The 347,944-nt window shown below is 46.6% G+C and carries 303 protein-coding genes, 3 tRNA genes, 1 other RNA gene, 2 pseudogenes and 2 riboswitches; of the genes and pseudogenes, 92 read left to right on the top strand and 217 right to left on the bottom strand.

Going from position 1 to position 347,944, the window contains the following annotated elements:
• Positions 1 to 188 precede the first annotated feature (188 nt).
• Both P364_RS0106365 and P364_RS0106360 read right to left on the bottom strand, forming a co-directional pair.
• Entirely contained in the window at positions 189 to 965 is a 777-nt protein-coding gene (locus P364_RS0106365) for a polysaccharide deacetylase family protein (protein ID WP_024629308.1), read from the bottom strand.
• 123 nt (positions 966 to 1,088) lie between these two features.
• Positions 1,089 to 3,113: a Na+/H+ antiporter gene (locus P364_RS0106360; RefSeq protein WP_024629307.1), complete on the bottom strand. Its 2,025-nt coding sequence runs from the start codon at positions 3,111 to 3,113 to the stop codon at positions 1,089 to 1,091.
• A gap of 217 nt (positions 3,114 to 3,330) precedes the next feature.
• On the opposite strand from P364_RS0106360, the gene P364_RS0106355 reads away from it, so the two are divergent.
• Positions 3,331 to 3,630, top strand: a complete 300-nt coding sequence (locus P364_RS0106355) for a hypothetical protein (protein ID WP_024629306.1) — start codon at positions 3,331 to 3,333, stop codon at positions 3,628 to 3,630.
• A gap of 86 nt (positions 3,631 to 3,716) precedes the next feature.
• Here P364_RS0106355 and P364_RS0106350 read toward each other — a convergent pair whose 3' ends face one another.
• On the bottom strand, positions 3,717 to 4,199 hold the full coding sequence (locus tag P364_RS0106350; RefSeq protein WP_024629305.1) for a MarR family winged helix-turn-helix transcriptional regulator: 483 nt from the start codon (positions 4,197 to 4,199) through the stop codon (positions 3,717 to 3,719).
• A 190-nt stretch (positions 4,200 to 4,389) separates the two neighbouring features.
• Here P364_RS0106350 and P364_RS0106345 point away from each other — a divergent pair, with 190 nt between their 5' ends.
• Both P364_RS0106345 and P364_RS0106340 read left to right on the top strand, forming a co-directional pair.
• Positions 4,390 to 4,914 (top strand): NAD(P)H-dependent oxidoreductase, encoded by a 525-nt coding sequence (locus tag P364_RS0106345; RefSeq protein WP_024629304.1) that lies wholly within the window; start codon positions 4,390 to 4,392, stop codon positions 4,912 to 4,914.
• A 255-nt stretch (positions 4,915 to 5,169) separates the two neighbouring features.
• Positions 5,170 to 6,276 carry an FAD-dependent monooxygenase gene (locus tag P364_RS0106340; protein WP_024629303.1) on the top strand — a complete coding sequence of 369 codons (1,107 nt, stop codon included), beginning with the start codon at positions 5,170 to 5,172 and terminating at the stop codon, positions 6,274 to 6,276.
• Between the two features lie 163 nt (positions 6,277 to 6,439).
• Here P364_RS0106340 and P364_RS0106335 read toward each other — a convergent pair whose 3' ends face one another.
• The 8 genes from P364_RS0106335 to P364_RS0106300 all read right to left on the bottom strand — a co-directional run bounded on the left by P364_RS0106335 (position 6,440) and on the right by P364_RS0106300 (position 19,138).
• On the bottom strand, positions 6,440 to 9,010 hold the full coding sequence (locus P364_RS0106335; protein WP_029880778.1) for a beta-mannosidase: 2,571 nt from the start codon (positions 9,008 to 9,010) through the stop codon (positions 6,440 to 6,442).
• Between the two features lie 98 nt (positions 9,011 to 9,108).
• Positions 9,109 to 10,692, bottom strand: a complete 1,584-nt coding sequence (locus P364_RS0106330) for a helix-turn-helix domain-containing protein (RefSeq protein ID WP_024629301.1) — start codon at positions 10,690 to 10,692, stop codon at positions 9,109 to 9,111.
• Positions 10,689 to 12,488, bottom strand: a complete 1,800-nt coding sequence (locus P364_RS0106325) for a cache domain-containing sensor histidine kinase (RefSeq protein ID WP_024629300.1) — start codon at positions 12,486 to 12,488, stop codon at positions 10,689 to 10,691. The genes P364_RS0106330 and P364_RS0106325 overlap by 4 nt, the downstream gene beginning before the upstream one ends.
• A gap of 29 nt (positions 12,489 to 12,517) precedes the next feature.
• Positions 12,518 to 13,372, bottom strand: a complete 855-nt coding sequence (locus P364_RS0106320) for a carbohydrate ABC transporter permease (protein ID WP_373456234.1) — start codon at positions 13,370 to 13,372, stop codon at positions 12,518 to 12,520.
• Between the two features lie 39 nt (positions 13,373 to 13,411).
• Positions 13,412 to 14,290 (bottom strand): carbohydrate ABC transporter permease, encoded by an 879-nt coding sequence (locus P364_RS0106315; RefSeq protein WP_024629298.1) that lies wholly within the window; start codon positions 14,288 to 14,290, stop codon positions 13,412 to 13,414.
• A gap of 136 nt (positions 14,291 to 14,426) precedes the next feature.
• On the bottom strand, positions 14,427 to 15,740 hold the full coding sequence (locus P364_RS0106310) for an extracellular solute-binding protein (RefSeq protein ID WP_024629297.1): 1,314 nt from the start codon (positions 15,738 to 15,740) through the stop codon (positions 14,427 to 14,429).
• Between the two features lie 225 nt (positions 15,741 to 15,965).
• Positions 15,966 to 18,065, bottom strand: a complete 2,100-nt coding sequence (locus tag P364_RS0106305; RefSeq protein WP_024629296.1) for an acyltransferase family protein — start codon at positions 18,063 to 18,065, stop codon at positions 15,966 to 15,968.
• Between the two features lie 512 nt (positions 18,066 to 18,577).
• A complete protein-coding gene (locus tag P364_RS0106300; RefSeq protein WP_024629295.1) occupies positions 18,578 to 19,138 on the bottom strand; it encodes a flavin reductase family protein in 561 nt (186 codons plus the stop codon).
• 230 nt (positions 19,139 to 19,368) lie between these two features.
• Between P364_RS0106300 and msrA the strand changes: the two genes are divergently transcribed.
• The 4 genes from msrA (at position 19,369) to P364_RS0106280 (ending at position 24,388) form a co-directional block, all read left to right on the top strand.
• Entirely contained in the window at positions 19,369 to 19,887 is a 519-nt protein-coding gene (gene msrA / locus P364_RS0106295) for a peptide-methionine (S)-S-oxide reductase MsrA (protein WP_029880776.1), read from the top strand.
• Positions 19,888 to 20,166: 279 nt separating this feature from the next.
• Entirely contained in the window at positions 20,167 to 21,927 is a 1,761-nt protein-coding gene (locus tag P364_RS0106290) for a DEAD/DEAH box helicase (RefSeq protein ID WP_024629293.1), read from the top strand.
• A 2-nt stretch (positions 21,928 to 21,929) separates the two neighbouring features.
• Entirely contained in the window at positions 21,930 to 23,153 is a 1,224-nt protein-coding gene (locus P364_RS0106285; RefSeq protein ID WP_024629292.1) for a YqhG family protein, read from the top strand.
• A gap of 185 nt (positions 23,154 to 23,338) precedes the next feature.
• The gene (locus P364_RS0106280; RefSeq protein ID WP_024629291.1) at positions 23,339 to 24,388 is read left to right on the top strand and encodes a hypothetical protein; all 1,050 of its coding nucleotides are present in this window, start codon (positions 23,339 to 23,341) and stop codon (positions 24,386 to 24,388) included.
• A 101-nt stretch (positions 24,389 to 24,489) separates the two neighbouring features.
• Here P364_RS0106280 and P364_RS35150 read toward each other — a convergent pair whose 3' ends face one another.
• Entirely contained in the window at positions 24,490 to 24,714 is a 225-nt protein-coding gene (locus tag P364_RS35150; RefSeq protein WP_024629290.1) for a YqzE family protein, read from the bottom strand.
• A gap of 193 nt (positions 24,715 to 24,907) precedes the next feature.
• Here P364_RS35150 and P364_RS0106270 point away from each other — a divergent pair, with 193 nt between their 5' ends.
• The gene (locus P364_RS0106270) at positions 24,908 to 25,681 is read left to right on the top strand and encodes an N-acetylmuramoyl-L-alanine amidase family protein (protein WP_024629289.1); all 774 of its coding nucleotides are present in this window, start codon (positions 24,908 to 24,910) and stop codon (positions 25,679 to 25,681) included.
• Here P364_RS0106270 and P364_RS0106265 read toward each other — a convergent pair.
• Both P364_RS0106265 and P364_RS0106260 read right to left on the bottom strand, forming a co-directional pair.
• A complete protein-coding gene (locus tag P364_RS0106265; RefSeq protein WP_024629288.1) occupies positions 25,656 to 26,609 on the bottom strand; it encodes a divergent polysaccharide deacetylase family protein in 954 nt (317 codons plus the stop codon). The two genes, P364_RS0106270 and P364_RS0106265, sit on opposite strands and share 26 nt — an antisense overlap.
• Positions 26,610 to 26,685: 76 nt before the next feature.
• Entirely contained in the window at positions 26,686 to 27,582 is an 897-nt protein-coding gene (locus P364_RS0106260; RefSeq protein WP_024629287.1) for an AraC family transcriptional regulator, read from the bottom strand.
• Positions 27,583 to 27,793: 211 nt separating this feature from the next.
• Here P364_RS0106260 and P364_RS0106255 point away from each other — a divergent pair, with 211 nt between their 5' ends.
• Positions 27,794 to 30,232, top strand: coding sequence for a glycosyl hydrolase family 95 catalytic domain-containing protein (locus P364_RS0106255; RefSeq protein ID WP_024629286.1), 2,439 nt, complete (start codon positions 27,794 to 27,796; stop codon positions 30,230 to 30,232).
• A gap of 81 nt (positions 30,233 to 30,313) precedes the next feature.
• On the opposite strand, the gene P364_RS0106250 is transcribed toward P364_RS0106255, so the two are convergent.
• The 3 genes from P364_RS0106250 to P364_RS0106240 form a co-directional block, all read right to left on the bottom strand.
• Positions 30,314 to 31,918 carry an extracellular solute-binding protein gene (locus P364_RS0106250; protein WP_024629285.1) on the bottom strand — a complete coding sequence of 535 codons (1,605 nt, stop codon included), beginning with the start codon at positions 31,916 to 31,918 and terminating at the stop codon, positions 30,314 to 30,316.
• 133 nt (positions 31,919 to 32,051) lie between these two features.
• Entirely contained in the window at positions 32,052 to 32,942 is an 891-nt protein-coding gene (locus tag P364_RS0106245) for a carbohydrate ABC transporter permease (protein WP_029880772.1), read from the bottom strand.
• Positions 32,943 to 32,970: 28 nt separating this feature from the next.
• Entirely contained in the window at positions 32,971 to 33,927 is a 957-nt protein-coding gene (locus tag P364_RS0106240; RefSeq protein ID WP_024629283.1) for an ABC transporter permease, read from the bottom strand.
• 223 nt (positions 33,928 to 34,150) lie between these two features.
• Here P364_RS0106240 and P364_RS0106235 point away from each other — a divergent pair, with 223 nt between their 5' ends.
• Positions 34,151 to 35,908, top strand: coding sequence for a cache domain-containing sensor histidine kinase (locus P364_RS0106235; protein ID WP_052016514.1), 1,758 nt, complete (start codon positions 34,151 to 34,153; stop codon positions 35,906 to 35,908).
• 65 nt (positions 35,909 to 35,973) lie between these two features.
• Here P364_RS0106235 and P364_RS0106230 read toward each other — a convergent pair whose 3' ends face one another.
• The 13 genes from P364_RS0106230 to P364_RS0106160 form a co-directional block, all read right to left on the bottom strand.
• Positions 35,974 to 38,082: an alpha-galactosidase gene (locus P364_RS0106230; RefSeq protein WP_236642245.1), complete on the bottom strand. Its 2,109-nt coding sequence runs from the start codon at positions 38,080 to 38,082 to the stop codon at positions 35,974 to 35,976.
• Between the two features lie 180 nt (positions 38,083 to 38,262).
• On the bottom strand, positions 38,263 to 42,849 hold the full coding sequence (locus P364_RS36065; protein WP_024629280.1) for an S-layer homology domain-containing protein: 4,587 nt from the start codon (positions 42,847 to 42,849) through the stop codon (positions 38,263 to 38,265).
• Between the two features lie 298 nt (positions 42,850 to 43,147).
• Complete coding sequence (locus P364_RS0106215; protein ID WP_024629279.1) at positions 43,148 to 44,680, bottom strand: response regulator; 1,533 nt, start codon at positions 44,678 to 44,680, stop codon at positions 43,148 to 43,150.
• Positions 44,681 to 44,781: 101 nt separating this feature from the next.
• Positions 44,782 to 47,112 carry a glycoside hydrolase family 95 protein gene (locus tag P364_RS0106210; RefSeq protein WP_024629278.1) on the bottom strand — a complete coding sequence of 777 codons (2,331 nt, stop codon included), beginning with the start codon at positions 47,110 to 47,112 and terminating at the stop codon, positions 44,782 to 44,784.
• Positions 47,113 to 47,288: 176 nt separating this feature from the next.
• A complete protein-coding gene (locus tag P364_RS0106205) occupies positions 47,289 to 49,340 on the bottom strand; it encodes an alpha-galactosidase (protein ID WP_024629277.1) in 2,052 nt (683 codons plus the stop codon).
• A 187-nt stretch (positions 49,341 to 49,527) separates the two neighbouring features.
• Entirely contained in the window at positions 49,528 to 51,912 is a 2,385-nt protein-coding gene (locus P364_RS0106200) for a glycoside hydrolase family 95 protein (RefSeq protein ID WP_024629276.1), read from the bottom strand.
• Positions 51,913 to 51,945: 33 nt separating this feature from the next.
• Positions 51,946 to 53,760: an alpha-1,3-galactosidase-related protein gene (locus tag P364_RS0106195; protein ID WP_024629275.1), complete on the bottom strand. Its 1,815-nt coding sequence runs from the start codon at positions 53,758 to 53,760 to the stop codon at positions 51,946 to 51,948.
• Positions 53,761 to 53,788: 28 nt separating this feature from the next.
• The gene (locus tag P364_RS0106190; protein WP_024629274.1) at positions 53,789 to 55,432 is read right to left on the bottom strand and encodes an extracellular solute-binding protein; all 1,644 of its coding nucleotides are present in this window, start codon (positions 55,430 to 55,432) and stop codon (positions 53,789 to 53,791) included.
• A 96-nt stretch (positions 55,433 to 55,528) separates the two neighbouring features.
• Entirely contained in the window at positions 55,529 to 56,428 is a 900-nt protein-coding gene (locus P364_RS0106185) for a carbohydrate ABC transporter permease (RefSeq protein WP_024629273.1), read from the bottom strand.
• Positions 56,429 to 56,443: 15 nt separating this feature from the next.
• The gene (locus P364_RS0106180; RefSeq protein ID WP_024629272.1) at positions 56,444 to 57,298 is read right to left on the bottom strand and encodes an ABC transporter permease; all 855 of its coding nucleotides are present in this window, start codon (positions 57,296 to 57,298) and stop codon (positions 56,444 to 56,446) included.
• A gap of 356 nt (positions 57,299 to 57,654) precedes the next feature.
• Entirely contained in the window at positions 57,655 to 59,865 is a 2,211-nt protein-coding gene (locus P364_RS0106175) for a helix-turn-helix domain-containing protein (RefSeq protein ID WP_236642246.1), read from the bottom strand.
• A gap of 372 nt (positions 59,866 to 60,237) precedes the next feature.
• Positions 60,238 to 64,161 carry an S-layer homology domain-containing protein gene (locus P364_RS36060; protein WP_024629270.1) on the bottom strand — a complete coding sequence of 1,308 codons (3,924 nt, stop codon included), beginning with the start codon at positions 64,159 to 64,161 and terminating at the stop codon, positions 60,238 to 60,240.
• A gap of 286 nt (positions 64,162 to 64,447) precedes the next feature.
• Positions 64,448 to 64,531, bottom strand: a tRNA-Leu gene (locus tag P364_RS0106160).
• 305 nt (positions 64,532 to 64,836) lie between these two features.
• A riboswitch (cyclic di-AMP (ydaO/yuaA leader) is annotated at positions 64,837 to 64,968 on the top strand.
• A 5-nt stretch (positions 64,969 to 64,973) separates the two neighbouring features.
• Between P364_RS0106160 and P364_RS0106155 the strand changes: the two genes are divergently transcribed.
• Positions 64,974 to 65,438 (top strand): C40 family peptidase, encoded by a 465-nt coding sequence (locus P364_RS0106155; protein WP_024629269.1) that lies wholly within the window; start codon positions 64,974 to 64,976, stop codon positions 65,436 to 65,438.
• 104 nt (positions 65,439 to 65,542) lie between these two features.
• On the opposite strand, the gene P364_RS0106150 is transcribed toward P364_RS0106155, so the two are convergent.
• The 4 genes from P364_RS0106150 to P364_RS0106135 all read right to left on the bottom strand — a co-directional run bounded on the left by P364_RS0106150 (position 65,543) and on the right by P364_RS0106135 (position 67,341).
• Positions 65,543 to 65,872 (bottom strand): carboxymuconolactone decarboxylase family protein, encoded by a 330-nt coding sequence (locus tag P364_RS0106150; protein WP_024629268.1) that lies wholly within the window; start codon positions 65,870 to 65,872, stop codon positions 65,543 to 65,545.
• A 116-nt stretch (positions 65,873 to 65,988) separates the two neighbouring features.
• Positions 65,989 to 66,207, bottom strand: coding sequence for a hypothetical protein (locus P364_RS0106145; protein WP_024629267.1), 219 nt, complete (start codon positions 66,205 to 66,207; stop codon positions 65,989 to 65,991).
• 124 nt (positions 66,208 to 66,331) lie between these two features.
• The gene (locus P364_RS0106140) at positions 66,332 to 66,661 is read right to left on the bottom strand and encodes a hypothetical protein (protein ID WP_024629266.1); all 330 of its coding nucleotides are present in this window, start codon (positions 66,659 to 66,661) and stop codon (positions 66,332 to 66,334) included.
• Between the two features lie 98 nt (positions 66,662 to 66,759).
• Positions 66,760 to 67,341 carry a xanthine phosphoribosyltransferase gene (locus P364_RS0106135; protein WP_024629265.1) on the bottom strand — a complete coding sequence of 194 codons (582 nt, stop codon included), beginning with the start codon at positions 67,339 to 67,341 and terminating at the stop codon, positions 66,760 to 66,762.
• Between the two features lie 204 nt (positions 67,342 to 67,545).
• On the opposite strand from P364_RS0106135, the gene P364_RS0106130 reads away from it, so the two are divergent.
• A complete protein-coding gene (locus P364_RS0106130) occupies positions 67,546 to 68,604 on the top strand; it encodes a YkvI family membrane protein (RefSeq protein ID WP_024629264.1) in 1,059 nt (352 codons plus the stop codon).
• A 91-nt stretch (positions 68,605 to 68,695) separates the two neighbouring features.
• On the opposite strand, the gene P364_RS0106125 is transcribed toward P364_RS0106130, so the two are convergent.
• The 6 genes from P364_RS0106125 to P364_RS0106100 all read right to left on the bottom strand — a co-directional run bounded on the left by P364_RS0106125 (position 68,696) and on the right by P364_RS0106100 (position 75,676).
• Positions 68,696 to 69,826, bottom strand: coding sequence for a glycosyltransferase family 4 protein (locus P364_RS0106125; RefSeq protein ID WP_024629263.1), 1,131 nt, complete (start codon positions 69,824 to 69,826; stop codon positions 68,696 to 68,698).
• Between the two features lie 375 nt (positions 69,827 to 70,201).
• A complete protein-coding gene (locus P364_RS0106120; protein WP_029880766.1) occupies positions 70,202 to 70,756 on the bottom strand; it encodes a GNAT family N-acetyltransferase in 555 nt (184 codons plus the stop codon).
• 101 nt (positions 70,757 to 70,857) lie between these two features.
• Entirely contained in the window at positions 70,858 to 71,913 is a 1,056-nt protein-coding gene (locus tag P364_RS0106115) for a hypothetical protein (protein WP_024629261.1), read from the bottom strand.
• A gap of 99 nt (positions 71,914 to 72,012) precedes the next feature.
• Positions 72,013 to 72,816 (bottom strand): Cof-type HAD-IIB family hydrolase, encoded by an 804-nt coding sequence (locus P364_RS0106110; RefSeq protein WP_024629260.1) that lies wholly within the window; start codon positions 72,814 to 72,816, stop codon positions 72,013 to 72,015.
• A 422-nt stretch (positions 72,817 to 73,238) separates the two neighbouring features.
• Positions 73,239 to 73,985: a pseudouridine synthase gene (locus P364_RS0106105; protein ID WP_024629259.1), complete on the bottom strand. Its 747-nt coding sequence runs from the start codon at positions 73,983 to 73,985 to the stop codon at positions 73,239 to 73,241.
• Positions 73,982 to 75,676, bottom strand: a complete 1,695-nt coding sequence (locus tag P364_RS0106100) for an RsmB/NOP family class I SAM-dependent RNA methyltransferase (protein ID WP_024629258.1) — start codon at positions 75,674 to 75,676, stop codon at positions 73,982 to 73,984. Before P364_RS0106100 ends, P364_RS0106105 begins: the two co-directional genes overlap by 4 nt.
• 221 nt (positions 75,677 to 75,897) lie before the next feature.
• On the opposite strand from P364_RS0106100, the gene P364_RS0106095 reads away from it, so the two are divergent.
• Entirely contained in the window at positions 75,898 to 76,446 is a 549-nt protein-coding gene (locus P364_RS0106095) for a thioredoxin family protein (RefSeq protein WP_024629257.1), read from the top strand.
• A 140-nt stretch (positions 76,447 to 76,586) separates the two neighbouring features.
• Here the strand turns inward: P364_RS0106095 and P364_RS0106090 are convergent, their stop codons facing one another.
• The 3 genes from P364_RS0106090 to P364_RS0106080 all read right to left on the bottom strand — a co-directional run bounded on the left by P364_RS0106090 (position 76,587) and on the right by P364_RS0106080 (position 79,104).
• Positions 76,587 to 77,069, bottom strand: coding sequence for a DUF309 domain-containing protein (locus P364_RS0106090; protein ID WP_024629256.1), 483 nt, complete (start codon positions 77,067 to 77,069; stop codon positions 76,587 to 76,589).
• The gene (locus tag P364_RS0106085) at positions 77,056 to 77,871 is read right to left on the bottom strand and encodes a GTP pyrophosphokinase (protein ID WP_024629255.1); all 816 of its coding nucleotides are present in this window, start codon (positions 77,869 to 77,871) and stop codon (positions 77,056 to 77,058) included. Before P364_RS0106085 ends, P364_RS0106090 begins: the two co-directional genes overlap by 14 nt.
• Before the next feature lie 135 nt (positions 77,872 to 78,006).
• Entirely contained in the window at positions 78,007 to 79,104 is a 1,098-nt protein-coding gene (locus P364_RS0106080; RefSeq protein ID WP_024629254.1) for a quinone-dependent dihydroorotate dehydrogenase, read from the bottom strand.
• Positions 79,105 to 79,363: 259 nt separating this feature from the next.
• Here P364_RS0106080 and P364_RS37735 point away from each other — a divergent pair, with 259 nt between their 5' ends.
• The gene (locus P364_RS37735) at positions 79,364 to 79,501 is read left to right on the top strand and encodes a hypothetical protein (RefSeq protein ID WP_162842436.1); all 138 of its coding nucleotides are present in this window, start codon (positions 79,364 to 79,366) and stop codon (positions 79,499 to 79,501) included.
• A gap of 85 nt (positions 79,502 to 79,586) precedes the next feature.
• Here P364_RS37735 and P364_RS0106070 read toward each other — a convergent pair whose 3' ends face one another.
• The 3 genes from P364_RS0106070 to P364_RS0106060 all read right to left on the bottom strand — a co-directional run bounded on the left by P364_RS0106070 (position 79,587) and on the right by P364_RS0106060 (position 82,860).
• Positions 79,587 to 81,023, bottom strand: a complete 1,437-nt coding sequence (locus tag P364_RS0106070; protein WP_024629253.1) for a L,D-transpeptidase family protein — start codon at positions 81,021 to 81,023, stop codon at positions 79,587 to 79,589.
• Positions 81,024 to 81,193: 170 nt separating this feature from the next.
• Complete coding sequence (locus P364_RS0106065; protein ID WP_024629252.1) at positions 81,194 to 81,436, bottom strand: ferredoxin; 243 nt, start codon at positions 81,434 to 81,436, stop codon at positions 81,194 to 81,196.
• A gap of 119 nt (positions 81,437 to 81,555) precedes the next feature.
• Positions 81,556 to 82,860, bottom strand: coding sequence for a DNA polymerase IV (locus P364_RS0106060; RefSeq protein WP_081717915.1), 1,305 nt, complete (start codon positions 82,858 to 82,860; stop codon positions 81,556 to 81,558).
• A gap of 552 nt (positions 82,861 to 83,412) precedes the next feature.
• Here P364_RS0106060 and cimA point away from each other — a divergent pair.
• Positions 83,413 to 85,032 carry a citramalate synthase gene (cimA, locus tag P364_RS0106050; RefSeq protein ID WP_024629250.1) on the top strand — a complete coding sequence of 540 codons (1,620 nt, stop codon included), beginning with the start codon at positions 83,413 to 83,415 and terminating at the stop codon, positions 85,030 to 85,032.
• A gap of 78 nt (positions 85,033 to 85,110) precedes the next feature.
• On the opposite strand, the gene P364_RS0106045 is transcribed toward cimA, so the two are convergent.
• Positions 85,111 to 85,662: a TlpA family protein disulfide reductase gene (locus P364_RS0106045; protein ID WP_024629249.1), complete on the bottom strand. Its 552-nt coding sequence runs from the start codon at positions 85,660 to 85,662 to the stop codon at positions 85,111 to 85,113.
• 196 nt (positions 85,663 to 85,858) lie between these two features.
• Here P364_RS0106045 and P364_RS36055 point away from each other — a divergent pair, with 196 nt between their 5' ends.
• On the top strand, positions 85,859 to 86,347 hold the full coding sequence (locus P364_RS36055) for a Mov34/MPN/PAD-1 family protein (protein ID WP_024629248.1): 489 nt from the start codon (positions 85,859 to 85,861) through the stop codon (positions 86,345 to 86,347).
• On the opposite strand, the gene P364_RS0106035 is transcribed toward P364_RS36055, so the two are convergent.
• Genes P364_RS0106035 through P364_RS0106025 form a run of 3 tightly spaced genes read right to left on the bottom strand, consistent with a single transcriptional unit; the run spans position 86,333 to position 89,595 of the window.
• The gene (locus P364_RS0106035; protein ID WP_024629247.1) at positions 86,333 to 87,070 is read right to left on the bottom strand and encodes an exonuclease domain-containing protein; all 738 of its coding nucleotides are present in this window, start codon (positions 87,068 to 87,070) and stop codon (positions 86,333 to 86,335) included. The genes P364_RS36055 and P364_RS0106035 overlap by 15 nt on opposite strands.
• The gene (locus P364_RS0106030; RefSeq protein ID WP_024629246.1) at positions 87,067 to 88,161 is read right to left on the bottom strand and encodes a DUF294 nucleotidyltransferase-like domain-containing protein; all 1,095 of its coding nucleotides are present in this window, start codon (positions 88,159 to 88,161) and stop codon (positions 87,067 to 87,069) included. The genes P364_RS0106035 and P364_RS0106030 overlap by 4 nt, the downstream gene beginning before the upstream one ends.
• A 33-nt stretch (positions 88,162 to 88,194) precedes the next feature.
• Entirely contained in the window at positions 88,195 to 89,595 is a 1,401-nt protein-coding gene (locus P364_RS0106025) for an ammonium transporter (protein WP_024629245.1), read from the bottom strand.
• Between the two features lie 354 nt (positions 89,596 to 89,949).
• On the opposite strand from P364_RS0106025, the gene P364_RS0106020 reads away from it, so the two are divergent.
• Together P364_RS0106020 and P364_RS0106015 are read left to right on the top strand one after the other, a co-directional pair.
• Positions 89,950 to 90,378: a MerR family transcriptional regulator gene (locus P364_RS0106020; protein WP_024629244.1), complete on the top strand. Its 429-nt coding sequence runs from the start codon at positions 89,950 to 89,952 to the stop codon at positions 90,376 to 90,378.
• 28 nt (positions 90,379 to 90,406) lie between these two features.
• Complete coding sequence (locus P364_RS0106015) at positions 90,407 to 91,087, top strand: zinc metallopeptidase (protein ID WP_024629243.1); 681 nt, start codon at positions 90,407 to 90,409, stop codon at positions 91,085 to 91,087.
• Between the two features lie 32 nt (positions 91,088 to 91,119).
• Here the strand turns inward: P364_RS0106015 and P364_RS0106010 are convergent, their stop codons facing one another.
• Together P364_RS0106010 and P364_RS0106005 are read right to left on the bottom strand one after the other, a co-directional pair.
• Positions 91,120 to 92,031 (bottom strand): LysR family transcriptional regulator, encoded by a 912-nt coding sequence (locus P364_RS0106010; RefSeq protein WP_024629242.1) that lies wholly within the window; start codon positions 92,029 to 92,031, stop codon positions 91,120 to 91,122.
• A gap of 70 nt (positions 92,032 to 92,101) precedes the next feature.
• Positions 92,102 to 92,725 (bottom strand): rhomboid family intramembrane serine protease, encoded by a 624-nt coding sequence (locus P364_RS0106005; RefSeq protein ID WP_024629241.1) that lies wholly within the window; start codon positions 92,723 to 92,725, stop codon positions 92,102 to 92,104.
• A 148-nt stretch (positions 92,726 to 92,873) separates the two neighbouring features.
• On the opposite strand from P364_RS0106005, the gene tpx reads away from it, so the two are divergent.
• Positions 92,874 to 93,392, top strand: coding sequence for a thiol peroxidase (gene tpx / locus P364_RS0106000; protein ID WP_024629240.1), 519 nt, complete (start codon positions 92,874 to 92,876; stop codon positions 93,390 to 93,392).
• Positions 93,393 to 93,464: 72 nt separating this feature from the next.
• On the opposite strand, the gene P364_RS0105995 is transcribed toward tpx, so the two are convergent.
• The 4 genes from P364_RS0105995 to P364_RS0105985 form a co-directional block, all read right to left on the bottom strand.
• Complete coding sequence (locus P364_RS0105995; protein ID WP_024629239.1) at positions 93,465 to 93,857, bottom strand: DUF1499 domain-containing protein; 393 nt, start codon at positions 93,855 to 93,857, stop codon at positions 93,465 to 93,467.
• Between the two features lie 186 nt (positions 93,858 to 94,043).
• Positions 94,044 to 94,235, bottom strand: a non-coding RNA gene (gene ssrS / locus P364_RS36560) — 6S RNA.
• Positions 94,236 to 94,286: 51 nt separating this feature from the next.
• Positions 94,287 to 95,123 carry a YesL family protein gene (locus P364_RS0105990; RefSeq protein ID WP_024629238.1) on the bottom strand — a complete coding sequence of 279 codons (837 nt, stop codon included), beginning with the start codon at positions 95,121 to 95,123 and terminating at the stop codon, positions 94,287 to 94,289.
• 183 nt (positions 95,124 to 95,306) lie between these two features.
• Positions 95,307 to 96,899 carry a DEAD/DEAH box helicase gene (locus P364_RS0105985; protein ID WP_024629237.1) on the bottom strand — a complete coding sequence of 531 codons (1,593 nt, stop codon included), beginning with the start codon at positions 96,897 to 96,899 and terminating at the stop codon, positions 95,307 to 95,309.
• 312 nt (positions 96,900 to 97,211) lie between these two features.
• Here P364_RS0105985 and P364_RS0105980 point away from each other — a divergent pair, with 312 nt between their 5' ends.
• The 4 genes from P364_RS0105980 (at position 97,212) to P364_RS0105965 (ending at position 101,299) form a co-directional block, all read left to right on the top strand.
• Positions 97,212 to 98,024 (top strand): YitT family protein, encoded by an 813-nt coding sequence (locus P364_RS0105980; protein WP_373456223.1) that lies wholly within the window; start codon positions 97,212 to 97,214, stop codon positions 98,022 to 98,024.
• A gap of 175 nt (positions 98,025 to 98,199) precedes the next feature.
• Positions 98,200 to 98,388, top strand: coding sequence for a hypothetical protein (locus P364_RS0105975; RefSeq protein ID WP_029880762.1), 189 nt, complete (start codon positions 98,200 to 98,202; stop codon positions 98,386 to 98,388).
• 159 nt (positions 98,389 to 98,547) lie between these two features.
• Positions 98,548 to 99,729: a putative glycoside hydrolase gene (locus tag P364_RS0105970; RefSeq protein WP_024629235.1), complete on the top strand. Its 1,182-nt coding sequence runs from the start codon at positions 98,548 to 98,550 to the stop codon at positions 99,727 to 99,729.
• Positions 99,730 to 99,937: 208 nt separating this feature from the next.
• Positions 99,938 to 101,299, top strand: a complete 1,362-nt coding sequence (locus P364_RS0105965; protein ID WP_029880761.1) for an MATE family efflux transporter — start codon at positions 99,938 to 99,940, stop codon at positions 101,297 to 101,299.
• 57 nt (positions 101,300 to 101,356) lie between these two features.
• Here P364_RS0105965 and pfkA read toward each other — a convergent pair whose 3' ends face one another.
• The gene (gene pfkA, locus P364_RS0105960; RefSeq protein ID WP_024629233.1) at positions 101,357 to 102,328 is read right to left on the bottom strand and encodes a 6-phosphofructokinase; all 972 of its coding nucleotides are present in this window, start codon (positions 102,326 to 102,328) and stop codon (positions 101,357 to 101,359) included.
• Positions 102,329 to 102,382: 54 nt separating this feature from the next.
• A complete protein-coding gene (locus P364_RS0105955; RefSeq protein ID WP_024629232.1) occupies positions 102,383 to 103,462 on the bottom strand; it encodes a tetraprenyl-beta-curcumene synthase family protein in 1,080 nt (359 codons plus the stop codon).
• A 302-nt stretch (positions 103,463 to 103,764) separates the two neighbouring features.
• Here P364_RS0105955 and P364_RS0105950 point away from each other — a divergent pair, with 302 nt between their 5' ends.
• The 6 genes from P364_RS0105950 (at position 103,765) to P364_RS0105925 (ending at position 110,215) form a co-directional block, all read left to right on the top strand.
• On the top strand, positions 103,765 to 104,043 hold the full coding sequence (locus P364_RS0105950; RefSeq protein ID WP_024629231.1) for a hypothetical protein: 279 nt from the start codon (positions 103,765 to 103,767) through the stop codon (positions 104,041 to 104,043).
• 80 nt (positions 104,044 to 104,123) lie between these two features.
• Positions 104,124 to 104,738: a class F sortase gene (locus P364_RS0105945; protein ID WP_024629230.1), complete on the top strand. Its 615-nt coding sequence runs from the start codon at positions 104,124 to 104,126 to the stop codon at positions 104,736 to 104,738.
• Positions 104,739 to 104,757: 19 nt separating this feature from the next.
• Positions 104,758 to 105,864, top strand: coding sequence for an amidase domain-containing protein (locus P364_RS0105940; protein ID WP_029880760.1), 1,107 nt, complete (start codon positions 104,758 to 104,760; stop codon positions 105,862 to 105,864).
• A gap of 84 nt (positions 105,865 to 105,948) precedes the next feature.
• Complete coding sequence (locus P364_RS0105935) at positions 105,949 to 107,433, top strand: oligosaccharide flippase family protein (RefSeq protein WP_024629228.1); 1,485 nt, start codon at positions 105,949 to 105,951, stop codon at positions 107,431 to 107,433.
• A 234-nt stretch (positions 107,434 to 107,667) separates the two neighbouring features.
• The gene (locus P364_RS0105930; RefSeq protein ID WP_024629227.1) at positions 107,668 to 109,008 is read left to right on the top strand and encodes a hypothetical protein; all 1,341 of its coding nucleotides are present in this window, start codon (positions 107,668 to 107,670) and stop codon (positions 109,006 to 109,008) included.
• A gap of 37 nt (positions 109,009 to 109,045) precedes the next feature.
• Positions 109,046 to 110,215, top strand: a complete 1,170-nt coding sequence (locus P364_RS0105925; RefSeq protein ID WP_024629226.1) for an MFS transporter — start codon at positions 109,046 to 109,048, stop codon at positions 110,213 to 110,215.
• Positions 110,216 to 110,350: 135 nt separating this feature from the next.
• Here P364_RS0105925 and P364_RS0105920 read toward each other — a convergent pair whose 3' ends face one another.
• Complete coding sequence (locus tag P364_RS0105920; RefSeq protein ID WP_017689394.1) at positions 110,351 to 110,548, bottom strand: cold shock domain-containing protein; 198 nt, start codon at positions 110,546 to 110,548, stop codon at positions 110,351 to 110,353.
• Between the two features lie 163 nt (positions 110,549 to 110,711).
• Between P364_RS0105920 and P364_RS0105915 the strand changes: the two genes are divergently transcribed.
• From P364_RS0105915 to P364_RS0105895, 5 genes are all read left to right on the top strand, one after another.
• The gene (locus tag P364_RS0105915) at positions 110,712 to 110,945 is read left to right on the top strand and encodes a hypothetical protein (RefSeq protein ID WP_024629225.1); all 234 of its coding nucleotides are present in this window, start codon (positions 110,712 to 110,714) and stop codon (positions 110,943 to 110,945) included.
• A gap of 3 nt (positions 110,946 to 110,948) precedes the next feature.
• Positions 110,949 to 111,134: a hypothetical protein gene (locus P364_RS0105910; RefSeq protein WP_024629224.1), complete on the top strand. Its 186-nt coding sequence runs from the start codon at positions 110,949 to 110,951 to the stop codon at positions 111,132 to 111,134.
• A gap of 200 nt (positions 111,135 to 111,334) precedes the next feature.
• Positions 111,335 to 113,125, top strand: a complete 1,791-nt coding sequence (gene pepF / locus P364_RS0105905; RefSeq protein ID WP_024629223.1) for an oligoendopeptidase F — start codon at positions 111,335 to 111,337, stop codon at positions 113,123 to 113,125.
• A 136-nt stretch (positions 113,126 to 113,261) separates the two neighbouring features.
• Positions 113,262 to 113,651, top strand: a complete 390-nt coding sequence (locus tag P364_RS0105900) for a LapA family protein (protein ID WP_024629222.1) — start codon at positions 113,262 to 113,264, stop codon at positions 113,649 to 113,651.
• Between the two features lie 121 nt (positions 113,652 to 113,772).
• Positions 113,773 to 114,813: a M42 family metallopeptidase gene (locus P364_RS0105895; RefSeq protein WP_024629221.1), complete on the top strand. Its 1,041-nt coding sequence runs from the start codon at positions 113,773 to 113,775 to the stop codon at positions 114,811 to 114,813.
• Between the two features lie 176 nt (positions 114,814 to 114,989).
• Here P364_RS0105895 and P364_RS0105890 read toward each other — a convergent pair whose 3' ends face one another.
• The 4 genes from P364_RS0105890 to P364_RS0105875 form a co-directional block, all read right to left on the bottom strand.
• Positions 114,990 to 115,928, bottom strand: coding sequence for a hypothetical protein (locus P364_RS0105890; protein ID WP_024629220.1), 939 nt, complete (start codon positions 115,926 to 115,928; stop codon positions 114,990 to 114,992).
• 174 nt (positions 115,929 to 116,102) lie between these two features.
• Complete coding sequence (locus P364_RS0105885; RefSeq protein ID WP_024629219.1) at positions 116,103 to 118,037, bottom strand: ABC-F family ATP-binding cassette domain-containing protein; 1,935 nt, start codon at positions 118,035 to 118,037, stop codon at positions 116,103 to 116,105.
• Positions 118,038 to 118,101: 64 nt separating this feature from the next.
• Entirely contained in the window at positions 118,102 to 118,680 is a 579-nt protein-coding gene (locus P364_RS0105880; protein WP_024629218.1) for a TetR/AcrR family transcriptional regulator, read from the bottom strand.
• Positions 118,681 to 118,693: 13 nt separating this feature from the next.
• Complete coding sequence (locus P364_RS0105875) at positions 118,694 to 119,503, bottom strand: DUF92 domain-containing protein (protein WP_024629217.1); 810 nt, start codon at positions 119,501 to 119,503, stop codon at positions 118,694 to 118,696.
• 393 nt (positions 119,504 to 119,896) lie between these two features.
• Between P364_RS0105875 and P364_RS0105865 the strand changes: the two genes are divergently transcribed.
• On the top strand, positions 119,897 to 120,304 hold the full coding sequence (locus P364_RS0105865) for a hypothetical protein (protein ID WP_024629216.1): 408 nt from the start codon (positions 119,897 to 119,899) through the stop codon (positions 120,302 to 120,304).
• Positions 120,305 to 120,421: 117 nt separating this feature from the next.
• Here P364_RS0105865 and P364_RS0105860 read toward each other — a convergent pair whose 3' ends face one another.
• From P364_RS0105860 to hemE, 6 genes are all read right to left on the bottom strand, one after another.
• Positions 120,422 to 121,057 carry a fumarylacetoacetate hydrolase family protein gene (locus tag P364_RS0105860; protein ID WP_024629215.1) on the bottom strand — a complete coding sequence of 212 codons (636 nt, stop codon included), beginning with the start codon at positions 121,055 to 121,057 and terminating at the stop codon, positions 120,422 to 120,424.
• Between the two features lie 59 nt (positions 121,058 to 121,116).
• Positions 121,117 to 121,869 carry a glycerophosphodiester phosphodiesterase gene (locus P364_RS0105855; protein WP_024629214.1) on the bottom strand — a complete coding sequence of 251 codons (753 nt, stop codon included), beginning with the start codon at positions 121,867 to 121,869 and terminating at the stop codon, positions 121,117 to 121,119.
• A gap of 25 nt (positions 121,870 to 121,894) precedes the next feature.
• Positions 121,895 to 123,304 (bottom strand): CapA family protein, encoded by a 1,410-nt coding sequence (locus tag P364_RS0105850; protein ID WP_024629213.1) that lies wholly within the window; start codon positions 123,302 to 123,304, stop codon positions 121,895 to 121,897.
• Positions 123,305 to 123,489: 185 nt separating this feature from the next.
• Complete coding sequence (gene hemY / locus P364_RS0105845; RefSeq protein WP_024629212.1) at positions 123,490 to 124,914, bottom strand: protoporphyrinogen oxidase; 1,425 nt, start codon at positions 124,912 to 124,914, stop codon at positions 123,490 to 123,492.
• Positions 124,914 to 125,864: a ferrochelatase gene (gene hemH / locus P364_RS0105840; RefSeq protein WP_024629211.1), complete on the bottom strand. Its 951-nt coding sequence runs from the start codon at positions 125,862 to 125,864 to the stop codon at positions 124,914 to 124,916. The genes hemY and hemH overlap by 1 nt, the downstream gene beginning before the upstream one ends.
• Positions 125,857 to 126,921: a uroporphyrinogen decarboxylase gene (gene hemE, locus P364_RS0105835; RefSeq protein WP_024629210.1), complete on the bottom strand. Its 1,065-nt coding sequence runs from the start codon at positions 126,919 to 126,921 to the stop codon at positions 125,857 to 125,859. Before hemE ends, hemH begins: the two co-directional genes overlap by 8 nt.
• Positions 126,922 to 127,125: 204 nt before the next feature.
• Between hemE and P364_RS0105830 the strand changes: the two genes are divergently transcribed.
• Positions 127,126 to 128,337 (top strand): MFS transporter, encoded by a 1,212-nt coding sequence (locus P364_RS0105830; protein WP_024629209.1) that lies wholly within the window; start codon positions 127,126 to 127,128, stop codon positions 128,335 to 128,337.
• Between the two features lie 111 nt (positions 128,338 to 128,448).
• Here the strand turns inward: P364_RS0105830 and P364_RS0105825 are convergent, their stop codons facing one another.
• Positions 128,449 to 129,654 carry a cytochrome P450 gene (locus P364_RS0105825; RefSeq protein ID WP_024629208.1) on the bottom strand — a complete coding sequence of 402 codons (1,206 nt, stop codon included), beginning with the start codon at positions 129,652 to 129,654 and terminating at the stop codon, positions 128,449 to 128,451.
• 510 nt (positions 129,655 to 130,164) lie between these two features.
• Here P364_RS0105825 and P364_RS0105820 point away from each other — a divergent pair.
• Positions 130,165 to 131,376, top strand: a complete 1,212-nt coding sequence (locus tag P364_RS0105820; RefSeq protein WP_024629207.1) for an asparaginase — start codon at positions 130,165 to 130,167, stop codon at positions 131,374 to 131,376.
• A 100-nt stretch (positions 131,377 to 131,476) separates the two neighbouring features.
• Here P364_RS0105820 and P364_RS0105815 read toward each other — a convergent pair whose 3' ends face one another.
• Entirely contained in the window at positions 131,477 to 132,109 is a 633-nt protein-coding gene (locus P364_RS0105815; protein WP_024629206.1) for an O-methyltransferase, read from the bottom strand.
• A 241-nt stretch (positions 132,110 to 132,350) separates the two neighbouring features.
• On the opposite strand from P364_RS0105815, the gene P364_RS0105810 reads away from it, so the two are divergent.
• The 4 genes from P364_RS0105810 to P364_RS0105795 all read left to right on the top strand — a co-directional run bounded on the left by P364_RS0105810 (position 132,351) and on the right by P364_RS0105795 (position 137,130).
• Positions 132,351 to 133,502 (top strand): THUMP domain-containing class I SAM-dependent RNA methyltransferase, encoded by a 1,152-nt coding sequence (locus P364_RS0105810; protein WP_024629205.1) that lies wholly within the window; start codon positions 132,351 to 132,353, stop codon positions 133,500 to 133,502.
• 220 nt (positions 133,503 to 133,722) lie between these two features.
• Entirely contained in the window at positions 133,723 to 135,723 is a 2,001-nt protein-coding gene (locus tag P364_RS0105805; protein WP_024629204.1) for an LTA synthase family protein, read from the top strand.
• A gap of 88 nt (positions 135,724 to 135,811) precedes the next feature.
• Positions 135,812 to 136,237 (top strand): cytidine deaminase, encoded by a 426-nt coding sequence (locus P364_RS0105800; protein WP_029880758.1) that lies wholly within the window; start codon positions 135,812 to 135,814, stop codon positions 136,235 to 136,237.
• A 158-nt stretch (positions 136,238 to 136,395) separates the two neighbouring features.
• Complete coding sequence (locus P364_RS0105795; protein ID WP_024629202.1) at positions 136,396 to 137,130, top strand: DsbA family oxidoreductase; 735 nt, start codon at positions 136,396 to 136,398, stop codon at positions 137,128 to 137,130.
• Positions 137,131 to 137,457: 327 nt separating this feature from the next.
• Here P364_RS0105795 and P364_RS0105790 read toward each other — a convergent pair whose 3' ends face one another.
• Positions 137,458 to 138,288 (bottom strand): aldo/keto reductase, encoded by an 831-nt coding sequence (locus P364_RS0105790; RefSeq protein WP_024629201.1) that lies wholly within the window; start codon positions 138,286 to 138,288, stop codon positions 137,458 to 137,460.
• Positions 138,289 to 138,463: 175 nt separating this feature from the next.
• Positions 138,464 to 138,745 (bottom strand): hypothetical protein, encoded by a 282-nt coding sequence (locus P364_RS0105785; protein ID WP_024629200.1) that lies wholly within the window; start codon positions 138,743 to 138,745, stop codon positions 138,464 to 138,466.
• Between the two features lie 199 nt (positions 138,746 to 138,944).
• On the opposite strand from P364_RS0105785, the gene P364_RS0105780 reads away from it, so the two are divergent.
• Positions 138,945 to 139,346 (top strand): hypothetical protein, encoded by a 402-nt coding sequence (locus P364_RS0105780; protein WP_024629199.1) that lies wholly within the window; start codon positions 138,945 to 138,947, stop codon positions 139,344 to 139,346.
• A gap of 98 nt (positions 139,347 to 139,444) precedes the next feature.
• Here P364_RS0105780 and P364_RS0105775 read toward each other — a convergent pair whose 3' ends face one another.
• The 10 genes and pseudogenes from P364_RS0105775 to P364_RS0105730 form a co-directional block, all read right to left on the bottom strand.
• Complete coding sequence (locus tag P364_RS0105775) at positions 139,445 to 139,666, bottom strand: DUF1450 domain-containing protein (protein WP_024629198.1); 222 nt, start codon at positions 139,664 to 139,666, stop codon at positions 139,445 to 139,447.
• A 21-nt stretch (positions 139,667 to 139,687) separates the two neighbouring features.
• Entirely contained in the window at positions 139,688 to 139,990 is a 303-nt protein-coding gene (locus P364_RS0105770) for a heme biosynthesis protein HemY (RefSeq protein ID WP_024629197.1), read from the bottom strand.
• A gap of 142 nt (positions 139,991 to 140,132) precedes the next feature.
• Positions 140,133 to 140,390: a hypothetical protein gene (locus P364_RS0105765; protein WP_024629196.1), complete on the bottom strand. Its 258-nt coding sequence runs from the start codon at positions 140,388 to 140,390 to the stop codon at positions 140,133 to 140,135.
• A 233-nt stretch (positions 140,391 to 140,623) separates the two neighbouring features.
• The gene (locus tag P364_RS0105760; protein WP_442952280.1) at positions 140,624 to 141,838 is read right to left on the bottom strand and encodes a M14 family zinc carboxypeptidase; all 1,215 of its coding nucleotides are present in this window, start codon (positions 141,836 to 141,838) and stop codon (positions 140,624 to 140,626) included.
• Positions 141,839 to 142,078: 240 nt separating this feature from the next.
• On the bottom strand, positions 142,079 to 142,888 hold the full coding sequence (gene racE, locus P364_RS0105755; protein ID WP_024629194.1) for a glutamate racemase: 810 nt from the start codon (positions 142,886 to 142,888) through the stop codon (positions 142,079 to 142,081).
• A gap of 225 nt (positions 142,889 to 143,113) precedes the next feature.
• The gene (locus tag P364_RS0105750) at positions 143,114 to 143,509 is read right to left on the bottom strand and encodes a YtxH domain-containing protein (RefSeq protein ID WP_024629193.1); all 396 of its coding nucleotides are present in this window, start codon (positions 143,507 to 143,509) and stop codon (positions 143,114 to 143,116) included.
• A gap of 185 nt (positions 143,510 to 143,694) precedes the next feature.
• Entirely contained in the window at positions 143,695 to 144,600 is a 906-nt protein-coding gene (locus P364_RS0105745) for a DUF4261 domain-containing protein (protein WP_024629192.1), read from the bottom strand.
• Between the two features lie 11 nt (positions 144,601 to 144,611).
• Positions 144,612 to 145,073: a DUF86 domain-containing protein gene (locus P364_RS0105740; RefSeq protein WP_024629191.1), complete on the bottom strand. Its 462-nt coding sequence runs from the start codon at positions 145,071 to 145,073 to the stop codon at positions 144,612 to 144,614.
• A 173-nt stretch (positions 145,074 to 145,246) separates the two neighbouring features.
• Positions 145,247 to 145,534, bottom strand: a complete 288-nt coding sequence (locus P364_RS0105735) for a Dabb family protein (protein WP_024629190.1) — start codon at positions 145,532 to 145,534, stop codon at positions 145,247 to 145,249.
• Between the two features lie 282 nt (positions 145,535 to 145,816).
• Positions 145,817 to 146,158, bottom strand: a pseudogene (locus P364_RS0105730) (phage holin family protein); the annotation flags it as partial.
• A gap of 494 nt (positions 146,159 to 146,652) precedes the next feature.
• Between P364_RS0105730 and P364_RS0105725 the strand changes: the two are divergent.
• Positions 146,653 to 147,249 carry a helix-turn-helix domain-containing protein gene (locus P364_RS0105725; RefSeq protein WP_024629188.1) on the top strand — a complete coding sequence of 199 codons (597 nt, stop codon included), beginning with the start codon at positions 146,653 to 146,655 and terminating at the stop codon, positions 147,247 to 147,249.
• Positions 147,250 to 147,920: 671 nt separating this feature from the next.
• Here the strand turns inward: P364_RS0105725 and P364_RS0105720 are convergent.
• Positions 147,921 to 149,069, bottom strand: coding sequence for a sn-glycerol-1-phosphate dehydrogenase (locus P364_RS0105720; protein WP_024629187.1), 1,149 nt, complete (start codon positions 149,067 to 149,069; stop codon positions 147,921 to 147,923).
• Positions 149,070 to 149,235: 166 nt separating this feature from the next.
• On the opposite strand from P364_RS0105720, the gene P364_RS0105715 reads away from it, so the two are divergent.
• On the top strand, positions 149,236 to 149,415 hold the full coding sequence (locus tag P364_RS0105715) for a hypothetical protein (protein WP_029880755.1): 180 nt from the start codon (positions 149,236 to 149,238) through the stop codon (positions 149,413 to 149,415).
• Between the two features lie 60 nt (positions 149,416 to 149,475).
• Here P364_RS0105715 and P364_RS0105710 read toward each other — a convergent pair.
• Positions 149,476 to 149,559: transfer RNA gene (locus P364_RS0105710), tRNA-Leu, on the bottom strand.
• A gap of 234 nt (positions 149,560 to 149,793) precedes the next feature.
• On the opposite strand from P364_RS0105710, the gene P364_RS0105705 reads away from it, so the two are divergent.
• The 4 genes from P364_RS0105705 (at position 149,794) to P364_RS0105690 (ending at position 153,023) form a co-directional block, all read left to right on the top strand.
• Positions 149,794 to 150,981 (top strand): adenosylhomocysteinase, encoded by a 1,188-nt coding sequence (locus P364_RS0105705; RefSeq protein ID WP_024629186.1) that lies wholly within the window; start codon positions 149,794 to 149,796, stop codon positions 150,979 to 150,981.
• A 40-nt stretch (positions 150,982 to 151,021) separates the two neighbouring features.
• Positions 151,022 to 152,014 (top strand): Gfo/Idh/MocA family protein, encoded by a 993-nt coding sequence (locus P364_RS0105700; RefSeq protein ID WP_024629185.1) that lies wholly within the window; start codon positions 151,022 to 151,024, stop codon positions 152,012 to 152,014.
• Between the two features lie 58 nt (positions 152,015 to 152,072).
• The gene (locus P364_RS0105695) at positions 152,073 to 152,468 is read left to right on the top strand and encodes a DoxX family protein (protein ID WP_024629184.1); all 396 of its coding nucleotides are present in this window, start codon (positions 152,073 to 152,075) and stop codon (positions 152,466 to 152,468) included.
• Positions 152,469 to 152,663: 195 nt separating this feature from the next.
• Positions 152,664 to 153,023 carry a winged helix-turn-helix transcriptional regulator gene (locus tag P364_RS0105690; protein WP_024629183.1) on the top strand — a complete coding sequence of 120 codons (360 nt, stop codon included), beginning with the start codon at positions 152,664 to 152,666 and terminating at the stop codon, positions 153,021 to 153,023.
• Between the two features lie 76 nt (positions 153,024 to 153,099).
• Here the strand turns inward: P364_RS0105690 and P364_RS0105685 are convergent, their stop codons facing one another.
• The 5 genes from P364_RS0105685 to P364_RS0105665 form a co-directional block, all read right to left on the bottom strand.
• Positions 153,100 to 154,716, bottom strand: coding sequence for a sensor domain-containing diguanylate cyclase (locus P364_RS0105685; protein WP_024634554.1), 1,617 nt, complete (start codon positions 154,714 to 154,716; stop codon positions 153,100 to 153,102).
• Positions 154,717 to 154,915: 199 nt separating this feature from the next.
• Positions 154,916 to 155,653 carry a spermidine synthase gene (locus P364_RS0105680; protein ID WP_024629181.1) on the bottom strand — a complete coding sequence of 246 codons (738 nt, stop codon included), beginning with the start codon at positions 155,651 to 155,653 and terminating at the stop codon, positions 154,916 to 154,918.
• Positions 155,654 to 155,707: 54 nt separating this feature from the next.
• Positions 155,708 to 156,610, bottom strand: coding sequence for a LysR family transcriptional regulator (locus P364_RS0105675; protein WP_024629180.1), 903 nt, complete (start codon positions 156,608 to 156,610; stop codon positions 155,708 to 155,710).
• 144 nt (positions 156,611 to 156,754) lie between these two features.
• Positions 156,755 to 157,492: an SDR family oxidoreductase gene (locus P364_RS0105670; RefSeq protein WP_024629179.1), complete on the bottom strand. Its 738-nt coding sequence runs from the start codon at positions 157,490 to 157,492 to the stop codon at positions 156,755 to 156,757.
• Positions 157,493 to 157,520: 28 nt separating this feature from the next.
• On the bottom strand, positions 157,521 to 157,796 hold the full coding sequence (locus P364_RS0105665; protein ID WP_024629178.1) for an Atu4866 domain-containing protein: 276 nt from the start codon (positions 157,794 to 157,796) through the stop codon (positions 157,521 to 157,523).
• 165 nt (positions 157,797 to 157,961) lie between these two features.
• Here P364_RS0105665 and P364_RS0105660 point away from each other — a divergent pair, with 165 nt between their 5' ends.
• Positions 157,962 to 158,894 (top strand): AraC family transcriptional regulator, encoded by a 933-nt coding sequence (locus P364_RS0105660; protein ID WP_024629177.1) that lies wholly within the window; start codon positions 157,962 to 157,964, stop codon positions 158,892 to 158,894.
• A 63-nt stretch (positions 158,895 to 158,957) separates the two neighbouring features.
• On the opposite strand, the gene P364_RS0105655 is transcribed toward P364_RS0105660, so the two are convergent.
• The gene (locus tag P364_RS0105655; RefSeq protein WP_236642153.1) at positions 158,958 to 159,398 is read right to left on the bottom strand and encodes a MerR family transcriptional regulator; all 441 of its coding nucleotides are present in this window, start codon (positions 159,396 to 159,398) and stop codon (positions 158,958 to 158,960) included.
• A 204-nt stretch (positions 159,399 to 159,602) separates the two neighbouring features.
• Between P364_RS0105655 and P364_RS0105650 the strand changes: the two genes are divergently transcribed.
• Positions 159,603 to 160,484: an SDR family NAD(P)-dependent oxidoreductase gene (locus tag P364_RS0105650; RefSeq protein ID WP_024629175.1), complete on the top strand. Its 882-nt coding sequence runs from the start codon at positions 159,603 to 159,605 to the stop codon at positions 160,482 to 160,484.
• A gap of 161 nt (positions 160,485 to 160,645) precedes the next feature.
• Complete coding sequence (locus P364_RS0105645; protein WP_024629174.1) at positions 160,646 to 161,806, top strand: oxalate decarboxylase family bicupin; 1,161 nt, start codon at positions 160,646 to 160,648, stop codon at positions 161,804 to 161,806.
• 300 nt (positions 161,807 to 162,106) lie between these two features.
• Here the strand turns inward: P364_RS0105645 and P364_RS0105635 are convergent, their stop codons facing one another.
• The 4 genes from P364_RS0105635 to P364_RS0105620 all read right to left on the bottom strand — a co-directional run bounded on the left by P364_RS0105635 (position 162,107) and on the right by P364_RS0105620 (position 166,873).
• A complete protein-coding gene (locus P364_RS0105635; RefSeq protein WP_024629173.1) occupies positions 162,107 to 162,892 on the bottom strand; it encodes a class I SAM-dependent methyltransferase in 786 nt (261 codons plus the stop codon).
• A gap of 188 nt (positions 162,893 to 163,080) precedes the next feature.
• Complete coding sequence (locus P364_RS0105630; RefSeq protein ID WP_024629172.1) at positions 163,081 to 165,075, bottom strand: PTS fructose transporter subunit IIABC; 1,995 nt, start codon at positions 165,073 to 165,075, stop codon at positions 163,081 to 163,083.
• Positions 165,076 to 165,212: 137 nt separating this feature from the next.
• Positions 165,213 to 166,124 (bottom strand): 1-phosphofructokinase, encoded by a 912-nt coding sequence (pfkB, locus tag P364_RS0105625; RefSeq protein WP_024629171.1) that lies wholly within the window; start codon positions 166,122 to 166,124, stop codon positions 165,213 to 165,215.
• 2 nt (positions 166,125 to 166,126) lie between these two features.
• Positions 166,127 to 166,873, bottom strand: a complete 747-nt coding sequence (locus tag P364_RS0105620) for a DeoR/GlpR family DNA-binding transcription regulator (RefSeq protein WP_024629170.1) — start codon at positions 166,871 to 166,873, stop codon at positions 166,127 to 166,129.
• A gap of 281 nt (positions 166,874 to 167,154) precedes the next feature.
• Here P364_RS0105620 and P364_RS35130 point away from each other — a divergent pair, with 281 nt between their 5' ends.
• Positions 167,155 to 167,841 carry a G1 family glutamic endopeptidase gene (locus P364_RS35130; RefSeq protein WP_024629169.1) on the top strand — a complete coding sequence of 229 codons (687 nt, stop codon included), beginning with the start codon at positions 167,155 to 167,157 and terminating at the stop codon, positions 167,839 to 167,841.
• Between the two features lie 116 nt (positions 167,842 to 167,957).
• Here the strand turns inward: P364_RS35130 and P364_RS0105610 are convergent, their stop codons facing one another.
• From P364_RS0105610 to P364_RS0105595, 3 genes are all read right to left on the bottom strand, one after another.
• Entirely contained in the window at positions 167,958 to 168,407 is a 450-nt protein-coding gene (locus P364_RS0105610; protein ID WP_152532671.1) for a hypothetical protein, read from the bottom strand.
• 167 nt (positions 168,408 to 168,574) lie between these two features.
• The gene (locus P364_RS0105605; RefSeq protein ID WP_024629167.1) at positions 168,575 to 170,002 is read right to left on the bottom strand and encodes an FAD/NAD(P)-binding protein; all 1,428 of its coding nucleotides are present in this window, start codon (positions 170,000 to 170,002) and stop codon (positions 168,575 to 168,577) included.
• A 608-nt stretch (positions 170,003 to 170,610) separates the two neighbouring features.
• Positions 170,611 to 171,564, bottom strand: a complete 954-nt coding sequence (locus P364_RS0105595; RefSeq protein ID WP_024629165.1) for an NAD-dependent epimerase/dehydratase family protein — start codon at positions 171,562 to 171,564, stop codon at positions 170,611 to 170,613.
• A 550-nt stretch (positions 171,565 to 172,114) separates the two neighbouring features.
• On the opposite strand from P364_RS0105595, the gene P364_RS0105590 reads away from it, so the two are divergent.
• The 3 genes from P364_RS0105590 to P364_RS0105580 all read left to right on the top strand — a co-directional run bounded on the left by P364_RS0105590 (position 172,115) and on the right by P364_RS0105580 (position 173,595).
• The gene (locus P364_RS0105590; protein WP_024629164.1) at positions 172,115 to 172,534 is read left to right on the top strand and encodes a MarR family winged helix-turn-helix transcriptional regulator; all 420 of its coding nucleotides are present in this window, start codon (positions 172,115 to 172,117) and stop codon (positions 172,532 to 172,534) included.
• Between the two features lie 27 nt (positions 172,535 to 172,561).
• Positions 172,562 to 173,212: a nitroreductase family protein gene (locus tag P364_RS0105585; protein ID WP_024629163.1), complete on the top strand. Its 651-nt coding sequence runs from the start codon at positions 172,562 to 172,564 to the stop codon at positions 173,210 to 173,212.
• 86 nt (positions 173,213 to 173,298) lie between these two features.
• Positions 173,299 to 173,595 carry a putative quinol monooxygenase gene (locus P364_RS0105580; RefSeq protein ID WP_024629162.1) on the top strand — a complete coding sequence of 99 codons (297 nt, stop codon included), beginning with the start codon at positions 173,299 to 173,301 and terminating at the stop codon, positions 173,593 to 173,595.
• Positions 173,596 to 173,808: 213 nt separating this feature from the next.
• On the opposite strand, the gene P364_RS0105575 is transcribed toward P364_RS0105580, so the two are convergent.
• From P364_RS0105575 to nrdR, 9 genes are all read right to left on the bottom strand, one after another.
• The gene (locus P364_RS0105575; protein WP_024629161.1) at positions 173,809 to 174,624 is read right to left on the bottom strand and encodes a helix-turn-helix domain-containing protein; all 816 of its coding nucleotides are present in this window, start codon (positions 174,622 to 174,624) and stop codon (positions 173,809 to 173,811) included.
• Between the two features lie 231 nt (positions 174,625 to 174,855).
• A complete protein-coding gene (locus P364_RS0105570; protein WP_024629160.1) occupies positions 174,856 to 175,863 on the bottom strand; it encodes a FecCD family ABC transporter permease in 1,008 nt (335 codons plus the stop codon).
• Positions 175,860 to 176,867, bottom strand: a complete 1,008-nt coding sequence (locus tag P364_RS0105565) for a FecCD family ABC transporter permease (RefSeq protein ID WP_024629159.1) — start codon at positions 176,865 to 176,867, stop codon at positions 175,860 to 175,862. Before P364_RS0105565 ends, P364_RS0105570 begins: the two co-directional genes overlap by 4 nt.
• A gap of 12 nt (positions 176,868 to 176,879) precedes the next feature.
• The gene (locus tag P364_RS0105560; RefSeq protein ID WP_024629158.1) at positions 176,880 to 177,854 is read right to left on the bottom strand and encodes an iron-hydroxamate ABC transporter substrate-binding protein; all 975 of its coding nucleotides are present in this window, start codon (positions 177,852 to 177,854) and stop codon (positions 176,880 to 176,882) included.
• 115 nt (positions 177,855 to 177,969) lie between these two features.
• Positions 177,970 to 179,622, bottom strand: coding sequence for a helix-turn-helix domain-containing protein (locus tag P364_RS0105555; protein ID WP_024629157.1), 1,653 nt, complete (start codon positions 179,620 to 179,622; stop codon positions 177,970 to 177,972).
• Positions 179,623 to 179,926: 304 nt separating this feature from the next.
• A complete protein-coding gene (locus P364_RS0105550) occupies positions 179,927 to 180,448 on the bottom strand; it encodes a MarR family winged helix-turn-helix transcriptional regulator (RefSeq protein ID WP_024629156.1) in 522 nt (173 codons plus the stop codon).
• A gap of 56 nt (positions 180,449 to 180,504) precedes the next feature.
• The gene (locus P364_RS0105545) at positions 180,505 to 181,314 is read right to left on the bottom strand and encodes an alpha/beta hydrolase (protein WP_024629155.1); all 810 of its coding nucleotides are present in this window, start codon (positions 181,312 to 181,314) and stop codon (positions 180,505 to 180,507) included.
• A 310-nt stretch (positions 181,315 to 181,624) separates the two neighbouring features.
• Positions 181,625 to 181,697, bottom strand: a tRNA-Ala gene (locus P364_RS0105540).
• Positions 181,698 to 181,881: 184 nt separating this feature from the next.
• Entirely contained in the window at positions 181,882 to 182,349 is a 468-nt protein-coding gene (nrdR, locus tag P364_RS0105535; protein ID WP_024629154.1) for a transcriptional regulator NrdR, read from the bottom strand.
• A 113-nt stretch (positions 182,350 to 182,462) separates the two neighbouring features.
• On the opposite strand from nrdR, the gene P364_RS0105530 reads away from it, so the two are divergent.
• Positions 182,463 to 182,684 carry an alpha/beta-type small acid-soluble spore protein gene (locus P364_RS0105530; protein WP_017689472.1) on the top strand — a complete coding sequence of 74 codons (222 nt, stop codon included), beginning with the start codon at positions 182,463 to 182,465 and terminating at the stop codon, positions 182,682 to 182,684.
• 106 nt (positions 182,685 to 182,790) lie between these two features.
• Here the strand turns inward: P364_RS0105530 and P364_RS0105525 are convergent, their stop codons facing one another.
• From P364_RS0105525 to P364_RS0105470, 11 genes are all read right to left on the bottom strand, one after another.
• Complete coding sequence (locus tag P364_RS0105525; RefSeq protein ID WP_024629153.1) at positions 182,791 to 183,354, bottom strand: lytic transglycosylase domain-containing protein; 564 nt, start codon at positions 183,352 to 183,354, stop codon at positions 182,791 to 182,793.
• Entirely contained in the window at positions 183,351 to 183,947 is a 597-nt protein-coding gene (gene coaE, locus P364_RS0105520; RefSeq protein ID WP_024629152.1) for a dephospho-CoA kinase, read from the bottom strand. The genes P364_RS0105525 and coaE overlap by 4 nt, the downstream gene beginning before the upstream one ends.
• A 9-nt stretch (positions 183,948 to 183,956) precedes the next feature.
• The gene (locus P364_RS0105515; RefSeq protein WP_024629151.1) at positions 183,957 to 184,736 is read right to left on the bottom strand and encodes a manganese efflux pump; all 780 of its coding nucleotides are present in this window, start codon (positions 184,734 to 184,736) and stop codon (positions 183,957 to 183,959) included.
• A 154-nt stretch (positions 184,737 to 184,890) separates the two neighbouring features.
• Positions 184,891 to 185,721 (bottom strand): DNA-formamidopyrimidine glycosylase, encoded by an 831-nt coding sequence (mutM, locus tag P364_RS0105510; RefSeq protein WP_024629150.1) that lies wholly within the window; start codon positions 185,719 to 185,721, stop codon positions 184,891 to 184,893.
• Positions 185,722 to 185,837: 116 nt separating this feature from the next.
• Positions 185,838 to 188,492 (bottom strand): DNA polymerase I, encoded by a 2,655-nt coding sequence (polA, locus tag P364_RS0105505; RefSeq protein WP_024629149.1) that lies wholly within the window; start codon positions 188,490 to 188,492, stop codon positions 185,838 to 185,840.
• 215 nt (positions 188,493 to 188,707) lie between these two features.
• Positions 188,708 to 189,367: a phosphate signaling complex protein PhoU gene (gene phoU / locus P364_RS0105500; protein WP_024629148.1), complete on the bottom strand. Its 660-nt coding sequence runs from the start codon at positions 189,365 to 189,367 to the stop codon at positions 188,708 to 188,710.
• Positions 189,368 to 189,430: 63 nt separating this feature from the next.
• The gene (pstB, locus tag P364_RS0105495) at positions 189,431 to 190,186 is read right to left on the bottom strand and encodes a phosphate ABC transporter ATP-binding protein PstB (RefSeq protein WP_024629147.1); all 756 of its coding nucleotides are present in this window, start codon (positions 190,184 to 190,186) and stop codon (positions 189,431 to 189,433) included.
• 217 nt (positions 190,187 to 190,403) lie between these two features.
• Entirely contained in the window at positions 190,404 to 191,597 is a 1,194-nt protein-coding gene (locus tag P364_RS35125; RefSeq protein WP_024629146.1) for a methyl-accepting chemotaxis protein, read from the bottom strand.
• A gap of 152 nt (positions 191,598 to 191,749) precedes the next feature.
• Positions 191,750 to 192,478 (bottom strand): response regulator transcription factor, encoded by a 729-nt coding sequence (locus tag P364_RS0105485; RefSeq protein WP_024629145.1) that lies wholly within the window; start codon positions 192,476 to 192,478, stop codon positions 191,750 to 191,752.
• Positions 192,479 to 192,595: 117 nt separating this feature from the next.
• The gene (gene pnpS / locus P364_RS0105480) at positions 192,596 to 194,425 is read right to left on the bottom strand and encodes a two-component system histidine kinase PnpS (protein WP_024629144.1); all 1,830 of its coding nucleotides are present in this window, start codon (positions 194,423 to 194,425) and stop codon (positions 192,596 to 192,598) included.
• Between the two features lie 402 nt (positions 194,426 to 194,827).
• The gene (locus P364_RS0105470) at positions 194,828 to 195,697 is read right to left on the bottom strand and encodes an SDR family oxidoreductase (protein WP_024629143.1); all 870 of its coding nucleotides are present in this window, start codon (positions 195,695 to 195,697) and stop codon (positions 194,828 to 194,830) included.
• A gap of 418 nt (positions 195,698 to 196,115) precedes the next feature.
• Between P364_RS0105470 and P364_RS0105465 the strand changes: the two genes are divergently transcribed.
• Positions 196,116 to 197,675, top strand: coding sequence for a histidine kinase N-terminal 7TM domain-containing diguanylate cyclase (locus P364_RS0105465; RefSeq protein WP_024629142.1), 1,560 nt, complete (start codon positions 196,116 to 196,118; stop codon positions 197,673 to 197,675).
• Positions 197,676 to 197,912: 237 nt separating this feature from the next.
• Here P364_RS0105465 and P364_RS0105460 read toward each other — a convergent pair whose 3' ends face one another.
• From P364_RS0105460 to citZ, 4 genes are all read right to left on the bottom strand, one after another.
• Complete coding sequence (locus tag P364_RS0105460) at positions 197,913 to 198,338, bottom strand: hypothetical protein (RefSeq protein WP_024629141.1); 426 nt, start codon at positions 198,336 to 198,338, stop codon at positions 197,913 to 197,915.
• Positions 198,339 to 198,477: 139 nt separating this feature from the next.
• Positions 198,478 to 199,419, bottom strand: a complete 942-nt coding sequence (gene mdh, locus P364_RS0105455; RefSeq protein ID WP_024629140.1) for a malate dehydrogenase — start codon at positions 199,417 to 199,419, stop codon at positions 198,478 to 198,480.
• Between the two features lie 15 nt (positions 199,420 to 199,434).
• The gene (gene icd / locus P364_RS0105450; protein WP_024629139.1) at positions 199,435 to 200,727 is read right to left on the bottom strand and encodes an NADP-dependent isocitrate dehydrogenase; all 1,293 of its coding nucleotides are present in this window, start codon (positions 200,725 to 200,727) and stop codon (positions 199,435 to 199,437) included.
• Positions 200,728 to 200,879: 152 nt separating this feature from the next.
• Positions 200,880 to 201,992 (bottom strand): citrate synthase, encoded by a 1,113-nt coding sequence (gene citZ / locus P364_RS0105445; RefSeq protein ID WP_024629138.1) that lies wholly within the window; start codon positions 201,990 to 201,992, stop codon positions 200,880 to 200,882.
• Between the two features lie 478 nt (positions 201,993 to 202,470).
• Between citZ and ytvI the strand changes: the two genes are divergently transcribed.
• A complete protein-coding gene (gene ytvI / locus P364_RS0105440; RefSeq protein ID WP_024629137.1) occupies positions 202,471 to 203,589 on the top strand; it encodes a sporulation integral membrane protein YtvI in 1,119 nt (372 codons plus the stop codon).
• A 121-nt stretch (positions 203,590 to 203,710) separates the two neighbouring features.
• On the opposite strand, the gene P364_RS0105435 is transcribed toward ytvI, so the two are convergent.
• The 9 genes from P364_RS0105435 to P364_RS38100 form a co-directional block, all read right to left on the bottom strand.
• Entirely contained in the window at positions 203,711 to 204,112 is a 402-nt protein-coding gene (locus P364_RS0105435; protein WP_024629136.1) for an FxsA family protein, read from the bottom strand.
• A 7-nt stretch (positions 204,113 to 204,119) separates the two neighbouring features.
• On the bottom strand, positions 204,120 to 204,626 hold the full coding sequence (locus tag P364_RS0105430; RefSeq protein ID WP_024629135.1) for an acyl-CoA thioesterase: 507 nt from the start codon (positions 204,624 to 204,626) through the stop codon (positions 204,120 to 204,122).
• Positions 204,627 to 204,753: 127 nt separating this feature from the next.
• Positions 204,754 to 206,181 (bottom strand): pyruvate kinase, encoded by a 1,428-nt coding sequence (gene pyk / locus P364_RS0105425; RefSeq protein WP_024629134.1) that lies wholly within the window; start codon positions 206,179 to 206,181, stop codon positions 204,754 to 204,756.
• Between the two features lie 106 nt (positions 206,182 to 206,287).
• On the bottom strand, positions 206,288 to 207,319 hold the full coding sequence (locus tag P364_RS0105420; RefSeq protein WP_024629133.1) for an acetyl-CoA carboxylase carboxyltransferase subunit alpha: 1,032 nt from the start codon (positions 207,317 to 207,319) through the stop codon (positions 206,288 to 206,290).
• Complete coding sequence (accD, locus tag P364_RS0105415; protein WP_024629132.1) at positions 207,320 to 208,213, bottom strand: acetyl-CoA carboxylase, carboxyltransferase subunit beta; 894 nt, start codon at positions 208,211 to 208,213, stop codon at positions 207,320 to 207,322.
• Positions 208,214 to 208,276: 63 nt separating this feature from the next.
• A complete protein-coding gene (locus P364_RS0105410; RefSeq protein ID WP_024629131.1) occupies positions 208,277 to 208,576 on the bottom strand; it encodes a hypothetical protein in 300 nt (99 codons plus the stop codon).
• A 43-nt stretch (positions 208,577 to 208,619) separates the two neighbouring features.
• Positions 208,620 to 208,808 (bottom strand): hypothetical protein, encoded by a 189-nt coding sequence (locus tag P364_RS0105405; protein ID WP_017689496.1) that lies wholly within the window; start codon positions 208,806 to 208,808, stop codon positions 208,620 to 208,622.
• 294 nt (positions 208,809 to 209,102) lie between these two features.
• Positions 209,103 to 209,594 (bottom strand): phosphatidylglycerophosphatase A family protein, encoded by a 492-nt coding sequence (locus P364_RS0105400; protein WP_024629130.1) that lies wholly within the window; start codon positions 209,592 to 209,594, stop codon positions 209,103 to 209,105.
• A gap of 325 nt (positions 209,595 to 209,919) precedes the next feature.
• The gene (locus P364_RS38100; RefSeq protein ID WP_024629129.1) at positions 209,920 to 214,020 is read right to left on the bottom strand and encodes a DNA polymerase III subunit alpha; all 4,101 of its coding nucleotides are present in this window, start codon (positions 214,018 to 214,020) and stop codon (positions 209,920 to 209,922) included.
• A gap of 309 nt (positions 214,021 to 214,329) precedes the next feature.
• Here P364_RS38100 and P364_RS0105390 point away from each other — a divergent pair, with 309 nt between their 5' ends.
• From P364_RS0105390 to P364_RS0105380, 3 genes are all read left to right on the top strand, one after another.
• On the top strand, positions 214,330 to 214,659 hold the full coding sequence (locus P364_RS0105390) for a YtrH family sporulation protein (protein ID WP_024629128.1): 330 nt from the start codon (positions 214,330 to 214,332) through the stop codon (positions 214,657 to 214,659).
• Positions 214,660 to 214,680: 21 nt separating this feature from the next.
• The gene (locus P364_RS0105385) at positions 214,681 to 215,169 is read left to right on the top strand and encodes a hypothetical protein (protein ID WP_024629127.1); all 489 of its coding nucleotides are present in this window, start codon (positions 214,681 to 214,683) and stop codon (positions 215,167 to 215,169) included.
• Between the two features lie 98 nt (positions 215,170 to 215,267).
• Positions 215,268 to 215,609, top strand: coding sequence for a YtpI family protein (locus P364_RS0105380; RefSeq protein ID WP_024629126.1), 342 nt, complete (start codon positions 215,268 to 215,270; stop codon positions 215,607 to 215,609).
• Positions 215,610 to 215,771: 162 nt separating this feature from the next.
• On the opposite strand, the gene P364_RS0105375 is transcribed toward P364_RS0105380, so the two are convergent.
• The 3 genes from P364_RS0105375 to P364_RS0105365 all read right to left on the bottom strand — a co-directional run bounded on the left by P364_RS0105375 (position 215,772) and on the right by P364_RS0105365 (position 218,079).
• The gene (locus tag P364_RS0105375; protein ID WP_024629125.1) at positions 215,772 to 217,106 is read right to left on the bottom strand and encodes a DRTGG domain-containing protein; all 1,335 of its coding nucleotides are present in this window, start codon (positions 217,104 to 217,106) and stop codon (positions 215,772 to 215,774) included.
• Between the two features lie 236 nt (positions 217,107 to 217,342).
• On the bottom strand, positions 217,343 to 217,630 hold the full coding sequence (locus P364_RS0105370; protein WP_029880748.1) for a hypothetical protein: 288 nt from the start codon (positions 217,628 to 217,630) through the stop codon (positions 217,343 to 217,345).
• A 101-nt stretch (positions 217,631 to 217,731) separates the two neighbouring features.
• A complete protein-coding gene (locus P364_RS0105365) occupies positions 217,732 to 218,079 on the bottom strand; it encodes a YlbF family regulator (RefSeq protein ID WP_024629123.1) in 348 nt (115 codons plus the stop codon).
• A 279-nt stretch (positions 218,080 to 218,358) separates the two neighbouring features.
• Between P364_RS0105365 and P364_RS0105360 the strand changes: the two genes are divergently transcribed.
• The 5 genes from P364_RS0105360 (at position 218,359) to P364_RS0105340 (ending at position 224,723) form a co-directional block, all read left to right on the top strand.
• The gene (locus tag P364_RS0105360; protein WP_024629122.1) at positions 218,359 to 219,726 is read left to right on the top strand and encodes a YheC/YheD family endospore coat-associated protein; all 1,368 of its coding nucleotides are present in this window, start codon (positions 218,359 to 218,361) and stop codon (positions 219,724 to 219,726) included.
• A 30-nt stretch (positions 219,727 to 219,756) separates the two neighbouring features.
• Positions 219,757 to 220,947: a YheC/YheD family endospore coat-associated protein gene (locus P364_RS0105355; RefSeq protein WP_024629121.1), complete on the top strand. Its 1,191-nt coding sequence runs from the start codon at positions 219,757 to 219,759 to the stop codon at positions 220,945 to 220,947.
• 61 nt (positions 220,948 to 221,008) lie between these two features.
• Complete coding sequence (locus P364_RS0105350; protein WP_024629120.1) at positions 221,009 to 222,382, top strand: YheC/YheD family endospore coat-associated protein; 1,374 nt, start codon at positions 221,009 to 221,011, stop codon at positions 222,380 to 222,382.
• On the top strand, positions 222,382 to 223,488 hold the full coding sequence (locus tag P364_RS0105345) for a YheC/YheD family endospore coat-associated protein (protein WP_024629119.1): 1,107 nt from the start codon (positions 222,382 to 222,384) through the stop codon (positions 223,486 to 223,488). The genes P364_RS0105350 and P364_RS0105345 overlap by 1 nt, the downstream gene beginning before the upstream one ends.
• Before the next feature lie 35 nt (positions 223,489 to 223,523).
• Positions 223,524 to 224,723 (top strand): YheC/YheD family endospore coat-associated protein, encoded by a 1,200-nt coding sequence (locus P364_RS0105340; protein WP_024629118.1) that lies wholly within the window; start codon positions 223,524 to 223,526, stop codon positions 224,721 to 224,723.
• A gap of 95 nt (positions 224,724 to 224,818) precedes the next feature.
• Here the strand turns inward: P364_RS0105340 and P364_RS0105335 are convergent, their stop codons facing one another.
• Complete coding sequence (locus tag P364_RS0105335) at positions 224,819 to 225,505, bottom strand: HAD hydrolase-like protein (RefSeq protein ID WP_024629117.1); 687 nt, start codon at positions 225,503 to 225,505, stop codon at positions 224,819 to 224,821.
• 288 nt (positions 225,506 to 225,793) lie between these two features.
• On the opposite strand from P364_RS0105335, the gene P364_RS0105330 reads away from it, so the two are divergent.
• The gene (locus tag P364_RS0105330; protein WP_024629116.1) at positions 225,794 to 227,512 is read left to right on the top strand and encodes a methyl-accepting chemotaxis protein; all 1,719 of its coding nucleotides are present in this window, start codon (positions 225,794 to 225,796) and stop codon (positions 227,510 to 227,512) included.
• A gap of 123 nt (positions 227,513 to 227,635) precedes the next feature.
• Here the strand turns inward: P364_RS0105330 and P364_RS0105325 are convergent, their stop codons facing one another.
• Positions 227,636 to 228,607, bottom strand: a complete 972-nt coding sequence (locus P364_RS0105325; RefSeq protein WP_024629115.1) for a Gfo/Idh/MocA family protein — start codon at positions 228,605 to 228,607, stop codon at positions 227,636 to 227,638.
• Between the two features lie 409 nt (positions 228,608 to 229,016).
• Here P364_RS0105325 and P364_RS0105320 point away from each other — a divergent pair, with 409 nt between their 5' ends.
• The 4 genes from P364_RS0105320 (at position 229,017) to P364_RS0105305 (ending at position 232,612) form a co-directional block, all read left to right on the top strand.
• Positions 229,017 to 230,648, top strand: coding sequence for a thiamine pyrophosphate-binding protein (locus P364_RS0105320; protein ID WP_024629114.1), 1,632 nt, complete (start codon positions 229,017 to 229,019; stop codon positions 230,646 to 230,648).
• A gap of 12 nt (positions 230,649 to 230,660) precedes the next feature.
• The gene (locus P364_RS0105315; RefSeq protein ID WP_024629113.1) at positions 230,661 to 231,029 is read left to right on the top strand and encodes a carboxymuconolactone decarboxylase family protein; all 369 of its coding nucleotides are present in this window, start codon (positions 230,661 to 230,663) and stop codon (positions 231,027 to 231,029) included.
• A 185-nt stretch (positions 231,030 to 231,214) separates the two neighbouring features.
• Positions 231,215 to 231,565 (top strand): hypothetical protein, encoded by a 351-nt coding sequence (locus P364_RS0105310; RefSeq protein WP_024629112.1) that lies wholly within the window; start codon positions 231,215 to 231,217, stop codon positions 231,563 to 231,565.
• A 54-nt stretch (positions 231,566 to 231,619) separates the two neighbouring features.
• On the top strand, positions 231,620 to 232,612 hold the full coding sequence (locus P364_RS0105305; protein ID WP_024629111.1) for a 3-oxoacyl-[acyl-carrier-protein] synthase III C-terminal domain-containing protein: 993 nt from the start codon (positions 231,620 to 231,622) through the stop codon (positions 232,610 to 232,612).
• Positions 232,613 to 232,789: 177 nt separating this feature from the next.
• On the opposite strand, the gene P364_RS0105300 is transcribed toward P364_RS0105305, so the two are convergent.
• The 9 genes from P364_RS0105300 to P364_RS0105255 all read right to left on the bottom strand — a co-directional run bounded on the left by P364_RS0105300 (position 232,790) and on the right by P364_RS0105255 (position 242,209).
• A complete protein-coding gene (locus P364_RS0105300; protein WP_024629110.1) occupies positions 232,790 to 233,362 on the bottom strand; it encodes an NAD(P)H-dependent oxidoreductase in 573 nt (190 codons plus the stop codon).
• A 63-nt stretch (positions 233,363 to 233,425) separates the two neighbouring features.
• A complete protein-coding gene (locus P364_RS0105295; protein ID WP_024629109.1) occupies positions 233,426 to 234,889 on the bottom strand; it encodes a multicopper oxidase family protein in 1,464 nt (487 codons plus the stop codon).
• A 465-nt stretch (positions 234,890 to 235,354) separates the two neighbouring features.
• Positions 235,355 to 235,924 (bottom strand): manganese catalase family protein, encoded by a 570-nt coding sequence (locus tag P364_RS0105290; RefSeq protein WP_024629108.1) that lies wholly within the window; start codon positions 235,922 to 235,924, stop codon positions 235,355 to 235,357.
• Positions 235,925 to 236,067: 143 nt separating this feature from the next.
• On the bottom strand, positions 236,068 to 236,343 hold the full coding sequence (locus P364_RS0105285) for a spore coat protein CotJB (protein ID WP_024629107.1): 276 nt from the start codon (positions 236,341 to 236,343) through the stop codon (positions 236,068 to 236,070).
• Entirely contained in the window at positions 236,333 to 236,572 is a 240-nt protein-coding gene (locus P364_RS0105280) for a spore coat associated protein CotJA (protein ID WP_024629106.1), read from the bottom strand. Before P364_RS0105280 ends, P364_RS0105285 begins: the two co-directional genes overlap by 11 nt.
• Before the next feature lie 217 nt (positions 236,573 to 236,789).
• Entirely contained in the window at positions 236,790 to 238,178 is a 1,389-nt protein-coding gene (locus P364_RS0105270) for a hemolysin family protein (RefSeq protein ID WP_029881678.1), read from the bottom strand.
• Positions 238,179 to 238,230: 52 nt separating this feature from the next.
• Entirely contained in the window at positions 238,231 to 239,367 is a 1,137-nt protein-coding gene (gene yfkAB / locus P364_RS0105265) for a radical SAM/CxCxxxxC motif protein YfkAB (protein ID WP_024629104.1), read from the bottom strand.
• A 223-nt stretch (positions 239,368 to 239,590) separates the two neighbouring features.
• Entirely contained in the window at positions 239,591 to 240,709 is a 1,119-nt protein-coding gene (locus P364_RS0105260; protein WP_024629103.1) for an HD-GYP domain-containing protein, read from the bottom strand.
• Positions 240,710 to 240,778: 69 nt separating this feature from the next.
• Positions 240,779 to 242,209, bottom strand: a complete 1,431-nt coding sequence (locus P364_RS0105255) for a bifunctional metallophosphatase/5'-nucleotidase (RefSeq protein ID WP_024629102.1) — start codon at positions 242,207 to 242,209, stop codon at positions 240,779 to 240,781.
• Positions 242,210 to 242,329: 120 nt separating this feature from the next.
• Here P364_RS0105255 and P364_RS38580 point away from each other — a divergent pair, with 120 nt between their 5' ends.
• Positions 242,330 to 243,076, top strand: a complete 747-nt coding sequence (locus P364_RS38580) for a molybdenum cofactor biosynthesis protein (protein WP_024629101.1) — start codon at positions 242,330 to 242,332, stop codon at positions 243,074 to 243,076.
• 123 nt (positions 243,077 to 243,199) lie between these two features.
• Positions 243,200 to 244,249, top strand: a complete 1,050-nt coding sequence (locus tag P364_RS0105245; RefSeq protein WP_024629100.1) for an HD-GYP domain-containing protein — start codon at positions 243,200 to 243,202, stop codon at positions 244,247 to 244,249.
• Between the two features lie 146 nt (positions 244,250 to 244,395).
• Here the strand turns inward: P364_RS0105245 and P364_RS38085 are convergent, their stop codons facing one another.
• The 10 genes from P364_RS38085 to P364_RS0105195 form a co-directional block, all read right to left on the bottom strand.
• Entirely contained in the window at positions 244,396 to 244,527 is a 132-nt protein-coding gene (locus P364_RS38085; protein ID WP_208642727.1) for a YjcZ family sporulation protein, read from the bottom strand.
• Between the two features lie 144 nt (positions 244,528 to 244,671).
• Positions 244,672 to 245,391, bottom strand: a complete 720-nt coding sequence (locus P364_RS36050) for a M23 family metallopeptidase (RefSeq protein ID WP_024629099.1) — start codon at positions 245,389 to 245,391, stop codon at positions 244,672 to 244,674.
• Positions 245,392 to 245,579: 188 nt separating this feature from the next.
• Positions 245,580 to 246,932, bottom strand: a complete 1,353-nt coding sequence (locus P364_RS0105230; protein ID WP_024629098.1) for a jacalin-like lectin — start codon at positions 246,930 to 246,932, stop codon at positions 245,580 to 245,582.
• A gap of 189 nt (positions 246,933 to 247,121) precedes the next feature.
• Positions 247,122 to 248,519 carry a Fe-S cluster assembly protein SufB gene (sufB, locus tag P364_RS0105225; RefSeq protein ID WP_024629097.1) on the bottom strand — a complete coding sequence of 466 codons (1,398 nt, stop codon included), beginning with the start codon at positions 248,517 to 248,519 and terminating at the stop codon, positions 247,122 to 247,124.
• A 20-nt stretch (positions 248,520 to 248,539) separates the two neighbouring features.
• Positions 248,540 to 248,971 carry a Fe-S cluster assembly sulfur transfer protein SufU gene (gene sufU / locus P364_RS0105220; protein WP_024629096.1) on the bottom strand — a complete coding sequence of 144 codons (432 nt, stop codon included), beginning with the start codon at positions 248,969 to 248,971 and terminating at the stop codon, positions 248,540 to 248,542.
• Positions 248,961 to 250,181 carry a cysteine desulfurase gene (locus P364_RS0105215; RefSeq protein WP_024629095.1) on the bottom strand — a complete coding sequence of 407 codons (1,221 nt, stop codon included), beginning with the start codon at positions 250,179 to 250,181 and terminating at the stop codon, positions 248,961 to 248,963. The genes sufU and P364_RS0105215 overlap by 11 nt, the downstream gene beginning before the upstream one ends.
• Positions 250,178 to 251,482, bottom strand: a complete 1,305-nt coding sequence (gene sufD / locus P364_RS0105210) for a Fe-S cluster assembly protein SufD (RefSeq protein ID WP_024629094.1) — start codon at positions 251,480 to 251,482, stop codon at positions 250,178 to 250,180. The genes P364_RS0105215 and sufD overlap by 4 nt, the downstream gene beginning before the upstream one ends.
• A gap of 24 nt (positions 251,483 to 251,506) precedes the next feature.
• On the bottom strand, positions 251,507 to 252,289 hold the full coding sequence (gene sufC / locus P364_RS0105205; protein ID WP_024629093.1) for a Fe-S cluster assembly ATPase SufC: 783 nt from the start codon (positions 252,287 to 252,289) through the stop codon (positions 251,507 to 251,509).
• A gap of 371 nt (positions 252,290 to 252,660) precedes the next feature.
• Entirely contained in the window at positions 252,661 to 253,236 is a 576-nt protein-coding gene (locus tag P364_RS0105200) for a DUF1802 family protein (protein WP_024629092.1), read from the bottom strand.
• Positions 253,237 to 253,363: 127 nt separating this feature from the next.
• Positions 253,364 to 253,825: a Dps family protein gene (locus tag P364_RS0105195; protein WP_017689542.1), complete on the bottom strand. Its 462-nt coding sequence runs from the start codon at positions 253,823 to 253,825 to the stop codon at positions 253,364 to 253,366.
• Between the two features lie 301 nt (positions 253,826 to 254,126).
• On the opposite strand from P364_RS0105195, the gene mtnK reads away from it, so the two are divergent.
• Both mtnK and mtnA read left to right on the top strand, forming a co-directional pair.
• The gene (gene mtnK / locus P364_RS0105190; RefSeq protein WP_024629091.1) at positions 254,127 to 255,344 is read left to right on the top strand and encodes an S-methyl-5-thioribose kinase; all 1,218 of its coding nucleotides are present in this window, start codon (positions 254,127 to 254,129) and stop codon (positions 255,342 to 255,344) included.
• 46 nt (positions 255,345 to 255,390) lie between these two features.
• Positions 255,391 to 256,470 (top strand): S-methyl-5-thioribose-1-phosphate isomerase, encoded by a 1,080-nt coding sequence (gene mtnA, locus P364_RS0105185; protein ID WP_024629090.1) that lies wholly within the window; start codon positions 255,391 to 255,393, stop codon positions 256,468 to 256,470.
• Positions 256,471 to 256,583: 113 nt separating this feature from the next.
• Here mtnA and P364_RS0105180 read toward each other — a convergent pair whose 3' ends face one another.
• The 4 genes from P364_RS0105180 to P364_RS0105165 form a co-directional block, all read right to left on the bottom strand.
• The gene (locus P364_RS0105180) at positions 256,584 to 256,886 is read right to left on the bottom strand and encodes a YunC family protein (RefSeq protein ID WP_017689545.1); all 303 of its coding nucleotides are present in this window, start codon (positions 256,884 to 256,886) and stop codon (positions 256,584 to 256,586) included.
• Between the two features lie 480 nt (positions 256,887 to 257,366).
• Positions 257,367 to 257,681, bottom strand: a complete 315-nt coding sequence (locus P364_RS0105175; protein WP_024629089.1) for a hypothetical protein — start codon at positions 257,679 to 257,681, stop codon at positions 257,367 to 257,369.
• Positions 257,682 to 257,777: 96 nt separating this feature from the next.
• The gene (locus tag P364_RS35120) at positions 257,778 to 258,050 is read right to left on the bottom strand and encodes a BRO-N domain-containing protein (RefSeq protein WP_024629088.1); all 273 of its coding nucleotides are present in this window, start codon (positions 258,048 to 258,050) and stop codon (positions 257,778 to 257,780) included.
• A 304-nt stretch (positions 258,051 to 258,354) separates the two neighbouring features.
• A complete protein-coding gene (locus P364_RS0105165) occupies positions 258,355 to 258,954 on the bottom strand; it encodes a hypothetical protein (RefSeq protein ID WP_024629087.1) in 600 nt (199 codons plus the stop codon).
• Between the two features lie 183 nt (positions 258,955 to 259,137).
• On the opposite strand from P364_RS0105165, the gene P364_RS0105160 reads away from it, so the two are divergent.
• Positions 259,138 to 259,992: a HEPN domain-containing protein gene (locus P364_RS0105160; protein WP_024629086.1), complete on the top strand. Its 855-nt coding sequence runs from the start codon at positions 259,138 to 259,140 to the stop codon at positions 259,990 to 259,992.
• Between the two features lie 526 nt (positions 259,993 to 260,518).
• On the opposite strand, the pseudogene P364_RS38660 reads toward P364_RS0105160, so the two are convergent.
• A pseudogene (locus P364_RS38660) lies at positions 260,519 to 260,645 on the bottom strand (DUF1805 domain-containing protein); the annotation flags it as partial.
• Between the two features lie 231 nt (positions 260,646 to 260,876).
• Between P364_RS38660 and P364_RS0105150 the strand changes: the two are divergent.
• Positions 260,877 to 261,455, top strand: coding sequence for a hypothetical protein (locus P364_RS0105150; RefSeq protein WP_024629084.1), 579 nt, complete (start codon positions 260,877 to 260,879; stop codon positions 261,453 to 261,455).
• Positions 261,456 to 261,601: 146 nt separating this feature from the next.
• On the opposite strand, the gene P364_RS0105145 is transcribed toward P364_RS0105150, so the two are convergent.
• Positions 261,602 to 261,988 carry a DUF423 domain-containing protein gene (locus P364_RS0105145; RefSeq protein WP_024629083.1) on the bottom strand — a complete coding sequence of 129 codons (387 nt, stop codon included), beginning with the start codon at positions 261,986 to 261,988 and terminating at the stop codon, positions 261,602 to 261,604.
• Between the two features lie 279 nt (positions 261,989 to 262,267).
• Here P364_RS0105145 and P364_RS0105140 point away from each other — a divergent pair, with 279 nt between their 5' ends.
• Positions 262,268 to 262,744: a hypothetical protein gene (locus P364_RS0105140; RefSeq protein ID WP_024629082.1), complete on the top strand. Its 477-nt coding sequence runs from the start codon at positions 262,268 to 262,270 to the stop codon at positions 262,742 to 262,744.
• 114 nt (positions 262,745 to 262,858) lie between these two features.
• On the top strand, positions 262,859 to 263,707 hold the full coding sequence (locus tag P364_RS0105135) for a DegV family protein (protein ID WP_024629081.1): 849 nt from the start codon (positions 262,859 to 262,861) through the stop codon (positions 263,705 to 263,707).
• 137 nt (positions 263,708 to 263,844) lie between these two features.
• Here the strand turns inward: P364_RS0105135 and pdaA are convergent, their stop codons facing one another.
• Both pdaA and P364_RS0105125 read right to left on the bottom strand, forming a co-directional pair.
• Positions 263,845 to 264,624, bottom strand: coding sequence for a delta-lactam-biosynthetic de-N-acetylase (gene pdaA / locus P364_RS0105130; RefSeq protein WP_024629080.1), 780 nt, complete (start codon positions 264,622 to 264,624; stop codon positions 263,845 to 263,847).
• Between the two features lie 156 nt (positions 264,625 to 264,780).
• Positions 264,781 to 265,179 carry a hypothetical protein gene (locus P364_RS0105125; protein WP_024629079.1) on the bottom strand — a complete coding sequence of 133 codons (399 nt, stop codon included), beginning with the start codon at positions 265,177 to 265,179 and terminating at the stop codon, positions 264,781 to 264,783.
• 148 nt (positions 265,180 to 265,327) lie between these two features.
• On the opposite strand from P364_RS0105125, the gene cysC reads away from it, so the two are divergent.
• A complete protein-coding gene (cysC, locus tag P364_RS0105120) occupies positions 265,328 to 265,966 on the top strand; it encodes an adenylyl-sulfate kinase (protein WP_024629078.1) in 639 nt (212 codons plus the stop codon).
• A gap of 109 nt (positions 265,967 to 266,075) precedes the next feature.
• Here cysC and P364_RS0105115 read toward each other — a convergent pair whose 3' ends face one another.
• The 9 genes from P364_RS0105115 to P364_RS0105075 form a co-directional block, all read right to left on the bottom strand.
• The gene (locus P364_RS0105115; RefSeq protein ID WP_029880741.1) at positions 266,076 to 267,977 is read right to left on the bottom strand and encodes an ABC transporter ATP-binding protein; all 1,902 of its coding nucleotides are present in this window, start codon (positions 267,975 to 267,977) and stop codon (positions 266,076 to 266,078) included.
• A gap of 3 nt (positions 267,978 to 267,980) precedes the next feature.
• Positions 267,981 to 269,177, bottom strand: a complete 1,197-nt coding sequence (locus P364_RS0105110) for a nucleotidyltransferase domain-containing protein (protein ID WP_024629076.1) — start codon at positions 269,175 to 269,177, stop codon at positions 267,981 to 267,983.
• Complete coding sequence (locus tag P364_RS0105105; protein WP_024629075.1) at positions 269,161 to 269,643, bottom strand: lasso peptide biosynthesis B2 protein; 483 nt, start codon at positions 269,641 to 269,643, stop codon at positions 269,161 to 269,163. The genes P364_RS0105110 and P364_RS0105105 overlap by 17 nt, the downstream gene beginning before the upstream one ends.
• A gap of 4 nt (positions 269,644 to 269,647) precedes the next feature.
• Entirely contained in the window at positions 269,648 to 269,947 is a 300-nt protein-coding gene (locus P364_RS0105100; protein WP_024629074.1) for a lasso peptide biosynthesis PqqD family chaperone, read from the bottom strand.
• On the bottom strand, positions 269,944 to 270,891 hold the full coding sequence (locus P364_RS0105095; protein ID WP_024629073.1) for a hypothetical protein: 948 nt from the start codon (positions 270,889 to 270,891) through the stop codon (positions 269,944 to 269,946). The genes P364_RS0105100 and P364_RS0105095 overlap by 4 nt, the downstream gene beginning before the upstream one ends.
• 144 nt (positions 270,892 to 271,035) lie before the next feature.
• The gene (locus P364_RS37265) at positions 271,036 to 271,170 is read right to left on the bottom strand and encodes a paeninodin family lasso peptide (protein WP_152532673.1); all 135 of its coding nucleotides are present in this window, start codon (positions 271,168 to 271,170) and stop codon (positions 271,036 to 271,038) included.
• An 81-nt stretch (positions 271,171 to 271,251) separates the two neighbouring features.
• A complete protein-coding gene (locus P364_RS0105085; protein WP_024629072.1) occupies positions 271,252 to 273,183 on the bottom strand; it encodes an asparagine synthase-related protein in 1,932 nt (643 codons plus the stop codon).
• Positions 273,180 to 274,448, bottom strand: coding sequence for a sulfotransferase family protein (locus P364_RS0105080; protein WP_024629071.1), 1,269 nt, complete (start codon positions 274,446 to 274,448; stop codon positions 273,180 to 273,182). Before P364_RS0105080 ends, P364_RS0105085 begins: the two co-directional genes overlap by 4 nt.
• 384 nt (positions 274,449 to 274,832) lie before the next feature.
• A complete protein-coding gene (locus P364_RS0105075; RefSeq protein WP_024629070.1) occupies positions 274,833 to 276,173 on the bottom strand; it encodes an MFS transporter in 1,341 nt (446 codons plus the stop codon).
• Between the two features lie 263 nt (positions 276,174 to 276,436).
• Here P364_RS0105075 and yhbH point away from each other — a divergent pair, with 263 nt between their 5' ends.
• Positions 276,437 to 277,603, top strand: a complete 1,167-nt coding sequence (gene yhbH, locus P364_RS0105070; RefSeq protein WP_024629069.1) for a sporulation protein YhbH — start codon at positions 276,437 to 276,439, stop codon at positions 277,601 to 277,603.
• Positions 277,600 to 279,039: a SpoVR family protein gene (locus tag P364_RS0105065; RefSeq protein WP_024629068.1), complete on the top strand. Its 1,440-nt coding sequence runs from the start codon at positions 277,600 to 277,602 to the stop codon at positions 279,037 to 279,039. The genes yhbH and P364_RS0105065 overlap by 4 nt, the downstream gene beginning before the upstream one ends.
• Positions 279,040 to 279,103: 64 nt before the next feature.
• Here P364_RS0105065 and P364_RS0105060 read toward each other — a convergent pair whose 3' ends face one another.
• The 7 genes from P364_RS0105060 to P364_RS0105025 form a co-directional block, all read right to left on the bottom strand.
• Positions 279,104 to 281,575 (bottom strand): bifunctional diguanylate cyclase/phosphodiesterase, encoded by a 2,472-nt coding sequence (locus tag P364_RS0105060; RefSeq protein ID WP_024629067.1) that lies wholly within the window; start codon positions 281,573 to 281,575, stop codon positions 279,104 to 279,106.
• A gap of 294 nt (positions 281,576 to 281,869) precedes the next feature.
• On the bottom strand, positions 281,870 to 283,531 hold the full coding sequence (locus P364_RS0105050) for an ABC transporter substrate-binding protein (protein WP_024629066.1): 1,662 nt from the start codon (positions 283,529 to 283,531) through the stop codon (positions 281,870 to 281,872).
• 139 nt (positions 283,532 to 283,670) lie between these two features.
• Positions 283,671 to 285,419, bottom strand: coding sequence for a sensor histidine kinase (locus tag P364_RS0105045; RefSeq protein WP_024629065.1), 1,749 nt, complete (start codon positions 285,417 to 285,419; stop codon positions 283,671 to 283,673).
• Positions 285,420 to 285,430: 11 nt separating this feature from the next.
• The gene (locus P364_RS0105040) at positions 285,431 to 287,047 is read right to left on the bottom strand and encodes a response regulator (RefSeq protein ID WP_052016509.1); all 1,617 of its coding nucleotides are present in this window, start codon (positions 287,045 to 287,047) and stop codon (positions 285,431 to 285,433) included.
• 238 nt (positions 287,048 to 287,285) lie between these two features.
• Positions 287,286 to 288,290: a LacI family DNA-binding transcriptional regulator gene (locus P364_RS0105035; protein WP_024629063.1), complete on the bottom strand. Its 1,005-nt coding sequence runs from the start codon at positions 288,288 to 288,290 to the stop codon at positions 287,286 to 287,288.
• A 129-nt stretch (positions 288,291 to 288,419) separates the two neighbouring features.
• The gene (locus P364_RS0105030) at positions 288,420 to 289,424 is read right to left on the bottom strand and encodes a globin-coupled sensor protein (RefSeq protein WP_029880736.1); all 1,005 of its coding nucleotides are present in this window, start codon (positions 289,422 to 289,424) and stop codon (positions 288,420 to 288,422) included.
• A gap of 243 nt (positions 289,425 to 289,667) precedes the next feature.
• Positions 289,668 to 291,563 (bottom strand): PrkA family serine protein kinase, encoded by a 1,896-nt coding sequence (locus tag P364_RS0105025; protein ID WP_024629061.1) that lies wholly within the window; start codon positions 291,561 to 291,563, stop codon positions 289,668 to 289,670.
• Positions 291,564 to 291,924: 361 nt separating this feature from the next.
• Between P364_RS0105025 and P364_RS0105020 the strand changes: the two genes are divergently transcribed.
• The gene (locus P364_RS0105020) at positions 291,925 to 292,773 is read left to right on the top strand and encodes a DUF2161 domain-containing phosphodiesterase (protein ID WP_024629060.1); all 849 of its coding nucleotides are present in this window, start codon (positions 291,925 to 291,927) and stop codon (positions 292,771 to 292,773) included.
• Between the two features lie 92 nt (positions 292,774 to 292,865).
• Here P364_RS0105020 and P364_RS0105015 read toward each other — a convergent pair whose 3' ends face one another.
• The 3 genes from P364_RS0105015 to P364_RS0105000 all read right to left on the bottom strand — a co-directional run bounded on the left by P364_RS0105015 (position 292,866) and on the right by P364_RS0105000 (position 295,755).
• Complete coding sequence (locus P364_RS0105015; protein ID WP_024629059.1) at positions 292,866 to 293,492, bottom strand: FMN-dependent NADH-azoreductase; 627 nt, start codon at positions 293,490 to 293,492, stop codon at positions 292,866 to 292,868.
• Between the two features lie 240 nt (positions 293,493 to 293,732).
• Positions 293,733 to 294,956, bottom strand: coding sequence for an aminotransferase-like domain-containing protein (locus P364_RS0105005; protein WP_024629058.1), 1,224 nt, complete (start codon positions 294,954 to 294,956; stop codon positions 293,733 to 293,735).
• Between the two features lie 142 nt (positions 294,957 to 295,098).
• The gene (locus P364_RS0105000; protein ID WP_024629057.1) at positions 295,099 to 295,755 is read right to left on the bottom strand and encodes a response regulator transcription factor; all 657 of its coding nucleotides are present in this window, start codon (positions 295,753 to 295,755) and stop codon (positions 295,099 to 295,101) included.
• A 441-nt stretch (positions 295,756 to 296,196) separates the two neighbouring features.
• Here P364_RS0105000 and P364_RS0104995 point away from each other — a divergent pair, with 441 nt between their 5' ends.
• Positions 296,197 to 296,607, top strand: coding sequence for a hypothetical protein (locus P364_RS0104995; protein ID WP_024629056.1), 411 nt, complete (start codon positions 296,197 to 296,199; stop codon positions 296,605 to 296,607).
• Positions 296,604 to 297,668, top strand: a complete 1,065-nt coding sequence (locus P364_RS0104990) for a phosphodiester glycosidase family protein (protein ID WP_024629055.1) — start codon at positions 296,604 to 296,606, stop codon at positions 297,666 to 297,668. Before P364_RS0104995 ends, P364_RS0104990 begins: the two co-directional genes overlap by 4 nt.
• 370 nt (positions 297,669 to 298,038) lie before the next feature.
• Here P364_RS0104990 and P364_RS0104980 read toward each other — a convergent pair whose 3' ends face one another.
• The 7 genes from P364_RS0104980 to P364_RS0104950 form a co-directional block, all read right to left on the bottom strand.
• Positions 298,039 to 299,055 (bottom strand): LacI family DNA-binding transcriptional regulator, encoded by a 1,017-nt coding sequence (locus P364_RS0104980; protein WP_024629054.1) that lies wholly within the window; start codon positions 299,053 to 299,055, stop codon positions 298,039 to 298,041.
• A gap of 100 nt (positions 299,056 to 299,155) precedes the next feature.
• Positions 299,156 to 302,527 (bottom strand): GH36-type glycosyl hydrolase domain-containing protein, encoded by a 3,372-nt coding sequence (locus P364_RS0104975; protein ID WP_024629053.1) that lies wholly within the window; start codon positions 302,525 to 302,527, stop codon positions 299,156 to 299,158.
• 47 nt (positions 302,528 to 302,574) lie between these two features.
• Positions 302,575 to 304,740 carry a beta-glucosidase BglX gene (gene bglX, locus P364_RS0104970; protein ID WP_024629052.1) on the bottom strand — a complete coding sequence of 722 codons (2,166 nt, stop codon included), beginning with the start codon at positions 304,738 to 304,740 and terminating at the stop codon, positions 302,575 to 302,577.
• Positions 304,741 to 304,874: 134 nt separating this feature from the next.
• Entirely contained in the window at positions 304,875 to 306,473 is a 1,599-nt protein-coding gene (locus P364_RS0104965; RefSeq protein WP_024629051.1) for an extracellular solute-binding protein, read from the bottom strand.
• Between the two features lie 54 nt (positions 306,474 to 306,527).
• The gene (locus tag P364_RS0104960) at positions 306,528 to 307,430 is read right to left on the bottom strand and encodes a carbohydrate ABC transporter permease (protein WP_024629050.1); all 903 of its coding nucleotides are present in this window, start codon (positions 307,428 to 307,430) and stop codon (positions 306,528 to 306,530) included.
• A gap of 18 nt (positions 307,431 to 307,448) precedes the next feature.
• A complete protein-coding gene (locus tag P364_RS0104955; protein ID WP_024629049.1) occupies positions 307,449 to 308,408 on the bottom strand; it encodes an ABC transporter permease in 960 nt (319 codons plus the stop codon).
• Between the two features lie 11 nt (positions 308,409 to 308,419).
• Positions 308,420 to 309,184 carry an alpha/beta hydrolase gene (locus P364_RS0104950; protein ID WP_024629048.1) on the bottom strand — a complete coding sequence of 255 codons (765 nt, stop codon included), beginning with the start codon at positions 309,182 to 309,184 and terminating at the stop codon, positions 308,420 to 308,422.
• 465 nt (positions 309,185 to 309,649) lie between these two features.
• Here P364_RS0104950 and P364_RS0104945 point away from each other — a divergent pair, with 465 nt between their 5' ends.
• Positions 309,650 to 310,567 carry a serine hydrolase domain-containing protein gene (locus tag P364_RS0104945; RefSeq protein ID WP_024629047.1) on the top strand — a complete coding sequence of 306 codons (918 nt, stop codon included), beginning with the start codon at positions 309,650 to 309,652 and terminating at the stop codon, positions 310,565 to 310,567.
• Entirely contained in the window at positions 310,564 to 311,004 is a 441-nt protein-coding gene (locus tag P364_RS0104940; protein WP_024629046.1) for a GNAT family N-acetyltransferase, read from the top strand. Before P364_RS0104945 ends, P364_RS0104940 begins: the two co-directional genes overlap by 4 nt.
• Before the next feature lie 92 nt (positions 311,005 to 311,096).
• Here P364_RS0104940 and P364_RS0104935 read toward each other — a convergent pair whose 3' ends face one another.
• From P364_RS0104935 to P364_RS0104860, 16 genes are all read right to left on the bottom strand, one after another.
• The gene (locus tag P364_RS0104935) at positions 311,097 to 311,351 is read right to left on the bottom strand and encodes an AbrB/MazE/SpoVT family DNA-binding domain-containing protein (protein ID WP_024629045.1); all 255 of its coding nucleotides are present in this window, start codon (positions 311,349 to 311,351) and stop codon (positions 311,097 to 311,099) included.
• Between the two features lie 170 nt (positions 311,352 to 311,521).
• On the bottom strand, positions 311,522 to 311,986 hold the full coding sequence (gene trmL / locus P364_RS0104930; RefSeq protein ID WP_024629044.1) for a tRNA (uridine(34)/cytosine(34)/5-carboxymethylaminomethyluridine(34)-2'-O)-methyltransferase TrmL: 465 nt from the start codon (positions 311,984 to 311,986) through the stop codon (positions 311,522 to 311,524).
• Positions 311,987 to 312,124: 138 nt separating this feature from the next.
• Positions 312,125 to 313,213: a 3-phosphoserine/phosphohydroxythreonine transaminase gene (serC, locus tag P364_RS0104925; RefSeq protein WP_024629043.1), complete on the bottom strand. Its 1,089-nt coding sequence runs from the start codon at positions 313,211 to 313,213 to the stop codon at positions 312,125 to 312,127.
• A gap of 233 nt (positions 313,214 to 313,446) precedes the next feature.
• Entirely contained in the window at positions 313,447 to 314,871 is a 1,425-nt protein-coding gene (glnA, locus tag P364_RS0104920; RefSeq protein ID WP_024629042.1) for a type I glutamate--ammonia ligase, read from the bottom strand.
• A gap of 414 nt (positions 314,872 to 315,285) precedes the next feature.
• On the bottom strand, positions 315,286 to 316,350 hold the full coding sequence (aroF, locus tag P364_RS0104915) for a 3-deoxy-7-phosphoheptulonate synthase (protein WP_024629041.1): 1,065 nt from the start codon (positions 316,348 to 316,350) through the stop codon (positions 315,286 to 315,288).
• Positions 316,351 to 316,578: 228 nt separating this feature from the next.
• Entirely contained in the window at positions 316,579 to 317,532 is a 954-nt protein-coding gene (locus tag P364_RS0104910) for a 4-hydroxy-3-methylbut-2-enyl diphosphate reductase (RefSeq protein ID WP_024629040.1), read from the bottom strand.
• Between the two features lie 68 nt (positions 317,533 to 317,600).
• Positions 317,601 to 319,061 carry a sensor histidine kinase gene (locus P364_RS0104905; RefSeq protein WP_024629039.1) on the bottom strand — a complete coding sequence of 487 codons (1,461 nt, stop codon included), beginning with the start codon at positions 319,059 to 319,061 and terminating at the stop codon, positions 317,601 to 317,603.
• Position 319,062: 1 nt separating this feature from the next.
• Positions 319,063 to 319,752 (bottom strand): response regulator transcription factor, encoded by a 690-nt coding sequence (locus P364_RS0104900; RefSeq protein WP_024629038.1) that lies wholly within the window; start codon positions 319,750 to 319,752, stop codon positions 319,063 to 319,065.
• 191 nt (positions 319,753 to 319,943) lie between these two features.
• Positions 319,944 to 321,635: a S1C family serine protease gene (locus P364_RS0104895; RefSeq protein WP_024629037.1), complete on the bottom strand. Its 1,692-nt coding sequence runs from the start codon at positions 321,633 to 321,635 to the stop codon at positions 319,944 to 319,946.
• 147 nt (positions 321,636 to 321,782) lie between these two features.
• Positions 321,783 to 322,445, bottom strand: a complete 663-nt coding sequence (locus P364_RS0104890; protein WP_024629036.1) for a response regulator — start codon at positions 322,443 to 322,445, stop codon at positions 321,783 to 321,785.
• Positions 322,442 to 323,479: a HAMP domain-containing sensor histidine kinase gene (locus tag P364_RS0104885; protein WP_024629035.1), complete on the bottom strand. Its 1,038-nt coding sequence runs from the start codon at positions 323,477 to 323,479 to the stop codon at positions 322,442 to 322,444. The genes P364_RS0104890 and P364_RS0104885 overlap by 4 nt, the downstream gene beginning before the upstream one ends.
• Positions 323,480 to 323,482: 3 nt before the next feature.
• The gene (gene liaF / locus P364_RS0104880; protein ID WP_024629034.1) at positions 323,483 to 324,544 is read right to left on the bottom strand and encodes a cell wall-active antibiotics response protein LiaF; all 1,062 of its coding nucleotides are present in this window, start codon (positions 324,542 to 324,544) and stop codon (positions 323,483 to 323,485) included.
• Between the two features lie 186 nt (positions 324,545 to 324,730).
• Entirely contained in the window at positions 324,731 to 324,979 is a 249-nt protein-coding gene (locus P364_RS37730; RefSeq protein WP_024629033.1) for a hypothetical protein, read from the bottom strand.
• 112 nt (positions 324,980 to 325,091) lie between these two features.
• Positions 325,092 to 325,865 carry a 3D domain-containing protein gene (locus tag P364_RS35105; protein WP_024629032.1) on the bottom strand — a complete coding sequence of 258 codons (774 nt, stop codon included), beginning with the start codon at positions 325,863 to 325,865 and terminating at the stop codon, positions 325,092 to 325,094.
• Positions 325,866 to 326,055: 190 nt separating this feature from the next.
• On the bottom strand, positions 326,056 to 327,993 hold the full coding sequence (thrS, locus tag P364_RS0104865; RefSeq protein ID WP_024629031.1) for a threonine--tRNA ligase: 1,938 nt from the start codon (positions 327,991 to 327,993) through the stop codon (positions 326,056 to 326,058).
• 426 nt (positions 327,994 to 328,419) lie between these two features.
• Complete coding sequence (locus P364_RS0104860; RefSeq protein ID WP_024629030.1) at positions 328,420 to 329,364, bottom strand: putative sporulation protein YtxC; 945 nt, start codon at positions 329,362 to 329,364, stop codon at positions 328,420 to 328,422.
• 180 nt (positions 329,365 to 329,544) lie between these two features.
• On the opposite strand from P364_RS0104860, the gene P364_RS35100 reads away from it, so the two are divergent.
• The 4 genes from P364_RS35100 to P364_RS0104840 all read left to right on the top strand — a co-directional run bounded on the left by P364_RS35100 (position 329,545) and on the right by P364_RS0104840 (position 333,014).
• Positions 329,545 to 329,949 (top strand): hypothetical protein, encoded by a 405-nt coding sequence (locus P364_RS35100; protein WP_024629029.1) that lies wholly within the window; start codon positions 329,545 to 329,547, stop codon positions 329,947 to 329,949.
• A 310-nt stretch (positions 329,950 to 330,259) separates the two neighbouring features.
• The gene (locus P364_RS0104850; RefSeq protein ID WP_024629028.1) at positions 330,260 to 330,754 is read left to right on the top strand and encodes a cation:proton antiporter regulatory subunit; all 495 of its coding nucleotides are present in this window, start codon (positions 330,260 to 330,262) and stop codon (positions 330,752 to 330,754) included.
• A 4-nt stretch (positions 330,755 to 330,758) separates the two neighbouring features.
• Positions 330,759 to 331,997 carry a cation:proton antiporter gene (locus P364_RS0104845; RefSeq protein ID WP_024629027.1) on the top strand — a complete coding sequence of 413 codons (1,239 nt, stop codon included), beginning with the start codon at positions 330,759 to 330,761 and terminating at the stop codon, positions 331,995 to 331,997.
• 111 nt (positions 331,998 to 332,108) lie between these two features.
• Positions 332,109 to 333,014, top strand: a complete 906-nt coding sequence (locus P364_RS0104840) for a YitT family protein (RefSeq protein ID WP_024629026.1) — start codon at positions 332,109 to 332,111, stop codon at positions 333,012 to 333,014.
• A gap of 329 nt (positions 333,015 to 333,343) precedes the next feature.
• Here P364_RS0104840 and P364_RS0104835 read toward each other — a convergent pair whose 3' ends face one another.
• From P364_RS0104835 to metA, 6 genes are all read right to left on the bottom strand, one after another.
• Entirely contained in the window at positions 333,344 to 334,357 is a 1,014-nt protein-coding gene (locus P364_RS0104835; RefSeq protein ID WP_024629025.1) for a zinc-binding alcohol dehydrogenase family protein, read from the bottom strand.
• The gene (locus P364_RS0104830; protein WP_024629024.1) at positions 334,354 to 335,331 is read right to left on the bottom strand and encodes an aldo/keto reductase; all 978 of its coding nucleotides are present in this window, start codon (positions 335,329 to 335,331) and stop codon (positions 334,354 to 334,356) included. The genes P364_RS0104835 and P364_RS0104830 overlap by 4 nt, the downstream gene beginning before the upstream one ends.
• 253 nt (positions 335,332 to 335,584) lie before the next feature.
• A complete protein-coding gene (mqnC, locus tag P364_RS0104825) occupies positions 335,585 to 336,721 on the bottom strand; it encodes a cyclic dehypoxanthinyl futalosine synthase (protein WP_024629023.1) in 1,137 nt (378 codons plus the stop codon).
• Between the two features lie 244 nt (positions 336,722 to 336,965).
• Positions 336,966 to 338,159 carry a trans-sulfuration enzyme family protein gene (locus tag P364_RS0104820; protein WP_024629022.1) on the bottom strand — a complete coding sequence of 398 codons (1,194 nt, stop codon included), beginning with the start codon at positions 338,157 to 338,159 and terminating at the stop codon, positions 336,966 to 336,968.
• Positions 338,152 to 339,339, bottom strand: a complete 1,188-nt coding sequence (locus P364_RS0104815; RefSeq protein WP_024629021.1) for an aminotransferase class I/II-fold pyridoxal phosphate-dependent enzyme — start codon at positions 339,337 to 339,339, stop codon at positions 338,152 to 338,154. Before P364_RS0104815 ends, P364_RS0104820 begins: the two co-directional genes overlap by 8 nt.
• Before the next feature lie 24 nt (positions 339,340 to 339,363).
• Positions 339,364 to 340,281, bottom strand: coding sequence for a homoserine O-acetyltransferase MetA (gene metA / locus P364_RS0104810; protein ID WP_024629020.1), 918 nt, complete (start codon positions 340,279 to 340,281; stop codon positions 339,364 to 339,366).
• 234 nt (positions 340,282 to 340,515) lie between these two features.
• A riboswitch (SAM riboswitch) is annotated at positions 340,516 to 340,641 on the bottom strand.
• 453 nt (positions 340,642 to 341,094) lie between these two features.
• Between metA and corA the strand changes: the two genes are divergently transcribed.
• Positions 341,095 to 342,030, top strand: coding sequence for a magnesium/cobalt transporter CorA (gene corA, locus P364_RS0104805; protein WP_024629019.1), 936 nt, complete (start codon positions 341,095 to 341,097; stop codon positions 342,028 to 342,030).
• Positions 342,031 to 342,121: 91 nt separating this feature from the next.
• Here the strand turns inward: corA and P364_RS0104800 are convergent, their stop codons facing one another.
• From P364_RS0104800 to P364_RS0104775, 6 genes are all read right to left on the bottom strand, one after another.
• Entirely contained in the window at positions 342,122 to 343,123 is a 1,002-nt protein-coding gene (locus P364_RS0104800) for an HRDC domain-containing protein (protein ID WP_024629018.1), read from the bottom strand.
• A gap of 183 nt (positions 343,124 to 343,306) precedes the next feature.
• Positions 343,307 to 344,185 carry an ROK family protein gene (locus tag P364_RS0104795; protein ID WP_024629017.1) on the bottom strand — a complete coding sequence of 293 codons (879 nt, stop codon included), beginning with the start codon at positions 344,183 to 344,185 and terminating at the stop codon, positions 343,307 to 343,309.
• Positions 344,186 to 344,255: 70 nt separating this feature from the next.
• Positions 344,256 to 344,951 (bottom strand): MOSC domain-containing protein, encoded by a 696-nt coding sequence (locus tag P364_RS0104790; protein ID WP_024629016.1) that lies wholly within the window; start codon positions 344,949 to 344,951, stop codon positions 344,256 to 344,258.
• Between the two features lie 29 nt (positions 344,952 to 344,980).
• Positions 344,981 to 346,087, bottom strand: a complete 1,107-nt coding sequence (locus P364_RS0104785) for a phosphodiester glycosidase family protein (RefSeq protein WP_328285948.1) — start codon at positions 346,085 to 346,087, stop codon at positions 344,981 to 344,983.
• 5 nt (positions 346,088 to 346,092) lie between these two features.
• Positions 346,093 to 346,986 (bottom strand): 5'-3' exonuclease, encoded by an 894-nt coding sequence (locus tag P364_RS0104780; protein WP_024629014.1) that lies wholly within the window; start codon positions 346,984 to 346,986, stop codon positions 346,093 to 346,095.
• 402 nt (positions 346,987 to 347,388) lie between these two features.
• Positions 347,389 to 347,754 (bottom strand): arsenate reductase family protein, encoded by a 366-nt coding sequence (locus tag P364_RS0104775; protein ID WP_024629013.1) that lies wholly within the window; start codon positions 347,752 to 347,754, stop codon positions 347,389 to 347,391.
• Positions 347,755 to 347,944: the final 190 nt, after the last annotated feature.

Raw genomic sequence — 347,944 nt, 5'->3', positions numbered from 1 at the left:
GCCTGAGCGCTGAATTTCACTGGCAACCCAATACCCTATGTACCCCAAAAAATCTGGTGATAACAGTGATCGGAAGGTTGTTCTGTCATCGGAGTGGCAAGGGTAAATATTCTTTAGTTCAATTTATATATTGAAACGATAAAAAAACCGCAGTCTCTTCATCGGAGACCTGCGGTTTTTGGCTTGAACTATGGATGCTGAGGTAAGGATGAATTGTCATCCTTGGCAGCCTCTCTCGCCTTGACGGCCAGTAGTTCCGATACGGTTACAAAACGATATCCCTGCTCCTGCAGCTTGGGCAGAATCGTTTTGAGCGCCGTTATCGTCTGCGACTTGCCATCCACCTTATCATGAAACAGAACGATATCCCCGTTACGTGCGTTCTTCAGCACTTTGTTCACAATGGCTGATACACCTGGTGAAGCCCAATCACGTGTGTCCTGATGCCAGGACCATAACACAATCGTATAGCCTTGCTGCTTGGCGACCTGAATGACCATGTCATTGTAATAGCCTCCCGGTGGCCTGAACAACGTGGGACGCTGCGCCCCTGCTCCAACAATGGATTTCTCCGCTATGTTTATTTCATGGCTGTACTTATCCGCCCTTGTTGATCTGACCGCGTACGTATGTGCATACGTATGATTGGCGATTTCATGTCCTTCCCGCTGCTCCTGCTTGATCAGTTCAGGAAACTTTTCGGCCCATTTGCCAAGTACAAAAAAAGTGCCTTTAGCCTGATACTGCTGTAGCAAAGCCAGAATCTGCGGGGTTTGGACCGGATCTGGCCCATCATCAAAGGTCAATGCGATGAGTTTGTCATGCGTGGGAACCTCCCACACAATCTCTCCCCGTTCCTCATAATACTGTCGATTCTTCTGCACAGGTTTGGCATAGGCAGAACTGCTGCCAAGCAAAATAATCAGCATACACAATCCGATGCATCGGGCTGCCTTCAGGTTCATGTTAATGTCCTCTCTTTATCTTCAAACGTAAACTCCCTGTTAGCATCTCCCGATTCACCAGAACTATTTAATGAAATATCTGATTAATGAACTGCCGTTCCACAATTGTACAAATTCTAATGATCAAGTGTTTTTCAGCGCAGTGGCTTCCACATCATTGATGAATCGGCGGAGTTTAGCGGCCACATCACGGTTGATTTCACCCTTTTCGTACAATTGCTGTATGGTATTACGCTGCTCCTGCATCGCCACCATTTGCAATTCCAGCTTATCCTGATCAAATGGATCTTCGGTTTTGCCCTGATTCCAGGTACGCAATTTAGCAATGACCCGTTCATATCTGGAGATGACCGAAAGAGCTACAATCCGGTTACTGTCGTTCATATGCGCACGGATCGCCTTGATCGCCGCTTCCGAGGTACGCATCTTCACATGACGGAACAGCTCCGCATTCTCGATCATAAATGGCTGATCCGGTTTCCGTGAACGATGGGTAAACACATGTCCAAACACTCGTCCAATTTCACTGAGTGAGAACATCATCTGGGTATTCGTACGATTCGCAAGCATCATTTCCTTACGATCCAACCAGCTGTTACATCTAAAGGCCGCTTCCGAAGCAATTACATTTTCGTCCATCATATTCTCAATTTCCTTGCGTTCAGCCCGGGTAGCGATGAGATTAATTGCTGTTTCCTGTTTCAAAATATCCTTGCGCTTTCCGGCAGTAAGCTCGCCAGCCGCCTGCCTGATATATTTCGACAGATCCGAAACTACGGCAAGCGCAGCAGCTTTGTTCTCGTCGTTCATTTCCGACTTGACTGCGCGAATGGCGGCGTTCAGCATAATATCCTGTGCTTTTTTTTCCGTCGTTTGCGGCGCACCTTCCTCCGCTTTCTCTTCGTTCTTCGCAAGAATAGGAAGGAATACACTTGCAGCAATCAGAGTGAACAGAATCACACCTGCCGCTAGGAAAATGATCAGATCCCTTTCAGGAAAAGGAGATCCATCCTGGAGAACATAAGGAATGGAGAATGCCCCCGCCAATGTTACAGCCCCTCTCACACCTGAAAGGGTAATGATCGTAATCTCTTTCAGCCGGGGCGTCCCGCTCGACAACGCCTCACCGGAATTTTCATTTCCTTTCCAGAACAGATAGATCCATACAAAACGAAGGACCAACAATAAGATTGAAATTAGGCCCACATAGCCGAGTACTTGCAAGTTATCAAATGAAACATTTTCGAAGATGGTACTCAGCACATCCGGGATCTGTACCCCAAGAATGACAAAGACCAAACCGTTCAAAATAAATAAAATCACAGACCAGGTGCTGGCAGACACGACCTGCATCTTCAGTTGTACAGACTCTGTCCGGTCACGCTCAATGGCGTGAATGATCCCGCCAGCGACTACCGCCAGAATGCCCGAAACACCGACCTCTTCACTCACCAGATAAATAACGAATGGCGTTAAGATTTGCAACAGCATATGAATGGTCACATCTTCCATACCTAGACGGCGAATCCAGACACCCAGTCGGATCAACAGTAAGGATAACAAGGCACCAATCAACAACCCGCCAATCGCGATAAGTATAAAACTGAATGAAGCCTGAGCCAGGGAAAATACACCCGTCACCGTGGCGGCAATCGCAAATTTGAATGCAACCAGACCGGATGCATCATTCATTAATGCTTCTCCCTCCAGAAGCCTATGTATGCTCTTGGGCAAATGCACACGACCTGCCATGGCGCCGACAGCCACAGCATCTGTCGGGGACAGTATTGCCGCAAGTGCAAAAGCCGCAGGTAGCGGAATGGTTGGAATAAGCCAGTGAATAGCGTACCCTGCAACGACAACCGTGACAAATACAAGGCCCAAGGCCAACAACAGGATGGGTGCTCTTAGATTCCACAGCTCGTGCCTAGGCGTTCGCTTCCCGTCGTTGTACAGCAACGGAGCGATAAAAAGCACGAAGAACAATTCCGGATTCAGTGGCAGATGCACACCCGCAGGTAATAGTGCTATGGCTACACCAAGAACAATCTGAATTAGCGGAATGGGGATAAAGGGTACAAATCGGTTCAAAATATTCGATAAACCGAGCAGTACCAGCAAAACAAGCACGGCAATAAAAAGTTCCATGATGACAATCCCTTTCCGAGTAATAAAGTGGTGAAACCTTTTTTGTATAGCCTTATTTTAACATAAACCAAAGTTGATTATAAAAATATTGTCATATTCCAATACCAACCCAAAGCGATTGGACCAATAGCCTGGTTGAAGATTTCTGATTGGTTCTGTTTATAAGATGTTACAATATGCTCAGGACAATACCCGTTTGGAAAGGAACTTGGTGTATATGGCATTTGGAATTAAACGACAGGAGCTGGCCGAGTGGAAAGAACGTGTATCTCGTGGCGAACTTGCCTATCTCACTCATTTTTGGATTGACAACCGTTTTCCGGGCATTACCAGTGTGACCAAAGTGGGCTGTGCGGATCTGAATCGGCTTGAACATTGGTGCGCGGAACATGGACTGGACCCACGATACATTCATCGGCGTCAGCCTTTCCCCCATTTTGACCTGCTCGGTAAAAAACAAAAGGAAATTCTCATTCAGGAAGGCCTGACCGATCACATTCAACGCTTCCATCTCTGATTGAAAAAATAAAACGCCAGTCTTCAAGGTTTCAAGTCCAAAAACGGACTCAAATTCTTGAAGACTGGCGCTTTACACACTCATATTTAGCGATGCGTTTGCTCCAGTGCTTTCATTTTTTCCAGCAGTTTCAACTCAATCTTCTTCAGCATGCCGAACATCTGCAGTTGTTCCTCTTCCGTAAGCGCCTGCAAGAGTTCCCACGTCATCCGACCGCGATTATTAATCAACGTTTTTGCAAGCTGCTTCCCATCTTCCGTTAAGGACAACCATACAATCCTTCGGTCCTCTTCGCTGCGCACCCGCTGGATCAGACCTTCGCTCTCCAGTTGATTCAGCACAATTGTGGTTGCTCCTGAAGATAGACTAAGTTGTCTTGCCACATCTACAGCCATGCAGCGCTCTTCACGTAAAATCATGCCCAATATATGACTTTTCGTCGGATTCAATTTGCAGTTTGTTTCATTCCTTTGCTGCTGATCCAATACCTTATTTTTATATCTGAAGAAGGCCTCCAACAATTGATCGACATTTGCCAATTGAGAGTTTCGCTCCGTATCCGGGCTCATAAACGTTCCTCCTACCTTTGATCATTAACCTACCTTATATTGTAACATATTTGTACTATTTTGTTTGTGAAAAATGCGCTTGTTTCCTCAAACCCTTTACTTGTCTGTAAAGTTCATGCTTATTTTGCGGTTTCATGTGACAAGCTACCTTATAGCATGAACAGATAACCACACAAGGAGGAATCAAGCAATGAACATTTATATTGTTTTCGATAGTGAAGGCGGCCATACACAGGCGCTCGCCGAATCGATTGCTGCTGGCGCAGCCAGCGTACATGGTGCAACCGTTCATTTGCATTCCACAGAAGAAGCCGACATCTACAAGCTGGTGGAAATGGACGCCATTATTTGGGGCTGCCCAGGCCATTTTGGCTCCATCAGCTCCGGGTTGAAAAAGTGGATCGACAAGCTGGGTTACCTATGGGCTGAGGGCAAACTTGTAGACAAAGTTGGCGCGGTGTTCTGTACCATCGCCACCGAGCACGGTGGACTGGAGTCAACCTTGATTCATTTGCTGACACCTATGCTTCATCAGGGGATGATTATTACCGGCCTGCCTGGAAACTTTGCAGATAACGCTCTATATGGCTCCTATTATGGTGTTGGGGTGACTTGTCCGGTGGACAGTGATGATCTGCTGAGCGAACAGGGCATAGCATTGGGTAAAGCTCTAGGAGAACGCGTGGCTCGCATAACCAACCGATTGATCACATAGAAATCAGAGTAGTTCCCCATAAAAGAAGAGATTGCTGTTCTTATCAAGCCTGCGCACATGAGCTGTGAAGGATTACTGCAGGCTTGAACTCCCTCACTATAGAGAAATAGAATGATTCTATTGCAATATTAGATTGGATTTGTTTATAATAACGTATATCTTTAAAGTTACTTTTAGTTACTTAATGATTTTTATAAATCTGTTATTATAAAGTAATACGATATCCATCCATTATATTGCAAGGGAATTTTACACATGAATCAAAATTCGCATTTAAAAACTGATGTTTGTATTGTGGGAGCTGGCCCCGGAGGGGCTCTACTTTCATTCCTGCTGAAAAGGCAGGGAATATCCACCATTTTGATCGAGCGCCAGCCACATTTGCTTAAGTCGTTCCGTGGGGAAGTGCTTAATGCAGATGGTGAGGCTATACTGAAAAAGCATGGGTTATACCCTGCTGTCACCCAGCGTGGCGTGCTTCCTCTGGAGCAAATTCAATATTGGGAGAATGGCCAGATCATTCACACCATTTTTCCTGGAGAGCAAGAATCCCATGTGGGCATTCATGTGCCGCAGGATCATCTGCTGGAAGTCATCGTGTCACAATCACAGAAGCAGGAAAACGAACAAGTTCTTTATAATACGATTATGACTGGATTGCTGCGAAATAAGGCTGACAAGACGATTGGCATCAATATTCGGCAAGCAGGACGGCCTGCTTCCATTGAAGCAGCTGTTATTGTTGGTGCGGATGGCAGATATTCAGCTGTACGCAAACATGCTGGTCTGACCCCGGAGGCCCGTAAACATGGGTACGACCTGTTATGGGCTCGAATTCCTGCTCCAGCAGGCTGGGAACCTGCTGTTCGGATGGCGAGTATGGACGGTCAGCAGTTGGCGTTATTCTCACAATTCGGAAGTTTCGTGCAGATCGGATGGAACATTCCGCAAGGGTCCTTCTCCAAGCTGCGTGAACAGCCTTTCGCTCCCTTTGTACAGAAACTGGTGGCAGCCTTCCCCTGTCTCGCTGATTCGGTAGCTGCACATATCCAGACCTGGAGTGATTTTGTTTTGTTATCCGTAGAGAGCAGTTTCGCTGAATCGTGGGTGCAGGACAATGTGGTCTTGCTTGGCGATGCCGCTCACACCATGACTCCAACGGGTGCTTTTGGATTAAATGCAGCATTGGAAGATGCGGATGCGCTCGCTGAACTGCTCATTGAAATGGCAGCCGATCAGTTCACTTCCACTGAACGTTTACATGAACTTCAGGCCAGCCGTGAAGAAAAAGTGAAGCAGCAGTTGGCCAGACAACTGGAAATGGAGTCTTCGTTCCAGCAGCGGTACGAATCTTTTCTATAATGGAGCGTGTATTCACTCACAGCGCCTATAATCAAACAGCCGACTGTTCCTGGGGGGAATAATCGGCTGTTTTCTTCTTTTATGGGCTAACCTGCGTGTATCCATCCGTGAACCTGATTTCCAAATGGTTTGTCTGAAAAATTATAAAAAAACGGAACAGGAATCAGGCTTCCCTACCATTCATGGCGCTCACCCTTAGCTCATTCATAGGTAGGGACAGCTTTTCGGGATGACGTAATCTCACCGTACGGCTCTCACCAGGAAGAAGATCGAAATAGTTATCACTGAAACGAACGCGACCAAGGGGCAGCTCGAGCTTCACCAACCGTGCAATTGCACCAATGGCCGTAACCGATACGGATTGTTCCTCTTCGTTCACATGCACACTGAGCTGCGCTGGAAGCAGATTAACATCCTTCGGATCACGTAAGAAATATCGATTCAGTGGCGCAGTGAAACCTTCCGCGACCAATTCAACCAACACTTCTTCTGCCAATCTGCCTCCCAATACCTCCGCTTCTCTCATCTCGGCAATGCGAGTAGAGCATTGTGAACCTGTCTCTACTTGATGTGAGCTGGAATATACTTTTTCCCCATTCAGTCCATAAACATTAAGTCGAAGCTGTCCCCTCAGCGTCTCCCGTGTGTCATTCACAACCCATAACGTAAGAGGCTCACCCGGTTCATGTTCCAGAGACAGCAGTATCGGATGAAAGAATACTTTTCCATAATAAAAGGAGGCCTTCGGCAGCAGCTCGTAGTCAATCATCGACCAACTTGTGCCTGGCCAGCTATCATTCAGCTGCCACACAAGCGCTCCACTATTGCGGTGATTAATTCGCCGGAAATGTTCAATACCGTACCGTAGACCTTCCGCCTGTGTCAGCATCGAGTAATTCATGTATTCCTCAATATTTTGCGGAATGCCTGTATAACCTTCCATTAGAAGAATGCCTTTCTGATGATTGGTATCCTTATTCCGATAGGCCATTTCGGGGCTTCCCCAATAAAACTGCCCTGCGGGCATGTTTTTCTCCAACGTGTAGCGGTTGGCCGAGGCATGCATGCCAAATTCACTGCTGAACAGGGCATTATCCTTTTTATAATTTTTGAAAGTTACGCCCCCAATACTGTAGTCCAGCAGTGGCGGCTCGCCGTGTTTACGGGGATAGACGGAACCATGCCATACCTGCCAGTTATGACGATCCCCCACATCCGGATCATTGGCATCATTGCCGTTACTGTCCCCATACGGTGAGGAAGGCCAGTATGGGCGAGAGGAATCCAGACGCTCCAGCACTTCCGGGATCAGCTCATGGTAGATCAGATCTCCATAGAAGGGGCTGGCAATATCACCACTGGCAGACTTCATGTCATAAAGCCAGTCAATTTCGTTATTGCCACACCAGAGTGCAAGCGAAGCACGATTGCGCAGGCGCAGGACATTATTTTCAACTTCATCCCGTACATTGTTCATGAACTCCCGATTGAAGTCTGGGAATAAGGCGTTGGCAAAAGCAAAGTCCTGCCACACCAGTATGCCTTGCCGATCACATTCATCATAGAAGATGTCCTTCTCATATATACCGCCTGCCCAGACACGCAGCATATTCATATGCCCTTCCACAGTCAGCTCGATCAGCCCACGATACCGGGAGGCAGGAATGGCACCAATCAGATGGTCGGCCGGAATCCAGTTGGCTCCCTTTGCGTACACCCGCACTCCGTTCAGGATAAACGTAAACGCATCCTCACCCTGTTCATTATGAAGTGCTAGTTCAATGGTTCGTACACCGTAAGGCTCGTTGTATTGATCCACTTCCACTCCATCCGCCAATAGAGTAACTGCCAGCCTATACAAGTAAGGCTCACCCAAATCATGCGTCCACCATAATTGCGGTGAATCCAATGTTAGTATTGTATCTGCGAGACCATTTTTCACAACGACTTCAGCAGACCGTGCTACTTCCTGACCACTCGCATCCAGTAAACGTATATCACATGACAAAACCACAGCTTTTTCACGTTTGTGTCTGCTGCGAAAAGACAATACAGACTTCACATCAGCAGTGACATGGACAGCCGCTAGCTGCTTGCTCACTGATTCGGTACGTGCAAATACGTTCTCCAGCTTTGCGATTGTTCGTCTTTCAAGGCGTACCCCTCCCCAAATTCCTACGGTGACCATCCGTGGACCCCAGTCCCAACCGAAATTCATCGCAGCTTTGCGAAGCCATGGCCGTTCCTTCGTATACGAAGACCAGTCGAACGTTTCCTTGTCTCTGTGATGCAGATAAAGGGGGTCGAACTTGACCGCTATGGCGTTCCAGCCATTACGAACCAGTGTCGTCACATTGAACGTGTGGGACATGAGCATATTAGCCGTTTTTCCAACTTCATGTCCGTTCACATATACGGTCGCGAACGTATCCAAGCCATCGAAGACCAATTCGAAATACTCCTCCGCTTCCCCATCTTTTACCAGATTGAAGTTGGTGCGATACCACCATTCCTGCTGCTCGATCCAACGACTCTTGGCATCGTTATGCCCATAGTAGGGCGGATCAATGATGCTGCGTTCAACAAGAGCAGTGTGCACATCCCCTGGCACCTCCGCTCCAATCCAGAATCGATCATCCAGCGCTGCTGCTGCAACATCCATGGCCCGCTTTTCCCCAACCTCGAAATGCTGAATCTTCCATTGTCCTGACAAATCCTGACTTAAATTATTCATCTTCACGCTTGCCTCGCTCCCCAGTTTGCTTGCTAATTAAATATCGAAAACGTTTGCAATAAATGATGACTGCGTTCGCTGCTTTCCTCTGCTAACCTTTAATGTTCAGAAGTCTTGTACGACACTGACTCCTCACGATACTCGCTCGGAGTCATGCCCGTATGTTTTTTGAACAGCCTGCTAAAATACTTAACGTCCTCATATCCGCTGATGGCGGCCACCTCACTTACTTTCGCGGGGGAAACTGCCAGCATGTCCATCGCGCGCCGAATTCGCATACTTGTTACAAAATCACCAAACGTGACGCCAGTTTCCTTCTTAAACAGCTCACTAAGATGACCCGGATGCAGATGAACCTGACCTGCGACATGTTGTAGGCTAAAATCCTGTACCGATCCGGATTCCATATAAGCAATAGCCTTCTGTACATGGGTAGTCCGTCCTTGCCCCATCTCGCTGTAATAGGTATGCATCAGTTCATATAAATGATGAAAAAGCAGATCCCGAAGTTCACCAGCATCGGCATTCGAGTCTGGCCTCCATGGTTCGAACCGTTCCAGGTCGTCTCTTCCAATGGCACGCATGGTACGAATTAACCAACGCTGTCCGGCATTCACGGCAGCATGCAGACAGGCATTGAAAGACTCTGGCGTTACTTCGGGGTCCATCAGGAGTGCATCCACCAGTTTTCGTGTCCATGTGGTCAACATAATTGAATCATTATCCATTAACAATGTTCCCAGCGTGGTTTCTTCCTCATGTTGAAGGACGGTTTTACCTCCTGTGCGGTGCAAAACGTCTTCATATTGCCATATCCTATCCTCAAGTAACCCATGGTAACGATATGCGAAGGACGCCGTTCGGTAGCTCTCATGCAGAAGCTGGACCTCCATGCAGGGTCTACCTACAGCTGCACGCAAAGTACATTTCAACAATTGCTCTATCCGTGTTAACGCAATGCTCAAAGTAAAGTGGAAATCCTGTTCATATGGGGGAAGCTTTACAACACAGATAATCCGGTCCTTTTGAATGTGTGCAATTGCACCTGGCAGAACATCCTCCAGCATATTTTGCACGGCAAAGTTCAGCAAAGCAGCGGAGGAACGATTCCACCCCGCAGCTTTCAAGATCAGAATCTGTCTCTGCATATGCTCCATGTCTGATGGAAATTCGGATTGCCCAGTCATTCCGGATTGGAGAAATTCAGGACAAGGACTAGATTCTACGTCTCCCTCAATGATCCATTCAGCGAACAAGCGCTGTTTGTTCTCTCGCAGCAGCTGCCCTTCTCTTGATTTCTCAGCCCAACGTTCGCTAATCCGTTGTTTGGCCTGAAGCACCGTCTTGATAATTTCTTCCGGCTTACTCGTCTTAAGCAAATAATCTGTGACACCTTGACGAATCGCTTGCTGAGCGTAAGAGAAGTCATCGTATCCCGACAAAATAAGGACCTCGAGTTCCGGCAGCATATGCAGCCCTTCCTCTGCCAGTTCAAGCCCCGTCCTTCCCGCCATCCGAATATCAGTCATCAAAATATGCGGCCTCTCCTCAGCCATGCGTGTTAAAGCCTCTTCTGCCGAGGCTGCTGGTGTAAGCAGCTCAATCCCCAGTTCATTCCAAGCGATTACACTGGCGAGCCCTGTGCGGATAATGACTTCATCATCAACTATCAGTAATCTCATGGCGATTCCTCCAAGATTGGAATGGAAAATGAAATTCGGGTTCCACCTCCGACTCGGCTGTCCACTTCGAGCTGCGCCTCAGCTCCATAATGAAGCAGTAGTCTTTCGTTCACATTGCGGAGCCCGTAGCCCCCTTGCTTCACAGGCTCTTTTTCCGTCCGATGGTGGTTTGAATCATGCTGCTGCTCTTCCTCATCCAATGACATAAGGCTGCTTCTGACATATTCCAGTCTGTCCCGCCCCATGCCAGCCCCGTCATCCAGAACAAGTACACTCATTCGTTCCTGTTCTTGCCGAATCATGATCGTAATTGTGCCCATACCCGCTTTTGGCTGAATTCCATGAACCATGGCATTTTCGACGAGTGGTTGGAGCAGCAATTTCAGCATCATTCGCTGTTCAAGTGCCTGATCAACAATATAATGTACGGCGAACTTGTCGGGAAAACGGATGGACTGCACACGAACATAATGGCGAATATGGGTGATTTCCTGCCCTACAGGACAATAATCCCTACCTTGATTCAAGCTGATACGCAAAAAATCACTTAATCCTTCGACCATCTCTGCGATCCGCTTTTCCTCAGACATCAAGGCAATCCAGTGAATCGACGAAAGGGTATTATACAGAAAATGAGGATTGATCTGCGCCTGAAGTGCTCTGAGATCAGCTTCCTTCTTGCGGGCTTCACCACGGATAACCTCTTTTTTCAATATCTCAATATGTGCACCGAGCAAATTATAACTCTCTCCCAGCTTGCCGATTTCATCATCACTTTCCGATCGGAATAGGGGCAGCGGTCGATCCGGGTCCATTCGGGACAGATGTCTTGTAAGAACTCGCAGCGGCCTTGTGATTCGTCGCACCGTAAACCAGACAAGTCCTGCACTGATCGCAGCAGACAGGCTCACTGCAACGGCAGTGAGGATAAGAATATAACCGTTTTCGGACTTATACTGATCATAGGGAACCGTTCCGGTCAGCGTCCAGCCTGTCAGCTGTTCCGGATAATACAGCAACGTACGTTTCTCATCGCCGCTGCCATATGTAGCGGTTCCACTTCCTTCTGGTTGAATCAGCGTTTGTACCTCAGGTTCGATCTTCTCCAATGACTGTCCAAGACGGGATTTGTCCATGGAAGACAAAATCTCTCCAGTGGAGCCGATCAGTTCAAGCCGACCTTCACCCTTACCCAGTCCCAGCGCCGCCCATCCTTTCGAGATGGCCTTCTCATCGAGACTGATCGCCAGCCATCCGATGGGGCGATAATCATGAATACTGCGAATGGGTCGAACCAAGGTGATTACATTTTGGATACCGGCATAATTCTGAACCGGATATACGCCAGTCCAAGCTTTAACTGCATCCCCATGCGGAGCAGGAGGATACGATACATTGGATGATTCATACCAAGTAGCCGTAGAGAGAACCGCATCAAAACGATCCGGATAGAGAGCAATGTTGGCAATATATTTTTTGGAAGCGGCCAGATTCGTCATCCTGCCCAAAATATCCACACGCTCCTGCACATCGTCCTCATTGCTACTTAAATACTGCTGAATGTCTCTTTCTCCAATCAGAAAAATCGACAGCGTCTCGACATCCTGCAGCATATAACGCAAATTCGCTTCCACCTGCTTCAGTGTGTCCATGCCCGAAAGCTTTGTTTTTTGTTCTGTGATGCGGGTAGAGATGAGAAAAGCGAACAGCCCCAGTGCCAGCAGCGGTACAATCATGGAAGCCGTAACCACGACGGACAACTTCCGTTGCAGTGAAGATGTTAGCCAGCGTCCCACACCTTTTCCTCCTCTGGATGCGCTTTCGTTTACCCTTTGACTGCTCCGGCCGTCATGCCTTTCATGACTTGTTCCTGAAATACCAGATATAGAATGATGGTCGGGATTACGGACAAGGTCATGGCAGCAAGAGTCAGGCCGTAATCGGTCTGATATCCGTCGGCAAAATTGGCGATCGCGAGCGGTAACGTTTTCAAACCTGTTTTGTTAATGAACACGAGTGCAAACGAAAAGTCATTCCACGCGTGCAGAAAACTCAGAATAGTGACCGTTGACAAGGCAGGTAAGGACATGGGAAGCATGATACGGGTGAACAGCCCCCATAGACCTGTTCCATCCATAAAAGCAGCCTCTTCAATATCACGTGGAATACTGGTTAAATAAGCTGTCAGCACAAATATCGCGGTTGGCAATGCAAATGCGGTATAAGGCAATATCAGTGCCCAATACGTATTCAGCAGAGACATCTGTTTCATCAAAATAAATAACGGGACCAGTGTGCTGTGAATGGGAATCAACATGCCTACAACGAAGAAAGTCATGATTAGCCCTTTCCAGCGAAACTGGAAACGTGCAAGTATAAATGAGGCCAGCGCTGCAATAAACAGCGTTAGGATAAGCGAACCTACAGATACAACCAGGGAATTGCCAAAAGCGGTTCCCAGCTTGGAGCTTTCCCAGGCATTGCTGAAATTTTCCACGTTCCATTTTCCCGGCAGCCCGAAGGGCCTGCTATAGAACTCTTCATTCGTTTTGAATGCACTGATCACAAGCCAGTAGAACGGATACAATGTTAAAATACCATAGACCGTCAACAGCGTCCAAACAATTCCACTACCGAATCGGCGAAGCGGATAGCCTGACGTATTCCCTGGTGTTGGCATGGATAAAGGTGTAACACTCATTACATTCCCCCCTCTCTCCTAATTCTCTTTTTTCTTACGACTTGTGGCCCACTGGCTTGTTCCGATAAGCAGCAGGGAAATTAGCACGATGGTGGTCGAGATAGCGCTCCCGAAGCCATAGCGATACGTTGTGAAGGTTGAATTATACATATACGTTGCCAGCAGCTCTGTCGCATGTGCCGGGCCGCCTTTGGTCATGATGTACACCAGATCGAATGATTTCAGGCTGCCCGAGATACATAGAATGATCGCCACCTGAACCGTTCCCCAGATCATGGGCAAAGAAATGGAAACCAGCTTGCGGATTCCGGAAGCACCGTCAATCTTGGCAGCGTCATGTATTTCACCCGGAATATTTTGCAGCGCCGAGATAAAAATAATCAGGTACAAACCGACAAAACTCCAGAGTAGTGGTGGCACCAGGGAGAAAATCGCAATTTTGTCATCCGAAAGCCACTGCAGCTTCCAGCTTTCCAGACCCAATGCATCCAGCAGGAAGTTCAGTATCCCGATTTGCGGATGATAGATATACTGCCAGATCATACCGATAACTACGGTGGATAATACCATCGGCAGAAATACGGCGGAACGCAGAAAACGCTGTAACGGATTGCTTTTGTGCAAAATGACCGCCAGCATCAACGCTAACGGAATTTGACCAAATACCGAGGCCAGAACAAAAATGACGTTGTTTTTCAAGGCCCGCCAAAATACGGAATCATGCCATATTTCCACATAGTTATCCAGTCCGATATATTTTGATTCACCGATCCCCGACCAGTTGAAGAATCCATAGTACGCTGACCATACAACCGGCACAAATACAAACAAAGCGTAAATCACAACTGCCGGAGCGAGCCCCAGCATTATAAAACGTCGACTGCGCAATGCGTTCATTTTGCTCACTTCCTTTCCTCATACCCTTTAGCAAGTACAACTCTTGATATCATTGTAAAACCCCTCCCCTGGCGGGAAGGGGTTTAAATCTTACCGTAATGCATCTTAACGCTCCAAAATCGGGACAATCTATGACTTAATTTCCGACTGCATTGGCTTGGGACGCCTGAATTTTATTCGCGATGTCTGCGGCTTTGCCACCCATTAATAGCTCCTGCAATCCATTATTGATAACCTCTACGGTTGCAGAACCTAGCTTGGAATCATACACCGGAGTAATTTTTACCTTCTGCATTAAGTCATAGAGCTCCACAAACAATGGATGGGCTTTGGATTTATCCAGATCAATCTTGTAGCTGACCAGCGTGCTGCTATCCAGGGTTGCCTTCTGACCTTCAGGACCTGCCAAAGCGTAGAACAGCTCCATGGCCGCATCCTTCTGGGCACCGCTTAACTTTTTGCTTACACCCAAGCCAGTCCCTACAACGCCAGATGTCGTTCTGGCCTCACCTTGGCCTCCATCTACTGCTGGTAAAATTGTAATGTGTGTATTGTTCAAAATGTCTTCCGGTGCGTTGTTGACAAGGTTGGCCAATGCCCATCCACCGTTCATCACCATAGCTGCTTTTCCCTGGAAGTACAGCTGCATCATCTGTGTTTCGTCAATACTGTTGAAACCATCCTGAAATGCTTTGCTGTTACCGAGTTCCTGCATTTTGTCCAGCGCCTGGATGAACTGTGGGTCTGTAAAGCTGGCCCCATCCTGGGCTGCTGCCTTTAAGAACCAGTCTGTGCCGGTTACCCGGTCAGCCAATGTACTGAAGATGGTGGATTGGGCCACCCAATTGGCTTTGTTCCCCAGTGCGATCGGTATGATTTTGTTCTCATTAAATATAGCAAAGGCCTGCTCCAACTCAGCCCATGTTTCAGGTACTTTCACGTTGTACTGCTTGAACAGTGCTTCATTGTAATAAATAAAGGATGTGGGTGCGAGATTCATCGGTACCGAGTAGATATCCCCATCGACCGTATAACCTTCCAGGGCGTTCGGAATAAAGTTGTCTTTCCATTCCGGCTTCGCGTCCAGCTCGGCATTGATCGGCTGCAGCAGATCCCCCTTCACAAACTCCTTAGTCATCGCATCCGGCCACATGACGAACAGATCCGGCATTTCATTGGCCGCTGCTACCGTCCGGAGCCTTGTTTTGAGGCCATCTGTCGGCAGACCTTCATCCACCACTTCAATATCCGGGTGCGACCCACGGAAGTCTTCAATAATTTTGCGCATTGCCACCGCTTTGGCATCTTGTCCAGTCCAGTTGTGCCAGATGGTGACGGTTACTTTATCCTTGCTGTCGCTGCCTTCTGAGCTTTCCCCGCCGCCGCAACCAGCCAGAACGATGGAAAACAACGCCATTGTCAACATTCCCGAAAGCCATTTTTTCAACATCTTTATAGTCCCCCTTGGCGATTTGAATACACTTATTGTAAATGGTGACGCTGTCATTTTGTAAGGTGACGATGCACGGATGCAGGGGTGAAAAATATCGGATACCTGGTGGAACCTTCAATCTTTGCTTCCATATAAAAAGAGCCCTCACGATGAGAGCTCTTTGTTGAATTTGTACTCATATATCATTCATGCTTATAAATAAATGAATAGATAAGTTCTGTTTTATTTCATACTGTCTTTCACAAGTGCTGCAAAAGCTTCCGAACCTTCCTTGGTCAGATGTACACCATCTTTTTCAAAATATTCGTCATGCCCTTCACTTGCAGTGTGCCAATCAATAAGAGATACATTACTGTAATCGGAAGCTGCTTCGTTCAGTGCCTTATTCACCGTTCGTTCCCATGGGCGAGGAACTCGCACGGTAACCAGATAAACATGTTCTTCATCTTTCAAATAATCCAGCACCGAATTCAGACTCTTGGAATTGAATGAACCGTTCGTCCCAAGTTCCAGCACAACCTGACTGCCCATTTGGTTATTTCTCTTCAGGCCATCCAGTACTTCGGCAGCCTCCCACATCTGACGGCCAATATGACCATCCACATGAACGCCCGAAATGGTTTGTTCAAGATAAGGCTTCGCATCCAAAATAACCGAATCCCCAATGACCGTATAATGAATCTTGCCGTCTTTGGCTGGAGGGGCTGTCTCCCCCTCCTCTGTGGACGAATCTGACGTATTTACAGGATCATCCAGTTGTTCATTACCTTTGTCTTCTGGATTCCCCGGATTGTCGGTGCTGCCTTTGGGTTTACCAATAGCATGGTTTGAGTCACCAGGAGTTGATCCTTTTTCCTCACCTGAACTTGCTTTCTCAGGTTCGGGTGCTTTATCCGGCTTCGTCGTTTGCCGTTCTCCTTCACTAGGTGGATCTACAGTGTTCGCCGCTGGTTTATCGTTTTTCTGTGGCACAGGTTGGTTGGTCCCGGAAGTGCCGGAAGTGCTCACTGTGGCTGGAAGGACGTCCTGTCCTTTTTCCTCCGTTACGGAGTGTTCTCCATTCAGCGTAGCCGACATCGATACCGAATGGGAGTCAGAGTTCGCAGCAGACGTAATCATCATCTGTGATACGGTAAACGACATCAGCAGAACGCTCATCAGCAATCCAGCGCGCTTCCACCATACGTTACGTATTCCTGTTGCATTGCGCCCTCGGCCCCATAACCGGGACCAGGTATCCCGAAAACCGTTATGACGAATTGGATTCTCAATATATTTAAGTGACAAGGAGGCCAGTGCAACCGTTGCTGCAACCTGCAAAACCATTCGGACAGGATGCGCTCCACCTGTATCTACCGTTGGACTCGTCAGAATAATGACAGGATAATGCCACAAATATAATCCATAGGATCGTTCCCCGATCCAGCGCAATGGCTTAACGCCAATGATCCGTGCCAGGAAGGATGAAGGATGAGCCAATACAGCTACGAGCAATGTCGTCGCTATGGCCTGAAGCACCATTCCTCCTCGATACAATGAAGGGTCGTACTCGCTGGTGTTCAGCATCATGTAAATTAACAAAGCCAGCGCAGCTAAGCCTGTCACATCCAGAACAAGTCGATTCATGCCGGCAAGGGACGATGATAGCTTGCGACTTGGCCATACCACGGCCAGTGCTGCGCCAGCCAGTAAGGCAAATGCTCTTGTATCCGTTCCATAATAAACACGGCTCGGGTCCAGATCCGGATTATACATGATGGCCATTGCACCAGCAGACAATTCAGCTGCTACAACAATAAAGACGACCAGCCATCCCTTTCTTTTGAACAAGACGATTGCTGCCACCAGTAGAAGGGGCCATACGATATAAAACTGTTCTTCCACAGCGAGTGACCAGAAATGTCCAAAGGGTGATGGAGGGCCGAAACTTTCGAAATAGGAAACGTTATGAAAGATGTACCACCAATTACTTATGTATAATATTCCCGAGACAATGTCTCCACGCAAGGCAGCGAGTCGAGATGGATCTGTGCAGAGCAGCCAAATCATCACCCCTGCTGTCATTGTGATCATGCCGGGTAGCAGGCGCCTTACTCTTCGCACCCAGAAATCACCAAGGGATATCCGGCCATGCTCCTGCCATTGAGTCAAAAGAATGTCTGTAATCAAATAACCTGAGAGAACAAAGAAAATCCCCACACCGAGCAAACCGCCCGGAATAAAACCTAAATTCAGATGATACCCTATAACTGCAAGCACTGCGATGGCTCGTAAACCATCCAGTCCGTTCATATGCCGCTTGCTTTTCAACGATTGTGACATGCGAGCCCCTCCTTGACAATGTGAGTCGACATCATCCATGTCTGGGGCGTTCGAGAACTCCTTGTGGTTCTGGTTGTCATTAACATACGTATTGCACCTTCCATCATTCATTTACAACATAAAGAAGACGTAGTACTTAACCATGATGCTTTATGAGTACGATCTCTTTATATCTTTGTCGTTATCTCCCGTTTAGCATTATACGCCCGAAAGAAACATCACAAATTACAGTAATAGTTACAATCCAGTGAAACGATGTAACCTTTCCTGCCAAGCTTATACAGCTGTAAAATCATACTCTAATTTTATTGTTAAATACAGCATTTTTCATGGAATGGCTAATATTACCTTGCCTTTTATTGCATATATGAGCAGCCCCCTGTTGGGACTGAAATAGATAAACGAACAATAGGAAAAGGCTGCCGACTTGCTCAGCAGCCAATAACCATTATAAACCTATCTCTTGCCGGATTGAAAGTTTTGCTCATAATTGCATCTAGGTGCCTAGGACTCTAGAGGTAAAACGGATGAATCTTCTCTTCCGCGCCCCCATCAAGGATTCGATAAGAGGATCGTCCTATGTACATTGGAATTTGCAATTTATCCAGATTAACCATTCCATTGTCCAGGAAGTATTCGGGGTCTTGATACCGTTGTAACACTTCGCCTGCAATCCATTCATGATCTCCATACGTCGTTATATCCATGACCTTGCACTCATAAGCAAAGTAAGCTTCGGTCAGAATCGGTACATTCACTTTGATTCCTTCTTCGTATGTAATCCCGAATTTCGAGAATTTATCTGTGTCTCTTCCACTGAAGGTTCCCGCAGCCTGTATCCACTCCGAATGATGACCCGGAAGAAAATGTACTCCGAAAGCTCCACTCTGTTCAATCAACTCATAAGAGTACGTTTCCTTCCGCAGCGAAATCCCGTAAATTCCAGGAGACGATCCAATATAGGTATGCCAGCCTGAGGCCATGACATTCTGCAATCCCTTATGACGGGATGTCACTACCGCTACCATTCCGGGATATGAATAAAACAAGGGTTCATCTATCGGTTTCCGCACCTGATCACCTCTTCTTCGTTATCAATCAGCCTCAAAGCTGTGAAAGACCACTTTCTCATCCATTATTATACAATATAAGTAAAGGATGAGAAAGAATTACTTTCCTACATAACAAGTCTACAGTCAGAAAGACACAGAAATCGTTTTTTAGTACAAATCGCCATGGATTGCGTTATGACTAGCATTCATAGTAATCTTGATTAAACACAACTGAGAAATGGGGATTAGCAATGATTGAAAAAGCAACGTTTGCCGGGGGATGTTTCTGGTGTATGGTAAGTCCTTTTGAAGAGCAGCCCGGCATTCACGGGATTATATCCGGATACATGGGTGGAACCGTAGAAAACCCTACATATGAGCAAGTATTGACCGGAGAAACGGGACATTTGGAAGTCGTGCAAATCTCGTTTGATCCAGCCATTTTCCCATATGAGAAATTACTTGAACTGTACTGGCCCCAGATCGATCCAACAGATGCGACCGGACAAGGTAATGATCGCAAGAGCCAATATCGGGCTGCCATCCTGTATCATAATGAAGAGCAGCGCCAATTGGCCCTCAAATCGAGAGAGGAACTGGGCAAAACAGGCCGATTTGATAAACCTGTCGTTACAGCCATTGAGGAAGCCTCCGTATTTTATCCGGCAGAAGAATATCATCAAAATTTCCATCGCAAAGATCCGAAATATTATAAAGAATCCCGGATCTACTCCGGACGTGATGAAATTATCAAGAAATATTGGAGCTAAACTCTTTAAGTAATAAAGCGGCACATGGGCCGCTTTTTTTGTTGATCTTTTTTACAGTACATCAATATGGATGTTCTACTCTTTCTCCACGATGGAACAAACGAGATCAGATTTTTTCTGTGATGCAATCTACTGTTTGCTAAATGTTTAGGTTAACCCTTCCAAATTTCCTGATTGAAATCGCCCCTTATTCGAAGGTTGGTTATGAACTGCCTCTCATTCGTCCATACTATGACCTACGAATAAAACGTCATCACGTATGGCAGGGGAGGAAGCACCATGAACCGGAAAAACCCGTATCATCTCAATCAACCTGCAGCAGAACTGCCCGTTCCACTTGAATTCGATCGCAGCTGGCTAACCCAATTGGAGTCCAGACTTGATAAAGGCGGCCCTTGGGGTGATTACAGACTCTTTCAACTTGGCATTCAAGCGGAAGAGACGAATCTGATTCCCAACTTTGATGAAATCCAGTGTCTGAAGCATTTACAGGGACTCACCCCTCTTCCACACCAGATGGACACTGCACGTAAAGTACTGTTTGAAATGTCAGGCCGTGCCATTCTTGCCGATGAGGTTGGACTTGGCAAAACGATAGAAGCTGGCCTGATTTTGAAAGAATATATGGTTCGTGGACTCGTATCCAAAGTTCTGATTCTCGTGCCTGCATCCCTTGTACTGCAATGGGTCCGGGAGCTGAATTCCAAATTTGGCATCCCTGCGGTTGCACAGAAAAAAGCCTATTCCTGGCAAAATGAAATCGTGGTTGCCTCTATGGATACAGCGAAGCGTGACCCCCATAAGGATTTGCTGCTGAATACAGATTACGACATGATTATTATTGATGAAGCGCATAAGCTCAAAAATAAAAAAACGACCAACTATCAATTCATGCTGAAATTGCGGAAAAAGTACTGTCTGCTGCTCACGGCTACGCCGGTTCAGAATGACATGAGTGAGCTGTTCAATCTCATTAACCTGCTCAAACCGGGACAGCTTGGCCGTCAGGGTGATTTTGCAGCCAATTTTGTCGTCGACAAACGTATTCCGAAAAATCAGGATCAGCTCAAGGATGAGCTGTCCAAAGTCATGATCCGTAACCGACGCGGAGAAGGACCTGTGCAGTTTACCAAACGGAACGTATCCAATGTGAATTTGCAGCTATCTGCCGAAGAACAGGCCCTTTACGATGGTGTAACCTCTTTTGTGAAAGATCAGTATCAGGAAGCGGGTGGCAACTTGAGCAGCATGCTCTCCCTGGTGACGTTGCAGCGCGAAGTGTGCAGCAGCCGGGATGCCGTGTTTGTAACCCTGGTCAATCTGTCCAAGAAACTTCCACTGGACTCTCCGCTGCGGGACAAGATTTGGGAGCTCGTTGCCCATATTAAAGCGATCAAGGAAAATACCAAAGCGGAAAAAACGATGGAACTCGTTCGTGAAATGAATGAGAAGGTTATTATTTTCACCGAATACCGTGCCACGCAGGAGTACTTGCTCAATTATTTTCGCAACAACGGCCTAACCGCTGTTCCCTACCGTGGCGGTATGAATCGGGGTAAAAAAGACTGGATGATGGACCTCTTCCGCGGCCGCGTACAAGCGATGATTGCCACCGAAGCGGGCGGTGAGGGCATCAACCTTCAATTTTGCCATCACATGATCAACTTCGACCTGCCTTGGAACCCCATGCGTGTCGAGCAGCGGATCGGTCGCGTACACCGACTGGGACAGCAGAATGATGTGAACATCTACAACCTTTCGACGACAGGCACAATCGAGGAGCATATTCTGAACCTGCTTCATGAGAAGATCAACATGTTCGAGATGGTCATTGGTGGATTGGATGTCATTCTGGAGCGGCTGGAGAAGAAGGAATCCATCGAAAAAAGTTTGTACAAAATCATGCTTGAATCACAAAATGAAGAGGATATCCGCCGTAAAATGGATTCGCTTGGACAATCGCTGAATTCCATTCAGCGTGAAGTCGCAGATGAGGCACCAGCCGTATCCGGGCTTGACCTTCGCAAAGGAGGCCTCTGATCATGACTATGTCACCCCATGAAGTGCAGGCGTATGTACTCACTTACCTGGAAACACTAGATTGTCAGATTATGGAGCGTTCCCCTGCCCATGTTACGGTAAAGCTTTCACCTGAAGCCGACAAGGCGTTAACCAACCGTCCGTATTATTGGGGATTTGTGGAGCGAACCGGAGCACCTGCGGAGACGATGTCCTTTACCTTTGTCTTTGATCCGGATGCCTATCAACAGGCACTGGAAGCTGAGGAAACAAAAGCTGCACAGATAGCTCCCCCACCCCCACCAGGTGCCGGTAGCCCCGAGGCTCCCAAAGAGACTATTCTAGGTCGGTATTTCGGTATTGTCCCTTCTCTGCCACAGCTGGGACCCGGACGGATTTTAAAAGAAGATGTTGTATACGGCAGCCGCAGGCTGCAACAAATCTTCAATGCAGCGCGTGAAGGCGGCGCATTTGTCAACCTGTTCGAACAGGCTGCAAAACGGCAATTGCGCGCTACCGCACCAGCAGTATATGAGCCATGGCTTGGTGTGTGTTTTAAAGTGGAATTTGCCTGTGATTTAAAAAAGGAGGAACTTCATTTTATCGGCATCTCCCTCAGAACAGGGGATATTGTCGAGAAGTTCGGCTCGAAGCTGAACAGGCGTGACCTCAGCCCAAGACTGGCTGAGAACATGCATGTACAGACCGCCAAAATATCGCTAGCCGATGCCGGAGCAGCTCTGGAATCCCATTTGACAAACCGCTTGCTCGAACTTGACTATAGCTGGGCTGAGAAAGCCAAAGAAAGGCTTGATCTGGAACTGGCTGTCGTGGATACGTACTATGAAGCAGTCCTTAGAGAGGACACCCCCGAGGTCGACGTAGATGTGACCTCCGCCTCCAGTACAGACGGGAGTTCAACTGTTCAGGCTCAAGAGGGGACGGGGCCTTCTGTCCATATCCAGACTTCTCGCTCCGGCCCTTCTCGTATCCAGAATGTACATTTACAGCCCATGGGATCAACTGGTGTAACAGTAACAGCCGGATCTGATGTCGAACTGGCGGCTGAAGCTGAGGCACAGACAGAACCAGAAACGGACCCGGAACAGGATAAAGCCCGACAAGCGGTGTTAGACCGTGAAGCTATGAAGCTGCAATACGAAACGCGCCGTACCGAGATGATCTGGCAATATGAGCCAAAAGTGAAGGTGACCGCCATTAGCAGCGGCATGTTTCATTTAAGATAGACGACGAAGACACTACTTTTCCCGCAAATGACGGCAAAAGTAGTGTTTATTCATGATGGGCAGCCCGACAGGTTGCAGCAACCTTTGCACAGCTTGTCCTCTAGAATGAAACTAGAACCGATCATGCAACGGGATGTTAAGTCCTTTTTGTCATGATATGTACCCTAGAAAAGTAGGTGTTTAGCATGAAACGACCCTTCCACCCTGCGTGGAACGTATTGCGACGAATTACAGGCATTGCTGTGTGCCTTCTATGTGTAATGACCCTGCTCCCCTTACTGCAAGCCGAAGGTGCTGGAATTCAAAACGCGTCTAGATCGATTCAACCTTTTACATCTGCCAAAAGTACGGCTGAACTTCATTCCGACACATTGGCCCCAGATGCAGTACAACAGTTTGCACGCAAGCAAGCCACCGTTCTCGCTACTGAACATGCAGGAAACCGTTGGGATCACGCTCAATTGGAATTTTACCCCCTCGGGCCAGGTACGCGCAGCTGGCTTGTATACGCTAATGTTGAAGGTTCACCCGTAGGTTATATGATTATCTCAGCGAACGACCAGGGGCATTTGCAGCTTAGCGAGTATGGTCAGGGAGAACAACGTCCGTACGACATTTCCTTGTTGGATCAAGCCCTGGATAGACAACAATTGGACTTAAAGGAGCTAATTACGGACGGTGGAGCGCTTCAACTGCGTTATGCTTTTCCCTTGCTGGCCTATTGGAAAGTCGAAAGACCTGAGCAGGATGCAATCTACATTGACGCGACCAACGGTGATACCCTGCCAACCGGTGTTCTGAATGTACTGGATACGGACTCACAGCAGTTTACGAAACGATTGAAGTCCATAAGACCAATATCTGGACAAACTGTCGTTATGACACCCGATGATACATCTAAAGTCGCCTCAACATCTGTTGACTCTATGGACCTGCAACCGCTGTTTGATCCCGCGGACAATCTGTTATGGATCACATCCAAGGCTGTTTCAATCACCGGAGTGAAAACATTAAATCAGCAATGGAAGGAACATAAAAAGATCGTTTTCTCTGCGGATCAACAAAATGTCCTATATGGCGGGCCTCTGCCCGTCAGTGGTTATCAGATCTGGCGTAACGACCGTGGCACAGTTCAAAATCAGTATGTAGCTATTGGCGGTAAGACTTCGGTAAGACGGTTTGTACCTCTTCAGACCTTACTGAGGGACGGGAATTTCTATGCTGTGAAACCATGAACGATTCACACAACAAATAAGACGCCTTCCTCTGGTTCTTCATAGGAATGCGTCTTTTTCTTTGGGGAGAAGCTAAGCTACTACCTGCGTTAGTTGTTGATTTACCCTTTACCGGAGGAGCTTCGTTTCTGCATATCCCCCTGCGTATTCATCGATTTTTCCTTTTTCCCTACCCACAGGGATACAGCAAAAGGAATCATTCCAAACCACTTCATGGTCCACGGTTCTTTGGCTTTGGTGCGTGCTTTACGTTCATCCTTCGGTGTGTCGATATAATGAACGACTCTTTGCGTGATGTATTTCACCAGCTCATCACTTTTGGCCATAACCTTTGCCTCCTTTAGCTCCGGCATAGCCGGGGCTTATGTTACCTCTATTGTGTGCAGAAGCGATCATCGATAAACATTTTTTTGCTGGGAGTAGTATGAAAAACAGAAGAATGCACAGTCTAATGCCAAAGGTATCCATCCACTACTTCATGGCATAAGATGCCTATTTCAAAAAGGAGCGTGTATTCTCATGTATAAGCTGCTGGCCGCATTGATGGCATTGCTAATCAGCATCAGTTGCATTCCCGTGAACTCCCACGCCGGCGCGGCGAAAGTCACACCAACCAATCTGCCTACATTGTATTCACAACGATCACCCATAAGCCAATCCATGCTGCCGGTAACCGATGGAGATGCCTATCATTCCACTCATCATGCGTTTGCAGCACCTGTAATCCTTCTGGACGTCGGTCACGGCGGCATTGATGGTGGAACAACAGACCACGGAGTACTGGAAAAAGACATCAACCTGGCCATTAGCCAAAGGGTGTATCTCCTGCTTCGCAGCAAGGGTTATGCGGTCATCATCAACCGACTCGGAGATTATGCGCTGAGTGACGAAAATCGCTGGTTAAACAGTCGCTCACGCCATCGCAAGGATTTGGCACAACGCAAAAGCCTTAGCGAAGAGGTCAGCACCGACATCGTCGTCAGTATCCATGCCAATTGGAGTCCCAGATCGTCTACACGAGGTCCGGTTGTTTTGTATCAGAATGAAGGACGCAGCTACATGCTGGCAAGCTCCATTCAGAATGAACTTAATCAATTGTATGAGACACAACGCGATGTCGTATGGGGCAAGCCCTTTTACCTGTTAAATCATGTGAAGCAACCCGCTGTAATTGTTGAAACCGGATTTCTGAGCAATGCACGCGATCGCGCGATGATCAGTGATCCTAAACAACAGAAACGGATTGCACAGTCCATCGCAAATGGCATTATTTATTATCTGTCGGCAGTTTAGGCTCAGCTTGCCAATGCCAAACATCACGAACCAGATCGCTAATGCCGACAAATTCAATCTGACCTTTGAGTCGGGAGACGGATTCATGGACTACAGCAGAGGTATTTAATCCGGTATGGCCAACATGGCCAATCACGACACACACATCCTTATCCATGGCACGCTTGGCCGCCAGATCCATTTGCTTGCGTATATGTTGTTTGGAGTTATGGTCATCCAAAAAAATGTCGTTGCCGACTGGTGGCATATTTTTGGTGATGGCCAATTCCCCGACTACGGAGCGGAAATTGGTACGACTATCCACAAAAAACAGCCCTCGCTCTCGACATACATCCAATACAATGGACATGATGCGTTTGTCAGACGTAATTTTGGAACCCATATGATTGTTCATGCCGATGGCATATGGAACCTCATCAATGGCCTTCTCCACTCGATCACGTACTTCTTCATCCGTCAGATTCGAAGTGATCGCACCTGGACCTAGCCATTCTGGTCGTCCCTTATTCGGCTCCATGGGCATGTGAACAATGACATCCATCCCTTTTTCATGCGCCGCAATCGCATCTTTCTTCGTCGTTTGCAGGAATGGCATCACGGCCAATGTCAGCTTCACCGGCGTTGCCAAAATTTCAGAAGTACCTTTCATGTTATTTCCCGCATCATCAATAATGATCGCCATTCGTTTATGCTGGGTTGATTTTGCTGGAGTTTCTGATGATGTATAACCTGAAGTTGAATTCCCAGGTACTTGCATTGAAGATTGCTCCGTTATTACTTGCTCTGGCGCCTGCCCTGAACGAAGCTGTGATTCCGCACTGCTGGCAGAAAGGCCCGTACCGTAAACCATTAATATCGTACCTGTCAACACCACTGACATTTTAAATTTCCAGGTGCAGGACCACCCTTTTCGTTCGGCCTTATTCATCCATCGTTCCCTCCTTTGTTCTGTCCCATCATTATTTGAACAATGAAGGGGGAATATGTAGACAAAAAAAGCCTGTTCATTCCAATGGAGTACCTAAGGCCACAGTATTGGACTGCTGTAAGCGATATTGGCGCGGGGCCTGACCTGTCAGTTGATGAAAGAGTCTGGAGAAATAATGAACGGAGCTAAAATGATATTTTTCTGCGATCTGTGTGATACTTAGTGTCGTATGTTGCAGATCATGCTTCGCCCGTCCAATACGAAAGTGATTCATATACTGAATGGGAGAGTATCCGGTAGATTTCCGGAACAACTCGAAAAAATGTCCTCGGCTCATATTGAGGCTTTTGTAATAAATCTCCAGTGGCTTGGGTGCTCCGTGAAGTAAGTCCTGTTCCATCATTTTAAGCATATGACCTATCCGGCGATCTGGAATTAAATCGTCCTTCCGCATGCAGCAGTTCAGAAAATAGTCAATAAATGTCTGAAAATTACGCTGAATCATCAAGCTGCGCATAAAGGTTTGCTCGTTGGTGTATGACCCGCTGTTATAAAAATCCTGGAACAGATCCTGCCAAATCCGCAGCGACTCCACCTTTGAATTTTCCCTAAGCGTATAAGGGAAGCCCGGGCCAACAAAGGCTTGATGCAACTCCTGCGGCGGATAACAGATCGGACAGGCTGTATCAAACACAGCTTTGCGCTCCACATAGTGCCAATCAAAATAACAGCACAGGTGTATCATAGGATTCTCCGCATCAGCCACCCATTCATGCAGCTGCCCCGCTGGAATATAGACCAAGGAACCCGGACCAAGCTTGCTGCTGTGACCATTTGTACTTAATACCCCATATCCTTCGTTAATCAAGTAAATGGAGCTGGTATAGCAAATTCTCGGAGAACTCGTCTGTCCTTTCACAAAAGGGTATCGTGTCGCCAAATATACATAGGGATGCAAGGAAGCAAAATCCATGGGAAGTTTCCTTTCCGACTCCGTTTCTCTTGAGGTTAACCTTTCATCTTCATGACCGAAAGGTACAATTCGGCACTAGAGGTACATATCAGCAGTACACCAATTGACCTGACTATCGTGCAAATCATGGACGTCTTGCTAAATACAGCAAACTGCTGTTCAGATACAGTAAAAACTGTACATCACATGACTTTCATGAGGAGGACGACTTGTGCCAAAGAATGATATGCAAACACAGACAAAATACGAGGTAAATAAGAATAACGGATATGAGCGGGCCAAGCTGCATCCGATTGCTTTCACGGGTCCTGCACCGGATTTCTTCGAAGGTGCCCTGCTCGGCAACGGAGGATTGGGCATCGTGGTAACAACTCGACCTGACGCCGTGATGCTCCATTTTGGACACAACAATGTTTGGGATATTCGTCTCGCCGAAGAACACCGTGACGAGCTGATGACTTTCCAAGAGGTCTATGACAGATTTGCTGCTCTTCCAGCCGACTTGCAACGATTGACGGATCATCCTTGGTACAAACAGTATTGTAAGCTTGCCGGGCAAAATTACAGTAAAGCTTATCCCAAGCCCATGCCCTGCGGATCGCTTTTACTGCGCTATGATCGACGAAAGGCTGAAATCATTGGCCATACCATTGATATTGCCAATGGCCTTTGTACCGTTGATTTCCTATTAGACGGCAAACCTGTCGTATTCGAGCTCTTTGTAGAAGCAGAGCGCGACCGGATCTGGATGAACGTGTATGATGCCGATACGGGCGCTTTGGCTGCCTTATTCAATGAGGTTAAGCTGATTCCTGATCCCGAAACACCGTCAGAATTCCCTCAAGCAGCAGTTATAACAGATAAAAATACGAACACACAGTCATTTACGCAAATTTTACCGCATGTGGAGCATCCATCTGCACCTTATGTAACTCAGGTAAAAGATAAGGCTTTCCGGCTCGCTGTAACCGTATCTGGATTATCCGAGATTGAAGAACAGCCCTTCCGCACGCCAGTTTCAGAAGCCATTCTCTCTCCTTCCGGAGTACATGAGCACGGCTTTCTGGCCTGCGCAGAGCTATGGGAAGGTCTTTATAATGAAATCGATGATGAAGCCCTTCCGCCAGATTTATCCTCTCATATTCAAGCTAAGGAAGAATCGACTGCAATGTGGCAGGATTATTGGAGCCGCTCCTCCGTCGCACTGGAAGATGAATTTTTGGAGCGGATCTGGTACCACAATCTGTACTTTTTCAACTGTGCAGTGAAAGAGGGCGTGACCTGTCCTGGCCTTTTTGCCAACTGGAGCTATCGAACCATCGGCGCAGACTGGCATGGGGATTACCACATGAATTACAACACCCAGCAGCCATTCTGGCTCGCATTCTCCAGCAACCATCTCGACAAACATCTTCCTTACGTGGATATGGTTGATCATGTACTTCCTGTCAGCCGAGCGTGGGCACGGGATTATTACGGACTGAGCGGAGCTTATTTCCCTCACTCAGCCTATCCTGTTGAGATGTCCATGATGCCCTACCCTGTCCCGCACTGGGGATGGGAAATCTGTGAGACGCCTTGGACCGTACAAAGTCTATGGTGGCACTATCTTTATTCCATGGACGAGACGTTCCTACGTGATCGTGCATTTGAACCCATGAAAGAAGCCGTGCTGTTCATGGTCGATTACATGAAACGCCCAGAAGCACAGGGGGAACGCTGGGGAGATGACAATTATCATATTTTTCCGACGGTGGTACCGGAGCTGTATGAGATTGCACCCGGTTTTGGCAAGAACAAAGATGGGTTGATTGACCTGACACTAACACGGTTTCTATTCAATGCGTTCACCCAAGCGTGCGGTATTCTTGAAAGGGTAGAAACCGAGCAGAAGCTTCTGGAAAATGTAAAGGAGATTTTGTGCCATTTCCCTTCTTATCCCACAGCCAAATCCGGCAAGGGTCCAGTCTTTGTGTCGGTTGAGGGCGAGGATCCTGACGTGGTGTATAACGTCCCGATTCCAATTACGACCGTATTTCCGGGCGAAGACCACGGGCTACATTCACCAGAGGAGGCATACCAGACCGCAGTAAACTCCTACCTTAACCACCGCAACGAAGGTGGGAATGAACTGGTATTCTATCATCTTGCCGGAGCCCGACTTGGCGTGTTGGATTTGGAACGCTTTAAGCGTCAAATCCAGTATTGTCTGCTGCCAAACGGAACTTGCACAGACCGGGTCCTAATGAGCGGTGGTCGCTACGCTGACACGGACAACTTCGATTTCATGTCCCGCATGGGCATCTGGTTCGAAAATTTCGCCCTGCCTGCTGTAATCAATGAATGCCTTCTTCAAAGCTATAATGGAAACCTGCGCTTCTTCCCCAACTGGCCGAACGGACAGAGGGCAGAGTTCCACACCCTCCGTGCCGTGGGTGGATTCCTCGTCAGTGCGGCTTTCGTGGATGGAGAAACCGATTGGATTGAAATTGAGAGCGAAGCAGGCAGCTCTCTTTCCTTCTATATCCCTTGGACAGAAGGGGCAATATGCACTCTTTCATCCGGCGAGCAATATATGTTGTCTGGTCCAATTGGCAAGGTCACAACAGTAACAGGAGATATTATCACTATGGTTAAAGCGAAGGTGTAGTGCATCGTGTAGAATGTGGTCAACAAGAAGAAGCGCCCCGGATCATCCCAGGACGCTTCTTTTTCCAAAATTACTCTTCAATTATTTAGAATTCCACAGCTCCATACGCTGAGCATATTTCTCGTTAATAATATCTTCCACTTTATCATCGCCGGCCTTTTTCATATCCTCCAGCATCTTGTCAAATACCGAATTGGCTTCAGCTTCACTTGGAGCAATAATCGCTCTTGTAATGCTCTGATCCATAATATCCTTCACCTTCTGGGCCGTCAGTGCTTGAGGTGTTCCCCCATCCGGATTCAGGTTATCATACTGAGCTGTATCCCATACGGAATCGCCGAGACTCTTGAGGGCCAGTTCATCTACTTCACTACGCTGGAATTTAACCGCCATGTCATACGGCTGTCCATTCGGATCCAGACCATTTTTGATAAACCATAACCATTTACGAACGCCGCTTTTCTTCACCGTATCATCCCAGTTATCCTTGAAGCTTTGCAGGAATGCAGGGTCCGGTTGTCGCTTACCATCCACCATCGTATATTGCTCGCCTTCCTTACCCCACAGCAGCAAATGCTGTCCTTCATCACTCGCCAGATAATTAAACAGCTTTATGGTTTCTTCCGGGTGCTTGTTGTTTTTGGTAATAGCAATGGCATCCCATCCAAGCGAGCTTCTTGGGCCAAATGTCGTTTGAGCCGGATCTACGCCCGGAGCAACAACCTTGTATGCAAACAACTGATTCTTTTCCCCGCCATCTTTCTTCAAGGCGCCATTACCGTTACCCGGGTCCCAATAAGCACCTGGTGTAGTGAACACCGCACCAGTCGTCAGCTTTTGAATCCAGGTCTGCGTTTTGCTAATAGCAAATTCCTTCTCAATCAGACCTTCTCTATATAAGCGATTGATATATAACAACATCTCACGATATTTGGGGTCCTTGACATCATATTGCAGACGTCCGTTGTTATCATAATACGTTTTTAAGCCCCACATGCCTTTGAAAGTTCCGAGATTCGCACCCATGTTCTCACCGTTCATGGTCATGGGGATGGACTCTTTGCCATCAATCGTTTTGTATTTTTCTTTAAAATTTTTCAGGAGAGCTTCAAACTCATCCGTTGTGAGTGGCTTCGAACCATCTGCTTGGTCTGGAAGAAACTCTTCCAGCAGGTTTTGTCTCATCAGCATACCGAAGACCGGATCACTGTCGAGTCCATACCAGTTTGCCAGATAGTAGTTCTTGCCGTCTGAATAACGTGTTTTGGTCAAGGTGTCGCCGTACATTTCTTTCAGATCAGAACCATACTTTTCAATTAACTCATCCAGTGGAATAAATGCGCCGCTTGAAATGTACTTATCGAGGGAAGCATCTCCCCGGCTCATGACCACCACATCCGGATAGTCACCACTGGCGAGCATCAGGCTCAGTTTTTCCGTTGGATTACCTGTTGGTTGTTGGATGGAAATCTCTATGCCCGTCTTTTTGGTAATTTCCTGGGCAACCGCATCGGTAAAAGGTTCTCCTTTGGTATTGCCATCAAACCAGGTTAGCGTAATCGGCCCTTGATCACCATCTTTACCCGCTGTATTGTTCTCCCCGTCATTGGAGGAGCAGCCCGCCAGCAAACCAACGACTAATGCAGCCGTAATTCCCATAGTCATCCATTTTTTTGTCTTTGTCATTGACACCCTAATTCCTCCCAATGAATAAATTCCTCTAGTGCTAGATTGAGCATTTCCAAAACGATCTCTGCCCACCCCCTTTCAGAGAGAGGCCACCGGACAAGCCTTCCCTGCAACCGGATTATGGAATAGATTAACTCTTCACCGCTCCTAAAGTCATGCCTTTAACAAAGTATTTTTGCAGGAACGGGTACACCATAACGATTGGTAAGGTGGCTACCATGGTAGCAGCCATTCGAATGGTATCGCTGGAAACCGCATTTCGTTTAGCCGAGTTGGCCAGCATTTGCGTTTGTGAGATCATGCCACCGGTCTGAAATTGATTCAATATTTTGACGAGCACGGCTTGCAGGGTCTTCAGATCCGAGCTGTAGGTAAACGCATAGGAATCAAACCAGGCATTCCAATGTCCAATGGCTTGAAAAAGGCCCACCGTTGCAAGTACAGGTGTTGTCAGCGGCATCACAATTCGGAAGAAAATGGTCAGATCGTTAGCGCCATCCACCCTCGCCGATTCTTCAATTTCATGGGGCAGCTGCTCCATAAAGGTACGGACAATAATCATATAGAAGACATTCATCAAACTTGGCAAAATAAATACCGAGAATGTATCTATCATATTCAGTGCCTTAAGCACCATGTAGAACGGAATGAGTCCACCACTGAAATACATGGTAAAGATAAAGTACAGGTTCCAGCCTTTACGACCAATCAGATTCCGCCGACTTAGCGGATATGCAAGCATCGTAATGACGAGAACCGACAGTGGTGCGCCAATCAGCGTTCGTTTGACGGTTACCCACAGCCCGTTTAAGATCTCACTATCTTTTAAAATCTGCTGATAGCTGTCCAAAGTTAAATCCCTGGGCCACAGGTATACACCGCCCCGTACCGTATCCTCCGCGCTGTTCAATGAAAGAACGAGTATATTCCAAAACGGAAGAAATGTAACCAGTAATACGAGAATAAGAATGAAATACACAATGATTTTGAAAATACGATCCCCGAATCTGTTCAGTATCATCACAAGCGCTCCCCTCTGTCTTTTATAGTTAGAACAACGCCTGATCGTTCACTTTTCTGGAAATCCGGTTCACGATGAGGACAAGAATAAAGGCAACAACGGATTTGAACATTCCCACAGCAGCCCCGTAAGAGAACATGCTGTTCTGTAGTCCGTATTTGTAGGCATAAATATCAATAACTTCGGAGTATTCAAGCACCGTATTATTTTGCAGCAGGTATTGCTGTTCAAATCCCGCATTCAAAATGCCTCCGACCGCGAGAATAGCCAATATGACAATGGTAGGGCGCATGGAAGGCAGCGTAATATGCCACATTTGCTTAAATCGGCTCGCTCCGTCCACCCTTGCCGCTTCGTAGAGCTCCGGATTAATGGAAGCGATTGCGGCGAGATACATAATGGCGCTAAAACCCATCTCTTTCCACATGTTCGACAGTGCGATAATCCACCAGAATAGAGGCCCGTTCTGCAAAAATGCGACCGGTTCTTTGACAACGCCCAGCAGAACCAGAATATTGTTAAGCATTCCATCTGAAGCCAGCAGCGTAATTACAATGTTGGCTGCAATAACCCATGAGATAAAATGCGGCAGATAAGAAACCGTCTGTACAAAGCGCTTGAAAAATCCCTGTCTCGCTTCATTCAGCACAAGCGCGAGAATGATCGGCGCAGGAAATCCGAAGAACAGGGTCAGCAAGCTTGTTGCAAGCGTGTTACGCATAACCCGATAGAAATCTCCTGTTGTAAAGAAATACTCAAACCACTGGAAACCTACAAATTCGGCATGGAAGAACTGATGAAAAAACGATCCTCCACCCGGCTGATAATTCGTAAACGCCATATACAGTCCAAACATCGGACCATAGGAAAATAGCAATGTCGCAATGAAGGCAGGAAGCATAAGCACGAATAACCATTTTTGCTCTTTTAGTCTGCTTATCAGATTATTGCTCCTGACTGTTTTGATAGCGCTTACCTTATGCATTAAACACCCTCCCTTTTTCTATACAGCAGCATGGCCGGCCATATCTTGATTCAACTTCTCTCCTATTTATCATAAATTTGACGCAGATCGCATGCCATAGTCGAATTCTCCGAAAGATATCGCTTTTTAAAGATGTTTTTGTGCAAAGAGAGGATTGGATTTCCATAATCACTCTGCTATGATGAACTGTGCAACGAATAATCAGTCAAGAGAGGGCTTCCCGATGCGCCAATTCTATCGAAAATACATATACATGCCTTTTGTTAACCTGAGCTTTCGTTCCAAATTATTTATGGTATTTGTACTAGTCACCATCATTCCGATGATGCTATTGGTTTATTTTTCGTATGAACTTACCAAAACGAAACTTACCGAGCAGATCTACATCAACATGACGAACTCAACCGCTCAGATCACTAAAAATCTGGAGAATAAACTGGACAGCTACGAACATATTTCCGCTTCCATTTATTTGGATAACCGCCTTGCCAATTACCTTACGAACGAATATCAGGATGATCCATCCTATTTGGATGTCTATAATTACATTGGCAATCGAATTGACACCGTGATGGCTGCCTACCCTGATTTTGATAGCGCATTCATTTATTCGGACAATCTATCGCTGCCCAAAGACAATTATTATATCAGGCCAATTACACCCGAAGTTGAAAACACGGAACTGTTCCACAAGTTAAAACAATCCTATGGGAACATTATTCATCTCTCATCGCCGCAGACAGAGAATGGTCCTGCCATGTTTACGCTCGCCAGGCTACTGAACAACAATAGTAATCAGTACCCCTACGGGATGCTGGTCTTTCAAATTTCCGAGTCTGTCATCTATTCTCTCATGGAAAAAGAAGCAGGCGGCAAAGACATCTTTATCATAAACGACAAGGGCATTATTCTGTCTTCAGCGGACAAGCAGTTGATCAACACAAGCCTGCCCAAGCTACTTCATCAGAATTTTGATGAGACGCCTTCAGGCAGATTTGATACAACGTATCAAGGGGTGAAGGCTCTAGCGGTGTATAACACGCTCAAAAATGGCTGGAAAACGGTGTCCATCTTTCCTTATGACAGTATCATCAAGGATGCCAAATCTCTCTCTCAGCTTATTATCAAAATTTCACTGGGCTTCATTGGCGTGGCCTTGCTGCTCATCTATATTACTGCCTCGCTGTTCAGCAAACGCATCAGGACGTTAATTCGGATGATTCGGCGCATTGAACGGGGGGATTTCAACCCTACCCATGAGGAACAAATGGGCAGTGATGAGATCGGACAGCTTCACTTTGCATTCGAACAGATGACAACCCGGTTGAAAAGTCTGGTTACAGAGGTCTACCAGAAGGAGCTACAGAGCAAGGAAGCCGAGCTTGACCTGCTACAAGCTCAGATCAATCCTCATTTTCTGTATAATACACTCGGCTCGATCTCCTCTCTGGCCGTAAAGCATCAGGACCCTCAGATTCAGGATATGGTTCTTCATCTGGCCAAGTTCTATCGGATATCCCTGAATAAAGGAAAGAGCATCCTGACCATCAATGAGGAATTGAAGCTGACGCAGAGCTATAATGCCATTCAGCTTATTCGGTTTAAGGGCAAGCTGAATATCATCTACACGATCGATCAATCGATCCTGCCATACTCAACCGTGAAGCTTGCGTTACAGCCTTTTGTAGAGAATGCAGTGATTCATGCACTTTGGAATCAGGATCGGCCCCTGAATATCCATATCAAGGGCGTCATTGAGAATCATAGTATTGTTTTATCTGTCATAGACGACGGAATGGGCATGCGGCGTGAGACGCTTCAGTCTTTGTTTGAAGAGAAAGAAGGAAGAGGTTATGGCATTTCGAATGTGGATCGGCGGATTAAGCTGAAATTCGGTGAATACTACGGTGTTAAAGTGTATAGCAAACTAGGCATGGGAACCACGGTCCAGATCCGTCTGCCCCAAAAAGAGATTCAATAAAAAGGAGTGCAATGCAGCCACGATTGGCTTGCAAAGCACTCCTTTTAAACCATGCTATAGAGTCATTACAACTGCTCACGGATACGATACACCAAGCTGTCGAAATCACCGCGTAGGGGCAGTTCTACTCCGATGTTCATCAGTGCACGCCCACTGACCGATAACCCCAGCTCTTCAATGAGATAGCTCTTATCAGCCTGTAGCCCTGCCAAACGCAGTCTTGGTAACGGTTCACCCAGCTTCTGCGAGTGAAGAAAAGCGAACAGCACATGATCACTTCCTTCTGTATCGCTGTACTGGACAGCCGTAACCCCCTTATGACGAAGCGCAGTCAGACGGAACTGTCTGCCGAACTGGACCAGTTGGCGAATGGCTTTGTACTGACCGATGAATTCCCCGGACTGCTCAATCCATTCATCACTCCACTCGTTCAGATTGGAACCAATACCAAGCGTGCCCATCATTGCGCTGTGGAAACGATATTTCAGGGAGACGTTTCGGCCATTCATTCCTGTAGGCGACTCGGTTACCCAACAGGTCATCATACGTGGTGCATACGTATACGAGAAGCCTTCCTGAATGCTCAGACGGTCGAACGCATCCGTATTGTCACTCGGCCAGGACTGGTCGGCATAACGGAAGATACCCAGATCAATCCGCGAGCCCCCTCCTGCGCAGGTCTCAAACTCCACATTCGGGAACTTGGCTCGCAGCTGTGACCAGATATCATACAGGCTCTGGACATGCCTTACCCAAACTTCTTTCTGGCGGTTAATGGGGTGATCCTTCATACCCGGCTCCGTGATGGTCCGGTTCATGTCCCATTTAATGAACTTAATCTCATGTTTGCCCAGCAGTTCGGTCATAAAATCAATAATGTATTGCTTGACCTCCGGCTTGGAAATGTTCAGCAGCAGTTGATTGCGAAGCTCCGTACGGCCCCGGGTCTCAAAATGATATACCCAGTCTGGATGCGCTCTGTAGAGATCACTATCCGGGTTGACCGACTCCGGCTCCACCCATATGCCAAATTCCATCCCAAGTCCGTGAACCCGGTCAATCAGCTCCACAAGACCGTTCGGGAACTTCTCCTTGTTCACGTTCCAGTCGCCTAACCCCGCACGGTCGGAATGCCGCTGCCCGAACCAGCCGTCATCCACGACAAACAGCTCCACACCCATCTTGGCTGCCCGCTCGGCAAGCGCCATTTGGTCCTGTGCGTTCACATCGAAGTAGGTAGCTTCCCAGGAGTTGTACAGCACTTTCCCGATTTCACTGCGCGGCAGTATGTAATCATATTGGTACTGATGCAAGCGGTGGCTCATACCGCCAAAGCCTTCAGGGCTAAATCCGCCAACAAAGACAGGCGTCTCGAAGGTTTCCCCTGCACCCAGCAGCCATTCATTGTCAAAATCATTGATACCGCCCGTTACCCGGACATGTGTGAACGGCGTTTTCTCGGCAACAATCTTCCAGTTGCCGCTCCAGGCGAGAGCACCAAACCATACCCCGCCGCCGCTTTCTGACGAGAGACCGTCATCAATGGCAAACCAGGGGTTGGCATGACCGTCGGTGAAACCTCTCCGTGATTCAAGTACCTTTTTCCCCTCAGTCAAAACGGTATTGCGCAGTTGGAATTCACCCGACCATTTACCCGTAACATGCAACAGGCGGTAATCCTGGAGATAGGGCAGGGTCCAGGCTGCGGATTGCATGCTTTCCAGTACGATAGCTTCCTGTCCCGTATTTACGATATTCGTATAACGCTCCACCAGGTCGAATTCCGGGATGACCCGATATACCAGCTGCGTTTCAAGTGCATACACCTGATCCTTCATTGTGACAATCAGCGTCTGTCTGCCTTCCTGCTCAATGATCTCGTGACGGTCATACCTTACTTGAAGATCGCGGACACCATCAGGCATACGCAGTTTCAGAGATGGCTCTGTGTAAGATGCGCCTCCCCAGAAGCTATACTCTTCTACCTCTCCTTCGACTTCTGCATCAAAAGAGCTATGGGATTGTAGATGGAGCAACGGAGCGCTGTCTTCAATTTCCACCGGGTCTCCCCAATATAGATGCTGGAGATGTTCTCTCTCATTAATTCCGAAAATATAGGACGAGTTCTTCGTCTGTATTGCAAATATACGTTGTTGTTCATTATATTGAATCATCAAGTTTATCATCCTTTCGAGTTCCTGTTACCCTCGTGCTGTATATTGTGAACATACATATTATTGTAGGAAGCAGGAGTTATATTAGCCATATCGCATTCTTACAATCCATAAGGGAAATCATCTGTCATTTCAAAGTGATGAAAATAAGGCTGCGATGTCCACTCGCAGCCTCATAGCTTACTTCAAAATCAGGTTGTAGATGACCTGAGCCGCTTCTGCACGGGAAGCAATCCCTTGAGGTACAAACTGTCCCTGTCTTTGGCCTTGAACCAGACCCAATCGGGCTGCATCTTGTACCGAAGCAGTGGCCCATGAAGAAACCTGATTCATGTCGTTAAACAAGATGTCTGTAGAACCAGCAGGCATTTTTCCAACATTCAGTTCATATGCCTTCATCAGCATCACCGTGATCTCCTCACGGGTAATCTGTGCGTCCGGCTGGAAACGGGCTGCGCTTCGGCCGTTCACAATACCGGCTTGGGTCGCGATCGAGATGGGTTCCGCGTACCAGGCATCTTTCGCTACATCTGTAAAGTGCACTTCCCCTGCTATGGTCAGTCCCAGGGAATGAACGAGCATGGCGGTGAATTCGGCGCGGGTGATTGCACGTCCTGGCTCAAATTGATCCTCGTTTGTGCCATCAACAAACAGTTTAGCCGCTAATTCCTTGATGACAGAGCTGGCCCAATGATTGGCCGGAACATCAGCAAACGTCCGATTCAGTTCCAGAACAGCATACTTGCTGAAGTGGCTCACTTTAGTCGTTAATACACCATTCGTATAATCCGATTTTAGAAATTCAAGTTTTCCATTTTCGTTGATATAATAAATTCCTCCCTGCGTAGGCTCGAAGCCTTCAGCAACTGCCAGACTCAGCGTAATTGGATGATCAAACGCAGAGAGTGTTTCGGTTGTACCTGATTTTGTTGTTGCTGAAAGGCTGAATTCATAGATTTCTCCCTTAAGGGAAACGGTTGCCCGGGAAGATGCATCCACTTCAGCTATGACCTCCTTGGCCTTGCTGCCAAGCGGAATCATTTTCAGGGAAAGCGTACTATCTTCCTGTTGCCCCGCTGGTAGTTTGCTCAGTAGCTGCTGGAACAAACTCGCAGGGATTTGCAGAGTTAGCTTGCCTGATTTCACTTCCAATGTATGGTTGCCGAGCTGCCGTAAGACAGCCGATGACAGTTGCAGCTCCTGAGTACCCGCTTTGATGTCTATAACGGCTTTCCCTGCCCCACTGTCCACTTTCAGCATATCGGCTGTGATCACCAGTTTTACTGTATCGTTCTCCTGAACAGTACTGTTGCCGGAGATTCCGCTAGTATCATTGTTATTTCCATTGTTGCCAGAATTGCCTGGATTACCTGGATTACCTGGGTTACCTGGATTTCCCGGATTTTCCGGGGTGACTGGTTTCTCGGTCAATTTAACCAACTTCGACTCAGCCGGTCCCAGCGAGATGGACCATGAACCCGTGGCTGAAGAAGATTCACCTGTCCACAAGTCTTTTAACGTGTAGGATTTGGAATCATTCAACCCGGCACGACCCAACTGAATCGTTTTGTTCGCTGAATTATTGGCGCTGTAATTAAATACGGCAAGGTAATAATCATTGCCGTCCTTCAGAACAAACGTATCTGCTGCGTTTGCATTCGTATTCCCTTCAAGCGGCTTGAATACTTTTCCTTTCAGCGCCACCTGGAGAACATCCGTGTTATTGTACAATGCCGTCATGTACTCCTGTGCCTTGGGATCGTTCACATCATCGGAATCCAGCATCACCGTACCGGCAATCACACCAGAATTCACCCGGCTGCGGGCTTCCTCCAGACTTGATGCACTGCTTAATGCCAGATGATCAGGGTCTGTATAGGAATAGATCGTGCCATTTTGCCAGAAGCCATATGTCAATGAATTAAGCATGTACTCCGTCTCATTGATTTTGCCATAGGTGTCACAGGAGATTCGTCTGCTGTGCGCGTACTGACTTGGAAAGATCGGTGCAATGGACGCACTAATAAACATTTTTCCGTCCAATCGCTCTTCGACGTAACGCATTCCTTCATTGTATGCCTGGATTCCTGTCGTCACGTTAGTGTCATAGTGTTGGCCTTCCAGTGAGCCATGGGTCAGGAAATCCAGTTTGATGAAGGTGAATCCAAGTGTTTTGAACTTATCCAGAAAATAATTCATGCGCATTTGACTCCCCGGATGTGTCACATCCAGTGCATATGCCCCATCCAGCGTAGGTAGAGGTTTCCCCTTAGCATCCTTGAGTACAATATCACCATACGTATATTTCCCGTTGGTACCATCTACCGTTTGGCTCATATCGTTGCCCCAGTATACAAATGGTCCCCAATAGATGCCCGCATGCTGACCATTGTCCTTAATTACAGATACGGCTTGGGCAAGCTCTGCATCACTCAGATTATCCCAGTAGGAATCCATATTAATGAATACATTGCCGTTATTATTGAACTTCTTCAGGCTGTTCTTAAAATAATTGGACACATCTACTACATTCTGATACGAAAGGCTGCTGTCATAAGCGCCCCAACTATTCCATCCAACCGGAACACCTTGCGGCAATTCCGGATTCAAGGCCAGAGGAGGCGTGATGATCGCATTCGCTTTACCGTATTCTTCAAGTCCTGTACGATAATCACTGAAAGCACCTACCATAATCATTGGTGAGGATAGTTCAGTACCGGTCAGGCTGCCATGAGGCTGGGTATCGCGGGTAACATCACTCGCTGCACCACCATACACAGCGAATTCATTCAGACGATTAGCAGAACCTTTCCAATCAATACCTGTCTTCCATGTGTCATGGGTTACTGAACCGATCACCAGACCGTTACGAGTCGAGTTATTGAATACCGTCGTCATCTCGTAACTGGTATCCGCCCGGTTCATCGTTTGAGATTTGTAGCGAATCCAGGCATCATTGTCAAAAGGCACTGTCAGTACTCGATTATCCGAGCTGACGCCGATATCTACACCGCCCGTATTTTTCACCGTAATTGGTGACATATAATTGCTCTGGATCTCCGAATCACTGAGGGCATCCAGACGGTTGAGGAAATAAGATTTATCTTCATAAAACCGATAGACCTGCTTCAGCGTTGGTTTGTCAGTGGAAGTATGAACAAAAGTCAGCTCAATGCCTTTGCCGAATCCATCCTTAATCTCCAGTGGTTCTCCACCGCTCGCATGACTCTCATACCCTTTGGTTTCCACAAGGCTCTCACCAAGCTTAATACTGCTGAAAATCCCCCGCATCTTCTGCCCATCTGCCCAGCTATAGCCGACTAATCCGGTCTGGGTATTATAAGACACTTCATATTTTCCGTTCGATACCAAGAGGCCATACGTATAATCGGTTACCGTGATATCCCCGTAACGTTGCGAGTCACCCGGTGTTCCGAGATCGTCATCTCCTTCACCCGGATTTTCGGGTTCAGTCTCTATCGCAGGCTCTACGATAATCCGGTCCAGATCGGGAGAATAGCCATTGTTGTCTGAAAAAGTAATTGTATTCTCACCTTCAGTTAACGGGAGTGTCAGGTCATAGGTACCTACCGTATCCCAATCCGTTGTTTTGGGCAGGTCATGGTATTGCTCTTCTCCACTATTTGCGTGGACATAGAAGCTCCGAGGATCACCGGAAAAATAAGCTACCTTAACGCGGTAATCCCCTGTCATCGGGGCTATAATCTTATTGAACGTCAAGGAGCTCCCGCCATTCAGATAGCCAACCTTTTTGCCACCTGAAGCATTGGAACTGTCCATTACACGCGCTTCACCAGTCAGCGTATTGTCCGACTCTTCGGCTTCATAGCTGATCGTATACGGGATTACTTCAATTCGGTCAAAATCGGGGGAGTACCAATCATGATCCGAAAATGTGATAGTATTAACACCCTTATGAAGGGAAGCTCCCACATCATACATGCCTACTGTATCCCAGCTTGCCGTTTTGGGCAGATCAATCATCTCAGCCGTGTCATTGTTCACCTGCATATAGACTGGTCGCTGGTCACCGGAAATATAAGATATTCGGATCAAATATGTACCCTCTGCAGGTACAGTGACATTCGTAAATTGCAGTGAACTGTTTTTGTTCAAATCGGTTACTTTCTTCCCACCTGAACTAACGCTGCTGTCTACCACCTTGGCATTGCCTTTCAAAATATTATCAGCTGCTTCTGCCTCAATGATTGCACCATGCAGATTTTTCTTCCAGTCGTCTCCGCCTCCTTCTCCCGGTTGACCACTGTCCAAACCGCGAATCACAATCTTGTCGATGTCGGGAGAATACCAGTTGTTGTCATCGATCAGAATGGTATTGGTACCCGCGTTCAACGGAAGGGTCACATCAACCATTCCCACCGTATCCCAATCGACTGTCTTGGGCGGTTCTTCAAATTGCTTCTCCCCGCCGTTCGCGCTAATGTTGAATGGCCGCGAATCACCTGAAATGTAATAAACGGAGATCTTATAATTTCCTGCCTCACTTACAGTAACATTGTTAAATTGCAAGGAACTGCCTTGGTACATGCCTCCGACCTTCTTGCCGCCCGAAGCCGTCGGGCTATCAGTAATAGTCGCATTGCCGAGCAAAATATTCCCCTCGGCCTCAGCTTCATAGGTATTCGTATCATCGGCGTGAGCTGTTCGAGCGAACTGGCCCCCGCTAACTACCAAGCAAATAATGATAAAGAATACAAATCCTTTTTTCATAATTTGTCCCAACATAACATGCCTCCATTTTCTTTTGATTGAGTTAGGTCTCCATATGCCTATTCCTGTAGTGGTTCACAGCCATCATCTGTAATCGCTTTCATAAAGAGCTGCCAAATCCCCTCTCTCCTCCTTCCTTTCCTATATGCCTAATTGTAAAAAGGAGGAGGGGGATGTTCCATACCACAATGTTATTATTCATACAGGAAAGCCTCTTTCATTTGCCATATCATAGGTTAGTAAGAGGGAGCCTACCCAAATCATGTTCAGGAAAAATCGGAGGATCATTATCTTTACCTGACAGCCTGTATCATCATATACCTTTCCTGTATTCGTTAGGTGTTACACCTTGTGTCTTTAGGAATAGAGAAATAAAATAGGACGTACTCTCATAGCCCACATTCTGCGCAATATCATGAATCTTGAGCGAGCCATCTGCCAGCAGTTCCCTGGCTTTATCCAGTCTGATACGTGTCAGATAATCGTGGATTGTCATCCCTGTTTTTTCCTTAAAAATGGATCTCAAATAGTTTGGTGACAAGTATACCTGATCGGACAGACTGTTGATGGTAATCGGCTGATTGTAATTCTGGTCGATGAGGGTGCGGACCTTGTGAATCAGTTTGGCATTTTTGTCCATAAACCGTTCACCCAGCATGCTCACGGCATCTTCCGCAGTACCGAGAATCAGATCCTCGATCTCATGGAGAGTCAGCGCATTATAGATGGAATGATACAGCTCTGCACGCTTGGGAACAGGCTTATGAAGCTGCTCCAGCAGCTCATTAACGAGATCTATCGACCAGTCGCAGATGATTTTTTTCTTGACTCGCAGTGTTGCCAATCCCTCAATATACCCGTGCAGCTTCTGCGCGGCCCATTCAAAATCGAGGCGGTTAATGGCCTCAAACCATTCCTTTTGTTCAAATGGGGGCATATGCTCCGTATAAAACTGATTCGAAAGCGTCTCCGCATGAATAATCGTACCTGTACCTTCATAGAAACGCTCGTTCAAAACGATACGCGTCTGTTCGTACAGACAGTGAATATGGGATAACTCGGTTTCTTGCCCCCCTACAGCTGCCGTCACCGTAAAATCCAGGGCACTACGTATAGCCTCAGCCAAGTCTTCCCACGCGTAATGTCCCGGCTGCTGGGCCGCTTCCATAAATACACCGGTCTCCCCTTCCTTGTAATCCACAAAGGTCGCTTTCAGGTTCTTCGCCATGAAGAAATGATCAAGAAAAGACACCAGCCGAGCTGTGCAATCCTCCAGACTTTGCTGTTCCCCTTCGGCCTCCTTGGGATCGATACTGAACAAGGCCATTGCATATCGGGTGGTTTCCGGCTGACGAGTTAGACGGCTGAAACCAAGCGCGAGATCGATAGCCCGATCCGCATCTTTTTCGTAAGATAACTCCTTCAGAATATTGGCTTTGGCCGCCTCCAAGGAACGGTTTTTAATTACAACTTCCTCACAACGCTGTTTCACTTTGTTGATAACGCTTTCAATTTCATTTAGATCGAGCGGCTTTAGCATATATCCCACAGCCCCTACGTTAATAGCCGATTTTACATATTGAAATTCATCGTGTCCGGTCAGAAACATCACCTGGATCGAGTCAAAGCTCTCTTGTATCTTTCTCGCCAGATCAATACCATTCATAATCGGCATCTGTACATCCGTAAGGACGATATCAGGCTGGGTGGCCTCGATTTTCTCCAAGGCCTCCCTGCCGTTGCTCGCTGTTCCCATAATATAGATACCCATCTCTTCCCAGCGGATATAATCCCTCATCATCTCAAGTTCCAGTTCTTCATCGTCTACCAAAAAAATACTATACATCAACGTCCCCTCCCTTTTGTCTCTTTCTGTCTCTATTATATGTTTTTCCCCCCGTGGGACCATGGTCCATATAAATGAAAGTTATTTTCAAGTATAGATCGTTATTTTACCAACTCCAGCTCGCTATTGAAATAGTAACTTTCACCTGCTTCTGCATGAAGGATCGTTCTCTGTTTGCCCCAACAAATCGTGAACGTTCCCGGTGAGTAAGTGTGAATGGTCGTAGATATCAGCTTTCCATTGTCCCAGACAGCGTCTACCTCCGCGTTTCCTTTCGCTCTCAGCCCCGTTATTGAGCCTGTGCTCCAAGCCTGCGGGAGCGCTGGCAACAGATGAATCTCGCCTGCATAACTTTGCAGCAGCATCTCCGCAATGACAGCTGTACCGCCGAAATTTCCATCAACGACAAAGATATTGCTCTCTGCTCCGGCAATGCCTGATTTGGAATAGGTAAACAGATTATCGAAGCACAGGCCGCCAATCAAGTGTGAAAGCTGTTTATAGGCCATCTGCCCATCATGCAGCCTTGCAAAACCCAGACCAAACAGGGCAGCTGTAAACTCGACATCCTCCAGCTCTTCCTGAAGCATGCGGTTCTCCAGCGTTACACGCGCTGCCGCACTGAGTTCCGGTGTCCGGTCTGGTGTAATCTGACTGTCTGGATACAGAGCGTACATATGGGATAAATGTCGATGCTCCGGCTGTACCTCCTCGTAATCCTCCAGCCATTCCTGAAGCTGGCCTTTCTTACCGATCTGTAGAGGTGGCAGCTTGCTGATGGCTTCCTCCAGCTCCCTTCCCCAATCCTCATCTCTGACCAGAAGCTTTGCTGAAGTGAGGCAGAATTCAAAAAGCCGGCGCACCAGTATCTGGTCCATTGTCGTTCCCATAGACAGCTGCTGGGCACCATCTCTCGAATGACCAGGATAGAAATGATTCTCCGGCGAATTGGAGGGACCCGTCACCAGCCAACCGTTCCGAGGATGCTCACACATGTAGTCCAGATAGAATTTCGCGGATTCTTTAAGTATAGGATAGGCCACATTCTCAAGGAAAACATGATCCTGACTGTACTCATAATGCTCAATCAGGTGTGTAGCCAGCCATAATCCGCCTGTAACATTCAGCCCCCAGGAAGTCTCCCATCCAGGCAGCGTAAAGCCCCATACATTGGAGAAGACGTGCGCGACCCATCCGTCGCATCCATATAGATTACGTGCCGTTTCCCTGCCGGCTTTTGCCAGATCCTCAACATACCGAAGTAACGGAAGATGGCTCTCTCCCAGATTCGTAATCTCTGTGGGGTAATAATTCATCTGGGTATTCACATCAAGATGATAATCACAGCTCCAGCCCATTCGGCACGCTTCACCGTCATTCCAGATTCCCTGGAGATGCAGAGGCAGCGGAGAGTTCTCTCGAGAGCCCGCAATAGTCAGATACCGTCCATATTGAAGAAACAAGGCGAATAACTGCGGATCTTCATCCCCGCCACCCTGTTCCAACAAATGAATACGCTGATCTGTAGTCAGATCAGATTTCCCTTTGGCCCCTAACCGAATATCTACCTTGTCATATTGCTCGCTGTAATCTTGGATATGATCCTCTCTCAGCAAGGCATACCCCTTGTTTAAAGCCTTCATCAGCGTATCCTCGTTCTCCGTTACCCAATACTGATCTGTACGTCGATAATCTGTAATTACACTGAAATAAATCCATGCCTCATCCGCTTCGGTCACGGTCAATCGACCCTCTCCACTGGCGATGGTCCCCCCGGAAACAACCATCTTCACCAACCCCTTGGCCCATACGCCGCAAGTCCCATCACTATGTACATTTTCCGTCGCCTGACCTTGGAATTCGAGCGTGTTGTCATTTAAGGCGACAACCTTGAATGATTCTGTGCCTCCCTCCAAACCAAGCGTGAAGGATATGCTACCTGGCGTATCGCTCCAAATTCTGGAGGCCACTATATCATCGGTGTGGGAAGCAAAAACTTCACGAAGAATCGTGGTATCATCATCCTTCCAGAACGCCCCGGCAAGCGCCTGGGTCAGATCCAGCTCTCGTTGGAAGCTACCGCCCTCATCAGAACCCGAATTCTTCTTCTCAAAATCAATAACAACATCACATAATCCAAGATTAGTGCCGAAATTACGCTTCGTTGGCTGTAAATGCTGCTTGGCAAGACGATCTCCTCCAGCATAATCGCCAGCGAAGAAATAACCGCGCATCTCTTCCAGTGCAGCCTTGCCTCCTCCGGAAGGGTGCTCCGGGTCAATCCGACCCGACCAATAGGTGACCTCGCTCATTTTCCATACCTCACGATGCGATGACGCCATAACAACTGCCCCTATTCTTCCATTGCCCAGCGGCAAGCCTTGAGACCAATCCGTTGCAGGGGTTGAATACCACAAAGTAAAATCGTTCATATCATATCCTCCAGTCCAAAATGATTATCTTACAAATAGACTCAACTCATATGCGGTCCAGTTCATTCCCAAAACAGACAAACGCGCGATCTGTGAGATACAAAAGCGCGCGTTTGACTTGTTTTTATTCTAAAACCGAATCACAGCTCTGAATCGCCAATTCGCCCCAGACAGTTTCACTTCACAGTCAATCTGAAGATTTTGGATTCTGCGGGTTCCAGTGAGACTGTAAGCTCTCCAGACGTTTCCCCTTGGGAGCCTTCCCACAGATCTTGTAAGCTGTATACGGCATTGGCGTTTAGTCCGGCCCGCTCCAGCGAGACAGACTTCACCGCAGCTTGGGCAGCATCAAAGTTGAAGACAGCCAGATAAAAGTTCTTCTCTTCCGGCGATTCAAGGACAAACACGTCAGAAGACAGCTTCCCAAGATCGCCTTCGACTGGACGGAAGGTTCTACCCATACGAGCGACATTCAGAATATCCTTGTTACCAAGCCACGCTCTTGCTCGTTCGGCAGCATCCTCTTTGCGGAAGTCGTCCCCGAGCAGAAGCACCGTACCGGAAATAACTGAAGCTGTCAGGCGGCTGCGCCCTTCATGCCAGCCGGTGGCTTCCTGGTTGAAGCTCTTGTACAACACGGAATGGTCAGGATCATTGTAGCGATACAGCGTATTGCTCATCCACCAGCCGTGTGTCAGCGAGTTCAGCAGATATTCCGTATCTGCAAGTGTACCGAAGACATCACAGGAAATACGGCGGCTGTGGGCAAAAGCATATGGAAATAATGGCGCGATGGACAAGTTAATGAAAAACGGCCGACCGATTACTTCTGGCGAAAGCTTATGCTGTAAATAAGACATGCCATAGTGATAAGCCGCGATCCCTGTTGTAATATCCGGATTGTGGTGCTGTCCTTCCAGTGAGCCATGCGCCAAGAAATCCAGTTTGATATATTCGAAACCTTCCGAGATGAATTTGTCCGTGAACCAGTCGATTCTTTGCAGGTTGCCAGGATGTGTCGGGTCAATGGCCAGCCCGCCATCCACATCCGGCAGGATCTCGCCCTCACTGTCACGTAGCAGAATGTCTCCATAGGTGTATTTACCGTTCGTTCCTTCGACTGCCTGACCAAACTGATCAGGTCCACCCCAGAAGGCAAATGGAGTCCAGTACGTGCCCGCTCGATGTCCGTTTTGCCGCACCCGCTCCAGTGCATTCTTCATTTCTTCCGGTGTAAAATTGTCCCAGAACGCATCAAAATTGATGTATAACGTATCCTCATTCTGGAATCCAAACGGCTGCACTTCATTTTTCAGAAAATCGCTGGTCGCTGTATACAGATCATAGTCCAGATCACTCATGGCCGCAGACCAGCTGTTCCATCCGATCGGCACACCGCCCTCCCAAGGCAATTGAGCCTCAATCCAGGTATTGGCCTGACCGTAGGCTTCGAGACCTTCACGGTAATCCTCATAGAAACCGATGAATACGAGGGGAGATTCCACTCTTCTGCCTTTCACATAACCGTGAGGCTGGGAATCGCGAGTCAATTCACTCACAGCACCGCCGTACAGATCAATTGCCTCGATACGTCCACTTTGTTCGCTTTGCATACGAATCCCTGTTTTCCATACTTTATGCGTAAGGGAACCCATCACGATTCCCCGACGGCTGTCGGGCGCAAACAAGGCTGTTGCCTCGTAGCTCTCTACATCCAGCGGTGGCTTGACCACCGTATATCTGACCCATTTATCGTTATCAAACGGTACACGCAAAATGCTCGGTTCATCCTGGCTGGATTCTCCACCGAGGGATACGGCTTTGGACTGGATGACAGCCATACGGTTCGCCTTAAGCTCTTCATCGCTGACAATAGCGGTTTGCACCAATACAAACGGTGAGGATTCGTACATATAGAAATGTTGCTCCAGTTGCGGCAGTATCGATGTTTTATGCAGAACGACCAAGTGGATACCTTTTCCAAAACCCTCCCGAACAATTGCTTCCTGTGTCGTCAGTTCATGGCTCTGATAATGGTCCGTGCTGTATTCACGTCCCTGCCAGCGAAAAGCGCTGCGAATGCCCTTCACATGGGATGAATTGCTGGCAATGCAGGCTGCTTCCCCGTTATCCAGATCAATCTCCAGGCTTAGGTGTCCGTTCGTCGCACGGATATAGGTGTCACTCTGTTGCTGCACTTGTACAGATGTATCGCTAGTTAGCATCATATGCCTCCTTATTGTTGCATGCTGTAACTTAAAGTGGGCACATGCTCATGCGATGTGATGGCGGGTTACCACATGTCAAATGTCCGCCCACCCAAGTCTGCCCTCATTATAGGGACAGAATAGAGCGTTTTCCATGCAACGATCTTCCGATCCATATCGCGATTTAACACATCTTCATCCTACTGTTTTATAACTCACCGTCAGATGTAATGTCGTACGTCTGTCCGGCAGATGTCAGGAAACTTACAGTATTCGCATCGTTGCGTAAAGTCTCAACCACGACGCCGTCCAAGGTTACGAGAATCCGGGAATTACACCGGAGCACACAGGCTGTGCCTTGCAGAGAAGTGATCTTCGCTTCCGCAAGCTGCCCCTTGTCCCACCGGATGTCCACTTCAAATCCACCGCGTGCACGAAGTCCTTCCACACTTCCCTGCTGCCATGCATCCGGCAATGCGGGAAGCAGCTCCAAATATGGACGATGCGATTGCAGAAGCATCTCGGCAATGCCCGCAGATGCTGCAAAGTTGCCATCAATCTGAAATGGCGGATGTGCACCGAGCAGATTGGCATAAACGCCGCCGTGGTTGTACTGCTCCGAACTTCCATCCTTGACCAATCGAAGCATGTTGGAAAGCAGACGCAAGGATCGATTGCCATCCCGGAAGCGGCTCCACAGAGCTACTCTCCAGCCTAGGCTCCAGCCTGTGCTCTCGTCTCCGCGACGTTCCAGTGAGGTCCTGGCAGCAGAAAACAGCTCTGGTGTCTCCTCTTCGGACAACTGTCTTCCTGGATACACGCCTACCAGATGCGAGGTATGCCGATGGTACGTATCCTCGTCCTCGAAGTCCTTCGACCACTCCTGCAATTGGCCGTATTTGCCGACCTGAAGTGGTAATAGCCGCTCGCGAGTATGCTTCAGCTCTTCCCTGAAATCCTGATCTATTCCGAGCAGCTCGGAGGACTCGATGCAGTTCGTGAACAACTCCCAGATCAGCGAGATGTCCATGGTAGAGCCCGGACTTACCGCAGCTACACCTTCCACTGTCTTGAATTTATGCTCCGGCGAAGTGGACGGTGAAGTTACAAGGCTGCCGCTGCCATCCTCAATGAGCCAGTCCAGCGCGAAGAGGGCTGCCTCCTTCATCACAGGATAGGCGGAATCCCGCAAATATGCTTCATCTCCGCTAAAGGCATAGTGCTCCCACAAATGCTGGGTCAGCCAGATGCCTCCCATCGGCCAGTACGCCCAGCTTGGATCGCCGTCTCCGTAATCGCCAACCGGTGCAGTCTGTCCCCACAGATCCGTATTGTGATGCGCTGTCCAGCCGCGTGTGCCATAGTTGACCCGAGCTGTCTCGGCTCCGTTTTTCGCCATATTGCCGATCATGTCCAACAGCGGCTCGTGGCATTCTGCCAAATTGCATATTTCAGCTGGCCAATAGTTCATTTCGGTATTGATGTTCAGCGTGTAATTGCTGCTCCAAGGAGGACGAGTTAACGCATTCCATATCCCCTGGAGATTCGCGGCCTGCGTTCCAGGACGTGAGCTAGAGATGAGCAAATAGCGTCCATAATGAAAGAGCAGCTCCACAAGCCCTTGATCTTCTGCCCCAAAAGTCGTAATTCGCTGCTCAGTGGACATTTGTTCCGAAGCAGGCGATTTTCCAAGGTGAAGCTTGACCCGATCGAACAGCAATCGATAATCCGCAATATGGGAGTCACGCAGTCCGACGTATGATTTGTTTGCTGCCTTTTTCAGTATGGAGCCAGCAATCAGGGAGGCATCTTTCCCTTCAATTCCCGGAATCTTGTGAATCCCATTAAAGCTAGTAGCCGCACTGAAATAAAAGGTTGCCATCGTTGCACCCAACACATGAATTCCGCTGCCATCCACCGTTACCTGTCCATCCTCTGTCGTTACGGCTAACTGTCCTTCAAAAGTCATGCCCTTGTTATCGCCGGGTTCACCATATCGGATAGGATCATTGCTTGTCACATAGCTGGGGTCTACATGCTCCGGAGCTGTTCCTGCCAGAACAACTCTTTCTTCCTGCACTGAAATTGTGTGACGAAGCGGACTGTCCAGCTTGGCATGCACATTCAGCGCTCCCGCAACACTAGCGGTAAAATGCAGCACGAGCACTTGATCGGGATGAGAAGCAAACATTTCACGGGTATACCGCACATTGCCAACCTGATATTCAAGGCTGTGCAGTGCATGTTCCACATCCAGCGAACGTTTGTAGGAATGATAGATACCCCCATGGTCAAAACGGAGGAGCAAATCCCCAAAAGGAAGATACGATTGGGTGTACGGTCCCAGCATTCCTTTCGTTAAGGCATCCGCCTCTGTATAACGGCCCTCTTGTATCAGCTTGCGGACCTGAGGCAGAATATCCTTTGCGCCAGGGTTATTGCTTTCCTTTGGATATCCAGACCATAAGGTGTCCTCGTTCAGGCTGACTTTCTCCAGCTCCACTCCGCCGAATATCATGCCGCCCAGACGGCCGTTTCCGATGGGAAGCCCTTCTGTCCATACGTCTGCCGGTGTATCATATTGTAATTTCATGTTCTCTCTCCCTCCCAATCACTCATTCAAAAGTTAATCAGACACCTTTACTGCACTACTGATCGTATTGTCCGCTATGTCTACCTCACTGCATGCGATTAAATGGGTTACCTCTTCTATGCGGGGTAATTCCCCCTCTTCGTGCATGGATAGAATTTCATTCGACTTAAAGATTAGCCCGCCAGTACATTTGGCGCTTAGAACCGGTATATCGCAGTCGGTTTCAAACTGATTGTTCCGAACAGTGACTTGTCGGTGAACTGGAACGCTTGCATCCACGTCCACGTTCTCTGGGGAAATCAAGATCACAGGATGCTCCCCGCTGCCACACTCCACAAAACGGTTACCCGTAATAGTCACATCGTCCACCCGTCCAGACTCATACCAGGATTCAGCGTCTACGGCGATGAGAATGGCATTCATGTGAATCAGTTCAAAGGTATTGCCGACAATAGCGACTTTGCGCCGCGTCGTCACAAGGATGCCGCGCGTGGGCACCCGGGCAAAGTGATTATTTATAATGTCGACTTCAGGCGTCCACGTCACATTCTCGATCACATCATGCCTGCCAATGCCATCCGGCACCGGATGGACTAGCGTCAACAGCAGCTCACGCGGATTCAGCCTCACGACGTCAAGCACTTCATTAGCTCCATAGGTAGTAAGGGAACCGGAACGAACAAATTCAATTTTGTCTCCTGGATAAAACCCTGGAAGTCCATATGTTTGAGGATGCATAAAGCGAACCTTCACGGAATTCTCGGCTGGCTGTTCTATGATTCGCAGGTAGGTGCCATGAACATTGACAGGATCATCATGGGAACCGGAAAAACGGCTCTCTTCTACCTTCACCTTGCCCCGGCAGCTGGACATATGGATAAAATCCGCAAAACCAGCAACGGTCCTTCCCGTTTCCGAACGTGGAGACAGGTCCAACCTGCGGAAGGTGAGATTTTCGCTGAATTGACCGACAATACCAAGTCCATGCAGAAAATGCAGGCCAACATCAGTAAAAGTAACATTCGAACTTTGAGTAATAAATACACCTACCTGATCCCGAATGCCATCGCGGTTCTGCAAGACATGACCCGGAACCACCATCGGTTGATGATCGAAATGAAGACGTACCTTCATCGGTTCGAGCTCTTCGACAGACTTGGCCTTTTCCAACCAGTTGTCCATTCTCCAGGTCGTATTCCGCACCGGGTCAAAAGTCTGCATGGGGCCTTCTGTGAATCTCCAGCCCTCTCCGACCCAGGTCAGTCTACCATCCTGAATTTCATAGCGAGAATGGGGATGAACCTCGGTATCGAAGAAATCGTTGCCACATCCGACAATCTTCATCTCGGTTACCGTTGGTCGGTCATAATCGGTATGTAGATTACGTATCAACACATGTGAACAGCCGTCTAACAGGAACATGGTTTGCTTGCCATGAAAAATAAACAGGGAGCCGTTGCCCTCTATTGTGAACTGATCCAGATCCTTCAGCAAAATACCAATAGTCCTCGTTATATCAGCGTTTTCTTCCTCACTGGCTGTATTCGAAATATAATAGGGCGCTCGAATCGCCTCTTTCGGGTAGAAATGATACGTACCTTTCGCACATTCCAGCACAACGGGACCAGCAATTTGGGCCGCAGCCTGAATCGCACGGGCCATGGCCGGCTGGGTATCCAGCCCCGAGTCTGGCTGGGTGCCGTAGTCGGTCAATCTAACAATGGTGGAATTCACAGTTGTGCCATGTTCAGTAGAATGAATAAGTATCCCGCCCTTCTTTTTTGTTTCTCCGTTATTAAAACTGGGATTCTCCTTAAATACAAGGAAATCAGGTGCCGGCTCTATCATAAGCACCTGATTTCAATTTGTATCTTGATTACTGGGTCACATCATAGGCCTTTTGCAAGATTTCCAAATAACGGTCAAGCTTCAGATTCTGCAGACCTTTAACATAAGCGTCCCAGTCCTTATTCAGATCCTTGTTACCTGTGATGAATTGCAATTCATTTTGCTCGATATAGTTTCTGATGTTGGTTTGCAGCAAGCTGGCTTCGTCAATTTCATTTGGATCAATCCAGACGGACCAGATAGGGAACAGCTCTTTGGGTTCATGCCCTTCATACAACAGCGATGCGTCATATAATCTGCGCTCATAACCATTGGATGCATAAATATCTGTGCCCTGAACGAAAGTATCGCGATATTCTTTGGGCATATAGAAGTGAGCCATACCACTCCAACCTGCATTACGCGGTGCTTCACCTTCAGCCATCGGAATTTGTTTTACTACAGGTTTAACGTCTTTCCCCAGTGCCACATCGCCGTCCACCGGATCAGTCCAGTCAATTCCCTTCATGCCGCTTGCACCATTCGTTTGACCTTCTGGTGTGAACATGTAGTCAACCATTTTAATCAGGGCATTTTGCGCTTCTTCACTGGCCTTGTTCGTAATTACAAACTTCGCTCCCGGAGATACACCGCCCGCATCATGCGTCGCGTAGGACACACCCTGTGGTCCAGAAATCGGTGGCAGCGGGTTATAGTGTGCCGAGCGAGTGTTGCCTTCATCGATGTTTACGAAGATCGCGGGATGCATGGCTGCACCAGCACCCAGAATTTCTGCATCGGCATTTTCACCGATTTTTTTGAAAGCTTCTGCGTTTTGTGTGAAGGCACCAGGGTCAATCAGACCTGCATCAAAGAGGGACTTGATGTAAGTCAATCCTTCCTTCCATTCTGGTGTAATGGCTGCCGATTGAACTTTCCCATTTTCCATTTGCAGGTAGTTTCTGTCATCATCATAGACAAATGCATTCATCAAGAACGGAATAATTCGTACGCCGAACTCCTCTATGGAACCACTCAGCGGTACCTCATCAGCTTTGCCGTTTCCGTTCGGGTCCTGTGTTTTGAATGCTTGCAGCACGTTTTTGAATTCTTCGGTAGTCTTTGGCATTTCCAGATTCAGCTTTTTGAGCCATTCGGTATTCATCCACATCTTGCTCGGGTAGGAGCAGTGGAAACATTCCGTATACGCAACCAGTCCATAGATATTGCCATCAGGTGCTGTATTAAGCGTTTTCAAATTAGGGTTCTTCTCCATGGCCGCTTTGATGTTGGGCGCATATTGATCAATTAGATCATTCAAAGGAACGAGCACCCCCTGCTTGCCATACTTCAGAAGATCAGCCTGAGAGAACTGGTCTATATAGTGGGTAAGCAGATAGGCATCGGGATAGTCGCCGCTTGCCAGTGAGATTTGCCGCTTTTCCTTGGCCCCATCCGAAGGATTAATCTCCCAATTGAATTTGATATTAAATTTGTCTTCCACAAATGCAGTGAATTTATTGGTCGGAATATCAATGCTAGAGTCCTGAACCGCGAACACGCTGATATTCACCTTGCCGCCCTCTTCTGAGCTTCCCGACTGTGCAGTGGATGAGCTGCCATTGGAACACCCGCTCATGACAACTGTGAATGCCATTACCAGCATCATTAACGTTACCATACTTTTCTTCAAATCTGATCACTCCCTTTTGTAGTTTACCAGTTTGAAACGTGAACCCTTGCGTATGAACGCTCTATATCCTTTTTCTCCATACACCAAAACCAAAGATCAACCCTTAACGGAACCGACCAGCATCCCCTGTACAAAATGACGCTGTACAAATGGATAGATGACGAGTACAGGCAGAGTGGCGACCACAATTAACGAATATTTTAACAGTTCGGTAAGCTGCTGTCTTTCCACCATTTTCGCCACGTCCATAGCACCCGAACCGTTGTTTTGAATGATGATACTTCTCAAGATGAGTTGCAGCGGGAACAGATCTGCCGATTTGAGATAGATTAAGGCATCAAAGTACGCATTCCACTGCCCTACAGCATACATGAGAACCAGCACGGCGATGATCGGCTTCGATAACGGGAGTACAACACTCCAGATGAACCGCATATCACTGCAGCCGTCGATTTCACTGGCTTCCAGAAGCTCCCCGGGAATAGAGGATTGAAAGAACGAGCGGGCAATAATCACCTGCCATACCCAGATTGCGTTTGGAATCAGCAGCGCCCAACGGGTGTCAATCAGATGTAGCTGCTTTACCACCATATAGGTGGGGATCAGTCCGCCACTGAAAATCATGGTGAACGTAATGATCATCATCAGCGTGTTCCTGCCGAAAAAGGTTTTGCGTGATAACGGATAGGCAATCATGATGGTCAGCGCTACACTGATCAAGGTACCGGCGACCGTATAGAAAATGGAGTTACCATAGCCGATTAGAATTTCAGGCGTGTTGAATAATGCCTTGTAACCGTTGAAGGAAATATCTACGGGCCAGAGCCATACACGACCGGAAGTTACTGCTGCCGGGCTGCTGATGGAGCTGCTGACGATAAAGATCAGCGGATAAATGACCACCAGCGCCACGATACTGAGCAAAATATAGATAGTAACCAGGAACGTTTTGTCCGCAGCGGACTCTTTAATCTTTGTTTGAACGGTTGCAGCCATAGGTGAACTCCTTTCCTACCAAATGCTATTCTTAGTAACTCTCTTTGCCAAACCATTCACCGTAACCAGTAAGACTAGATTGATCAATGAGTTGAACAGCCCCACCGCAGTCGCAAAGCTATAGTTGGCATTCAATAAACCGACGCGATAGACATAGGTTGCAATGATTTCAGAATTGGCTAGATTGAGCGGATTCTGTAGCAGATAAACTTTCTCGAAACCAATTGCCATCACATTCCCGACATTCAGAATCAGAATGATGACAATGGTTGGCACAAGCCCTGGCAGATCTACGTGACGGATTTTTTGAAAACGCGAGGCTCCATCCACTTTGGCCGCTTCGTACAATGTGGGATCAATTCCCGCAAGGGCTGCCAAATATATAACCGCACTATAGCCCGCAGTCTGCCAAATGTCGGACCAGACATAGATTGAACGGAACATGCCCGGCTCACCCAGAAAATTCACGGAATCCAGTCCAAAGAAATTCATGGCGATGTTTACAAAGCCAAGCCGCGGTGCCAGAAACAGCATAATCATGGACACCATTACGACCGTTGAAATGAAATAGGGAGCAAAGGATACAAGCTGGACAAACTTCTTGAACTTGGCTCCGCGTACCTCGTTAATCATGAGTGCGAGCACAATCGGAATTGGAAATCCGGCCAGCACTAAATAACCGCTCAGCAAAATGGTGTTCTTCACCAGGGTCCAGAATAATGGGTTCTCAAAGAACAGACGAAAGTTTTGAAAACCAACCCAATCACTTCCCCATATTCCCTTGATGACGTTATAGTCCTTAAAGGCAAGAACCGCATTGATCATCGGATAATACTTGAAAATGAGAAAAAATAGCAAGGGCGGAATCACCAGCAGATGTAACTGCCAGTGCTTCATCATTCTTTTGCGGGCATTGGTCAGAAAACCAGGTCCCTTTGGCTGTGTTGATGTCTTGTGATTCAATACGATTTCCTTCTCCAGAACAATCCCCCCTTACCAGCTGTCTGTGATGCGCTAATTTTGGTAGCGCTTTCTTAGATCTGATCATAGTCGATTTTGACGTCCCATAAACAGGTACACCTCCGCCGTTTAACGTACAGTTATCCCGTTTTTGGGGGCACAAATCCGCGTCACGACAGCCATTTTTCCATTATGGAGGCATATTCGCAAAAAAAGACCGCATTGTCCGGAACACGGACAACACAGCCTTAGGGTCCTGAATTTATTTAATCATCAACCGATTGTCTAAATACGCTGGGCGAAATGCCGTTCAATCGCTTGAAGGCCCTTCTAAAAGAGTGAGAACTATTGTAACCTACCCGTGACGCAATCTCGTCCACCGTATAATTGCTCTCTTTTAACAAAATTACGGCCTGATCCATTCGTACTTTGATGAGGTGGTCAGAGAAATTGACACCCGTAAACTCTTTGAATAATTGAGAAATGTATTTCTCCGGCCGCTCCACATGCTCTGCAACCCGATATAGAGTCAGCTCTGTATCGGAATACATTTTCGCAGTATATTCCTTGATCTGTTTGATGATTTGAATATGGGCATCCTTCTTTTTGTTCGCAATAACGGAGCACAGTTCTTCCATGATTTCATAAAACTCAGTCTTTATCGTTTCGAGCGGCTCCGAGGAACCAATATCAATAACCCGCCGTTTCACATTCTCAATGGAGGCGTATTCCGTAAACGCCTTTTGATCCAGCAGCTTGAGAAAAGTCCCCTTCATTTCTCCAACAAGTTGATGCTTCATTTCCATGGACAGTTCACGCTGCTCCATGTTCTGCTCAACTATTGCTTCGACAATACGTTTGGCCTCTTCAAGTTCTCCTGCACGGATCGTGCCAATCAGTCGCTGCTCCGAATCCAGCGGATAATAATAAGTGGTGTTTTCGGTTTGGGTTTCGTTGTTCCACATCATGCCTTTTTTGTTCATGTAGACTGCATATTCCAGCGCCTGATTGGCCTGATCAAAGGAAAGACTGACCTCTGTCAACGATGTAAATAGATTTCCGAATCCGGACTGGATGGTGATCCTGTATTCATTGAACACATACTGTGCCAGATTCTCCATGGTATGCGTGATATCTTCCTTTTCACGATCCATTTGGGGGTCAGTTTCCTTGGAAAAGAACAGGATGACCACTTTATCCGAGCCCATATCCGTCATCAGGACATCTACGCCCAGTTCAGCTAATGCCTGCTTCAACAGTAGGCGGGAGGCATTCAGTTCATTCAGGATCTCAACGCTGTCCATACTGGCATACCCCTTAATCTGGACAATTCCGGCATACCCCGTGCCTGGATACAAATTAATATCTGCCTGTTCGGCGGCTGAAAGAATCTCATCCCGCGATTTGAATTCACCGGAGATCAACCGCTTCAGAAAGGCATCTCTGACCAGTGGGAGCTGGCGATTCAATTCGGATTCGAGCAGCTTGTTCTTGGTAAGCATATCCGCAATATTTCCACTCAAAAAATCAAATTCATTTTTGGGAGCCGACTCATCCTTCCCAAACTGCTCTTTCATTACACTTAACAGTCGATTGATTGGCATACTGTTGCGATAGGCCAGCACGAGTCCAACCATCAGTCCGATGAGCAGTGTGCCGCCAGTAATCAGTAGCGTCATCCCCTTGATCCTGTTTGCATTTTCCATCAGGACATGACGGGGGATGCCCGCCTGGTATACCCATCCGTTCTTATCGGATCTCGTAGTGATTACGAGATCATCCCCATAGAACTGGCTGACTCTACTTGGGTCAAAATGAGAGTCGGAAGCCATTTTCACCATCTCGGGCTCTGCGCTCCCCTGCAGCGCAATGGTATTGCCCTCCGCATCGCTGATATGAACCCAGCCGCCGTATCGGTCATTCAGGCTGGACAACAGATTGAGAATCATCTTCTCGTCAATGATTACAACGGCAACAGCCGGTGAAGAATCATTGAAGCTGTCCAGAGGCAATGACTGCATATATGTGATCACCGAGGTCTGCTTTCCCCTGCTGACATACGAGCTGAGCGGTTTAATTTCACTCCGGTGGGTCTTCCCCAACACGTCCTTCATCCATTCTTCCAACGAAAGGTCGTTATAACGGAAATCCGTGTAATAGTGATTCGGTCTGTACGAAGAACCCGGGGTCAAAATTAGATTGTAATTCGCAAGATAAATATAATAATTTTGCAGAAAATCATTGGTCTGTCCAAAGGTCAACACATTCTCCATCGTTCTCCAGATCCCATATACGTTCGTTTCGTTGTCCCTTTCATTCATGAGAACGTTCAATTCCTGGTTGACCGCAAGCTGCCGGGTGAAGCCCTCCACTTCCGCCATGCGGCCCTCCAGTATTTCCTGGCTCTTCTGAAGTTGGGTAACACTATTCTCAATGGAAATGGACTGTGTTACGGAGATGGAAGTCAGATAAGACATATAACCGCCAATGCTGGGTATAACCAAAATGATCACGTAGGATATTAAAAATTTACGAAAAACATTGGAATATTTAATGGGTAACCCTCCTCCCCCTCCTTGAGGTATTGGTAGCGTTATCAAAGATAATAACATTTTGCGGCTTAGTCAATTGTTTTATCTCATTTCTCCATCGTGTTTCATTCGGGAATGAATAAAAGGCAACGATAAAAAGTAGATTATCATTGCTTTTTTTAACATTTCCGAAGCTCTTTGGTTTGAGATGATTCATGACTTCAATAGCGCGTTTTCCGGTACGACAAACCTGCCCTCCCCTAACTTCTTATCATTCAGAAAAAAGGGGCCATGATGGCCCCCAATCCTTGTTTCACTTCATTTCTTCTTTGCTTCTTCGCCCTCTGTCCGGGGGGTTACAACCTGATCGGCCGATGCTGCTTCAATATCGCCAAGAGCCCAGTGTGTGGAAGGAACATCTTTCCACTGCGGCTGCGAAATGTTCGTGAGTGGTGCTCTGCCTATAGCTCGATTGATGGCAACAACTGCTTCCGCTCTTGTCAGTACGGCATTTGGTCGAAAAGTTCCATCACTATAGCCTTTCAGGATGCCTGCACTTTGCGCTTTCAAAATGGCTTCCTTGGCCCAGTGGCTGCTGATATCAGAGAATCCATTGCCTGGAGTTCCGGCATCCGGACCAAGAAGGGCCACAAGACTGGCCAGCTCCGCGCGAGTTATGGACTGATTTGGCTTAAACGTACCATCCTTGTAACCATTCATCAGCCCCAGTTTACTTACCTTGGCAATCGCGTCAGCTCCCCAATATTCAGACTTAACATCACTGAATGAAATAGCAGGTCCGTTGGCTTCTTTCTCAGATACCATTGCCAGTATGGTTGCCATCTCTGCACGGGTGAGCTTGTTATCCGGCTTGAACAAACCGCCCGGATATCCTTGAATATAGGCCTTATACTGAATATCCTGACCATTGCCAGTACTTGGTCCCGCCTCTGGTGTGCCAGATTCCGGAGTTGGTGATGGCACAGAAGTATCTGAAGGCTTTACGACTGGAGTCGATGGTCCGCCTGGATTGGATGGCGCACCCGGATTGGATGGACCACCTGGATTCGACGGATTTGTTGGTTCACTGTTTCCGGTATGGACAGTAAATTTCAGTTGGTCGGCCAGCATGAGATCACCGGATTTCTTAACAGCTTTGAGTGTATGCTGGCCTTTTGTCAGTCCCGAAATGCTGTAAATCTCCTGCATCATTTGCCGACTTGGACTATATGCGTTCACAGTTTGCTTCAGTTGTCCGTCGACATAAATATCCATTTCTCCCTGCTCGGGTCCAGTAGGTGTAATCAAACTTATTCCGGTCCCTTTGAAGGTGTATTCGAAGAAATCTCCATTCGCCGTCGTAGAATGTACGTCATTGAGATAATCACCGCCGAAGGAAAAACTGAGATTCAACGTTCCCACGGGCTGGGCAGCAAGATATGTTTTGCTCAGTGTAACGCGCTCTCCATTAACGGTGTAATCAGTGCCCCGAATCAATTCATTAGAGCCGTTGGTAATACCCTTGAAGCTTTCCACCTGTTTCAGCAGCGTTACATCAATATCAGCGTGAGCGGAAGCTAATTTGTCAAAGCTCGCATTCACCGGATTAATCATATTCGGAAGCTCAACCTTGAGCATATCAAGTAGCATGAATCTACCCGACTTCTTGACGGCCTTCAGCGTGTGCTGTCCATCCGGAAGGCCCGAGATGCTGTACAGGTTCTGCTGTGCCAATCGTCCGTTGCGATATGCACTGACCGTTTCCTTGAACTGACCGTCCACATAGATATCCATCTCTCCCTGTGATTGGTCTACCTCTGTGAACAGCTGGATCCCTGTACCTCGGAAGGTATACTCAAAGGAATCACCATTTGTCTCGGTATATTGTACATCATCCTTATAGTCACCCATGCCTCTCCCGGTGCTGCGGGACCATGAGCCATTGTATTTAATGGCTGGATCGTCATTATTGATGAGTGCATAACGAATGCCCGTTGTATCACTGACTTTAACTACAAGAGTCTGCGGATCACCAGCGCTGAAAATGACGCTTAAGTCTGTCGTTCCTACAGGCAATTGGGTGAGATATTCTTTTTTGATGTTCAGCTTGTCATCGACCACCGTGTAGTCGTCTTCACTGAGCATTACTCCGTCATTTTCAATGCCAGTTAATGTGTTTCCGTTCAATGACAGTGTAACAGCAATGTCCTTCTGTTGTTCTGTTGCCTTGTCAAAGTCAGCAGAAGCCGGACTAATGGCGCTGTTCTGCCCGCCGGTGGCAATTTCCGTTGTTACTCTAAGCGCATCCAGCAGCATATATCGGCCCGATCCTTTGACTACCTTCAAGGTATGCGAACCGTTATCCAATCCGGCCGCACTATACAGCACTTGTTGGGCCTCTCGCTGACCACTCGTATTAGCGCTAACCGTTTCAGGCGTTCCATTATCGAGTGTGACTATCATTTCTCCCAGCCCTTGATCTTTCTCCGTCAGCAGGTCAATGCCTGTTCCAGTAAAGGTATATTCAAAAGAATCACCGTCTGTTTCCGTAAAATGTAGATCATCTTTGTAATCCCCAAAACCTCTGCCGGTGTTTGGACTCCATGAACCCGTATATTGGATATGGTTGTCATCATCATTAATGTAAACCACATCGGTCACGGCAGCAGCATCTGCTGCAATTTCATTTTCTGCATTCGCGGCAGGTTCAGATCCAGCGTCTAGGTCAGATCCTTGCTGCGTATTTATATTCGCTGGACCAGTGTTCGAGGAATCCGAAATAGCGATGCTCAGATCCTGTTTGCCATCGATTTGCTCCTTGCCTCCGTTACGCTTCCAATCCCCACTATAGCGCATGCCCGTATCATCATCATTAACGGCCGATGTGCCGTTCAGTGCGGTTACTTTAACCATTCGGGAGGCATGGGGTTCCAGCACGCCGCCACTGAATTCCGTATTATAAGTTCCCAATTCGGAATGACTCCAAAGGTCACGAACTGAAGCTGGACCTTCCAGTCCAAGATCGCTCCATTTCACTTTTACTTCGGCACTCCGATTGCCCAGATTGAACAGAGCTACGCTGTACGTACCATCTCCGTTATTGGCATACCAAACCTGCTGCTTGGTATCTATGGATACCGGATGACCTGGACGTCCGGCCTGATTGACCGCGATAACTTCGTCATTCGTAAGCAATTCCAGTCCATAGCTATCTAGCCTAGTCAAATCATTACCTGTATAAAGCGGTACTGATGAGATCGCCCAGAACGTGGTAGCGGTCTTCCTCTCATCCTTGGTCAGACCATCCATCGAGCCATTCCCCACATTTAGGGAGTCGAAATCGTTCCAACCCCCTGGCCCTGCATCACGCCACCAGAGTGCCGCTATGGGGAATAAGCGTGAAATACTCGACCATTCAGTCAACCCCTTACTGCTATCGTAGGCTTCAATATCCCAATCGATCCGCCAGCCATTTGCATACTTTTTCCAGACGTCCACGTAGTTGTGGTCAAGCGCCCAGGAAAGCTCAAACCAGATGTTATTTCTATCCAGTGCCTTGGACCATGCCTCCACATCACCGCGTGCATCCCGGCTCAGGTTATTGATCCCTGATCCTGGAGTCACACTGTCGAATTTGACAAAGTTGATGCCCCACTCACCAAGAAGATCCGCGATGGAATCAATGTACTTCTGTGAGCAAGGGTTCGAAAAATCAATTTTGTAAGTATAAGAATCCCAAGCATCCATAATAACAAGCGGCTTTACCGCAATATCCTGCATACGACACGCTCCGCCCGTACCATAAATCTCGAGATTTTTATCATAAGCAGTAATTGATAACCCCGGAATTAGATAGATCCCGATCTTCTGTCCGTTATTATGAACATAATCAATGACCTCCTGAAATCCGTTCGGATAAAGAACAGAACTCGGAATCGGACGGCCGTATTCATCCTCGTCACCGTTCCAGCCAGCATCAATATTAATGTATTCATATCCATGAGCTTGCAGCTTCTCGCGCATGGCGTCCGATTGCTTCTTAATGCTCTCGGCCGATGTCCAGTTACCCGCCCCGTCATATACCTGCATGCTGTAACTGCTCCAGCCCATATATGGCTTCTGGGCCAGACTTTTATCTGCTGCTTGTGCCACATTGCCTGTCGTTCCCATCATTCCGAACTGCACTGCTGCAATCATAACTACCATAAAACACATTGCCATCCTTTTTCCGATTCGTTTCAAATTATCCCTACCCCCTCTGAATTTGGTCGTTCAAATCCTTGTTGATAGCGCTTCCATACGAGAAAAGAATAGTGGATGAGGGATTCCTAGAATAGGTACAATTCGGTATTTTACGTACAATTAACCTGAAATACAGGGGCAAATCGTCGCATAACGAACCTTTTTCCATTACTGGATAAATAAACAAACAATTAGGACGAGCAACGACTAAAATCGGTATACAAATAAAAAAGGCTCCTGAAGGCATCAATGCCATTCTAGGAACCTTTTTCGTGATACATTATGATGCGGTCGAGAGGACTCGAACCTCCACGGGGGTTAGCCCACACGGACCTGAACCGTGCGCGTCTGCCAATTCCGCCACGACCGCGTATATCGTATCTCCGAGAAATTATATCGCGGCGACAAGAAATAATATATCATGTGCAGGTAATTAGTGTCAACAAAAAAATATAATTTCCCACTTCAATGTATGTAATATAACCAATATATTGTCCAATTTCTCTCCCGTTGAAACAGTAGTTACTTTTTTGTCATCGATTAGAATCCTTCATTCGAGTTTTTTCAACATAAAAAGTCAGAATTCCGTTAACATTGAGGTGCTAAGAAAACATTAAAACAGGTTTGACATTTTCGCATTTATGCAATATAGTTTCAAAAGGTTACAAAAACTTAATTATTCATTTGCCGAGTTTCATGTTTGAAAACGGGGGAACCATTTTGGGTGAATTATTCTTATACATAGGAAATATAGGGAACCTTCTACCGAACCCTTAGCTAACTCCGTAGGCATCGAAGGGAGAACACAAATTTTGAAAAAGCTTATCATCTCCATTTTTGGAGCAGCAGTACTATTTACATCCGGGGCAACAAGCACTGAGGCAAGCAGTATTAACACCGTGGTAAACAACATGACAGGCATTCCTTACAAATGGGGTGGCACTACGCTCGCCGGGTTTGATTGCTCGGGATTTATGAGATATATTTTCAACAAATACAGCATTGAATTGCCACGTACTTCGCAGCAGCAAGCCAAGGCTGGCACGCCGGTATCCAAAGCTAATCTGCGTACAGGTGACCTGGTGTTCTTTAATACGATGGGTAATGGCATTTCACATACAGGTGTATATATCGGTGGCGGACAGTTCGCTCACGCTTCAAGCAGCAAGGGTGTAAGCATCACTCAATTATCCAATCCTTACTTTAATGATCGTTACGTAACAGCTCGCCGGGTAACAGGACAGTTTATGTATAACAAAATGTTGGGCAAAATATAAGTTGAACACGAAAAGGCTTCGGTTATAACCGGAGCCTTTTCTTTGTCTACATTGATTTTTAATCATGAAGTCGTCATCAGGCTATCAGACTGCATTCAACATTTTTAATGTAAAGCCTTCTGTACTCTCATTGCACCCTGAGACAGCGCATGGCCTCCGCCTACGGCTCCAGCCACAGCCACCGTCTCCATAATCTCCTGATCGGTAGCTCCTTTGGCACGTGCCTCTTCCACATGGTAGAACGTACATACCTCATTATTGGCAAACAATCCAATACCCAAGGCAATCAGCTGTTTGGTCTTGGCATCAATCGCTCCTGCCTGAAAACATTCTCCAGTGAACTCATGATAAGACTTCACCACTGCAGGCAGCACGTCGCTTAATTCACCCATCTGATCTTTATAGGCATGAACCTTATCATTCATCAGTGTCATGGTTACCGCACATCCTCTCGGCTGATATGTTACAAGCTCTCACTGTACCTATCTTCTCTCCCGAAAGGTGCAATTATGCCAAAACATCCATGGTAAATGAACCTAAAATGCATGTCCTATTCTTCGAGCAGGCTCTTGCGTGGTTCGCTGAACAATTGGTACTGATAATTCCGGTCAAGCTTGACCACACGACGATTCTGACGGCGAATGAGTACCTGCTCCCCGTCCCAGGCTACGACAATGCCTGTCACATCATTGGACTGAATCTCGTCCCGAATCACCCTTACTTTTTCACCCGATAAACGCAGTGCATCCAATTCTGCATCACTGATCATATTCCCGACGCCTACTTTCTCCATAATAATTATTTACAAAAAGAGACCTAAATGAAAAGTCATTTAGGTCTCACGTGACTGTATTGGACTGTCATGTCATTCGAAAGTATGTCCCGACTGAAAGTTACCGCTGCGCGTGCTCTTTGCTGTCGTTCTTCTCAAACCAAAAATCAAGCACTTTGGCGGACATCACACGTTCTTCAAGGTACTCCACTTGATGCGGTGTAAATTGTTCTTTCCAAGAGAAGGACAACTCTTCGCACAAGCCTACAATCGTCAGCAATTCTGACCAGGCAACGTAGCGTTTGTACCAGAAAAATTGAGGATGTTCAATCATATAGGGATAAAGGTCATCGAATTCCGTATGTTTACAATCCAGGGCACGCTCAAAATGTACTTTCGATTCCGCCAGCTTATCAATAAAAAATTGTTCTGTTGCCGGTTGGTTACCCATGGTGTTGCCTCCTCTCCCTAACATAACCCCATTATAAATGAAATCAGCGGTCATGCAAAGGCATTGTTATAAAAATAGGCACTTTTCCCTTTAAAAAGTCATATTTCGTTATCGTCAAATTGCACGGTGCCGTCGTTCAATGAACGAATGCGCACCAACGCTTCAACCGGGATGCCCTGCTCACGAATCGTACGTGCTCCGGCCTGAAAACATTTTTCGACCACGACACCGAATCCAACCAGTTCCGCACCCGAACGTTCAATAATTTTAATAACACCGCGAGCAGCATCGCCATTGGCAATAATATCGTCAATGAACAAAATACGATCATTCTCATGAATATATTCACGGGATACCATAATATCCGTTACGATTCCTTTAGTAAAAGAAGGCACTCTTTCACAGTAGGCATCGGGGTCAGCCAAAAGTGTTTTTTTGCGACGGGCGAATACCAGCGGAACACCCAGTTCATATGCGGCAGCAAAGGCCACCGGAATTCCCGAAGACTCCACTGTAATGACGCGAGTTACACCACTTTCACGGAAACGAGCGGCAAATTCACGTCCCATTTCCATCGTCAATGCAGGATCAATCTGGTGATTCAGCAGACCATCCAGCTTCAGCACCTGATCTGACATGACTACACCTTCTTGTAAAATCCGTTGTTTCAATACTTCCATAATTTGACCTCCCAAGCCTATCCTATGACGTAAAAGTATCATAGATCCGGCTAACAGTTCAAGCGAAATTGCCTTTACTCTTGTCCAGAGCATGTAAATGACCCCATGCCGCACTTCAATTGTCATGACTTTGATGGGTCAAGCATACCTTGTACCATGGCACCCGCATGTCCAAACTATTCAGGGGCCTGAGAGGGGAAACACATGAAACAGGCATTTCGGGTGCTGCAGATCGCATTTACATACATTGGAACGGTAGTAGGAGCCGGCTTTGCAACAGGGCAGGAGATATTGCAGTTTTTTACCCAGTATGGCAAATGGGCCACCATTACCATTGGCTTATCGACCATGCTCTTTGTCTGGTTAGGTACAAAAATGATGCTAATTGCCCATGATACCGGCTCTCGCTCATACGAGGATCTTAACAAGCATCTATTCGGTCAAAAAGCAGGAAATTGGATTACCTGGGTGACTCTCCTGATTCTCATTGGAGTAAACAGTGTCATGTTGGCCGGAGCCGGATCGGTCTTTGTAGAGCATCTGGGACTCCATTACCAGACAGGTCTGATTGTTACTCTTATCGGTACATATCTGCTGCTTGGACGCGGCATTCAGGCCATTCTGCAAATGAACAGTATCGTGGTGCCCATGATGCTCCTGCTTTCCCTCCTTATGATCACCAGCACCATACATCATCCCGGCGCAAACCGATTTATTACCTTAACCACTGACAGCAATCCAATCCAGGTCTGGTTATCGCCTCTGTTGTATACTTCATTCAACCTGGCACTTGCCCAAGCTGTACTCGTTCCGGTGGGGAATCAGATTCGCAGCCGAAAAGTACTGAAATGGGGCGGCGTTCTGGGCGGGATTGGTGTAGGATTCATGCTTATGGCAGCTCACTTTGCCATGTCAGCCCAGATGCCTGGCATCACGCAATTCGAAATTCCAATGGGCAGCATTGCCTTTCAACTTGGATGGGTCGTCCAGTCAATCTATGTATCCCTGATTTTCATGGAAATCTTCAGTACGTTTGTAGCGGATATTTATGGAATGACCCTCCAACTCAGACAGCATGTCCGAGTACATCCCAAACTAATCATCCTGGCTATCATGCTCTTATGTTATTCGCTCAGCCAGTTTGGATTCAGTTCACTGCTCTCTATCCTTTACCCCATTTTCGGCAGTTTGGCACTGTTCTGGGGTACAAAATTAGTAATGGATCGATGGGGAAGCTTTCGCGGGCGCAAAAAACATTTATAACAATGAACGATATGGTTGAATACATCTCTTCCCTTAACATAACAAAAGCCGCTGATAACCCAGCGGCTTCTTTCTTTGCCCTCTCCAGAACCTAATTCTGGCTCGGAAATTGCAAATACATTTTTTTCAGTTCATTGACCGATCTGCCCAGAGAGTAATGGGTTTTGGCTTTCTCACATGCCGAACGAGCCAGCTCATAACGGTACGCCGGGTCAACCATAACCTTCTCCAGCGCTTCTGCCAATGCATACGGATCTTCTGAGGGCACCAGCAAGCCGTTGCTCCCGTTCTCGATCTGCTCTGGTATGCCGCCCACATCTGTCCCTACAAGGGCAAGACAGCTAAGCGCTGCTTCAGCAAAAACAGACCCGAATGCCTCGGCCCGTGAAGGAAGTACAAAGATATCAAAAAATGGCATGAATTCCTCAGGATGCAGCGTATAACCATAAAAGATAGTCTCATTATAAATACCCAGCCGCTGGGCCAATTCTTCCAAATCCGGACGAATCGGTCCGTCCCCAATAATATGAAGCACGTAATCATGTCCCCGGGCTTTCAGCTCGGCACAGGCTTTGAACAGAATATCCAGCCCTTTCGCCGGAACCAGTCGACATACGGTGACCAGTTGTGGTATGGCATTTTCATGGGGGATGGGCTTGAACCTTTTCTCATCAAAACCGTTCGGAATCACACCGATGACATCAGGATACTGCACATAAGGCGCCAGATAACGACGGAAAGAATCCGATACCGTTAATAGTCGCTCTGCCTGATGCTCCAGCTCACCATAGATCGCCAGCAGAAACTGATGCTCCGGTCCTTCCGGCTCAATACGGCCGTTCAGGATTAGCTCTCGCTCATAACTGGAGTGAATCGTTTGAATGAGGGGAACATCCGGGAAAACCTTCTTCATTGCAAGCCCCGCGATCGGGTGATGGGCATGAATCAGATCGTAAGGCTTCTGAATACGCAGCTTGGTCCACCACAAATAATCCCGGTAGGTTTGCATATATTTTTGAACGACAGGGCTATCCTGATACTGGGCCCAATCGAACGTCTCAAACTGGATATCCTCTCTGCCCTTGTTGCGAATTCGCTTAGGCAGCGAGAACAGATCCATCTCCCACCTCGGGGTTGTAAACCTCTCTTGCATATACGGAATCATAGAGGATACACCTCCGGGCTGCTCCGGAGGAAAGAAAAGCGCCTGCAGCAATCTCACCGTTAGTTTCCCCCTTTCTAGCATAAGTCTTTTCAGTACATCTTCCATCATGATATATCAGAACATATGTTCAGTAAAGGTACAAAATGAGATTCCTTATCACTCGGACATTAATAGCTGAATAATAGAATTCATTTCAATATCAATTGTACCATGCTGGTTCTGACGCTGACGACATTACGAATATTGTTAGGTCCTAGCGCACAGCCTTACTTCTGAGTCGTATATACAACATATTCAGGAGATGCTCGGCTAAGAAGCGATATATGAATGGAGAGTTAAACCTCTTTATCGAAATGTCGGTATGCTAATGAAAGCCGGTGAGCGGTGGTTAGCTCCCGGCTTATTACATGTATTTTATATGTTGCATACTGGTTATACAGACAGGCCTGTGGCCGCCTTTTCATATGTACTAAAGCCTTCTGTCTCTCCCACAAAGGTATAGCCATTACGCTTATAGAATTCGTTCAATGTTGCGTTATCCGCACCGCAATCCAATCGAACGATGTGTTTATCCTCAAACTGTATCCCGCTGCTGGACCATTGCAAAATCGACCGTCCCAAACCACTCTGAGCATATTTTCTACGTATCGCTAATCGGTGCAGATAAAGTGCGCCATCCCCGGCATGCGCTTTGCTTCCCCATAAGTGCACATCCCATGCGCTTGGCTGGCTCATTAAAATTACCATGCCAGCTACGTCAGAACCCTTCTTAAATACAAATACGTCCCCACGCTGAATCGCCTCTGCCGTATTATGGGAATCCTCACCCTTTAACAACGCATTCCACTGAGAAGATCCCTGGCTCCGCAGCCATTCGGCTGTTTCCATGAGCAGGGACATCACATCCTCCGTGTCTTCCGGCTGAGCCTGCAATGCTTTAAATTCATCATTAATGTAGTCTGTTGTGATACTGAACGAGTGCTTCATGATTCTCCTCCACTTCCAGGTCTCTCTTAAACTAATGGTACTATACCGGGAAATGACTTTTTCGTCAAAAAGACAACAAAAAAGGTAAGAGGATGTCCCTCTTACCCATCTATCTTCGCTTCATCAATAATTTGATTCCGGTATAACATCGTGAGATGTAATGTATCAAATTCAAGCTCTTTGTCCAGCTCCTGCATCAGAACTTCAACCAGACTCTTTCGCTGAGCACTGGTGCCAGGAACCTCGTAATCCATATAGCCTGACAGATCCGCATATGAGGTATCAATCGTTGCTGTACCGACAGGTAATCCTCCGCGTTCTTGCAGATACAGTTCATATACGCGAAATTCCCGATCTTTGCGCACCAACATGACGTAACAGGCTTCTTCAGCAGCTTCAATCTCTTCCAGATCTTCTGGATACTCGATCTCTACCTCATCCGCAAAATCCCGGTGCACCCATTCCAAGGATTCCAGTTCCTGCCCCTGATGCCACATGCGAATTGTAATGGTGTCGATTATTTCTTCATCCAGCTCTCGTACCAGCAGCTCAGCAGCAGCATCCTGATAACTTTCTGCGGGCTCATCATACCAATGTATTTCACCCTGTACATCCGCACCATATTGTTTCAGAGAGGCTTCCGCCACTTCCTGTCCATTCGCGTCATTAAATACATAGGTGGATATGCTGCGTCCTGCGCTTACCATTTCCATCTCCAGCATATGTTCCGGGTCTTCATATGTAAATGATTCGGCTTGTGAACCGGGGATTACGTGTACTTCATTTACAGCAGCTCGATTACTCTTTCCATCCGCATTATACGTATCATCAGACTGCGACGACTGAATTAGCAGATCCGTATGGGACTCTGGCTTCTGTAACACAGAATACAGTGTACCGCAGCTCACAAGCACTTCATATTCAGCAGCACTTACCGCATCCGCAAGAGAACGAATATATTCGTGCACCTTCTCGACAATAACCTGTTCTGACTCGTCAGGTAACGAATTCTGCTCCATTTGAAGGCTGCCGGATACCCGATCCCCTTCCCTGAACACTAGCAGAAGCGAACCCGCATATTGACCGTCCACCATAATATCCTGCACTTCGCCACCTGATGTGCGAAGATCAGGAATCAGCTCTATTTTCAGTTCCATGTACCTGTCCCCCTTAGTTCCTAACGTTATTCTGTTAGGATGCCCTTGAGAGCGGTAGTTTATAAGATAAAGCGTCTAATCCGATTTAAGGGCACATTGTTAGACGGACAACACATATTTTTGGATAGCGTGAGCTACACCCTGATCGTTGTTTGAAAGTGTAACCTCATCCGCAGCTGCCTTAACTTCCTCCGGGGAATTGTCCATCGCAATCCCTTTGCCTGCAAAGGTCAGCATTGTGATGTCATTGTAGTAGTTACCTACCGCCATGATCTCGGAAGGAAGGATTCCTTTGGCTTCAGCCAATCTTTTGAGAGCTGCACCTTTGGAAGCTTCGGGATGCATCAGATCAATGAAAAAATCACCGCTGCGTGTCATATAATAAGGAAGATTCCAGGTCGACCACTCCTGTTGCACCGCGTTCATCTGCTCGATTGATCCAAACGCAGTGAATTTGGCAAGTGGCTCTGTCATATCCGCCCACTGTGGTAACTTTAATGGCTCTGCCATGAAGTTTTGATACATCTCGCGTACCTGCAACTCCAAACCTTCCGGTTGATCCACGTAAAGTCCAAACGCCGTGTTGATATCAAAATGCACACCTTGCGTTCGGCAGTATGTTATGAAAGGCTCCAGTCCCTGTCCATCCATCGCAAAATGGTGCACCACTTCACGAGTCTCGACCTGTGCCGTTACCGCTCCATTATGTGTAATGACATATCCGTCAAGTCCCATCTGCTCCATAAATGGAATCGTATTCGCTGGACCTCTGCCTGAACACAGGACAATCTCGGCTCCCTGACGGGAAGCACGAATTAAGGTCTCTTGCGTCATTTCGGTAAGTTCATGATGATCATTAAGCAGCGTTCCATCGACATCCAGTGCGATTAATTTAATTGTCATTGTCTTCATTCCTTATCTGTAAGAGAGTCGCACCCACCCAAACCCTCCCTTCCGAGGGAGGGCCCCAGAGGGCTCTGCCCTCTGGACTCCCGCTTTGTTAACCGGCGGCGGGTGGGATCTTGCTATGTGACGGTTGACGTAGGAGCGCTTGATTGCCGGTCCCTCCGCTTGACAGCGGCGGTCCCGCCCAAGCTTAAGCGGGACCATTACGGGCAGGGCTTCGCCCCCTGCCCGGCTCCCTGCTCCGCTTCGCGAAGGGCGGGAGCTGTTGCGCCTGGGGCGCGGTGGGCAGCGCTTCGCTCCCTGCCCGGCTCCCTGCTCCGCTTCGCGAAGGACGGGAGCTGTTGCGCCTTCGGCGCGGTGGGCAGCGCTTCGCTCCCTGCCCGGGCTCCCTGCTCCGCTCCGCGAAGGGCGGGAGCTGTTTACTTCCGCAGAAGGTCTAATTCTTCTGCGGTTAGCTCGCGATAGCTGCCAATTTCCAGATTGGCATCCAGCTCCAGGTCACCCATGGCTACACGTTTCAAATAAACCACACGTTTGCCAACGGCCTGGAACATTCTTTTCACCTGATGGAACTTGCCCTCATGAATGATGAGTGAAATGGAAGAGAGTACGCCCTCTTCGGTCTCCTCACAATGAAGTACAGTCAGCTCCGCAGGCAAAGTCTCATATCCATCATCCAGCTGAATGCCGGCTTTGAATCGTTGCACATCTTCTTCATCAACGTTCCCTTGCACACGGGCTTCATACGTCTTGGGTACATGTTTGCGGGGGGATAACAAATCATGCGCAAGTGGACCGTCATTCGTTAGAATAAGAAGGCCCTCTGTATCTTTGTCCAGTCGTCCCACCGGGAATGGATCGAAGACACGATCTTCTTTACGCAGCAGGTCAATTACCGTTTTATCCCGATTATCTTCAGTTGCCGACACCACGCCAGGTGGTTTGTGCAGCATCAGGTAGATCATTTCCCGATACATGATCCGCTCTCCGTCAGCTTCAATCACGTTCACGTCCGGATTGACCTGCACACCGCTATCTTTCACCGGTTTACCGTCCACACGAATTCTGCCCTGCTTCACCATCTTTTTGAGTTCACTTCGTGACCCCACACCCATATGGCTCAATATTTTATCCAGACGCAGCGTTTGTTTGCCTTTTCCATTCATACCGATGTCCACCTCCAGCCTGCCGGATATTCATTCTTCAGTACACCATCCAGCCATTTCCCCCAGCCGGCAGCGAAACCATCCACACATACCAGTACGTAACCTTTGGCTACCGTATCTGCTTTGCGTTCTACACGCGATTCTTCGATGTTCAACGTCTCTCCCTTGAGGTACCTTACGGCTTCTCCGTTAGCGGATGATAGATTGATGAATCGCTGCGACTCTGTTGTATGCAAAGCACATGCCAGCGGATGAGAGGGCACAAATCGCCCATTCTTCATGTTACCCATAAACCATCCTGGCCGTATAACCTTGAGCCCTTCCAGACGAGCAGCACCCACAGAAGATTGATACACCCGATCGCCGTAATACACCGTTTCTCCAGCAAGCTCGATTTCCAGATTTTCTTGTACAAATTGAGCATATACCGTTCCAGGATCGACACTCGCCTGGTCGGTTCCTCGACCCTGACCCCGTTCGTTTTTGCGGCCACCTCGTTCGTTTCCTTTACCCGGTTTTCCCTGAGTCCTGCCACCACGTGAACTCCTGTCATTGTCATTGCGTTCCCTGGATTCGGTTCTCATGAGACGTTCCCGTTTCCGTTCTTCTTTCGTAAGAGGTGGGGATACATGGATAGATCGGTCCTCGGATTCACCGGGATGCGTGAAATCTCTATCCACTGCCTGTCCTGTCTGGACTTCACTGTTCGCTTCACGACCTGCATCTTCTTCGGCCATAGATTGCGCACGATGCTGCAATACAGCAACATAATGTCCCTCCCCCTCCAACAGATGAGGCCATAACCTCGCAGTGCCGCGTGTTTGGTCCAGCACAGATTCCGTCTCTTCTGCTGTCTCAGGCAACATCTGACGCACCCAATCCGGGCGCCCTGGAGCAAATCCTGCAGTATCAGGGATGTTATTCACCACAAAATCAGGATTGATGTTCAGAAACTCCGCAATCATCGCTTCATTTTCCTCTGGTGCAAAAGTACATGTGGAATATACTATCGTTCCTCCTGGAGCAAGGAGCCTGGCTGCCGTCTCCAAAATATCGCGCTGCATCAGCACACATTTTTCCACCGAATGATGTTCCCAGGATTTCACCATGTCCTCATCTTTGCGGAACATGCCTTCACCCGAGCAAGGAGCATCGATTAACACTTTATCAAAATAATGAGGAAATGCTTTCGCAATTCGCTCAGGTGACTCGTTCAATACAACGGCATTACGTACCCCGTACAATTCCACGTTTTTGGCGAGAGCCTTCGTTCGTTCCCCATGGATATCATTCGTAACAAGTACACCTTTCCCCTGAAGCTTGGCTGCGATCTGGGTTGATTTCCCGCCAGGAGCCGCGCACAAATCAAGCACACGTTCCCCAGGCTGCACGTCCAATAACTCCACAGGGGCCATGGCACTTGGTTCCTGAATATAATACAAGCCGGCATGATAATAAGGATGTAACCCCGGCTTAACCCCGTGAGGCACATAAAAACCCGTTCCGCACCACGGAATGGGTCGCATATCAAATGGAGCAATTTCCTTGAATTGTTCCAGCGATATTTTCAGCGTATTCACTCTCAGCCCCGCATGTGGCGACTGCTCATAAGATTTCATAAATTGTTCAAATTCATCGCCTAACAAGCTTTTCATTCGCTCGGCAAATATCGAAGGCAGCTGTACAGCCATAATCCCACTCATCCTGTCTTGTTAAAATTGCATATAGTTCTATGTTATCATATCCGGGCATGGCTTTCCTATTGATTCATACGTATTCCACTACAGCGTGTAATGTAGTATAATGGCAAGTAGATTGATTGATGTGCAAAAATTCGGGTGTTTATGCATATTATCCCATCCTGTATTTTTGCCAAAACTATATTTCGATATGATCGATGGGGGATGTCTTAATGAAATCCAAGAAGAAAAAGAAAAGTGCTGCGATCCTTATTTTCCTGGGTGTTTTCATCGTAATGATTGCCGTACTCGTTCTGGTGAATCAGCAATCCAAGAAACAGATGGATAGCGTGCAAAATGCCTATGGCATCGCCGCTTCCAAGCTTAATCCCGCAACACGCGAATTGCTGGACGATCCGAACTACCAACAAATTATTTTGCCTGATGATCTGAAAGCCAGAATTAATAACAAAGATAGCTTCTTTGTCTATTTCTTCGCCTCCGACTGCTCACACTGCCGTGCGACAACACCTCAGCTGATGCCATTGGTGGACAGTGAAGGCATCGAGCTTCCTCAGTTCAATCTGCGGGAATTCGATTCCGGTTGGACTGATTATAACATTGAGTACACACCGACTCTGGTATATTATCAGGATGGTGTGGAGAAAGACCGCATGGTTGGCGGACTGCAGGAAAATGGCAGTGACAATGGTTATACTTTGGATGACTACAAGCAATTTTTCGAGAAATATAAGGGCAGTGCCACTCCATCAGCAAGCTAATCGTATATCCCCATAATATCGAACACCCCGGCCAATTCCTCTAGAGGAGCTGTCGGGGTGTTTTTTATCAAGTCATATGTTGGACACTATGTTATTGATCAAGTGAATGATGACTTTCCATGACAAGCTTACTCGCTCTGCTAGTTCTGTTCCTGCTGCAATGCTTTCATCTTCTCTTCATAGATTCGTCCACGTGTAGGACTTCGGCGTTGGGGAATATTGGGCTTCAGTTCAAGGGCTCGTTCCCGAATCTTCTGAACCAGCACCTCATCCTTAATTTGAATGTGCAAATCTCTGTAAGGAAATTTCTGTGGCTCAGCACCCGAAAGTCCATCAACCAGTTCCTGTACTTCTTGCACCAACGGCCCAAGGGCAATGCCTCGCGCAGTTTCCGGATAGGACTTCAGCAGATCTATCGAACTCTGTAACATCATACGTCCCCCACGAAGGTTCGCATTTCTGAAATGGTACAGCCCCACTGCGATTTGCAGTAATCCTTTGTACAGAGCATCCCGATCACGTTCAAGCCACAGCTCTTCCAATACCTCATGGCATTCAAAGTAGTCCTGATCGCGATTGAAGTAGATTAGATAGTCAACATACAGCGGCTCATAGCTGCTCATCCGGGTTTTCGCCCTTTCTCGCCGCATTCAGAAGTGCTTTCACATCATCTAGAAGGTCTTTCAACCCTTCCATATCATGACGCTCCCAGCAGTCATTGAAGCGCTTTTGTGCCTCTATCGCTTCATTCACGAGATGGTAGAAATACAACTGATGTATGATTTTCAGCGTTCTTGATACGATATTGGAATCATCCTCAAAAGCCTTTTGCGCCTCCAGAATTTGCAGACGGATCGCCGACATTTCATTATCGAGTACAAAAGCGGCTTCAGCCGTTTTTTTCAACCTTGCCCTCATATCATCAGGCAGGCTCTCCCGAAACTTGTAACTCAAGGAGTGTTCAATAGTAGCCCAGAAGTTCATCGCCAACGTCCGAATCTGAATCTCGGCCAGCACGTTCTTCTGTCCAAGGGCTGTTTGAACAGGATACTCAATAATCATATGGAAACTGCGGTAGCCGCTCTCTTTGAAATTGGTGATATAATCTTTCTCGATTAATACCGTCAAATCCTTACGACCGCGAATATACTCGGCTACCCGCCGAATATCATCTACAAATTGACACATAATGCGGATACCTGCAATATCCTCAATGCCCGTTTCCACCTGATCAAGCGGCACATTCAGGCGTCTGGATTTCTCCAGAATGCTGGATATTTTTTTGACACGACCGGTAACGAATTCGATCGGGGCGTATTCTTCCCTTTTCTTAAGCTCCGCCCGCATCGTTTTAAACTTAACTTTCAATTCCTCTACCGCTTGTTCATAAGGAAGTAAAAATGTACCCCAGTCTCTACCGTCCATGCTTATGCCTCCTGTCTCTATAGCTTCCCCTGTTCTTATCCATTATACATGATGTTAAGCGGGGGGAAGAGTCCCGTACGACATTACCCTCTTCCACGCTTCTAATTTCCAGTTCGGGGAACTTCGAAACAACGCTTAACGATGCTCTGCACCGACAGCTTCCGATATATGGCTGTAACCGTCTTTGCGCAGCAACTCACGCAGTCCGGCATGAATCCGCCGATTCACTTCAGGTCCTTCATAGATTAATGCCGTATAAATTTCCACCAGGCTGGCTCCAGCTTTAATCTTTTCGTAAGCATCTTCGCTAGTGAAAATGCCACCCGATCCGATGATCGGCAGCTTGCCTTCAGTCTGGCGATAGATCTGACGAATGATTTCCGTGGAACGGTCACGCAGCGGTTTGCCACTTAGTCCACCTGTCTCTTTGGCATGTTGATGGGACAGTCCGTCTCGGCTGATCGTTGTATTCGTTGCAATGATTCCGGCAACCCCACTATCTGCAATGGTACTTACCATATATTCAAGCTCCTGGTCATTCACATCCGGTGCAATTTTGACCAGCACCGATTTAACGGCACCGCCCGCTCTTTTGCGCTGCGTCTCCATCTCATTCATGACAGCAGCAAGCAATTCCTTCAATTCATTCCCATGTTGCAGATTACGCAAATCCGGTGTATTTGGTGAACTAATATTCACCACAAACAGGTCCGCATAATCGTACAGCGCCCGAATGCATTTTTCATAATCCAGATGCGCTTCTTCATTTGGAGTCGCTTTATTTTTACCTATATTTACGGCCACTGGAATTCGGCGCTCCGTAAGGCGTGCCAATTCACCCGCCATCGCTTCCGCTCCGAGATTATTGAAGCCCATCCGGTTCACCAAGGCCTCATCGGGAGGCAGGCGAAATAAACGCGGCTGGTCGTTGCCAGGCTGTGCAAGCGGTGTGACTGTGCCTACTTCCATGAAGCCAAACCCAATGGAAGAAAAGCCTGTTACAGCCTGTCCGTTTTTGTCCAAACCGGCAGCAAGGCCTACAGGCGTAGGGAAGTGGCAGCCAAACATATCCACAGCCAGATCCGCTGTTTCACGCACGCCATACATGACACGCAAACCGGATGGAACCGGGCGAATACTCCCCATTCCGCTGAGGCCGCCGATAATTAGATGATGGGCCTGCTCAGGGTCCATTTTGAACAACAAGGGTTTAGCAAGACTTCTGTATAACAAATCACTCACTCCGTTCTGGTCCGGTACGCTGAAAAAACTGCTTTCCGTCTTTTTCATATGTAAAAAAACACTCTATACACAAGTCTATCCGTTTCTTCTGCAAAAGGAAAGTAGTTTGAGCATAGACAGAAGCATTTAGCTTAAACTCTAAGCGCTCACAAGAAATCCACCCGCCTACTGGAAATGACGAGTTGAATTCTTTACAATGGGAGCATGGCTAGATCGATAGTAGCCTTATTCCATGAAGGAGGAACAGCCCATGGCTCCCAAACGCAAACCACCTACTTTGCAGCAAAAGAAAGATGAGGTCAACCGGAAAGCCATTATCTGGACGGCAGCCAGCGTCGGTGGACTGATCATTATCATTGGTGCGCTTATTATTATCGCCAACCTGTAAATGCTCCAACCGACTGTTTCTGCATCTACATACCAATCCAGCTTGGATTTTACGTTTTCTTCTGTCTGAATCACTTGTTTTTCGTTTAATTCAACCAATGATACGTCTTATTCGGATTACTTTGCTTGGGAACAAGTGTGTACCGGTAGCGATCCTTTGCTTCTGGAATAACAGCTGCCTCTGGCAGCAAATCTTTCCCGATGCGTACCGGAGTTCCCTGAGGAGCAAGCGCAAACAGCTCTTCCACATCTTCAGTACTCATCCTCACACATCCAAGGGATTCATCCAGCCCGATACTGTTTGGCTCGTTGGTCCCATGGATGGCATAATTCGTGTCAGATAACTGCATTCCTCTACTCCCAAATTCGCCGTTGGAGCGACCATTTGGATTAACAACCTTGTCTGATATTACAAACGAACCCTCTGGCGTGCGATCTCCCCCAAGCCCCACCTCGTAATTCCGAATAATCGTGTTACCGCTAATCAGTGCAAGCTTATGTCTGCTCTTGTCCACAATAATCTCAAGCCGATCCTGCAAAAAAGGCTTTCCGCCTAACGTATCCACAAATGCAGCGTTTTTGCCTTGCGTCGAATCTGAAATCGCACGCGCTCCTTCATCTCTGTTCTTCCCGTTCCCCATTTCCCCTTGCTGATGCATGGCTAGTAGTGCCGGGAACATCCGGGTCATGCCTGGTGCAGTTTCTCCCAGAATATTATCAGGAAAGGGCTGGGCAAGCTGTGCCACATTCTTCGGCCAGGTTCCATTTTGTTTTTTATATGTAATCATTGCACTTGACAGCGCTGCCGCGGATTCCTGTTTCGCTGTCCAGGCTTGTGCCAGCCGCTTGATCTCTTGTGATACTTCGGGTGGTTCACAATTACACTGCTTGGCATCATAACTCTGTGCGGTTAATTTGCCATTGCTGTTGGTCTGTACGATGTATTTCACCGACATATTTCGCTTCCACAACGTCCAGTTACCAGCAACCTGCATCCCAAGCACAGCTGATGTCTGCACTTTCGGACGAGACCCCGACCATGCAGCTGCCAATGCAGCTTCACCCTGGTCACCTCCACCGAATGCCGCTGCTGTAAACACATTGGAATTCACTACAGGAGCCGGATCATCTGCCGGGCTATCTCCTGATTTGTCTGTGGAATCATCCGTCGGTTCCAACGCCGAGGCCAAGACATCTGCCGCATCACGATTGAATCCAGGAGCATCTGCAGGGGGTAATCCTGCCAGTACAAGCAGCATCAGCAGAGTGAGCCACATCTTGCGAACACGATGTTTTTTCTCCTTTTGCTCAGCCACCTCGACCAGCTTCTCCTGATAATCCACCCATATATCTGCCGGTGCCTTGCTTCGCTCGAAAGCTTCGTAGACTTCACCCGCCTGCTGAAAACAATAGTTCGCCTTGGCCTCCTGCCCTTCACCCAAATATTCCTTACCGAGTAAATACCAGGCCATTTTATTATCTGGATGTTTCTTTACATATGTTCGTAAATGAGTATTTTGCATCCGATCCTCCATCATTTCGCCGTATTCCGTTTCTTTCTATATCGGCAATTGATGATAAGAAATCCATAGGACTTGAGTACCCGGATCGAAGCCTCAATATTCGACAAAAAAGCACACTCCCCTGTCCCAAAGACAGAAAAATGTGCTTTTGTATATTCATATGAAAGGAATTAGCCTTCTTTATTGAAAGGTTCATCCGCTACTTTAATGGAGTCCGTAGGGCAGCCGTCGCAAGCATCCTGCATGTCGTCGAACAAGTCATCCGGAATTGCTTTGATCCCTTTGTTGGCATCCCCATCGAAAATTACTTCTGCCAAACCTTCATCATCATAGTCATAAATGTCTGGCGCCGTTGCTCCACATGCTCCGCACGCAATACATGTATCCTTTTCAACCCAAGTAAATTTACTCATTACCTATCTCTCCTCCTATTATTCAAAAACGTACAGTATTTTTATCTAGAAACATATTAATACAAAGTAAGAGTTATTACAAATCATTTTAACAGCCTCAAGACTCCATTATGCCCTATTTAATCAAGACTTTGCAAATTATCTTTTTGCAGCGAAGTTCCCCGCACTTTATGATTGCGTAGTAATACGGAAGGATCATCCCCCAGCATTCCAGCTGTAACGATTGCATTTTCGCCAAATTTGTCACGTAATTGATCCATAATGCGAATCAGGTTTTCCTTCTTCGGCTTCTGCTCATATTCAAACAGATCAAGCTGTATCGCCGACTCCTCGCGCGGGATTAGCGTTTGAAGGGTTACTCCCAGCATACGAACCGGCTTGCCCCCGCCCCAATGTTTCGCAAACAAAGCACAGGCTTCCCGGTATATGACCGACGCATCTTCAGTAGGCACTTCCATCATGCGTGATCTCGTAATGGTCTTCATATCCGGTGTACGAATCGTAATCTGAATGCCCTGACTGAGCATTTCGTGCTTGCGCAACCGTCTCGCAACCTGGTCACTTATATTCAGTAACACCCGATGCACATCATCCATTTCAGATATATCCGCAGGTAACGTTGTCGTGTGTCCAATCGATTTGTTTGCTTCACGTTCAGCCTGAACTGCTGAATGATTAATGCCGTTTGCTGAATTTTTTAACCAAGAGCCATTGATTCCAAACACATCGGTTAACATCCGCTCGTCTGATTTGGCCAACTGTCCTATCGTTTCAATGCCCAGCTTCTTCAGCTTTTCGGCTGTTTTTTTACCAATGCCAAACATCTCGTTACACGGTCTATGCCATAAAATCTGAGGCACATCTCTCATCCGCAAAATCGAAATGCCATTAGGCTTTTTCAAATCAGAGGCCATCTTGGCAAGCAGCTTGTTGGGTGCGATTCCGATTGAACAAGGCATCCCCAATTCATCCCGGATTCGGTTCTGAATACTCTCTGCAATTTCCAGCGGTGTACCGAACTGTTTGGACCCTGTAATATCGAGGTAACATTCATCGATCGAGGTCGCTTCGAGCAGCGGCGTATAACTGTAAGCTATTTTCATGAATTCTCTCGAATACCTTCGATACAAATGAAAATCCGGTCGAATCACTATTAAGTCAGGACACTTCTTCAGCGCTTGATGAACGACCATGCCTGTGGAGATGCCCCTTCTGCGAGCTGTGTACGAACAAGTTACAATGACGCCTTTGCGCACTTCACTGCTGCCAGCAACGGCGGTCGCTTTTCCTCTATATAATTCCGGTTCCTCAGCTTCATGTACAGAACAATAAAAAGCATTCATATCGACATGCAGTATCACTCGTCCGGCGGCAGGATAATATCGATCTACGTTCATGTTATTATTCGTTTGGTCTAAAGACATGATCTACCACCGCCCTTTCTTATACACTATTCCTCGAAAAACATTCTCTTATCTATTATATCAAAATACCTTATGTAAATATCATTCATATCCCCTTATTTTCGAAGAGATTTAACGATCATTCGAATGACACCCCACACGGCAACGACCATAATAGCGATCAAAATGAAAGAAATGATTATATTCTCCCAGACAATAGTCATCCTCTTCCCTCCATTTATGCAGAGCAAATTTAGAATCCATATTCAATCCCGGAATAGCTGCATATAGATGAAGCATAACATATTACAAGACTACTGTTTACAACACACTCTACTCTACAATCCATCATTTGTTACACCAAATGGTGAATTCGATGTAGCATTTGGCGATAATGGTGCTATAATAATTAATTATACAAATTCACGATTTTAGGACAAATCTACACTTTGAATTTAATACAGTGTAGCGTTACAGAATCGAAGGATTCGTCACCCATATGATCAACCGTTTTTTTTCAAACACACCATTAAACTTTCTAAAAAAAGCGCTTCATCTTAAAGGAGGATCTTCATGTCAAAGGCCATCTCCATCTTCGATACGACTTTACGTGACGGCACACAAGGGGAGGGAGTCAGCTTATCGGCAGATGACAAGCTCAAAATTGCCAAGAAGCTTGATGACCTCGGTGCTCATTATATTGAAGGCGGAATTCCCGGCAGTAACACCAAGGACATTGAGTTTTTCAAAAGAGTCAAGGAATTGAACCTGAATGCCAAAATTGTCGCTTTTGGCAGCACGCGTCGTAAAGGCAGCATCGCGAGTGAAGACGCCAATTTGAAGCGCATGATTGAATCAGGTGCTCAGGCAGCGACGCTGGTTGGTAAATCATGGGATTTTCACGTGCACACAGCTTTGCAAACCACTTTGGAAGAAAACCTGTCCATGATCTACGATTCTATTGCCTACCTGAAACAAAACGGCATGGAAGTCATCTTTGATGCAGAGCATTTCTTCGACGGATTCAAGCACAACCCGGATTATGCACAGGCCGTGCTGACCAAAGCCCATGAAGCCGGAGCGGACTGGCTTGTGATGTGCGATACCAATGGCGGAACGATGCCACATGAAGTATATGAGATCGTATCCACACTGGCTGGGCGCCTTCCACAAGCTCAATTGGGTATTCATACACATAATGATTGTGAACTTGCTGTCGCCAATACGTTAAGCGCTGTACAAGCTGGGGCCAGACAGGTCCAGGGTACAATGAACGGTTATGGAGAGAGATGCGGTAACGCCAACCTCGCTTCCATTATCCCTAATTTGCAACTGAAGCTTGGATATGAATGCGTGTCTGAGGATTCGATGCGACAACTCACAAATGTGGCCCGTTACGTTAGCGAGATTGCCAATGTAAATATGCCGATCAATCAGCCATATGTCGGAAATGCAGCTTTCGCCCACAAGGGTGGCATCCACGTCTCAGCTATATTGCGTGATTCGCGAACCTACGAACATATCGCGCCCGAGCTTGTAGGGAACAAACAGCGTGTACTCGTCTCCGAACTGGCAGGACAAAGCAACATCGTGTCCAAAGCACAGGAACTGGGTCTTGAATTCGATCCGAGCAGTGCCAATTCACGTCAGATCATTGAGAAGATCAAAGATCTGGAACATCAGGGTTATCAGTTCGAAGGCGCCGATGCCTCGCTTGAATTGTTGATTCGTGAAGCCAACGGTGACATGAAAGAATTGTTTACCTTTGAATCGTTCAAGATGCTTGTTGAAAAAGTGGCTGGAAAGTCTGTTGTTTCGGAAGCCTTTGTTAAACTTAACGTAGGCGGGACAAGTGCTTATACTGCGGCTGAAGGCAATGGTCCAGTCAATGCACTGGATAACGCACTTCGTAAAGCCCTTGTGCAATACTTCCCTTCCCTTGCCAACATGCATCTCTCCGACTATAAAGTACGTGTTTTGGATGAAAAAGACGCTACCGCAGCGAAGGTTCGTGTATTAATTGAATCCAAAAACACCGAAAACACGTGGAATACGGTCGGTGTATCCGAGAACGTGATTGAAGCGAGCTGGGAAGCACTTGTACACAGTTTCCGTTATGCCCTTCTTCAGGAAAAATTGCAGCACGAGCCTGATGTAGTCAACATACCTGCTCACGGACTAAGCAACCATTAATGCATATTTCCCGGAAAATAAAAGAAGCGCCTGTCTCCAATAAACATTGGAAGACGGGCGCTTTTGCTTCTCGCTTGGCTAATTCGCAATTAATTCCTTAATTTTGCGCTCCAGCTCTTTTTCTGGCAGAATCCCCAGGATAATTTCCTGAATGACACCTCTGGAGTCAATCAGTACATTCGTCGGAAAAGCGATACCGTTATATTTGGCATATGCTGTTCCGTCTTCATCAAGCAAAATAGGGAACGTCAGTTTGTATTCATCCACAAAGGCTTTGGCATCCCTGATTTTATCGTACGTGGTTACATTCACACCGTACAGATCCAGTTTGTCTTTGTATTTTGCTGCCAATGTATTAAGCTCAGGAGCCTCCTGCTTGCACGGTTCACACCAGGATGCCCAGAAACTGACGAAGATGGCCTTTTCCTTGGCTCCGTCTACAGAGTAGGTTTTCCCATCCATGGCGTGCAAAGAGAAGGCTGGTGCCAGTAAACCCGCCTTTGGCCCCGTCTCTGTGGGCATCGGCTCCTCTTGCTTAAACACGGCTGCAATTCCGTTGTCTGCATTTTGAGCCAAAGCAATGCCCACAAGCAATACAACACCCAGCAGTATGTATATGTTTCGTTTCATGGCCAGCCACCCTTTTATTTGATCAGCACATCTAACGCAAATGCAGCAGATGGTAACGCTTTTTTGGACTTAATCCAAATGCGTTCTTTCATATTGTACCCTGTTCCTTTAAAATTTTACAATCCGGGTTAAACAAAATAAAATTAAAAAAGGACTCCTGCCGAAGCAGGAGCCAAAGAGAGAGGGGTGAATACAAATGGCAGCACTTCACGAGCAGCAGAACAGCTTCTACATCCCCCGCTCCGTAGAGCAAGAAATGTCTAAGCATATGTTCGCATCGCTGCCAATGGAAGCCTGCGGGGTTGTGCTGGGTGAAGCCGCAGCGGGCGGCATACGAATCAGTCGGTTTCAGCCGATTCGTAACGTAGCGCCTGACCCGCTGCACCATTTCTCGCTGGATGATGCAGACTGGATTCGTTGTGTGTTCAATGAGCCACAATTAATCGGACTCTTTCACTCCCACCCCCGAACCACGCCCATTCCTTCCAACGAGGATCTGCGTAACCTACCGATTTTCGCCGGATTACTCCAGGTATATCTTATCGGGTCGCCTGACCTTAATGCTGAATCACAACCAAAGATGCTTCTAAACGGTTATCAGATCCACACAGGTCCTGATTCATCCATTGGAATGGCCCATGTCCATTCTTACAGCTTACAGGCCGCCCAGCTATGCGTGACTTAACTGGGTGTACAGATCGCCCAATGTGTTTACCTTTTGATGAGTCATATCCTCCAGATAACAGGACCATAATTGTGCAGTCATTTTGGCATCCTCCAAGGCGTGATGGCGTCCATAGATTGGAATGCCTCTGGATTCCAGCAATTCATCCAGCCCATAGCCTGTTCTGCTCGGTTCAAGCCAACGCGCCAGCATCATCGTATCAATGAGCCGGTGCGTGAGCCTTACTTTGGATGTCCGCCATAAGGCCGCATTCAGAAAAGCCCGGTCATGCGCGCTTGCATGAGCAACCAGTACACTCCCGCCAACAAAAGACATGAAATCATGCAAGCCTTCCAGCAGCGACGGAGCTTCCAGCGTCATTTCCTGTGTAATTCCTGTTAATTCGGTAATGTGTTCCGGAACGGTAACTTTGGACTGAACCAACGTATAGAACTGCTCATTCTCCAGCATGACACCGCCATGAATGCGCACCGCCCCAAAGGAAAGAATCTCATCCCCATGCTGGGGAGAGAAGCCTGTCGTTTCCAGATCAAATACGACCGCATTCAACTCGTTCAAGGGCGTGTGCAGCACCTCGGGTCTGCGCTGTTCTCTCATCATCGAACGGATAAACGCCATATGTTGCGCCGTAGGGGCTCCCATTATGGAAGCGATGGCGGAAGGAACCCCTCCCTGGCGCAGCGAATTCCAGAATCCAGTATTGCCCCTTGCCGGCTCTCTCATGGACGTCTCCTTTCTGCAAACCGAAGTTGTCTTTGCAGCGCACGATGTACTCGCCGCACCAACCCTAACGTATCCCGGAGCTCATAAAGCATTTGTTTTTCCTTCAACTGTTTCTCATTCAGGAAACCACCGCTATGCTGCAATCCATGTTTAATCACAATAGGTGTACTGCGTCGGAGCCTCAAAGCTGTCATAAATGCACGCTGAGCTGCATCCAGCAAAGTAAGCGGAACTGCTTCAAGCGAAACCAACCTCTGAATTCGCTTGAGCGTGGATGTTTCCTTGATACCATGCTGCAAAGCCAGAAAACGCGCACTGTTCACCAGTGGAATATACAAGCCGTATTTCACATCAAACCCACCTGCATGTTCACCGAATCGTTCGGTCACTACCCGTCCGAGGATGTTGAGTGTCGCCTTGTGTTTAACGGTATTACGCAGCACGGCATCGGAAAGCTCAGGAACTGACCTGAACCCTTCATAAAACGCAGAAATCCATTCCTCCGCCAGCTCAGGCTCACCCGCAACAAAACGCATGTCTGAAGCGATAATCAAATTGCGAACCGGCTCCCATGACAGATCCGATCCCCATGCTTTCAGTTGTTCCTTCCATGATTCCAGCGTTTTCCTCCATAAAGACTCAGAACACATCACTTTGCCTTCACATTTGGCATAGCCTAGTTCCTCCAGCATATCGGTCATTCGAAGTCCGAGTTCGGCAAAATATGTTTCTTTATCCTCATGCGGGGTATCGCTGATTATCATGCCATTGTCCTGATCACTCCATAACGTCGCTTCCTGCCTGCCGGAACTGCCAAAAACGATAAAGGCATAGGGGACGGGAGGTCGGCCTAGGCCTTCCTCTACCATCCCCTGGATGCATAACTCTACTGCGCGCCGAGCAACCCGGTCATGCAGTTCATTTACCGTCTGGTACCATTCAATCGGCGACAAGGAAGCGGACAACAGTTCCAGGAGCTCATTCTGCAATATAACACGTGCCTGGCGCAGTTCTTGAGAAGATGCCGCACCATCTATTCCCTGATAGGACCAGGATTGATTTATATACGGGATGGGTTCCATCATGTCCAGCCTCCTTGAAGCATGATTCAGCAATCATTCCTCTTAGGAGCTGAACGTACCGCCATTGGATTTCGTTTCACCATTTTTCATTTGTTCAGGGTACCCGTAAGTTCCATGCTCACTTAAATCCAGACCCATCGTCTCTTCTTCTTCCGTTACACGGATTCCCATGACAGCTTTCATACCACCGAGAATAATGAAGGACATGATCAGTACGAAGGCAAATGCACCTGCCAGACCCAAAAGCTGAACACCCAGTTGGTGGAAACCACCGCCATAGAACAGACCCGCTTGACCTACGCCTGCATTCTCAGCAAGTTCCGGTGTTGCGAACAAACCTGTGGAGATTGCTCCCCACATACCGGCAATACCGTGTACAGAGAAAGCATAGATTGGATCGTCAATTCCTTTGCGCTCAAAGTATTGAGCTGTGAAGAATGTGATAATACCAGCCAGAGCACCAATAACCAGAGCTGCCCATGGTTCAACGAAAGCACAAGCACCTGTGATGGCAACCAGTGCCGCGAGCACACCATTCAGCATGCTAGGAATATCGGATTTACCCAATACAGCCCATGAGATTAACAGTGCAGCAACACCACCCGCAGCCGCAGCTACGTTTGTAGTTAATGCCACATAACCGAAGAATCCATCACCCATAGCAGATAATGTACTACCTGGGTTGAAACCGAACCAGCCGATCCAGAGGATAATTACACCCAGTACGGAGTAAACCTGGTTATGACCTGGAATAATGTTAGGTTTACCATCTTTGTTATACTTGCCGATACGCGGCTTCAACAGGATCGTTGCTACCAGTGCAGCAGTTGCACCCGTCAAGTGGACAACTGTGGAGCCTGCAAAATCTTGCATACCAAGCTCAGCCAACCAGCCGCCGCCCCATACCCAGTGAGCAACAACCGGATACATAATAATGGTATACAGCGTACCGAAAACGATATATACACTCATCTTTGCACGCTCTGCCATACCACCGCAGGCAATGGCCAGGGATACCGCTGCAAAGGCAAGGTGGAATACAAATTTGATTGTTAGCGGAACATCAGAGAAGGCCAGTGATTCGAACGAAGCAGCCATTCCGTCCCCACTCAGGAAAAATCCGGTTGTTCCAAAGAAACTGTTACCATTGCCGAAACCAAGACCGAAGCCCAGAGCCCAGAAGGCAATAACCGAAATTCCCAATGTCAGGATAGTTTTTCCTGCAATGTGTCCTGCGTTTTTCATTCGAGTCGAACCTGCTTCAAGTAGAGCAAATCCCCCTTGCATCAGGAAAACGAGCACAACAGCCAGAAACGTAAAGGCTGAGTTCAGACCGCTTTGAAGTTCGATGTTAGTCGGCCCCTCCGCAGCTGCAAATGCGCTGACCGGGAAAGCCAGTAACGTGAGCATTATTAACACCGACACCAACCATTTCTTTTTCATATACCCCACTCCCTCTTGTGTTAGGTTTATTCACATATCGTGAAACTCTTAATGCCATTATAAGCAGAAGACAGGAAAGTTGACAAGAGTATTTTCATCAAAACTGAAAAATATTTCTGGGAATAAAGTCATACGTCTTTTTCTTGCACTTAAGTACATAATCATGTCCCATAAGCACATAGATATAGAAACGCAGCTGAAAAGCCACTAAAGCGTAACGTTTGACTGTATGGTTAAAGATCATGTATCATAACTAATAGTAAGAAAAAAATTGGGCGGGTTATGCAAAGCCGCAACTGGAATCTACAATTCCCTACATTTGAATGTGCAAGCGAGGTGAATATCATTGGGGATATGAAATTGTTTCGGATTGGCGAACTTGCCAAAACTGCAGGTGTGAGTGAACGGACGATTGATTATTACACGAAGCTCGGTCTCATCGCTCCTGAAGAGCGCACAGAAAAAAACTATCGTCTCTATAGTAATGAAACTTTAACCAGGCTTGAACGTATTGTACAGATGAAACAAGAGAAATATAGTCTCGACGAGATTAAGCAGTCTCTTGAGAAGTGGAGTCTGGTGAGCACGGAAGAGCAGGTTGCCAGCAAATTGACAACCTTAGAGCTCCACGTGCAACAGCTTGAGCGAGAGGTGAATGAACTTAAACCATTGCTTGGCGAGATGAAACCTGTACAAGCACGCAAAATGATGGCTGGATTACTCGCCAAAAGTGCCGGTACGATGGAAGCCTTGAAAATCTTGCTTGAGAACACCATGATGTAGCTTATTATTAGAAAGCGGAGGAATGAATATGAGTTTTAATAACGGTATGTTCGTTTTGATCATTATCGCCTTTTTGCTCTCCTTATGGGCGCAATTTCGCGTTAAGAGTACATTCAACCGATGGTCCGATGTTAAAAACCTGAATGGAATGACTGGGTACGATGCTGCCCGTCACATGCTGGACTCAAACGGCCTGCACGACGTTCCTATTGAGCCTGTGCGTGGAGCACTCTCTGATCACTACGATCCGATTAATCGAGTCGTGAGGTTGTCTGAGCCTGTATATTATGAAAACTCTATCTCAGCTGTCTCCGTTGCGTGTCACGAAGTAGGCCATGCGATCCAGCATAAGGAAAATTATCCGATGTTGGCACTGCGTCACCGGATCTTCCCAATCGTCAACTTTGCATCCGGACTTGCACCTTTCTTGCTCATTGCCGGTTTCATCTTTAACGCAATGAACCTTGTCGGAATTGGTATCATCTTCTTCTCGGTAACCGTTGCGTTCCAACTTATTACTTTGCCAGTCGAATTCAATGCAAGTAACCGCGCAAGAGAGATTATGGTATCGGAAGGTTATATCCGGAATGAAGAAGAGCGAGGCGTCGCCAAAGTATTGAATGCCGCAGCATTGACCTACGTTGCTGCAGCGCTAATCTCATTGCTTGAACTGATTCGTTACATCGGAATTTTCAATAGCCGTGACTAATTGAATACAAAAACAAAAATAATACCCCACCGTCAATCGGATGGGGTATTGTTTTGCTGTAAACCGAAATAATTAAGCAAGAATGAACGAAATGACTGCGCAACAAGTGGAAGCTTGTCATCTGCACGGTGGATCAACCCAATCGTACGCGTCACTTTCGGATGAGAAATGGCTACATGCGCCGGCTGCAGCGGATTCGTTTGGAAAAGCGCCATTTCCGGCAGCAAACTTACACCCATGCCAGCCGCAACCAGCCCGCGAATGGTATCCGTCTCTTCACCCTCAAAAGCAATTTTGGGCGTAAACCCGGCTTCAAGACACGCATGCCAGACAATCGGACGCAGAGAATATCCTTTACTGAATAACACAAATTTATCATCTTTGAGCTGTTCTAACGCAATACTCTCCTCACCGGCCAATGGATGATTCGGCGGAAGGATTGCATGCAGCTCTTCCGTAAGTACAATGTCACCATCCACCTGGTCGTGCTTCTCCGGGAACGGAGATATAAATGCCAAATCCACCTCAGCCGATAACACATCACGAATGAGCGTTGGGAACATGCCTTGCTTGAATCTGAATTTGACGTTAGGATAACGCTGACGGAACGCTGCTACAACCGAAGGAATCAAGTGAATACCGAGACTGTGAGGAAAACCGATACGAATTTCACCATGCTCCGGGTCAAGAAACTCATGAACCTCCCCGACCGCCTTGTCCAGATCTTTCAATATGCCTTCTACTCGTTTGCAAAAGAGCTGTCCGACTGCGGTTAACTGCAGATTTCGCCCTTTTTGCATAAAGAGGTCTACTCCCAGTTCTTCCTCCAGCTGATGAATCTGACGACTCACCGCAGACTGCGCCACATGTAATTCCTCCGCCGCCTGCGTAACATGCTCCTTCTGTGCCACTTTCAAAAAGTAATGCAACTGTCTTAATTCCACTGCCCCTGATCTCTCCAATCTGCTATACCCTACTTATCCTTGATTGCATTCCGTCTTCAGATCAATCCGACTACTGCTTAAAGCTCCGGGGTTTCCACAAGCGGATGAGAAGTCCATAAATGAAGAATCCACCTAACAACCCACCCAAATGAGCCATCCAGTTGATGCCTGACATGGCAAAGGAAAAAATAATTCCGAATACAAGCAGTGTATACAACGTTTTACGTGAGGCTTCATCCATCATCGTCCGCTGGAATAACGCTACATACAGAAACGCACCATAGATTGCATAGATCGCGCCTGAAGCACCTACCGAGATTGTTGTCGCTCCAACCGAGTTATACCATGCAACAGCCAGAATGTTGCCCAGAATGCCTCCACCTAAGAACAGCACACCATATCTCACCGACCCAAGCAGTCGTTCCATTGGTGGTGCAAATACGATGAGAGCGAAGCTGTTAAACAACAAATGACTGAAGCCTGCATGCAGGAACATCGACGTAATGTAACGCCACCACTCAGCGAATAGTTCATGATTTGAGAGCGCCCCAAATTTAAGGAGCGTCATGCTATTCGTCGAACCACCGTTCAGGCTTAACACAATAAACATCACAACATTGGCTATTAAAATAATCGACGTCAAAGGGAAAAATTTCAAATAACTTTTCCAGTTCTCATACCTTATAAATATCATAAGTCTCTGCTTTCACTCCACCCTGTTCAGATCGGCCTGCAAGTCTGATCCATTCTAATGATCTTTCGTCCGAATTGGACAATGCCTTTCATAAAAGATTATAATGGATTTTGGCACGGATCACCAACTTATAAGGAGGAACATTATTATGGCACAAGAACGTACAGGCGCAGCCACCTTTAAAGGTAACCCTATTACATTGATCGGACCCGAGTTGAAAGTGGGCGATCAAGCACCCAATTTTACACTGAGCAAAAACCTGGTTGAAGATGCATCACTGAAAGACTTCGCAGGTAAAATCAAATTAATCAGCGTTGTTCCTTCACTGGATACTGGCGTATGCGATGCCCAAACTCGCCGCTTCAATGTTGAAGCTGGAGATCTCGGAGATAACGTTGTCGTATTGACAGTTAGCGTTGACCTTCCATTTGCACAAGAACGCTGGTGTGGAGCAGCCGGAGTTGATCGCGTCGTAACACTGTCTGATTACAAAACACGTTCATTCGGTGAAGACTATGGTGTTCTGATCAAAGAATTCCAATTGGACATGCGCTCCATCTTCGTGGTGGATGCTGAAGACCGAATTACATATGTGGAATATCTGCCTGAAATGACAGACTCCCCTAACTTCGAGCAAGCGATTTCCGCTGTAAAAGCCTTGCTGTAAAAGGTAGCTCACGTTCAGAACAAAAGCGAGGAAGGTTCACCTTCTCTCGCTTTTTGTTATTCACCATCTATTTCAATCATTTGACTTATACTTGCTCAGCTTCTTATCCAATACAGAGAACAAGTTCATGATTGTGCGATAATTAGAACCCAGGTCTCCGAGTGAACCACGTGATGCCGAATACATATCAACCGCACTGCGTACAGGACTTACCGATATAATGGAAACCGTAATATCCATCGTCCGTCCAAAGGTAGTCCGCTTCTCCAGTATGACCTCTCCCACAGAAGGCACTTCATGCAGTACTTTATAACCCGGAATTTTTTTGAGTGTCGAAGAAACTTCTTCCCAGGCTCTGTCTTTGGATAAGTTATAATACCGTGTTTTTAATTTGGGATCCTTGGCTCGATCGCTGGTTCCCTCCATGCTGCGGATGATACCGACGAGCGTTCTCTTTAAGGTCAAGACCCTTCCTCCTTTGAATGTAACCGTTCCATTTATGTATACTAGTGTAACATTGTTCATGTAGTAACAAAAGGGCAAGCAACACTTTTAACAAAATACAGCCGATTCAACAAAAAAATTCAAATAAAAAGCACCCTGCAATTCCTGGATTAGAGGAAAAAGTCAGGGTGCTGTACATGATAAAAATAGAAACCCGCCTATGCCGTCCGGCTACATTGTCTTATGAACCTGCTTGGCAGGTGGGTGGCCGCAAAAATGTTTTTTGAAGTCCCCATGTCATATAGACAGGGCGTTTCAGCAACATTCTGTATTGATCTCCCGAAGACATCATCATTGGTTCAAAACAACGAATAACCGAAACGTACATCGCAGGATGTACAATTATTATATCCCTAACTGTGTAAAAAGTAAATGGTGACAGCTCATGTTTTATTTTTGGAGATTATCGTGTTTTTCGTCAGTTGGCTTCGGTTCAGAGGATTCAGCCGTCCCTACTGTCTCAACCGAGTCTCCTGCCTGTTCTGCGGCTTGTGCGGCTTCCTCTTCTTCTTTCTTCAGCTGCATCTTCTCCATCTGCTCCTGCATCTTATTAAAGGTTGCGTAGAAGTTGAAGAAAGCAAACCAGGCAACAATGCTAATGATAAAGAAGATGAACAAGACCGGATAACGAAAACCGATATAGAACAACAATCCACTTCCCAGCAACGTGGAAAATACACGGAATGGTCTAATCAGCGTCAACAGAACCGCATTTTTGATAATCAATCCGATAGACATATGGTAATGTACAACCATCGAGAAGAAGTTAAAGAGAGAAACAAACAGCAGCAGCAACAGTACGAGCATAATAATTCCGACCAGCTGCATATTCTTGAATTGTGTCATGTATACTGTGTAATCCAGATACATAATGGCAAACAGCAAGGTATAAAAGATACCTCCGATTAAACTCTGTTTGTAGTTCTCTTTGTAACCTACAAAGAAAGTACGGAAGATCGGCACGTCCGTATCACCCATATTCCATTTACGTACGACCGTAAACAGGGCCGAAGTCGCCGGGAATAGTGTAAGCGGTGCCACAATGGCTATAGCCCAGTTCATTTGAAGTGATTCGTTGGCGAGGTTCTGCTGCATGACGAGCACTTTCATAAACAAGAAAAACAAGAACGGAGACGAACAAATAGCCCACAACAGATTGGTTGCGGCCAGTCTCGTAATCCACTCTGTAAGTCGGTAGATCCCACCCATAGCTCCTTTAAATTCCAAACAATTCTCCTCCTCCGCAGCCTTGCGTCTAACCTGAAGTCTAATAATATTAATATACCTTATTATAGATAGGAAAAGCCAGCACTTCCCGAAAACAGATCGGTGGTACACTGGTTTGGCATATTCTGCACATAAAAAAATGGAGCAGTCGCCCTGCCCCATTTTCCAGTTCAAACTTATATATTATTCGAAAGAAGAATCTTTGGCAGGACGACGTCCTTCGTTGTTGCTTGGACGCGGTTTGCGGTCACGGTTGTAACCACCTTCTCTGCTGCCACTTGCACTGCCACTGCTGTTACGATCGCGGTTATATCCACCACGTCCGCCGCTACCACTGCCACTGCTGTTGCGATCACGGTTGTAACCACCGCCACCACCACTGCTGCGGTTGCCGCTGTAACCCGATGGTTTGCGTCCGCCAGAGCGAACATCCGGTTTACGACGTTTTGCACGGATCGGATCTTCAGGAGTCAAATCAACTTGAGCATCTTTTTTGTCACCTGTCAGGAGCTTCAGAGCAGCCGATAACAGTTGAACAGAATCATATTGCTCCAGCATTTGAATCGCGATACCTTTGTATTCATTCAGCTCGCCAGATTGTACGATTTCGAGCAAACGCTCAGCTGTCAAGCGTTGTTTGCCTTCTACAGCCTCAGCCATGGTTGGCAGTGGCTTGCGTGGAATACGCTGACGTGTTACTCGCTCAATAAAGTGCAGGTGATCGATCTCACGCGGTGTAACGAAAGAAAAAGCAGCACCCTCTTTACCTGCACGGCCTGTACGACCGATACGGTGAACATAGCTTTCCGGATCTTGCGGAAGGTCAAAGTTCACAACGTGAGTTACGCCGGATACATCGAGACCACGTGCAGCTACGTCTGTTGCAACGAGTACATCAATACTGCCGTCACGGAACTTACGCATAACTGTATCACGTTGGTTTTGCGACAAGTCACCATGAAGACCGTCAGCAGAATATCCACGTTTTTGCAGAGCTTCAGCCAATTCGTCAACACGACGTTTGGTACGTCCGAATACAATCGCCAGTTCAGGAGATTCCATATCGAGCAAACGGCTGAGTGCTTCGAATTTTTGACGCTCAGGTACTTCGATGTAAGCTTGGTCAATCAGTGGTGCACCCACTTGTTTAGGGATCACAGATACGTGCTCAGGGTTGTTCAAGAATTGTTGAGCCAATTTTTGAATGTTAGGAGGCATTGTTGCTGAGAACAGCATCGTTTGGCGCTCGTCTGGAACTTGTTTCAGGATGGATTGAATATCCTCCATGAAACCCATGTCGAGCATTTCATCTGCTTCATCCAATACAACAGTTTGTACATCATCAAGTTTGATTGTTTTGCGGTTGATATGGTCCAGGAGACGTCCTGGTGTACCAATGATGATCTGTGGTTTTCTTTTCAGTGCACGGATTTGACGAACGATATCTTGTCCTCCGTAAATTGGCAGGGAGCGCAAACCTTTGAAGCGGGTGAGTTTTTCGATTTCTTCGGCAACCTGAATCGCAAGTTCACGTGTAGGTGCCATAATGAGGGCGCGGATTTTTTCATCGCTTTTGGATATTTTGCTGATCAATGGAATACCAAATGCAGCAGTTTTACCAGTACCCGTTTGAGCTTGACCGATCAAGTCTCTGCCTTCAAGAGCAAGAGGAATTGATTTGGATTGAATTGGGGTTGCCTCTTCAAAACCAAGTTCGGTGATCGCTTGCAGCACCAGTGGTTCAAGATTGAAATCTGTGAAATTTAAATTTGTCAAAATTATTCATACTCCTTCTATATGGTGGACATGGTGGACAATCCACTTTGTTGTCTGTATTCTTAAGTAGCGTTAATATTTATAGGTTATCCCATCAAGTCGAATTATTTTCACAAACGAACATAATTCGTGAATGGGTCCCCAACATAAGACTAAAACTACATACATGTGTTTGAAACATTTCAAATTTTATCGTTCCATTTGGAAAAAGTTTCCTACTCAAGAATATCCACAAATCATTATATCACAAAACAATTCAAGATTACCAGCAATCTGGTTTTAAATATAAATGAGGTGATTAAATTGCCCAAAATGGTTTGGCACTTTTTAGTGATCGTATTGGGTGCTGCAGCTATTGCCTGCGGCTTCAACTGGTTTTTGGTTCCTCATCAGCTTCTTAGCGGCGGGGTATCCGGTATTTCCATGCTTCTTGGCTATTTTACAAATTTGAATCTTAGTATCATGTATTTTGTTCTGAACATCCCCCTGCTCGTTGCAGGCTGGTTTATTCTTGGACGACGCTTCATTACATTAAGTATTGTCTCGGTAGCAGCCACTTCATGGTTCATCGCGCTTCTGCCTGTTTTTGCTGTGGCAACAGATCCCCTTCTGAGCTGTGTATTTGGCGGCGTGTTAGTGGGACTGGGCACTGGTGTTTCCTTCAGGGTTGGCGGCTCGACGGGCGGGCTCGACATCGTCGGTTCCATTTTCACCCGTAATCGCGACTTCCCCATTGGTACGGTGATGGCCGGGATGAACGGTACTATTATTATGCTCGCTGGCTATCTAAATAATGACTGGAACATTGCTCTTGCCTCCATGGTATCAATTTATATCACGGGCAAAGTGCTGGATCTGATTCACATCAGCCATGTGAAAGTCACATTGTATATTATTACAAATGAAACCGAAGCGATGTTGAAAAAATTGCTTATTCGCCCTCGCGGGGTCACCAAAATCAAGACCCAGGGAGCATACACAGACATTGAAAAGGACATGTTAATGACAGTGACTACTCGGTACGAGCTTGTTGAAATCAAGCGAATTATCAAGGAAACCGACCCGAACGCCTTTGTTAATATTGTGGAAACAGTTGGGGTCATGGGCTCTTTCCGCCGAAGTTGAGACAGATGTACGGTTAACAATTCAAAACATTGTGGTATAATAACGGTGTACGGCTCCTAAATATGTTGTATAGCAGGATGTGCCCTTCAATTTCACAGCACCATGTGCTTTTCCGATTCGCGCCGAATGACTTACCATTTTGGAATTCGAGTAGGAAAGGGTGATTATTGTGGATATGGAAACGGTAAAACTGTTTGAAATCGTCAACAGATGGTGCCCGGAAATGCTCCCTTTCTTGAAACCGAATGAGCTCGACTCACTGATTGTTCTCCGGGATGGGCTGGGCATCCTGGAACAGGGAGACGCAATGGAAATCATTCAGTACAGTATTTGTGAGCATCAAAATGAGATTTACATTCAATAATTTTTTTAGATTGATCATGCCGCTTCTTGTGGGGTTACCCTCAACAGGAAGCGGTTTTCATTTTTTCCATCTGTTTCATTACTTGATTAATATGGTTAAAAGCCAAGAGGCTTTATTGTATAATTCAAACATGGAATGCACATAGGGGAGTGGAAATGAATGAATATGTTTTGGGCTTTAATGGCTATGGCCTTGGGAACCTTCAGTGGTACACCAGCTACAGCAGATCAAGGGAATCAACCTTTTCAATCATTAACAAACAGTTTCAACACCGCCATTATCCAATCTCAAAAAGATCAGGTCGTTATTGATGCGGATAACCCGCCTGCCAAAATTGACCCACAACCCGATGCACCCGTCGTCAAAGGCATCTATGTAACGGCCTACAGCGCTGGTGGTGCACGCATGACATCATTGCTCGATCTGATGGATAACACGGAGCTCAATTCCATGGTCATTGATATCAAGGACGATCTCGGATACATAACCTACCCTACGGAGAACAAGACGTTACAGGAAATGGGCAAATCCCAACCTTTTATCCGTGATATGGATGCACTGATGAAACGCCTGCAAAAACATGATGTTTATCCGATTGCACGAGTTGTCGTATTCAAGGATACGATTCTGGCCAAGAAAAATCCGGAGCTCTCTTTCCGCAACAAAGACGGTTCCATATGGGCCAACGGCAAAGGCGACAGCTTCGTAAATCCCTACAGTAAAGAAGTATGGGATTACAATATAGAGATTGCCAAAGAAGCTGCCAAATTGGGATTTAAGGAAATTCAGTTCGACTATGTTCGGTTCCCGGAAGGCTTTGAAACACGTGCGGACGCATTGAAATACACCAAATCCGACAAGTCCCGGGTCGACATCGTAGCCGAATTCGTGCAGTATGCACGCAAAGAGCTTGCACCGCTGGGGGTCCGAGTCTCGGTTGATATATTCGGTTACGCGGCCTCTGTACCCGCAGCTGAGGGTATTGGACAGGATTTTGTGAAAATATCTCAAAACGTGGATGTCATCTCGCCCATGGTTTATCCAAGTCACTACTCCACCGGCTGGTACGGTGTGAAAGACCCTGACAAAAATCCATATGCGACTATCAAAGGCTCCATGGAAGATACACATAAGAAACTTGATCCAACCAAGGAGCTCAAACCCGTTATCCGCCCATGGATTCAGGACTTTACAGCAAGCTGGCTAGGCAGTGGACATTACATCAAATACGGCAAAAAACAAGTCGAGGATCAGATTCGCGCGATGAAAGACATGGACGTGGATGAGTACCTGCTCTGGAATGCCTCCAACCGATATACGCCAGATGTAAACTATAAATAATGCACTCTTATTCTTGATCACTTTATTCCAATGACCTCGTTCCGTCCCGTACGGAGCGAGGTTTTTTACTGTGTTCTCACCCTTACTTTCCGCACCAGCCATGATCCCCTCCCTGTTCAAATGGGGCAAAATCCACTACAATAAATAGCTGTCCGTACATGACAGTTTAGTGATAACTCTTTAGAATAGCGAGGCATTGCCAGTGAACATGACCACCACCAGCTTTTCTCAGAAAGTTAAGCAATTCCTGATTATATTTTTGCCCATCTTCACCACACAAATTGCCCTCTCTGCCATGTCGTTTTTCGACACCAATATGTCAGGCAAGTTCTCACCTGCAGATCTCGCGGGTGTGGCTATTGGTACAAGTCTGTGGCTGCCGGTGCAAACTGGACTGAGCGGTATACTGATCGGGATCACACCTGTCGTCTCCCACCTGCTTGGTTCAAAGCGCAATGACAAGATTGGTCATAGCGTCGTTCAAGGCTTGTATCTCGGCGTGGCGGTCGGATTCGTCGTCCTTGCTGCAGGTGCATTGCTGCTTAAACCTATCCTGAATGGAATGCCTTTGGAGCCTCGGGTTGGCCAGGTCGCCTTCTATTTCCTGTGTGCTTTGGCTTTTGGAGTCATCCCCCTGTTCGGCTACACGGTGTTGCGCAGCTTTATGGATGCACTCGGCCAGACGCGTATTACCATGATGATTACACTGGTCTCATTGCCTGTAAACATCCTCCTGAACTATTTACTTATCTTCGGGCGCTGGGGCTTTCCCCAACTGGGAGGTGTCGGAGCAGGTGTGGCTACGGCAAGTACATATTGGCTCATCTTCCTTATCAGTCTATTTTTTGTACATCGGATAGAGCCATTCGCCCAATACGGCATCTTTCGGCAGATGCCCAAAGTCTCACTACCCAAATGGAAAGAGCTGCTTAAGATTGGTGTTCCTATCGGATTTGCTACTTTTTTTGAAACCTCGATCTTTGCTGCAGTCACATTACTGATGAGCCGATTCGATACCATCACAATTGCTGCCCATCAGGCGGCCCTGAATTTCGCTTCTACGCTGTATATGCTGCCTGTGAGTATATGTATGGCTCTCACGATTCTTGTGGGCTACGAGGCGGGTGCAGGGCGTGTGAGAGATGCGAAGCAATACAGTCTGCTTGGCATCGGAGGTGCCATTGCACTATCTCTCCTCACCGCTGTAGTACTGATTGTATTTGGGGAACAGATTGCAGGCGTGTACTCTAATGATCGCAAGGTCATTGCATTGACACAGCATTTCCTGATCTACGCCATCTTCTTTCAGATCTCTGATGCCATTGCCACCCCAACGCAGGGAGCGCTTCGGGGTTACAAGGACGTGAATCCTGCATTGATCATAACGTTTGTCGCGTATTGGATCATCGGTCTGCCTGTTGGTTACATTACGGCTACGTATACTTCACTCGGCGCCTTTGGATACTGGGTTGGACTCATTGCCGGCCTCGCGGTTGGAGCAACGGCGCTTCTCTGGAGATTGTTCCTTGTACAGAAGCAAGCCTCGGTACATATGGCGGAAAATAAATAAAAAACAAAGAGCACAGCCCTCTTAAGAAGGGACTGTGCTCTTTTGGTTATGGTTTGATTATTGGGACAAACGCTGTGCCAGCTCGTACGTTTCCATATCGAAGTCTTTTTTCGTATTAACCACTTTATCAATATCCGTCAGGGTCAGTTCTCCCTTGATAATACCGCATCCTTTGTCTGTTTCACCCGCAATCAGACTGCGTACGGCGAAATCTCCCAGACGACTGGCAAGGTTACGGTCAAACGGAGTTGGCGTACCACCACGCTGAATGTGACCCAATACGGTTACACGCGGCTCATATGTTGGGCAGCGTTCCATCAGTTCTTTTGCTACATCCTCACCTTTGCCTACGCCTTCAGCAACGATAATGATACTGTGACGTTTACCATGTGCAAAGTTGGCTTTCATGCGGTCTGCCACTTCATCCATGTCAAACGGAACTTCAGGCACCAGAATCGTTTCTGCGCCCGATGCAAGTCCTGCATGCAATGCGATATCGCCACAGTGACGACCCATAACTTCAACGATGGAAGAACGTTCGTGTGAAGACATCGTATCGCGTAGTTTGTTAACTGCATCTACCACAATGCTAACTGCTGTATCGAATCCGATCGTGTAATCGGTGAAAGAAACGTCATTGTCAATCGTTCCGGGAAGACCCATGGTGTTGATGCCCAGCTTGCTCAGTTTGTTGGCACCATTGTATGAACCGTCTCCACCAATAACAACCAAGCCGTCAATGCCGCGTGCACGCAGAATGTCTGCGCCTTTTTGCTGACCTTCAGCGGTATAGAATTCCTTGCAGCGTGCCGATTGCAGAACCGTTCCACCACGCTGGATGATATCCCCTACACTCCGCAAGTCCATTGGGAAAATATCGTTATTCAAAAGACCTTGGTATCCACGTTGAACCCCGTACACTTCGAGACCGTGAAACAGTCCGCTGCGAACAACCGCACGAACAGCCGCGTTCATCCCCTGCGAATCACCACCGCTCGTTAAAACTGCGATTTTCTTTACTGCTGTCATGATGTTTCTTCCTCCTCTAGTTTCACTTCAGGCTCCCACCACAATACGCCTGACTTACATATGCTTACGAATCCAGCGGCTAAAGATAAAGAAAAACACTCTTGTCATCGGACTATTCTTCATCAAACGCTTGGAAACGACGCGAACTTCCTGTTGTTCGCTGACTTTGGGATCAGACAGGTAAATGGCAAGCAGTCCTTCGATAATCATCCGGTGGAACGAACTTCCCGGAATCTTCTCCACATCACTGCGGGCCATCTCCACAATAAAAGCAATTCGGTCCAGCATTGTCTCCACATTCTCATAATAATTGCAGAAGTTGAGATCTCCCCCGATACGATCTTCATCCTGATCGATTAAATAATCGAGCATAATATGCAATGCGCATACATGAGGAAAATAGGCAGTGTGGATCGAAGCCGCCTGCTCTTCTGTCAGCTGATCGTCACTCGCAGCCAGAAACAGCATGAACACGCCCAGCGTAGAGCCAGTAGCAGCGGCAAATTCGTTCCAACGGAACTGAGGTGTGCGGTGGCGATGCTCTGACCACCATTCCAGCAATGCCGTTTCTCTCAGTTCCGGCTTGATGTGCTTATATACCTGCAGGTCCGTGTATAGGCCTGCCAGATCCTGAATTTGAGGCTTGGCGGATGCATAGCCCGGCAGCTGACGAGTCAGCTCCTGACATGAGGTCACTAGATCCCTTAGGTAGCCACCGTCATCCTGCTCCTCGCGGAGCGCATAATAATTGACAGGTGTTGCTTCGGGATCTACCGCATCAAGCATAGATTGATGGAGAAGCCGAAAGTCATTCGGGTCCATCGATGTACTGCGATCACACAGATTGTCCAAATAATCACTAATAGTCTGATATGAAACGATCAGTGGAATCAGAATGTGCCTGTTTGGCAAATCAGGTAAAGCATAAACGGTTCCGCCTTCACAGTGGAACTGCTTGTCCCTGAGACTGGCCAGTGCCTGATTGCGCAATTCCTCATTCGGAATTTTCTCCGCCTTGGCACGCCACCCATCCAATTCCTTCCGCGTTTCCGGAATGGTGTATTTGTACACCCCTCTCATCAATGCCAACGGTCCACGCGGATATTGATGACGATTTCGATTTGATTGGCTCAAAATAAATGTGCCTCCACTTGGTTGAATACGTATTAGAGCGATTTTTAACCAATCCTATTATAATATGATCCCCTTAATTGTACAAATGATCTCCCGCATAATCACGGCAAAAAATCACATCTACGAACGACTTGTTGTAAAATACCCCTTCCATTCACATCACACATCATTCTATTTTACCAAATCAACAATAAACCTGGATGGCTTCCATAATCACTGTAAAAAAATACAATCAATAATCATGTAAGACCTGGGGATATTAAGTTCTGCAATGCAAATTACCCACTGGGAGGAATTCAAGTATGAATAAAGCAACCATTGTTTCTCTGTCTGCTTGCCTAATGCTGGCTGTATCCGGTGCTTCTGCATCTGCATCCGCTGCAACTGAACCGATGCACAAAATGGAGAAATCCATGCACAAAGCAGAGCACAAAGCGGAGCACAAAATGCACATGAAATCGCATAAAGGCAAAGAACACAAACTGCATCAAAAATCCGTCAACAAAGAGCATAAAATCCATGCAAAAAGCGTTACACCAAAAGCCCTTCCTAAAACAGGATATGGCGGCGTAAGCGAGTAAAAAGGGATAAGAGAAAAGAGAAAAGAAAACGATTTTTCTTTTCTCTTTTTCTTCAATTTATTTATAAGGATGAGAAACGTATGAAAAACAACACTTCATTCGCCGCTATTGTAATTTTCTTAATCATTGCATGCCTTATCTTATCTCCGGCAAATAACATGAAGGAACAGACCGCTTTCCAAACATCTGCTCCTAAAGATCAGACGAGTACTGATCCCGAGATAAAGACAAGGATTCCGAAATCCATAGTCATGAGTAAACCTGTTCGTTTGTGCATTCCATCGGTGCATTTGAGTACTTCAATCACTCCTATTCACCTGTCAGAGAATGGACAACTACAAGTACCCAAGTCCAGTGAAATCGCTGGATTATATGTAGATGGAGTTTTGCCTGGAGAAAACGGAAATGCAATTGTTGCCGGTCATGTAGACAACTATACAGGTCCAGCCATATTTTACCCGCTTAAACATCTGAAACCGGGTACTTTTGTTTTTTTATTTGACCAGAACAACCACTATCTTAAATATGAGGTTTTGGAGGTCGAATCCTATTACACGCAGGAAGCACCTTTGGATAAAATATTTGGCGACACCGCTGAAAAGCAGTTGAATCTGATCACATGTACAGGAACGTACGATCGCAAAAAAAAGGAGCACAATAAGCGCCTTGTCGTGTATACCCGATTAGTTGAATAACATTCAAGAGGAGATAACCATGCATAAGTGGATAACCGTACTCCTGATTAGCTGTTTGTTTATGACTGTGCCACACTTGAGGCCTGCCGAGGCTTCTTCCACTACATCTCAACTTGAGATTGAGATTAGTCAAAATCTTGAATCTCTTTTTGCCCAAAGATCGAAGTACTTAGCCGGACAAACTAATAATATGGTTCGCTATTATGATAAACAATCTCCCTTGAGCCGTCACGCTTACACGATGGAAATCAATCGTAAAACCTATCTTCATGCATGGAGCGAACATCGTAACATGAAGATTACCGATTGCCAGTCCAAAATCCATATCTCCAAAATTCGTGTCAGAGATAACATCGCGACGGTTTCTTTGGGCCATTCGCAGCAAATCACATATGCCTATAAAGACCAATTATCTTCAACCCATTCGTTTGGACTGGGAACCTGGCATGCTGTCACACTGAAAAAAATCAATGATCAATGGATCGTCTCGAAGGAATGGTACCTCGATCCGCTGGAGGAGAACCCTCGACTAATTGCAGCAGGAATGCCTTCTTCACCCCCTGATCGTCCTGAACTAAAGGACGGCAAGAACTACAAACGAAAACAAGCGGTGGACTATGCAAATAAATACGCGGGGATCGCATGGAGAACAAACGACAAGGTCAAGTATAATTCCAAATATAAAAATTACAATAATCTAGGGGGCGACTGTACCAATTTTGCTTCCCAAGCTCTTGGAGATCAGAAGGAAGGCGGCGGGTTACCGATGATGGGAGCATGGAGATACCATTTTCCCAAGGGTGGTACCAAAACCTGGGTACAAACGGATGCATTCAAAGATTTCATTCTTTACTCCGGGTATGGGAAAAAAATCGCGACGGGATCCTTTTCGAAGCTGGTCGAAAAAACGGAGGCTCACCCGTACGGTTTGATAGGCGAGCTAGCAGCTGGCGATCTGATCGCTCATGTAATGAATCATGATGTAGACCATTTTTCTGTTGTTACCGGATTCGATCAGCGCGGCTATCCCCTCGTCAATTCCCACACCGCCGATCGATTTCAGGCACCGTTTGACTTGGGCTGGGATAACAAAACGTCGTATATCCTCATTCATATTCGAGACTGATCGCTTCATAACACACATACTTGCCTCCTTTTGCTCATATTAATGGTGGACAAGAAGTGTTTTGTGTTGGATGGAGTGAAATAGATGAACATGCCTCCCGGTCTCAAGCAGACGGGTATCCGTATCGGTGCTGTCTCTCTGGTCAAAGTAATGGGTCTCACTGGACGTATCGTCCTCACCCGCATGGCGGGTCCTGAAGGTATAGGATTATTCCAAATCGCTTATTCCTATTTTGGTTTCATGCTTATGCTGATAACAGGGGGGCTTCCTACCTCCTTGGGAATGTACACAGCCAAGCAGCCTGCACTTGGCTGGTTCTGGTTCAAGCGATTATCCACCTTGCTGTCAATGATTGGCGCAACTTTCTGTTTACTTACACTCGCCTACGCTTCAACCATTTCCACGTGGTTGGGTAATCCTGTTCTGGAGCCGTTTATACGCTCTTTGTCCATTGCGATATTCGTCGTACCTCTTTTAAGCCTGTTGCGGGGATACTTACAAGGTCTTGAATATTACGGTGCCATTGCCGTCTCGGAGGTAATAGAGCAAGCTGTTCGTATCGGGCTGATGCTGGGTATGACTTGGCTGTGGCTTCCTCAGGGTGTAATGTATGCGGTCGGGAGAAGTTTGATCGGAACAGCAATGGGCGGAATTGCCGCTTTTGTGATGCTGCTTCTTTTTTTGCGATATACCGGTCAAAAGAATGAAATACCTCCTTATGTTTCCACAGGAAGATCAGACGGCTTTTGGTTTATTAAGAGCTCCTTGGTCATTTCCGTCACACGGCTACTTATTCCCTTCTCCGATATGCTAGATGCGGTCATTATCCCCTTAAGACTGCAAATCGCAGGCTATACCTCCACACAAGCCACTGCAATGTACGGTCTGCTTATGGGTATGGCCATGCTGGTTGTATATATGCCAACGATTGTAACCGCGGCCATATCACATACCCTGACCATGAAGCTCGCTCTCTCCTGGCAGGAACTTCGTTATGATTATTTTGCAAAGAAAAGCAGGCAAACGATGGAGATCGTCTGGATTTGGGGGATCACCTCCAGCTCCTTTTTGTGGATTTTCAACCGCGACCTGGCACAGCTCTTATTCCATTCCGGACAAACTGCAGAGCTGATTCGTTGGTTAAGCATCATCCCCCTGCTTGTTGGACTTCGTGAGGTATCCACCAGTATATTGTGGGCACAGGATAACAAAAAAATCAGTCTGATCGCAACGGCTATCGGTATTACTGCAGCTACCCTCTCCCACTACTTCCTGATCCCTCTAAATGGAGTTCATCTTAAAGGTGGAGTGGCGGGTGTCATAATTATGGAATTTATCATCATGTCTGGAAATCTGATCGGATTAAGAAATTTGTTGAAAGGCGTTCGCATCAGCAGTCTGACTGTACATTTCATGGTCGTGATAGTAATTTCAGCGTTAGTGGCTTGGTTGAGGGAGTGGACCACCCTGCCTGTATACTGGGGAGATTACGCGATTCTTCCAAGCATTTTTCTATTTTTCCTGCTAAACGGAAGCTATCTGTTGATCCACTATCGCCTGAGAAGCTGAAACCGTCCCTTTTGGCAAACACATACATAAACCCAGGTCGAATGTCTCGTTCTAAAAACAAACAACAGAATCCCATCTATTTACATCACATCCCTACAAGACTATAATGTCTTTAATCTTTTAAAGTATCGGAATATTATTGACCCGCTGGCATTTCATAGCTGGCGGGCATCTCTTTTCTGTAAGCCTTATCTGAATATTAGGCATATTTCATCCATCAAAGGAGTCGTTGACATGATGTCAAATGAACCACTTTCGTGGAGACGGTTATTTGCATTTTTTGTGCCGCTGGGCATATCCGCGTCTCTCGTTACCATTTCTCACGTGATCATTAACAGCACACTTGCACGTTCCGCTCATCCCGAGACAGTCATTGCTAGCTACGCCATCGCCGGTAGCCTGCTGACCCTCACCGAGCGCCCCTCAACCCTGCTGCGTCAGACCTGTTCGGCGCTGGTAAGGGATCGCCTTTCCTTTCAGGCCCTCACGTTTGTGACCAAAATATTTCTCGCTTGTGTACTTCTGATCGGATTCCTCATCGCATATTCGCCCATTGGTACAGGTGTATTCAAATATCTGTTTGGCGTAAGCCCGGATCTGTTATCCAAAGTAATCGACGTTTATGAGATTCTCATGTATGTCAGCATCTTTTCGGTCATCCGTAACATCTATCAGGGCATCATTATTACGAATAACCGTACAAAATGGCTGACGATCGGCATGTTATTCCGTCTTGCCGGCATGTACGGCCTGTCCTTGTATTTTATATATACAGACAGTATTGACAGCGGTCGTGTAGGCGCTATCATTTTTGCTGCTGGCATGATGATTGAGGCTTTGGTCAGTTTTCTCGAAGGAAACAGCATCAAGCGCAAGATGCCAGCCAAGTTGGAGGATCATCCCGTTGAAAACAAGGGCGACGTCTTTCGCTTCTACAAGCCGCTGTTATTATCCAGTTTCGTAGCTTTGTTTATCGGACCCGTCATTAATATCGTACTTGGCAAAACGACCGGGATCGCCCTGGCCATTTCTTCCTTTGCCGTTGCGAGTAGCCTGATGCAGCTGATGCTAAGTTTTTTTACATACATCCACCAGATCGTGCTGAATTTCTATCTTGTTGATGCCAAACTTGTGAAGAAGTTCGCACTCGTCACCGGATTCGTTCCTTTTGCGATGACCGTCTCCATTGCCTACACCCCACTGGGACCGTGGGTATTGGAAAATGTAATGAGCGTACAGGGTAATCTGCTACAGCAAAGTTTGTGGACGCTGCGAGCGTTTGTACTGTTTCCGCTGATTTCACCTTTTCTCGACTTCAGCAATGGTTTGATTCTGCTGCGCGGACAGACCAAAACGATGTTTCGCTCCCAGACGGCCAATGCCATATGTACGGTTATCGTCCTGCTCATTCTGGTCAGCATATTCCCGGCGTGGAACGGCATGATCGGTGCAGTGGCTCAATCCCTCGGTCTGCTTGCCGAGCTTGTCATTGTCTGGCTGGTCATCCGGCGTACGCAAAAGGAACCTACGATGTCTGTTCCCTCATCCGGGAAATCTTCTTCCCTCAAAGGATAATAAAATTGAACTGTAATCAAGAATGGAGCCTTTCATCATGAAATCAAGTCATACCGCCCGGCCAGATCAAACCTGGCTGCGGGCACTCATGTTCACCATCTTCGGTTCCACCGTACTGGTGGTATCGTATTTTCAGCTTTATTTCAGCCATCTGGGATTCAGTCGGGCTGAGATTGGTTACCTGTACGGAATTGGTCCTCTCGTCTCCGTATTCTCCAACATGTTCTGGAGCATGGCCAGTGACCGCTACAAAACCGTACGTAAAGTGATGATCATCTTGCTTGCCGGGCAGCTGATCACAGGTATCATGCTCGCCAATGCCACAACCTTTGGTGAGGTATTTGTACTGGTGACCCTGTTTTACTTTTTCTACTATCCCGTATATCCACTTTCCGATACGATGGCAATTACAACCGCAAGCAAATTTGGCCGGAATTTTACTTCCATTCGTGTTTTTGGCTCGATCGGATATGCATTCTTTGCGTTAAGCATCGGATACTTTCTCGGCTCTTTCGGGCCGGGATGGACGATGTGGGTATGTATTGCGCTGGCAGCCACTACCCTCCTGATCGGTTTTCGATTAAAAGATCAGCCTTCGGGCAGCAGCACTAAAATGGATCTCTCCGGACTATGGTCCATCTTGAAGCGAAGGGATGTTCTTACCTTTTTCGGCTGCGTTTTTCTGCTCGCTCTGGGTCACCGGATGAACGAAGCTTTTCTTACCATTACACTAAAAGATTTAGGTGCCAGTGAAGGACTGATCGGCTGGTCACTGTTGATCTCTTCCGTAAGCGAAATTCCGGTGTTTCTGCTGTTAAGCAGATATGGCAATCGTTACAAGGAACTTCCTTTGCTCACGATCGCTGCGCTGATGTATACGATTCGTTTATTTCTGATGTCCATCTCGGATACACCTGCGGCAGTCGTTGCAATCCAAACAATGCACAGCGTGACCTTTGGCATCTTCTACGTGACTTCGGTCCGTTATATTACCCGCCTTGTTCCCGATGATTATCGGGCGACTGGCATGGCCTTGTTCACCATTGTATGGTCCAGTGCTTCCGGTCTGCTCAGCGGAACACTGGGTGGATTGCTGCTGGAGCATACCGGCAGAAACACTTTCTATCTCACAGCGATGGCATTCTCCCTGGCCGCACTTATTGGATTTTCCATGAAGCTTTGGTCAAGCATGACTAGCCGCGCATAAGCAGCAATGAGAACTTCCCTTATGGAACTCAACATATCAAAAAAAGCACAGCCTCCCAGGGGGGACTGTGCTTGGGTTCTTATATTCAGCTAGAAGCCAATCATTTATAAGAAATCCGTTTAACCGGAAATATTCTTACAATTTGTTTACGTTAGCTGCTTGAGGACCACGGTTTCCATCAGTGATTTCGAATTCTACCGCTTGACCTTCTTCCAATGTTTTAAAGCCGTCGCCTTGGATTGCGGAGAAATGTACGAATACGTCCTCGCCGCCTTCAACTGAAATAAAGCCATAGCCTTTTTCTGCGTTAAACCATTTAACTGTACCTTTCAAATGAACAACCTCCTAAAAATATCGCCATCTATGGCGAATACCCTTATTATACTGTAGGACCTTCTACATTGCAATTTATCTTTTCCATAAAAGTCGAAAAAATTTGCTTTGAATCCAAGGGTACGGTATCATTTTACCAAAACCGTTAGTTTGGAGACTACCTATGATAAAAAAACATGAAATATACAAAACAGACAAGTGGAATATGATGACCGTAGAAGTTCAAGGCAAATATCTGGTGCTTCGTGAAATATCGGAAGAGTGGGGCGAAGAATGCCATACATTCCTCAGCCGACCTGCGTTGATGCACTGGGCTGAACGCCGCTTCCCGAAAGAAGATTTTGAGAACCGCGAGGACGAATGGCGTCAACTGATGGCTGCCTTCAAAGGGGTCTAGCCTATGCAGCTTGACTCAAGCAATGTTGTCATCTTTATTATTCTTGCTTTTTCCCTGGGAATTGTGCTGATTCTGGGACGCAACTCCATCCCGGATCGTCTAAGACGGGGCATGGCTCTGATTGCTACCCTGCTGATTTGTTTCGCATTTTTCCTGATCGTTTACTTCCTGGTCAACATGGGAGCCTAGCTTCTTCAAATATTTCAATGCCCCTCAGGTCATACTATACGGGATTATTCGTATAGTGAGGAGGAAGGCCGTTGAAATACCGCAAATCGCTGTTTATTCTGCTGGTACTTAGTCTGATTCCTTCGTCTCTCTCCGCACAAGCGAGTGGGACGAAGGCAGCTTCGTCTATATATTCATCACTTCATCAAAGGAGGATTCCCATGAGTCAACTATTGAAACGTTCCGAGGTACCTACTGAACAAACTTGGAAACTGGAAGATCTATTTGCCGATCAGAAAGCTTGGGATCAGGAATATGAAGAAGTATCGTCTTTGACCAAGAAAGCCTCCGAATTTCAGGGCAAACTGAACAAACCTGAGGCACTCAAAAACTGTTTTGAACTCGAAGATGAGATCAGTCTCAAAACCGAACGTCTCTTTGTATATGCCCGGATGCATCAAGATGAAGACACAGCGAACCCTACATATCAAAACCTCTCCCAAAAAGCACAGAAGTTAAGCGTGCAGGTTGGTGAGGCACTATCTTATGTTACACCCGAAATCTTGTCCCTTCCGGATGATCAATTGGATGCCCTCATCTCCAACGAGAAACTCTCTGCCTATAAGTTCACATTGGAAGAGATGAAACGTGAAAAGGCTCATGTACTGAGCCAGGCTGAAGAAGCATTGCTTGCACAGGTGGGCAACCTGTCCCAGGCACCACAGACCATCTTTAGCATGTTAAACAATGCCGATCTTAAGTTCCCGAAAATCAAGGATGAGCATGGAAAAGAAGTGGAACTCACCCACGGCAGCTATATTCAGTTCTTGGAAAATCCGAATCGGGAAGTTCGCGAGCGTGCCTTCAAAGCGGTGTATGAAACCTATGCCAAGCAAAAGAACACGATTGCTGCAGCACTGAACGCCAACGTAACCAAAAACATGTTTTATGCCGATGTTCGGAAATATCCTTCCGTCATGGATATGTCCCTCTACGGCGACAACATTCCGAAGGATGTCTATACCAATCTTGTGGATACGATTCACGAAAGCCTTCCGTTGTTACACCGTTACATGGACCTGCGCAAAAAATTGCTCGGCGTAGATAAGCTGCATATGTATGACCTTTTCGCTCCACTGGTGGATGAATACAAAATGGATATTACCTACGAGGAAGCGAAACAAACGGTTAAAGATGGCTTGAAGCCGCTTGGTAAGGATTATGCAGACGCATTGCAGGCCGGCTATGATGACCGTTGGATTGATGTATACGAAAATGAGAATAAACGTTCAGGCGCCTACAGTTGGGGAGCCTACGGCACTCACCCTTACGTGTTGTTGAATCACAAAGATAATCTGAATAGCATGTTTACACTGGCACATGAAATGGGTCACGCTCTGCATTCCCACTATTCGGACACTACGCTTCCGTATCGGGATGCACAGTACACCATTTTCCTGGCTGAGGTTGCATCCACAACGAATGAAGCCCTGCTGATGGATTATTTACTTAATAAATCGACGGATCCAAAGGAAAAGCTGTATTTGCTGACGTATTATGCAGATCAGTTCCGTACCACTGTATTCCGTCAAACCATGTTTGCAGAATTCGAAAAAATTATTCACGAGCGCGCTGAACAGGGTGAGGCTCTCACACCTCAGCTGCTTTCCGAAATTTATTATGACCTTAATGTCAAATACCATGGAGACAGCATGGTTGTGGACAAAGACATTGAAATGGAATGGGCGCGTATTCCCCACTTCTATAACAGCTTCTACGTGTACAAATATGCGACCGGCTTCTCAGCAGCGACCAGTTTCTCCAAGCAAATTCTGGAAGAAGGTCAACCTGCTGTGGACCGTTATCTTGGATTCCTCAAGAGCGGTGGCAGTGACTATTCCATCAACATCCTGAAAAAAGCAGGAGTGGATATGTCTACGCCAGAACCGATTCGTGAAGCTATGAGCGTGTTTAAGGAACTGATTGAGCAAATGGAACAACTAACCAAATAAGGTTGCTTTCTCGTCCATGTGACCTGTATCCCTTGCCCATTGGGGCAAGGGATTTTATAATCAAGCAAGATGCAAGACTCATGAATTAGGGTAATTGCGTACATAGTCCTGAATTGTTCAACAAGGAGGCACCACCATGAAAATGCAATGGGCGCTCATCGCAGGTCTCGTTTTTGCACTGCTTACCGGAATTTTTGCGGTCATTAATGTGGATTCCGTACAAGTCAACCTGCTATTTAACACGGTTCAAATCCCGCTGATTCTGCTCATTCTTGGCTGTACCCTAATCGGTGGAATCATTGTAGGGTCTTATGGCATCTTCCGCCAATATCGACTGCAACGCGAGAACAAGCAATTGAAGTTACGTGTATCCGAATTGGAGAGCTCCGCAGCAAGCAGCTCTTCCTCCTCTCTGGACTCGTTTAAAACGATGGATACCTTCGGAACGAACGATTCGGACAACGCTTCTGCGGAGTCCGATTCCATTCAGAGCCAACGAAAAGGAAATCCTTCGGGTAAGCTGTAACACATCACATCAGAGGCAGCCTGCTGGCCACAAGAATGGGATTGTACATTCTGCCAGACAGGCTGTATTCTGTTTGAAGAACAACTTTCTGCATATTCATTAACGAGGAGGAAATTCCCATATGAGTTTTACCATTGACGAATCCTATGTTCTGTCTTTTCTGAAAAAATTACTGGATACTCCCAGCCCGAGCGGCTATACCCACGATATTATCGAGATGATCCGCAAGGAAGCCGAATCACTCAATGTTGCTTTTGAATTGAACAACAAGGGCGGAGCTGTGCTCACTTTACCTGGGCAAGATTCTTCCAGAACGATTGGACTGAGTGCACATGTGGATACATTGGGAGCGATGGTGCGTTCCATCACTTCATACGGTACACTAAAGCTCACCTCGGTCGGCGGATTTACCATGAACAGTATTGAGAACGAGTATTGCACCATTCACACACGCGAAGGGAAGATCTACACGGGTACCATCCTCTCGCTGCACCCTTCTGTACACGTCTATCCAGATGCACGTACGTTTGAGCGAAGCGAGAGCCATATGGAAGTGCGTATTGATGAAGTGGTCTCCTCCAAGGAAGATGTTTTGGCACTGGGTATCTCTGTCGGAGACTTTATTTCCTTCGATGCTCGTGCGGTCATCACGCCAAGCGGATATATCAAATCACGTCACCTTGATGATAAAGCCAGCGTAGCTGCCTTGTTCGGTATCCTGGAATCAGCACATCGCGAAAACTGGAAACCACTACATAACGTTTCGCTGCTCATCTCGAACTATGAAGAAGTTGGACACGGCGCATCTTATATTCCTGCAGAAATCAGCGAATTGATTGCTGTAGATATGGGCGCAATGGGCGACGACCTTAGCTGTAAGGAGACGGATGTATCCATCTGTGCCAAAGATTCGTCCGGCCCATATGATTATGACATGACGACCCGTTTGATCGAATTAGCCAAGCAGGCGAACCTTGACTATGTAGTCGATATTTATCCTCACTACGGCTCCGATGGCAGCGCGGCATTACGTGGAGGAAATAACATCCGCGCTGCGTTGATTGGTCCGGGAGTTCATGCTTCCCATTCCATGGAGCGTACGCACAAAGACGCCGTCCTGAATACAGCGAGACTGCTCGCCGCATATATTACGACCAAGTAAATTGAATTATGGACGGGTGGTAAACAGGACATCGTTTAAATGAATGCTCAGAGTCGTGATGTCGATCTAGTCGGGCACGACAACTTGATTCATCTATGATCCACCTTTATCATGTAAAAGGACACGTATGCGATGCCGTTTAGGCGTGCTGAACGTGTCCTTCTTCTTTGGCATGTCTAATCCGCTTGTTCAACATGCTCGCGATATCTTCGTTCTAGAACCTCCAGCTTCTCCCTGTGCTCCCGAATCTCACTCTTCAGCAGAAGCAACGTGCTCCGCACCGCACGTAGTCCATCCTTCACCTGGGTTTCAGCTTTGCGGATTTTGTCCTGTACCATCCAGTCCACAAAGAGATTGTCGAAGAAATAGTCTGCAAATGAAAGCAGGCCTCCAAGATGTAATTCCGTGTTTACGGCCATCCTCACATCCTCCAGCTCCTTCTGAAAACGGCGAAGACGTCTTCCGGCATCCATAATGGCATCCTGGGCATCATCCATTCGACTGCGCTTGATATGGGTGGAGATTACACCACCACCCATCATGTCATATACTCCCCAATTTCCCGCAGAGGACAACGCCTTTTCAGCACGTTCAAGTGCAAGGAGCAGATACTGCCCCTCTCTGTCCGCCTCATTCAGCTCCTGAAGCTCACCTGAGAGGTGTTCCCGATCCTCAGCCATTTGCTGCAATTCTGCATCTTTCTCCAGCAGGTCGTTTTCCTTCTGGCCCCATAACACCTTGTAATCACTCTGCCAAAATTGATATTGTCGCTGTCTGTCCAGCTCCTGCTGCACCTGCGAGCGTTGCTCCTGGATATCCGTTAACATTTGGCAAGCCGTATCATACGCTGCCTTACTTTCCATTAACTCTAATTCTTCTTTCTCCAGTCGATCCTCTTTTTTGCCAATTAAATGATAAAAAAATGCAGATAACGTCATGCTGTTCAACCGATCCACATCGTTTTGTTCCTTTTGCAGGTGTTCCAGACGCTGCTGTACTTTCGTCTTCCACTCTGCTTCCTCCTGATTCAGCTTCTCCAGCCGATCATTCCATTTCTCATACATTCTTCCCTTTTCCTTGAGGACTGCCAATTGTTCATTCAGATCTCTGGACATGGATGTGGTGTTCTCCCCCTTCTATGGAATTCTTTATTTAATTAACGGTTTGAATATGGCTAACGTTTCATATAAATTCATTTACAGCCAAAAAAATCGCCCTCCCTTCAAAGGCGACTGCAAGTCACTTTTTAAAGAGAGGACGATTCATTAAAATATAGCTTTGGAATATGCTTAAGATTTGCTGTTTTCAATCTGTTCTGCAAGCTCATTCAGGACCGTCCATCGTTCCATCAGTTCATCCAGATGACGCTCCGCCTCAGCCTGCTCTGCCATCAACTCCTGCAGCCGGGCTGAATCGCTGAATGATTCTTCCATCTCTTTATTAATACGGGCGAGATTAGCTTCAGCTTTCTCAATATTCTCATCGATCTGGTCATATTCACGCTGTTCTTTGAAGCTGAACTTCAGCCTAGGTTTAACCGCCGAGGCAGCAGATTTACTTTCCTCCGTTGCCGGTTTCACTTTAGCTGCTGTTCCCGTCGTACTTTCCTGAGAAGATGCAGGACCATTTTTCAGCATCCATTCCGCATATTCACTGTAGTCCCCAACATGCACGCGTACAACACCGCCACCTTCAAAAGACAGCACTTTATCCACTGTCCGATCCAGGAAGTACCGGTCATGGGATACGACAAATACAACCCCCGGGAAATCATCCAGGTAATCTTCGAGTACAGCGAGTGTCTGAATATCCAAGTCATTCGTCGGCTCATCCAGCAGCAGGACATTCGGTGCAGCCATCAGCACACGCAGCAGGTACAGTCGACGCTTTTCTCCACCCGACAAACGGGAGATAGGTGTCCACTGTGATGCAGGGGTGAACAGGAAACGTTCCAGCATCTGAGCTGCTGTAATGATAGACCCGTCAGCCGTTTTTACATTCTCGGCCACTTCCTTGATGTACTCAATCACCCGAAGAGATTCATTCATCTCCTGATGCTCCTGTGTGAAGTAGCCCAAATTAACTGTCGGGCCTACAACAACCTCCCCGGCATCAGGTTCCAGCTTGCCGGAGATCATTTGCAGCAAGGTTGATTTACCGCTACCATTCGGGCCCACGATGCCTACCCGGTCACCAGGCACCGCAATATAACTCAGATCGTCAATCAATTTGCGGCCATCTGCCGATTTGGACAGATGCTCGATCTCCAGTATTTTTTTACCCAAACGAGTGGAGCCCACGGATACCTCCAATGAGCCCGCACGATTAAGTCCCTGTTGGTCTTTGAGTTGTTCGAAGCGGTCAATTCTCGCTTTTTGTTTCGTTGTTCTGGCCTTCGCACCACGACGAATCCAGGCAAGCTCCGTCCGCAACAGATTTTGCCGCTTCTGTTCCGAGGCCGATTCACGCTCTTCACGCTCTGCCTTCAGCTCCAGGAAGCGGGTATAGTTGGCCTCATACCGGAATAAACGTCCATGATCCAGTTCAAGCATTACATTCGCTACACGATCCAGGAAATAACGATCATGCGTGATCATAAGTAGTGCCCCGCGCCGTTTTTGCAAATACTGCTCCAGCCAAACTACAGAATCATTATCAATATGGTTGGTAGGCTCATCCAGAATGAGCAATTCACAGGGATGAATCAGCGCAGAGGCAAGCGCTACCCGTTTGCGTTGTCCACCAGACAATGTGCCCATCAGCGCATCGAATTGACGAATTCCCAGTTTGGACAGAATGCTCTTCGCTTCACTTTCCATCTGCCAGACCTGAAGCTGCTCCATCTGCTGGTTCAAGCGCAACAAACGCTCTTGCAGTGCCGGATCAGAAGGGTTAAGCTCCAGCAGCTCCATCGTTTCCGTATACTCACGTACCGTTTTCATCTCCGGACTGTCGCCCTCAAATACTTGTTGCAGTACCGTATTATCCGGGTTAAACTGTGGATTCTGTGCAAGGAACTGTATACGCACGTCGTTCCCTATTGAGATCTGCCCTTCATCTGCTGGCTCCATGCCTGCAATGACACGCAAAAATGTGGACTTCCCGGTTCCATTGACACCAACGACACCAATCTTGTCCTGGTCGCCCATACCAAATGAGGCGTCTTTAAACAAAATTTTCTCGCCATAACTTTTTGCAACTTGCTCTACCGTCATTATGTTCATTGCACGTTACCTACTTCTCTGTAAATTAATATTCAATATCTAATAGCCATCCCGTACACTCTCTTTATACTTGTAAAAAGGAACGACATCCGTCCAGAAACAGAGCTGCTGCAAAGGCAATTCGTTTGTTCAGATGTTCCTCGTTAAACTCCGGATTGAGCATGATGTCCATCTTTAGCCGATCGAGAATCCCGATATAAGCTTCAGCGAGCAGAGCAGGCTCAGGTACGCCAGCATTCTCTAATACCTCACGGACCATGCTCATATATTCATTCATAAAAGCCTTCATGAATTTCATCAGATCCGGATCATTATTGGGTGCCATAAAAAACAGCTTGGTATGATTGCGACGCTCATAATAATACGTAAGATGAGTCTTGGCGATCGCACCAAGCTTATCCCCAGTGCCCTGATGTGAGTTCAACGCCTGATCAAGGCGACTGATAAAACCGTTGCAGTCCCGCTTGGATACGGCGATAAATAATTGTTCCTTGTTTTTGAAATATAAATAAATGGTGCCTTTCGCGATGCCCGCTTCGTCCGCAATATCGGACATTTTCGTCTCATAGAATCCTTTTGAACCGAAAATACCGTAAGCTGCATCCAGAATTGCCTCCGATTTGTCTCCCTGCACAGTGCTCAAATGCACTCCCTCCCTACAACGCCAAAATGATACCTAAACCGATCGCCAAACCTCCACCAATCACCGAGCTGAGCACGTTCACCAGATCATTACTCATCCAGGACCAGCCACGCGCTCGAACCGTTTTGTGTCCACAATGTTCATTTACCTCGACCTCCCGGCCGCACACGGTACAACGATACATATACTGAACCGTTGCGCCCAGATAGGAATCAGCAAAAGCTCCTGCCAATCCACCTACAAGGCCGACAAACGTCCAGCTGAGCAAACTCAAGCCTTCAATCCCGGCAATCCAGGAAAAGAAGAACGCCCCCGCACCGATCAAAGCTCCGCCTATGGCAGCAGCGAGTGTGCCAAGTAATGAAACACCTCCAGAGGTACCTGGGGTCAGCACCTTCCACGTCACGACAGAGCGTGGCGGCTTACGGCTAAGACTTCCCCACTCGGTTGCCCATGTATCTGAAGTAACGGTAGCCATGACACCAATAAAAGCATACATCCAGGCCGGGTGTGGAAGGATCCAGTTCCCCAGAACCAGAAACATGCCGATTCCACCATTAGCCATGACTTGCCCCGCGTCACGATTGCCTGTCTTGGCATACGATTTCTCAAGCTCCTGTTTGCGATCCTTGCGAAATTTGGAGAACAGCGTTGAGGTAATGAAAAACAACAGCAGTGTTCCAAACCAGAACAGGTTGCCCGCTCCATAATATATCGTACCCATCATCACAGCCGCCAGGCAGCCGGACAGGGTTAGCGACTTCTTCGCGTAGGCAGCACCCGCCACAACAAAAGCGCATACGGCGCCAATAATCCAGTCCATAAGTTCTCCTGCATGTGGCAACATCTATGGCCCACATGACGTTTTATATTTTTGAAATTCAATTATACCACGGTTTGATGCCAATGCCGAAACTGCCTATGCCAGCATACAAAAAACCTGATTCGGCAACTTTGAAAGCTACCAAACCAGGTGTACTGATACTGCGATAAACGGATATGCGTGATCCTAGTTCCAGTCGCACCCCCGTGAAACCCAACCTGTCAAATGTGAATTTAAATCACTATTCGCTAACCTCTTATCTATCACATTTGGATTAACTTATCTGGTTTTAAGTTTCACTTCAGCTTTCCCGGTTACACTATCATCAGAACGTTACATCAAGACCAGTTATGATTCAACTCGTACTTAACTATTGAAATGAGGATGACACACATGAACATGAAGCGTGTAATGATTGTAGGAACAATGGTTGTCACCATGTCCTTCGCCGGAACAGCCTGGGGCAGATCAGCTATATCCCCTATCCCCTTGGCGAAATGGTCCATTGTTAATATAGATACCAAAGACGAGAGCAGAGATGAATTGCTAAGCGCTCTGAATCTAAAGTCAGAAGATGATTTGGTTCAGGATCTGTACGCAGGTAAATCGCTGAGAATGATTGCGGATGAAAATGATGGTGACTTCGATGAGGTTATCATATTGCAAATAAGGCAGCTTAAGGAGCAATTAGATCAACGACTCGCAAGTGGAAGTATCAGCTCGGAGCAACACGCTGTGCAAAGCGGTGAACTGGAAGAGTTGGTAACGGAGAGTGCCAATACCGCCTACAACTTGGCGTAAATGAAAAGCCCCTTAGGCTAAGGCAGAGAATGAGGGCATGACAAAAAAGGAGCGTCGAGACGCCCCTCACCTATGTCATATTCACTCTAAGTAGGCAGAATCTATGATGTACGGTGCTTACTGAATTACTGCTGAAATCGTGCATTTGCCCAAGGACTCGCCGTCCCAGGCCAGTTCAAGCACATCTCCTGCTGCCGTCGGTCCAACACCTTCTGGTGTGCCTGTAAAGATGACATCTCCAGGCCCCAAGCCGTAATGATGGCCTACATAATCCACAATATCCTGAAGGCCGAAGATCATGTTACGAATATTGCCCCGTTGGACTTCGGCACCGTTCTTGGTAAGTGTAAAGTCTTTCTCAAGAAGTGCCTGAGCGCCGGGAAATGCCTGGAATGCAGTAATAGGAGCGGAGTTCTTGAACCCTTTGGCCGCTGTCCACGGATGCCCCTTTTTCTTGATAACCGTCTGTACGTCACGTAACGTAAAATCAATGCCAAACGCATACGCGTCAATCAATTCATCCACAGCCATACCCGGCTCAAAATCCCGGCCAATCTGAACGACAAGTTCAGCCTCATAATGTACTTCACCCTTTGTAGCAGGCAATTGAAGCGTATCACCATTCAAAGGCACGACCGCATGGGAAGGCTTCATAAAGATCATCGGTTCATCCGGAACCGCGTTGCCCAATTCTTCTGCATGAAGTTTATAATTTCGTCCTACACAGTATACATTGCGAATGTTTGTCAACATGGATTTACGACCACCTTTATCGGATTCATTAGCGTAGTTGGAACATGTTCATCTTTTTATTACGGTCTGAAGAATCGACTGCTCGTTTCCTGAAAAGCCTGTTCCCATACATCCGGCCGATTCGTACATAACATTAGATCCGAGTCAATTGCCGCGAGCCGCTTCATGATAGTTTTGTCATCCACCGTCCAGGCCATCACCTGAATACCCTCATTTCGCATTTCCCGCATCAGCGATTTGTCTACATTTGTGTACCCGATCGAAAGAAAACTACAATTCATTTGTCGCAGCACTGCTGCCAGATCACCTGGCCGTGCATCAATAATCAACCCTGTTTTGAATTCCGGGGCCAGTTTCTTAACTTCAACCAGAGCCGTAGGTTCAAACGAAGTGATGACCACGTCATGCTGCATATGTCTCTTCCTTACCTCATGAATAACCGCTGCCGGCAGACCAGGATACATGTTTCCTTGCGTTTTGAGTTCGATATTCAAGCGAACTTTGCCACAGCAACGATCCAGCACTTCAGTAAGAGCGGGAACCCGTTCCCCTTTATAGGCTTTTCCTTTCCATGATCCCGCATCCAGCTGTTGTATATCTGACCAGTCCGTCTCTCGAACGAGTCCTTTACCGTTAGTCGTCCGATTCAACGTAAAGTCATGAATAACGACCGGAACACCATCACGCGACAACTGTACATCCAGCTCCATCCACTGAACTTCAGGTTGTTCCATGGCAAGCAGAAATGCAGCAATCGTATTTTCCGGTGCAGTGAACGAAAATCCGCGGTGTGCTACACAAAGGTTGTTCATTCCATCCCTCCTCCAAAAATAGACTTCAACTTGGTGATGCAACTCCATTCGCATCAAAACGAATACCTGGCGAAAGCTGCGTCATCTGCTCCAGCAGCAGTTTGTTAGCTTCATCCAACATCGGAATTGCCTGACCCAGCCCAGCCTCATAAGGAATAACCTTCATGCTGCATTTAGCTTCCTTACTACAGTTCGCCTGAAAAACCGCTGTTTTCCACGTTTCCTCTGTCGTTGATTTCGAGAAAATAAAGTTGCCTGTACTATATGCAATCCACTTGCCTTTGTAATACTCCACCCCTTGCAAGACATGGGGATGCCCGCCTATAACCAGATCAGCTCCGGCATCTACAAATTCATGTGCCAGTCGAGTCTGATCATTATTCGGTGTGCTGACCCGTTCCTCTCCCCAATGTGCAACAATGATGACCAGGTCAGCCTTTTTACGGGCCTCCTGAATCGCCTTGACTGCACCTGTAGAATCGTAGGTTTCGGCAACACCTGCTCGATTACCTTCCGCTTTCCAACTCGCTTTCGGTACTACCCGGCTAAAACCCAGAAATGCAATTTTCATGCCCTTGCGTTCCAGATAAGCAGGTGTATATGCCTCATCCTGGTTCATTCCCGCACCAGCATGTGCAATACCATATTCCTTCAGATACGCCAGCGTATCGACCAGACCCTCAACGCCCTGATCAAGGATATGATTATTGGCCAGATTCACCGCATCAAAACCAGCTGAAGCCATGGCTGCGAGTGCTTTTGGCGAAGATTTGTATACATAGGTTTTATCCAATGCATCAGTCCCACCAAGAGTTACTGGCGTTTCAAGGTTGCCGATCGTCAGATCATCGTTCTTGAAAAGGTTACCAAGCTTCGCAAAAGGATAATCATACCCGTTCTTATCCAGCAGTTCAGCAACTTTGCCCGAAAATTGGATATCCCCAACAAAGTTGATGGTTACATCGTTCGCCGAATTAGATGGCTGAGTCGCCCCATTTCCTGTACCTTCGCTCCCCTTTGAGCCGGAAGAAGCGGGAGTATCCGTCGGTTTTGTCGTTCCTGTATCTGTCTTTCCATTTGCCTCGGAGCCTGTAGCATCCGTTTTTTTCTCACCCGATTTATCGTCGGAATTTTCAGCTACCTGTTCATCAGAACCATCCGATCCTTCAGTTGAAGTATTACCTGCCTGCGAATCCGTATCAGGTGAACTTACCTGATCACCGCCCTTAGCGCCCTCTTCATTCACAGGCTCCTGATTCACAACTGTTTCTTTCCCTTCCGGGTCCGCCTGCTGTTCCTTCATGCCTACTGCGTAATAGAGGCAGACGAGTCCAATGGCCACGATCAATACCAGATTAATGATCCAGACCAACCGTTTGCGGGCACGTTTTACTTTTTTCTTCTGTACACTTCGTTTTGATCTTGGGGGATACATAGGCAGCTCCTCTTCTTCACAGCAATCCTTATCATATTATATCAGGCATATTCTGGATTTCCATAATTCCTTGGAACTGTAAGCATAGAAAGAGTTTACTTCTCTCTGCTTTTCACGTTTTGGCGTAAAAAAAGGCTGTCTCCGCTGTAGAATATCTCTACATTTGAGACAGCCATGTACGTTATTTATTGTGCAGCAAGTAATTGCGTAGCTTGAACTGACATTTCTTTCGCCTGTCTAATGCAGTCAGGCAACCCTACACCTTCATAACCGGCACCCGCAATGTATATTCCCGGCAATTTGCTGCCAAGCTCCTCTCGGAGTGCTGCAATCTGTTGCAGATGACCTACCGGATATTGCGGCATGGATTTGCGAAGCCGAGTAATTTCCGAGAAGATCGGAACGGCCTCCACGCCCATCGTTTCACGCAAGTCCTTGAGTACCAGATCCGTCAGCGCATCATCCGGGAGTTCCACGTTCTGCTCGTCTCCCGAACGACCAACATAGCAACGAAGCAGTACTTTATCATCCGGGCTGGTATGCAGCCACTTGGTTGATGTCCAAGTACATGCTGTAATATTGCGGCCTTCCTTACGCGGAACGAGGAAGCCAGATCCATCAAATACATGTTCGATATCTTTTTTCTCAAAAGCCAGTACCACATTCGCTACCGATACGTAGTTAATCGCATCCAGAGCCGTTGTATCCACGTGAGGCTGTAGCAGTTCGGATGCAACATACGTAGGCACGGTAATGACTACATCATCCGCTTCAAGACGCTCGCCGTTACCCAGTTGAATGCTATATCTGGCCGCATCTCCAGTCTGAACCTCCAGGGATTGCACTGAAGTGTTCAGACGTTGATCCACGTCCTGCAATTCATGTACAAGCGCGTGAACGAGGCTCTGCAAGCCCTGCCGGAAGTTCAGAAAAGCACTTCTCTTCGTTCCCGTATGAGTCTCTGCCGGTTTGCGGCCAGTCATCATCCCCCGGATCAAACTACCATAATCCCGCTCCACCTCGCCGAATTGCGGAAAGGTTGCCTGAAGACTCAATCGTCGCATATCACCTGCATAAATGCCTGCAAGCAACGGCTCAGTGAGGTTTTCCAGAACTTCCGCTCCAAGGCGGCGCTCAATCATATAACCGAGCGATTCATCCTCCGTTGTGCGACGGGGAGGGATGACAAAATCCATTAATGCCCGCAGCTTGCCTGCCGGAGATACAAGACCGCTTCTCAGAAACGGTCTCAACTCCGTCGGAATACCGAGTACGAGTCCTGCCGGCATGGGATGTAACTTGCCACGCTGCATGATGTACGTTTTTTTGGATTCCGGGTTTTGACTGACCAGCTCATGATCAATCTCCAGCTCTTTAGCCAAGTCAATCATCGCCGTTTTGCGGGCAAGGAAAGAATCCGGCCCCTTCTCAATGACAAAACCATCCCGGTGCAGCGTCTCAATCATGCCACCCATGGAGGAACTTTTCTCAACCAAGGTAATTACAGGTTCAACCCCTGCTTCCCGGTAATGCTTCCGGATATAAAATGCCGCGCTTAGGCCGGTCAGACCTCCGCCGACAACAACAACACGACGTTTATGGTCTTCCATTACACATCCGTTCCTTGCTGCCATTGGTTAATAATGACGTCACTTAATGTTTCCATATAAAGCGGGTCGCTATTGAGAGAATCGATACGCATGAGGCGCATGTCGATCTCTTTGGCAATCGCCTTGGCCTCAATATCAAGATCATAGAGCACTTCCAGATGATCCGATACGAATCCAATTGGTGCTACAAGCACATCTTCTACCTGTTCACGAGCAAGAACCTGAAGCGTGTCTAGAATATCAGGGCCCAGCCATGGCTCCGCCGTCCGCCCGGCACTTTGCCACGTAAACTGCCAATTGGTAATTCCTAAACGCGAAGCAATAACTTCCGAAGTCTCCAGCAGTTGCTGCGGATATGGATCACCGATATCCACAATTCGCGCAGGCAGACTGTGTGCGCTGAACAACACTCGTACATCCCCACGTTTGGCTCCCGCTTCCTCGAAAGCATCCAATTTGGCGCTAACACGTGTGGAGAGAGCTTGAATTAATTTCGGATGCAGGTGGTAACTCTCAATAAAGGACATCTGGATTCCCAGTTCTTCCGCTTTCTCACGAGCGCGCTTGATGTAGCTCCCTACACTCATCGTGGAGAAATGTGGTGCCAGTACGATGCCTATTGCGGTCTGAATTCCTTCCTTCGCCATCTGTTCCACGCCATCCTCAATGAACGGATACGCATGCTTTAACCCTTGATAACAACGGAATTCAACCTCATCGGAACGATCATCCTTGTTTAACGTCTCCTGGAGGGCCTTAACCTGATTATCCGTGTTTTCTCGAAGAGGGAATACGCCCCCAACGATCGCTTCATAACGGTCAGTCAGTTCTTTCAGTTGTTCCGGTTCAGGCGGACGTCCTCTCCGGATATGTGTGTAATACGCTTCAATACTTTCCATATTCTCAGGTGTGCCATAAGACATCACCAGTACACCTACCGTATTAGTCATTAGTAACCGTCACCCCAGTCTTCAATGCTTCAGCAGAATATTCATGAATATACGCCGTGAGTTCTTTTAATTTATCCAAAGATGCTTCAGGAAATAGTCCATGCCCCAGGTTGAAAATATACCCTGGCTCTTTGATGCCTTCGTCAATAATCAATTTGGCATGCTGCTTGATCAGATCCATCGGTGCAGTCAGCACATAAGGGTCCAAATTGCCTTGCACAGCAAATTTCCCACCCAGTCGTTTACGTCCCTCGGAGATCGATACTCTCCAATCCAACCCAATCACATCAGCTTGCAGATCATGCAGGGTTGGCAGCAATTCACCAGAAGCGACACCCGGGAAATATATTTTCGGTACATTCAAATCAGATAATTCGGTAAAGATACGAGTAATCGTCGGTAACACATACGTTCTAAAGTCGTTTGGCGAAAGCGCGCCTACCCAGCTGTCGAACAATTGGAATGCCTTGCCGCCGTTCGCAATGTGTGCACGGACATATGTAATCACCATATCGCCCAGTTTTTGCATCAATTTATGCCATGCTTCCGGTTCACTGTACATCATCGTTTTCGTCCGTATGTACCCTTTGGAAGGTCGGCCTTCTATCAAATAGCTGGCGATGGTAAAAGGTGCACCGGCAAACGTAATCAGGGGTACATCCAGTTCCTTGTCCAGAATTCGAATCGTCTCCAGTATATGAGACAGGTCTCCCTCAACATCAATGGGACGCAAACGTTCCACATCTGCTGCCGTGCGGATTGGATTGTCTATAACAGGTCCAATATTTTTAACAATATCAAAATCTATACCGAGCGAAGCAACCGGATTCATAATATCGGAATACAAAATAGCCGCATCCACACCGAGTTTACGTACCGGCATGAGTGTAACTTCAGCTGCTAGCTCAGGTTGACGGCAAATTTCGAGCAAAGAATACTTTTCCTTTATCTTGCGATATTCGGGATCATAACGCCCAGCCTGACGCATGTACCACACCGGAACACGGTCCACCTGCTGTTTGAAGCTGGCCTGAATCAGACGATCATTATAGCTCATGTAAGAAGCCTCCAATAGTTTTTGGACTCATAAATAACATTATGCCCTTTTTGAAGAGCGGTAACAACCACGTGTCGATCTGTTCCGATGACAATACTATGACATTCCTTACATCCCCTCATCCATATGCCAATTATGTTATAATGAAAGAATCGTGTTTTTTTGAAACGTTGCAGAAACGATCGGAAAGGAAGTGAAAGCACTTTGAAAACGTGGAAAGTAAACCTCATTGTGCTTTGGTTCGGACAATTTCTGGTCAACTCGGGCATGACCATGATCACCCCGTTTTTGTCCCTTTATCTCGCCAAGGATCTTGGCGTGGTTGGTGAGCATGAAATTGGCATATGGGCGGGATTTATATTTGCAGCCAACTTCCTCACCTCATTTTTGTTCCAGCCCTTGTGGGGCAAATTGTCTGACAAATACGGCCGAAAAATTATGCTGCTGCGTTCCGGATTCGGGATGGCGATCGTTATCGCCCTGATGGGTTTTGCACAGAGCCCATGGCAGCTCCTTTTATTAAGACTGCTCAACGGTACGATCTCTGGTTTCAACCCAGCAGCGGTTTCGTTAATCTCGGGTACAACGCCGAAGGATCGAATGGGTTTCGCCATGGGTATCAGCCAGTCCGGTCAGGTGGCTGGTACAATTCTGGGTCCGCTGATCGGTGGTTTACTGGCTGATGCAGTGGGCTTCCGCCCTATCTTCTATATTACAGGCGGACTGATCTTCGTGGCTTCAATGCTTGCCATGTTCCTGGTCCGAGAGAAATTTGACCGCAAGGAAGCGGCCAAACTGCCGGAACAATCCGTATTGTCCGGTTTGAAGGAACTCAACAAGTCACCCCAGTTACCTGCGTTGTTCGCTGTAACGTTCCTGTTGCAATTTGCCATGATCAGCCCGATGTCACTCTTGCCGCTGTATGTACAGAAATTACACGGTTCGGATGTGAACGTCGCCTTCTGGGCTGGAGTTGTCGGCGCAGTCACGGGACTTTCCAACATGGCCATGTCCCCCATTCTTGGGAAGCTCAGTGACAGGGTAGGTTCACACAAGATACTTACGTTCTCTCTTATAGGGACCGGGCTTATGCTTATACCTCAAGCTTTCGTGCAGACGGTATGGCAGCTCATCATCATCCGGTTCATGATGGGTGTGTTCATGGGTGGACTGCTTCCAAGTGTCAACGCGCTCATTCGCTCCTATACGCCAGATAGCATGATTAGCCGGGCGTTCAGCTTTAATACGAGCACACTTGCGCTGGGTAACATGCTTGGAGCTGTAATCGGCGGTTTTATGGCCGGGTTTATTGGCATCGAAGGACTGTTCATCGTTTCCGGTGGACTGTTGTTGCTCAACATGGTGTGGGTGAGACTCAAACTGTACAAAAAACCTCCTCTGATCAGAGAATCCTAAAGCTTCGATCTAAAAGATATTTGTTCTTAAAAAGCCGCTTTCAACGCCCATTGGGCAATGAAAGCGGCTTTTGGCATTTTTTGTTCAATTGGACCAAACCTCAACGTTGATTCATTGACTCTGATGGCTTGCGAATTGAATTGGGTATTCTTTCACACCAAATACAAAGGCACTTTGTATCGGCTGCAAAACGGTTCCCGGCTCCAACTGTATATCTTCCATTTGCCGCAGCATCGTCTCAAGAACAACCCTAGCTTCAAGTCGTGCAAGCGGCGCACCAAGACAAAAGTGAATGCCAAACCCAAAACCCATATGTCTGTTCGGCTTGCGGTCAGGCACAAACTCCTCTGCCTGTTCAAATTTAGCGCTGTCCCGGTTGGCCGATCCCACCCAGGATATCACCTGTTCCCCTGCCTGGATTGGTTGTCCGTTCAATTCTACGTTTTCTTTGGCAATACGCCCAATAGCCACAATCGGCGGATAATAGCGTAATGTTTCCTCTACCGCAGAGGGAATAAGTTCAGGGTGCTCTCGCAGCTGCTGCTGAAGCTCAGGCTTTTCTGACAGAATACGTACGGCATTGGTAATCAGATTGGTCGTCGTTTCATTGCCAGCAGCAAGTAATAATATGCAAAACCCGACCACTTCCTCTGCGGTTAGCTTCTCCCCTTCAATCTCCGCAGCCAGCAGCAAAGAGATCAGATCATCCTTTGGTTGCTGACGTCTTTCTTCCATGATGGCCGTGAAGTAGCTCGCCAGTTCCTGTTGATTCCGTCTCTTTTCTTCCATCAACTCCTGGAAAGCTTCATCACTATCATCCCGCGCACCCTTCACCAGTGCATCAGACCAGTCTTTGAACTTCTGGCGATCTGCGGTAGGGACTCCAATCAATTCAGCGATCACAATGACCGGAAGCGGAGTGGCAAGATCGTCGATAAGCCGCATACGACCTCCTGAAAAATGTGGAGTCAGTAACTCATCCGCAATTTCCTGAATACGCGGAGCCAATGCTTCGATTGCTTTTGGTGTAAAAGCCTGATTAACCAGATCCCGCAGTTGCTTGTGCTTCGGCGGATCGGTAGTGAGCATACTGGCGTTAGCACGATCACGTTCAGAAGAAAACAGTTTGGGGTTTTTCAACACATATTGCACATCATCATAGCCGAAAACATCCCAGCATTCTCGATGGTTGTCATAGCGGACTGGAGTGTTGTCACGAAGCTCAGCGTACACCTGGAAGGGAGATAATTGTTGTTCCACCCCTTCCAGTTCCCGGATCGGAATGTAATTGGCATACTTTCTCGGTGCTCGGTTCATCGTTTCTCCTCCAATCATTAATATATATATTTATTTACATATTGAAATCACCATATATTATAGACTCAACGCTAAGTCCATACAAATATTTGGCAATAATTGAGCCTCTTTTCCTAGAACGCATTACAAAAATCGCCAAGTTTTGCTAACTTATTCGGTCCGATATCCGTTTTGTATAAGATCACTTCTGCTATGCACGCCCCTGCAACACTTTCCCCAAAAACCTGTCTAAATTCTATCAGGACAAAAGACTCATATGTAATGAAATATGACACAAAACTATTTTAAATATGATTTTATATAGCTATTTCTCTTTATACCCCTTCTTATATTTATCCATAAAGCCTTATAAACAAGCTATATACTCTACATATCTATCAATGTAACCGATTACTCTATCTATATCTATTATTGTCATATTATTTAACATGAAATACAATTGTTTTAATTCATATACATATTACCCTCATCAAACATCACACGAAACTAACCTGAAGGAGAGTGCTATTCATGAAAAAAACTTCAAATCTTCGTCCTTGGGCTGTATGGAGCACAGCTGCTTTGACAGCTCTAACCATCTCCCTGTCCCCAATCGGAACCTATGCTGCTCAGGCAGCTACGGTAGAAGTGAGCGGTACAACCAGTGCAGTTCAGACCACATCATCCACTCCGGCTCGCAATACGACCATCCCTGCTCTATCGGATTCGTTCAAACAATCCGCTCTGCCTAATGTTCTGGTCATTGGAACGGGTGGTACGATCGCAGGTCAATCCGAGGATGCGACCAGCTTCCAGAACTATAAGGCGGGTACACTCCCGATCGGGGAAATGGTCGACGCCTTACCGGACAAACAGAAGATTGCAGATGTTAGCACACTCCAATTCGGAAATTCAGGTTCAGGATCTTATACTATGGCTGATCTCTATGACCTGTCACAGACAGTAGACAAGGCTCTAGCTCAATATGACAGCGTTGTAGTTACCACCGGTACAGATACCATGGAGGAGATCGCCTACTTCCTTGACATGACTGTACAAAGTGATAAACCTGTCGTCATTACAGGGTCCATGCGCCCTTGGACGGTTATCGGCTCGGATGCACAAGCCAATCTGTACAACGCCATCAAGCTCGCAGGCAGCGGACGCACCACTTCATTTGGGACCGTGCTGATGTTGAACGATACCATTCAACTGGCACGCGGAGTGACCAAAACGAATGATTATCGAACAGATACGTTCGAAACTCCGATGCTTGGTGCAGTAGGTTATATTGATGAAGAAAATATTCGAATTTACCGTGCTCCTGCACGCGCCTTGAAGCCTGAAGGTACATTGAAGCCGGCATTTGATCTGAGCAAAATCACGAAGGCAGATCTCGCCAAAGTGGAAATTGCGGTTTCCTATCAGGAAGCTGGTGGAGAAGCCATTGAAGGATTTGTTCGTGGTGGAGCCAAAGGAATCGTAACGTCCGGTACTGGAGCAGGCGGGATTTCGAAAGCCATGGGCCAAGCACGTACTAAAGCAGTGGAGGATGGCGTAATCTTCGTAACGACCACGCGGACAGGTTCAGGCAGTGTATATGGCGGAGGTAAAGGCGTTATCGCTGGTGACAACCTCAGTCCTCAACAAGCACGCATTTTGCTCATGCTCGGGTTATCCTTCAGCGATGATTTCGATACAATCAAAAAATGGTTCGAGACTTACGGTACGCCGGAAGTTTAAGAAGATCTCATCCTTTATATTCTGAAAAATAATACAAGAGACGACACATTCCCTGTTAATCAAGGGATGATCGTCTCTTGTTTTTTTAATCCGAACTTGTTTACTTCACCCAGGCCAGAGCCAGACCATCATAATCCGGCAGCATGGTCGTTACAAGGCGCGGATCACTTGCCATCTGCTCATTGAAGCGACGAACAGCAAGCACAGCCGGGCCTTGCTTATCCGGATTCAGCGTACGACCGCGCAGGAAACAGTTATCTCCCACAATGACCGCCCCTGGCCGCGCGAGCTTAATGGCATAATCCAGATAAACGGGATAATTCTCCTTGTCCGCATCAATGAAGAAGAAATCGAAGGTACGTCCTTCGTGCGCCAGTTGCTCCAGACTGTCGGCTGCGGGTCCAATTCGATATTCGACCTTATCACCAAAGCCACCTTCCTCCAGATGGCCCCGAGCCATCGCTGCGTATTCCTCTTTCAGTTCCAGCGAAGTCAGGGTTCCTCCATCACTTAAACCGCGAGCAAGACAGATACCGCTGTATCCGCCCAGCACACCGATTTCGAGTACGGCTTCCGCTTTCGAAGTTTTCGCGAGAAAAGTGAGTAAACGCCCGTAGGCCGCTGCCACCGAAACTTCCGGCATGCCGTTCGATCGGATGGCTTCTTTTACCTTTAACAAGAGATCATCCTCTTGAAATAATTGATTTACATATTCGTCAGGGGTCAGATTCACCGCTAAAATCCTCCTTGGACACTTGGTCTGCTTTCCATATGGATGCCAATGTTCTATAATAAATGTTTGTTGTCAAACACAGGCGGTTGACTGCCGCATCACCTCTAAGAGATGAATGCATAAGCTCACCGCATTTCTCATTGTAAGTTTTTTCACGGAAAGCGGCAAGGCCGCACCGTTACTATACAGCGGAGAGAAGGAGTTCCCTTCTCCGGCTTGAAATGGAGTTGAAATGAATCACATGGCTCAATTGCAATTGATCGCGACCTCGGCGATGGGACTCGAGGCTGTTGTCGCCCGGGAACTGAAACAACTGGGGTATGAGGATGCTACGATCGACAATGGACGGGTTTACTTCACTGGAGATTATATTGATATTTGCCGGTGTAATCTGTGGCTAAGAAGTTCGGATCGCGTTTTGGTCAAAATGGGTGAATTCCCTGCTACAACATTCGATGAATTGTTTGAAGGTACCAAAGCATTACCTTGGGAGGATTGGATTCCAGCCGATGGCGAATTTCCGGTTGAAGGTCGCTCCCACAAATCTCAGCTAAGCAGCGTGCCGGCTTCACAAGGGATCGTGAAGAAAGCAATTGTAGAGAAACTGAAGCTGACTTATGACACGGAGTGGTTCCCAGAGGATGGATCTCGTTATGTGATTGAGGTCATTCTGTTGAACGATCGCGCCCTGCTTACTTTAGATACAACCGGACCCGGGCTGCACAAACGGGGTTATCGTAAACTGGTAACCGAAGCTCCGCTTAAAGAAACACTTGCTGCGGCGCTTATTCAGCTCAGTCGCTGGAATGTATCCCGCCCCTTCTATGATCCATGCTGCGGATCAGGTACCATGCTGATTGAAGCCGCCATGATTGGCTGGAACATTGCACCAGGACTGCGTCGCACCTTTAACTCCGAGAACTGGGCTGTCATTCCTGAAGAGCTTTGGGAGAAAGCGCGCGAAGAAGCATTTGACGCGGTTCGCGACGATATTCCATTGCAAATCTCGGGCAGCGACATCGATCCAGAAGCCATTGAAATTGCACAGGCAGCAATCAAGAGTGCCGGCTTCGCCAAAGATATTGAAGTCAGCGTCCTGCCCGCTCATCGTGCAAGACCACAGGGTGAATATGGTGTCATTATTACCAACCCTCCATATGGTGAACGTTTGAGTGAAGAGAAAGAAGTGCAGAAGCTGCTTCGTTCTTTAGGGCGCAGTTACCTCGAAATGCCGACATGGTCCTTTTTTGCCATCACGTCGACCAAATCGTTCGAGGATGACTTCGGCCACAAGGCAGACAAACGTCGTAAGTTGTTCAATGGACGTATTGAAACCCAATATTATCAGTATTTGGGCCCACTGCCGCCACGAAATAAAACACCACAACAATAATACCATTGTCATGATAGAGTGCTCTTGCCTTCCACGGCAGGGGCGCTTTTTTTGTATGTATTCCAGGAGACATAGAATTGATCTTGGTGATGCTGCTTCCGTATGAAGCATTTCTCCCCTGGGCATAGTTGAAAAGCCATGACACCACGCTATAATGGATGGAGCCCTATTTTTACATTCCGTTAACAAAACAAAACCATTCATCTGGGAGGAGACATATATGTTTGTCACTAAGCCAACACGCAGCCTTACGCCGCGCGGGCTTCTGAATCATCCACTTACGTTATATCTTATTTTTCTTGTACTCATGCTACTCAAATTAATGTGGCTCCATCACAATCTGCATGCCTACAACATCACGATGGGGCTTCTGGACAAAGTAATTGCCATCGGTTCGCTGCTGCTTCTGTCCTTCTGGACCTGGTGGCTGCCTCGCCGGGGCATGATCCTATCGCTCGTTGTAATCCATCTGCTGCTTACTGCACTGATCTATGCCGATATGGTTTATTATCGCTACTTTCAGGATTTTCTGACGATTCCTGTGTTGATGCAAGCCAGACAGGTCGATGCTCTGGGTGATAGTATTGCCACGCTCATCCACGCCAGTGATCTGTGGTTCTTTGTTGATTGGCTTGTGATCATCCCATACGCAGCGATCCTGCTATTCAGTAAACATCACCGCCGTGGTGGACGCCCCAGCGCATATACGAGTGGATTGAACTCTTACTCGTCAAGCTCTGGCAAACCAAGCTTACGTCGTCGACTCACTGCGGGCAGCATTGCTCTAATATTGGGTCTTGGGCTCGCGGTAGGTCCGATTTATTATTATAGTAAAACTTGGGCGAAAGGCTTGTTTGATAACAACTGGTGGAACGTGTCCATGTATAACGTTACTGGACTTCTTGCTTTTCATGGCTATGATCTATATAACTACGCCAAAGACCATCTGGGCTCTGGTCCAAAGGTCGATCCTACAGATCTGGAGCAGGCGAAAGCTTTTTTTGCCAACAGACAACAGGCTGAGCCTCTGAAGGATGCGATGTTCGGCAAGTACAAAGACAGCAATGTCATCATTGTTCAAGGCGAAGCTTTCATGAATTTCATGATTGGTCAGAGCATTGGCGGTCAGGAAATCACGCCTCATTTTAACGAGCTGATGAAGGAAAGCCAGTACTACAGTCATTTTTATCACCAGACAGGTCAGGGCCGTACATCAGATGCTGACTTTGGGGCGAATATTTCGATGCATCCACTGTCGGTCGGGTCCGCTTTTGTCCGTTACGCAGACCACAGCTATGATTCTCTGCCTTCTATATTGAAGGATCACGGTTACAGTACCAATGTATTTCATGCCTATGAGAGCGGATTTTGGAATCGCTATACGATGTATCAGAATATGAAGTATGACAAGTTTTACAGTAAAAATGATTATGAACAGGATGACCCGCTTGGCTGGTCCCTGTCGGATGAGTCCTTTTTCCGCCAATCGGTTGAGAAAATGAGCAATGAGGTTACTGAGCCGTTCTATTCATTCCTGATTACACTGACCAGTCATCATCCATACGCGTTACCCCAAGATAAACAACAGCTGGATGTCGGGGAATTCCAAGGAACGATGTTTGGAAACTATCTGCAATCCGTACATTACGTGGATTCCGCGCTCGGCAGCATGGTGGAAGACCTGAAAAATCGGGGGTTGTGGGACAAAACGATCTTCATGTTCTATGGGGATCACGATAATTCCATTAAGGAACAACCACAATATGAGAAATTTCTCGGACGCTCGCTGAACGATCTGGATATGGAGCAAATTATGAACGAAGTGCCTTTGCTGGTGCATCTTCCCGACGGAGCCGAAGCCGGAACGATTGACGAGCCAGCAGGACAGCTGGATATTACACCTTCCGTTCTACATCTGCTCGGTATATCAGATCAATCCTACTACCATATGGGCAACGATGTGTACGACGGTTCCTCCCGCATGGTGGTATTGCGCAGTGGTGCGTTCACTGATAGCTCCTTCTTCTATATCCCTTCAGATGATTACCTGTATGACAGTGGCTCCTGTTACGATCTGTCTACGGGCGCCAAAACAGATATTAATGCTTGTCGATCTGGTTACGATGAAGCGACAATGCGACTGCATGTGTCAGATACAGTCAACACGTTTGACCTGATCTCACGTTTTCGCAAGGAGCAAACGTCTAAATCCGCATCCTAACAGATACGGAAAGGCACGCTGACGTAACTGTATACTTCATATTAGAATTTAACCCGACACTACAATGAAATGGAGCTAATGCATGACCATGACAGCACAACCAATCCCATTCAATATTGAACAAAGGCTATTTGAAGAAGCTGCAAACTTTGTCAAACATCGCTACCCCCAAGGGTGGGGCGGCGCTGCTGCTGTATATACCGAAGCAGGTTCTCTCTTAATTAGCGTAGCTCCAGAAGTAATTAATGACGCCACGCACCTGTGTATGGAAACTGGAGCCTATCTGGAAGCCCACAAATTAAACGAGCGGGTCACCCACTCAATCTGTGTGGCACGCGACGATGAGCACTCGGAATTCAAGGTTCTCACCCCTTGCGGTGTGTGCCAGGAACGATTGTTTTTCTGGGGAGAAGATGTAAAGGCTGCCGTGTACGATCCGGATGGAGCTATAATATACAAGAGATTGGACGAAATCCAGCCTTATCATTGGACCAAGGCATACCGGGATAAGTAGGAAGTTAAACGATAAGTGTTGAGGCTGCAATCCGTTGCACGCTTCAGCACTTTCTTTTTTGGGTGGCTGGCTATAACCACGACCTTGCGAATGTTAGAAAGTCGCTATATAATTGTAACTGTATTGGTTTCATTTATAAATGATGGGGGTTTTAATGAATGAATATTGAAATATGGTCCGACTTTATGTGTCCTTTCTGTTATATTGGCAAACGTCGTCTGGAGAATGTACTGGCACAATTCCCACACCGTGATGAAGTGAAATTACAGTTCAAAAGTTTTGAACTCGATCCAAATGCTGAATTGAACAGCGGCAAAACCAACGCAGAATATCTGGCTACCAAATACAATATGAGTGTGGAGCAAGCACGTGGCATGAATGCCCAGATGAATGCCAATGCTCGCACGGCTGGACTGGAATACAACATTGATGAGATGATCCCTACCAACTCCTTCTCTGCTCACCGCCTGACCCATTGGGCAGAAACCCAAGGGAAAATGCTTGAGCTGAGCGAACGACTGTTTCAAGCAATATTCATCGAAGGTAAACATGTCGGCAATACCGATGTCCTGATCGAGTTGGCTGAAGAAGTGGGTCTGGATCGCAATGCAGCAGCAGAAGTATTGTCGAGCAATCAATTCGCAGAACAGGTTCGTGCCGACCAGGCCGAAGGTGAGCAGTTGGGCATTCGGGGTGTACCTTTCTTCGTATTTGACCGTAAGTTCGCTGTATCTGGCGCTCAACCGGATGAGGTGTTCCTTGACGCTATCCAGAAAGCATGGGACGAACGCTCCCCTTTCACCATGGTGGAGTCCAGCACCACTGACGCAGATGGCAGCGGAGTATGCACGGAAGACGGCTGCGAGGTTCCGCAACCGGATCAATCCAAATAACACAAAAGCAGCAGGATCAAGGGTTATCCCTGATCCTGCTGCTTTTTTTAAAATCCATCCACATAAGATGAACTCATAATTTACACTATAACGGAGAGGGCAGAACAAATCTGGAGAAGCGGAGCGCTCGCATTTATCACTGGATTTCACCCTTTGCGAAAGGGAATTCCAAAAATCCGGGGATAACGGCGATCGAAAGATTGTTCTGCACACGTAGTGGCCTAGTGTAAAGGATTATGCTTTCATTTTATATCACGAAGAACGATCCGTAACCGGAACAACTATACGCAGCTCATCAAACACTTATTTTGGAATCGAGCTGCATGCTCAATCCCAAAACAGCTGATCCGGGTGCGGTCCCGTCCGCTTGTCCGAATCCAGCGCATCGATCAGTTTCAGCTCATCCGGAGTCAATTCAAAATCAAAGATGTCCGCATTCTCGCGAATTCGCTCAGGCGTAACCGACTTCGGAATCGTCACAATCTGGTTCTGAATATCCCAGCGCAGAATAACCTGTGCCGGTGTTTTTCCATATTTCTGGGCCAGACTTTTCAAAGCCGATTCCTTGTTCAGCTTGCCTCTCATAATCGGGCTCCATGCCTCCAGTTGAATGCCCTGTTCCCCACAGAAATCCTGCAGCTCCTGTTGAATCAGACCTGGATGCAGTTCCACCTGATTCACCGCAGGCACCGTTCCACCTTCATCTATGATATCGCGCAGATGGTGTACTTCGAAATTACTTACACCAATGGCACGTACGCTTCCTTCGCTATATAGACGTTCGAATGCTCTCCACGTCTCCTTATACTGGTCTCTGCCAGGCCAGTGAATTAAGTATAGATCAATGACATTCAATCCAAGCGCCTTCTGACTGGCCTCAAATGCTCTTAAGGTCGAATCAAACCCTTGATCCTCATTCCACAGCTTGGTTGTCACAAACAGCTCATTCCGGGCGATACCGCTGCTCGCAATAGCTTGTCCAACTTCCTCTTCATTTCCATAAACGGACGCCGTATCAATGCTCCGATATCCGACTTCCAATGCGGTCTCCACCGCTTGCTGTACTTCTTTGCCTTTTGCTCTATAGGTCCCAAATCCCAGCCATGGCATCGTCACGCCGTTGTTCAGAATCGTACAATCTGTAATATGTTTTGTCATTTTGTACCTCCTGTGTGAAATTTGCCTGCTCTTGGTCTATTAACCTTCTCGTAAAATTTTAAGCGGCATGTTACATACAGTTTGGCTGAGATCCCTTTCTCTGGACCATTCAAAAAAAGACATGAATAACCCGCAAAGCACTGCTGCTCTGCGGGTTCTGGTGTGACAGGAACGCCTATAGATCCCCTTGCCCATTCTGACTCTGGATCGAGTTTAATCTTCTCTTCTCCTCAATGAACATCTCTTCTGCCAGCTCAACGCCCTGACCTCCAAGCGAAAGTTCGGCTTGACGCATGGCCTGCTCGGTATGCGCCAAACGGCGTTCTGCCTGTTCAATGGTCTGTTCCGTTGGATGTGACATTGCCTGGGAAACGGCAAAATGAAGTTTGTTCACTGCATTCTGTGCCTGGGATACAGTTGTATCGGCTTGCAAACTGGAATCATAACGCTTCGGCATGAGTATTCCTCCTTGGGATCATGTTCCTGTTACCCCTTTAAGATGGTTTACATCGGCCTTCCTTATTCTTGTTTTGCTGAAACAATGACGGATTGCTTCGCTTTTCCCCAAATTAAATATGAATATCAATTATGTATAACCTTTTCCGGGTTTGCTGCGTTTATTTGATAAGTACCTTTTTTTACAAGGAGGTTTGGTTTTGAAAAACTTTTGGTTTCTTTTCATTCTGGTACCTTTATTGCTACTGATCAGTGGCTGTACAACAGCTTCGACGTATGAAATAACGGGATATACAGGCTCCTCCATTAATAACGAAATTCCGGTTCCCGTGAATGCAAAGCAGCTCAGCCTAACGGCATATTCAGACAATCCAAACTATAAAGAAGGCATTAAATATGAATTGAAACATATTGGAGGAGAACAGGGGTTATATGTACCATCCGATTATTTTGAGAAGTTATCCGAAGCGGGATGGGTTGAGTTGGAGGAAGAGCGCCTGGGTCATGTTCATTTTTTGAAAAAAAGCGATACGATCATCGCCATTGAATTTCAAGAGGATACCTTTGAGATTGTTGAAATGATGCCCGGCTTCACCTTTTAATCCTGTGCCTTGTCCAATCACAACTAAAAAAAAGAGAGGCCACGGCCTCTCTTTACCCTCGTGGACAAGTTTGCTCTGCCCACTGCATTCCCATACAATTACTTCACGAATTTCGCTACTTTCGCAAGCACTTCTTCTTCTGACGGAGCACTGATATACCGACCGTTGATGAAGACAAAAGCACGCTTCGCGCAAGGACCGCAATACGATTTGCAACCAATCTTGATCTCCGTATCCGGAGCCATTTTCTCCAACTTGGCTACAATCGATTTTAGTCTGATATGATTACATTTTTCGCATACGCGGATATCGTTAGCCATGATTTCCCCTTCTTCGCTCCCTTAGTGGTCGCCGTGGTTGCCCTTGGATGGGTTCGTAATAACGAAGCCTTCTTCAGGGAAGTAGAGGTAATCAATTTTAACGCCATCCAGCAAAGGTTGGTCATTCTCAAGAATGACGTCAATCTCTTTATCCGTAGATACGACCGTATCGTTTTCTTTTGGCGTATCAATATCAAGTCCGTAGTGGGCATGATCTCCATGCGCATGTGTGATTACAACGCGCAGCAATTTACCTTCGTTCTCATGCTTGTCCAGTTCAAGTTTCAATACTTTTGCGGCATTACGTGTAATTTTGCAATTCATTCCATTCATCTCCTATATCGTAATTGCTGGTTCCAACAATTTCAGCATTTCTAAACTCCAGCATCTATTGTAAAGAAAGTTACCGCGTTCCGCAATAACATTGATGCAAAATCGATGGGAATACCAACCATTTCGTCATTAGTTAAGACGACGTATCCGCTGTAAGCACCGGATATTTGCGCTCCGCACGACTTACAAACCAGTTCATCAGCAGCAGCGTGACACCAATATCATCTATAGGCATAAACGGCATCACGTCTGGAAGAATCCAGTAGAGCAGCGCCGGGATGATAAAAAGCAGCTTCTCTCCCAAAGGGATTTGCGGAGCCCGCAACAGACGCGGCAGCCGTTTGAATACTTGTGTCCATCGTTTGAACGACAGCAGTCTTCTCCACTTCATATGAACCCCTCCGTATGATTATTACACCAAAAAATAAAACGAATACACGTGATCGTCACACCCATTATTACCCGCTCCAGAACGATTCGGAACGAATCATGCAACTTACAGATAAAAAAACGAACGCCGGTAACAGCGCCCGTTCCTGTTATACGAGTGGACAACCCGTAAGTTTCATGTCTTCCCATCCAAATTATGTGAAGTCAGGTTATATGGATTCTTGCTCTTCCCTGTTAGTGCTCTCGATCTGATAATAATTCAGCCAAAAGCATACCAACCTCCACGCAAATATCATCAAATTGATCCATGGGGAGCGGGTTTACCCCCAGACCCACTTCCACCGTGAAACCAGGCTTCCGAAACTTCTGAATGAACCAGTCTTTGTATCCTGCATCGCTCCCACCCAGCTTGACTGCCTTGTATCCTGAAGCCCTTGCCAGTCTGCGCGACAGCGGAGCACTCTCCTTTGGCTCCAAATCTCGGTAGTTCCAATAAATTTCCTGCCCCTGACTGTGCAGTGAGACGACAGCATCGAATGAATGCTGCTCGGTCCACTGTGCAAGTGCCAACGCCTCCGGTTCCGATAAGGGAGCGACTCCCGCATAATCTCTTGGCCCTGGGGACGTTATCCCTCTTCTAGCTGCCTCTTCCTCCCAATAAGCCGGGAATTGATCGTTAAGGTCTACTCCCCTGATATTGGACTTCCAATGCGTAAAATGGGAGCGACCGGCATTCCATTCCAGCAATTCTTCTGCATGGGGATGGTCATTAACTACACCCTCTTGCACCAATTCAACTCCATCCGGATTGACCATCGGTACAGCCCAAAGCGTGGTTTCCTGCATCCATCGCTCCGTCTGAAATTGATGCCATGGCGTATTCGTGCTGTAGGCTTTCGCATATTCTTCAATGAACCGCATCAGAACCGCCGTTGTCAGCCACTCATTCGCATGAACAGAGGCGTTGACATGAATATGTCTGGATCCTTGACCCAAACGAAGGTAAGGCAAAGCCTTGCCCATGACACTGCTGCCAATCGAGCCACTTTCGATAAATGGATACTTCTTTTCCAACAAACCGATATCACGGTTCATTTCACGGTAACCATACTCTCCCTGCAACTTTACGATAGTTTTTCCATTTGAATCGGGAATATGAATACATCGTCCGCACCAGTCCGGAATGTTCGTTATTTCCGGATTGGCCTTTCGCAATTCTTCTTCACTCAGTCCAAAACGTAATGCAATCACGCCTACCTTCTCCCCTTGCTGCACTGCATATCTGCGTCCTGTTCCCGGCGTAATGCGCAGCATCTGTCCTGTCAGCAAATAGGGCTGGGACGCTGCTTCCGGATTAAGAGCGGCCAGCAGCTCTTTGGTCATATGATTTGCTGCCGCAATACGCGATAAGGTATCTCCCTGATGAACAATGATCCATTGCAGCTCCATGTTGATCTCCTTCCCCTTAGGAAACGTTGTAATCTCCTGTTCTTTTCTGGCCTGTGTCCATACTGTATGTAATATGTATGCGGAGCTGGTTGTCCGTCATGTGACATGAATCGTGCAAATCCCGCCAACATAAGAAAAACGTGCTGATCTTCCGAAGCTCTTCTAATTTCTATCCGAACAAAAAAATCCCGGAACGCTTAGGTTCCGGGATTCTTATAGGCCATAGAAATCAAAAAATCGCTATGATAATTGCGTAACCTGCCATACAACTGGTGTTTTGGAGATTTGTTCTCCCAACCATTGGCGGGTAATATTCTGGAACATGCGTGGGTCCCCTGTGCAAAAAAACTGATGTACCGGCGTCTCATCCCCACTGGCCAGCTTTCGTTTATCATACAAAATCGTACTGATTTCCCTCGCCGTTTCATCTGCCGAACTGATCAGCTTCACTTCCTGTCCCATAACCTCCTGAATGGTTTCCATGAGAAAAGGATAGTGCGTACAACCCAGAATAAGACAATCAATTGGCTGTTGTTTAATCTGGCCCAAAGATTGCTTCACCGTACTTGTCGTTTGCTCGGAACGGAATTCGCCTTGCTCCACCAGCGGCACAAGTGCCGGACAAGCCTGACTGACCACATCAATGTATGGAGATAATTGTTTGAGTGCAGAGGTATATGCACCACTTCCAATCGTTCCTACAGTGCCAATGACACCAATGCGTCCTGTGCGTGTGGCTGTGATGGCTGCTCGTGCTCCTGGATGAATGACACCGATAACAGGCACATTCACCTTGGCTCGAATATAGTCGAGCGCTGCTGCCGTAGCCGTATTGCAGGCGATAACGATAACCTTCGGATCGAACTGGATCAAGAAATCAACGATTTGTTCCGTGAATTGTTTAACTTGTTCGGACGAACGGGGTCCGTACGGTGTTCGGGCGGTATCTCCAAAATATATGATCTTTTCCCGTGGGAGCTGACGCATCACTTCCTTGGCGACAGTCAATCCCCCTACACCGGAGTCTAATATAGCGATTGCTTGCTGCACGAACACACCGCTTCCTTCTTTATTGAATTGGTTCTGTTAACAAATTGGTTCCCAGAGCTTTCTTCCTACCGTATGAATTTTCAGGCAAAAAGGTACCTACATCTTACCCGATTTCATCGCAGGGTTCAAACAAAATGCCGTATTGTACAGGTCCTGTACGACCACGCACAACAAAACAGGCCCCCCTCCAGATGGAGGAAAGCCTGCTCACGTTCAAGCTTAGCTTTAGATGTTGTCTTTCGAATCATCAGCAGGAAGCTTCGCGATGACTTCAATACCCGACTCATTCCCTGCATTGTCCCCAGCTGAATCAATTGAAGAATCGGAATCCGTAATAACTGCGGATACGCGCACTTCTTTACCTTCAGCGCAATTGCCCCAGGATTGAATATCCTGGATAACGACATCCGCCGTCTCTTTTACTTTGGATACGATCAGTGCGCTTTGTTCGCCTACCTTGCTAGCCAATTCCTGACCCTTCTCACTCACCTGACGTGCACCTTCCGAAATATCTTGACGCAGTTCGCGTCCTGATTTTGGCGCCAGCAGCAAAGCTGTCACTGAACCTACAACCGAGCCGATTAATGCTCCCCACAACAAACTTTTGTTAGAATCCTTCACGTCGCATCTCTCCCTTTACCTTAAATGAAGTACCGAATAACCAAGCAACGGACTGTTGCTCGTCAATCCGGGCGAATGCCTACTCTGTTGATGCAGTATAAGCAGCAAGGGCTTGACCTGACACTCGGATACCAAAAAAATTTTGGATACCGTTCCAGCACCTGCTGACGTTATAGTGATACGCCTCAGGTTTGCCGGGCCGGCTCAAGCGGAGCAGCCGCATGTTCATCCCCCGGGTCCAGATCAATTACATATCGTCCCGGTGCAATCATCGCCGCCTGATGCTCACAACGCCAGCGTCGTCCGCCGGAAGATCCCAGCGTCTGTCCATCTTGCAGAACATCTCCCTGATCAAATATGTAATAGGCGGCACCCAGTAATGTCTGGGCTACCGTATCCGGATCTAGTCCAATGAAATGACACTGTACATCAGGCACACCAAGTGCCGACAATCCCACCGTGTCCATTACCAGCTGACGCTGTTCCTCCGTACCTCCAGCCTGATACATGCGCACATTCATCGCAGCGTATAGATGTTCCTCACGCTCCTGTGACAGCATATAAGCTTCTGGTTCAACCAATTTGTCACTGCCGTACCAGTACAACGCGTCGCAAGGCAACACTTCCATGACTGCCTGAATCGTCTTTTGGAACAATTCAAGTCGCTGTTTGCGCGGCATGGCAGCAGTGAACATATCGTGAAGACGGATGGAATATTGGATCGTTTCCATAGCTTGTCCTGCTTCTGGCCAGTGCCAGGCTTGCTGTAAAGCCCCTCCAAAGCGGGCACGATCTACAATTTCAGTAACAGGGAGCACACAAGTCTGTGCCGGAATGTTACCTTCCTGAAAAGAAACCTTATGGTCCAGATGGTAGAAAACCAGCATCTCGGGATTATGCTCTGCATTGCCCTGCTTCACGTCAAGCCGGACTTGTCCGGTATGACGGCTCATGGCATCCTGCAAACGCCCCTGATCTATAACAGGACGTTCCTGAAATAACAGCTCAATCATATATACCGGATGAAATCCGGATGGTATGTCATTCGTTTCATGATTTCCTTCTTGATCTTCTTTCCATTCGTTCGTCATGCTGCTTCCCCTCATTCCTTGCTCTGTCCCTCGGCCTGTGCAGTCTGGAAAGGTCCAAGTTCTTTTTCCACATAGGTATGGACCTGATGGGAAAAATGTTCAAGCACGCCCGGCAAGTCACTGCTCAGCGGGTGCAGTTCAGACCGCTCCCAGCTGTAATAGTCCTGAACGAGCGGCTTGCGCAACGATACGAGGCGACTAAGCACCTCATAGGTTCCATGATCAAAAACCTTCTCTTCGTGGTTAATCTGAATAATGTCGTCATAGCTGCTCGCATCACGCATGATGAAGCCGTCAATGAGGTAACTCCCCACATCCGTAACGATCTCAATGGCCAGATGAAGACAACGTTCCTGTACCAAACCCAGCATTAGACTGCCATCCCAAGCCTGTGATGCGCGGCGGAGACCTTCAGCCACCTCCGGTACGGCAGCAAGCCTGCGTGCAATTTGTTCCCTGTTGACATAATACAATATGTTCACTTCCCGTTCAGTGAATTATCGGTTCTTTTTCCCTCTTCGCTTCAGCCAAAATAACATCACAGGACAAGCGATCAGAAACACGACAAAAATATATAAAAATTCCATAACGTCTCTTAAATCGCTCATGCAGAGTCCCCTTTATCCAAAGTAGAATGAATTACAGATTAGATTTCGTAGTCTACTGCAATCGACTGCTCTCTGACCTCGTTCATATACTTGATGACTTCCTGATGCAATGGATGCACCTGATATGCCTGAAGATCTTCCAGTGATGCAAACTCTGCTGTAAGTGAGATGTCAAAAGATCTGTCCGAACGAAGCACGTCAACACCTACTTCAAGCGAAACCAGAACATCAATTTTCCCTTGCAGATTGCGGAGAACAGTAGCAGCCGCTTCAATACTTTCAGGAGAACGATCCTTCATTTTAAACAGAACAATATGTTTAATCATCAGACAAGCACCTCATTTGAGTATAATAATTGGTATGAATGAATTTTCTTGTATCCAAAATATATCATAACGTCCTCTATTACGAAAGGATACTTGGAAACGTTCTCTTCAAAGACAATGTAATCGGGGCTGCTTTCATTCGCCCTTTGATTTCTCCTGAGGTGTATTATCTGTCTGTTCACTCGGGTCTGTCTGTTTGTCCGTGACAACTTCCGTCGCTTGATCATTTGTCTCCTGATCCTCCAAGCTCGGCTGTGGTTGGGGCCATTCCCGGTCAGACAAACTCTCCTGCTTTTTGAGCACTGCTATAGCTTGTCTGAGCTTGTCAGGCAGCGGAAGCCCGATGCGGGCATAATTTTCGGTAATGGATATCAGCTCATTCACGAGATAAAAGTAGATGGCTCCCCCTTTAATAACGTCAGTTCCCATGAGCATGTCAATTCGGTGGGCTAGCAGAATAACCGTCAACATAAGGCCTTTGCGCGCGAGCCCCCAAAATCCAACATTACTATTCAATCCTTTACCCGTTCTGACTGCAGCAGCGAGACCCGTAATATAATCCACAGCCATTGCAACCGCCAGCAAGCTAAGCAGCTGATCCCATCCACCAAAAGCAAACGTCATGAACGCCCCTGAAATGGCAGCAAAGGTACTTACGGATGGATTCACGTTTCTCACCTCTCCCTCTCATTTTGATCTCTATACAAGATATGTAAGAGTAAGAGATTTTGACAGGCCACATGCCTGGCTGAACAAGCGGATTTCTAATTTCAGATTTGTGCACATTGGAAATTGGTTCCTTTAACGGAAATCAAATATTTATGGGTAAATCAGGGAAATAAACCGCATCATATCAACAAAAAATAGATAAAAGTACTATAGTCACACTTATAGGTAATTAGACTCATTTTATTTTTATTGATTATCTATTTGATCCCTTAAATTTAGTGAAACATTGTAATCTAGGAATATACTAGGATGTGAATTACGTCTGGTCTAGTTCATAATTCCTCCTTTGGAGCGGATTCACGCATCGGCTCATTTGAAACAGGTGCACCCGGCACTTGAAAGTACCCCCATACTTATTGTAGTATTTGGTTAAAAAAATCGGAGGAAATATGCCTAATCAACCAGAACAACATTCCATCCAGGCGTGGTCTCTGATCAACCGTAAATATTTGGGAAAAGGCGTCCGTGTTAAACGATTCCGAAAACCGACACGCTGTCAAATCCGCAACCGTGTTCTTCTTGCCGTGCTGATGGCCAATGATATCAAGTTGTCCCAGCTCGCCGAAGATCTATCCATCTCTTCACGCAGCGTCAGCGCGTGGGTGTATGAAGGACGGATACCCGGCAGTACCAATTTGGACAAGGCATGTCAATTGCTCGGCTACCCGCGTCACATTCTTTTTAACGAAGAAGTGGTACGCAAAAGCCCTGTCATTTGTCAGCCCGAGCCTTCCCGTTTCATGAAGCGTACGGTGACCCGTTCTCCGGTTAGCAACCGTATTCTGACAGGCTTGTGTATGGTCCATGATTTGTCGGTGACAGATGTCAGCCACTGGATCGGGGTTCACCCCGGCACTTTCCGCAAATGGCTGCATCAGGGAACGCTGCCTTCTGCTGCGTTTCAGGAACAAGCGGAACAGTTTTTCCGCATCCCGAAAACTATTTTGTTCGCAGATGTCATCTTGAAAGATCGCCACAATAACTAAATTAGCGAACAACCAAAAGGCTCTGTCCTCCCTCTTGGGAAAGACAGAGCCTTTTTAAGGTATAAGTTTCATCGTACAGGTGATATTAGGTTACCATTTCTCAAGTCATGTGCACTAAGCATCATCTCTCAGGGGCGATAAGCGGCCCTCTTGCCCTCCAACCAGCTTTAGATACATTAATCCTTCGTCCCCAGTCACTCCTTAACCTGGGCCGGTACAGCGCGCTCTCTGAACGAGGGGAAATCCCATTGTCGAAAGGCGCGGCCACTTATATATATATACCTCATCCATGCTAACCAACCATTCCATTAAATCATGGATCATTTAAAGAAATAAAACTTCATCGTTAGCTCCATTTCCCCGAACTATTTGTACGAACAATTTAATTCAACACTTTATATGAAGTATAAAAAAAGCCTGTCCCTTAAGGGAGTAGGCTTTAATCCATCCTCTAATTCAGTTTGAATAACGTTTGATCCGATCCATTCTAAACCCTTGTATCACTTTGTTCTTCAGAAATTTATCTGGATATATTACTTTCCAATCAAGCACCAACACCTATATTGTATACAACGACACTATCTTGTCTCATACATTACATTAAGCACTATTAATTTGTACGTACAAATAATTGTATAAGATAACACTTGTTCATATTATTTCTTTCTTCTTTATTTCGAACCGACATTTAGAATCTCATTGATATATTTCAGTCCCGTATAACGATCCCGTAGCAAATGAGCTGTGGTAAAAGCATGTTCCACCATCTCCATGGATACACCCAGTTGTTCAGTCGTCGTAGGTCCCCCAACTTGCTCAAGCCAAGCTGTTAGCTGAGAAGCATCTGGAAGATTATTATACACACCGAAAACCGGCTCTTCGGATTTTTGTGCAAGATCTTTGTATTTTACGGTAAGCAGTGCACAGGCTACTCCCACCTTGGCTCCATGCAAAACAGGCTTGTGCCCTGCCTCCATCAGGTCCATCTCCCACCGATGAGACAGATGATGTTCTCCACCAGATGCAGGGCGGGAATGATCAATGATTAGCATGGAAATGCCGGAAGCGATCAGAGCATCCATCAATACAGTCACACCATCGGCCCGTCCTTCAGCGATACCTTGTACATGTTCCACACAGGTCGTTAGTGCCTCTTCTGTCATGCGATAAGCTACGGGGCAGAACGGTTCCCCACCCAAATCCCTGGAAACCACCCAGTCCGCCAGTGATGTATATTTACCAAGCATATCTCCGAATCCGGCGGCATTCATCTCTTGCGGAGCTTGCTCCAAAATATCGATATCCGCAAAAATAGCTTTAGGCGGCACCGCCTGGAACGTCTGTTTGACGCAACTTACAATAAGAGGTGCACCCGCCGAGGTAAATCCGTCAACCGAAGCTGCCGTGGGTACGGACAGAAAGGGCTTGTTCATTTTGGAGCAAACAAATCGCACCAGATCATGAATGGTCCCTGAACCAGCAGCAATGATTGCCTGACTTTCCTGTTTCACACCGAGCAGTACCTGCACAATCCCAGCCTCATCGGCGATTACGTCCCCCGATTTGTTTTCTGGCATGCATATCTCATCCACATAAACGCCCGCTTCTCGAATGTTCTTTACCACCTCGTTTCCTGCTGCCGAACCCGTAAATCGATCATATACAACTGTAACATGCTTGTACTCTTGTTCGGACAAATAACGAGGTAACCGCTGAATAGCTCCATGCTCCAAATAGACTTGCATTTCCACCAACCGATGATCATGCCCACAAGTACAATTCTGCGCTTCTTCGTTCCATGCGGCAATCCGCTCGTTCATATTCACTTCGCTCTTAACCTCCCTTAAGAAATATCATGCATAATTGCACGGAGAAAACCACAAAATGAAAAAAGGAAATAAAATGTGAGTATTTTCCTGATCACACTTTACTTCCTGTATCAAAAATTTGCAAATTCTAAACTCACATTCCCAAGCAGGTGAACCTATGAAATTAACCAAAGAAATAGGAATTTCTCTCGGATTTCTCGCAGGAACGACATTTGGCAGCGGCATCGCTTTTTTGTTTCGCTTTCAGGCATATGAGGTGATGGCCAGTGTTGCACTCTTTGGTATTGCTGGAGCGATCGCAGGCCTATGTGTGCAACAATTCATGTTCAATAAATAAAAAAACAAAAAAAGCTCGCGAATTGCCTTTAGAGCAATTTAGCGAGCTTTTTTTCTTCGATGCGGTCGAGAGGACTCGAACCTCCACGGGGGTTAGCCCACACGGACCTGAACCGTGCGCGTCTGCCAATTCCGCCACGACCGCATAATATGTATCTTCTCATTATGGATGAAAAGCATTCCGGTCAAGCAATTTCTTGTTTTACCGTAATTAAGAGTATACATGCTCTGAAATAAGTTTGCAATACCTTTTTTCCAAGCTGCAATGAATAGGACATATGTCCTTTTTTAACCCCATCAAACTCCCTATCGTAGACATTAAGCAGATCATGTGTCCTGCTGGACACGCTATACCTTGCATAGAAAAGGGGAGCTTTGCATGACGATCAAGAACACAACACATGAACGTATTGAAGAAGGAAAACACAGCATTCAATGGACGGAAATGCATATGCCCCTGCTCGGCGAATTGAAATCCCAGTTTGCCAAAGAGCGGCCTTTTGCTGGCTTAACCATCGGTATATGTATTCATGTGGAGCCCAAAACAGCTGTGTTATGCCGCACACTCCAGGCAGGTGGAGCCAACGTTGTATTGACTGGTAGCCCGGGCACAACCAAAGACGCCGTCGCAGCAGCTCTGCAGGAAGAAGGCATCACGGTATATGGTCAACGTGCGGACAGACGCAATGAGCACCTGCAAAATATCCACAGTGTACTTCGTCACCACCCCCATCTCCTCATGGATAATGGAGCTGATCTGGCGCGCACGCTCATTCAACAGTATGATACTAACTCTCTTATTGGTGGTACGGAGGAGACAACAACCGGGGCCAATCTGCTGCGTGAAGAGACGGGTGAGAACATTCCTTTCCCGATCATTGTCATTAATGACAGTCCACTCAAACGGATTATGGAAAATGAACATGGTGTTGGACAGACCATTATTGAAGGTTTTATGCGTACTACAAATCTGATTCTACCCACACGTCGTTTCGTCATCGTAGGTTATGGAAGCTGCGGACGAGGCATTGCCAGGTATTTGCGGAATCTGGGCAGCCAGGTCGTCGTTGTTGAAACCGATCCAATTGCTAGCCTGGAAGCGGTACTGGATGGATTCAGAGTGGCACGATTGGAAGATACATTTGCATTTGCCCAAGTGTACGTTACTGTCACTGGCCGTCCTAACGCCATTATGAAGGAACATTTTAATCAAATGAATGATGGAACGATCCTCGCCAATGCCGGACATTTTTCTTGGGAGATGGATCTGGAAAGTCTCCGTCAGGATGCGAAGCATACGGAACAACTGACAACGGATATTGAACAATTTACATTAGCCAACGGACGTCGACTCATGCTGCTTACTCAAGGCGAGATGCTGAACTTAGCTGGTGGCAGTGGCAACCCTGCCGAAACGATGGATCTGGGCTTGTCCCTGCAAGCCGCCTCCCTCCTATATCTTGTACAGCAACGCCAGCATCTCACCCTCGGACCACAGCCGGTTCCTCATAGCGTTAACAACACCATTGCCGGACAGATGCTGAAGCATTTAAGCTACAGAATCTAATCAGTGTGATTGGTGATCTGCATTTAAAGGAGAGGTTCACATGAAAAAAGCGAAACTTTGTTTTATAGGTGCAGGTTTTCATGCATCCACAAATATATATCCTTCTGCGGTTGAAGCAGGAGCAGAAATTCAGGCCATTGCTACCCGCAGTATTGAACGTTCCATGGCGGCGCTCCTTCGTTTTGGGAGCAGCGGGAAAGCCTATGACAATACTCAGCTGATGTTGCAGAATGAAGACTGTGATGGAGTTGTTGTTGTGGCGCAACCACAGGATCAGACTGCTCTTGCCCTTGAATGCATCCGGGCTGGCAAAAATGTATATGTGGATAAACCCCTCGGATGGAACGCTGCGGAGGCCGCTGCTGTGGCGGAGGCTGCCCAAAAGGCAGGCGTGGTTGTCATGGTTGGATTTATGAAACGGTATGCTCCGGTCTACATAAAACTCAAGGAACTGATTGATGGCGGATCAATGGGCAGAGCACGTTCTTTCCAAATGAAATTCGCTGTAGACAGCACACCATTCTGCAAGAATGAGGAGCAATTTATGAAGCTTGCTGCCATTCATATGGTTGATCTGATGCGTTTTCTGTTCGGGGAGGCCGTTCAGGTTACAGGCACGACAGTTAAGGACGGAGAACATATTAACCAGAGCATTTCCCTTAAATTTAATCAGGGTGTGGTGGGCAGTGTCTACTTTGCAGGCATGAGTGCATGGACACGCGAGAGCGAAAGTGTACTCGTCACCTTTGACGACGGATTTGCTTTAGCAGATGAGATTAACACACTCACGGTTCATCCATCCCGTACAGGAAATAACCTTCCCTGGAAATCCCTTGAGGAGAAGGATACTGTTTTCACCCCTTCCGGCTCACCCATGTCAGGGGCTTACCGCGACCTCTACTTAAGAGGATTTGTAGGTGAGATGGCTCATTTCATGGAATGCTGTCAGAACAAGTCTGTTCCACATTCTAGTGGCAAGGATAATATTGAAACCATGGCGTTATGTGATACCATTCTGGCGTCACTTATCTGACGTTTATACGATACAAGACGAATCCGTTTTATATGACCAGAGAAGAGGAAAAGAGTACGTGTTAGACACCGGATTACTTATTATTCGACTTGTTATTAGTTTCATTATGATGGGTCATGCATGCAAGAAACTGTTTGGCTGGTTTGGTGGAGAAGGAATATCAGGAACTGCCGAATTTTTCGGAGCGATGGGCCTGAAGCCTGCGAGAGTTATGGCTGTCTGTGGAGGGCTTATTGAATTGATCGGTGGGTTCCTATTTGGAGCAGGGCTCTGGACTGGTGTTGCTGCCATTTTGCTCATAATTCCTATGGTTGTTGCCATAGTGAAAGTCCATGCAGATAAGGGACTTTGGAATCTGAACGGAGGATTCGAATACAATCTGGTTATACTCGGATCGTTGATCGGTGTTGCACTTGCGGGTGCAGGGGCATACTCCCTGGACCATTTGATATAATCAGCCTTTCATTCCCTAACCCTGGTTTCGCTAGCACGAAGCCAGGGTTCTTTGTTGTCTGGACATCATGCTGAGCCATGGGGTTTATAATCCAAGAGAGAAGTGATATGCTCATAGATGAATGATACGTACATTTATGTGATGTAGTACTCCAATAGATACCATAAATAACCACACGATGGGGGTGCAATTATAATGAAAAAGAAAACCATTGATGAGTGTCCCACTCCTTATGGCTGTTCCGTCGAAGTCACGCTTAGTGTCATCGGAGGCAAATGGAAAGGTGCGATTCTATATCACCTATTCTCTGGTTCGTTAAGATTCAACGAGATCCGAAAATTATTTCCAGATATCACCCAAAGGATGCTAACTCTCCAGTTAAGAGAGTTGGAAAGCAGCGGAATTGTTCACAGGGAAATCTATCCTCAAGTTCCGCCCAAAGTGGAATATTCGCTTACACCGTTTGGAGAAACGCTCCGGCCGATTATTTACAGCATGCGAGACTGGGGAGAACAGTATACGAATGAAGTCCTGGCCAGATCTCAAGAAGTCTAAACAAAAGACAAAAGAAGCTAATCCCTTTCTCAGATAGGATTAGCTTCTTTTATTTCGATATGAGGCCCGTAACATCTTATTTGATGACCGTTTGGATTGTAATGGTACGATTACGCCCCTCTTCTTTGGCTTGATATAACGCATTGTCCGCCAAATGGAACAACTCTGTGGCTGTTGTAGAATGCAACGGATATTCGGCAATACCTGCCGAAATCGTTACAGAACGATCAATAGGCAGTACGCTCTTTTCCACGGATACTCGAATATTTTCGGCAATCTGATACGCTGTTTTGGATTCCGTATGTCGTAATAACACAACAAACTCTTCGCCGCCAAACCGGGAACACACATCCTGCGTCCGAACCGACAATTTAATGATATTCGCAATATGCTTCAGAACCTGATCCCCCGCATGATGCCCATACGTATCGTTTATGGATTTGAAGCGGTCAATATCCAGGACCACAATGGAGAAAGGAACTTCTTCATCAATCCAGTGCTGAATAACTTCTTCAAATGTTCTGCGATTGGTCATTCCAGTCAATACATCCGTTCTGGCATCATACGTAAGCTGATCCTTCTGCTTTCGAAAATTCGCCAATGTACTCAGCACGGTGCGCGTTAACAGGTCAGCTTCCCTGTTCCAATGCGGCTTCATTACAGGCAAATCTACTTTGCCCTGATCCACTTGGTTAACCAGGTCGGCAAGGTAAACAAACGGACTGGCCAGCTTGCGTGCTACACGAATAACGATAAGCGTCAGAATGATGAATGGCACTGAGGTGTACAAGAGCAGCATGCGAATATGTTGATTCAGCTGATCGTACACCATCTGGGTTGGAGATACTACAACAACTCCCCAATCGGTTGTCGGTACCTTATAATAACCTGCGAGTGAATCCACACCAGCCAGATTCTTGTATTGTTCTTTACCCGTCTGTCCGTTTAGCAATTTCTGCACAACTTGATTTTCGCTTAGATTTTCACCGATTCTTTCCGTATCAGGGTGAAATAGCAATGTTCCTTTGGCATCAACAATAAAAAAATAAGAACCATTACTGGTCTTGAGCTGGCTGCCAAATGACAGGTTCAAGATATTGTTTTCCTGCAGATAGATGCTCCCGCTAATCAAGCCTTTGAATTCACCTGATGGACTGAAGATCGGCTCACTCACAAAAACGTTTCTTCGTTCCGAATACGGCGCGCGGTACGCTTCAGAGATATAGGAAGCTCTGGATTTGAACGCTTTTTTGGCTGCATCCGAAGTGATAGGCTGTCCGAGGCTTTTTTCCAAATAGGGAGATGAACCCCGAATTATTCCCGATTCATCTACCAGAGAAACCGAATTGAAATAATTACTGCTGTTTCGAATCAAATCCAGTGTGGAATCCAGTTTATTGGCGTCTGCATAATCCATTTCCGGAAAATAATTGGCTGAATACTTCAAACTGCCCTGCATGGATTGAAACAACGAGTCCAGTGTTTGGCTCATTTGCACGGCACTTGAATAATTCAGTGAGAGTGTATTATTAATCAGCGACTGCTTCTGGGATGTATAAGATGAAATAAACATAATGGTCAATGTCATCAAAACGGCAATGGTGACCAACCCACTCAACAGAGCGGTAAGGCTGATTTTTTTGAACTCCCTTACTTTCCTTCTTAATCTGGGTGTTTTATTCTCTGCGATCATTATTGCTTCCCCCGGTTTTTCATGAAAAGGCATATTCCTTCTATTTTATACGAAAGTTGTTAAGAAGACATAAATAGTTTATGAAATTCGAATAAATACATAGGAAGATTGACAATTTAATGACAATTGAGTACATGAAATGGATTGCATGATCGGACTTTTTCGGAATCATATGGGACTTTCGAGATTAAAGTTCATATCAATCTACAATAACATATCCCTCTCCAGGCTGTTGTTCTACAAACCCAGCCATATGACGCGATTGAAATGAGATGGGTTCGTCACAACCCACCAAGATGCGGTTTTGGACTTCATCAGTTGTTTCAGCTGGCAATGCAAATGAGCGCGTATAAGCGAAGTGTTCCTGTAACGTGGTATGAATTGCATTCACCAATCTGTCATTGCCCGCACGTCCGAATACATTCAGCAGTACGATACCACCCGAATGCAATTTGTCTTTTAACATCGTGAAAAATGAGCTTGAAGTGAACTGTGCAGGAGTTCCCGTAGCCGTAAACGCGTCCACAATAATATAATTGTAGGAGCCTGAGGCTTCCCGCTCCAATAGTTCACGACCGTCACCAACCAGCACATCAACTCCACTATATCCAAAGAAGGTTTTGCTGAGTTCAACGACTTCCGCATCGAGTTCGGCAACTTTTACCTGACGCTTAGACAGGTAGGTTGATAAGGTTCCAATGCCGTGTCCCACCACAAAAACCGATTCATAATCAGGATTATTTCGTTCCATCAGGTGAGCCATCGCTCTCGGATACTCCAGCACCATTCGGGATGGTTCGTCCAGATCCATGGCGCCCTGAACAGCTGCGTTTGAGAACTCCAGCACACGAAACCGGCCCTGTTCCGCATAAAGCCTGGAAGTATCATATATCGTCAACTCATGCTGTTCACTCTTATTTCGGTATAAAACTCGCACTAACCGTTCTCCCTTCGTACGTTACGCAATGATTATAAGTATGTCCCTGACTATTCAGGGTTGAATCGCCTCATGCAGAGCCTGAACATACTCCATGCCCAGATTGGAAAGCGAAGCATTTTTGTGACTGATCCAACCGACATTAATGGTCTCTTCACACTCCAGCGGGACGGGGATGATCTCGTTCCCATTCAGGTCGGCACTAAGCACACCTGTCGAGATGGTATATCCATTCAAACCAATCAGCAGATTAAACAGCGTTGCCCGGTCGTTAACCTGTATACTTTTGGGATGAGAAAGTGTGCTCAGGATCTCCTCTGAAAAATGAAAGGAGTTATACTCCCCCTGGTCAAAGGACAGGTATGGATAATCCTGAAGCTGTTCAATCGCAACTGACTCCTGCTTCGCGAGCGGATTTTGCACACTGATAAAGATATGCGGCTTGGCAACAAACAGACTGTTGAACACCAGACCCGCATCCTTGAGCAGCTTGTTAATAACCTTTGAATTGAATTCATTCAGATAAAGAATGCCGATCTCGCTGCGCAAACTCTTGACATCCTGGATGATCTCATACGTTTTCGTTTCCCGCAGAGCCAGTTCATATTCATCCTGCCCATATTGCTGTACCAGCTTCACGAATGCATTCACCGCAAAAGCATAGTGCTGTGTGGAGACGGAGAAATGTTGCGGAGACGGCTTAGCATTCAAATAACGATTCTCCAGCAATTCGGCCTGCTCTACCACCTGACGTGCATAACTTAGAAATTCCACGCCTTCTTTGGACAAGGTAATCCCTTTATTTGTACGTTCAAAAATAGTAATTCGCAGCTCCTGTTCCAGATCCCGAATGGCATTCGACAGGCTGGGCTGGGAAATAAACAGCCGCTTGGCGGCTTCATTCATCGAGCCACGCGTGGCGACTTCAATCACATATTTTAGCTGTTGCAGCGTCAATGCATTATTCCCCTCTCTCTGGTGCGTTACTTTGATCATTACTATACCATATTACAATCTAGACGAGCTCCCTTTCAGAGCACAAAAAGACGTCCCCAATCCGTATACACGGTTGGGAACATCTCTCAAGTCCGTCAGCGATGTTTAGGCCATGCTTGCTGTGGGTCTCACCACAATTTCATTCACATCCACCTCAGCTGGCTGGCTGATTGCATACAGTATGCTCTGAGCAATAGCCGTGGCCGGGATGGAAATGCGCCGATATTCCTTCATAAGCTCGCGTGATTCATCATCAGAGATCGATTCGGCAAGTTCGGATTCAGTCACACCCGGCGATACAAGGGTCACGCGGATATCCCCGCCTACTTCCTGTCGCAGACCCTCCGAGATCGCACGGACAGCGTATTTTGTTGCACAATATACCGTAGCCGTTGGAGTCACAGCATAGGCTCCGATAGAGGCGATATTAATAAACTGACCGGAGCCCTGTTTTCTCATAACTGGCAGACCAGCTGCAATGCCGTGCAGAACACCGCGAATGTTAACATCAATCATCCGGTTCCACTCGTCCACTTTTAAGGCTTCAAGAGGCGATAGCGGCATGATTCCGGCGTTATTTACAATCACATCTAAGCGTTCATAACAAGTAAGTGCGAACTCAACGATCGTTTGCATTTCTTCCAGCTGTGTAACATCAAGTGTATGATACTCCACCGATCCACCTTCCGATCGAATGGACGACGCCAGCGCCTTTAGGCGATCCTCTCGTCTTGCACCAATGACAACATGAGCCCCCTGCTTTGCCAACACACGCGCCGTTGCCTCCCCAATTCCGCTGCTTGCACCAGTAATCACAACCACTTTCCCTTTTACATTGGACATATTGATTTCTCTCCCTTTTGATAATATTTTATTGTCCCTTTTCTCTGTACAAAACCATGCCCGCATGGTAAAGCACGCCGTCCTTAAAGTCCCCATCCGCAGTAAAGCCAGTATCATCCACATATTCAATATGATCTTCATCGACTACATAGCGACCTTGATATGCACTTTGCCTATTTCCCCGTGCTTCATCATAGCGACCGTCAGGAAGAAGCTCATGCCTGATGTACCCATCCTTCGTCACCCACATCCCAACATACGGGTGTTCCACTTCTTGTCTGCTTCCTGATGTATTGTCTACCATATTTCCACGACACTCCTTTCTGTTGTCCAACAGATTCAATTGCTTATTTTCATTATGTAAGGAATCCGTCTCAGTACGATAGAAGAATCCCACAGTATTCTTGCCTATTCGTCCAGCACATTCTAAAATAGTTACACAAGTACGAGAAAAGGAGGCCTGTAATTCATGCTTTCAAAAATGGAACCAGACACAGCTATTATTCAGCAGCAGCAGGAATTGGCCCGCTTGATCGGACGTTTTACCCACGAAGACGGGGTTCATCTAACAGACATTCCTTCCCTTGCTTTGATCCGCGCTTCCCAGGTTTCTGAGCCCATCCATACCGTGCATGAACCCGCCCTTTGCATTGTGGCCCAAGGGTCCAAGCTGGTTATTCTCGGACGGGAGAGCTACACCTATGACCATTCACAGTATTTGGTCGCTTCCATAAACCTGCCTATTTCAGGGCAGGTTGTACAGGCTGCACCAGATCATCCTTATCTCTGTCTGCGAATTGATTTTAATTCAAAGCAGATTTTCGATCTTATCCAGAATTCTCCCGCCTTACAAACCAAACCCGACAATGCATCAAGCCGGGGACTGTTTGTAAGTTCAACTAAGACTCCTCTTCTGGAATCCGTAATCCGATTGGTTCGACTGCTGGATACACCTGAAGACATTCCCGTACTTGCACCGCTCATGATCCGCGAGATTCTATATCGCCTGATTCAGGACGAACACGGACGTTCCATCAGACAGTTTGCAGTTCAGAACAGTCATGCCCAGCACATCGCCCAGGTTATTGAAATGATCCAATCCGAATATACGCTTCCACTGCGAATCGAGCAGTTGGCCTCCATGATCAACATGAGTACGTCCTCATTGCATTATCATTTCAAAGCCATTACTGCCATGAGCCCACTGCAATATCAAAAACAGATTCGATTGCAGGAGGCCCGGCGAATGCTGCTTGCAGGGTCAACCGATGCAGCCGATGCTGCATTCCAGGTTGGTTACGAGAGTCCTTCCCAATTCAGTCGGGAGTATGCCCGTATGTATGGCCTTCCTCCCAAAAGCGATATCAAACGCCTTCGCCAAACACTTCATATTGATTGCTAAATATAAGCAAAAAAACCACGTCATGATGACGTGGTTTTTTGGGTTTGGCTGAGCTTGTAGCGCTCAGGAGAAGATATTCTTTTTTTCAAATACAGACATTTGGTTCTCCCCGGTAATCGGGCACTCATCCGGAAACATACTACGCTTCTCCATCTTCTCATCGATAAAATCGACGATCTGCTGCAAAGACGCAATCTGCGCCTCGATCTTCTTCCGATGATTTAAAAGCATTTTACGTTCATCCGGGAAATCTTCCAGATCTGAATCCTTCGACCTCTGCAGGTACGGCTTCATCTCCTCCAATGACATACCTGTCTTTTTCAGACATGTGATAAGCTTCATCGTCTGGATATGCTCTTGCCGATATATCCGATGGCGATTAGTCTTGCGTTCAGCCCGGGGAAGGAGTCCAATCTTCTCATAATAACGAATGGTATCTTCCGATAATCCGGCCTGTTCTGACGTCTCTTTAATAGAGAACACTTCAGCATTATTCATCATCATTGACCTCCTCCGTCTTCATTGATCTCTATCTTACAACTTGGAGTCAGCTCCAAGTCAAGATTGCGATTGGTTCACAGCTTGTCGCATCCTCTACAAATAAAATGTAAGCCAACAGTACGCTTGACTTGGAGTCGACTCCAAATTATAGAATGAGCGCATTAGACAGATTGGCTCTGTCATCCCATTCACTCAGGAGGTATTTATATGAATTCAAACCCTACACTTCGTACAGCCTTAATTACAGGATCAACTTCGGGAATCGGTCTTGAACTGACTCGCACTTTGATAGCCGAAGGTTGGCACGTTATCGGCCTTAACCGTTCCGCTTTCCCGAAGGAAGACAGTGATATTCAGGATGGATTGAGCTCTGGCCAGCTCCGTTGGGTCCAGGCTAATCTTACCCAGTACGACAGTCTGAGAAAAGCACTGAATCAGATCAAATCCGAAACGGATACCATCGATGTGCTATTTAATAATGCCGGAGGCAGCGGTTACGATCTTCGGCTGTCGGATCAGGGGCATGAAATGCATTTTGAATTACAGACCGTGGTGCCGTATATCATTTACATGGAACTACAGGATCTTCTGCACAAAAGCACTTTGAAAACAGTAATCAATACATCCACCAGTACGTTCAATGTGGTCAGACAGTTTAACCTGGACATCCTGGAACATCCAGCCGAGTTCAAAAAACTGTTTGGTCCTTATGCGACTTCAAAGCTCGCACTATCTTTGTGGACACGCGAAGCTGCTTCTACCCCTGCGGCTAAAGAAATTCACTTACTGAGCGTGGACCCTGGAGGCAACAACACACTCAGAGGCAATAAAACATCCGGACTGCCCTTTTATATCAAACCAATCATGAAGCTGTTCTTTCCACATCCAAGCCACGGGGCTTCTCTGCTATATAACGCTGCTGTTGCGCAAACCAGTCTTACATCCGGTACGTTCCTGATGAAAAACAAACCCACCAATCTTCGTTTTACGGAGCATGGCTCGGCCATTCTGAACAGAGTCCATGAAATTTATGAGTATGAATATTTGCAGCTCGATCGACCCTTCAGTGCAAACATTCTCAGTACCTAATTGAATTCACCTTGTATTGCGTAAGCCATTCACCTCATTACTTTCCACTCCGTCAACGCCGATTGTTCCCATCCCTCATATTAGCCAGGCTCTGATTCATATTCTTCTCTATACCGACAACATCAGTCCTGGCTGAAGTGATGAACTGGAGGAATCTGCATATGAACAATGAAAACAACAATAGCAAGCCTTTAATTATACCGCAGCCGATACGAAAAGACGGTGCAGGAGGTCCCGATCTGGGACCTCGGGATGTGATACGAGATCTACAAAATCCGGATATGCTGGTGCCTCCGGCGACCGACAACGGATTATTACCCAACCTGAGAATGTCTTTTTCCGATACACATATGCAGTTGAACCATGGCGGTTGGTCCCGTGAAATTACAGTACGGGATCTGCCCATCGCCACGACACTGGCTGGTGTGAATATGAGTCTTACACCTGGAGGCGTGCGGGAGCTGCACTGGCATCAGCAGTCTGAATGGGCATATATGATCTGGGGCACAGCACGGATTACGTCCGTGGATCAGAATGGTCGTAACTTTATCGCTGATGTTGGACCGGGAGATCTGTGGTTTTTCCCGAAAGGTCGGCCCCATTCCATTCAGGGACTGGCTGATGGTTGTGAGTTCTTGCTTGTATTTGATGACGGCTCCTTCTCTGATCTGAATACGTTATCCATCTCTGATTGGTTTGCGCATACGCCACCGGACGTATTGTCCGTTAATTTTGGCGTGCCTGAATCTGCTTTCCAATCCATGCCAACAGAGCAGGTTTACATTTTTCAGGATCAGGTCCCTGGTTCCCTCGAAAGTCAGGAAGTGCAGTCCCCATATGGTACAGTCCCTCTCTCCTTTAAGCACCGACTGTTAGCCCAGAAACCGATCATCACACCTGGAGGAAGTGTGCGCATTGTGGATTCCACCAACTTTCCGATCTCCACAACGGTTGCCGCAGCACTGGTTGAAATCAAGCCTGGAGGCATGCGTGAACTTCACTGGCATCCCAATGCAGATGAATGGCAGTACTATCTGACCGGGCAAGGTAGAATGACGGTGTTTGGAGGAAATGGTATTGCACGCACTTTTGATTATCGGGCTGGGGATGTCGGATATGTTCCTGTAGCCATGGGCCATTATATTCAGAATACGGGTACGGACACGTTATGGTTTTTGGAAATGTTCAGAAGTGATCGCTTTGAGGATATCTCTCTAAATCAATGGATGGCATTAACCCCGGAAGAGCTTGTACGGGATAACCTGAACGCCTCCCCCGAGCTGCTTCATGCATTGCATAAAGAAAAAAGGCCTGTCGTTTAATGCAAATACTTTGCATCAAAGAAGGAAAACCGGATAAAAAGAAAACAATCCCATTTTAAGGAGGAATATGAAGATGAAGGCCGTGACTTTTCAAGGTGCAAAGGATATTCAGGTTAAAGAGGGGTCAAAAGAGGCTTACCGGATTTTCCACGACCATGAAGACGAATGTACCAAAGTTATATTGAAACCTTGATTGTCGAAATGTGCACCATATTAAAAAAGGCAGTTGCCCCTTTAACGGGTACTTCTGCCTTTTTTTAATCTCTTAACGCCGACGAAACATTCAATCATAGTGAATCTTTATTTTGCTTTTATCGCCTGAATATATACACTTTCTCCCTCGAAACTGAAGAGTCTGCCCTGTTGTGTCTCTTCAAACTTGAAATACTTCTTAATCACAGATGGCGCGCTCAGCATGCTTGCTTCAAGCTCTCTGCTCTCCGCCTCCGGAAGTCCAGCCCGGTTGCACCAGTCTTCAAAAATGAAGCGCTTCTCAAAGGTAACCATCGTTGCCATTCGGAATCCGGCAAGCTCCAGCATCCGAACCCATTCCGTCTTACGCCATGCCCGAACATGGCTTGCATCACGCCACTTCTCGATTTCATTGTAAAATTGGTCGTTCTCATCACGTTCAGGTGCCACATTATCGATCAATAACAACTTGCCACCCGGTTTTAATACTCGCAGCGCCTCTGATACAAACGAAGATACGTCTGGAAAATGGTGTGCCGCTATGCGGCAGGTCACAAGGTCAAACAAATCATCCTCGAAAGGAATATGTTCAGCATCCCCTGCTACAAAATCCACATTCTGGTGTCCATTCCCTCGGATAAAGCGTTCAGCGACCTGCAACATCTCTTCCGTCAAATCCAGTGCAGTAACCTGCTCCACAAGTGGAGCTAATGCATTAGCAACATGTCCTCCTCCAGTGGCAATATCCAGCACCTTCATATCAGAATTCGCTTGAGATGATGCTACAAGTAATGACAGATCGTCCCCTTTGGCATGGCCGACACTGGTCACATATTTATCTGCATTTTTAGCAAATTGCTTGCGCACCTGACCTTTAATCTGATCATTGGACATGCTGTCCCCTCCTTTTGTTTCATTAGATAAAACTTCGTTTCATTAATTGATATGGTTTATTTTATCACAAAATGACCCGCAGCGAAATAAAAAAGCATCTTCCCAGTGAATTTCACTCAGAAGATGCCATTTTACAACGTTATGGGATAAAGCTTGCTTATATCTTGGATAAAACTTCACCCTTTGATTTATTTCAGAACGGTCGGCGATTTCTTCCAAAGTCCTAGGATCAGACCGGAGATCACTGAACCGATTGCTACAGCAAGCAGGAAGAGCAAAGCGTGATTCGCCAGTGCCGCAACGAAGATTCCGCCATGCGGAGCAGGTACGTTAATGCTCCACAGTTGAGTCAGTCCACCTGCAACAGCAGAACCGAGAATACAGGATGTCAGGACACGCAGCGGGTCGGCTGCAGCAAATGGAATGGCACCTTCCGTGATGAAGGAAAATCCGAGCACGTAGTTCGTCAAACCTGATTTGCGTTCTTGCTCCGTAAATTTGGATTTAAAGAACGTTGTGGCTAATGCAATCGCCAGCGGCGGCACCATACCACCTGCCATAACAGCTGCCATCCAGGCACCATCTGTATTGCCGCTTGATGTGAATACACCGATGGCAAATGTATAAGCCGCTTTGTTAAACGGTCCACCCATATCGATGGACATCATGCCGCCAAGCAGCAGGCCAAGCAATACGGCATTTCCGGTACCCAAATTGCCAAGTGCATTGACAAGCCATGTGTTAAGGGAACCGAAGATTGGATCAAAGACATAGAAACTTATGGCACCTACGATAAGCAATCCGAACACGGGATACAGCAGGATCGGCTTCAAACCATCAATGGCTTTAGGCAATCCTTTAAATAGTTTGCGCAGACCAATAACTACGTAACCTGCCAGGAAACCGGCAGCCAGACCACCAAGGAAACCGGCGTTTGAATTAACCGCCATCAATCCGCCGACCATACCAGGCATGAGGGCTGGACGATCACCAATACTCATCGCGATAAATCCGGCAAGGACAGGAATCAGGAAATGGAACGCACCGGTTCCGCCCCCAATCGTCTGCAACAGTTGCACGATAGGATTTTCCGGACTTGCAATTTGTTCAAACAAGAAGGATATGGCGAGCAGAATACCCCCACCCACGACAAATGGAAGCATATGCGAGATTCCGTTCATCAAATCTTTATAAATCTTGCTGCCCACGCTCACTTTGCCTTGGCTTTCTCCTTCAGTCCTGCCAGCACTTCCGCCCTGGCTTCTGTAGATCGGAGCGTCCCCGTTAACTGCCTTACGAATCAGCTCTTCGGATTTGCGAATACCATCACTCACTGGTCTTTGCAATACCGGTTTGCCATCAAAACGGGCCATTTCCACATTTTTATCCGCCGCAATGATTACCCCTTTAGCACGAGCGATTTCATCAGCTGTCAGTACATTCTGTGCTCCTTCGGAACCATTAGTCTCCACTCGGATATTAATGCCCATTTCCTGCGCTTTCTTTTTGAGAGCGTCTTCAGCCATGAACGTGTGAGCAATACCTGTTGGGCAAGCGGTAACCGCTACGACAAAATCTTCAGATGCCGAATTGCCAACAATAACACCAGATGTGCTCTGCTTCTGACCCTTTGTATGGCCCGAGCCGGATACAACATTTGTTCCATTTGCAGTATTTGCTGCTTTCTCCGCTTCGGCTTTTTCTTTGGCAGCCTCCTTCTCCGCCTCCTCCGCCTGTTTGGCATCGAATAATGCAGTAACTTCTGCTGGCGTATCCGTGCTCATTAGCTGCGAGATGAAATCGCTATCAATCAACAGCCTGGAAAGAGCCGCAAGCGTACGAAGATGGGTATTGGCCGCTCCTTCTGGAGCTGCAATCATGAAGAATATATGAGCCGGCTCGTCATCAAGCGCTTCAAAATCAAGTCCTTTTCGGCTCTTCGCGAATACAACTGTAGGTTCATTCACTGCTGTTGTCTTAGCATGAGGCATGGCAATACCGCCACCAATCCCCGTGCTGGATTCGGCTTCACGTTTATAAATCATTTCCTTGAAAAGTACCGGGTCATTAATACGTCCGCTCCGGTTTAAACTTGTAATGAGTTCATCGATAGCCTCTTCTTTCGTCGTGGCTTGCAGGTCCATGATCATCGTTTCCTGGATCATCAGGTCTGTTATTCTCATTTTGGTACACTCCCTTAAGTTCAGTCGGCCTGCGTGATGCAGACCGGATTATATTTGTACTTGTTACGCTGTTATCTGCTATTCAATGAATCCCTTCATTCGAAAAAGGGGCATTCATTCGATTTATTTTGTACTGACTATACTTGGGTTATAGTGACTTGATTACGTAGCTCTTCGATGAGTTCCCGAGTTGCCAGGTCATCGGAGAAAGCCGTTGCACTACCTGAAGCAACCCCCGTTCGGAAAGCTTCAAGCAGATCTTCGTTCAATCCAAATGTCCCTACAAATCCGCCAATCATTGAATCTCCAGCACCAACCGAGTTCTTCACGACACCTTTGGGCACGCTCGCGTGGTAGACATCTGTTTTGGTAATCAACAACGCGCCTTCTCCTGCCATGGAGATCAACACATGCTTGGCACCTGCTTCCAAAAGCTTGCGACCATACGTTACCAGTTCCTCCTGGGTGTCGATGGTTACTCCGAAGAGTTCAGCAAGCTCATGGTGATTCGGCTTCACCAGCAACGGTTCATGTACAAGAGCATCCATTAATGCAGGTCCCGTTGTATCGATTACAAATTCGGCACTCGTTTGCTTGCATACGTTGATAAGACGATTATAGAAATCAGCTCCCAGAGAAGGCGGTATGCTTCCGGAAAGAATGACGATATCTCCTTTTTGCAATGCAGACAGCTTGTTAAGTAAACGCTCTGCTTCCTCTGGACGAATGGCTGGTCCCTGTCCGTTAATCTCTGTCTCTTCTCCATGCTTCAGCTTGATATTAATCCGGGTATCATCTTCAATGGTAACAAAGTCCGTCCGGATCTTATCATCCTGCAATTTGTCATTAATGAAACGACCCGTGAACCCTCCCAGAAATCCCAGTGCCGTGTTTTCGGCTCCCAGTTGATTGAGCACTCGCGATACGTTAATGCCTTTACCCCCCGGAAGTTTCAGGTCACGGTTCATACGATTTAATTCACCAAGCTTCAGATCATCCACTTCCACGATGTAATCGATGGAAGGATTAAGTGTTACGGTATATATCATGGTTATCCCTCAATTATTTTAGTTTTCTGGGCGATTACAGAACGCCAGTGTTCCGGCATCCGTTCAGTAATCAAGTCTGCCTCCTCCAGGTCAAACAGTTTGGCAAATGTAATTTCCCCAATTTTGCTGGAATCAGCCAACACATAAGATTTCCCGGACAATTGATGTGCGCGTCTTTTAATCAAGGCTTCCTCCGGATCAGGAGTTGTATACCCCATTTCGGCATCTACTCCGTTGGTTCCAATAAAACATTTATCAAAACGGAAATTGTCCATGTTCTGTAATGCGATGCTGCCAATCACGGCTTTAGTATGAATTTTCATCATACCGCCAAGCAGATAGCTGCGAATTCGTTTACTTACCAGCGCCTCTACGTGAGAAAGTCCGTTCGTTACCACCGTAACGTCCTTCGCTTCAATATAGGGAATCATGGCTAATGTCGTCGTCCCCGCATCCAGATAGATGCATTCGCCATTGTTGATCTCCTGTGCAGCTAAACGAGCAATGGTCGTTTTTTGTTGAATGTTTTTGAACGTTTTTTCTTCCATACCTGGTTCTGGCGTCTTTTCATTCACCAGAGCAGCACCACCATGTATGCGTTTCAGCATCTGTCGGCTCTCCAGGTCGATCAAATCGCGCCGTATCGTTGATTCAGAAGCACCGAGCACATCAACGAGCTCTTGCAGTTTCACAATCCCTCTTTCTTGTAAGCGCTCTATAATTGCAGCATATCGTTCTTCAGTTAGCATATTCATTCCTCCAACTGCTTTTATAGTAACATAAAATCCGTAAAAAACAATCATTTTCGTTCATAATAATTTATAAACATTCAAAAACCATCAAAATTCGACTTTTCAATTTCCAAATATCCGTATTCAAAGCATCCTAAAACATAAAAATCGTTCAAATTCATTCAATACATATTTCTTTTCAGATTGTCCATGTCCTCTTTCTTCTTCCACGCATTTGATAATATCAAACGAATCATTCGAATCTTTTCGTATCTGTATTTCACATGGGAGGTGGCCTTATGGTGAATAATCGCAACAAACACCGTAAACCGTGTATTCCTCATACAGGCAAGACAAATTCTCCGCTAAGCTTCGGGTGGATTTCCTCCAATTGGAGCGGTTATGTACGGGCGGGTTACAAAGGTGAATTCAAACGCATCTCGGCCGAATGGAACGTGCCCTTTGTTTTACCCTCATCCCAGTCCTCATACTCCTCAGCCTGGATCGGAATCGATGGATACGAGAATTCCAATCTCATTCAGACTGGAACAGGCCATGATTGGGTTAACGGCAAAGCCAGTTATTATGCCTGGTGGGAAATCCTTCCGGACGTTGAGACGGTCATCCCTTTTCCTGTTTCTCCAGGAGATCGGATCAGGGCTACCATTTATAGAATTAATCGTACTCGATGGTGTATCACGCTTCATAACCTGACTCAAAGCTGGACTTTCCGTACCGTCCAGCAATATACAGGCCAGCAATCTTCGGCGGAGTGGATTGTTGAAGCACCATCTGTGGGAAGCTCCATCTCCCGGATGGCAAGGATTTCGCCTGTCACCTTCAAATGTTGTCGACTGAACGGTTGCTCCCCCGGCCTAGTCGCCAAAGAGAAAGGCATCATGATTCAGCAAAAACAGATTGTTTCGATTCCAGGAGCAGCACCAGGGCCGCGAGGTGACTCTTTCGTCGTGAAACGAAACGACTGAGCCTTCATCGTTGACAGAGTCGTTAATGAAAAAAACTGCAATGTGCCTTATTCGGCGTACCATTGCAGAATGGATATTCGGTCATTATGGAATGGACACGAGATTCTCTTTTTCATTTAGAGGAATAGCTCAGCCCTGTCCGGTTTGGGTTTGATCCAATTTCCCTCTTCATTAATAAATGCACCCTTGAAACGCCCCATCTCCAATTTCTCTATTAGCTTCGTCTCATCCAGCACCAAAATTTCGGACAACTGCTGCAAACTATAATAATCACCCGGATCGTAATCGAGCAGGATTGGAACAGCCATGTCGTATAGTTCTTTGATGAGATTCTCCAATGAATGACGCCCGAGATTGTCCATGGTTTGGAAAAATTTCAGATTATGGGACACCAGATTGTGGAAAGATTTATCTTTCAAGTTCATCCACAGCGTATTACACGCCTGGACACTCATATAGTTCTGCTCTACATCATAATATTGGATCTCATCAATCTTCATATACTTTTCCTGAAAAGCCACAATTTTGATCAAGGGTTCGTTTCGTTTGCGTGACACTTTCTTCAAATGGGTTCTGAACCCCTCATAATCCATGATTCTCACAATAATCTATCGCCTGCCTTAACGCTGTATAATTCGATATTTTACAGCATTATATAAGCACCCGTAAATGTAACTTTAGAAAAACAAAAACCGTACAGCCTCTTATCCTGCTGTACGGTCATTTTGTATAGTCAGATTCCAATTTCACTTTTCACCCAACTAGCAGTAAATTCCTGTTCATTATACTTGAAAAATTGCTCCATAATCTGTTCACGGTCATCCAGGAAAAGCTGGTCTGCTACAGCTGAAACTAATTTCGGCACAGCATTCCTTGTCCCCGATATGGCCGAGGCAGAAAGGCCGCAACTTGCTAGTGCAGAATAGTTAAAGACAAACAGGCCACGCAGCTTATCCTCCCCCTCCTCATCTCTGCTGGTCATTGCAAACCCCGGGGTAAGGTAGGGATGTGCGTCAAGCAGCGCATTTCTTTGTGCATTCGGGGCTTGAAAACGGTCTGCCCAGCGTGCAATGTGTGCCTCCACCAGTCTGAGCTCGGGACGCAGTACCGGATCGCTGACCATCCCCGTACTTATGACCAGAAAATCAAAGCTGTGCAGGCCCTGTGGTGTAGTCACTACCGCTTTCCCATCCTTCATCTGTACATCCAGCCAAGGCGCATGAAGATGTAATTGAAAGCCTGGCCATGAAGCAGCCCGGTTGAAGGTATCGTTGGTTGGTGGCTGATTATAGTTAAAAAAATGGGAAATAGCCGCATACTTTTCCTTGTCCGACAGAGCATGGAACCGTTCGATCATCCCGGATTGTTCCATCTGACGAATCGGGTTAATGCTGGGCAATTGTTCCCGCCGCACAAATACGTGTGCCTCTGCCACGCCTGCGGCTAGTGCAAAGTTCGCATTATCAAAGGCAGAAGCCCCGCCGCCAAGTATGCCGATCCTTTTTCCTTGTAACCGTTCAAAATCAATCGTTTCCGACGTATGAGCGTACAGATGTTTAGGTAATTGCTCAGCGATCCGGGGTGGTACATGCCATTCCCCACCTCCCTGGATGCCAGTAGCCAAAACAACCTTTCGTGCCAGCAATATATTGGCTGGAGCCCCTGCGCCTGCGATGTGCAGTCTGTGAACGCCTCCATCTATAGGTTCAATCAGTGTCAGCTTCACTTCATTCACGACCGGCAGATGAAGCACTTGTCTGTACCAGCGCAAATAATTCATCCATTCGCTGCGTGGAATTTTATCCAACTCTTCCCATCCGGAGGGGCCTGCTTGCGCCTCCCACCATGCTCGAAAAGTCAGTGAAGGGATACCGAGATCAATGGAGGTCAGATGTTTTGGTGTACGTAAAGTGACCATACGGGCGTAAGTTTCCCAAGGTCCCTCCAGCCCTGCGACATTTTCGTCTATAACCAGAATGTTGGATATACGCTCACGCAGGAGTCCAAAAGCAGCACCTAAGCCGCTCTGTCCACCACCTACGATAACAACATCATAGATATGACCTTCATCATGTTCTCGCGGGCGAATCCAATCCGAACCTCCATACGCGAGATAAGCCAAATCATCAAGTACGCGTTGGTTTAATGCTTCAAGGCTCATCATCCCTCAATCCTTTCAATGTCTACTATATATACGAATACGGAATCTCTAATTCAATGTCAGTTTTATGTGAGAATCAATTCAATAGATCGATAATCAGTAATCCAATTTAGCCTAATTCCGTGACCCTATAGATATATATGGCGACTCCACCTCTATTCCTTACATCCGTCCCCATATGGATTAGCGTTATTATAAGAGTTTGGATCATTTTTTTGAATATGACGGCAGCTTTATTGTCATTACATATAAAAATAGCTAACATGCTTGTTAAAGATAACGAAATCAAAATTTTAATAACTTTGTCCGTATGTAAAAAAGACAGATCAGGTTGGATATTAACGGTCGATCCAACCCGGATCTGTTTTCTTGTTGTTTTATTTGAATAAGTGGAGTACTGAAGTATTAATACCTCATGCCCCTTCATGTACCGACCATACAATACCGTTCCCGTTGCACCTGTCACTCCCGACGTCCTGGTTAGCCCTGTGTACCGCCCATTCATGAAGTGTCAACAATTCACAATTTGGATTCAGACCATCTCCCTATATTTTAATTATTGATTAATCAATTACAAAACTACATAATTACAAAGCTGCATAACATACTTACTTCTTTTGCAGCTCTCTAATCGTCCGTATAATACCTTCTTCAAAAGAAGTGATCTCCACAGGCCCAATGTTAGTCTCGTATTTCTTCTTGCTCAAAAGCAGCGGTTCTTCTGTCAGATATAACATTTCAACAATTTCTTTCATTACCGGTACACCCAATCCAAGTAACGAGAGTCCTGTTTTGCCAAGTGCTATCACCGGTTTCGCAGTACCTGCTGCCTGTTGTGCAATACGTACGATTTCCTTGCCCGATATAACGCCAGCACCAGGGATGTTCCAGTTTTGCCGATACGCATTATCCCGACTCGCCAGCTCCACAATCATGACCGCTGCATCAGGCAAATAGATATATTCTCGCGGCGTTTTCATATTCCCGATAAAAAAAGCCATTTTCCCGTCTGCAATTGCTTCAAGCGTTGATCCAAGGTAAGAAGCCTGATTGGCAGAAGGGCCATAATAATCAGGTAAGCGAACAATCATCACTTGAGCTGTGCGCCACTTGCTGCTAAACAACATATGTTCATAAGCAAGTCGAGTCTTTCCTTTTCGCGTATGTGGCTGCTTCGGATGTTCTTCGGTTACTTCTTTCATTTGTCTTCTGCCATATGGATAAATTCCATCTATGACAACTACCTTCAAGCCTAAATGTTCCGCCGCCTCCATAACGGATTCCCCCAATGGAATCAATCTGCTTTCCATCTCGTTATACGGGACATTCGCGCAATGAAACATCACGTCTACATCTTGGGAAGCAGCTATAATATCCTCAGATTGAAACGCATCGCCGACAGCGATCTGCAGGTGATGTGGAGATCCCAGCCGCACAGCAAGCTGCTCCAGTTTTTGACGTGAGCGGCCAAATATAATTGTAGGAATGCCACGTTGAATCAATTCCTCTGTAATTGCTGCACCTGTTCCGCCTGTTGCTCCAACCACGATTGCTCTTTTCATTTCTTATCAACCTCTTTCATTTAGTTATTGATCAATTACTTATTAAGATCACTATAACGCATATTTAGTGATTGATCAATAACTAAAATAAAAAAAGGGCAATCTCCCTTATTAAAATTTCCTTTATAGAGGTACAATTTATTTTCTATCTCTCCTTAAACTCAGGCATAACCAATGCAGTAGACACATTACACAACATGCCGACTGCCAAAATAAAATAATCATCGTACTTTTTTCCGGATAGCAATTCCCTCAGTTCGTTCACCAAATCTCAATCACAATAAGACTCGATATTCTCACCCACCTCCGGGCATATTAACTTATCTAAAGTTCCATATAATTCTGAATTCAAACGCATGATTTTACATATAACTTCGGGTTGCAAAATCAAAAAAGGCATGATATATTATTTGAGCCATCAATGATTGAGGCATCAATGATTGAGGCGTCCAACAATTTTATTCAGCAAAATGGCATTATACAAAGGCAACATTCTAATGGTATTACCTAAGCCGTTGTTCATGTCCAGATTCACCCGGGAGGTCTAGTCATGACACGTATTGTTTCCAAGGAAGAGCAAATTATCAACCTCTTGAATGCACTCGGCAACAAAATTAGTCCCAAGTTCGAACGCTGTACGGGCATCAGCTCATCACGCTTTGAGATTTTGCATGAGTTGGATCAGGTTGACGAGATTAATCAATCCATGTTACAAAAAATCATTAATATCGACAGTGCGGCGATTACTCGCCATCTGAAGCAGCTTGAAGCCGATTCGATGGTCACCAGACGTAAAAATCCGGAAGACAACCGAGTTACCTTTGTTCGCCTTACGGATGAAGGACGGAAGCAAATCGAAGGTTATAAAATTGAGAAAACCAATTTTATACATCAGATTTTACAGGATTTTAGTGAAGAAGAAGTTCATCTTCTTGCTGGTTTCCTGGAACGTATGCAAAACAATTTCTAAACCCATATATAGAGGAGAGAACCATACATGAGTACATTCCAAAGCACGTTTCAAAAGACCAATGATTATAACGAAATTACTTACGGCCGTCGGTCTGTAAAACTATACAATCCTGAAGTCAAAATCAGCCGTGAAGAAATGACCGAAATTTTGGCTGAAGCTTCGCGCGCACCTTCTTCGGTTAATATGCAACCATGGCGTTTTCTGGTCGTAGATACGGCAGAAGGTAAAGAAAAGCTTGCTCCTCTTGCCAAATTCAATCAGAACCAAGTACTGACTTCTGCCGCTGTTATTGGTGTGTTCATTGACATGAACAATGCGGAACACATGGACGAAATCTTCAGCAAAGCGGTTGAGCTTGGTTACATGCCACAAGAAGTCAAAGATATGCAAATGCAAGCTGTTAAACCATACTACGATAATATGCCCGCTTCCGCTCTTCGCGATGTCAATCTGGTTGACGCAGGTCTGGCTTCCATGCAATTGATGCTCGCTGCACGTGCTCATGGATATGATACTAACCCGATCGGTGGTTATGAGAAAGATCAAATCGCTGAGACTTTCGGGATGGATAAAGATCGTTACCAACCGGTAATGCTAATCTCGATCGGTAAATCGGCCAAAGAAGGTCACCCTTCCTACCGTCTGCCTGTTGAGAAAATTACGACTTGGGCATAATATCAGGCAATGTTTTACATGTTAAAGCACCTTTTGCGTCAGAAACAATAACAACATTATAACTACACTTATGGAGGTTGAATATTATGATTATCATTCACGCTCACTTGCAAGTTAAACCAGACCAGGAACAAGCTTTTTTGGAAGCAACAAAAGTGCTGATCTCTGCAACACGCAATGAAGAAGGCAACATCAGCTATGATCTCGCCAAAAGCACTGAACGTGAACATCATTACACGATGATTGAGCTGTGGAAGGATGAAGCCGCTACAGCGTCCCATAATGCAAGCGCCCATTTCCAGGCTTTCGTTCAACAAGCAGCAGCATTCATGGCCGCTCCAATGAACGTTGAAATATTCGCTGGAGAAGCGGTAAAACACTAAAATACGAGCCTTACAATTCATTAAAGCAGACCGAAAAAATCGGCGGCTTGTGAAAAAGAAACCGCTCCTCGTCATACTGACGGGTGAGCGGTATTTTTGATATTGAATGAATAAATTGGAACGGCCGAAGACACACTTCTATCAACCTTTAAAACGTTGGAAATGCGAATGCACAAATCACCAATTTGAGATGTATTATTGTCTAATGAAGGCTTAATTAAAGTGCGCGTATTCCGAAGGAGAAGTACCAAATTTCTTTTTGAAAATTCGACTGAAATAGAGCGGATTGGTATAGCCAACACTGATTGCAACATCGCGAATCAGGTAACTACCTGATTTCAGCAGCTCCCCCGCCCTCTCCATGCGGTAATGGATGACATAGTCGATGGGGCGGAATCCCGTGTATTTGTGAAAAAAGTAGGAGAAACGCTTGGAACTCATGCCATGTAACTCTGCTAACTCGTCGAGTGTCAGCAGATTCATGTAATGTCCATGGATATATGAGATGGCTTGCTCAATCACCTTCTCACTCGGCGGAGTTCCACCTTCCCGTTGAATACAGCCTGTAAAAACCTGAACCAAGATGCTTATAAATAATTCCTTGATTCGAAGTTTGCCAATTCCCCCTGGCGCGTGCAGCTGCTCCTGCAGCATAACCAGTAATTCAACAACTCTTGGATTGGCCCCGGAGTCCATTTTGAAATGAGCGTTGCATTCCTGCACACTATCACCCTTTTCCAAATGGTCAAAACTATAAAACAGCAAATAATATTCATACTCCGCATGGCCATTTACTTGTGAGTCCAACAGCATGCCTGGTGCTGCATGAAAAACCGATCCGGGCTGTAGCTCGTATACCGTTCCATTCACTGACATGCTGGCTTCTCCCCGTACCACAAAAAGGAATCCATTATGTAACGTTCTGAAATCACGCAATATACTGTTGGGCTGCAAAACCAATCGATTGATTCCATCTATTTTCAAAGAGTTCTCTGCAAATATTAAAGCTAATTGATCCACATCTGCCATGTTCATTCCACCTGCTCTCTTTTAGCATGGGTTTAGGCTGTGCTTAGTTTATCTTATCACAGGAATCAAGTCATATCGGTTAGCTTGAGCTTCACGTTAGTAAACTAGTATGGATAAATAAGTACGTTGAAGTAACTCCCCGTCAAAACTCAAATAAAGACTATCCCTTGTCTTGATGACAAAAGATAGCCTACTAAGCTAAATTTTTCAAATAGTCTAACGTATTTGGAATTACTTTTTTAATAACAAATAAACAAAATAAGGCACACCGATCAGGGATACCATAATTCCTGCGGCAATCCCGTCAGGATCAACCAGGTTACGCCCCACGGTATCGGCAATTAACAGAAGCCAACCTCCAAGCAGTACCGCTACAGGAATAAATAACGAGTTACGTGGACCGACTAGCGCTTTGGCGATATGCGGAGCCATCAAACCGATAAACGCGATTCCACCTGTAACCGATACAGCAGAGGCTGCTGCGGCAACAGCAATTACAATAAGTACAAGCCGTTCCCGCTCCAGCTTTAACCCTACTCCGATTGCCGTTGCTTCGTTGAGCCCCAGCAAATCAAGGCGTCTGGTTCTAAACAACGTAAGCGGGATCAAAATAATCAGCCAAGGCAGCAAGGCCCATATAAAGGGCCAGTCCGCCCCCCATATGTTACCGGATATCCATTTGGCAATAAAATCAACCTTGGAGCGCTCAGCTGAAGATATGATGACGATCATGATGCCTGACAGCGCCATCGAGAATCCAACCCCGACCAGCACCATTTTTATGGGATCAAGTCCCTTGGTCCGGCTATACGAGAACATATAGATGAGCGCCGCAGTCAGCAATGCTCCGATAAAAGCAGCTAACGGCAACATATAGACGAACGTACCAGGTTCGATCGGGAAGTACAGAAAGAAGATTGCTACGGCTACACCTGCACCGGAATTGATCCCGATGATACCTGGATCGGCCAAGTCATTACGCGTAACACTTTGCAAAATGGAGCCTGACAGCGCAAGCGCCATACCGGCCAGTAACGTAATAAAAATTCGGGGTAATCGGACCGAAAACAGAACAAAGTCCTCTTTGAATGTACCTTGGCCAAATAACACGGGAATGACTCTTTTGAAGGACAATGAAGAATATCCCCAGCTCATACCCACTACAGCCGTGATGAGAATTAGAAACAAACAGATCAGTAGTATTAGTCGTTGCTTGCGAATTCGCGCAGACATCGTCATGATAACGTTTTGCCCCCTCTACGCACAACGAACAGGAAGAACGGTAAACCAAGCATGGAAGCAATGGCAACCACAGGTGTTTCGTAAGGTGCATTTATCGTTCGACCCAGCGTTTCGGCAAGCAGCATAAACGATGCTCCGGCAAAAATGGATACCGGAATAATATACCGATAATCCGTGCCGACCATTTTACGGACAATATGGGGGATCATTAAGCCAACAAAGGCCATATTTCCGATCAATGCAACCGATGCTCCGGTAAGCACAATAACGAGCAGGAACAGGATGGTTTTGACGAGTACAAGCTTTTGTCCCAATCCCGTCGCCACTTCATCGCTCAGACTAAGGATATTGATTTGGTTGGAAAGGAATGGAACTATAACTAGACCCAACAGTATGACAGGCGCAATGGCTTGAACTTGGCCCCATGTTGTTCCGATGAGTCCTCCCGAAGTCCACATGGATACATCCTTGGAAATTTTGAAAAAGATACTGATGCCATCCGAGATGGCATACATAAAAGCAGATACCGCAGCCCCCGCCAACACCACACGGATGGGAGACAAGCTCCCTCTCCGCATCGAGCCGAGCACAATAACCAATACTGCTCCAAGTGCGGCACCAACAAAACAAGCAACCATAATTCCAAAATATCCGAGTGATGGCATAAAGACAAAAGCCAGGGCAAGTGCCATATTGGCACCTGAAGTCAGACCAAGTAACCCCGGATCGGCCAGCGGGTTGCGAGTAATTCCCTGCATGATTCCTCCGGAGACGGCAAGTGCCGCTCCGATTAGCATGGCAGCCAGTTCCCGCGGAAGTCTGATCTCTCGCAGAATAAGAATATTATCGCTCTTGGTCGCAGAGGTCAGCGTCAGCCACAGATTGCGGAATGTCGTTTCTTCTGCGCCAAACATCATGGCGATGATGAAGCACACGATAAGTACGAGTACACTACCCAGCAGCTTGGTTGCAAACCGAAAAGGAAGTCGTTTATTTTTCATTGCATTCCATGTTTACTTGCCAAGAAAATGTTGGATAAAGAATTCCAGCTGGTATTCCATGCTCAGTGGATCATTGAAGTAGAACGCTTTGGCATCGGCTTCGAATACCCGATTATTTTTCACCGCATCAATATTTTTGTACGTTTCGGTGTTTTGGAACGAATTATCTTCATCGGCATTTTTGCTAAAAATGACATAGTCTCCCATGTAGTCTTTCAGCACTTCGTTCGATACAGCAAAGAATCCGTCTTTCTTGGTGGCTTCCTTCACCTTCTCCGGCATACCTAGACCAAACTGCTGGTACAGGATTTCAGTCCCACGTCCAAAATTTTCTCCATATACATAGAGTTGTTTATTGAAGGTTTCGATAACCGACACGGTTGCGTTAGCACCGATTTTGGCTTTGATCTCTTCACCCGCTTTTTTGCTTCGAGCATCAAAATCGTCAACCCATGCCTGAGCTTCTTTCTCTTTGTTCACAAGCTTTCCGACCTCCAGCTGTTGCTTAAGGAAGTCCACCTTACCATATGTATAGGTGACTGTTGGAGCAATCTGCTTCAGCTTATCAATGTTCTTGATATCAGACAGGCCGATAATCAGATCCGGGTTCAACTCAATAATTTTCTCCAGACTTTCGTCGGTAACCGCCTCTGTATTGGCCAGTTTCTCTTTGAAATTGGGGTTCTCCTTGGACATTTCATCCACACCAACCAGTGGCACATCCAATGCCATCACGTTTCCTGTCAGGAATCGGGTCAGTACAACCACACGTTGCGGGTGGAAAGGAACTTCCACAGGACCTGTCTCCGATTGATAAGTGAATGTGCCCGAATCTGAATCAGATGAAGAACCTGCTGCATCCGTGTTCGAAGAAGCGGATTCGTTGGAGGCTGTTGCATTCTCAGTTGTATCTTTGGCTGAATTGGTTCCACAAGCGCTAAGCAATAAAACCAGAACCAACATAAATGGAACAAATAGCTTTCTCATCAGATGACTCTCTCCCTTTTCTCTTTGAATATGAAAATCATTCTCATTACCATAGCTAATTATAGGCATGCAGGATAAACCTAACCATGCCTTTTTGTTTGAGAAAACCTTTGGATTATTGAATGCCCGTCCATAAGGACACAGCCCGTCCAAGCTGCAGACGAATGGAAATCGGATTGTAGGGTACCCACTCTTCCTGCTCCAGATCATAGATCCGATTTTGCTTCACTGCTTCGAGTCTTCTCCAGTGTTCCGAGTTAAATATACTTTCTGAGTGGGCCTTTGACCCTTTTTCATCTGGAAAAACAATGACGAGCATACGAGTACCCTCATAATCGTGTAGTTCGGATAGTTGGATAGAAACCGAATGAAATTGATCGCCATACCGCTGTATTGCCTGGGCAATCTTGGCCGGAGGACGTAATCCGAGTGATTGATACATCACATATCCGACATTTCTGATTCCATATATTTGCAAGGTGCCCGGTTTTATGACCAGGATGGTCAGCGTCTCATTCACAATCTGGCTTTGTTGAATGGCTTCCCGTGCCTGCTGTTCCTCCTTTTCGAAGGCTGCCAGCCATTGCTCTGCCTGTTCCCTCCTCTGAATCGCCTGTGCAATGAAACGCAGATGCTCTTTCCAACCGAGCTCCATCCATGCTATTTCGGCAATAGGGGCGATAGATCGCAGACGTTCAGGGTTTAATCCGTTCATGTGTAGGTGCTGATTTGCTGCAATGATAAGCTCAATATTTGCATCAAGCAATGCAGACTTTATATGTTCAGGCGAACTGTCCGAATGGATAAAACGTATCGTTTGAGGGGAGGGCATCCCCTCTGTACTCACATATTCGCTGCTTTCCGAGATGATAATCGTTGGCTCCAAACCAAGTAACATCATATGGCTTGCATAGGGTGCATACCACACAGCCACACGTTGATATGGCCTGCGGCGCGTATAACCGGAAGGACTCTCTCCGGTCTGCTGCTTGAAGCGGCGGCTAAGATAGAATTCATCCTTGTATCCGACCTTCAGCGCAATCTCACGAAGGGAAACGGTTCCGCTAATTAATAACTCTTTGGCCCGGTGAACACGCAAGCGTGAAAGGTATTCATTGGGTGGGAATCCAGTAAGCTGCTTAAAAAGAATGGAGTAGTGAGAACGACTGACCCCGGCAATTTCCGAGAGTCCTTCCGTTGTGATTTTCTCACTAAAATGGTTCTCCATATAGGTAATACTGCGTTCCATGGAGGGCTGCTCCGTTGCAGCATACCTTGCCTCCATGCGCTCCAACAAACTCATAAGCACCTGATGAAAAAGAATCTGGTTGCGCAAATGCCTGACTTCGTTACCAGGTAAACGATGAACATACAGCTCTTCTAGCTGTGCTGCAATTGCTGGTTCATACGGAAAGATCTGAACAGAGGGTTCTGCCGCTAACACACTTGGCCGTCCCATCGTTCCCGTGGGCAATGACCTGGTCTGTTCCTGCGTGCTGATGGAGAGTGTATACAGATGAAGAGGATGCGTCAGATCCGTCTCTATGACAGCGTCCCTCTTGGCCGGATTAAGGATGACCATGCCTTCGACAAGTTCGTAAAGTTCATCGTTAATACGAAGTGTACCTTTCCCACTGGCAACGGCCATCAGAACCGTCAGATTTTCATGGATTTGATGTATCGGCATCGTTGATGTACTGTACAATGATTGAATACGGTCTGCTGTATATATTGGAAAATAGGACTCTGCCCATTCCGAGTTGTTCATTTTTTGATCCTCCGTGACTCATACCGGGCGGGTAATGACTCTAATTTCAGCTCATTCTACACGGTTAAATTGGCTATACCTCTTTATTTTAGCATTGCTGATTCATCCGGAGTACATTCTTCCCAAAGTAAAAGTTTCAGAATGGATAAAAAATAAACGACCGTTCCCCAGTATACTACTGGGAAACCGTCGCAGCTTCAATGTTGTCTGATAGTCCTGTCTACATGACAGGACTATGACCATCAAAAGTATTCACTTAACCTAGTAATGACTTATTCAACTTTCCTTATATGATGCGCTCTTCTTAATCACGATTCGCATCAATTTTGATGAGCTTTCGCGGTTCCTGTTCTTTTTCACCATACCAGAGTAATACATCGGCAAATAAATCCATAATACGTATAAAGCTTTTCTTGTCAGCCTCTGAAATCGTATCAGCATACTGAAAAATATCATCAAAGCACAGCTCACGAACAAATTCAGTATATTGGGCATACGCCTCGCGTCCATTGGCCGAAGGTTTGACATAAATGTCTTTGCGATTTCCACTTAAATGGTATTTTTCGAGTAATCCTTTTTCCGTTAGAACCTTCACATTTTTGGAAAACGTGCTGCGGCTCACGCCAAGTCGTGCTGCCATTTCCGACATTTTTTCTTCCTTGTCCTCCGCTTCCAGAATGTACTCCAGCGTCTGAATCTGCGAAGCGGAGAACGTCATATTCGTACCATAACTTCGCTGCAGCTTATAGGTGTTTGAATATGCATTACCATACTTGATGATCTTCTCAATAAGTTCCCGATGGTCGCCCATCCAGTCTAATTTCATGAATAATCCCTTTCACCTTCAAAGTGTCTCTATCTCTCTTTTCCAATGTACTGAATTTAGATATGTTTTTCAATCCATGTGATCGCTTCCTCAATGACTTCATCCCGATTAGGTTCATTAAATATTTCATGCATGAGATGTGCATATATTTTCAGCGTTTTATCGGTTGAGGCAATATCACCGTAAAAGTCGCGCGAATCCTGTTCGCTCACCAGCCCGTCGTTTGCTCCATGCAGAACAAGTACAGGATCAACAAACTGCTTCGCATGTGTTTTTAACCAGGCCACTCCATTCCCCAGACTATTAAACAAATCCACGGAAATCTGTTTTTCTACGAGCGGATCATTCACGTAAGCGGATACCACCTCTGGATCACTGCATACGCCGCTACCAAGCTCATTGGGAAAATACGTGCCCGGGGGAAGATCAAGTGGTAATTCTCCAGCAACCTTCGTATTGTAACGAGTTAACGCTCCGGATAGAACAATCCCTTTTACTTTGCCTGGATATTTCGTTCCAAATGAAGAGGTTGCGAAGCCACCCATACTATGCCCAATGACAAAAAGCGGAATATCCCCGCTCTCTTGCAAGGCTGCTTCAACAACCACATTTACATCATCAATGATCTGATGAAAATCACTGTAGAACGTACGCTTCCCTTCTGATCTTGCATGACCACGATGGTCAAAACGATATACGTTAAAACCACGTTTGTTTAGTTTATCTGTCAAATAATCATAGCGTCCGGCATGCTCACACAAGCCATGAACAATGACCACGCCTGCCATGGCACCGCTTACAATATTTTTGCTGAAATAAAGCTGAGTTCCGTCAAAAGATTCAATTGTTGTCTCCAAATGACTCATCATTCATTCCATCCCTTCATTGTGCTCAAGCATTAACCAAGTATCTAACGGTCTTGAGCCATTTTTTAGATATCCACTATTCATAGAGATTCCAACTAAAATAATTTTCTTTACGAATAATATTGTTTCTTATAGAAACAATATAACATCAGTGTTATGCGCTGTCCAGATTAATACGACAAGATCGTGAATAAAATGCCGTATCCGGCCAATTAGAACGTAAGCTGCAGGCTTTTTCCGATGAAATGACCGTGCACAGAAAAAAGCCTTTAAACACACAGAAATCTTTGTGTTTAAAGGCTTTTAATTATGGAGCCTAGGGGGATCGAACCCCTGACCTCATCGCTGCCAGCGATGCGCTCTCCCAGCTGAGCTAAGGCCCCAAAATATGAATGTAAACGGTTGTCTATCTCTGCTTCATTCCGCAGGCGACTCCTATATCATATAAAATACAGCTTTGGCTGTCAACAACTTTTTGTTGAATTTAAAGTGATTGGAGAAGAACATCCTTTTTACTGGAACACACGTTACGGTAACCCCAGATTGCTCTTCTCCCTTACCGCTTCATTAATCCTCGATGTCTTCTTTGGACAACAAAGATTTTAATTCTTTCATGAACATATTGATGTCTTTGAATTGGCGATACACCGAAGCAAAACGTACATAGGCTACTTCGTCAACGGGAAACAGCTGTTCCATCAGTAGCTCACCAATCTGGCGGCTCTCCACTTCAGCGTCAGCTGTATTTCGCAGGGCCTTTTCTGTCTCGGAAACCATCATCTCCAGCGTTTCTACCGAGACCGGACGTTTCTCACAAGCCCGAATTAGGCCACGTAGAATCTTGTCCCGGCTAAATTCCTCGCGACTACCATCTTTCTTGATGACGATCAGCGGCGTTTCTTCCACCATTTCAAAAGTTGTAAATCGACGGCTACATTGCTCACACTCACGACGACGACGAATCGATTTCGATTCATTGGCCGGCCTTGAATCAAGCACCTTGGTGCCCAGATAGGCGCAATAAGGACATTTCAATTCAGATCACTTCCCATGTTTTACTTTTACCACAAATTCCCTGTAATCATTAGTTATGAAAATCGTATTGACGACACATAATACTTTTACCAACCGCGAGGAGGTGAACAGCAATGGCACAAAGCAATGGTAACTCCAACAACCTGGTGGTAACTAAAGCTTCCGCAGCTCTCGAGCAAATGAAATATGAAGTTGCTCAAGAACTTGGAATCAGCATTCCACAAGACGGATACCAAGGTAACATGACTTCTTACGAGAACGGTTCGATCGGTGGATACATCACGAAGCGTCTGGTAACAATTGCAGAACAGCAATTGGCAGGTCAATACCAATAATATCTGCATCGTAATACGGTAATACAGAGGAGCATGGAGCGGCCGGTGAATAACCGGTCTGCTCGGTGCTTCTACTTATTTCAGACCATGTCCAAAATGTCTTCTCTTAGAACGTATTATAGATCTTTACATATTGATTATAATAATAAATGACGCGTTGTACATAGTGCCGGGTCTCACCAAACGGAATATCCTTGACAGTCTCAAACGAGCCGTCCCATACACCATCCCTCAGCCATGAGTTTACTTTGCCCGGACCAGCATTGTACGCAGCAATCATAGCCGTTTCATTCCCGTCAAATTGATCTGACAGATTGCGTAGATACCAGGTACCCAACTGGATATTTCTTTCAGGCTCGTGCTTTAATTCTTCCAATGAGGTGCCCGGAATTTTGGCTTGCTCCATAATCCAGTTCGCGGTGTCGGGCATAAGCTGCATCAGCCCAATAGCCCCTCTCCTGGATTCTTTGCTTGTCTTAAAATTGGTTTCCACCTTGATGATGGAGGCTATAAGAAACGGATCGACCTCATAACTCTGAGACTGTGCACGAATCTCTTCCTTATAATGAATCGGATAGAACCATGACATCCAGTTCGTATTCAGGAACAGCACCAATACAAAAGACACAAACATCAACAACAATACTCGTTTTTTACGCAGCAATTTCATAATAGACCTTTACGATGCAAAAATGAAATAATTTGCTGCTCCGTCTCTGACCACAAGCCGCTGTTATCAATAACCACATCAGCACGCTGCTTCTTATCTTCAATGTCCATTTGCACGTCAATACGGGCATCTGCTTGTTCTACTGTCATTGCGTCTCGGCTCATCAGTCGTTCCCGCTGCACGGACCTAGGGACATATACAACCATCACTTCTTCAAAGCCTTCTTCCAGCCCTGACTCGTACAATAACGGAATATCCGATACGACAAGCTTGTCCGGATGTTCAAGCTCGTATATCGCAGCACGTTCGCGCATCTCCTTACGGATTGCAGGATGTGTAATAGCCTCCAGCGCTTTGCGTTCCTCTGGATCCTGAAACACAATACTGCCCAGCTTTTTCCGATCCAGTGTTCCGTCCTCATTCAATATGGCTTGTCCGAACCGCTGAACGGCCGCAGCCAGAACGGGATGCCCGGGCATCATGACTTCCCGGGCAATAACATCTGCATCAATGAGCAACGCTCCCTTACTGGCGAGAAAGGCGGAAACACTACTTTTGCCTGTCGCGATCCCGCCGGTTAAGCCAATATTCATTATTTCACCTCACAACAACTTCATTATTCCCATAATCATTAATAAAAGAGCAGGTAGCACGGATAATCTTCGCATCCAACTCAGTGCAGCAAAGCGCAACCCAACCCTCATGCCCATTGACAGAAATACCCCGCTAAACAACGCAATAACTAGTGCAGTCCACAAGGTCGGGAATCCCAATAATGCGGCCCCCAATCCTGCGCCGAAAGCATCCAGAGAAAGAGCAATTCCAAGCCACATCGCTTCTTGAACAGATATACTTCCCGAATTGTCCATATCTGCCTTTGAGGGGCTACGCAGAATCTGAATGACTACCCCCAGCTTCCGCAGCTCAAGTGTAAAGACCATTCGTTCCAGAGATCCTCCAGAAGCCGATTGCTCAAGCTCAAGCGCGAGCACCTGATTTCTGCCTTTCGACTGAGCTTCTTGTGAGGATTGCGCACCACTTCGAATTGTTCCTGCTCCTGCTCCTGCTCCCTCACCCACTCCGTTGTCCGTTTCCAGCTGTTCCTTGCCTCGTTTTCGAATCAGTTGCAGCAACGACCATGCGCCAATACCAATCAGAATAACCGCTCCAACAATCGAAGCCGCATCCGGAGATACCACATGGGACAGAAGTACACCTACTTGCATGGATAGCCCAATAACCAGACCCGAACAGATGGAAATGACGACAATGGATAACAGCGGAATTTTAGTCCTCCGCAGTCCATATGTAATCCCGACTCCAAAACCATCTAAACTAAGCGCCAAAGCAAGCGCCAGTAATGAAATAAAATGATGCAGCACCCCGGATTCCTCCCCTGTGCGGAACTCGTTCCAACCGGCGGCTGCCAGTATGGGTATACGCCCGCTTATTTCTGCCATATCAGTATATGGAGGGAGGAGTCCAAGGGTGCTACAATTTAACGATTTCGTTCATGCTGCCAAACCCATCACCGATTTAGAGCAGCGGCTGACACTTCGGACAATAATGCGTGCCCCTGCCGCCTACTACACTCTTCTCGATTAATGTGCCACAAGTTGCACAAGGTTCAGATTTGCGTCCATATATTTTCAACTGATGTTGGAACATTCCCATCTCGCCCTGTCCATTCACATAGGACTTAATGGAGGACCCACCTGCATCCACCGCATCCTGCAGCGTAGCTACGATCGCTTCATGCAGTACGGATAACTGCGCTTCTGTCAATGTCTTGGCAATAGTCTCTGGATGAATGCCTGCGCGGAACAAAGCCTCGTCCACATAGATATTCCCGATGCCGACCACATATGCCTGATTTAACAACACGGCCTTAATTTTGGTTGTCCGTTTGCCAACAGCATCACGGAATGCAGCCACAGTAAACGCGGGATCAAGCGGCTCTAGCCCCAATTTCAACAAAGGTTTGGATACCAATTCTTCCCCTGCATTGAAGAGATGCATTGTACCGAATTGACGCACATCCTTATACCGTAGTTCTGTTCCATCGGTAAAGTGGAAGATGACATGGGTATGCTTCTCCACGTCCTCATGCTGTTGGTATACCCCGTACCTTCCTTCCATCCGCAGATGGGAGACGAGCACCAGCCCGTCCAGCAAAATACGCAAAAACTTGCCTCTGCGCTCCACACCGATCACGGTATGTCCCGCAAGTTCCATTGCAAATGCATCTATGTCGTCCGGCCGCTGGATAATCCGCGGCAAGCTAACGGTAACTGAGTCAATGGTCTTGCCAACAATAAGTTGATTCAATGTTCTTCTGACTGTTTCGACTTCCGGTAATTCCGGCATGATGTTCTCACCTCCCCTATATTATAACGGAAGATGGCGCTCAGCGGGACCCCTTCTTATATCGAAAACAGTTGAAAAACAGATTGTAAAATAACGGAAAACCCGCTGAGGATCCATTATTTAGCCTCGTACCAGTTTTCCCCGTAGCTGACTTCCGCTTTCAGCGGCACAGACAGCTCCAATGCTTTTTCCATCACTGAAGGAACCAATTCTTTCATCAGTTCCAGCTCATCCGCAGGCACTTCGAATACAAGCTCATCGTGCACCTGAAGCAGCATACGGCTCTTCAGCTTGCGTTCACGCAGTGCTTCATCCATCTGTACCATGGCAAGCTTGATGATATCTGCCGCAGTTCCCTGAATCGGCGTATTCATCGCTGTCCGTTCCGCAAAGGAACGCAGGTTAAAGTTGCTTGCATTGATTTCTGGCAGATAACGACGACGTTCCAGCAGCGTTTTGACATAACCATCCTGACGCGCTTCCTTCACAATATCATCCATATATCGGCGCACACCCTGGAACACTTCAAAGTATTGATCAATGAACTGTGCCGCCTCCTTACGCGTGATGTGCAGGTTCTGCGAAAGGCCGTAATCACTGATGCCGTATACAATCCCGAAGTTAACCGCCTTTGCAGAACGACGCATGTCTCCATCCACATCTTCAGCCTTCACGCCAAACACATCGGAGGCAGTCTTCGTATGGATATCCATGTCTTGGACAAAAGCTTCCTTCAGCCGCTCATCATCTGAAATATGAGCGAGTACGCGTAGTTCAATCTGCGAATAGTCTGCTGCCAGGATAGACCAGCCCGGTTCAGAAGGAACAAACACCTTCCTGATTTTACGTCCTTCCTCCATGCGAATCGGAATGTTCTGCAAGTTCGGGAACTGGCTGCTCAGACGTCCGGTAGCTGCAATCGTCTGACGGTAAAACGTATGCACCTTGCCATCCTTATCTGAAATCTCTTTAAGCAGTCCTTCTACATATGTGGATTGCAGCTTGGCAAGTTGACGATATTGCAGAATGTGCTTGACCACATCGTTATAAGGAGCCAGCTTCTCCAATACTTCGGCGTCTGTAGAGTATCCTGTCTTTGTTTTCTTCACCACAGGCAGACCGAGTTTATCGAATAAAATCTCACCCAATTGCTTCGGTGAATTCAGATTGAATTCCGTACCGGAAAGCTTGTAGATTTCCGCCATCAACCTGCTGATATTTTCTTCGAACTCACTGCCCAAAGCCTGCAAATCTGCCGTATTAGCCTTAATGCCCTGTTTCTCCATATCAGCAAGAATGCGTGACAAAGGCATCTCCAGTTCATGGAAGAGTGCGTTCATCTCATTGCTCTCCAGCGCCTGCTCCTGGAGCGGAATAATCGCTGCTACCGCCGCAGCTTTGCGACACAGAAAATCTCCGAGTATATCTGTCTCAGGCACCCTGTATTTTGCACCTTTGCCCATAACCGTATCATCCTCAACAAGCGAAGGCAGACCATACTTCGTAGTCAGGCCGCTAATTGTCTGATTCGATTCGGTTGGATCAAGCAAATAGGCAGCCAACTGCACATCAAAGGACGCTCCTGCAAAATCAATCCCATGCGCATGCAGCGCCAGGTCAACACGATGCAGGTCATAACCTCGCTTGGGTTGTTCTGCATTACCGAGCCATTCTCGTACTGGAGCTGCTGCTTCAGACTGAAGCAGCTCGGGAGACAGGAATGTATAGGCTCCAGCTGAACCTACAGCAAGTCCAATCAGTTTTGCCTGATGCGGGTTATCGCCATGTGTCTCCACATGCAGCACATCAATGGATCCGAGTGAGCCGAACAGATCACTAATCGTTTCTTCTGTTGCAATGGACGATTCCACCGCAGCAGCTGGTACGGCTTCCTGTTCAGAAGCTACACTTCCACGGAAAGACAGACGTTCAAGCAAAGACTTGAATTCGAGCTTGGCCAAAGCCGGGCCTGCCAGTTCCTCTTTTAATCCGGCGAACTGCATATCTTCCCACGTTTGCTCCAATGGAACTTCACGGTGAATCGTGGCAAGCTGCTTGCTCATACGGGCATCTTCGGCATGTGCCTCAATCTTTTCTTTCATTTTACCCTTCAGCTCACCTGTGCCGTTAAGAACTTCCTCGACCGAGCCGAACTGGTGCAGCAGCTTCAAAGCCGTCTTCTCTCCGACACCAGGAATGCCTGGGATATTGTCAGACGTATCGCCCATCAGGCCTTTGAGATCAATAATTTGAAGCGGAGTCAGACCATAGCGCTCCTTAATCTGAGCAGGATCGTACAGCTCAATCTCGGTGACCCCTTTACGCGTAAGCCCGATATGCACATGTTCAGACGCGAGCTGCAACATATCTTTGTCACCCGACACAACGAGAACCTGTCTTCCCGCTTCATCTGCCCGTTTTGTTAATGTTCCGATAATGTCATCGGCTTCAAATCCTGCAAGCTCAAACTGGGCAATACCAAAGCCTTGAAGCAGCTCTTTCAGGAGTGGAAATTGCTCTGACAACTCCGGTGGTGTTTTCTCCCGGCCACCCTTATATTCCTGGTAACCTTCATGTCGGAACGTGACTTTACCTGCATCAAAAGCCACCATCACATGTGTCGGTTTATGTTCTTCCAGTAACCGCAGTAACATCGTGGTAAAACCGTATACCGCATTGGTGTGCAAACCTTTCGAGTTAGTTAGCGGCGGCATTGCAAAAAACGCCCTGTAAATAATGCTATTACCATCTATGAGAATAAACTTGTCCATTCCAGCACCTCGCGTATCGTATCGTCAATCCTTCAATTACATCTACTCTCATGATACCATACACACCAGTTACAACAAAAAAATCAGCCGATTTTTATGTCATCATCTGACCTGCAGAAAAAAGGAACCCCCTCCACAGACAGCCTGTATACAGGCCACCCAAGAGAAAGTCCCTTTATTCCGTGCGAATTACCTAATTTCACTAATACAGTTACCTATTGATTCAAATCAGGGCGTTTTCCTGTTACCAGATACACCGTGCTCTCACCAATGTTTGTTGCGTGGTCACCAATCCGTTCGATGTAACGCCCTACCATCATCAAGAGCATCGCTTGGGAAGCCTTGTTCGGATGGTCTGACATGAACGAGTAAAGGTCACTGATCATATGACTGTACAATTGATCAACCTGATCGTCAGTTTGAGCCATTTTGTAAGCCAGATCCGTATTTTCTTTCAGGAAGGATTCAATAGATTCATCAACCATGGCTTTTACGATTTCCGCCATTCTTGGAATATCCACTAGCGGTTTAATCAACTCCTGCCCATCCATGCGAAGGGTCACTTTCGCTACATCGAGTGCAAGGTCACCCATACGCTCCAGGTCACTTGAGATTTTGAATGCAACAATAATACGTCGCAGATCCTTCGCTACCGGCTGTTGTGTAATGATGAGTTTGGAACCCAGTTCCATAATCTTGTCTTCCAGGGCATTCAGATTCGCATCGTTCTTGATGATGACCTGAGCTTTCTCGGCATCCATCGTCTGCAAACTTTCAATGGCACCATCCAGCGCCGTTCCTACATGCTCACCCATTTGCCGAAGCAGTGTGCGCAGTTCCTCAAGCTCTTGATCAAATTCTTTTCTGCGAATCATAGATTCCATGTCCTCCTTATCCATCATCTCCGGACACACCGGGATCGTTCGAACTCAGCTTGCTTAGCCGAACCGTCCGGATATATAATCCTCGGTTCTGGAATCCTGCGGTGTGGAGAACAATGTTTCTGTTTCAGCCGCCTCCACCACTTCCCCGTTCAGGAAAAATACAGTACGACCCGATACCCGCGCAGCCTGATGCATGTTATGGGTTACCATTACAATTGTGTATTTGTGGTGCAATTCCTTCACCAGTTCCTCGATTTTGAGTGTCGAGATCGGATCAAGTGCAGACGTTGCTTCATCCATCAACAGGACGTCAGGCTGGACAGCCAGGGCACGTGCAATACAGAGCCGCTGCTGTTGTCCGCCAGAAAGACTGAGTGCCGATTTTTTGAGCACATCCTTTACTTCGTCCCACAGTGCAGAATGGACCAGACTCTGCTCAACCAAACGATCCAGTTCCGCTTTTTGTGTCACCCCATGAAGTCGCGGCCCATAGGCCACGTTATCGTAGATGGATTTTGGAAAAGGGTTAGGCTGCTGAAACACCATTCCGACCCGCTTGCGCAGCGTCTCAACTTCAATCTCATTGCCATAAATGTCGGAACCGTCCAGCATAACTTGTCCTTCCACACGTACGCCTGGAATCATGTCATTCATCCGATTCAAAGTACGAAGCAAGGTGGATTTGCCGCAACCCGATGGACCGATAAACGCGGTAACCGTCTTCTCCGGCAGGTCCATTGATATATTTTTAAGCGCGTGATGCGTATCATAGTATAAATTAAGTCCTTCAATGTGAATGAGGTCTTTCATGGATGTTCACTTCTCCTTCGCGGCAGGGACAACCAGATTCCCTTACGTAAACCGATGCCAATAATTGAACTTGGCTCCGGCCATCTATAATATCCTACCCTCTCATTGTAAAAACAGTATCACTTTCATGTTAACGGAATGTAAAAAGAGACATCTTTCACACTCATGACCCCCTTATCTGATCATTGCGTATGAACGATGCCTATCCTACCTTCATTTAATCATCCGCCTGGACCATATCTTCCAGTCTCTCCCGAATATGCTCTGCCAATTCCCCAGCCGTCTTGCCTTCCATGGCAATATTTTCTGCAATATGAGACATGCCTGCTACAGCGGTGTTCAGCTGTTTGAATGCAGCCCCTCCATCGTTTACATGAACGGAGCTGCTGTTAATCTCTGCCGCGCTTGCTCTCACCAGTTCTACAGTCTGTCTGGTTAGCCCGCCGATATCCTCCAGCAAAGAAGACATATTTCCCGCAACCTCACGGGTTTGCTTGGCAAGTGCGCGAATCTCCCCAGCGACGACCTGAAACCCCCGTCCGTACTCCCCAGCATGTGCTGCTTCAATGGAAGCATTCATGGCAAGCAGCCCACTCTGGTCTGCTAATGAACGAATGGAACTTGCCATTCCGGAACCCATATCGATGGAACGCAGCATGTCATCAGCGTGCTTCTGCTGACCATCAATATGCTGATATACACGGTTATATGAAGCATCGACCTGACTAAGACTGCTGGCACCCTGCTGGGACAACTGCATGATCTGTTCTGCTTCTTCCCCCGCTTTTCGAGCCGCTTGAACCAGTCTGGTAACGGAATCGTTGATTCTTGTTATTTCCTGTCTGCTCTGTGTAATAATATGTACACGTTCTTCCGAGGCCACATGCTGCAGCTTACGGGAAAGGGACATGACATCCCTCATCGTCAGCACACCCAGCAATTGGTCTTCTTCCGTAACGATCAAACAATCATAGAAATTTTGCTCGCTGCGGGTCAAAGCAATGTCAATTATCGCGGTGGCTTCTGCATGCACATCGACAATGACAGGAGAAGAGTTCGCTGCATTCACAACCGGCTTCCGGTAGAAAAGATCTGCCGCAAAGCGTCCATTCAGCATCCGGTATAATGTCTCTCGCATCAACAATCCTAATGGCTTCATTTGATCATCACATAATACAATACAAGGGTACTCCAGGTCCTGATTCAACAGGCTTGCCGCTTCCCCACAGGTCGTATGAACGCCAACTACCGGAACTTGGCGGCAATAGTCCCGTAATGAAATGACAATGTCTTTGGTATCCATAACTCCATCTTCATCTTTTTGTTCAATAATGTGCGTTATGGCTTGTTCTTGTTGCGAATATAACATTTCTTTGGGCTGGTCGGGCTTCACTTCGAGCAACATGGGCATAAATGCGCAATCTCCTTTACGTATGAGCTCCGTCCTGAGATGGAATATATAGGTACAAAGTATCACTCAGACAGCTTCATCCTACTCCCTATACGTAAAGGAAAATAATTCTTTATGTTAACGGAATGTAAAATAAAACTCCCCAATCATTGTTAACTCGAATGATGGGGAGTTTTTCTTTTTACAACCAATTTATAACCTACACCGCGAATCGAATCAATGTGAACCGACTCCGGGTCCAGCTCCAGCTTTTTCCGTAATGAACTGACGTGAACGTCCACCGTACGCTGTCCTCCGATATAATCGAAGCCCCAGACGGCATTCATCAGATCATCCCGTGTAAGCACAACACCTGGTTTCTTTGCCAGATAAAGCAGAACCTCGAACTCCTTGGGACGCAGACTGATGGATTGTCCACCCAGCGTAACCTCGTACTTCAAAGGATAAATCTCAAGCTCTCCCAGAATAATGCGTGAACCGTCTTTATCCTCTGGTTGAGGCAAATCCTCACCATTCGAATAACGTCTTAACACCGCATCTACTCGAGCTAGCAATTCGGATACGCCAAAAGGCTTGGTAATATAATCATCGGCACCTGATTTTAAGCCTTGCACCACTTCGGCTTCACCGTTCTTGGCTGTGAGAATAATGACCGGTGTACTGACACCCTGAATTCGTAGCTTGTTCAGGATATCCAGACCATTCATTCCAGGAAGCATCAGATCCAGCAGAATCAGATCAAAATCCTGGGACAAGGCCCGATCATAACCTGAAGATCCGTGATCCTCAGCAATAACATCATAGCCCTCTTGTGTCAGGTTGTACGTAAGCAATCTTGATAATGTTGGTTCATCTTCAATAACGAGCAAACGCTGCGCCATGGTACCCCTTCTCTCCTTGTAGGTTGTCTGTTGCCACAACACTTTCTTTATCATAGCACCTAATTGTTAACTGTGTGTAAAACAGTATATTCCTTTTTACATTCCGCCCCCAACCGGCTATATTTCTTCATCCTGAATTAATGGAAGGATAACACGAAACGTCGTTCCCATGCCAAGTTCACTCTCTACAGCCAGTTGGCCATGATGTAATTCAACCAGATGCTTCACAATCGAAAGTCCAAGTCCAGTTCCTCCCGAATTACGGGATCTGCCCTTGTCCACCCGATAGAAGCGTTCAAAAATCCGTGGCAAATCTTTTTTCGGGATACCGATTCCTGTGTCAGACACTGCAAAGACAACTTGTTCTTCGTCCTCCTTATGTTCAACCGACACTTGCAATTTTACCCTTCCACCCTCTGGTGTATAGTTAATGCCGTTGGATAACAAATTAATAAAGATCTGCTTCATTTTATCCTCATCAGCTTCAATATACAATTCTTCAGGAACATTCATCTCCAGACGAATATCTTTCTTCTCCGCCACCTTAGACAGGGTACCCAGGACCATCTCGAAGAACGAATGCACATGCACAGGCGAACACTGCAGCGGAGCCCGTTTGGATTCAATTTTGGATAATTCCAGTATATCACCGATTAATCGGTTCAGTCTGTCACCTTCATCATATATGATCTGCAGGAATGAACGTTCCGTCTCTTTGTCCTGTACCCCGCCGCTAAGAAGCGTTTCGGCAAAACCTTTGACCGCAGCCACAGGAGTCTTGAGTTCATGAGATACGTTCGCTACAAACTCACTGCGCATCGATTCAAGCCTGCGGATCGCCGTTACATCCTGCAGGAGGAAGAGCATCCCCCGATAAGCACCATCATCTTCAGACATCGGTACCCCATCAATGCGAATCAATTTTTCAACCGGATTGAACACACTCACTTCTTCATGCATCGGTTCTCGCAGTGCAACACTCTCTTCAACGGTTCGCGTCAGCTCATAATGCCGCTTTAATTCAACATATGGCTTGCCAGTAACGCGCTCTGCCTGAATGCCAAGCATACGCTCCGCTTCCCGATTGACCAGGGCAATGGATTGACCTGCATCAATCATGATAATGCCCCCTGTCATGTTGGCAAGGACACTTTCCAGCAGCGCTTCATTATCCCTGATTGTCTTCAACTGCATCTGAAGGCTGTCTGCCATTCCATTAATGGCAAGCCCCAGTTGACCAATCTCATCATTGCGGGTTACATTCACCCTCGCATCATAGTCCAGCTTGGTAATTCGATGAGCCACCTTCGTAATATGCTCAATCGGTGATGTCAGCCCACGCGCAACCCGGTAACTGACCAGAGCCACAATCAGAAACAGAAGTCCCAGGGTGAAAAACATTAAAATCCAGCCCTGCTGAAGTCCTTGATCTACAGCTTCAAGACTCATGGATAAACGAATATATCCGTCAAATTTCCCGCTGGGTAACTCAATCATGTCACTTTGATCTGAATTCACAGGAAGCGCCACATACAGCATATCCTGCCCCAATGTTTCGCTGTAACGAATCGATTGACCATAGCTTTGCCCAACCGCTTCTTTAATCTCCTGACGGTCCAAGTGGTTGTCCATGGACTTCGGATCGCTCTCCGAGTCGCCAATGACCGTTCCGTCTTTATTAATAAAGGTTACCCGTGAATCCGTCAGTCGATCCAGTTCCACAGCACGCTCTGAGTAATATTTCTGTGTCTCTGCATTTGTCGGATCGGTTGCATCATGGAACGGGAACGTTGCTTTCAGCAAATTGATCTCACGCACCATCGTTTTCTCCAGTGCAGTGATGTGAGTAGTTTTAAAAACTCTGCCCATCGTATAACCAGCCACAATGACGGAAATACCGATCAGCACCATCATGATGATGGCAAGGCGAATTCGGAAAGGTCTCATCTATCTCTTCCTTTGTTGTAAAATTAATAATTAACATATCCTAACGCTTCGTGTTTCATTTTGGACGAGATGCCAACCATCGCACAGTTCACCCCATATATAGTGTGCCGCATTTGTTTGCTAATCTTCATATGAGCGCCTCCGAAGCTTACTTGTTCGGTCTATATCATATCACAGATAGCATGAAGATCCTGCCATTTTTGATAAGGAGCTAATCGGCGAGTTGTTATAGGGCTATCTCCACGCATGACTATAGATAAAATATCATGGTTGCATCAACGCCGATACCGACTTTTGTAAATATGATCAAAATCATCTCATTCCAATATATGCGCATAAAAAAGACGTACCGACCAGTCTTCCTGGACGATACGCCTTCATTTCGAACATTTCGTTGATCGATTATCCATTCACCACTTCGCCGCCATTGACGTGCATAACCTGACCGCTCACGTAGGAAGAATCATCAGAAGCGAGATACACGTAAGCTGGAGCCAGTTCATCCGGTTGTCCGGGACGTTTCATTGGTTGAGTAGCACCGAATTCGCTCACCTTTTTCTCATCAAAAGTGGATGGAATGAGCGGGGTCCAAATAGGTCCTGGAGCAACTGCATTCACACGGATTCCCTTCTCCACAACGTTCATCGACAAGGAGCGCGTAAATGATGTGATTGCTCCTTTGGTAGATGAGTAATCAATCAACGTCGGATTTCCGCGATATGCGGTAATAGAAGTCGTATTAATGATGGTGCTGCCTTTTTTGAGATGTGGCAGGGCAGCTTGTGTAATGTAAAACATACCGAAGATATTGGTACGGAACGTGCGCTCCAACTGTTCTGGTGTAATATCCTCCAACTGCTGCTGTGGATGCTGCTCGGCTGCATTATTCACCACAATATCCAGCTTGCCCAGTTGATCCACCGTCTGCTGCACTGTGCTCTTGGCAAAAGTATTGTCACCAATGTCCCCGGCAATGAGTATACATTTGCGTCCTTCCTGTTCGACCTGACGCTTTGTTTCCTCAGCATCCTCATGCTCACTCAGGTACACGATCGCTACATCCGCGCCTTCCTTCGCATATGTAACGGCAACAGCACGTCCAATTCCACTGTCTCCACCCGTGATCAATGCAACCTTATCCAACAGCTTTCCGGCTGCTTTATATTGAGGTTTCTCAAACTCTGGTTTGGGGTGCATCTCCGATTCGATACCGGGGCGCTGATCCTGATGTTGAGCAGGCATCGTCTTTTGGTTTTGTGTTTCGGTTGACATCTGGTATTTCTCCTTTCAAAATGGATTGTCTGATCTAGTCTTATTCTGTAGGATGGCATGAACAGTACAGATTATTCCTTCTTCCAACGGTTCATCCTCCAAAGTCGTTGTATTTCTTCTTCGATATTTACTTACCACACCCTTTTGGAGGTCAAACAGAAAAATCCCATGATGATCTGATCGCTTATTTCATCCTCTTGCAGACATCCTGCCATTGAGGAAAGCCGTAATGATTGACCCTATCTTGCCAAACATTCGAAATTTTTTCGAAATTGAGACTGTTTCAGCATCCAAATTGGTTTCCTATGCCGTATAGGCTGATGTACAATGTACAGTATACAGATAAGCTTTCAACTACATTTATCAAGGTTAAATCCCCACGGAGCAAACATTCTGATCTAATATGGAGACCTAACCCATGGAATCGCACATTAATTCTTATATAACACTTGTAGCAACATCAGCAGTGCTGAATGTTTTTCTGTGTTTATATACTTATGTTAGAAGGGCAGAGATCCCGAGTTCGAAAATATTCATACTCTATACAGCAGCTCTGTCTGTGTACACCTTCGGATACGCGATTGAACTCACCAGCAATACTCTGGAGCAGATGAAGTTCTGGACGATCGTAGAGTATATCGGTATGCCTTTCTCCGCCTCACTTGGGCTGCAGCTCATGATACAATACACAGGTAGAACGGTATCCAAAAAAGGGACTACGGCGCTGTTTGTAATTCCTTCCATTACCTTGTTCATGGTGGCAACCAATGATTATCATCATTTATTCTATAAAAAAGTGTGGCTAAGAGAAGACAGCTCTGTCCCCCTAATGGAAATTGCCATAGGTCAATGGTACGTAGTCCATGGTGCATTTACCTTTTCATGTCTATTATGCGCCTGCCTTATTCTCATCAGACAATGGAGACATACCAAAAAGATCTACCGTCGTCAGCTACTCACCCTAATCACCTCACAAGTTATTCCCATGGTAGCGGCCTTCGTATATTTGCTTGGTTTGACACCAGGTGGAATGGACCCCGTTCCGGTTCTCATGTGCATAACATCCGCAATGTATATATGGGCTATTCTATCCTCCCGTCTTCTAACCATCGTACCTATTGCCAAGGATAGTATCTTTGAAAGCATGCGTGAAGGTGTTATCGTGCTGGATAGCTCCAATCGTCTCGTCGATTACAACAAATCTCTACGTGATATGCTGCCTGAGCTTGATTTGAGTATGGTGGGACAATATTTGAACGATATTTGGCTATCTCTTGCAGGAGAGACTTTTCCGGTGGAATATGGGCGGGAAGGCCTACAAACCGATTTGTACTGGCAGTTAAATGGAGAGACCGTCTGTTACCAGGTCAGAACATCATATGTGTATAACAAAGAGGGACAAGCCGTTGGTACTCTGATTATGCTGATTGATATTACAGAACAGCGTTTCCTGCAAGAACAGCTGAAGCAGCTGGCTTACTTCGATGGCCTCACCAAAATATATAACCGTACGCAGTTCCTGCTTCGAGGACGAGAGATACTGAGTGAAGCCCAGCTTAATCTGCGGCCTGCGGCCTTTATTTTATTTGACATTGATCATTTCAAACGAATTAATGACACCTATGGACATGACGTTGGCGATCAGGCCATCATTCACGTAGTCTCTGTATGTAATCGTTATCTGAACCCGGAGATGCTGTTTGCACGTTATGGAGGAGAAGAGTTTGTCATCGCTGTTCCCCATGCATCCCTTCAAGATGGTGAGCAGCTCGCTGAGAAGTTACGCGTGGCCTTGTTGAATGACCCGCTGGAGGTACAGGGAACTCGTATTCCACTGACTTCAAGCTTCGGGGTGGCCCAATATAATGGAGGGTCCGATTCTCTGGAATCCTTGCTGCGCGATGCCGATACGGCCCTGTATGAGTCGAAGCGTAACGGGCGAAATACCGTATTTGCCCACGCTGTGAGCCTGGGGTGAAAAATGTAGAACTTAACTGTGTCAGTCATATAAACTGTAGATTCAACACTATCACTTTGCTGGTTGTGAGACATTTCTCCAGCCGAGCGAACAAAAATAGACAGCCTCAGAGGCTGTCTATTTCAATAGGTTTCAATACCTTACTTTCTAATTCGGCTTGTCCAGCGTTATGAAGTGCAAACGCTTTAAGTCCAGCAAGAAGTTCAGCAAGCAATTAAAATTCGTTCGCAGCTGTTCTTAGATAACCTGATTGTTAACCATCAGATACACCATAATAAGCAGGAAGATGGCAAGTAATGTGCTGAACGTACGAATCTTGCTTTGCTCTGCACTAACGTCACGCTTGCTTTTCACAGCCTCTGCTGCCAAACGAAGCGGTTTGCCCATAATCCCACCAATTGCTGCAATCGCGAGCAGCAGCACGACAACTACGCCCATCCACAGATAGGAATACTCACCTTTGGTCATCAAGTAACCACCCGTAAGAAGTTGAATCACCAGTCCATACTGCGCAATACGATTCAATGAACGGAGTGATGCAAATGCCCCTTCCTGGGCCGCTGTACTCAGGGTACGGATTTTGCCAACCACGAAAGGCAAGACCAGATAGAATCCCATCGCCAGTGCTCCAATAATATGAAGCAAATACATAATCATTGTCAAAATGTCCATCCTCCTCAAAAATTTCAGTTCAGTGTGTTATACATCACATCTCATTATACTGGGGAACTTATCCAAAGAAAAGAAAACCTCCGGATAATCCGAAGGTTTTCTGTGTATTCCTGTCAAAAAGTATTCAAACTTACAGGTTTACTACTGAAATGACGTTACGAACGGAATCAGCAGATTTGTCGAGTCCCGCTTTTTCTTCAGCAGTCAGTTCCAGTTCAAAGATTTTTTCAATTCCGTTACCACCCAGAATGGTTGGCACGCCAAGGAACAAATCATTGTAGCCATATTCCCCTTCGAGGTAAGCAATAACCGGAATAATTCGTTTTTTGTCTTTCAAAATGGCTTCGGTCATTTGCACCAAAGAAGCTGCCGGTGCATAATATGCGCTGCCGTTTCCAAGCAGGTTTACGATCTCACCGCCGCCAACACGTGTGCGTTGTACGATGGATTCAATGCGATCTGCCGGGATGAGGGTGTCGATTGGAATACCACCAACGCTGGAATAACGAACGAGTGGTACCATATCGTCTCCGTGGCCGCCAAGAACGAATCCGCGGACATCTTCAACCGATACATTCAGCTCTTGTGCAATGAATGTGCAATAACGTGCAGTATCCAGAACACCGGACTGACCGATTACACGGTTTTTAGGGAAACCAAGCGTCTGATAAGCCGCATATGTCATTGCATCCACCGGGTTGCTTAGAATAATGACGATGGAATCAGGGCAATATTTTTTCACATTTTCACAAACAGACTTCACGATTCCTGCATTCGTGTTGACCAGATCATCACGGCTCATACCCGGTTTACGGGCAATACCTGCCGTAATAATAACAATCTCCGAACCTGCAGTATCCTCGTAGTTGGAAGTACCAACGATATTGCTGTCGAAGCCCTGAACAGGACTCGCTTCCATCATATCGAGCGCTTTACCCTTCGTCGGGTTTTCCAATTGAGGAATATCAACCAGAACAACATCCCCGAGTTCTTTTTGGGCAAGCATCAAAGCTGTTGTAGCTCCGGTAAATCCGGCGCCGACTACTGTGATTTTTTTGCGCTGAATAGTCACGATTCACATCTCCCCTTACAGGTTTTTAATGATTTGATCAGCAAATTCAGAACATTTCACTTCAGTAGCGCCGTCCATCAGACGTGCAAAGTCATAAGTAACTGTTTTGTTGTTGATGGATGTTTCCATACCTTTGTAGATCAGGTTAGCCGCTTCTTGCCATCCCAAGTGCTCAAGCAACATAACGCCGGACAGGATAACGGAACCTGGGTTCACGACATCTTTGTCAGCATACTTAGGTGCAGTACCGTGAGTAGCTTCGAAGATAGCATGTCCTGTTACATAGTTGATGTTCGCTCCTGGAGCGATACCAATTCCGCCAACTTGTGCAGCCAGTGCATCGGACAGATAGTCACCGTTCAGGTTCAACGTTGCGATAACATCGAATTCGCCTGGACGAGTCAATACTTGTTGCAGAGCGATATCGGCAATCGCATCTTTCACGATGATTTTGCCAGCATCTTCAGCTGCTTTTTGAGCAGCATTTGCTGCATCTGTGCCGTCTTTTTCCTTGATGACATCGTATTGTGCCCAAGTGAACACTTTGTCAGCGAACTCTTCTTCAGCAACTTCATAACCCCAGTTTTTGAAGGCACCTTCAGTAAATTTCATGATATTGCCTTTGTGTACCAATGTAACGCTCTTACGGTTGTGATCGATGGCATACTGCACTGCTGCACGTACCAAACGTTTGGAACCTTCAGAGGAAACTGGCTTGATACCAATACCGGAAGTTTCAGGGAAACGGATTTTGTTTGCACCCATCTCCTGCTGCAGGAACTGGATCACTTTTTTCACTTCTTCGGAACCTTCTGCATATTCAATACCAGCGTAGATATCTTCTGTATTTTCACGGAAAATGACCATGTCTACCAGTTCAGGACGTTTAACCGGAGAAGGTACACCATCGAAGTAACGGACAGGACGCAGGCATGTGTACAGATCCAGTTCTTGACGAAGTGCGACATTCAGGGAACGAATTCCGCCACCGATTGGCGTAGTCAGTGGTCCTTTGATTGCTACGATATACTCGCGAATGGCTTCAAGCGTATCGTTTGGCAGCCACTCCCCGTATGTATCGAATGCTTTCTCGCCAGCAAACACTTCATACCATGCGATCTTCTTGCTGCCGTCATATGCTTTTTCAACAGCTGCATCCAATACACGCTTGGAAGCTTTCCAGATGTCACGGCCTGTACCGTCACCTTCGATGAATGGAATGATTGGGTTATTAGGTACTTGCAGTGTACCGTTATCAATTTGAATTTTTTCGCCTTCAGTTGGATGAGCAAATTTTTCTAATTTCATTCGTATAATTCCTCCTTGAGATTCGTATGTGCAGTATGATAACACACCGCTTGTCTTAATTGGAGGAAGGGTTATGAACATGCGGCCCGTTTTTAGCCGACAGGTTTCAACCCTTCACCCCATCCTTGTTTATTATACTGGTTTTGACAGCATTAGCGAAGTTCAATCGAAACGTACTTCTGATCTGTTGGACCTGTGTACTCGGCACGCGGGCGAATAATACGGTTATCCGCGAGTTGCTCCAGAATATGAGCAGTCCAGCCTGATACCCTGCTAATCGCAAAGATCGGTGTAAACATTACCTCTTCAATACCCAGTTGGGTATATACGGAAGCTGAATAGAAATCTACATTTGGCTTCAAGCCTTTTTGTCCTGTCACCAGCTCTTCGATCTTCACTGACATATCATACAAGCGTGTATCGTTGTTCATTTCGCCCAGTTCTTTGGACATCTTTTGCAAATGTTTGGCACGTGGGTCTCCATTTTTGTATACACGGTGTCCGAATCCCATGATCTTCTCACGGTTGTTCAGTTTTTCCTGAATTGCCGCTTCGAGACGTTCAGGCGTACCAATCTCAATCAGCATTTTCATAACGGCTTCGTTAGCACCGCCATGCAATGGCCCCTTCAATGCACCAATCGCTGAAGTTACACCTGAATAGATGTCAGAAAGCGTAGCTACAGTTACACGCGCAGCAAATGTAGATGCATTCAATTCGTGATCAGCATGCAGAACAAGCGCCTGATCAAGAGCTTTAACAGCGGTCTCGGTCGGTTGTTCTCCAGTCATCATATATAAAAAGTTTTCTGCGATGGAAGCGCCTTCTTTTGGAGCCACAGGTTCCTTGCCCTGACGGATACGAGCTATGGCTGCCACAATAGTTGGCAATTGCGCTTGCAGCTTAACCGCTTTGTTCTCATTCGCTTCCGCTGTCATCTCGTCAGCCTGCTCATCATAGAGAGCCAATGCGGATACTGCGGAACGCAGTGCTGCCATGGTACTCATGTTTTTCGGATACAATTGGATTTGTGCAATCAACTCGCTCGGAATCGGCGCGTAATCGCTCAGGCTTTTGCGAAGGGATTTCAGTTCATCCGTAGTTGGCAATTTACCAAACCACAGCAAATAGGCAACTTCTTCAAAGCTTGCATGTTCAGCCAGATCGTCAATATCGTAACCACGGTATGTTAGCACACCGTCTACAATGGAGCTGATCGAAGAGGTTGTTGCAACGATGCCTTCCAGACCTTTGGTAGCTGTCATATTACATCTCTCCTTTAATAAACGAAATCAAGAACCCATCCAGAGTGTCATCTACGTGCCTCAAACGCACTCGTCCTTCTTTTGTAACCATTTACATTTTAAAATTAATAAATACCTCAATACCGGTTTTCATATCTGTCAATCGGTATTTCCTTCTCTCATCATACTGGATTTTGTCGTTTATGTGAACATGATGCGGGGTCATCCGCACATCAAACTTCTTTATCAGACCGATAAAGCATTTTTGAAAACCTTTACAAAAACAAGGTTGACATTTTATTCTTTTTATATAAATCCATGCTATTAATCAAGTTTCTATTGCTATATTTTGTGAACATCAGGCATACTCTAGGCAAAAGAAAAGATATAAACCGACGACATCCTGGCGTTTCAAGTCACTGGTTTTGCTCTATATTAACTAGATAGCTTCCTGTGCTTCCTTCATGGGTGCTTGAAATGGAATAAGGAGAGTTGATGCTTGGATAGAATCATAATGAAACGCCTGCTGCGCGGCATATGGGTGATTATCGCAACCATTCTCATTGCCGTGGCCATATATTTGCTGTTCCCGCTGTTATACCCTTTTGCCATTGCCTGGATTATTGCTTATGCGATGAACCCTTTGGTGAAGTTGCTTCAATACAAGGCCCGATTCCCTCGCTGGCTGGCAGTGACCTTGTCACTAATCATTTATTTCGGGGCCATTGTAGTCGTATTGTCCGCAGCTGTAACCCGTATGGTGAAAGAAGTCATTTCACTAACGACGAGCTTCGACCTTCATGTCGATGAGATTAAGGCTACGTTTGTCCGCTGGACCCAGAATGACACGATTCAGAGTTTAATTGGGCAAATCAATGAATTTTACAAGGAAAATCCCAACTATCAGGAGACCATTAACAGCAATATTAGCAAAACAACCGAAACGGTAGGTACAGCTGTAACGGATCTGGTCACCGGATTCTTCAACATGATCCTGAACCTGCTCACTTCCCTTCCCAATATGGGAGCAGTACTTATTGTTGTTCTATTGTCAGCTTTCTTTATCAGCAAAAGTTGGAACAGACATAGCATTACCGTATCGGGCTGGGTGCCCTCTTCCGTTCGCAAGCCGATTAGCGACATATGGAATGATCTGAAAAAAGCACTGTTTGGTTATGCACGGGCCCAGTTGATCATGATCTCCATCACCGCATTATTTGTCATGATCGGATTGCTTGTGCTACAGGTTAAGTCTGCCTTCACGATCGCTTTGCTTATCGGTCTGGTGGATCTGCTTCCTTATCTCGGTGTTGGCCTGGTGATGGTTCCCTGGGCGGCATATCTGCTTATGAATGGTGACTTGTATCTAGGGATAGGCATCAGCATTGTATATCTTATTGTGCTGATTGCCCGTCAAATCATTGAACCCAAAGTTCTTGCCAGCAGTGTCGGCCTGGACCCTCTCGCCACATTGGTTGGCATGTTTGTCGGACTGAAGCTGTTCGGTGTACTCGGTTTGATCATTGGCCCTGTCAGTCTTGTCATCCTTGATGCATTCAATCGAGCGAATGTATTCCGGGATCTCCGAACATACATTATTAATGGACGTGTCCGATGAATTTACGATTTCCATTTTTTTGTAATCCATCCGCATATAATCAAGATACAAAAAAGGCACCGCTCATCAGACTGAATCTGGTGGTAGGTGCCTTTCTTTAACTGTTTTTTTCTGGTATAGCCTATTGTTTCGGACCACGATAAAACTTAATACTTCCGTTTCTCATTTTTTTCTCCAACCATCCCAGGAAGAACAGACGATACACTGAACGTGTTATGGGAAACAACAGCGTAAATCCGATCAGATCTGTAATAAATCCGGGAATCAGCAGCAGGAAACCACCGACAAATATAAAAAGGCCATCTACCATTTTTCGTCCGGGCACCTTACCGCGCTCCATCTCGGATTTGGCATCGATAAGTACTTTTCGTCCTTCAAACTGCAACATTGCTATACCGATCAAGGACGTGAGAATCATGAGAAGCAATGTCTTTCCGGCTCCAATCCAGTCACTCATAAGAATGAAACCAAACAGTTCAATCACCGGAATGATTAATAGCAAGGCCCACATCCATCTTCGCATTTACGTATTACCCCTTTCCTGAAAGCCACACTTTCTCAAGTGCGCTGTAGAGCTCAGAAGCTGCCTTATCCAGCCGGACTGGCTTCCAGTCCCAATTGACCCATACATGCTGGGTAGAGCCTGTAACCAATCGTTCACCAGGAAGGGACTCATCCGATGACCATACTCGTTGCCCAATGCCTATCTGCTCATTAAGGTCTGCAGTTATGCGCCTTATGTCATACTCATAGTTCAGTCGCAGACCGCTAAATGCAGCAATACGGGTGAAAATGATGATTTCATCATCATACCGGGCAGGTTTATGATATTTCACATCCAGTCCGGTTACCGGAAGCAGTAACCCCTGTTCCTCCATTTTACGATATGTATACCCCATTTGGCGAATCATCTCGGTTCGACCGATTTCAAACCAATTCAAATAATTGGCGTGATAGACCACACCCATCTGATCACTTTCTTGATAACGCACGCGAAGGCGTGCCGTGTACCAATCGCCATTGCTTTGTTGTTGCATGTTATCGGCCTCCTTCGATATACCAATCCTTACGTATTCAGCGGCAATAAAGTGTCATAAAGATGGAAAAAAAGCAACGGGACGCAAACGCCCCATTGCTTTATCCTGTTGCTTCTCTTCCGAACAATTATGCGTTGTTTGGAATTTGGCTTACTTTGATCAGGTTGGTGGAACCGGAACGACCCAAAGGTACACCCGCTGTAATGACAACCAGGTCTCCTTCTTTTACAAGTCCGGACTTCACGCCGCCTTCAATTGCATTTTCAAACAAAGCGTCAGTGGAATCAACAAGTCTTCCTTTGACTGGTGTTACACCCCAAGCCAAGCAAAGACGACGGGAAGTTCTGTCTTCCGTTGTCACCGCGATGATTGGAGATTCTGGACGATATTTAGAAATCATGCGTGCTGTATGACCGGATTCAGTCGAAGTAATGATCGCTTTAGCGTTCAGATCTTGAGCTGACAGGGCAACAGATTGGCTGATTGCTTCAGTAACTGTTGTTTGTTGAGCAACACGTTGTTTCAGATACAGCTCTTGGTAAGGCAGAGCGGATTCTGCTTTTTCGGCAATACGGGACATCGTCAGAACGGATTCAACTGGGTATTTACCCGCAGCTGTCTCACCAGACAACATGATCGCATCGGTTCCGTCGAAGATCGCATTGGCTACGTCACTTGCTTCTGCACGTGTTGGACGTGGGTTGCGCTGCATGGAATCCAGCATTTGTGTAGCTGTGATAACCGGTTTGCCTGCAACGTTACATTTTTCGATCATGCGTTTTTGTACCAATGGTACTTCTTCCGCAGGAATCTCTACACCCAGGTCTCCACGAGCAACCATCAGGCCATCGGACACTTCAAGGATTTCATCCAGGTTGTCCACACCTTGTTGGTTCTCAATTTTGGAGATGATTTGGATATGTCCGGCATTGTGTTTCTCAAGCAATTCACGAATCTCAAGAACGTCACTTGCTTTACGAACAAAAGAAGCCGCGATGAAATCGACACCTTGCTCGATACCGAAGACGATATCGTTGGCATCTTTTTCGGTAATACCCGGCAGAGAAATGGCAACGCCTGGAACGTTAACACCTTTTTTGCTTTTGATTGTACCGCCGTTAACGATACGGCATTTGATCTCGGTGCCTTGCACTTCCACCACAGTCAGTCCGATCAGACCGTCGTCGATCAGAATTGTAGATCCCGGTTCAACATCACTCGGAAGATCTGTATACGTAATGGAGAGACGTTCTTTGGTGCCCAGAATTTCTTCTGTTGTCAAAGTGATGTACTCGTCTTGAACCAGTTCAATTGGCTCCACTTCGAGTTTACCTGTCCGAATTTCCGGTCCTTTGGTGTCCAGCAAGATCGCTACTGTCTTGTTCAGCTCTTCGCATGCTTGGCGAATTGCTGTGATCCGTCCGCCGTGCTCATCGAAATCACCGTGGGAGAAGTTCAAACGGGCCACATTCATACCGGCCATAATCAATTTTTTGGTGTTCTCCAATGATTCACTGGATGGACCAATCGTACATACAATCTTTGTTTTGCGCATTTTGGGTTTCCTCCGATTTTAAAGGTCTATCTTTTTTATCTCTTTTTCTTTTTCCAACTATTAAATTTACTATACTTTTGCTCGTTTGTATAGGAAATTCGTCATATCATTCAACATTTCCCGACAAATTACCTGCTGTATCGACTTCAACAGGCACTTGAGAGGCTTCAATCTGCACTTCAGGTTCAAACGTGACTGATCCAATTTTACGGAATTTCTCATACCGATCCTGCTTCAATTGGTCACCGCTCCAGCCTTTCATCTCATCCAGATGGCGAATCAATGCCTCGCTGATCGCAGCCGCAGATTCTTCATAATCCTTATGAGCACCACCGCGTGGCTCGGGAATTATTTCTTCAATGACCTCCATCTCCAGAAGGTCTTTGGCCGTTATTTTCATCGCTTCGGCCGCCTGATCTGCCTTGGATGCATCTTTCCATAGAATGGATGCAGCACCATTCGGAGAGATCGCAGAGTAAATCGCATGCTCCAGCATCAACACCCGATTACCCACAGCCATAGCAAGGGCCCCGCCGCTTCCGCCTTCGCCGATGACCACCACAATAACAGGCACCGAGAGCTTCGCCATTTCCAGCAGGTTACGGGCAATAGCTTCCGATTGACCTCTCTCTTCAGCAGTATTACCCGGATAAGCCCCTTTAGTATCAACGAATGTAATAATTGGACGACCAAATTTGTTTGCTTGCTTCATCAGACGCAGCCCTTTTCGGAATCCTTCCGGATGTGCGCTCCCAAAAAAGCGGGCGATATTATCTTTCGTATCTTTCCCCCGCTGTTGGCCGATGACCGTTACGGTTTGTCCGTTCAGCTTCGCGAGTCCGCCAATAACCGCCAGATCGTCTCCAAACATGCGGTCGCCGTGCAACTCAATGAAATCCGTAAAGATCAGCTGGATCAGATCCAGTGCCGTCGGACGCTGCTGATGCCGCGCCAGATGCATTTTCTGTGCGGCTGTTATACCAGAATAAATCTCTTCTTCAAGTCTATGATAACGTTCTTCCAGGCGGGCAATTTCATCGGTGAAGTCAATGCCTTTTTCCTGTCCAAACTGTACGAGCTCTTCGATCTTTTTGCGCATCTCAACCAGAGGCGCTTCATATGGCAACTCACCCGCCATTCAGACCCCTCCTTTTTCACTATGCATGTCTAGAAGCTTGCCAAGGGTGGCTCGAAGTTCCTTCCGATGGACCACCAAGTCCAGCTGACCGTGCTGCATATTAAATTCTGCCGTCTGGAAATCGTCAGGCAGTTTCTGACGGATCGTCTGCTCAATGACGATTCTGCCGGCAAAGCCAAATACAGCTCCCGGCTCGGCAATATTGATATCACCAAGGCTCGCAAAACTGGCTGAAACTCCGCCTGTCGTCGGATCAGTAATGACCGAAATATACAAGCCGCCCTGTTCATCCAAACGGGACAAAGCCGCACTTGTTTTTGCCATTTGCATAAGGCTAAGAATACTTTCCTGCATCCGGGCTCCCCCGGAAGTTGAGAAAATGATCAGAGGCAAGCGTTTTTCTGTTGCAAGCTCAATTGCACGGGTAATTTTCTCCCCTACAACCGAACCCATACTGCCTGTAAAGAAGTCGAAGCTCATGACAGCAACAACTACAGGCAAACCTTCTATGGTTCCCTCACCCGTAATGACAGCTTCCTTCAAGCCTGACTTCAGGCGCTGTTGCTCCAGTTTGTTACTATATCCAGGGAAGTCAAGCGGATTAACCGATATCATATCAGCGTCATGCTCCACAAACCCTTGCTCATCTAGAACCATGGCAATACGTTCCATTGCGTTCAAACGCATATGATAACCGCAAGCCGGACATACTTTCAGGTTTTTCTCCAATTCCTTACTATATTGAATCGTGCCGCATTTGCTGCACTTGTTCATAAGCCCTTCAGGTATTTCACGTTTTGGACGTTCTCCAGCTTCCTGACCTTCGCCACGAAGCGCACGCTCGGAAGGTATGGTGGCGTACTTCCGTTTTTTCTGGAATATATCTTTGAACACAACTACACCTCTCCAGCCGTTGATTTGATGGCCGCAACCTGCAGTCCGTTGCATGTAGCAACTTCATCCGCGCGCTGCGGTAAACCGCTTACGACCCATACGCTGCCATGGGCCTTGTCCAGCATTCACAACAAAAAAATCCGCCGGTATAAGGCAAGGATCAGCGGCTTCTGTCAGCACGATTGATGTTACCTGCAATAACCGAAAGATTGTTGCGCTGATGTTTGAATCTGTCTTGGTAGGGTCTCTGTAAGCAATCTGGTCGGTCCTTGTCCTAACAAAAAAAGAAGGAAGGACAGCAGCATACAATACATGCAAGTCGATTCCTCTTTCCGCTTGCGCGGTCAGTCCCTTATGTACCATTGGTACTTCTTCATCTGCCAAGGCACGTCTGATATCGAATGAATCAGGAATGCAGAATCGAATTCAGCACTTCCTGAACCTCTTCCAATTCCCCTGAAGGGACGCGAATCTCAAATTGCTGCTTGGATAAACTGATGGGACGGGTCTGTACCAGAAAACCTTCTTCCGAAAGCTTGGTCTTAATCTTGTCCGCAACCTTTGCTGTCGGTGCAATGTAAATCACCGTCCACATGCCATGTCCGCCCCCTAAGCTAATGTTCAGAGCCCGTATATTGGACTAATGATAACATACCTCACTTTTTTTCTGCAAGGAAGGGTTCGGGACCTTTGGGGAGAAAACGAGAACTAGAGGGACATTTGTCCCGCGAGGATAACCGATATGGTTGATGCGATGTTCCTAGGACTTTCCTTCTGAAAAAGGAATTTCAGGCCTCTCAGGGCAGCATCAGCCGCCCCCGGAAGACCTTGAAGCCAACAAACAAAAGAAAGCAAATACTTAAATAAATGAAAACACAAATGAAGGGAATCAGATATCCGATGGATATTTCTTGGCTTTAATATTTTTGTGAGCAATTCGGGCAGAAGCGGCTGCGGCTAACCCGGCAACCAGGTCGTCCAGAAAAACATGTATAGCCGGTCCTGCTTCGTTCAGGTCATGAATGACACCAATCTTTTCTTTATCCAGATAACCAAAACTGGTTAAACCGATCATACCATACACATGGGTAATGCCAAGAGCAAGAGTCTCGTCCACTCCATACAGGGATTCATCCGCCTCCATAATCGCCTGCAGAGGTTGCGGCAAAAGGCGTTTCTCAGCAAGCTCGTCGAGGGCTATACCTGTGTACAACGTATATTGCACCTCACGTTTCTGCAGTACTGATTTTACACTGGTGACACAGTCATCCATAGTCAGTTCCGGGTGGTACCCTTTTTGCAGACGATATACAATTTCCGCGATTGCATCAATCTGTACACCCCGCCGGGCCAGCATGGCTTCTACGATTTCATATGACATATCTCGACCTCCCGCATCGCTCCCCCGAGAACCCCCAGGTCCTTCGGTGTTCTCAAGTGTATGCGGCAAACTCGCAAAATGTTCATAAAAAATGCGGAATGCGCATTCACTTTGGCCGTCTGCTTATCCTATAAATTATGTAAAAATATTCACATATTACATTCTTTCGTTCATTATCTTCTTTGCCTGCATACCTGATGTAATTGGTAAAATAAACACAAAAAACCTGCTCGGCAGTTGGCCGAACAGGTTACATCATTGGGAATAAGAGCGTGTCGCAGAGTCATGAGCAAAGCCGAAAACAAATCACTTGCAGGACAACCTCTTATTTAATTTTGACCGTTCCCTCGCCCAGCATTTGCTCCATTTCGGAGAATAAAGAGGGCGAAGGTTTAATGCGATAGGCATCACTCAATGCGAGCAGCTTCTGCTGCTGCTCATAGAAGAGCACCGTCGCTACCGGACCCGAATGCTGCTGAAGCAGCTGCTTCAGTCGGGCCAGAAGCTCTGGCTTCTCCGCCTGCGGGGTGATCTTCACGAACACCCGCTGTTCTACAACCCGCGGGCCACGGCTCTGCTCCGTGCCGCCAGCGGCCTCAGCGGGCCGACGAGCCACGGAAGCGGCCCCATTGGCATGGGCCGCCGCCCCTGGCCCAATTGCAGCGCCGGGCGTCGCTGCGGGGCCCTGACTTCCGCTGCTGCGCGCAGCTCCAGCATTCACGCCTGCGCTGCTGCGCTGCGCTCCGGCCCCCGCGCCGGCCGCCTGCCGCGGCGAAGCCGCCGGGCGCGAAGCACTGCCGCTGCCGGGCTTACCGCGCCGTTCGCGGCTGCGCAGCTGCTGTTCCAGTGCCGCCGGTGACAGCGGCGCCACTTCCTCAGCCAGCAGCTTAAACCCTTCGTCCTGCTGCTGCACCTTGGCACGCACGACGAGCAGTTCACCTTTCCCGACATGCTGCTGGCTGCGCCGCCATACTTCGGGAAAGAGAACCACTTCACAGCGTTCGATCTGGTCTTCCAGCTCCATGAACGCCATAGCCTTGCCCTGTTTCGTCGTAATCGACTTCACAGACACAACCATCCCGGCTGCGACGGCCATCGTATCATCGGCCGCTTCCGTCAGCTCCATAATGCGATCTGCGCCGCTGGATTCGAGCACATCTTCGTAGTCATCCAATGGGTGACCAGATAGATACAAACCTAACAGCTCACGCTCCAGTTCAAGCTGCTGGCTCCCGGAATAAGGCGGGATTTCAGGATATTCAATTTCCCAGTTTGGCGTCTCGACAAAATCAAACAATTGAATTTGCAGATCCTCACGTTCCTTGCGCCATTTCAGAGCCGCTTCCACGGTCTCATCCAGCATCGCCAGTAACTGCGCACGGTGTCCGGGTAATGTGTCAAAGGCTCCCGCCTGAATAAGCGATTCAATCACACGTTTGTTGCAGACACGCAAATCGACACGTCGACAAAAATCGAGCAAACTATCGAACGGTCTTTCCTGCCGTACAATCATGATACTCTCCATCGCCTGGGTACCTACATTTTTTACCGCAGCCAGACCGAAACGTATCGCCCCGGTTGCTTTACCTGCATCCGAATTTTGATCCGGCGATCCATCTTGCGCCTGTACAGCAGACATTCCACGCTCTTCAGTGAGTGATGACTCCTCTTCCCCAGTCCCATGCAGACGTTCTGCTGTAGAAACCGTCATCACACCCGAACCTGTTCGATCCTCGAAGTGCTCTGGCATAGTCGTCTCTGCCTGCCACCCATACGCACCACCGTCTTCGTCTGGTGCGGGACCCGGGTCATCCGGCAAAGGTACTTCACCGTATTCCGCATCTCCCGAATAATGATCGTCATCATGTACGGCATGTTCGATAGTCGGACCTGCTGTACCGTCCTCACCATGTTCTTCTCCTACATGTTGGGTTTCCGCTGCTTGCCCAGCCTCCGTGCTGCTGGATGATGCAAGCACAGGTGTAAACAGAATGCCACTTTCATTCACATCCGGCGGAAGTACATTAATGTTCATACGCCGACATTCCACAACGTACTCTGCCACTTTGCGGTGACTGCCCATAACGGCAGTTAACATGGAGGCCATAAAATGAACAGGATAATGCGCCTTCAGATAAGCCGTCTGGAAAGCCAGCACTCCATACGCCGCGGCATGGGCACGAGGGAAACCATAATTGGCAAACTTGACGATCATGTCATAGACCAGATCTGCCTCCGCTTCGCTGTATCCTTGCTTGAGACTGCCCTGAACAAAATGTCCTCGTTCGAGATCCAGTACTTCCCGCTTCTTCTTGGAAACCGCTCTGCGGAGCAAATCAGCTTCACCGAGAGAGAAGCCCGCCATCCGGGAAGCAATCTGCATAATTTGTTCCTGATATACAATGATGCCGTACGTATCCTTAAGGATGGACTCCAGATCCGCATGGGGGTAATCCACTTCGATTTGTCCATGTTTGCCCTGAATATATTTCGATATGAATTCCATCGGGCCCGGGCGATACAAGGCCAGTACGGAAATAATATCTTCAAATACACTTGGCTTCAGCTCCTTCAAGACTCGACGCACCCCTGCGGATTCCAACTGGAATATCCCCATCGTGTCGCCTCGACCAAGCATCTCATACGTGAGTGCATCGTCGTCCGCAATATGACGAAAATCCGGAATCTCGCTATGTTCACCAATCCAGCGCAGACAGCGCTCAATAATTGAAAGGGTGCGCAGACCAAGGAAGTCCATTTTGAGCAGTCCAATGGACTCCAGGTTTTCCATGGAATACTGCGTTAAGGCCGTTCCCTCACTGCCCTCCTGAAGCGGAACGGCATCCGTCAGCGGATCACGGGAGATGACAACCCCCGCCGCATGCGTGGAGGCATGACGCGGCATGCCTTCCACCTTCATCGCCATATCGAGCAATTCACGTGTTTTGGGCTTGGTCTCATATAGAGCCTTCAGTTCAGGTGTGCCTTCCATGGCCCGCTGAATGTTAATGCCGAGCTGTGCAGGAATCAGCTTCGCTGCCTTGTCCACCTCGCCGTAAGGCACATTTAGTGCACGTCCGACGTCCCGAACGGCTGCACGGGCTGCCATCGTACCAAAAGTGATAATTTGGGCGACATGGGCTTTGCCGTATTTTTTTGCAACATATTCAATGACTTCATCCCGCCGTTCATCACTGAAGTCAATATCAATATCCGGCATGGAGATCCGTTCCGGATTCAGAAACCGCTCGAAGAGCAGGTTATATTTCATCGGATCAACGTCTGTAATACGCAAAGTATAGGCAACCAGACTACCTGCAGAGGAGCCACGACCCGGCCCGGTGACAATTCCCTGCTGGTGAGAATAAGCGATAAAATCCCATACGATCAGGAAATAATCCGAGAATCCCATACTGTCTATAACCTGGAGCTCATAATCCAGCCGCTGTTCAAGTTCGGCTCTGAGCTCCGTGTCCGTCCAACGCGATGTTTCGGTATAGCGCTTCTCCATTCCCTCTTCGCACAACTGACGCAGATAGGCAGAAGGGCTTTTCCCTTCTGGAAGCGGTCTGTACTCCGGCAAAATCGATTTGCCGAATTCCAGCTGCAATTCACACGACTCCGCGATGCGAACCGTATTCTCCAATGCTTCGGGCACATGGGGGAACAAACGGGCCATTTCTTGCTCACTCTTGAGATAAAGCTGATTGGTCCCGATGCGCAGTCGGTTCTCATCATCTACCGTTTTTCCTGTTCCGATACAGATCAACACATCCTGAAGCTCGGCGTCCTCTTCCGACAGATAGTGCGCATCATTGGTAGCCACCAATGGAATATCAAGCTCTGCTGCCAGACGAATCAGCTGGGGGTTGACTCTTTTTTGTTCAGATAGCCCGTGATCCTGCAGCTCCAGATAGAAATCGGCACCAAAAATGTTTTTGTAACGGAGCGCCGCACGCTTTGCCTCTTCCTCTCGTCCATGCAGAAGATGCTGGGGAACTTCTCCTCCCAGACAAGCACTTAGACAAATGATCCCCTCATGATGGGCGGCCAGACTCTCCATATCAATACGTGGCTTGTAATGGAAGCCTTCCAAATGTCCGATGGAGCATAATTTCATCAGATTGCGATAACCCGTCATATTTTTGGCCAGTAAAATCAGATGATGGATCGGCTGATCCTTGCGGCTTCCCCGCTCTTTGCGAGACCCGGAGGTCATATAAGCCTCACATCCAATGATCGGCTTAATTCCCCGCTCAATGCATGCTTTATAGAAAGGGATGGCGCCATACATTACACCGTGGTCGGTCAATGCCAGCGTATTCATTCCGAGATCCGCGGCCTTATTCACGAGATCCGGTATACGCGCAGCGCCGTCCAGCAAACTATATTCACTGTGAACGTGCAAATGCACAAAAGAACTCATGTTTTTTCTTCCTTTCGCCATGGACAGTCGCAGCAAATGCCTTGCATCAGGTGGTTGCTGTACTATCTTCTTCTATCCGTATTTTTCATCCTTCGGGTTCAAACCGAAAGTCGATTTCTGTTTGATGCAAAATGTTGCTATAAATGAAATGAATGAAATATAAGAATTCATTCTAATGAAGAGTGTTTTATTATTCTATTTTATCATAACGTTCGGGGGCACGCCCATACAATAGAAGTACAAGCCGCTCCCCCTGTTCCGGACCGAAGACAGGAGGTGTGCTGCTGGGTCTGAAAGGGGTGTTGCCGGATGAGCACATTTTTGTCCAAAGCTATTCTTGATTTCTTCATTGCGTTTGGGATCGTGCTGGGCGGCGCGATGATTGGAGGTATAGGAGCAGTGGTCTCTCTCCAGCCTCCGACACAGACGATGCTTGATGTCGCCGGGAAAATTAAAATTTGGGCGCTCGCAGCGGCCGTCGGCGGTACAATCGATCCGATGCGGGTGATCGAAAGCAACGTGCTGGACGGCAATCTGTCTCCGGCAGTCAAACAAATTCTGTACCTGATATCCGCATTTATGGGCGCCCACATGGGTACTGAGCTGGTGAAATGGGTTTGCGGTGGAGGACGGGGTTAACATGACTCCAGGACAGCGCCCATGAGAATCCCTCCTTTTGAACGTTACCGCCCACTTATGCGTATGACTGCTGTCTTTGTTCTGGGAATGATCGCCGGTTGTGTCGTGTACAACGGTGTATTTCACCTGAGTTACAACGAGTTGTGGCTCAACAATCAGGAGTTGCAGCTTCAGCTGCATCAGAATGAGGAGGATATTAAAACGCTGAAAAAATATAGTAAACGCCAAACCGTCATTAAGGAAATCAAAGTTCGCGCAGAAGATTCTGACAAGGGACCAGACGAGGCCTCCCTGAAAGTGATGCTGCAGAAACTGGGGGATGAACTTGAGGTTCTTCGGGGCCGCGACGTCTTCAACATCGACGAGTACAGTAAAATGACACGCATTATGCTGAACCAAAAAGTGTACGAGGTCAGAGAAAAAGAGTATACCGTTCAGGTGAAAACGATGCTGGTGATGGAAGGTGTGCTGCAAGTTTGGGTTCAGATTCGGATGCACGTTCCTGCATAGAAAGCAGATGACAGCTCCAGAAAAAAACTGCCCTTGCCCTCTGCCTGCATGGTACAATAAGGGCAGTAAATGCTTTCCAGAAAAGGAGCTGCGTCTTTGTGTTCATCGATGTACTCAAATATGCCCTGATCGCCATCTTTGCCCTTGCTATGGTCTGCTCAGCTCTGAACAGCATTCGTTCACGCAGGACCACAGATCCCATCGCTACAGGTCTTTATCGTTCATGGACCAACATCTGGATGGGCAGCATGCTGGTTATTCTTGCCCTGATCCTGATGTTTGTCTTTACCGGTTCTACGTTATCTGTCGTTGTGGAAGCGCTATTTCTGATTATGGGGGCGTACAATCTATTCGCTGGGTTACGCAACCGCAGTTACTACGCCCGCATGCAGCAACGTTCAGACAATGGAACTGGCAAGACATCCGGACAATCTGCCTAATACATTTAGCGGGATGTCGTCGCATCAAAAAGAGAGTATTCCTCATCAATCGAACAAGCCTGAGCCACATTCATTTCGGGGTTCAGTGCGCTGATTCGATCAGGGGATACTCTCTTTTTTCTGAACTCATGATATTTTCCGAACTCTGGATCACTCGCCTTACTAGGCATGGTCAATGGATTGCAGCGTCATCACCGCTTTGCATACCACATTCCCATCACGGGTGATGACAATATCCATTTTACAAGTCCGACGACTCGTCTCCAAAATAATGGGACGAACGAGAATCTGATCTTCAATCTGTACCGGACGGACAAAATACGTTGTTACATTATCCACCACATGGTCATTTCCTGTGACGTCCCAGGCTGCACGCCGTCCCGCCTGTGTCATCACATTCAGCAGAACGCCTTCCGAGATGGTTCCAAGGTCTGTCGCCATCTGAGGAATGATAAAACCATGGAAAAACAATTCGTTCTGCTCTCCGCGCTCCTCGGCGAACCCGTTCCAGATCAGATGATCAAACGTCTCTCCAAGCTGAGGCTGCTTCTGTGCATCACGCATCGCCTGCAGTACTTCCTTACGTGTGACGGATGCAATCAGTTTACGGTTCCGATCCACAATCGGCAGGAAGTCAATGCCCTCCCACGTCATGATCTGTGCTGCCGAAGCCAGTGAGGTTTGCAGCGAAGCTGTGATCGGGCGGCGTACAACACACTTCTCAATACTCTGATCCTCTCTTAACTCGCTTACATCTTTCAGGCTCACAATGCCGATTACCCGGTTCCATTCATCTACTACCGGGAAGCGATGTTCTCCCGTCTCAGAAACCAGCAGGTGAAAATCCGCGGCTGAACTGGTTACCTTAAGCACCTGAAGGCGGGGTTTCTGCCCAATAATGTCCTCAACCAGCATGATTTTTTTCTTAATCAGTCGATCGAAGATCGCACGGTTAATCATTGAAGCCACCGTAAACGTATCATGTCTGGAGGAAATAATGGGCAGACCCAGCTCATCCGCCATCACTCTCACTTCACGGCTTGTACCAAAGCCGCCTGTAATTAACACTCCGGCGCCCTGTTCGAGGGCAAGGGAATGTGCGTTGTCCCGGTTCCCGACAATCAACAGACTTCCCGCGTCAATGTACCGGGCCATGGCCTGCTCTTTCATTGCACCGATCACATACTTATGAAGCGGCTTGGACAGACCGTCACTTCCACCCAGCACATGACCTTCGACAATGGTAACCACATCGGCAAAAGTCAGCTGCTCGGTCATGCCGCGAGGTCTTTTCTCGATCCGCACCGTTCCAATTCGTTCCTTGGTCACGACCAGGCCGAAATTCTCTGCCTCTTTTACCGCACGATATGCCGTTCCTTCGCTTACACCCAGCTCCCGTGCCAGTCCGCGCACCGATATTTTACTGCCTACCTTCAGTTGTTCAATATGTTGAAGCAACTGCTCGTGCTTCGTCACGTTTTCTTCCTGTCCGTCCATCTGTACCACCCCCGAAGATGCATCTGTACTATTCTGTATCTATTATAACACGACCTTAGGAAAATAACCCCACTCCTCGTGCTTTTCTCGTAAAGCATCACACTAAATGGATCACAATAATCGGAATATCGAACTAAGGGTATACAGAAAAGACCGGCCCCTTCATACAAAGGGAATCCGGCCTTACTTCAACAGATAGAACCATCTCTATTACCATGTCACATGTGATTCAAACCTTATACAGACTTGCTCTGCTCCTGCTTGTCCACCAATTTCATCTCCCACTGCCGCAGCTTTGCCCGTCGAACAGCTTCCAGTGCACGCTTCTTCTCTTCATCTACACCAAGAATAAAATGCAGATGTGCACCAACGATTAATAACGAGAACAGCACCCATACGATGCCAAAAATATTAACCCAGTCCATTCCACCAGCAAAGGAAATCCGCGGCAACGCAATGACCAGCATCGACAACGCGATAAGCAGATAGATCACATGTTTTGCTTTCTTCAACCTTTTCACCATTCACAGCTCCTTCGTTCTTGATCGACTCTATATGTCTAGTCTATGAACGATAAGGAGCCAATATGAAAGGTTCAGGCAAAAAAACGGGACAAGGTTTAAGTTTAGGCTTCAGCGCCACCGTAAAGATGACCCAGACTGTCTGCAATAATTTTGTTCACGTCTTCAATAATGACACTCAGGCGACGTTCAGCGTCAAACAGACGACGGATGTTCAGGTTCAGGCTTAGTACTTCAAACAGCTTCTCCATTTTCTCCATCTCGTCCGGAGCAGGCATATCCCCACTCATCATACGTTGTTGCAATTCCATCTGTTGATCACGGAAGTTATCCAGCATGGCCTTTGCTTCCGGGTCTACTTCAATCAGCTTCATCGCAGAAGTAATTTCTTCTACCTCGCTGCTTTCTCTCAGTGCTTTGGCCAAATCATTGGCTTTGTCATAAATGTTCACTATAATTCCTCCTCATATTGGGTTGTCCTTCTGTTGTTCATTCATATTCATTCACATTCTCATCGCATCGTTCACCCGTGTTAATACACGTATTTCACTTCCGTCAAACAAAGATTGCGGAAACATGCCATCCATTACTTGCGAGCATCAAATGCATTTAATCCAAATAGGTCAATCACCAAGGGTTATATGTCCTCATATGATGAAGCACATGCCATGTTTAGATGCCGTTCAACTTCGAGATCAGACATCAAGTTGCCGCCCGGAAGGAGATCCGTGATGTCCACTAAAAAAGTAACGATTCAGGTTACCGGCTCGGGCATCCTGCAGGACGACGTCATCATGCTGGGCGAAGGGGTGCTTAAGGCGCTTAAAATCCCTTCTGGCCGACCGCTTCAGCTGCAATTCGGCTCTTTCCGCCGTGAAGTCACTGTCATTCCTGTTCCCAGATATGACGGTCTGCGCATCAATCAGACGGTAGCCAGCAAGACCGGCCTTGTTCCCCGTTCGGTCCTGAGGATATCCTATCGTTCAGCCAGCAGTACGCTGCGCATTGGACCCTACATCAGTGTATTGGTTAGCCGGGATTACCCTGATCAGCCCGATCGGCCCTTCGGCTCCATCACGATGTTCTGTCAGGAACTGGTGAACGCCTGCCGGAAGCAGGGCGCCTATGTATCCTTTTTCACACCGGAGGATATTAGAGCGGTAACGGGTTATATGAAAGGCTGGGTGTATGATGACGGCTGGAAAAAGACCGTTCTGCCTATAGCAGACGTCGTCAATAACCGGCTGACGTCCCGTAAGCTTGAGAACAAACCTAGCGTACAGCATTTTATGAAAGAAGTAAAATCGCTCTACGGCACACAAACTTTCAACGAAAAGTTTCTGGACAAAAATGAAGTATTCGATGCCTTGAAGTCCATTTCAACATTGAAGAGGGTGCTGCCCGAATCCCATTTACTCAAAACCTCAGCCACCCTCAAAACCATGTGCAACCGATATCCGGTTGTCTTTCTGAAGCCCGTTCGCGGGTCGCTTGGCAAAGGCATCATTCGGGTCTCCCGTCAAAGTGACGGCAGCTTTCTCACCCTCGCCACTGGCGTTGGAGGCACCCGAAAACAAACGTATACTTCTCTGGATAAACTGTATGTCAGTATGTCCGGGAAAATGAAAACAACGCGTTACCAGATTCAACAGGGTCTTACCCTTATTGATAACAGCGGCAGACCCGTAGATTTCCGTGCGCTTGTGCAAAAAAACAGTACGGGCAAATGGAGTGTCACTTCCATCGTCGCACGTATTGCAGGCGGAAGTCACTATGTATCCAACCTGGCACGGGGTGGAAGCCTCAGCACCGTCAAGGAAGCTGTAGCCAAAACCCAATTGTCCGGATCAGCCAAAGCTTCTGCTTATGCAGGATTGCATACGGCGGCCCTGGATATTGCCAAAGGCATTGAAGGTGCCATCCCCGCCCATTTTGGTGAACTCGGCATCGACCTTGCCTTGGACACCAGCGGAAGGGTCTGGCTACTCGAAGTGAATTCCAAACCGTCCAAGAACGATAATACACCACTTAGCGAGAGCAAAATCCGGCCTTCGGTCAAAGCGATGCTGGAATACTCCACCTATCTGGCCGGATTCTGAAGAGTCATCCATTAGAGGAGGTGCAGCGGAATGTTCCTGCAACAGCAGACCAACACAGTAGCCATTCTGGTTCGAGCAACAGAAGGCTCGCCTCCTTTCGTAGATGAACTCTTCTGCCGTCGTCTCAGTTTGGATAGTCACCGTTATGGCCTGAATATCATTGTGCTGGCCGTATCGAATAAACCCAGCGTATCCAGGCTCACACAGGGCTATGCATTCGACAGGGGCAAATGGAATATCGTGCCTCTCCCAGCAGTGGATTTGATCATGAATCGCTGTCTGCTCCCGCTCCCCGGAATATTCAAACAGCAGCTTCAGACAATTGTTTCCTCAAGCAACGGACACCATGTCCGTTACTGGTCTGCTTCCTTGCCTGGTAAATGGAAGGTACACCGCGCCTTGTCTGCTGATCCAAAACTGCGTACCCTTCTGGCGCCTACGACGCTGTTTCAGTCGGATACTTTATGGGAGCAGTGGCTGGATCGCTGGCTGAAAGGTATTTTCTTCAAACCTGTATCGGGTACCCATGGTAAAGATACATTTCGCCTTTATCACGACGAGCATCACACCTCCTGGATCATGGAGGGAAGAAATACTCGCAATGAATTGATTCACCGTACATTTGAGCATCGCCAGGATGTCTCTGCCTGGCTGGATTCATACAAGGCCGGTAAAAAGATGATCTTACAGCCGTATCTGGAACTGAGTCATCACGGACGACCGTTCGACATTAGGGCCTTGGTGCAAAAAAATGGGCAAGGACGCTGGTCTCTAACCGGATGTATGGTACGGGAAGGACCGGCTGGCTCACTCACTTCCAACTTGCATGGAGGGGGAAAGGCGTACCCCGTGCATCCTTATCTGTTAGAACGATACGGGAGCAAGCAATCCGATGCTCTGCTGGAGTCCATCAGGCAGGCTGCTGCCTGCATTCCCACCCTGCTAGAAAGCCGCTTTGGCAGACTGGCCGAACTGGGTCTTGATTTCGGAGCAGATGTTCAGGGTCGCCTCTGGCTGCTCGAAGTGAATTCGAGACCGGGACGTTCCTCATTCGCAGAGGCGGGTGACCCACGTATGCACAGTCTGACCTACACCCGGCCGCTTGCCTATGCCCGTTATTTGCTGCAACAACATGTTCTCACGGACGTGAAGCGTCTAATGAAAATGCCGAATACATCCAGCACAGCTGGCCTGAAACCCATCCCGATTCACGGCGGTTGAGGCACGCAGCGCCCCGCTTGCCATGGAGCCGAAGGATCTTTTCAGGATAGGAGGATAAATCATGAGTTTGACCTTTTGCAATCTGCATTTCACACAACAGCCGGATAAAGTGGTTTATGTATCCAACGCATTAATGAAAAGTCTAAATCTATCCGGCAAAAAAACGATTCATTTGCGGTTTGGTCGTGACCGGGTGCCCGCAACCATCAAACCGATCAAAAAGGCTGGCAAACATATTTATCTCGCTTCGGGCATACGCAACCTGATGAACGTTCCGAAACGGGGCAGCATCTACCTCCGCAACCTGCAGAACGATGAAGTTCAGTTGGGTCCACTGATCGGCGTGTTGTCTGACGGACCTTCGTCTGGCTCCAATCCGTTTGGTTCACGTACCGGCTTTATCAAACAACTGCTCCGCGAAGGCAGCCGTAAATCCTATATCTATGCGTTCACCCCAAGAGATATTAACTGGCAGAATGAAACAGTATCCGGTTTTTTCCTTAACGACAACGGAAGCTTTAGTCGCAAAACGGTACCTCTGCCAGACGTCGTGTATAACCGGTTACCCAGCCGCCGCTCTGACTTCTCACCAGCAATCAACCAGCTGCGGGAGCGATTTGTCCGGCGCAAGATTCCTTTCTTCAATTGGAGTTTCTTTAACAAGTCGGATATCTATAAGCTGCTGGAGAACGAACCGGCAGCCGGACGTTATATTCCAGAATCCATCACCAATCCGACGGTAGAGCAGATGAAAGAAATGCTGGAACGCCATCAGTTTGTCTACTACAAACCAACAGCAGGAAGTCTGGGCAACGGGATCTATCGACTGACCTATTCGCCCAAACGTGGATATTTCGCCCGTTATCGCAAAAAAAGCGGCAACGCCTTGCTGCGTTTCGGTTCATTCAACAGCCTGATGCGCATGCTTCAGGGCAGACACGGCAAACAGCTCCGCGGTTATGTCGTTCAACAGGGTATCCGGCTCATTGAGATCGACGAATGTCCGATTGATTTCCGCTTTCACATGCATAAAAACGGAAACAATCATTGGGTGGTCGTTGGCATTGGCGCCAAAAAGGCTGGCCGAGGCAGCGTAACCACACATATCAAAAATGGTGGTTCCCTGATGACCCCTGAGCAGGCGCTCAGCCGCAATTTTGGCGACCGAGCGGGAGAAGTGCTCCAGCATGCCAAATCCGTCGCTATTACACTGGCCCAGGCGATTGAAACCCAGCACCAGCATCTGATTGGTGAGATTGGCTTTGATCTGGGCATTGATCAGGAGGAACATGTATGGATGTTCGAAGCGAACGCCAAACCAGGGCGCTCCATTTTCCGTCACCCTTCGCTCCGGCTGGAAGGAAAATCATCGGTGGAGCACATCCTGGAACATTGCCTGTATTTGAGCAAATTCCGGAAGAGAGACGGCATTTGATGAGCCTGCAGGATGATTTTAGACCCGTCATTGCCATCCTGACCATGCATGATGATCAACGGATGTTCAGAGGAAATCATCAAAACTTCCTGGATATTGTGCAGACGGGCGAAAGTATGGGATATGTGGTGTACGTCGTGACTGTGCGAGATTTGAACGTGAGCGGCCCCACCGTGAAAGGATACACGTACAACAATGGAAGTGGGAGATGGACTTCACAGTCCTTTCCCCTTCCCCATGTACTCTACAATCGGATCCCCAACCGGGAAGATGAACGCAAATCTTCAGTACAGCGAAAAATTGAAGAATGCATGCATTCAGGAATCGAACTGTATAACCCGTTTTTCTTCAACAAATGGAATTTGTTCGAATGGCTTAAGAAATCCAAATCCACCCAGCACCTGATCCCATATACTCGCCGGATGCGAACCGCAATCGCTCTGGGGACCGTGCTGAGGTCACATCCCTACCTGTATCTGAAACCAGAGAGTGGTAAGGCAGGCAAAGGAATCATGATGCTCAAATTCCAGGAAAAAGAACGCCTTCCTTATCGGCTTAAAATACAGAGCACCCGAAAGAGCACCACGTACAAAGCAGCAACTCTTTCCAAGCTATGGGCAAGGATTCGCAAGGAAACCGGACACACGCCCTACATTATGCAACAGGGTATTGAGCTGGCGTTGTCCCGCAAACGTCCATTCGATCTACGGGTACTTGTGCAAAAAAACGGTAAAGGACAGTGGAGTATAACGGGAATTGGAGCCCGGCTCGCTGGCTCTCGTAGTATAACCACCCATGTGCCGCGCGGAGGCACCGTGGAGGACCCGGAGAAGCTGCTCACCGATCTCTTTGGAGAAGAAATGTCGAATACACTGATGAGGCGGGTGAAGTCTACTTCATTGTTGATCGCCAGACAAGTGGAACGAGGCTCCGGGCATACGCTTGGTGAAATGTCCATGGATCTCGGCATTGACGATATGGGCGAGATCTGGTTTTTCGAAGCAAATGCAAAGCCGATGAAGTTCGATGAACCGCAGATTCGGCGGAAGTCATTGGAACGTATTTTTCAGTACAGCGCCTACCTTGCCCGTCAGTCCAAACGATGATGAACAGGAATAACAGCTAAAGAAGGTGATTGTTTGTGTCCTCACCTGTTCTGGGCATTATGACGTTGTACTTAAATGAACATCGCGCTCTGGAAGAACGGAGCATATACCGCAGAATGATCCTTGAAGGGCGCAAGCGGGGACTCGATGTTTATGTGTTCACACCTGCCGATGTACATTCAGGGGGCAAACAAATTGAGGCAATGGTCTTTCATTCGGAAAAAGGCTGGTCCCGGGAATGGCGTTCATTCCCGGATATCATCTTCGACCGCTGCCGCATACAGCGTAATCGCAGATTTCAGCAACTGCTTGCCTTTCGGCAAAAGTATGGTCACTTGCTCTTTCTCAACCGTCCATTGCGTAACAAGTGGACCATTCATCAGACACTCTCCGCAAGGCCAGCCTTTCACGAGCATTTGCCAGACACCCTTCTGTTCCAGGATATGTCCGACGTCAATAGAATGCTGAAAGCCTCCTCCCTCATCTATCTGAAGCCCATTAATGGAACGGGAGGACGGGGTATTCTCCGCATCGAGCGGAGCGGCAGCGAGGCCAATACGGTTCTTGTGCAGGGACGGGACCAGAAGCGTCGGATTATCTCCCCGCGCAAGGTCCACCTGTCACGCCTGGGCTCACTTCTTCAGAACTGGAATATGAAAGACAAATACCTGGTTCAACAGGGAATCCAGCTCCAGCTTCCGAATGGCCGTGTTCATGATTATCGAATGCTGGTTCAGAAGAACGGTGAAGGACAGTGGGAATTGACCGGATGCGCTGGGCGGATGGGTGCAGAGAAAAGTGTGACCTCCAATCTTCATGGCGGTGGTCAGGCTATATCGATGCACAAACTGATGAAACAATGGATTACGGATGAGAAGCAGCGAGCAGAAATTAACGAAACGGCCGAGAAATTCGGGATTGATGTGGCCACGTTTCTGGAAAATACCTATGGCAACTTGTGTGAATTGGCTCTGGATTTGGCGATTGACAAGAGCGGACACATCTACCTGCTTGAAGTGAATCCGAAACCTGCGCGTGAGGTGTTTGCCCGCATTGGTGAGAGGGATATCTATCTCAAAGCGATCACCCAACCCTTGGAGTACGCCTTGTGGGTGTACCAAAACCATCCAAATGCAAGCCGTCCCCCTCGTGGCGTAAAGGTAACCAAACCAGTCAAACGTCCCGTAAAAGGTAAATCTCCCACACTCATAAGGACCAGAAGATCCCAGTTATGACTCGTTAGACTTCATTTGGTAGTGAACCGAATTTTCTTCGAACAAAAAAACTGACCACACCAATATCCAAATGGATTTGGGTGGTCAGTTTTATTCTACTCGGCTTCCCGATACAAACGAAGCAGTTCCGTAAAATCAGAGATCAGTACATCTGATCCTGCAAGTTCTTCGTCCCGACCGAATCCAGCATAGGCACAGCCGATGACGGTCTGGTTGTTCATTTTGCCTGCCTCCACATCAGAAGAGCGGTCCCCTACCATCCATGCATCCTGAATGCGATGCTTCTCAAGCAGGATCTGAACCAGATTAACTTTGGAAGGGGTCTTGTACTGGCCTGCACTATACACGCCTTCAAAGAGCGGCATGATCTCATGAGCAAAAGCCACGCCTTTCACATAGTCCTCCAGCCCGTTACTGGCAACAAATAAGCGCACACCTTGCTCTTTCAATGCTTCAAGCGTCTCTTTTACTTGCGGGTACAGGACAGAGCTACCTCCATCGAGTCCCTCAATCTCCAGCTGAAGCAGCAGTTCATCTGCACGACGATGCGCCGCAACGGAAGCTTCAGGCATAACCACTTTCCATATATCCTCTAGCAACATCCCCAGGCTCCCAAGCATTCGTTCTTCAGGAGGAGTCTCTCCCTCAAAATGCCCTTCTGCCCGCAATGTATCAAACAGCTGATGATAGGCTGGCAACAACAGGGTTTCCGTCTGAAATAACGTACCATCCATATCAAAAATCATCGCTTCCGGTTTACGCAATACCGTCTCTCTTGTCATGTCCAATGTTCCTTTCGGATTGGGATATGTATTCGGAATCGTTCCCCTTCCATGATAAACATAAACGTTTGGCAGTGTAAACCGCGCAATGTAAAACATCTGTGTCATCAACGTTATACAGCATCCACAAACATTATACTTAAATTAAACAAACTGTATACAAACATGCTTCGTTTAAGTATAATACTGAAAATATAGTACTTTGGACACCCGATCTAAAGAACTATAACAGCTATCATTCAAGTTTTTTCGACAAATACATATACCCCAAGGAGAGGAATAACAAACATGAAAAAGCACAGGACCTTCAAAATTTTTTATAAGATTGGTTTGGGCTATTTGCTCGTACTCGCTGTGTTGGCGGGCTGCATCCTTTTGATCCAGAACAGTACCAGCAAGCTTCAAAGCGAATTGGATTTTCTCGTAGAACACGATATGAAGGTACACGCTCTGACATATGAAATCGAAAAGAGCATGGTGGATATGGAAACAGGCCAGCGTGGCTACGTTATCACAGGGCAGGAAAATTATCTTGACCCGTACACAAACGGAAAAGAACAGCTGACCGTTCTCAAGGAGCAGCTGGCTACATTAATCTCGGACAACCCCTCACAGCTGAAGCTGCTTGAAGATATACATAGTTATATGGAAAACTGGATTCAAGTCGCGGGAGAACCGGTTGTTGTGTTGCGAAAGGCCAATGATCTGCCTTCCATCCGACAATTCTTCGCGACAGATCCCGGTAAAAAAGACATGGACCAAATTCGGGAATCCCTGAATACGTTTCGAACCAATGAACTGGCGCTAACCGAAGCACGTACAGAAGCATTGAAACAGAAAAACAAAATACTGAATTGGGAGTTGTACGGTGCACTGATCCTTGTTGCCATAATCTCGGTCATCGCTGCCTTAGTTTTGTCACGTTCCATTGTAAGAAACATTCGCACAGTGACACATGCACTGAATGATATCGGCTCCTCCAATGGTGATCTGACCCTGCGAATCGCCACTCCGATGAAAGATGAAACACGGGAATTGGCTGAGGCTGCCAACACCATGCTCTTTGGATTGCAGCAAATGATGCTAGACATTCAAAGCAATGCCACTATTCTGAGCACAGCCTCCGATCGACTGGATAAAGGCGTGTCTGACAATCACATCGCAGGAAAAGAGGTCGCCACGGCCATGGAGCGTGTCGCTGAAGGTGCTGATGAACAGGTCGCCCTTACTCAAACCATGGTCGCTGCGATGGAACAATCGCTCATGGGGCTTAATCGGGTCGCTGCTTCAACAGCCGACGTGGCTGAACGTGCTGTACGCACTGAATCCATTGCCGTTGACGGACAACTGCGCATCGATAATGCCGTAGGGAAAATAACGTTCATTGAGCAATCCTTCCTGTCTGTGCAGGAAGCCATTAACGAAATTTCCAAAATGTCTGATCAAGTGATCAACATTGCCGATTCCATGTCAGGGATCGCAAGGCAAACCAACCTGCTTGCACTCAATGCTGGAATTGAAGCTGCTCGTGCGGGGGAACATGGACGTGGATTTGCCGTCGTTGCTTCAGAAATTCGCAATCTCGCAGATCAAAGTGCGACGTCAGCGAAGGAAATTACAAGCATATTGGAAACTGTTGTAACCGGAGTTCAAAACACAGCCCATGTTGTGGACGAGAGTACACTCCATGTCAATGAAGGATTACTGACGATTAAAGATGCAGGCCATGCCTTCACAAATATTACCCAGCACATTCATGATCTCAGCGGTGAGTTTCAGGACGTATCCGCGGTTGTGGAACAACTGACAACCGGCAGTGAAACGGTAATGAAGTCCATTAACGAAGTATCCGCCGTAGTTGAGGACACCGCATCAGCCACGGAAGAGGTATCGGCTATGACCGAAGAACAACTTGCTTCCCTGCAGGAAATGACGGACACCTCCAAGCAGTTAAACGAAATGTCAGATGCGCTTGATCAACTGGTTAACCGATTCAAGCTTTCTTGACCTTATCGATCATATCTAAACAAACCAAAGAAGCAGATCCTACTCCACTCAGGATCTGCTCCTTTGGTTTGTCAAAAGGAAGGAAATTGCACGGATCCGTTTCTAACCCGGCACCATTGTGGATTAGGATTGATCTAGATTACGTAGCGCTTCAAGGACAAGCTGTGCATGATATCCATCGTTGAAATCGTATATTTTGGCAGGTTGACCCTGAATACGGGCAATAACGTGTTTTAATACAGGTAGCTGGCTTAAGGATTGTTCTACTTTGACGGGAACAAGTGACTCTCCGTTGCGTCCACTCCATAGTTGATCCCAGTTCTCCAGAGCAATCGTTCCTTCTGTGCCGTAAACCACCATGGATACACGCTCTTCACCTGCAAAATGTGCAATCCCGTTTAACAGGATTTGTGTTCCATCCTCCAGCTCCATCGCGGCTTGAACTTCATGTTCACATTCCCCTGTATTTGGAGGAAATCGAACCTGACTGTTAATCACGCGTATAGAACCAAACACCTTTTGGATCATATGAATCCAATGAATTCCCACTTCAAGAATAAATCCGCCCTGCTCCCGACTGGTAATCCAAGCATTTTGCTGCCACGCTCGAGGCCACTGGGGGAATTGTAGGATCAGATCGATTTTGCGAATCTCGCCAATTGTTTCCTGCTGAATCAACTCTTGCAGTTTCACTACTGACGGTTCATGCGGCATGGAGAAATGGATTGCGTGTACTACACCGGCCTTCTCGGCTGCCTCCAGCATTGCTCTCGCTTCCTCCACACTGTTCGCCAGTGGTTTCTCACAGAACACATGAATCTTGCGCTCTAACGCGTCCATAACAACGGGATAATGATATTTAGGCGGAACTGCAATGTACAGCAGATCAACGTCATGTGTGTCGAGCAATTGCTTATAATCCGTATACCTCTTCGTCTCAGGATGAGAGGAAGCAAGCGATGCCAAATTTTCCTCATTGGAATCGCACACCGCTACAATCTCTACTTTTCCGGATAGTTCTGTCTGTGTCGCCTGATGTATCATATGTAATCCCATTTTGCCCAAACCAATTACAGCCATTTTTATCGTTGTCATCCAACTCACTCCAATCGAATTTCAGTATAAACAGAAAGCATAACATTGCCAATCCTTTACACGGATACGAAATGGGAAGAACACGATTCTTAATGAATCCACACAAATTAAATCTATCATTTTTTATAATATTTTACATTTTATTCTATATTTATCGTTTCTAGCTCATTTGTCGCAGGAATATATAACCAATTTATTTTATCTTATAGGATATAGCATTAAGCGTTTCCAACCTAAGAATCAGGAACTTATACTCATAAAAGCAGTTGACAAAAAACCACAAAAAAAGCTACTCTTCCTATTAACAAGGATTGATTTCCTTTCACAACCTTAGACGACGACATACACTCCAAAAATGGAACTTGACCTGTGGGTCCAAAAACCTATTTTGTGAAGCGAGGTGTCCCGCATGAGAACAGTTGCGGACTATTTGGCAGAAGCTCTGCGTAATTTAGGCGTTAGTCATGTCTTTGGTATTATCGGAAAATCCATATGCCCTGCTGTCCTGAAAATGGTTGATTACGGCTTGGAGTTCATTCCAGGTCGCCATGAATCCAGTTCAGGCTTTGCCGCTTCGGGCTATGCCCTCCAAACCGGGAAACTGGGTGTGGCCTTTGCCACTTCAGGTCCGGGCGGAACCAACTTGCTCACCGCCGCAGCACATGCCAAGGCCAATAACTTGCCTGTCCTGTTTATTACGGGTCATCAGTCCATTCAGGAACTGGGGCTCCCGCAATGTCAGGACTCCTCTTCCTACTTGGCCGATCTGGCCGAGATGTTCCGTCCTGCCACGTTGTTCAGCAAGCTGGTAGAGCGTGGCGATCATTTCAGCACCATATTGAATCATGCCCTTTCCATTGCACTCGGTCCCAACAAAGGTCCGGTCCATCTCTGTCTTCCGTTTGATGTACAAACCGAACAGCTCGCTGACTTCCGGGTTGTAATCCCGGAGCCTGAACCCCTGATTAGCGTATCCAACCTGAATCATATCCTCCCCTTGCTTCAACAGTCCAGTCATCCTTTAATTATTGCAGGTAAAGGCGTTAGTCGCGCCAGAGCCCATGATGAATTGCTCCATGTGGCCGAACATTTCAATATTCCTGTCATTACTTCTCCGGGAGGAAAAGGTGCCATTGCTTGGGATCATCCCCTTTACCACGGCCCTTGCGGTGTTGGCGGCTTCCCTCATGCAGATGAGCTGCTGAATCAAAGTGATCTCTATATCGTACTCGGTTCACGTCTGAGTGATATGACGATCTGTAATTTGAAGCCGGAAAACCACCCTGCACATTTAATCCAATTCGACACCGATCCTGCATTCGTTGGTAAAATACTTCATGCTCCAACCTTACATATCACTGGCGACTTGAAGGACAACCTGCAGTTTTTGCTCAGTACACTGACAGAACAACCTGTTCTCCCAAAAGAAACGACAACGGTTAATTACACCGTACCTCTCCCGGATCTGCCGAACCTCTCTCTGGCTTCCGTGCTGGAAGAAATGAGTGAATTGCTTCCCTATGATCATAAGCTGTTTGTGGATGATGGCAGTCATGGTTTTCATGCGGTTCAACGATATAAAGTCAAGAAACCTGGCAGCTTTGTGTTTGACGCCTATTTTGCCTGTATGGGCAATGCCATCGGCATGGCTATTGGAGCCAAAACCGCCGCACCGGAAGAAACCATTGTATGCATTACGGGTGACGGATGCTTCATGATGCTTGGAACCGAGATTAACACTGCTGTATGCAACAATCTGCCAGTCATCTTTATCGTAGTAAACAATAAACAGCTGGATATGGCACTGAAAGGCATGGAGAAAACAACAGGTCGAATCGATGGCACCTTATACGAGGTACCGTTGGATGCAGCAAAGTTTGCTGAGTCCCTCGGTGCTGTAGCTTATCGTGCGGAAACACGAGACGAATTCGCCTCTGCTCTCCAGGCAGCACAGCAGCTGAACCAGGTTACCGTAATTGAGCTTCTTACTGATCGCGATGAGATTCCACCCACGGCTCACCGTACCGTGATTTTGAATTAGGAGGAACATAGCATGAGTGAACAAGTGACTCAAGGATTGGAGCGTTTTGCAAAGCTTTCCGGTGAATATGGTGCAAAAGCACTTGCACCGATTAAAGATCAGTTCCCTGAGCTCGCTGAGTTTATTATGGGGACAGCTTACGGGGATATTTTTCAGCGCACAACCATTACCGATCAATGGAAGGAAGTCGCCATTATCTCTTCACTGATCTCCCAGGGGCAGTATGAGCAATTGGGGGTTCATTATACGATGGCACTAAGTGTCGGTGTAACCGTGGATCAGCTGAAAGGAATTCTGTTGCATCTGGCACCGTGTGTTGGTGCTCCGCGGATCATCAGTGCTTTTAATATATTGCTTGCTACACTGGATGAAATCCAATAATTCACTCTTCTACATTTTTATACACGATTCGACTTTTTTATTGATCTTATTACATCTCTACCTTTATAATATGGTTAAATTATCCTTCGAATCCGCCACATCTCAGAAGCAGTCAGCGAGGGCCTTGAGGCCTAGCTCTTGATTAGCAGGATAGCCTTAACTTATTTAAAGGAGAGAGAACAATCATGGGAAGTTTTTTACTGAAAACTGACGTTCCGAACAAGGTGTTAAACATTGAACTGGAGGGATCTTTCTCTCAAGAAGACGGTTTACGTTCCATCTCGGCATACCAGGACACAATCGCTCCGATTAACACCAGGGAATATGACCTGAATATCGATTGCAAAAAGTTGAATGTTACCGCTCCGGAAATTGTGCCTCTTCTTGAGGGCTGCCTGCAGTTGTTCAAAAAAGATGAATATAAAAAAGTGGTGCTGACGCTTGAGAATAATGCCATTCTGAAAATGCAGCTGTCCCGTCTTGGACGGTCTGTCGGACTGGACAACCTTGAGATCATCTCCACCGTTACGACCTAATAAACCAGGCGGACAAGCTGAGGGTTCACCCATCCGCTCAGGAGGAGAATGAAGATGGCTGGAATTCGTATTGTAGATATCGATATCTATCATCCAACGCATAAGGTGGGCAATGACTTTTACATTGAACATTTTGATGCAAGAGGTGTAGATATTCGGGGACTGTTAAAGGCACTTGGGCGTGATACACGTTACAAAATTGACAACGATGATGAAAACTCACTAAGCATGGCCTTTGAGGCCGCCAGTAATCTGCTCGAAAAGACCGGACTTACCGGTGCCGAAATCGATCTGATTGCTTATGCAAGTCAAACGCCGGAATACATCTTTCCTACGAATTCCTTAATGATTCATCGCCTGATTAACGGGGCATCCCATACGATTTGTATTGACAGCAATGCCAACTGTGCTGGCATGACCGCAGCCTTTGAACAAGTTAGCCGTCAGATGCTGGGCAATCCCAGAATTCGCCGTGCTTTGATAATTGGCTCGGATTACGTCGCTCCTCACGCAAGTCCCGAAGATCCTGTATACTTCGCGAACTTCGGGGATGCAGCAGCAGCTGTCATTGTTGAACGGGACGAGCGGGCTGTCGGTTTTATTGACTCGATCTATCAGACCGATACCTGCGTATACGGCAATTCCCTCTTCCCGGCACAAGGTCTTGCAAAACTGGGCCAAACCGGTGTTGATGCAGGTGCCTTCCATGTAAAATTCATACCGTTTGATGATTCCATCTGTGTAGGGGCTGCCTCTGAATCGATTCGCGCGCTGTTAAGTCGTAACGAGATCGGAGCAGACGAGATCAAAGCCGCTTGTTTCTCCCAATTATCCATTGGCAACATACGTGCTGTATCCGAGAACATTGGCATCGGTGAGGATATTGCCGTCTACATTGGAGACGAGTTCGGGTACACCTCAACCAGCAGTCCATTTATTGCTTTGCATCGAGCCATTACATCCGGCCAAATTCAGCGTGGTGATAAAGTTCTGTTCTGGACCGTTGGCGCTGGGTGGCAAAATGTTGCCATGGTCGTAGAATACTAAAGGCTTAGTTCGCAAAAATCGAAAGAAGGACATCCTTTTATCTGAATAGGACAGTCCTTCTTTTCTTGTATTATACGGGTGTGATAACTTTGGTTGAATCGACCTTATGCATTTGTAGTGGCTGCACGATTTGCTATTATTCTTCACTACCCTAAGCTACGAAAGTGGAGTGAAATGTTAGGCCTTACTTGCTATATCTGCAATCTGTTTCAGCCAGTTTTCTCGTGTTGCTTGGTCTGCTGTATCCACCGAATCAAAGAAAATATGTGATAAAACTTCAAACCCGCAATATTCAAATATTCCTTTATCGGACGTTAACCTCAACGCTTCCTGCATCCCGCTAGCTTCATACTCTCGCAAAGATTTACCTTGAGTATTAATTATTACGGCCTTCTTTCCTTTAAGTAGCCCCAATTGAATTCCATTTTCATATTTATAAGCAAACTCATATGAAAATACTCGTTCAATATAACCCTTCATCATAGCAGGCATACCGGTCCACCATATGGGATAAATAAAAGTAACAACATCAGCCCAAATCAAATACTCTTGTTCTTGAATGACTTTTTCATCATTTATTCCTAATAAATCGGCCATGTTTGCACCAAGCAAGGGTTGAAAGCCAATCTCGTACAGATCTCTCACTTCAACGTTATGTCCTCCTTTCTGAAGACCTTCTACTGCCGTTTGTAAAATAGAATGATTCAAACTTGTTTTCCTTGGATGAGAGATGATCAATAAATGATTCATGAATGGTTAACTCCTTTTTCTTATTAGATTTTTTCAAATATTAGTATGGAAGCATCGTTCATGTTATAGATCGGGAAGGTTCCCTGATTTCGTTCCCACTCGGAATTGCGTTGTTATTCCCTCGTAATTCATCATCATACTCATTCCCATTGAGGCGTGTTGCAAATTGTGACAGTGCGCCATCCATAGTCCCGGATTGTCCGCCTCCAGGTATATTTCATAGGTTTCACCTTTTTTCGTTAGGAGTGTATCAAGGTAGAAAGGACTGCCCTTCAAAGACACACCATTTTTGCTCCATACTCGAAAAATATGTCCGTGAATGTGGAACGGATGATCCCCGCCTGCTTTATTGGTGACGGTAATGAGCACACGATCCCCCTCCTTCACAATCATGGGAGGAATCTCGTGGAAGGAACTTCCATTGATTGAATTAACAAAAAGAGATCTACCCAGTTCTAATTTGAAACTTTGATCAACTGTAAGATTCGCAAGAGGGTCATTCGCCAGCGGGCTGCCGTAATCAATAAATGAGAATATCTCTTTATTAGTTAATTGTTCAGGTTCAGCTCCACTGCCGATAGAAATGGGAAGCTCTTTAGCCAAATCACTTCTGATGACAACCTTTTTATACTCTAGAAGCTGTAATATTAGATCATAGCGTTGTCCAGCTCCGATCGGAATAGTTACATCTTTTAGTTTGTCAGGCTCATGTATATCATGACCGTCCATCGCTGTGACCTTAAAAGAAGCCCCATCTATCGCAAAGTTCATCGTTTCATTACTAGCATTAGTCAGTCTAACTTTAACGAAATCTCCCACTTCTCCCAGTGTAGTTAACCCCTTCGTACCACCGTTCAGCAGCATAGTGGAATTCAATTGTTGGTAAAGTGCAGAAACCTCTTTTATTGATGACGCCGACGGATCGGGTGAAATCTTGGGTTCAACAATAAAAGAACCTAGGAGTCCCTTCTCTACCTGAATTGAACTCATCTGATGAGAATGGTACCAATATGTGCCCACTTCGGAAGCGATAAAGGAATACGTAAAATCATCCCCAGGTAGAATGGCATCCTGGGTAACTCCAGAGACTCCATCTTGTGAACAAGGAACCTTGATTCCATGCCAATGAATGGTAACCCCTTCTTTGATATCCTTGTTGTACAATGTCACCACGACACGTTCACCTTCTTTAACGCGAATCTCAGGCCCAGGTGAGGTACCATTAAATGTCCAAGCCTCTGTCGTTTGTCCATTATCAAGATTCAATGTTGTCATAGCGGCTGTCAGTTCGAATTTCCGAATAGGCGCCGCCGTATCCTCATCCACGATCTTCTCACAGGAAATACCTTCTTCCGAATGATGGGATGTTGTCGTTACTGATCCTGTATTGTGGTGATGCTGAGCCATATTAATCTCCTCAGGTTGCTGTAATCGAATTTGCCAAAAGAATACACCGATCAACAACACTCCTATTAGTAACGGGACCCCAAAAATGAAAAACCATTTTTTTATTTTACTTTTTTTCATGTAATCCTCCTTTATTTAAAATTAATTATTAATTGATCAATAACTAATGAAGAGGTAGTGCGATTGATTACTTAACATTTGTGGTAAAATAATATATTTAGTGATCAATCAATAACATGATATCAATAATATGCATACGACTTATTTTCTTTTGCACGGTTAGAACATTTCCTATGCAATATTTAATAACTCCCATCTTCATCGTAGTAAGTAATCAATCAATTACTAACAAATCGATTATACAAGTCAGTAATTTATTAGTCAATAACATTCTGCCCCAATCCCTAACAGAGAAAATTCATTTCATTATAATTTGTAGACACATCTGGTGGAACCAGCTAGCGAAGAAACAAATTTGCGACCCCTCCACGATTGAATGCGGGGAAAGGTCGCAACTTTAAAAATCTTTTCTCTATGTCTAGTCGATGGAATTAGGACCTTAAGCTCTTAATAATTTTAAAACGTTTAGAATATCTTCTTTGTCTGCCGATCATCCTTCAGAATCTCTACCGCCTCCCGGAAACGCAAGGAATGCACAATCTCCCGCTCCCGCAGAAATTTCAGACTATCCTGCAGATCCACGTCATCCGTCAGATCGATCAACCATTGATATGTAGCCCGTGCCTTCTCTTCCGCAGCAATATCCTCGTACAAATCAGCAATGGGATCTCCCTTCGCTTGAATATAAGTAGCGGTGAAAGGTACACCTGCGGCATTGTTGTAAAAGAGGGCTTTGTCATGATTTACGTAATGAGCATCCAGACCCGCTTGCTCCAGTTGTTCGACTGTTGCATCTTTGGTCAACTTATAGATCATCGTTGCAATCATCTCTAAATGAGCAAACTCTTCTGTACCGATGTCATTCAGCAGACCGATAATTTTGTCCGGAATCGTATAACGCTGATTAAGATACCTGAGGGCTGCAGCTAATTCACCATCAGCTCCGCCATACTGTTCCATCAGCAATTTGGCCATATGAGGGTCACATTTCCCCACCCGAACAGGATATTGCAGCTTTTTCTCATATACCCACATGCCGCACTTCCTCCTCCAATTTTTGATTTAATCTTACAATCCGGATAAAAATTTCAGCTTAGCATTTCCGGGTGTCCCTGAACTAAACTATCGATCCATGGGACTCCCGGCAACTCAACAAGCCACATTAGCTGAAAATTTCACTACACCTGCCAAGGCCAAGGTGTCTGAGACCATTCCCAAGGATATTTGGAGAATGAATGACCAAAGTTCATAAGTGGTCCATACAGCTGCTGAAACTCATGGGACACACGCATTCTCTCTTGGCTGAATTTGTTAAACTGTTCGATGCTTTGATAGTCTCCAGGGTGGGTATCCAAGTACAGATTCAGCTCAACCAATACAAAATCCAGGGCCTGAAGTTCCTCCAGCAGCTCATAGTATTTTGCATCACAGGCTTTAGGTGCTTCAGGTTCCATCCACTTCCACCTCTCTCCCCTTTGATTTTTTAGAGGTATAAGGGCTGTACAATGCAGGCCACAATGTTCCCAGTCTCAGTGCTTCTGCTGGACTGTATTGGGGCCAACCCATCGGCTGGAAAGGGATAAACAACTGCGGTGTGACGAGATACGTACGAATGGGCAGCGGCTTGCAAGGATCAAACGGCCCAATAAAAGGGACGTAAGCACGAAGCTGCGGATCTTTCACAGAACAGCGCCTCCTTTATCACGGATTTGGTGCATGTCATCACAATTACCCAAGCATTCTTTTTCCGTCTCTATATCCATATGTCGCTGTCCCCAAGTTAATCCCATATTTAGCGGATCGAAAAAAAAAGACCTTCGAACGACTCACCCCACTGGTGGTCTCCGAAGGTCACTTCAATGGATATGGAGGCCATATCCATCGTTTATTTCATCAATACTCAGTCTCTGTTACGTTCACGATCATTATTCTGCATCGAATCCGGTTCCTGTTCTACCGTCTCTACCTTATCTTCTTCAGAATCAGGTCGCTTATATACTTTTACGCGGGTAATTCGGAGACGGGTGGATTCTTCGACTTCAAAGACATAACCGTTTTGCTCCCGTGTTTTACCTTTGACCGGACTACCTTCCAGTTCCTTGAACAGCCAACCGCCAATCGTATCGACTTCCTCATCCTCAATGACAGCTCCGGTCCATTCATGGACCTCTTCAATCAGGGAACGACCATCGATGGAAAAGGCTTCTCCACTGCGCTCCATATGCGGACGTTCGTCTTCGAACTCATCATACAGATCACCAACGATCTCTTCCAAAATCTCTTCGGCAGTCAGCAAGCCGGCTGTCCCGCCATATTCGTCGACAACCAGAGTCATCTGGGAATGTTTTTTCTGCATCAGACGAAGTACATGACTGATCTCCATCGATTCAGGCACATTCAGAATTGGACGAACAAGCGCAGCCAGATCATGCTGCTGGTCTGGTTCAGCGAGAAGTAGGTCCGTAATGTGGATGAATCCGATAATCTCATCCTTATCCTCAACAGCGACAGGGTAACGAGAATGCTTCGTTGCATTAATAATTTTCAGGTTTTCTTCCAGAGACATATGGGTATACAAACAATCCATATCCGTACGCGGCAGCATAATTTCACGCGCCAGCATATCGGAGAAATCGAAGATGTTATCCATCAGTTTGATTTCATCCTTATCAATGACACCACTCTTGGCGCTTTGCTTCATCAAAATGCGAAGCTCATCCTCCGAATGGGCCTCTCCTTCGCTGGCAGGTTCAATGCCTGCCAAACGCAGCAGTGCATTGGCTGACGCGTTCAGCACCCAGATGAACGGGAAGAAGATTTTATAAAATAACAGCAATGGTGCCGATAGCAGCAGAGCAACTCCATCTGTTTTTTGAATCGCCAGGGATTTGGGCGCAAGCTCACCCAGCACAATGTGCAGAAACGTAATGATACAGAAACCGATGATGACGGATACTGTCGATATAAGTCCTGTATCCGCTACACCAAGCTTGAACATCAGAGGTTCAACCAACAATTCGGAAATGGCCGGTTCACCGAGCCAACCAAGCCCGAGCGATGTCAGCGTAATTCCGAACTGGGTAGCCGATAGGTAGGCATCCAATTTCCCATTCACCTTCAGTGCATAACCAGCCAACTTATTCCCTTCACTCTGTAATTGAGTGAGGCGTGTTTGTCTAACTTTAACCAGGGAAAATTCCGCTGCGACAAATACGCCATTCAAAAATACGAGCAGAAACACACAGACCAGATTAAATACCAACTGCCCGAGATGAAATTCGGTATGAATACCCAAGTCGAAACTCCCCTTTTTGATCTATTTCAGGAATACACCTGGAATATCAACGTTTAATTGCTTTTCTCGATTTGAAATCCACACCTTTATAATACATATCTGCCACGAGCAGATTCGGACCGCAGCAAGAAGCAGCATCACAATGACAGTTCACTGTCTGATTCAAAGGATGTTCCGCCGACCACTCATGGAATACGTCATCCAGCTTCCGGTCTCGAATGTTGCCAAACGCCGGGATGTCGGCAAAATCGGTAACATACACGTTTCCGGTAAACATGTTGACGTTAACACGGTTACGACCGTCGGGATCGTTACGAACCGTTACTTTGGGCTCGCTATATAAGCGGTTGATGAGCTCCCGATCCTGGTCTGCTGCACTGCATGCGAAGAACGGAAGTGTACCAAACAGCATCCACATATCCTTGTCACGCACATCCAACAAACGATGAATAGCCGCTCTCATATGATCAAGGGAAAGCACCGGCAGCGCAGAAGCAAAATTCGAATTATACATCGGATGCACTTCATGACGGACACAGCCCATCTCACGGATCAATTGATGAATGCCCTCAAGCTTGTCATGGGTACGGAAATTAATCATGGACTCCGCAGAGATAAACATGCCCGCTTCACTGAGTTTACGGGAATTTTCCATCATTTTCTCATACATCTTCACCGCTACTTCACGCTTTACGGGTCTGCCACTGTTGGCAAAACCAACCTGGTGAAAGTCATCGGCATTCAAGTAATTGAATGAGATATGCATAACGTCCAGATATGGCAACAGCTGCTCGTACCGACGAATATCCAGCGTCAGATTCGAGTTGATCTGGGAACGAATCCCCCGATCCTTGGCATATTTAAGCAGCGGAATGATCATCTCATCCACGGTCTTCTGACTGAAGCTCGGCTCACCACCTGTCAGACTGATCGTCTGAAGGTGCTCCACCTCATCCAGCCTTTTAAGCATCAAAGGCAACGGAAGCGCAGGTGCTTCGCGCATCGTTAACATATCTCCTACCGCACAATGCTCACAGCGCATATTGCACAGATGAGTTACGGTCATTTCTACACTGGTCAGCACATGGCGTCCATATGTACGCAAAGAGCCGATCGGATCCCAAGGATCATTAGTCGGCGATAAAGGCATCGGTTCTACCGATCCTGAGTTTAGCATGGTCATTGTTCTTCACCTTATTCCTTTTATTAACCTAAAAAGTTTTATTTACAACATACCCCGGGTTCATCTTTTTGGAGTTATCTTTTATCATAGCATAATTTCCTGCGCTCTGGCATGAGCATGCTCTGTCCATTACATGACAAAAAACGCCCCCGTAACATCCGAGCCAAGCTGCACCGGACGTTACGATATGAGCGCTGACCCATTCTCCATTAGTTGTCAAATATTAAAATATTTCATTACGTGCTGAAGCTGGCGTAGCGTCTTCCACCCCTTCAACGCCTGTAATCATAACAGACAGCGCTCTGGACAGATCAATTTCATAGGGTGCGCTTAAGGTCTGTCCATCTGCGTCCTTGAGAACACGAATGCGTGGTCGTTGCGGAACGCGGGAATGGATGGCTGCAACAACCCCGATTTCTCCTGTACTCAACGTGACGGAAATACCTAAAGGGTAGATCGCTACACAATCACGAAATTTTTCCAACATACGCTGTTCATATAATGTCCCTGAACCCGTGTATAATACCTCAACCGCCTGATGAGGCAGAAAGGCTTGACGATACACCCGATTGGTCGTCATCGCATCATAAGAGTCGGCAAGGGCCAACCACTTTGCATATTCATGGATTTCATTGTCTTTCAAACCAAATGGATACCCGCTGCCATCAATCCGTTCATGATGCTGTAAAGCGCAATGTGCAGCAAGGAGCGGTATACCCGGTTCATCTTTGAGAATACGATGTCCATATGTAGTATGCTGCTGTATGATTTTGAATTCCTCATCACTCAGCCTGGAGGGCTTGTGCAGAATTTCTGGGGCAATCTGTGTTTTTCCAATATCATGTAACAAGGCCCCCAGACCAATCTCCATTAATTGCTGGCGTGTATAACCCGATGCCACTCCAAGAACCAAGGTGTATACACATACATTCAATGAGTGATTATACAGATCAAAATCACTGGAGTTCATATCCATCAGCATAATCATCGCTTCCTTCTGACTGCCAATGTCCTCCAGTATTGCATTCATTACCCCGCTAAGTGCTTTTCCGAAGTGCGGGATTCGACTTTTGGTTTTGAGGCCAGACATACTCTGAAACTGCTGTTTGATCTCGACCAGCGCTCTGCGCCTGGTCTCTTCCTGCAGCATATCCGGAATGATGATATCCTCTGTTGCAGCATCCGAAATATACACGTATCCAATCCCCAGATCTTTCAGACGTCCAATCAACCGACTGGTCAGCTCCACTCCCTCACTGAGCAGAACCACACCCTCTTCACTATAAATTCGTTTCCCCAGCTTCATGCCAGGCTGCAATAGGTTTATATGTACTAAACGCACAGCCTATCCTCTCCCGCTCCGTAGATGTAATTTCCACTAGCCGCCGCTTCAGCAGAAGGCAAGTACTTGTTAGATTTCATGCCAACGGGATCGCAGGCTGTCATCCAGCGCCCCTGGCCTTTTCAGTTCCGTTTCGAGCAGGTCACGTATAAATTCAGGAAGTCGATACGATGTATCCGTTCCAAGAGAAAGGGTCGGATACCCTACGTTGAACGTAAACATGTCGAGTGTTCCCACCACATATTCATGTTCATCACGAATCGGTTCGTCCTCAATGTATATGGCACGGATCTTCTCGTATGGAGGCGCGTGTGGATCATACTCCACATCCATCCCATCCATGCACAAGGTTCCTAAAATATGCCCGCGAAATCCAAAACCGATAATCGGTTTTCGTGAGAACTCTGACAACAGCGACTGCTCCAGTGCCTCCCGAATCTGAATTCCATTCAAGCATATTGTACAGGCATTAATGGGAGATGGACATAGGGAATGTAACATTCCCTTTGTAATATTGCCCTGCGGAAGATCTGCAAGAAGCTGCCCGGCGTTCACAAGTGACAACTGCGCTCCGGTGAACTGACGAACTGCCTGGGCAAGCAATGACGCAAACGGAGACTCATGATCGTAATCAATGGCGAGTGTTCTGTCCGTTATAACGGCTGTCTGACCAAGCGCCCGTTCGGCTTCCGTCCGATGTGTGTCTATGGCCAGCGCAACTGTTTCTTCTAGCATCATGTTCTGGACCGGAACACAGCCACTGCTCACCAGTGTCAGTTCATTCGCTCCATATTCTCGCTTCAATACCACCTTACCGAGCCACTGGCCAAACTTGCCTGCCGCTCCAAGCACCGTCTGACCAATGACTAATGGTCCTTCCAATACATGATGTGTGTGTCCGCCCAGAATGACATCGATGCCCGGGATCTGTTCGGCCAGTCTGCGATCTGTTGAAAGCCCCAGATGGGACAAAATAACGATCACATCCACCTGAGAACGCAAAGCTTCAACTTGCTCACGCAGCGCCTCTACCGGCTCCAATACATCCCATCCCAACAGTTCGTAAAAAGCGGTAAAGGGTGCTGTAGCACCAAGCAGACCGATGCGAAATGGCCCCTTCTCCAGAATGAGAGAGGATTTCATCCAAATTGGTGGCAGGCCCGTAGCCTGGTCCACAACATTTCCACATACGACTGGGCACAGAAGTCCAGAGTAAGACTGTGCCAGTTGTTCGGGTGTGAAGGTTAGTCCTTCGTTGTTCCCGATTGTTATGGCATCGTAACCGGTCAGATTAAGGACATCGACGTTAGCCGCCCCCAGAGTACCCTCCGTCTCAACTGCCATCCGGTCCATATGATCTCCGATATCTACTACCAGAAACTCTCCGGCCTCTTCCTTCTCCTGTCCGATCATGGCGGCGATGGAGCTCATGGAGCCAAAATGACTATGGATGTCATTCGTGTGTAGAATCGTTAGTGTTTGCGTATTCCTGGTGCTCATCACACCGCCTCCCTCTTATCGTATATAACGTACATTCCTCTAATGGATAAGCATAACATTTTCCGCGTCGTTATGATATATTTATAGGGTTTAGAGATTAAAAAGAGGTGAGTTATTCGCATGAAATTGACAATTCAACTATTTGCAGGCATCGCTGAACGTCTGGGCACATCCCTGCTCGAATATGAATACCCTGGAACAGATCCAACTCCTGTGCAATTAAAAGAAAACCTGAGCCTTGCTTACCCAGAAGCGGCGGATCAAATACGCGTTTCTTTCCTGGCAGTAAACCAACAGTATGCTTCTGCCGATATTATAATCAAGGCCGAGGACGAGCTCGCCTTAATTCCCCCTGTGTCGGGAGGAGATGGGACCCATTTGACTGGTGACGAACAGCGTTCTCCCCATCCCGAGCATCGTACGGATGACGGATTATTCCTGATCACCCAGTCCCCACTGTCCGTGGAAGCTACAACGAAGCTAGTCATCACTGCAAACCATGGAGCAGCCCTTACCTTTGTTGGCACCACCCGTGAAATGACTGGACAACAACGAACGGTTCATCTCGAATACGAGGCCTATGTACCTATGGCACTTTCTCAGATGGCGGCTATCGGCAGTGAAATCAATGAACGCTGGCCAGGTGTGATATGTGCGATAAGTCACCGGATTGGGCAGGTAGACGTAGCAGAGATCAGCGTCGTCATTGCCGTTTCCTCCCCTCATCGCAGTGACTGTTACGATGCGAGCCGCTACGCGATCGAAAGACTCAAACAGAATGTCCCCATTTGGAAAAAAGAAATATGGGAAGATGGTTCCGAGTGGAAAGGTCATCAACTAGGACCCTGGAACCCCATGGACAATTAATAACTAGTCATTCGACCCTTTGAACGGGCAATGAAATTAGTAAATAAGTCGTTGTCAACCCATTTTTTTCTTGTTATTATAATGATATATGTCGATATTAGTCGAGGAAAAGGTGGTTTATACGTGAGAGTGCATGTTACTGATCTTAAACCTGGCGACCTGCTAAAAAATGATGTGTACAACAGTTCGGGTCTCCACATGCTGATGAAAGGTTCCAGACTCAGCGACGATGATATTGCCAAGCTGCTGCAGCACGGAATCGATTACGCAGATGTAGAGCATACAACATCTGACCTCCACTCTGATGCACAAACCTTACCTTCCGATCAAACCCGTCTGTTAACTAACCTGTTTAACGATACGATCAAAGGTACAGAATCTCTGTTCGAACAAGCGATGGAGAAGGGTTTTATTGATGAGACTCAGGTCGATGAGATTTTGATAACCCTAACGGGACAGCTTGAAAAACAAAAGGATGTTGTCTCCTTGCTACTGATGCTTGACGGGGATAATGACTATACCTACAATCATTCTTTACAAGTCGGAATGCTCGCTTTTTATATCGCCGGCTGGATGGGCTACAACCCCGAGGAATGTTTGACTGTAGCCAAAGCAGGATATCTTCACGATATAGGCAAGTCCAAAATTCCATCTGAAATGTTACATAAGCCGGGCAAATTAACGCCCGAAGAATTTGAAGAAATGAAGAAACATACGTTATATGGTTATGAGATTGTCATGGAATCCACTCAGGATGAGATTCTTGCAACCGTTGCCCTCCAGCATCATGAGCGTGAAGATGGAAGTGGCTATCCTTACGGACTGAAAGGCGACGAGATTCATCCATTTGCCCGTATAACGGCTGTAGCAGATGTGTACAGCGCGATGACGACCAATCGGGTGTATCAGACCAAGCAGGAACTTATCTCCGTGCTATGCGAATTGTACAGCCTCAGCTTTGGTCAGTTGAATGCTGAAGTCACACAAGAACTCATCAAACATATGCTGCCCAATTTTATTGGCAAAAGGGTTCTGCTCACAACCGGCGAAACCGGTCTGATTGTTTTAAATAACCCTGCGGATTACTTCCGCCCACTCGTTCAGACCTCTACAGCCTTTATCGATTTAGCGAAGGAAAGAGATATAGCAATCGTTGAAATTTATATCCAGTAAGCCAGCAATAAGCGTTCAGGAATCCGCAGCAGCAGTTAGCGTAATTCAAATCCAAGAGAACATCCGATACAACGTGTACCTCGTATGCATGTGAATAAAAGGGGAGCCACTAAGGCTCCCCTTTATTCACATTAATTCATATCGGATTAAACGCAGAATGCTTTCGTGATGATAACCAACAGAATGAACAGTACCAAGATCGCACCAGTGTTTGTGAACATATTGTATCCGCCTACGCCGCCTACGTTGCCCCCACAGCCATATCCTACTTCGCTCATGTGATTGCCTCCTCTTCATCAGGTATACCCTAACATATGACGTTTCCGGCTAGATGAACCGGGCGAACGGGCAATATTCCATAAATGGTTGTCTGCCTGCTTTTGACTGAAAATCAGGCTTCACGTTTACTCCTGATCCGTTGGTTAACCTGAGGAACTGGAAGAGACCTTGATCCCCTTTTCCTTACGATACATAATAACCAGCAATCTCCAAAAATCATAACTGCCCGTATCATTCATTATAAACGGTTGGTAATAACGATAAGCTTCTTCTGCCCAGGACGGACAAGCCATACTGGAAATGTTCTTTTGCTGCTGGATCCAGGCCGACTGGGATTCCAGCATCTTCTCCATCGCTGTTAACCGTTCTCTTTCCTCCATCGTCATTGGCGTCTCCTCCGGTCCTTCCACAGTTGTACTATATTCAGATTGCAAATAGATTCCTGGATCCACAACACCATTCTCACTGGCCGTATATCCATACGAAGAGGTGCTGGATTTGCGTACCTCATAATGCACATGTGGCCCTGTACTTTCACCCGTGCTCCCCTGGTTGCCGAGAAGCTGCCCTTGCTTTATTTGCTGTCCAACTTTTACTGCAATTTGGGAAAGGTGGGCAAAACAATGCAAGTAACCCCTGTGATCCTGTACCGCAACCGTAAGCCCGTAACCGCCGAATCCTGAGCCTGTAGCCCCTTCCGCAGCAAAACGTACAGTCCCGTCCATAAATGCATGTATGGGCCCATTCCATGGCTCTGTGACGAGATCGATTCCACGATGAAATGTCTGTCCGCCAGAAATAGGATGGATTCTGTAGCCAAATGAACTTGTAATCCGATATCCCTTAAACGGATTGTCGCTCATGTTTTCACATCCTTTTCTATCATTAGATGCTTAAATCTAGTAAATGGCTTGTGCTATTGATCTTATTTTATTACAAAAAAGAACCGCTCAGAATGTTATTGGTCCAAACCCTGCGGTCTTTTCCAATGCTTATTCCAAGCGGTGATATAGATTATTATCTGTTCTCTATCGTTCCAAGATTAAGGGGATTAAGGTTGGACAGGCTTATAAATAACTCCAAGCTGATCAATCTCTTGATCGGCTCTTCCATAAAACCCGGCTATATACCAACCCGCAGGCGCGTCCAGAATGATCTGCTCCGAAGTCTTCTGGCCCCCTGCAATTTTATTCCCCAGATTGGTCATTAATTCAAGGTGAAAGATTCGTTTATCTCCATTTCGTGTCCCCTGACTAATCGTTGCCCGTGTTAGATATTCACCATTAGCGAGATTCAGTGTGGAAGTATTGGATTTCCCTCCATGTGTCAGACTTGTTCCATCTCGATACAACGTCGTAATACCATCCACACGATTGCCCGTGTCCAGTACAATTGAGCCAGGCTGCGCATCAGGGATGCGCTCCAAATCATTAAAGCCAGTCCCGCCTGCTCCTCCAATGGTTGAACTGAGTCGATATGCAGAGGAAACACTGTATACAAAATTTGCTATAATCGGAAAATGATCAGACAGTTGATTTCCAGACGGATCAACGAATTTCTGATCTTCCACACGATAACTTGCGGCATTCAATGTTAACGCTTTGCTTCCACGGTATAAGATTTTGTCCACAATTTCATAATTGGGGCCATTGACGTTGCCAGCATCCATAAGCGCATCTCCGTCTGCCGGAATGCTTCCACTCCGGACGAGATCAATCCAGGGATCATGCAATTCATTTTCCGTCAGCAGCATCTCGATGTTGTCTGAAGCACGGGTATAACGAGTATTCGTATCACCAAAAACAATGACCGCGTTGCCCTCAGATTGATTTTTTATGTAATCGGAAAGCTGTCTGATGTTATCACGTCTGGCTTCAAGCGATTTATCATCGTCGCCTGCGTCTGCGTGCAGATTATATACATCAATTTTCACGCCAGGTGCAATCTCGTAGGTTGCAGCGGTGAAACCTTTGGGCGTCAGCTCATCACTTCCATTATCAAACAGACCGGATCGCTTGTTCCAGGTTACCCTTTTCAAGTCACGGAACGAATACCGGGATAAACTGTTCAGCCCGCTTCCAAAGCCGGCTAGCCCGCTCGTTTGCGTCAAATAAGGCAGGGTTACTTGCGAAATCAACTGGTTGTGGTAATTAAAATCCTCCTGCACATTAATGATGTCATAGTCGTTCAGCTTGGGGGAAATCTGCACCGTATACTCTTGAGGCTTGGAACTGGAAACGAGACTGGGGAGACCGCCTACATTATAACTTATGATGTTGAACGAACCGGAGGCTGCTCCGTCCTCAGCAGCATATGCAGCAGGGGAGTACAGAGGTAATATGCTGAATGTAACCAGCGCTGATAATAATAAAGCCTTTGTTCTTTTTGCTAATGGTTGTCTCATAAACTATCCCTCCTCATATTTGAATCCATTCAAACATATGTACTCAGTGTTACGGGAAAATAAATCAAATGTATATTTTTGTATTTTTAAACATTTCAAATCTGGTTCAAGCCTGCATACAGAGGCAGATCCTCCACAAAACAAAAAAAGATCGAGGGAAAATCCCTCGATCTTTTTGTTGCAGCTGTATTAACCAATGGAGCCTTCCATTTCGAACTTGATCAATCTGTTCATCTCTACCGCATATTCCATCGGCAATTCCTTCGTGAACGGTTCAATGAAGCCCATGATAATCATCTGTGTTGCTTCTGCGTCAGTCAAACCACGGCTCATCAGGTAGAAGAGTTGATCCTCGGACACCTTCGATACCGTAGCTTCATGCTCCAGCATAATGTTATCATTCATGATTTCATTGTAAGGAATCGTATCGGATGTGGACTCATTATCCAGAATGAGCGTATCACATTTGATATTGGATTTCGCACCTTCCGCTTGGCGACCAAAGGAAGCCAGACCACGGTAGGTTACTTTACCGCCATGTTTACTGATCGACTTGGATACAATCGTTGATGTTGTATCTGGAGCCAAGTGAATCATTTTCGCCCCTGCATCCTGATGCTGATTTTTACCAGCTACAGCGATGGACAGAACCGAACCTTTAGCTCCGCGGCCTTTCAGTACTACGGCTGGATATTTCATCGTCAGTTTGGAACCGATGTTACCATCGACCCATTCCATCGTTGCATTCTCTTCAGCAACCGCACGTTTGGTAACCAGGTTGTAGATGTTTGGTGCCCAGTTTTGAATCGTTGTGTAACGAACACGGGCATTTTTCTTACAGATAATCTCAACGACCGCACTGTGCAGTGAGTTCGTGCTGTAGATCGGAGCTGTACAGCCCTCTACATAGTGAACGAAGCTATCTTCGTCTGCAATGATGAGTGTACGCTCAAACTGTCCCATATTTTCGGAGTTAATCCGGAAATAGGCTTGCAGAGGCACCTCACATTTCACGCCTTTAGGCACGTAGATGAAGCTTCCTCCGGACCAAACGGCACTATTCAGTGCAGCAAATTTGTTATCTGCTGGTGGAATAACGGTTGCGAAATACTCACGCAGGATTTCCGGATGCTCTCTAAGTGCAGTATCCGTATCCATAAAGATTACGCCCTGATCTTCCAATTCTTTTTGCATATTGTGGTATACAACCTCGGACTCATACTGAGCCGATACACCTGCGAGGAACTTTTGTTCTGCTTCAGGGATACCCAGTTTATCAAAAGTTTCCTTGATTTCGGAAGGTACCTCTTCCCATGTTTTTCCTTGCTTGTCAGAAGCACGAACATAATACTGAATTTCGTTGAAATCCAACCCGTCGAGGTCTCCGCCCCATTTCGGCATAGGCATCTTTTCGAATTGTTTCAGGGATTTCAAACGGAATTCCAACATCCACTCCGGTTCGTTCTTAATCTTGGAAATCTCGGTAACGACTTCTGCAGTCAGACCTTTACCGGTTTGAAAGATGGATTTGTGCTCGTCACGAAAACCATATTTATACTCTTCCATTTCTGGTGCTTTTTTAGCCATCTTGCTCTACCTCCCTATCGTTATTGTACATTGTCCTCTTCGTCAATTCCTTTGCGTAATGCATTCCAGGCCAACGTGGCACATTTAATGCGAGCAGGGAACTTGTTCACACCGGATAGGGCTTCGAGATCTTCATAATCGTCGAAATCGACTTCTTCCCCTTTCATCAGTGAGGAAAAACGGTTAGCCATGTCGAGTGCCTGATCCATCGTTTTGCCTTTGACTGCCTCGGTCATCATTGATGCCGAGGACATGCTGATGGAACAACCTTCCCCCGTATACTTGGCTTCCTGAACGATTCCGTCCTTCAGCAAAAGTTGCAGTGAAATCCGGTCGCCGCACGTTGGATTATTCAAATTCACAGTGACAGCGTCATTATCAAACGTTCCGCGGTTGCGCGGGTTTTTGTAGTGGTCCATTATGACACGCCGGTACAGATCATCAAGTTGCATCGCCAAAATACTCCTTTGTCTGGATTAAGGCGCTGACAAGTCGGTCCACATCTTGTTCGTTGTTATATAGATAGAAGCTGGCACGAGCTGTTGAACTGACTTCCAGCCAGCGCATCAGCGGTTGGCAGCAGTGGTGTCCGGCACGAATGGCTACGCCACTCGCATCCAGTACGGTTGCCACATCATGCGGGTGCACGTCACCTAGGTTAAAAGTAACGACCCCGACATGACGCTTGGCTGGTCCATAAATGGTCAGTCCGTCAATCTCGGCCATACGTTCCGTTGCATAAGCTGCCAGCACACTTTCATGATGAGCAATCTCATCCATACCAATCTGCTCCAGGAAATCGATAGCTGCACCCAATCCAACCGCTCCTGCGATAATCGGGGTTCCACCTTCGAACTTCCAGGGAAGCTCTTTCCAATTGGAATCGTAGAGACCAACTTCATCAATCATTTCACCGCCGAACTCAACCGGCTCCATGGACTCCAGCAGCGCCTTTTTGCCGTAAAGTGCACCGATTCCGGTTGGTCCGCACATTTTATGGCCGGATAATGCGTAGAAATCACAGTCCAAATCTTGAACATCCACCTTCATGTGCGGTGTGCTCTGTGCGCCATCTACAACGATGACAGCACCATTACGGTGTGCAATTTCAGCGATTTGTTTTACTGGATGAACAACACCCATAACATTGGAAACATAGGCGATTGCAACAATTTTGGTTTTGTTTGTAATCGTCTTTTCCACATCAGCCAAATCAATGTTGCCATCTGGCTGAAGCGGAATGTATTTCAATGTGGCTCCCGTTTCCTTGGCTACCTGCTGCCATGGAATCAGATTGCTATGGTGTTCCATCTGCGTAATAACAATTTCGTCGCCTTCTTTGCAAACTGCGCGTCCGTAAGACGAAGCAACCAAATTCAAAGCGGTCGTTGTCCCACGGGTGAATATGATCTCCTGTGTGCGTCGTGCGTTGATAAACTTAGCAACCTTCTCCCGTGCGCCTTCATAAGCATCCGTTGCACGGCTTCCAAGCGTATGAACACCACGATGCACATTGGAGTTCTCATATTCATAATAATGTTTAATCGCTTCGATTACAGCCAGCGGTTTCTGGGAAGTCGCTGCATTATCTAGATATACGAGCGGGTGTCCGTTGATTTCCTGGTGGAGGATCGGGAACTGCTCGCGGATAGCCGGGTTCATTGTCCCAGTTTCCGTTCGATGAGAGACTGCAATTGGGTACGCAGTGCTTCCAGAGGAATATCCGCCACCACCGGAGCCAGGAAGCCGTAAATGATCAGGCGTTCCGCATCCGTACGGTTAATCCCGCGCGACATCAAGTAATGAATTTGCTCCACATTGACTTGACCTACAGAGGCTGCGTGACCTGCTGTTACATCATCCTCATCAATAAGAAGGATTGGGTTGGCGTCTCCACGTGCTTTCGGGCTCAGCATCAGTACTTTCTCTGTTTGCTGTCCGTCCGCTTTGGTAGCACCTTTCTCAATCTTCGTGATTCCGTTAATGATTGCAGAAGCTTCTTCACGCATAACTGCACGTGTAATCATCTGGCTTGGCGTGTTTTTGCCGAAGTGACGAGCTTCTGTTGTATAGTTCAGTTTCTGGGAACCGGAACCTACTGCAATCACTTTAGAATCGGAGCTTGAGCCATTTCCTTTAAGAACTGTCATCGTGTTGCTTGCAGTATCACCGTTGTTCATCTCGCCAACGATCCACTCAATCGAACCGTCGTTCTCCACCACTGCACGGCGGAAAGATACGTCGGTAACACTTGTGCTCAGTTGGTGAACAGATGCGAAACGGACTTTGGCACCAGCTTTCACGAACACTTCCACAACACCGTTATGGAATACAGGTGAAGCCAGTTCGCCGGATACATAGTTATCCACATAAGTAACGGAGCTGTTGGACTCAGCAACGACAAGCACGTGAGGTGCAAACGTTGCAGAAGCATCATCTGTGAGCAGTACCGCTTGAAGTGGAACTTCAATTTCAACGTTTTTCGGAACATAGAGGAATACCCCGCCGTTCCAAAGGGCTGCATGCAGTGCTGCAAGTGAATGCTCATCTGCTTTTACAGCCGTATTCAGATATGGTTTTACCAGATCGCTATGTTCGCGAACCGCTGTAGCCAGATCTGTGAAGATAACTCCTTTTGCTGCAAGATCAGCAGACAACTTGGAGTACACTGTACCGGAATTGCGCTGGATAACCAGGCTGCCTTCCGCTTGGTCCTTAACCAGATCTTTAATGGAAGCTGGTACTTCTTCAAGTGAAGCAATCGCTTCACTTGCTTTGTATGTGCCGTACTCGCTGACATTCCAGCGTTCAATTTTTTGTTTTTCCAGTTTGGGAAGCGCAAGCCCACTTGCAAGCTTAAGGGCTTCGAGCCGCTGCTCGGTCAACCAGCCGGGTTCATTGTTGCTTTCCGACAAGGCGCGAAGCGCTTCAGATTCAACCGGAAGAATTGTTTGTGTAGTCATTGATTATCCTCCTCCGTTTTGTCTTTACGCTTCTTGACCTACAGTTTCGTCTGTGATTCCCAGCTCTTCCTTAACCCAGTCATATCCTTCAGCTTCCAGACGGTGAGCAAGCTCAGGTCCGCCAGATTTCACGATACGACCTTGCATCATTACGTGAACGTAGTCAGGCGTAATGTAGTTCAACAGACGTTGATAGTGAGTGATGATCAGGAAACCGCGATCTTCGCTCTTCATTGCATTAACACCGTTTGCCACGATTTTCAGAGCATCGATATCGAGACCGGAGTCAATTTCATCAAGTACTACGATTTTCGGATCCAGCAGCATCATTTGCAGAATTTCGTTACGTTTTTTCTCACCACCGGAGAAACCTTCATTCAGATAACGGTGAGCAAACTCAGGATTCATGTCGAGTTCTTTCATTTTACCTTCCATTTGACGAATGAACTTGATCAGGGAGATTTCGTTACCTTCTTCGCGACGTGCATTGATAGCACTGCGCAGGAAGTCAGAGTTCGTTACACCCGCGATTTCACTCGGATATTGCATAGCCAGGAATAGACCTGCACGCGCCCGCTCATCTACTGCCATATCCAGTACATCTTCACCGTCAAGAGTTACTGTACCTTCTGTTACTTCATATTTAGGGTGCCCCATAAGTGCAGAAGCCAGCGTTGATTTACCTGTTCCGTTCGGACCCATGATTGCGTGGATTTCTCCACCTTTCATTTCCAGGTTGATGCCTTTCAGGATTTCCTTACCTTCGATCGTCGCTTTCAGACCTTCAATGACGAAATTCGTAGCCATGTGTATTGTTTCCCTCCATTGATTAAATTGATGTGTACTGTCGAAAACGAAAAAGCGCCTATTATATCTGAACAGGGCTTCCCCTGAATTTCTCCTGTGCTCCAATCTTCAAAGCAAGAATCACTTTAGAATAATTCTAAACTGATTCTCAATGATAATCAAGTCATTTCCTACGATCTCTTGTCCCGTGCAGGAAACATTATTCTACCTGATTCTATCTTAAAAGCCCGTTTGAATCAAATAACAAAACTTCTTCGTCATAAATAGACAGTGAGAAAAATCACAGGAATTTAACCTTTTAACGAATCTTCTCCTCTCAACCGAAAAAAGGACCTATCCATATCATGGATAAGTCCTTTCGATAAATAACATTACATTTTGAGCGTCTCGTTAATCTTCTGTACCTGTTCGTCAAAATCCGCAACGTCCACCACCGGCGTCATTTCGCGCGGCACTGGACTATTCGGAATGGAAATCCATGAACGGCATCCGTTGTATTCAGATAATACGGGAATCTCCATCGGTTCCTTCAAACGGTACACTCGGAGTATCAATACGTGAAGTGGATCTTTGCGTTTCCACCTTAAACGGTCTTCGGCAAAATCCCCAGTCCACATATGAAAGTCATGAAGTCGATCCAGCATCTCCTGATCTCTGATTTCCAAATCCTGCGTCACTTCAGCATATGCCGTGAGACGGATCGTCGAAGCTTCAGGCACCCATTCGGCCAGTGATTCATCAACATAGAAATGATCAGAGGACTTAATCAGTTCTTTACGCTGATGTTCATAAGTCGGATACAGATAGAACGCTGGACTTTTCAACTCAAAACGTCTGGTTTCCTCCACAATCCCGCCTTTACGCATCACCATAACCTGACGACCCGTTTCCAGTGCTTTGATTGCAGAGGCCCATTCTTTTAATGCCGGTATCGTTGTGCCTATCATAACGTTCCCCTCCCGAAATCAGTCTTGTCAGCAGTATAGACGCTTGGCCTCGTCCTGACAACGAGTAAGGGCAGATAAGCAAACTGTATTTGTGGACGACCCACTAACTCGGCAGGTAAAGCTGGGATTAGCCCAAGAAAGAGCGAAGCATCCACATATGTTTCTCCAGATCCGCCTTGAAGCCTGTCAGCATGTCGGATGTTGGTTGGTCTTCCGCAGCATCTGCCACTTCAATACCTTCCTGATACTCGTTCGACAATGTAGCAAAATCCTCAATCAGGTTCTGTACCATAGTCTTAGCGTCTTCCCCACCAGCAGCCTCTTGAATAGAGGAAAGCTCCAAATATTCTTTCATCGTAGCCGCAGGGCTGCCCTTGAGGGTAAGAATACGTTCAGCGATTTCATCCATTTGTACAGTCACTTCGTTGTAGAATTCTTCGAATTTTACATGCAGTGTGAAAAAGTTAGGTCCTTTTACATACCAGTGATAGTTATGAATTTTGACATACAGGACGTTCAGGTTTGCCACCTGACGATTAAGTACTTGTTCCACCGATTTCGCTTGATCTGTTTTGTTTTTTGTAGCCATCTTAATCCCATCCTTTTATTATAAAATTAGTCTGACATTCACTTTAAGCAGGTCAACCTGCCGTCAATGACAGAGATTTAACAATTCGGCTCCACCCTGTGGCAGAGAGCCTTGTCGGCGGTATTCCTGTCAACCGTCCGGCCTATTTGTTTTTACCCGTGCACAGGAAGTTCGAAACAAGTCCGGTATCACCTGTCTCAAAAAAAGGGTACAAAATCACAGTTATTTCCGATATACTGACATATACCAAGCAAAGAAGTGGGTTTTCTCCTGTTTCTTCATATATATGGAGGTGGCATTCTTGTCCCAATATCACCCTTTAACACCCCAGGATGCAATCGAACTGGCCAAAACATTACCGGGTCCGTTTGCGGCAGATGCGAATTTGGAATGTCGTGAGATTGGTGACGGCAATCTGAATTTGGTCTTCCATATCACGGATCGGAACTCCGATAAAAGTATCATTATCAAACAGGCTCTTCCTTATGCGAAAGTGGTCGGAGAATCATGGCCATTGTCTCTGGTACGTGCCAGAATTGAACGGGAAATCCTGCAGGAAGAGTATCGTTTATGTCCAGGAATGGTACCCGAAGTGTACCATTATGATGATGATCTGGCCTTAACCGTGATGGAAGATTTAAGCGATCATGTGATTATGCGCAAGGGCCTCATCGATGGCGGAACGTATCCTCTTTTTGCAAAACACATTGGGGAGTTTATGGCAAGGACTTTATTTTTCACGTCAGACCTTGGCATGAACCAGCAGTTGAAGAAAGAGAAACAGGGCAGATTCGTCAATCCGGATCAATGTAAAATAACCGAAGATTTGATCTTTGATGAGCCATATCGCATTGCGGAGAAAAATAATTATGAGGCTTCAATTGAGGACGAAGCGGAAGCACTTCGCACAGATGGGGAACTTCATCTTGAAGTCGCCTTGCTGCGTGAGAAATTCCTGACACACGGTCAAGCCCTGCTTCATGGTGATCTGCACACAGGCAGCATTTTCGTTACGCCTGAATCGACCAAAGTCATTGATCCCGAATTTGCTTATTTTGGGCCAATGGGATTCGATGTAGGTGCCGTGCTTGCCAATTTGCTTCTCCATTACGCCTCGCTGCCAGGTCGAATTCAAGATCAGACGGCTCTTCATGAGCGTGAAATGATTTTGTTGGATATGGTTCGTGACGTATGGACTGAATTCGAATCCCGCTTCCGTAGTCTGTGGACTTCCGATTTGGTTGATCCTATGGCTAAGGCACCTGGATACGAAGATCTTTATGTACAACAAATATTCAGAGACGCTACTGGCTTTGCTGGCGCGAAGATGGTCCGCCGTATTGTCGGACTCGCGCATGTGGCAGATATCGATACGATTGGGGATGTCACAGAACGTGAACGTGCTCAGCGCAAAGCGCTGGCGATTGGTAAAGCACTTATCAAGCGTAATCGTAATCTGAACACAATCGGTGAACTTCTGGATACAGTAGCTACGGCGGTTTCTTCTATTAAGATTTAATTCTAAGTACACATACAAGCTTAACTTACGGAACGGAGGAACATCCATGACAACCGCTGAACATCAGCCTCTGTCCTCTCTGATATGGAAACAGGACAAGCTTGAAATGCTTGACCAGCGTCTGCTGCCTGAAACGATTCTGATGCTGAAACTATACACGCCGGAGGAAGTATGGGAATCCATCCACTCAATGAAAGTACGCGGTGCGCCGGCGATTGGAATTGCCGCCGCATTTGGCGTCGTGCTCGGTGCCAAGGCATATGACGGACTTGCCATCCAAGGATGGCTGGATCATGTAAAATCCATCTGTGCTCATCTCGCCACTTCCCGTCCAACGGCTGTAAACCTGTTCTGGGCGCTGGATCGCATGATGCAAAAAGCCAGTGACCTCGCTGAATCCGGTGCAAGCATCGAAGATAGCAATTCTGCTCTTGAAGCCGAAGCTCTCTTGATTCAAAAAGAAGACGAAGAAGTATGCCGCTTAATCGGAGAAAATGCTCTTCCTTTGTTCGCAGACGGTATGGGAGTACTCACACACTGTAATGCAGGTGGACTTGCAACCGCGAAATACGGTACGGCGACTGCACCGATGTACCTCGCTCACGAGCGCGGCATCAACCTGAAAGTATTCGCAGACGAAACTCGTCCTGTCCTTCAAGGTGCACGTCTTACAGCCTTTGAGCTCCAGCAAGCCGGCATTGACGTTACTCTGATCTGCGACAACATGGCAGGCATGGTGATGTCCAAAGGCTGGATTCAGGCAGTTATCGTTGGTACAGACCGCGTCGCTGCCAATGGGGATGTAGCAAACAAAATCGGAACATACAGCGTAGCAGTCCTTGCCAAAGCGCATAACATTCCTTTTTATGTAGCCAGCCCACTGTCCACCATTGATCTGTCTACGCCATCCGGAGATCTTATTCCGATTGAGGAACGTGCTGCGGAGGAAGTAACCGAAGGATTTGGCAAACGTACAGCACCACAAGGGGTGAAAGTATTCAACCCGGCGTTTGACGTAACGCCTAATGAATATGTAACGGCCATTATTACGGAAAAAGGCGTTGTTCGCGCTCCTTTCCAAGAGAATTTGGCTGCCCTGTTCGCCAAGGCCAAGGATGAAGCTTAAGAAGTGGAAATAAGTTTGAGTGGATCGTTTGATATAGGATTGTTACATGTAAATCAAAGAGAGGGGCTTCCCAGAAGGGGAGCCCTTTTTTTGATCGCTGATTATTCAGGGATTTAGATCATCTTGAGCAATGCTTCTACACCCGTCATGCCCACCGTAATGCCCATAGCCTCAGCTTCCGTTGTCACCGACTCCATAGGTGCATGCAGCAGCTGTTCCAATGTGCGCACGCCAACCGCCCGAGCTGCAATAATTTTGCGATCCCCAAGCTTTTCATTAAGTAACCCTACATCGAGTGCTCCGCACATAATATATCCTTTGGATGTATTAATCGTCAGTAATGTCGTTTTGGGCAACTTAACCTCTACCCCGACCAAAACATGCTCTCCAACCACAATCGGCTCCATCGTCACCATAATTTCCCGATACACCTCCTCTTCCACAGGTCACGATAATTGTATGCCTCATTTTGGATAGCCGTGTGGACACCTGCCGTGTTTTGAGAAAAAGTAAGTTGTTTTTGGATGAAATGAATGCATTGCTTTTAAATGAGTGTTAAACGAAAAACGCAAAAAAAGAAATTTGTACATGAATCAAACACTGAAAACCGGAGGGTATTTTTGTTGTGTTGGTAGGAAGCGCAAACCTTTAATCGTTATAGCAAAGAAACGAAGAAAGAGGTTGTTCGTTTGTTAGTATAAAAAGTTGGGTTGGGTTTACAGTCGGATTATGGATAAGGTTGTGATTAAATGTTACCTTGAATCTACCTACAGTCTGCGATAAAATATCATTGTTTTTTCTCCTCACAGACTAAGGTTAGTGAGAGTATGCTTTCATGGGAATAATAAAAAGCCACCTCTAACATGAGGCAGCCCCTTACTACGCTATTCTATGTATTATTTACAAGTTGCTGTTCTATAACGCATATTCTCAACTTTCCATTCAACCATACCTTTGATCCTTACGTATTCTTGAGCTAGACCTGCTTGATGGTAATCATTAAACTGCTGAGTCTTAACATCTAGAAAACTAATTAACTTATTTCGGATATCTTCCATACTTTCAATATGGTCTTTCAATTTCTTGTTTCCGTGATGTTTAGAATTCTTTCTTTTATATGGTAAGCGCGTCTTATGCTGTCTGTGAAATGCTAAGAACTCTTCAATAAGATTATAGAGTTTTGTGATATTATAATCATCCAAATTAGCCATGAAGTTTGAAACGTTAAACTTAACTTGCTCGTGCGTTGCTTCATCTCAGATAAACATTCCATCTCTACGGATTGAAGGAAGCACTTCATTTGTTACTCATTTACGAAACGATTTCGCTACGGGCTTTCTACTGTCAAAAATAACATCATATAATGCTTCTTCGTTTATAATTGTAGCAGAATTCTTTCTTCCAATTGAGTCCAGCACAGTGTGGGTTGAAACCACATCCTCGTTTAGCCGCTGTTTAACATCTGGGGATCGGAGACCGAGAATATTACATACATCTTTTAATACAAACCAAGGTTCACCGTCTACAAAAATCACTTTAACTTCATTTTCATCAAATTTAAACAAGGAACTATTGCTCACTAATCAAATCATCCTATTCCTAATTTAGTTTATGTTTTATGTGCAAGCGACAGTCCACCTTCAACCTGTTAACAGGCAGTATTCCATCCTTACATCAACTTAACTAGCTCTCCTCATCTGGTTATGTATTGTGTTGCTATATCTTGCTATCTGATATTTAATTCCTCCTCTCATATACATTTTAATTCAAGAGGGGTCACATCGTTAAGACTAATGGAAAAGAAATTGGATATTTTCAATATGAAGGCATAATAAAAAGCCACCTCAGGAATGAGGCAGCTCGCTCACTGATTTAACCTAAGCTTTACATGGAATCCATTACTTCATCGATGTCGAAGTCCAGAGAGTTATCACTGTAGATTACTCGGTTAATTAAAAAGTTTCCAAATATAGAGAGGGAAAGACTAATATGTGTTTTTTTCTTATCTACTATCCAATAGCATTGATAACTTATCTTTCCAGCAGCTAGATCTTTCTCTTCACCAACATATGTAGTAACACGCTTGCCGTTTCTATCAAGAATATCTCTGTTGTTAATAGATCCATCATATGTATCAAATAGGTCTCGCTTTATGCTAAAATATTCATCAATTAGGTCATCTGTAGTTCCGTTTGTATTGTATGGATCAAGCACATAGACTGCGCGCACTAATTTGTTTTTGTAAAACATGTAATTTAAATCAGCATTTTTCCTAAATCCTTTTGTTTTATACACTAAAATGGTGAAATCTTTATCCTTGACTGTTTTCAATATCTTTGATTTCTCTTTCTTTTTAACCTGATTGACTGTCATTCCCCAATTCACATTTTTAAAATCATACTTAGTTGCTGCTGCTGCGGGAGCCAATTGAGCCGAAGTAACGAGTAATAGTATTACTAAAAATGATAAAACTAATTTCTTCATATGTAGACCTCGTTTCCTAATTGTGGAATAATTATACCATGCCAAAAGGAGTGGGTCTACAGAATCAATTTGACTTACTGTTAATCAATGAAAGACGAAATTAATTAGTTAAGCCTATATAATGGAATAGAGCGAGGAATTAGCATAATAATTCAAGAGTAGCACAATCATTAGGAGGAAATCATGCAGACAACAAAATCGTTTATTATAACAAATGTTACATTGGACCAGTCATCCTACTCGATTAATGATTATATAACATTAACGAAAACTCGTGACAATGATGTGCTTATAACCTGTAATTCGATTGGAGAAGTATTAAGTGAGGAAGATTATCAGTCGAATGGAGCTATATTTTTTGATGCACTAAGACTGGGTTGTCCTAAAATCAATATTAGAGTTGCTCCTACATCATTTACAACTGATCAAATCCTTTACGATATTTTAAGAAACCGTAATACTTTCTTGTTTAAGTTTTCATCTTCAATCAGCGATGATATTGAAACTTATGAAGGAACATCAATTATTACAGAGACTGAAATAATTAATATAAGAAAATTCCACGAGCTATATATTGAGCACAGCAAAAAGCAAAAACTTCAACGAACTGAAGCAAAGTGGAATGAAACAAGATGGAATTATGCATTAAACCAATATTTATCAGCTTGTTCAAGTATTACAGTAGATCAGAGCATTCAAACCCTCGTAACAGGACTTGAGTCTTTACTAGTTAAGGGGGATGGAAATATTCAATATAAAGTAACTCTAAATGCAGCTCTAATTCTAGGAAGTACATATGAAGAAAGAACTGAAATCATAAAGAAAATTAAGAAAATGTATAATCTTAGAAGTAAAGCTACACACGGTGAAATAACAGAATTAGTGAGATTATTAAAGAAGCCCGATTTATACAATGATTATTTTGAATTGAAGAGCATAATTTCCAAATTACTCTTGATTACTGCCAATATGCCTGAACCAGAATTATTTGAGAGATTGGATAAAGTGTTGCTTGGTGGGCCATCTTTCTTGGAGTAAAATTAGATACATTAATTGAGGGGGAGGACATAAGTTCGTCCTCCTTTTTGTTTACACTTAAACCAAAGATCGGGAGAGGACACCCTGTTTCCGTTTAGGAAGTAAGGTTGTATGTTCACTAAACCATTCCATACGATAAAAAATCCATTCAACTCATCCCACATGTCTTGAGAGCATCTAATTCTGAATTGGATAAAGCAATATTCCAAGAACTATAGCACTGCCAATAATTGCGGTAATCTTAGTTGTGTCAATTTTAGACCTTCATATTGAGTTAATTAGTGACAATCAGAAAAGACGTATGATTAGTCGTCACAAAAAAAGATTTATTCACCTTACAAATCCATACCAGTCAACAGCCTGCCCCATTTATCAAACGTCACAAAAAGCGTCACAAAATCGAGTCACAAATGATTTTTTTAGCGTTTCCCAAGTCCTTTCAAACACTTTTGAAAACGAATGAAAGCTTGTCCCATAAGGCTCCATGACGTGTACCAGTACTTTGCGGCTCTATTCCAAAATCGGATACTGTAGTTGCTCCGCTCATGATATATTTTGGATGTATTAATCGTCAGTAATGTCGTTTTGGGCAGCTTTACCTCTACCCCGACCAAAACATGCTCTCCAACCACAATCGGCTCCATCGTCACCATAATTTCCCGATACACCTCCTCTTCCACAGGTCACGATAATTGTATGCCTCATTTTGGATAGCCGTGTGGACACCTGCGGAAAAGGATTGGAAATGAATGTGGTTTTACTTTAATTAGCCCAAGTGGTTCGCTCATTTTCTATGTCTTCAGCACTATGATTATAGCAATTTTAGTGATATAGTGTAATGAAGCGTAAATTTGCTGACATATCTTTTAACGGGGCTGGGATGAATGAAAGAAACCTTATCCAACGAAGAAGAAATCGGCTTTTTGTTCAATGTCGATATTCTTATTAAGAGCCGCTCGAATGCATTGGCACTGCAGTCCCTGTTGGAGTTCATAAACAAAGAGGAACAAATTGCGGACTTCCGGATTCAATCCGGCATAGAGCTTGGCAAAATTATTGAAGTGACACTGCAGTCCAAAAAGGACTCCTTCGCCTTTCTTCATAAAGAAAGAAAAAAATCACAATCTAATGCAAGACAGAAGAACTCATCACCAAACCAAGCGACGGCTCCAACCGTTCCAGTCTTACCACAGTCCGATATCGAAACACCTGCTTCCCAACACACTCCTTCGTCCGAAGTATCCAACAGTACCAACGGAAATTCATTCGATGTATGGATTGATACCCTCATCAAAGAAAACCGTCTTACACGGATTGTTGTGAACAATAAGAACGGCAAGCATCAGAGCATTCCATGCCGTATACTGAATTTTGATCGGGATAGCAGCATTGTCAGTGTGTACCATGTGGACGAAAAACAAGTCTATACGTTTCGAACCAATGAAATCGATGAGTTTTTGTAATCAATGAGCATTTAAACGAAAAGCAACTTACGCAGGAAATCTTTAACCATTTCCCGTGCAAGTTGCTTTTTTCAGGTTCATTCACATGTAACAATGAACTGGGACCGCTTGAATAGATCATAGCTTCACCCATCCATTGCAGATCGTCATGCGCGATCTTTTCCCCGCTGCCATACGTCCATTGCTAATAGCAACCACCCAACAATAAAGGCTACCCCGCCGATTGGCGTGATGGCTCCCAATATTTTAATACCCGAAATACTCAGTACATACAGACTGCCCGAGAATACGATAATTCCAATAAACAGCAAACGTGCAGCCCACTTGAGCTTAGTGGAGGGTCCAAGCTGACCCGCTGTGAGACCTATGATTAGCAGTCCGATTGCATGTATCATGTGGTATTGTACTCCGGTTTCATACACCGCTATGGCGTCCGCACCGATGCTTTCCTTGAGCATATGTGCACCAAACGCTCCAATAGCCACCGAAAGCATCGTCAGTACAGCACCCATCATCATCCATTTCCGTTGCATTTGCCTTCTCTCCCTTAGTTCATCTCTTAACTATTCATTTTAGCGAATCCTTGCCGTGTTTACCAGCAAGCTACGATGCAGAAGGCATTCATATGTCTGGTTATATATACTTCCCTTCGCTTTTGCCTCAAAATCGACGAAAACTGGCGTGAAACCTTGATTTTTATCGATTTTTATGGAAAAGTAAAAAGGAGTGCCTTCATTCTCTTAATTAGAATTATCACATTGAGAGTAGGTTAATTACACTCATGACCACGAGTAAGGAGGGATAATCCATTCATGGATAATCAAAATAACCGGAATAACAATGATACTTATCAATCTGGCTTCGGTTCGGATCATTCAGATCCCAATCATGACAACCCATTTACACCTTACCCCTCCTCCCTGGAAGATCCACCCGTGGGTCGATTGAAACATTCTGGACCTGGTATTGCAAGTTTTGTGATTGGATTGGTGTCTATCATTGGTTACATGCTGACTTTATTTATTGCCACGATGGCTATCAACAGTGCAATTGGTGTCGTAACCACACCGATCCAAGTGGAAGAGATTGCATTGCATCCAGCAGTTGTTCTGGCTTCTCTGGCTGTTCTGGTTTGTCTGATACTTAATCTCGCAGGACTCATACTCGGCGTGATTGGGCTAGTGCTCAAGAATCGAAAAAAAGTCTTTGCTATCATTGGTACCATCCTCAGTGGAGTCATGATTCTGGCATTTGCCGGGCTTATTATTGCAGGTATCTATATGGTTTAAAAGCTTACATCAGGCTCAAATTCATTTCTCAAAAAATTGTAACGAAATGACACTTGATCCCTCTCATCTTCATCCATTTTAATGGCCAAATTTTCGTATCCAAAGGAGATTGACATGTCACGAATCAAAATTTTCACGGACAGCACAAGTGATCTGGCCCCAGCATGGATCCAGCAGCACGATATCGGTATTATCCCATTATATGTCGTGTTCGGTGAGGAATCACTGAAGGACGGTGCTGAAATTAAGCCGGAACAGCTCTATGAACGTGTAAGCAGGGATGGGCGTCTGCCCAAAACGGCAGCACCTTCACCTGCTGATTTCATGACGGCATTTCAACCTTACATAGAACAAGGATATGATATTTTATATATCAGCTTGTCCTCTGAACTCTCGTCAACCTATCAAAATGCAAGATTGGCCAGTTCCGAGTTTCCGGAAGGTCGCATCTCTGTGGTGGATTCTCTGAATCTTTCTTCCGGGATTGCCCTGATGGTCATGAAGGCGGTTCATGCAGCAGAAAAAGGGCAGAGTCTGACCGAGATTACACATCTCGTCGAAGCCATCAAACCGAATGTGCGAACTGAGTTTGTCATCGATACGTTGGAGTATCTGTACAAAGGTGGACGCTGCTCCGGCATGCAAAATTTGATTGGCAGTCTGCTCAAAATTCGACCAGTCATTCGGGTAACCGATGGCAAGATGTCACCTGCATACAAGGTTCGTGGCAAACGGGAAAAGGCCCTGGAACAAATGCTGCAAAACACACTTAGTCATAAGGAACAGATCGACCGCGATCTCGTAATCGTTGTGCATACCATGGCCGAGGAAGATGCGCTTGATTTGCAAAAATCTCTGCAGGAACAGACCGGAGCACGAGTGGAACTGACTACGGCTGGTTGCGTTATATGTAGTCATTGTGGTCCCAAAACGATCGGTATCATTTATAACACTGCTTTATAAAAACGCTTCTTATCACACAGCACATTTTCCAGATACAATTACGCGTCCGCCTGCTTAATCCATTAAAGATCATGCCAAAAGGGCATCCCAAGCTATCGCAGCTCAGGATGCCCTTTTTCTATTGTAAACATGTAACCTTAATAACTTTTTGTTTTCAAGTCATTCAAATTTTTGAACGCATATCCTTGCTTACGAGCCTCATCAATGATGGAAGCCAACGCCTCCGTGTTATCTTTCGACACAGAGTGAAGCAAGATAACTGCTCCTGGATGCAGCTGTTTCAATACTTGCTGACGTGCATAGTCTGCCCCTTTTTGAATTTTGGTATCCCAATCTTTGTAGGCGACCGACCAAAACACATTAACGTAACCTTGGGCGTGGCTCTCTGCGAGCGTCCGGTTGTTGAAAATACCACGTGGTGGCCTCAAAAAGGTCGCTTGCTGTCCAGTCAACCGATTGACCTCAGACCGTACCTGATCAAGCTCTGTTTTTAATTTCTCATTGGAAACTCGGGTCATATCAGGATGGCTCCAGGAATGGTTCCCCACAATATGCCCTTCTGCGGCCATTCGTTTCACCAGCTCAGGCTGATCTTTCAGATAATGCCCGGTGACAAAAAATGCAGCAGGCACTTTCTTATCACGCAGAACATCTAATATGGCTGGTGTAAAGCCATTTTCATAACCGTTATCAAACGTAAGATACAGTTCTTTCTGTTTCGTATCCCCCAGGAAAATGGCATCGTTATGCTGCAAAATCTCCTTAAACCCTTCCTGATCAATGGAAGGCAATTGACCGTTTTGACTTTTTTTGAAGCCAAAGTGATACGCTCCATTTATTGGCGACGCTTCAGTCTGCGCTGGTAATATACCGAAAGCCAATATGGCCAGCAGCATGTAGAGAACCATTCGCTTCATTGCTATCCGCTCCTGTTCCTGAAAAATTCGGTTTGTCGTTTCCTATCACGAACACCTTCAGGTAATATGCCACAGGAACAGCTAATGTATGTAAATTTCAATCACAGATCGCTTCACATACATGAACCAATGGGGCGCCACACTCCAGTTCTCCATTCAAAACCGTTTATTGTCTCGCTCGGGATGATGAAACAGTTCGAGTAAGGTCTGGGGTTTCCCACTGGAAGCCAGCCACTCTCTAACCATTTCTATCGCACGTGTCTGACCGTCACCACTATCCCGCCAGGTGAGCAGCTCAATCACTTTAATAATTAGGGCAGACATATTATGGTTATCATGTTCAGAGCGATCTGCCCGCAATTTATGATAGAGGGCCTCCTGCTCCCAATCAAGCAAAATCTCGTCGCCAATGGTAGGCTTCATCAAGGTGTATGCTCTACCACATCCTGAACAGCGAACCGCACTAACCTGTTCTTGGGCAAAGATTGCCCGGATATCCTGATCGCAATCCGCGCACTGGAAATAAACCTGTATGTTGTGTATGTTATTGTTCATGATGGTGTTCCTCCTGCTATGTATGTACTACATCTATACCCGAATTATCATTGATTCACGCTAAAATTCGTCAAATTCAGAAGGTGCTATAATATTGAAAATATGTTAAAATATTATACATATCATAAGTAGGAAGAGGCGGATATCCATGTCAAAGGAAGAGCGTAACATTACCTGGCAGCAATCCAGTTTAAAGAGGCAGGACAGGGAGAAGCATAACGGTCATCGCAGTCGGGCCTTATGGTTCACCGGGTTATCCGGTGCAGGAAAATCCTCGCTTGCATTTGCTCTGGAGCAATACCTGTATGAAAAAGGGGTTCATTGTTACGTGCTTGATGGGGATAACGTACGTCACGGATTGAATCGGGACCTTGGCTTCACGGCTGAGGATCGACAAGAAAATCTGCGCCGGATTGGTGAAGTTTCCAAGCTGATGGTAGATGCCGGGTTGTTTGTTCTTTCTGCCTTTATCTCGCCGGATGCACAGGATCGAAATAGGGTAAGACAGCTCTTTGAAGCTGATGATTTCATTGAAATCTATGTACGTTGTTCGATCGAAGAGTGTGAACGACGTGATCCGAAGGGGCTTTACAAAAAGGCCCGCAGCGGTGCAATTCCACATTTCACCGGAATTTCTGCCCCCTATGATATTCCAGAAGATCCTACACTAATCATTGATACCGAAGAGCTTTCTGTTGAAGAAGCCGTACATGAAATTGTTCGGCATCTGGAACGGGTCGGTGCATTTCAGCTGCCGCAGCCTGTAAGCAATGCCATCGTTCACTAAATGAAAATGGCAATCATATTGAATTACCTCCCGACTACACATACATCAAAGGCGCTGCCTCAAATGGCGCGCCTTTTTGCTTTGTTCATTTCCGGATTTACCGAGAGAATCATTGCCCTACGACACCTGCCTGCATATTCAATAGTTTGCTGAACGTGCCTACCGGATCCGTAGATAATTGCTGATATCCACCTTGCTGGATAACCCGACCCTCATCCAGAACGATTACTCGATCCGCTGTTCGAATGGTGGATAGTCGGTGGGCGATAACAATAACGGTGACATGCCCTTTTAGGCGCTCAAGGGCTTCATGAATATGCTGTTCGTTCTCGCTATCCAGCGCACTCGTCGCCTCATCCAGTACCAATACAGAAGGGTTTCGAAGCATGGCACGGGCAAGCACCAAACGCTGACGTTCGCCGCCGGATAAGCGGATGCCCCGATCACCGATAATGGTATCTAATCCTTGCGGTAGTTTGCGGACAAACGTTGCAGACGAAGAAAACTGTAATGCATGCCACATCTGTTCCTCACTGGCATTCGGATCAACCAGGCGCAAATTTTCACGAATGCTGGTATGGAACAGAAAAGGGTCCTGAGAGACATAACCTATTGAACTTCTCCAGGCTAACAATCGATTCTCGGTTAAAGGCACCCCATCCACCAAAATCTGACCGCTCTCTGGACGAATGAGTCCCATAATCAGATCAATCATCGTGCTCTTTCCGGCTCCCGACTTGCCTACAATGGCCGTCATGCCTTTCGCCGGGATAGATGCATACGCCTCGGATAACGAGTAGGTATCACTGCCTTCATAGCGAAAATTCACTTGCTGACACTCAATGGATTCCTTAAGCACCAGGGGCTCAATGGGATGCGCATCCCCACCTTCCTGATCACTCGGCTTGGCCTGAGCCTTCATTCTGACCGAACGTGGACCGGAAACCGTTAATTCCTGATCAAATGGTTCATCAGCATGAACTGTTTTTTCGCTAATCTCACGGCTTTTTTCCGTCTCTGTCTGTAGCTCTCTCACAATCTGAAACGCGGGCAGCATGGAACTCATATATTCCAGATTGGACTGAATGGACGTGAAGCGTGGCCACAATCGGGAAAAGATCAGAATGATAAGCAACAAACTTGCCGGAGGTACTGCGAGCACATACAGGGATAAATAGATAAAAGCCGCAATAATGACAGCCGCCGATACCCGATGAATCAGTTGTGTACCACTATTCAACTGACTGAACTGAACCACGTTATGTTCAATCCGCCCACACATACGCTCAAACCAGCTGATATGTGATTTTTCAAGCATATTGCTCTTAATATCCTTGATTCCGTTAAAGTGCTCTGTAATGCCATTGTAATAGCTCTGAGAATATTCGGATGTCTGATCCCCGATTTGTTTTGCCCGCTTCACGAATTTTCTCAACACAATAAACAATATCAATCCGCAGACCAGGACAAGGGTGGTTAACTTGGCAGATAACCAGAAAGCCAGACCAATTTGAATACCGGTAAAGATTAAGGAAGCTGCCATTTGCAGCATAATATTCGTTCCCTGACTGACACGGGCGAGTTCGGTCGTTAATATATGATTAAAATCGGATTTTCGTTTTTGGAGGAAAAAAGACCACTGCGCCATAATGATGGCACGATAGGTTTCCATACGCAGCGTTCGAACAAATTGCTGCTGAATTCGCGTGTTGCGAATTGTCTGAAGACGTTGAAGCCAAGCCTGTCCGGAGACAATAAGGACAAAGGTCAACAGCACCAGCAGCAGCCTGCCATTTTCCGGAAAACGATTTAAAAATTCGGATATCCAGGGTAAGTGCAGACCTGTGGAGCCCATTTCGAAAATACCAATAAGGCTTAACATCGGAACGAGCATATATATGCCGATTCCTTCCATCAGACTGATGCAGATCATGCCCAGCAGGTTCCAATATAACACTGGGCCTGTTACACGATGCAGCTTGCGCATAAAGAATTGCAATTCCGAAATCATAGGTTATCCCCTCTCCGTCATCGTGTTCCTTTTGATTCGCCGCCAGAACCAGAGAAACGGACGTAACGGAAAATACAAAAAATGCAGTGAACGCGGAAGCGGCAGTTGATCTACATCCCAGGTACTTGGATACATACGTTCAATAAAGAAAAACAGCTTCTGCCTTGTGCTTCGCAGTGCGAACAGATAGGAACGATAACTCTTTACATCTGCCGGACTCTCAATCATCTCATTCATGAACACTACGCCGCGTCTCGCTAATTTCTCTCCTTCTCGTCTATGGGAGGACAACAAGGCGAGGTAATGGGCATCTATAGGGGTATCCAGCAATACTGAAGCGAGATGAAGAGACTGTGAACCGATGGATAATCTGCCTTCAGCTTTCAGGCGTCGCTCCACTTTTTTGACGTCCAGTGGCATGCAGCGAATCATCTGGTCGATATCCAGCAGCCAACGCAGTCTGAACCACCCATGTCTTGCGCCGTGCGTCACGAGATATGCCCACAGATCCTCCCTTTCCAGCATACGGACAGGCGTCTGGGTATAAGTGCTGAATCGGCTGCGTTTCCAAAGCAATTCAAAATCGGTTTCTCTTCCCGAATCCGGGTTAAGTCGCCAGTGGATCTCCACTTGAGTTCGTTTGACCGGGTGTTTGTAACAGATATGATGTTCCCGCCATTTCCAGCTGGCAACGGTCGGTGTTCGTTTGCCTTCCTTCGATTCATAACCAAGCGATTCAAGGATCTCTTCCGCGGACTCCACATCATCAAAAGGAATGAGGATATCCAGATCTTTAGAGGTCCGCAAGGATATATCTCCGTAAAGATCATGTGCCAATGCAGGTCCTTTGAGCGTAATATTTCGAATGCCTCGTTCACGAAAAGCACCACACACCTGCTCCATTTCGGCGGTCAGATGCAGCATGCGAAACGTATTGGCTGTATATTGCTGTCTCAGGTTTTCCACTACAAAAGCGGGAATAACCGCTGAATCCAACTCTTTTATTTTCAGATAGAGAACAGAGTACAGTCGATGATGATGGGCGAGCTGCAAAAAGAGCTTCCAGTCCATGTCCTCCATCCGTATATGGGCGTCCTCAGGGGTGATTGCTGTTAGATCGCCTTTAATCATGCTCAAAATCAGCTTAAGCTCCTGCGGAAAATCCGCTGTATAATTTCCCCATTCATGTATCGTAGACAATCTCTCCAGCTCCCCTCTCAGGACACCGCTTGCCAAACACGCCGACAACCGTATATTGGTCCATTGTATCTGCTCCGGTCACAATCAATTTCCCACTTCGCAGCCAGGCATGTGCCATCATTTGGCCTTGTTCATTCCGTGCAGTACCCATGTATAGAGTACTCTCCACTTTACGGCGTTCCAGCATCTTCATCGCTGCGATCGCCATGACAAGGCAACGGCTCTCCCATAAGGTATACCTGCTGGCAATGAGTATGGCTTTAGAAATATTTCGTATCGTCGTCACTTCACTTCGATGGAGTCCAGTCATCGACGTTTCATACATCGGTGTACCGAGGCCTGGAGCAATCTTGGCAAAAGGCATCGCCTTCAGTATTCGTGCCCACCCAAGGTGGACATAGGCTTCCCATACCAGTCCACGGATTTCACGCGGCAATGAACGATATGCTTTAATTTTTCGCAACATGGCTCTACTCTCCGCGGGTAACGTCAATTAATCCTTCATGTGTCAGATGCTCAAGGAATTGAACAACCTGTTCACGGCATAGCTCTGGTTCAATCTCATATTCTGAGGCTAACACTTCAATCAATTCATTCAATGTTCGTTCTTCACTGATCAGATCCCAGATTCGTCCACCCGTGCTTCCCAGGTTATAGTACTTTCCGTTATGAATGCTCATCATGACTTTTTCCCCGCCCATGTCACTGACAAGATTGCCTTCCTTCCGCAACACACGTTCTTCCCCATTCATTGGCTTCGTTGCTGTCATTGTCCTGTATACACTCCTTTACGTGCATGTTCTGTAATCCGGTCAGCCATCTCAAAAGCAGTAAAATCAGGTCCTGACCTCGTGATTCTGAAAACTTCGATACTGGCGGACAGTCGTGACACTGTCTCGAACAGCCATTGTGCCAGACCCTGCCTGGTCACAAGACCACTACGAAAGGTATGAGAGCACAACATGTGAAGGCGTTCCAATCCTGCAACTTCCATCAGCTGTACGGGTTTCAGCATCTCTTCCGGCTTTGGATCAAGTTCAAAAACAGCAGCAAGCGGAACCGGTCTATCATGAAAATAGTGCTGAACAGGTATCGCGTACTTCGTAATCTCTGCATGAACCGTTGCATAATCCTGTTCCTTCATGCCGAATCCATCAAGGCTGGGCTGCCATAACTTTTGCTGCGGATACCCCGGCGATACGATTGCTCTTCCCCCCGCATCCCATGTCAGTGCCACAACATCATCCGTCAAAAGCGGATAACCACGCGTAGCAAGTGCTGCGGATAATGTGGACTTTCCTGCACCAGAATGCCCAACAAATGCATACGCCCATCCATCAATGACCACTGCGCTTCCATGTAGAGGCAAAATGCTGCGTTGCATCATAATGATGGCCATACATGTGCCTAGGATAAATAATCGTACCTTTTTAATATCAGCTCCCGGTTCAGGAGATACTATGATTCTATTTCCCTGTTCCATAAAAAAAAGACCGCTATCTTCAATTCTAAAAAAAAGACTTCCATCCCGGGCAACAAAGTTGTCTCTCCCCACGTCCCACTCGTTCCAACGTGTTTTTAAATCAGCAATCTGGATGTGTACATCAACAGTGGCGGTATCTAAATCTGCACCACCCTGTACGATTTGGAGTTCGGGCAATGGAAATTGGCTCAGCCAACGCAAGCCATAAGCTTCATACTGCACAGGCAACAATGAATGACTCCTCCTTTGCAATTCTTCATGTAAATAAAAAAGCCCTTATATTCATATTGCTCAAATATAAGGGCGGAGGCGAAAAGATGGATTTGTTGCCTTTCCGCCCTTTAAGTATAATGGCACAGGTTAAAGCTTAATAACTTAGGAAGTAGGCGGGTCGTACATGTCAGCATCGTGAACAGTTATCCAGTCAATTTGTCTGTATCCTGTTCCCGCCATGGTTTGGTTCACTTCCAACACTTCCAGTGCTGGTGCTAGCCATTCTTTCTTTTGCATTTGCATCGTATTCACCTCCCTTCATGAGTCAATGAAATAATGAATCTTACTTCAGTTCACATCAATCATCCACTGGCAAGTTCAAAACTTTTGTATGAATCGATATACGATCAGGCTATGCATCATCAACCGCAAGTCCGGATGGGAAGCAAGCTCGGGTCGAGGGTTTGGAAAATTCGCAAGTGCCGACTTGATTCGCTCTGTGTTCAATATGCCGGCGACCCGGCTGTCAGAACATAGCGCACGTAATTCGGCAGTAAAATCGCCCCAATTGGGAATCATACGGTGCAACCAATCTGCAGGCTGGACTCCGCGTACTCGCTGATTTAATCTTACTTTGTCAGGCAGCTCGGGTGAGGTAGCCCGACGAATTAAGGACCGGTCCGTCCCCTGATTAACATATTGTTCTATCGGCACGGACAGACAGAAACGAATCACTCTGGCATCACTCGTAGGATCACGTTCCCATGTCCGATAACGAAGAGAGCATTTGGTGGCGACAGCACCATTTTTGTTTGCAATGGCCAGGTTGTTGAATTTCTCTGCCCGTACTTTAAGCGCATCTGCCTGAGCACCGCCTTGCAGAACAATAATGGATTTGAGCCGTTCCAATACGCCTGTTCGCCTAGCAAACTCCGGATGGATTAATTGTACCGATGCAGCCTGGGCAGCCCCCTTTGACATGGATTTGAATAATTCCGGATACGCTTTACGGCCCGTAATTTTGGCAATTCGTGAGAATTTCATCCCGGTACGTTCACTGTACTGCTGCATTTCCCGGAGCCACCGGAACCAGCGTCCGCTTTTTAGCAAACTGGCGTAATAATCCAGTGCCGGCCCCCAGGATACCGTGAAGTTGCCCCGTGCTCCAGTCAATAAAATGCCTGCATCCTGCTGGCTCGCTTTTTCATAGAATCCACGAATCCAGAATGAGTTCTCAAAGTATTTATAGGGCATTTCCATAATATCAAGCCAGGTATCTACTTCACTAAGAGGACTTCTCCCCTCGAAATCAAGATAATTCTCCGTGATATTACCGACGTGATTAACGGTAGACTGGATAAAAGGGCGTTCATCCGCTAACAGCGTTTTCGATGTATAATCCGTAAAATCAGACACCGGAACATAACTGTACGCATTTAACGTTTTTCCCTGTCTCCGCAGTGTTCCTGACGCAAATCCAACCACAGCTCCAGAATCCAGCCCTCCGCTCAAAGCAGCAGCCACCTGTCGATGCGTTCGCAAACGCGATCCAACGGCTTGACCAAATACCTCACGGAAAGCTTCTACATATTCCCCGTCGGACTTGAGTCTTAGAGGCTCCACTTCGTCCCAGCGATGATATTGTTTCTGTTCCAGCCTGCCATCCCTGAAGCTAAGCGTATGGGCTGGAGGCAGCTGGCTTACTCCACGATAGACGGTAGAATGGATATCTGCTGAGTCATGCATGTCGGGAATGGCAAGAAATTCGGACAACCAGATTTCATCCAGCTCTTTATGTACACCTTCCAGTTGCAGTAACGGATTCATTAAGGTACAGAAGGCAAACCGCTGACCATCATGCCGAAAATAAAAGGATCTCATGCCAGTAATGTCTCTGGCAGCGAAGAGTCTGCGCTTGCGATCGTCCCAGATGGCGAAGGCAAAATCACCAAGCAGTTTCTCCGCCATATGTTCATCCCATCGCTGATATGCACGCAGGATTAGTTCACTATCCGACAATCCTGCTAACTCCGCTCTCGATATAGAGAGTTGATCTGCCAGCTGTTCCCGATTATCCAAAATGGCATCCGCCGTGATGGTCAGACCGCTCACTTCATCAAATAAAGGCAATTGCTCCCTGACCGACTCTGGTGTAATCCACTGGGCGTGGCAGCTCAGGAAGGCTTCATTACCTTTCCAGACCCCAGTTGTATCCGCCGGAACGTGCCCCAGACTGGCATATAGGTGCCAACTGTCCTCCCATAACGCTTGCTGACCATCGGTGTGAACAATTCCTGCTATAGCGCTCATGACTTTCCTCCCCGAAGTATCTTGCGCTGTGAAGCCCAGGCGCTTAACTGGTTACCAAACGGAATCAAGGATTTGATACGCTGAATCTTGCTATGAGCAGAGGCGAGTTGTGCCTTCAATCGTTCCCGCTCATTGTACCCTCGCTCCAGCCGATTATCGGCTGCACGAAGTGCGGCTTCCAGTTGCCTGATGGTTGCGAGTGCGGCCAGTGTCGGATCAATCGCTTTTGGTTCACTCGTTCCAAGATTATTGCTATTGCCATCTTGAGTACTGCCCCCAACGTCTACAGGCTGCATCCGGTAACCATGCTGCCAGCTGCAGCCTGTTGCTTCGGAGAATTGACGATCTAGCTTCCCAATGACTTCCTCATCCGGGCCAGCTTCATAGCGCACACCCGTCCATTGCTCGGCTTCTTCCAGCTGTTCACTGTACCCCATCCGATGGAACAGATCTGCACCCATTACTCGGCAATAAAATTCAACTTCCTGTGGATTCAGTATATTTTTCCAGTTGTTAACAGAATCCTTATGAGCTTCCTGATGGGAGGACAGAAACGGATCACCGACACCCATACTGTAGAACATATTGGACTTTGTACTATCCGCAAAGCGTCCATATTGCTCTATTCCCTCTTCATATCCGATACCAAGAAAGCCACATAACTTTTCCATTTCGTCCCGAGGATTGGAGACGAGTTGTTCGTACTGAACTTCATAGGCATTCGTGTGTTTGTCCGCAAAATAATCATTCAAACGGAGCATACCCAGCGTGAGATCAACAGCTTTCATATTAAGATTCGGACTCTGCAAGCTGCGAATCAGTTCGAAGCCTTCTCCTGTATGGCGGTTTACCTTTTTGTAGGAAGCTGCTATGGAAAGGGGGTTACGCTGAAGATGAATGCGCTTGGACTGTGGAAACAGGCGATCCAGCCATTCCAGCATATAATAGTAACGAGGAGATTTATCTACGAGGAAGTCTGCCCCGCTCCCCTCCAGAAATCCGTTATAAATTTCAAGAGCAAAGCTTCTGCACGCCTTTTCAAAACCTTCGTCTGAGACCATGGCGCTATAAAACTGACGGATGATTGCACTTCCGCCATATGGGCGGGAATCAGCCTTCTGCAAATCTACAAGATTCATCAGAAACCACATCTCTTGTGTAGCAAATACACGGCTGTGATTTTGCAGCATCACGGTGGATAGCGAACTTCCACTGCGAGGTACACATAGTAGTAAGACAAGTCCGTTACCATGAACATCTACCAAGGGCAGCCTCTCCTCTGTAAAATTAAAATAAGCATGCAGTTGGTATAGCTCTCTTTATCTCAACATCGGCTATAAAAACCATAAGGGAATAGGTACAATGGATGATGTGCTTTCGACAACTTTTAGATACGATATGTATTCATAGTTTTACTCTATGATACAAAATGTATCATGTCAATCTTTTATTTTCACCTTTTCATAATATCTTTCTATCCACTCTATTCTGCTCTCTGTCGTTTAAGCACTTATACATTTTCTATCGTGCTTACTAGTTATGACTGTTGCACAAACATGAAAAAGCTCTGGAGCCGTTTACGAATAAACAGACCCACAGAGCTACTATTATTAATAATAAAAGATTAGCAATACCACATCGTTAACCACTCATCCAGTCGATCTTGCCTCCGACCCTTTCGCTGAAATGGGATGATGCATCCAGCCTTGCTCGTCTTCCTGATTGGCCTGAATTGCATCCGACATACCCTGCTGCACCTTAACCGTCCATAACACAGCAATCCCAGCAGCGAAAAAGAAAATCAGAGATAGAATTCCCCAGCGGGTTGACCCTGTTAATTGACCCACCCAACCGAATACAAACGGCCCAAAAATCGAAGAGAATTTGCCTGTAATATTAACAAAACCAAAATACTCTCCTGTTCTGCCTGCAGGCATCAAATTGCTGAACAAGGAACGCGCCGTCGATTGGCTTACGCCCTGAACTACGCCAACCAGTCCGGCGAGCAGATAGAAATGCATGGCTGACGTCATGAAATATCCCAAAATTACGATGCATATGTAAATGGACAAGCTGACCATCAACACCTGCTTCGCACCCCAACGCTGTGCCCATGCCCCCAATAACAATGTGCAAGGAAACCCGATAAACTGGGTCAGTAACAAGGCCAACATCAGATCGGCTGTCCCGATCCCAATGCTTGTACCGTAAATGGTTGCCATCAGGATAATCGTGTTAATGCCATCATTGAAAAACCAGAAAGCAACCAGCATACGCATCAACTGGGGAAAACGCCGTATCTGGCGAAACGTTTGGCGAAGTCTGCGTACGCCCACACCAGCATAGCCTTTCCATGACTTAGGCAATTCTGGCGATGCAGGCCGACGTGGGGCATGGCGAAATAATGGAATCGAGAACACCAGCCACCACAACGCTACCGAGATAAAAGCAAGCCTCGTTCCAGCAAGCGTACTTCCCATCCCAAACCAGCCAGGCTGCTGAATCATCAGCATATTGACCGCAAGCAACAGTCCTCCACCAATGTATCCATAAGCATACCCTTTGGAGGAGACCATCTCTCTTCGCTCGGCTGATACCAGATCAGGCAGCATCGCATCATAGAACGTGTTGCCACCCGCAAAACCGATGGTCGAAATAACCAGCAGTGCAGAAGCAAGCAGCCAGTCCCCCTCTCCAATGATGCTGAATCCGAGCGTTGCGATGATGCCAATGATGGAGAATACCTTTAGAAAGTCCCCCTTACGTCCCGATAAATCCGCTAAGGTCCCCAGCAAAGGGGTTAACAGGGCTACACATAACATGCCGATGGAATGGGTATACGCCAGATAAGATGCTGCGGTATCTGCATCCAGTGTTGCAGCAGCCACAGAAGCATAGAAGACGGGAAGAACCGCTGCAAGTACCGTCGTCGCATAGGCCGAGTTGGCCCAATCATACGTAATCCATGCCTTAATTGCCCGTTTATCCAAATGGTATCCTTCCTTTGCACACATCCCTCAAAGGGATGTTAAGTAAACACCTGTCCCTATTGTAAAGGAAGTTCATCACACTTGTTCACCGTTTCTGTAAAAAAAGTTCCGGACGCTCTGTGCAATTTTAGCTGATACTGGAAGGGAAACTCGCGCAATTGTATCATTTTATCTACTCATGCATCACATATCATCCCCGCCCGTGAATATACTTAATTACCGACAGGCCAAACTGTGCCGCGTAATCAATGGGGGGTGCCTACATGTCAAATTCACACCAGCCTTACTCGTTCGTCGTATCCCGGGAAGATTGGTCGCTTCACCGCAAAGGGTACCAGGACCAGCAACGCCATCAGCAAAAGGTTAAAGATGTCATCAAGCAGAATCTGCCTGATTTGATTACCGAAGAAAACATCATTATGTCCGATGGACAACAAATCATCAAGGTACCAATCCGCAGTCTGGATGAGTACCGTTTTGTGTATAACTACCAAAAGCAAAAACATGTAGGCCAGGGAGACGGTGACAGTCAGGTCGGAGATGTCATCGGACGTGATCCCGCTTCGAAGAAGCCAGGCAAAGGTGAAAAAGCCGGAGATCAGCCTGGGCATGACATCGTTGAAGCCGAGGTAAGCATCGAAGAATTGGAAGATATGCTTTTCTCGGAACTGGAGCTTCCCGATCTCAAGCAGAAAGACAAGGATCAGATTGAGACACATACCGTTGTATTCAACGATATTCGCAAAAAAGGCATGCAGTCCAATATTGACAAGAAACGAACCATATTGGAGAACTTGCGCCGCAACGCCACGACCGGCAATCCGGGTATTCACCATATCAGTCCGGATGATCTGCGTTACAAGATGTGGGAGGATAAAATCATTCCACAATCCAATGCGGTCATCATCGCCATGATGGATACTTCCGGATCGATGGGTTCCTTTGAGAAATATTGCGCACGCAGCTTTTTCTTCTGGATGACCCGTTTTCTCCGTCGTCAGTATGAGAAGGTCGAAATTGTTTTCCTCGCCCATCATACCGAAGCCAAGGAAGTGACCGAGGAGGAATTTTTCACGCGCGGCGAAAGTGGAGGCACTATCTGCTCCTCTGTATATATGAAGGCATTGGAAATTATTGATAGCCGTTACCCGCCTTCCAGCTACAACATCTACCCTTTCCACTTCTCGGATGGAGATAACCTGACCTCGGATAATGAGCGGTGTGTCAAACTGATTGGTGAACTGATGAAGCGCAGCAACATGTTTGGGTATGGTGAGGTGAATCAGTACAACCGCAGCAGCACACTCATGTCTGCCTATCGTCATATCAAGATCGACCAGTTTATGTATTATGTAATCAAAGAAAAAGGCGAAGTGTACAAAGCTTTGCGCAGCTTTTTCCAGAAACGGGAAGGAGGCAGCGTAGGATGACTGATGAAATCCGCGACCTTGAATACGCCATTGCCGAGATTATGGAAATTGCCAATGGATTCGGACTGGATTATTATCCGATGCGTTATGAAATATGCCCTGCCGATATCATCTATACCTTTGGAGCGTATGGTATGCCGACCCGGTTCAGTCACTGGAGCTTCGGGAAGACTTTTCATAAAATGAAGATGCAGTATGATTTTGGACTCAGTAAGATTTATGAGCTCGTAATCAATTCCAACCCTTGTTATGCCTTCCTGCTGGATGGCAATTCCCTGATCCAGAACAAGCTGATTGTCGCACATGTGCTGGCGCACTGTGATTTTTTCAAAAACAACGCTCGGTTCTCCAAGTCGAATCGCAATATGGTGGAGAGTATGGCAGCAACTGCTGACCGGATCAGCAACTATGAGATGGAATATGGTACAGAGGCTGTTGAAGCGTTCATTGATGCCGTTATAGCCATTCAGGAACATGTCGATCCACAGTTGATCAAACCCCGCCATTTGGACAAACAACGCTATATGGAGATGAAAATGCGGGAGCAGCGCGGGGAGAAAAAGCCAAGGCCGGAAGGTCGCTATGATGACCTGTGGTCCCTTGATGATATCCAGACCGAGGAAAAACCTGTGGAGGGCATACAAGTACATCACTTCCCACCAGAACCGGAAAAGGATATCATGTGGTTTATCCAGGAATTCTCTGAAGTGTTAACGGATTGGCAGCGGGATATCATGAGTATGATGCGTGAGGAAATGCTCTATTTCTGGCCGCAGATGGAAACCAAGATTATGAATGAAGGCTGGGCCTCCTACTGGCATCAACGTATTATACGGGAACTGGACCTGAACAGTGAGGATACGATTGAATTTGCCAAACTGAACTCTTCTGTCGTGCAGCCATCCAAGCAAAGTTTGAATCCCTACTATTTAGGGCTGAAAATATTCGAGGATATTGAACGTCGCTGGGATAACCCGTCCCGGGAAGAAAGAGAACGTTTTGGACGTCAACCGGGGCAGGGTCGGGCCAAAATGTTTGAGGTTCGCGAATTCGATTCCGACACCTCATTTATCCGCAATTACATGACCAAGCAATTAACCGAAGACCTTGACCTCTATGTATTCGAGAAAAAAGGCCCGGACTGGAAAATTACCGACAAGTCCTGGCAAAACATACGGGATCAGCTTGTATTTTCACGCATCAATGGTGGTTCTCCATACCTGGTCGTTCAGGACGCCGATTACCTACGAACAGGAGAACTCGTGCTCAAGCATCAATATGAGGGCATCGAGCTGGACCTGAAATATATGGAACGGACCCTTCCTTATCTGTACCGCCTCTGGGGACGTACCGTCCATGTGGAAACACGGGTTGAAGATAAACCGATCTGGTTCACATATGATGGCAAGAAGCACCACCGCAAGTTTTTATCATAAGAACACAAAAAAGCGGCAAGTCCCTGGCATATGGCGGGGACTTGCCGCTTGGCATTGCAGTAACTTAGAGAATGGACGGAGCTCCCTGCAGTCGCAATGGTACAAAAAAATCATGCTCCACTTCGCTTGCTGGCAATGGACGGCTGAAATAATATCCCTGAATTTCATGGCAATCATTTTGCATCAGAATATCCAGCTGTCCCTTCGTCTCGATCCCTTCCGCAATCACTTCCATCTTCAGGTTCTGAGCCATAGATATGATCGTGGCCACAATCGCCTGGTCACTTCGGCTCTCCGTAATATCCGTTACGAATGAACGATCAATCTTCAGTTTGTGAATTGGAAAATGTTTTAAATAACTCAGCGAGCTATATCCTGTCCCAAAATCATCCAGGCTGATTTTGACCCCAAGCGCTGTAAGTTCATTCAGAATACCTGTAGACACGGACGCATCCATCATCATGCTCTCTGTAATTTCCAATTCAAGATAGCGGGCGTCGAGCCCTGTCTCCGTGAGGGCATTTTTGACCTGCTCCACCAGGTTGGATTGATGAAACTGCTGACTAGACAAGTTAACGGATACCGGAATGAGAGGTCCGCCACTCGCATGCCAAAGCTTCATCTGTCTGCAAGCTTCACGCAGTGTCCAGTTTCCAATCTCATAGATCAAGCCTGTCTCCTCTGCCAGTGGAATGAACACATTCGGGGCCAGAACGCCCTTCTCCGGATGATTCCAGCGAATTAAAGCCTCTACGCCGATCATACGGCTGCCTTCTGTACGAATCTGAGGTTGATAATATAGGACAAGCTCATCCCGTTCCAGTGCTTTGCGCAAATACCCTTCCAGTTCAATTCGTTCATACAGCTCCGAATCCAGTTGGGCAGTGTAAAACTGAAAACCGTTCTTGCCGTTTTTCTTGACTTCATACATAGCGGAGTCGGCATGCTTCAATAACGCATCCGCTCCTGTTCCATGGTATGGATACATTGCGATCCCGATGCTTGCTGTAACGTAAAAGTCATTTTCCTTCAATCGATAAGGCAGTTGAATCGCTCGAACAATTCGTTCTGCCAGCTCCGCCACCCGTTCCTCCGTTCCCTGCTCATTCGTAACAACGAGTGTGAATTCATCGCCTCCCATACGAGCAAGCATGACATTCTCCGTCGCTTTTGGGTCTGAATCCTGGATTGCACGCATAATTCTGCCGCTAACTTCTCTAAGAAACACATCTCCAATGGAATGTCCCAGGGAGTCATTAATCATTTTGAAACGGTCGATGTCCATCACCATAACTGCAAATGAATCTCCTGTTGCCCCAGAAGTTGCAATCGTGCTCTCCAACACCTCATCCAGCTTGCGACGGTTTGGGAGCCCGGTCAACGGATCGTGCAGAGCCTGATGGCGGATGCTTTCTTGGGCCTGTTTCTCCTCGGTGACATCTTTGATCAGAATGTGGCTTCCCTGATGTTTACCATCAATCAGTACAGGTACTACAGCAATACTTAGGTCAAGGAGATTTCCCTGAACGTTCTTCATTTTCCCCATGAAATGCTGCTGCTCGCGGCTATCATCATCCCACACCACATGCTGCATTTCACTTGTCCAATGAATATCAATGTGCTGAGCAATCTCATTAATAGAACGATGAATGATCTCTCTCTCCTGGTACCCTGTAATTCGTGTGACTGCAACATTAATCCCTTTGATAGCCCCATGCGTATCCACTGAAATAATAGCGTCTGAATGGTTTTCGTACAGAGCCTGATACCACTGTTCATTTTCGAGAATCCGGCGATCCTTCTGAGATAAACGCTGATTAATAAAGATACCGAACAAGGTCAGCCCCAATGCAATAAAAGTACCCGCTGCGATGAGGTATGCGAGAAGTGAAGGCTCAATCTGCATACCCGATCCTACCATTGCGTCATGTGCATGATGAAATTGTGCGGCTGACATCCCCGTATAATGCATTCCCGAGATGCCCAGCCCCATAATGAGTCCGCTGCCCACCTTGTAAACCCAGGTATAACGTGACTGATGCTGCCGAAAGAAAAACATGAGCCATAAGGCAGCAAATGAAGCTAAAGCTGCGATCAGGATGGATAACACCACCCTGCTTGGTTCATACGTAATTGGAACCGACATGGCAGCCATTCCGACATAATGCATGCTGCCAATACCTGCGGTCATGAGCAATCCTGCGATCAGGAGCTTGCTTATTTTACCTGACTGCTGACCCGCAATATTTAACGCTACACCAGATGCAACGATGGCAAGCAAAACGGATAGAAAGACATCGCCTGTGGAATACGACACATGCATGGGAAGAACAAAAGCGAGCATGCCCACAAAATGCATGGACCAGATTCCCAAACCCATTGAGAATGCCCCGCAGGTAAGCCAGACATTTCGGGACATACCTTTAGCCAGACTTACCCGACCCGCAAGGTCAAGCGCTGCATAAGAAGCCAACGCTGCAATAATGTAAGATAAAATAACCAGTTCTAAGTTGTACGTTCCATGTAGGTGATCCACTCACTCTGTCCTTTCAACCGGGAAATGCCTTGTATGTATGCAAAATGTAAAAAAGAAGCGAGTGCGCTGTCTGGATGACAGGCACTCCCTCCACATCATTTGTCTCGTGACCACCGACTTGTTGTAAAGCCTAAGTCATACATCTCAAACCCGTTAATATTGTTGTATTTAGTCTAAACGTCCTAGCCCTGAAAATCAACACTTTTTTCCAGATGAAATGAATGTTTAAAATCCTCAAATTCCCATTCACCATGCGCCTTGGTGGCGTTTATTTTCCCCCTTTCCTCGCCTACCTTATTCACCTTGGACCCGTTCCGCCTTCTTTCGAACTTCGTCGGTCATCGTCTGCTCGTAGCCCTTCACATCAAGCTTGTTGAATTCCTTCACATATTCATCCCAGACCTTGTTAAAGTCAGCCGGACTGGAGAGGACCAGTTTGGGCACATATTTCTTTTGCAACTCCGTGCGTTTCTGCCCATAGATATGGGCTGGTGAGCCTTGATCAAAAGCAATGCTCCAAGCCGGGTACCATGGACGTTCTTCCGGCGCAGCGAACAGTTGGGAGAACGTCTCCACATCATACTTCTCCAGAATGAGCTTATCTCCATCCGTATAGGAGAACTGGGCAACTTCGGGTTGTCGTTCTACACCGACAGAATTACCGTCAGGCAGAGTCGAACCATTACCGTAACGCGGCCAGCTGTACTCAAAATATTTGAATCCGAACGATTGGCGAAACTCATCTGAATCTGTTTTCCGAATCATTTCTGGTGAGCGCCTAAACCGCCCCTTGTCATCCACTTCGTAGGTCTGTCCTTCGATCCCCCAATTGGACAGAATCTGATTCGAATCCGTTAACAGGTTATCGAAAAATTGGATAATACGGACTGGATCTTCCGCGCTTACGGTAATACCAATCCCACGGTTATTTACAAAGCTTGGCGGATCAGTATACTGATCCTTGGTATTTGCGTCGTATACAATAGGCAGTGCCAAATAACGCAAATCGTCGTTGCCCGCTTCCTTCAAATGGTTCATTTCCTGCCCTACCTGCCAGGCATAATCAAAGAATCCAAGCACTTTTCCACTGGTCACTTTCGCAAGATACTGGTCATAGTTGTCGACAAAGGAGGACTTATCGAACAGTCCCAATGAATTCATTTCATTGAGCTTCTGCATCCAGCGTTTGGTCTCTTCGGTCAGCCCGTAGTCCCTGGCTTCCTGTGTCTGCATATCCACCATGATGGCTCCATCATTCGGATAGCCTGCAAGATGCATCGCCGGGTTGGTAATTGTAAAAAATTTATCATCATACGTCAGTGACAGAAATCCAGTTAATCCTTCATTTTTGTGCTTGTCAGCGTATTGTTTAATCAGATCCATGTATTCATCCAGTGTAGTGATCTTTGGATATCCAGCCTCCTTCAATACACGACGCTGTACCCAGAAGGCTCCTTGATCCACATTCGGATTAGGCAGATAGTCTCCAACCACTGCGCTCATGGGCAAAAAATAAATGTTGCCGTCTTCTTCTTTCATCAGATTATAGTACGGCTCGTACACCCGTTTTATATTAGGGCCATACTGATCGATCAGATCGTTGAGCGGAATAAATGCACCCGCATCCACGATTTTGTCAATAGCCCCATCCGGTACCATCACATCCGGGTACTTGTTGCTCGCAATCATCGTCCCGATTTTGGTATCAATATCCCCAACAAGGTATTCAATTTTGAAATTAACCCCGGTTTGTTCTTCCAGCTTTTTGCCGATTGTAGTTTCGTTTGTGTTGATGTCCTTGCCGGAACCTGCTTTAAAATACGTGAAAGTGACTTTCTCTGCGCTTTCTTTACCCTCTCCCCCTGCTCCCGCTTCCGATTTAATCTCACTTCCTCCCCAGGAACACGCCGTCACCATGGTTAAAGCTAATACTGCCGGCAGCCAGCGCTTCAGCATGTGGTTAACCAATAGGTACGCACCCTCTTTCTCCCCACACTAATGTAAGCACTTTTATTATAAGGTTGAAGACAAACTTTGTTTACCGGATAAACTATAGTTTTTTGCCTTAGAATGTTTGATGCTTTGCCGGGTTTTGTTATTCTTCTAGCGGTAAACCCATTTCCACACGTGTACCTTCCCTGGGAGCGCTATCGATTTGAATATGGAATCGGCTATCGTAGACCAGCTTCAGACGATAGATGACATTCTGTACACCTACGCGATCACCCATTGAGTCTTCCGTTTCCACGTAAGAGAGCAGCTGCTTTCTTTTGTCCTCTGTCATACCTGCCCCGGAATCCTCCACCACACAGATCAGTTCTGTACCTATTCGCCGAATACGAAGACGAATCTCTCCACCTTCCTTCAGTGGTTCGATACCATGAATGCTGGCATTTTCAACAAAAGGCAACAATGTCATCTTGGGAATGGAACAATCCGCAGCCTCTGGGTCCAGATCAATCGTATAATTCAGCTTGTGACCAAAACGATATTTCTGGATTTCAAGAAAGCAGGTTACATACTCCAACTCTTCCCGTATGCTGACTTTATCCTGATTCCAGGTTAGTGCATTTCGAAAAATTTTAGCCATATGATAAATAATTCGTGCCGTCTCATCCTCATCTTTCATAAGACTGCGCATGCGGATGGTCTCCAGCGCGTTGAACAAAAAGTGTGGATTAATCTGGCTCTGCAATGCATTTAATTGGGCATGCCGCCGTTGTAACTCCAAATTTTTATGTTGAATGTCTGCCACGTAGACATCGTTAATCAAACGATGGATCGTCATCGTCATGCGATTGAATTCGGCTGTCAGCTGCCCTATCTCGTCCGTCGATTCCGGCTGTCTGATCGGTTCAAATCGCTGATGCTTCACTTTTTCCATGTGTTTCAATATTCGTGCCAGCCTCACGTGGATTGTGCGTGTCATCCAGATAATGATCCAGGTCGGCAGAATCAGATTAATACAAGCCAGTACAACGACGAGGTGACTGGATTTGCCCAATTCCTTGTAAATCTCAGATTCATCGAACACCCCGTTGATTTTCCATCCCTCCATTTCACCGGACAAAGAATAGGCCATTTCAAACTCTTTCTTAGTTAGTTGATCCATGACATCGCTATAATTCACGAGTTGACTCGTCCATGGGATACCAGAATCCGTCGAGTAATCTATTTGTCCAGCCGGATTAATCAGATAGAGGTTGCCCTGTACGTTAAGGTTCGTGAAAATCTGGCGAATCGTCGACGGCTTCAGATCCAGTCGTACGAACTTTTCCTTCCATCCGGGCAGAGCTTCATAATAATTGAGTTTGCGTAAAATACTGAACGTCTGCCGATTGCCTTCAGGACCGGATCTCATCAGAATGGGTGCGGAGTGTTCACTGTTTGCCAGCATCCTGTATGGCTCGGACTGTCGAACCTCTTCGGTCAGAAACTCAACTCCCCCGGAAGGCAGTACACTTTCGTTATCCACATATATTGTCAATCCTTGGAGGGAGCGGTAGCCAGAGTAATAGGTATTCAAGATTTTGCGAAGATAGGAATCGTAGGCTTCGATATATTGAACCGGATTTGTGTAATCCACATCCAGCATGTTATTTAATATACTGTCCGTATAAAAGCTTGAGGAAAAATCGGCCGCATTGCGAATTTCTCCCATAAATTGACTTCGAATCTGTTCCATTCCTTTGGAGAGGTCAGCCATTCGCTGGGATTTTACGTTCGATATAGTCACCTGATAGAAAATAACATTAGTCAGGATAACCGGTACGAGTACAAAGAAGAGATATAAGATGAGCATTTTATCGCGTAAGCGGATATTATTAAAAAAGTTGAGCTTCAAAACGTCATCTCCTACCCTTCATCCAGGATGCGATTTCGATATTCCGTAGGAGAACATGATTCCGTTTTCTCAAATTGAGTCGCGAAATAGTCACTGCTTCCGAACCCAACCCTCTCGGCGATTTCATATACTCGCATATCCGTTTGACGCAGCAGCTTCTTGGCTTCCTCCATCCGAAGCTGAAGCAGGAAGTCGTTGAAATACACCCCATACACCTTGCGGAAGCGTTGCCCCAAATAGACCGGATTCATGTAAAATTTGGAGGCAATACTTCTCAAACTGATATTGCTGCTGTAGTTGGCTTCAATATAATTTTTGATTTTTGTCATGGCACCCCTGTGATTATACTGACGCTGTTCCGCCAGCTTCCGCGCTGAATCCAGCATGAACACCGTCAACAGCTGCCTGGCCTCAGCCAATGTTCCCCGCTCCGCTTGCCATGCCAGAATTGGCTTGAACGAAGGTATCTCTTTCACATTCGCTTCAGCCGATTTCAGAATCGATAGTACAGCTGAGATCAGTTGGTGGATCGCCGACGTCACTGCAACAGGAGCGTAATTGGCCGTTCTCATGCCGGTGAACCATTCACTCACTGCATGCTCTAACGCCTGAACACGTTGTTCCTCCATAAGTGTCAGGAGCTCCTGTTCCTTTTCATGATTGGTATGCACCCACTGCACAGGCTCATGCTGCATGTCCTCATACAGGACGATCCCGCTCTTTTCTGAAATAAATTTATAGGAAACCGCCTTCAGTGCAGTCTGATAGGCATGTCCAATGAGTAAAGGTTCATAACAAACCTTCCCGATATATATGCTTACAAAGTCGTGGTTCATTTCAGCGAAGCAAGATTGCATTTGCCCGGCAACCGCTTGAAGATTCATTGAATAGGGACGTAGATGTTCCGCAGTTAACAGAACTCCTACACGTTCACCGTGCTCTTTCACATGCAAATACAAGCGATTTGCATACATCTTTCCAAGAACAGACTGCACAATCCGGACAAAATTCTCTCCCTTCCCGCCTTCTGGCCCCTCCTCTTGAACCATATCCAAAACCCGGAAATGTGGCGTGTTATTCTCAAACAGCAGATATGCCAGCGCGTCGCCAGCCCGTGTATCCGTCAGTTCAGTCCACTGTTCAACCGTTTCCGCATCCGATTCGCCATAGATAAACTGATTAAGTAATCTGGCATATTCCTGCTCACGTCTGGTTTGTTCAGCATGTTTGCACCGATTCAACTCCTCCGCCAGCTTGCGTAAAGTGCCTTCCAGTTCAATCTCATCAATTGGCTTCAAAATATAATCCTGTACCCCGTACCTCACGGCCTGCTGGGCGTAAGCAAAATCATTATATCCGCTCACGATGATAAAATAGGGCTGTTTGCCCTTGGTTAGAACCTGCTCATCACGCTCAACCGTGCGCCGGATTAGTTCCAGTCCATCCGTCTCTGGCATGCGGATATCCGTAATGACAACATCGGGTTGCAGCTGTTCGATCCGGGTCCAAGCCTCATCCCCATCATTCGCCTCTCCAGCCACTTCGAACCCGCAAGCTTCCCAACGAATCAGTTTTCGAAGTCCTTTGCGTGCGTATACTTCATCATCAACCAGCAGTACCCGATGCATGCCCATCACCCTTCCCATTGAATGACAATTGGAGTGTTCTTCTATTCATTAGCAAAAAGAAAGCGATTACATAATTTTTTTTGTATTATTCTTCCTTTTATTGTTAAGGTCTGTGTTGCAAAAAGTCAACAGCTTTTCCTGCATGCTATGCACAACAACTTCTGATATCCGTTATTTCTTAGTATGAATAGCATACCAAAAAAAGCACAGCCCATAGGCTGTGCTGGTTTCAGGACTTTTACCCGTTCACAGGTGCAGTCGTTTGACGGATCACCAGATTGGATGGCTCCGTAATGACTGGTGGAGTATATGCAGGATTCTCAATCATGGCAATCAGATATTCAATTGATTTGATCCCAATGGAATGAATGTTTTGATTGATCGTAGTTAAACCCGGTTTGAACACTTCCGCATAATAAGTGTTATCAAAACCGACAACCGATACATCCTCCGGCACCCGTAAACCATGCTTCTCAATTTCGTGAATTGCACCGAAAGCAGACATGTCTGAAGCACACACAATTCCCGTAGGCTGGTCCTTCAATGCAAGCAATCGGCGAGCTGCCTTACTGCCACCATCGAAAGAATAGTCGCAGACCTCCAGATACACCGTTGAATATGGAATACCGCAGACACGCAATCCTTCCCGATATCCATCCAGTCGAAGGTTGGCTACGGCAGGTCCAAGTGTACCCGAAATATAAGCAATTTTCTGGTGACCCAGTTCATGCAAATGCTTCACACTCATGGCAATGGCATTTGCATTATCCGTCGTTATGTATCCTGCCCGCTTGCCAAACAGATCGGTATCAATAAACATCGTCGGAATCTCCGCTGTGACCAATTCCTGAATACTCTTATTGTCTCTTCCTTCCCCGAAAACAACCACGCCATCCACATTTCGACTGCGGCAATGTTTGATAAACGAGTACGTCGGATCATCAAAACGTGTAGATAACCGAACAAGATCGTATCCGCTGTTTTCAAGCGCTGTTTTGATGCCTTCAAGCAACTCTGAGACAAACGGATTGGTAAAAGGGACCGTCAATAATACACCTACCGTCCAAGAACGGCGTTTTACAAGTCCACGTGCAACCACATTCGGTTGATATTTCAATAGTTCGATGGCTATATTGACTTTTTTGCGAGTTTTGTCACTTACATCGGGATAATCGTTCAGCACTTTGGAAACGGTTGCAACAGATACGCCCGCCTCTTTGGCCACATCATGGATAGAAGCCACCTGATCACCTCAACCTCTTTCAAATCCCCTGTCTCCGGCTGCATTCACTATAACATCGGCAGGTTTGTCTACCCATTATAGCTTAAAACAGCCAGAAACGGTATCACAGCTTCCAGCCAGTGTTACCGGCTATTCTTGATGATCCAATTTCCTTAGATCAAGTGCCAGTTTCTCCATAGTGGTAGCAAAAACCGCAAGCTCTTCTGAACGGGATGCCTGACGCCTTGCCCCTGAAGCTGTGTGCTTCGACTCTTGTTGAACACTGCTCAGCTTTTTCATGATCTGTGCCAGGTTCGACTGGATTTGTCCTTGAGCCTCACGGGAACTAGCCGCAAGTTTGCGAACCTCGCTGGCAACCACCTCGAATCCTCGTCCAAATTCTCCTGCATGCGCAGCCTCAATGGCAGCATTCAAGCCCACGAGATGACTCTGATCCGAGATTTCGCGAATAAGCTCACCCATTTTACCAATCTGATGAATTTCTTTAGTTAGCTCTCCCAGTAGCCCGTTGGCCTGATCCTGGGAGGCTGCTGTTTCCCTGGCGACATCCGAGATGGCCTGAGCATTTTCGTTCAATTCACTGATCATACCCGTCAGCTGCTGGGTAATCTGTGTAATCGCCAGCAAAGTGTGCTGCTGATCTTCAGCCAGTTGATTTAACTTTTCCTTTTCCTTCTTCTCGTAAGCCTCCAATACAAGCTGTGAATCAAGATTGAACATTTTACTTAGTGCCTGAATGACCAAATGCCAGCTCTCAGGGATAACTTGCTGGAATATGCTTGTTGCAATATCGAGGTAAACCATATACGTGCCCAGATAATAATCTTCGGACAAACCAATGCGGGAATGGACTAATCCGATTGCAATTCGCTGTTCAATATATGCATCATCAACCACACCATCGGTCATCGATAACCAGTATTGCTTTTGTGTTTCTTTCAACCGATCAATGGAAGAGAAGCGGGCAATCAGATCGACCAAATTCGGATAATTACCCACATGATTGTAGAAGTGGTCCACCACTTCATCAACGACTTTCACAAACGCAGGTCGATGATCAGCAAGCAATTGCAGATCTTCGGCGGTCAATCCAATATAATCAAGTTGTTGTTGTCTTGATATAGCAATATTCATAACTAGTTCTGTCAGCTCCTTAATAACCACAAAAAATAATAAATTGTAAATATCTGTATCGATTATAGACTAAACGACCTAATTTTACATATACCCTAAGAACTATTTGTCATGAAATTGACCTTCTTTGTCAGTTTATTAGCCTCCAATTGTGCGTTTCCGCATATAAAAAGACCCCTGACCCTGCTGTGAAGGAGCCTCACAACAGGCATCAGGAGCCTGATTCGGAATGGTTGTTGCAGATTAGCGATTCAACAGACTGCCCACATAACGGAGCAATTCATTGGCACTGGCTGCGGTGTAGCCATGTTCTTCAATCAACCGTTTAATCACTTCATTCATTCGTTTGAGTTGCGTTGCATCTGGTGTCTTTGTTGAAGTTGTGATCTTAACAATGTCCTTCAGGTCAGTGAACAGTTTCTTCTCAATCGCTTCACGCAGACGATCATGACTGCTGTATTCGAACTTCCGTTCCTTGCGGGAATAAGCCGAGATGCGGATCAATATCTCTTCCCTGAATGCCTTTTTGGCATTTTCGGAAATACCGATCTGCTCCTCAATCGAACGCATTAAGCGCTCATCCGGGTCCATCTCCTCATCCGTCAGTGGATCACGAATTTTAGACCAGTTGCAGAATGCCTCGATATTATCGAGGTAATTTTCGAACAGCGTTCTGGCCGACTCTTCAAACGAGTAGACAAATGCTTTCTGCACTTCTTTCTTCGCCAATTCATCATATTCTTTACGTGCCAGAGCAATAAAGTTCAGATAACGCTCACGTTCATCTTTTGTAATTGAAGCATGCTGATCCAGACCATCCTTGATTGCCCGGAGTATATCCAGCGCGTTAATGCACTGAAGATTTTGCTTAATCAAAGCACTGGATATCCGGTTGATGACATAACGCGGATCAATGCCCGACATGCCTTCATCCAAATATTCATTTTGCATCTCACGCAGATCAGCTTCTTTGTACCCTTCGACTTCCTCACCGTCATACATCCGCATTTTTTTGACCAAATCCATACCTTGTTTCTTCGTTTCCTTCAGGCGGGTAAGTATGGAAAAAATGGCTGCAGTCCGCAGGGCATGCGGTGCAATATGGACATGCTTCATGTCACTTTGCTGAATGAGCTTGCTGTATATCTTCTCTTCCTCGGAGACCTTCAGATTGTAGGGAATCGGCATGACGATCATCCGGGATTGCAAAGCTTCATTCTTTTTGTTGGAAATAAACGACTTGTACTCGGATTCATTCGTATGCGCCACAATCATTTCATCCGCACTGATCAAGGCAAATCGGCCTGCTTTGAAGTTACCCTCCTGTGTCAGGGATAACAGGTTCCACAGAAACTTCTCATCACATTTAAGCATCTCCTGAAATTCCATCAATCCACGGTTGGCCTTATTCAATTCTCCGTCAAAACGATAGGCACGCGGATCGGACTCGGAGCCGAATTCGGTAATGGTTGAGAAGTCGATACTACCGGTCAGATCGGCAATATCCTGTGATTTGGGATCAGACGGACTGAATGTTCCGATTCCCACCCGGTTATCCTCGGAAATGATGACCCGTTCCACTCGCACCTTGCTGATATCACCGCCATATTCGGTCCGAAGACGCATCTGGCATGATGGGCAGAGATTGCCCTCAATACGGACACCGATCTCCTTCTCCACTTCGGGACGAAGCTCCAGCGGAATCAGATGCAGGGGCTCTTCATGCATCGGGCATCCGTCAATGGCGTATACGGCGCCCTTTTCTGTCCGGGAAAATTGTTCAAGTCCACGTTTTAGCAGCGTTACCAGTGTTGACTTTCCTCCGCTGACCGGACCCATTAACAGCAGAATCCGTTTGCGTACATCCAGACGGCGTGCTGCCGAGTGAAAATATTCTTCCACCAGTTTTTCAATGGACCGATCCAGTCCAAAAATCTCCTGTTCAAAAAACTTGTATCGTTTGTGCCCCCCCACTTCTTCCACGCCAAACGATTCAATCATCTGGTACACTCGAGCGTGAGCCGTCATTGCCGGAGTCGGGTCCTCTCTCAGCAGTGCAATATAATCTTCAAATGTCCCGTTCCATGATAAACGGTCACTTTCTGCCCGATGTTCCGCAACGCGTTCAAAAATATTCATGCTTGGTACCTCCCATGGCTCCTTTAGTGTGATTGTCAACCATTCCGAATGGTATGAAGAAATCAATAGAATTTATGCTTCTGCTTGAATACCAATCTTGCGGTCCGGATAAGTCCCGCCACCTTCTGTCCAAACATCAGTTATTGTTGTGAAAAGTGTATTACATACCTATGCGGCAAATCGGATAAGTTGACCTCTTTTTTTCAATTTGCGACTCTGAATTTGAGGCTTTCCCTGTTCTATCAGACATCTTGTGCACTCAGAAAAAAAAGCATGGATATGATATAATGAAGGTTCTAAATTCACAAAATGGGACAATACATGGCCAGAGAAGAGCCACTTCAGGAAAGGAGCAGAAACGATGGCGGTAAAGTACGAAACGGAGTTATATTCACCTGTAAAGGCTTTTTTCGAACGACGCGGCTACGACGTGAAGGCTGAAGTCAAACATTGTGACCTGGTTGGAGTCAGATCGGATCAGAATGAGCCACTCATTGTGGAGATGAAAAAAACATTCAATCTGTCCCTTTTGCTGCAGGGAATGCAGCGCCTGAAGCTCAGCCCCTTCGTGTATCTGGCTGTTGAGCGGAACCGCAGCAAGCGTGGCGCCGTGAACCAGCGCTGGGGAGAATTGTCTGCACTGTGCAGACAACTTGGACTGGGACTTATAACTGTCACGTTTTACAAAACCAAATCCCCACTGATTGATGTGCTGTGCGAACCTGCTGCCCAAGTTCATGATCTGGGTGGCAGCACCGGTGTCCGTAAGGGTAGTATCCGACGGCAACGACTGCTGAAGGAATTTGACGAGCGCAGTGGTGACTACAACACGGGAGGAAGCACACGCAGACAGCTGGTTACCGCATACAGGGAAAAGGCATTACGTGTGGCTTCTGCTCTTCGCGCTCAGGGAGAAGCCTCCCCGGCCTCTCTCGCCAAACAGACAAGCGTGGGGTCCGCTGCGGCCATACTGCAAAAAAATTATTATGGCTGGTTCGAGCGGCTATCCCGTGGACGATATGTGCTGACGATTAAGGGTGTGCAAGCCCTGACCGAGCATGCTCACATGCTTGAGGATAATGATATGATTGAGCGGAGTATAAATGAACTAGAAACGGATTTTTCTCTGGTTCAACATAACGATAGTGAGCTGGAGCATATTGCGGAAGTAATGGAGCCCTACCTGATCCACCATAATAGGAATGTCTGAGGAAATGCAGCTTCCGGCAAATGAAGATGCAAAAAAGCCTGTCATCTCCGTGGAGATAACAGGCTTTCTCGTGTTTCTATATATAATTGCAATTAGAAGCTTGCTGCTACTTCAGAAGCCAATTTCAGACCTGCTGCCACGATGTCCTGGGAACGATCAGGTGAAGCATTGTGACCTTCAACGATAACCAATTCAGGGTTTTGGATACCCCAGAAGTTCAGTACGTTGGTTACATATTTTACGGACATTTCAGCGGATGCCATAGGCTCAACGGAGTACACTCCGCCACGCGCGTTCAGCAATGCTACTTTTTTGTCGCCTACCAGACCTACAGGGCCTTCAGCAGTGTATTTAAACATTTTACCAGCTTGGCTCAGGTAGGAAATGTAGTTCACCAGTGGTGCTGGAACAGTGAAGTTCCACAGCGGGAACGCAAATACCACTTTGTCTGCAGCCAAAAATTGATCTTGCAATTGTGCAGCCAGTGCAGCCGCTTTTTGCTCTTCTGGTGTTGCTTCGATACCGTTAGCTGCTTTGTAGCCACCAGTAATTACAGTGTTGCCGTAGTATGGAAGATCTGTATTGTAGAGATCCAGTTCGGTAACTGTGTCACCTGGGTGGGATTCTTTGTATGCGCTCAGAAATGCATCGTACAATTGTACGCTGACTGCTTGATCTGCAGGACGGTCGTTTGCTTTGACAAATAAAATGTTAGACATGTTCGTTCCCCCGTTAGTTAAAATATATGAGTGCTTCTCCTGAACTTACACTGAATGCAGCTTATATAAAGAAAACAACAACTCATTAATACATATTATATATAAAAATGTTAGTGGATGCAATAACGTAATTACTTTGGGGGTAACACATTTGCTTCCAAATTCACAGCCTGGAACTTCTGCTGGCTCAGGTCCCAGGCGCGAATTTGACCATACATTCTATCTTTTCCTATATCCGGTTTAGCTCCGGGCTGTAAACTCTGTGATGGACTCACTAATTAGATTCATGCCAAGCAGCAATTCATCCCGGCCGGGATGGCTGAAGTTCAGTCGGATGTACCGATGATCCTGCTCACCAGTGGAGCACAGAGAGCCTGGAAGAAAGGATACCCCTTTTAACAGAGCAGCTTTGAGCAGAGCTCCGCTGTCCAATCCATCCGGCAACTTAACCCACAGATACATCCCCCCTTCAGGAATGCTGTACTGGCTCCCCTTCCAGCCCGGACGCTTCAATAATTCGAGCATAAGCTTGAGTCTGGTCTTGTATTCCCGGTTCAGCATGGACAGATGATCGCTCCATTTAAAAGGAGAATGAGCAAGCAGTTGATATAATAACCGCTGATTCATTGGGCTGGACTGTCCATCTGCTATTCGCTTCACAGAAGCCATAGCCTGGATCAGAGCCGGATGTCCGGCAGCCCAACCTGTACGCAGGGCGGGTGCTACGGTTTTGCTAAACGAACCAATATAGAGAACATGTCCACCCTGATCCGCTGTATCCAGCGCAAAGAGGGAAGGATACTTCCGGTAGAAGTCTCCCGGCTCCAATCCATCGAAGTGAAGTTCACCATAGGAATCATCCTCCACAAGCAGTACGCCATAGCGTGAGCACAGATCAAGCACAGCCTCACGCCGTTCCATGCTCCACAGCACGCCGGTTGGATTGGAAAAACTGGGTGCAGCAAAAAGCAGCTTCGGTCTCACCTGCTGCATGTGATGCTCCAAAAGGTCAGGCAAAATGCCATCCCCATCACCTGTGACGGGTACGATTTTGGCACCCTGCATCTCCAGAACCTCGAGACAACCCGGAGAGGTAGGATGCTCAACCAGTACGGAATCTCCAGGTTCAAGTAATAAACGCATCACAAGATCGATGGCCTGCTGAGTACCTGTGGTCAATAGAATCTGCTCTGGTACTGTCCGGATGCCCTTACGCGCATTCCAATCGTTGTCCAGCCATTCTCTCAACGGTCTGTACCCTGCCGGCTCGCCATACTGCAACGCGGAGGGTCCGGAACTAAATACAGACACCGCTGCTTCTTCCAGCAGTTTGAATGGAAACAGCTCCTCTGCAGGCAGTTCTTCTGCCAAAGAAATGAAATACTCCCGGCCAGACATCTCACGAATGTCCCTTAGCGGTGATGTCAAAAGCCTGTTTGTACGGGAGGCGAAGAAATATTTCATCGGTCCGTTCCCCTTTCATCCCTAAATCCGAACTGTGCTCGTAGTCCGTAGCCCCTACAACCTATTCCTGTTGGACACTGAATATGACCAAACCGGGCACTTGACGAGTCATCGTACATAGAGATTCATGGAACCATGCTCGTCAGGATACGGTTTTGGTCTGCCTCGCATATAAAGCGTAACGTTCAATCGCCTGTGCCCTGCTGCTTACATCCAGTTTCACGTATATTTTACGCAGATAATTATCAATCGAACGTCTGCTAACATTAATCTCACTGGCTATTTTATCATAGGTTACGCCCTGAACAATTCTTTCCATAATAAAAGTTTCAGTTTCTGTTAATTCAACAATAAGTTCTTCGGCCGGAGACTCGACGGGCTGGGCCCACTCCGCACTGGCCAACCAGGATAATGGAATGGATACACATCCCTCACGCAGCCCGGAAATCAGATGAATCAGCTGGCTAGGGGAAGCCTGTTTGGATAGCATACCACTAGCACCAAGACTGATCAGATGACGAAATAATTTTACATTATCCTCGTCCGTTAGAATGATGATGTGACTATGTGCCGACAGATTTTTCATCTGGGCAATATACTGATCCGCCTGACCCTCAGGAAGCCGATAATCCATCAAAATCAGGTCGGGCTGGTGAATGTTCACCAGGTCAAGACCTTCGGACCCGGTCGAAGTCATCCCCCTTACCAACAAATCCTGTTGTTCTTCCAAAATCAATTTCGTACCCAGCATGCTGGTGGGGTGGATATCTACGATGACCACCTGCCATACTTTTTTCATTGTTGTTCCCCCTGTTATGTATTGGACAAATTCCTTTTCTACCATCAGCCATGATGATGACTCTATCCTTGCGACAGTCCGTGTATAGAAGAAGTAAAAGTCGGATTATGTCGAAAAATAGAAAAACACTTGATACAGCTGTAAGAACAGCTCTATTTCTACTGTATTTTGCTGTCGACACATCAGGACTTTTGTCTTCCCGAGCGAAGAAAGATCAAAATATAGTATAAATTTCCTGCATTTCTATCTAAAAAAGTCGAAAAACTTGCCCAAAGTTCCTACTTATTGCATCTATAAGAAATTGTATCCTAGGACTTCCTTCCGATGCAATCTCTTTTTATCCTATTACTCAAAGAATTTCATTTTTGCGTAATCAATAGGGGCATGATAGAATGAGGACTGGAAAAATTTTTGTACCTATAAATAACCAGGAGTGATGATATGAAACCTTCTGCCCAACCCTCTGACATCCATCACACCCGGAGCGCCAAAGGTAAGGCCGGATCTTCAGTCAAGCTGTTTCTGGTCATGTGGATTGTTCTCATTGCACTTGGAGTACTCGGAACCTACTATTATAGTAACCACCTCCAGCAACAGATGATTAATCAGCTTCAGACCCATAATCAACAGCAGATTGCGGCGCTCAAAGCCGACTACGAAAAGCAGCTAACAACGATATCCAAGGAAGTAGCGGAGCTGCAGGGCCAGGTGCAGTCCTTTAATGAATTGCTGACTTTCACCAAGGATAATGCAAACGATAAGACCGACAACAGCAACAAACTGTATACGCAGCTGAGCGAAGTCAAAAAACAACTGGAAACACTCCAGAAAAAGATGGACCTGCTCAAATGATTACACCCGTAAAAACGGTTAATCGTTTATTTATGCTTGCACTTGCTCCTTTTGTTGGATTGATATTATGCATGCTGCTGTTTCGTCCTCCGATTGAACCCGGAGACTTCATTGATTCCGGTCTGACTGAAGAGACCGTTACACCCCGGACCCAGGCGATTAGCCAGGAGCTTGCAGGGGCAAAAGAAGCTGCTGTTCAGACTTCTTCTTCTATTAAAAGAACAACGCAATTGTACAATCAGACGACGAGTACGATGTCTACGATAGTACAGAAGGCAGCAGTTCAAGCCGCTCGCCCGGAAACGATCTATAATCAGCGAATTTCCTCCAAGCTGGGCGTCCCGTATGAACGGATCGACAGTGATCGGCTTACGATTGAACTGTATAGGGTCAACCCAGGTCCCTATAAGGGCTATGCGATGAAAATTAAGCTTAAAGATCCCACGGCCATGAAGATGGCTCTGGACAGCGAACCTGGGCGTTCTGAGACAACGATGCAGGCGGTTAAGCGCCATGGTGCCATTGCCGGCATTAATGCAGGCGGATTCGCCGACAGCGGCGGCAAACGTTATCCGCTGAGCACAACCGTAATGGACGGCAAATATGTGAATGGTTTTCAAGCCAGCTTTAAGGATCTGTTTTTTGTAGGTCTCAATGATACAGGTAAGCTGGTTGGCGGTAAATTTTTCGACAAAAGTTCCCTGGATCGCCTACAACCGCAATTCGGGGCCACATTTGTACCCGTGCTCTTGCAGAATGGACAAAAGACTGCCATTCCGGCCAAATGGAAAGTATCACCCAAGCGGGCTCCACGCACTGTAATCGGAAACTACAAGGACGATCAATTGTTGATTATCGTGGTTGACGGTTACAACGAAGGAGGCAGCTCAGGAGCTACTCTTGAAGAGCTGCAAGGACGGATGTACAAGCTTGGCATCGTGGATGCCTATAATCTGGATGGCGGCGGATCGTCCTCTCTCATCGTGAATAACCGGGTTGTGAATAATCCTTCGGATGGGAGCCTCAGACCGGTACCTACTCACTTTTTATTTTACAAATGATGGTGTGAAGCATTCCTTTTCTTCCTATAATGGTTATAATAGAAGTAAATGAATTGTGCAGGAGGTGCCAAGTGTATGTCATTTTCGCTGACATTTTGGATTATTGCTATCGTATTGACGCTCTTCATTACAGGCATTCTCACTTCATCCTACAACAATGACAAGACCAAGGGCCTTTAAGGGCCAAGCCTCTCCTCGTGAGAGGTTTTTTAATTGGAATCAACCCCATATTAAATAAAAACAATTATTTAAAAAACAATCCAAACAAGAGACAAGGCTTAAAAGAATATGCAATTCTTCTAAGCCTTGTCTCTTGCTGCACAGTCGACGTTTAACACATCATCCATGGAATGAAGAAGGGGCAACGTCGTCAATAGCTAACCGCCTTTTCACTCCGGGTGTGTCCATCCTGATCGGACTGAACCTGGCTGTTTACCGATCCACCCTCTACCAGTGTCACGTAGATGCGCTCATGATCGACTGGCTCTCCGGCAATAATCTTAATTAATTGTTCAGCGGCTAGTGCGCCCCATTTTCGTTTGGAATAATCAATCGTGACCAGTCTTGGCTGCACATATTTGCTAAGTTCAATATTATCAAATCCGATAATATCAATATCCTGACCAATGTTTAACTTACTGTCAGCGAGCCGATCACACATCCCAATGGCCATCTCGTCATTGAGACAAAATACTCCAACCGGTTGAGTGTACTCCTGAATGATACGTTCAGCTGCACGTTCTCCGCCACTCTTCTCGAAATCTCCGGTGATCTCAATCCATTCCACATTCGCTTCCCGCTCGGATACCTGACTCACAGCCTTCAACCGCTGAGCCGAGTCAAATGAACCTTCCGGACCTGTCACGACATAGATCTTCGTATGCCCCTGTTCAATCAAATGCTCCATCGCAAGGGTCGCTCCTGCTTTGTTATCCAGCAAAACCTGATTAATGTTCGGGTGATCCAGTTCCCGGTCAAGAACGACAATTTTGTGCCCTCTGTCTGCATATTGCAACAGTTCCTTGCTCGCAAATGTATGATCCAGAATGACAGCACCATCAATCATCCGCTCAGGAAGCATTCGATGAGATTGTTTGCCGCTGCACACAATCAGGTCGTAACCTTGCGCGTTACATACAGACTTCATACCACTGAGCAAGTCTCCATATACATCCCCGCTAAAATCCGTCAGAAATACGCCCAAAATTTTGGATTCTCTCTTCTTCAATGTTCTCGCAGCAGCATTGGGAACATAGTTCAGCTCTTTGGCGATAGCCAAAATTTTGGAACGGGTCTCATCTGTCACTTTGTTGCTGCCATTTAGAGCATATGACACGGTAGAGATCGAAACTCCCGCCTGTTTGGCGATATCCTTGATACTGACCACATTCTTCGCTCCCCTGTTATGTTCATCAAGCCCTCCGAAATCGGAGGACCTGACATCTTAAATATTTTATAATCGTTAAAAAGGATTATTGTTTACAGGATTAACTGTAAATCTCAATCACATTATTCTCGCTCAGGCTTTGTTCAAGAGCCGTGCGTGGAACACGCAGGCCGCCGAGACGATAAGGTTGCTGCAGCCTTGTTGCATCCAGTTCCTTGCCGTTCAGCACAATACGTTGAACAGCCTCTCCGCTGAGATGATAGACGAAGGTTACTTTTTTACCCGCAAATTGGAAATCAAAATGCATACCATCCAAGCTAACAGGCAGCACAGGGTCAAGAATCAGATCTTCTTCCTCCTGACGAATGCCCAGGGCGTTCGAAATGAGCTGATTCATATAGATACCCGGTCCACTGGAGTAGATTCTCCAGCCGCCCTTCACCTGTACTTCGCCGGTGCGAAGCTTGTCGAATTGCTCCTGCGCTGCATAACGGTTGTTAAATTTACCGTCAGAGCTGCTGAAGTAGGCATTACTTTGACGCAGATCTGCGTTAGGAACAGCTTCCTGAATACCCACTGGATTGATCATGCCAAGGCCATTCCAGACCTCATCCGGGTTGCCCAGCTTCGCCATGGCTTCAATATAACGGATGTGAGCATGAACGTATTGCAAGCCTACTTCACGTCCGAAGTTGGATGCCTGCTCTGCACGTTTGAAATGAGTGCTGACGCCGCCATCGTACTGAGCTGGACGATTCATCAATCTGACGCCATCCGGGCAGTACAGCTTGTCCTTGATCAGTTCATAATGGGATTGGGCTTGCTCAGGTTCCAGCAACTCCGCAATCATGCTGCGTGTCATAGGCAGCAAACGATACTGAATGCCTGTCTCGCTGTCATCCGGATGAAGCATACGCTTCGCTTGTGCCGGATCTTCCATGTATACAAAGCCTGGAATCACATCGGTATCCAGCATATACTTGCTGAAGTCCCTTTTCACACCCGCTGCCATGTCACTTAATTCGGAAGAAAGCTCCGGCTTCACAGGCGCAAGTGCTGTGGAAAGCTGGTTCAACGTTTGATAAGTGAGCGCAACCGTCCAACTGCTGACCATATATTGCTTCAATTGAGCATTGGCAGGCTGTAATGTATCGTCCCAGTCACCATCTCCGTATGAGGAAAGGAATGTATCATGCAGGAAATGGCTGCGGATATACTCCAGTTCTTTCTGGGCATGTTCAAGCACGCTGGCTGGTTGATCCGTAAAGTCAAAACCATGTTTTACGGTATAAGGTACTTCTTCATTTAAAATGGAATAATCCTTGGTGGCAATCAGATAATCACTTAACACTTTAAGAGGCCAGACAATAATGTCACCATGGCTTTCTTCCTGCTGAACCTTGAAATACCGATCGAACATGAACCATTGCGGCCAGTTGCCATCATCTTCATACTGATGCGAGTACACTGTCTTCAGAATATCGCGAACCTGCTCGTACTTTTGTGTAGCCATAAAGTATTCAACCGGCCCCTGGCAGACATCCCGTGTTCCCCAAGCTGCGCCGCCATATTGCTCTAATCCATGCGGAACAGAGTAATGCACCAGCATATTGTGGGTGTACCACCATGCAAGAGCATTGACTTTGAACAACTCGTCTGCGCCTTGCTTTTGAGGCTGGGATAAATGGAACCCGTTCATCACTTCTGCATAGAAGGTCCGATAGGCGGCCACTTCCTCTTCAAATTTGCGTGTCGATGATGCAGTCTGTCCACCTTCCAACAGACCTTGAATGGTCAATGTCCATTCAGCACTGCTGTCCAGCTGTAAAGTTGTCAGTGATGCATCGCCTGCGTTTACTCCACTGGCCAGTTCAGTCTCATCGCCAACCTTCATTTGTGCTCCGTTTACCCGCATGCGGTACTCCAGATTCGGATATACTTCTGCACTGAGGGAACTGCGATCTGCCTTGAAGCTCAGTTCACCATTCTGCTCAGTAACATGAACAGGCAGTTCATATTCATTCACATTCATCGTAATCTGATTAGTAATCAGGTAGCGATAAGCTACCCCTTTTTCCGACTTGACATGAAGATGTACTTCAGGCGTATCTAATGTTGTATAATTCGTGATAATCAGCGTATCCTCAGCTGTTTTGTAATACCAGCGAACATAGTTGAAGCCCATTTCGAACAGGGAAGGCATCGTGAGCAGATGGAATTTCCCCTCAACCTCGACGTAGATCCGTTGACCGGATGATTTCGGGATATTGAGTGCACTACGTGCATTGCTCATCATTTTATTAAAGTTGGTATTACCCACAACCACGTGAGAATTGAAAATACCATACATATAGGAAGACGTAGTAATTACGTTCTGACCCAGCTTCACATTGTTACCACTCATCAGAATATGACCATGCGGACGCTCCACAAGCATTTCCTTTGCCTTGAGCACAATATGCTCATACGTATCTGTAAAGAAAGCCAGCAACTCACCATCCGCACGCTCTTCCTGATGTCTCTTCGCAGCCGGGAAGCGGGAATTCACTTCTTCTTCGGTCATCGATAAGACCTGCAAGGGTTCCCCTATTACCGGATGGAGAGATACTTTTGGAAATACGTTGGATACAGTCTGTCCTGTCTTTACATTCTCTTGACGCTTCGCTTCATACTCGTCCCAGGCCTGTTGAACTACATCCTGGTATTCAAGCTCCTTCACAACTTCAGTGTGATTGGCCTGGAAGAGTCCATAGAATACAAAGCGAGCTTCGCCACCCAATACGACTTTTTCGGACTGCAGGGCTGTATACGCAAATTCATACTGATACACTTCATTCGCAAGTGTCGGTTTACCCAAGCTTTCAGGGACATTCGTTTCCTTGTAACTCAGGCCAAAGAACTGAAATCCATCTGTGGAATAACCTACTGCACGGGTTAATGAGCCCTGTTGAAGATAAGGAAAAGCACCGCCCTGTGGCTGATTCTGCCGTGAAGCTACGATATATCCAAGCTTCGCATCCTCAAACACGGCATGGTCAATGTATTGCGACAAGTAAGCCTCATTACTGCGTACCGCACCCGGATCCGCATTGCCGACATCCTGGCCATAGACCACGTCGACCTCTTCTCCATTACCGTTTACGGTTACATCCCAGAACCATACACCTTGTGCTGTTGGAGCGAAAATAACCTGATAACCTACGCCCTCAGCGGTCCCTGTCCATACCATACGACTGCCGTCGGTGCTCACCTGACTATCGGAGTAAAGGCCAAGCATCGGAACAAAACGGATACCGGATTCACTGTGAAAACGCAAGTACAGATTGTTCATGGAGCCATCCACCGGACTACTCATCCACTGATTAATCATCGTTGTTCCACTTACCGCCTTGAACAAATCACCGCTTTCCCAGAACGTAAAGCACAGCTCACCGGATTGTACGTTGACTTGAGATTTATTCATGGTTTTCATATATCTATTTATATCCTCCTTCATTCATCGATAAGAACTATATCCAATTACACCAGCTTGAACGTACTCTCCAATGTATCGCGGCTATTTGGCCCTACGAAAATGTGGAAGGTTCCTTTATCACTGCGATGACTCAAATCGGAATGATGATAACGAAGCTGTTCTTCGTTTAATGTAAATGTAGCTGTACCACTTTCACCCGGTGCGAGTGACAGCTTAACATACCCTTTCAGTTCCCGCATTGGACGTACAACTTCACCAGTCACATCACGTACGTACAACTGAACCGTCTCCACGCCAGCACACTCGCCAGCATTGGTTACGCGTACCTGGATCGTCAGAGACTGATCAGCAGTCATTTCATGGCTTGAAACTTCCAGGTCACCATATTCAAACGAGGTGTATGACAAGCCGTAGCCAAACGGAAGCAGCGGATCATTCGGACTATCAATATATTTGGAAACATAACGCTCTTCCGTCTTTTGCGGATTGAGCGGACGTCCTGTATTAAAATGATTGTAATATACCGGTATCTGACCTACAGATTGCGGGAAGGACATCGTCAGGCGCGCAGATGGATTCACCACACCTGTCAATACATCTGCAATGGCCGCTCCACCCTCACTTCCCGGGAACCACGCTTCAAGCACCGCATCGGATTCTTCGAATACACCATGCAGGTCCAGCGGACGACCGTTGAAAATAACGCTGGCGATCGGTTTACCCGCTGCTTTGAGCTGCTTAACCAATTCCAGTTGAGCTGCTGGCAAACGAATATCTGTACGCGATCCACCTTCACCACTCATTTCGGAATCTTCGCCAAGTGCAAGCACGATCAGATCGGCTTTGCTTGCAGCTTCAAGCGCTTCAGCAATCTGTTCAGCGGTAATGGTGTGAACGTTGCTGCCTTGAGCCATATGAACTTTTCCGGCAGTAAGACGTTCCTTTAGAGCAGTTCCGAGCTTAACGGCATCCGCTTTGACGCCTTCACAGGACCACCATCCGAGAATGTCTTCACTTTGAGCAAAAGGTCCAATTAACGCTACATTGGCTTCCGGCTTCAGTGGAAGAACGTGATTATCGTTTTTCAACAATACAGCCGATTTGGTTGCGAGCTCGTAAGATACCTGACGATGTTCTTTGGAGAACACAATCTCGCGCTCACGCCCCGGATCAGCTGCACGAAGTGGATTGTCGAACAAGCCCAGCTTTTCTTTCAGCTGCAGAATACGAAGTACCGCTTCATCAATGAGCGTTTCTTCCACTTCTCCGTTCTTGATCAACTCCGGCAAATGATGAACATAACAAGGTGTCATCATCTCGATGTCCACGCCTGCACGAATGGCGCGATATGCGGCTTCACGATCATCTTCAGCTGCACCATGAGCAATCATCTCGCGAATGGAAGCCCAATCCGAGATCAATACACCATCAAAGCCCCACTCGTCACGCAAAATGTCTCGCATCAGTTTCTCATTTCCACTGGCTGGAATACCCTCTACCGTATTGAACGAAGCCATAACCATCTCTACGCCTGCATCCAGTGCCGCCTTGTAAGCCGGTAAATAGTACTCGCGCAAATTACGCTCAGACATATCGACCGTATTGTAATCACGACCACCTTCTGCTGCCCCGTAGGCTGCAAAGTGTTTTACACAAGCTGCCAAGCGATCCGGCTCATCCTTCAGACTGTCGCCTTGATATCCACGTACAAATGCCGCAGAGAACAGACTGTTCAAATAAGGATCTTCGCCTGTTGACTCCATTACACGACCCCAGCGCGGATCACGAACGAGATCGACCATCGGCGCAAAAGTGACATGTAGGCCAGATACGGCGGATTCGCGTGCTGCAATCTCAGCACTTTTCTCAGCCAGTTCGGTGTCCCATGAACATCCAATCGCTAGCGGGATAGGGAAAATGGTTTTAAAACCATGCACAACGTCCGCCATGAACAAAAGCGGAATGCCGAGACGGCTTTTTTTCAGGTAAGCTTGCTGCACATCAATGATGGCCTGTGCACCGGATAATCCCAGAATGGAGCCACTGGCATCCACGGACTGCTCTGTGATTCCCATCTCTTCCATTGGACCAGTGATCTGACCTTCGACATTGGTTCCTTCATAAAAGTTAGCGGTCAGCTGAAGCAGCTGGGCCGTTTTTTCTTCCAGGGTCATCTGTTTTACAAGGTCTAGCAACTGCTCGTTATTCATAGACATTATCCTCCACTACATGTTGTTGAAAGAAAGAACCCGGCTGCGTTCGGGGAGAGACCGCGCACCGGGTTCGATTGGATGGGACCGACAGAACACACCTGTCATATCCCATCTTGCTAACTACTGAATGATTACTTGAATTCTTTGTTCAGTTCATCCAGATAAGGCTGAACCAGGGACATTTTGCTGTTTACCCATTCTTTCCAGTTCGCTTCCAGATCTCCATTTTTGAGGATCAAGTTGGCATACTCATTTTGGTAGTCGAATGAAGCCTGACTTTTAGCTTTGGAATCGTACAGGTTGACATCCCAGTCGTATGTTGCGAGTGATTGACCTTCTGTACCGAGTTTTGCTTTTTCCTCGAACAGCTTCACAGCTCTTTCACGATAATCCTTTTTGATTGCAGGGTTCACAACACTGAAGTCGTCGCCCAGAAGATAGAGACCTTCGAAACGTGCTGGGTATTTGTCTTCCAGAACAGTTCCTTCTGGCAGCAAGCTAACCAGTTCATTGTTTTCATCATACTTCCAATCTTTTCCTTCGAAGCCCATGTTGATCAGCAATTGTCCTTCTTTGGTAGTCGAGTAGTCAATCAGATCCATGATCCGTTCGAATTTCTCGTCACTAATGTTCGGATTGAAGATCAATGCAGACCAGAAGTTGGCTTGCTCCATGTTGCGGTATTTCCCATCATCGCCCAATACGATTGCTGTGTGTACCAGATCATCACTATCTACACCCAGATTCTTTCTCATATCGGAATCCAGACCTTGTCTGTACGAAGCCAGTCCGCCCAGACTTGTTACTGCAGCTGTACCTGTTACTTTGAAGTTGTTTTGACCTTCATTGTTTTTCCATGTATAGAACTCAGGATTGAGCAAGCCATCTTTGTAGGCTTTTTGCATCAATTTAAGTCCTGTCAGCGTCTCAGGATCTGCTGGTCCCCAGTGGAACTGGCCATCTTCTCCCTTATAGAACGGAGAGTCGGTCATGGCATGTACACTGTTCGGCATAATGATGTTCGTCATGGCATCTGCCGCATTGTAGGACAGAGGTACAAGTTTGTTGCCCACTTTGCCTGGATCTTTTTCTTTCACAAGCTCAGCGTATTCATTCAATTCAGTTGTTGTATATGCATCTTTCAGTTCGAAACCAACGGCTTCAGCCCAGTCTTTACGAAGCGCAATGACACCAATTTGGTTCGTCAATGGATCAGCAGGTTTGTTCTCGAAATAGATTGGTCTTGGCAGGACGTATGTTCCACCTGTCAGTTCTTCCAGCTTGTCTCCAAGACCGGTCAACTTGTAGGCTGCTGCCACGTTAGGCCAGCGTTCTTTCCAGTCGTCCGGGAATTTGTAGAACAGGCCTTGATCAATACTGTTCATGGCATCGCCATGCACGTAGTTCCATACGGCTACATCCGGCAAATCGCCAGAGTTGATCCACAGACGAAGCTTCTCGCCCCATGAATCCCAATCGATATAGTTGTAATCCCATGTTACATTGAACTTGTCTGTCCAGAACTTGTGGAAATCATTATCCAAGTTCCCGTTTTTAATTTCTGTCAGGTTAGCTACAGAGATGGTCAGGTTGTCTTTGTAATTTCCCTCTGCATCTTTTTCGTTACCACCTGAAGCTCCTTGGCTGGAACAAGCGGTCACCATCAGCATAACTACACTAAGCGTGATGGCAAAGAGAGCTCTTACTGACAACTTTTTGTTCGTTTTCATGTTTTACCCCCATGTTTTTAGTAGAATTTTAATGCAAAAATCCTATACGTATAATCAGGTCTTGATAGCCCCTGTTAATACCCCTTTGGCAAAGTGTTTTTGCAGCATTGGGAAGAAACACATAATTGGTACCATGGTGACAAATACGGCCGCCATCTTCATACCCATTGAGAAATTGCTTGCTTGGGCAGCATCCACACTGGATGCATTGGATGCGTTCGTCTGGGATGTGACGATAATGTTTCTGAGTACATTCTGGAGCGGCAACTGATCCGCTTTTCGCAGGAATATCATCGCATCATACCAACTGTTCCAGTACGCCACACCGTAGAACAACGTGATGGTAGCCATAATTGGTGTAGCTAGTGGCAGAACTACCGAGAACAGAATTCTCCACTCCCCTGCTCCATCCAATCTCGCCGACTCCATCAGCGATTCAGGCAAGGTATAGAAGTAGTTCATCATCAGAATCATGTTAAATGCACTGAAGCTTCCCGCCAGAATAACGGACCACAGCGTACCTGTAAGGTGAAGTGATTTCATGATCAGGTACAGCGGTACAATACCACCATTGAAGATCATGGTGAACAGTACCAGGAAAAAGAGAAATTTCTTGAACGGAAATTTGTTGCGACTAAGGCCATATGCCATGCTTGTTGTCAGGAACAAGCTGAGTGGCAAGCCGATGACTAGCAAAATAATTGTATTTTTGTACCCCGACAGAATCGTTCCGTCAGCGAACAACGCCTTATAGGAATCCAATGTCCATTCTTTAGGGAACATCAAAAATGGATTGTCTGCATATTCTTTTTGTGTTGCGAACGAGATCATGATGACATTCCAGAACGGAATCAGAATCATCAGGGCAAGCACAAGTAAAATGGCGAAAATAATGTAATCGAGAAATGTCATTTTTTCTGTACCAATTCTCGGTTTTTTGTTAGCTCTCTTGCTCATTTCATTTTTCCTCCTCTCTTATCGGAACAAACCGTCTCCGCCAAGCCACTTGGCAAATCTGTCTGCGAGAAGCAGCAAGACCATATTCACGAGGGAACGGAACAAGCTGACCGCCGTCGAGAATGAGAAGTCCGTTGAAGACTGGAACGTAATCCGATAGATGTATACATCCAATACTTCCGATACATTTTTGGTTGCGGCATTCGCCAAGTTGAAGATCTGGTCGAAACCGGATGACATCAAGCCACCAACCGACAGAATGAACATGACAGTAATTGTCGGAAGAATGTTTGGCAATGTAATCTTGAACATCTGCTGCATACGGGAAGCGCCGTCAATCTGTGCCGATTCATACTGATCCTGATCAATACCGGAAATGGCAGCCAGGAAGATAATCGCACCCCATCCGCTTGATTTCCAAATATCCGTCAACAGCAGCATCGGTACAAAGTTGGACTCGGAACCCAAGAAGTTAATGGTTGGCAATCCAAGCAAACCAAGTGCGCTGTTTACCAGTCCGTCATAAGCCAGGACGTTGATGACTACCCCGGATACGATGATCCATGAAAGGAAGTGAGGGAACGTAAGAACCGTCTGGAACCACTTTTTCCCTCTGCGCATCCGCAACTCATTCAGCAACAGGGCCAGAATGATTGGGAACGGGAACTGAATAATCAGTTTCAGAATGTTGATGTACAGCGTCCGCCATACTGCGTCAATAAAGGTTGGGTCCCGGAAAACGTATGTGAAATTCTCAAATCCGCTCCATGGGCTTCCCCAAATCCCCAGATTCGCCTTGTAGTCTTTAAAGGCAAGAGACAGGCCACCCATTGGCATGTAGGCAAACAGGATCAGCCAGACGAGTCCTGGAATAAGCAGGGTGTACGTCATTCTGTGCTTCCAGATTTCACTCCAGAGCGAATTGCCTTTCAAGTTTCCCTTCAGCTTTTTGCTAGGTCCTTCGGCTGCAGGTTTCAAATTGCATCTCCTCACTCTACTTTGGTCTTGTCGTTATACAGAAAATCAAACATGGTTCTCAGGTGGTGCTCCCAGAATCTCCATTCATGGGTGCCCGGTGTCTCTACATACCGAAACACAAAATCCGTTTCCTGCATGTATGCTGCGAATTTGCGGTTCATATCCATAAACGGATCAATGTCACCACAACAACTCAGAATATCCGGTAAATTTCCACCTTGCTTCAACAGCTTGGCAGACAGTGCGTACAGGTCCTGATCGGGTTTCACCTGTAACCGTTCCCCAAAAACCGCTTTCATTTCCTTGATCATGCCTGATGGCATCTCCGGGTCATGAAGCCGGGTCTGGATATCAGTTACACCGGATAAGGACACCGCCTTGCGGTACCTCTCGGGATATGTCAGTGCACATTTCAATGCACCGTACCCACCCATGGATAGACCGGCGACGTAAGTCTTGGCCGGGTCTGTATTGAGATTGAGCTGACGCCTGCAGAATTCAGGCAGCTCCTGAGTGATGTAATGGAAGTAATTCAGGCCGTATTCCATATCGGTGTAATAGCTTCGGTTCGCTTCCGGCATAATGATGGTACAGCCATATTGCTCTGCGTACATTTCAATTGTAGTCAAACGTTGCCATGTACTTGCATTATCGCCTGCCCCATGCAGCAAATATAGCGTACCGCCTGAAGTGTCTCCGGAGTCACTGGACACTACATGTATGCTTGTATTCATGCATAATGTAGGCGATCCGGTTTCGATCGTTATATGCGCCATATGTAACCCCTTTCATCGTCGGCTGCTGTCTGTAAACTTCTGTTTTTCTGCCTTTGTGTTGCAACTTCCAGTGATTCCCCCGTATTTCGCTCGGTTATCGAAACGATTTTCTCGAATCGTTTCAAAACATAGCCAACGTTGATTTACTTGAACTTGATTACAACACTTTTTACGTGGAAGCGATTTCTTCGAATCGTTTCGAATAAATCATAATCCCGAAGTGCAAACCCTGTCAATAACCTTTTTACAAATTTCGCGCTTTTTTCTCGAAAAACTGATTTTTCGTAATAAAATTTGCGTCAAAAGACACTTCTATTATGCAACAATATCCTTTAAGTAACCGTTTGCACATTCTCATTGACATTGAACCCCGTTTGTATTAACATAAGTTCTAATTTTTGAGCCAAATTGCGGAAACGTTTCACCAATAGTAAAAATTCTTCTTTTTTTAGAAAGGATGTTACGATGTCGAGAATTATAGATTCTTTTGTTCATCATATTAATGAACAGCAGTTAAACGTACATTCTGTTCGGGTATTGCAGAATGGGATTACCATCGGAGCCTGGGATCGTACCCGTGATATGCGCCACTTACAGCATTCCGTCAGCAAATCATTTACCTGTATGGCGATTGGATTGGCATTGGATGAAGGCACGCTTACACTTGAATCCAGACTCGGTGATTATTTCACATCACCCACTCCTGCTTCTCATTTAACGGCCTTCCCCCCTGCGGATCTCACCCTGTACGATTTGCTGCGGATGTCCTCGGGGCATGATGTCCCCGTGTTATGGGCGGAAGAGCGAGCCACCCTTCCTGAGAAAGATTGGGCGAAATATTACATGTCCCTTCCTTTGAACAGAGTCCCTGGTGAAACGTTTACATATAGCAGTGCAGATACGTTTATGATCTCCGCCATGTTTCAGGCTGCTTCTGGTCAAACGGTTAAGGACTATCTGATTCCCCGGCTATTCGAGCCACTGGGTATTTCGAATGTAGAGTGGGAAACTTCCCCCTTGGGTATTACCTTGGGTTGTGCAGGCTTGCAGCTCACCAACGAGGAATTAGGCAGATTCGGTCAATTATTGCTTCAGGAGGGTTACTGGAACGGCAAACAGCTCATTCCTGCGGAATGGATTCGCTTGGCGACGGCACAGCAAATCCCTACGCCGGGAGACGGTGATTGGGGACAAGGTTATGGATATCAATTCTGGAGATGTTCCCATAACGCTTACCGTGCTGATGGGGCCAATGGTCAACTATGCGTTGTTCTGCCCGCGCTGAAATCGGTCGTTTCCATCAATAGTGACGAACAAAATATGCAAGCCATTCTGGACAATGTATGGTCAGATATATTACCTATTCTGGAGGGGAACATTTGAATATACGAACAGCTGTTGTTAAAGATTACCCGGAATTAAGAAACATTTATCTGGAGTCACGTCGCGCCCGTTTTCACTGGACAAATCCGGAGCACATGTCCCTTCAAGATTTTGACGCAGATACTGTGGATGAGCATATTATCGTGGCTGAACAGGAAGATGGACAGCTTCTCGGTTTCGCATCGCTGTACCTCCCTGATCATTTTATCCACCTTCTGTTTATCCATCCCGGGTTTATGGGCGGGGGCACAGGTTCACGCTTACTTGATGCGTCGATTTCACTCATGCAGCAGCCCGTTCGATTGAAATGTGTGTCTGACAACCACAAAGCAATTGGTTTTTACGAACGACAGGGTTGGAAAAAAGTCATTGAAGAAGGTACACCCGGAGAAAAATATTGGGTGATGGAGTATGACACGAGAGCTGAATCCCATTAGCTTCATAACGTATGATGGAAGTGGATGGCGATTTTTTTTTCACACAAAAAAGTATCATGACCTTCAGGAGGCCATGATACTTTTTATTTTACTTACCCGTGCTGTGGAAGCTGGGTCATTTCATCTAAACATTGTGCGCATATGTAACGCTCTTTGAACTCATTGACTTCTTCCATTGATCCACAAAAAATACATTTTGGACGGTATCTCTCCAGAATGATATGGTCCCCTTGTACTAAGATCTCTACAGGATCTCCCTCATTCATTTGATACCTTTTACGCAAAGATTTAGGCAATACGATCCTACCCAATTGGTCAACTTTGCGAACGACTCCAGCTGGCTTCATAGCTACGGCACACCTCTCCTATCTTACTCTAAATTTCTAGGTACATTTGTACTATGTTTATTAATTCGCCAAGATTTTGTCGAATCCTGCTGGAAATAAACATTTTTTGTCCTTTTTTTTGAAAAATGTTTTTTTAGCGAATTCTAACCGTCACTTATACACGAATTGGATCAATCAAGATCCGGAAAATTCAGTTGACGCAATGCCTCATACACAATGATTGCTGCTGAGTTTGACAAATTCAATGATCGGACATCACCTGACATTGGCATTTTCATACAAGTATCGGGATTAGCCGCAATTAATTCTGGAGGAAGACCTTTTGTCTCCTTACCAAATACCAGAAAATCTCCATCCTGAAACTCAAAATCACTATATCGGTTTTTCGCCTTCGTGGTTGCGTAGAAAAAACGACCTTCAGGATACTGTTCCTGAACTTCGGCAAACGAATCATGATATTCGATATGAACGGCATGCCAGTAATCCAGACCCGCGCGTTTCAGTGTGGCATCATCCGTACGGAATCCGAGTGGACGCACGAGATGCAAATGTGTACCTGTAGCCGCACATGTACGAGAAATATTGCCCGTATTTGCCGGAATCTCCGGTTCAACCAGAACGATATGTAAAGCCATATGTGTTCAATCTCCTTTTCATTTCATGTAAGCGACAATTCTCTAATCTTAAAAGAAAAGCCCTCCACACGTCAATGTGGAAGGCTCTGGTAAAGCGTAAGTGTGAATGCTAGAAATTCACAACTCCCCGCCAATTATTTATCCATTAGTCTTCTGGAAGTGGCTCATAAAGTCCGTAAGTGCCTTAACACTTTCATATGGTGCAGCATTATAAATGGAAGCACGCAGGCCACCCACACTCCGATGCCCTTTCAGACCAACAAAACCTTCTTGCTCCGAAACCTTGATAAACTGTTTCTCCAAATCCTCATTAGCCAGACGGAAGGTCACATTCATCAGGGAACGATCTGCCGGATCTACACAGCCACGGTAGAAGTCTCCGGAGGAATCGATAGTATTATAGAGCAATTCTGCTTTCTTCACGTTCTTCTGTTCAATTCCAGCCAATCCACCTTGTTCCTCAATCCACTTCAGAACCTCATTCACCATGTATACGGAGAAAGACGGAGGTGTATTATAGAGAGAATTGTTGTCCACATGTGTACTATAACGGAGCATAGTCGGAATCGTTTTAGGAGATTCACTCACCAGTTCTTCACGGGCAATAACGACCGTAATCCCTGATGGACCCAAGTTCTTCTGTGCACCTGCATAGATCATACCGAATTGATTCAGATCAAACGGTTTGCAGAAAATGTCACTCGACATGTCGGCAATAAGTGGAACTGAACCGGTATCCGGGAATGACTTGAATTGTGTCCCCTCAATCGTTTCGTTAGACGTCAAATGAACATAAGCTGTGCGATCCGGTAAACTAAGATTCGACACATCCGGTAATTTCATATATTTATCCGCTTCGGAAGATGCAGCGACCTGTGTCTCCCCAATCAGTTTCGCCTCAGACAGCGCCTTCTTGGCCCAGCTGCCTGTCATGACGTAACTGGCTGTCTGCCCTTCTCCGAGCAGGTTCATCGGCAGCATGGCGAACTGAGTGCTGGCTCCGCCCTGCAAGAAGAGAACTTTATATCCTTTGGGATTGCCTAGCAGAGACAACAAACGCTCCTGAGCTTCATTATGTACAGATTCGTACACTGCCCCACGGTGAGACATCTCCATAATCGACATTCCCGTGTTACGAAAATCAACAAATTCTGCCTGAGCACGCTCCAATACCTCAAGTGGCAACGCCGCAGGTCCTGCATTAAAATTATACGCTCTCTTTGTCACTAAATTCCCCGCCCTTTCCATCCGTAGCTGACATATGAAGTGAATATTATCGCTATGATATCAGTATTCCCTATCTGCTTCAAGGGCAATAAGCACCGAAGCTGCGATTCAGGGTTATCAAATTCCTTTATCACCCTGCAAAGTTAATGCACTACATCGTTTGTTTCAAGGAAAAGCCTCCGAGAGCGAGTCCCGGAGGCTTTACATTGGGAACAGTTTCTGTTCCGACCGGATTAGCAGTCGAAGTAGAGGCTGTACTCATGCGGATGAATGCGGATTGCTACTGCTTTCGCTTCGTCACGTTTGAGGTTGATATAGTTTTCAATGAATTCTTTTGTGAAGACGCCGCCTTCAGTCAAGAATTCGTTGTCCGCTGCCAGAGCGTCCAGCGCTTCTTCCAGGGAAGCTGGCACACTGCGGATATTTTCTTTGTCTGCATCAGACAAATCATAGATGTTTTTGTCGAGCGGACCATATCCAAGCTCAGTTGGGTTGATTTTGCGTTTGATACCATCCAGACCCGCCATCAGCATTGCAGCGAACGCCAGGTAAGGGTTAGCTGTGGAGTCCGGTGTACGGAACTCGATCCGACAACCTTTCGGCGTCACCGCTGCAACCGGAATACGTACGGCTGCCGAACGGTTACCTTTGGAATAAACCAGGTTAACCGGTGCTTCATAACCAGGTACGAGACGTTTGAAAGAGTTCGTACTAGGGTTAGTCAAAGCAATCAGAGCTGGTGCGTGGTACAAAATCCCTCCGATGTAGTGCAGAGCCATTTCACTCAAGTTTGCATATCCCGCTTTGTCATAGAACAATGGGGAATCGCCATCGAAGATGGATTGGTGAACGTGCATTCCGCTACCATTGTCACCAAACAGTGGTTTTGGCATGAATGTTGCTACTTTACCATATTGACGTGCAGTGTTATGCACGATGTATTTGTATACAAGCAGGTTATCTGCTGTTTTCTTCAACGTATCAAAACGGAAGTTGATTTCGGCTTGACCTGCTGTCGCCACTTCGTGGTGATGACGCTCGATCGACAGGCCGGCTTCTTCCAAAATGCGACACATTTCACTACGAATATCTTGTTGTGTATCCACTGGAGCTACAGGAACATATCCGCCTTTAGTGCGAACTTTGAAGCCAAGGTTACCGCCGTCTTCCTTACGGTTGGTGTTCCATGAAGCTTCTTCGGAATCTACGAAATAGGAAGAGCTGTTCGTGCCGCTCTCATAACGTACATCGTCGAAGATGAAGAATTCGGATTCAGGTGCGAAGAATGCTGCTGTACCTACTCCGCTTTCTTTCAGGAACTCTTCCGCTTTGACTGCGATACCACGTGGGTCACGCTCATAACGCTCGCCATCCGGAGTGAAAATATCACACATAACATTCAATGTAGGGTGTGCTGTGAACGGATCGACAAAAGTCGCTTCAGGGTCTGGAATCATAACCATATCGGACTCTTCAATTCCGCGGAAACCTTGAATAGAAGAACCATCAAAGGCTACTCCATTTTCAAAAGTGTCTGCGTCAACTGCCGAAGCTGGTAACGAGATGTGGTGCGCACGACCGGATAAATCTACAAAACGAAAATCTACCCACTCGATGTTGTTCTCTTGAATTGATTTCAATACGTTTTCAACCGACATGTATTCGTCCTCCCAAATATTCCGAACATTAAACAACCCCGCTAAGAAAATGTCCATATTCGAATTTTTTTCTGTCGTCATTATAAAATCTCAAATGTGACATCGTCAATACTTATGTAAGGTATTTTTTGCGAGTATGTAAGCTATGCTCACATTTTATAAACCTATGAATTTCACTTAACAACGTATATATACTATATTTAACTGGTTTAATGCGGTAAAGCAGGGCTATATTTAGCCTAAATTATGGAAATAACATTACATCATAAATGTTTCTTATCACCTATGATTAATAAATGCGTTCAAAGCTCCGAATAACACAAAAACCGGACATTTTGCCCTAGCCCCATTCTCATTGAACGGAGCCAGGGCAGATGCCCGGATGATATATATTACCTATACGATGAAGATCAGTTATACGCCCACTCGTGCCGGAAAGAACTCCGCTGGTTGTTTGGCTGTGTTGAATGTTTTACCCACGATTGGTGCCAATTTCTCCAGATCCTGAAGCAGGTTGGCAAATTGGTCAGGGAATAGAGACTGCACGCCGTCACCCGTCATAGAGTTATCCGGATCTGTATGCATTTCGATAATTAGGCCGTTAGCACCAGCAGCAACAGAAGCCTTCGTCATCGGTTCAACCAGTTCACGGCGACCAGTACCATGGCTTGGGTCCGAAATGACTGGCAAATGACTGAGAGACTGGAGAACAGGGATAGCCGACAGGTCAAGCGTATTACGTGTGTAGGATTCGAATGTACGAATACCGCGCTCACACAGCATTACATTCGGGTTGCCACCCGCAAGAATGTATTCAGCTGCATTCAACAGTTCATCATAAGTTGCACTGAAACCACGTTTCAACAATACTGGTTTGCCACACTCACCCAATTTGCGCAGCAAATCGAAGTTTTGCATGTTACGTGTACCTACTTGCAGAATATCTGCGTACTCGGCACAAATATCCACATATTCAGGTGTCATGACTTCTGTAATGGTTAACAGATCATGCTTCTTACCTGCTTCTGCCATCATGATCAGACCTTCAACACCCGTTCCCTGGAAGCTGTATGGACCTGTACGTGGCTTAAATGCACCACCGCGGAGCACCTGCCCACCAGCAGCCTTAACCAATCCGGCAATCTCATCAATCTGTGCGGCTGATTCAACTGCACAAGGTCCACCCATAACGACGAGTTCTTTACCGCCAATATCTACACCTTTGATGGAAATTACGGTATCCTCCGGATGGAAGTCACGGCTTGCCAATTTGTAGGACTTCGAAATCTTGACTACATTCTCCACACCTTTCATTTGGCGGAGATGCTCAGCCATTTTCGGTTCTACTTTACCTATCAGACCAATGATAGTCCGGTCCTCTCCGCGAGAGATATGAACCTGAAGTCCTTCCTTTTCAATTGTAGCGACGATATCCTGAATATGCTCCTCCGGAGTAGCTTTACCTGCAATAACGATCATTATAATTCCCATCCTTCCTTGTATGAGAGCGCCTTAGCGTCTGATTTAATCCCCAAAACTCTTCTTCACTTAAACGCTTGTTCGCTTTTAAGCTTTTAATCACTAAAGCAAATATAACATATTCACCCTTTTCAGTCAAGCCGGCTCTTATCCACCTCAAAAAAAGAATCCAGCAGCCAGCCACCGGATTTCGGCTCTGTACTGCAGGATTCTTATAATGATGTTCGTTTACGTTGTACGCGTCTTTTCCCTTACAGGAGGGAGAAGCTTGCTCATATTCACCGTACGCTTGATTTCCCACGTTTCCGGCTTGTCATGTTCATACTGCTCCAGATACAGGATGACTTCCTTCGTGATCGGAGTTGGCGTTGAAGCGCCTGAAGTAACCGCCACCTTATTCACACCTTTTAGCCATTCCTGCTGAATCTCAGCCACATCGGATACACGATATGCCGTAACACCCGCAATTTCCTCCGATACTTGTGCAAGCCGGTTGGAGTTATTACTACGAGGATCACCTACAACGATGACCAGATCTGCCTGCCCTGCCTGTTCAGCAACAGCTTCCTGCCGGACTTGGGTAGCCAAGCATATCTCATTATGAATTTCAGCGCCCGGATACTTCTCCAGAAGACGGCTCATAATGTGTTTAATGTCCCATTGGCTCATCGTTGTCTGATTCGTAATAAGGATTTTGCCGGGAGGTACGTTCAGTCCGTCAATCTCCTCTTCCTTCTCGATCAAATGAACATGATTGGGTGCAACACCAACAGCACCTTCAGGCTCTGGATGATTCTTTTTCCCAATATAGATAATGTCATATCCTTCAGCCGTCTTCTCCCGAATCAGATCATGGGTTTTGGTTACATCCGGACAGGTTGCATCCACTGTAGTCAGACCTTTATCACGTGCCATCTTACGCACTTCGGGAGATACACCATGGGCCGTAAAGATCACTGTTCCACTCTCTACCTGGCTCAAAATATCAAGCCGATTCGGACCGTCCAGTGTAATAATACCCTCATCTTCAAAAGAATCCGTCACATGTTGGTTATGCACAATCATACCCAATATATAAATAGGCCGTGGTAGGTCCAGATTGCGTGCCGCCTGGCGCGCCAACACCATCGCATCCACAACTCCGTAACAATATCCCCGCGGCGAAATTCGCAGTACTTCCACTTGGTTGCCACCCGCTTTCTCTCTCGGCAAAGATAGCCGATGTAATTGCAGTCCTGTCTATTATAACCTTATTCGATAGGCGGAGCAAAGACAACCGGCAACCAAATGATAAAGGTCGTTCCTTCTCCACGCCGGGTTACCACCTCGACAGATCCATGGTGCTCCTCGATGATCCACTTGGCGATCGACAGTCCCAGACCTATACCTGGTGTGGCCCCACGGGATTCATCCGCCCGATAGAACCGGTCAAAGATAAACGGGACCTCATCCCGATCCATTCCGATCCCCGTATCACTGATGCGCAGTCCTACCTGACCTTTATAAAGTATCGCATCCAGAGTAACCGAACCATCCGGAGTGTACTTGAAAGCATTCTCGATAAAAATAAACAGCATCTGCTGCAAATAGTCCTTGCTGCCGTTCACATATATACCATTCAGAATGGATAGATCTCCTGGACGCCAGTCTGCCTGATGGTCAAGAAATTGCGATCTGCGAGCCACTTCCTGCACCAGAATTTGCAACGGGATTGGATTCAGTTCGATTTTCTGTCCTGTATCGGCTCTGGCCAAAGACAGCATGTCGCTGATCAGCCTACTCATTCGTTTGCCTTCATCGGCCATATCCTCTATCGCTTCCAGCGACATTTGTTTAACCGTTTCTTCATCCAGATTCGGTCGGTCCGTGCTCTCCTGATCCCACAGCTTCTTCAGGAAATCCACATTACCGCGGATCGTCGTGAGGGGAGTACGAAGCTCATGAGAGGCATCAGACACAAATCTGCGCTGGGCTTTATTCGTTTCTTCCAACCCTCGGAATGACAGCTCTGTTCGTTCAAGCATATTATTGACTGTTTCAATCAGACGTCCGATCTCATCCTTGGGACCCGTGTACTGTATGCGCACGCTGAGATCATCCCCAGACTGAATCTGATTGGCCGCATCAATTACATTGACGAGTGGGCGCATGGATTTACGAGCCAGAACCAGACCCGAAGTAATCGCAAGTGCCATCGCGACAAGCCAGCCAAAAACCAAAATATTTCGCAGAGCTTCCAACAATCGTTCCTGGGAACTAACATTGGCGCCGACTTGCAGGAGTCCTCTTATTTCATTGGTTCCCTGAAGAGACAGGGGCTGCTGGTTCACCAAGAAAGGGGTCCCATTCACATAGATCTTGGATATCCCACGCTTTTTCTGGATCTCATTGGATTTTACAACGGGAAATTGAATCTGAAGCTTCTCCATATTGCCTGATATTTTGCCAGATCTACTCTGGTAGTCCCACAACTGGATGTAGATCTGAGCTTCCTGAAGCTGACTCTCTGTAAAAGGGTCCAGGTCCAGCGACTGTGAAAGCGGATTGACACCAATCTGATTCGTAATGCGTTCACTTTTATCTTTCAGCTGCTGTTCCACTTCCTGATACGTATTAAAATAAACAAAAGCGTAGATTACAACTCCCCAAAAAATGAGTACCGCTGCCAAGATGCCTGAATACCACGCGGTTAATCTTAACCGAATGGACATGTCAGGAGTCACCTCTCAAAATATAGCCGGCTCCCCGGATGGTCTGGATCAAGCGTTTGCCGCCGTATTCTTCGGTTTTTTGTCTGAGCATGGCAATATACACTTCGAGCACATTGGATTCACCACTGTAATCATAACCCCAGATTTTATCCATAATCAGATCACGGGACAGCACACGTTTCGGATTTTGCATGAACAGATTCAGCAATTCGAACTCCTTGGCAGTCAGTTCCAAACGCTGACCGTCACGCAACACCTCACGAGAATCATTATCCAGAATAATATCCTCATACATAAGACGATTATCAGGCGTGTCCACCATATCTGCTTTACGACGCAGTAAGGCACGGACACGAGCCAACAATTCTTCAAGTGCAAACGGCTTCACGAGATAATCATCTGCACCTGTATCAAGCCCGATTACCCGGCTCTGTACTTCATCTTTGGCCGTGAGCATCAGCACGGGCACCTTACTCCCCGCTTCCCTGAGTCTGCGACATACTTCAAACCCGTCAATTTGCGGCATCATGACATCAAGAACCACGATATCCGGCTCTTTATCCATCAGCTTACTGAGACCCTCCGCCCCATTGGAAGCCGTCTGTACATCATATCCTTCAAAAGCCAGTCCCCGCCGAAGCATGGACACAATTTTTTCATCATCATCCACAATCAGAATAGTTGAGCGCATGGTCTTTCTCCTTTATCCCTTAACGTTTTAATCCCATTGTAACAGGCAAAAGCGCAATCTGCATCTTCTCCAAATACCTTGCTGCTTTTCAAGTTCATCCTTGATGTAGTCCAAGCTTATATAGGGCAAAAAAGCGAAAGGGCCACGAACCCTTCCGCTCTTCTGTACCTTATTCTATAACCCAATTTTCATTAAGGTTGTTGTTGCTGTTGTTGATCCGTCGTTTGTGTAGTATCGTAATCGTTTTTGTTGCCGATTTTGATTTTCACATCCATTTTTTTACCGTCCCGAACAACACTCAATGTCACTTCGCTGCCAATTTCCTGTTTCTTGATGAAATCAATCAAATCCTGGCTTGTGCTGTATGCAGTACCGTTGGCACCTGTGATGATGTCATAAGCACGCAGGTCTGCTTGGTAAGCAGGGGATTGATAGATCGTGCTGGCTACAACAGAACCTTCAGTGATATCAGTTCCCATCTGTTTAGCCACTTCAGGCGTGAGGGCCATCAGAGATGCACCAATGAACGGTACCGGTTCTTTGGGAACTTCTTTGTTTTCTTTCAGATATTTAACGGCATCCGAGATTACACTCGAAGGAATGGCAAATCCAATGCCCTGTGCATCTGCGCTAACCGCCACGTTCATACCAATGACTTCACCATTGAGGTTAAGTAACGGTCCACCGGAATTACCCGGATTAATGGAAGCATCCGTTTGTAACAAGTGGCTGTACTCACGAGTTTTGCCTGTTTCTTCGTCCGGAATGCTGATGGTACGTTCTTTCGCACTCAACACACCTGCAGTAACGGTGTGTTCAAATCCTTCCGGGTTACCAATAGCTACAAGCCATTCACCAACTTGTGTACTGTTGGAATCACCCAGTGGAGCGACAGGGAAAGCATCATCGCCACTGTTTTTCTCGATTTTCAATACGGCAAGGTCAAGGTCGAAGCTGCTTCCTAGCAATTTTGCTTCATACGGTTTGCTGTTATTCTCCAGCGTTACCTGAATCACATCTGCACCCTGAACCACGTGTTGGTTCGTCAGGATGTAGCCTTCTTTGTCAAAAATAAATCCAGAGCCAATACCGAGCGGAACCAACTGATTGCTGCTTTGTTGCTGTTGCTGCTGCTGATTTTGGCCTTGGTCTGTTCCGCCATTACTTCCATTACCAAAGAAGTATTGGTACAATGGATCGCTCATCGTAGAACCGCCTTGGCTGCTGTTACGTGAGGACTGCTTGGCGAGCGTTTCAATTTTGACGACAGCCGGACTAGTACTCGTTACCACGGAGGAAACATCCTCTTTACCGGTTGGAAGCAATGACGCTGTCACATTATTGCTGCTGCCCGAATTGGTAGGTGAAGATGACGTACTGGTGCTTTCATTTTCAGCACTTGTGAGCGCTTCCTGCGGTGTAAACATATTTGTTCTGTCCGCTGTATACATCAATACTGTGATGACCAGCATCCCGGCGATAAAAGAGAACAAAAGCGATCTTACGGAAGAACGTGGCCGACGGTTATTATAATTCCAATTGCCATTGTTCTTGCCGCCGTTCCCCTGATCTCCTCCGTTACCTGAACCATTGCCGCCCCCTCTGGATGAAGTATGGGCTTGATCCGATGATTCGTTATTGTAATTACTGTAGTAAGTAGGCACTGGCTTCACGGGGTCAGGTCTTGTAATCTCTACATTTCCTTCTTCACGTTGACTATGTTCCCCATTATAACTTGCTGTATCTTCCTGATTCACGGACTGAAAAGGTCCATAAGAATAATAATAGGAGGAATCGTCCGTCCCGGATGAATTGCGATTCTCCGCTTGTTTAGTTTCATTTTCCTCGTCTTGACGGTTCGCTCTGTAATTACGTTCGTCCATGCCTCTCTACCTCCCAATCTCTTATCGCAAGAGATATTCTTTAACTGTCCTTATTTTGTACTTTAAACCTTAACCGTACCTTAAAAACAATTAAAAAGGAGATAAAAGCACACTGTTATAGAACATTTTCCCCGCCAAATCTGCATTCTAACCCTTATTCTTCACCCAGCCCTGACGATGAGCGTATATGGCCAGTTGTGTCCGATCGTCCATTTCACATTTCATTAGCAGATTGCTTACATGAGTTTTGACGGTTTTGATACTAATATGTAGTTCTTCCCCAATGTCCTTATTGGTCTTGCCCTCTGCAATCAGCAAGAGAACTTCCTTTTCCCGTTCTGTCAGACCGGATTCATTCTCTCTTGCTGTACGCTGTCTGATGCCACGAGTCAGTGCCTGTGATACATCACCTGTCATAACAGGCATCCCCCGGTATGCGCCTTGCAAAGCATAGATCAACTCTTCGGCCGAAACTGTCTTCAGCACATAACTGACCGCTCCGGCTTCAATCGCCTGGACCACAAGATCATCCTCCAGAAAACTGGTCAACATCACAATTTTTAATCTCGGAAACTCCGTCATGATCGCTTTTGTCGCTTCGGCACCATTCATCACCGGCATCATCAGGTCCATCAGGATCAGGTCAGGCAGTTCACTTTGACCCAGTTTGCGCAGCTGATTTAATGCATCCTGTCCGTTACCGGCTTCTCCCATCACATGAAATGTGGGCTCCAGCATTAAATACGTCTTTAACCCCATCCGCACCATATCATGATCATCCACAATCATTACATTCACTTTTCCGCTCATTCCGTTTCCTCCTCTGGATCTTTCGGAAATTTCGGGATAAATACCCGCACCGTTGTCCCCGCTCCCGGCTTCGATATAATCTGAACCTGTCCGCCAAGCTTCTCTGCCCGTTCACGCATCGTTGATAATCCATATGAACCGGGCCGTTCTGCTTGTTGTAAGAAACCTTGGCCATCATCACTGATGCTCATACTGATCTGATGCTCACTTTCACGTATGGACAGGCTGACCAAACCTGCTTCCGCATGTTTTACTACATTAGCGACCGCTTCTTGAATAACAAGAAACAGCTGGTGCTCAATGGCATCGGAAATTCCGCCATCCAGTTCCAGCTCTTTCACTCCTTTTAGTCCGTTCTGCCTGCAATAATCCGGGAACCAGCTATCCAGTGCTGCGGTGAGATCCCTTCCCTCCAGCTCCACTGGGCGAAGCTGGGCAATAAGTCCGCGCATCTGCCGCTGTGCGATATGCGACATCTGAATGAGTTGATCCAGCACTTTGCTGCCATGCTCGGGATTCATCTCCAGCAGACGTGGTAAGGAGGAAGCCGACATATGCATGGCGAACAGCTGCTGGCTGACCGTATCATGCAAATCTCTTGCCATCCGTTTGCGCTCTTCAATCACAGCGCGTTCCGATGCCTGTTCCTTCTCAATGACTTCCTGCTCACCGAGCCGCTGAAGCAATCTCATTTTTTTCTCAATCGAGTCCATCATGACATTGAATTCCTGATATACCCGTCCGAAGGAGGCATCATCTGCCTCAGGCATTCGAACGGCGAGATTACCCTTGGATACTTTCAGCATATTGAGGTCCAGAAGATCGATTTTGCGTTGAAGCCGCAGGGCGGCAATATACCCCGTGATTACGGTAGCCAGTAGAACAACAGCAACATAGGTCCACGCACGCTGATGCCCTGTTCCCATCAGCACTTCACCGTACAGCAAGTAAAATCCGCCCAAAGTAATGAGCCCGGTCAGCGCAAAATACATCATCAGCTCCCATTTATTTGCCTTGAGAATCGTTCGAATCATGCGTTAACCCACCTTATTCACTTTGACATCTCCAATAAACACACTAACGATAATCCTTACTTTTTTTCCAGCTTCGCGATAATGCGCTGTTTCAGCCTGAGCACTACTTAGAAATCCACCCCGTTTTTGATTTAACAGGGACATGTCTCCGATAAACGAGTTCGTTGTCACGGTCACACCCAGATCCATATCTTCCGGTACAAATACCTTTACATCCCCGATAAAAGAGGAAATGTTAATCTTCGTCTCACCGTAAGGTATTTGGGCCTTCGTCAAATCAATAACTGTATCGCCAATAAATGCCGAAATGTTCATCGGTTTTAACGAGAACACTTCCTGTCCCATATACAGATCGCCGATAAATGCTGATTTGTTAATCGTATTTCCATTGCCACCATAATAATTGGAATCATCATCATAATTGTCATCGTCAGCAAATGTTCCATAGCCCTTTTTGTTTGAGCCGTAACCTTTATGCTTGTGGTGTTGATCGTGATGGTGATGCTGATGGTGTTGATGTCCGTGTGATTTATGGTCTTCCTTATCTGTATAAAATGAGCCATGCGAATCATTCTTTTGTTCCTGTTTCGGTTTGCCGAATGTTTTCTCGAACTGTTCATCAAACGAAGACGGCATCTCCAGATCCTCAGGGGACAACGGCTTATACGGTTGCTCCGGTGGAGGTGGAGGCGGCTGTACTTGATCATGATGCTTCCGGTCACGACGACGGGGTCCAATCAGAACAAATAAGCCCCCACCAATCAGCATCACCGGAATCAGGTAGCGAATGAACTCACCCATAGAGTAATCAATCCATCCCAGATTACGTGCCAGAAAGTATCCACCAATCGCCAGGACTATGGCAGGTCCAATCAATGCATGACTCCCGTTACGGCGAATCTCGGTCATACCTTTTACGCCCCACCAAATCAAAAATAACGGCCAATATGTTCTGAACATGTATCCGATATCTATGTCATAGCCTAATTGCCTGAACAATATTATTGCGCCAATCGCAATAAGAGGAATGCCAACCCACCAGCGGTCCCGCGTAGATCGTTTCATCGCTCATGTCTCCTTTGTCTGTATTCTGTATCCAGTTTACATCAGACAAGAGTTGGTTAACAGCGGCGGCAGATGGAATTGATCTCGGTCTCCAGACGGAGGCGGAAGGATATTTATGTAAAAGTTACTTGCAAACCCAAATTAAAAACACCCCGGAGCTACCGCTCCAGGGTGCTGAAACTTTATTTATTTTTGAAATTTGCCTGCTTTGCCGACTTGGCTTGTTTGGCTTGTTTGGCTTGTTTGGCCTGTTTGGCCTGTTTGGCCAGTGTTTTCCACACCAAATTCAGCATTGAATTTTTCATCAGGTGTTTTGAAATTTTCCTGTACTTTGTTTTGCTCGGATTGTTTTACTTTGTTTGCTACGTTTTCTTGTCCAAACTCCTCATTGAACTTCTCGTTTGGTGTTTGGAATCCTTGGGATTTCTTAGCCACAACGATCACCTCTCTCTTCATATTTACGCTGCATTGCTGCTGCGCGGGGTTTGTCCCCAGTCAATATTATGTGAAGAGTGCATGGCAGTTATTCATCCATTAAATTCAACAATTAAACAGCCTTGTCCAACCATGAATCCGGTACGGATTTGTACACATCGATGGCTTCCGATAACTCTTCCAGCATTTTTTCAGTGCATTTTCCAGTACCTTGCTTGATCACCTGTACTTCGACGTCCTTTTTGCCCCATTCCTTGTACACTTGCTTTGTTGTAGGGAAATAAAGATCAATTTTATTGCCCTTAATCGCGGAGCCCGTGTCTGCAACGATACCGTAGCCGTAGCCAGGAATATATAAAATGGAACCCAGTGGAAACAGCTTCGGATCAGCTGCAATCGTTGAGACTGTTTCTTTATCGCGGCGCACCTTAACACCTGAATACGTAATGCCGTATTGAGGATGTTTAGGTCCTTTTCCGGTTGATTCCACACCTGCAGTGTATCCGGTAGCCGTCACCTTGTGTGTATCCAATACCTGTTCTGTCCGCGGAGCGAGCACCGGCATCGAAGGGTCAACCCCGATCTGCTTCTTCGGTATTTCCGGCCTTGGAATAACAATCGGCTGCGGAGACCACATTAATCCCATATAGACCATGGTGGTGAGTTGAGCCTGATCACTGTATGCAAAGACCGCCGTTTCTAATTGCTCGCCTTCGCGCTCACCCGAAGTTTCGTTGTTGCGACTCTCTACGTACAGGACTTCATTTTCCTCTTCAAAGGTATACGCATCTGCCTGATTCAAGCTCACAATAACTCCAGTGAGCACCACACAGCAAGAGATGATAAACCGTATGTTTTTCTTTTGAATTAAAAATTGCTTTTTCATTATAGAACCTCCCCCTTACTGCAAAGGTTTTCCAAAATGAAAAAATTATATACTTTTCTCTATGCAGGCTTCTTAGCCGGGTGTCCACAGGCAACCTAAAAACAACAAAAAAACCGTCTGAACCATTGGAATGAATTTCTCCAATATGATTCAAACGGTTTTCTATTTATAGAAATCAGCAATTCCTGAATTACACCTGTCTTGTTGTAATTTCTTCTTTGAGCTGGGCTACAATTTCGTCCAGTGGTTTCATGCCGAGATCGCCTTCTCCACGTTTCCGTACAGATACACCCTCTGCATTACGTTCATTTTCACCAACAACGAACATGTAAGGCATTTTCTCAAGCTGTGCCTCACGGATCTTATAACCGAGCTTCTCGTTACGCAGATCAGCTTCAGCAGAGATCCCTGCACGTTTCAACTTCGCTTCCACTTCACGTGCATAGTCGTCGAAGTTGCCGGATACCGGAATAACCTTCGCTTGTACAGGAGACAACCACAGTGGCAGAGCCCCTGCAAAGTTCTCCAGCAAGAATGCTGTGAAACGCTCCATCGTACTGATTACACCGCGGTGGATAACAACCGGACGATGCTTCTGTCCGTCATCTCCCACATATTCGAGCTCGAACCGCTCTGGCAAGAGGAAGTCCAATTGAACGGTAGACAATGTCTCTTCCTTGCCCAGCGCTGTTTTGATCTGCACGTCCAGTTTTGGACCGTAGAATGCTGCTTCGCCTTCTGCTTCATAGAATGGAAGGTTGAGCTCTTCCACAACTTCACGCAGCATGCGTTGGGACATTTCCCACATCTCGTCATTCTGGAAGTATTTCTCGGTATCCTGAGGATCCCGATAGGACAGACGGAAACGATATTCGTGAATGCCGAAATCCTTATAAACCGTTTGAATCAGTTCAATAACACGTGCAAATTCTTCCTTGATCTGATCCGGGCGTGCAAAAATGTGTGAGTCGTTCAGTGTCATTGCACGTACACGGTGCAGACCTGTCAACGCGCCAGACATTTCGTAACGGTGCATCATGCCAAGCTCGGCAATCCGGATCGGCAGATCCCGGTAGCTGTGCATGCTGGACTTGTACACCATCATGTGGTGAGGACAGTTCATTGGACGAAGAACAAGTTCCTCATTGTCCATAACCATTTTCGGGAACATGTCTTCCTGATAGTGCTCCCAGTGTCCGGATGTTTTGTACAATTCAACATTACCCAGCACTGGTGTATACACATGCTGATATCCGAGGCTCTCTTCCAGATCCACAATATAACGCTCCAACGTCCGGCGCAGCTTGGCACCATTAGGTAGCCAGATTGGCAGGCCTTGTCCAACCAGCTGGGAGAAGGTGAAGATTTCGAGTTCCTTACCCAGTTTGCGGTGATCCCGTTTACGCGCTTCTTCCAGGAAGTGTAGATGCTCATCCAGCTGTGCTTTTTTTACAAAAGCCGTACCGTAAATACGTTGCAGCATTTTGTTTTTGCTATCTCCGCGCCAGTAAGCACCAGCGACATTCATCAGTTTGAATACTTTGATTTTGCTGGTGGATGGTACATGTGGTCCACGGCACAAGTCGAAGAATTCACCTTGCTCATAAATGGTGATGACACTGTCTTCCGGTAAGTCACGAATCAATTCGAGCTTGTAAGGATCGCCCACTTCTTCGAAAATTTTGATCGCATCCGCGCGGCTAACTTCTTTACGTACAATCGGCAGGTTCTCATTAACAATCCGTTCCATTTCCTTCTCGATCTTCTGCAGATCTTCGGGATTAAGCGGCTGTTCGAGATCCATATCATAGTAGAAGCCATCTTCAATGACAGGGCCGACACCGAGGTGCACTTCTTTGTTTCCGTATAAACGCTTCACAGCTTGAGCAAGCAAGTGAGCTGTACTGTGACGCATCACTTCCAGACCTTCTGGTGAATCCAGTGTTACGATCTCCACCAACGCTCCTTCATGAAGTGTTGTGGACAAGTCCACGACGATTCCATCCAGTTTGCCGGCTACGGCATTTTTGCGTAGTCCGCTGCTGATCGAAGCGGCTACATCTTCAATGCTGCTTCCCTCGGCATACTCACGAACCGAACCATCGGGTAGTTTAATGTTAACTGCCATTTGTCTCATTCCTCCTGTAAGTTCAACCTCTGTCCATGCATTTCATGGATGGTTAATCTATTGCTGTTCCTGCAATTTTTGCAAAGGAACGCAAAAAACACCCGTCCCGGCAAAGGGACGAGTGTTGTATACTCTCGTGGTTCCACCCTAATTCAGCTGCTTCATCCATATTGGAAGTACAGCCCTCATTGGCATGACGGTAACGGGCATGACCCGGCATATCCTTACTCACGGACGATTACCTGTGTAATAGAGGCAATCTTCATATCCATTTTCAAAACTGCAGCTCCAAAGGGGTAAACCAAACGTGGCATCCGGAGGAAATTTCAGCCTGGTTCCCTCTCTCTGCACCGACCGTGCGTATGGTTCTTGTCTTTGTCAACGCTTTTGCTTATTGTTCCATAACAACTTCTAATAAATCATGGATCAACAGTTATTATAATTGCCGAGATCACTTGCGTCAAGACCTGTCAACAATCCGGAACGCAGCACTTCGCACTCGGGGCAATGGTGGCATAATTGTACCTTGTCCTCAAAGATTTGTCGGATCGTAGAGATAATGGGGAGATCTGGAGTGCGCGTATGCAGCATGACTTTTTCCGGTGAGATGGAGATCAGCGTACTCACGATCATATCTTCGATGTCCATTTCCAATTCCAGTCCCGGCATCTCCACGACGACCTGCTCATCCTTTTGTACGGGAAGCACATTAAGCGCAGCATCCAATACCTGAAATTCATGCAAACCTTTGTGTATCAAATGCACAAGAGGCACTTTCGCTTCCTGAAAAAATACAAAATATTTCAGAAGTCCCATAAACTCTTCGTATTGGCGATCCATCCAGAATTCATCAAGCGCATACTCCACCAGCTCATGAAGCTCCTGCTTGTATTGCCGAATTCGGAAATTCATAATGCCTTCAAGGTGAAAAAAATGAACCTCCTCCAAGTCCTGCTTCAGTCCATTGGCCAAGGTAGTACGACGACGGTCCCGTAATCCAGGCTGATCCAAATCACCATTGAACAATAAAGGCATGCATATCCGGTTTACCTTCTCCACTTCATGTTCATCCATGACCGAGCAAGCCTTGGAGATCATCTCTTCCACAATAATGCGTTCACGTGTATTCATGATGAAATCGGCAATTCCCGTGGCCAGCAAATCACTGATCTGAGGCAGCCACTGCTGGAAGTCAGCGTGATTCTCATTCCCTCTGCATACCCAGGCCGCTCTTCCGTCATTATGTTTGAAGGTGAGCCGAAATCCTCTTTTGCTTATATGTAAACCTTTGGTTTTTTCCTTCACACAACGATAAAATTGATCCGCTTCCTCCTGCCCTGATACCTCGGTCCATACGGCGAACAGTTCCATAAGAATCACTCCTTTCCTTCCTGTTCAAAGTATATGGCAAGGCCGATAGGGATATACGAAGCGGATTGATGGAAAGCGTGTCATGATTTCTCAGTATATTATCAATCCGTTTGGAGTTAAGCCAAAAATGTGTTATTATTTTTATAACAGTATGTTTCACGGAAAAGGGGGGAAGCCAAAATGAGACAACAACCAAGAATACTCCGTTACGCTTTTATTATCATTTTGTGCGTATTCCAAGCGTTGTCCTTCCCTATTCCGATGCAGTCGGAATCCGTTGTCGAGGTAAACGTTGAGGCGAACTCCAACAAGGAAGTTCTTGTCCATACATTGGAGTCTCAGCAGAAACCTGCCATTCGCAAATACCCACAAGTCATGTCGAAGTTGATTGCGGTCACGCATAACAAACCTGTCTTTCTTGTGCTCGCTTTGTTGCTAATGCTGCGAATTCCTACACCGCGTCTGCCCTTTAAACCGTTGATTTGTCTGTTTAAACGCAGATTATTTCTGCTACCCATTAAATTCACCAGTATGTATGTATCTCCCACCCCTATAGCACCAAACTACGTGAACGCTTATAACTAGCCGTTACACCGTATTTTAGGTTGCTTTGCATGGAGACACCTCTGTTCGATAGACGGTGTGCTTGTGCATAACTTATAACCCTTATAGCAAATGTTAGATATCAATCAGCCTCATTGGCAACCCCTATTCATACATCTATTTTGTTATACCCATCTTTATTAAAAAATCAAACACTAGGCTGTGTGTCAGGAGTACCTGGCTCTGTTTACCCGCTTCAATTTAATGTTCCTTAGAGCAGCAGATCATTCTATATTCGGGAAATAAGCCTGTCTTCTGTGGCCAGCCCTCAATTTAAGGAGGCACACTATCCATGGATGTACGCGAAACAGATTTGCCGGGAATCGGCAAGAAATTTCAGATTGAAACGAGCAGTGGAGATAAAATTATTATCATTATTCACGATGACGGTCGCCGGGAAATGTACCATTTTGAGTACGATGATCCAGACCAAAGCATCTCCATGATTACGCTCGATGACTATGAAGCAAGACAGATTGCTGCCATCGTTGGTGGATTAACCTATAAACCAAAGCAGCTTGAAAATATTGAAGTAACGTTTGACGACCTGATTATTGAATGGTACAAAATCGAGCCATCCTACGGATGTATCGGTAAATCAATTGGTGAATTGGATGTACGTCAAAACTCAGGGGCAACGGTGATTGCCGTTGTAGAGAAGAATCACAAAAAACATATCAGCCCCGGTCCGGAGGTCGTGATTAGTGCAGAGTCCACGGTAGTAGCCGTTGGCGAACGCAATCAGCAAAAGCTATTCAAATCCCTCCTCCTGACCGGAAGGGGGTGAGTCGATGGATCATCTGATATTCGAAGTAGGTCTGGCTCTTGTGCTCATTGCAGCAGCCGGACTCTTATCCGCAAAACTGAGATTTTCGGTCGTTCCATTTTACATCCTGATCGGGATGGCCGTTGGACCTCATGCGATGAAGATCTGGCATCTGGATTTCCGCTTCATTGAAAGTCAGCCGTTTATTGAGTTTATGGGCCGAATCGGTATTCTGTTCCTGCTCTTCTATCTCGGGTTGGAATTCTCGGTTGGCCGTCTGATCAAGTCGGGTAAATCGATTGCCGTCGGCGGTTCGATCTATATCGGGATTAACTTCACGCTGGGACTGATTTTTGGTTTTGCTTCCGGTTTCCCAGCCGCCGAAGCTCTTATCATTGCCGGGATTACGACTATTTCATCCAGTGCCATCGTCGCCAAGGTTCTCGTTGATCTGAAACGAACAGCGAATCCGGAGACGGAAATGATTCTCGGAATCATCATGTTTGAAGATGTGTTTCTAGCTGTATATATCTCCATCTTGTCTGGACTTGTGCTCAGTGATTCATCCTCCATCGGAGGTGTCATTGTATCCGCACTCGTTGCGCTTGGATTCATGCTCATTGTCATTATTCTTGGACGTAAAGCAACACCGCTGCTTAATAAGGTGCTTAAGATTCGCTCCAATGAGTTATTCTCGCTTGTGATTTTCGGTGCATTGTTCCTCGTAGCCGGGTTCTCGGAAACCATTCATGTCGCCGAAGCCATTGGCGCCCTGCTTGTTGGTTTGGTGCTGGCAGAGACGGAACATGCTAAACGGATTGAGCACTTGATTCTGCCATTCCGTGATTTCTTCGGAGCTGTCTTCTTCTTCAGCTTTGGTTTGTCTATCGATCCGCTGTCTCTTGGTGGCGAAGCTGTATGGCTTGCTTTGATCGCAGTTGTGCTCACACTATTCGGAAACTTCCTTGCAGGCATGCTCGCGGGTCGCAGTGCAGGATTATCACCGAAAGCATCAGCCAACATCGGTTTGACCATTGTGTCGCGTGGTGAATTCTCCATTATTATGGCCAACATGGGTAAAGCCGGAGGACTTCTCCCGCTCCTGCAACCATTCGCCGCATTATATGTACTCATACTGGCAATTCTTGGACCGTTATTAACGAAAGAATCCAAACATGTGTTCAGATTACTGGATAAAATATTTAAGTTCAAAGACCCTCGGAAGAAGAAAGAAGAGCCGAAGGTGCTGCAGAAAGAAGGATAACCCCCTTGTCTGTTCTGAACAGACAACGTATCGTACTCGCGGCTCTACCGCCGATCTTTCTGTGAGTAACCCAGGGAGAATGGCACGGAACCGCACAAAGGAGGATGACCTATGAAAGCACCTCTGATATCGGCTAATCCGGTGCCACAAACCGCCAAGACCAGATTGTCATCTACCCGTCGTATGTTGAATTTATTGTTTGTGATTGCGGGTGGGATTTTGGCCTCCGTGGGACTTGAATTGTTTCTGCATCCCAATAAAATCATTATTGGAGGCATTACGGGCATTTCTTCATTGTTCGCTCACTGGACCGAAATGCGGATTGGTTTGTTCCTGTTTTTGTTCAACGTTCCATTTATTTTTCTATCCTATAGACTTGTGCAAAAGAAATTCGTACTGGTCACTGTTCTGGGTTTGGTTGTCTTTTCGATTGGTGCCATTGTGCTTCATCCCATGCCGCCGCTTGTCGAACAACCGCTGGCTGCCGCCATGTTTGGCGGATTATGTCTCGGATTAGGAATCGGTCTAGTCGTGCGGTATGGCGGGACACTGGATACGCTGGAAATCGGTGATCCGTCCTCTCGTCCACCTGAACGTGTATTTAGCGGGAAACGGATGCTTATCGAAAAAATAATCATGCTGCTCAACTTGTTGATTCTAACTGCTGCTGGTGTTGTATTTGGTTGGGATCAAGCGATGTATTCAGTAATCGCCTATCTTATTGCCTATGAAATGGTGTATATTGCATTCCGCGGATTCACAGCCAAGCGCAAAATATGTATCTTAACTACACAAAGCGCCCAAGTTGAGAACGCCGTCCGCAAACGGCTGCGCCGTGAGCCTGGAACATTGGATTCTTCAACCAATTCAGGACACGGTGCTCTGACTGAAGGATGGATCCAACACGTTCCGGGAGCACTTTATTATGAGATTCATTTCCTCGAAATGATCTGGCTCAAATCTATTGTGCGTCATATTGATCCACATGCAGGTATTGTGACGAACCCAGAAAAATAATCTGATTCCTATAGGCTAGGCAAATTGAACTAAAGAATATTTACACTTGCCACTCCGATGACAGAACAACCTTCCGATTGCTGTTATCCCCAGATTTTTTGAATTCCCTTTTTCAAAGGGGAAAATCCGGGGATAAGCGTATGCTTCCGATGCAGCTTTCTTTCAGAAAGCTTTTAGGCGAACGCTTCGCTTCTTCAGGTTTTTTCTGTCCTCTCCGTTCTCGTGTAAATGTTTTGTTCAATGCATATAGGCAAACAAAAACTCTCTCTGATTCCTATGGATGTTAACCATTCATTCAGGATCAGAGAGAGTTTTTTCAGTTATTATTTTTATAACTCCACTATCGCTTTCACTACATGCGAATCCGGTTGTAACCATGTGTCGATCGAATCAGGCAATTGATTAAAACTCGTCCGGTGTGTAATGTAATCATCCATGTTCAGCTTTTTCTCCCGCAGGATCGACTTGACCTGCTCAAAATCATCCCGCGTTGCATTTCGGCTGCCCAGAATGCTCATCTCCCGCTTGTGAAAGTCCGGATCATGAAAGGAAATATCGGCTTTGACCAGTCCAACAAAGATTAATTGACCACCATGAGCCACATAATGGATCGCATCATTCATCGAATGCATGTTTCCTGTTGCATCAAAGACAGCCGTCGCATAGTCCCCATCCGTGATTTCGGCAACGTGCTGGGCCGCTTGTTCATTGGCCTGAACCAAAGCATCCACTCCCGCCCACGTGCGGCTAAGCTCCAGCCTGTCCACATTCCGATCAATGGCAATGACCCGAACACCCGCCTGTTTGGCAAATGCCATCACACCAAGTCCAATCGGTCCAGCTCCAATGACAACAACCTGATCTCCAGGCCTTAGTCTGGCTCTTCTGACCGCATGAGCACCAATACTCAGCGGTTCTATCATCGCAGTTTCATCCAGTGTAAGCCCTTCGGCTTGGATCAGATGCGAAACAGGCACAACGATTCTCTCTCGCATGCCTCCGTCCACATGAACACCCATCACTTGCATGGACACACAACAATTCGTTTTACCCGATCGGCAAGCGATACAATGGCCACAATGCAAATATGGAATAATACTCACCTGATCTCCCGGCTTCAAGCCCGCTTCATTGGGCCCGATCTCTTCAATAATTCCTGCAAGCTCATGACCCAGTACTCGGGGATAGGTGAAAAATGGCTGATTCCCTTTGTAAGCATGCAAATCTGTGCCACAGATTCCAATCCGTCGGATGGATACCAGCGCCTGATTTTCGGTTCTTTGGGGTTCAGCTATGTCTTGCAACGCCAAACGATTTATTTCTTCACATATAACCGCTCTCATTCCTGTTCCCCCTTCGATGATGATTGTGCCTTCAAGTGATGTGCAATGTTGTATTCAGGGCGGCCGCTGGCCCAGCTCTCATTATGAATTGGAGCCAGAATACGCAGCACCTCCGATAACAGTTCCTGGTCTAGTGGTTCTTCGATCCAGGCTGCATTGTTGCGGATATTATGTTCGCTTGCACTGCTGACCAATGTCGTTGGAATCTGTTCATTGGCTGTTGCAAACTGCACGGCAAGCTTGGCGATGTCACTGCCTTGTTCCGCACAGAACCGCGCTGCTTGCAGACAGACCTGCTTCACACGATCATCTGCCGGGTGCCAGGCAGGAGTGCCTCTTGTGCTTAATAAACCCATGGAAAGAGGCGAAGCGTTCACAAGGCCAATTGCTTTCTTTTCCAAAAGAGGCAGCAAGGACAGCAGTGAAGTGTCATTCAGTGCATAATGGCAATAGGAAATGATTGCGTCAGCATCAATCTGTGGCAATACCTTTTCGAATAACGGCAGTGGTAATCCACAAATTCCTGCATGGCGAATCACTCCCTGCTCTTTCAGGCGGAGTAAGGTGGGGAAAGCTTCTTCAATAATGATTTCGGCCGGGACAAACTCAATGTCATGCAGGAACAAAATGTCGATATAATCGGTATGCAGTCGATCCAGACTCTCTTGTACACTATCATGTATCCGCTTACGCGAAAAATCAAATGTATTCTCACCATAACGTCCAGCTTTCGTCGATAGCGTAAACGAGCTGCGTTGCAAACTGCGAAGGGCCTCTCCAAGTACGGCTTCTGCCTTCGTTAATCCATAATAGGGCGAAACATCTATATAATTCATCCCTGCATCTACAGCAGCGTGTACCGTACGAACCCCCTCACCCCGGTCAATATCACGAAATACCGAACCTAGTGAGGATGCTCCAAAGCTTAATACAGGTACTTCCAGTCCCGTCTTTCCAAGTCTTCTTGTTTTCATCGGCCTGCCCCTTCCCAGCATGTCTGCTTACCTCAAGTGCCCTTTCATTGTAACAGTTCGATTTCAATATAAAATATCTCCAAATGCGTAATATGTACTGTTTGATGATCTGTGAATAATCGCTGGTATGAAGAAAAATTAAAAAAGTCCGCCGATTCCCCTTATAAAGAGTAATCAACGGACTTCATATCCAAACGGACTAAATCAGCTTATCGATTCAATTCGTCAGCTTGGTATAGATTTAAGATTGATATTAGTTCTGCATTACGAAATCTTCATGAATGGCATTTTCTTCATCAAATGTGCGCAAAATATCATATCTTGTGTTACGCTGTGCCGGAATATAGCCCGACTCCCGAATCAGTTGTGTAATCGAACTAATGTTGACTTTGTACGTCGCACCTGCAGCAGATACCACATTCTCTTCAATCATGGTGCTACCAAAGTCATTGCAGCCAAATTCGAGTGATTTTTTGCCGACTTCAGGTCCCATCGTTACCCATGAGGATTGAATGTTTTTGATGTTGTCGAGTACCAGTCGACTGATCGCTACCGTCTTCAGGTACTCTTCCGGTGTCTGACGCTCCAGCTTCAGATTCGTATTATCCGGTTGGAATGTCCAAGGAATGAAAGCCAGGAATCCTTCGGAATCATACTTGTTCGCAATGCACTCATCTTGAGCTTCACGTACACGAAGCAGATGCAATGCGCGCTCTTCCATCGTTTCACCAAGGCCGATAACCATCGTTGCCGTTGTGTTCATACCAATACGGTGAGCTGTTTGCATCACGTCCATCCAATCGCGCCATGAACCTTTCAGACGGCTGATTTTCCGGCGTGTACGGTCATCCAGGATTTCGGCACCACCACCAGGCAGGGAATCCAGTCCCGCTTCGTGAATCGCACGAACAACCTCTTCCAGAGTAAGACCGTCGGATACTTCAACCATTTTCATAATTTCAGCAGGAGAGAAGGAGTGCATCGTAATATTAGGGAAACGCTCCTTGATCGCTTTAAGCAGGTCCGTGTAATAGCTAAACGGCAGATTCGGATTCGTTCCGCCCTGCATCAGAATTTCGGTACCGTTCACGTCTTCGGTTTCCTTGATCTTCTGGAAAATGACTTCATCGGGAAGTACATACCCTTCCTCAGAGCCAGGTCTCCGGTAGAAAGCACAAAAACGGCAGTACACATCACACACGTTCGTGTAGTTGACGTTACGCCCAATAACAAATGTTCTGTATGGTTCGGGATGCATGCGTTTTACAATCACATTGGCGGCTGCCCCGATTTTGTCTACTTCATTCGATTCAAACAGCTGAATCGTGTCTTCCAAGTCCAAACGTTCGCCCCGAAGGGCTTTATCTAAGATACGGTCTACCGTACTCATCGTAAAAAAGCCTCCCTCATGAAGAGAAAATATAATCACGATCCGTCCCAACTTGTTCATATAGATGAAAGTTTTGGTGGCAACATCGCATTTCTGTACTCCACATATCGTAACACAGGTTACATGTGAAAAAAAGCACCTTATGCGCAGGTGCTTTAAAAATTAATAAAAATGTTTACATATGGTATCTATTTCATTTCTTTTTCAGGCGCGCTCTAACACCCTTGTTTCAATACTACCGACTCTACGAGTCCTGAAGTGCTTGATCCAGATCGGCAATCAGGTCATCGATGTCTTCCAGTCCAACCGAGAAGCGCAGTAATCCGTCCGTGATTCCCCGATCACGACGAACCTCAGCCGGCATAGCCGCATGAGACATCATCGCAGGATAAGATAAGATACTTTCAACCGCACCCAAGCTCACGGCAACAATTGGCAATTTCACACGGTTAAGTACAGCCTTGGCCCGATCGCCTGAACCGACGTCAAACGACACGACCGCGCCATACCCGCTTGACTGACGTTCGTGAGCTTCACGGCCGGGATGATCCAGCAGCCCCGGATAAAATACAGCCGTAATATCACTGCGTCCACTGAGCCAGGCTGCCAGCTTGGCAGTGCTCTGTTCACTGTGTGCCATGCGTGCACCCAAGGTCTTCATGCCGCGCATCAGCAGCCAGGATTCCTGAGCACCCAGCACGGTTCCCAGTCCATTCTGCAATTGTTTGAGCTGTCTTCCCAGTGAATCCGTCCGTGCAACAGCTAAACCTGCCAGCACATCACTGTGTCCGCCAAGAAACTTGGTGGCACTATGTACGACAATATCCACCCCGAGCTCGATTGGACGTTGGTAGTAAGGTGTCATAAAAGTGTTATCAAGAATGGAGATTAACTCCTGTTCCTGTGCCCAAGAGGTGACCGCAGCAATATCCGTGATCCGAAGTGTCGGGTTGGATGGTGTCTCCATATAGACTGCCTTCGTATTCGGTTTAAGCGCTGCCTTTACTTCCTCAATATTGGTCATATCCACAAAGGTAGTCTCAATCTGCATCCGGTTCAGAATGGAAGTAAGCAGTCGATAGGTACCTCCATATACGTCTTCCGTTACAATCATGTGATCTCCTGCAGAGAACATCATGAACACGCTGGAGATGGCAGCCATGCCGGAGGAATAGGCAAATCCGCGGGCTCCACCTTCCAATAATGTAATGTAATCCTCCAATGCCTGACGAGTCGGGTTACCCGAACGGCTATAATCATGTTGAGGCGGATTAAAAATATCAAAATGATGGAATGTGGAAGCCTGGTAAATTGGCACGCTGGAAGCCCCGGTTGTTTTATCGATTTCGTCACCGAAATGCAGCAGCTTGGTATCGAACTTCAGGTCGGAATGAACATTCCGTTCAGGATTGTTGGCATTATTGTTTTGCTCACTCATGATGCGCTCCTCCTTCAATCTCCTGCTGTGCAGCTGTGAGTGCATTGCCCAGATCGGCAATCAGATCTTCGGCATGCTCGATCCCTACAGAGAAGCGCAACAGACGGTCATCCACACCTACAGCGTCACGAATTTCAATCGGGATATCCGCATGGGTCTGTACCGCAGGATAGGTCATCAACGACTCTACACCACCGAGACTTTCCGCAAAAGCAATCAGCTTAATATGACGCAGCAACGGTTCAACATAACGGGCATCCTTTACTTTGAAAGAGAAGATGCCTGTGTTCCCGCTCGACTGTTTATTCTGTATTTCAAATCCGGGATGATCCGACAATCCAGGATGATATACTTCGTTAACGGCTGGGTGTTCCAAAAGGTACTTGGCAATCGTCAAGGCATTATACTCATGCCGCTCCATACGAAGAGCAAGTGTCTTCATACCTTTCATCAACTGATAGGAGTCGCTTGGAGACAATACTGCACCAATGGAATTGTGCAGGAATGCCATTTCGGCTGACAATTCTTCTCCTTTGGTAATAATTAATCCGGCAAGGACATCATTATGACCACCCAGATACTTCGTGGCACTATGGATGATGATATCGGCACCGAGTTCAATTGGACGCTGGAAGAACGGAGTCAGTAGTGTATTATCTACAATAGTCAGCAAGTTGTGGCTCTTCGCCCAGGAGCAGACCGCTTCCACATCTGTAATCATCATTAGTGGATTGGTTGGTGTCTCAATAAATACTGCTTTTGTGTTCGGCTGACGGATACTTTCCAGAGCTGCAAGATCATTGGTATCTACGTAACTTGCTGTCACACCGAATCGAGACAGGATGCGTTCAAGCAAACGATACGTCCCCCCGTACAGATCCAGCGATACAATGAGATGATCTCCTTGACCGAATAAAGCAAAAATCGTTTGCAAAGCTGCCATGCCGGAGCTACAGGCAAAACCTGCATCCCCCGACTCCAATGCCGCCGCTGCTTCTTCCAATACTTTACGGGTTGGATTGGTCGTACGGATATAATCAAACCCCGTGCTTTGTCCAAGCTTCGGGTGGCGAAACGCAGTGGATTGATAGATCGGAAAATTAATGGCACCCGTTACCGGTTCATTGATGGACCCAATTTGAGCCAATCGGCTCTCGATTTTCAACTTGTTGTCTTCCATTGCAGCATCCTCCTGTAATGTCGATTAAATTTGCGGACCAATATCGTAAGGCGTCTCTTGATACACATAGTAATTGAGCCAATTAGAGAATAATAAGTTTGCATGTGCCCTCCAGGTAGCCGGAGGCACACGGGAAGGGTCGTCATTCGGGAAATAATGTCTCGGCAGCGCAATATCCATGCCTTTGGATGCATCCCGGTCATATTCCCATTTTAATGAAAGCGGATCATACTCGGCATGTCCGGTAGCGAAAATTTGTTTGCCGTCTTTGGTGGCGACCAGAAAAATACCGGCTTCCTCCGATTCAGCCAAAATTTCCAGACTTTCATTCTTTTCAATATCTTCACGGCGCACTTCCGTATGTCGGGAATGCGGAACGTTAAATACTTCATCAAATCCACGCAGCAAAGGCACGTTGGATCTGTTGATCGTGTGTGAGAATACGCCAAAACATTTTTCATCCAGCGGAACCTTTGGAACTCCGAAATGATGGTATAAACCCGCTTGGGAAGCCCAACATATATGCATGGTCGAAGTCACATTGGTTTTGGTCCATTCGAAGATCTCCTGGATTTCTTTCCAATAGTTCACGTCTTCAAAATCCATTTGCTCTACAGGAGCTCCCGTAATGATCATGCCGTCAAAACGGCGGTGCTCAATCTCGTCAAAGGTTTTGTAGAACAGGTCTAAATATTCCTGGGATGTGTTCTTGGACGTATGAGACTTCGGATGAACCAGAACGATATCTACCTGAATGGGTGTGTTACCTACCAGACGAAGCAATTGAGTTTCTGTCGTTTCCTTAGTAGGCATCAGGTTTAATATAGCGATACGGAGCGGACGAATATCCTGCTGATAAGCGGATGTCTCATCCATGACAAAGATGTTCTCTCCTGCGAGTACTTCCTTGGCAGGCAGTGTGTCTGGAATTTTGATTGGCATAGTGGTTCTAACTCCTCCTTGTGCATAAATAGATGCAGCCACTGCGGGTGCGATACGACTCGCATCCGAACAGTTATAGGCTGCCATGAGCTTGCCTGCAGGCGCTGAATTGCAACCACATTGCTAGCGGCAAGCTCAAGTTCCTTAGCGAAAATCACTGCTGAGAAGTCGGTGCATATAACAAAGACCTTCCTCGGATTCCGAGAAAGGTCATATGTAAATAGATATGCGCCTCTCTCATCTCTCAGTTACAACAGTGTCAACTTGGACACTTGGTCGCTGCAAGAATTAGCACCGTGCGGTATACCGCCGGTTGCCGGGTTTCATCGGGCCAGTCCCTCCACCTACTCTTGATAAGATTTCGCTTTATTTAATTGTAAAATCTAGTCTGGTTCACCGTTTACTTTAAAACATTAATCCCCTCACGTCAAGGTGTAGTTCAATGTCTGTTCATCTGGATCGGAACCGTTCGTCAGCCGTTGTCATACACTGCTCCAGGGCGCGAAATCGACACATTTTTGCGCTTGAAAGGACTCTGTACCAGCGGTATACTAGACAAGTGTTGTAAACCCTTATGTGAGAGGTGACATATTCAATGGATGGCGACCCGAGGCCTGACTGGCAGCCGAATTCCGACAAACTGCATAGAGAATTGATATCAGCATGCCGGCAGCGGGACGTTACTTCCGTTTGGTTATAAAGCGAACGCAGTCCTGACTTTCAGGCTCCGCTGCCGACCGGCTGATCTGTTCTTTTTGCGCCCATATTGATGAAATCCGCCCATTTGGCGGGTGCAGAAGGAGTAGATGAACAATGAAAATCCGGTTGGTAAACAACGGTGTATTTATTCCGGTGGATGACATTCAGCAGGCGCTGACTCCACCAGCGGAGGGATTTTACTGGATTGATGCGGACGTAGACGATTTGGCGGTACTTCAACCGCTGTTCATGATGCATGATCTGGCCGTAGAAGACTGCTTGAGTGACGAAGAACAACGTCCGAAGATTGAAATTTATGAGAGCCATTATTTTATTGTTATTAATAGCATTCGTTTTGATGATGAAGAGATTTTTTTACGTGCCGTCAACCTCTTCCTTGGCAGACACTTTATTATCAGTGTGACCAAACAGAAAGTCAGCGAATTGCGAACATTGAAGCCGATCCTATGGGAACAGGAGATCAGTACGCCGGATAAGCTGCTGTATCTGCTGGTTGACTTGATTGTTGATAATTATTTCACAGTTGGTGACCGGATTGAAGCGCGCATTGAGAAGCTTGAAGAAGACATCCTGATGCACACCAAGAAGTCTCATCTGAATGAGATTATCGGGCTGCGCAGTGAGATTCTATGGCTGAAGAAAGTTCTGGGACCTCAGAAAGAGGTCATTAATACACTTAACAAAAAAGATCTGCGTCTTATTGATGATCAACTGCAGAAGTATTTCAGTGACATTTATGAGAATGCTGTGAAAATATCCGAAACCTTTGAGACTTATCGCGACTTGATGGGGAACTTGCGAGAAGCTTACCAATCCAGTATCGCCAACCGGGCGAATGAGATCATGCGTGTGTTCACCGCCATTACGACGGTGTTCATGCCGCTGACGGTCATCACCGGCATCTATGGTATGAACTTCACGAACATGCCTGAGTTGAACTGGAAGTATGGTTATTTTGTGGTCATTGGCCTGATGGTGACACTGGGCCTCAGCATGTTCTTTATTTTCCGCAAAAAAGATTGGGTTTGAACTAACTAAGAAAGACGAAGCGCTCCGCATCTGGAGAAACGCCTCGTCTTTTTTGTACGCTTATGAATGAAACTACCGATCTATGTTCAATCTAGCCCGCATGTTGCTCCGTCTCTGTGTGACGACGAAACCGGATTCGAATCATGCGCAGTCTTTCGTAGACCTGCTCCAGATTGCCTCCGCCAGGCTTCTCTTCTCCATACACTTTATGTAACACAGGCTTCAGAAACGTATCTCCCAGCTCCTCGTAGGCGCTCCATACCGCTTCTTGCTCTTGTTCAGGCATGATAGCGAGCTCCGCGTCCAGCAGACAATCTGTGTCATACCCCTCCAGATCCAGTGTCTCCAACAGCTCAATCAGCTCCCGCCGGGATAATCCGGAACGATTCACGATCTCCTCCAGCGTATGCCCTTCCTTCATTCCTTCGAGTACCTGCTTGCGTGTAGTGAATTTGTCTAATTCCTGCTTGTATTTCTGCTCTCTCTGTTTGTACAGCCAGCTCTCATATTCCTGTTCCTTCAGCACCGTATACACCCACTCTAGCGGAAAAGACGTGGAACGTTCCAATCCATTCGTAAGCTCCAGCCATTCAGCTCCGTACTCGGTCGCCTTACTTTCTCCTACGCCAGGCAGTTGCATCAATTCATCTATCGTTTGTGGAACAAATGCACTGATCAGGCGCAATAGCCGATTCGTTGCAATAAAATAGGGGGCCTTCCGATCAGACGCCGCTCTTTTCCTGCGCCATATGCAAAGATCCATATACAGCCCCTCATTGCCATATAATTCACTGTAACAGTGAAGACGCTGACCGCCATAGCTGCGCGACTTCAAATCATCATTTTCGTGAAACAACCCCTGCAGCAACGGACGATACCCTTCGCCCATCTGTATCGCTAACTGATGACGATAAACATGTAACAGTTCGTCCCAAGAGCTTCCATCATACCAGATCGCATCCTCACGATCTCCTTCTTCATATTCGCTCCATCCCAGATGCCACTCCCCTTCTTCTTCACCAATCCACAGCTGCGCATGCTCTTCATTCTGACCTGACATTCTGGATAACCTGTTCATGAAAATGACTTCCATTTCTTGTCCCTCCTTCAATAGTTCAGCTCGACACAGTCTGTATTGTGCTATCTTGAACAGCACAAAAAACACCTCTCCTGCAAAATCCATGCAAGAGAGGTGCTTCCTCATAAACCGTGCTATGCTGTTGCTCATATATTACCACAATGGAAAAATTCGTCAACCATTAGTTTATAAAGCTATTTACTTGTTCAAAGCCAATTTTGCCAGCGCAAGTGAACCACACAATCCCGCATTATCACCAAGTCCCGGTGAAACGACATATTGGTCAATTTCGGACTGAAGTGCAGGATGCTGAACGTATCCGGCGAGCAATTCCTGCAATTTGCTGCGAACCATTGGGAACAGATGCTCCTGCTTCATTACGCCACCACCCATTACAATTTTCTGCGGAGTGAGGATCAATACATAATTCATCAAAGCATGCGCCAGGTAATGCGCTTCAATCTCCCAGGCCTTGTGATCAGCTGGCAGTTCGTAAGCCGGTTGCTCCCAACGTTTATTGATGGCAGGACCTGCGGCAAGGCCTTCCAGACAGTCTCCATGATACGGACAGAACCCTTCATACGTATCTTCGGGATGTCTGCGTACAATGATGTGTCCCATCTCTGGATGTGACAAGCCATGGACCATTTTGCCACCTACAACTGCGCCTGCACCAATGCCCGTTCCAACCGTAATATATAGACAGCTATCCAGGCCTTGTGCAGCCCCCCAGGTTGCTTCCCCGAGTGCTGCACCATTTACATCCGTATCGAATGTCATCGGTACATCAAAGTGCTCCTTGAGCTTACCAATCATATTGTACTGTCCCCAATGTGGTTTCGGTGTTGTTGTGATATAACCATAGGTCGGACTTCCTTCAATCGGATCAATCGGTCCAAATGAACCTACACCCAAAGCCTCAATGCCTTTACCTTCAAAAAAAGCAATGACTTGAGCCATCGTCTCTTCCGGTGTCGTCGTTGGAAAGCTTACGCGTTCAAGAACTTCTCCTTCTTCCGTACCGATACCACATACAAATTTGGTGCCTCCAGCTTCAATTGCGCCTAAAATCGTCATGTTAGTCACACTCCCAAGTAGTTTAAATTTAAAATGGATCTTCCAATCTGCTCTCTGAACGAAGGCATGGTTAATCCAGTTCAGCAGCTTCGAGCTTGGCCAATCGCTTCAACAAGGACTGCTTCCAGCTGTCGGACAGCGTTGAAATGGCCAGCAACGCACGCATACCAACCGCATCATGCTTCCCCTGATGCATAATTCGATTAGCTTCCAGAATGGTCATTGATGCAGGATCAGTGCTGATTTGTCTGAATGTTGCAGAAGGAGTTACCTCGCCCTCTTGCAGCACTCGAAAATAAAATCCGGTATGTCCGCTCTCCTGAAAATAAACTGGCAGCTCTTTGTAATCATACCGGGCGCCAAGCTTGAAGCAAGGCTGTCTTGGCTGGCTGACCTGTACCTTGGCTTCCCCCAATTCATACACATCACCAATCCGGACTTCATCCTCCATACAGCCTTCAACAGTCAGATTTTCTCCACAAGCCCCCCAGTCCAGCTTGCGATCCATCAGTTGTTCAAGCGCCGGATAACGACTGTAATCGTATACACAAACTGCCTTATCCGGTCCGCCATGATGCTCCAGATCTGCCTGACCATCTCCTGTCATTCCGGTGAATGACAGGAAGACCGGGCTGGATATGGGATGCTTCACAATGCCGCTCATCACTTCGCGCTTCTGACCAGGTAATGCCTGAGGTTGCCCCACATTTACAGCTAGTACAGCGGTCTTGCTTTCATCTGGCTTCCGGTTGTGTGTGAGTGTCATCTGATCATACCTCCCATAATAGCTTTCTTTTAACGAACAGAGCCACCAAAAACAAGCGTATTACTTAACAAACGGCCCGGGGAAGTAAGCATTTTGCCGCCAGCGTACATGCCTGAAGATGCTCCACCATCCAGATTCATTGCCTGCTTGGCACCGAGCTTCTGCATGACAGCAGCCCATTCCTTGATTGTCGCTCCCGAAACGGTAGCCAGCATAACCGAACCATCGGCCATAATGGCAATACCGCTTCTTGCTCCGGAGGCATTGAGAATTTTGGTATCCTTGAAGCCCTCACTCGCTGGATTTACGGCTACTTTGCCGTCTTTCACCAGACGCGGACCTGCGCCCACAGCGGTGACTACATCTTGCCAAGGAATCTCCTTGCCTGCTGCGTTGGTGTATTTATAATTCATCTCTACAGTTGAACCAACGGTGAAGCGGTCCGACGAAGATTTCTGATTTCCCATGAAGACCAGCACCGAGCCATTCTTCGGAATAGCTACATTGGTATTGGGTATCTTCTTGGTCACAATCCCTTTCTCCATCACAACGGCAGTACCTCCCTTGAACCCAACTGTGGATCCCCGCTCTGGCGTGTATAACATCGTAATACTCGCATTTGCGGAAGGGGTTCGGTTGATAAAGGTCGCATACCAACTGCGTGATTTCCCTTCTGTATCTGTTACTTTACCCGTCAGGCTCACTTGAAGCGAATCCATGATGGCCGAGCCATCTTCCTTAAATCCGATCGTTGTTCCGTATCTTCCAATATGTATAACCTTGCCATTTGCTAATAACATGCCGTATGGATCTGGAGCTCCGTTATAGGCTTCAAAAAACGCTCCATTAATGGCTGCTTGTGCTCCATAAGCCTTGACAATCGAAGGTAATGTTGCAGTCTGACCGACCTGCTTCTTCGCTAATCCTACGGTAACTGGTGTACCCTTGGGAATACTAACCGTCTGCACGGTAAAACTGCGTCCTGCTGCTTTTACTTTCTGTACTTTGGTGCTAATTGCCGCTTTGGCATCTACTGTCTTTGGAGCACTCACCGCTCCTGAAAAGATTACAGGCAAAGCAAGGACGAGGGCCATAGCCCCTGTCCACCACTTTTTGCCCGTCCGTTTTGTCTGCATACTACTCACCCAATTGCCACTCCCATCCAAGAGCCTAGGCTCTTCATCTCAAGTTGTTCGAACTTGTCCATCACCATATCCGGGTCAAGACGCAATTCACATACATCCAGTGCACAAGCTACCGGAACTGCACAGTGAATCTCTGCCAGTTTGCGAGACAGATGAAGCATATCGAGATCATTCTCAATCTTGTTACGTACCGAAGGTGTAAGCTTATCCATATTGTCCAGGATACCTTCAATGGAGCCAAACTCCTGCACCAGCTTCAATGCCGTCTTTTCTCCAATGCCCCGTACCCCGGGATAATTGTCACTGGCATCGCCCATCAGACCCTTCATGTCAATCACTTGACGGGGTGTGAGCTGTTTCTCCGACATCAGGGATTCAGGTGTATAGACCATGTAATTGCCATGACCTTTTTTCATAATAATAATGCTAGTGCGGTCATCAATCAGCTGCAGCATATCGTGGTCACCCGTAAGTACCATCACGTTCATATCCGTCTGCTCGGTGTAATACTTGGCTAGTGTACCGATGCAATCATCAGCCTCATATCCTTGAGCGCCAATATTCGGAATGTTCAAACTATCCATCACTTCACGAATCAGAGCAAACTGAGGAATCAGATCATCCGGAGCTTCCGGACGGTTCCCCTTGTACGCTGCATACTCTTCACCGCGAAACGTCTTGCCCCCCATATCCCAACAGCATACGACATGACTTGGCCCAAAGGTCTGAACCGCATCCCAGAAATAACGGATAAATCCGTATACTGCGTTGGTTGGCACGCCTGCCTTTGTACGTCTGATATATCCGCTTGCAGATGTTGCATAGAATGCACGGAACAACACCGCCATACCATCTACCAGCAACAAAGTAGGTTCATTACGTTGATTCACTTGATTTTGTTCTCTCCTGTCCTGATTCCATAGAAAATTGAACTAAAGAATATTTACACTTGCCACTCCGATGACAGAACAACCTTCTGATCGCTGTTATCCCCAGATTTTTTTGATTCCCTTCTTCAAAAGGGAAAATCCGTTGATAAAGGCGAAGTGTATGCTTCCGATGGAGCTTTCTTTTAGAAAGCTTTTAGCTCCGCTTCCTCAGGTTATTTCTGTCCTCTCCGTTCTCGTGTAAATCTTTAGCTAAGTTTCTATAGCAAATAAAATATCGAACTAATTCTATCATTATAGCATAGTTCCGCCAAGGATCGACCAGCCAAAAAAGCCCTGAAATTTGAACATTCAGAGCTTTTTTACCTTGGTTCATTTAACAATATGAAATCATTCAACTATAAATTACGCGTTGTTCCATTCCTGCTCATACGTGTCTTCCTTGAACCCTACAGTCACTTTGTGACCATCCGTAACGATTGGACGTTTGATCAAACGACCATTGGAAGCCAGCAAACGAATCTGCTCTTCTGCGGACAACCCCGGCAGCTTGTCCTTCAATTGCTGCTCCTTGTATACTTCCCCACTCGTGTTGAAGAACTTCTTCACTTCAAGTCCGCTCTTCTGAATCAAGTCACTCAATTCTGCTTCGGATGGTGGTGTGTCGAAAATGGGGATTAAGTCCAGCTCATGCCCCTGAGCTTCCAGCCATTTTACCGCTTTGCGGCATGTGCCGCATTTCGCATATTGATATACTTTTAGATTACTCATCGTTATTTGCCCTCCTGAAATGCTCCGGTTTCTGTTTCTCGCTTCCCTTGGTTTGCTTCGCAAATCCAAAAGTCGCTCCAAACCGATACCATCGCACTGTAATTGTGAACCGCTTTGCGAATGAAAAAAATATCCATTCGGCTATATGATTTTAAGATCAAAACCTTAAAACCTTAAGACCTTAAGACCT

Source organism: Paenibacillus sp. MAEPY2 (assembly GCF_000499205.1).
Classification (GTDB): domain Bacteria; phylum Bacillota; class Bacilli; order Paenibacillales; family Paenibacillaceae; genus Paenibacillus; species Paenibacillus vandeheii.
The sequence above is the reverse complement of the archived record's forward strand: the minus strand, read 5'-3'. Positions and strand labels throughout refer to the sequence as shown.

Coding starts and splice junctions, on each gene's coding strand:
- P364_RS0106130 (WP_024629264.1), top strand. CDS start 67,546: ATGAAACAGGCATTTCGGGTGCTGCAGATCGCATTTACATACATTGGA.
- P364_RS35130 (WP_024629169.1), top strand. CDS start 167,155: ATGGTGAATAATCGCAACAAACACCGTAAACCGTGTATTCCTCATACA.
- P364_RS0105215 (WP_024629095.1), bottom strand. CDS start 250,181: ATGAACCCGGCTATCCGCGAGCAGTTCCCGATCCTCCACCAGGAAATC.
- P364_RS0104990 (WP_024629055.1), top strand. CDS start 296,604: ATGATTACACCCGTAAAAACGGTTAATCGTTTATTTATGCTTGCACTT.
- hemE (WP_024629210.1), bottom strand. CDS start 126,921: ATGAGCTATAATGATCGTCTGATTCAGGCCAGCTTCAAACAGCAGGTG.
- P364_RS0104900 (WP_024629038.1), bottom strand. CDS start 319,752: ATGCGCTCAACTATTCTGATTGTGGATGATGATGAAAAAATTGTGTCC.
- P364_RS0106095 (WP_024629257.1), top strand. CDS start 75,898: ATGAAATCCAAGAAGAAAAAGAAAAGTGCTGCGATCCTTATTTTCCTG.
- P364_RS0105285 (WP_024629107.1), bottom strand. CDS start 236,343: ATGGAACCTGAAGCACCTAAAGCCTGTGATGCAAAATACTATGAGCTG.
- P364_RS36050 (WP_024629099.1), bottom strand. CDS start 245,391: ATGAGCGACAATCCGTTTAAGGGATATCGGATTACAAGTTCATTTGGC.
- P364_RS0104835 (WP_024629025.1), bottom strand. CDS start 334,357: ATGAGAGCGGTTATATGTGAAGAAATAAATCGTTTGGCGTTGCAAGAC.
- P364_RS0105330 (WP_024629116.1), top strand. CDS start 225,794: ATGAAAAAGCACAGGACCTTCAAAATTTTTTATAAGATTGGTTTGGGC.
- P364_RS0105885 (WP_024629219.1), bottom strand. CDS start 118,037: ATGAACATAATGACGGTAGAGCAAGTTGCAAAAAGTTATGGCGAGAAA.
- P364_RS0105005 (WP_024629058.1), bottom strand. CDS start 294,956: ATGAAATATTTCTTCGCCTCCCGTACAAACAGGCTTTTGACATCACCG.
- P364_RS0105315 (WP_024629113.1), top strand. CDS start 230,661: ATGAGTGAACAAGTGACTCAAGGATTGGAGCGTTTTGCAAAGCTTTCC.
- P364_RS0105825 (WP_024629208.1), bottom strand. CDS start 129,654: ATGAACCGAGCACCGAGAAAGTATGCCAATTACATTCCGATCCGGGAA.
- hemY (WP_024629212.1), bottom strand. CDS start 124,914: ATGGAAGACCATAAACGTCGTGTTGTTGTTGTCGGCGGAGGTCTGACC.
- P364_RS0105525 (WP_024629153.1), bottom strand. CDS start 183,354: ATGAAATTGCTGCGTAAAAAACGAGTATTGTTGTTGATGTTTGTGTCT.
- metA (WP_024629020.1), bottom strand. CDS start 340,281: ATGCCAATCAAAATTCCAGACACACTGCCTGCCAAGGAAGTACTCGCA.
- P364_RS0105310 (WP_024629112.1), top strand. CDS start 231,215: ATGGGAAGTTTTTTACTGAAAACTGACGTTCCGAACAAGGTGTTAAAC.
- P364_RS0106185 (WP_024629273.1), bottom strand. CDS start 56,428: ATGGCTGCAACCGTTCAAACAAAGATTAAAGAGTCCGCTGCGGACAAA.
- P364_RS0105970 (WP_024629235.1), top strand. CDS start 98,548: ATGAATATGTTTTGGGCTTTAATGGCTATGGCCTTGGGAACCTTCAGT.
- P364_RS0105405 (WP_017689496.1), bottom strand. CDS start 208,808: ATGTGGACGGTGATTTACATTGCACCGACAGCAAAGGTTGCGGACAAG.
- P364_RS0105180 (WP_017689545.1), bottom strand. CDS start 256,886: ATGGTGACGATGGAGCCGATTGTGGTTGGAGAGCATGTTTTGGTCGGG.
- aroF (WP_024629041.1), bottom strand. CDS start 316,350: ATGATCGTTATTGCAGGTAAAGCTACTCCGGAGGAGCATATTCAGGAT.
- P364_RS0105790 (WP_024629201.1), bottom strand. CDS start 138,288: ATGACAAAACATATTACAGATTGTACGATTCTGAACAACGGCGTGACG.
- P364_RS0106350 (WP_024629305.1), bottom strand. CDS start 4,199: ATGAGCCCGGATACGGAGCGAAACTCTCAATTGGCAAATGTCGATCAA.
- P364_RS0105690 (WP_024629183.1), top strand. CDS start 152,664: ATGAAAAAGAAAACCATTGATGAGTGTCCCACTCCTTATGGCTGTTCC.
- P364_RS0105295 (WP_024629109.1), bottom strand. CDS start 234,889: ATGAAAAAAAGTAAAATAAAAAAATGGTTTTTCATTTTTGGGGTCCCG.
- P364_RS0105890 (WP_024629220.1), bottom strand. CDS start 115,928: ATGTCCAGAGATCTGAATGAACAATTGGCAGTCCTCAAGGAAAAGGGA.
- P364_RS0104960 (WP_024629050.1), bottom strand. CDS start 307,430: ATGAGCAAGAGAGCTAACAAAAAACCGAGAATTGGTACAGAAAAAATG.
- P364_RS0106240 (WP_024629283.1), bottom strand. CDS start 33,927: ATGCATAAGGTAAGCGCTATCAAAACAGTCAGGAGCAATAATCTGATA.
- P364_RS0105565 (WP_024629159.1), bottom strand. CDS start 176,867: ATGAAAAATAAACGACTTCCTTTTCGGTTTGCAACCAAGCTGCTGGGT.
- P364_RS0104850 (WP_024629028.1), top strand. CDS start 330,260: ATGGATGTACGCGAAACAGATTTGCCGGGAATCGGCAAGAAATTTCAG.
- pfkA (WP_024629233.1), bottom strand. CDS start 102,328: ATGACAGCAGTAAAGAAAATCGCAGTTTTAACGAGCGGTGGTGATTCG.
- P364_RS0105290 (WP_024629108.1), bottom strand. CDS start 235,924: ATGTGGGTATATGAGAAAAAGCTGCAATATCCTGTTCGGGTGGGGAAA.
- P364_RS0106015 (WP_024629243.1), top strand. CDS start 90,407: ATGAGTTTTAATAACGGTATGTTCGTTTTGATCATTATCGCCTTTTTG.
- P364_RS0105350 (WP_024629120.1), top strand. CDS start 221,009: ATGAGTTTGACCTTTTGCAATCTGCATTTCACACAACAGCCGGATAAA.
- P364_RS0106060 (WP_081717915.1), bottom strand. CDS start 82,860: ATGTCTTTAGACCAAACGAATAATAACATGAACGTAGATCGATATTAT.
- P364_RS0105160 (WP_024629086.1), top strand. CDS start 259,138: ATGCAGACAACAAAATCGTTTATTATAACAAATGTTACATTGGACCAG.
- pfkB (WP_024629171.1), bottom strand. CDS start 166,124: ATGATATATACCGTAACACTTAATCCTTCCATCGATTACATCGTGGAA.
- P364_RS0104815 (WP_024629021.1), bottom strand. CDS start 339,339: ATGGAAGACAACAAGTTGAAAATCGAGAGCCGATTGGCTCAAATTGGG.
- P364_RS0105230 (WP_024629098.1), bottom strand. CDS start 246,932: ATGAGACAACCATTAGCAAAAAGAACAAAGGCTTTATTATTATCAGCG.
- P364_RS0105200 (WP_024629092.1), bottom strand. CDS start 253,236: ATGATAGGCACAACGATACCGGCATTAAAAGAATGGGCCTCTGCAATC.
- P364_RS0104975 (WP_024629053.1), bottom strand. CDS start 302,527: ATGAAAACCATGAATAAATCTCAAGTCAACGTACAATCCGGTGAGCTG.
- P364_RS38085 (WP_208642727.1), bottom strand. CDS start 244,527: ATGAGCGAAGTAGGATATGGCTGTGGGGGCAACGTAGGCGGCGTAGGC.
- P364_RS0106035 (WP_024629247.1), bottom strand. CDS start 87,070: ATGAGAGAGCCGGCAAGGGGCAATACTGGATTCTGGAATTCGCTGCGC.
- P364_RS35150 (WP_024629290.1), bottom strand. CDS start 24,714: ATGGCCAAAAGTGATGAGCTGGTGAAATACATCACGCAAAGAGTCGTT.
- P364_RS0104775 (WP_024629013.1), bottom strand. CDS start 347,754: ATGAGTAATCTAAAAGTATATCAATATGCGAAATGCGGCACATGCCGC.
- P364_RS0105975 (WP_029880762.1), top strand. CDS start 98,200: ATGGAAACGGTAAAACTGTTTGAAATCGTCAACAGATGGTGCCCGGAA.
- P364_RS0105935 (WP_024629228.1), top strand. CDS start 105,949: ATGAACATGCCTCCCGGTCTCAAGCAGACGGGTATCCGTATCGGTGCT.
- P364_RS0105705 (WP_024629186.1), top strand. CDS start 149,794: ATGACGATCAAGAACACAACACATGAACGTATTGAAGAAGGAAAACAC.
- P364_RS0104860 (WP_024629030.1), bottom strand. CDS start 329,364: ATGGAACTGTTCGCCGTATGGACCGAGGTATCAGGGCAGGAGGAAGCG.
- P364_RS0105175 (WP_024629089.1), bottom strand. CDS start 257,681: ATGGCTAATTTGGATGATTATAATATCACAAAACTCTATAATCTTATT.
- P364_RS0105135 (WP_024629081.1), top strand. CDS start 262,859: ATGTCACGAATCAAAATTTTCACGGACAGCACAAGTGATCTGGCCCCA.
- P364_RS0106355 (WP_024629306.1), top strand. CDS start 3,331: ATGGCATTTGGAATTAAACGACAGGAGCTGGCCGAGTGGAAAGAACGT.
- P364_RS0106135 (WP_024629265.1), bottom strand. CDS start 67,341: ATGGAAGTATTGAAACAACGGATTTTACAAGAAGGTGTAGTCATGTCA.
- hemH (WP_024629211.1), bottom strand. CDS start 125,864: ATGACTAATACGGTAGGTGTACTGGTGATGTCTTATGGCACACCTGAG.
- P364_RS35100 (WP_024629029.1), top strand. CDS start 329,545: ATGAGACAACAACCAAGAATACTCCGTTACGCTTTTATTATCATTTTG.
- P364_RS0105800 (WP_029880758.1), top strand. CDS start 135,812: ATGACAGCACAACCAATCCCATTCAATATTGAACAAAGGCTATTTGAA.
- P364_RS0106085 (WP_024629255.1), bottom strand. CDS start 77,871: ATGGACGGTAGAGACTGGGGTACATTTTTACTTCCTTATGAACAAGCG.
- P364_RS0105940 (WP_029880760.1), top strand. CDS start 104,758: ATGCATAAGTGGATAACCGTACTCCTGATTAGCTGTTTGTTTATGACT.
- P364_RS0105560 (WP_024629158.1), bottom strand. CDS start 177,854: ATGAGAAAGCTATTTGTTCCATTTATGTTGGTTCTGGTTTTATTGCTT.
- P364_RS0105125 (WP_024629079.1), bottom strand. CDS start 265,179: ATGAACAATAACATACACAACATACAGGTTTATTTCCAGTGCGCGGAT.
- glnA (WP_024629042.1), bottom strand. CDS start 314,871: ATGTCGGTTGAAAACGTATTGAAATCAATTCAAGAGAACAACATCGAG.
- P364_RS0105040 (WP_052016509.1), bottom strand. CDS start 287,047: ATGCATCGGGTACTGCTGGTTGATGATGAAGTATACGCACGCAAAGGA.
- P364_RS0104935 (WP_024629045.1), bottom strand. CDS start 311,351: ATGAAGCCAGCTGGAGTCGTTCGCAAAGTTGACCAATTGGGTAGGATC.
- P364_RS0106280 (WP_024629291.1), top strand. CDS start 23,339: ATGAAACGACCCTTCCACCCTGCGTGGAACGTATTGCGACGAATTACA.
- P364_RS0104890 (WP_024629036.1), bottom strand. CDS start 322,445: ATGAGCGGAAAAGTGAATGTAATGATTGTGGATGATCATGATATGGTG.
- P364_RS0104950 (WP_024629048.1), bottom strand. CDS start 309,184: ATGGCGCATATAACGATCGAAACCGGATCGCCTACATTATGCATGAAT.
- P364_RS0106230 (WP_236642245.1), bottom strand. CDS start 38,082: ATGATTCAATATAATGAACAACAACGTATATTTGCAATACAGACGAAG.
- P364_RS0105145 (WP_024629083.1), bottom strand. CDS start 261,988: ATGCAACGGAAATGGATGATGATGGGTGCTGTACTGACGATGCTTTCG.
- P364_RS0105775 (WP_024629198.1), bottom strand. CDS start 139,666: ATGGCTAACGATATCCGCGTATGCGAAAAATGTAATCATATCAGACTA.
- P364_RS0105375 (WP_024629125.1), bottom strand. CDS start 217,106: ATGGACGGACAGGAAGAAAACGTGACGAAGCACGAGCAGTTGCTTCAA.
- thrS (WP_024629031.1), bottom strand. CDS start 327,993: ATGGCAGTTAACATTAAACTACCCGATGGTTCGGTTCGTGAGTATGCC.
- P364_RS0106145 (WP_024629267.1), bottom strand. CDS start 66,207: ATGATCAGTGATGCAGAATTGGATGCACTGCGTTTATCGGGTGAAAAA.
- pdaA (WP_024629080.1), bottom strand. CDS start 264,624: ATGAAGCGAATGGTTCTCTACATGCTGCTGGCCATATTGGCTTTCGGT.
- P364_RS0105900 (WP_024629222.1), top strand. CDS start 113,262: ATGAAAATGCAATGGGCGCTCATCGCAGGTCTCGTTTTTGCACTGCTT.
- P364_RS0106175 (WP_236642246.1), bottom strand. CDS start 59,865: ATGTCTTATCTGACTTCCATCTCCGTAACACAGTCCATTTCCATTGAG.
- P364_RS0105000 (WP_024629057.1), bottom strand. CDS start 295,755: ATGAAAAAAGTATGGCAGGTGGTCATCGTAGATATCCACCCCACCAGC.
- P364_RS0106265 (WP_024629288.1), bottom strand. CDS start 26,609: ATGAATAAGGCCGAACGAAAAGGGTGGTCCTGCACCTGGAAATTTAAA.
- P364_RS0105930 (WP_024629227.1), top strand. CDS start 107,668: ATGATGTCAAATGAACCACTTTCGTGGAGACGGTTATTTGCATTTTTT.
- P364_RS0106250 (WP_024629285.1), bottom strand. CDS start 31,918: ATGACAAAGACAAAAAAATGGATGACTATGGGAATTACGGCTGCATTA.
- phoU (WP_024629148.1), bottom strand. CDS start 189,367: ATGATTCGCAGAAAAGAATTTGATCAAGAGCTTGAGGAACTGCGCACA.
- pepF (WP_024629223.1), top strand. CDS start 111,335: ATGAGTCAACTATTGAAACGTTCCGAGGTACCTACTGAACAAACTTGG.
- P364_RS38100 (WP_024629129.1), bottom strand. CDS start 214,020: ATGAGTTCTTTTGTGCATTTGCACGTTCACAGTGAATATAGTTTGCTG.
- P364_RS0104945 (WP_024629047.1), top strand. CDS start 309,650: ATGTCGAGAATTATAGATTCTTTTGTTCATCATATTAATGAACAGCAG.
- bglX (WP_024629052.1), bottom strand. CDS start 304,740: ATGAATAACGAGCAGTTGCTAGACCTTGTAAAACAGATGACCCTGGAA.
- P364_RS0105965 (WP_029880761.1), top strand. CDS start 99,938: ATGACCACCACCAGCTTTTCTCAGAAAGTTAAGCAATTCCTGATTATA.
- P364_RS0105345 (WP_024629119.1), top strand. CDS start 222,382: ATGAGCCTGCAGGATGATTTTAGACCCGTCATTGCCATCCTGACCATG.
- P364_RS0105575 (WP_024629161.1), bottom strand. CDS start 174,624: ATGGCAGATGTGGATCAATTAGCTTTAATATTTGCAGAGAACTCTTTG.
- P364_RS0105320 (WP_024629114.1), top strand. CDS start 229,017: ATGAGAACAGTTGCGGACTATTTGGCAGAAGCTCTGCGTAATTTAGGC.
- P364_RS0105760 (WP_442952280.1), bottom strand. CDS start 141,838: ATGGAGCTGCAATGGATCATTGTTCATCAGGGAGATACCTTATCGCGT.
- P364_RS0106330 (WP_024629301.1), bottom strand. CDS start 10,692: ATGAGATTACTGATAGTTGATGATGAAGTCATTATCCGCACAGGGCTC.
- P364_RS0106315 (WP_024629298.1), bottom strand. CDS start 14,290: ATGAACGCATTGCGCAGTCGACGTTTTATAATGCTGGGGCTCGCTCCG.
- P364_RS0104830 (WP_024629024.1), bottom strand. CDS start 335,331: ATGAAAACAAGAAGACTTGGAAAGACGGGACTGGAAGTACCTGTATTA.
- P364_RS0105630 (WP_024629172.1), bottom strand. CDS start 165,075: ATGAGAATAACAGACCTGATGATCCAGGAAACGATGATCATGGACCTG.
- P364_RS0105385 (WP_024629127.1), top strand. CDS start 214,681: ATGAGAATCCCTCCTTTTGAACGTTACCGCCCACTTATGCGTATGACT.
- P364_RS0106335 (WP_029880778.1), bottom strand. CDS start 9,010: ATGAATAATTTAAGTCAGGATTTGTCAGGACAATGGAAGATTCAGCAT.
- P364_RS35105 (WP_024629032.1), bottom strand. CDS start 325,865: ATGAAAAAGCAATTTTTAATTCAAAAGAAAAACATACGGTTTATCATC.
- P364_RS36055 (WP_024629248.1), top strand. CDS start 85,859: ATGGCAGCACTTCACGAGCAGCAGAACAGCTTCTACATCCCCCGCTCC.
- corA (WP_024629019.1), top strand. CDS start 341,095: ATGAAAATCCGGTTGGTAAACAACGGTGTATTTATTCCGGTGGATGAC.
- P364_RS0105115 (WP_029880741.1), bottom strand. CDS start 267,977: ATGATTTCGGAATTGCAATTCTTTATGCGCAAGCTGCATCGTGTAACA.
- trmL (WP_024629044.1), bottom strand. CDS start 311,986: ATGGCTTTACATATCGTTCTGGTTGAACCGGAGATTCCGGCAAATACG.
- P364_RS0105570 (WP_024629160.1), bottom strand. CDS start 175,863: ATGACGATGTCTGCGCGAATTCGCAAGCAACGACTAATACTACTGATC.
- P364_RS0104795 (WP_024629017.1), bottom strand. CDS start 344,185: ATGACGATTTTAGGCGCAATTGAAGCTGGAGGCACCAAATTTGTATGT.
- P364_RS0106115 (WP_024629261.1), bottom strand. CDS start 71,913: ATGGAACTGAAAATAGAGCTGATTCCTGATCTTCGCACATCAGGTGGC.
- P364_RS0105400 (WP_024629130.1), bottom strand. CDS start 209,594: ATGTCATATGAAATCGTAGAAGCCATGCTGGCCCGGCGGGGTGTACAG.
- P364_RS0106020 (WP_024629244.1), top strand. CDS start 89,950: ATGAAATTGTTTCGGATTGGCGAACTTGCCAAAACTGCAGGTGTGAGT.
- P364_RS0106200 (WP_024629276.1), bottom strand. CDS start 51,912: ATGAAATTACAATATGATACACCGGCAGACGTATGGACAGAAGGGCTT.
- citZ (WP_024629138.1), bottom strand. CDS start 201,992: ATGACAGCTACCAAAGGTCTGGAAGGCATCGTTGCAACAACCTCTTCG.
- P364_RS0106110 (WP_024629260.1), bottom strand. CDS start 72,816: ATGACAATTAAATTAATCGCACTGGATGTCGATGGAACGCTGCTTAAT.
- P364_RS0104790 (WP_024629016.1), bottom strand. CDS start 344,951: ATGACACTCACACACAACCGGAAGCCAGATGAAAGCAAGACCGCTGTA.
- P364_RS0105650 (WP_024629175.1), top strand. CDS start 159,603: ATGAATTCAAACCCTACACTTCGTACAGCCTTAATTACAGGATCAACT.
- P364_RS0105390 (WP_024629128.1), top strand. CDS start 214,330: ATGAGCACATTTTTGTCCAAAGCTATTCTTGATTTCTTCATTGCGTTT.
- P364_RS0105485 (WP_024629145.1), bottom strand. CDS start 192,478: ATGGCGCAGCGTTTGCTCGTTATTGAAGATGAACCAACATTATCAAGA.
- P364_RS0105725 (WP_024629188.1), top strand. CDS start 146,653: ATGCCTAATCAACCAGAACAACATTCCATCCAGGCGTGGTCTCTGATC.
- P364_RS0105255 (WP_024629102.1), bottom strand. CDS start 242,209: ATGAGCACCAGGAATACGCAAACACTAACGATTCTACACACGAATGAC.
- P364_RS0105915 (WP_024629225.1), top strand. CDS start 110,712: ATGATAAAAAAACATGAAATATACAAAACAGACAAGTGGAATATGATG.
- cysC (WP_024629078.1), top strand. CDS start 265,328: ATGTCAAAGGAAGAGCGTAACATTACCTGGCAGCAATCCAGTTTAAAG.
- P364_RS0105685 (WP_024634554.1), bottom strand. CDS start 154,716: ATGATCGCAGAGAATAAAACACCCAGATTAAGAAGGAAAGTAAGGGAG.
- mutM (WP_024629150.1), bottom strand. CDS start 185,721: ATGCCGGAATTACCGGAAGTCGAAACAGTCAGAAGAACATTGAATCAA.
- P364_RS0104995 (WP_024629056.1), top strand. CDS start 296,197: ATGAAACCTTCTGCCCAACCCTCTGACATCCATCACACCCGGAGCGCC.
- P364_RS0105555 (WP_024629157.1), bottom strand. CDS start 179,622: ATGAACAACTCGGAATGGGCAGAGTCCTATTTTCCAATATATACAGCA.
- P364_RS0106245 (WP_029880772.1), bottom strand. CDS start 32,942: ATGATACTGAACAGATTCGGGGATCGTATTTTCAAAATCATTGTGTAT.
- P364_RS0105855 (WP_024629214.1), bottom strand. CDS start 121,869: ATGAACAACCTTTGTGTAGCACACCGCGGATTTTCGTTCACTGCACCG.
- P364_RS0105305 (WP_024629111.1), top strand. CDS start 231,620: ATGGCTGGAATTCGTATTGTAGATATCGATATCTATCATCCAACGCAT.
- P364_RS0104895 (WP_024629037.1), bottom strand. CDS start 321,635: ATGGACGAACGTAATTACAGAGCGAACCGTCAAGACGAGGAAAATGAA.
- P364_RS0106045 (WP_024629249.1), bottom strand. CDS start 85,662: ATGAAACGAAACATATACATACTGCTGGGTGTTGTATTGCTTGTGGGC.
- polA (WP_024629149.1), bottom strand. CDS start 188,492: ATGGACAAGTTTATTCTCATAGATGGTAATAGCATTATTTACAGGGCG.
- P364_RS0105025 (WP_024629061.1), bottom strand. CDS start 291,563: ATGAATATTTTTGAACGCGTTGCGGAACATCGGGCAGAAAGTGACCGT.
- mtnA (WP_024629090.1), top strand. CDS start 255,391: ATGACAACCGCTGAACATCAGCCTCTGTCCTCTCTGATATGGAAACAG.
- P364_RS0105860 (WP_024629215.1), bottom strand. CDS start 121,057: ATGTTGACAAACATTCGCAATGTATACTGTGTAGGACGAAATTATAAA.
- P364_RS0105660 (WP_024629177.1), top strand. CDS start 157,962: ATGCTTTCAAAAATGGAACCAGACACAGCTATTATTCAGCAGCAGCAG.
- P364_RS0105595 (WP_024629165.1), bottom strand. CDS start 171,564: ATGAAAAGAGCAATCGTGGTTGGAGCAACAGGCGGAACAGGTGCAGCA.
- P364_RS0105530 (WP_017689472.1), top strand. CDS start 182,463: ATGGCACAAAGCAATGGTAACTCCAACAACCTGGTGGTAACTAAAGCT.
- P364_RS0105370 (WP_029880748.1), bottom strand. CDS start 217,630: ATGGTGAAAAGGTTGAAGAAAGCAAAACATGTGATCTATCTGCTTATC.
- P364_RS0105735 (WP_024629190.1), bottom strand. CDS start 145,534: ATGATTAAACATATTGTTCTGTTTAAAATGAAGGATCGTTCTCCTGAA.
- P364_RS0104785 (WP_328285948.1), bottom strand. CDS start 346,087: ATGCAGACAAAACGGACGGGCAAAAAGTGGTGGACAGGGGCTATGGCC.
- P364_RS0105670 (WP_024629179.1), bottom strand. CDS start 157,492: ATGTCCAATGTAAAAGGGAAAGTGGTTGTGATTACTGGTGCAAGCAGC.
- P364_RS0105015 (WP_024629059.1), bottom strand. CDS start 293,492: ATGTCTAACATTTTATTTGTCAAAGCAAACGACCGTCCTGCAGATCAA.
- P364_RS0105635 (WP_024629173.1), bottom strand. CDS start 162,892: ATGTCCAATGATCAGATTAAAGGTCAGGTGCGCAAGCAATTTGCTAAA.
- P364_RS0105895 (WP_024629221.1), top strand. CDS start 113,773: ATGAGTTTTACCATTGACGAATCCTATGTTCTGTCTTTTCTGAAAAAA.
- P364_RS0105700 (WP_024629185.1), top strand. CDS start 151,022: ATGAAAAAAGCGAAACTTTGTTTTATAGGTGCAGGTTTTCATGCATCC.
- P364_RS0105430 (WP_024629135.1), bottom strand. CDS start 204,626: ATGCAACAACAAAGCAATGGCGATTGGTACACGGCACGCCTTCGCGTG.
- P364_RS0106270 (WP_024629289.1), top strand. CDS start 24,908: ATGTATAAGCTGCTGGCCGCATTGATGGCATTGCTAATCAGCATCAGT.
- P364_RS0105140 (WP_024629082.1), top strand. CDS start 262,268: ATGGATAATCAAAATAACCGGAATAACAATGATACTTATCAATCTGGC.
- P364_RS0105150 (WP_024629084.1), top strand. CDS start 260,877: ATGAAAGAAACCTTATCCAACGAAGAAGAAATCGGCTTTTTGTTCAAT.
- P364_RS0105105 (WP_024629075.1), bottom strand. CDS start 269,643: ATGTTGCGAAAAATTAAAGCATATCGTTCATTGCCGCGTGAAATCCGT.
- P364_RS0106360 (WP_024629307.1), bottom strand. CDS start 3,113: ATGGAACTTTTTATTGCCGTGCTTGTTTTGCTGGTACTGCTCGGTTTA.
- P364_RS0104840 (WP_024629026.1), top strand. CDS start 332,109: ATGAAAGCACCTCTGATATCGGCTAATCCGGTGCCACAAACCGCCAAG.
- coaE (WP_024629152.1), bottom strand. CDS start 183,947: ATGAATATTGGCTTAACCGGCGGGATCGCGACAGGCAAAAGTAGTGTT.
- P364_RS37735 (WP_162842436.1), top strand. CDS start 79,364: ATGGCTCCCAAACGCAAACCACCTACTTTGCAGCAAAAGAAAGATGAG.
- P364_RS0105360 (WP_024629122.1), top strand. CDS start 218,359: ATGTCCACTAAAAAAGTAACGATTCAGGTTACCGGCTCGGGCATCCTG.
- P364_RS0104820 (WP_024629022.1), bottom strand. CDS start 338,159: ATGAGTGAGCAAAACAATAATGCCAACAATCCTGAACGGAATGTTCAT.
- P364_RS0106120 (WP_029880766.1), bottom strand. CDS start 70,756: ATGAAGCACTCGTTCAGTATCACAACAGACTACATTAATGATGAATTT.
- P364_RS0104905 (WP_024629039.1), bottom strand. CDS start 319,061: ATGTCCATTCGGTTAAGATTAACCGCGTGGTATTCAGGCATCTTGGCA.
- P364_RS0105470 (WP_024629143.1), bottom strand. CDS start 195,697: ATGTCAACCGAAACACAAAACCAAAAGACGATGCCTGCTCAACATCAG.
- P364_RS0105945 (WP_024629230.1), top strand. CDS start 104,124: ATGAAAAACAACACTTCATTCGCCGCTATTGTAATTTTCTTAATCATT.
- tpx (WP_024629240.1), top strand. CDS start 92,874: ATGGCACAAGAACGTACAGGCGCAGCCACCTTTAAAGGTAACCCTATT.
- mqnC (WP_024629023.1), bottom strand. CDS start 336,721: ATGAGTACGGTAGACCGTATCTTAGATAAAGCCCTTCGGGGCGAACGT.
- P364_RS0105850 (WP_024629213.1), bottom strand. CDS start 123,304: ATGTATCCCCCAAGATCAAAACGAAGTGTACAGAAGAAAAAAGTAAAA.
- sufB (WP_024629097.1), bottom strand. CDS start 248,519: ATGGCTAAAAAAGCACCAGAAATGGAAGAGTATAAATATGGTTTTCGT.
- P364_RS0106070 (WP_024629253.1), bottom strand. CDS start 81,023: ATGCAAAATACTCATTTACGAACATATGTAAAGAAACATCCAGATAAT.
- P364_RS0106090 (WP_024629256.1), bottom strand. CDS start 77,069: ATGAGCAGCTATGAGCCGCTGTATGTTGACTATCTAATCTACTTCAAT.
- P364_RS0106320 (WP_373456234.1), bottom strand. CDS start 13,372: ATGCCAACACCAGGGAATACGTCAGGCTATCCGCTTCGCCGATTCGGT.
- P364_RS38580 (WP_024629101.1), top strand. CDS start 242,330: ATGAAATTGACAATTCAACTATTTGCAGGCATCGCTGAACGTCTGGGC.
- P364_RS0105795 (WP_024629202.1), top strand. CDS start 136,396: ATGAATATTGAAATATGGTCCGACTTTATGTGTCCTTTCTGTTATATT.
- P364_RS0106100 (WP_024629258.1), bottom strand. CDS start 75,676: ATGGCTGTACAGCTGCCTTCGATATTTGCCGAGCGAATGAAAAGCTTG.
- P364_RS0105590 (WP_024629164.1), top strand. CDS start 172,115: ATGACACGTATTGTTTCCAAGGAAGAGCAAATTATCAACCTCTTGAAT.
- sufD (WP_024629094.1), bottom strand. CDS start 251,482: ATGACTACACAAACAATTCTTCCGGTTGAATCTGAAGCGCTTCGCGCC.
- P364_RS0105925 (WP_024629226.1), top strand. CDS start 109,046: ATGAAATCAAGTCATACCGCCCGGCCAGATCAAACCTGGCTGCGGGCA.
- P364_RS0105300 (WP_024629110.1), bottom strand. CDS start 233,362: ATGAATCATTTATTGATCATCTCTCATCCAAGGAAAACAAGTTTGAAT.
- P364_RS0106290 (WP_024629293.1), top strand. CDS start 20,167: ATGAACCGGAAAAACCCGTATCATCTCAATCAACCTGCAGCAGAACTG.
- P364_RS0106205 (WP_024629277.1), bottom strand. CDS start 49,340: ATGATGCTAACTAGCGATACATCTGTACAAGTGCAGCAACAGAGTGAC.
- P364_RS0106285 (WP_024629292.1), top strand. CDS start 21,930: ATGACTATGTCACCCCATGAAGTGCAGGCGTATGTACTCACTTACCTG.
- pyk (WP_024629134.1), bottom strand. CDS start 206,181: ATGCGCAAAACAAAGATTGTATGTACGATTGGTCCATCCAGTGAATCA.
- sufU (WP_024629096.1), bottom strand. CDS start 248,971: ATGCAACTTGATGATCTGTACCGGCGTGTCATAATGGACCACTACAAA.
- P364_RS0105085 (WP_024629072.1), bottom strand. CDS start 273,183: ATGAGCGCTATAGCAGGAATTGTTCACACCGATGGTCAGCAAGCGTTA.
- P364_RS0106105 (WP_024629259.1), bottom strand. CDS start 73,985: ATGAATGGAAAAGGCAAACAAACGCTGCGTCTGGATAAAATATTGAGC.
- P364_RS0104965 (WP_024629051.1), bottom strand. CDS start 306,473: ATGAAAACGAACAAAAAGTTGTCAGTAAGAGCTCTCTTTGCCATCACG.
- P364_RS0105580 (WP_024629162.1), top strand. CDS start 173,299: ATGATTATCATTCACGCTCACTTGCAAGTTAAACCAGACCAGGAACAA.
- cimA (WP_024629250.1), top strand. CDS start 83,413: ATGTCAAAGGCCATCTCCATCTTCGATACGACTTTACGTGACGGCACA.
- P364_RS0105950 (WP_024629231.1), top strand. CDS start 103,765: ATGAATAAAGCAACCATTGTTTCTCTGTCTGCTTGCCTAATGCTGGCT.
- P364_RS0105545 (WP_024629155.1), bottom strand. CDS start 181,314: ATGAGTCATTTGGAGACAACAATTGAATCTTTTGACGGAACTCAGCTT.
- P364_RS0106140 (WP_024629266.1), bottom strand. CDS start 66,661: ATGGGTAACCAACCGGCAACAGAACAATTTTTTATTGATAAGCTGGCG.
- P364_RS0106235 (WP_052016514.1), top strand. CDS start 34,151: ATGCGCCAATTCTATCGAAAATACATATACATGCCTTTTGTTAACCTG.
- P364_RS0105620 (WP_024629170.1), bottom strand. CDS start 166,873: ATGCTAACTGAAGAACGATATGCTGCAATTATAGAGCGCTTACAAGAA.
- P364_RS0106005 (WP_024629241.1), bottom strand. CDS start 92,725: ATGATATTTATAAGGTATGAGAACTGGAAAAGTTATTTGAAATTTTTC.
- P364_RS0105195 (WP_017689542.1), bottom strand. CDS start 253,825: ATGGCTACAAAAAACAAAACAGATCAAGCGAAATCGGTGGAACAAGTA.
- P364_RS0105050 (WP_024629066.1), bottom strand. CDS start 283,531: ATGCTGAAGCGCTGGCTGCCGGCAGTATTAGCTTTAACCATGGTGACG.
- yhbH (WP_024629069.1), top strand. CDS start 276,437: ATGTCAAATTCACACCAGCCTTACTCGTTCGTCGTATCCCGGGAAGAT.
- P364_RS0106310 (WP_024629297.1), bottom strand. CDS start 15,740: ATGTTGAAAAAATGGCTTTCGGGAATGTTGACAATGGCGTTGTTTTCC.
- P364_RS0105410 (WP_024629131.1), bottom strand. CDS start 208,576: ATGGTACATAAGGGACTGACCGCGCAAGCGGAAAGAGGAATCGACTTG.
- P364_RS0105585 (WP_024629163.1), top strand. CDS start 172,562: ATGAGTACATTCCAAAGCACGTTTCAAAAGACCAATGATTATAACGAA.
- P364_RS0105030 (WP_029880736.1), bottom strand. CDS start 289,424: ATGAATATTGCTATATCAAGACAACAACAACTTGATTATATTGGATTG.
- P364_RS0105665 (WP_024629178.1), bottom strand. CDS start 157,796: ATGGTAGACAATACATCAGGAAGCAGACAAGAAGTGGAACACCCGTAT.
- P364_RS0105765 (WP_024629196.1), bottom strand. CDS start 140,390: ATGAAGTGGAGAAGACTGCTGTCGTTCAAACGATGGACACAAGTATTC.
- P364_RS0105435 (WP_024629136.1), bottom strand. CDS start 204,112: ATGCGAAGATGGATGTGGGCCTTGCTATTAATCATTCCGGTGATTGAA.
- P364_RS0105605 (WP_024629167.1), bottom strand. CDS start 170,002: ATGAGCCTTGAAGCATTAAACCAACGCGTACTTGATGATTTGGCTTAT.
- P364_RS0104800 (WP_024629018.1), bottom strand. CDS start 343,123: ATGGAAGTCATTTTCATGAACAGGTTATCCAGAATGTCAGGTCAGAAT.
- P364_RS0105065 (WP_024629068.1), top strand. CDS start 277,600: ATGACTGATGAAATCCGCGACCTTGAATACGCCATTGCCGAGATTATG.
- P364_RS0105770 (WP_024629197.1), bottom strand. CDS start 139,990: ATGAATTGCAAAATTACACGTAATGCCGCAAAAGTATTGAAACTTGAA.
- liaF (WP_024629034.1), bottom strand. CDS start 324,544: ATGAAACGATCTACGCGGGACCGCTGGTGGGTTGGCATTCCTCTTATT.
- P364_RS0105100 (WP_024629074.1), bottom strand. CDS start 269,947: ATGACAGCAACGAAGCCAATGAATGGGGAAGAACGTGTGTTGCGGAAG.
- P364_RS0105980 (WP_373456223.1), top strand. CDS start 97,212: ATGGTTTGGCACTTTTTAGTGATCGTATTGGGTGCTGCAGCTATTGCC.
- P364_RS36065 (WP_024629280.1), bottom strand. CDS start 42,849: ATGTTGGGACAAATTATGAAAAAAGGATTTGTATTCTTTATCATTATT.
- P364_RS0105810 (WP_024629205.1), top strand. CDS start 132,351: ATGGCTCAATTGCAATTGATCGCGACCTCGGCGATGGGACTCGAGGCT.
- P364_RS0106345 (WP_024629304.1), top strand. CDS start 4,390: ATGAACATTTATATTGTTTTCGATAGTGAAGGCGGCCATACACAGGCG.
- P364_RS0106210 (WP_024629278.1), bottom strand. CDS start 47,112: ATGAACGATTTTACTTTGTGGTATTCAACCCCTGCAACGGATTGGTCT.
- msrA (WP_029880776.1), top strand. CDS start 19,369: ATGATTGAAAAAGCAACGTTTGCCGGGGGATGTTTCTGGTGTATGGTA.
- P364_RS0105715 (WP_029880755.1), top strand. CDS start 149,236: ATGAAATTAACCAAAGAAATAGGAATTTCTCTCGGATTTCTCGCAGGA.
- yfkAB (WP_024629104.1), bottom strand. CDS start 239,367: ATGACCATGCTAAACTCAGGATCGGTAGAACCGATGCCTTTATCGCCG.
- icd (WP_024629139.1), bottom strand. CDS start 200,727: ATGAAATTAGAAAAATTTGCTCATCCAACTGAAGGCGAAAAAATTCAA.
- sufC (WP_024629093.1), bottom strand. CDS start 252,289: ATGGCTACGAATTTCGTCATTGAAGGTCTGAAAGCGACGATCGAAGGT.
- P364_RS0105785 (WP_024629200.1), bottom strand. CDS start 138,745: ATGCCGAAGCGTTATGATTCCAGTTTGCAAGCCGATACAACTGTATCC.
- P364_RS0105420 (WP_024629133.1), bottom strand. CDS start 207,319: ATGGCGGGTGAGTTGCCATATGAAGCGCCTCTGGTTGAGATGCGCAAA.
- P364_RS37265 (WP_152532673.1), bottom strand. CDS start 271,170: ATGCAAAAGAAAGAATGGCTAGCACCAGCACTGGAAGTGTTGGAAGTG.
- P364_RS0105335 (WP_024629117.1), bottom strand. CDS start 225,505: ATGACAAGAGAGACGGTATTGCGTAAACCGGAAGCGATGATTTTTGAT.
- P364_RS0105550 (WP_024629156.1), bottom strand. CDS start 180,448: ATGAAATTAGACTGGATGGGCGACCATCGGGAACTTATTGAGAAGATC.
- P364_RS0105645 (WP_024629174.1), top strand. CDS start 160,646: ATGAACAATGAAAACAACAATAGCAAGCCTTTAATTATACCGCAGCCG.
- P364_RS0105875 (WP_024629217.1), bottom strand. CDS start 119,503: ATGGACTGGATTATTGGCGCCGTATGCGCTTTTGTTGTGGCGGGTGCT.
- P364_RS0106150 (WP_024629268.1), bottom strand. CDS start 65,872: ATGACACTGATGAATGATAAGGTTCATGCCTATAAAGATCAGATGGGT.
- P364_RS0105865 (WP_024629216.1), top strand. CDS start 119,897: ATGAACATGAAGCGTGTAATGATTGTAGGAACAATGGTTGTCACCATG.
- P364_RS0105820 (WP_024629207.1), top strand. CDS start 130,165: ATGAAAAAAACTTCAAATCTTCGTCCTTGGGCTGTATGGAGCACAGCT.
- pnpS (WP_024629144.1), bottom strand. CDS start 194,425: ATGAGACCTTTCCGAATTCGCCTTGCCATCATCATGATGGTGCTGATC.
- P364_RS0106260 (WP_024629287.1), bottom strand. CDS start 27,582: ATGGATTTTGCTTCCTTGCATCCCTATGTATATTTGGCGACACGATAC.
- P364_RS0104845 (WP_024629027.1), top strand. CDS start 330,759: ATGGATCATCTGATATTCGAAGTAGGTCTGGCTCTTGTGCTCATTGCA.
- P364_RS0105325 (WP_024629115.1), bottom strand. CDS start 228,607: ATGACAACGATAAAAATGGCTGTAATTGGTTTGGGCAAAATGGGATTA.
- P364_RS0105465 (WP_024629142.1), top strand. CDS start 196,116: ATGGAATCGCACATTAATTCTTATATAACACTTGTAGCAACATCAGCA.
- P364_RS0104885 (WP_024629035.1), bottom strand. CDS start 323,479: ATGATTCGAACGATTCTCAAGGCAAATAAATGGGAGCTGATGATGTAT.
- P364_RS0105720 (WP_024629187.1), bottom strand. CDS start 149,069: ATGAACGAGCGGATTGCCGCATGGAACGAAGAAGCGCAGAATTGTACT.
- P364_RS35125 (WP_024629146.1), bottom strand. CDS start 191,597: ATGCCCATGTTGCTCGAAGTGAAGCCCGACCAGCCCAAAGAAATGTTA.
- P364_RS0106195 (WP_024629275.1), bottom strand. CDS start 53,760: ATGATAGAGCCGGCACCTGATTTCCTTGTATTTAAGGAGAATCCCAGT.
- P364_RS0105805 (WP_024629204.1), top strand. CDS start 133,723: ATGTTTGTCACTAAGCCAACACGCAGCCTTACGCCGCGCGGGCTTCTG.
- P364_RS0105655 (WP_236642153.1), bottom strand. CDS start 159,398: ATGATGATGAATAATGCTGAAGTGTTCTCTATTAAAGAGACGTCAGAA.
- P364_RS0106065 (WP_024629252.1), bottom strand. CDS start 81,436: ATGAGTAAATTTACTTGGGTTGAAAAGGATACATGTATTGCGTGCGGA.
- P364_RS0105910 (WP_024629224.1), top strand. CDS start 110,949: ATGCAGCTTGACTCAAGCAATGTTGTCATCTTTATTATTCTTGCTTTT.
- P364_RS0106215 (WP_024629279.1), bottom strand. CDS start 44,680: ATGTATAGTATTTTTTTGGTAGACGATGAAGAACTGGAACTTGAGATG.
- P364_RS0106340 (WP_024629303.1), top strand. CDS start 5,170: ATGAATCAAAATTCGCATTTAAAAACTGATGTTTGTATTGTGGGAGCT.
- P364_RS0106305 (WP_024629296.1), bottom strand. CDS start 18,065: ATGTCACAATCGTTGAAAAGCAAGCGGCATATGAACGGACTGGATGGT.
- P364_RS0105020 (WP_024629060.1), top strand. CDS start 291,925: ATGGCGGTAAAGTACGAAACGGAGTTATATTCACCTGTAAAGGCTTTT.
- pstB (WP_024629147.1), bottom strand. CDS start 190,186: ATGAAAGACCTCATTCACATTGAAGGACTTAATTTATACTATGATACG.
- P364_RS0105165 (WP_024629087.1), bottom strand. CDS start 258,954: ATGAAGAAATTAGTTTTATCATTTTTAGTAATACTATTACTCGTTACT.
- P364_RS0106025 (WP_024629245.1), bottom strand. CDS start 89,595: ATGAAAAAGAAATGGTTGGTGTCGGTGTTAATAATGCTCACGTTACTG.
- P364_RS0106365 (WP_024629308.1), bottom strand. CDS start 965: ATGAACCTGAAGGCAGCCCGATGCATCGGATTGTGTATGCTGATTATT.
- P364_RS0105355 (WP_024629121.1), top strand. CDS start 219,757: ATGTTCCTGCAACAGCAGACCAACACAGTAGCCATTCTGGTTCGAGCA.
- P364_RS0105745 (WP_024629192.1), bottom strand. CDS start 144,600: ATGACGAACGAATGGAAAGAAGATCAAGAAGGAAATCATGAAACGAAT.